The organism is Chitinophagales bacterium, from assembly GCA_017303835.1.
Taxonomy (GTDB): domain Bacteria; phylum Bacteroidota; class Bacteroidia; order Chitinophagales; family Chitinophagaceae; genus JAFLBI01.
In genome coordinates this window covers 1-461,373 of record JAFLBI010000002.1, presented here as the reverse complement: position 1 = coordinate 461,373, position 461,373 = coordinate 1, and the positions used below count along the sequence as shown (strand labels likewise).

General features: G+C 42.0%; 408 protein-coding genes, 5 tRNA genes, 2 pseudogenes and 1 riboswitch (1 of these 416 only partly in view). Of the genes and pseudogenes, 155 read left to right on the top strand and 260 right to left on the bottom strand.

Annotation, left to right across the window (positions count from 1 at the left end; translation table 11 throughout):
- The 5 genes from J0L83_14790 to gap all read right to left on the bottom strand — a co-directional run.
- A protein-coding gene (locus J0L83_14790; protein MBN8665845.1) for a TPM domain-containing protein crosses the window boundary here: on the bottom strand, positions 1-422 show its 5' portion. It extends 361 nt beyond the left edge of the window; the window shows 422 of its 783 coding nt (coding positions 1-422); its start codon is at positions 420-422; its stop codon lies off the left edge, out of view.
- A 3-nt stretch (positions 423-425) separates the two neighbouring features.
- Positions 426-887, bottom strand: a complete 462-nt coding sequence (locus J0L83_14785; GenBank protein MBN8665844.1) for a TPM domain-containing protein — start codon at positions 885-887, stop codon at positions 426-428.
- Positions 888-900: 13 nt separating this feature from the next.
- Complete coding sequence (locus tag J0L83_14780) at positions 901-1,491, bottom strand: LemA family protein (protein MBN8665843.1); 591 nt, start codon at positions 1,489-1,491, stop codon at positions 901-903.
- A 114-nt stretch (positions 1,492-1,605) separates the two neighbouring features.
- Entirely contained in the window at positions 1,606-2,805 is a 1,200-nt protein-coding gene (locus tag J0L83_14775) for a phosphoglycerate kinase (protein ID MBN8665842.1), read from the bottom strand.
- Positions 2,806-2,918: 113 nt separating this feature from the next.
- Entirely contained in the window at positions 2,919-3,932 is a 1,014-nt protein-coding gene (gene gap / locus J0L83_14770) for a type I glyceraldehyde-3-phosphate dehydrogenase (GenBank protein ID MBN8665841.1), read from the bottom strand.
- A gap of 171 nt (positions 3,933-4,103) precedes the next feature.
- On the opposite strand from gap, the gene J0L83_14765 reads away from it, so the two are divergent.
- Positions 4,104-4,175: transfer RNA gene (locus J0L83_14765), tRNA-Glu, on the top strand.
- A gap of 127 nt (positions 4,176-4,302) precedes the next feature.
- Positions 4,303-5,481 (top strand): tyrosine-type recombinase/integrase, encoded by a 1,179-nt coding sequence (locus tag J0L83_14760; protein MBN8665840.1) that lies wholly within the window; start codon positions 4,303-4,305, stop codon positions 5,479-5,481.
- Here the strand turns inward: J0L83_14760 and J0L83_14755 are convergent.
- From J0L83_14755 to J0L83_14485, 55 genes are all read right to left on the bottom strand, one after another.
- Positions 5,463-5,741: a hypothetical protein gene (locus J0L83_14755; protein ID MBN8665839.1), complete on the bottom strand. Its 279-nt coding sequence runs from the start codon at positions 5,739-5,741 to the stop codon at positions 5,463-5,465. The genes J0L83_14760 and J0L83_14755 overlap by 19 nt on opposite strands.
- Before the next feature lie 72 nt (positions 5,742-5,813).
- Positions 5,814-6,593: a hypothetical protein gene (locus J0L83_14750; protein ID MBN8665838.1), complete on the bottom strand. Its 780-nt coding sequence runs from the start codon at positions 6,591-6,593 to the stop codon at positions 5,814-5,816.
- Positions 6,594-6,720: 127 nt separating this feature from the next.
- A complete protein-coding gene (locus J0L83_14745) occupies positions 6,721-7,062 on the bottom strand; it encodes a hypothetical protein (GenBank protein ID MBN8665837.1) in 342 nt (113 codons plus the stop codon).
- Entirely contained in the window at positions 7,034-7,246 is a 213-nt protein-coding gene (locus J0L83_14740; GenBank protein MBN8665836.1) for a hypothetical protein, read from the bottom strand. The genes J0L83_14745 and J0L83_14740 overlap by 29 nt, the downstream gene beginning before the upstream one ends.
- A gap of 60 nt (positions 7,247-7,306) precedes the next feature.
- Positions 7,307-7,699 carry a hypothetical protein gene (locus tag J0L83_14735; protein MBN8665835.1) on the bottom strand — a complete coding sequence of 131 codons (393 nt, stop codon included), beginning with the start codon at positions 7,697-7,699 and terminating at the stop codon, positions 7,307-7,309.
- 589 nt (positions 7,700-8,288) lie between these two features.
- Positions 8,289-9,851 carry a hypothetical protein gene (locus J0L83_14730; protein ID MBN8665834.1) on the bottom strand — a complete coding sequence of 521 codons (1,563 nt, stop codon included), beginning with the start codon at positions 9,849-9,851 and terminating at the stop codon, positions 8,289-8,291.
- Complete coding sequence (locus tag J0L83_14725) at positions 9,851-10,411, bottom strand: hypothetical protein (GenBank protein MBN8665833.1); 561 nt, start codon at positions 10,409-10,411, stop codon at positions 9,851-9,853. Before J0L83_14725 ends, J0L83_14730 begins: the two co-directional genes overlap by 1 nt.
- A complete protein-coding gene (locus J0L83_14720; protein ID MBN8665832.1) occupies positions 10,389-10,688 on the bottom strand; it encodes a hypothetical protein in 300 nt (99 codons plus the stop codon). Before J0L83_14720 ends, J0L83_14725 begins: the two co-directional genes overlap by 23 nt.
- Positions 10,672-11,247: a hypothetical protein gene (locus tag J0L83_14715; protein ID MBN8665831.1), complete on the bottom strand. Its 576-nt coding sequence runs from the start codon at positions 11,245-11,247 to the stop codon at positions 10,672-10,674. The genes J0L83_14720 and J0L83_14715 overlap by 17 nt, the downstream gene beginning before the upstream one ends.
- Complete coding sequence (locus J0L83_14710; GenBank protein MBN8665830.1) at positions 11,225-11,908, bottom strand: hypothetical protein; 684 nt, start codon at positions 11,906-11,908, stop codon at positions 11,225-11,227. Before J0L83_14710 ends, J0L83_14715 begins: the two co-directional genes overlap by 23 nt.
- Entirely contained in the window at positions 11,871-12,161 is a 291-nt protein-coding gene (locus J0L83_14705; protein MBN8665829.1) for a hypothetical protein, read from the bottom strand. The genes J0L83_14710 and J0L83_14705 overlap by 38 nt, the downstream gene beginning before the upstream one ends.
- A gap of 131 nt (positions 12,162-12,292) precedes the next feature.
- Positions 12,293-14,482 carry a hypothetical protein gene (locus J0L83_14700; protein ID MBN8665828.1) on the bottom strand — a complete coding sequence of 730 codons (2,190 nt, stop codon included), beginning with the start codon at positions 14,480-14,482 and terminating at the stop codon, positions 12,293-12,295.
- Positions 14,475-15,680 (bottom strand): hypothetical protein, encoded by a 1,206-nt coding sequence (locus tag J0L83_14695; protein MBN8665827.1) that lies wholly within the window; start codon positions 15,678-15,680, stop codon positions 14,475-14,477. The genes J0L83_14700 and J0L83_14695 overlap by 8 nt, the downstream gene beginning before the upstream one ends.
- Positions 15,677-16,204, bottom strand: coding sequence for a hypothetical protein (locus tag J0L83_14690; protein ID MBN8665826.1), 528 nt, complete (start codon positions 16,202-16,204; stop codon positions 15,677-15,679). Before J0L83_14690 ends, J0L83_14695 begins: the two co-directional genes overlap by 4 nt.
- A complete protein-coding gene (locus tag J0L83_14685) occupies positions 16,201-16,998 on the bottom strand; it encodes a hypothetical protein (protein MBN8665825.1) in 798 nt (265 codons plus the stop codon). Before J0L83_14685 ends, J0L83_14690 begins: the two co-directional genes overlap by 4 nt.
- On the bottom strand, positions 16,995-17,690 hold the full coding sequence (locus J0L83_14680) for a hypothetical protein (protein MBN8665824.1): 696 nt from the start codon (positions 17,688-17,690) through the stop codon (positions 16,995-16,997). The genes J0L83_14685 and J0L83_14680 overlap by 4 nt, the downstream gene beginning before the upstream one ends.
- A 2-nt stretch (positions 17,691-17,692) precedes the next feature.
- Complete coding sequence (locus tag J0L83_14675; GenBank protein MBN8665823.1) at positions 17,693-17,947, bottom strand: hypothetical protein; 255 nt, start codon at positions 17,945-17,947, stop codon at positions 17,693-17,695.
- A 6-nt stretch (positions 17,948-17,953) separates the two neighbouring features.
- Complete coding sequence (locus J0L83_14670; GenBank protein ID MBN8665822.1) at positions 17,954-18,388, bottom strand: hypothetical protein; 435 nt, start codon at positions 18,386-18,388, stop codon at positions 17,954-17,956.
- A 1-nt stretch (position 18,389) separates the two neighbouring features.
- Complete coding sequence (locus tag J0L83_14665) at positions 18,390-18,638, bottom strand: hypothetical protein (protein MBN8665821.1); 249 nt, start codon at positions 18,636-18,638, stop codon at positions 18,390-18,392.
- Positions 18,639-18,650: 12 nt separating this feature from the next.
- Positions 18,651-19,616, bottom strand: a complete 966-nt coding sequence (locus tag J0L83_14660; GenBank protein ID MBN8665820.1) for a hypothetical protein — start codon at positions 19,614-19,616, stop codon at positions 18,651-18,653.
- Positions 19,617-19,618: 2 nt separating this feature from the next.
- Positions 19,619-21,007 carry a hypothetical protein gene (locus J0L83_14655; protein ID MBN8665819.1) on the bottom strand — a complete coding sequence of 463 codons (1,389 nt, stop codon included), beginning with the start codon at positions 21,005-21,007 and terminating at the stop codon, positions 19,619-19,621.
- Entirely contained in the window at positions 21,007-21,327 is a 321-nt protein-coding gene (locus J0L83_14650) for a hypothetical protein (GenBank protein MBN8665818.1), read from the bottom strand. Before J0L83_14650 ends, J0L83_14655 begins: the two co-directional genes overlap by 1 nt.
- 57 nt (positions 21,328-21,384) lie before the next feature.
- On the bottom strand, positions 21,385-21,606 hold the full coding sequence (locus tag J0L83_14645; protein ID MBN8665817.1) for a helix-turn-helix transcriptional regulator: 222 nt from the start codon (positions 21,604-21,606) through the stop codon (positions 21,385-21,387).
- Positions 21,607-21,695: 89 nt separating this feature from the next.
- Entirely contained in the window at positions 21,696-21,893 is a 198-nt protein-coding gene (locus J0L83_14640; GenBank protein MBN8665816.1) for a hypothetical protein, read from the bottom strand.
- Positions 21,894-21,978: 85 nt separating this feature from the next.
- Positions 21,979-22,524 carry an SHOCT domain-containing protein gene (locus tag J0L83_14635; protein MBN8665815.1) on the bottom strand — a complete coding sequence of 182 codons (546 nt, stop codon included), beginning with the start codon at positions 22,522-22,524 and terminating at the stop codon, positions 21,979-21,981.
- Entirely contained in the window at positions 22,521-22,871 is a 351-nt protein-coding gene (locus tag J0L83_14630) for a hypothetical protein (GenBank protein MBN8665814.1), read from the bottom strand. The genes J0L83_14635 and J0L83_14630 overlap by 4 nt, the downstream gene beginning before the upstream one ends.
- A 7-nt stretch (positions 22,872-22,878) precedes the next feature.
- Complete coding sequence (locus J0L83_14625; GenBank protein ID MBN8665813.1) at positions 22,879-23,343, bottom strand: hypothetical protein; 465 nt, start codon at positions 23,341-23,343, stop codon at positions 22,879-22,881.
- 195 nt (positions 23,344-23,538) lie between these two features.
- Positions 23,539-27,078 carry a phage tail tape measure protein gene (locus tag J0L83_14620; protein MBN8665812.1) on the bottom strand — a complete coding sequence of 1,180 codons (3,540 nt, stop codon included), beginning with the start codon at positions 27,076-27,078 and terminating at the stop codon, positions 23,539-23,541.
- 1 nt (position 27,079) lies between these two features.
- A complete protein-coding gene (locus J0L83_14615) occupies positions 27,080-27,451 on the bottom strand; it encodes a hypothetical protein (protein MBN8665811.1) in 372 nt (123 codons plus the stop codon).
- 57 nt (positions 27,452-27,508) lie between these two features.
- Positions 27,509-27,712 (bottom strand): hypothetical protein, encoded by a 204-nt coding sequence (locus J0L83_14610; GenBank protein MBN8665810.1) that lies wholly within the window; start codon positions 27,710-27,712, stop codon positions 27,509-27,511.
- Positions 27,713-27,714: 2 nt separating this feature from the next.
- Positions 27,715-28,245, bottom strand: coding sequence for a hypothetical protein (locus tag J0L83_14605; protein ID MBN8665809.1), 531 nt, complete (start codon positions 28,243-28,245; stop codon positions 27,715-27,717).
- Between the two features lie 40 nt (positions 28,246-28,285).
- Positions 28,286-28,657 carry a hypothetical protein gene (locus J0L83_14600; GenBank protein ID MBN8665808.1) on the bottom strand — a complete coding sequence of 124 codons (372 nt, stop codon included), beginning with the start codon at positions 28,655-28,657 and terminating at the stop codon, positions 28,286-28,288.
- Positions 28,658-28,795: 138 nt separating this feature from the next.
- On the bottom strand, positions 28,796-29,770 hold the full coding sequence (locus tag J0L83_14595; GenBank protein ID MBN8665807.1) for a hypothetical protein: 975 nt from the start codon (positions 29,768-29,770) through the stop codon (positions 28,796-28,798).
- 49 nt (positions 29,771-29,819) lie between these two features.
- Positions 29,820-31,118: a S49 family peptidase gene (locus J0L83_14590; GenBank protein MBN8665806.1), complete on the bottom strand. Its 1,299-nt coding sequence runs from the start codon at positions 31,116-31,118 to the stop codon at positions 29,820-29,822.
- A gap of 20 nt (positions 31,119-31,138) precedes the next feature.
- Positions 31,139-31,567 (bottom strand): hypothetical protein, encoded by a 429-nt coding sequence (locus J0L83_14585; protein ID MBN8665805.1) that lies wholly within the window; start codon positions 31,565-31,567, stop codon positions 31,139-31,141.
- 96 nt (positions 31,568-31,663) lie between these two features.
- Complete coding sequence (locus J0L83_14580; GenBank protein MBN8665804.1) at positions 31,664-32,083, bottom strand: hypothetical protein; 420 nt, start codon at positions 32,081-32,083, stop codon at positions 31,664-31,666.
- 17 nt (positions 32,084-32,100) lie between these two features.
- A complete protein-coding gene (locus J0L83_14575) occupies positions 32,101-33,009 on the bottom strand; it encodes a hypothetical protein (GenBank protein ID MBN8665803.1) in 909 nt (302 codons plus the stop codon).
- Positions 33,006-36,068, bottom strand: coding sequence for a hypothetical protein (locus J0L83_14570; protein ID MBN8665802.1), 3,063 nt, complete (start codon positions 36,066-36,068; stop codon positions 33,006-33,008). The genes J0L83_14575 and J0L83_14570 overlap by 4 nt, the downstream gene beginning before the upstream one ends.
- A gap of 6 nt (positions 36,069-36,074) precedes the next feature.
- A complete protein-coding gene (locus tag J0L83_14565; GenBank protein MBN8665801.1) occupies positions 36,075-36,884 on the bottom strand; it encodes a hypothetical protein in 810 nt (269 codons plus the stop codon).
- 99 nt (positions 36,885-36,983) lie between these two features.
- Complete coding sequence (locus J0L83_14560) at positions 36,984-37,514, bottom strand: hypothetical protein (protein MBN8665800.1); 531 nt, start codon at positions 37,512-37,514, stop codon at positions 36,984-36,986.
- Positions 37,515-37,559: 45 nt separating this feature from the next.
- A complete protein-coding gene (locus J0L83_14555; GenBank protein MBN8665799.1) occupies positions 37,560-37,937 on the bottom strand; it encodes a hypothetical protein in 378 nt (125 codons plus the stop codon).
- A gap of 541 nt (positions 37,938-38,478) precedes the next feature.
- The gene (locus J0L83_14550; protein ID MBN8665798.1) at positions 38,479-39,135 is read right to left on the bottom strand and encodes a hypothetical protein; all 657 of its coding nucleotides are present in this window, start codon (positions 39,133-39,135) and stop codon (positions 38,479-38,481) included.
- 2 nt (positions 39,136-39,137) lie between these two features.
- Positions 39,138-39,437 (bottom strand): hypothetical protein, encoded by a 300-nt coding sequence (locus tag J0L83_14545; protein MBN8665797.1) that lies wholly within the window; start codon positions 39,435-39,437, stop codon positions 39,138-39,140.
- Positions 39,438-39,455: 18 nt separating this feature from the next.
- On the bottom strand, positions 39,456-39,719 hold the full coding sequence (locus J0L83_14540) for a hypothetical protein (protein ID MBN8665796.1): 264 nt from the start codon (positions 39,717-39,719) through the stop codon (positions 39,456-39,458).
- Entirely contained in the window at positions 39,703-40,161 is a 459-nt protein-coding gene (locus tag J0L83_14535; protein MBN8665795.1) for a hypothetical protein, read from the bottom strand. The genes J0L83_14540 and J0L83_14535 overlap by 17 nt, the downstream gene beginning before the upstream one ends.
- 1 nt (position 40,162) lies before the next feature.
- Positions 40,163-41,866: a DNA cytosine methyltransferase gene (locus J0L83_14530; GenBank protein MBN8665794.1), complete on the bottom strand. Its 1,704-nt coding sequence runs from the start codon at positions 41,864-41,866 to the stop codon at positions 40,163-40,165.
- Positions 41,867-42,034: 168 nt separating this feature from the next.
- Complete coding sequence (locus J0L83_14525; protein MBN8665793.1) at positions 42,035-44,545, bottom strand: hypothetical protein; 2,511 nt, start codon at positions 44,543-44,545, stop codon at positions 42,035-42,037.
- A gap of 32 nt (positions 44,546-44,577) precedes the next feature.
- Positions 44,578-44,802, bottom strand: coding sequence for a hypothetical protein (locus J0L83_14520; GenBank protein ID MBN8665792.1), 225 nt, complete (start codon positions 44,800-44,802; stop codon positions 44,578-44,580).
- Positions 44,803-44,970: 168 nt separating this feature from the next.
- Positions 44,971-45,165: a hypothetical protein gene (locus tag J0L83_14515; GenBank protein MBN8665791.1), complete on the bottom strand. Its 195-nt coding sequence runs from the start codon at positions 45,163-45,165 to the stop codon at positions 44,971-44,973.
- Entirely contained in the window at positions 45,132-45,371 is a 240-nt protein-coding gene (locus J0L83_14510) for a hypothetical protein (GenBank protein MBN8665790.1), read from the bottom strand. The genes J0L83_14515 and J0L83_14510 overlap by 34 nt, the downstream gene beginning before the upstream one ends.
- Positions 45,368-45,616: a hypothetical protein gene (locus J0L83_14505; GenBank protein ID MBN8665789.1), complete on the bottom strand. Its 249-nt coding sequence runs from the start codon at positions 45,614-45,616 to the stop codon at positions 45,368-45,370. The genes J0L83_14510 and J0L83_14505 overlap by 4 nt, the downstream gene beginning before the upstream one ends.
- Positions 45,617-46,008: 392 nt before the next feature.
- Positions 46,009-46,082: transfer RNA gene (locus J0L83_14500), tRNA-Met, on the bottom strand.
- A gap of 214 nt (positions 46,083-46,296) precedes the next feature.
- Positions 46,297-46,521: a hypothetical protein gene (locus tag J0L83_14495; protein ID MBN8665788.1), complete on the bottom strand. Its 225-nt coding sequence runs from the start codon at positions 46,519-46,521 to the stop codon at positions 46,297-46,299.
- Complete coding sequence (locus tag J0L83_14490) at positions 46,518-46,730, bottom strand: hypothetical protein (GenBank protein MBN8665787.1); 213 nt, start codon at positions 46,728-46,730, stop codon at positions 46,518-46,520. Before J0L83_14490 ends, J0L83_14495 begins: the two co-directional genes overlap by 4 nt.
- 32 nt (positions 46,731-46,762) lie before the next feature.
- Positions 46,763-46,993, bottom strand: a complete 231-nt coding sequence (locus J0L83_14485; protein ID MBN8665786.1) for a hypothetical protein — start codon at positions 46,991-46,993, stop codon at positions 46,763-46,765.
- A gap of 161 nt (positions 46,994-47,154) precedes the next feature.
- Between J0L83_14485 and J0L83_14480 the strand changes: the two genes are divergently transcribed.
- Entirely contained in the window at positions 47,155-47,628 is a 474-nt protein-coding gene (locus J0L83_14480; protein MBN8665785.1) for a hypothetical protein, read from the top strand.
- Positions 47,629-47,768: 140 nt separating this feature from the next.
- Positions 47,769-49,175: a thioredoxin family protein gene (locus J0L83_14475; protein ID MBN8665784.1), complete on the top strand. Its 1,407-nt coding sequence runs from the start codon at positions 47,769-47,771 to the stop codon at positions 49,173-49,175.
- A gap of 47 nt (positions 49,176-49,222) precedes the next feature.
- On the opposite strand, the gene J0L83_14470 is transcribed toward J0L83_14475, so the two are convergent.
- The 8 genes from J0L83_14470 to deoC all read right to left on the bottom strand — a co-directional run bounded on the left by J0L83_14470 (position 49,223) and on the right by deoC (position 57,560).
- Complete coding sequence (locus J0L83_14470; GenBank protein ID MBN8665783.1) at positions 49,223-50,620, bottom strand: MBL fold metallo-hydrolase; 1,398 nt, start codon at positions 50,618-50,620, stop codon at positions 49,223-49,225.
- 1 nt (position 50,621) lies between these two features.
- Positions 50,622-51,074 (bottom strand): DUF4442 domain-containing protein, encoded by a 453-nt coding sequence (locus tag J0L83_14465; GenBank protein ID MBN8665782.1) that lies wholly within the window; start codon positions 51,072-51,074, stop codon positions 50,622-50,624.
- A 98-nt stretch (positions 51,075-51,172) separates the two neighbouring features.
- A complete protein-coding gene (locus J0L83_14460) occupies positions 51,173-51,910 on the bottom strand; it encodes an ABC transporter permease (protein ID MBN8665781.1) in 738 nt (245 codons plus the stop codon).
- A 9-nt stretch (positions 51,911-51,919) separates the two neighbouring features.
- Entirely contained in the window at positions 51,920-54,265 is a 2,346-nt protein-coding gene (locus J0L83_14455; protein ID MBN8665780.1) for an NADP-dependent malic enzyme, read from the bottom strand.
- Between the two features lie 74 nt (positions 54,266-54,339).
- Entirely contained in the window at positions 54,340-55,254 is a 915-nt protein-coding gene (locus J0L83_14450) for a HAMP domain-containing histidine kinase (GenBank protein MBN8665779.1), read from the bottom strand.
- A 12-nt stretch (positions 55,255-55,266) separates the two neighbouring features.
- Positions 55,267-56,442 (bottom strand): amidohydrolase, encoded by a 1,176-nt coding sequence (locus tag J0L83_14445; protein ID MBN8665778.1) that lies wholly within the window; start codon positions 56,440-56,442, stop codon positions 55,267-55,269.
- A gap of 3 nt (positions 56,443-56,445) precedes the next feature.
- Positions 56,446-56,865, bottom strand: coding sequence for an SPOR domain-containing protein (locus tag J0L83_14440; GenBank protein ID MBN8665777.1), 420 nt, complete (start codon positions 56,863-56,865; stop codon positions 56,446-56,448).
- A 23-nt stretch (positions 56,866-56,888) separates the two neighbouring features.
- Entirely contained in the window at positions 56,889-57,560 is a 672-nt protein-coding gene (gene deoC / locus J0L83_14435) for a deoxyribose-phosphate aldolase (protein ID MBN8665776.1), read from the bottom strand.
- Positions 57,561-57,671: 111 nt separating this feature from the next.
- Between deoC and J0L83_14430 the strand changes: the two genes are divergently transcribed.
- Positions 57,672-58,376, top strand: coding sequence for a hypothetical protein (locus J0L83_14430; protein MBN8665775.1), 705 nt, complete (start codon positions 57,672-57,674; stop codon positions 58,374-58,376).
- 53 nt (positions 58,377-58,429) lie between these two features.
- Here the strand turns inward: J0L83_14430 and secA are convergent, their stop codons facing one another.
- Positions 58,430-61,747, bottom strand: coding sequence for a preprotein translocase subunit SecA (secA, locus tag J0L83_14425; GenBank protein ID MBN8665774.1), 3,318 nt, complete (start codon positions 61,745-61,747; stop codon positions 58,430-58,432).
- Positions 61,748-61,928: 181 nt separating this feature from the next.
- Between secA and J0L83_14420 the strand changes: the two genes are divergently transcribed.
- The 8 genes from J0L83_14420 to mdh all read left to right on the top strand — a co-directional run bounded on the left by J0L83_14420 (position 61,929) and on the right by mdh (position 68,346).
- Positions 61,929-62,516, top strand: coding sequence for a hypothetical protein (locus J0L83_14420; protein MBN8665773.1), 588 nt, complete (start codon positions 61,929-61,931; stop codon positions 62,514-62,516).
- An 85-nt stretch (positions 62,517-62,601) separates the two neighbouring features.
- The gene (gene atpG, locus J0L83_14415) at positions 62,602-63,483 is read left to right on the top strand and encodes an ATP synthase F1 subunit gamma (protein MBN8665772.1); all 882 of its coding nucleotides are present in this window, start codon (positions 62,602-62,604) and stop codon (positions 63,481-63,483) included.
- 60 nt (positions 63,484-63,543) lie between these two features.
- Positions 63,544-64,278 (top strand): SMC-Scp complex subunit ScpB, encoded by a 735-nt coding sequence (gene scpB, locus J0L83_14410; GenBank protein ID MBN8665771.1) that lies wholly within the window; start codon positions 63,544-63,546, stop codon positions 64,276-64,278.
- Positions 64,279-64,303: 25 nt separating this feature from the next.
- The gene (gene lysA / locus J0L83_14405; protein MBN8665770.1) at positions 64,304-65,518 is read left to right on the top strand and encodes a diaminopimelate decarboxylase; all 1,215 of its coding nucleotides are present in this window, start codon (positions 64,304-64,306) and stop codon (positions 65,516-65,518) included.
- A 34-nt stretch (positions 65,519-65,552) separates the two neighbouring features.
- On the top strand, positions 65,553-66,329 hold the full coding sequence (locus J0L83_14400) for an ATP-binding cassette domain-containing protein (protein ID MBN8665769.1): 777 nt from the start codon (positions 65,553-65,555) through the stop codon (positions 66,327-66,329).
- The gene (locus J0L83_14395; protein MBN8665768.1) at positions 66,326-66,826 is read left to right on the top strand and encodes a redoxin domain-containing protein; all 501 of its coding nucleotides are present in this window, start codon (positions 66,326-66,328) and stop codon (positions 66,824-66,826) included. The genes J0L83_14400 and J0L83_14395 overlap by 4 nt, the downstream gene beginning before the upstream one ends.
- Complete coding sequence (locus J0L83_14390) at positions 66,826-67,332, top strand: redoxin domain-containing protein (GenBank protein MBN8665767.1); 507 nt, start codon at positions 66,826-66,828, stop codon at positions 67,330-67,332. The genes J0L83_14395 and J0L83_14390 overlap by 1 nt, the downstream gene beginning before the upstream one ends.
- A gap of 84 nt (positions 67,333-67,416) precedes the next feature.
- Positions 67,417-68,346 carry a malate dehydrogenase gene (gene mdh / locus J0L83_14385; GenBank protein ID MBN8665766.1) on the top strand — a complete coding sequence of 310 codons (930 nt, stop codon included), beginning with the start codon at positions 67,417-67,419 and terminating at the stop codon, positions 68,344-68,346.
- Positions 68,347-68,394: 48 nt separating this feature from the next.
- Here the strand turns inward: mdh and J0L83_14380 are convergent, their stop codons facing one another.
- From J0L83_14380 to J0L83_14365, 4 genes are read right to left on the bottom strand one after another with little or no spacing between them, the layout of a single operon-like run.
- Positions 68,395-69,384: a glycosyltransferase family 9 protein gene (locus tag J0L83_14380; GenBank protein ID MBN8665765.1), complete on the bottom strand. Its 990-nt coding sequence runs from the start codon at positions 69,382-69,384 to the stop codon at positions 68,395-68,397.
- Positions 69,385-69,396: 12 nt separating this feature from the next.
- Positions 69,397-70,644: an MFS transporter gene (locus tag J0L83_14375; GenBank protein ID MBN8665764.1), complete on the bottom strand. Its 1,248-nt coding sequence runs from the start codon at positions 70,642-70,644 to the stop codon at positions 69,397-69,399.
- Between the two features lies 1 nt (position 70,645).
- Complete coding sequence (locus J0L83_14370) at positions 70,646-71,389, bottom strand: VTT domain-containing protein (protein ID MBN8665763.1); 744 nt, start codon at positions 71,387-71,389, stop codon at positions 70,646-70,648.
- A 2-nt stretch (positions 71,390-71,391) separates the two neighbouring features.
- Positions 71,392-72,663, bottom strand: a complete 1,272-nt coding sequence (locus J0L83_14365) for a dicarboxylate/amino acid:cation symporter (protein ID MBN8665762.1) — start codon at positions 72,661-72,663, stop codon at positions 71,392-71,394.
- Between the two features lie 139 nt (positions 72,664-72,802).
- On the opposite strand from J0L83_14365, the gene J0L83_14360 reads away from it, so the two are divergent.
- The 3 genes from J0L83_14360 (at position 72,803) to J0L83_14350 (ending at position 75,583) form a co-directional block, all read left to right on the top strand.
- Positions 72,803-74,332, top strand: a complete 1,530-nt coding sequence (locus J0L83_14360) for an amino acid permease (GenBank protein ID MBN8665761.1) — start codon at positions 72,803-72,805, stop codon at positions 74,330-74,332.
- 78 nt (positions 74,333-74,410) lie between these two features.
- The gene (locus J0L83_14355) at positions 74,411-75,133 is read left to right on the top strand and encodes a YebC/PmpR family DNA-binding transcriptional regulator (protein ID MBN8665760.1); all 723 of its coding nucleotides are present in this window, start codon (positions 74,411-74,413) and stop codon (positions 75,131-75,133) included.
- A 33-nt stretch (positions 75,134-75,166) separates the two neighbouring features.
- Complete coding sequence (locus J0L83_14350) at positions 75,167-75,583, top strand: thiol-disulfide oxidoreductase DCC family protein (protein MBN8665759.1); 417 nt, start codon at positions 75,167-75,169, stop codon at positions 75,581-75,583.
- Positions 75,584-75,591: 8 nt separating this feature from the next.
- Here J0L83_14350 and J0L83_14345 read toward each other — a convergent pair whose 3' ends face one another.
- The gene (locus tag J0L83_14345) at positions 75,592-77,982 is read right to left on the bottom strand and encodes a transketolase (GenBank protein ID MBN8665758.1); all 2,391 of its coding nucleotides are present in this window, start codon (positions 77,980-77,982) and stop codon (positions 75,592-75,594) included.
- A gap of 194 nt (positions 77,983-78,176) precedes the next feature.
- Here J0L83_14345 and J0L83_14340 point away from each other — a divergent pair, with 194 nt between their 5' ends.
- The 3 genes from J0L83_14340 to J0L83_14330 all read left to right on the top strand — a co-directional run bounded on the left by J0L83_14340 (position 78,177) and on the right by J0L83_14330 (position 80,273).
- Positions 78,177-78,593 carry a DUF1573 domain-containing protein gene (locus tag J0L83_14340; GenBank protein ID MBN8665757.1) on the top strand — a complete coding sequence of 139 codons (417 nt, stop codon included), beginning with the start codon at positions 78,177-78,179 and terminating at the stop codon, positions 78,591-78,593.
- A 6-nt stretch (positions 78,594-78,599) separates the two neighbouring features.
- Positions 78,600-78,995, top strand: coding sequence for a DUF1573 domain-containing protein (locus tag J0L83_14335; GenBank protein MBN8665756.1), 396 nt, complete (start codon positions 78,600-78,602; stop codon positions 78,993-78,995).
- An 84-nt stretch (positions 78,996-79,079) separates the two neighbouring features.
- On the top strand, positions 79,080-80,273 hold the full coding sequence (locus J0L83_14330) for a pyridoxal phosphate-dependent aminotransferase (GenBank protein MBN8665755.1): 1,194 nt from the start codon (positions 79,080-79,082) through the stop codon (positions 80,271-80,273).
- An 87-nt stretch (positions 80,274-80,360) separates the two neighbouring features.
- On the opposite strand, the gene J0L83_14325 is transcribed toward J0L83_14330, so the two are convergent.
- Positions 80,361-81,017: a DUF2807 domain-containing protein gene (locus J0L83_14325; protein ID MBN8665754.1), complete on the bottom strand. Its 657-nt coding sequence runs from the start codon at positions 81,015-81,017 to the stop codon at positions 80,361-80,363.
- A gap of 165 nt (positions 81,018-81,182) precedes the next feature.
- Here J0L83_14325 and J0L83_14320 point away from each other — a divergent pair, with 165 nt between their 5' ends.
- Positions 81,183-82,496 (top strand): ammonium transporter, encoded by a 1,314-nt coding sequence (locus J0L83_14320; protein MBN8665753.1) that lies wholly within the window; start codon positions 81,183-81,185, stop codon positions 82,494-82,496.
- A 102-nt stretch (positions 82,497-82,598) separates the two neighbouring features.
- Here J0L83_14320 and J0L83_14315 read toward each other — a convergent pair whose 3' ends face one another.
- Positions 82,599-85,007, bottom strand: coding sequence for a gliding motility-associated C-terminal domain-containing protein (locus tag J0L83_14315; protein ID MBN8665752.1), 2,409 nt, complete (start codon positions 85,005-85,007; stop codon positions 82,599-82,601).
- A gap of 186 nt (positions 85,008-85,193) precedes the next feature.
- Between J0L83_14315 and J0L83_14310 the strand changes: the two genes are divergently transcribed.
- The 11 genes from J0L83_14310 to J0L83_14260 all read left to right on the top strand — a co-directional run bounded on the left by J0L83_14310 (position 85,194) and on the right by J0L83_14260 (position 96,727).
- Positions 85,194-86,288: a hypothetical protein gene (locus tag J0L83_14310; protein ID MBN8665751.1), complete on the top strand. Its 1,095-nt coding sequence runs from the start codon at positions 85,194-85,196 to the stop codon at positions 86,286-86,288.
- Positions 86,289-86,424: 136 nt separating this feature from the next.
- A complete protein-coding gene (locus tag J0L83_14305; GenBank protein ID MBN8665750.1) occupies positions 86,425-86,829 on the top strand; it encodes a response regulator transcription factor in 405 nt (134 codons plus the stop codon).
- Between the two features lie 5 nt (positions 86,830-86,834).
- Complete coding sequence (locus J0L83_14300; GenBank protein MBN8665749.1) at positions 86,835-88,028, top strand: sugar transferase; 1,194 nt, start codon at positions 86,835-86,837, stop codon at positions 88,026-88,028.
- A 64-nt stretch (positions 88,029-88,092) separates the two neighbouring features.
- The gene (locus J0L83_14295) at positions 88,093-88,824 is read left to right on the top strand and encodes a TolC family protein (GenBank protein MBN8665748.1); all 732 of its coding nucleotides are present in this window, start codon (positions 88,093-88,095) and stop codon (positions 88,822-88,824) included.
- Between the two features lie 5 nt (positions 88,825-88,829).
- A complete protein-coding gene (locus tag J0L83_14290; protein MBN8665747.1) occupies positions 88,830-91,001 on the top strand; it encodes a hypothetical protein in 2,172 nt (723 codons plus the stop codon).
- Between the two features lie 29 nt (positions 91,002-91,030).
- Entirely contained in the window at positions 91,031-92,197 is a 1,167-nt protein-coding gene (locus J0L83_14285; GenBank protein ID MBN8665746.1) for a glycosyltransferase, read from the top strand.
- A gap of 19 nt (positions 92,198-92,216) precedes the next feature.
- The gene (locus tag J0L83_14280; GenBank protein ID MBN8665745.1) at positions 92,217-92,954 is read left to right on the top strand and encodes an FkbM family methyltransferase; all 738 of its coding nucleotides are present in this window, start codon (positions 92,217-92,219) and stop codon (positions 92,952-92,954) included.
- A gap of 6 nt (positions 92,955-92,960) precedes the next feature.
- The gene (locus tag J0L83_14275; protein ID MBN8665744.1) at positions 92,961-93,107 is read left to right on the top strand and encodes a hypothetical protein; all 147 of its coding nucleotides are present in this window, start codon (positions 92,961-92,963) and stop codon (positions 93,105-93,107) included.
- The gene (locus J0L83_14270; GenBank protein ID MBN8665743.1) at positions 93,107-94,639 is read left to right on the top strand and encodes an O-antigen ligase family protein; all 1,533 of its coding nucleotides are present in this window, start codon (positions 93,107-93,109) and stop codon (positions 94,637-94,639) included. Before J0L83_14275 ends, J0L83_14270 begins: the two co-directional genes overlap by 1 nt.
- Positions 94,587-95,834: a glycosyltransferase gene (locus J0L83_14265; GenBank protein ID MBN8665742.1), complete on the top strand. Its 1,248-nt coding sequence runs from the start codon at positions 94,587-94,589 to the stop codon at positions 95,832-95,834. Before J0L83_14270 ends, J0L83_14265 begins: the two co-directional genes overlap by 53 nt.
- 2 nt (positions 95,835-95,836) lie before the next feature.
- Positions 95,837-96,727, top strand: coding sequence for a glycosyltransferase family 8 protein (locus tag J0L83_14260; GenBank protein MBN8665741.1), 891 nt, complete (start codon positions 95,837-95,839; stop codon positions 96,725-96,727).
- Here J0L83_14260 and J0L83_14255 read toward each other — a convergent pair whose 3' ends face one another.
- Entirely contained in the window at positions 96,728-97,624 is an 897-nt protein-coding gene (locus J0L83_14255) for a glycosyltransferase (protein MBN8665740.1), read from the bottom strand.
- A 94-nt stretch (positions 97,625-97,718) separates the two neighbouring features.
- On the opposite strand from J0L83_14255, the gene J0L83_14250 reads away from it, so the two are divergent.
- The 3 genes from J0L83_14250 to J0L83_14240 are packed head-to-tail and all read left to right on the top strand — an operon-like array spanning position 97,719 to position 101,121.
- On the top strand, positions 97,719-99,044 hold the full coding sequence (locus J0L83_14250) for an oligosaccharide flippase family protein (GenBank protein MBN8665739.1): 1,326 nt from the start codon (positions 97,719-97,721) through the stop codon (positions 99,042-99,044).
- Positions 99,041-99,955, top strand: coding sequence for a glycosyltransferase family 2 protein (locus J0L83_14245; protein ID MBN8665738.1), 915 nt, complete (start codon positions 99,041-99,043; stop codon positions 99,953-99,955). Before J0L83_14250 ends, J0L83_14245 begins: the two co-directional genes overlap by 4 nt.
- Positions 99,952-101,121 (top strand): glycosyltransferase family 2 protein, encoded by a 1,170-nt coding sequence (locus tag J0L83_14240; GenBank protein ID MBN8665737.1) that lies wholly within the window; start codon positions 99,952-99,954, stop codon positions 101,119-101,121. The genes J0L83_14245 and J0L83_14240 overlap by 4 nt, the downstream gene beginning before the upstream one ends.
- Here J0L83_14240 and bglX (J0L83_14235) read toward each other — a convergent pair whose 3' ends face one another.
- From bglX (J0L83_14235) to J0L83_14090, 30 genes are all read right to left on the bottom strand, one after another.
- Positions 101,122-103,362: a beta-glucosidase BglX gene (bglX, locus tag J0L83_14235; protein ID MBN8665736.1), complete on the bottom strand. Its 2,241-nt coding sequence runs from the start codon at positions 103,360-103,362 to the stop codon at positions 101,122-101,124.
- Between the two features lie 5 nt (positions 103,363-103,367).
- Positions 103,368-105,650 (bottom strand): beta-glucosidase BglX, encoded by a 2,283-nt coding sequence (bglX, locus tag J0L83_14230; protein MBN8665735.1) that lies wholly within the window; start codon positions 105,648-105,650, stop codon positions 103,368-103,370.
- Between the two features lie 10 nt (positions 105,651-105,660).
- Positions 105,661-106,311: a G-D-S-L family lipolytic protein gene (locus J0L83_14225; protein MBN8665734.1), complete on the bottom strand. Its 651-nt coding sequence runs from the start codon at positions 106,309-106,311 to the stop codon at positions 105,661-105,663.
- A 1-nt stretch (position 106,312) separates the two neighbouring features.
- Positions 106,313-108,484, bottom strand: coding sequence for a family 43 glycosylhydrolase (locus J0L83_14220; GenBank protein ID MBN8665733.1), 2,172 nt, complete (start codon positions 108,482-108,484; stop codon positions 106,313-106,315).
- A gap of 1 nt (position 108,485) precedes the next feature.
- Positions 108,486-110,207 (bottom strand): GMC family oxidoreductase, encoded by a 1,722-nt coding sequence (locus J0L83_14215; GenBank protein ID MBN8665732.1) that lies wholly within the window; start codon positions 110,205-110,207, stop codon positions 108,486-108,488.
- A gap of 1 nt (position 110,208) precedes the next feature.
- Positions 110,209-111,375 carry a Gfo/Idh/MocA family oxidoreductase gene (locus tag J0L83_14210; GenBank protein MBN8665731.1) on the bottom strand — a complete coding sequence of 389 codons (1,167 nt, stop codon included), beginning with the start codon at positions 111,373-111,375 and terminating at the stop codon, positions 110,209-110,211.
- Between the two features lie 6 nt (positions 111,376-111,381).
- The gene (locus tag J0L83_14205) at positions 111,382-112,221 is read right to left on the bottom strand and encodes an endonuclease/exonuclease/phosphatase family protein (protein MBN8665730.1); all 840 of its coding nucleotides are present in this window, start codon (positions 112,219-112,221) and stop codon (positions 111,382-111,384) included.
- Between the two features lie 8 nt (positions 112,222-112,229).
- Entirely contained in the window at positions 112,230-113,642 is a 1,413-nt protein-coding gene (locus J0L83_14200) for a beta-glucosidase (protein MBN8665729.1), read from the bottom strand.
- Between the two features lie 4 nt (positions 113,643-113,646).
- The gene (locus J0L83_14195; GenBank protein ID MBN8665728.1) at positions 113,647-114,951 is read right to left on the bottom strand and encodes a beta-glucosidase; all 1,305 of its coding nucleotides are present in this window, start codon (positions 114,949-114,951) and stop codon (positions 113,647-113,649) included.
- Between the two features lie 28 nt (positions 114,952-114,979).
- Positions 114,980-116,638 (bottom strand): Ig-like domain-containing protein, encoded by a 1,659-nt coding sequence (locus J0L83_14190; GenBank protein MBN8665727.1) that lies wholly within the window; start codon positions 116,636-116,638, stop codon positions 114,980-114,982.
- Positions 116,639-116,646: 8 nt separating this feature from the next.
- Positions 116,647-118,098 (bottom strand): glycoside hydrolase family 30 protein, encoded by a 1,452-nt coding sequence (locus J0L83_14185; GenBank protein ID MBN8665726.1) that lies wholly within the window; start codon positions 118,096-118,098, stop codon positions 116,647-116,649.
- A gap of 10 nt (positions 118,099-118,108) precedes the next feature.
- A complete protein-coding gene (locus J0L83_14180) occupies positions 118,109-119,539 on the bottom strand; it encodes a glucosylceramidase (protein ID MBN8665725.1) in 1,431 nt (476 codons plus the stop codon).
- Positions 119,540-119,541: 2 nt separating this feature from the next.
- A complete protein-coding gene (locus tag J0L83_14175) occupies positions 119,542-122,811 on the bottom strand; it encodes a VCBS repeat-containing protein (protein MBN8665724.1) in 3,270 nt (1,089 codons plus the stop codon).
- 93 nt (positions 122,812-122,904) lie between these two features.
- Entirely contained in the window at positions 122,905-123,717 is an 813-nt protein-coding gene (locus tag J0L83_14170; protein MBN8665723.1) for a LamG domain-containing protein, read from the bottom strand.
- A gap of 40 nt (positions 123,718-123,757) precedes the next feature.
- Positions 123,758-125,269 (bottom strand): RagB/SusD family nutrient uptake outer membrane protein, encoded by a 1,512-nt coding sequence (locus J0L83_14165; GenBank protein MBN8665722.1) that lies wholly within the window; start codon positions 125,267-125,269, stop codon positions 123,758-123,760.
- 25 nt (positions 125,270-125,294) lie between these two features.
- Complete coding sequence (locus J0L83_14160) at positions 125,295-128,582, bottom strand: TonB-dependent receptor (protein ID MBN8665721.1); 3,288 nt, start codon at positions 128,580-128,582, stop codon at positions 125,295-125,297.
- A 13-nt stretch (positions 128,583-128,595) separates the two neighbouring features.
- Positions 128,596-128,781, bottom strand: a complete 186-nt coding sequence (locus J0L83_14155; protein ID MBN8665720.1) for a hypothetical protein — start codon at positions 128,779-128,781, stop codon at positions 128,596-128,598.
- An 18-nt stretch (positions 128,782-128,799) separates the two neighbouring features.
- On the bottom strand, positions 128,800-129,930 hold the full coding sequence (locus tag J0L83_14150) for a FecR family protein (GenBank protein ID MBN8665719.1): 1,131 nt from the start codon (positions 129,928-129,930) through the stop codon (positions 128,800-128,802).
- A gap of 72 nt (positions 129,931-130,002) precedes the next feature.
- Positions 130,003-130,578, bottom strand: a complete 576-nt coding sequence (locus tag J0L83_14145; protein ID MBN8665718.1) for an RNA polymerase sigma-70 factor — start codon at positions 130,576-130,578, stop codon at positions 130,003-130,005.
- 119 nt (positions 130,579-130,697) lie between these two features.
- A complete protein-coding gene (locus tag J0L83_14140) occupies positions 130,698-131,975 on the bottom strand; it encodes an MFS transporter (protein MBN8665717.1) in 1,278 nt (425 codons plus the stop codon).
- A 6-nt stretch (positions 131,976-131,981) separates the two neighbouring features.
- Positions 131,982-132,983, bottom strand: coding sequence for a c-type cytochrome (locus J0L83_14135; protein ID MBN8665716.1), 1,002 nt, complete (start codon positions 132,981-132,983; stop codon positions 131,982-131,984).
- A 12-nt stretch (positions 132,984-132,995) separates the two neighbouring features.
- A complete protein-coding gene (locus J0L83_14130) occupies positions 132,996-133,523 on the bottom strand; it encodes a YeeE/YedE family protein (protein ID MBN8665715.1) in 528 nt (175 codons plus the stop codon).
- A 25-nt stretch (positions 133,524-133,548) separates the two neighbouring features.
- The gene (locus J0L83_14125) at positions 133,549-134,112 is read right to left on the bottom strand and encodes a YeeE/YedE family protein (protein MBN8665714.1); all 564 of its coding nucleotides are present in this window, start codon (positions 134,110-134,112) and stop codon (positions 133,549-133,551) included.
- A gap of 81 nt (positions 134,113-134,193) precedes the next feature.
- Positions 134,194-135,609: a hypothetical protein gene (locus J0L83_14120; protein ID MBN8665713.1), complete on the bottom strand. Its 1,416-nt coding sequence runs from the start codon at positions 135,607-135,609 to the stop codon at positions 134,194-134,196.
- Positions 135,610-135,635: 26 nt separating this feature from the next.
- Complete coding sequence (locus tag J0L83_14115; protein ID MBN8665712.1) at positions 135,636-135,905, bottom strand: rhodanese-like domain-containing protein; 270 nt, start codon at positions 135,903-135,905, stop codon at positions 135,636-135,638.
- A gap of 10 nt (positions 135,906-135,915) precedes the next feature.
- Positions 135,916-136,275 (bottom strand): rhodanese-like domain-containing protein, encoded by a 360-nt coding sequence (locus J0L83_14110; GenBank protein MBN8665711.1) that lies wholly within the window; start codon positions 136,273-136,275, stop codon positions 135,916-135,918.
- 4 nt (positions 136,276-136,279) lie between these two features.
- The gene (locus J0L83_14105; GenBank protein MBN8665710.1) at positions 136,280-137,701 is read right to left on the bottom strand and encodes an MBL fold metallo-hydrolase; all 1,422 of its coding nucleotides are present in this window, start codon (positions 137,699-137,701) and stop codon (positions 136,280-136,282) included.
- An 82-nt stretch (positions 137,702-137,783) separates the two neighbouring features.
- Complete coding sequence (locus J0L83_14100) at positions 137,784-138,599, bottom strand: sulfite exporter TauE/SafE family protein (GenBank protein ID MBN8665709.1); 816 nt, start codon at positions 138,597-138,599, stop codon at positions 137,784-137,786.
- A gap of 74 nt (positions 138,600-138,673) precedes the next feature.
- Positions 138,674-139,306, bottom strand: coding sequence for a Crp/Fnr family transcriptional regulator (locus J0L83_14095; protein MBN8665708.1), 633 nt, complete (start codon positions 139,304-139,306; stop codon positions 138,674-138,676).
- A 97-nt stretch (positions 139,307-139,403) separates the two neighbouring features.
- Entirely contained in the window at positions 139,404-141,212 is a 1,809-nt protein-coding gene (locus J0L83_14090) for a bifunctional metallophosphatase/5'-nucleotidase (GenBank protein MBN8665707.1), read from the bottom strand.
- Between the two features lie 308 nt (positions 141,213-141,520).
- Between J0L83_14090 and J0L83_14085 the strand changes: the two genes are divergently transcribed.
- Entirely contained in the window at positions 141,521-142,951 is a 1,431-nt protein-coding gene (locus tag J0L83_14085; protein MBN8665706.1) for an amidohydrolase, read from the top strand.
- Here the strand turns inward: J0L83_14085 and J0L83_14080 are convergent.
- Both J0L83_14080 and J0L83_14075 read right to left on the bottom strand, forming a co-directional pair.
- Positions 142,941-143,936: a glycosyl transferase gene (locus J0L83_14080; GenBank protein MBN8665705.1), complete on the bottom strand. Its 996-nt coding sequence runs from the start codon at positions 143,934-143,936 to the stop codon at positions 142,941-142,943. The two genes, J0L83_14085 and J0L83_14080, sit on opposite strands and share 11 nt — an antisense overlap.
- A 2-nt stretch (positions 143,937-143,938) precedes the next feature.
- Positions 143,939-144,793: a UDP-2,3-diacylglucosamine diphosphatase gene (locus J0L83_14075; protein ID MBN8665704.1), complete on the bottom strand. Its 855-nt coding sequence runs from the start codon at positions 144,791-144,793 to the stop codon at positions 143,939-143,941.
- Positions 144,794-144,979: 186 nt separating this feature from the next.
- Between J0L83_14075 and J0L83_14070 the strand changes: the two genes are divergently transcribed.
- Entirely contained in the window at positions 144,980-145,252 is a 273-nt protein-coding gene (locus tag J0L83_14070) for a hypothetical protein (protein ID MBN8665703.1), read from the top strand.
- A gap of 6 nt (positions 145,253-145,258) precedes the next feature.
- On the opposite strand, the gene J0L83_14065 is transcribed toward J0L83_14070, so the two are convergent.
- Positions 145,259-146,635: a cellulase family glycosylhydrolase gene (locus tag J0L83_14065; GenBank protein ID MBN8665702.1), complete on the bottom strand. Its 1,377-nt coding sequence runs from the start codon at positions 146,633-146,635 to the stop codon at positions 145,259-145,261.
- Positions 146,636-146,731: 96 nt separating this feature from the next.
- On the opposite strand from J0L83_14065, the gene J0L83_14060 reads away from it, so the two are divergent.
- Positions 146,732-149,131 carry a mechanosensitive ion channel gene (locus J0L83_14060; GenBank protein ID MBN8665701.1) on the top strand — a complete coding sequence of 800 codons (2,400 nt, stop codon included), beginning with the start codon at positions 146,732-146,734 and terminating at the stop codon, positions 149,129-149,131.
- 34 nt (positions 149,132-149,165) lie between these two features.
- Here the strand turns inward: J0L83_14060 and J0L83_14055 are convergent, their stop codons facing one another.
- On the bottom strand, positions 149,166-149,585 hold the full coding sequence (locus J0L83_14055) for a YqaE/Pmp3 family membrane protein (GenBank protein MBN8665700.1): 420 nt from the start codon (positions 149,583-149,585) through the stop codon (positions 149,166-149,168).
- 122 nt (positions 149,586-149,707) lie between these two features.
- On the opposite strand from J0L83_14055, the gene J0L83_14050 reads away from it, so the two are divergent.
- Together J0L83_14050 and J0L83_14045 are read left to right on the top strand one after the other, a co-directional pair.
- Positions 149,708-150,319, top strand: coding sequence for a hypothetical protein (locus tag J0L83_14050; GenBank protein ID MBN8665699.1), 612 nt, complete (start codon positions 149,708-149,710; stop codon positions 150,317-150,319).
- Between the two features lie 8 nt (positions 150,320-150,327).
- Entirely contained in the window at positions 150,328-150,987 is a 660-nt protein-coding gene (locus J0L83_14045) for a hypothetical protein (protein ID MBN8665698.1), read from the top strand.
- A 13-nt stretch (positions 150,988-151,000) separates the two neighbouring features.
- Here the strand turns inward: J0L83_14045 and J0L83_14040 are convergent, their stop codons facing one another.
- Entirely contained in the window at positions 151,001-151,615 is a 615-nt protein-coding gene (locus J0L83_14040) for a flavin reductase (protein MBN8665697.1), read from the bottom strand.
- 85 nt (positions 151,616-151,700) lie between these two features.
- Positions 151,701-154,010, bottom strand: a complete 2,310-nt coding sequence (locus J0L83_14035; protein MBN8665696.1) for a glycoside hydrolase family 3 C-terminal domain-containing protein — start codon at positions 154,008-154,010, stop codon at positions 151,701-151,703.
- 499 nt (positions 154,011-154,509) lie between these two features.
- Between J0L83_14035 and J0L83_14030 the strand changes: the two genes are divergently transcribed.
- Genes J0L83_14030 through J0L83_14010 form a run of 5 tightly spaced genes read left to right on the top strand, consistent with a single transcriptional unit; the run spans position 154,510 to position 160,360 of the window.
- Positions 154,510-155,880: a response regulator gene (locus J0L83_14030; protein ID MBN8665695.1), complete on the top strand. Its 1,371-nt coding sequence runs from the start codon at positions 154,510-154,512 to the stop codon at positions 155,878-155,880.
- A gap of 3 nt (positions 155,881-155,883) precedes the next feature.
- The gene (locus J0L83_14025; GenBank protein MBN8665694.1) at positions 155,884-156,297 is read left to right on the top strand and encodes a response regulator; all 414 of its coding nucleotides are present in this window, start codon (positions 155,884-155,886) and stop codon (positions 156,295-156,297) included.
- Positions 156,287-157,372, top strand: coding sequence for a hypothetical protein (locus J0L83_14020; GenBank protein MBN8665693.1), 1,086 nt, complete (start codon positions 156,287-156,289; stop codon positions 157,370-157,372). The genes J0L83_14025 and J0L83_14020 overlap by 11 nt, the downstream gene beginning before the upstream one ends.
- Positions 157,362-157,796 carry a hypothetical protein gene (locus J0L83_14015; protein MBN8665692.1) on the top strand — a complete coding sequence of 145 codons (435 nt, stop codon included), beginning with the start codon at positions 157,362-157,364 and terminating at the stop codon, positions 157,794-157,796. The genes J0L83_14020 and J0L83_14015 overlap by 11 nt, the downstream gene beginning before the upstream one ends.
- A gap of 2 nt (positions 157,797-157,798) precedes the next feature.
- On the top strand, positions 157,799-160,360 hold the full coding sequence (locus tag J0L83_14010; protein MBN8665691.1) for a PAS domain S-box protein: 2,562 nt from the start codon (positions 157,799-157,801) through the stop codon (positions 160,358-160,360).
- On the opposite strand, the gene J0L83_14005 is transcribed toward J0L83_14010, so the two are convergent.
- Positions 160,347-162,269, bottom strand: coding sequence for a PAS domain S-box protein (locus J0L83_14005; GenBank protein MBN8665690.1), 1,923 nt, complete (start codon positions 162,267-162,269; stop codon positions 160,347-160,349). The genes J0L83_14010 and J0L83_14005 overlap by 14 nt on opposite strands.
- A 424-nt stretch (positions 162,270-162,693) precedes the next feature.
- On the opposite strand from J0L83_14005, the gene J0L83_14000 reads away from it, so the two are divergent.
- Genes J0L83_14000 through J0L83_13985 form a run of 4 tightly spaced genes read left to right on the top strand, consistent with a single transcriptional unit; the run spans position 162,694 to position 168,894 of the window.
- Positions 162,694-163,356 (top strand): TetR/AcrR family transcriptional regulator, encoded by a 663-nt coding sequence (locus tag J0L83_14000; GenBank protein ID MBN8665689.1) that lies wholly within the window; start codon positions 162,694-162,696, stop codon positions 163,354-163,356.
- Between the two features lie 50 nt (positions 163,357-163,406).
- The gene (locus J0L83_13995; GenBank protein MBN8665688.1) at positions 163,407-164,756 is read left to right on the top strand and encodes a TolC family protein; all 1,350 of its coding nucleotides are present in this window, start codon (positions 163,407-163,409) and stop codon (positions 164,754-164,756) included.
- A gap of 12 nt (positions 164,757-164,768) precedes the next feature.
- The gene (locus J0L83_13990) at positions 164,769-165,815 is read left to right on the top strand and encodes an efflux RND transporter periplasmic adaptor subunit (protein ID MBN8665687.1); all 1,047 of its coding nucleotides are present in this window, start codon (positions 164,769-164,771) and stop codon (positions 165,813-165,815) included.
- A gap of 34 nt (positions 165,816-165,849) precedes the next feature.
- Positions 165,850-168,894 carry an efflux RND transporter permease subunit gene (locus J0L83_13985; protein ID MBN8665686.1) on the top strand — a complete coding sequence of 1,015 codons (3,045 nt, stop codon included), beginning with the start codon at positions 165,850-165,852 and terminating at the stop codon, positions 168,892-168,894.
- A gap of 552 nt (positions 168,895-169,446) precedes the next feature.
- Here J0L83_13985 and J0L83_13980 read toward each other — a convergent pair.
- Genes J0L83_13980 through J0L83_13955 form a run of 6 tightly spaced genes read right to left on the bottom strand, consistent with a single transcriptional unit; the run spans position 169,447 to position 175,592 of the window.
- The gene (locus J0L83_13980) at positions 169,447-170,601 is read right to left on the bottom strand and encodes a hypothetical protein (protein MBN8665685.1); all 1,155 of its coding nucleotides are present in this window, start codon (positions 170,599-170,601) and stop codon (positions 169,447-169,449) included.
- Positions 170,601-171,617 (bottom strand): phosphodiester glycosidase family protein, encoded by a 1,017-nt coding sequence (locus J0L83_13975; protein ID MBN8665684.1) that lies wholly within the window; start codon positions 171,615-171,617, stop codon positions 170,601-170,603. The genes J0L83_13980 and J0L83_13975 overlap by 1 nt, the downstream gene beginning before the upstream one ends.
- 4 nt (positions 171,618-171,621) lie before the next feature.
- Positions 171,622-172,704: a family 10 glycosylhydrolase gene (locus J0L83_13970; GenBank protein ID MBN8665683.1), complete on the bottom strand. Its 1,083-nt coding sequence runs from the start codon at positions 172,702-172,704 to the stop codon at positions 171,622-171,624.
- On the bottom strand, positions 172,704-173,639 hold the full coding sequence (locus J0L83_13965) for a DUF4434 domain-containing protein (GenBank protein MBN8665682.1): 936 nt from the start codon (positions 173,637-173,639) through the stop codon (positions 172,704-172,706). The genes J0L83_13970 and J0L83_13965 overlap by 1 nt, the downstream gene beginning before the upstream one ends.
- A gap of 1 nt (position 173,640) precedes the next feature.
- Positions 173,641-174,312: a sialate O-acetylesterase gene (locus J0L83_13960; GenBank protein MBN8665681.1), complete on the bottom strand. Its 672-nt coding sequence runs from the start codon at positions 174,310-174,312 to the stop codon at positions 173,641-173,643.
- Positions 174,309-175,592 carry an MFS transporter gene (locus J0L83_13955; protein MBN8665680.1) on the bottom strand — a complete coding sequence of 428 codons (1,284 nt, stop codon included), beginning with the start codon at positions 175,590-175,592 and terminating at the stop codon, positions 174,309-174,311. The genes J0L83_13960 and J0L83_13955 overlap by 4 nt, the downstream gene beginning before the upstream one ends.
- Positions 175,593-175,691: 99 nt before the next feature.
- Here J0L83_13955 and J0L83_13950 point away from each other — a divergent pair, with 99 nt between their 5' ends.
- Together J0L83_13950 and J0L83_13945 are read left to right on the top strand one after the other, a co-directional pair.
- Positions 175,692-176,873 carry a family 10 glycosylhydrolase gene (locus J0L83_13950; protein MBN8665679.1) on the top strand — a complete coding sequence of 394 codons (1,182 nt, stop codon included), beginning with the start codon at positions 175,692-175,694 and terminating at the stop codon, positions 176,871-176,873.
- A gap of 2 nt (positions 176,874-176,875) precedes the next feature.
- On the top strand, positions 176,876-179,038 hold the full coding sequence (locus tag J0L83_13945) for a GH92 family glycosyl hydrolase (GenBank protein ID MBN8665678.1): 2,163 nt from the start codon (positions 176,876-176,878) through the stop codon (positions 179,036-179,038).
- Between the two features lie 3 nt (positions 179,039-179,041).
- On the opposite strand, the gene J0L83_13940 is transcribed toward J0L83_13945, so the two are convergent.
- The 6 genes from J0L83_13940 to J0L83_13915 all read right to left on the bottom strand — a co-directional run bounded on the left by J0L83_13940 (position 179,042) and on the right by J0L83_13915 (position 188,538).
- Positions 179,042-180,430, bottom strand: a complete 1,389-nt coding sequence (locus tag J0L83_13940; GenBank protein MBN8665677.1) for a DUF5009 domain-containing protein — start codon at positions 180,428-180,430, stop codon at positions 179,042-179,044.
- Between the two features lie 77 nt (positions 180,431-180,507).
- Positions 180,508-182,289, bottom strand: coding sequence for a RagB/SusD family nutrient uptake outer membrane protein (locus J0L83_13935; GenBank protein ID MBN8665676.1), 1,782 nt, complete (start codon positions 182,287-182,289; stop codon positions 180,508-180,510).
- Positions 182,290-182,310: 21 nt separating this feature from the next.
- Positions 182,311-182,868 (bottom strand): hypothetical protein, encoded by a 558-nt coding sequence (locus J0L83_13930; GenBank protein ID MBN8665675.1) that lies wholly within the window; start codon positions 182,866-182,868, stop codon positions 182,311-182,313.
- Between the two features lie 66 nt (positions 182,869-182,934).
- Positions 182,935-185,409 (bottom strand): SusC/RagA family TonB-linked outer membrane protein, encoded by a 2,475-nt coding sequence (locus J0L83_13925; protein ID MBN8665674.1) that lies wholly within the window; start codon positions 185,407-185,409, stop codon positions 182,935-182,937.
- Between the two features lie 17 nt (positions 185,410-185,426).
- Positions 185,427-187,331, bottom strand: a complete 1,905-nt coding sequence (locus tag J0L83_13920) for an FAD-dependent oxidoreductase (protein ID MBN8665673.1) — start codon at positions 187,329-187,331, stop codon at positions 185,427-185,429.
- Positions 187,332-187,344: 13 nt separating this feature from the next.
- On the bottom strand, positions 187,345-188,538 hold the full coding sequence (locus J0L83_13915) for an AGE family epimerase/isomerase (protein MBN8665672.1): 1,194 nt from the start codon (positions 188,536-188,538) through the stop codon (positions 187,345-187,347).
- Positions 188,539-188,713: 175 nt separating this feature from the next.
- Here J0L83_13915 and J0L83_13910 point away from each other — a divergent pair, with 175 nt between their 5' ends.
- The 24 genes and pseudogenes from J0L83_13910 (at position 188,714) to J0L83_13795 (ending at position 216,792) form a co-directional block, all read left to right on the top strand.
- Positions 188,714-189,946, top strand: a complete 1,233-nt coding sequence (locus tag J0L83_13910) for an ROK family transcriptional regulator (GenBank protein ID MBN8665671.1) — start codon at positions 188,714-188,716, stop codon at positions 189,944-189,946.
- A gap of 380 nt (positions 189,947-190,326) precedes the next feature.
- On the top strand, positions 190,327-190,863 hold the full coding sequence (locus J0L83_13905; GenBank protein ID MBN8665670.1) for a helix-turn-helix transcriptional regulator: 537 nt from the start codon (positions 190,327-190,329) through the stop codon (positions 190,861-190,863).
- A gap of 80 nt (positions 190,864-190,943) precedes the next feature.
- Positions 190,944-191,660, top strand: a complete 717-nt coding sequence (locus tag J0L83_13900) for a cation transporter (protein MBN8665669.1) — start codon at positions 190,944-190,946, stop codon at positions 191,658-191,660.
- A 78-nt stretch (positions 191,661-191,738) separates the two neighbouring features.
- Complete coding sequence (locus tag J0L83_13895; GenBank protein ID MBN8665668.1) at positions 191,739-192,137, top strand: hypothetical protein; 399 nt, start codon at positions 191,739-191,741, stop codon at positions 192,135-192,137.
- Positions 192,138-192,234: 97 nt separating this feature from the next.
- Entirely contained in the window at positions 192,235-192,582 is a 348-nt protein-coding gene (locus J0L83_13890; protein ID MBN8665667.1) for a heavy-metal-associated domain-containing protein, read from the top strand.
- A gap of 19 nt (positions 192,583-192,601) precedes the next feature.
- On the top strand, positions 192,602-193,228 hold the full coding sequence (locus J0L83_13885) for a DUF3347 domain-containing protein (GenBank protein MBN8665666.1): 627 nt from the start codon (positions 192,602-192,604) through the stop codon (positions 193,226-193,228).
- Between the two features lie 16 nt (positions 193,229-193,244).
- On the top strand, positions 193,245-194,534 hold the full coding sequence (locus J0L83_13880) for an efflux RND transporter permease subunit (GenBank protein ID MBN8665665.1): 1,290 nt from the start codon (positions 193,245-193,247) through the stop codon (positions 194,532-194,534).
- 2 nt (positions 194,535-194,536) lie between these two features.
- Positions 194,537-196,462, top strand: coding sequence for an efflux RND transporter permease subunit (locus J0L83_13875; GenBank protein ID MBN8665664.1), 1,926 nt, complete (start codon positions 194,537-194,539; stop codon positions 196,460-196,462).
- Positions 196,449-197,702 carry a TolC family protein gene (locus J0L83_13870; GenBank protein ID MBN8665663.1) on the top strand — a complete coding sequence of 418 codons (1,254 nt, stop codon included), beginning with the start codon at positions 196,449-196,451 and terminating at the stop codon, positions 197,700-197,702. Before J0L83_13875 ends, J0L83_13870 begins: the two co-directional genes overlap by 14 nt.
- A 6-nt stretch (positions 197,703-197,708) precedes the next feature.
- Positions 197,709-199,211: a multicopper oxidase domain-containing protein gene (locus tag J0L83_13865; protein MBN8665662.1), complete on the top strand. Its 1,503-nt coding sequence runs from the start codon at positions 197,709-197,711 to the stop codon at positions 199,209-199,211.
- A 251-nt stretch (positions 199,212-199,462) separates the two neighbouring features.
- Positions 199,463-200,590: an efflux RND transporter periplasmic adaptor subunit gene (locus J0L83_13860; GenBank protein MBN8665661.1), complete on the top strand. Its 1,128-nt coding sequence runs from the start codon at positions 199,463-199,465 to the stop codon at positions 200,588-200,590.
- A gap of 1 nt (position 200,591) precedes the next feature.
- A complete protein-coding gene (locus tag J0L83_13855) occupies positions 200,592-201,788 on the top strand; it encodes an efflux RND transporter periplasmic adaptor subunit (protein ID MBN8665660.1) in 1,197 nt (398 codons plus the stop codon).
- A 25-nt stretch (positions 201,789-201,813) separates the two neighbouring features.
- On the top strand, positions 201,814-202,386 hold the full coding sequence (locus J0L83_13850) for a DUF2911 domain-containing protein (protein MBN8665659.1): 573 nt from the start codon (positions 201,814-201,816) through the stop codon (positions 202,384-202,386).
- 4 nt (positions 202,387-202,390) lie between these two features.
- Positions 202,391-202,594 carry a hypothetical protein gene (locus J0L83_13845; protein MBN8665658.1) on the top strand — a complete coding sequence of 68 codons (204 nt, stop codon included), beginning with the start codon at positions 202,391-202,393 and terminating at the stop codon, positions 202,592-202,594.
- A 62-nt stretch (positions 202,595-202,656) separates the two neighbouring features.
- Positions 202,657-203,490, top strand: coding sequence for a hypothetical protein (locus J0L83_13840; protein MBN8665657.1), 834 nt, complete (start codon positions 202,657-202,659; stop codon positions 203,488-203,490).
- Between the two features lie 659 nt (positions 203,491-204,149).
- A complete protein-coding gene (locus tag J0L83_13835) occupies positions 204,150-208,523 on the top strand; it encodes a CusA/CzcA family heavy metal efflux RND transporter (GenBank protein MBN8665656.1) in 4,374 nt (1,457 codons plus the stop codon).
- A 25-nt stretch (positions 208,524-208,548) separates the two neighbouring features.
- A complete protein-coding gene (locus J0L83_13830; protein ID MBN8665655.1) occupies positions 208,549-209,763 on the top strand; it encodes an efflux RND transporter periplasmic adaptor subunit in 1,215 nt (404 codons plus the stop codon).
- 109 nt (positions 209,764-209,872) lie between these two features.
- Positions 209,873-210,340 (top strand): MgtC/SapB family protein, encoded by a 468-nt coding sequence (locus J0L83_13825; GenBank protein MBN8665654.1) that lies wholly within the window; start codon positions 209,873-209,875, stop codon positions 210,338-210,340.
- Positions 210,341-210,378: 38 nt separating this feature from the next.
- A complete protein-coding gene (locus J0L83_13820) occupies positions 210,379-210,996 on the top strand; it encodes a hypothetical protein (protein ID MBN8665653.1) in 618 nt (205 codons plus the stop codon).
- Between the two features lie 10 nt (positions 210,997-211,006).
- On the top strand, positions 211,007-213,007 hold the full coding sequence (gene cadA / locus J0L83_13815; protein MBN8665652.1) for a cadmium-translocating P-type ATPase: 2,001 nt from the start codon (positions 211,007-211,009) through the stop codon (positions 213,005-213,007).
- A gap of 12 nt (positions 213,008-213,019) precedes the next feature.
- A complete protein-coding gene (locus tag J0L83_13810; protein MBN8665651.1) occupies positions 213,020-213,568 on the top strand; it encodes a hypothetical protein in 549 nt (182 codons plus the stop codon).
- Between the two features lie 305 nt (positions 213,569-213,873).
- Positions 213,874-214,422, top strand: coding sequence for an ATP-binding protein (locus J0L83_13805; GenBank protein ID MBN8665650.1), 549 nt, complete (start codon positions 213,874-213,876; stop codon positions 214,420-214,422).
- Positions 214,423-214,460: 38 nt separating this feature from the next.
- Positions 214,461-214,790, top strand: a pseudogene (locus J0L83_13800) (heavy metal translocating P-type ATPase).
- 1,576 nt (positions 214,791-216,366) lie between these two features.
- On the top strand, positions 216,367-216,792 hold the full coding sequence (locus J0L83_13795; GenBank protein ID MBN8665649.1) for a hypothetical protein: 426 nt from the start codon (positions 216,367-216,369) through the stop codon (positions 216,790-216,792).
- 149 nt (positions 216,793-216,941) lie between these two features.
- Here J0L83_13795 and J0L83_13790 read toward each other — a convergent pair whose 3' ends face one another.
- Positions 216,942-217,748 carry a hypothetical protein gene (locus J0L83_13790; GenBank protein ID MBN8665648.1) on the bottom strand — a complete coding sequence of 269 codons (807 nt, stop codon included), beginning with the start codon at positions 217,746-217,748 and terminating at the stop codon, positions 216,942-216,944.
- 91 nt (positions 217,749-217,839) lie between these two features.
- On the opposite strand from J0L83_13790, the gene J0L83_13785 reads away from it, so the two are divergent.
- Positions 217,840-218,334, top strand: a complete 495-nt coding sequence (locus J0L83_13785; protein ID MBN8665647.1) for a thermonuclease family protein — start codon at positions 217,840-217,842, stop codon at positions 218,332-218,334.
- 120 nt (positions 218,335-218,454) lie between these two features.
- On the opposite strand, the gene J0L83_13780 is transcribed toward J0L83_13785, so the two are convergent.
- Both J0L83_13780 and J0L83_13775 read right to left on the bottom strand, forming a co-directional pair.
- Positions 218,455-221,712, bottom strand: a complete 3,258-nt coding sequence (locus J0L83_13780; protein ID MBN8665646.1) for a SusC/RagA family TonB-linked outer membrane protein — start codon at positions 221,710-221,712, stop codon at positions 218,455-218,457.
- A 456-nt stretch (positions 221,713-222,168) separates the two neighbouring features.
- Positions 222,169-222,468 (bottom strand): helix-turn-helix domain-containing protein, encoded by a 300-nt coding sequence (locus J0L83_13775; GenBank protein ID MBN8665645.1) that lies wholly within the window; start codon positions 222,466-222,468, stop codon positions 222,169-222,171.
- A 78-nt stretch (positions 222,469-222,546) separates the two neighbouring features.
- Between J0L83_13775 and J0L83_13770 the strand changes: the two genes are divergently transcribed.
- Positions 222,547-222,717: a hypothetical protein gene (locus J0L83_13770; GenBank protein MBN8665644.1), complete on the top strand. Its 171-nt coding sequence runs from the start codon at positions 222,547-222,549 to the stop codon at positions 222,715-222,717.
- Positions 222,718-222,742: 25 nt separating this feature from the next.
- On the opposite strand, the gene J0L83_13765 is transcribed toward J0L83_13770, so the two are convergent.
- From J0L83_13765 to J0L83_13715, 11 genes are all read right to left on the bottom strand, one after another.
- Positions 222,743-223,084: a hypothetical protein gene (locus J0L83_13765; protein MBN8665643.1), complete on the bottom strand. Its 342-nt coding sequence runs from the start codon at positions 223,082-223,084 to the stop codon at positions 222,743-222,745.
- A gap of 146 nt (positions 223,085-223,230) precedes the next feature.
- Positions 223,231-224,250, bottom strand: coding sequence for a hypothetical protein (locus J0L83_13760; protein ID MBN8665642.1), 1,020 nt, complete (start codon positions 224,248-224,250; stop codon positions 223,231-223,233).
- A gap of 341 nt (positions 224,251-224,591) precedes the next feature.
- The gene (locus J0L83_13755; GenBank protein MBN8665641.1) at positions 224,592-226,763 is read right to left on the bottom strand and encodes a peptidase domain-containing ABC transporter; all 2,172 of its coding nucleotides are present in this window, start codon (positions 226,761-226,763) and stop codon (positions 224,592-224,594) included.
- 7 nt (positions 226,764-226,770) lie between these two features.
- A complete protein-coding gene (locus tag J0L83_13750; GenBank protein MBN8665640.1) occupies positions 226,771-227,250 on the bottom strand; it encodes a redoxin domain-containing protein in 480 nt (159 codons plus the stop codon).
- A gap of 638 nt (positions 227,251-227,888) precedes the next feature.
- Entirely contained in the window at positions 227,889-228,803 is a 915-nt protein-coding gene (locus J0L83_13745; protein ID MBN8665639.1) for a carboxypeptidase-like regulatory domain-containing protein, read from the bottom strand.
- 57 nt (positions 228,804-228,860) lie between these two features.
- Positions 228,861-229,052: a hypothetical protein gene (locus tag J0L83_13740; protein MBN8665638.1), complete on the bottom strand. Its 192-nt coding sequence runs from the start codon at positions 229,050-229,052 to the stop codon at positions 228,861-228,863.
- 388 nt (positions 229,053-229,440) lie between these two features.
- The gene (locus J0L83_13735) at positions 229,441-229,968 is read right to left on the bottom strand and encodes an O-acetyl-ADP-ribose deacetylase (protein MBN8665637.1); all 528 of its coding nucleotides are present in this window, start codon (positions 229,966-229,968) and stop codon (positions 229,441-229,443) included.
- Positions 229,969-229,988: 20 nt separating this feature from the next.
- Positions 229,989-230,780 carry an SOS response-associated peptidase family protein gene (locus J0L83_13730; GenBank protein MBN8665636.1) on the bottom strand — a complete coding sequence of 264 codons (792 nt, stop codon included), beginning with the start codon at positions 230,778-230,780 and terminating at the stop codon, positions 229,989-229,991.
- Between the two features lies 1 nt (position 230,781).
- Positions 230,782-231,294, bottom strand: coding sequence for a hypothetical protein (locus J0L83_13725; protein ID MBN8665635.1), 513 nt, complete (start codon positions 231,292-231,294; stop codon positions 230,782-230,784).
- Positions 231,291-231,545: a hypothetical protein gene (locus J0L83_13720; protein ID MBN8665634.1), complete on the bottom strand. Its 255-nt coding sequence runs from the start codon at positions 231,543-231,545 to the stop codon at positions 231,291-231,293. The genes J0L83_13725 and J0L83_13720 overlap by 4 nt, the downstream gene beginning before the upstream one ends.
- Before the next feature lie 56 nt (positions 231,546-231,601).
- Entirely contained in the window at positions 231,602-232,861 is a 1,260-nt protein-coding gene (locus J0L83_13715; protein ID MBN8665633.1) for a Y-family DNA polymerase, read from the bottom strand.
- A gap of 446 nt (positions 232,862-233,307) precedes the next feature.
- On the opposite strand from J0L83_13715, the gene J0L83_13710 reads away from it, so the two are divergent.
- On the top strand, positions 233,308-233,760 hold the full coding sequence (locus J0L83_13710; protein ID MBN8665632.1) for a hypothetical protein: 453 nt from the start codon (positions 233,308-233,310) through the stop codon (positions 233,758-233,760).
- 35 nt (positions 233,761-233,795) lie between these two features.
- Positions 233,796-234,293 carry a PEGA domain-containing protein gene (locus tag J0L83_13705; GenBank protein ID MBN8665631.1) on the top strand — a complete coding sequence of 166 codons (498 nt, stop codon included), beginning with the start codon at positions 233,796-233,798 and terminating at the stop codon, positions 234,291-234,293.
- Positions 234,294-234,334: 41 nt separating this feature from the next.
- Here the strand turns inward: J0L83_13705 and J0L83_13700 are convergent, their stop codons facing one another.
- From J0L83_13700 to J0L83_13685, 4 genes are all read right to left on the bottom strand, one after another.
- Positions 234,335-234,643, bottom strand: a complete 309-nt coding sequence (locus J0L83_13700; GenBank protein MBN8665630.1) for a hypothetical protein — start codon at positions 234,641-234,643, stop codon at positions 234,335-234,337.
- Between the two features lie 155 nt (positions 234,644-234,798).
- Complete coding sequence (locus tag J0L83_13695; protein MBN8665629.1) at positions 234,799-240,609, bottom strand: DUF3320 domain-containing protein; 5,811 nt, start codon at positions 240,607-240,609, stop codon at positions 234,799-234,801.
- A 163-nt stretch (positions 240,610-240,772) separates the two neighbouring features.
- Complete coding sequence (locus tag J0L83_13690) at positions 240,773-242,749, bottom strand: hypothetical protein (GenBank protein ID MBN8665628.1); 1,977 nt, start codon at positions 242,747-242,749, stop codon at positions 240,773-240,775.
- A gap of 241 nt (positions 242,750-242,990) precedes the next feature.
- On the bottom strand, positions 242,991-243,293 hold the full coding sequence (locus tag J0L83_13685; GenBank protein ID MBN8665627.1) for an HNH endonuclease: 303 nt from the start codon (positions 243,291-243,293) through the stop codon (positions 242,991-242,993).
- A gap of 447 nt (positions 243,294-243,740) precedes the next feature.
- Here J0L83_13685 and J0L83_13680 point away from each other — a divergent pair, with 447 nt between their 5' ends.
- The gene (locus tag J0L83_13680) at positions 243,741-244,463 is read left to right on the top strand and encodes a hypothetical protein (protein ID MBN8665626.1); all 723 of its coding nucleotides are present in this window, start codon (positions 243,741-243,743) and stop codon (positions 244,461-244,463) included.
- A 2-nt stretch (positions 244,464-244,465) separates the two neighbouring features.
- Here the strand turns inward: J0L83_13680 and J0L83_13675 are convergent, their stop codons facing one another.
- Positions 244,466-244,876, bottom strand: coding sequence for a hypothetical protein (locus tag J0L83_13675; GenBank protein MBN8665625.1), 411 nt, complete (start codon positions 244,874-244,876; stop codon positions 244,466-244,468).
- A 51-nt stretch (positions 244,877-244,927) separates the two neighbouring features.
- Here J0L83_13675 and J0L83_13670 point away from each other — a divergent pair, with 51 nt between their 5' ends.
- The 4 genes and pseudogenes from J0L83_13670 to J0L83_13655 all read left to right on the top strand — a co-directional run bounded on the left by J0L83_13670 (position 244,928) and on the right by J0L83_13655 (position 247,709).
- Positions 244,928-245,818, top strand: coding sequence for a hypothetical protein (locus J0L83_13670; GenBank protein ID MBN8665624.1), 891 nt, complete (start codon positions 244,928-244,930; stop codon positions 245,816-245,818).
- Between the two features lie 75 nt (positions 245,819-245,893).
- Positions 245,894-246,070 (top strand): hypothetical protein, encoded by a 177-nt coding sequence (locus J0L83_13665; protein MBN8665623.1) that lies wholly within the window; start codon positions 245,894-245,896, stop codon positions 246,068-246,070.
- Positions 246,057-246,545, top strand: a pseudogene (locus J0L83_13660) (recombinase family protein). Before J0L83_13665 ends, J0L83_13660 begins: the two are co-directional and overlap by 14 nt.
- Before the next feature lie 12 nt (positions 246,546-246,557).
- Positions 246,558-247,709 carry a recombinase family protein gene (locus tag J0L83_13655; GenBank protein ID MBN8665622.1) on the top strand — a complete coding sequence of 384 codons (1,152 nt, stop codon included), beginning with the start codon at positions 246,558-246,560 and terminating at the stop codon, positions 247,707-247,709.
- Here the strand turns inward: J0L83_13655 and J0L83_13650 are convergent.
- Positions 247,669-247,742 (bottom strand) — tRNA-Met (locus tag J0L83_13650). The genes J0L83_13655 and J0L83_13650 overlap by 41 nt on opposite strands.
- A 160-nt stretch (positions 247,743-247,902) precedes the next feature.
- Between J0L83_13650 and J0L83_13645 the strand changes: the two genes are divergently transcribed.
- The gene (locus J0L83_13645) at positions 247,903-249,078 is read left to right on the top strand and encodes a c-type cytochrome (protein ID MBN8665621.1); all 1,176 of its coding nucleotides are present in this window, start codon (positions 247,903-247,905) and stop codon (positions 249,076-249,078) included.
- Between the two features lie 5 nt (positions 249,079-249,083).
- On the opposite strand, the gene J0L83_13640 is transcribed toward J0L83_13645, so the two are convergent.
- The 5 genes from J0L83_13640 to J0L83_13620 form a co-directional block, all read right to left on the bottom strand.
- The gene (locus J0L83_13640) at positions 249,084-251,150 is read right to left on the bottom strand and encodes a tungsten formylmethanofuran dehydrogenase (protein MBN8665620.1); all 2,067 of its coding nucleotides are present in this window, start codon (positions 251,148-251,150) and stop codon (positions 249,084-249,086) included.
- Positions 251,151-251,174: 24 nt separating this feature from the next.
- Positions 251,175-251,786, bottom strand: coding sequence for a fumarylacetoacetate hydrolase family protein (locus J0L83_13635; protein ID MBN8665619.1), 612 nt, complete (start codon positions 251,784-251,786; stop codon positions 251,175-251,177).
- A 134-nt stretch (positions 251,787-251,920) separates the two neighbouring features.
- On the bottom strand, positions 251,921-252,496 hold the full coding sequence (locus tag J0L83_13630) for an aminoacyl-tRNA hydrolase (GenBank protein ID MBN8665618.1): 576 nt from the start codon (positions 252,494-252,496) through the stop codon (positions 251,921-251,923).
- Positions 252,497-252,622: 126 nt separating this feature from the next.
- Positions 252,623-253,213 carry a 50S ribosomal protein L25 gene (locus J0L83_13625; GenBank protein ID MBN8665617.1) on the bottom strand — a complete coding sequence of 197 codons (591 nt, stop codon included), beginning with the start codon at positions 253,211-253,213 and terminating at the stop codon, positions 252,623-252,625.
- 143 nt (positions 253,214-253,356) lie between these two features.
- Entirely contained in the window at positions 253,357-254,313 is a 957-nt protein-coding gene (locus tag J0L83_13620) for a ribose-phosphate pyrophosphokinase (GenBank protein MBN8665616.1), read from the bottom strand.
- 116 nt (positions 254,314-254,429) lie between these two features.
- Here J0L83_13620 and radC point away from each other — a divergent pair, with 116 nt between their 5' ends.
- Positions 254,430-255,113 carry a DNA repair protein RadC gene (gene radC / locus J0L83_13615; protein MBN8665615.1) on the top strand — a complete coding sequence of 228 codons (684 nt, stop codon included), beginning with the start codon at positions 254,430-254,432 and terminating at the stop codon, positions 255,111-255,113.
- Here the strand turns inward: radC and J0L83_13610 are convergent, their stop codons facing one another.
- The 3 genes from J0L83_13610 to J0L83_13600 are packed head-to-tail and all read right to left on the bottom strand — an operon-like array spanning position 255,114 to position 257,664.
- The gene (locus J0L83_13610) at positions 255,114-255,422 is read right to left on the bottom strand and encodes a DUF3467 domain-containing protein (protein MBN8665614.1); all 309 of its coding nucleotides are present in this window, start codon (positions 255,420-255,422) and stop codon (positions 255,114-255,116) included.
- Positions 255,423-255,452: 30 nt separating this feature from the next.
- On the bottom strand, positions 255,453-256,844 hold the full coding sequence (locus J0L83_13605; GenBank protein MBN8665613.1) for a Gfo/Idh/MocA family oxidoreductase: 1,392 nt from the start codon (positions 256,842-256,844) through the stop codon (positions 255,453-255,455).
- A 1-nt stretch (position 256,845) separates the two neighbouring features.
- On the bottom strand, positions 256,846-257,664 hold the full coding sequence (locus tag J0L83_13600; protein ID MBN8665612.1) for a sugar phosphate isomerase/epimerase: 819 nt from the start codon (positions 257,662-257,664) through the stop codon (positions 256,846-256,848).
- Between the two features lie 200 nt (positions 257,665-257,864).
- Here J0L83_13600 and J0L83_13595 point away from each other — a divergent pair, with 200 nt between their 5' ends.
- From J0L83_13595 to J0L83_13555, 9 genes are all read left to right on the top strand, one after another.
- Positions 257,865-258,746, top strand: coding sequence for a bifunctional 5,10-methylenetetrahydrofolate dehydrogenase/5,10-methenyltetrahydrofolate cyclohydrolase (locus tag J0L83_13595; GenBank protein MBN8665611.1), 882 nt, complete (start codon positions 257,865-257,867; stop codon positions 258,744-258,746).
- A gap of 31 nt (positions 258,747-258,777) precedes the next feature.
- The gene (locus J0L83_13590; GenBank protein MBN8665610.1) at positions 258,778-259,368 is read left to right on the top strand and encodes a 7-carboxy-7-deazaguanine synthase QueE; all 591 of its coding nucleotides are present in this window, start codon (positions 258,778-258,780) and stop codon (positions 259,366-259,368) included.
- Between the two features lie 59 nt (positions 259,369-259,427).
- Positions 259,428-261,344 (top strand): PD40 domain-containing protein, encoded by a 1,917-nt coding sequence (locus J0L83_13585; protein ID MBN8665609.1) that lies wholly within the window; start codon positions 259,428-259,430, stop codon positions 261,342-261,344.
- A gap of 59 nt (positions 261,345-261,403) precedes the next feature.
- Complete coding sequence (dprA, locus tag J0L83_13580) at positions 261,404-262,501, top strand: DNA-processing protein DprA (protein ID MBN8665608.1); 1,098 nt, start codon at positions 261,404-261,406, stop codon at positions 262,499-262,501.
- Between the two features lie 45 nt (positions 262,502-262,546).
- The gene (gene guaB / locus J0L83_13575; GenBank protein MBN8665607.1) at positions 262,547-264,046 is read left to right on the top strand and encodes an IMP dehydrogenase; all 1,500 of its coding nucleotides are present in this window, start codon (positions 262,547-262,549) and stop codon (positions 264,044-264,046) included.
- A 71-nt stretch (positions 264,047-264,117) separates the two neighbouring features.
- Positions 264,118-265,269, top strand: a complete 1,152-nt coding sequence (locus J0L83_13570) for a DUF4105 domain-containing protein (GenBank protein ID MBN8665606.1) — start codon at positions 264,118-264,120, stop codon at positions 265,267-265,269.
- Positions 265,253-266,056 carry an alpha/beta hydrolase gene (locus tag J0L83_13565; protein ID MBN8665605.1) on the top strand — a complete coding sequence of 268 codons (804 nt, stop codon included), beginning with the start codon at positions 265,253-265,255 and terminating at the stop codon, positions 266,054-266,056. Before J0L83_13570 ends, J0L83_13565 begins: the two co-directional genes overlap by 17 nt.
- Positions 266,057-266,085: 29 nt before the next feature.
- Positions 266,086-268,674 (top strand): gliding motility-associated C-terminal domain-containing protein, encoded by a 2,589-nt coding sequence (locus tag J0L83_13560; protein MBN8665604.1) that lies wholly within the window; start codon positions 266,086-266,088, stop codon positions 268,672-268,674.
- Between the two features lie 48 nt (positions 268,675-268,722).
- On the top strand, positions 268,723-269,478 hold the full coding sequence (locus J0L83_13555) for an SDR family NAD(P)-dependent oxidoreductase (GenBank protein MBN8665603.1): 756 nt from the start codon (positions 268,723-268,725) through the stop codon (positions 269,476-269,478).
- Here the strand turns inward: J0L83_13555 and J0L83_13550 are convergent.
- A complete protein-coding gene (locus J0L83_13550) occupies positions 269,467-270,420 on the bottom strand; it encodes a nitronate monooxygenase (protein MBN8665602.1) in 954 nt (317 codons plus the stop codon). The two genes, J0L83_13555 and J0L83_13550, sit on opposite strands and share 12 nt — an antisense overlap.
- 68 nt (positions 270,421-270,488) lie before the next feature.
- Positions 270,489-271,481 carry an NTP transferase domain-containing protein gene (locus J0L83_13545; protein MBN8665601.1) on the bottom strand — a complete coding sequence of 331 codons (993 nt, stop codon included), beginning with the start codon at positions 271,479-271,481 and terminating at the stop codon, positions 270,489-270,491.
- Between the two features lie 178 nt (positions 271,482-271,659).
- Between J0L83_13545 and J0L83_13540 the strand changes: the two genes are divergently transcribed.
- Positions 271,660-272,940: a serine hydroxymethyltransferase gene (locus J0L83_13540; protein MBN8665600.1), complete on the top strand. Its 1,281-nt coding sequence runs from the start codon at positions 271,660-271,662 to the stop codon at positions 272,938-272,940.
- A 9-nt stretch (positions 272,941-272,949) separates the two neighbouring features.
- The gene (locus J0L83_13535; GenBank protein ID MBN8665599.1) at positions 272,950-273,372 is read left to right on the top strand and encodes a DUF4293 family protein; all 423 of its coding nucleotides are present in this window, start codon (positions 272,950-272,952) and stop codon (positions 273,370-273,372) included.
- On the opposite strand, the gene J0L83_13530 is transcribed toward J0L83_13535, so the two are convergent.
- The 3 genes from J0L83_13530 to uvrA form a co-directional block, all read right to left on the bottom strand.
- Positions 273,369-273,575 (bottom strand): hypothetical protein, encoded by a 207-nt coding sequence (locus J0L83_13530; protein ID MBN8665598.1) that lies wholly within the window; start codon positions 273,573-273,575, stop codon positions 273,369-273,371. The genes J0L83_13535 and J0L83_13530 overlap by 4 nt on opposite strands.
- A gap of 10 nt (positions 273,576-273,585) precedes the next feature.
- On the bottom strand, positions 273,586-276,066 hold the full coding sequence (locus J0L83_13525) for a hypothetical protein (protein MBN8665597.1): 2,481 nt from the start codon (positions 276,064-276,066) through the stop codon (positions 273,586-273,588).
- Between the two features lie 151 nt (positions 276,067-276,217).
- Positions 276,218-279,061, bottom strand: coding sequence for an excinuclease ABC subunit UvrA (gene uvrA / locus J0L83_13520; GenBank protein MBN8665596.1), 2,844 nt, complete (start codon positions 279,059-279,061; stop codon positions 276,218-276,220).
- A 208-nt stretch (positions 279,062-279,269) separates the two neighbouring features.
- Here uvrA and J0L83_13515 point away from each other — a divergent pair, with 208 nt between their 5' ends.
- Both J0L83_13515 and J0L83_13510 read left to right on the top strand, forming a co-directional pair.
- Entirely contained in the window at positions 279,270-279,854 is a 585-nt protein-coding gene (locus J0L83_13515; GenBank protein MBN8665595.1) for a sigma-70 family RNA polymerase sigma factor, read from the top strand.
- A gap of 108 nt (positions 279,855-279,962) precedes the next feature.
- Positions 279,963-280,904, top strand: a complete 942-nt coding sequence (locus J0L83_13510) for a YitT family protein (GenBank protein MBN8665594.1) — start codon at positions 279,963-279,965, stop codon at positions 280,902-280,904.
- On the opposite strand, the gene J0L83_13505 is transcribed toward J0L83_13510, so the two are convergent.
- The 5 genes from J0L83_13505 to J0L83_13485 are packed head-to-tail and all read right to left on the bottom strand — an operon-like array spanning position 280,905 to position 286,587.
- On the bottom strand, positions 280,905-282,854 hold the full coding sequence (locus J0L83_13505) for a thioredoxin family protein (GenBank protein MBN8665593.1): 1,950 nt from the start codon (positions 282,852-282,854) through the stop codon (positions 280,905-280,907). It abuts the gene before it with no gap.
- 2 nt (positions 282,855-282,856) lie between these two features.
- On the bottom strand, positions 282,857-283,309 hold the full coding sequence (locus J0L83_13500) for a hypothetical protein (GenBank protein ID MBN8665592.1): 453 nt from the start codon (positions 283,307-283,309) through the stop codon (positions 282,857-282,859).
- A gap of 5 nt (positions 283,310-283,314) precedes the next feature.
- Entirely contained in the window at positions 283,315-283,974 is a 660-nt protein-coding gene (gene purQ, locus J0L83_13495; protein ID MBN8665591.1) for a phosphoribosylformylglycinamidine synthase subunit PurQ, read from the bottom strand.
- Positions 283,975-284,023: 49 nt separating this feature from the next.
- A complete protein-coding gene (locus J0L83_13490) occupies positions 284,024-285,007 on the bottom strand; it encodes a hypothetical protein (GenBank protein ID MBN8665590.1) in 984 nt (327 codons plus the stop codon).
- A gap of 11 nt (positions 285,008-285,018) precedes the next feature.
- Complete coding sequence (locus J0L83_13485; protein MBN8665589.1) at positions 285,019-286,587, bottom strand: hypothetical protein; 1,569 nt, start codon at positions 286,585-286,587, stop codon at positions 285,019-285,021.
- A gap of 174 nt (positions 286,588-286,761) precedes the next feature.
- Here J0L83_13485 and J0L83_13480 point away from each other — a divergent pair, with 174 nt between their 5' ends.
- The 4 genes from J0L83_13480 to J0L83_13465 are packed head-to-tail and all read left to right on the top strand — an operon-like array spanning position 286,762 to position 290,706.
- Positions 286,762-288,747: a KUP/HAK/KT family potassium transporter gene (locus tag J0L83_13480; protein MBN8665588.1), complete on the top strand. Its 1,986-nt coding sequence runs from the start codon at positions 286,762-286,764 to the stop codon at positions 288,745-288,747.
- Positions 288,744-289,052: a rhodanese-like domain-containing protein gene (locus J0L83_13475; protein ID MBN8665587.1), complete on the top strand. Its 309-nt coding sequence runs from the start codon at positions 288,744-288,746 to the stop codon at positions 289,050-289,052. Before J0L83_13480 ends, J0L83_13475 begins: the two co-directional genes overlap by 4 nt.
- A 44-nt stretch (positions 289,053-289,096) precedes the next feature.
- Complete coding sequence (locus J0L83_13470; protein MBN8665586.1) at positions 289,097-289,882, top strand: alpha/beta fold hydrolase; 786 nt, start codon at positions 289,097-289,099, stop codon at positions 289,880-289,882.
- Positions 289,883-289,902: 20 nt separating this feature from the next.
- The gene (locus J0L83_13465) at positions 289,903-290,706 is read left to right on the top strand and encodes an alpha/beta fold hydrolase (GenBank protein ID MBN8665585.1); all 804 of its coding nucleotides are present in this window, start codon (positions 289,903-289,905) and stop codon (positions 290,704-290,706) included.
- Here the strand turns inward: J0L83_13465 and J0L83_13460 are convergent, their stop codons facing one another.
- From J0L83_13460 to J0L83_13450, 3 genes are all read right to left on the bottom strand, one after another.
- Positions 290,707-291,234: a hypothetical protein gene (locus tag J0L83_13460; protein MBN8665584.1), complete on the bottom strand. Its 528-nt coding sequence runs from the start codon at positions 291,232-291,234 to the stop codon at positions 290,707-290,709.
- Between the two features lies 1 nt (position 291,235).
- The gene (locus tag J0L83_13455) at positions 291,236-291,952 is read right to left on the bottom strand and encodes a class I SAM-dependent methyltransferase (GenBank protein ID MBN8665583.1); all 717 of its coding nucleotides are present in this window, start codon (positions 291,950-291,952) and stop codon (positions 291,236-291,238) included.
- Between the two features lie 65 nt (positions 291,953-292,017).
- On the bottom strand, positions 292,018-292,926 hold the full coding sequence (locus J0L83_13450; protein MBN8665582.1) for an LD-carboxypeptidase: 909 nt from the start codon (positions 292,924-292,926) through the stop codon (positions 292,018-292,020).
- A 62-nt stretch (positions 292,927-292,988) separates the two neighbouring features.
- Between J0L83_13450 and metG the strand changes: the two genes are divergently transcribed.
- Entirely contained in the window at positions 292,989-295,100 is a 2,112-nt protein-coding gene (gene metG, locus J0L83_13445; protein ID MBN8665581.1) for a methionine--tRNA ligase, read from the top strand.
- A 120-nt stretch (positions 295,101-295,220) separates the two neighbouring features.
- The gene (locus J0L83_13440; protein ID MBN8665580.1) at positions 295,221-295,565 is read left to right on the top strand and encodes a hypothetical protein; all 345 of its coding nucleotides are present in this window, start codon (positions 295,221-295,223) and stop codon (positions 295,563-295,565) included.
- A gap of 87 nt (positions 295,566-295,652) precedes the next feature.
- On the opposite strand, the gene J0L83_13435 is transcribed toward J0L83_13440, so the two are convergent.
- Positions 295,653-299,015, bottom strand: a complete 3,363-nt coding sequence (locus J0L83_13435) for a vitamin B12-dependent ribonucleotide reductase (protein MBN8665579.1) — start codon at positions 299,013-299,015, stop codon at positions 295,653-295,655.
- Positions 299,016-299,421: 406 nt separating this feature from the next.
- Between J0L83_13435 and J0L83_13430 the strand changes: the two genes are divergently transcribed.
- The gene (locus J0L83_13430; GenBank protein ID MBN8665578.1) at positions 299,422-300,177 is read left to right on the top strand and encodes a geranylgeranylglyceryl/heptaprenylglyceryl phosphate synthase; all 756 of its coding nucleotides are present in this window, start codon (positions 299,422-299,424) and stop codon (positions 300,175-300,177) included.
- On the opposite strand, the gene J0L83_13425 is transcribed toward J0L83_13430, so the two are convergent.
- The 3 genes from J0L83_13425 to J0L83_13415 are packed head-to-tail and all read right to left on the bottom strand — an operon-like array spanning position 300,174 to position 303,287.
- On the bottom strand, positions 300,174-301,457 hold the full coding sequence (locus J0L83_13425) for a M20/M25/M40 family metallo-hydrolase (GenBank protein ID MBN8665577.1): 1,284 nt from the start codon (positions 301,455-301,457) through the stop codon (positions 300,174-300,176). The two genes, J0L83_13430 and J0L83_13425, sit on opposite strands and share 4 nt — an antisense overlap.
- Before the next feature lie 41 nt (positions 301,458-301,498).
- The gene (locus tag J0L83_13420; GenBank protein MBN8665576.1) at positions 301,499-302,230 is read right to left on the bottom strand and encodes a response regulator transcription factor; all 732 of its coding nucleotides are present in this window, start codon (positions 302,228-302,230) and stop codon (positions 301,499-301,501) included.
- A gap of 10 nt (positions 302,231-302,240) precedes the next feature.
- The gene (locus tag J0L83_13415) at positions 302,241-303,287 is read right to left on the bottom strand and encodes a histidine kinase (protein ID MBN8665575.1); all 1,047 of its coding nucleotides are present in this window, start codon (positions 303,285-303,287) and stop codon (positions 302,241-302,243) included.
- Between the two features lie 187 nt (positions 303,288-303,474).
- On the opposite strand from J0L83_13415, the gene J0L83_13410 reads away from it, so the two are divergent.
- The 3 genes from J0L83_13410 to J0L83_13400 all read left to right on the top strand — a co-directional run bounded on the left by J0L83_13410 (position 303,475) and on the right by J0L83_13400 (position 306,678).
- The gene (locus tag J0L83_13410; GenBank protein MBN8665574.1) at positions 303,475-305,409 is read left to right on the top strand and encodes a 1-deoxy-D-xylulose-5-phosphate synthase; all 1,935 of its coding nucleotides are present in this window, start codon (positions 303,475-303,477) and stop codon (positions 305,407-305,409) included.
- Between the two features lie 148 nt (positions 305,410-305,557).
- Positions 305,558-305,974: a hypothetical protein gene (locus tag J0L83_13405; protein ID MBN8665573.1), complete on the top strand. Its 417-nt coding sequence runs from the start codon at positions 305,558-305,560 to the stop codon at positions 305,972-305,974.
- 224 nt (positions 305,975-306,198) lie between these two features.
- Positions 306,199-306,678 carry a hypothetical protein gene (locus tag J0L83_13400; protein MBN8665572.1) on the top strand — a complete coding sequence of 160 codons (480 nt, stop codon included), beginning with the start codon at positions 306,199-306,201 and terminating at the stop codon, positions 306,676-306,678.
- A 201-nt stretch (positions 306,679-306,879) separates the two neighbouring features.
- Here the strand turns inward: J0L83_13400 and J0L83_13395 are convergent, their stop codons facing one another.
- Positions 306,880-307,785, bottom strand: a complete 906-nt coding sequence (locus J0L83_13395) for a segregation/condensation protein A (GenBank protein ID MBN8665571.1) — start codon at positions 307,783-307,785, stop codon at positions 306,880-306,882.
- A 62-nt stretch (positions 307,786-307,847) separates the two neighbouring features.
- A complete protein-coding gene (mscL, locus tag J0L83_13390) occupies positions 307,848-308,225 on the bottom strand; it encodes a large conductance mechanosensitive channel protein MscL (protein MBN8665570.1) in 378 nt (125 codons plus the stop codon).
- Positions 308,226-308,327: 102 nt separating this feature from the next.
- Here mscL and J0L83_13385 point away from each other — a divergent pair, with 102 nt between their 5' ends.
- Positions 308,328-309,227: a DMT family transporter gene (locus J0L83_13385; protein ID MBN8665569.1), complete on the top strand. Its 900-nt coding sequence runs from the start codon at positions 308,328-308,330 to the stop codon at positions 309,225-309,227.
- 45 nt (positions 309,228-309,272) lie between these two features.
- Here J0L83_13385 and frr read toward each other — a convergent pair whose 3' ends face one another.
- Positions 309,273-309,836: a ribosome recycling factor gene (gene frr / locus J0L83_13380; GenBank protein ID MBN8665568.1), complete on the bottom strand. Its 564-nt coding sequence runs from the start codon at positions 309,834-309,836 to the stop codon at positions 309,273-309,275.
- 80 nt (positions 309,837-309,916) lie between these two features.
- Positions 309,917-311,029, bottom strand: coding sequence for an undecaprenyl/decaprenyl-phosphate alpha-N-acetylglucosaminyl 1-phosphate transferase (locus tag J0L83_13375; protein MBN8665567.1), 1,113 nt, complete (start codon positions 311,027-311,029; stop codon positions 309,917-309,919).
- 231 nt (positions 311,030-311,260) lie between these two features.
- Between J0L83_13375 and J0L83_13370 the strand changes: the two genes are divergently transcribed.
- Positions 311,261-312,100: a transketolase gene (locus tag J0L83_13370; protein ID MBN8665566.1), complete on the top strand. Its 840-nt coding sequence runs from the start codon at positions 311,261-311,263 to the stop codon at positions 312,098-312,100.
- A gap of 26 nt (positions 312,101-312,126) precedes the next feature.
- Here the strand turns inward: J0L83_13370 and J0L83_13365 are convergent, their stop codons facing one another.
- Both J0L83_13365 and J0L83_13360 read right to left on the bottom strand, forming a co-directional pair.
- On the bottom strand, positions 312,127-313,341 hold the full coding sequence (locus J0L83_13365; GenBank protein ID MBN8665565.1) for an ABC transporter permease: 1,215 nt from the start codon (positions 313,339-313,341) through the stop codon (positions 312,127-312,129).
- 17 nt (positions 313,342-313,358) lie between these two features.
- Entirely contained in the window at positions 313,359-313,733 is a 375-nt protein-coding gene (locus J0L83_13360; GenBank protein ID MBN8665564.1) for a ribosome-binding factor A, read from the bottom strand.
- A 67-nt stretch (positions 313,734-313,800) separates the two neighbouring features.
- Here J0L83_13360 and J0L83_13355 point away from each other — a divergent pair, with 67 nt between their 5' ends.
- On the top strand, positions 313,801-315,618 hold the full coding sequence (locus tag J0L83_13355; protein MBN8665563.1) for an ABC transporter ATP-binding protein: 1,818 nt from the start codon (positions 313,801-313,803) through the stop codon (positions 315,616-315,618).
- A 115-nt stretch (positions 315,619-315,733) separates the two neighbouring features.
- On the top strand, positions 315,734-316,267 hold the full coding sequence (locus J0L83_13350; GenBank protein MBN8665562.1) for a transposase: 534 nt from the start codon (positions 315,734-315,736) through the stop codon (positions 316,265-316,267).
- Positions 316,268-316,403: 136 nt separating this feature from the next.
- Here J0L83_13350 and J0L83_13345 read toward each other — a convergent pair whose 3' ends face one another.
- The 8 genes from J0L83_13345 to J0L83_13310 all read right to left on the bottom strand — a co-directional run bounded on the left by J0L83_13345 (position 316,404) and on the right by J0L83_13310 (position 330,971).
- Positions 316,404-317,345 (bottom strand): TraR/DksA family transcriptional regulator, encoded by a 942-nt coding sequence (locus J0L83_13345; protein MBN8665561.1) that lies wholly within the window; start codon positions 317,343-317,345, stop codon positions 316,404-316,406.
- A gap of 4 nt (positions 317,346-317,349) precedes the next feature.
- Complete coding sequence (locus J0L83_13340; GenBank protein MBN8665560.1) at positions 317,350-320,718, bottom strand: isoleucine--tRNA ligase; 3,369 nt, start codon at positions 320,716-320,718, stop codon at positions 317,350-317,352.
- Positions 320,719-320,855: 137 nt separating this feature from the next.
- Entirely contained in the window at positions 320,856-321,431 is a 576-nt protein-coding gene (locus J0L83_13335) for an HmuY family protein (GenBank protein MBN8665559.1), read from the bottom strand.
- Between the two features lie 5 nt (positions 321,432-321,436).
- Positions 321,437-323,539, bottom strand: coding sequence for a TonB-dependent receptor (locus J0L83_13330; protein MBN8665558.1), 2,103 nt, complete (start codon positions 323,537-323,539; stop codon positions 321,437-321,439).
- 108 nt (positions 323,540-323,647) lie between these two features.
- Positions 323,648-325,855, bottom strand: coding sequence for a TonB-dependent receptor (locus J0L83_13325; GenBank protein MBN8665557.1), 2,208 nt, complete (start codon positions 325,853-325,855; stop codon positions 323,648-323,650).
- Between the two features lie 133 nt (positions 325,856-325,988).
- Positions 325,989-328,223: a TonB-dependent receptor gene (locus J0L83_13320; protein ID MBN8665556.1), complete on the bottom strand. Its 2,235-nt coding sequence runs from the start codon at positions 328,221-328,223 to the stop codon at positions 325,989-325,991.
- Positions 328,224-328,356: 133 nt separating this feature from the next.
- Positions 328,357-329,982: an amidohydrolase gene (locus tag J0L83_13315; GenBank protein MBN8665555.1), complete on the bottom strand. Its 1,626-nt coding sequence runs from the start codon at positions 329,980-329,982 to the stop codon at positions 328,357-328,359.
- A 65-nt stretch (positions 329,983-330,047) separates the two neighbouring features.
- Entirely contained in the window at positions 330,048-330,971 is a 924-nt protein-coding gene (locus J0L83_13310) for a helix-turn-helix transcriptional regulator (GenBank protein ID MBN8665554.1), read from the bottom strand.
- Between the two features lie 245 nt (positions 330,972-331,216).
- Here J0L83_13310 and gyrB point away from each other — a divergent pair, with 245 nt between their 5' ends.
- Together gyrB and J0L83_13300 are read left to right on the top strand one after the other, a co-directional pair.
- The gene (gene gyrB, locus J0L83_13305) at positions 331,217-333,184 is read left to right on the top strand and encodes a DNA topoisomerase (ATP-hydrolyzing) subunit B (GenBank protein ID MBN8665553.1); all 1,968 of its coding nucleotides are present in this window, start codon (positions 331,217-331,219) and stop codon (positions 333,182-333,184) included.
- A 92-nt stretch (positions 333,185-333,276) separates the two neighbouring features.
- Positions 333,277-333,483 (top strand): hypothetical protein, encoded by a 207-nt coding sequence (locus tag J0L83_13300; GenBank protein MBN8665552.1) that lies wholly within the window; start codon positions 333,277-333,279, stop codon positions 333,481-333,483.
- A gap of 46 nt (positions 333,484-333,529) precedes the next feature.
- On the opposite strand, the gene J0L83_13295 is transcribed toward J0L83_13300, so the two are convergent.
- Together J0L83_13295 and mfd are read right to left on the bottom strand one after the other, a co-directional pair.
- Complete coding sequence (locus J0L83_13295) at positions 333,530-333,889, bottom strand: DUF4870 domain-containing protein (GenBank protein ID MBN8665551.1); 360 nt, start codon at positions 333,887-333,889, stop codon at positions 333,530-333,532.
- Positions 333,890-333,923: 34 nt separating this feature from the next.
- Complete coding sequence (gene mfd, locus J0L83_13290; GenBank protein ID MBN8665550.1) at positions 333,924-337,352, bottom strand: transcription-repair coupling factor; 3,429 nt, start codon at positions 337,350-337,352, stop codon at positions 333,924-333,926.
- 131 nt (positions 337,353-337,483) lie between these two features.
- Between mfd and J0L83_13285 the strand changes: the two genes are divergently transcribed.
- Genes J0L83_13285 through J0L83_13275 form a run of 3 tightly spaced genes read left to right on the top strand, consistent with a single transcriptional unit; the run spans position 337,484 to position 341,834 of the window.
- The gene (locus J0L83_13285) at positions 337,484-340,459 is read left to right on the top strand and encodes a T9SS type A sorting domain-containing protein (GenBank protein ID MBN8665549.1); all 2,976 of its coding nucleotides are present in this window, start codon (positions 337,484-337,486) and stop codon (positions 340,457-340,459) included.
- Positions 340,460-340,518: 59 nt separating this feature from the next.
- Positions 340,519-341,052 carry a hypothetical protein gene (locus tag J0L83_13280; GenBank protein MBN8665548.1) on the top strand — a complete coding sequence of 178 codons (534 nt, stop codon included), beginning with the start codon at positions 340,519-340,521 and terminating at the stop codon, positions 341,050-341,052.
- A gap of 14 nt (positions 341,053-341,066) precedes the next feature.
- On the top strand, positions 341,067-341,834 hold the full coding sequence (locus J0L83_13275) for an FAD-dependent oxidoreductase (protein MBN8665547.1): 768 nt from the start codon (positions 341,067-341,069) through the stop codon (positions 341,832-341,834).
- 36 nt (positions 341,835-341,870) lie between these two features.
- Here J0L83_13275 and J0L83_13270 read toward each other — a convergent pair whose 3' ends face one another.
- Genes J0L83_13270 through J0L83_13255 form a run of 4 tightly spaced genes read right to left on the bottom strand, consistent with a single transcriptional unit; the run spans position 341,871 to position 344,619 of the window.
- The gene (locus J0L83_13270) at positions 341,871-343,334 is read right to left on the bottom strand and encodes a glycine--tRNA ligase (GenBank protein MBN8665546.1); all 1,464 of its coding nucleotides are present in this window, start codon (positions 343,332-343,334) and stop codon (positions 341,871-341,873) included.
- A gap of 27 nt (positions 343,335-343,361) precedes the next feature.
- Entirely contained in the window at positions 343,362-343,700 is a 339-nt protein-coding gene (locus tag J0L83_13265; GenBank protein MBN8665545.1) for a nucleotide pyrophosphohydrolase, read from the bottom strand.
- 41 nt (positions 343,701-343,741) lie between these two features.
- Positions 343,742-344,122, bottom strand: a complete 381-nt coding sequence (locus J0L83_13260) for a GxxExxY protein (GenBank protein ID MBN8665544.1) — start codon at positions 344,120-344,122, stop codon at positions 343,742-343,744.
- Between the two features lie 44 nt (positions 344,123-344,166).
- Positions 344,167-344,619 (bottom strand): D-tyrosyl-tRNA(Tyr) deacylase, encoded by a 453-nt coding sequence (locus J0L83_13255; protein MBN8665543.1) that lies wholly within the window; start codon positions 344,617-344,619, stop codon positions 344,167-344,169.
- A 30-nt stretch (positions 344,620-344,649) separates the two neighbouring features.
- Between J0L83_13255 and arfB the strand changes: the two genes are divergently transcribed.
- From arfB to J0L83_13225, 6 genes are all read left to right on the top strand, one after another.
- Positions 344,650-345,054 carry an aminoacyl-tRNA hydrolase gene (arfB, locus tag J0L83_13250; protein MBN8665542.1) on the top strand — a complete coding sequence of 135 codons (405 nt, stop codon included), beginning with the start codon at positions 344,650-344,652 and terminating at the stop codon, positions 345,052-345,054.
- 1 nt (position 345,055) lies between these two features.
- Positions 345,056-345,802 carry a hypothetical protein gene (locus J0L83_13245; GenBank protein MBN8665541.1) on the top strand — a complete coding sequence of 249 codons (747 nt, stop codon included), beginning with the start codon at positions 345,056-345,058 and terminating at the stop codon, positions 345,800-345,802.
- Complete coding sequence (locus J0L83_13240) at positions 345,802-346,845, top strand: cytochrome-c peroxidase (GenBank protein MBN8665540.1); 1,044 nt, start codon at positions 345,802-345,804, stop codon at positions 346,843-346,845. Before J0L83_13245 ends, J0L83_13240 begins: the two co-directional genes overlap by 1 nt.
- Before the next feature lie 64 nt (positions 346,846-346,909).
- Positions 346,910-348,418 carry a polysaccharide biosynthesis C-terminal domain-containing protein gene (locus J0L83_13235; protein ID MBN8665539.1) on the top strand — a complete coding sequence of 503 codons (1,509 nt, stop codon included), beginning with the start codon at positions 346,910-346,912 and terminating at the stop codon, positions 348,416-348,418.
- Positions 348,419-348,484: 66 nt separating this feature from the next.
- On the top strand, positions 348,485-349,912 hold the full coding sequence (locus J0L83_13230) for a Gfo/Idh/MocA family oxidoreductase (GenBank protein ID MBN8665538.1): 1,428 nt from the start codon (positions 348,485-348,487) through the stop codon (positions 349,910-349,912).
- Between the two features lie 40 nt (positions 349,913-349,952).
- Positions 349,953-350,363: a hypothetical protein gene (locus J0L83_13225; GenBank protein ID MBN8665537.1), complete on the top strand. Its 411-nt coding sequence runs from the start codon at positions 349,953-349,955 to the stop codon at positions 350,361-350,363.
- On the opposite strand, the gene J0L83_13220 is transcribed toward J0L83_13225, so the two are convergent.
- The 3 genes from J0L83_13220 to J0L83_13210 all read right to left on the bottom strand — a co-directional run bounded on the left by J0L83_13220 (position 350,364) and on the right by J0L83_13210 (position 353,001).
- On the bottom strand, positions 350,364-350,963 hold the full coding sequence (locus J0L83_13220; protein MBN8665536.1) for a YceI family protein: 600 nt from the start codon (positions 350,961-350,963) through the stop codon (positions 350,364-350,366).
- An 83-nt stretch (positions 350,964-351,046) separates the two neighbouring features.
- Positions 351,047-352,378, bottom strand: a complete 1,332-nt coding sequence (locus tag J0L83_13215) for a hypothetical protein (GenBank protein MBN8665535.1) — start codon at positions 352,376-352,378, stop codon at positions 351,047-351,049.
- Between the two features lie 41 nt (positions 352,379-352,419).
- Positions 352,420-353,001, bottom strand: coding sequence for a YceI family protein (locus J0L83_13210; protein MBN8665534.1), 582 nt, complete (start codon positions 352,999-353,001; stop codon positions 352,420-352,422).
- A 153-nt stretch (positions 353,002-353,154) separates the two neighbouring features.
- Between J0L83_13210 and J0L83_13205 the strand changes: the two genes are divergently transcribed.
- From J0L83_13205 to J0L83_13170, 8 genes are all read left to right on the top strand, one after another.
- Positions 353,155-355,971 (top strand): FAD-binding oxidoreductase, encoded by a 2,817-nt coding sequence (locus J0L83_13205; GenBank protein MBN8665533.1) that lies wholly within the window; start codon positions 353,155-353,157, stop codon positions 355,969-355,971.
- A gap of 75 nt (positions 355,972-356,046) precedes the next feature.
- Positions 356,047-356,128: transfer RNA gene (locus tag J0L83_13200), tRNA-Leu, on the top strand.
- Positions 356,129-356,161: 33 nt separating this feature from the next.
- Positions 356,162-357,517 (top strand): trigger factor, encoded by a 1,356-nt coding sequence (gene tig / locus J0L83_13195; protein MBN8665532.1) that lies wholly within the window; start codon positions 356,162-356,164, stop codon positions 357,515-357,517.
- Positions 357,518-357,587: 70 nt separating this feature from the next.
- Positions 357,588-358,010, top strand: a complete 423-nt coding sequence (locus J0L83_13190; protein MBN8665531.1) for a hypothetical protein — start codon at positions 357,588-357,590, stop codon at positions 358,008-358,010.
- A 96-nt stretch (positions 358,011-358,106) separates the two neighbouring features.
- Positions 358,107-358,793, top strand: coding sequence for an ATP-dependent Clp protease proteolytic subunit (locus tag J0L83_13185; GenBank protein ID MBN8665530.1), 687 nt, complete (start codon positions 358,107-358,109; stop codon positions 358,791-358,793).
- 52 nt (positions 358,794-358,845) lie between these two features.
- On the top strand, positions 358,846-359,448 hold the full coding sequence (locus tag J0L83_13180; GenBank protein MBN8665529.1) for an ATP-dependent Clp protease proteolytic subunit: 603 nt from the start codon (positions 358,846-358,848) through the stop codon (positions 359,446-359,448).
- A gap of 132 nt (positions 359,449-359,580) precedes the next feature.
- The gene (clpX, locus tag J0L83_13175; GenBank protein ID MBN8665528.1) at positions 359,581-360,822 is read left to right on the top strand and encodes an ATP-dependent Clp protease ATP-binding subunit ClpX; all 1,242 of its coding nucleotides are present in this window, start codon (positions 359,581-359,583) and stop codon (positions 360,820-360,822) included.
- Positions 360,823-360,916: 94 nt separating this feature from the next.
- Complete coding sequence (locus J0L83_13170; GenBank protein ID MBN8665527.1) at positions 360,917-361,084, top strand: hypothetical protein; 168 nt, start codon at positions 360,917-360,919, stop codon at positions 361,082-361,084.
- 20 nt (positions 361,085-361,104) lie between these two features.
- Here J0L83_13170 and J0L83_13165 read toward each other — a convergent pair whose 3' ends face one another.
- From J0L83_13165 to J0L83_13145, 5 genes are all read right to left on the bottom strand, one after another.
- The gene (locus J0L83_13165; GenBank protein ID MBN8665526.1) at positions 361,105-362,247 is read right to left on the bottom strand and encodes an acyl-CoA dehydrogenase family protein; all 1,143 of its coding nucleotides are present in this window, start codon (positions 362,245-362,247) and stop codon (positions 361,105-361,107) included.
- Positions 362,248-362,395: 148 nt separating this feature from the next.
- Positions 362,396-363,301 carry a helix-hairpin-helix domain-containing protein gene (locus J0L83_13160; protein MBN8665525.1) on the bottom strand — a complete coding sequence of 302 codons (906 nt, stop codon included), beginning with the start codon at positions 363,299-363,301 and terminating at the stop codon, positions 362,396-362,398.
- A 25-nt stretch (positions 363,302-363,326) separates the two neighbouring features.
- Entirely contained in the window at positions 363,327-364,103 is a 777-nt protein-coding gene (locus tag J0L83_13155) for an MBL fold metallo-hydrolase (protein MBN8665524.1), read from the bottom strand.
- Positions 364,104-364,130: 27 nt separating this feature from the next.
- On the bottom strand, positions 364,131-364,400 hold the full coding sequence (locus J0L83_13150; protein ID MBN8665523.1) for a hypothetical protein: 270 nt from the start codon (positions 364,398-364,400) through the stop codon (positions 364,131-364,133).
- A 90-nt stretch (positions 364,401-364,490) separates the two neighbouring features.
- Positions 364,491-366,056 (bottom strand): PglZ domain-containing protein, encoded by a 1,566-nt coding sequence (locus J0L83_13145; GenBank protein ID MBN8665522.1) that lies wholly within the window; start codon positions 366,054-366,056, stop codon positions 364,491-364,493.
- A gap of 118 nt (positions 366,057-366,174) precedes the next feature.
- Between J0L83_13145 and J0L83_13140 the strand changes: the two genes are divergently transcribed.
- The 7 genes from J0L83_13140 (at position 366,175) to J0L83_13110 (ending at position 374,251) form a co-directional block, all read left to right on the top strand.
- Positions 366,175-367,386: an HD domain-containing protein gene (locus tag J0L83_13140; GenBank protein ID MBN8665521.1), complete on the top strand. Its 1,212-nt coding sequence runs from the start codon at positions 366,175-366,177 to the stop codon at positions 367,384-367,386.
- A gap of 31 nt (positions 367,387-367,417) precedes the next feature.
- Positions 367,418-368,470: a UDP-3-O-(3-hydroxymyristoyl)glucosamine N-acyltransferase gene (gene lpxD, locus J0L83_13135; GenBank protein ID MBN8665520.1), complete on the top strand. Its 1,053-nt coding sequence runs from the start codon at positions 367,418-367,420 to the stop codon at positions 368,468-368,470.
- A 118-nt stretch (positions 368,471-368,588) separates the two neighbouring features.
- Positions 368,589-369,995, top strand: coding sequence for a bifunctional UDP-3-O-[3-hydroxymyristoyl] N-acetylglucosamine deacetylase/3-hydroxyacyl-ACP dehydratase (locus J0L83_13130; protein MBN8665519.1), 1,407 nt, complete (start codon positions 368,589-368,591; stop codon positions 369,993-369,995).
- Positions 369,996-370,021: 26 nt separating this feature from the next.
- A complete protein-coding gene (lpxA, locus tag J0L83_13125) occupies positions 370,022-370,819 on the top strand; it encodes an acyl-ACP--UDP-N-acetylglucosamine O-acyltransferase (protein ID MBN8665518.1) in 798 nt (265 codons plus the stop codon).
- Between the two features lie 9 nt (positions 370,820-370,828).
- Positions 370,829-371,452, top strand: coding sequence for an ABC transporter ATP-binding protein (locus tag J0L83_13120; protein ID MBN8665517.1), 624 nt, complete (start codon positions 370,829-370,831; stop codon positions 371,450-371,452).
- A 28-nt stretch (positions 371,453-371,480) separates the two neighbouring features.
- On the top strand, positions 371,481-372,764 hold the full coding sequence (locus J0L83_13115) for a cellulase family glycosylhydrolase (GenBank protein ID MBN8665516.1): 1,284 nt from the start codon (positions 371,481-371,483) through the stop codon (positions 372,762-372,764).
- 2 nt (positions 372,765-372,766) lie between these two features.
- Positions 372,767-374,251 (top strand): hypothetical protein, encoded by a 1,485-nt coding sequence (locus tag J0L83_13110; protein ID MBN8665515.1) that lies wholly within the window; start codon positions 372,767-372,769, stop codon positions 374,249-374,251.
- A 2-nt stretch (positions 374,252-374,253) separates the two neighbouring features.
- Here the strand turns inward: J0L83_13110 and J0L83_13105 are convergent, their stop codons facing one another.
- Both J0L83_13105 and tsaE read right to left on the bottom strand, forming a co-directional pair.
- Positions 374,254-375,468, bottom strand: coding sequence for an alanine dehydrogenase (locus J0L83_13105; protein MBN8665514.1), 1,215 nt, complete (start codon positions 375,466-375,468; stop codon positions 374,254-374,256).
- A gap of 43 nt (positions 375,469-375,511) precedes the next feature.
- On the bottom strand, positions 375,512-375,922 hold the full coding sequence (gene tsaE / locus J0L83_13100; protein ID MBN8665513.1) for a tRNA (adenosine(37)-N6)-threonylcarbamoyltransferase complex ATPase subunit type 1 TsaE: 411 nt from the start codon (positions 375,920-375,922) through the stop codon (positions 375,512-375,514).
- Positions 375,923-376,039: 117 nt separating this feature from the next.
- On the opposite strand from tsaE, the gene cadA (J0L83_13095) reads away from it, so the two are divergent.
- Both cadA (J0L83_13095) and J0L83_13090 read left to right on the top strand, forming a co-directional pair.
- Complete coding sequence (gene cadA, locus J0L83_13095; protein MBN8665512.1) at positions 376,040-378,154, top strand: cadmium-translocating P-type ATPase; 2,115 nt, start codon at positions 376,040-376,042, stop codon at positions 378,152-378,154.
- Between the two features lie 8 nt (positions 378,155-378,162).
- The gene (locus J0L83_13090) at positions 378,163-380,067 is read left to right on the top strand and encodes a RecQ family ATP-dependent DNA helicase (GenBank protein MBN8665511.1); all 1,905 of its coding nucleotides are present in this window, start codon (positions 378,163-378,165) and stop codon (positions 380,065-380,067) included.
- Position 380,068: 1 nt separating this feature from the next.
- Here J0L83_13090 and J0L83_13085 read toward each other — a convergent pair whose 3' ends face one another.
- Positions 380,069-380,563 (bottom strand): hypothetical protein, encoded by a 495-nt coding sequence (locus J0L83_13085; protein ID MBN8665510.1) that lies wholly within the window; start codon positions 380,561-380,563, stop codon positions 380,069-380,071.
- Between the two features lie 372 nt (positions 380,564-380,935).
- Between J0L83_13085 and J0L83_13080 the strand changes: the two genes are divergently transcribed.
- Positions 380,936-382,411: a hypothetical protein gene (locus J0L83_13080; protein ID MBN8665509.1), complete on the top strand. Its 1,476-nt coding sequence runs from the start codon at positions 380,936-380,938 to the stop codon at positions 382,409-382,411.
- Here the strand turns inward: J0L83_13080 and J0L83_13075 are convergent.
- Positions 382,400-383,944: a DUF853 family protein gene (locus tag J0L83_13075; protein MBN8665508.1), complete on the bottom strand. Its 1,545-nt coding sequence runs from the start codon at positions 383,942-383,944 to the stop codon at positions 382,400-382,402. The genes J0L83_13080 and J0L83_13075 overlap by 12 nt on opposite strands.
- Before the next feature lie 87 nt (positions 383,945-384,031).
- Positions 384,032-384,403, bottom strand: a complete 372-nt coding sequence (locus J0L83_13070) for a co-chaperone GroES (protein MBN8665507.1) — start codon at positions 384,401-384,403, stop codon at positions 384,032-384,034.
- Positions 384,404-384,461: 58 nt separating this feature from the next.
- Between J0L83_13070 and J0L83_13065 the strand changes: the two genes are divergently transcribed.
- Both J0L83_13065 and J0L83_13060 read left to right on the top strand, forming a co-directional pair.
- Positions 384,462-385,370, top strand: coding sequence for a glycosyltransferase family 2 protein (locus tag J0L83_13065; protein MBN8665506.1), 909 nt, complete (start codon positions 384,462-384,464; stop codon positions 385,368-385,370).
- Between the two features lie 2 nt (positions 385,371-385,372).
- On the top strand, positions 385,373-386,332 hold the full coding sequence (locus J0L83_13060; protein MBN8665505.1) for a class I SAM-dependent methyltransferase: 960 nt from the start codon (positions 385,373-385,375) through the stop codon (positions 386,330-386,332).
- Here the strand turns inward: J0L83_13060 and J0L83_13055 are convergent.
- Complete coding sequence (locus J0L83_13055) at positions 386,329-387,243, bottom strand: glycosyltransferase family 2 protein (protein ID MBN8665504.1); 915 nt, start codon at positions 387,241-387,243, stop codon at positions 386,329-386,331. The two genes, J0L83_13060 and J0L83_13055, sit on opposite strands and share 4 nt — an antisense overlap.
- 64 nt (positions 387,244-387,307) lie before the next feature.
- On the opposite strand from J0L83_13055, the gene J0L83_13050 reads away from it, so the two are divergent.
- Positions 387,308-389,095 carry an ABC transporter ATP-binding protein gene (locus J0L83_13050; protein MBN8665503.1) on the top strand — a complete coding sequence of 596 codons (1,788 nt, stop codon included), beginning with the start codon at positions 387,308-387,310 and terminating at the stop codon, positions 389,093-389,095.
- Here the strand turns inward: J0L83_13050 and J0L83_13045 are convergent.
- The 5 genes from J0L83_13045 to J0L83_13025 all read right to left on the bottom strand — a co-directional run bounded on the left by J0L83_13045 (position 389,092) and on the right by J0L83_13025 (position 395,810).
- A complete protein-coding gene (locus tag J0L83_13045) occupies positions 389,092-389,538 on the bottom strand; it encodes a DUF2721 domain-containing protein (protein ID MBN8665502.1) in 447 nt (148 codons plus the stop codon). The two genes, J0L83_13050 and J0L83_13045, sit on opposite strands and share 4 nt — an antisense overlap.
- A gap of 63 nt (positions 389,539-389,601) precedes the next feature.
- Entirely contained in the window at positions 389,602-390,162 is a 561-nt protein-coding gene (locus J0L83_13040) for a hypothetical protein (GenBank protein ID MBN8665501.1), read from the bottom strand.
- Positions 390,163-390,173: 11 nt separating this feature from the next.
- Positions 390,174-392,534, bottom strand: a complete 2,361-nt coding sequence (locus tag J0L83_13035; GenBank protein MBN8665500.1) for a TonB-dependent receptor — start codon at positions 392,532-392,534, stop codon at positions 390,174-390,176.
- A gap of 60 nt (positions 392,535-392,594) precedes the next feature.
- The gene (locus J0L83_13030) at positions 392,595-394,172 is read right to left on the bottom strand and encodes a DUF1501 domain-containing protein (protein MBN8665499.1); all 1,578 of its coding nucleotides are present in this window, start codon (positions 394,170-394,172) and stop codon (positions 392,595-392,597) included.
- 9 nt (positions 394,173-394,181) lie between these two features.
- Complete coding sequence (locus J0L83_13025) at positions 394,182-395,810, bottom strand: DUF1800 domain-containing protein (protein MBN8665498.1); 1,629 nt, start codon at positions 395,808-395,810, stop codon at positions 394,182-394,184.
- Between the two features lie 144 nt (positions 395,811-395,954).
- Here J0L83_13025 and J0L83_13020 point away from each other — a divergent pair, with 144 nt between their 5' ends.
- The 4 genes from J0L83_13020 to J0L83_13005 are packed head-to-tail and all read left to right on the top strand — an operon-like array spanning position 395,955 to position 400,446.
- Complete coding sequence (locus tag J0L83_13020; GenBank protein ID MBN8665497.1) at positions 395,955-396,536, top strand: sigma-70 family RNA polymerase sigma factor; 582 nt, start codon at positions 395,955-395,957, stop codon at positions 396,534-396,536.
- Positions 396,537-396,556: 20 nt separating this feature from the next.
- The gene (locus J0L83_13015; GenBank protein ID MBN8665496.1) at positions 396,557-398,011 is read left to right on the top strand and encodes a hypothetical protein; all 1,455 of its coding nucleotides are present in this window, start codon (positions 396,557-396,559) and stop codon (positions 398,009-398,011) included.
- A 31-nt stretch (positions 398,012-398,042) separates the two neighbouring features.
- Complete coding sequence (locus J0L83_13010) at positions 398,043-398,645, top strand: hypothetical protein (protein MBN8665495.1); 603 nt, start codon at positions 398,043-398,045, stop codon at positions 398,643-398,645.
- Positions 398,635-400,446, top strand: a complete 1,812-nt coding sequence (locus J0L83_13005) for an excinuclease ABC subunit C (protein ID MBN8665494.1) — start codon at positions 398,635-398,637, stop codon at positions 400,444-400,446. The genes J0L83_13010 and J0L83_13005 overlap by 11 nt, the downstream gene beginning before the upstream one ends.
- Positions 400,447-400,642: 196 nt before the next feature.
- Here J0L83_13005 and gldN read toward each other — a convergent pair whose 3' ends face one another.
- From gldN to J0L83_12970, 7 genes are all read right to left on the bottom strand, one after another.
- Positions 400,643-401,692, bottom strand: coding sequence for a gliding motility protein GldN (gene gldN / locus J0L83_13000; protein MBN8665493.1), 1,050 nt, complete (start codon positions 401,690-401,692; stop codon positions 400,643-400,645).
- Positions 401,693-401,697: 5 nt separating this feature from the next.
- Entirely contained in the window at positions 401,698-403,269 is a 1,572-nt protein-coding gene (gene gldM / locus J0L83_12995) for a gliding motility protein GldM (protein ID MBN8665492.1), read from the bottom strand.
- Between the two features lie 53 nt (positions 403,270-403,322).
- The gene (gene gldL / locus J0L83_12990) at positions 403,323-404,069 is read right to left on the bottom strand and encodes a gliding motility protein GldL (protein ID MBN8665491.1); all 747 of its coding nucleotides are present in this window, start codon (positions 404,067-404,069) and stop codon (positions 403,323-403,325) included.
- Positions 404,070-404,106: 37 nt separating this feature from the next.
- A complete protein-coding gene (locus J0L83_12985) occupies positions 404,107-405,393 on the bottom strand; it encodes an SUMF1/EgtB/PvdO family nonheme iron enzyme (GenBank protein MBN8665490.1) in 1,287 nt (428 codons plus the stop codon).
- Positions 405,394-405,574: 181 nt separating this feature from the next.
- On the bottom strand, positions 405,575-407,635 hold the full coding sequence (locus tag J0L83_12980) for a thioredoxin domain-containing protein (protein ID MBN8665489.1): 2,061 nt from the start codon (positions 407,633-407,635) through the stop codon (positions 405,575-405,577).
- 69 nt (positions 407,636-407,704) lie between these two features.
- Positions 407,705-408,505 carry a uroporphyrinogen-III synthase gene (locus tag J0L83_12975; protein ID MBN8665488.1) on the bottom strand — a complete coding sequence of 267 codons (801 nt, stop codon included), beginning with the start codon at positions 408,503-408,505 and terminating at the stop codon, positions 407,705-407,707.
- Positions 408,506-408,532: 27 nt separating this feature from the next.
- Positions 408,533-409,489 (bottom strand): DUF4271 domain-containing protein, encoded by a 957-nt coding sequence (locus J0L83_12970; GenBank protein ID MBN8665487.1) that lies wholly within the window; start codon positions 409,487-409,489, stop codon positions 408,533-408,535.
- 86 nt (positions 409,490-409,575) lie between these two features.
- Between J0L83_12970 and hemW the strand changes: the two genes are divergently transcribed.
- Entirely contained in the window at positions 409,576-410,700 is a 1,125-nt protein-coding gene (hemW, locus tag J0L83_12965) for a radical SAM family heme chaperone HemW (protein MBN8665486.1), read from the top strand.
- Here hemW and J0L83_12960 read toward each other — a convergent pair.
- From J0L83_12960 to J0L83_12935, 6 genes are all read right to left on the bottom strand, one after another.
- On the bottom strand, positions 410,697-411,068 hold the full coding sequence (locus J0L83_12960) for a helix-turn-helix transcriptional regulator (GenBank protein ID MBN8665485.1): 372 nt from the start codon (positions 411,066-411,068) through the stop codon (positions 410,697-410,699). The genes hemW and J0L83_12960 overlap by 4 nt on opposite strands.
- Before the next feature lie 98 nt (positions 411,069-411,166).
- On the bottom strand, positions 411,167-412,171 hold the full coding sequence (locus J0L83_12955; GenBank protein ID MBN8665484.1) for an NAD(P)-binding domain-containing protein: 1,005 nt from the start codon (positions 412,169-412,171) through the stop codon (positions 411,167-411,169).
- A gap of 93 nt (positions 412,172-412,264) precedes the next feature.
- A complete protein-coding gene (locus J0L83_12950) occupies positions 412,265-413,641 on the bottom strand; it encodes an efflux RND transporter periplasmic adaptor subunit (protein ID MBN8665483.1) in 1,377 nt (458 codons plus the stop codon).
- Between the two features lie 27 nt (positions 413,642-413,668).
- Entirely contained in the window at positions 413,669-415,126 is a 1,458-nt protein-coding gene (locus J0L83_12945) for a TolC family protein (GenBank protein MBN8665482.1), read from the bottom strand.
- Between the two features lie 81 nt (positions 415,127-415,207).
- On the bottom strand, positions 415,208-416,380 hold the full coding sequence (locus J0L83_12940; GenBank protein ID MBN8665481.1) for a PLP-dependent transferase: 1,173 nt from the start codon (positions 416,378-416,380) through the stop codon (positions 415,208-415,210).
- 1 nt (position 416,381) lies between these two features.
- On the bottom strand, positions 416,382-417,707 hold the full coding sequence (locus J0L83_12935; GenBank protein ID MBN8665480.1) for an APC family permease: 1,326 nt from the start codon (positions 417,705-417,707) through the stop codon (positions 416,382-416,384).
- 91 nt (positions 417,708-417,798) lie between these two features.
- A riboswitch (cobalamin riboswitch) is annotated at positions 417,799-418,002 on the top strand.
- A 110-nt stretch (positions 418,003-418,112) separates the two neighbouring features.
- On the opposite strand from J0L83_12935, the gene J0L83_12930 reads away from it, so the two are divergent.
- From J0L83_12930 to J0L83_12905, 6 genes are all read left to right on the top strand, one after another.
- On the top strand, positions 418,113-420,242 hold the full coding sequence (locus tag J0L83_12930) for a TonB-dependent receptor (protein ID MBN8665479.1): 2,130 nt from the start codon (positions 418,113-418,115) through the stop codon (positions 420,240-420,242).
- A gap of 75 nt (positions 420,243-420,317) precedes the next feature.
- Entirely contained in the window at positions 420,318-420,896 is a 579-nt protein-coding gene (locus J0L83_12925; protein MBN8665478.1) for a MarC family protein, read from the top strand.
- An 18-nt stretch (positions 420,897-420,914) separates the two neighbouring features.
- Positions 420,915-420,986, top strand: a tRNA-Arg gene (locus J0L83_12920).
- A 517-nt stretch (positions 420,987-421,503) separates the two neighbouring features.
- A complete protein-coding gene (locus J0L83_12915) occupies positions 421,504-421,854 on the top strand; it encodes a hypothetical protein (GenBank protein ID MBN8665477.1) in 351 nt (116 codons plus the stop codon).
- A 295-nt stretch (positions 421,855-422,149) separates the two neighbouring features.
- Positions 422,150-423,397 (top strand): hypothetical protein, encoded by a 1,248-nt coding sequence (locus J0L83_12910; protein ID MBN8665476.1) that lies wholly within the window; start codon positions 422,150-422,152, stop codon positions 423,395-423,397.
- A gap of 29 nt (positions 423,398-423,426) precedes the next feature.
- A complete protein-coding gene (locus J0L83_12905; protein ID MBN8665475.1) occupies positions 423,427-424,515 on the top strand; it encodes a hypothetical protein in 1,089 nt (362 codons plus the stop codon).
- 195 nt (positions 424,516-424,710) lie between these two features.
- Here the strand turns inward: J0L83_12905 and J0L83_12900 are convergent, their stop codons facing one another.
- The 37 genes from J0L83_12900 to J0L83_12720 form a co-directional block, all read right to left on the bottom strand.
- Positions 424,711-425,868, bottom strand: coding sequence for a hypothetical protein (locus J0L83_12900; GenBank protein MBN8665474.1), 1,158 nt, complete (start codon positions 425,866-425,868; stop codon positions 424,711-424,713).
- Positions 425,869-425,872: 4 nt separating this feature from the next.
- Positions 425,873-426,352: a sterol desaturase family protein gene (locus tag J0L83_12895; protein ID MBN8665473.1), complete on the bottom strand. Its 480-nt coding sequence runs from the start codon at positions 426,350-426,352 to the stop codon at positions 425,873-425,875.
- Positions 426,349-427,038, bottom strand: a complete 690-nt coding sequence (locus J0L83_12890) for a carotenoid biosynthesis protein (protein MBN8665472.1) — start codon at positions 427,036-427,038, stop codon at positions 426,349-426,351. Before J0L83_12890 ends, J0L83_12895 begins: the two co-directional genes overlap by 4 nt.
- Positions 427,035-428,528 (bottom strand): phytoene desaturase, encoded by a 1,494-nt coding sequence (gene crtI, locus J0L83_12885; protein MBN8665471.1) that lies wholly within the window; start codon positions 428,526-428,528, stop codon positions 427,035-427,037. The genes J0L83_12890 and crtI (J0L83_12885) overlap by 4 nt, the downstream gene beginning before the upstream one ends.
- A complete protein-coding gene (gene idi, locus J0L83_12880) occupies positions 428,528-429,073 on the bottom strand; it encodes an isopentenyl-diphosphate Delta-isomerase (protein ID MBN8665470.1) in 546 nt (181 codons plus the stop codon). The genes crtI (J0L83_12885) and idi overlap by 1 nt, the downstream gene beginning before the upstream one ends.
- A 9-nt stretch (positions 429,074-429,082) precedes the next feature.
- On the bottom strand, positions 429,083-429,916 hold the full coding sequence (locus J0L83_12875; protein MBN8665469.1) for a phytoene/squalene synthase family protein: 834 nt from the start codon (positions 429,914-429,916) through the stop codon (positions 429,083-429,085).
- A 29-nt stretch (positions 429,917-429,945) separates the two neighbouring features.
- Entirely contained in the window at positions 429,946-431,424 is a 1,479-nt protein-coding gene (gene crtI, locus J0L83_12870) for a phytoene desaturase (protein MBN8665468.1), read from the bottom strand.
- Positions 431,425-431,448: 24 nt separating this feature from the next.
- Positions 431,449-431,949: an RNA polymerase sigma factor gene (locus J0L83_12865; protein ID MBN8665467.1), complete on the bottom strand. Its 501-nt coding sequence runs from the start codon at positions 431,947-431,949 to the stop codon at positions 431,449-431,451.
- Positions 431,950-432,097: 148 nt separating this feature from the next.
- Positions 432,098-432,976 carry a MerR family transcriptional regulator gene (locus J0L83_12860; protein ID MBN8665466.1) on the bottom strand — a complete coding sequence of 293 codons (879 nt, stop codon included), beginning with the start codon at positions 432,974-432,976 and terminating at the stop codon, positions 432,098-432,100.
- A 205-nt stretch (positions 432,977-433,181) separates the two neighbouring features.
- On the bottom strand, positions 433,182-434,042 hold the full coding sequence (gene rfbA / locus J0L83_12855) for a glucose-1-phosphate thymidylyltransferase RfbA (GenBank protein MBN8665465.1): 861 nt from the start codon (positions 434,040-434,042) through the stop codon (positions 433,182-433,184).
- Between the two features lie 3 nt (positions 434,043-434,045).
- Positions 434,046-434,603, bottom strand: a complete 558-nt coding sequence (gene rfbC / locus J0L83_12850; protein MBN8665464.1) for a dTDP-4-dehydrorhamnose 3,5-epimerase — start codon at positions 434,601-434,603, stop codon at positions 434,046-434,048.
- A 1-nt stretch (position 434,604) separates the two neighbouring features.
- On the bottom strand, positions 434,605-435,660 hold the full coding sequence (rfbB, locus tag J0L83_12845; GenBank protein ID MBN8665463.1) for a dTDP-glucose 4,6-dehydratase: 1,056 nt from the start codon (positions 435,658-435,660) through the stop codon (positions 434,605-434,607).
- A gap of 5 nt (positions 435,661-435,665) precedes the next feature.
- Positions 435,666-436,598, bottom strand: coding sequence for a GDP-L-fucose synthase (locus tag J0L83_12840; GenBank protein MBN8665462.1), 933 nt, complete (start codon positions 436,596-436,598; stop codon positions 435,666-435,668).
- A 41-nt stretch (positions 436,599-436,639) separates the two neighbouring features.
- Positions 436,640-437,749: a GDP-mannose 4,6-dehydratase gene (gene gmd / locus J0L83_12835; protein MBN8665461.1), complete on the bottom strand. Its 1,110-nt coding sequence runs from the start codon at positions 437,747-437,749 to the stop codon at positions 436,640-436,642.
- 2 nt (positions 437,750-437,751) lie between these two features.
- The gene (locus J0L83_12830) at positions 437,752-438,714 is read right to left on the bottom strand and encodes a GDP-mannose 4,6-dehydratase (GenBank protein MBN8665460.1); all 963 of its coding nucleotides are present in this window, start codon (positions 438,712-438,714) and stop codon (positions 437,752-437,754) included.
- The gene (locus J0L83_12825; GenBank protein ID MBN8665459.1) at positions 438,711-439,454 is read right to left on the bottom strand and encodes a glycosyltransferase; all 744 of its coding nucleotides are present in this window, start codon (positions 439,452-439,454) and stop codon (positions 438,711-438,713) included. Before J0L83_12825 ends, J0L83_12830 begins: the two co-directional genes overlap by 4 nt.
- Positions 439,455-439,540: 86 nt before the next feature.
- The gene (locus J0L83_12820; GenBank protein MBN8665458.1) at positions 439,541-441,271 is read right to left on the bottom strand and encodes a carbamoyltransferase; all 1,731 of its coding nucleotides are present in this window, start codon (positions 441,269-441,271) and stop codon (positions 439,541-439,543) included.
- Positions 441,272-441,304: 33 nt separating this feature from the next.
- On the bottom strand, positions 441,305-442,474 hold the full coding sequence (locus J0L83_12815; protein ID MBN8665457.1) for a glycosyltransferase family 4 protein: 1,170 nt from the start codon (positions 442,472-442,474) through the stop codon (positions 441,305-441,307).
- Positions 442,471-443,574: a glycosyltransferase family 4 protein gene (locus tag J0L83_12810; protein ID MBN8665456.1), complete on the bottom strand. Its 1,104-nt coding sequence runs from the start codon at positions 443,572-443,574 to the stop codon at positions 442,471-442,473. Before J0L83_12810 ends, J0L83_12815 begins: the two co-directional genes overlap by 4 nt.
- A complete protein-coding gene (gene asnB, locus J0L83_12805) occupies positions 443,571-445,370 on the bottom strand; it encodes an asparagine synthase (glutamine-hydrolyzing) (GenBank protein MBN8665455.1) in 1,800 nt (599 codons plus the stop codon). Before asnB ends, J0L83_12810 begins: the two co-directional genes overlap by 4 nt.
- A gap of 436 nt (positions 445,371-445,806) precedes the next feature.
- On the bottom strand, positions 445,807-447,018 hold the full coding sequence (locus J0L83_12800; protein MBN8665454.1) for a glycosyltransferase family 4 protein: 1,212 nt from the start codon (positions 447,016-447,018) through the stop codon (positions 445,807-445,809).
- On the bottom strand, positions 447,015-447,995 hold the full coding sequence (locus J0L83_12795) for a glycosyltransferase family 4 protein (protein MBN8665453.1): 981 nt from the start codon (positions 447,993-447,995) through the stop codon (positions 447,015-447,017). The genes J0L83_12800 and J0L83_12795 overlap by 4 nt, the downstream gene beginning before the upstream one ends.
- Positions 447,992-449,146, bottom strand: a complete 1,155-nt coding sequence (locus J0L83_12790) for a glycosyltransferase family 4 protein (protein MBN8665452.1) — start codon at positions 449,144-449,146, stop codon at positions 447,992-447,994. Before J0L83_12790 ends, J0L83_12795 begins: the two co-directional genes overlap by 4 nt.
- Positions 449,147-449,149: 3 nt before the next feature.
- A complete protein-coding gene (locus tag J0L83_12785; protein MBN8665451.1) occupies positions 449,150-450,358 on the bottom strand; it encodes a hypothetical protein in 1,209 nt (402 codons plus the stop codon).
- Positions 450,359-450,431: 73 nt separating this feature from the next.
- Positions 450,432-451,127, bottom strand: coding sequence for an FkbM family methyltransferase (locus tag J0L83_12780; GenBank protein MBN8665450.1), 696 nt, complete (start codon positions 451,125-451,127; stop codon positions 450,432-450,434).
- On the bottom strand, positions 451,127-451,978 hold the full coding sequence (locus J0L83_12775) for an FkbM family methyltransferase (protein MBN8665449.1): 852 nt from the start codon (positions 451,976-451,978) through the stop codon (positions 451,127-451,129). Before J0L83_12775 ends, J0L83_12780 begins: the two co-directional genes overlap by 1 nt.
- 2 nt (positions 451,979-451,980) lie before the next feature.
- Positions 451,981-452,925, bottom strand: coding sequence for a hypothetical protein (locus J0L83_12770; GenBank protein ID MBN8665448.1), 945 nt, complete (start codon positions 452,923-452,925; stop codon positions 451,981-451,983).
- Positions 452,922-453,884 (bottom strand): hypothetical protein, encoded by a 963-nt coding sequence (locus tag J0L83_12765; protein MBN8665447.1) that lies wholly within the window; start codon positions 453,882-453,884, stop codon positions 452,922-452,924. Before J0L83_12765 ends, J0L83_12770 begins: the two co-directional genes overlap by 4 nt.
- Positions 453,884-454,900, bottom strand: a complete 1,017-nt coding sequence (locus tag J0L83_12760; GenBank protein ID MBN8665446.1) for a glycosyltransferase family 4 protein — start codon at positions 454,898-454,900, stop codon at positions 453,884-453,886. Before J0L83_12760 ends, J0L83_12765 begins: the two co-directional genes overlap by 1 nt.
- A gap of 41 nt (positions 454,901-454,941) precedes the next feature.
- Positions 454,942-455,532 (bottom strand): class I SAM-dependent methyltransferase, encoded by a 591-nt coding sequence (locus J0L83_12755; GenBank protein ID MBN8665445.1) that lies wholly within the window; start codon positions 455,530-455,532, stop codon positions 454,942-454,944.
- Positions 455,529-456,164: a class I SAM-dependent methyltransferase gene (locus tag J0L83_12750; protein MBN8665444.1), complete on the bottom strand. Its 636-nt coding sequence runs from the start codon at positions 456,162-456,164 to the stop codon at positions 455,529-455,531. Before J0L83_12750 ends, J0L83_12755 begins: the two co-directional genes overlap by 4 nt.
- Before the next feature lies 1 nt (position 456,165).
- Positions 456,166-456,717, bottom strand: a complete 552-nt coding sequence (locus tag J0L83_12745; protein ID MBN8665443.1) for a CatB-related O-acetyltransferase — start codon at positions 456,715-456,717, stop codon at positions 456,166-456,168.
- Positions 456,718-456,817: 100 nt separating this feature from the next.
- Entirely contained in the window at positions 456,818-457,654 is an 837-nt protein-coding gene (locus tag J0L83_12740) for a glycosyltransferase (GenBank protein ID MBN8665442.1), read from the bottom strand.
- On the bottom strand, positions 457,651-458,379 hold the full coding sequence (locus tag J0L83_12735) for an FkbM family methyltransferase (protein MBN8665441.1): 729 nt from the start codon (positions 458,377-458,379) through the stop codon (positions 457,651-457,653). The genes J0L83_12740 and J0L83_12735 overlap by 4 nt, the downstream gene beginning before the upstream one ends.
- A complete protein-coding gene (locus J0L83_12730) occupies positions 458,372-459,478 on the bottom strand; it encodes a glycosyltransferase family 4 protein (GenBank protein ID MBN8665440.1) in 1,107 nt (368 codons plus the stop codon). The genes J0L83_12735 and J0L83_12730 overlap by 8 nt, the downstream gene beginning before the upstream one ends.
- Positions 459,478-460,677, bottom strand: coding sequence for a glycosyltransferase (locus tag J0L83_12725; protein MBN8665439.1), 1,200 nt, complete (start codon positions 460,675-460,677; stop codon positions 459,478-459,480). Before J0L83_12725 ends, J0L83_12730 begins: the two co-directional genes overlap by 1 nt.
- A 1-nt stretch (position 460,678) precedes the next feature.
- Positions 460,679-461,373: FkbM family methyltransferase (locus J0L83_12720; protein ID MBN8665438.1), on the bottom strand; the 695-nt coding region annotated here is incomplete at its 5' end.

Sequence of the window (461,373 nt, the reverse complement as noted above, 5' to 3'; positions counted from 1 at the left end):
TAATTACCCTCTTTGAAAGACGGACCTAATTCATAGCGAATGATATTATTGGCAACGATATCAGGAATAGCACCTTCTAAGCCATAACCAACTTCAATACGCACTTTGCGATCATCAATGGCTGCGATGAGCAGTACACCGTTATTGGTTTTCTTATTGCCGATACCCCATTCGCGGAACAGCTTGTTGGCATATTCTTCAATAGGATAATCTTCCAATGAGCGAATCAAGACAACAGCGATCTGGTTTGAAGTACTATCGTCCAAAGCCACCAGTTTCTGCTCCAGAATTTCCACCTGCTCTTTGGAGAGCACACCAGCCGCATCGTTCACCAGTTTTGGTGGATTGGGCTTGGGCAGAATATTCTGCGCAGACAGGAGCTGAACTGTCAGCAGCGAAAAAATGAACAGTAACTTTTTCATGGATTAAGCACCAAAGACGATATCGTCTGGTAATTCGTTTTTATCTGTTGCTCCGTCGTACGGAAAATGCTGATGCAGTACTTCACCGATATCATTTACCACGGCAGCCAATCCGCTTGCATAATCCTTGTTCCGGAAATGCTGCAACATTTTCTGTACTTCACTCTGCCAGAAAGCTTCGCCCACACGTTCGTGAATACCACTATCGCCAAAGACAGCCACCTGTCTGTCTTTCACCGCTACATACACGAGCACACCATTTTTTTCTTTGGTACGCTCCATTTGTAAGCCATGAAACAATTCAATGGCGCGATGCAGTGGATCCACATAACTGCATTTGCTTTCTATATACACACGCACTTCTCCGCTGGTGCGTTGTTCAGCTTCGCGAACAGCAGCCACCACCTGTTCCTGCTCATCGGCAGTGAGGAAGCGGTTAGAAGTGCGTGGGAAGAGTGAAAACATAGATCTGTCAATATTAGAATTTCACTTCAGGGGCTTTTTCAGCACCAGCTTCAGCTTTAAACGCTTCTTTGGTTTTGAAACCAAACATGCCTGCAAAGAGGTTCATTGGGAATGAACGCACTTTTACATTATAGTCTTTCACCGCAGCGTTGAAATCGTTACGAGAAACCTTGATACGGTTTTCTGTGCCTTCCAGTTGAGCCTGCAGACCGCGGAATGCTTCATTCGCACGAAGGTTAGGATAGTTTTCAGTTACCATCAACAAACGACCCAAAGCCTGGCTTAACTGGCCTTGTGCAGCCTGGAACTCCTGTAATTTCTCCGGTGTCAGATCCTTGGCATCTACTTTAATCTGTGTAGCGCTGGCACGGGCAGCAATCACATTCTGCAAAGTGGTTTGTTCAAAATTGGCTTCGCCTTTTACGGTATTCACCAAATTAGGAATCAGGTCTGCACGACGCTGGTAATCGCTCTGTACGTTTGCCCAGGCGTTATTGACTACTTCATCCTGCTTTACCAATCCGTTATAACCATTACAACCGCTGAATCCTACAAAAAGAACCAGAACGGCAATGACGATCAAAACAATGTTACGAGTGCTCATGATATGATTGTGTTTTAACTAAGTTACTTGTTTGTATTTGGATGCATGAAAAGATTACAATAAAAATGCCACTTCTTTCAAAGTGGCATTTTGTCTCTTGTTAAAAGCTTGTTATCAACCCTTTACCGCAGCAATACCGGGTAATACTTTTCCTTCAAAATATTCCAGCATGGCGCCACCGCCTGTGCTTACATAGCTGACTTTATCGGTAAAGCCAAACTGGTTTACGGCAGCCACACTATCGCCACCGCCTACCAACGAGAATGCACCACCCTGCGTTGCTTCAGCCACAGCAGTAGCAATTACTTTGGTACCATGTTGAAATTTCTCCATTTCAAACACACCCATGGGGCCATTCCACAAAATGGTTTTAGAACGTTTGATCACATTGGCAAACTGTTCGCATGCTGCAGGACCGATATCCAGACCCATCCAGCCATCAGGCACCGCATTGGAAGGTGCGGTAGAGGTATTCGCATCTGCCGCAAACTTATCGGCCAGAATAGAATCTGAAGGCAGGTGAATATTCACGCCCTTGGCTGCAGCTTTTTGTAACAGACTAGTTGCAGTGTCTAACCGATCTTCCTCACAAAGTGAATTACCAATTGTACCACCTTGTGCTTTCATAAAAGTATACGCCATACCGCCACCGATGATGATATCGGTTGCACGCTCCAATAAGTTTTCAATGATGAGGATTTTATCACTCACTTTGGCACCACCAATGATGGCGGTGAAAGGCTTTTCTGCTTTGTGCAATACACGCTCTGCACTTTCTACCTCACCTTCCATCAACAAACCAAACATGCGCTTGTCTGCTGCAAAGTATTGCGCAATGATTGCAGTAGAAGCGTGTGCACGGTGTGCAGTACCAAATGCATCATTCACATATACATCGCCCAGTTTGCTCAGCTTCTCTGCAAAAGCCGCATCACCTTTTTCTTCTTCTTTGTAGAAACGCAGGTTTTCCAGCAGCAATACTTCGCCAGCTTTTAATGCAGCCGCTTTATCAATCGCTTGCTGACCAATGCAATCATCTGCAAAATGCACCGGTGCGCCACCCAGTAATTTGCCAAGGTGTGCAACGATGTGGTTCAAAGAGTATTTGGCTTCAGGGCCTTCTTTCGGGCGACCGAGGTGACTCATCAGAATCACACTACCGCCATCGGCTAAAATCTTCTGAATGGTTGGCACAGCCGCACGCATACGCGTATCATCTGTGATGGCTTGTGTCTGCTTGTCGAGAGGCACATTGAAATCCACGCGGATCAATGCTTTTTGTCCCGAAAAATCGTAGTTGCTAAACTTACTCATAGCATGTTGAATTAAAAAACCGCAAAGTCTATTCAGATCATCGTAGCGAGGCAATCCTGCGCACAATATCCAACAGCCTTTGCGGTGATTATGAAAATAGTGTCTTAGACGAATTACTTACTGATCAATCCGGCAAAATACTTCACCGTACGAACCAGCTGAGATACATAGCTCATCTCGTTATCGTACCAGCTAACAGTACGTACCAGCTGGGTATCACCAACGGTCTGTACTTTAGTCTGTGTAGCATCAAACAATGAACCATAAGTAATGCCCACGATATCGCTGCTCACGATTTCATCTTCCGTATAACCGAAGCTCTCATTGGCGGCAGCTTTCATGGCAGCATTGATTTCTTCTGCAGTGGTTTTCTTACCCAATACCACAGTCAGTTCAGTTAATGAACCTGTAAGTGTTGGTACACGCTGTGCAGAACCATCCAGTTTGCCTTTCAGGCTTGGCAGAACCAGACCGATTGCTTTTGCAGCACCGGTGCTGTTAGGCACAATGTTTTGAGCAGCTGCACGAGCACGACGCAGATCACCCTTAGGGTGAGGTGCATCCTGTGTATTTTGGTCGTTGGTGTATGCGTGTACAGTTGTCATCAAACCATTTACAATGCCGAACTGCTTTTCCAACACATCTGCCATTGGGGCCAGACAGTTGGTCGTACAAGAAGCACAGCTGATGATGGTTTCGCTACCATCTAGGTTCTGGTGGTTTACATTGAATACGATGGTCTTCAGATCGCCGGTTGCAGGCGCTGAGATCACCACACGCTTAGCACCTGCAGTCAGGTGAGCAGCAGCTTTGTCTTTATCGGTGAAGAAGCCAGTACATTCCAGTACCACATCTACATCATGCTGACCCCAGGGAATATCTGCTGGGTTTTTCTGTGCGTAGATTTTTACTTCATGCCCATTGACAATGATGGAATTATCGGTGGCAGACACTTCCTGACCGAAACGGCCCTGTGCGCTGTCATATTTCAGCAAATGTGCCAGTACTTTAGGACTGGTTAAATCGTTGATGGCTACTACATCGATTCCCTGCATGTTGAAGATCTGGCGGAAAACCAGACGGCCGATACGGCCGAAACCATTGATCGCTACTTTTACGTTGCTCATGGATGCGTTTTTGATTAATGAAAATTTGCGCCGCTAAGGTACAGTTTTCAGGGGGAATGCTGGGGGCTGACAGCTTTGTTTTACGATTATTTGACCTGTGGGCGGTATAAGTTTCAAAATTTTTTGGCGGGAATGGGGGGCGACCCTATTTTTGCAGCCCATTCAACGAACGCCCGGTTCGTCTATCGGCTAGGACATCTCCCTTTCACGGAGGAAAGACGGGTTCGATTCCCGTACCGGGTACACAGAAAAGGCAAGACCAGTAAAGGTTTCAGCCGATTCAAAGAAAAGTAGGGCGAAAAGTCGGGCAACCGACCAAGCCAAAAGAGGTGATCTGCTATTACGAGATTTTCAACAAAAAATCCGTGGCATGGTCACCTTTTTGAATTTTAAGCATCTCAAACTCTATACCGGCAAGAGCTGGTACATCGAGTATTACTACCGAATTCCGGGCACAGAAGACTTCAAAAGATTCAAAGTACGATTCGATATGAATCGGATCAAAAACCTAACTGAGCGTAAGTTGTATGCTCAAGAAGCTTTGAAGTTTATGCGCGAAAAACTGGATGGTGGTTTCAACCCATTCATGCATGCAGGTATGCATCAGGATTCTGATCACAGAATACTGGCACAGCTTTTCAAGCTAAAGACGCTAATGTCTGAGGGTGTATCTATTACAATGGCCGCAAGCTATACGGAGCACTACAATCGATTTGAAAAATTTATTGAGGGTAGATCATGGCAGCTTTTCACAATGGCAGCCATTGGTATGGACCAAGCTAAGCTTTACAAGAAATGGCTGATGGATAGCGGGTTCAGTAAGAAAACGGTGAATGCTTCACTTAGCTACATGGCCATGTTTTGGGCGCAAGCCATTGAACAAAAATGGGCTGTGCTGAACCCTTTTCTTTCTGTACCCAGGCTGAAAAAAGCACAAGCGATAGAGCGTAAGAGTGACGAACGATTTGAACCGATTACGGGAAATGAGTTGGTCACCCTTTTTGAAGCTTTGGATAATGAAAAGCTGCAGGACTTCCGTGATTTTTGTGCATTCATTTACTACTCCTGGGCACGCCCAATTGAGATTAGCAGATTAAGAGTTGCGGACATAGACCTGAATGCTTCTACAATCAGATTCAAAAGAAGCACTACAAAAAATGCAAAGGCAGACTTTGTGCAGATAGTTCCGCCATTGAAGGAAATACTCAAACGAAGGATGTTGCAACTCAAGGATGGTACTCATTTTTTGTTTGGTCAAGGCTTTGCCATTGGACCGGTACCGCTTAGGAAGAATAAGCCATCTGAATATTGGAGAGAAACGGTAAAAAACAAATTGGGCATTGATAAGGACATGTATGCTTTAAAGCATACCGGCAATATTGAATACTTGCTGCTCAATAAAGGGAATGTTGACATAAAATGGCAACAGAAGCAGAACAGGCATAGCAGTTCTGCAATGACTGAGCGATATAACAGAAAGCTTGGCGCCTACTTTATTGATTTGAAGGATGTGCAGTTTAGGAAGCTTGCTCAGTCATCCCATGATTGATCGGGTATGAAATCATCAGGCTCTTGTGGTAATCCAATGCGCTTAATTTGCTTTTTTTCTTCTCTGCTTAGGCCTTGGTACCAGTCAGCAACCTTAACACGTTCTCCAAATTCACGGAAGTATTTCTTCAAATCGTTGTAGTGGGTGAAGGTTAACAGGTAGGTGATGCCTTCTCTAGTTATTGTATATCGATCTGTGGAAGGATCCCACTTCAAATCAAATAGTGCGGGTGGTAATGGATGGTCAGCTCTGCGGCCCATTTTGTAAATTTATGATGTCCGTTGTTATGGACTCCCAAGAAAAGGCCATCCCGAAAGGGGTGGCTATTTTATTTATATTCCAGATATATACATTATTGGATATGCATTTTCTTCAGCTGAGCCCCAACCTTGTATTAGTAACACAATCACGTATTCTTTGGTAACCTTTTCAACAGAAAAAACATTTTGATTCTTTGAGAAAACCATTACAGTTGGGGCTTCTTTAAACTCCGGCAGTCTGTCTCCATTGATAGTAACTAGATCTTTAAAGTATAGTTTAAGAGCAGGAATTTCTTGAATTGCAGGGATTACATTTTTTTTATAGCGAAAACCTGTTGTACTATCGTTTACTATATAAATGTCTTTTCTAAGAATTGTGTACTGATTAATTTTCTCAATTTTACTTTGAGCTTCTTTAAGAGAAGAAGTTACATAGGCTAATTGCTCAGACGTGTAACTTGATTTTTTACCAATAGATTCAGCTTTATTGTTATAGGAATCAATAGAATTTTTAAAGTCAGAAGAAGATGCTTCTAGGTCATCTTTTAATCTAGCAAATTTCAAAGAATCCGACACTATTTTATCTTGTAATGAATCAATCTTTGGTCTTAGTTGATCTATTACCGCAAGCCTTACTTTTTCTAGACTATCGCCTGCTATAAAAAAAAATGCCGCTACTATAACAGCAAACAATGATATCAAAGATTGATACTTATACTTTAGCTCCCAGTATTGTTTATCGCTTAATTCATGATTCTTTTTTGCTGCTTTCCTAATTGAAAGAAGTTGCAACCACATTGGTAATGAAAATACCAGTATAGAAATAACAAGTATTGTAATAATTGTATTCATAAAGTTCTATTGTTGACTACTAAAATAGCCACTTTTTCTTTGCTTCTTTCTTTTTGCGAGCGGAGTGACTGAAGGGAACGGAGCGAGTAAAAAGAAAGAAGTCCCGCCAATTGGCAGGACTTCAAAGCTACTTGCTAAGGTGGGCTGATACTTCAACCTGCAAGTTGCTGAATACATAAGCAAGCGGGAAAAACTCTTCTTCCTGCTCCCCTTCTTTTTTGGGTGGTGCATCGGCTTTTTTAATTGGCTTGGGCTGTCCCCACATTAGCAAAGCTTTCTCACCTCTGCGCACCTGAAAGCCTTGTTCTTTCCATTGTCTATAGCTGTACAGGGTTGTATGCCCCTGCTCTGCGTAAAAATTTGCTAGTCCTTCATTGACTGAACCGATTGCACCCTCTTTAACGAGTAGTTGAAAGCCTTTTGAAATAGCCTTTAATTCCTCACGCTTCTGCTTCATTTCCTGATTCATAAAAAAATGGTTTAGTGTTTCTGATAAAAAAATCTGCAAGTGTCAAACCGAATGTGAAAGCGTTAGCTAAATAGCCGCCATTTCTGTAGATGCGTTCAAACTCGGTTTCATTAAAAATGTGGGTAAGGTTTAGCGCCTGCAGGTATTCCATGCAGTGCATACGCACTTTTTGCTTCTGTGTCATTTCCTGTCTGTTGATTCTGAAAAAAGGGAGAGAATGCCCCACAGAACGTGGGGCAATGGTTTACCACTTCAAAAGCGGCTCAATGGCTTTGATTTTGTCGTCAATGGTTTTGCGTAGGCACGCGATGACTTCGGCAATCACTTCATTATTCTTCGTCTCAAATGATACACTTCTGTTGTGGTAATCATTCAAAGAGAGGGTAATGTTTTCCGCTTTGTTCAAATCAAATTCAGCCAGTTTCTGCTTAGATGCTTGCAATCTGTTGTACTTGCCTTGCAGTTCAAAAAGTTGGTTTAATCTCAAAAGCCTGTCTTCCAGTGGTGGGGTTTCCTGTGCCGTTTCTTTTGGCTTTGGTGTTTCCGTTTTGGGCTGAACTGGTACTACTTCCAGTTTTACGGCTTGGGCTGTTGGTTTGGTGGCAGTCTTAACTGCACCGTTTGCAGATGTACTCATAAAAAGCTGCCGTGTTTATAGAGTTGCCGCCTCTTTTATTTAATACTCTAATTTACTGAACATCAACGAATTGGGCAAATATTTAACCCACTTTTTTTAAAAAAAATAGTACAATTTTCTTAGCCTAAAAGTCAGCAAAAACAACCCTTCCCGAAGATTTTTACAAAAAATCTGTAGGGTTATAGCGTGAGCGGCACGGCGTGACCTATCGGCGGAAGGGGCGGACACGGGGCGTTTCCTAGAAATATGAGAGAGCCCCCCTTATGTGCACTACCCGTAGGGTAGACCGATAACTGCCCTTATGCGAGCATAGCGAGCCAATACAGCCCTTGTGTCCGCTTGCGGGCGCATGGGCTGCTTCTTATGCCGATTGTGTAATTACGAAGGAATGTAGGCGAGATGGAATGAGTGTAGGTAAAGCCCACGATACCTTATCAATACAAATTGGGCTGCCGAAACGAAATGACAGCGATGCCAGAATGAGTGAGGAATTTCTCTATCGGCAATGCGTTAGGGATTGGAGCAGGCTACCATGTAGCGCGGAAAGCCCGGCCGAGCATAGCGAGGAACGCCCAAATTAACTTATAAGTTAACTTGTTCTTATACCCAGTCCTGGTACTTCACTATCAGTATCAAATAGATTTAATCCAAATACCCCCTCACATAGCATATCAAATGCATCTGGTAAGTGTGGAGCTTCTTCTGCCGGAAACCTCTGATCTTTCTCTTTCGATTTATCCTTCTTAGTCTTACCCCCAACTATAATTGCTGGGGTCTGCTCCATAGCTTTCAATAGAGTTGTACAATTATCTTGAAAGTAAATAGAATGCACACCTATTGCTGCTAACCATTCATTCAGGTTCTTATACTTGATATCATGATCAGGCGCATCGCCTATATAATGCTCAATCACATTCCATCCGTAAGCACGCATATAGCCAACGAAAGAATCTCTAAATGTTGTTTGCAATGGTGTTCTACCAATTGCAGTATGATCGAATATGTAGTGAAACTCTTTATTGGCATGAGTGGCATACTTATTAGCAAATGCATCCACAACATCCTTCATGCCCTGAGGGTAGAGTGCATACAGATCATCTACAATATTCAGTGTCTTAAACTGATTATTTAAGACACTACCAATCTGTGCTACAACCAAAGGAGATATCCTGAAATTATAATCCATCGCGCCAAAGAATGGCCGGCGAGGATCATACAGTACACCACTCACTTTATGATTTACAGATAGCATCGGATAAAAGCACTGCTCTACTTTATCAGGATCCTTATTCAATATGGCCACATCGTACTCATATTGTGTACAGATTCTTTTCTGCAGTCTGAAGTATCTATCACCCAATACACGCTTGTTTTCATAAGGCTTCATCTCTGCAACAAATACCATATCCTTTCTGATCTCATTCATCACCTGCTCATACTGATCAATCTCTTTTTGGTACTTATAAACGGTTGCAGTGCTCTTGGCTTCCCTTACCAACTGCTGCAGCCTAAATACTTCCATTTGCATCACATACACAGATTCTACAGCTTTCTGATTTACCTGCTTACGTTTGGCCAGCATCCATTTGGTGTTAGGTCCAAACTTATCGCTGAACATCCATACGCTGAGATACTCAGGAAGATGCCCATACAATTCCTGCAGCCCTCTAAGTGCTGGAATTACTTCTGTGTTGATTTGTTCTTCTTTACAGAACTTAACCTCATCACCTATTGCAGCCTGAGCATTATAAGCGTTTGCAGAACCTTCCACCTTTAGAGATACCAAACAAAGACAGGCACCGGATGAGAAAGTAATTACGTTGCTATAGTCATCCAGCTTTATATATGGCTTATCAAATGAATCAGGTGGCTTCTTGTATCTAACAAAATCCACATCTTCTATCATGCCCATCTTTGTTTCCATGAACGAAAGAATATTGGGCACTACCCTGTTCCGCAAACGATCATAGGTATCTGAGAAAAGTAGGATCTGACTCCTGGGCATTTTACGAATCAGCTTTTCTAAATGTGGTCCAATACCACCACCCGTTTTACCACCGCCACGCTGCCACCAGCAATAGGTAGTATTGGCATTGATGATCTGTGCCAATGCCTGTGTATCATGTAGCTGAAGGGAAATGCTGTCATTCATTAGTAATCTTCTTTTTTCTGCAGAATTTCAATAATCTCTTGTGCTCCTTCTAAAGCCTGTTCTGCTGTAAGATTGGTATTCATCACATTTACAGCACCAATCTGGTAGATGATTGTTTTTGGTGATTTGCGCGGCACATAGTCAGGGTACTGGCCAATGTATTTCTGCAATACCGCTTCCAACTTAACAGCTGAGTCATTATCCTTTTGAACATACAACTCATAAATTTTACGCTCAATGAACTCAATCCTACGCTGGATAAAATACTTTTTATTCAGCGGCATACTGCTTTCAAAAACCAACTCAGCATTGCGCATATCAGAATAGGCTGTATCTCTTGATACACCGTATTTATCCATGATATCTCTAGCCAACAGCTCGCGCGTGCGCTGACCATTATTCTTTCTGATGATCTCATCAGCATAACGCCAACGATCAAGCAGCTTCAGCTGCAGCTCGGAAAGTTCCGGACGGCTTTCTTCTCCATGCAGCTCTATGTAAAGCTGTATGACATCGCGATTCTTATCCGCGTATTTCTCATTCCTCTTCGCTAAATCCATTGAGTTGTAAATTTTTCTTTGTCTCATCAAAGATTTTCATGCTCAGCGTTTGGGCCGGACTGGATCCATTTCTTGCCAACTGAAATGTGGCTTCCCTTATGGCCAGTTCTGAGCTATATAACCCTTTGAAATAAGCAATGGTAAATTCATGGTCATCATCTTTCATCCAATCCACCACAATTGATGGCTTTAGGCCCAAAAGAAAAGCCACCTGTTTAGGTGTATAAGCGGCAGCCCCTAGCCTGGTCACTTCCTGCAAATCAAGATTCTCTACCATTGATGGCTTTTGTAATGAATTCATGATAAAATGAGAAGATGTCCGGGTTGTTATCAATCACACCGGCTTCCCATCTTTTATTCTCTGTGTAGTTGGCGGATCCCACTACAGAAACAGTGTGCAGATCATTTTTGAGCAATGTCACCTTAGCGTGTGTCATTGTGGTGGCAAAGCTGTCTGCAATGGATGATATCAGCTGCATACTGCCAGCTGTTCGGCTTTCTACCCTATCATCCAACAGGCAGTGCAGGCTTTTAATGAGCCCCTTCTCTTTCAGGTTGGCAATAATTCTTGCAGGTGTTTCTCCAAAAGCATAGCTGGAGATATACACATCTGCAGGCCCAATGATATCGATCAGTTGCAGCAATAATTGATGCATGCTCCATTCACCATTAGAACGCCAATACACAATGCTTTTTTTGCTCAGCTGCTCCCTTAGCATACTGAATAGCGGAATATCAGCAATTGTTGCCTGAATATCTACAGGCAAAATGCCGCTGCCCTTATTGGCAGCCTGCTTCTCATACATGCCGAAATCAATTTTTTTCGCTGTATTCATCGCCTGTCAATAGTTTATAGCGTTGCTTGTATAACAGATAGCGCTCAACGTGTGCTGGATTGTCCGGCTCATTCTTGGCCTTCAGCCTGTTTCTTCGAATACCCTTTTTGGTGGCCTCAATAACCTTGGCCAATTCTTTAGGATCTGTGGGTACTACAAACTCATCTGGTGCCGTCTGATCAGGAAGCTTGCCATGCTCCAAATAGTAATCTCTCTTGGCCCATACGGCATTGATTTCAGCATCCAGCTCCACGATTTCTTTACAGATAGTTTTGCATACAGCTACAGCTTCAGGTCGGTTAGATTCTCCCCAATCATCCAATTTCTGCTGTAGGTATTTCATGCGCGTGTATGGCGCTTTCCATTCCAACTGAATGGCTGTGAGAATAGGATCATCAGAAAGCGGCATTTCCGTTACCCGCTGAGTGAGGGAACGGTCTGTAGTGCTTTTGATTTGGGGAATGGCCACCTGTATTACAGTGGCTTTGGGCTTTTCGCTAACAAGCTGCTCAGCCAATTCTACCAGCTTCTTCAGCCTGTCGGGCGTATTGCCGGCAGTAATCCACTGCCAAAGCTTTTTATCAGTACAATAGGGCTGTATAATCACAACCCCAGCATGGTAATTACGGCTGCTCTTGAGCCAATTCTGAACTGTCCGCATGTTCCGAATGTCCGCCACTTGGCGCGGACACAGAAGGACAGTGCTTCAAGTACCATACAAAACGGCCATCAGCAAAGTCGTTTCTGAATCCTTTCTCGATCATGTGGTTGTAGATGTCTGTTGCGGGTACTTCGGCTCCGGAATGCTCATACAGCATGGCGCCTATCTCTGAAGTAGAATAAAGAAAAGTGTGGTTGTTTTCGTCTGCCGGAACGAATTTAGAACTGAAGGCATTAAGGGCTTCCTGACTCATAGTATGCGGGTTGAGCGCCCACACCTATGAAACCATAGATGAACCCAGAGCAAAAGCCTGGATTACTCAACCCTCATGCTATGAGGGCCGCTCTTTTGGATTCATCTATCTAAGGTGTGGGCAGTCCAAAGTTACTCAATCACCACATATCCTGTACCAGGCAAAAGCTGGTATCTCACTTCAAAAGGAATTTCAGTAGGATCTAAACTGGTGTATCTGGTATAAAACCTGCTCTCTTTAATACCGCCTGCCGAGTTTACAACCCCTGCCATTTGCTTACTGCTGTTCATGGTAATCTGGTGTGCAGGCATAGAAGTGGGCACACCGTTTTCCAAGATTGTCTGCTGTACATTAATGCGCAAATTGGTTGGTGTGTATAAATTAACACCGTTAGGGTCTGAGTAGCAATAAGCATAAATGTGGCCAATCTGTACATTTTTATAATACCATGTTACCCCAAAGAATGGCACTTCGTAATCAGCTGCACTTTCCATTTCTTCCCAAGCTAAACGAACATATATCGTTACAGGATCACCGCCACCGCTACCGCCAGATTCTATAGGCAGATCACTTTGCTGCAGTACAATTGGGTGAAGCTTTGCTTGTATCATGCCCTTATAGGGCAATGGTTGAATAAAGCTCTTTAGCAAAAAAGGTTGGTTCCTGATGTTGTACACTTTATTCCATTGCAGATTGAGGAGCTTATGCAATGGCAGGAAAAGCCGAATGGTAATAATGTTGGAAAGCTTGTACTTCTCCATCCATGCAGCAAAAAGGTTTTGAATGATACCAAGCTTCAGGTTATCGAAATTGTATTCGAAAACCTCTGCAATATCCGGCAAGCTGTTTCCCAAGTTATCAATCGGGCAAATGTTCATGTAAGGATATTGAACCGAACCCGCTGCGCCTGCACTATTGGTTTCCATCTGTAAACCATGATACGCCATTACCCTTATGCCCAATGAAGCATTGCGTGGCTGCTTCACGTATGGGAAAAAGCCAAAATAGTCTTGTCCGCCTTGTGTTCTATACTTAGAACGGATAGATGGCACAGGTGCGATAGAACTCTCGTATGCTTCAGTTTCATTTTGTACTTCAACATTGAAGATGTTGTAACCAAGCAGCTGCCATTCGCGTTGGTTAGTAGTTTCATTCACTCCAATTTTATAAAAGGCATTTTCGCGGAAAGCGAATATGTAGGAATTATCGTAGTTGGCTGAGGGTGCTGGTAAAGCGGCAAAAGAAGCAACCGGGTTTTCTTTCTTCAGGTTCTCAAAAGCCGGCTCACTAATGGCTTCATCATTACCTGTAAAGCTCTGCTTAAAAGAAACAGCCCTTACTGCTGCATCAAATGTTTGTTCCGGAAGTCTGGATGCAAACTCAGTAATGTCTTCATGCGCAAAATTTGCCACTGAATTAAGTGGCATCAGCTTTACTATTCGGGTATCGGCATTGGCATCTGGTGCTATGCCGTACCTCTTACAGAACCAGATAAACAGGTCTTTGCAATTGACTTTGGCATCTACTACCTGATTCAATTTCACAACAGGCTCAGGTGGCACAAACCCACCAATACTGGTACCAATCAAGAAATCATTTGCTTTAGTGGCCAGTAGGTACCGGTTATTCATAATCGTTTCAGCAACGGCAGAAGCATCTAGCTTCCAACCGTGCTCTTCTACTATGCAGCGAATGATATACCCAAGCTTTGGTAATGGCACTATATATGCGCCCGGACGAATACTAGTGCCCGTAACTGGATCCAATTCATTCAGCCAGCCACTAAACAATGGCGGCTCCCAATCAACCCAAGTTTCGTTTCTGAATGGCGCAAAGATGTAATCATGGTTACCATTCCATGTATCGTGTACATGCTGCCAAAAACCACCTGAAGCATCGTTCTTATCCCATGTAGTAAAGTTGAATGATCTGGTACCACCCAAATTTAGCTGGCTTAAATTCTTATCCTTTACAGCATCAAAGAAGTTACTGATGTTGAACTTTAGGAATGCACTATAGGCACCTTCGCCAAAGCGATCGTAATTCGTAATGCTCTTATCAAATACCAAAATAGCCTGGTACATCAAGGTATCATCATCCAGTACAGATACTGCGTATTTGGTTTTTGATTTGATGGTGGCATTAAAGACTTCAGGAAATAGCCTGGCATTTCTTTCACTATCAGCAATACCAACTGGCATAGAGTATTCAGCAAGAATGGCATCCAACATGAAGAATGGGCTGTTGCGCTCAATCTCAGTAGTTGCACCGGGTACCAAATCAACGGCTTCGCCTTTATAGATCAGTTGCAGCTTACTCATAAATTTCTGTATCTATTCCTTTGTTCAGTTCAATATCATCAGGTGTGTACACTTCATTGCTGAAAGGCAACTGCCACTCAATGGGCATATTGTAAAGCGTTTCCTCAGTGGATGGCATAGTGCCACTGCTTTGAATATTGAGAATTGGCACCCATCTATCGAACATTCGCTCAAAGATGCATTTGCTAAGTAACAGGTCTTGCATAGCTTCTGCATGCCTTCTGGTGCGCAAGAATCCAATATCGCCCTTGTAAGTTCGTTCAGCCCTTATAGTTAAATGGCTTTTCTCACCTCGCTTTACTGTAGACTGCCAATCGTTCAAGTCTAATCCGGTTTCAATTTCTTCTACCGCGCGCTTTTGCGTAAGCTCTACCTGACCTGCTACAGCAACCGTATCAATACCGCTTAAGCTGTTTTGATACACAAAGAAATGCTGGTTGTACAATGGCCTGTACTCTATGTAGAATCGATAGCTTGAAGTGATGGCAGGGTTATCATTATTCACTAAAGAAACCTCATACCAATGCAGGTTTCTGGCTTCAATATCTGCGTTTAGTCCTAAGAATAATGGTGATACCTGAATATGATGTAATAAGCCAGCACTAAGCGTTAATGTGGTGGTTGTATCTGTAGCATCAGCATTAAAAAGCTTCTTTCTCAACTTCAAGCTGATGCCATTAAGACTTGCTTGATTGAGAAAAGTAAGCCATAGCTTTTCCATTGGAAAAACATAACGGCCACTAGGCAACCAAGTAAGAAACTGCTTTGATGCCGCCAATGCAGTGAAAATATTGTTCCTACTTGCAATTTGCTGTTCTACACCACCCTGTAAAAGCCATCGCCAATGGTTGGTTTCTGTGGTTATCCATGCAGGTTCATTATCGCCTGGTGTGCGCTCCCGAAAATGAATGGCAAACTGTATGCATTGCTTCCCGGCAGAAGTAACCGCCTGTGCAGGATCTGGCACTACAAAAGAAAGTAGCCCTGCCAACAGCTTAGACAGGTAGATATAAGTTTTGCCATCCGGATTAGGATTGAGGGCATAGGTTTTCAAATCAATAACCTGCTCGCTACCGGTAAGCTTATACACTACCTTAACCTGCAGAAAGCTAATACTGCCAGTAGTATGCAACACATAGCGTACTTCATTCTTACTGAAGCTAAAACTGGCTGGGCGTTCAATTACAGTAGTGCTCATGGCTCAATCCATTTAGCAGGGTTTTTAATAAAGTCTTTTTGCGACATGCTTTCAATCTGAATGCGCCATCCATATAAGTTAGATGCAGGTAGGTCTTCCATATCTAACACCACCATATCAGGCTTAAACCTGAAGCCAGCAGCACAAAATCCATTGTTTAGCTGATCCTCATTCATGAAGCTTATGATTTCCTCAGCAACTTCGAGTGCCGCATCATAAGCGGCTTCCTGTTTATCAATCTCATTAGAGATAGATTGATCAACAGCACTAAACACATATAGTGTATGGAACTTTCTTCTTCTAGCTGCCTGTGTATTGTTGTCAGCATTATACCTGATTCTTACATCAGCGTACACCAAACAAGGAAAATGTGCCTTATTGAAGATGGCAGCAGACAGCTCCTGTGATTTTCCTAAACGAAAAAAGCTACAACGCTTTTCTTCTGATCCCTCAGTAATAGGTGTATCATGCGCAATATCTAAGTGCTGCTCTGCAATATTTTTAAAGTATGCTACCTCTGTCATGATTTTTGTTTTTTGGCAAGTTTTTCCTGCTCCTTGGCGTCATCATTGAATTGCTGCATTGCATACATCAGATCCCACACCAGCTTTTGCTCAATCTTATCAAAGTCACCATACTTTTCACCGGCCATGCTATGCATCAATGGGTAAAGACCTTTGAAATCATCCGACTGTACACCATCCGCTTTTTTCAATGATTTAAAAGACTGCAGCAGGTTATGTCTGCATCCATCATACCATTGCAGAATGGCTCTTTTCGTATCAATGCTTAACCGCAAAACAGTATTGGCATACTTGGGTACCAGATTATCATTGAAATCTTCACGTACATCACCACGCTTTAACAGCTCATCACCTTTCAATCCACAATGTTTTCGATAAAGCACCCCTATCAGTCTATCCAAATAGCCTATATCATTTGTTTCCAGATAGGCCACATAGCTCATCTCAGCAAAGTGAAATTCTTTCGCACGGATGTTATCAAAATCATCCTTCGGACCATACAAGGTGCTGAAGAATGGCACAATTGACAATTGTGGAAACGGATTCTTTGTAAGTGTATTCTCTCCTGCAATCCAGATAATGTGGTCGAAAGCCCTACCCTTAAAATCATTGCTCAGCTTTACATAATCCCAATTGCTCATTTGCAATAGAATCTGCAATGCTCTGTACAGAAAATCAACATCATCTTTACTTGCATGTATTAGCCTAACCATGTTAACCACCTGCTTGGTGGTTAACTCATTCCAGTTTTCAGGAATGACATAGCTTTTCTTATGGTAAACAAGTTCAATCAAAATCGAATCAGTGTTCTGGTGATACCAATACCCACATAAGGGCTTAAACCTGCGCCTGTAATGCCATACCCTGCCTGAATGCCAATACCCCATTTCTTTGGCTCGATGGATCCATTCAGCTTTACTTGCTGCAAACCTTGCAAGGTTGTTTTAGGATTTAAGCTGAAGCCAGATACATAGCTTTCCCGCTTTCCTAGAAACCATTTACGCTTAGTGAATGATACCAGTTGAATGCTGTCAGTGATTCGATAATCCAGCTCTAACTGATCATCAATAATCTTTCCACGTAAATACAGCCATCGATCAGCGTAAGTAAAATGGTTTTCAAAATGGCCGGTATCTCCGTATACATGCACTGTATCAACTTTGGTAATTACCTGCCCTTCAGTAAGCGAACTGGCTGCTGTAAGCTGCTGAATCTGCTTTTCTTTCAGGTTCAGCTTTTGCTGCATATCTGCCAATAGACTCTTGTAATAGTCATGCAGCCAAACATCCCTGTCCGCCTGTACCGCTTTATTTTCGGTATGTACCGTGCCCGATACGCTTCTTTGAAGCTTCGGCGCTTGTAGGTTGGTAAGCTCCCGGCTAGGTGCGGGTTTAGTAACAGGCGGATCAGGGGTGCAGAGTTTCACCAGGGCTGCTACTAGAACAGCCACAATGATCCATGGCAGAATTTTCAGAAACAGTTTCATAACTATTTGCTTTGATCGTTTACATCTGCATTAGGCAGGCGGCTGAAGAACAAGCCAAATACGCTGATCCATCCAAGTACTTTTGCGTTTACTACTGCAACCCATGCAGGAAGCGTAATGCCCAAATCAGCGGCAAAACCAACACCACCAGCAAAGCAGAGTAGCAAAAAGAATACTCCACTCAATACTTTAAAGAACTTAGGGTTCTCTTTGCTCAAACGCTGTACTAATTCAATTAAAAAATCTTTGGGATTCATATATAACTATTTAATGGTGACGAATACTTTTTCGGTCTTCTCAACCTTTTTGATTTTGGCAAACAGTGATCTGTAAGCAGCACGGCTATTGCCCACAAAGCCTTTTACTTCATCCTTAGTTGTACCGGTAAGCGGGCAGCCTTCTGTGTGATCAATAGTATTACCGCTATGAATGCGAACACCTGCAAAGCCCTTTACTTCCAAAAGCAAAGGCATGTATTGTTTAAAGCGGTTACTGAAATTCACAATCAACTCATAGCGGCCAGTAGGTATGGCTGTCTGCTCAGGCACTTTAATTTTCAGGATATCTTCTATAGACATACCACTATCCAAACCACGGTCTTTATCTTCTAGAATAAAGCACTCAAACAATCCATCAACAAACAATTCGCTGATAGTAAATTTTTCACGCTTCCACTTACGTACAATCAAAATTTCCATATCACTTCTTTTTGAAGAATTCTAAAATCCAGTTACTGATATAGGCTATACCTGCTGCAATCGTTACCACAATTGCATAGCTGATGTATATGCGCTCACGAAACATTTTATTTTTCTCGGCTTCTTCCTCTAAGAACTTAACACGCTCAACCAATCCATCATTGCCAAGCTCATCGCCAATGAGTGCACTGTGAATCCTGTCTACTTTTGCTTTTAAGTCGCCCATTTCTTTTTCTGTTAAGTCGTCCATGAGTTTGAAGTTTTATAAACCAAATACCCCTTTCCTTGAAGCATTGGCATCTGGTATAGATGCTCCTGGCTTCTTATAAAAAGTGCTATTAAAAAAGATGGTGAATTTCTCTGCAGAAGCTTTGCTGTTCAGTAATTGAAGTAAGTCTTGCTTAAACTGATCAGCAGTTTGCTGAACGCTATTTCTCAAAGTGCTCAGGCTATTGGCATCTGCCTGTTGTCTGCCATTGGTGGCTGCATCGCTATTAATAGCGGTGCCAAGCAAAACACTGAAACCCTGTGGCGTAATGGCAACATTCAGGCTCTCAACACTTCTTCTGATAGTTGAATAGGCCAAGCAGAATTTGATCAGATTGATCGCTGCTTTTTCATCATCACTAGGATTGGCTTTGCTCAATAGATCAGTTGCAAAAGCTTCACCAATAGCTGTGTAAACCTGCTCACGCAATTCTGCTACTGCCAATGGCCTTAGCTGCTCAAATACTCGGAATGGCTGAAACAGCGGAAAATACTGGCTGAACTCTGCCCCTGTTTTAAAAATGGTGCTAATATGGCTAGGTGCTGACCAGGCTAAAGCTTCTGCTTCTTTGAATAGGTATTGAATCAAGGCATCCAAATGAAAAGCTGCCTGAGTGTATAGCTGCTCCTGAATTTTTTCATGCTCCCAACGGAAAGCAGATCTTCTGGTTTCATCCTGTACAGAATGTAAACCAGCATCACTTAACTGCACCTGAATAGAGGGCAGTGATAGCGCATATGCATACGGAGCGATGGCTTTACGGCACTTATCCAAAAGAACAGGCTGCCCAGGCTCAGTAGCAACTGCATCAGCTTGTATTGCATCAAACAGATCATCACCTAACAAAGGTTTCAGGATCAGTTCTTCTGCCATATCAAAATCAGGCAGCATAGGTGAAGATGAGCTGAAGCTCAGTTTCACATAACGCTTGGCAGTATCTATGTTTTTGATGATGGCCATGTTTACAGGTTTTCTTGCTTGGTTGATTTACCGGTATCGAGTGTTGTCAGTAATCCGCTAGGGAATCGCCAAACCAGTTTAGGCTTACGCTTTACAGATGATGTGGTGGCTGTATTACCGTTTACAGTTGAGATGGTGAAATTGCGCTCTACTTCTAGGCGCTCTTTCCACTTATTGAATCGAGATACCAAATTCATGAGGCGAACAATCTGCTTTCGCTCTGGCTCTAGCATCATCATTTGTGTGAGGTAAGATTCGCGCACGTTAGATCCACCGGCATTATTGGCGTAAGGACCACCCGGCTGACCTAAACCCATCAATGATGGGTTCATCATCAAAGCGAACAGGATTTCAGAGTTGGCTGCAGATGAGTCGGGCAGCATTTTACCATCCTTGAATTTGTCATCCAACACTTCAATCTCAACACCCTTGCTTTCAATCTTGGTGATAGGATCTACATAGGTTCCTGAAGTAATTGATTTACCTGCTTTCTCTGCACCTACAAGACTTTCCTCAATTCTGTTATAGGTTTCTTGCATTACACGTGTCTTCTCATCCGCATTCATAGAATCCCATTTAGGGATTTGCTTTTTCCAGTAGTATTCAGAAATGTGGATGATATACTTAATGTGCATCTGGTTTTGATGCAATGCAGATTTGAACTTAGGAATACTAATGGCAACATCTACCCATTCTTTTGCAGCATACCACAGCGGCGTTGGATAATACAGACGGCCGTTTCTTTTGTACCTGTGCAGAATAGCAAACTCACGCTTGCTGCCGGAAGTCTTGCCACTTAATTCTTCCAGCTCATACCCTTCATCCAACAGTGTAATTTCTTTGTGTGTACCTGCAGAACCCATGGCACCCCAATCGTCCTTCATAAACAGGCTTTCAATCACACCCTGGTCATTCATTTTGCGTAAGCGGCAATGCACTACATCAGGAGCTTTTACTCTCGCGATATAGTTTTCTTTCTTACGCATCACTAACTGGCCGACATTCCATCCATAGCCAATTAACCCGGTCATCACCATGCGGGCGTATTCGTACATATCATTCACCTCTAACCACTCATCAATCTCATCATCAAAAACGGGTTCTAAAACTTCACCGTCTTTTGTTTTATCAGTGAGCAAAAAAGGCTCAATGCCTTTACCAATGGAGATGCGCACTTTACTTTCTACACCTGCAGACAATACGCCACAGCTTTCAATCAGCTTAGCCATTTCGCCGGGCAGGTTATTATTCTCTCCCCAGTTTACCCATGCACCAGAACTTGCAGATGAACTATTGTCCTTAGGTGCTGAAGCTCTTGCAGCTTCATTCTTATACATGAAAGCAGCTTGTGTTCTTGCGCTGTAGCCAATGCCGTTAACAACTTCTACCATCAGATCACGGTTTTGCCATTGAACTTGCGCACCAGACGAAGCCTGATCTTCACAATTTCACCACTGGGCAAAACCACTATGTTGCGCGTAAAATGCGCAAAGTGGTTTGGGTGTTTCTTGTTGGTTTCAGTAATGCTTACTCCGGGCGTAGCTTGGGCCGGTGAAGAATCTTGTTTTTTACGGCAACGAGGAAAGCTGCGCCATTCACCGCCAGTGTCTTTTGTTTTGCTATAGGTTCTGAAGCCAATAGAAAACTCTTGGCCACTATCCATGATAGCAATAACATCTTTTAGCAGCATGCAATTTTCACTCCTTGCCATGGTGTGAAATTGCTTTAATACAATGGGGGCAGAAAGGACAGTGATTTCAGAAAAATGCTATCTGTTGGCGGTTATGTTTACGCCAATAGCATCTGCCAGAATTAGTAAGTGATCGAACTGTGGGGGAAAGTCTCCGCTGAAAATGCGGGATATGGTAGATTCCTTCATGCCTGTTTTCTGGCTAAGAATTGCCAGGTCTAATTGTTGTTCTTTGGCTGAGTGAAGGAGAAAGGCGCAAATGCGTCTGCGCTGGTGAATGATATGTGCCGGTGAATCCATAATAAGCTGCCGTGGTTATAGAGTTGCCGCCTCTTTTGCCTACACAAGATATAAAAAATTGGGGGTAGTTGTGAAACAATTGAAAAGGACTAATCGGCTATTTTTTTAATCATTTCACCAATAAGCCGGTGATTGGTGAACTCTGGCATCACTGAAAAATCAGGTGGCAATTTACCAGCTAAAAATAGCTGCTGCAACTGCATTGCCTGATTGTACAACTGAACAAACTGCTGAAGCATTTCATTGGTTTCAGGCTGCTTCATTGCCTGTGTTTTTGGTTTTTCCATTCGGCTCAAAATTTAGGATGCCGAAATTGGTTTCCAATAATAGAAATAAATGGTTAAATGTATATGATCGGAATAGCTAAAGGTTCTAATTACCTATCAGCTTCTTCTTCATGGCATCGTACTCTTCTTTAGTGATGGCACCAGCATCTAGCAGTTCCTTTAATTTTTTCAACTCATCTGCTAGGCTCATTGGTGCGGCTTTAGGTGCACCAGCTCCTTTAGGATCATATCCTGGTATAATGAGTTCGCCAGCTGCAATGGCATTATCAATATCGCACTCATAACGCATTGGCATACCAAGCTTTAAAATAGCGTACGGACTATATCCTGTTTTTCTAGTACCTCTTAACTCCAATCGAGCAACTTCTGCATTCTTGCCGCCAAAGCTTGGTGGTAAAGCATTTGCTGAGTTGGCAGCGTTAGGAGAGTTACCATAATAAGACATCAAGGAAGCTGAGTTAATTTTTATGTATTTGAAACTGCCATCAGGCATAGTGCCCTGTCCTAGTTTCAACTTAGTACCTTCTTCAAATAAGAAACCACTAGCCGCATGGCGAAGTGTGTCTGGTGTGAGGTCTTGGGCGAAAGTGAAATTTGATAATAAACAGAAGATTAATGCAAATAGTCTCATTTGTCAACTTTTAATATCAATGAATTAAATTCTTCAAGAAAGAATTCGAAATCATCTTTTTTCATTCTATTTCTCCATGCCTTAACATTTTCATGCCTTATCATATGAACGATGTGCATCTGCAAATGAGAATTCGGCTTTAAGGCTCCTTCAAAAGAAGAGTCTGGACATGGAAAAGAAAATTTTGTAGTATGACTTGATGAAGTCATCATAACACCTAAGTAGCTTCTCTCTTGTGAAGCCACATCAATAGTACTTATAATAAGGAATGGATGGAATTTTTCGTTACCATCTGGCAATAAAGAAGGTGAGTGTAGTTCTATTAAATCTCTTTGCTGAAATAGCATAAGCAACCTATACAGATGCAGCGATCAATCCTTGGAGCATTTTCTTTTCATCAGCAAAGCTTTCTACTGATGGCGTTGGCATTTTCCTACGGATGATTGACTCAATTTTGTAGAGATCTTTTAATACAACTTTTGATAAAACCCTAGTGTCTTCATTATTAAGAAAGTCTAACTTCTCTAGTTTAGTATGACTTCTCCTGAACTCATTTAGAGCATCAGACACTACTGGATATATTTCATTGATGTCATCAATGTTATAATCTGCTGAGCTTATCTCCTGAATAATACCAGACATAAGCAGGTGATGCTTACGAAGATTTTTATTAATAGAATTGATCAACCTAGTTCTAATCTTCAGATTTAAAGTAATTCTGACCTTAGAAATAAAGTTGTAAAGTAGGGTTTGCGAAAAACGCCACAAGGAATTGTGATTATACAATTCATTGAAATAGCTAGAATCAATCGCTGTCATAATCAGTTGTATTCGATAATGGAATTAAGCGGAAAAAATACCGTTGAACACCGTTATCCACCACAAAAGAAAGGACTTTTCCACATAGAATTGTCATAGAAATACACAATTTTTCACAAATAAGCACAAAAAGCCACTCCCAAGACTAGGAGCGGCTTATGTCGTACCCTTTCTTACAACATGAAAAACAGCGAGTTATGCTACTTCCTGTAGAATACGGTTACGGGTATCATTGGCTTCCTCAATTTGTGATAAGCGGACATACCCTTCTATAGGTTGGCTAAGCTTTTCTACCAATGCCCGGTTACTGGCCGTCAGTGCGGACAGCCCCGCGGACACCTGTAAAAGCACTGCATTTAACTGATCATTACCCCCTGAAGCTGCACCGCCTGCCGCGCCATTGAAGATGCCACCGGTGGCAAACTGGCGTTGGCTGATACTCTGCCTTACGCTTGCATAGTCTATGGTTTCCAGTGGCCTTGCTGCATACATAGGCACTACCGTACCATTCTTACTAGCTTGCAGCAGCTGTGGAATAAGGCCCGCATTCTTCTCTCTGAACTTCCGGCTCAGGATCATATAAGGCTCTCCACTTTCCATCTCGCCCATTTCCTGCCCGGTTTTACGATCAACCAAAGCAATGCCTGATTGTCCGTACCTGCTTCCGTGGTAGCTATTACCGCCTACTATACCACCATCCTTGAACTGTGGCTTCTGGCTGGATATACCAATTACATTGGCCACATTAGATGCCAGTGTCATAGCCATGGCAGCAATACCCAAAAAGTTGGGCGGCAATGGTGGACCAAACTTTGCAAGGGTTGCAGTAATGGCCTGAAAGCCGTTAATAACAGCCTGTGCGGTCTGAAGCTTCTTATTGCGTTCAAATTGTTTTATCTGCAGCTCGCGCTCTTTTGCTGCTGCTTCGCGCTGAATGTTGGTTGATTGTATCTGCGCTTCTTGCTGTGTAATTACACCAGACTTCAGATTCTGCTCTACCTTTTTCTTTTTCTCATCCAGCCTTAGCATTTCTGCATTGTGTGCAGCAATCTCTTTTGAATTACGTGCTTGGTACAATGCATCCAGTCCACTTAATGCTTGACTGGTAAAATCAAAGAATGTTTGTGCAACACCCATCATGTTGCCCCAGAACTCATGCTCTAGATCCATACGCTTCTGCGCATACTTTGCCCTGATCACTTCTTTCTCATTCTCTGTTAGCTCAGTATTATTGAGCTCCCAGAACATTTCTTCATCAAGCTGCGCTTTCTGTGCTTCTAACCTTTGCTGAGGATTTCCAGCAAGCAACACCTGCAGTTCTGCACCTGCTAGATCATCACGCTTTTGTTTTTGTAGATTCCTGAAGCCCTGGGCTAGCACCTTGCCCATATCTTCCGCATCCTGCTCTGTGAACTCAGGTACAATATCAACAGCAACCTCAGGCTTGTATTGGCCATTCAGATCACTTAGCAGTTTGGCTATTCTGGATCCGGTTTCTTTTTCAATGAGTGCAAAACCATCTGCCAGTTCCTGCTTACTGATCACTTTGCGTTTTAGTAAGTCCTGCAGCTTCGCTTCTTGCTGTTTCCTGTCTTCAATGATCTTATCAAACTGCAGGGCAAAATCGCTCTTAACAGCTTTATTCATCAGGTCTGTAATAGACTTGATGAGCTGCTCATATTCACTCCTGGCATCGCGCATTTTCTTAGCACGATCTTCTGGCTTACCAAATAAGTCTTGCGTGATTTTGCCTTCCGGTGGTTCTGGTGGCGTACTGCCTGCAGGCTTATTCAGGTCTTTCACTAATGGCTCACCTTTCAGCTCACCGATGATTGCTTTTACAGCTTCAATACGTTGTTTCAAAGCTGTTGCTCTATTCAAGAAATCCTGTGTACCCTTTACACTTGCAGGATCATTGATAGCAGTATACTTTACAATATCAGGTCTTCGCTTGTCATTCAACTGATCTTCAGCCTGCAGCTTTTTCAGCAAAGCTTCCTGATCGGAAATAGCTTCTCTGTTTTTTTCCTGCAGCATGATTTTTTGAATGCGAATAAATTCTCTTGCCTTTTCTGTATTGATGCCAATTGCATTGCCGTACTTATCAAACTGAGTTATGGCAGAAGGAATGTTGCTGGCAATAGTGGTAATGGCTTTATTCAATTCTACCTGCTCATCTTTATTCAGCTTCGATTTATTCTGCAGTGTATCTACTCTTTGAATTAGCGGATTCAAGTTCTTCTCCAAATTGCCAACAGCGGTTTGCTGTTTGAAGAATGCATCTGCCAAGTCTTCTGCCGGGCCAGTTGCTTTTACAAGGCCACCAACAAAATCATTAAGCAGGTTTGAAAAAGAACTGTTGCTAAACCAACCGGCAATATTCTTTCCAATTTTTTCCAGATTGGCAGCAAGGTTGTTGTTCTTTTTATTGAACTCATCTGTGATGCTGTTATTATTCTTCAGGCTTTCAGTGGCAAGGTTTACCTTCTCACTCACCAAATCAGCATTTCTGGCTACTTTACTCAACACTTCACCGGCACCGCTACCATCTGCATCCAGTTCCTTCAGAATCTTACCAAAGGTTACATTGTCGGCACCAGCTTTTCGGGCTCCTTCCGCAACCTTCACAAATGCACTCATCAGATCCTGATTCACCAGCTTAATGAAATCATTCACAGCCATGCCAGATACTTTGGCAAACTTCTCAGGCTCTGCAGCTATCCGTTGCAGAATCTTGATGAATGCAGTGGATCCGCGCTCTACATTGATACCAAGCTCCTGAAATGTGGCAGCAACACCAAGTATCTCACCACTGGTCAGTTTAAATGTTCCTGCTACACCTGCCATTCTATTGGCAAAATCTACCACCACAGGTGCTGTTGCCTGGCCACTGGCACCAAGTACGTTTAGCGCATTACCAATGCGCTCTACATCATCACCATAGTTATTGGTTTTGATGTCCTGAAGGTTATTTCTAAGGATAGATAGCACAGTGGTTATCTCGCGACTATCTCCACCAAACTCATCACCCAATGCAACTACGATTCTATCCAGCTTTTCTACATTGAAGCGGTTTACTTCTTCGCCTGCTTGTCCTAAACCAATGGCTATCTGTCTAAGGTTGCTGCTGCTTGTTCTGGTATCAATCTTCCGGAATTCTTTATTCAGTTCCTCAACCTGAATTTTTGTAAGGCCACTGGCTTTCTCAATATCAGCAAGCTCATCACTGAGCTTTGCATTTCCTGATAATAGGTTATTGATATAACCTGATATGGCTGCAGTAGCCTGTTGAATGGTATTACCAATGAAAACGCCCATGGCAATTGTTTTCACCTCGTTCATAAATGAACGCTGCACCTTACTAACCATGCCCATTTTCTCTTTCATGCTGTCGAAAACCTGTTCTGCTTTCTTCAGCTCCTTTAGCTTCTTAGCCCATTCATCAGTACCAATGGCTACATTGTTCAACTGCCTACGTAATGCATCAACATACTTTGCTTGTTGATTGTAGGTCGATCCAAGGCCTTTATTGATCTGCTCTTGAATGGTAGCCTGCCGCTGCATGATCTTAGCCTTGTCTTCTTCCAGTTTTGCTACGCTCTTGCCTTTAGCATTTGCATCAGCAATTTTTTTATCGATCATATCCATCTTAGCACCTAACTGATCTAGCGCAAATTGTGCACTGGTGGTATCTAAGGTTACTACTCTGGAAACTGATTTTGTTGCTTCTGCCATGTTACCTGATTTTGAGTCTATCGAATGTGGCTTCTACCAAATGATCTGCCATTGTGTCGGCCAAATCATCTGCGTATTTTTCAACCAATGGGTTAAACCATTCTTTTGGTTGTCTGCTGCTGGGTGAGCCGTCTTTCTTAGGCCGCCCAACACCTTTATGTACAAACACACCGCTACGCTTAAACCTTAGGCGTATGCGGTTGATCATGTTAAACTCTTTCTCCTTGTTATACCTGCGCCCAATTCTAAATAATGGATCCTTTTTATCATGCACCATTCCTAGAGAAGACATTTCAGCTTTCAGTTCTTTCACTAACTGATCTGTTCTGCTTTCAATCTTTGGGTTGATATCATCTGCTGAGTAGAACATCATAAAAAAATCCCCACCCACACTGGGTGGATGAGGATTTTCATTTTTTGTTGTTAAGATCTATGCTTCTTCGTTTTCTGTTGGAAGTGGAAGAGAAGCCGGGCGAAGCTTTACAAACTGATTGTTTCTTTCGAACATCGCATCTGCCTGTGCCAGGCTAATGCGGCTCAGTTTGCCATAGTACCCTTCTTTTGTGCGGATGGTGTGATCTACCTCACTCATCAGCACATACTTTTCTCTTACTTCAAGCTGCTCGAATTCCATGGTTAGGCTCTTTCAGTGATATCGCCTTCGTAGAAGTAACGATCGTAAGCTTCAATTTCCAATGTCCAACCAACTTTACCACTTACGAATGTGCCGCTACCAAAGCCCACTTTGGTTACTTTACAAGGCACACAGCCACCGCCATACTGATATACTTTAGAATCGGCTTCACAAGTATTCTGCATGAAAATAACCAGTCCTTCATTGGCAATGCTGTCAACAACTTCTTGCATTGCAGGGCCATCACCGGGGATGAAGATTTTAGGCATGTACTTCATGTTCAAGCTGCCCTTCTCGCCAACGCTTTCGCCACTAGCTTCCAATACTTCAGGATCAGCCATGCAAGTCATTGCACCTTTGCCAAGAGCCCAAACGTGGTCAGTAGTGATTTTATACTTATCACCAACAGCTGGTGTTTCACCAAGTGTTGGCACTTGAAGCGTGGTAAAGTCGCTGAGGATGTTTACCCATGCTTTTACATAGCCTGGCTTTTTAACCGTGGCATCTGCAGGTTTGAGAGATTTATAAGCCATTTTGAATTGATTTATGAATGAGTAATGATTTTGCGGGTTCTTACAGCTGCTTCAAAATGCTGTGCTTTTTGCTTACCAACTCTGCCTGCAGGGCTGCATCATTCGCAATCTGCTCAGCGGTGATCTTTACACCATCGCGTGAGAAATGCGGATATCTGAAGCCATACTTCTGACCATCCAGCTCGAAAGACAGGGTGGCAATTGGCTTAACTGCTGCAGCTTGTGTTGGTGCCGGTGAAGCTGAGAGATTGTCGAATTTCTTCAACAGATCTTCATTGGCTTTAGAGAGCTCTGCGTTTTCTGCGCTCAAAGTCTCCAACTTTTCATCCAGCTGAGCAAGCTGCTCATTGGTAACCACAAAGCCTGCTTCATTCTCAGTGAAGTCGGCTGTATTGATGTGCTTGAGTTTCATGTGTACTTTTTTTGATTCAGTTAAACCAATCTTCACTAACATCTGCCTAAGCTTATGTGTGAGATTGATATTCATTGAAATAATGTAAGAGATTTATGAAGCTTCTCCCTTTTCAGGGAGAAGCAATAGGGTTATCGATTAGTCCACAAACTCGTTGTGCACCAGCAGTTCAGGAACTGCGAAGTGGATGCTCATCCACCAGTCTGCCATCACGGCAACTGCACGCTTCGCTTCCTCAACTTTGAACACATCTGCCATGTTCAGTTTCTTCACAACCTTGATACGGTTGTTGGCGGGTGTTGCCCAAATGAGGTTGCTGCCTTTGTGGTTAGGCAGACCTACCACACTGATAGTGGGGTAGTCTTCAATTACATTTTTGCCACCTTCCACAAAGTTTACATTCTGGCCATACTTGGCACGCTTACCACGGCCATAACGGGCAGCCAGTGTGGTGCTCATGCAGATCTCTGTGATCTCATCACGGAGCTCTTCATCCATGCTTTCCACCCACTTTTCTACCTGCTCACAGAAATCTTTTGGATCTTCTGCAGGTGTTTCAAATTGCAAAGGACCAGCACCCATATTGGTTCTGCCTGTTGCGTTCAGGTCAACAATACGCTTTTTAATACCGGTGAGGGCATTTTCAGCGGCACCTGCAGTACCTGCAACAGGATCTTGATACACCCCACCGAAAGCGGCTTTCTTCTCCAGATCGCGGTTACGCGCATCCAGAATGTGCTGCTCAATCAGGTAGCGCACAATCGGCCATTCAGCGCGGGCTGCAACATCCACGTTGGCCAAGAAGCCCAAGTAAGATTCTTCAATTTCATCCGGAAACAGTTCCAGATCAATCTTTTGGTGCTCTACTTCAAAACCATGCGGCTTGAACTCTAAAGCGCCTTTTGCAGTAAAACCTTTTTGGAAGGCCTGCAGCACTTCGCCCATCATTGCTGATGTGGTTTTGTAATAAGTGTTATCCTGCGGGATTGTACGGAACATTCCCAGTGTGCGATCTTTCGCATACAACAGCTTGTTCACATTGGACAGGTTCTGTCCCTCATTGATGTAATGAGCGCCAAACTGTGCTATGATTGCGGCTACTGTTAAACCCATGACTTTATTTTTAGAGGTTAGTAAACTTTTGATTGTGTACTTACAGTAGTTATACTACTTGTTTGTACAGTTCTTTTTGGAAGTCCATGTCGTTGGCTTTCACGGGTGCTTCTTCACCGGCAACAGGTTTCTCTGTTGCGCCTGTTACAGGTGTAGGCTTTGCCGCACTACCACCCAAACTGGCTACTTCCTGCTCCAATTCTGCAATACGGCTATTAGCTGTTTGCAAATTGTTTTCTGCAGTGGTTTGTGCATTTTGAGCGGTTGCCAGTTGGCCTTCCAACTCAGTTACACGTGCAGCACTTGCTTCAGCCTGCACTAGTGCAGCTTCCACATTGTTGAGGTGCTCTTCTGTTACCAGAAAGCCACCATCAATTACTTCGAATGCATCAGCCTTAGCTGTTGCGAGTGTTTTTTCGAAAGCCATATTTCCGGAATTTGATTGTTGTTTAATGAGGGTGTCCATTCTGCGAATGATCTGGTCAAAAGACTTCATGCCATCTATGAGGCCAATACGAGTGGCTTCTTTTGAGTTGAACATTTTACCTGTCTTCCATTCATCGCTGGTTAAACGGCCACCACGGTTTTTTGCAACGGTTGAAATGAACTGATCTGCCAGTTGCTTCAAATCAGCTTTAATAGCGGTATCATCACCAGCCAATGCATCGCGATAGTCTTTATTCTTATCGGTGCTTTGAGGGGCATAGATTTCCAGTATACGCAAATTGTGTTCATCACGATAGTAACTGATCCAATCTGCGATTTGGGTATATACACCAACAGAGCCAACTTCATCAGTTGGCTGAGTGGTATAGATTTCATCTGCTGCGCTGGCAATCCACATGGCTGCAGAAGCTGCAAAGCCATCATTGATGACAGCCACAACAGGCTTTTTCTTTTTTGCTGCTGTAATAGCATCAGCAAGTGTTGCTGTGCCTACTGCCTGACCACCGGGAGAATCTACATCCAGAATAATGCCTTTGATGTTAGATGCATTGGCCAGTTTGTTCAGCATATCTGCATAGTCCAGGCTACCGAGTGAACAGATATCGCCATACTTCATAATTGGACCAGCAATGGTGAGCATTGCAATGGAACCATCAGGAAGGCTGCTGAGGTCTGTTCTCCAATAAACCTTGTACACATTGGCAGCTTTTCTACTGCTTACTTGCTTAGCAGGTTGAGGCTTATTTTCTTCGCCATGATCTAAGGCACTAAACTCAGTCATAATACCGCTGAGATTGCCCTTTCCAAGAAAGGCGTTCAGTACCACAGGAAGCTGTGATTCTGCCCACTTTTTGTCAAGTAGCCAACCGCCGCGGAATATTGCTGAGAGTGTCTTGTTCATGATAGATGTAGCTTATACTGCTAGTTTCGTTTAATAACAAATGCCTGAACCGGTTTAATCTTATTGGTACCTGCCCCAAGCACTTGAAACCGCGATTTCTGATAATTGAGTAGGCTGTATGCACTGGTAGTTACAGGAAACACTTTCTGATTCTTGACCGAGTTGGATAACACCAGTGAGTCTAATGTGTACCAGGTTGTGCCATCTACTGTAGCCTGCAGATATACTTTGTTACCGCTGATGGTACCTGAAGCTCTGGTAAGGTCTGCTGTAACGCTGCGCACTTGATTATCGAAAGCGAGATCGATATAAGTGGTATCGGTATTCACTGTGCTGTCTTTAACAGGCTTAATCTTGGTAGATACCTGTGCAGATACAGAAACTGTTGGTGCAACTGTGAAAGTTGCTACAGTGATGATTGTCAGAATGGCGATAAGAAGTTTTTTCATGGTCTCAATTTTGTTTATACTGATGTTTCAGTTTTCTTAGGATACAAACATATTTCTACACTCACTGCTTAGAAAGGACAGTGAATCTTTGAATATTTAATCTTGCTTTTTGACTGGTGCTTTCTGTTGCGATTGTTGTTGCAACCTTTCTATGTATGGCACCAATATTGACTGCAGCATGGTTAGCTGATTCTTGCTTAAACCTGTTGGTGCATTTTCAAGAATATTGAAGATGGCTGCCATCCACTCTATTGTAGGGAAAAGCACTTCGTAATTGGCAAATGCAGAAGCTGCTATTCTTTTTCCTGCAACCTCAATAACCTTAATACTGTTGAGGTCTTTAATTACAAGCACGCTGTCTTTACCAGTCCACACAGCCACTTGCTTATGTGTAGAATCTTGAAAGTGAAATGCTGCACCTGAAGGCTTCACATTCGCTTTGCTGCTGTCTTTTTGCGCTGTGGCATTCAAAATCATCCCGATTAAGAATGCGAAAAGGATTGTTGCTTTTTTCATTTGTATAGGGTGTTTAATTAATTGCATGTTCCTCCGGATATATAGTTCTGCGTTCCGTTGCTTGAGGGTGAAAAGCTGTTGATGGAAACAGAAATAGTATTGATTGTTGAGCCGTGGTTGATGGTATGCACGTTGCTCAGGTTATTGCCTGAATTGATTGTTACAGGTGTGCCGATGGCTTCCGTTCCGTTGATGGTATAATTCCAATCAACTGTAACGGCTGTAGATACAGAAGCACTGGCAGATGCCTGAACCGTTGCTGTTGTTCCGCTTACATCAACAATCAAGCAGATAGATACGTTGCTTGTGCCTGATGGGTAGACAATATCCAAAACGTATTGGCTACCTGTATTTGTAGATGTTACCTGCACTGCAGCATTCAAAGACGGATAGAAAAACCAATATCCTGCAGTAGCATAACACGGACCTGCATCATCAACCACTGCAGGCTTAGTAACATCATCCACTTTGAAAACCTGATCACCAACTTGTAGCGGCCTATTGTACAGTGTCTTAAAGTTTACTGTGTACCACGGCTCTGCATAACCTAATGCATTTGCAGAAGATGTATAACCTGCACCTGTGCTGTATGAATCGCTAAAGCATAGGAAATAACCTTCGTGAGTATAGTACACCGTTGCAGCCACAAACGCACTCTTAGGTACCAGCTCATTCATGTCATAGCCTGTTATGGCGTTGATGTTCACATAAGCTTGCGCCTGCTCTCTGGTTACACACTCATCATCATTTGGAATGGTTGTGTTAGCGGTAAATACACCGTTGTTTACTGCATCAAGTAGTGCAGCACGAGTTACCATTTCATTGCTATTGGTTGCAGCCCATGTAGTGGCATAACGTGGCCTGTTGCTGATGATGATTGCCGCTAAGGCAAATAGCAGTACAATAAAGAAGTGTTGCTTTTTCATTGATGATCATTTTTTAGTAAAACCTTTTTGCTATCTCCATCAACAAATGGGAATTTTTCTGGTAAGCCGTTGTTTACTCTGCGCTCTAATTCAGCTATGCGCTTTTCTAGCTGCATAATTTTGTAGGTATGCACTTGCTGATAGTCAACACGCAAATAGCCATCATCGCCTTCTGTTACAGCAAATGACATTTCTTTCTGCACCTGCTGTGCGCTGTAACCCCATGAAGGTTTAAACTCATTCTTGAAGCTGTAGATGATTGGATTGATACCATCTGCACTCTTGAACTCAGAAAACACAGTCTTCAAGCGTATGTCTGATGTGGCAAAGAAGCGGGTTGCTGAAACGGTAAAATTAAAAGTTGCCGCACCGGTAGAATTATTAATCAACAGCGCACTATATCCACTACCAAATACGTCACTTGATGTTGCATTCATGCGAATAACAAAATTGCTTGAATAGTCAAATGATATTCCCGCCCATTTTTGGCTTGAACTATTAAATACTATGCTTGGGAAATTGGCCGTTAGTTGTACTGTTCTATTCCATCCTCCCGTCATTGCTGTACCACCATTAATAATTGCAGGTAAAGTAGAAGTGAACTCCGTATTGCTAAACGTGCCTCTTAGTGTTCCATTGGTATAAAAATCAATCTGCTGCCAGTTTGAAGCGTTGATTCCACCTATTTGTGCAGTAACGCCAGCCCAATCAAGTATTCTCCATGAACCCATTTCATAATCATCAGCATTCATTCTTCCGCTAAATGTTGCGGATTGACCTGATAGCAAACCTGTGGATGAAATAGTTACTTTTTTTGTAGCACTCCCACCTGTCGCAAAAAACATATCCCCCTCTGAAAATACACCTACTGAGTAATCCGTACCACTTCCTGAAATAACATTATATGTATACAAACCGCCCCTATTTGCAGATGCCTCTAAAATATTAAACCATCTTCCTGTTACAGATGAAGATGCCGATAGTGTAGAGAATGAACCTGCACCTGCCGCAAAAGCTCTCCCATTTGTTGATATTCCGCTTGCTGCGCTTGCTTCAAGCAATGCACTTCCAGCATTTGTGTAGATACCGATACCATCGGTGTCCATATTTCTAATTGATGGATATAATGTGTTAGCAGTATTTCCTAAATACAAATAGTTTCGGCTGTTAATTTGAACGCTACCACCAAAAACACCGTTACCACTCCATGAATTGTTGCCATTCACGTCCATTGTGTACCTATTAACAGGTGTCATGGATGCGCCACCTGTTCCAGTTGGTGCAGTAAAAAACTGAAATCCGCCACTCTGAAAACGGATAAATGAAGCAAAGTCGCCAACACGATAATTGTATGCACCTGTTGTTGTTGTATAGCTTACATTGTAACCAATAGAACCATAATCGCCACCACTTCCACCTGTTGAAATAGCGTGATTTCCTGTTTGTCCTGCTATATAAATTGGCCTTTGAAATGTAGCACCCCATGCATCAATAACACCTGAAAATGCAGCTTGCGTTCCGCTTATAGTTGTAACACCTGAAATGTTCCAACCGCCCATGTTTAAATGGCCTGTCATTGTTCCACCACTAAAAGGCATGTAGCTACTTAATGCAGATGCTGTGATATAGCCTGCAGGGTTTGTGGCATTGTAAGGTGTATAACCCAATGCAGTAGTAACCATGCTGCTGTTGATGCCAGTAATGTAGCCAGCTGTATTGTTGAATGATATCTGCCCTGTGGTACTATTGTAACTAATGCCAGCACCGGCAGAAAGAGAAGCCCTTGCCATGGCATCGGTGTATTGCGTAATGGTGCTACTTATCTGACCAGTAGTGCTGTTGTAAGTTATGCCTGCGCCTGCTGATAGTGCTGCACGTGCTCTTGCATCTGTAAAGTAAAGATTAGCAGCTTCGCTAATGTTGGTAGTTGTCAAATTTACATTACCAGTCTGCCCGTTCACGGACTGCACAGGTGCATCAGGTGAAAGCAATTGCACCCAATTACCCAATGTGCTTGCAGGTGTTGCTATCAACACATAAGTTCTGCTTTGATCTGTTCTAATAGCCATTGCACCTACATTGGCACCACTCACCGCAAGCATTGCAGATTGTGAAGCCACAACGAATGTTTGTCCGGTCTGTGTAAAGTCTATTCGTGCTGCAGGTATCTTGCCATTGGCATCTAAATCAGCATATCCATTGGCTTGCCCTTTATTGGCTAAGTTCTCAGGCGTATAGCCAAGTGCATTCTGCTTCGCATTCCATGTGCTTTTTTCCGTATCGGTTACAAATCTATAGCTGCTGCTTTGGCTTATGTTGGCAGGGTTGGTGGCATCCGTATTTGGTACGTTGCTTAATCCAACATCTGTTTTCGTTAAAGTGATGTTGGCACTCAGTGGTGCACCATTAATAGTTCTCGTATCAGGTACAGGTGTAAAGCCTAACACATTCTGCTTCCCATCCAATGCAGTCTGCAACCCGGTTATCTCTGCCACTGCATACGCAGGCTTTGTGGCCGCTTTCGCCCATGCATATACCGTAGGATCAGTTTCCGTGAAAGACTGCAAATAGCGGGCATCTGCTTCCGTCTTTGAATACACATTCAAATTCGTTCGCGCGGTGCCAACATTGGTTACATCTGCCAAATTGTTGGCGGCAAGTAATAGCGAAGGCTTGTTTTTTACGCTATCCCAAATTGTAGGAAATGCTGTAGGCTTTCCGGTTATGTTATTCCAGCTTAGGTTGATGCTGTTGAATGATGCTCTTACCGCTGCAATGCTATCTAAAAACCGCTGGAGTATTACATAGCGTGCATCGTACAAAGTGAATCCACCACCCCAAGGCACATCACCACTTTCAATATTACCAAAGCTGCTATTGCCCCAACCACTATTCTTCAAATACTTTCCTGTGGTTCTACCATTAATGAAGAGCTTCAGCGTTGCATTGTTTGAAGTATCGCGTGGACCTACATTTATTTGGTTACCAATTACCCATGTGGGCAACTGCGCATTAGCTATGCTGTAGCTGAATAAAAGCAGGATGAGTAGTTTTTTCATGCTCAATTATTTAATAATGATCATTGCGTCTGTTGCGCCTGTGAAATCAATCAGAAACTGTGTTTGGTTTGGTGCAGCTGCATCTGTTTGTATGGGCACATTGGCCAGATCCCAATTGCTGCCATTCTTAAACCATACTTGAATGAGTGGGAAATCTCCAAACGCATCTTTGCGGCTTTGTGTCCAGGCTATTGTGTGCGTTGGTTGGTTGGTAACCATAATTACTTCTGTACCGTTCTGTACAGATCCTTCACCAGATCCACCGCCACCGGTTGGATTCTCAGGTGTAATGGGTGGTATGCTAGGCACGCCAGAAAATTCAGTAATCACCAAGCCTTTGTGCAACTGCTGCCCGGTTAATTTGATGCTGGTAATAGCAGAATCGCCAATCTTTCCGGAGTCTTGCTCAAAATTGAATTTTAACCAGCTATCCGGGCCACCAATGAATTTCATGAGGCCACCTGCGCGCTGCTGACCAATTACCACCAAGCGGTGATATGGAAGATTCTGCAATAGCCTTTCATGGTTTCTATTGCTTCCGCCAATGTAGCCTTCCAGTTCTATTTTATAAAACAGGCCTGCAGCTGCAGTACTCAGCTGTTCTTTTAATCCAAACTCATGACGGTTAACGGTGATGGGGCCATACCAACTTTTGCCGGCTTTTAATGTGGGCGCTTGTGTTAGTTCCTGGTCTTTGTTGGCATCAGGAAAACTGGCTACATCTTCCCACAAAGCAAACCACCATTGGCAAAAGCCAGCGGCATACATATTTGTTGCGCTGAGGGTGGCTATACCTGCTGAGCCGGTAACATTCATGCAGTGAAATTGCCACTATGTATGTGTGTTGGAAAGGACAGTGATTTTTGAAAATTGCTTTCATTAATGCCCGACAAATCGGGCGCAAATTTTCTGAAATTAAAATAGGCGCAAAGGCAATGGTGGCAATGGTTTTGCCGACAAATCGGGCGCAAATTTTTTAGCAGATTTTTCCTCGTATCGCTGATGCTTTTTCACCATTGCATCGTAGTTAATATCGTACTCCAACTCTATGTTGTAACGCTTGCAAAAATCTTCAATAGCATTTTTCCGCTCAAGGCCCAGCATCTTGTAGCAAAATGCGAAGTTGGCAAATTCATCTTCAAATTTTTTCTCTAGCAGCTTATTCAGGAACACTGCATTTTTTTGGTTGATGCCGGTACCATACTGGTATTCGTTAAACCAACGAACAGGCAACAATATCTGCAGCTGCACGGTGAACTTGTCGAAAGCTTTATGAATGAAAGACCATTCTTTATTGTGGTACACATCTTTCTCCAAGGCTAAAGCAATCATCATTCCGTAATAGTCTGAAGAGTCGAACTGAGCAGGAGAGCCGTAATCGGTCTCAATATATTTTTTGAGAAATGGCTTTGTGGGCAGAACTACGGAGAACTGGCTTACTCCCATGACTACAATAATACACCAATTCGACAAAAAATTCGACACAACAGATTAAATTTTTATCCAATAATTAATGATTAGGCCTCTTCTGTTCAATAGTTCTGGTGTATGCATCTCTTCCAGCTGCGCAAGAAGCTCTACAGCAGGTAAGCCACTGCTTAGCATCGCGATCATGTCGGTAAGTTCATGTGGCCAGATGGGCAGCATATCATCCAACTTAAAAAGTACCGGTGGATATGATTGGTCTTTGGTGTGTATGCGAAAGATGCTGTTTCTCCAGTTGGTAGGTACTTTACTTCTGTCTGGAGCCAGTGTAACATCTATCATGGCATTACACACCAGCTTATTGTTGTAGTTGGTGTTCCAGAAAATGTCTTTGATGGCTGCCTGTGTGGTAGGCAAAGCTGTTGAAGTAGCGATATTTTCCATAAGCGATTTTTTTGGCTGACTTTGAAAAGGGGGTGAAGTTTGAAACATTTTTACTTAATTACTTGATTATCATTTGTTTCAAAATGTTTCAACCCAATGTTTCAACTTGTAACAATCTGTAACAAATTGTAACAGCGTAGCAGCCTGAAACAAGTTTGAAACATGCCACAACTACCACTAACAGATTGATTCTCTTTACTATTCTTCTTTTCTCTAGAGAGAATGTTTCAAATGTTTCAAGAAAAAGGAAGGTTGCCAAAACGCCATTTTTAGCCTTAGGAATAGGCCACAGGGCCATTTTTGGCGCGCCGAATAACATACTGCTACTACTACCGCTGTTACATAAACCGCGCTTTTCATTGATAATCAACATTGTTTCAAACTTTTTTGGGGTGAAATAGAACAGGGATGGGCCGGATATATTTTATTTCATGCGTAAAGTATATGCCCGTTGTATAGCCTGGTATCTGAAGTATGAAGAACTGATCTGGATGGCGCTGGAGCTGCTAAATGAATTAGCTGCCCTAGTGAGCAGCTAATATCAAAACGGCCAGCCTGCAGGCTTCTCTATGCGTTCAAATTCAACTACCCATACCCATGGGTTTGCATCCCAACTTTCGGGGCCTTTGATAGATTGCCAAAGTGATTTAAAAGAATTGATTGATGATGAATAACAGTTTTTTTCATCTAAGTAATCAATATAATGGCTTGTCATTCCTACTGGAATACCATTTGTTGTTCCTATTCCTTCTGCAATTGCATCATCCTCACTAATATCCTGCAGCCTTTCAACCCGTACAGATTTTACCTGCAGGAATAGTCTGCATGCAGCTTTGGGCATGTGGATTGATGGATCATAGGAAGAAAATTTATTTTTACATGGATCGATACTTGGTTCTGCCTTATATACGTATTCTATTGAACCTCTATACTCAATACGATTAAAACTCTCTCTCACCCATAGCACATCGCCCGGTTGGCCGTATGGGCATTTGAATGAGTCTAAGCATGAAAAGCCATCATTACTGAATGTGTCTGCAACTTCCCATTTTTCGCCACGTTGATAAATACGAACCCTGCTATCAGTTCGGCCATGCGTTAAGGGCTGCGGCTTCACTACTCTCCTTGTCTGCGTTTTACGGCCATCGAGTATGGCCTGCACCATTGGGGTGCTGAATAGTATTGGTATTGCTTTCATGATTAGGCTGTTTGAGTTTTTATGGCACTATAATTTGTATATGAGAATCCGCCAGATGTTTTATAATGATGCTCATTGATCAATTTTTTACTAACTAAAAATCTGCAGGTTCTATACGCGGCAGATGTTTGTCCGAAAGAATCTCTTGATGCCGCACGCCTTTGTTTTCCTATAGATTCATAGTAAACTCTTGCTACATAACAAGCATTTACCTCTCCTTTGGATTTATTGATAAAGTCTAAGAAAAATGACTGCATAGCAGTAAGCTTAACCGACTCAATTTTTTCATTTGCTGTTTTCATGATTATTATTTTAAATGATTAATACCCCCAAAAACCTGCGTTGATATCGGTACTGAATGTTGTTTTCTTTGCTACTTTTCTGCTCTTAGCATCTTTCCAGCCTTGCTCATAGGCTTCTTTGCGGATGCGCTCAATTCTGCTGTGCAATGTTTGATTCATGGCATCTTTTAGCAGCTGTGCATTCATTGGTGTATGGTTACAAACTCTAAATGGAATGACGTAACCAATTGACAGTGTAAATTCCAGAGTAACATTGGAGCCGTCTTTACTTAGTTTTAGCATGGTGCTGTTTTTTTGAGGTGAAGGGATTTTGTATGCCTAAGAAGCTTGCGCCCAGGATAAAGCCGTTGGTGGTAAACCCGGCACGCAAGCCCATTTTAGTATTATAGTTTACAGGCAGGTAAAAATTGCAGCCAGCTTCTGCATAGTTGCGGCCAACAGATAGGTATGGGCTTAGCAGCTTTCTACCCATTGGTATAGATGCTTGGTAGCTAATAAGCAGCCGGTATTTGGTAATAGGCAAGCTGTTGGCGTCTTCGTGCGATAGCTTACCGGCAAGCATTAATCCACCAAATTTTGGCTTCCAGAAACCTGCTGCTACTTCTGCCTGTAACCAAGCTTTACTGGTGTTGGCACCGCCAAAACCACCTACAACAAAAGTTTTCTTTTGCGCTGCTACTACTACAGCTAATAAAATAGCTGTGATGGTGATGAGTGTTTTCATGTTATGCTACTTTTTTGATTCTGCGAATGATCTCAAAGCCCATGGCCTCGCACCATGCTTTGATCACTCCTGGTACAACTGAATTGCCGATGAATTTTTTCTGATCTGATTGGTTGCCGTGTAAATGATAGTCAACGGGAAAGCCTTGTATCTGCAACAGCTCCAATACTCGAAGCATGCGCATTTTGATGTCAACAAGGCCATACACTGCCATGAACATTTTTATGCGGATCATTGGCTCGGTATCATCATCATAAACCGGAATGCTATAGTTTCCTGCCTCAGCCTGTACTAAGTACAAAGGAGCTTTGTCTTGCCTTGCTACTATTGTGCAGCAAGGATCTTCCACACTGCCATTGTTTCCACCCCATGCCGGATTAACAATGTAGTGATGTCTCCTACTGGCTTGGATGGTTGGTGCCGGCTCTTCAATTGACTTCGGTTTATTCTCATAGCTCGTAGGCATGATGAATGGCACTGCCTGAATAAGGTTGTGCTTATCGTTGGTGAGAATGGCACCGGCTGGCCGATCTATTGACTGATTCTGTGCTGATGCAAACTCCGGTGATATTAGCTGGAAGCGGTCTTTTGTTGGTATGGTAGGACATGGTTTCTCTACTGAGCTGCAATTGTCTCCATTGCCGTAATAAGCTGCAAGGAATTTTGGCTGTACAACTCCTAATCTGGGTTGAGCTGCAATAACAGGACATGGATTTTCCAAAGAAGGTGGTGTATGTACACCATCTTCATTCATAGAATTGTACTTCAATAGAAAACTTGCCTGAACCAGTGCCTGAGAGTCTATACATGTGATTGTACCGGCTGGTTGATTTACCGAAATGTTTTTTCCTGCAGGACGGCCACTGTAGTACTTACTGATGAATGATGTGTCACCATTGGCCACATACTTGATCAATCCGGCATAGATGCGTTCCAGAGTCTTATCTGATAGGGCTTTTTTCCGGTTGAATATGCTCTCACCTTCATCTGAAAAGTCAAGCACATCCTTTACCGCTTTCCACTTTTTAAGGGTGCCATTAAAAAGGCTATCCTTAACCGGATTTTTTGCATGTGTAGGCTTGGGCCATACTATAGGCAACCCGTGCTTTGCAAAGCACCCAAATAGCCTATTTCGGCTTGTATATGCCCCAAAATTGGCACTGTTTAATTCTGTCCAATCATCATAGTAACCATATTCACAGATGTCTTTACGCCATCGTAAGAAATCTGCACCGCTTTTTTTGCTCAGTGGTTTTCCGTTCTCATCAAGTGGGCCCCAACTCATGAACTCCACCACGTTCTCGATCTGCACATAGTCCGGATCAATTGCCTCAATGTATCTATCCAGGTGCTCAGCCAATGTGCGGCTGTCTGGGTCTCTGGGCTGGCCTCCTTTGGCCTTGCTGAAATTGGTGCACTCAAGGGATGCCCATAAAACAAGGTATGCATCCGGATATCGTTCCTGCCACCACTTAACAATCTCTTTCAGCTCGGTAAGGTCAAGTGTGCGAATGTCCTCTTCAAAGTGATTTACCTCTGGATGGTTTTTCCAATGGCTGATTATGGCCTTTGGATCATGGTTCACACATGCAATTACTTTGGCAATATTGTTGCCATCAATCTCTGCCTGTGTAAATCCGGTTGTTGTGCCTCCGGCTCCGCAGAACAAGTCTACAATTAAGAAAATGGGTGTATTGTCGTACATACAATGTTTTTTAAAAGGCCGCTCCGGGCAGAAAAGCACTCCGGTTCAAGATTGTTTCTATGATGTTGAATTTGTGTTGTTCTTGTGGCTGTTGGCTACCCATTCCAACAGGCCGATTGTTAACCTCACTTGCCTATCATACACAATACTTTAGCGGCCCTATTTATGTTAATCGAATAGTGATCCTTCTTTTGGCACAAAACCTGAATCCGGTATTCCGCTATTGTTCGTCATTTCGCTGATGTGCTTCTGCTCAGGATCTGGTTTAAAGTGTGCCAGCTGTTCTGCAGTTAAGAATCTTTCTTTCTTGAAAATGTATGGCCTACCTAAGCAGCTTACTTCTGATCTGTTGCGTTCCTTTTTAGCGGGATCCTCAGCCATCTTAGGATAGCTGTAGCGTTTTGTTTTATATACTTTCTTAATTATCGAGAGCGCCTGCAGCTCTTCAACTTTATACTTCTGCATGGCAGCTTTTAAAGCATCGCCATCATGTGGGTATTCTTTGCCTTCAAAATCCCACACATGAAACATATCTAGCTTCAAGCTATCTTTTAGCACCTTAGCCACATAGTTGCGCTCATAGCGGTTGTTGAGTATTTCCTTTCTTACATCTTCACCACTCATGTATATTTCATCGCAACCAAAGTCCATAAAGGCATCGCGCATGTATTCAATAATCTCTTTCTCTACTGTTGGTTTGCTGTATTCAATTACTCTGCGCAATGCTTCTGTTTTCAGCAGGCTTGGGTGGAACCACATACGGTTGAGGTTATCCGTTACCATTTTTCTTCTGCTTAGGAAATTGAGGAATGCAGGTATTTCCTCAATCATATTATCCATCAATCCCGGATTCTCTTTGGTGATGGTTGGCACTTTGATGATCCAGTAACGGATATCATCTTCAGAAGCATAAATGAAGTTTTCTTCGTTATTGGTGATGAACATAAACTTGATGAAGCAGTCAATCTCTACGTGATCTTTACCCTTGCTGTTCATCATGATCTTTTCTGCAGTAGAGAGGCTTTTTACTTTCTCGATTACTGCTTGCTTATCGATCTTGGTTTCATCGCAAATAACCAGGGCTTTGGTTGCCCAATGCTTATTGAAGTCGCCTGCCAGATCCTGATTACCTACTACGGCACAGTTGCCACCGAGAATCTGTTTTAACAGCTTGCCAAAAGTTGATTTACCTGTGTTGTTCTCTTTACTTACCAAACACAGGATAGGCAGTTTCTGCCATGGGCGTTGGTAGATGAGTTGCACATAATCCATGCCCAGCTCAAGCATGCTGTATTCTTTTTTCTCACCACTAGCAGGATCTTTAAAATGCACTTTGTTGTGGCCGAAAATGTGCACCATAAAGCCATAGATGTTGGGAAAATCATCTATTGTGGCATTCTCTTCCTGAGGCTGAAAATCTAGCGGGTTATATACGTTTAAGCAGTTGTGGATGACAAGCTGATAGTTGATGTGATCAGGCACATTGCAGAAGGCCTGGTACTTGCTAACGTGCTTTAGGAAGTCTTTGCCGTGATCGTCTATGATGGTGGTTTTATCCCATCCCAACAGTTGGCGCTCCATTTGGCCGTACTTGTTAGGCACTTTTACAAACTTGTAGTATTGCGTACCTACGCGGCAATAGTCTGAAGCTGCACCGGGCACCAAGAGCTTGCAGGATCCTTTCTCATCATCGTACCGGTAGCGCGAACCGTGGAATATGAATTCTTTGTCTTGGCTAATTTCTTTTCTATCAACGTGCCACAGGAAGAACTCGGTAACATCGCGAAAGCGAAACTCATTGTACACCGGGTTGGTGCTAGTAGTAATGTTGTACTTCTTAATCCAGCGGCCACGTTTAGAAACCTGCTGTAGATCTGCTACAATATCTGCAGCATCATTGGGGAATGCAATAAGCAAATCATCCAGCCCTTTGTACTGGCCACGTGGCTGATCTGGGTGCTCCTGATGGATTTGGTCTGTATTGATGTGCATGAACCACTTCTCCACATCATAATCATCCAACAGGGTTTTAAACGTAGCTATGGAGCTGTAAAAGCTGTATGGGCGTTTGTACAGATCCACCTGCTCTTTAGGATCATTGGCTTTGGATGAGAGGTCGAACACATCGCCATCAGTTAGCCAAACCACTCTTTCTACTTTACACTGCTTAATCAGTTCTAAAATATCAGCATGCAGGCCACCTGTTTCTTTGTTTTTCAGGTGCGTAATAGATGCTACACCCACAATATCTAGCCCGTGCATAGAACCTTTGTAAGCTTTGAAAAAGCCTTCTATGATGTACAGGGTTTTAATGGGTGTGGCTGCATCGAACTTATCTAGTAAAGCAGGTGGAAAGAATGGGTAAGAACCATGCCCTTTAGGCATTTGGTACTTCATGGTATCGCCATTTGGCTTGATGGCGGGAGTCTCCAGACGAACGATAGACCAATGGTCTTTCATTTTGGTACCATCTTTACGGCCGGCACCATCTTTTTCTATGCGTATAAGCTCTCTGTGGATGGTGTAGACAATAATCTCAATGCCCTTTTTGTGTTCGCGAAAAATGGGCACCGGCTTTAGCACATTGGCTCCAGCTGCACTATCGTATTGAAGAAGCTTTATTTGGTTGTCTTCTTCAGTTATGCCAAGTAGTTGTAAACGCTCTTGAAAATAGCTCATGGGTAGTAAGGAAAATCAGCGTTAGGAAAGGGTTATTCAGCGGGTTGGGCGTTTTCGGCTATGTAGCCTACTTCATGCAGCAATGAATCAGCAAGCTGCTCCCAATATCTTTTGCGCTTTCTATTATGGTGGCCAAACTCGCTTTCAAACTTTTTACTACTGGCTCTTAAATTTCCAAGAATGCTGATGGCTTCCATGAGCACACTATCTTTTGTTTGTCCATCAGGAATGGTGATGGGTATTTTGGTTTTGGGCATGGTTAATCAAGACTTTTTAATGTTTTCAAAATGTCGTAGTACCCGTAGGCATAAACAGCTGTTGAGAAACCTCCAATGAATATGAAGGAAGAATTGCCTAAAATCAATCCTGCACAGAAGTTCAAAAACCACATGATGGCAGTGGCAAGCACTACCCTGCTTTGCTTCTTAATCTCTTTTTTTGCGTCCATCTAACTCAGCTTTAATGGTTGAGGAAATGATGCCATCTCTGCGTTGGCATTGCTTCAGGTATTTGCTATTGGGCGCCCCATTGTTAATGCGCATTTGGCGCTCAATGATGGCCCATTCTGCTTCTTCCTGAATGGCTTTTAGTTCTTTGGTGCTTCGCTGTGAGATGAGCATAATGCAGGTTTTAGCGTGAGGTGTTTGGTATTAATTTCAGCAATGAGGCAGTCGGCCATTTTCTGTGCTTCTTCTTCCTGCACAGATCTATATTTCTCAAACACAAATAGCCTGGTGAATTTGCTTAGTGTTTTTAGCTCATCTGTTGTGGTTGAATGCTGAATACAATCTCTGATGAGGTGTGCGGTATTCTCCATTGTATTCATCGGGCAGCATTTTGGTATTGGAGAATGTGTTGCCTTACTTCTGCATCGAATTGCATTTTGTATTGGTGCTGCAGGTATGCCAAGTAATGAGGATTGATTTCTGCAACCTTTTTAACGGTGCATCTGGCATACTGGCCGAACGGGAGCACATCTGAAAGCTTCCAGATTTTAGGCTCTTTCTTAACCCGTGGAGCGGGCTGTTTTAGTTGCTTCATTACAGAAGCAGTGAACATTTCTTTTTGCATATGGGCGTTGTTTAATTCCAGTAATCATCCAACTCCGCATCTGGCGTATCATTCAAACACAACACATCTAACAGCTCACAAATGAGCACAGCCAGTATGAGTAGTATGGTCTTTTTCAAAGCGTTCATTTCATAAAGCCACCCGAATCAGATCGGGTGGCCGTTGCTTCACCTGTATGCCTTTACAGGATTTCTACTTGTGCGGGGATAGGTTCTTTCAACCATGGCACTTTGTTCGTACTTGATAGGGCAGCTATCATTGGCTGATAACTGTAGCATTCCTATCCTCTCCCATGCAGGCATTGGTACCCAACCTGCGACCTTAGCCGGCTTTCGCCATGGGCCGACACCCGAACAATTGAAAGAACTTTTTACTCCCCTTTTCGAGGGTTGTTGCAAGGGGCAGATTCGAACTGCCGACCTTCTGGTTATGAGCCAGACGAGCTACCGGGCTGCTCCACCTTGCTATGTTGAGGGATTGGAATGGCTGAGAAAATAACCGTAACCAAAAGCATTATTTAGTTAAGTATTCAATCCCTCTGTACCGGCATTTATAAAGCCCTCGGTACAACAGGGCCATTCGTTTTGCAAGCTTTTTTAAAAGCAGGGTGTAGAAACACCCCGCGTGATTAAACGATTGCTTGCCATATGAAAAAGAACTTCAATTCAATTTTACCCGGCCTAGAAAGACTGGGTGTGATCAGCTATTATGAGCTCGTACCCATTACCGAGTTTTTGAAAACCCAGTTCTGCGAATAGATTGCTGTGGTCTGCTACATCCCACATGTATTCATATTCTTTCATTCGCTTGCGTACAAATGATTTTTCTACGCACCAGATTCCAAATGCTTCTACTCTAGCGCGATAGAAGCAATACAGGCTTAGTATAAAATCAAATGACATCATGCGTTTGGATATTTCTGTTGAAACTTCAATGCAATACGCTGGCGGAAATGGTTGCGCAGCTCTTGCTGATTGATGGTCTTTACATTTCTATTACCAAGAGAAACAGCACCAGGAAGCCCGTTAACGGCTTCTAACAACTGCGTAGCCATCCATCTAATCTGGTGCATGTTTGCTCCGGTAGCATCGGGGGTATTTACTGCGTTCGACATTTTTCTCGACATGGCTGGTTAAAAAAAATGATCTATTTCTTTATTGCTTGTTGCTTCTTACGCTGTAAGGCTTCAAACTCTTTTGCGACCTTATTTCTCGCTGACACTGTTTTTCTTAAAATTTTAAGGTCATTTTTTCTTTCTCTCAAAACATCATAAACCTGCTGCGATGTTAGCTCTATTCCTTGATTTGCAAGGATTTCTGAAACTCTCTGTCTCCAATTCTTAGGAAGTCTCTTATTAAATTTTTTAGCGGCAGGCATGTATATATAAAGTTTGGCATTTAGATTGAACACTAAAGTTTACCAGTCCTTAGTGTGTCCCTGTATTGTCCCTATTCGCTCCCTGTTTCTTCCCTACAGAGCGAAAGTATATGCTTTTGCCTTTTCGACAAAATTTTCGACAAAAAAAATTTTAAAAATTTATGAAAACAGCATCTACAGTGCTGCAAACACCCTTTGAAAGGGCTGTAGCACAGGTACTTGAGTATTTGGTAAAGCACATTGAACTGCACCAAAAATTCCGACATAAATCGGAATTACTGAATCAATTAGGGCTTGAATCCGCGCATTACAGCCATTATGTGAAAGGGAGAAGGAATATTCCTCAAAAACATTGGCACGAGCTGCAGAAGGTACTACTGAAGCATTACCATGTGCATCCTACATTCTTACACTTAGGCACTGGCCCAATGTTTAAGGATGATGCGCCCTGGTTACTGAATGAAGATCCTGCTTCTTACATGGCATTCACCAAAGAAAACTTTGATCAGCTAGTGTTGAAGCTGCAAAGTGCTGAGATAGCCATAGCCAAGCTGAGAGCGGAAAAGAAAGCATTAAAGCAGGAGCTAGAAGCCCTGAAAACTGGGGCGAAAACGCGGGCGAAAGTGAAGAAATAAGCTTTTCAACGTATTGATTTTGAATAGTAGTTGTACACGCAAAACTGTCTAAAATGACAAATAGCAGCTTCGATTCCCGTACCGGGTACGAAAAATCCCCACAGCAATGTGGGGATTTTTGTTTTTAACACCTATCCATCATGATTGAAGTATATGCCCGCCGCTGTTGGTCGCTGACCAACAGCCAGTTCCCAAAAGCACAATCAGTTATTACAGCTTGCTGGTCAGGCGACCAGCAAGGGTGCGAGATATTGTGTAGATTTAGTCAAGAAAAGCATTTAAAGGATTTAGCCTACGCCCATTCCATGAAAATCGCACATGTCTTTAGTGTGTTTTTAGCCTGTTTACTGGTTGCATGTCAGACTGATCTAAAAAGAACGACAAACAAATATAGCGTTGACCTAAGTTTCAACGCTTATTTAGATACCTCTCTGAATAAACAGAACAAATACAATGGCTTCTATCAAAACTATAATTTCTTAAAAGACACAATTGTTTCAGTTTACGGTAATTCAATTACTGGATCACTTTACTTTATTGACATCAATTATATGGCACCACAATTGCCGATAAGTGTATTCTTATTTAAAATGGGCAAAAACTATGCAATTTGTACCGATGCAGAAACACCCGGCGAAATTGACTTTACCAAAAGCTATAAAGAGAATAACCCAATTACCTATAAACATAGAATAGTTAAAACGGTACTCAAAAATGACTCCATCACGCTTATCGGCTATTTAAAGAAAAACTCCTTGGAAATTCAACACTTCAATCAAAAAAATACAAACAAACAACCAATCAATCTTGGACTAGGAATACAAGTCATCAACAAACATGGATCGCTTTTATTAAATGACAGAAAATATATCTTTTCTGTTAACACAATGCTTAAAAAGAATAGAGGAAAAAAAGAAATTAATACTGTTCGATTCTTCGATTCCTCTCTTGCATTCAATAACCAAAATGTGCAACTGGTTAATGTAACTTACACCGATGGCGACACCTTACTTCTTGGAGGACGCTTTTTTACAATAGACTCAATTCCTGATCATCTTTCCAAAATTTATTTGAGTGAGATTGAGCATAAAGGCAACTCAAAAGAAGGATTAGAAGTATTCAACCATCTTCCAATAAGTAATGGACAATTATTGGAAAACACCAACAAGACAATTCGTATTGGCGGAAAACAAGAAAAGTACACGCTGATTGATTTTTGGGGAACTTGGTGTCAACCTTGTATTGAACTTACGGAAGAGTTGAAAGCAATGGAAAGACAGTATAAACAGAGAATTAACCTAATCAGCATTGCATGCGATTTTAATCGAGCAGATGTGCTTAAACATGTGAATGGGCATCAAATGAATTGGACACATGTTTACGAAGAGTTTACAACCAAACCATTGAGCATTAAATACAAAGTTGATGCCTATCCCACTTTCATACTTCTATCTCCCTCTGGAGAAATTTTATACAGAGGTGTAGGTAAAGAAGGGTTTTATCGACTAGAAAATTTTTTAAAGTCTCTTTCAGATGTTGGTCGCTGACCAATCGCAATTCTCCCTATCAAGCATATTCGCGCATGCAAGCGCACTTACAACCCAAAACCCTGATGCATTTCAGGCATCACTACTTCAAAACCTTTGCGTTGCAGGCGCTGACTAAAATCTGCCATCACATCCGGCTCGCCATGCACTAAGAACAATTGTTTTACCTGTTGCTTGTTCTGGCAAGACAGCCACTGCAGCAGATCATCGTAATCACCATGCGCACTCATGCTGCGCATACTACCTACTTCTGCTTTTACTTTAAAATCCTCACCGAAAATGCGCACATCCTTCACGCCAGCCATCAATTTACCACCCAGAGAACGTGGTTCGCAATAACCCACCATCAGAATGGTATTATTCGGGTTATCGATATTATTCATGATGTGGTGCTTGATGCGGCCCGCATCTGCCATACCGCTTGCCGATATAATGACACAGGGATCTTTTAATTCATTCAATCGCTTACTCTCTTCTGCGTTCTCAATAAAATGCAATCCTGTAAAGTCAAATGGATCAGCATCGCTTTGCATTACTTTCTGCAAACGTTTATTAAAATACTGCGGATAAGATTTGATCACAGCAGTTGCTTCTTTACTCAGTGGGCTATCCACGTAGATATTGATCTTAGGCAATCTGCGTTCTAATTCCAACTGATTCAGTAATAACAATAAGGTTTGCGTTCTACCCACGCTGAACGCAGGAATGATGAGCTTACCTTTTTTTTGCAAGCAGGTATGTTCAATCCATTTCAGGAATGTATCTACAGAATGGTGAACTTCATCATGCAAGCTATTGCCATAAGTACTTTCCATGATGATGTAATCTGCCTGCGGAAACACTTCGGGTGAACGCAGGATATCATCGCGATAGCGTCCAATATCTCCACTGAATGTTAGGGCGGTGATTTTACCATCTTCTTTTACCTTCAGGTTTACCGATGCACTGCCAATAATATGCCCTGCATCCGTAAACATGGCTTCTACGCCATCACAAACCTGAAACCATTCTCCGTATTCCACTGATACAAACAAACCAACTGCAGCCAATGCATCATCTACTGAATACATGGGCTCAAAAGGTGGTAAACCCTGCTTAGCCCTTTTCTTGTTTGTAAATCTTGTATCATCACGCTGTATCTCAGCGCTGTCTTCCAGCAGAATAGCTGCCAGTTTTTTGGTAGCAGGCGTACAATAGATGGGCCCTCTGAAACCATCTTTATACAATTTGGGTATCAAGCCAGAATGATCAATATGTGCATGCGAGAGAATGAGGTAACCAATATCAGCCGGATCAAAACCCCAATGCATGTTCATGTCAATGGTTTGTTTACCCATACCCTGAAACATGCCGCAGTCCAGCAAAATATTGATGCCATTTTTTAGTTGTAATAAATGCTTACTACCGGTAACTGTTTGTGCCGCACCATGAAAACTGATCCGCATATTATTTTCCTTTTGCTTTGAATGACCAGGTAATTTGAAACACCGCTGCTACTTCGCCTTTATCATTGATACCTTCACTGCGCATCACAATGGTTTGTGATTCGCCTGTTTCAATGGCTTTATTGATAGCCGCTTGCGCAGCTGCACCATCTGCACAGGTAAAATGCACATAACCCGTTACACGTTTTTGAAACTGAGCTTCCATCTGAACCACCAACATACTACAGCCGGGTTTTCTGCCGTGAATATTGGCTAAACACAACACACCGGTACTCATTTCAGCCGCCATGGCCTGAACAGCGAAATACATGCTGGCAAATGGGTTGGTATTTAACCAGCGGTACTTTACATAAATCGTACACTTCGATGCATCTAATTCAGTAATACGCAAGCCGGCCAAAAATGCCATGGGCAGTTTACTGAACAGGAATAAACGGTATTTGATGGGATGCATGAGCAATGACCTCACGCGTGCAAATTGTGGACTCACTTCAATCGTTTGATGGAAAGTTACTCAATGCAGCGCAAGAAGTATCATAATAAAACGAAAAATCAGAGCAACAAAGCAGCCAACGCATAATCGGCAAACAGGATGAGGATACAACTCACCACCACAGCGCTGGTACTGGCCCTGCCAATTTCCAAAGCACCGCCTTTTACATGGTAGCCATAATAGGCAGGTACACTGCTGATGATAAAGGCAAAAGTGTAAGCCTTATATAGCGCAAAATTGATGTTATAGAAAACGATGTTCTGACGCAGGCCCGCATCGAAGATATCCGTAGCCAAAATGCCTGCAGCACTACCGGCTGTACGTCCGCCCCAGATAGCGAGCACTGCAGAGAGTACAATCAAGCAAGGCACTACGATTAAAGCACCCAAAATCTTGGGAAGAATTAAATAGGTATGGGTATTGATGCCCATGATTTCCAAAGCATCAATTTGTTCTGTGGTACGCATATTACCCAGTTCGCTGGCAATCTTACTACCTACTACACCGGCCAGTACGATACTGACAACGGTTGGAGATAATTCCAGGATCACACTATCACGGACAATCTGTGCAATGGTTTGCTTAGGCACGAGCGGACTCACCAATTGATACGCTGTCTGTACTGTGGTTACCGCACCCAGAAATACGGAAATGATAATTACGATGGGTAAAGAGCCGATACCGATTTCAACACATTGGTGCATCAATTCTTTCCAATACATGCGCCAGTTCTCCGGTTTGGTGAACATGGCTTTGAGCATGATGAGGAAGGCACCGAAATGTGTGAAGAATTTCATGTGGCGAATTTACCGTTTTCTTTTCTTTAAACGCTGCCACCATTTGCTACGCTGAATCACATCATCGGTATCTACTCGGCTTTTCAACTGTGCATCCACTACTGCCACCAAGGCCATGTTCACAATATTGCGAACAGTGCTACCCAATTGTAATACATGTACCGGCTTTTTCAAACCCAACAAAATCGGACCGATTGCATCCGCACCACCAATTTCGCGCAGGAGGTTATAGGCCACGTTACCGGCAGTAAGGTTGGGGAAGATGAGTACGTTTACATCTTCATCAACCAATTCACTAAAAGGATAATTATCGCGGAGAATTTCTTTATTGAAAGCAAGGCTGGCTTGAATTTCACCATCTACAATCAAAGATGGATTGCGTTGACGCAACAACTGGGTTGCTTCTGCCACCAATTTGGCTTCAGGTGATTGGCTGCTACCGAAATTGCTATAGCTCAGCATGGCAATACGCGGCGTAATATTGAAATGACGCACTTCTTTGGCCACCAACATAGCAATATCTGCCAATTCTTCTGCAGTTGGATTGAAGTTTACGGTTGTATCTGCCAAGAAGAGCGGACCTTTCTTCGTGAGTAGCAGATACATACCTGCAATTTTCTTCACGCCTTCTTCTGTACCGATAATCTGCAAAGCCGGACGAATAGCCTGATCATAGTTCCTGGTTAAACCAGAGATCATGGCATCGGCATCACCTGTTTCCACCATCATACAACCATAATGGTTGCGGTCTTTCATGATTTTTAGGCTCTCATAATGATTATAGCCTTTGCGCTGACGCTTTTTGAAAAACAGTTCACCATAGAAGTGACGCTTTTCTTCCAGCTCTTTGCTGCGCGGATCAATGATGGGCAGTTCAGTGATATCAATATCATGTTCATCCGCAATACGTCTGATCTTTTCCTCTTCGCCCAACAGAATGGGGTATGCAATTCCTTCATCGTAAATGATGCTGGCAGCTTTGATGACTTTTAAGTTATCCGCTTCTGCAAATACCAAACGCTTAGGATCTCTGCGTGCTTTGGCACCCAATGCACGAATCAACTGGTTATCCAAGCCCAGGCGCTTATTCAATTCTACTTTATATGCATCCCAGTTATCAATCGTCTTTTGCGCTACGCCTGATTCCATTGCAGCTTTGGCAACAGCCGGTGCAACAGTAGAGAGCAAACGTGGATCGAGTGGTTTGGGGATGATGTATTCCGGACCAAAAGACATATTCTTCTGGTTATACGCCATGTTTACGATATCAGGCACCGGTGTTCTGGCTAGTTCAGCCAATGCACGCACAGCAGCCAGTTTCATGGCTTCGTTGATCTGACGCGCGCGCACATCCAATGCTCCGCGGAAGATATAAGGGAAGCCCAATACATTGTTTACCTGATTGGGGAAATCCGTACGACCAGTCGCCATGATTAAATCTTCACGCACTGCAGCAGCCAGATCGTAAGTAATTTCAGGATTGGGGTTTGCCAATGCAAATACGATTGGACGCTTGGCCATGGATTTGATCATGTCTTGCGTAACCACATTGCCAACACTTAAGCCCACAAACACATCTGCATCCTTCATGGCTTTGGACAAATCCCAATCTGATTTCTTCACCATGAATTTTCTACGCAGTTCATCTAAATCGGTTCGGCCTTCATGCAGTACACCATCTTTATCGAACATGATAAAGTTTTCATACTTGGCACCAAGAGCCACATACATCTGTGCACAGGCCATGGCTGCAGCACCCGCACCATTCATCACGATGCGGACTTTATCAATCTTTTTCTTTTGTAATTCCAATGCATTCAGCAAAGCAGCACCGCTGATGATGGCTGTGCCGTGTTGATCATCGTGCATCACAGGAATATTCAATTCATCGCGCAGCTTGCGCTCAATGTAAAAACATTCCGGTGCTTTGATGTCTTCTAAGTTGATGCCTCCGAAAGTTGGTTCCAGCGATTTTACAATCTGACAAAATTTCTCCGGATCTTTTTCATTGATTTCAATATCGAACACATCGATATCAGCAAAAATTTTGAAGAGTACACCCTTTCCTTCCATCACCGGTTTGCTGGCTTCAGGACCAATATCACCCAGGCCCAATACGGCTGTACCATTGGTAATCACCGCTACCAGATTACCCTTAGCAGTGTATTTATAAACCTCTTCTTTATTCTGATGAATTTCTTTACATGGTTCAGCAACACCGGGACTGTAAGCCAGTGATAAGTCGCGCTGCGTCTTTGCTTCTTTGGTAGGGATTACCTCAATCTTACCCGGTCTTCCTGAAGCATGATACTCCAGTGCCTGTTCTCTACGCAGATCGTGCTTTTGTTTTGTCATACATGCTAATTAAGTACGCGCCTGCTCAGGATAACCTAAACAGGCGCGCAAAATACGATAATCTATGTTAGTGGCTAGGAAACCAGCGGAATAGAAACCGTCACAGTTGTACCCATATCCTCCTGACTGCTGATGGTGATGGTTTCATCCAAAGCTGCAATCATGTCCAGTACCAATCGCATACCAATACCTGTACCTTTTTCATTGTCTGTTCCACGGGTACTCTCGGCCATTTTTCGATTCAACTGATCTACTTTTTCGGGGCTCATACCCACACCTTCATCTGTAATCTGCAAGAGCAGTTTATGATCGCTGAGAATTTCGCGGATATAAATCAATTTCCCATGCGGCGTAAATTTGATGGCATTGGAAAGAATATTGCGGACAATCATTTTAATCATATCTGCATCCGAATGCACCAAATGATCTCGCACCTGGTTTTCAATCATGATATCCTTAGCCCTTGATAAAGAGTGCAGGGTTTGGATTACTTCATCAATGACTGGTTGCAAATGAAAATCGCGCTTATATGGCACAACACCATTCAGTTGTGTTTTAGACCAGTTCAACAGGTTTTCTGTTAAAATAAGTGTGTTCAGTACATCATTCTGCAACTGCTTGGAAAAGGGCGCAAACTCTTCATGAGAGATGAGTCCCTGATTCAGCAGATCCAATAAATTATGCGTGGAAGTAAGCGGGGAACGCAAATCATGGGAGATAATCGCAAATATTTTGTCTTTTACCTGATTGAGCTTTTGTACCTCTCTATTGGTGCGAATGATCTCGTCTTGTTGCTGCATCAGCATTGCAGCATCTTTTTTATGCTGACCAATTTTTTGAACAAGAAAAACGATGAATATTATAGCAGCAGAAAGTAAACACCCCAGGATGATGATTATCCAACGAAAAGTATTTGCATCGGCACTTGTAGTCTGACCAATGGCCATCAATGGCAGTATTAAGGCAGCTATCAACCAGCTTTTTCGCATGATGCGGTTTTTTCAGACGCTTACTGCCAGCCAAGCCATATTACCCATACCGATGGCAATAGCAGATTCGTCTATATCAAATTTAGGTGTATGTACGTTGTGCACAATGCCTTTGGCCTCATTTCGCACGCCCAGACGGAAAAAACAGCCAGGTATCTGCTGGGTATAGTAACCAAAATCCTCAGCGCCCATGCGCATTTCCGTTTCTTCCACATTGGTCTTACCCATGTATTGTTCTGCCAACTGCCAAGCTTTGTTTGTAAGCGCGGGGTCATTGTCAACAGTTGGATAGCCAACATCAATATGTACATCGGCTTCTGCACCCATAGCCGTCACCAATCCAATTGCCTGTTGTTTAATCAGCTCATGTGCTTTGAAACGCCAGGCTTCATCCATAGCACGGAAAGTACCCATCAACTTCACTTCACTCGGTATGACATTGGTGGTAAATCCACCCTGAAAAGAACAAATAGATAGTACCGATGGCGAAGTAGGATTGTTGTTTCTCGAAATAACTTGTTGCAGACTAACAACCAATTGTGATGCTATCAATATCGTATCAGCAGTAAGGTGCGGTGCAGCTGCATGGCCGCCTTTGCTTCTGATAGTGATATAAATTTCATCCGCACTGGCCATTACCCTACCGGTTCTGAAACTAAGCTTACCTACATCCAGACCCGGATGTACATGTAAGGCAATAATGCCTGATGGTTTGGGATTTTCCAATGCACCATCACGAATCATATAACTGGCACCTCCGGGATTTTTTTCTTCACCTGGCTGAAATAACAATTTCACTGTGCCCTCCCATTCATCTTTCAATTGCTGCAGGATTCTTGCAGCACCCAATAAAATGGTTGTATGTACATCATGCCCACAAGCATGCATCACGCCGGGCTTGGTAGAACAATAAGGTACTTGATTCTCTTCCTGAATTGGCAGCGCATCCATATCAGCGCGCAAAGCAATTACACGACTGTTGGGATTTTTTCCCTGAATGGTAGCAACAATACCAGTAGTAGCCATTACCTCAAAAGCAATACCCTCCTGTTGCAAACGCTCCTGCACGTATTGACTGGTAGCAAACTCCTGATAACTCAATTCAGGATGCGCATGCAGATGTCTTCTTACACCAATAAACTCTCCTGCATGTGTTGCAGCCAATGCCTTAATCTTCTCTGCGAGCATAGTTTATAATTCTTCGTCGTCTTTCAATGTATATTCAATGCCATCTTCCACCACAAACACACCCTGCGGGTATTGCTTGTTCAGGACCTTACGTATTTTCTCTGCATCCTCTCTTTTCAGAAAATTACCGAACCGCACTTTGAAGTAGGGCGACTGAAACAAGAGATATGCTTTGTGCTCTGGATAGCGGGAAAGCAGATCAGCTTTTGTGCGCAGAGCAACATCCCTATTGGTTGTGCTGACTATTTGCAAACGAAAACCCTTGATCATACCACTACTGGTAACCAAAGATGTACGTTTATTGATCTGTGCTTGTTTAGCAGACAATACATCCAATCTCGGATCCTTCTTTACAACAATAGAATCCTGACCGAAAACAGTAGAAATAAATAAAGTTGTTATGATCAATAAACTCAAACGCATTTTTCAGTAATGTACATAAAAAATCAATAGTTACCAGCTTCGGCCGCAGCCCCTTTTGCAATGGCCACACTGGCACTGCAACCCAGCCTTGTTGCGCCGGCTTTTACCAGTTCAGCTGCAAACGCATAATCACGAATACCACCAGATGCTTTAATCTGAACATGTGCAGGCAGATGTTTTCTAAATAAGCTTACTGCATGAACAGATGCACCTTTCTCTGCATATCCAGTAGAAGTTTTCAGGTAATCAATGCCAGCAGCGCCATACAATTCACAACAGCGAATGATCTCCTCATCTGTTAGCACCCCACTCTCGATGATGATCTTGATGATTTTGTTTTGCTGCTTCACAATGGGCATGATGTGGTTGATTTCATTCGCCAGGTATTCCCAATCATTATTCTTGATGGCTGCAATATTGATCACCATATCCAGCTCATCTGCTCCATCAACCATGGCCAGTAAAATTTCTGCAATTTTTGCTTCCACCGCCGAATAGCCGAATGGAAAACCAATCACTGTAGCCACTTTCACGGCACTGCCTGCTGTATGCTTTTTGGCATGCTTCACAAAGTTGGGCGGCACACAAACAGATGCAAATCCGTACTCCTTCGCTTCTGCACACACTTGCTCAATATCACTAAGTAATACAGTGGGCTTTAAAACAGTATGATCAATGATTGCTGCTATCGACATGTCCAGATTTTGCACAAAAGTAGGCATTACCTGTCTGCTGAAAAGTGAAAATACCCTGTAGCGGGTATTGAGGGGGATGTGCAAAAAACTTGCTTTGTAAAAAATTCAGATATGCAACCCATCAAACCAATCATGCTCCTGACGATGCTGAGTATTGCCACCCTTAGCATGGCACAGAAAAAAGACAGTGATGAAAACAGAGGCGATAATCACCGCTTGGATATTACCATCGGCATTGCCAATCCAAAAGCAGCGCAAGTTTTTGGCCAGTTCTACAAATCCAAAGGCTTACAACCCAGAATTACGCTTGAATACGCATTATTACATCTACCTTATAGCAAACAGCTGAATGCGCGTTTATCAGCCATTGCGGGATTAGAGCCACAGTCCTTTACCAATACAACCACTTTTCTTACAGAAGCTAAGATGACACAAAAACCTGTAGGCGGAAGGTTGTACCCTTTTGCTTTCAGAAAAGGACCTTGGGATATTGTTCAAAAGGGCAAGTGGGTAGAAAAACTGCCTTTCGGTGTTGATTGGCTGGCAATGGGTGGACTCTGGGCATTAAATGGCTTGTACTTTGAAGGCGGCATTTCACCCGGTGTAAAAATTACGGAAGAAGGTTATAAAGATGTAACACGCTCACCTTACTTCAGCGGCTGGGGTGTAAACTTCATGGATTTTCATACGGAAAATACATGGCGTTTTAAATTCAGCGTAGGTACTAGAAAATACACCTGGACCAATGCCAGTAATACCACTTCTCAGATTAAATCATTTTGCATGGATCTGGGAATCAGCTATCGTATCAAATAAAACTGTGTGCTTTTAAATAAAAATCCCCCGCAGCATTGCGAGGGATTTTTTATTTAAAGGTCTTTGCCATGACAGGCTTTGTATTTTTTTCCGCTGCCGCAAGGACAAGGATCATTACGTCCGATCTTAGGACCTACTTTCACTGGTTCTTGTTTAGTAGGTGTTGGATCATAATACTCGTTGTCGTTGGCATAATTATTAGACAGGCCGTCCATATCATCTTTCTGTGTGCGCATATTACTCAGGTCTGTTTTCTCCTGGCGACCTTCGCGCACTTCCTCACCTTCAGCCAAAGGAATTTGTGCATGGCTTAAGAACTGAACAATATTCTTGTTCACTTCTGCATCCATATTCTTGAAGAGATTGAATGCTTCCATCTTGTAAATCACCAATGGATCCTTCTGCTCATAGGTTGCTGTCTGCACACTCTGCTTCAGATTATCCATTGCGCGCAAGTGTTCTTTCCATGCATCATCAATCAGCGCTAGTGAAACATTGCGCTCTAAAGCATTCACTAGTTCAGCGCCATTGGTATCGATGGTCTTTTGCATGTTGGCCAAAACCTGCATACCCTTTTTTCCATCTGTGAATGGCACTACCACATTTTCAATATGATTGCCTTGCTGCAGACGAATGTTTTTGAATACAGGTAGCGCCTGCTTGGTCAGCTCATCTTTTCTACGCTGATAGGTATTCATGGCTTCTGCGTAGAGTTTTTCGGCAAGTGCTTGTTCAGACTGCTTATTCAGTTCATCAGCCGTAATGGATGTATCAATACCAAAGTTCACAATCGCAGCCATACGGAAACCATCAAAGTCATTCATTTCTTTGAATGAACTAACCAGTCCTTCCGCAACAGCATAAAATGCGTTATCTAAATCCAGTGCCAGACGTTCTCCAAACAAAGCGTGGTTACGTTTGGTATAGATGACTGAGCGCTGCTTGTTCATCACATCATCATATTCCAGCAAACGCTTACGTGTACCGAAGTTGTTTTCTTCCACTTTGCGCTGTGCTCTTTCAATAGATTTGGTGATCATGCTGTGCTGGATCACTTCACCTTCTTTGTAACCGGCAAAGTCCATCACTTTAGCAATACGCTCACTACCGAACATGCGCATCAGATCATCTTCCAAAGACACAAAGAACTGAGAAGAACCAGGATCACCCTGACGACCAGCGCGACCGCGCAACTGACGATCCACGCGACGTGATTCATGGCGCTCTGTACCGATGATGGCCAGACCTCCTGCTTCTTTTACACCGGGGCCGAGCTTGATATCCGTACCACGACCGGCCATGTTGGTGGCAATGGTAACAGCACCAGCCAAACCAGCTTCTTGTACAATCTGTGCTTCACGAGCATGCTGCTTTGCGTTCAACACATTGTGCGGCACTTGCTTTTGGCGGAGCATACGGCTGAGCAATTCACTCACTTCAACCGATGTTGTACCAACCAGTACGGGGCGACCTTCACCACGCAATTTTTCAATCTCATCAATCACTGCACCGTACTTCTCACGCTTGGTTTTATATACGAGATCTTCTTCGTCTTTTCTGATTGCCTGGATATTGGTTGGGATTGACACCACATCCAGTTTATAGATATCCCACAATTCAGCTGCTTCTGTTTCTGCAGTACCGGTCATACCAGCCAGCTTGTGGTACATCCTGAAATAGTTCTGCAAAGTGATGGTTGCATAAGTCTGTGTAGATGCTTCAATCTTCACATTCTCTTTTGCTTCAATGGCCTGGTGTAAACCATCAGAATAACGGCGACCATCAAGAATACGACCTGTTTGCTCATCTACAATCTTCACCGCACCATCCATCACCACATACTCTACGTCCTTATCAAACAAAGTGTAGGCTTTCAGCAATTGTTGTACAGTATGAATACGATCTGCTTTTACTGAATACTCATTGAGGATAGCTTCTTTGCGCTGCAACTTTTCTTCTGCAGACAGATTGCCGTCTTGCTCAACAGCAGCCAGCGAAACGCTGATATCTGGCAACACAAAGAAGTTAGGATCTTCACCCGCACCGGTAATCAGCTGAATACCTTTGTCCGTAAGATCTACTGAATTATTCTTTTCATCAATGAAGAAGAACAATTCTGCATCTGCATGTGGCATTTCTTTCTGCTGGTCAGCGAGATAATAGTTCTCTGCTTTCTGCAGTTTAACGCGAATACCTGGCTCACTCAAAAACTTGATTAATGCATTGTTCTTGGGTAAACCACGATGTGCGCGGAAGAGGGCTAATCCGCCACTCTTGGGATCATCATCGCCTTCAGCAATTTTCTTCTTGGCTTCATTCAGGAAAAGATTAGTAGCACGCTTTTGTGCTTCCACTAGTTTTTCAATTCTTGGTTTCAGTTCAAAGAATTGCTGTGTATTATCTGAATGTCCAACAGGACCAGAAATAATCAATGGCGTTCTGGCATCATCAATTAATACAGAATCCACTTCATCCACCATCGCGTAGTGGTGCTTGCGCTGTACCATTTCATCTGGTGAGTGCACCATATTATCGCGCAGGTAATCGAAACCAAACTCGTTGTTCGTACCATAAGTGATGTCGGCCAGATAGGCTTTTCTACGCTCAGCTGTATTGGGCTGATGCTTATCGATACAATCTACGGTAAGTCCCAACCATTCGAATATGGGGCCATTCCACTCAGAGTCACGACGTGCCAGATAATCGTTCACTGTTACGAGGTGTACGCCTTCACCAGCCAAAGCGTTCAGGTAAGCAGGCAGTGTAGATACCAGGGTTTTACCTTCACCGGTAGCCATTTCTGAAATCTTACCCTGATGCAATACAGTACCACCAATTAACTGTACATCGTAATGCACCATATTCCAGGTGATGGTATTACCAGCAGCCTGCCAGCTGTTTTGAAAGACAGCTTGATCACCTTCAATTTTGATATAAGGCTTTTTAACGCTAAGCTCACGATCCAAATCAGTGGCTTGTGCAACTATCTGTGTGTTCTCTTTAAAGCGACGCGCAGTTTCTTTTACCACAGCAAAAGCTTCAGGTAAAATTTTCTCCAGAATCTCTTCGATTTTTTTATCGCGCGCTTTTTTCAGCTTATCTACTTCTTGGTAAATCGCATCTTTTTCATGAATAGCCGTATCTGCCAATGCGTCTGCTTCAGCTTGTTTTGCAGCAATTTCCTTGTCAATATCGCCGAGATAGGCTTTGATCCTAGCTTTGAAATCAGCAGTTTTTCCTCTCAACTCGTCATTAGAAATGCTTTGGTATTGCTGAAACCACTCATTGATTTTGGCTACCACCGGTTGGATCTGCTTTACATCCTTCTCACTTTTGCTACCGCCAAACAAGCGGCTAATGAATTGTAACATATTGGTCTGCTCCTTATGTAATGAGGTTATTTTGGTAATCCTTTGTCAAAAATGGTGCGAAGGGTTTGCTAAAGCCATTCTGTCACCTCAATTTTGAGCCGCCAAATGTAAAGAATTTGCGTTGAGCTGGGTTCGGAAACGGGTTCAATGGCATCTTTATCAAATACTTAACGGTAAAACAATGAAAAAAGCCCCCATTCTCATTGCCTTATTGTGCAGTTTCAGCCTGCACGCACAGGATTTTCAGCCGGACTCCATTGCCATTAAAAGGCATGCAATCAATAAGATTAACCTGAGTATCCTCAGTGCCTGGGCCGGGCTCAACATTGTGCAGGGTGGCATTGCAGCATCCAATGCCCAGAACAGTGATAAGTATTTCCATCAGACCAATGTTTACTGGAATGTGGTTAACCTGGCCATTGCCGGTTATGGGTTCTGGCAATTGCGCAAAGAATTAGGCCGCCAATATACCCTCGCCGAGAATATTGAAGCCCAGCAAAAGATTGAAAAACTCTTGCTACTGAATTCCGGACTGGACCTTGCCTATATGACAACGGGTATGTACCTGAATGAAAGAGGTAAAAGACTGACAGACAATCAATTAAAGGGCGTGGGCAATAGTTTGGTGATGCAGGGCGGATTCCTGTTGATTTTCGATATCATACAATACGCCATACATCGTAATAATGGTAAAGCCTTGCTGAAAGCTTTTCCGAGCATGCAGATCACTCCGGCATCGCAGGGGCTGGGACTTGCAGTTAGGTTTTGATGAAATCAGCAGAAAAACACCCCGATTTTACGCTTGAATTTCCCCCCGATTCTGCTACTTTTGTAGCCAATTTAACACAGCATATATGGCAGGTCAATTAAAAGAGGTACGTAACAGGATTAAAAGTGTGCAGAGCACCCAGCAAATCACCAAAGCCATGAAGATGGTGAGTGCTGCCAAACTGCGCCGTGCACAGGATGCTATTATCCAAATGCGCCCTTACGCACAGAAACTGCAAGAAATGCTGAGCAATATTGTGAGCAGTGCGGAAGGCGATACCAGCCTGAAATTGGCTGAGGTAAGAAATGTAGAGAAAGTATTGCTGATTGTGATCACCAGCGACCGTGGTCTTTGCGGCGCCTATAATTCTAACATCATTAAGTTGGCTAAACTGACTGCTACTGAGAAATATGCTGAGCAGTACAAAAAAGGCAATGTAACCATCTGGAATATTGGTAAGAAAGGTTGGGAAAGCTTGACAAAATCTGGCTTCAAGACAAGCGATACCTTTAAAGATATCTTCTTGCAGCTGAGCTTTGAAAATGTGCAAGCTGCTGCAGTTGCCGCGATGAAGGCTTTCGAGAACAAGGAATTCGATGCAGTTGAAATCATCTATAGTGAATTCAAAAATGCCGCTACGCAACGTTTTGTTGCTGAACCATTCCTGCCTATTCCAAAAGCAGAGCAAAAGAACAAAAGCAAAAAAGCTGATTTTATTTTTGAACCACAGCGCGAGGTATTGATTACCGAGCTGATGCCTAAAATTCTGAATACACAACTGTTCAAAGCAGTACTGGATGGTCATGCCAGCGAACATGGAGCACGTATGACTGCCATGGATAAGGCAACAGAAAACGCGAACGAACTACTGAAATCACTCAAGATTAGTTACAACCGTGCCCGTCAGGCTGCGATTACAACTGAATTGACTGAAATCGTGAGCGGTGCTGCGGCGCTGAAAGGCTAATATTGGCTGTGTATAAGTTATCACCGTTGGAACGGTGCATCCCCTATCTTGCAACCTGCTATGGAAATAAGTGAACTCATTCCGCATATTGAAGTGCTGATTTTTGCCAGCGAGAAACCCTTGACTGCACCAGAAATCACTGAATTGATCAATAACGCCTTCGGCTTTATGGAAGAGCGTGTTACACCTGATCAGGTTGAATCAGCCATTCAGGGTATCTGCGAAAAATATGCTGCTGAGTTCTATCCATTTGAAGTTCGTGAAAGCGGCGGCGGTTGGCAGTTCCTGACCAAGCGCGATTACCACAAGACCATTGCACAACTGAATGGCGATAAATTCCTGAAGCGTCTGTCCACAGCTGCTTTGGAAACTCTGGCCATCATAGCTTATAAGCAACCCATAACCAAAGGTGAAATCGAAGCCATCCGTGGTGTGAATAGTGATTATAGTGTACAGAAACTGTTGGAAAAGGAACTGATTATCATCAGCGGCAGAAACGAAAAAATGCCAGGCCATCCATTGGTGTACGCTACTTCTAAAACATTTATGGATTATTTCGGCATCAACAGTACCGATGATCTGCCTAAGATCAAAGAAGTATTGGCCGATCAGGTTGTAGAAGCCACAGTTATCAAGCCAGAAGATTTCACCACACCTATCGATACCCCTTTTGAAGAAGAAGCCGAACAGCCTTCTCAAATTATCGTGAATGAAAATGGCGACTTGATTATCGGTGAAGAAGGTGGCGATGATGCACATGCTGCAGAGAATACTGATACACCACCTGCAGAATAAGCACACGAGCGATTATCTTCGCAACATGTCAGCAAGCATTACCCGAGAACAACTCCTAGCGGCAGCTAAGGAATTCGGCACGCCCTTATATGTCTATCACGCGGAAAGAATCATTGAGCAATACCGCAAACTGCAAACAGCTTTTGCAGCAACAGATACGCGCATTTTTTATGCCTGTAAGGCTTTGACCAATATCAATATCCTACGTCTATTGAAGACGATTGATGCGCCAATTGATTGCAGCTCTATCAACGAAGTAAAACTGGCATTACACGCAGGTCATGCACCGGAAAATGTTTTATATACTTCCAACGGTATTGCTTTCAGCGAAATAGCAGAAGCAAAAGAACTGGGCGTGAACATCAATATCGACAGCCTGTCTAATCTGGAGAAATTTGGTAAAGCATACGGACATAGTTATCCTGTGGGCATTCGCTTGAAGCCAAATATCATGGCGGGTGGTAACCTCAAGATTTCTACAGGTCATGAAAACAGCAAGTTTGGTATTCCGGTAGAACAGATTGACGATGTCATTGCCTTGATGCAAGCACACAACATACAGATTCGCGGTTTGCATATCCATACAGGTAGTGAGATCAAGGATGTGGAAGTCTTTATAAAAGGCTTGGATGTGTTGTTCGAGTTGATGCCCCGCTTTCCGGAGCTGGGTTTTATTGATCTGGGCGGCGGATTTAAAGTACCGTATAAAGATGGCGATGAAGGCACGGATATCACTGCTTTAGGCAAAGCCATCGCTACTGCATTTGAAAAAGTACAAACCACTTATGGAAAACCATTACAAGTGTGGTTTGAGCCGGGCAAATTCATTGTAAGTGAAGCTGGTTATTTCATAACAGAAGTGAATGTGTTGAAACACAATCCGCAAATCAGTTTTGCCGGTGTGAACAGTGGTTTTAACCACCTCATCCGTCCTATGTTTTATGATGCTTTCCACCGCATTGAAAACATCAGCAATCCGGATGGAGTGAAGAAAATGTATACCGTTACAGGCAATATTTGCGAGACAGATAATTTCGCTACAGACCGCGAATTGAATGAAATCAGCGAAGGCGATCTTTTGGTTTTTTATAATGCCGGCGCTTATGGGTTTGAGATGTCTAGCAATTACAATTCACGCTACAAACCGGCCGAAGTACTGTACAAAGACGGTAAAGCACATCTGATAAGAACCAGGGATAGTTTTGAAGACCTGATTCGCAACCAGCCTTCCGTTTTATAAATACGTTCAGGTTTGATTAACTTACATTAGCACCATGATCGAAATCAGGAATATCATAAAAAGCTTCGGCGATCGCACCATTCTCTCAGACATTTCTGCAGTAATGGAGCCCGGCAAGTGCAACCTGATCATCGGCGCCAGCGGTAGCGGTAAAACAGTACTGACCAAATGTATGGTGGGCTTGTTTGAACCAGATAAAGGAGAAATCCTCTATGAAGGAACTGATATGCTGGGCATGGACCGCGATCAGAAGAAGGCGCTGCGCCAGAGAATTGGCATGCTATTCCAAGGGTCTGCACTGTTTGATTCTATGACCGTGGAGCAGAATGTGATGTTTCCATTGGATATGTTCGCCAGTGGCACATATACAGATAAGAAGAAACGCGTAGACGAAGTGCTGAACAGGGTAAACCTAAAAGATGCACAGAAAAAGTTTCCTGCTGAACTGAGTGGAGGGATGAAAAAACGAGTAGGTATTGCCCGAGCTTTGGTGCTAAATCCAACTTTCCTATTCTGCGACGAACCTAACTCCGGTTTAGACCCTCAAACCTCCATGGTTATCGATAAGTTGATCAAAGAGATTACTGCTGAATTTAACACCACTACCATTGTGGTAACACACGACATGAACAGTGTAATGGAAATCGGCGATCATATCGTCTACCTGCACAATGGTAAAAAGCAGTGGGAAGGCTCCAACAAAGAGATCATTTTCAGTAAAGACCAATTGTTGAACAATTTCATCTTCGCATCAGAGTTCTTGCAAGATGCCAAGGAAATGCGCATGATGGAAGCTAATAAGCAGTCATGAAACAATTAATGACAGCATTTCTCTTGTTTGCATTTATCTGCAACGCTTTCGCACAGCAAAGCAAGGATGCACCTTATCAAAAACAGAAGGCTTTACCTGCATTTAGTTTAAAGACACTCCAAAACAAGCAATTTACCAAAGCCAACCTGCCTGCAGGCAAGCCTGTATTGATTTTCATCTTTAGTCCCACTTGCGCCCATTGTGCAATGGAGACCAAAGACATCATTGAAAACATGGCAACGCTGAAAAAACTGTCTATTGTTTACGCAAGCATCAGTACAGATAAGCAGCAAATTGCTGAGTTTATTCTTGAAACGGGGATTGATGCATTTCCTAACATTTATTTAGGCATGGACACCGACCTTAAGCTTGCTTCTTTTTTTCGTCCAACAGTTACACCATTTGCTGCTGTGTACAACAGCAAGTATCAGCTAGTACAAGTTTTTAAAGACGGCTATGTGATGCCCAAATTATTGAACACAGTCAAAGCACTCTAATGCGCTGGTTAGGTTTGCTACTTTTCTCAATTCTGTTGCACGCACAAAGTATTGCACAACTGCCGCCTGAGTTCGACAGCATTCCGCCATACAAACGCAATCCTCAAATACCGGAATTTAGTCTGCTCAAAACAGATGGCAACTGGCTGGTAAAGCAACAATTACCTGAAGGGAAGCCTGTGGTGTTTGTGTATTTCAGCCCCGATTGCCAACATTGCAAAACCGAAGCGAAAGATCTTGCTGCAGCCAAAGACAGTGTAGCTTCATTTCAATTTATTTGGGTAAGCTACCACCCAATCGAGCGTGTCCGAGATTTTGCGCTGCAAGCTGGTTTGGACAAGCTAGCCAATCATTCTTTCACCAGGGACCCGAATTATAAAATTCCCAGCTTTTTCCGTGTTCGGTTCACCCCATTTGTTGCAGTGTATAACGCTAAAGGCCAGTTTGTAGAAGCTTTTGAAGGCGGTGCAGATGTACCCACCATTATAGCTTCGGCGAATAGGTAAAATCTGTAAAATATCATTTGCAGCACGGCCCCAACCCCTACCTTTGCGGCGTAAATTATTCCTCACCGTATCAATATTTTTCTCATGAAAGTAACTGTAGTAGGTGCCGGTGCTGTTGGAGCAACCTGTGCCGACAATATTGCCCGTAAAGAATTGTGCAGCGAACTGGTTTTGTTAGACATCAAAGAAGGTTTGGCAGAAGGTAAAGCGCAGGACATGATGCAGACTGCTACCCTGCTTGGTTTTGATACCAAAATCGTTGGTAGCACCAATGATTACAGCAAAACAGCTGGTTCTGATGTTGTGGTGATCACTTCTGGTATTCCCCGTAAACCAGGCATGACTCGTGAAGAGCTGATTGGCACCAACGCAGGTATTGTAAAAGGCGTTTGTGAAAACATCTTGAAATATTCTCCTAATGCCATCATTATCGTGATATCCAACCCAATGGATACCATGACTTATTTGGCATTACAATCTACTGGCTTACCTAAGAACCGCATCATTGGTATGGGTGGTATTCTGGATAGCAGCCGCTTTAAGTATCAACTGAGCCAACACCTGAACTGCAGCCCAGCTGATTTGAATGCTGTAGTAGTTGGTGGTCACGGTGATACAACCATGATTCCTTTGATCCGCTATGCAACATGGAATAGCGCACCTGTAACTGATTTCCTGAGTGCTGAACAACAGCAGCAGATTGTGAACGATACCATGGTGGGTGGTGCTACATTAACCAAATTGATTGGCACTTCTGCTTGGTATGCACCAGGTGCTGCCGGAGCTGCTTTGGTAGAGAGCATTGTACGTGATGAGAAGAAACTCTTCACTTGCTGCGTATCTCTGGAAGGCGAATACGGTCAGAAAGACATCTGTCTGGGTGTTCCTGTGATCGTAGGCAAGAATGGCTGGGAGAAGATTGTTGATTTCAAACTGAATGCAGACGAGCAAGCCCTGTTTAACAAGAGTGCTGATGCAGTGCGCAGCATGAACGATGTACTGAAAACACTCTAATCAATACACGAATAGTGGAAAGTCCCTCTGAGCAATCAGGGGGATTTTTTATTGTAGCCAACGCATGGCTGTGGCCGCAATAAGGCTTGTGTCTTGTAATTGCATGCACTTGAAATGGCCACGCGGACATTTTTTATGACCGATTTTACTGCAAGGTCTGCAAGAGATATTGGTGACTTCAAATGCTTGATTGGCGGCAGGATGATCGCCGTAATAAGGCGTCATGCCAAAAGCGGGCACGGTATTACCCCAGATACTGATGATGGGCTTGTGCAGCGCTGCTGCGATATGCATCAGGCCTGTATCATGCGTGATGATAAGCTTAGCCTTGCGCACCAAATCAGCACTCTCATTTAGATTGAACTTACCACAAGCATTGTAAATACGAATCGGATCAATTGCAGCAATGGCTTCACCTGCAGCTATGTCTTCTTTTCCTCCTAATAAAATAATGGGATATGCAATCTTCGTACAGAGCTCCTGCAATTTGGCGATGGGCATTTGCTTGGTGGCAAGCGCAGCACCAATCACCACACCGATATAACCAAAACTATGCGCCGCCGGAATGTCTTTAGGTTGCACTTCATCTGAAGCTGGGATAAAATAATCCAACCCTTTCCCATCATTCACCACACCCAATGCTTTCACCGTATCAAAGCAACGATCTACAATATGCACATTGGGTAACCGATTAATCTTGAGTGCGGTCAGCAACCACTTTTTTACATTGAGTTTATCGAATGAAAAAGCGGGAGTGCCTTTCAAAGCACGTTTCACGCGTAGGCTGCGTAGGTTGTGGTGCAGATCAATGATATAATCAAAGGAATGATCTTTCAGCTCATGTATAACAATCTCCCAACTATGATCTAATAAGTGTAAACGATCGATGTAGGGATTGTGCTGCAGAATACCTGCAAAGCTTTTCTTGGTGAGGTAGTGAATCTCTGCATCCGGAAGCTGCAGTTTCAGGCAGCGAATAATCGGCGTGGTTAAAACAATATCGCCGATAGATGAGAAACGGATGAGCAGAATTTTCATTCGAGCAATTTATCAGGGCAACATTTCCTCAGTCTCCACATAGTTCAGGTCTTTGTGGAAGGTTTCTTCAGTAAAATAGTAAGCTACCATTGTTATCAGCATCACCACAACACCGGTTACAATACCGCTTTGAATCAAGGGCCAGCCCCAGCTTTTCTGAAACAGATCTAAGAACAACATATTGATCAATGGTAATGCACCACGCACCATGTTCGGTATGGTAGTAGCAGCTGTTGCACGTAGATTGGTGCCAAACTGTTCTGCACCCATTGTTACAAAGATGGCCCAGAAGCCGGTACTGAAACCTAAGAGTGCACAGATGGCATACATGCGGGCGTCACTGTTGTTAACAGAAGAGTAGAACAATAAGAGGCCGATGATGCAAAGCGTATAAAATAATAACAGGGCTTTCTTTCTGCTTTTGAAATACTGGCTCACTAACCCTATCAGGATATCACCGGTAGCAATGGCTGCATAGGCGAACATGATGGAGCGACCAGAATTAATGGCATCACTGCCATAGAGTTCGCGCGCAAAGCGATCGCTTTGGTTCACCACAATACCAATCACATACCAGGTAGGCAAGCCAATCAGGATTGCGAGTATATATTTTTTGAAACGCTTGGCACTAGTGAAGAACATAAAGAAATTACCGCGGGCAATACCGGATGTTTTCACTTCGTGGAACATACCAGATTCTGCCACGCTTACTCGAAGCAACAATAGCATAATACCCAAGCCACCACCTATTTTATAACACAAGCGCCAGTCCTGGGTGTAATCGAAAGTGAAATACGCAGCTACTGCTCCAAACAAACCAATACCGGCAACGAGAGAAGTACCAATACCTCTTTTGTTTTTTGGTAAGAGTTCGCTTACCAGCGTAATACCTGCGCCTAGTTCACCCGCAAGACCTAGTCCCGCCACAAAACGGCACCAAGCATATTGATCAACTGTTTGAATAAAGCCTGTAACAAAATTGGCTACAGAGTACAAAATGATGGACCCAAACAACACACTCAATCTACCCTTCTTGTCTGCGAGTACACCCCAGAAAATACCACCAATCAACAAACCGGTCATCTGCCAGTTAATCACTTTGGTACTATCTGCCAGCATCGACGCATCTGTTGAGCCAACACCTAGCATACTGGGTTTCTTGACAATAGTAAATAAGAGCAAATCGTAGATATCTACAAAATAACCAAGTGCAGCAACTACTACTGCAAGGGAAAATATTCCTTGGTTTTTGTTTTGCATATCAGGATTGTTTTGGGGTGTCTGCTTTAGGCTTGGATGGCATAATGATCTTAACCAATACAGGTGCGGTTGTCACGAAAACAATACCAAGAACAATCACTTCCAGATGTGATTTCAAATCAAAACCGAACTGTGCCAAAATCCATTTTTGCAAAAAGTGACCAGCAAAAATCATACTGGTCACCCAGGCGAAAGAACCAACAATATTGTAGTACATGAATTTCTTTCTATCCATCTCTACCACACCTGCAATGATGGGCGCAAAAGTTCTGATCAAAGGCAGAAAACGTGCGCCTACAATTGCGATAGCACCGTGCTTCTCATAAAAATCATGTGCCTGATGCAAATATTTTTTCTTGAAGAGCAAAGTATCTTTCCAATGATAGATGGAGGGGCCTACTTTTCTACCAAACCAATAGCCTACGCTATTGCCTAATATACCGGCTGTAGCAATTAATCCTACCAATACAATTAAGTCGAGCCACTCATTACGTACTGCACCAAGTCCTACCAGTTTTAAAAACTGATAAGCGAGTCCGGGCTCTACGTTTGCGCCCTCACCCATTTGTGTAGCGAAAATACCTGCAACAAAAAGCAAGCTATCGCCCGGCAAAAAGAAACCGGCAAACAAACCTGTTTCGGCAAAAACCACAAACAACAATAACCACAAACCACCATTCTCAATGTAAAACTGAGGTTGTAGTAATTGCGACCAATGAAATTCTAATAAAATCGATGTCAACATGATTACGCATTTAAAGTATCCCCATCAGCCAGTTCACCTTCCCACTTACTCACTGCTGATGTTGCCAGTGCATTGCCCAACACATTGGTGGCGCTGCGCAGCATATCACAGAAATGATCAATCGGTAAAATCAAGGCAACCCCTTCGGGTGGAATCTTAAACATGGCGCAAGTGGCCAATACAATAATTAAAGATGCTCTGGGTACACCGGCAATTCCCTTGCTCGTTAGCATTAATACCAATAGCATAGTGAGCTGAGTAGGAATATCCAGATGAATACCATAAGCCTGGGCAATTGCCAAGCTGGCGAAAGTCATATACATCATACTACCATCCAGGTTAAAAGAATAACCAAGCGGCAATACGAATGAAACAATTTTGTTCTTACAACCAAATCTTTCCAGTTCTTCTGTGAGTTTTGGAAACACCGCTTCGCTACTGGTGGTACTAAATGCAATCAATAAGGGGTTACCAATTCTGCGAAACAGCTCGCGCATACGTCCTTTTAGAATCATGACGCCAACGCCACTGAGGATTACCCAAAGCAGTGCAATGCCTAAAACAAAATAACCGTAATAAACCAGGTAGAATTTAAAAATGCCTAGGCCCTTTTCTGCAACAACTGCTGCCAGCGTACCGAATACACCGAAGGGAGCAAAATTCATGATATAGCCAACGATCTTCAGCACAATATGCGCCACAATATCTAAGGCCTTGATCACAGGCGCTGCTTTATCACCCATAGCTGCAGCAGCCACACCAAAGAAAATAGAGAACACAACAATCTGTAGAATCTCATTGGTAGCCATCGCTTCAAATGCACTGGAAGGCACCACATGCTCCACGAACTTTTGCAAAGAAAATTCAGAGGTCTTACTCATCAGGTCTTTTAATCCGGCCTGATCGCCCTGGCTCAAATCAATATAAGAGCCCGGCTGAAAAATATTCACCAAGACCATACCCAGTAACAAACTCACCAATGAAGCAGAGATAAACCAGAGCATGGCTTTACCACCAATACGTCCCACTGTTTTCAAATCGCCCAGCTTGGCAATACCCACCACCAGTGTTGAGAAAACCAGGGGTGCGATAATGGTTTTCACCAAACGAATAAAAATCGTTCCGAGCAACTTAATGTTCTTGGAAAAAGCCTTGATGGTATCGGGACTAGCCTGCTCATGAACCAGATAGCCAACTGCTATCCCCAGAAACATAGCAATAATGATATAAAGCGTGAGCCGGTTTTTCTTTGGGGCAGTAGCAGCTATTTCCATGCAAGCATTGAATTAATGCGGCAATATAATGATTAAGGGCCAATGAGGGGAAGGGCCTCAATCATAAAAGATTTCCCTGCCAAGATGAATAAATCCTTATTTTTCAGCCCCAAATCAACTAACTATCCAACGCACACGTATGAGTTTATTTGTCAAAAAACCCCTCAATGAACTGCTTGCCCAGGCAGCAGATAGTGAGAAAGGATTGAAGCGCACATTAGGTGCAGGCAATTTGATCGCATTGGGCATTGGTGCCATCATCGGCGCAGGTCTGTTTGTAAGAACAGCTGCAGCTGCTGGTCAGGCCGCAGGCCCTGGCGTAACACTGTCATTTATTCTCGCAGCCGTAGGTTGCGCTTTTGCAGGTTTATGTTATGCTGAATTTGCTGCCATGATTCCCATCGCTGGTAGTGCTTATGCTTACTCTTATGTAACCATGGGCGAATTGATCGCTTGGATCATCGGCTGGGCCCTGATCATGGAATATGCATTGGGTGCTGCAACAGTTTCTATTGCATGGAGCGAATACTTAAACAAGCTGTTTGGAGGCGGCATTCCTTATGAATGGTGCCACTCGCCTTTTGAATCCTATACAGATTCTGCCGGTGTGTTACATCAGGGTATGATCAACGCACCTGCACTGGTGATTCTGCTTTTATTAACCTTATTGCTGATCAAGGGTACACAAGAATCTGCACTGGTGAATGCCATCATCGTATTCATCAAAGTAGCTATTGTACTCTTGTTCATTGCAATTGGCTGGCAGTTTATCAAGCCTGAAAACCATACGCCTTACCTGATTCCTGAAGGAACAGCTGCTGTAACAGACCAAGCTGGTAAAGTAATTGCTGATTATAGCGGCTGGAACAAACATGGCTGGGGTGGTATTCTCGGTGGCGCTGCGATTGTATTCTTTGCCTTTATCGGTTTTGATGCGGTAAGTACAGCTGCACAGGAAGCCAAGAACCCTAAGCGCGATATGCCCATTGGTATCCTCGGTTCACTGGTGGTATGTACCATTTTATACATCCTCTTTGGTCACGTATTAACCGGTGTTGCCAACTGGAAAGATTTTGTGGATCCTGAAAAAGGCCGTGAAGCTTCTGTAGCTTACGCTATTTCTACTTATATGATTGGCTATAGCTGGCTGGCGCAAGCGGTAACCATCGCTATCCTGGCTGGTTTCTCATCAGTTATCTTGGTGATGTTGATGGGCCAGAGCCGTATCTTCTATACCATGAGTAATGATGGATTGATTCCAAAAGCATTCGGCGAACTGCATCCTAAATTCAAAACACCTTACAAGGCTAACTGGATTCTCTTTTTCTTCGTAGGTGCATTTGCAGCTTTTGTACCTGGCCACGTAGCAGGTGATCTGACCAGCTTCGGCACCCTCTTCGCCTTCGTGCTGGTAAGTATTGGCGTATGGATTCTGCGTGTGAAAGCGCCCAATATCGAGCGTCCTTTCAAAACACCGGCTGCTCCTGTAGTGGGCACTTTAGGTGCATTGATCTGTACAGCGATGATTGCTGGTCTGGACAAGCAAACCCTGACCGTAGCCTTTATCTGGATGGCAGTAGGTCTGGTTGTTTACTTCCTTTATAGCAAGCACAACAGTAAGCTCCGAAATCCATCGGATATTATTCCAAAAGCATCTGACTTTGAATAAGTAAAAAGCCCCGTTCATACGGGGTTTTTTCTTGTGGTGTACAAAACCTAATTTTGCCACCCCAACAAAAACAGGATTATGGGTAGGATTTTTGAAGTACGTAAAGCCACCATGTTTGCCCGCTGGGATCGCATGGCCAAGCAGTTCACACGAATTGGTAAGGAAATCGTGATTGCCGTTAAAGCAGGCGGACCAGACCATACCACCAACCCGGCGCTGCGCCGTTGTATGCAGAACGCCAGAAGTGTGGGCATGCCAAAAGACCGTGTAGAAGCAGCTATTAAGCGCGCATTGGGTAAGGATACCAGCAATTACGAAGAAATCTTGTACGAAGGATATGCGCCCCATGGCGTTGCCATTCTGGTGGAAGCCGCTACCGATAACAATACCAGAACTGTTGCCAACGTGCGCAGCCATTTCAACAAAGGTGGTGGCAGTATGGGCACCAGCGGAAGCGTAAGCTTTCAGTTCAAGAAGATGGGTGTTTTCAAGCTGAAGCCTGAGAACGTCAATATCGAAGAACTGGAATTAGAACTGATTGATTTTGGCTTGGAGGAAATGGGTGAAGGCACCGGCGAAAATGGCGAAGCCATTATTGTATTACGTTGCGGCTTTACCGATTTCGGTAACCTGCAAAAAGCACTGGAAGACAAGAATATTGCAACGATCAGTGCTGAACTGGAATGGATTCCTTCCGTTACGGTTCCGGTAACTGATGAACAAGCCGAAGAAATCAGTAAATTGATTGAACGCTTGGAGCAGGATGATGATGTAAGTAAGGTATTCCATAACATGGGTTAACCGATATCAGTCCCGCTCTTGCGGGACTTTTTTATGCAAACACCAGACACACATAACGGCCCCGTACTCTTGTTTGATGGCGTATGCAATCTCTGCACCGGCAGCGTACAATTCATCATCAAAAGAGATCCAAAAAGGAAATTTCGATTTGCTTCTTTGCAAAGCGCATTCGGTCAGCAGGTGCTACAAGCACACCAACTCAATACGGAAACATTCGATTCATTGGTGCTGCTGGAGCATGGAAAAATTTATCAGCGCTCAACCGCCGCACTCCATATTGCTCGACAATTATCCGGTGTTTGGCCTTTGTTTTATGTATTCATCATTATTCCAGCATTCATCCGCAATGCTGTCTATGATTTCATTGCGCGTAACAGATACAAATGGTTCGGTAAAAAAGAAGCCTGCTGGTTACCGACTCCGGACCTGCAGGCTTTATTTTATAAATAATCAATCAATTACTCGTTGGCCATTGCTCTGGCAATACGAATCACATCTTCTACATTCGGCTTGCTGAAATAATCACCATCGCTGCCATATGCAGGACGATGATCTTTCGCTGTTAATGTTCTTGGCGCTACATCCAACCACTTATAACCGCCTTGTTGTTCAATCACCTGATTGTACATGTATGCTGCAGCACCGCCGTTCACATCTTCATCCACAAACAAAATCTTATTGGTCTTTTTCAATGAAGCCAGAATGTTTTGCGGACGATCGAATGGCAATAATGTTTGCACATCAATCAATTCACAGCTAATACCTTCTGCTTCCAAACGCTCAATCGCTTCTTGAATGATGCGTAATGTAGAACCATAAGAAACAATCGTTAGATCAGTGCCTTCTTTCAGCACTTCAGGCACACCAAGTGGTACGGTATATTCCAACAAATTGGCCGGCATTTTCTCTTTTAGTCTGTAGCCATTCAAACACTCAATCACCAATGCAGGATCATTCGAAGCGAGCAAAGTATTATACATACCTACTGCCTGCACCATGTTTCTGGGCACGCACACATACATACCACGCAGTGCATTAATAATCATACCCATAGGCGAGCCACTATGCCAAATACCTTCTAAACGGTGGCCGCGTGTACGAATGATTACCGGACAGCTATGCTGACCTTTGGTACGATAGTGTACTGTAGCCACATCATCACTCAAAGGCTGCAAGCCGTACAACAAATAATCGAGATATTGAATTTCAGCGATTGGTCTTAACCCGCGCAAAGCCATGCCAATGGCCTGCCCCATGATGGTTGCTTCGCGGATACCTGTATCGAAAATACGATTGGCACCATGCTTTTCTTGTAAACCGGCAAAGCCCTGATTCACATCACCGATATAGCCTACATCCTCACCAAATGCAAACACACGTGGATTAGATGCGAATAAACTATCAAAATATTTGTTCAGCACTTCATACCCATTCACAGTAGGTGCATCAAAAGAAATCAAAGGCTTTACTTCAGGTACACGCAATGCCGCTTTCGGACCTTCATTGTATAAGTGTGAACTGAATAATTGTGCACTTTCCGTCATTAATTGCTGATAGTATTGTTCCAACTCAAACTTGGTGGGCGAGTTACCGGCTGCTTCCAATGCGAGAGCAATATGGTGCATTACATCTCTGCGTAATGGCTCTTTCATGGCGCGCATATCAGCTGCGATCTTCTGAATACGTGTGTACGCATCCATATCATTCACCATGATACTGCTGATCAATGTTGCAGCATGCTCCAACTGAACTTTAATCGGTGCCTGATATTTTTCCCAAGCCAGTTTGCGGCTGTCCTTCACATGCTCTTTCGCCTCATTCCAAATTTGCGTCAACTCCTCTTCTGTTGCGATTTGATTGCTCACAATCCATTCCTGGAATTTGCGGATACAATCCCACTCACGCTCCCACTCCAGTCTTTCCCGACTCTTATAGCGTTCATGACTACCACTGGTAGAATGTCCTTGCGGTTGTGTCACTTCTTCAACATGAAAAACTGCAGGTACATGGGTATCACGTACACGTTGCAATGCCTGCTCTAATACCTCACACATACCAGCATAATCCCAGGCTTTCAAGCGATAGATATCCAATCCATTCGTACCCTCAGCTTTCTGCATGCCTTTCAACGCTGCAGAAATAGAACCTTTAGTAGTTTGATATTCTTTAGGTACAGAAATACCATAGCCATCATCCCACACAAATACAGCCAATGGCACTTGCAACACACCCGCAGCATTGATGGTTTCCCAGAAATGACCTTCGCTGGTGCTGGCATCACCGATGGTACAGAAACAGATTTCATTACCATTATGACTCAGCTGATCAAAACGATGCAACTGATGTGTATTACGGAAACATTTAGAAGCAAAAGCAAGCCCCAATGCACGCGGCATTTGTCCGGCTGTTGGTGCGATATCAGATGATACGTTTTTACGATTCGCCAAATCCAGCCAATTGCCATTATCATCCACCATTCTGGTTGCGAAGTGGGCATTCATTTGTCGGCCTGCGCTGAATGGATCGTTACGCAAATCAGGATCTGCATATAGCTGTGCGAAGAATTGTTCAACGCTAGCCAATCCTGCTGCAAACATGAAGGTTTGATCGCGATAATAGCCGGAGCGAAAATCGCCTGCACGGAAGAATTTGGCCATTGCTAACTGCGCCACTTCCTTACCATCACCGAAGATGCCAAACTTAGCTTTACCGGTGAGCACTTCTCTTCTACCCAACAAACTGGCTTCACGGCTGGTGACTGCGATACGAAAATCATGCAGCACTTCATTGCGGAAGCCTTCGAAAGACATCATATCGTTGGCAGCGGCATTTTGTAAACTTGTTTCCATACAGCTCAAACTTATTGGTTAAGGGTGAACCCCTCCGGGAATTTGTTGCGAAGTACTGAAAATAGGCGCAGTACACCCATTTTTACCCCAAAATCTTTTTCACCATCCATTCAGGTTAAAGCCCTGTCAAAAAACCGTAAAATCTCTGTCTGATGCAGCGGGTTTTTCTATCTTTAGCCCTGAAAACTAGAAGCATGAAAAAGATCTTCGTATTGATGGCCGCTTTGTTTACCGGCATCATGGCTATGGCACAAAACCAGCCAGCAAAGGACATTACCAAGGTGTTGGAATTCAAGAATGCTGAATACAATATGGGCAAGATTCCATTTGGTAAGCCGCTTGAATATGAAGTAGAGATCAAAAACATCAGCGCAGAAACAGTTGTATTGGAAAAAGTCGAAGGTGGCTGCGGTTGCACTACACCAAAATATGAAGCCGGGCATAAGATTCTTCCAGGTGAAGTATACAAAATTACCTTAGGCTTTAATGGAGGCAATATGGGACCGTTTACCAAATTTGCCACCTTGTATTTCAAAGATGGCATGAGCCGTCAAGTGAAATTCTTTGGAGAAGCTTTTCAAGAACCAGCTAAATCATCCGGAAAACCCTAATCAAACATGAAACAGTTTGTTGTTTTATTTATTGCCTCTTTGTTTACTATTACCGCTTTTGCGCAAAAACCTCCAGTAAAATTTGCCAGCGAGACGCATAGTTTTGGAAAAATCAAGCAAAACAAGCCTGTTACCAAGGAGTTTGTTTTTCAGAACACCTCTAATCAGCCTGTAGTAATTGAGTTTGCAACTGCAGAATGTGGTTGTACCACGCCAGATTATCCCAAGCAACCCATAGCTAAGGGACAAAGCGGTAAGATTAAAGTGACTTTCAACGCTGCTACTATGGGTACTTTCAAGAAAAACGTTACCGTAAAATTTGTGAAGTTCAATGCACCCGTAATCTTAACCATTGATGGTGAAGTAACTGCTCCTGCCCCAGCAAAAGGAAAAGTGAAATAAGATTCAAAAATAGAATTCATCCTCCACTGTCAGTCGGTGGAGGATTTTTATTTGCTGCCATAGGAGTCCGCTTATCTTTGCGCCATGTTAACCATTAGTCAGCGCGGGCTGAATATGCCTGCTTCACCTATCCGTAAACTGGTGCCCTATGCAGAAGCTGCCAAGAAAAGAGGCACCAAAGTCTATCACCTGAATATTGGTCAGCCGGATATTGAAACACCCAAGCCGGTTCGTGACGCCATACACAACGCCGATTTCACTATTCTGGAATACACCCATTCAGCCGGTCTGGAAAGCTATCGCAGAAAACTGGTGGAGTATTATGCCAAGAATGGCATTCATGTAAACCACAACCAGATCATCATCACTACAGGAGGCAGTGAAGCCATTTTGTTTGGCTTTATGGCTTGTCTGGATCCGGGTGATGAAGTGATTATCCCTGAACCCTTTTATGCTAATTACAATGGCTTCGCAATTGCCGCAGGTGTGAAAGTGGTGCCCATCACTTCGAACATCGCAGATGGTTTTGCCTTACCACCTATTGAAGCTTTTGAGGAAAAGATTACCAGCAAGACCAAAGCCATTGTGATCTGTAATCCCAACAACCCAACCGGTTATAATTATAGCGAAGCAGAAATGCAAAAGCTGAAAGCGATCATCCTGAAACACCATTTGTACCTGTTTGCGGATGAAGCTTATCGCGAATTCACCTATGGTGAAAAGCAATTCAGTGCCATGCATCTGGAAGGTGTGGATGAACATATCGTATTGATGGATACCATCAGCAAACGCTACAGTGCCTGTGGCGCAAGGATTGGCGCTTTCGTTACCAAAAACCAGGCATTGATTGATGCAGCAATGAAGTTGGCGCAAATGCGTTTGTGCGCACCTTATCTGGAGCAAGTAGCAGGCGAAGCTGCCTGTGATTTACCGGATGATTATTTTGATACCACCAAAGCCGAATACCAGGCAAGAAGAGATGCGATTGTTGGTCGCCTAAACGCAATGGATGGTGTTTTCTGCCCCAACCCTGGCGGCGCTTTTTATGCCATGGCCAAACTGCCGATTGATGATAGCGACAAATTTTGTCAATGGCTATTAGAGTCTTTTGAACACAATGGCCAAACAGTCATGCTGGCACCTGCTACCGGCTTTTACGGCACTGCAGGCTTAGGCAGACAAGAAGTAAGACTGGCTTATGTATTGAATATTGAATCGATTCACGGGGCGATGGATTGCCTGGAAGCAGCGCTGAAAGTATATCCCGGCCGTCAATAGTTTTCTTTCCAACTACAACCAAGTAAAATCCCCATCCTGAAATATGTTTCTGGATGGGGATTTTCATTTGCAGCAGATATTAAATGTCTATTCTTTGATTCTTTTTACAGAGCCACCGCTACTGGTAGAAATATCACGGATCAATGCTTGTCCTTTATAACGCACAAAACCACCACTGCTGGCATCAGCATTTACTTCCTTATGTACAGTTACCTCAATACCACCACCGCTGCTTACATCTGCAGTAAGAAAATCTGCAGTAAGATCAAAAGCACGCAGCATACCGCCGCTACTGGCATCTGATTTCAGTTTCGCTACACTTCCTTTCAGGTAAACCATGCCGCCACTGCTTTGATGGGTGGTGAGGTTATCGCCCTTGATATCACCCTTTACAGAAGCACCGCTGGATACTTCAATCTTGTCGAGATTTTTAAATGATACATAGACGGTTGCTTTAAAATTTTTGAGCTGGTTCCAGAAACGCCAGTCGCTATCGCGATAAATATGCAGGACACCACTTTTCACTTCGGTGCGAATTCTGTCGGCATACTCAGGATCACTCACACTGACTGCTACTCCTTCTTCAGTGCCCTGACTGATCAATACCTGGATGCCTGCAGAAGCATCAATTCCATGAAAACTGCCCACTGACCTTTTGGTGGCATTGGCATCGTATACAGTTTTTTGCGCAAAGCCGGTGATGCCCATCAAAAGAACAAGACCAGCCATAAAAAGACGTCTCATAAGTCAATTGTTTCCAGCTGAACGAGCTTTAATATCAAAAGTTACAGACCGAAGAAAATAAAATTCACATTAAATTATTTTATATGTTTTTATTTTTAAAAATTTCATCGTTAATTTGGACTCACAACACAATAAATAAAACATACAATTTATTTGTATATGTCAATGACCCGCAGACTGGCCCTTTTACCTTTTATCCTGCTGATTTCCGTAGTGGTGCTCAGCCTGATCTTTCCCAATGTTCCCGGGGAGGTAAAAACCTATGCGGAAATCAATACAGCTGATACCGCCTGGATGCTGAGTGCTACGGGATTGGTGCTGATCATGACTCCCGGACTGGCATTTTTCTATGGCGGTATGGTGAATAAAAAGAATGTACTCAGCACCATGTTGCAGAGCTATATCAGCATGGCCGTAATTACCGTGTTGTGGGTAGTGGTAGGTTTTAGCTTAGCTTTTGGTGATTCAATTGGCGGTATTATCGGAAACCCAGGCACATTTTTTATGATGCGGGGCGTGATTGATGGCGCTCCATGGAAATTGGCGCCAACCATCCCTTTGCTCTTATTTGCTTTTTATCAGCTCAAGTTTGCCATCATCACACCAGCCCTAATCACAGGCGCATTTGCAGAGCGTATTAAGTTCACTTCCTATATACTGTTCATTACACTTTTCGCGATTTTCATTTACGCCCCGCTGGCACATGCCACCTGGCATCCGGATGGCTTTCTTGCCAAATGGGGCGTATTGGATTTTGCGGGCGGCACTGTGGTGCATATGAGTGCTGGTTGGGCTGCATTAGCTAGTGCCATTTACTTGAAGGGTAGAAATGTACCCAATCATAGTCCGGCAAGAATCACCTATGTGATGCTGGGCACCGGCCTACTTTGGTTTGGTTGGTTTGGTTTCAATGCCGGCTCTGCATTTGGCGCCAATAATCTGGCAGCAACCGCTTTAGCCACTACCACAACAGCTTCCGCAGCTGCTGCATTCACCTGGATCATTTTCGATGCCATCAGAGGTAGAAAGCCTAGTGCCATGGGCACTTGCATCGGCGCTGTGGTTGGCTTGGTTGCCATCACACCTGCGGCGGGGTTCATCAGTTTACCACACTCTCTCACTGTTGGTATTGTGAGCAGCATCGTGAGCAATATGATGGTGGAATGGCGCACGCGCACATCAATTGATGATACACTGGATGTATTTCCTTGTCATGGTGTGGGTGGTATCAGTGGCATGATTCTGACCGGAGTCTTTGCACACAAGAACATCAATAGTGTCGTTGTTGACAATGGATTATTCTTTGGCGAAACGAAATTATTTCTCACGCATTTGGGGGCTATGCTCCTTGTTTCTGTCTTTGCATTTGGAGGAACATTTGTTTTACTCAAAATCACTGACCTGATTTCACCCTTACGGGTTTCTGAAGTGGAAGAATCGGAGGGGTTGGATTGGAGTCAGCACGGAGAACGCTTATAACTTCTTTCTTATAATGGCAAGCAATCGTTAGAATCGCCCTGCTGTTTCCACAGCGGGGCTCTTTTTTATATATACTACCGATATCTGAGTTGCTGAGTCAAGCTATCGGATCAAGACAACTGTTCCCTTTTTTAGCACGGAGTAACCACGCGTATCAACACCTCTTACCTCCCAAACATAAGCACCAGCCGGGGCAGGTAATTGTTGGTATGTACCGTCCCAGCCCGGTAAATCAGTTACTGATTGATACACCAACTGACCCCAGCGATTCCATATTCGGAAATACTGCAAGTTTCTGATACCAGCTGTTATGGGTTTCAACCGATCGTTCCTGCCATCTCTATTCGGTGTGAAAGCAGCAGGCACTAGAATATCTGCTTTGTTGAAAGTGATCAATTGAACGGTATCTACCACAAAACAACCATTGGGACTGGTTACCCTAACCAGATAAACCAGATCAGCATTACCTGAATAAGTAGGTGTAGCCGCTGTATCACTACTTAAGTCGATAAGTGGTGTCCACTTATATGCCATTCCTTTATTCACTGTACTTAGCACTGCTGGATAACCCAGTGCTGTATTGATCTTTTGCTTTTTAGGCGGTGCCGCATATTGCACATTAACTCTACGGATGTTGACGACTGTGTCTTCCGGGCATTTATCAGACAAAGCACTCAGGGCAATGGTATATACACCAGGTTTATCATAAACAGCAATTGCGTTTCGTTGATTCAGTGTTACCCCATTACCAAGATTCCACCAGTAGTTCACCATATCGCCCGGAGGTGTGATTGTTCGATTAGTAAAAATGGATTGTGTGGATACACATGCGTTTTCAATATCAAATTTTGGATCTGGTGGCGCAAAGATTTGTATTGGTCTGCTAATTGTGTCTTTGCAACCATCAACACTGGTGATAGTGAGTAGTGGACGATAGGCACCAGCTGTAGTGTACGCAAAATTCACTGCACTATCAGTTAGTGTTCTTCCATCACCAAGCGTCCATTGCCATTTTACTGGAAAGATACCAGCAGCTTTTGCGGCTATTTTTATTTCATGATGTAGAAAACACTGATCTCCTCGCAAAATGGAATAATCAGCTGCGGGCTTGGGCCTTCTTCTCACGAATACAGTATTCGTTTGTTTTATACAAATATCATCACGGATGATGGCATAATACCTGCCATCCGTATCGGGCGCATATATATCTGGCACTGCTGGAGCAGGCAATCGCAATCCATTCCTATACCAAGCAATATCAGGACCACTGGCTTTTAATGATGCAGTGTAAGGATTGGTACCACATACGATTGTGTCTCCACTTACGCGCAAAACTGTATCGAGAAAAATTGTCCTTACTGAAAAAGTATCCCTAACAGTGCAGCCGGAATTTTTATCGATTGCTGATAAAATATATCGAGTATCACCAACAGGTCTTGCCCTTGTTTTACTACTGTCAGGATGCGACAAACCGAAAGATGGCGACCATTTAAATCGTATATCTGGCGAGCTAAAGCCTGCATCCATCTGTACTTCATCACCAAGGCAGATGGCATTATTCCCTACTATATCAAATCTGGGCACACTACCCCATCGGACCACGGTGTGGAGGGTGTCTTCACAGCCATAGCCCTCGAATGGTTTTAACACGAGGGAGTATTGTGTGCCGTCTGAAGGTGGCGGGTTCAGCACCAAACGATTACTGGTACTTACCGGTGAACTAAAATTCCTATTGACATACCATGCATATCGCTCAAAACCAAAAGGTGCATCCAATGTAAGCGAAGGATCGCCAATACAATAACCAGCTCCACGAAGTGGTTGATCACAATCACTATCAACATCTACATATGCATAACCAAAATGACCTCCCCTGCTGCAATCCTCCGTTGTAAACTCAATTTGAATAGTATGACCAGCTCTCTTATTAAGGTTCACCGTAACTGGCGTCCAGCTTTTGTACAAAACAGAACCACCTCTGAGTGAAGGCAGAAATCCGGGAAGTGCCGGACTAACCACATACGTAAACGAAGCACAGGGAAGCGGTGTGCCATCTGTTTCATCCGTTACTCGTACAGTGAACTTAGGTTGCTCATTGGGTGCATGATTCGGATTTTGAAAGACCACTGCATACCAATAAACAATACTGTAGACATCTGCATTATCTGGAATGCGAAAATTATAGGTAATTCGGTCTGCTTCAGCGCCAGTACCACTATTGCCTAAGCGCATGGAGTAACCGCTGCCGTTGGGACAAGCAGTAGGAAATCCACCAAAATAATCCTCCCCACCCATTACCGGTTCATTCCTAAACACATCGTGCTTGCCAAAAACCTGACCGCTCTCCCATAATATAGGCGTACCACTTGCCAAAACCCTTCCTGTATCGCATTTCCAGCCAAGCAAAGTGCCTGATTCAAAATCAATATTTGGCGGGCAGGATTGGGCCAGTACATGGGTAGTAAAAAAACCCATATACAGCAGCAGTAAGTATTTCAGCCCTTTGAGCATTCATACAAGTTACACCTTTAGCAGAAAAGCAATAGAAAAAATACTGGGCTGGTATTGCTCCATCGAAATACACACAACCCGCTTTCCGTTAACTGTTTTAAATTTAGTTCCTTTGCTCCTGAGCAATACCAACATATCTATGTAAGAACGATTCAAACACATCCATTCTTACCAAAAGCAGCAGCCATGCAACTGACCCGTTTTTATCTTTATCTGGTTTTCATTTCTTGCATTGCAGGTAGTACATCAGTAGCGGCACAACAAATTAAACCTTCCACGCTCGAGATAAACATGCCGGTTTCAAAAGCAGAAGATGCACTCTGTTTTCAACTCCAAACCATTACCCTAAGTACTGCAAATCTGGACAGCGCTAAACGCTTATTTGTTCAGGGTATGGGTATGCAGCTTATCGGACCCGTGAAACTGACTACGCTACAGCGAAAGACACTGATCCAACAATGGAAACTGCCAGCTTCCTTAGACTGGCAGTTATATGAGCTAAGCCGCGCAGAAGTAGAGGAAACAATCCGTATCCGTTTATTGGTATGCAGCAAACCAACCCCATTGATTCAAGAGGGTTATCAAACAAGGGCACTGGGCACTTTCGCAATTGGGTTTCCCAACATGAACCAGACAAGACTTGATCAGAATTTGAAAGCAATTGGATTTAAATCTAAAACGGCTATTCCTAACAAACAGGATGAAGGCATGACCAATATCCCGGAAGCCATTTACCTGGGGCCTGACTTTGTGCATTACACCAGCTTTGATATGAACAATGGGCAACAGCAGCCTTCTGCTTATGATCCCGTAACTGGTTTGGGAGGACCCAGCTTTGCCACATTTGTTGTAACCGGCATGAGCGACGCGATGATCAGTTTTTTCAGGTATGTGTTGGGCTGGGAAGTAAGGCGCGACAATGAACTGGCCACAGGCAAAAATTCAGTACTTGGCCTGGAGGATGGAATACGCTACAGGTATACGATGGTCTTTGCCAAAGGTGCTTCCAACGGGCATATCAATTTGATGGATTTCAGAGATGGGGTGAAGACCGGGCCGAAATCAAAACCCAGACTACCCAACAGAGGGGTTGGCATGTATACCGTTTTTACCAAGAATCTGGATGAGGTAAAAGCATTGGCCATACAGCAAAAGGCAGCCATCTTAAGCGATATCATTGCTTATGAAGACCCAATACATGGCCGGGTCAGAAGTATGTTGATACTTGCACCAAATGAAACCGTTTTTGAAATACTGGAAAAGCCCCGTCCACTTTTCTAAAGAAATCATTCCTACAGGGTTTCAAAAGATCATATTAAAAAATAGATTCAGCTAGCAGAAACACAGAATTGCGTCTGAAACCGAGTATATTGCAATGTATTCTGTACGCAAGCAAGTGCGGCAACCTTAACCTGATATGAGCGACAACACCCCCCAATTACCGAGAATTCTAGTTGTGGAAGATGCAGAACCTATACAACTGGTTCTGCAGAAATTTCTCAGCAAAAAGTTTGACGTTTTCGTTTGTGCTGATGGGCTGGAAGCAATGGCTTATCTGCAAAACGGCAATATGGTTCAGCTAATTATTTCTGACCTGACTACACCCAATATGGGCGGACTTGAGCTCCTACAGCAAGTGAAGGCAAGCAGTTATTTTAAATCCATACCTGTTATTGTTTTGTCCGGGGACACCGAATCTGCCACCAGAATCAAATGTCTGGAGGCCGGCGCAGAAGATTATATCGTTAAACCCTTCAATCCGCTGGAACTAGAGGCACGGATAAAAGTGGTATTGAAAAGAAGCGGCATCACCGTATCTTAGAGCAGATGACCATAGACGACCAACGGTTTACCATTCTTTTGCTGAGCAAAGACAAGCAACTGGCTGAAAAGCTATTGCAATTATTGCCTCAGTCGTACCGCTTACTTATTCATGAAGATGCAACTGCCTTCTTAACCGCCATCAATGAACAAGCACATTCGACGAAAGTGCTCTTATTGGCTCAGGCAGAAATTCTCTCAGCCAATGGAGTGAATCTAGCCACACAGATACAGAAGCAATATCACCAGCGTTTCCCTATTTGTCTGATCGCTGAAAACAGAAGCCAGAATTTATTATCAATTGCACAAAGCTCAGGTATTGCTGAAGTCTTTGAATTACCCTTAGACCTGCATGCTGTACAGCTCAGAATCTGCTTCCTTACAGAGCATTGGCATACCCTGACAGGCCGTATGCAGGAAGCCAAACGTTTTGAATACAAAACCCCATTGATCAAAAGGCTTTTTGACATACTGGTAGCAGGAACTGCCCTGCTCCTCTTATCCCCACTGATCATACTGGTAATCTTACTGATCAAACTGGAGTCGAATGGCCCCGTGATATATTACTCACTGCGCGTTGGTACAGGTTATAAAATTTTCAGGTTCTACAAGTTTAGATCTATGTACACCAATGCAGACAGGAAACTCAAAGAGCTAAAACACCTGAATCAATATGGCACTTCGGCCCTAACTCAAGAGCAACCAGATACAGGTAATTTCCTATGTGATGCATGTAAAGCCAATGGAACTGCCTGTCAGCGGCCGATTTATACTGATCAGGAGACCCTGTGTGAAAAAATCTACGAAAAGCGTCAAAAAGCCGAAGCCGGTGCGGCATTCCTCAAGATTCAGAATGATCCAAGAATAACCAAAGTGGGTAAATTCATCAGGAACACCAGCTTTGATGAATTGCCACAGCTCTGGAATGTACTGATTGGCGACATGAGTATTGTAGGCAACAGACCATTGCCACTCTACGAAGCTGAGAAGCTCACAACAGACAAGTATATGATGCGTTTTATGGCCCCTGCCGGCATCACCGGCTTGTGGCAGGTAGAGAAAAGAGGCAAGGCCGGAGAAATGTCTGAAGAAGAAAGAATTATGCTAGACAATGCCTATGCCCGGGACAATAGTTTCTGGAAGGATATACTACTAATTCTGAGAACGATTCCTGCGCTTTTCCAGAAGGAAAATGTGTGAGCAGCGTGGATAAGTTTGTTTCGTTTCAGATCAGTATTGTTTACCTTTAAACGCCTGATTTATTGTGTCTTACACATTTCATCAAATACCAAAAAGCCCACAACTCAGGCGCAGTTATCTTACCTGCGCAAAATCGCTTCTGCTCATTCTTTTCTTAAGCATCCAAATCACCAAGGGATTAGCTCAGGAATCCATCATACAGGATGTGTCGCCTGAATATATTGCCAGACTGATTTCACTCGCTAAGGAAAACTATCCTAAAGTGAAAGCTTTTGATTCAAGAGTAGATAAAGCGGCTTTCATGCTGAAGAAAGACAAAATGTCTTGGTTCGAAGTATTCAACTTCTTTTACCTGTATAGCCCCAATAATTCTACAACCCTTGTCAATCCAAATCTGCTGAATGGTTATCAGATTGGATTCAATATCAATTTAGGCGCAATCCTGCAGAAAAAGCCACAGATCAATATGAGCAAAAAAGATCTGGAAGTGGCCAAGCTGGAAAAAGCAGAATACGAATTACTGCTAACAACAGAAGTAAAATCACGTTACTACACTTTCTTACAACAACAACAGCTGCTGAAAATGCGCAGACAAGTGATGCTGGATGCAGAAGCTGTGCTGAAGCAAACAAAGTATCGTTTTGAGAAAGGAGAAGAAACATTTGAGAATTACAATCGCTCTTTAATGCTGATGGCTGAAAACAGACAGAAGATAACCGAAGCTGAAGCTGCATTAATGACGGCCAAAAGCAGACTGGAAGAATTGATTGGCGTAACCCTGGAATCTGTGCAATAATGGAGTTGAAGTATTTCATAAAACTGCTTAGGAAACACCTGATATGGCTGCTGGCATTACCCCTGTTAGCAATCATCATCACTTTTTTTCTGATCAGGAAATTGCCAGACACGTATATCTCCAGAGCAAGAGTAGCCACCGGTATTGTTGATGACACGAAAAAGATACCCGGTTCAGACAAAAGCAAAAGTGAGTCTGAAGTTAATCAGGAGTTCAGCAACCTGATTCAAACCATGCAGTTGAAACTGATACTCGATCAGGTTTCTTATAAGTTAATGCTGCATGATTTGCTTGACAAAAAGCCTTACCGCAAAGCAAGCCAGAATGTAATTGATCTAAATCCTGCTGCAAGAAAGCATGCTATCGAAGTCTATACCAAGAAATACAATGAAAGAGAGGCGCTTTCACTTTGGGATAATGATCAATTCGGTTTATACAAAGTGCTCATCTCGATGGGCTACGATGATGCCTCTCTGTTGAAAAAATTGAAAATTTATCGCTGGGAATACAGTGATTTCATTGATATAGAGTTCGAATCTGAAAATCCGGTTTTATCTGCTTTTGTTGTGAATACAGTTTGTAATGAATTTATTACTTACTACACAACTATCCTTCGTGAGAACCAGGAAAAAGGTGTTCGTTTTCTTGAGAAGCTTGTAGCCATGAAGCAAGACACCTTGAATAATAAAATTCAGGAGCTGAAGGGCTACAAATTGCAAAACAGAATCCTGAGTCTTCCTGAACAGGCCCGAGCACTCTACAATCAGATATCATCTTACGAAGCAGAAAAACAAAAGCTGGAACAAAGTATTGCAGCCAATTCAGGAACACTGAAAGTCATTAATCAAAAATTTGATCCTTCCGATCAGCAATACCTAGAGCGATCTGCAGAAGAGATCAATGAAAAGCTGATAGAAACCAAAGCACAATTGCAGCGGAATAGTGATGAGCTGATCCGAAACAATTATAACATCGTTTACCTGAAGCGCCGTGATTCTTTGATGGCGATTCTTGATAAACAAATCAAATTATCTACAGACCGCAATGTTTACAGTCCGCTATCCACCAAACAAAGTCTGGTAGCACAGAAACTGAAACTGGAAGTGGATCTTGAGATGGCTAAGAACAGTATTGCTACACTGCAAAACGAAATCACCACGCTTAATCAGCGCCTAGACCTACTGATGCCACATGAAGCAGTGATTCAGACCTATGAAGGGGATATCGACCTAGCCAGTAAAGAATACCTGGAAGTATTGTATAAGTACAACCAGGCAAATCTGGAAGCAAGCTATGCATTACAGCTTCGCCAGGTAGAAGTGGCCATGCCTAATCAGGCACAGCCCTCCAAGAAAATCTTCTTAGTAATTCTTGCAGGTGTTGTCACTTTTGTACTTTATCTCGCTGTACTTGTCATTGTCTTCTATTTTGACCAGTCGATACATGATGCTAAAACCCTTGTTGGCAAAACAAGATTACCTGTACTTGGACAACTACCCATGCTGGCATCGCGGGACTTACACATTTTATCTGCTTGGGAAAATGGTCAGCATTTTCAAACTCCACAGTTCAAGAATGCATTACGTGCGCTCCGTTTTGAGGTTGATAAAGAAGTGGGCGACTCAAGACTCTGTTTGATTACAAGCTTACGTGAAGGTGCAGGTAAAACTTTCACTACGCTCAGTCTTGCATATGCTTATGCCAAGATCAAGAAAAGAGTACTGATTATTGATGGACATTTCAAAGATCCTGCCATCACAAAAATGTTTGACACATCTGTTTTTCTGGAAGACTATATCCAGGGCACGATGAACGTATTCGATATACCCAGAGAAAATACAATTGCCGTATTGGGTAACAAAGGAGAAGACATTTCAATTCTCGAGTTGCAGGACTATCATACCATTATTCATCAAATCCAGCAATTAGCCAACAACTTCGATATTATATTCATTGAAGGATCTTCACTTGAGCATTCACACAACGCTAAAGAGTGGAGCATGTTTGCTAGAAAAATTTTGCCTGTTTTTGAAAATGGCAAGGCGCTTTCAGATGATGACAAACATGCTATTGACTACCTGAAAGAAATAAATGGTAAAATGACCGGCTGGGTTTACAACAAAACGCTCAGCACGAGAGAAAAGAAAAGTTTTCTGAAGAAACTGCTGAATGGATAACCCATAAACAGCGCATAATGGACTACTTCTTGATCTTACTTCAGCTACTAATCGGATATCACCTGATATTTCCCTTACTGATTTATGTTTACTACAAGCTTAAGGCAAAGAACAAGTATAGTAAAGTCGGCTCAGCTAACCATGCCCCTGCAGATTTTGGTGTAATAGTTACTGCCTATCAGTACACTGAATCATTGCCCGCAGTTGTTGGTGCATTACTAAAACAAGATTACGCGGACTACCTGATCTATGTTGTAGCAGACAACTGCGATACATCAAATCTGAACTTTACTGATGCAAGGGTAATTTTATTACAACCACCTACTGTTATTGCCAGCAATACAGGTTCTCATTTCTACGCAATTGATCATTTTAAGCGACCACATAACTATATCGTTATTATGGATAGCGATAATATTGCTGAGCCCGGTTTACTATCAGCACTTAATCGCTATGTCGTGGCAGGCCATACAGCTATACAAGGGCTCAGAAAAGCCAAAAACAAGGATACACAAATTGCCAAACTTGATGCAGCGAGAGATTTGTACTACCATTTCTTTGATGGCCATGTATTATTCAGCATAGGTGCATCCGCTACGCTATCCGGTTCTGGTATGACATTCCAAACCGAATTATACAAAGCCTGCTTAGCGCATTTAAATATACAAGGTGCAGGTTTTGATAAGGTTTTGCAAGCTGAGATTGTCAAAAGAGATGTTCGCATTGCTTTTGCAGAAGACGCGATAGTATATGATGAAAAAACATCCAAAAGTGATCAATTGGTTAAACAAAGAGCACGTTGGATCAATACTTGGTTCCGCTATTTCAAATTCGGTTTTAACTTATTGGGTAAAGGAATCACCAATGCATCTTTTAACCAGACCATCTTTGGTCTCGTATTATTGAGACCACCCCTGTTTATTTTTCTTGTACTCTCAGGAATTTGCATGATGCTGAACTTGTTTTTCAATCTCACTGGATTCTTCCTATGGATAATTGGCTTCGGGTGCTTTTTCCTCAGTTTCTATATTGCCTTAAGAGAGAGTAAAGCAGATAAAAGTATTTACAAGGCCTTGTTGCATGCACCGGTTTTTATTTTTTACCAGATATTGGCATTGATGCATATCAGAAGAGCGAATAAACTATCTGTAGCCACTCAACACTATCACAACAATGACAGCAATCTGCCTGAATAAGTATAAATAATTATCATACATGCTAAAAAACTGGACTCAAATATTTCTTCAAAAAATACTTGGCTTTCAGAATTACCTATTCATGTTTGCGGCTTTCAGCATTTATCGAATCCGGAAAACCAGGTATGATGAGGAATTCCTGCATTTTGTCAATATGATACCTGACGATGGTTTGGTTCTAGATATTGGCGCCAATATTGGCATCACAACTATTCCACTTTCAAAGAAATTACCGAATAGCCAAATAGCCGCTATTGAACCAATTCCGCATAATGTACGCACCCTCAAAAAGATTATTCGCTTTTTTGGCGCAACTAACGTAACCGTTTACCCGATAGCAGCAGGCGATCTCAATGGAAGAATCAATATGATTACACCAGTGATTGACCATGTAAAGAAACAGGGATTGAGCCATGTGATAGGTGCCGTTCCAAAAGAACTAACCCCAAAAGAAGGAGAACAGTTTTCAGTGCCGGTTATGCGCTTAGACGATATCAAAGATTTTCACCAATATGAGAAAATTAATGCCATCAAGATTGATGTAGAGCAATTTGAGTATGCTGTTATTTCCGGTGGCTTACAAATCATTAACCGCTTCAGGCCTATCATCTATTGCGAGCTTTGGGACACCCCTCAGCGAAAAATCTTCCTTGATTTTATGGAAGGCATTGGCTACGATATCCAGGTTTATGAAAATGGTCAGCTCGTTACATATGACCAAAGAGCTGTGCTAAACTTTTTCCTGATACCTAAATAATCAATTATGGAGAAAATAACCGTTGCATCTTTGGAAAGTGAGCGTGATAGTGAGTTTGATCAGCAGAAGTTTCAAGAAGGCAGAAAAAATGCTGCACTAATACTTGCTTTCGCCAGTGTTTTCATTTTCTTTTTCAAACTTTTATTCTTTTAGTGAGCGGCTTTAAAATACATATCCCCCCAACGGAAGATAATTCCACGAGCAGTATTGATCGTGCCAGAGCTGCGCATGGCTTTGAATTATCTGGCAAGGGTTTTACAATAGCGTTGCTCAGTGTACTTCTGCTTGTTGCATTAGGGGTATCTTATGGTATTGCTAAGTATGGGATGCTGCCTGGCTTAGCCGTGATTGGCTTAATCTTTGGCATTCTGGTACTCTACATTCTGCTTACCTATCAAAAAGCTGGTATTGTTCTGCTAATGACTGCAGCATACTTCATCATGTTAGTCATTAATGTGGCAAATGTTGATTTTCCATTAGGTACAACCATGGATGCTTTGGTAGGTATCTTATTGCTTGCGTTTATACTTCGCCAGAAGTTTCAGCGCAACTGGCAGATGCTGAGAAACCCGATCAGTGTCATGATCCTCATCTGGATTGCCTATAACCTCCTTCAAGTGCTAAACCCTGATGCAGCATCCAGAATGTCCTGGATATACACAGTAAGATCTGTAGCACTTTTCATGCTCACCTATTTTTTGTTCATGTATAAAATCAGAACAATCGGGTTTATAAAGTTCATTCTAAAACTATGGCTTGCCTTATGCCTTTTTGCAGCGCTATGGGCATTCAAACAAGAGTACATTGGTTTAGCAGGATTTGAGTTCAGGTCGCTTACCTCTAACCCTATGAACATTGATTTATTCTTTATTGATGGTCGTTGGAGAAAATTCTCCATCTTCCCCGATCCGGTTACATTCTCCTACAATATGGTAGCAGGCGCTTTGCTCTGTATTGGATTAATTATGGGACCACTCTCCAAGACTAAGAAATATATATTGAGTGTAATGGCTTTTATTTTTTTGTGGGCGATGTTGTTCTCAGGCACCCGAGGGGCTTATGTTTTAGTTCCTGCCGGTGTTTTCATGTTGATTGTATTAAACTTTAACAGGAATATGCTCCTGCTGGCTGTTGCTGGAGCTATTGGTTTTGGCGCATTGATTGTGATACCAACTGAGAACAAACTCATCAAAAGATTTCAAACCGCATTTAAACCTGCAGATGATCCCTCTTTCAACGTAAGAGCATCTAACCAGAAAAAGATACAACCATACATATTATCTCACCCTATGGGTGGGGGACTCGGCGCTACAGGTGTTTGGGGACAACGTTTTGCACCAGAATCCATGCTGGCGAAATTTCCTCCAGACAGTGGTTATGTAAGGGTAGCTGTAGAATTGGGATGGATCGGACTATTACTATTCTGCATACTCATGTTCACCATACTTCGATCAGGTATTCTGAATTATTTCAGCATCAAAGATCCCATGCTGAAAAGTATTTGTCTTGCCATGCTGCTTATTGCTTTTGCAATTAATATCGGCAACTATCCGCAAGAGGCACTGGTTCAGTTTCCAATGAACATATATTTCTACCTTGTAGCGGCGCTTATCAATATTACCAAACAATTGGATGATGCACAATCAGCATCATCACTTCACACTGATCGGACTCATGCTTCGTAATGAACATATCATCATATTGGGCCTACCCCGCTTTGATGGACCATATGAGTCTACCAATATCACGATTGCCCGTGAGCTCTCGAAAGAAAACGATGTTTATTATATTGATAATCCCATAACCTGGAAGGACTATTTGCTGTTAAAAGATAGTGCTGACATTACTAAGCGAAAGCCCTTTTTTCATGCAAAAAGCAACGGCATCATACAGCAGGAGGGCAGACTCAGATTTGTTATTACCCCACCGGTTCTATCCCTGAATTTTTTACCGGAAGGTTGGCTGTACAGAAAGCTATTGGCTTACAATGAAAACATCATACGCAAACGCATACAGCAATTGTTAATCAGCCAGGGTATTGAATCATTTATTTTTATCAATTCCTACAATTTCCATTTCCCTAATGTGGTAAAAGGGCTAGCGGCAAAATGTAGTATTTACCACTGCGTTGACCCCATCATCAGGCCCTATGATAGGAAGCATGGACTAATTTCCGAAACACAGCTGATTCATAACAGTGATCTTGTTTTTTGTACCAGTAAAGCTTTACAGGAAGAAAAGTCACAACTGCATGATCATTGTTTTTTTGTACCTAATGCCGCTGACATTGATCATAGCAGCAAAGCCCTTGACCCGAGTTTGCGCATCGACCCAATGCTGGACAATATCAAAAGACCGATCATTGGCTATCTGGGCAATATTGAGCGTCGAATAGATTATGATCTGGTAAAAACATTAACTGGTATGCATCCTGATAAACAGTTTGTTTTTACAGGGCCTATTGAAAAGGAATTTGTACCAGATTGGTTTTTCCATACCCCGAATATTCACCTCACCGGCAGAATTGACTACGATCGATTGCCTGCTCTATTGAAAGGCTTTGATGTTGCGATACTACCCTTCAAGAAGGATGCTGTAAGCAGAACTATTTTTCCACTAAAGCTCTTTGAATATTTAGGTGCAGGCAAACCAACGATAGCCACTGATTTCAATCCAGATCTGGCCGGGTTTACAGCAGACACAACTGCCTACTGTGCCGATGCTGTATCATTCAGCAATGCCTTAGAAGCAGCATTACAGGAAAATAATTCTGCACTTATCGAAAAAAGAGTGGCAGTTGCAAAACAGAATACATGGGAAAAACGTGCTGCTGAAATAAGCAATACCATAGGCCATTACCTTTACAATCAGAAACCATAAACATGTATACGCAAGATCCCATCACCATCGTATTGGTAAATGATGAGCACTTCATGCCTATGGCAGCTGCATTGTTGAAGTCCATACAAGTAAACCATCATACAGGTGAACCCATTGAAGTATACATGGTATCCGATGGAATCAGTTCCGCTTCCAAGAAGAAACTTGAGAAAAGTATTATCTCAGATGGATTCAGCCTGTTCTGGAGAGATATCAGCGAAGCTATTCCACAAGATGTTAAACTTCCAATTGATAAGACCACTTTCCCAATTACCGTATACGCCCGCTATTTCATGGCACACTACTTACCAAAGGGTCGTAAAAGGGCTTTGTTCCTGGATACAGATATGATCGTACGCAAAGACATCAGCAGCTTATGGCATACCGATCTTGGCGATAATATCGCTGCTGCAGTTCAGGATCCTAGGATTGTAAGTTTTGATAATGATTGGGGAGGTGTTAAGAATTATCAGGAATTGGGAATAGATGGCAAATCACCCTACTTCAATGCAGGCCTCTATTTGGTTGATCTGGTAAAATGGGAAGCAGAAAAAATTGGTCGTCAAGTGCTCACTTGTGTACATGAAAACATCAAGTACGCTAATTATCCCGACCAATATGCTGCGAATATTGTGCTAAGAGGCAGGTGGTACCATTTAGACAGCGGCTGGAATCATTTTGCCTCTGAAGAAAACCCTGACCCGGAGTTGATCCATTTTATTTCAAGAAAACCGATGTATACCAGCTATGAGTATAGCAAAGTGTATCAGGAAGAATTTTTTAAATACCTGAGGATGACTGAATGGCGAAACTTCAAACCAATTGGTGAGTCTGCCAGATATATTCAGAAAATTCGAAAAGTTTTAGACAAGATCAAGGCAATGTTCAGCTGATTAGAGATCAGCATCTTTTCTGTATTTACCTGTTACATATTCGCCAAGATTTCTACCATGGATCAATAATCGATTCCAGAAGGCGGGCCACACACCACCATCTGCTTCCAACTTTCTGGGTGAGGTATACACCACCGCCTTACTGCTTGCCACCATCTGTAACCGACCTTTTGTTTTCAAGTTTAAGGCCATCTGACCATCTTCGGCCACCAGGGTAAAATCTTTACTGTTAGGGTCATTATTGAATTTACGAACTGCACGCACTTTGAATCCTCCAGTTGCTCTGCCAACTGCAGTTACAAACCCCATATTAAAGCCAAGCATATTTAAGTGCTCTCTGTTTTTCTTTCTGATACGCACGAGTAAGCCTGTAACCGCCTCATAGATCCATAAGCTCCAGCGTCCTGTGCCAGGCGGTGGCATAAAAGCATATCTGCCATAAACACCTGTAATCTCCGTATTGTCTTTCATCGGCGCTACCATCAATCTTATCCAATCAGGAGGATAAAGCGTATCTGAATCAGCGCAGAGATGATACTTCCCTTTTGCAACGGCCAGCCCCATTTCACGTGCATACATAATTCCCTGTTCCGGCTGAAAGCAAGACTGCACACCCAATTCCTCCAGAAGCTGGGCTGTTTGATCGGAGGAATTATTATTGATGATCACAATTTCAACGGGATCATCAGTCTTATTCACAGAAAGCGAAGAGAGTGTTCTGAAGATATTATCCTGCTCATTCCAGGCAGGTATCATCACTGAAATCAACGGCTCAGGGTGATTAAATCGGCTGAGTGCCGATTTTAATGCCGCCTTCTCCTCTAAACTCAGGTTAGCGTAGGTTTTACCGGGAAATAAATGAGGATGTATCCAGGAAGGCAGACTAAAAAAAGACATGGTTAATAAGTTGAAAACAGATATTTAAAGCTACAGGATTGATTCCGATTTTTTATCATTTACTTTGATGGAAAGCTAGCGCTACCAAGACCTTATGTGGCAGAAACTGCTGAACCTGATTCGCAACAAACACTTCCTATCATTGGCCAGCAATGGTATTATGGCAGTATTGGCTGTACTCACAGTTGCCATACTGTACCGCTATATGAAACCCGAAGAAATTGGGGTTTGGTTTTTCTTCATGTCTGTCTTTATTCTTCTTGACACTTTCAGAACAGGGTTTCTCCAAACTGCATTAATCAAATTCTATGCAGGTGCCAGTAAGGAACGTGCAATAAATGTAGTAGGCAGCACCTGGTATTTAGGCCTCATCGTAACAGGTATCTCTTTTGTAGTAACCATTCCAGCTTTGTTTGCACTTCCTTACATAACAGATGCAGGCACCAAAGTGGTGATACAATGGTTTTCACTTACTTTCTTCGTAACACTTCCACTCGTTATTGCACATTGGGTATTACAGGCAGAACAAAAATTTGATGGAATCTTGTATTTGCGCGTGATTAATCAGGGCTCGTTTCTGGTGTATATTCTTGTATTAATTGTACTGGACAAAATGACCATTCAAAATCTGATGATGGTTAATGTGCTCGGGGTAGTTACCACAGTACTCTATATCGTGTATAAAAAATGGCTATACCTAAATACGCTTAAACAAAGAACAAAAGATTGTATTCAGGAAATCTTTCACTTTGGCAAGTATAGTGTAGGTACCACCATAAGTGCCAACCTCCTAAGAAGTTCAGATACTTTTATCATCAACTATTTATTAGGACCAGCAGCTGTTGCGGTATACAATATCCCACAACGTTTGATGGAGATAATCGAAATCCCTTTACGTAGTTTTATAGCAACAGGTATGCCTGCTTTATCTGCTGCATATAATGAAAACAATCAGCCAGAAGTAGCCAAGCTCTTAAAAAAATATGCGGGCATATTGACGGTGATACTGATTCCCGTTGCCGCGGTGGCTTTAGGATTAGCAGATATCGGCGTTCGCTTACTTGGTGGTGAGCAATACGTAAACTCAGAAGCCGCGAATCTATTTCGCATCTTCATGATCTTTGCCATCTTCTTCCCTATTGATCGATTCATGGGTATCACACTGGATGTAATTCATCAGCCACGACTGAATTTTATTAAAGTGGTAATTATGCTGGTTATAAATGTCATTGGTGATTTTGCAGGTATCTACTTGCTGCAGAATCTTTACGGTGTCGCATTGGCCAGCATACCTACTTTCTTGTTTGGCGTTTTATTTGGCTATATCTGCGTGAAGAAATATATACGCTTACACTTTTTTGATTTCTTCACCACAGGTTATCGGGAAATTTATACATGGATTCAAAACAGAAGAAAATGAGTCCACTAGTATCCATCATCACCGTTAACTATAATAACAAAGCTGTTACAGAAGCATTGATTGCTTCCATTCATCGCACCAATGATTATCCCAATATTGAAATCATCGTTGTGGATAATGGCAGCAGGGAAAATCCTGTGCCGCAATGGCAGGATGCATATACAGATATTCAGTTCATTTGGTCAGAACAAAACCTAGGCTTTGCGGGTGGCAACAATCTGGGTATTCGCGCAGCGAAAGGTGATTATTGGTTTCTGGTGAATAATGATACCGAGTTTACACTCGGATTAATACAAACATTGATTGATCAATTGGAAGCAGATCAAAGCATAGGTATCTGTTCACCAAAGATTCGCTATTACGACCAACCAGACACCTTACAGTATGCAGGATTCACTGCAATGAATTATCGTACTGCGAGAAATAAATGTGTTGGAGAGTTTGAAAAAGACCTCGGCCAGTACGATCACCTAACTGGACAGACCGCATTTATTCATGGCGCAGCCATGATGGTACGCGCCAATGCTGCAGCAAAAGCCGGCTTGATGGCGGAAAACTATTTTCTGTACTACGAGGAAATAGATTGGTGCGAACAATTCAGAAAAGCAGGTTATACCATTGGCCTGAATATGCAAGCACTGATCTATCACAAGGAATCTATGTCGGTAGGCAAGAACAGTGCACTAAAAGTGTTTTTTATGAATAGGAACAGATTACTATTCATTCGCAAAAACACACCAATGAGCAACTATCTCTTGTTCCTTGTTTATTTCTTACTATTGGTAACGCCGCGTAACATGCTTCAATACATTAAGGAAGGCAATCCACGCTATTGCTTAGTACTGCTGCGTGCCATCTGGTGGAACTACGTTCATTCTGTTCACAGCACACAATTGGGTTATCGTTTATGACAACACTATTCTGGATAGCTGTAGGTATTGTGTTTTACACCTTTCTGGGGTATGGCATCGTTTTGTTTTTCTTACAGAAGATCAAATCTGTTATCAGCAAGGCAACTGATCAGCCACAAGCGCCCGCTGAATGGCCACCCATCACCTTGATTGTTGCTGCTTACAATGAAGCCTATATTCTGGAAGAGAAAATTGCCAATACCCTATCACTCGACTATCCGGAAGATAAATTTCATTGCATTTTCGTTACGGATGGTTCAACAGACAATTCTCCAGCAATCATCCAACAGTACCCTCGCATACAATTAATGCACGAGGCAGAAAGAAGGGGCAAGATTGCAGCTGTTGACCGTGCCATTGAGCGAGCAAACACCGATATCCTCATTTTCACCGATGCCAACACATTATTGAATAAGCAAGCACTGAAAAACATCTGTAAACATTATACCAATCCCAAGACAGGTGCGGTTGCAGGTGAAAAGCGTGTGAAGATTGAAGAAACTGCTGATGCAACAGCTGGAGAAGGTATTTATTGGAAATATGAATCCACTTTGAAAAAATGGGACGCTCGTTTGTATTCAGCAGTTGGTGCCGCGGGTGAATTGTTCAGCATTCGCAAATCATTGTATCAAGCTGTTGAGCCAGACACTTTGCTGGATGATTTCATGATCTCTATGCGTATTGCGATGAAGGGCTACCGCATTGCTTATGCACCTGATGCTTATGCAACAGAAGCTGCATCAGAAAACACCAAAGAAGAGTGGAAACGTAAAGTGCGTATATCTGCAGGGGGTATTCAGTCATTTGTACGACTTTGGTCTTTACTCATCCCTTATCCCAATCCGCTCTTCAGCTTTATGTATCTCTCGCATCGTGTGTTGCGCTGGACCATCACGCCTTACTGTTTATTGCTGGCTTTTATAAGTAATGGCTGGTTGGTAGCAGCTGGTGATGCACATTGGTTTTACAGTTTAGCGCTACTTGCGCAAATAGGCTTTTACGGATTAGCCATGATTGGTTGGTGGCAATCTACCAGAGAGATGAAAAGTAAAATTTTCTTTGTGCCCTATTATTTCTGTTTCATGAATGCAGCAGTAGTGGCAGGCCTTTTCCGTTATCTAGGCAGAAAACAATCTGTGATTTGGGAAAAAGCCCGCCGCAAATAGTTATTGTTGCCAATTGATTTTTCGGGTCTCTACCTGTGCTGAGCTCGTACCCACCATTACATGAAATTCACCAGGCTCCCAGATATGCTGTAATGTCTGATTGTAAAAACGCAAATCATCTGTCTTGACCTTAAACACAAGCTCCTTGGTTTCGCCTGCTTTGAGGAAAATCTTCTGAAAACCTTTTAACTCTTTCACTGGTCGTACAACTGAAGCCGTTACATCACGCAAATACAATTGCACCACTTCTTCTCCATCATACTTACCCGCATTGCGCACACGCACTTTCACAGTTAAGGTTTGATTTCCCTTTAGCACCGTATCACTCAACTGCATAGGTGCATATTGAAATTGGGTATAACTCAATCCATAACCAAAAGGATATTTGGGCGAATTAGGCAGATCAATATAGGCCGACACATAAAACAGATTGTTTTCATCTTTTGCGGGTCTGCCTGTATTGTAGTAATTATAATAGATGGGTATTTGTCCCTCTGATCTAGGAAAGGTCATGGGTAGTTTGCCGCTGGGATTGTATTGACCGAATAACACATCCCCAATGGCATCTCCCGCCTGCGTGCCCAACCACCAAGTATAGACAATGGCCGGAACATGATCAGCAGCCCAGTTAAAGATCAAGGGCCTGCCTGCATTCATGAGTAATACTACTGGTTTGCCTGTTGCATGAATGGCTTTGATCAAAGCCTCCTGTACACCGGGTAATTGAATACTGCTTCTGCTCTTGGCTTCACCGCTCATGTCTCTGGCTTCGCCCATACTCATGATCACCAGATCTGCATCTTTCGCTGCTGCAATAGCAGCAGCAAAGCCAGCGCTATCTGCATCATTGATATTACATCCTTTTGCATAATGCACAATCGCATCTTTAGGCAATCTGCGTACAATGCCGTCGTACTGTGTGACAATAGTAGTTGAATCATCCGGCCATTCATAACTCCAGAAACCCAAATTATCGCGTACAGCTTTCATGAATGGACCAATGAGTGCAACCTTCTTCATCGATGCCTGTATGGGCAATAGTGCTTGCTCATTCTTTAGTAAGACAATGGATTTGCGAGCCATATCCAAAGCAGCGGCTTTGTGCGCAGGATCATTCCAAACTTTACGCTCCCGATCGGCATTGCTAAATCTGAATGGATCATCAAATAAACCCATTTCAAATTTCTTAGCAAGGATTCTTCGCACTGCGTCATCCACCAATGCGATAGACACTTGTTTTTGCTTTACCAACTCAGCCAGATGCTGGATATAGCTTCTACTCTCCATATCCATATCACTACCTGCAGTAATGGCTGCTTTTGCGGCTTCGCGATTGTCTTGCACATAACCATGTGCAATCATTTCACCCACACTACCCCAATCGCTTACCACAAACCCTTTGAACTTCCATTGCTCCTTCAATAAAGTACGTTGCAAATAGCGATTGCCCGTAGCAGGCACACCATTCAAATCATTGAATGAATTCATGAATGTTGCCACGCCTGCATCCAAAGCTGCTTTGAAGGGTGGCAGATACACTTCATGCAGCAAACGCTCACTCATGTCCACACTATTGTAGTCGCGACCGCCAACAGCAGCGCCATAAGCAGCAAAATGTTTGGCGCAAGCCATGACTGCATCCAGCGAACCCAATCCATTTCCTTGAAAACCTTTCACACGTGCTTTTGCAATAGCCGAACCGAGAAAAGGATCTTCACCCGCACCTTCCATCACCCTGCCCCAACGCGGGTCACGAGCAATGTCTACCATGGGCGCGAATGTCCAGTGTATGCCACTTGCCGTAGCTTCTTTTGCAGCAGTACGTGCACTGCGTTCAATAGCGGGCAAATCCCAACTCGCAGCTTCTGCCAAAGGAATGGGGAATGTTGTTTTCAATCCATGAATCACATCCTGCCCGAATAACAAAGGAATTTTCAACCGCGATTGCATGGCCAACTCTTGCAACGTACGCGTATGTTCCACACCAACAATGTTCAGCATGGAACCCAATTGCCCTTTTTTTATTTGCGATTGCTTATCGCCATCCTTTGTGATAGGACCGGTATGACTCCAATCGCCACTATACTGATTCAGCTGACCAATCTTCTCTTCGAGTGTCATCAGTTGTAATACTGAATCTACTTTTTGTGCGATTGTCTTGGATTTCTGTGCAGAAACGCAAACAACCTGTGTCGCGGCCAAAATGACCAGACACAGGTTGCGGAAATGATTTTTATGCATAGCCATTATTTATCCCAGTAGATGGATGCTTTTTGTACATCGCGTGAGTTACCACCCACCATGATGTGAAACTCACCAGCTTCCCAATCATACTTCAGATCGTAATTATAGAATTTCAGATCCTCGGGGGTGATGGTAAAGCTTACTTGCTTGGTTTCGCCGGGCTGCAGACTTATCTTCTGGAAACCCTTCAGTTCTTTTACTGGTCGGGTTACGCTACCTACCACATCCCGGATATACAATTGCACTACTTCTTTACCGGCAGTCTTACCTGTATTTGTAACAGCAACAGTTGCTGTAATCTTTTGATTACCCTTGGCCTTATTGTTGCTCAACACAACATTGCCATAGCTAAAGCTGGTATAACTCAATCCATAACCAAAAGGATACAAAGGATCATTGCTTACGTCCAGATAATTACTGCGAAATTTTTGGAACCATTTGCCTTCTCCAAGTGGGCGACCAGTGTTCTTATGATTATAAAACAAAGGCACTTGTCCGATATTCTGCGGCCAGGTAGCACTGAGTTTACCACTGGGGTTTACATCGCCAAACAGAACATCCGCAATCGCATAACCTGCTTCGCTGCCCGGGAACCATACATTCAGAATTGCTGGGTATTCTTTTGCTTCTTCTGTAATCACCATGGAGCGACCAGCAAACAAAACGATCACCACAGGTTTACCGGTTGCTTTCAAGGCCTTAAGTAAATCTTTCTGTGCTTGAGGAATATCAATACTACTTCTACTGCTAGATTCACCACTCATTTCTGCACTTTCGCCAACAGCTGCTACAATTACATCAGCATCTTTGGCAGCAGCCACCGCTTCAGCGATGATTTGCTCCACTGGACGCTCATCACGCTTTAGGTTTTTACCAAACATGGTGGCATCTGCTTCAAACTTGGCATTATAATCCAGATTACTGCCTTTTGCATAAACGATTTGTGTATTGCTGCCTGCAACCGCTTTCAATCCTTCTAACAGTGAAATAGCTTTACCAAACTCTGCAGCAACACTCCAAGTGCCTGGCATGTTCTCGCGACTATCCGCTAATGGGCCAACCAATGCAATTTTACCACCGCGCTTCAAAGGCAGGATATTGCCTTCGTTTTTCAACAACACAAAACTCTGCGCGGCAATCTCACGTGCTTCTTTACGGTGTGCATCTGTATACACTTCTGTTGCAGCACGCTTAACATCGCAATAGCGATAAGGATCTTCAAACAAACCCAGTTTGTATTTCGCTTCCAGAATTCTTCTGCAAGCTGCATCAATCAATTGCTGGGAAACCTTACCTTCTTTGAGTGATGCTTTTAAGGTTGTCAGAAATCCTTCACCCACCATATCCATATCAATACCTGCATCCAATGCACGGGCAGAAACTGTTTTCAAGTCGCCGATACCATGGTCTACCATTTCATTGATGCCGGTATAATCAGTTACCAGAAAACCTTTGAAACCCCACTGCTTTCTAAGTACGTCTGTCAATAACCACTTATTCCCTGTTGCAGGTACACCATCAATTTCATTGAAAGAAGCCATCACACTGCCCACACCTGCATCTACTGCCGCTTTGTATGGAGGGAAATGTTCATTATACATTCTGATGCGACTCATGTCAGTGGTATTGTAATCGCGGCCGGCTTCAGCAGCACCATACAACGCATAGTGCTTCACACAAGCCATGATGGTATTGTTCTTAGACAGATCGCTACCCTGATAACCTTTTACCATGGCTTTGGCTATCTGGGCACCTAGATAAGCATCTTCACCACTACCTTCTGCCATACGACCCCAACGCGGATCGCGGGCGATGTCTACCATTGGTGAGAAAGTCCAGTTAATACCATCTGCACTGGCTTCAATAGCTGCAATGCGCGCACTACGCTCAACCAATTGCATATCCCATGTGCTGGATAAACCCAAGGGAATGGGGAATACTGTACGATAACCGTGAATCACATCCATACCAAAAATGAGTGGAATCTTGAGGCGGCTCTTCGTAACAGCTAACTGCTGTACTTCTTTGATCTTCTCGACAGATTTGATATTGAACAAACCGCCCACTTTGCCTTCGGCAATTTTTTGCGCGATACCTGAATTAGATGCTTGTCCGGTTACAATATCACCGGCTCCCGGCAGGTTTAACTGACCCAGCTTTTCATCCAGTGTCATTTGCTTCATCAGGTTATCTATGAAGCTTTTCATTTTCGCGTCCTGTGCCTGCAACTGAACGACCATCAGTATGCAGCAGGCAAAAAATAGTTTTTTCATCAACGATTGCATGTTCTCGGTTTTATTGTAAAAGATATGGTTCCATTACTTGTTTCCAAATAGCATAGCCTTTGGCATTCATGTGCAAGTTATCTGCCTTAAAGATATCTGTCATCACATTGCCATCAGGTTGCAACATGGGCTTATATACATCAATATAAGCTGTACGCTTTTGTGCTGCGAGAAAGTCCTTAATCGCTGCATTAGCAGCAACATATTTAGTCAAAAATTTCTGACGAGACGGACTTGGCTTCATGGAAACAAAAGCTACGGGCACACGTTTATACTTAGCACGAATCATCCCAAATAAGGTCTTAAACCGCTCCACAACAGTAGGCACAGAAACCGTATCGCTTGCGGCAAAATCATTCTCACCACAGTAAATAATGATTTGCTTTGGGCGATACTTGAATATCACATCATCGGCATAACGAATCACATCAGGTAGAGAAGAACCTCCAAAACCCCGATTGATCATTTTTCTGCCGGGGAAATAATCCTGCCAATTATCCCAGAGCCTGAAAGAAGAGCTACCTACTAAGAGAATCGCTTTTTTAGGCGGCATGGTGATACTATCCTGCTTTCGAAAAGCAGCAATCTCGTTTGCAAAAGGTTGCGCAAAAACGAGTTGGGCAGAAAATAGTGTTACAATCAAGAAAAAGAAACGACGCATATCAATCTACTTTTACAGGTTTGGTTCTTACAGAAACTCCATTCTCATTTACTGCTTCAATGGAATAATAATAAGTGCTATTTGCATCCATTGCTTTCATCCAATATTCATTATTGCTATGTACCATAATGCTGGTATACAGTTTATCAGGATGGGTGCCATAATAGATATTATAAGCAAAAGCATTGTCCACAGGTTTCCATTTAATAAACGCACTACGCTTATCCTTCTCTGTGCGCAACACAATAAATCCTTTCACTTCATCCGGCTTAGCTCCATTACCATTACCAAACACACGCAAACCGCTGATGGCAAATTTACCGGTTGGCATGGCGATATTCTCCAGTTTAATAAATCTTGTTTGCACAGCTTGCGGCAGTTCTACATAATCATGCGGAATATCTTTTTCATTATTGCTTTTATCGATCAGTAACTGCCATTTCTTTCCATCTGTTGAATGCCATAGCTTATATCGATGCGCTTGATTGGGAATTTTACCCAACCGATCTGTAGCTACATCCTGATCAGCATAATTAATTTGTATCGCGTTAACGGTGCTGATATTACCCAAATCGGTTTGAATATATTCACCCGCATTGCCTGTTGCAGCACTCCAGTAGGTTTTGATCAGTTCATCTACGGCATTATTGGGCAAGTAACCACCAAGTGTGGATGATACCTGAACAGGTTTGTTGTAGTTGAGCAGCATCCAGCCTGTGAAATAAGGCGATTTTCCATCCTTTCCATAACCATCTGCAATGTCTTTAGAAGGAATATAATGCGGATAGTCACCAAATGTCGTATTACAATACATCATATCATCTGCATCAAAACCGGTGGGCCAAACACCCAGTCTTCTTTCAAAAGTGTTTTTAACCGATACCACAGTAGTAGAGATGTGCCAGTACTTTCCAAAATTATCCTGAAAAGTAGCACCGTGACCGGCACCACGAACAAAGCCGCCCAACTTGATACTCAGCGGATCAGGCATGGCCCTAAATGGACCAAGCGGATTCTCGCCTACCAATAGCCCATCTGCATAGCCACTGAATTCTGTTCCCGGTGCACCATATTGCAGGTAGTATTTGTTTTTATACTTAGTCATATGGCTGCCTTCAATGAATGGATCAAGAAAGGTATTGTCCATATGCTCACCAAATCGCTGCCAACCAAAACGCCAAGGTTCGAGCAAATACATTTCTTTTCTTGTACCCATGGGCTGCATGGTTTTCCTATCTAGCTCCACACCATACATCGGAAACTTATTGCTGCTGCCGTTGTACATATAGAACCTACCATCCGTATCAGTAAAAAAGGAAGGATCCCAGCCACCAATATCGAATGAATCTACCAGAGGTTTCCACTCATTGGCTTTTGGATTTGTGCTCATCCAAATGGTAAAGTTTCGAGTATAAGTTGACCCAAACACAAGCATGGTATCGCCAATAATACCTACAGCCGGTGCACAGAGTTCATCATAGCCTGCATTCCAGGGACGCAAAAATCGTCTGCTATGGAAAGTCCAGTTCAACATATCTGCACTATGCCAATAGCCCCATTGATTGGTGCTGAAGAGATAGTAATCCCCTTTATAATTCACCACAACAGGATCAGCTGTAGCACGATGCCTGCCCCACTCACTAAAGTTGGGAATAGGCGTGTATCCGTAATCAATATTGATAGGATTACAATAGGTTTTCTGCTGTGCTTCTGCACCCATTGCCATACAACAAGCAAATACCAACAAGTACCACTTTTTCATTTTCTCCGTCTTTAGTTTACGCAAATGTGCATCTACGCTCCAAGTAGCTGCACCTTCAAAAAAATAGATCAAAGCCAATAACACAAATAAGAAAGGATGCTGGTCTTCATACCAAAATCTTCCTTTACCGATAAAGAAAGTGATATACAACATCGCTACAGCCATGCATACTGCTACGATTCGCGTACCAAACCCAATGGCCAAGAGTATGCCCGTTACAAACTCTAATCCTTTTCCTACATAGACAATTCGCTCAGGAGAGGAAAAATTCTGAAATGCTTCCCAATCGTAATAAGTACGCATGGTGGCTGCATCAAAAACTTCCATACCATGAAATGCCATGAGTAAGCCAGTTGCCATTCGCAGTATGGCTAATCCATACGGACTAATCGTATCCATCTGTATCCGCATATTATAATTCGTTTTGTTTGAGTGAACGAACAGCATGATCTACCGCGCGAGCTGTCAATGCCATGTAGAGAATACTGGGACTTTGATTACCCGTACTCGTCATGCAGGCACCATCTGTTACAAATACATTTTTGCAAGCATGCAACTGGTTCCATTCATTCAACAAAGATGTTTTTGGGTCTCTGCCCATACGCACACCACCCATTTCGTGAATATCCAGTCCCGGCGCTTGTTTACTATCATGCCAATGAATATCTGTTGCGCCGGCTGCTTCCATCATCAGCTTACCCTGCTCAAAAAAATCTTTCAGCATTTTCTCATCGTTCTCATCATACCCTACTGAGGTAATCAAGAGGGGAATACCATACTGATCCTGCTTTTCTTTACTCAGTCTTACGTGATTACTCTCCTTTGGAATAGTTTCTCCCTGCATATACATATACATACCCCATTTGCCGGGCTCAGACAAAGCATCCTTATACGCAGCACCAATACCATCCGGTACATTATAGGATTGATTTTCCCGATAAGCACCACTGAAGATCACATAACCACCCAGAAAATCCGTCTCTTGTTGTTTAAGGTTACGGAAATTGGGAATCACACATTCTGCAGGTTTACGCACTTTGTAATATTGGTCTGTAAATCCTTCGAAACTACCGCCCATGCTCCCACGATAATTATGGAAGCAGATATACTTACCCATCAAACCATTGTCATTACCCAATCCGTTAGGAAAACGATTCGATGTTGAGTTCAGTAAAATAAGGTTGGTGTTTAATGCAGAGGCATTGACGAAAATGATCTTTGCATAAAACTCCATTGCAGCCTTTGTCTCTGCATCAATCACACGCACACCAACAGCCCTACCTGCTGCTTCATCATAGATAATGGAATGCACCACACTATGCGGACGAACTGTTAGCAAACCCGTTCTCGCTGCCCATGGCAATGTGCTAGACACACTGCTGAAATACCCGCCGAAGGGACAACCACGCATGCAAAGATTTCTATTCTGGCATTGACCTCTACCCTGCTCCAAATGAACAGCAGTAGGCTCAGTCAGATGCGCCCACCTACCGGTGATATAATGACGATTGAATTGTTGCTTCAGCACATCGCGCATGTGCTGCTCAACACAATTGAGTTCATAGCCCGGCAGGAATTCACCATCGGGCATGGACTCAATATTTTCTTTGGTACCGCAAATGCCGACAAACTTTTCCGCATGTGCATACCATGGTGCAATATCCTTGTATCGTATGGGCCAATCAATGGCATAACCATAACGCTGTGGTGCAGAAAAATCCCAATCGCTCCAACGCTGACAAGAGCGCCCCCAGGTTAATGACTTGCCACCTACTTGATAGCCGCGTATCCAATCAAATGGTTTCTCTTGTATGTAAGGATGATCTGCATCCTTGATAAAAAAATGTGCCGTGTCTTCCGCAAAGCCTGCCGCTTTGGTGATGAGTGGATTTTCATCCACAAATGCTCGCGGCATCTGACCACGATGGGCAAACTCCCAAGTATTGCGTTGCATCGTAGGATAATCCTTATTGTGCTCCACATTTCTACCACGCTCTAATACTAAAGTGCGCAAACCTTTCTCACATAATTCCTTAGCAGCACAACCACCGCTGATACCACTACCAATAACGATTGCATCATAAGTATGTGTGGCTTTACCCTTTGTATTGATATGTGTGGTGCTGTCTGACATGCTATACCATGGGCCAGGTAAACTTGCTGCTTAATGCAATACGCTTTCCTGTTTCTTGTGATTTTCTTGCTGCTTCAATAATTTCCAATACATGCAAAGCATGTTCTGCTGCAATTCTTGGTTCAGTTTTTTGCACCAATGATTCTGCCACTTTTGTGGCACCTTCCTGCCATTGATAGCCTTCTGCATTTTTTTGGTGCAATACTGGTGGCTCTGACCACGATGTATCCAAGTACACACCATTCGGTTCCCAATCGTAACCAATCAAGCGCATATTCCCATGCGTACCATAAATCTGAATAGAATGCAGGGTTTGATTAGTGGCTTCATGTCCATGTGGATCAAAATAATTGAAGCCGCACATCACATGACTGATCACTCCGTTGGCATGCGATAACAATACATGTGCATTGTCTTCAGCTACTACTGTAATCTTTCCCTTATCGTCTACCTGTCGCTCAGGTGTTACAATACTTGTCATAGCCATTACACTGGTAGCAGGACCCAATAATCCAGTAAGTGTAGCCATATTGTACACACCCAGATCAGGCATACTACCGCCGCCTTGTTCATAGAAAAAAGCACTCCAGGTGGGCCCGGTATGTCCGTACTGCCCATGTGCAGCTGAAACCTTACCTAATTTACCATCCTGAATCGCTTTACTCATGAAAACAAATTGCGGACTATTCACCACTGCGGGTGCACCCCAGATGCGTAAGTTTTTTTGTTTGGCCAATTCAAACAAAGCTTTTCCTTCAGTATAAGTATTGGCCATGGGCTTTTCACTCCACACATGTTTGCCAGCAAGTAAAGCTTGCTTATTCAAAGCACCATGTGCTTGCATATCCGTAAGCGTAACGAGCATATCAAAGGGCACCCCTTTCAGCATCGCATCTATGCTTGCATACGTAGCAGCACCTACATTGTATTGCTTGTTCTGTGCAACAGCTCTTTCGTAACGAATGTCACAAAGACTTACGATTTTCACATGAGGTGAAGTTTGCAGATGCGGAATATAGCGATTGCTCACACTGCCACAACCAATGATGCCAACACGTAGCACTTGGTTGGATTCTCCAGCCCACGATTCCAGTGACTGTAATAAAACAGCGGCACCTGCCATGGCTGTTCTCTGTAAAAAATCGGCTCTGCTAATAGTTGTAGCCATACTCATCTATTTGAATTGAAGATGTGCCAGTACAGGCAAATGATCTGATGGGTATTTCAAATCATAGGAGTCCGTAATAGTGGCATATTTCAGTACTGTAGCGGGAAAAGCTCGGTGTAAGAAGATATGATCAATCTGGCCATTGGGTTTTTCCTTGAAGCGGAAAGCATTCCAAGTATCCGGATTACCGTAAGGCTGTGCACACAAATTTCTAGCGTGATCCATCACACTATTCAAGAACACCAATGGAGGGTCTTCAGGTCTTACATTCAAATCGCCCATCAAGACCAGCGGTATTTTCTTTTGCTGTTGCAAAGATTCAGCCAGTTGCCACAATTGCTTGGCAGATTCCAATCTTGCTTCCTTACCTACATGATCGAAATGGGTATTCATTACCCAGATCAGCTTTTTCGATTTTTTATGTTTGAACAAACCGTAAGTACAAATACGCTCTAATGCAGCATCCCATCCTTTCGAAGGCTTATCCGGTGTAGGCGATAACCAAACAGTTTTTTGTTGTAAACATTCATAGAGATCAGCTCTATATAAGAGTGCAGAGTATTCACCTTTTTGTTGACCATCATCTCTGCCCACACCAATCCATTTGAAATTGGGCAATGATTCCTGTAAATATTGTAATTGATGATGCAGCGCTTCCTGCACGCCTAAGAATTCCGGATCATGATAACTCACCAGTCCAGCCAAATGACCACGCCTAATCTCCCATTTGTTTTCACCATCGTTGGGTGAATCAAAACGGATATTGTAGCTCATCACCACAGTTTTCAACTGCGCTTGCACCAAGGAAGCAAACAAGACTGCCGTTACCAGTAAGAATTTTCTCATCGAGGATATTATTTAGTTGTAGTTGTTGGAAAAACAAAACCAAGTTTCTTTAATCCGTTTTGTACATCCGGAATCTGCATGAACAATTTCCAGATAAGTTGGGTACGATGGTTTTCAATCATCACTACAATAGGGCCTTGGTCAATCGCCAAATGTGATTTCGCATACCAGTTATGATGAATACTGAATCCATCCACAAAGCCATAAGGGCTCCATATCTTATTACCCAGCTCCTCATAAAAATAACGCATGGCTTGCATACTTTCCTTAGGCGTAAATGGTAGAGATGCAATGGCTGCTGTTGGTTGAATAACGCCCATATCTACTTCAGGGCAATGTGCCACATAACCTTTGTAGCTATCGCCGGCTGTAAGCCCCCAGCAGAACTCACTGTATCCTTTGTATTTTTTAGGATTCTCTATGCAATATGCACGATTGATCAGTGTATGCTTTCTGGCCTGCTCAAAATAGTCAATACCTAAGCTATCTTTTAAGCCGTTGGGATTGATACCCATGAATGTGTATTGCTCAAAGAAAAGCGGGCCGCCTTTATCAAAATTGCCCAGTGGCAAAGTATAGCCGTAGTAAGATTTTCCATTTTTAAAGCCACTACTACCGGCCCATGTGCCATCATAAACAGCTTTGCTAATGCCATGTCTGGGCGATGCCGCTGCCAGCACATAGGTGATCAAACATTCATTCCAACCCCAGATGGGAAAATTCATATCGAAGCCGTTGTTAGGACTCCAGTGCCAGTACAATTTATTTTCGCCATTGGTATGCCAGTTCCAATTGGCTGCACCCCACATCTGATCCACTCTTTTGCGTAAGTATTTTTCAATGCTATTGTCTTTGTTGAAATATTCTTTCGCACAGAGAAAGCCCATAAGTAGATAAGATGTTTCCACCAAGTCAGCACCGTCATCCAAACGATCGAATGGAATGGCTTTGCCTGTTTTACCATCCATGAAATGTGGGTAGATACCATGATACGCATCTGCACGAATGAGAAAATCAGCAATCTTGATCAGTCGTTTTACAGCAGTATCTCTGCCAATCCAGCCACGTTCTACCGCAACAATTGTACTTAGTATACCAAATCCTGTTCCACCAATAGCACATGCTTCTTCGCCAAAAGTGGTTGTACTCAGATTAGGCTCATCCCAAGCTTCATTGATATAATCCCAGTAATAACGCGCTTTTACAGTATTGCTTCTTTCACGTGCCAATCCGCTAACAGGGTGCGCGTAATGCCAGAAAAAACGAAAGGTTTGTCTTTGCACGGTTTCCATCAATGCCTCATCACTCAAACCTTTTATCACACCAACTGGCGCGATACTATTTTTCTCTTTGCTATTTGGCTGCGCCGATGTTATCAGCACACAACAAGAAGCCAACAATACAGAGAACACTTGTTTCATGTACTTATTTTTTGATCCAAGGACTTTCAAAACCAAGTTTTGTTAACCCGTTTTGTATTTCCGGACAACTCATGAATAATTTCCACAACAAACCAGTACGATAGTTTTCAATCATCACAATGATTGGTCCCTGATCAATCGCCAGATGCGATGCAGCAACCCAGTTTTGTGATTCATTGTATGCATCCACAAAACCATAAGGCGACCACAACTGATTACCCTTGGTAAAATAGAAATGTTTTAAAGCCTGCATGCTGTACTCAGGCGTATATGGAAATGCGCTCAATGCAGCAGTTGGCGTAATGGTGCCATTGTCTTCTGTAGGCGAATGTGCAGCGTATCCATTGTAAGTATCACTAGCAGTTAACCCCCAGGCATTCACACCATAACCTTTGAAACCATTGGGGTTACGAATACAATGTTCTCTGTTGATGAGTGTATGATTCCTGTTCTGTTCCCAATAATCTGCGTAGCGATCTTTCAATCCGCGCGGATCCAGTCCCAGAAAAGAATAATGTGAAAAGAACAATGGCCCACCATAATCAAAACCCAATGGCAGCTTAATACCATAAAAGCTTTTGCCATTTTTAAAGAAATTACTTTCAGCCCAGCCGCGGTGATAAACCGCACTACTCACCGGATATTTTTCGCCACTTGCTGCCAACACATACATGATGAGGCATTCATTAAAGCCGCGCACCGGAAAATTCATAGCCCAGCCGTTATTGGGACTCCAATGCCAGTACAACACTTCTTGTCCCCCATTGGTGAACCAATTCCATTCAATATCATTCCACAACCAACCAATTCGGTTGCGCAATTCCCGTTCTGCTTGGTTGTTAGCGGTGAAATATTGTCTGGCACAAAGCAGGCCTTGAAATAAATAGCTTGTCTCTACCAAATCTGCACCGTCGTCTTTTCTGCTGAAAGGAATGGTTTTTCCAGTTGCACCATTCAGCCAATGCGGGAAAACACCATGATAGGCATCTGATTTCAATAAAAAGTTCACCATTTTCAGCAGATGCTTTGCTGCAGTATCTCTGCTGATCCATTTTCTTTCTACGGCTACAATAGTAGCCATGATGCCGAATCCTGTTCCACCGGTGGTTACTACTTCATCGCCATAACCAAAAGAAGTATTGCTTCGCTCTCTAGCCATACCGCTTACCGGATGCGCAAAATCCCAGAAATAGCGAAAGGTCTGCAACTGCACTGCATCCAGCAAAGCACTGTCTGACAAATTTTTCTGCAATGGCAATGGCGGTATGCCCTTCTGCTGTTGTGCTGCAACAGGCATCATGGCAACCATGCAGATCAGTATGAGTAGTTGTCGCATATCAAAGATTTGGACCTGTGAAACCCAATTTGCGCATACCTGCTTTTACTTCAGGTGCGCTCATGAATAAATTCCAGATCAGTTGAGATCGATGGTTTTCAATCATCACTACTATCGGACCCTGATCAATCGCCAGAAAAGAATCTGCGAACCATGGATTACCCAAGTGAAATGCATCTACAAAACCATAATCTTTCCAAATTTTATCACCCAGCTTGTAATAAAAGAAACGCAATGCAGCCATAGATGCATTTGGCGTAAATGGCATGGATGATAACGCCGCTGTTGGTGCGATGACACCCACATCATTGGTAGGTGAACTAGCTGTGTAAACACCTGGAATATCACTGGCGGTTAAACCCCAGCATTGATCACTGTAACCAACCTGGCTACGCGGATTGGCTTTGCAATATTCAAAATTGATCCGACTATGATTCACCACCTGATCCTGGTAATTGGCATAAGCATCAACTAAGCCAGTGGGATTGATACCTAAAAAACTATAATGACTAAAGAACAAAGGTCCGCCAAGATTAGGCCCTAATGGCAGTGTTATATTGTAGTAAGGATTGCCATTGCGCATAGTACCGTCTTTTGCCCAGCCTTGATCATAAACTGTTTTCGGGATGGTGTGCGTGGTGGAACTTGCTGCAAGCACATAAGTAATCAAGCATTCATTCCAGCCGCGAATGGGCAGATTCATATCCCAAGCAAAATTGGGGCTCCAATGCCAATACAATACCTGCTCATTATTTTTACGAAACCAACTCCACTCAACTGCATTGTAGATTGTATTGATATCATTCCGCAAATTGGTTTCAGCAGTACCAGCATCATTAAAATACTGACGCGCTGTAATCAAGCCCATCATGAGAAAACTTGTCTCTACCAAATCGGCTCCGTTATCTTTTGCACTGAAGGGCACAACCACTCCGGTTGTTCCATTCAACCAATGCGGAAAAGCTCCATGAAATTTCTGAGCAGTGTTTTTGAGAAAGCCTACCACAGTCTGCATTCTGGTGAGTGCTTGAGCACGTGTGATAAAACCCCGCTCTACTGCTGCAGGTATGGCCATGATACCAAAGCCCGAACCGCCGGTAGTTACTACATCACCGGAAGTGTTTCTTTCACGCGCCAAACCACTAACCGGATGTGCAAAATCCCAGAAATAACGAAAGGTTTGTCTTTGCACAAGCGTTAGCAATGCATCATCCGAAATACGTGCAAACTTATCTGTGGAATCTATTTGTGTATAGAGGTTGATGGTTGTGGGTGATGTTAATCTGCCTCCAGACTTTGATTGAAGTCCCGTACCGATAACCAATGAATAACGACTCAAGAAATCAAGCGCTGCAGAGGGTTGAACAATCAATACACTATCGCCGGAAGCATAGTCAACTGAATATGGCACGGTAACAGCGGAAGCTGTATTCAGCTTAATCGCACCATTCACGGTAGTACGATTGATGGGTGCCTGAAACCCCAAACGGATAACCGGATTGGGTTTCACATGCACATAGCTGGTTACACCCGTACTGCCATCAACAGACCATGATTGAATAGAGAAATTGACAGGCGTTACCGGTGTACTTGGTTGATCTGCCGGTTTTTTAGAACAAGCAGTCAGCAACAACAAAAAAATCCAACTCAGTTTACGCATGATGTGTATTAATAAACCAAGGTGTTAATAGAATGCGGCAATGCCATTGTCTTCGCAGCTTTACCATTTACCCAGAGGTAGTATTCTGTAGGCTTATTACTCTGATTCATCACAATCACAACAGTTGTACCATCAGGGTTTTTAAATGCAGTGGTCAATAACTGACTTCTGCTTGCAGCACTGATGATGCGCTTTGCACCCGGCTGAATGAACTTGGAAAAATGCCCGATATAATAATAAGCATTGGTGTAGATCAGCGAGCCTGTTCTTGTGTCGCCATGCACAGGTGCAAAACAGAAATTCTGTACGTGATTGGGACCACCCGTTTCATCCAGAATGATATTCCAATCGGTGAAGCCAGTCATGCCGTTATTGAAATCATTGATCATAGAACGACCGTATTCTTCGCCCAATACCCAAGCATTATAACGGGTAGAATCAAAACTCTCTGCACAGCCTTCTGTGAAGAAAATATTTTTATCTGGAAAAGCTTCCTGTACTCTTCTGATATTATCGTACATCGGTGTGCCACCACTCCAGTCCTCATACCAATGGAAGCCAATACCCCAGATATACTTTGCTGCTTCAGGATCTTTGAAATAAATCTGCGCACGCTGATACATCAGGTCGCGGTTATGATCCCACACAATGATTTTCTTATCCTTGAATCCTGATTTATGCATAACAGGACCCAGATGGTTTTTTAAGAAATCTCTTTCTTCTTCTGCTGTATAAATACAGCTTTCCCATTTCTGCGTAGCCATCGGCTCATTCTGAATAGAAATACCCCAAACAGGCACACCTTCTTTTTCATACGCCTGAATAAACTTCACATAATAGTTGGCCCAGCTATCGTAATAATCAGGTTTCAATTTGCCACCGCGCAGCATGTCATTGTTGCTCTTCATAAATGCAGGCGGACTCCAAGGACTTGCGAACAGTGTTAACTTACCACCCGCGGCTGCCATGGCCTTTTTGATAAAAGGGATTTTATATTTTTTATCATGTGCAACATCAAAACTGCTCAGCTCTTTATCGCCTTCTTTCACGTAGGTATACATATCACTGCTGAAATCGCAGCTATTGATATTGGTTCTGGCAACTGTATAACCGATACCCTTTTCCTTACTGAAGAAAGCATCCAATACTTCTTGCTGCTTTGCTTCAGGTAATTTGAAAAAGGTTTCAGCAGAAGCATCTGTTAATGCAGCACCAATACCTAAATAAGATTGAAAGGTTTTGTCCGGATCAACGAAAACACAAATCTGTGTTTCTACCGGTTGACCCATTTCTTCAAACTGCAAAGTATCATTCAGACTTAACCGGAGATTGGTACTATCTGCAGTTGTATAAACTGTAATAGTACCATTCGGTTGTGTGGCATTGTTTACTGCTGTTGATTGATTCTGCTGACAAGCCATCATGCTGAGTGCAAAGCCAGCTACGAATAGTTTTTTCATATTCCTTGTTTTACCAGATATAAGTGGCCACATCGCCTGCAGCGAGTGTGGTAGTAACCCATTTACCATTGTGCTTGATATTGAAAGTAGATGAGCGGCTGCCATCATTCAACACAATCAACACCTTTTTGCCATCAGGTCTTTTGAAGCACACATTATAGAGCGTACCGGGCAAAGTGCTATTGATTCTAACAGAACCAGCCGGTACAAATTTGGATGCTTGTGCTACAATATAATAGCTCACATTTCTTGTTACGTTAGAGCCATTAATGGTTAGCGCCCCCTTACACTTGCTGCAACCACCGGGTGTATAAGGACGGAAGCTGGGATCATTGGCCAGATTCCATTCTAACGCTACTTTACTCCAGTTGCGCATGCTACCAATGATGACATTACGCATATGCCAAATCAGGTCGCCACCAAAATCACCATCTGCGCTGGTCCATTGTTCAGTGAAATACAAATTCTTATCAGGATGGGCATTTCTTACAGTTGACATCGCAGAAATATCACCCGCATACAAGTGGAATGCACTGCCATCAATAAACTGTTTGGCGCCTGCATCGTTGAGGATGGTAATTGGATAATTCGGATTATCACAATTATGATCCCAGATAATAATTTTTGTATTCAGGTTGGCTGATCGAAAAGCAGGGCCCAGATGATTTTTTACGAAATCAGCCTGCTGTGCTGCTGACATCACCATGCTGGGATTATTACCTCCGTGCTGTGGTTCATTCTGCACAGTAACTGCATCAATCGTGATGCCTCTGGCCTTCATCGCTTGAATGTATTTTACAAAGTATTGTGCATATACACTGTAATACTGTGGTAATAGTGAACCGCCGATACTGCTGTTATTGTCTTTCATCCAGACAGGTGCGCTCCAAGGCGAAGCCAGAATTTTGATATTTGGATTGATGGCCAATATCTGCTTCAATACAGGCACTACATTCACAGTATCAAATGACAAACTGAATTGCGCTAATGTAGGATCTGTTTGCCCGGATGGTAAATCATTGTAACTAAAAACAGCACTACTCAAATCCGAAGCACCCAAACTAACACGTAGATAGCTGATACCGATACTATTGGCACCATTACCAAATAATTCATTAAGGAGATTAGCACGATCATTCGCAATCATATCATTGATCAGCTGCGCACTACCGCCAGTTAATGTATAACCAAAACCATCTACAGTTTGATATTGTGTAGTGGTATCAATATCAATTGTTGGGTTTGTATTCGAACTTGTACCAAATGACAAAACAGTTGATTGCTGCTTTAGCAATACAGACTGATCAGGCTTGGTTAACCACATAGCCACATCATTGGTACCTGAGCCCGGTGTTTCAACCGGCTTTTTTTGGCCACATGCTACATTCATCAGCATGGCAGCACTTGCGATTAAAGAAAATAGATTTCGATTGCTTAACATAGTTATTTCAATTCAGCTTGATAAAATTGCAAGGGCGCATTATTGCGCGCAATAACCACCCACTGCTGTCCATTTGCAGACTTCACCACTTTCATATCCCTGACTTCACCGTTGAGATGTACAACTTGTTTCACTTTTGTTTGTCCGCTTGTGCCAAAAGCAAACCAAGTTGGGTTTAATGCATCATAACGACCTTCATAAGGAATCACCCCATAAAAATTACCAGCCGCTACAAAACCATTACCCGCTTTCATAAAGCTAAATATGGGTGAAGCCTGCACTGCGCTGGGCAATATCTGCGGTGTAAAGCTGCCTTTTCCATCACCCAAGAATGCCGTTGAACTTAAGGTTTCAGCTTTCAATTCAGTATAATCCTTAAATAAATCATAGAACATATAATCAACTGTTTTACCTGCTACTTCACTATAGGTGAGGTATGCTTTTTTCAAAACAGGCAAATAGCGTTCCAATTCATCTTTAGCCAAGAAAGTATATTCTTTGCCATCAACAGTGTAACAAACAACCTGCTCCACAGAACCGTTGCGATCAAAATCCTTGACATACATTTTCAGTGGCCCGTTCTTTCCTGCAAAGAGCTTGGAGTTTTGTCCCCAGTTACCGGCAAGTATATCCAACTGACCATCCATATTCACATCTGCAAATTGTACAGACTGCCATAGTCCAGTTGACTTAGGCAATTCCTGTGCTTTGAACTTGCCTTTATTATTCAGGTATACTTTAACACCCATCCACTCTCCGGCAATTGCTAAGTCTGGCCAACCATCTTTATTGATATCAGCAAAATCAGCGCTTGTAACCATGCCAATATTATTCAAATCAGCCATTGACTTATCCGCAATACTAAATACCCCTTTACCATCATTCAACAAGAGATAAGATGTTTGAGGTGCACCATAGTAAGTGGCATCAGCCAACACACCTACAAATAAATCCTGATCACCATCCTGATCAATATCTGCAGCACGAACACAACTCTTATTCACCAGCGTAGCAGGTAAATTGGCAGATGCTAATTGAAAATGACCTTTCCCGTCGTTCAGGAATAACCTATCCGCCAAAGCCAAACTCGCATTCGGATACATATTACCACCGCTAACCACATAGAGATCAGGCCATGTATCGTTGTTGGCATCGAAGAACAAAGCATCTACTTCTTCATAATTTAAACTGTTACCAAACACGGGTACATCAATCGGTGCAAATACGCCAGGCTTGGTCTGCAACAACAAAGTACCAGGTTGCTCATTGGCGCCACAAGCATATATATCATCTAAACCATCTTTATTAACATCAGCCACAGCAATCTTAGGCCCGCGGGTTGATTGCAAGTGTGGAATTAATTGTTGCTTATTAAAATCGAGGAATATATCCTCCTTATGCTTCCAGGCACAATTGATATTACTTGTTACATCAACCCAATCACTTGTAATCGCAGGCAGGAATTTGGACGCATCGAATTGACCAGCTGCTTGTTTCTTTTCAGCAAGAAGGGTTTTGCCTGCTGGAATGTCTTTCAGCAACTGATAGGTTTGATCAGGCCATACAATTAATACACTATCAACACTGGTGAGTTTGCCTAAACCAAAATGTAAGCCCGGTGCAACTGAAGATTGAAAACCTCTGGTTAACATTTGTTGCTGGTACTGCATGCCCTCTTTTGTAAACAAGTAAACCTTGGCGCCTAAGCCAAATGTATTTCCAGAATCAGCACGCAAATGGATATTTACATAAGTAGCAGCTTTTGCATTGTTCTGAAGAACGGTTGCAGTTGCATCAATACTATTGATCACCACATCCAGATCCCCGTCATTATCCAGATCTGCATAAGCCGAACCGCTATAATAGCCCTTCATCTTGGCCGTACCCCAATCCTTACTTACATCAGTGAAACCTTTTTGCAAATCGCCCTTGAAGAAAAATGGATGAGCTGCCCCGTCAGGCATTTTCTCAATCACCATATCATCAAACTTGTCTGTATTGTCTACATTTTGCTGTGCATACAAACTCGACACATAACGTACATAATCCAGATCAACCGGACGTTTGACAATACCACTGGATACAAACAAATCCTTTACGCCATCATTATCAAAATCAGCAAACAAAGGCGCCCAACTCCAATCTGTTGCAGCAATATTGTTCATCACCGCTACATCACTGAAGCTTACACCATTGCCATTATTCCGCTGCAAAACATTTCGTGAATACTGGTTCTGATAGCCATTCTGCTGAATCTTCATACGGTAGATATCAAGATTCTCATCACTACCATAGGTCTTTACCGTCTTCTCATCAGGCGGCAGCATATCTACTGTAATCAGATCCAATTGTCCATCATTATCATAATCGGCAGCATCGTTACCCATGCTGAACCGACTATAATGCCTGAAGTGATCTGCGCCGCTTTCTTTAAAACTTCCATTCCCTTGATTGATGTAGTAATAATCATTCTCATGAAAATCATTTCCTACATAGATATCTTCCCAACCATCATTATTGAAATCTGCTATAGCCAAACCCAATCCATAACCCAGACTGCTTTGCGAAATGCCTGCTTCCGCACTCACATCTGTAAACTTACCGGTTGCAGCCACATCATTTCTGAGTAAATAATCACCCGCAGCATCACTCACATCTTTTCTATGACTGGTATCAAGGATGTTCTGATGTGGTCTTTGCGAATGATTCATGATAAAGCAATCCAGATCCCCGTCATGATCATAATCAAAAAAAGCTGTTTGCGTTGTAAAGCCTGCTTTATCTAATCCATACTGCGCTGCACTTTCTGTAAATGTGCCGTTCTTGTTATTGATAAATAACTCATTCCTTCCCTTCAATCCTCTTACACCATTGATAGCAGATACATAAATATCTAACCAGCCATCACCGTTTACATCTGCCATCGTAACACCGGTACACCACTCTGAACTACCTGCCACACCTGCTTTCTCGGTGATGTCTTCGAAAACCATTCCACCCTTATTCAGGTATAATTTATTACCCGAAGGATGATTGGCAGTAAAATATACATCAGCCAGGCCGTCATTATTGATATCACCGGTACTTACACCACCACCATTGAAATAGTATAAATAATACAGAATATTGAATGTGTCTTTCTTATACAACGTATTTTGGAATTTGATGCCTGTCTTGCTTGCGGGCAGGGACTGAAACAATCCCTGTTCATTATTGCAGGCGTATAGTGCTGATAGCACCAATCCCAATGAGAAAATGCGTTTCAGATTCATACTAGTAAGTTACCGTATTCGATGCACTAGGAGAAAAAAGGGTGCACAGCAGAACCGGCACCCTTTTTATAAGAATTATATCGCTTTGGCGAATTACAATTTGCTGTTGTAGAGCGCTGTTACTTCAGCAGCTGACAAAGCTTTGCCATACAGACGGAACTGATCCAAACTTCCGGTGAAGGATTTAATCCAATCATCGCCAGGGCCAGTTGAATTTGCATGCTTGTTCCAACCGCCAATGATGAATTTTTCAGCTTTTGAGAAATCCAGTTTACCTCTTGGAGCACCGTTTTTCTTTACATCGGTTTGAGTTGGCGTCATACCTGTTACAACGGCTCCATCAAAGTAGTAAGTCATCTTAGATGTTGTTTCATCATATACATACACGATGTGGTGCCAGTTGCCATCAAATACCGGCTTATTGAAATCACCTTCCAGCCACTGATCCATCAGACCCATTTTCATGGTTGCCTTTGTAGCTGTCTGGTTTTCCATCAACAGAAACAATGCACTGTAATGCCATCCGTTGTAAGTTGGATCTACAAGAGAGAACAAGAATTCTGTTCTTCCAGCTTGTGCGGTGTTCTTAATCCAGAAAGACATAGAGAAACTGGTAGACTGCTTGAAGTCATTAGCAGAAGGCCAAGAAATGGCTTTACCATCTGCACCCTTAATCGCCTGCTTGGTGATACCGGCAACATAAGTGAGTGGATTATCTGCAGCGAAGTTGGCACGGATACTATCCACATCAGCACCATCGAAAGCTGCATAAAATTTCAACGGGCCGCCGGGAGGATTCGCATCCTTGGCATAGTCGCCCAGTTTTGGGCGATCCATTTTCTGACATGCGCTGAATACCATCAGCAGCAAGGCAGCGTGTAAGAATATTTGAAGCTTATTTTTCATTGTAGTTTATTTATGATTTGTCAATGACTGCTAATTTGAATTACCATTCAGGGTTCTGAATCAGCTTACCACCTGAGTTATCGATAGCCTGCTGTGGAATGGGATAGAATCTGTGCTTGTTCTGATAGCCCTGACCACCCAAAACGCTAATGGCCTGACCCCAACGAACCAGATCAAAGAATCTTTCGCCTTCCATTGCCAATTCAACACGACGCTCATTGCGAATAGCTGTACGCATCTGTGCCTGGTTTGCAAATGTGATTGCAGGTAATACACCTGAAGCACCACCTCTTGCTCTTGCACGAATCTGCTCCAGATAATTAGCAGCCAAAGTACCATTGCCTGATTCATTAGCCGCTTCAGCTGCCATCAGAATCACATCTGCATAACGAATCACACGCTGGTTGATCCAACCACCCTGACGGTTTGCGGTGAAAGTTTGCATAGAAGGCTCAGGATACACTTTGTTGTTCCAGTACATACGAGGAATTGCAGGGAAAGATGGTACGGTTTTGCCATAACGATCTGCCTGACCAGAATACAATACTGTTGATTTCAAACGAGGGTCGTTTGCATCAAAAGCATCTACCAGGTTTTGTGTTGGTGTGTTCCAACCCCAACCCAGATCCCAGTCGCCGCTACCACGAACACCTTGTGCAATAGCATACCAGCTGAAATAGTTATCGGCGTTATTGGCACCAATACTTGCCTGAATTTCGAAGATGGACTCGCTGTTGTTCTCACCAGCTTCTTTCCAGATATCATCGTAATTAGCTGTTAAAGAATACTCACCAGAGCTAATCACATTCTGACAAAGCGTTAATGCAGCACTCCAGTTCTGGCGATACAATTGTGTCTTAGCAGCCAATGCTTGTGCAGCACCCTTGGTTAAACGACCAGGGAATCTGCTTGAGCCCGCAGCGTTTTTCCAGTTGAGTGGCAGGTTTGCTGCAGCAAACTGCAGGTCGGCATCAATCAAGGCATAGATTTCTGCTACACTTGCTTTAGGGCGTTGTGCATCTACTGCGCTGTATACACGAAAATCAATCTTAGGCACTTCACCAAAAGCACGTACCAGATCAAAATATGCGAAAGCACGGAAGAAACGGGCTTCAGCTCTGTTGATTTGAGAAGCTGCATCAGTCAGCTTGAGTGAGTCAGCAATCTGCAATGCAGTATTTGCCTGACCAATCAGCACATAGTGCTGATCCCAATAAGTAGTATTGCTCCAATGGTCTTTTACATACTGGAACTGATCATAGATCACACCCCAGTCTGCACCATCTGCCGCAGAGCTACCTTTTTCAGAATCATCAGAACGGAAGTTGTTCATAGCCAGCCAAGGAATACCACCGAAACCTTGTCCGGCAACATCACCGTTTCTGATTGCACCATACAGACCATAGATCTGACCTTCCAGACCACCCTGATTCAGGTCTTCCAGTGTAGCGTTTAGTGGTTTTCTGTCCAGGAACTTACTACAAGCACCCAAAGTTCCCACCAACAGAATAGCCATTACCCATTGGCTCCACAGTAAGGTTTTTCTTTTCATATTATCTGTTTATAGATGTTTATTATTAAAAGTTTACGTTGATACCGCCGGTAATCACCATTGGCAGCGGACCGTTACCATTATCGATACCGAATGAAGTAGCAGTACCACCAAACTCTGGTGTATAACCTGAGTTACGCTTCCATGTTTTCAGGTTCTGTGCGTTTACGAATACGCGCAGACTCTTAATCCATGCTTTAGCAAGCGTAGCTGAGCTGAAGTTGTAACCTACCTGAATATTTCTCAGACGGAAATAGCTACCATCTTCAATACCATAAGTACTTGGTAAACGGTTAATCGCTCTGTTAGCACCCAGGATTGGATCCCAGTTAGAAGTACCCTCACCTCTCCAGCGATTCATTTTGAATGCAGGATAGTTAAATGTAGTGAAGGGCAATTCTGAGCTACCCCAGAAGCGATAGATTTCATTACCGTAAACACCATTGAAATCCATGCTCAGGTCAAAACCCTTGTAGGTAATATTTGCGTTCAACCCGTACATGAAGTCTGGTGTAGGATTACCAATTAATGTTCTGTCTTTTGAATCAATAATGCCATCACCATTTACATCCTTATACTTGAAATCGCCAGGACCGTACTCATAACCAACAACTCTTGGAGAGGAAAGTTTGTCGTTATAGCTCTGATACAAACCTTCAACTACATAGCCGAAGAAGTAACCAACAGGATAACCCTGCTCTGTTTGGTTTGGTCTTTCTTCACTTGCAGTGAGTTTGAAAGTTGTTTCACCCATTCTATTCTTGAATGTTGTAAGGTTACCACCAACAGTGAAGGACAGGTCCTTGTTCACTTTGTGTGAGTAGCTTGCAGATAATTCAATACCTGTATTGCTCAATGTACCTACGTTACTTAAACGCTGACGGTTGTTTCCATCTGGTACCAGAGACAAAAGATCACGGGTTGTTTTGTCGTAATAAGTGATTTCACCATGCAGTTTATTCTTCAGCATGTTGAATTCAATACCGATTTCTTTAGCATCCACAGTTTCCCAACGCAGGTTCTGATCTACGTTGTAAGCCAGTGAATAAGCAGGAGCAATCACGTTACCGAATACGGCTGTGTTACCAGATTGCAATGCAGGATAAGCAGGATAATCAAAACCGTAAGTGTTCTGCACACCCAGGATACCCCAAGATGCTTTCACTTTCAGGAAGTCGAATATCTGCTGATTCTCCATGAACTTCTCCTTAGTTGCTTCCCATGCAGCACCTACTGAGTAGAAGCTCTGCCACTGTCCATTTTCAGGTCTCCATGCAGAAGTACCATCGCGACGGAAAGAAGCATTCAGCATATACTTTCCTTGGTAGTTATACAACAAACGGAACAGACCAGATACCTGTGCGCGCTCCGTTTGCGCAGAACTACTTCTGCGTGTTGTTTGATCAACAAAACCATTGTCAATATACCAGAAACGCTTATCAGCAGGGATAGGATCACCGTTAGAAGCCTGACTTGCTGATGCGAACAAACCACGGTAATCAGTATAATAAGTCGTTAAACCAGCCATAGCAGTAAGACCATGATCGCCAAAATTGCGCTTATAGGTCAGGATATGATCCTGCTGCAGTTTTGACCAGTTTTGTGTATTCTGAGATACGCTGGTGAAACGGTTGTTTCTGTCAACGAAAGAAGGACTACCAGAGCCGTTTGCTGGATTGAATGTATAAATGATAGGATTGTATGTTCTGGATGTCAGGTTGCTGGCATCTACATACAATACACTACGCAAGTTGAAATGACGAAGGAAGTTTACTTCTGCAAAAGCACTCGCTACAACACGGTTCTCATAGCGCAGTTCTTTGTCCCACTTCATTTCCAGGTTCATCAGCGGGTTGCTGATCTGTGCATTTTGGATAGCGAGTTCAGAGTACAAACCTCTTGCTTCATCATAAGGATTTGTAATTGGCAATACGCGGCGTGCATCATACAGCAGACCGTTGGCCTGGCTGAAAGGCAGACGCTGACGGGTTGCACTTACATTGAAACCAACTTTAAAAGTCTTACTGATTTTATACTCATCACTCAGGTTGAGGTTAATACGCTGTAATTTTTCGTGCTTAACCACACCTTCATCTGTGATGAAACCAACACCCATATAGAATTTGTTTCTATCTGTGCTGGCACTTACGCTCAGGTTATTGGCAGAGTAACCACCAGTGCGTGTCATTGCATCAATCCAATCAGTATTACCTGTCCAAGGCGTATAATCAAAACGCTGGTTAGCAGGAACACCAATATTGGTTTGCTCTTCATCAAAGAGTTCTTTGAACTGAGCGGAATTTGCCATGGCAATTTTGTCAACCAGTTTCTTGAAACCAAAAGTAGAGTTGAAGTTTACGACCACCTGACCAGACTTAGCCTTCTTAGTAGTGATGGCAATTACACCTGTTGCACCACGTGCACCGAAGATGGCCAGTGAAGATGGATCTTTCAACACTTCAATAGACTCGATATCATTAGGGTTTAAGAAGTTGATATTATCGTTCCAGATACCATCCACAACATATAATGGACGGATACCACCGATACTTACTGTACCGCGGATACGAATATCTGGTTCAGCACCAGGCGTACCTGAGTTTACTACAGAAAGACCAGCCACTCTACCCTGCAATGATGCAACTGGGTTAGGGTTGGGCTTATCTGCTACTTCTTTACCTGCAATCTTTACAATAGAACCGGTCAGGTCGCGCTTGCTAGCGTTACCATAACCAATCACCACCACTTCATTCAGGTTAGCAGGAGCAGCCTGCAATACCAGACTGATATCCGTTCTGTTACGAACAGATACTTCCTGAGAGATATAACCTACGGCAGAAATCACCAAAGTAGCATCATCGGCTACTATTAAGGAGAAGCGGCCCTCAGCGTCAGCTGCTGTACCAAGCTTGCTGCCTTTTACGGTAATGCTGGCACCTGAAACAGGCTGACCATCAGCACCAGTAATGCGACCACTCACTTTTACAGGAGGTGGAGCAGGAACGCCTGCAGCTTCCTCTACATTCAGGACTACCAGGTCGTTATCTAATAATCGGTAATTAATACCAGTTCCGGCGAGCAGCTTGCGCATCACTTCGTCGAGCGCAGCATTATTCACCTGCAGCGATACTTTACCAGATTTTTTCAGTATTTCCTGATTATACAGGAACCTGAACTGGGTTTTCTTTTCGATCTGCTGCAAAGCTTGTTTCAGATCTGCAGACTGGAGACTCACAGACACTTTGGTCTGGGAAAATCCATTAGCATACACATTGAGACAAGCGAACAGCAAAAAGGCAATCGTCAGTTTCATGGCCCGCATCATTTTAGTCATCGCGGAATTTTTTATCCGCGGAAGCAGTCTTTGGTGTACTTTCATGTTGAAAAATTAAAAGGTTGAGCTTAAACAGCCAGCCATTGAAGGCTGCTGATGGAATCGGCAAGTTTCTTTCATAGTTTTTCAAATCGGGGGAAGATGTGGCAGCATCTTTCCCTTCTTTTTTAGTTATCAATCGTTTTATTATTTCATATTAGTTTGGTCTGGCTTTCTGTATCGTTACCTGTCTTTCCCTAACAACAAATCCAAATGGTGTACCCGGAGTTGTTAACTGCATGGCTTTCAAGGCTTCAGCAAGTGTTTCATCGCGAAAACTTCCTGTAAAGCGCAGGTCTTCCAGCTCAGGATCTTCAAATCGAATCTCCACAGCATACCATTTCTCAAACTTATTGGCAACCTGACGGAATGATTCGTCAGAGAAAGAAAGCATATTATAAACCCAGGCCGTTTCAACAACCTGATTGTCTTCCAAAGGCTTGGCCAGCGCTTGTAAGCTGGCAGTAAAAGCAGCTGGTGTAACACGAAGGCTAGGCATTTCTTTAGCACTGTTCACCAGGCCATGCTCGTCAACTACCAATTTCTGCTTGGGCTTCAAGTAGAATTTCTTACTCTTATCATTAGAGAGTGTTACCTCAACAGAACCTTCAATCAATGCTGTTTCAGATGTAGGCTCCTGCGCATAGGCACGTACATTAAATACAGTACCGGTAACACGAACATCCATACGTGAAGTATGGATTACAAATGGAATCTGTTTGTTTTTAGCTACATCAAAATAGCCCTCACCTTCTAACCAGATTTCACGATGCTTTTCGCCAAAGCCATTGCCATAAGTAAGTTTACTGCTGGCGTTTAACCATACCTTACTGCCATCCGGCAATGTGAGCTTGGTTTTAGAAGCCGGGCGCGTTGAAACTTGGTTCTGGTTGATGGCAGCAATTTCCCGCTTTGTTTCACTAGCTGGGCGGAATATCCACCAACCTGCTAAAGCAAATAGAAAAACTGCTGCTACGCGCACACTGCGCCATAACCAGATGCGGGGGGATCGATCTATTTCAAGAGCTGAATCAGCTGCTAATTCGATGCTCGGTGAAGCCCATTCAATACCGGATTGCTCCATGCGATGCAGATGTTTTTCCCATAAATCCTGGGAAGCATCCTCATTGGTAACAGTACTTTTTTGCAGCCAGTAAAGCGTGATTTGCTGAACCGCTTCCTCCAATTCAGGATTGGCTTCCAGCAAAGCATAAAACTCATCCAGCTCAGCTTTTGTAGCTTCTCCGGAAAGTTTGAGGCTCAATAAGTACCAAATTCTATCTGGCATACAATCGGGTTCAATTTGGCTAAGACAGGAAAAAGCTTCCCATCCCCCAAAGGGTTTTCAAATTTCTTTAACTTATTTTCTGGAACGAAACAAAGCAGCAGACTGGACAGCATCTGCCAGTTTTTTCAACGCTATAGCTAATTGATTTTCAACGGTTTTTGGACTAAGGTGTAGCAGTTCGGCCACTTCCTTTTGCTTCAGTCCGTCTTCCTTCACCAGCTTAAAAATGATTTTGCAGCGATCAGGCAATTCCTGGATAGCCTGAAGTAATTCCTGCTTTACTTCTGCCCCAACTGTTTGCTCAAAGGGGTCTGCGCTGATGGCGGCCATGTCCAGCTCCAACTGATCTACCTGAAGCGAGAATTGCCTATTCTTACTTCTTAAATGATTAACAGCAAAGTTTCTGGCCGATACATACAGATACATTTTCAAATGCTGCACATGATCGAGCGACTTACGCTTTTCCCAAATACGGATAAATACATCAGATACAATTTCTTCCGCTACTTGCTGCTGCTGAACAATGGTTTTGGTAAACCGGATTAACTGTGGCGCAAACCTTGCAAATAGTTCTGCATATGCCTGTTGGTCTTCGCGTGTAGCGATGGCATGCTGTAATTCATGTATGTGCAAGCTGTCGTAATGCATCTCTTATAACAGGATAAATGTAGGGGTAAATACGCTGCAAACGATTGAAAAATTGTGAACAGAACTATGATTTTTGTCATGTAATCAACTGATTACGAGTGTGTAAGAAGTACACATTGTTATGCAAAGGGCGCCAGATCTGAAGCGCAAACACGATCACGCCAAAACAATTTTCTTGTGCAACACATCCGCCAATGCGCAATAAAACCTGCCGCAGCAGTTATAAGTGCAGTGATGAAAATAAGACCGGTTATTGAAGTCAAAGGCATGAGCCAGCCAGTTAATAAAGCGCCAACCACATAACCCATATCGCGCCAAAAACGAAACAAGGACAAAGCATTTGCGCGTTGGTTTGGATGTGTATTCTCAGCAATGACTGTCATAAAATTGGGATAGACCAGTGCTGTTCCCGCACCTAAGAAAATCAATGCCAATAAAACCAGAGCATATTGATTCACTACAGCTAATAAAACCAATGCGGCAGCTTGCAAGAACATACCACCGGTTATTAATTGCTTCTTGCAAAACTGATCACCAGCTCTTCCGGTTATTAATTGCAGTCCACCCCACACCAGCGGATACACAGCTGCGGCAAAGCCCATTTGTGTGATGCTGAATCCTTTTCCCATAATCAGCCCGGGCAACAATAACCAGATAACTGCATCATTCAAATTATTGACAAACCCATTTATACTTACAGAACCAAGATTATGGTGCCGATAGCTTACCTGTTGCGACAAATCATGAAAGATTGCTTGAGAAGAATGTGCAGCTTCGGCCTGAACAAATGCATGCGTATCATTTACCCATACCAAAGTGAGCAACAAACCAACTGCCACAAAAAAGAAACCGGGAATGAACGGATAAAAAGCTAGTCCGTAGGATTTAGCCAAAACAGTTGCAAAATAAGCTGCCAATCCAACTGATGCATAACCAGCAAACTCATTCAAGCCCATGGCAAGTCCCCTGTCTTTGGAACCAGCAATATCAATCTTCATTACTACTGCAGCAGACCAGGATAAACCCTGATGAATCCCTAAAAAAATATTGGCAACAAAAATCCATACCCAGCTCTCAGCAAAACTCAATAGAAAAGGCACCGGCAATGCAAATAACCATCCAAGCAATAGTAACTGCTTACGTGTAAGGCGCTTCAACAATTTTGCTACTGCTAGATTGGTGATGGCTTTTACCAAGCCAAATGCAAGTACAAAACTGGTAAGGACAATGCCTAATTGCAAATGAAATATCTGCACACCTAAATCAGCCAGCACACTGCGCTCTAAACCAATCATGGCACCCACAAAAGCATTCACGATCACCAGCAAAACAAATTGTCTTGCATTTTTTCTGATACCAGATTCAGGCTGTGTTGTATGGTGTATTGCCTGCAACATAATTGGTTACTTACCGGCAGATTGCTGCTTTCGCGCAGCGATGATAGGCTTAAACGGACCGAACTTATGTTGCTCCTCGCTGAATCCATCAGCATAAGGACCGAAAGGATGATCCACAGGTTTCTTACTAATATCTGGCCAATCTTTTGAAATATCCTTAGCAGGATGTTGTTGTGCATTGATGAATGCAGCCACATCCCAACATTCTTCATCTGTTAAAGCAGGTTGCTCATGAGAAGCTTGATTAAAAGGCATATTGTCTTTGATGTATCCTGCCAATCTGCTTAAGCGATATAACCCTGCACCAGTATTATAGCTGTGCGGCCCCCACAATGGCGGGTAATTATACACGATTCCATTGGCATCTGGTTGACCCTGTCCGTCTGCACCATGGCAACTCACGCACTTAGCACTATAGACTTGTTTGCCCTTTTCAGGCGATGCAGATCTGTCCAGATAAGTCAACTGTGTGATACCAACCCCCTTCATCACTTTTCCTTTTAGCACATCTTTGCCCAACCATTGTATATAGGCAATGATTGCTTTCATCTCACGTGAATTGGAATCAATGGCGCTGCCATTCAAACTTCTTTCAAAACAATCGTTCACGCGCTTGGAAATACTTTCTATACTGCCACTTCTATCACGGAATTTTGGATAAGTTGCTGCAACAGCACCATAATTATTTCCCCAAGCTTTTCTTCCACCATTTAAATGACAGTTCTGGCAATTCATGCCGTTGGTGATTTGTGCAACGCTACCCTTGGGACCAAAATATCTTGCCGTATTAATGATCAAATCCTCACCATACAAAAGTTCATCAAGCGCATTTCCCTTGGGCGTTTCATCTGTATACAAACTGGGGGCTACCCAATGACTATCCACTATAATTGCGGAAGTCAAATTGGCTGCAGGAAAAGTAGCAGGACGCAATGCACGTTCCACAAATGCGCCTAATACAATCAAGGCAATTAGGTATACCAACCAATTTTGTTGCAGATGTTTCATGACAAATCAATTTTAGTGTGGCAGTTTATCGCGCAAGTAGCCATATGTCCAGGTACCTGCGATGGCACTCAACACAACTACAGCAATCACAAATACGCCTGTACCGATTTGTGCAAACAAAGGACCAGGACAAGCACCGGTTAATGCCCAACCCAAACCAAACAATAAACCACCATAGATCTGGCCTTTGTTAAACTTCTTAGGATGAAACTCAATAGCCTCGCCGTGTATGGTTTTTACCTGAAATTTTTTAATCATGAAAACAGACAATGCACCAACTACAACAGCTGTACCTATTACACCATACATATGAAAACTCTGCAGTCGAAACATTTCCTGAATTCTAAACCAGGAGATGATTTCCGCTTTCACGAATACAATACCGAAAATGATACCAACAAGTGTGTACTTGAAATTATACCACCAAGGGTGCTGAATGTGTGATTCGTTCACACACATAGTATCTAAGGAACGAACTTCAAAATCTCTGTCATCAGCGTTTAAAACAGGCGCTTCAACAAATGCATTTATTTGAGACATATACGATGATTAATGTGTGATCAGATTATAATGCGAGAATGAAAGGGAGTATCCAATTGGCCATCAGAAAACCACCCACCATGAACATGATGGTTGCCACGAGTGAAGGCCACTGCAAATTGCTCAAGCCCATGATGGCATGCCCGGATGTACAACCACCGGCATATCTAGATCCAAAGCCAACCAGAAAACCACCGCCAATCAGCATGACCAAACCCCTTACCGAAAACAGACTTTCAAAAGAGAACAATTCTTTAGGCAGAATACCTGATCTATCGGCAATACCTAAAGCATTTAAATCATTACTTAAATCCGGGTGCACGACAATAGGATCTGGATTCTGCAACAAAGTGGCTGCAATGATTGCACCACCAAAAATGCCCATCACAAAAAAGAAATTCCACAGTTCCTTTTTCCATTCATACTTAAAGAAATTGATATCTGCAGGAAAGCAAGCTGCGCAAGCATGTCTGAAATTGGCTGATAAACCAAAATGCTTATTCCCCAGAATCAATAAGGCGGGTACAATCAACCCGATAATCACTCCGGCCACATACCACGGCCATGGTTGTTTCAATGTTTCTAACATACCTGTACTGTTTTGTGCGTTTGTAAATATGTGATGCTCTGAAATCTGTATCTGTGCTTTATATCACCTAACAAAAAATCCTTAGAAATGATAATTTACAACAAAGTTCCATTGCTGCATGTTCACTTTATTAATGATGAACTTTTCTGGTAAATCAGCTGTAGCTGCCTTCCACTTCACCAAATACAACAATTGCGCTTCCAAACCCTCCATTAGGCCGGTAAACTTATGCCGAATATCCAAATTTGTTTGAACGTAAGATGGTAAACCATATTTATTCAAACGCGTATCAGACACATCTGGCAATTGATAATAACCTGTTCCAAATTGCACACTGGTTAGCGCTGAAGCAAAATCGTATCTCACTCGCCCAACAAGCGCATGTACATCACCTAGTCCGTCATTACGTTCCCGTGCGAGAAAAGTAAAGAATGGATCTCGCCCCCACTCTCTTGGCATCAGGTATCTTCCTTTGGCAGTAATCCGATTATAATTCAATGACAAAGCCCATTGCCTGTTCTCCCAACCAAACTTTGCACCAAAACTCAAGGATGAAGCCCCCTTCGGGAAATATGCTTTTTGCTGAGCTGCATTGCCTCCTTCAGCTACACTTTGCTGATGTATGAGCTGAGCAGCACTTATCCATCTGGGTTTAGTCTGTTTTGATTGATAATCTAACTGCAACATAGCCGTATTAAAAACCCTGTCAGAATACAAATTCCAAACCTGCATTTGCCAATTAGTTACTAACTGCTGTTTCCAACCCAACATTGCAACAAAATTGCTGTGTGTATTATCCCGATACTCAGACTTGCTGCCATCAGGGTTTACACCAACCGGGTAAATACCAATAGATTCGCCAATACCATACCACTTAACTGTGCCTCGTGGAGATATCCTGTATAACCACGACATTTCTAGACGGCTTTTGGGTGAAGCCTGCCAGTTAACCACCAAACCTTCTACTCCGGTTGGACGCATTCGCCCGTCTTGTAGATTAATGAATGGCGTATTGATTAACTGCTTACCAAAAATGATTTGCAATTGTTTGGATTGGTAGCTTACATGCAAATCCTCTAAACGGTCAATATCATTCTTATTCGCCGGATCTTCCACATCAAATAATGCAGTTTCATAACGATTTGAAGCACCTGTTTTCGGATCAGGTTTTGCTAAATCAGCAGAAAAAGTATTGAATACAAAAAAACCGCTCACTACAAATTTCAATTTGCGAAAACGTGCCGTCTCATAGCGAATAGCACCACCTGTACCATTGGCATAATAGTCTGTAAGACCGGCCTGATTGTCTGTTACCATCAGGAAATTACGAATATGCCCATGCACTGTCCCGCTGGTAAAAGCATGATGCAATGAATTGGAATCTTTCGCAGATTGCTTCTGCTTCCAGATACCGGGCCGCTCTTGTAATTCTTGATGCTGGGCGGGCAATACATTACTTATCAACAGCAATGCTGCCAACCAAATGACTCTTTGCATGAAGGGAAGTCTTTGTGTATGACGAGTTATAGCGCCAGTGCTTCTTCTAAACTGCCTCCGTTGTAAATATTGGTAAAACCCTGCTGCTGCAAATAGCCAACAGCCTGACCGCTTCTATTGCCACTTCTGCAATAAAACACCACAGGTTCTTTACCCAAACCTTGAATCTCGTTCAAACGATAAGGCAATTCATGTAAGGGAATATTCAACGCCCCTTTTCTGTGACCACCCTGGTATTCAGCTTCGGTTCTTACATCTACAAATAAAGCTGTTGCTGTATCAAATGTTGCTGTCATAACGAATAAATTATTGTACAATTTTTCCTTTATACGCCTGTATACCACCATCTATTTCTGTAATGTGCTGAAAACCTGCAGCCTGCATTTTAGCCACTGCGGTTTTACTCCGCTTTCCACTTCTGCAGTACACTACGTAATGTTTGCGTTTATCTAATTGCTGTATGTGTTGTTGAAAAGCAAGTGTATCCAAAACATTGTAATTGATTGCCTTTGGTAAGTGCCCTTGCGCATATTCCTCTGCTGTACGAACATCTAAGACAATAGCACTGGCAGGTTGTCGCTGCCCGTTGACAACTATTCTGTTGCAAGCTGCAGCGACAAGCAGTGCCAAAACCAACCAAATCAATATGAATTTCTTGTTATGCATTAGATTAAAGCATCGTAGATGGGCATACATAATCGCTTACTGAGAACAAACCACTCTCTTTAATGGCTTTAAAGCCACCCTTTACATCTACCAGATTATGGAAACCTCTGGAACGAAGTATAGAAATAAAAATCATGGAGCGATAACCACCTGCACAATGCACATAGTAAGTTGCATCCTTATCCAGTGAACTCATTGCATCATTCACTGTATCCAATGGCGCATTTTCTGCGTTTATAATATGCTCACTAAAATGTTCGCTCTTCTTGCGCACATCCAGAATACGCACATCATTTTGCTTTTGCTGAATTGCAGCCAGTTCTGCAGCATCGATACTCTTAATGCTATCTACTTCAAAACCTGCTTTTCTCCATGCTTCAACACCACCTTCCAGGTAACCAATAACATAATCATATCCTACACGACTCAGACGCGTTACCACTTCTTCTTCTGTGCCAGGCTCAGCTACGATGAGTATTTCCTTGCGGATATCCGGAATCAAAGCGCCAACCCATGGTGCAAACTGTCCATCAATACCAATATTAATGGAGTTAGGTACAAAACCCTGCGCAAATACCTGGGCCTGACGAACATCCAATACAACAGCACCTGTTTCTGTAGCAGCTGCTTCAAACGCCTGAGGTGAGAGCGCCTTTAATCCTCTCTCCAATACAGTATCAATACTTTCATAACCCTGAATGTTTAACATTACATTCAATGGGAAATAAGCAGGCGGTGCTACCAGACCATCAGTAACTTCTTTAATGAATTCTTCTTTGGTCATATCTGCACGCAATGCATAATTGTTCTTCTTCTGATTACCGAGCGTATCTGTTGTTTCCTTACTCATATTTTTACCACATGCAGAACCAGCGCCATGTGCAGGATAAACGATAACCTCATCAGGCAGCGTCATGATCTTATTACGCAATGAGTCGAACAAATGACCAGCCAAAATTTCCTGCGTAAGATCAGCTTTTACTTTCTGAGCCAAATCAGGACGACCAACATCACCAATAAACAGTGTATCACCACTGAACAAACCAACTGGCTTTTGCTGCGCATCTTTCAACAGGTAACAAGTACTTTCCATGGTGTGGCCAGGTGTGTGTAATACCTGAATAGTGAGCTTACCTACTTTCAGTTCTTCACCATCTTTTGCAGAATAGAAATCGAAATCTGGTTTTGCATTAGGACCGTACACGATGGGGGCACCAGTTTTCTTTGACAAATCCAGGTGACCAGAAACGAAGTCTGCGTGGAAATGCGTTTCCAACACATACTTAATCTTAGCTCCGTTTCGCTCTGCCTTCTGAATATAAGGCTGTACTTCACGCAATGGATCAATGATCACTGCCTCACCTTCACTTTCAATGTAATAAGCTCCCTGAGCCAGACATCCTGTATAGATTTGTTCAATCTTCATAGCAACTATTTTTAAATTTTTATGATGCAAAAATGTAGGTAGTAATAAGCCGTATCAATGACTTAAGTCACACATAAAATTTTTAATGTGCAGATACGCCAGCTGACAACAACTCCTTTAGAATAATGTAAATGCCCATTACCAGTACGAACCAGCCAAAACCTTTCTTCAAGCTGGATGCAGATACTTTTTTACTAAGTCCGTTTCCAATAAAAATGCCCACAATAGCTAATGCTGCAACAGAGAGCAATAAAGTCCAATCCATAACCATATTACCCAGATCGCCAGTAAAACCAATTAATGACTTGGCTGCAATAATTAAGAGTGAGGTACCCACAGCTTGCTTCATTGGCAATTTGCTAAAAAGTACCAAAGCAGGTATGATCAGAAAACCACCACCGGCACCCACCAAACCAGTCAGGACGCCCACGATGGTCCCTTCCAATAAGATCATGGGATAATTAAAATGTTGAACTGCATTTTCATCTGTTGCACCAGATTGTTTTTTATCCCTGATCATAGATACAGAAGCAAACACCATTAGTACTGCAAACAAAATCATCATAAGCAGTGCCTTGGTAACTACAAAATCTCCGACACTGAACACCTCTTTCGGAATTGCGGGCACTATCCATGCTCTTGTTGCATACACAGCAAGAATAGACGGAATGCCAAAGATGATTGCAGTCTTCAGATTCACTTCACTTGAGCGATATTTAGGATAAACACCAACCAAGCTTGTTGAGCCTACAATAAATAATGAATAAGCCGTTGCACTTACAGGGTCAACACCAAACAGATATACCAATACCGGTACGGTAAGTATAGAGCCACCGCCACCAATTAAGCCAAGCGACAATCCTATTAACAAAGAAGCTATGTATCCGGCTATTTCCATATTTTTTTATTTGCTGGCAAAACTGCGTTTCCTGAAAAGAAGTATTTGTGACAGGAATCACAGGGAAAGAAATTTTAGTCTTTTCTAATCCACTCAAAGGAATTGCGGTTGATTTGTATCCAACCATTTTTCTCCATCTTCTTCATCAGCCGGCTGATGACCTCACGGGATGTATTCAGATCTGTTGCAATCTCCTGATGTGTCAACTTCACATGATGACCAAACTGCTTTACCTGCCTGCGCAAGTAAAATTCCAGTCTTTCATCCATATTCTTAAAAGCAATTTCATTAATGGTATTCAAGAGCTCCTCATACCTTGAACGATAGGTCTTAATGACAAAATAGTGCCAGCTTTTGTATTTAGACAACCAGCTGTCCATATACTGAAGTGGAATAGTCAACATAACCACATCTGTTAGGGTTCTGGCCATTACCTGACTAGTTTCCTGTGCATAGGTACACACCATTGAAACCGCACAAGCCTGACCAGGCTGCAAGTGATAAATCAAAAACTCATTGCCAGTCTCATCTTCCTGATAGAGTTTCACCACACCTTCCAGTACCAACATGGTTGAACGAATGGTCTGGCCAATCCGCAATAAGGTGGAACCTGCCGGATACTCTTTCAGTTCAGCATGTGCCAATAACTCCTCATACAGCTCAGCTTCCAGTCCTGGAAACGACAACTTCAATTGCTCTAGTGTCATGAACAATCCATTACTTGATTCAATAATAATAGCAGAACAAACCAATGCAAATAACGTTGCGTACACCCTCAGCGGTTGTGACAAATGTCACAGCCAGTTAGCGAAAGGTATAACCCACACCCTGCAATTGTGTTAGCAAGGTGTTTGGTGCATCTGTAGCCGTACATCTTCCCTCCAGTTTTGGAGAAACCGGAGAGTGTATTTTCAGGTATTCCTCTATGATGGTATGCAAGCTTGCACCAAGACGCTTTGGCGATTTTACCCCTTCTACTCTACAAATAGTGGTATCAGGATCACCCTCACGCTCACAAGCCACAAAACTGTATTCCTTATCCATAACTACAGGCGCACCTTTTACTTTTATCCAATTTACCCGTTTGCCAGCTACATTGCCAATTGTGAAATTCACTTCCATCCCCTTGAATCTTACCACCCAGCCGCCGAAACGCTTGGAGGGATCTTTGGCAAATGCGTTTTGCAATTCTTTTTCCATCCAATCCCACAGCTGCTTACCTGTGATCACACCAATCTTTGCTTCACTGTCTACAGGCAGCATATTCCATAAATAATCAACGGTTATATCTGCTTCGCCTTTTACAGGATCTGGCACTAGTGGCGGACAAAAACGAAAACCATTACTCAGCGCTATATCCGGTTGAAACTTCCACATAATGGCATCGGTAATCATATTATCCATTGGCGTTTCAATCACATAATAGCGAACCAAGGGCGTTTTTGTTTTACCAATCACCCTATTCAACTCTTTTACATAAGGCGCACGTGCTGCTGCAACCATTTGCACCATGGCGGGATCCGGCTTATCTCTTGCAGGGTCTACATCCAATAACTGATAAGTATGTTCCTTCACCACACCCTTTTCTACTACGATATCCAGCTTTGCTACAAAAGAGCCAAATGCGCCGGGCTCAGTCACTTTCGCAAATTTTCCTTCAATAGGTGTTCTCACACGTTCATGCGTATCAGCCCCAAGTATATAATCTACTCCTTTCACCTGTGGTATATTGGCCAAACCTACCTGCTGTGCCAAACCCATATGCGTTAATAGAAACACCATCTGACATTGCTCATACTCTCGTAGTATGCGCACATATTGCTCAATATTCTGTTCAGGAAAACTAAACTTGATACCATCGCTGTAAGCAGGCGATTGACGCTTAGGCGTAAGTGGATCATTATATCCAATGAAGCCAATCTTGATGCCACCAATGTAACGGACATGGTATGGAGGAAAGATCAATTCACCTTTTCTTTCATCATTGGTATCATGAAACATGTTTGCACATACTTTCACACCGTTATACGCAAACATATCCTGCATCATCATTTCTTTGCCATAGACTACTTCCCAGTTACCTGGTAGCATAATATCATACCCAATTTGATTCATCAGGGGCACAATCGCTTTACCCTTACTCATGGCAGCCACGCCACTACCCTGAAAACAATCACCGCCATCAATCAGCAGCGTGTTTGCCGGATTATCTTTCCGTAAACGGTCTAGCATTGTTTTCAAAGTGGCAAATCCGCCACGTTTACGATAAACAGGTTGCTCATTTTCCCAGAAAAACTCATCATGCACCATCAATTGCGCATGGATGTCTGCTGTGTGCAATAAAGTAATGCGCTTGGCTTTACCTTGCTCAATCACTTTACTTTGAGCCATCTCTTTGAACTGCCCGGCCTGATCCTGATCTGCTAAACTACTGGCAGCCAAAGGCGAAGCAAGCAAACCCCCACCAACACCTAAACCCAACTTACCTGCATTGCGAAGAAAGTCGCGCCTACTTTCCGCAACCGTCGTCTGGTGAGCTTTACGTTCCTGATCAGAAATGGCTTTTTCAACGCATGCATGACAGGTGCATGTGTTTTGCTTGTGTGTTGACATGGCAATCGTTCTTGTTTATCAAATGAAAATGCGGGCTTTAAAGTAGCGCATGAGTGACCACAGTCACATATAACCATTCAATGTAATAAAAAACCCCGGAAAAGAATTTCCGGGGGGATTTGCTACATCCTGAAACCAAAAACAAAGTTTGTTATCACTCAGTATATGATAATGATCAACGATTGCAGTACAAAACTATCTTTCTAAGCCAGTGTCGCATATCGCTGTAACTACCAAACTCTTGTAGAAAGATCACTACAATATTCTCCTGAAGGAATTGATTTGTATATTTAAGCAAACCCTTTGCCATGAGATCAACAGGAATTATTTTGTTGCTAAGCCTATCTACACAGCTTTTTAGCCAGCAAAACACTTCACCCAACAAACAAGCTGTACTTCGCTCAGTTCAGCAGCATGAACAGGCACTGATTCAGCTGAGTGACCAAGTCTGGAGCTTTGCGGAAATTGCCATGCGCGAGCATCAATCGGCCAAAGTGTTATCGGATTATGCGGAAAAACAAGGGTTTCGTGTAACCAGAAACATAGCAGCAATTCCTACAGCTTTTATAGCTGAATATGGATCGGGCAAGCCGATCATCGGCATTCTCGGAGAATTTGATGCATTACCCGGTTTATCTCAAAAAGCCAGCAGTCAAAAACAAGCTTTACAGCCCGGCGCTGCCGGACATGGTTGCGGGCACAACATGTTTGGTGCAGGTAGTCTCGGTGCTGCCATCGCTATCAAAGAATTGATTGCTGCAGGAAAGTTGAAAGGAACCATTCGATTCTATGGTACACCCGCTGAAGAAGACCTAGCAGGAAAAGTTTATATGGCAAGGGCCGGTGTATTCAACGACCTGGATGTTTGTCTGGACTGGCATCCGCATTATGAGAACCTGGCCAATATGCAAAGTTCACAGGCAGTAGTGAGCTATACAGTCAAATTCAAAGGCAAATCAGCCCACGCAGCTGCAGATCCATGGAATGGTAAAAGCGCTTTGGACGCAGCAGAGTTATTCAATATCGGTATGAACTTTATGCGCGAGCATGTAAAACCCAGTGTACGCATTCATTATGTGTATAAGCAAGCTGGTAATGTACCAAATGTGATTCCGGATGAAGCCAGTGTGTGGATTTGGATTCGCGATTCGAAGAGAAGTGGCGTAGCAGCAGTAGAAGCTAGAATGAAGGAAGTAGCTAAAGGGGCAGCAATGATGACGGGCACAGAAGTGGATTTCTTTATGGAGAATGGCTTGTACGAATTACTGGTGAATGAAACCGGAGCCAAAACATTGTATCAGAATATGCAACTGGTTGGACCCATCAAATATACTCCTGAGGAAATACGCTTTGCCGATGAAATCATGCGTGCATATGGTGATTCTGCTAGAGGTATTGATGGCAGCATTAAGCCAATGGAAATCACCAGACCTGATCCTGATGGTGGTTCTACCGATGTAGGTGATATCAGTTATATCGTTCCGGAAATAACACTAAACGCCGTAACAGCACCTTACAAAGCGCCTTGGCACTCCTGGGTTGTGGTAGCCTGTGGAGGTATGAGTATTGGACACAAGGGTATGTTGTTTGCGGCAAAATCATTAGGCACCACTATGGTTGATTTGTTTGAGGACGAACAGCTCAGAAAAGATATCCGTGCAGAATTTCTGAAAAGAAAAGGTAATGAAGTCTGGAAAGCCATGCTCCCTGACGGACCACCACCTGTACCTAAGCAATAGCCATCCCTCTTTCTATAACAGCATCAATAATTACTTCCTTTGAAACAGGCTTAATCATGGGTGGAATAGTTGTTTGCTCTAGCCAACGATGAATTTCAGCTAAAAACTGATCATTGATTGTTTTGAGCACAGTCACTTGCATCTCTTGCAAAGCAGCCGCATTACATTGTTGTTCGTATTGACCGCGAATAGGTACCACCATCAGTTTTTTTCTCAGATACAATGCTTCTGCAGGTGTTTCAAAACCACCACCGGTTAACACACCATGACAATGAATCAGGCTTTGGGTAAAATGCTGATTAGAGATTGGACGAAAAACAATATTTCTATCTTCAACCACAACCTGCATATTTCGCGAGAATATCTCGAAGCGATATTCCGGGATTTGTAGAAACAGATTTTTGAGTAGCTGATCTTGATAATGTGGGAGATAAACAGTGATATGCCCATGATTCTCGGGCTTAGCTTTTTCAATAGCATCCTTGATTACGGGACCATAAATAAAATCATCATATTGCTCAAAATGCAGACCAATATAGGCCGTGGCAGGTGCATAATGCTTGAGCACCCATTCACCTATTGTACTTTTCCTTATAGGCCTTGGTACAAAATCACTCTGAAAACTTGCTTGGTGTCCAAAGCCGATACTCGGCACTTTCTGGCGTTTCGCTGCCAATGCCGTAATGGGTTCAAAATCATTAATAACCAGATCATAGGCTTTTAATGGAAGTGATTTTGCCTCACGCAGCATTCTCCGTATGGCGAACTGCTTCACCATTTTCCCATAGTCTAAACCACCATTGTTAGCATAGTGTAAACTCAATCCTTTACTTACAAAGCTTGGTGTTAGTCCACCTTGCAAGTTTGCGTTATTGCCACTAAGAAAAATATCTACTTTTCCATGCTTGCGCAGATAAGGCAGGAGTTCAATCGCCCTTGCGATATGACCATTTCCAGTTGCCTGAACTGCGTAAAAAATTTTCATGCTTAATCTACGCGTAAAGAGTAGACATAATGATGGATGGTATCTGCCAGCACATCAAGCTTTGGCAACTGCTTATCCATGGTAATAACCGGAGCCAGTTTTTCCTGATAAACAGTGGGATCGTAGTACACAATTTCCCAATTGCCTTTATTGTATTCTAAGGAGGATAGATTCTCAATCCAATCCCCGCTATTTAAATAAGTTACACTACCATTCTTGGTTGTAATGACCCTTTTTTGAGGCTGATGAATATGCCCGCAGACAACATAATCATATTGCTTTTCGATTGCCAGCTCTGCAGCTGTCTGTTCAAAATCTGCAATCCAGCTAACCGCTTTTTTTACACTATTCTTTACACGCTTACTAAAACTCATTTTCTCCCGGCCTAATAAGACAAGCAGTTTATTCAAAAAGCTATTAATCAAAATGAGTAAGTCATATCCATAGCCGCCCAATTTGGCAATCAATTTAGCAGACCCCTTGGTCGTTCTATCGAACACATCACCATGAAAAAACCAGGTCATTTTCCCATTCATTTCCATTACAAACTTATCTGCAAGCTCCAAATTACCGATACGCATTCCACTGTATCTACGTAAAGCTTCATCATGATTACCGGTGATATAGATAACGCGAGTGCCTTGAGAGAGCAAGGAAAAAATCTCTTTGAGTACCTGCATATGGGCAACGGGAAAAAAGCGCTTGCTGAACTGCCAGATATCTATAATGTCTCCATTTAAGATCAGCAGCTGGGGCTGGATGCTGCGCAGATAGGTTACGATTTCCTTTGCCTGACAGCCATAGGTGCCCAGATGTAAGTCGCTGAGTACCACTACTTCAACGGATCTTCTTTCCATGTAGTTGGGTTTATCAAAATTGTACAGTCTGTATGAACCCTGGGTTAGGGAAAGGTTAGGGAATTATGACCTTACTATGAAGCCAATATGAATACACATGCACTGTAAACATTTTAAAAACTTAACATGAAAAGGTGCAGGAGATCATATTGCACTGGTAACTTTTCATTCCCAAAATCACGCAATATGTACTTACCTGCTGATGAGCTGCACTTGATTGATCAAATCAGACATGCACACAATGAAACCGAAGCTTACCTATTGATTGAATCAAGTTTGCATTCATTACTAAGCAGCCAATCGCCAGAACTAATACAACTGCACGTTAAGAAAATGTACCAAAGCCTGAGTGCTGTAAATCCATTGCTGGTAGAAGACCCAGAGGAATGGAATATTATCCAGGCGTCTAAAGTGCATTACTACAGAATTGGGAATCGCTATCATGTGCAGATAGCCTAAGTGTATCTATTTTAAACTGGCAGGACGTAAATCCCAAGTATAGGTGCCACGCAAGCGGTTGTTTTCGTCCCACAACGAAACTTTAATTTGTGTGCTAGGCAGACCAGCTCCTTTGATTGTGATGCTTTGCTGATTTTTCAATGAAATATCCCTGAGTTTCTTCCGCTCTACTGTTACCAGGGCAATTCTTCCATTAACGGGTTGATCAAACTGTATCTGAATGCTTGTTGATCCATCATTAGGCAGATACTCAACTTTCCAGAAAGGTGGTGCATGTTCAGCGGGATGCATGCCCCAGGCCTCCTGATACAAGAGGGGAATTTTGTCATCAACAAAGAAAGAGAAATTACCATCCCACTCCCACCAGGCATAAGGTATTGTGTACTTTTCAAAAGCTTTTCTCAAATACAACATATGTCTGGCACGCTGATTCGCATCTGCAGCGCGGTAAGAACCAAACTCCTCAATATATACAGGTACTTGGTGCATTCTGCTCCATTGAATCAAATTACGCACATCACGTAGCACACGGTTGCTGTCTTTCCACTGATTAAACAGTTGTTTATTATAATCATTCCAACCATTCTCTTTAGCATCAGCAGATTCAGGTAAAACTGCTGTAGGATCACCGAAAGCTACGTGCAAGGTCTGATACTCTCTGCTCATCCATCCTGCACCCTGATGTGTAAAAATCAAGGGCTCATAGTAATGCACTGCGTAAATGATGTTATGATCTTCTAGAGGTTGCATACGCAACAAGCCTTTCAAACTATTGTATTCTGTTCCACCAGCAATCAAAGTGTGCTGTGGCAGGTATTTTCTGATGATTCGAATAAGTCTGTTTGCAACAAGCTTCCATTCAGCGTCCGTAATATCATGCGGCTCATTAAATATGGAAAAGAAAACCTGATCGGGATTGCTGTACTGGTAATGTCGGGCAATCTGCTCCCACAAACTGTACAATCGCGCTGTATCATCATACTGTGTATTGCCTGGCTGAAGAAACCCATGCTGATAGCAGATGATGATATTCATGTTCAGCTCAGCTGTCCAGCGAATCATACTATCTACAGCTGTGAAATAGGAAACGGAATCAATACTATAGGGCCTTACTCTGTTTTCCCATCTGTCGAAACAAACCGGCAGACGCAAGGTCTTGACACCAAGTGCTTTCATCTTAGGCAATTCTGCCTTTTTCCGATACAGCGCTTTGGTTTCGAAATAATCTGTTTGTTGTATTCGAATATTTCCACGCCAGTATTGTTCAGCCCAGGTAAGGTTCATGCCTTTTCCTAAACTGGCCTGACGATGAAAAGCAAGTTCATCCTGCGCAAAGCCTGAATAAATCAATAATAACAATAAGCTACATAGACAAAGACGCATTCTGGAGTATATCAGTTAGACTTGACTAAAACTATAAATAATTTACAAATGATTGTCCAATAAAATTTAAATTGTACAGTCTATTCACAAATGCACATGAGGTATCTATTCAACATAAAAGGGTTATTCCTTTCAATCTTCATTTTGCTTGGCTTTTTTGATGTATTAAGTGCCCAAGATAGCACAGCCTCCAACACTTTACCAAAACAGGTAAAAGAGCAGGTTGGTAACCGACTTGATACATCAGCAACCTCTATGATTGAGCATTTGGAACGCTATGCCAATCTGCTCAATAAGGCCAATAACCTCTTACAGGATGGTTTAGACACAACAAGCATAGCAGAAAAATTGCCCGAGTACGAACAGATCTTACAACTAACGCAACTTGCCTTGAATAACCAGGTGAACAACCTGAATATGCGCGCCCTTAATTCAACAAGGGTTATTTTAAGGCAGCTCAAGAAAGAACTAAAAGATTGGCAAGAAAAGCTTTTTGATTATACCCATGCATTAGCAGACCTATCTCAGCAGATTACTTTTATCGATAGTAATTTACTAGCATCTTACTCTGCAACAAGCGAACTTAAACTGGCCTATACTTCTCAGTTTGCCGACATCACCCAGAAATGGCAAAACGCAAAGCCGGTTATCCAAAATACTTTGTTTTTAACCAGTACGCTGCAGGGCAAGATTACCCGTCTTTACCTTCTTTCCGGAGAGCTTATCAGCGAGTGCGAAAGAAACATCAAAGCCTTTACCCAAAAAGCCTTCTTAAAAGAAGAACCCTACCTCTATCAAACCAAGCAAAATCATTACGCATTCAGCTTCACAGATGTTTTTAGAAAAACGAGTGATCGTGCTTTTTACTTGCTCACTTATTATTTTTCGAATACATGGACAACAAGGGCATGGAATATTTTAATCACATTAGCAATCTGGCTAATTCTGAGCAGACTGCTCCGAAATGTACAATCAAATCCTAACCACAATTCAAGTGGTATTATCGTGCTCAAGAAAAGCATACTCCTTAGCTGCATCCTGATTGCCTGTACCCTTGCTCCATTTATTTATGTATCACCACCGGCCATCTATGTAGAATTACTTTGGTACGTGATGGCTTGCATTACCCTTGTGCTAAACTGGGATAAGTGGACAAATACACTAAAGCAATACTGGCTTGGGTTCTTAGTGCTCATGCTCTTGTTTTCTATAGACAGCCTCTTGTTATTTTCGTCTTATGCTGAACGCTTTGGTTTAGCATTACTCAATATTGCAGCAATTGTGCTTGGTTATTTTATACAAAAGCACTTAAAGCGGTCGCAAAAAGATGATCAACCCATTTTCCGCTATGCGCTTTACTTCTTTATTGCGCTCAATGGCTTAGCAATTATATGTAACCTTTTTGGCAGATTCACTTTAGCAAAACTCTTCTCTTCAACATCTGACACATCTCTCGCATTAGCCATCACACTCGGAGTGATAAAAGAAATATTGCTGGAATCCATCTTCCTGTTAATTGAATCAAATAGGAAAAGCTTATGGTTCACATCAAGAGTAGAATTTGAGGACATCAGGAAAAAAATGGACCCGGTTTTAAAAATCACCGCAGTGATACTTTGGTTAATGACTGTGGCATGGGGCATGAATATCTACGAATTTCTAGCAGCAAGAATCGGGCAATTCATGAATGAGGAGTTGTCAATCGGAAATTTCCATTTCTCCCTGATTAACATCGCAATCTTTCTAATGATCCTTTGGGTATCCAACCTGCTTGCCGGATTGCTGACAGTTATTTTCAGGGATGAAGCATCTGAGTTTGCACTGAACAGAAAAAACAAGACAGGCTCCTGGATACTGCTCTTGAAATTGCTCATCTATATCCTTGGATTCTTCCTGGCAGTAAGTGCTGCTGGCATTCCTATTGACAAGATTGCCATTGTTATTGGTGCACTTGGCGTAGGTATCGGATTTGGCCTGCAGAACATCGTCAACAATCTGGTATCTGGCGTCATTCTTGCTTTTGAAAAACCAATGACCATCGGCGATGTTATTGAAGTAGGTAACAGAATGGGCACTGTAAAAGAAATTGGTATCAGAAGCAGTAAAATCAACACTTACGAAGGAGCAGAAATCATTGTTCCAAATGGAGAATTGATCTCATCCCAGTTAATTAACTGGACGAGAAATAATTCATACAAGCGTGTGGAAATTATTGTTGGTGTATCGTACAAAACAGATATCGCTGCGGCGAAAAAAGTTGCTGCGGATATCTTACATCAGCTGCCGGGCATTTTACATTATCCACATCCAGCCGTTTTACTGCATGAACTGGCAGACAGCTCTGTAAATCTTAGACTATTGTTCTGGGCTGAGAATTTCGATGAATGGACAAAACTCAAGAGCGAAGTCATTCAAGAAATCCTACAACAATTCAGTGCAAACAAAATAGAAATTCCATTTCCCCAAAGGGATATACATATTACTCATGAGGGGTAGCACTAATAGCCACCACTCATGAGTAAATGAAAAATTATGCATTGCCTGTTACAACAAGCAGGGCATATATGGCGCCTGGCAACCAGAAAAGCAAGGTCAACAAAAGGGAAATCCAGAACTTGGTTGTAACCTGGCCTTTCTCCTTAATAATTACTCCAACCGGTGGAATCAGTATTGCGAAAATGATGGCCAGCACTTGATTATCGCTAGACTCTCCAGCTGCTTTTGCAGCCTTCAATTCACGCAAAGCCTTTTTTGCTTCCTGCAAACGCTGCTTACGCTCTTTCTTACTGAGCGACTGAAATGACTGAACAGACTCTTTCAGCAGAATACTTTCTTCAGCACTTAATGTAGTTGAATCATCCATTGCAGGCTTGCTGAAAGCCGCTGCTTCTACAGATGGCGCTGCCAATAAGCCCAGGGCGAAGCATACAAAAACAAAGATCTTTTTCATAATAGGTGTGTTGGTACAATTTAAATATCGGAAAAACCGGATTTACCAGCAACAAATTATCCTGCTTCAGCAGTAAACAAACCGAAAAGCCTGTATCTTCCCACAAAGAATTATTAGCGCACATGAAAAGGTTTCTCCCATTATTTTTTTTATTCAGTGTTGCCTGCACCAGCACTAAGTTTATTGATCACGCAGAAAGTAATACCGCCAATATTCAGTTACCCTGGAAGAAAGTTCTGGTCGTTTCTGTGATGCCAGAGCAATATGATTCAGCCGCAGCCAGAACAGAGCGTACCATGCTGGAAGTTTTGACACAAAAAGGTATTCCAGCAGCAACAAGCACCAGCTTGTATGGCAACCGTGCTGCTCAACAAATGGGCAGAGACAATTTTGCACAACGCATAACCAATGATGGTTTCGATGGCGTTCTGGTAATACACCTCACCAATGTAGAGAAACAAGCGAATTATGATAAGGGTAGCAGTTTTGTTACCCCCAATTATTATAGAAACTATATGGAGTTCACCGGCCAGCTGTATAAAAATGTATATGAAAGTCCCGGTAAAGGCTTTCAATTCAGTAATCTCTACAGTGTTGAAACCAATTTTTACAGTCTGGCGGATAAGCAGTTAAAGTATACTGCTGGCAGTAAAGCGACTGATCCTGATAACAGAGCAGTTGCCGATTACTGTAACGCACTCGTAAAAGACATGCAAAAAAGAAAAATCATTTAAACACTGATATGAAACAAAAAATCATCTTTTGTTTTTGCCTGCTGCTTGCAGGTCAATTCACTTTCGCACAGAAAGCTCCTGCTATCAGGATGCATGTGTTGGGCAATTATGTGTTTGATGATGCCATTGATTCTTACTTTGATGTGGGCAACTATTACAGAGGTAAGATTATGGGTAATTTTCAGTGGGGTTTGGGATTGGAGGTGATGCCAAGAAGCAATTTTGGCGTTAGCATCAACTATTACAGACAGGATACAGATGTACCCCTCACCTATGTTAGCAATAACGGAGGTGTCAAAAGAAAGGATTTCAATACAGGCATTAACTATATTCTAATAGGAGGTAACCGTTATCAACCCATTGGCAAAAAAGCAGAAGCTTTTGGTGGCGCACAGGCTGGCCTGGCCATTATTAGTATCAAAAATCCTGACCCGGGTGGCAATGGAAGCTTAACTCGATTTGCATGGGGACTTCACGGCGGAGCTATCGTATGGGCTGCCAAATCAATTGGTCTGCGTTTTCAATTGCAATTGCAATCTGCTGTACAGTCGATTGGTGGTGGCGCTTATTTTGGCACCAGTGGTTCCGGCGTTGGTTTGTCTACCAACTCCTCTGTATTGCAATTTGGCATGGGCAGCGGATTGGTTTTCAAATTAGGCGGAAAATAATCCTACTGTTTCATCAAGGTTTTGCGTAAGCCAGCCTTTCTAAAGGTTGTGCCGAATAATATGCATCCAAGCCACAACTGGTTAGACTTCCTGCTTTGTGTAAGTCAATAAAACCGTCTGAGGCAATAAAGCTATCATCAACAAATACCTGCTCCACTGCACCAATCACAAAAAAAGTGTTGTTCAATTGAATGGGAATAATCTCTTTGAGGGATAAACAATATTGCACCCTGCTTTCTTGCACAAATGGCGCTTTAATACCTGCACGATATTGCGCAGCTAGTCCTGTTGCAAGAAACTCATCTGTATCCTCAGGATATTTTGCACTGGTCTGATGCGCCTGTTGATAGATGGCTTCATGTATATGATTAATGGTATAATAGCCAGTTTGCTGAATATTGCGAATGGTATCTGGCGCAGCGGCTAGCGGTCTGTTCACAAAGCCAATCAAAGCAGGATCTGCACCAAGATGTACAATATTGCTGAAGATGGCCAGGTTAGGAATACCATTCTCACTGATGGTGCCAATTAAGCTAACTGATTTAAAACCACTAAGGCTGTTCAGAAAATTAGCCCTGTAAAATCGATCCCATTTAACCCATTCGGCTTTAGTAAATTGTTGCTCCATTACTGTTCAACATTTGCTGCATCAAAAAGTTGCAATAAAAAAGCCCCTGCATTACTGCAGAAGCCGGGGGCAGAGAAACAAATACTTATTGTGGTAACAATGCCTTATTTACTGTTTCAAGTAACACGGTTTTGGGAACAGTACAAGTTGCTTTAACCCGAATGTCCTTACTGGAAGCGCCAATCAGCAAGCCATAAACACCAGGCTCAGCAATCCACTGAGAACTACTCTCCTGAAATGATGCCAATGCCGCAGCATCCAGCTTGAATTGCACAGTTTGAGATTCACCCGGTTTCAATAATCTGGTCTTGGCAAAACCTTTTAATTCTTTAACAGGTTTTGGCATATCCTTACCCGGCGCAGCAACATAGAGTTGCACAATTTCTTTACCGGCAGTTTTTCCTGTATTCTTCACGGTAACCTGAACTTGTAATTGTCCGTTCCAAACAGCAGTATTCAGTTTAAGGTTACTATAAGCAAAACTGGTGTACGACAGGCCATAACCAAAGGGATATGCCGTTGGTATGGATTGCTTTTCAAAAGCACGATAGCCAATGAAGATACCTTCCTTGTATTCTATCTCTGCTTTTCTTGCACGCATAAAACCTACTTGCATAGGCTCCCCATATTCCTTTCCTGGAAAGCCTTCAGCAGTTGGGTCGTCTTCAAACTTTACAGGAAAGCTCACCGCCAGTTTGCCAGATGGATTGACGGCACCACGCAGTACATCTGCAATTGCAGCCCCTGCTTCTTGTCCGGGCAACCATGCCAGTAAAATACCATCCACTTTATCGCGCCAGCTCACTGTTTCAATAACACCACCTACATTCAGTACCACAACAACTTTTTTTCCTTTTGCATGAAATGCAGCAGACACATCACTGATCAGTTGCTGCTCGGCTGAAGAGAGATAAAAATCATTTTCCTTTTTCCGATCCATGAACTCACCAGATATTCTACCAATCGTAATGATAGCCAAATCAGCATTGGTTGCACTTTCAATCAAAGCTGCACCAGGTTGTAATTCAGGGATACTGGGTGGCGGCAGAAACCAAGGACGGTCTTTGGGTAATTTATCCTTCTCCGCTTTGATATGTGCTTCATAAGCAGCTTGCACTGCTGGATCTAGTGTAATGCCGGCAGCACTTAAGCCCTGAGGCAGCGAAATGGTATACGCTTCATTTACATCACCACTTCCTGTACCGCCTGATACCAGATCATACGTGAAATTGCCAAATGCGGCAATACGCTTTCCAGCAGACATTGGCAATACACCTGATGCATTTTTCAACAAGACCATACCCTCAGCTGCTGCTTGACGCGCAATCACAGCATGCGCTTTCAAATCTGGTGTATTACTAGGTTGTGCTCCCTTAAATGATTGGGTGAGCTGTATATAACTCAAAAGTTTGTCTAGATTCTCGTCAATAACAGATTCAGCAAGTGTGCCATTCTTCACTGCATTGATGATGGCTTGCTCTTGCTGTGGTGTGCCAGGCATGAGTAATTCGTTACCTGCTTTCATCTGCGCAACGGCATCCATACCCCCAAACCAATCCGTCATGACCAAGCCTTTATAACCCCAGTCTTCACGAAGGATTTTCTTTAATAAATCTGGACTTTCAGAAGTATACGTGCCATTGATCTTATTGTAAGATGACATCACCGTCCAAGGCTTTGCCTGCTTCACCACCATTTCAAATCCCTTCAGGTAAATTTCCCTAAGTGCACGAGTGCCGATTTTGATATTGATGGTATTGCGGTTGGTTTCATGATTATTAACTGCGAAGTGTTTTACTGAAGTGCCAATTCCATTCGATTGAATGCCCTTCACCATGGCTGTGGCCATCGTTCCTGTTACAAATGGATCTTCTGCGTAGTATTCGAAATTTCTACCCCCAAGTGCATTACGTTGTATGTTCATGCCCGGACCAAGGATTACATCAACACCATATGCTTTTGCCTCACTACCCATGGCTTTCCCAACTGCATATAATACACTGGTATCCCAGGAGGAAGCCAGCAGAGTGGCGATGGGAAATGCAGTTGCATAATATGTTCTTTCTTCTCCCGGTCTTTTCGGTGAGATTCGCAAACCTGCAGAGCCATCGGCCACCACTGTTACAGGGATACCCAATGCAGAGATAGACGCAGTTGTACCTGCCGCACCGGGCACTTTGTCTTCTGTTTTACCAACAACCGGACCTTGATTGGCATCAGTAATACCCGGAATACGCATGCCCTGCCCTACCAATAAATCAACTTTCTGTTGCAAACTCATGGAACGAATAACAGCGGCATTGTTTTGCTTGCCCAATTGCGGCAATGCTTGCTGCGCATTACCGGTTTGTGCCAGTACAGCAAAGCAAAAGATAGAAAGTGATGTCCATTTCATACAGCAATTATTTGCTAATGAAATTCCTGAATTCAGGATAATTCAGGCCTGACGAATATCAAATTCCTGACAAAAACCGCATTATTTGACGAATGTCAATTACCGAAATAACATCATCTACTGCCCAAATGGCCACTACATATAATACTACGATTAGCTGATAAGCTTACTACTAGCACATTCACTAATAACTATACTAACGATTGAAGTACAGCCAGATTAGTCCACAAATCCTCTGACGAATCGTAGTTAACAGACGCTAGTTTAATCATCATATCAGTTACTCAACCCACGACTTTACTTATACTGGCTTAAGTACCACTACTAATTATAAACGAAACAACCACTAATACAAAAGTCAAATAAGCAGCGAATTGTCAGAACTAACACCAAATAAGCGCTCACTAACATAAAATCATCTTTCTCATCGAAATAGACTTTTTTTTAATCAATAATCCTAGCCATTTGTTCCAAATTGACCACACTCCGCCTAACGACTATGAAAGACATCAAAATTTTGATTTTAGAAGATGATGCCGAATACAGGAATAATCTTGCTATGCAGCTTACTAAAATCGGTTATGATGATTTCAACATACTTATGGCAGGCAGCATCAAAGAGGTTCAGGCCATAGCGCATTCTTTCGAAGCTGATATAATTCTTATTGACTTGCAAATTGAAGACTGTCACGGGCTATCTACCTATCAAAAGGTAAATACAATTTATCCCAACGCAACATTTATTGTACTCTCTGGAAATAATGACGAAGAACTGGCTTTAGACATTGTAAAGCAAGGCGCTCAGGATTATTTGCTTAAATCTGATATAGACGCAAAGATTCTGTACAAAAGCCTCCAATACAGCAATGAAAGAAAGGCACTATACCATAAACTAAAGTCTTCAGAAGTTACGTATAAAAACATCTTCAATCAATCACCGCTGCCAATGCTGGTAATCACCGGCTCTGAAAGAATTATTGAAGAGGTAAATGCGGCAGCAACAGATTTATATGAGATGTCTGCAAGTGAAATGATTGGAAAAACCTTACATAGTTTACAATCAGCTGAAGCAGATTGCGATTTGCAAGGAAATATTGACCATTTCTCAAATGACTTCACCGTTAACCAAATACACCGAAGCAAGACAAACAAAACACTCTACGTTCAGATATTTGGGAAGGAGCTTCAATGGATTCATGAAAAATACATCTGTCTCATTGTAGATAAGACAAAAGAAAAGCACTTTGAGGAAAACAAACTCAAACTAATTGCAGATGTACAAGAAAATGAAAAAAAGAAAGTAGCCCTAGAACTGCATGATGGCTTGGTACAAACCCTCGGTCTTTTAAGTATCCAGTTTGGCTGCTTCAAATTCAACGACAGTCAAAAAGAGCAACAAGATCAATTCCGAAATCAGCTAAAAGACGCTATTGATGAAACACGCATACTGGCGTACCACTTATCTCCACTTGATCTGGATGAAGGCTTGTTAGAAGGATTTATTAAACTCATAAAGCGTATAAACAGAACAGGAAAATATTCTGTCACTTGTGAGATTCTGGACAACGTGAAAGAAAGTGATCTTGGCCAGGTGGATAAGTTCAATATCTACAGAATTGTACAAGAGTTTTTAAATAACTCCACAAAGCACTCCGGTTCAACAAGCTTTTCACTGAAAATCAGTAAAAATGAGCAAAACAATGTGCTTATAACTGCTGAAGACTTCGGATGCGGCTTCGATCTGTCGCAAGACGGAATTGGATTAGGTATCAAAAAAATACTTCACAGAATAGAAATAGGCAAAATCCGTGGCGGTATAACAAGCGAAATTAATCAAGGCACAAAACTTCAACTGATATTAAACAACTAAAACATGTACGAATTCAAATATGCGATAGTCTGTATAGATGATGATCCAAGCATATTACAAATGCTTAGTCTTCAACTTGAGAAAATCATTCAAAAGAAATCAACCCTGCTAGAATACTTCACAGACCCTGAAGAAGCCTCAAAAAATATTGGCCTATTGGCCAAAGAGCAAATCGATGTGATTTTCATCATCGTTGATTATCAAATGCCCAATTTGAATGGTGGCGAATTGATCAAAATGATAAAAGAACAATTCCCGAACATCAAGTGCGTAATGCTATCTGGCCAGGCAAATGCAATTGTTGTAGATGACCTGGTAAATGAAAATCTGCTTGATTATTTCATACCAAAACCGTGGGATGAAGCAGACTTAGTAAAAGTTATTCAGCCAATTATATCAGATGTTTATGGTGATTAAAATCAAATTACCCTTTCCAATCTTTCTTTTGCTCATCTTGTTTTGCCTACCGCAGGTAAAACTACTTGCGCAGCTTTCGAATACGACATTCAGAGGATTTGGCCATATTGAGTATACGCTCAAATATCAAGATCACGCAGATTCGTATTTCTCACTCGGAGAACATGACTTGTTTGTGACCTCAAAAATCAATGACAAATTCAGTTTCCTCGGCGAATACGTAATCAGGTTCAACAGCGGATCATCAACAAATTATCTGCCCAGTATTGAAAGAAGTTTTATCAAATACAACTATCGTTCTAACAAAAGTATTTTGCTTGGCAAAGTGCATACTCCTGTGAATTACTGGAACGACGTGTATCATCACGGCCGCCTCTTCTTCCCTACCATTGACAGGCCGAATATTTTTAATTTCTTAGTTCCGTTGCACACCCTTGGCCTTCAAATACAGGGACAGAATATTGGAGAAAAGAATTTTGGCTATGATATCGTTATCGGTAATGGAATTTCCTCAAGCGATGTTTTTAATGACAACTTGGACTTATCACTCACAGCCGCTGTGCATTGGAAACCACGTGACGGATTAAGAATTGGTGCTTCTTATTACTATGATTTTCTTGACAACAATGTGGCTGGAGCACATAGCGGACATGGTGGACCGAGACCGCACTACAACGGTCCATTATACAAAGGCACTGTGAACTATCACTTATTTAGCTTCTCGTATGCAGACTTTAATGATAAATATGAATTACTGAACGAGTTTACCTACAATGTAGCCGCAACTGACACATTAGGAAGCGCAAACAATTTTGCGAACTTCTTGTACGCAGGTTATAAAATAACCCCAACGAAAATTCCCTATGTGTTTCTAGACTATATGAATATCAGTAAGCGTGACTTACATACATATCCATTTATCAATAATAAGATAGGTATCGGCTTCAAAAAAGAGTTCACGCCGCTCGTATGTCTCAAGAGTCAATTAGAGTATAATATTAGTAAATCACCAGGCACACACGATCATTCGATTTCACAGTATGGCCTACGTATTCAATTAAGCTATGGTTTTTAGACTACTATCATTACTGCTACTTATTTCCACATTGTCTAAAGCAAGTGGAATAGGCCCTGATGAGCCAAATATTGTCGTAATCGGGAATAAGACAACCTATCACTATTCCAGTATTAAAAATATTAGAGAAATATTTAGAGGCAAGTATGCGCTTTGGCCAAACGGCATTAGCGTAACTGTAGTACTGCCGGCCCCAAAATCAGAAGATGCTGAAGAGATTGCCAAGTATTTATATAATAATACTGCTGTATGGATGCAGAAGTACTGGCTGTCTCTAGTCTTTCAAGGTAGAAGTAACCCACCAATATTCTTAGATACTGATCAAGAGATTATTGATTATGTGAAGAAAACAGAGGGAGCAATTGGCATATTGAAAACAGACACCCGAAAAATACCTGAACCGCTTTTGATACATCTGCAATAACTATGTTTGAGACTCCATATAAACTCAGGTACAGTATCTGGCTGCCATTTTCTCTGTTTATTATCTTACTGGTAGTAATAATAAGTGTTTACTATCCCATACAGCAAGAGAATCTATTCAGAGAGAATAAAAAGAAACAGCTAACAGAGCTATCTAAAACAGTAGCACTCGGTGTTACTATCTCCTTAGACATAAATAATTATACTGGCCTTAAGAAAACAATTGATTTTGTTACACAAAGTAGCGACTTCGAGTTTGCCGCAATTGTTTCCATAGATTCTGCTACCAAAAAGGAGACCTTATTCACTGTTTTTCCTGAAAACTATTCCAAGTACGTTTTTACAAGAGATAATACAAAGTTCTTGTATGCGGAGAACGACTTCAAGTCAAAAAATATGTCTGGCAGGATTATACTTGCCGCCTCTCAAAAAACCATCAACAATGCAGTAATTGAAATCAATACACCAATTTATTTCATTCTAGCCATTGCGCTGGCAATTATGCTGATCGTCAATTTTTTAATCGCACGGAAAATAGCTAAGCCTATTCTCGAATTAACCGAAGCATCAAAAACACTGAGCAAAGGAAATTTCGAAATAGAAATCAATATTAATGATGAGATTGAAGAGCTTCAACAATTAGGTCTTTCGCTTGACACACTGAGAAAAGGACTTCAGGAAGAACGCAAAATCAATGTAGAATTAACGAATAGCCTTGAGGAGACCGTAAAAATCAGGACCAAAGACCTTAGCATAGCAAGAGAAAAGCTGGAAGAGGCAAGCAAGATTGCACAATTAGGCCAGTTCGAGTACAGATTTGAAGATAAATCCTGGTCAAGCAGCGTGCTGCTTGACAGAATTCTTGGCATCAACGCCAATTATCCAAAAGACTTTTTATCACTGATGGAGCTCATCCATCCAGATGATAAGCGGGAGTTTATGCGTGCCCTTTGGAAATGGAGTGTAGGTAATTCAGATTACAAAGTGGATTTCAGATTACTGAAAGGTGAGAATAATATCCGCTGGATAACTGCCAGAGGAAAAGTTGAATATAATATATACAGTAAGCCTGTTTCGATATCTGGCGTATTTCAGGATATTACAGAACGAAAAAACTATGAGGAAGAAATCAATAAGCTTTCCATGGTTGCCCGACACACTTCAAACCTCGTAATTATTTCAGATGAAAAGAGAAGAATTCAGTGGGTCAATAAGAGCTTCTACAACCTAACAGGCTATACAACAGAAGAAGTAATTGGGCAAACACCAAAAATGTTCCAATTCGAGAAAACCAATCCAGACACGGTTAAATACATCAGAGAGAAGCTAGACGCCGGCGAAAGCGTTATCAAAACAGAAATTTTAAACCGGGGTAAATACGGCAGAGAATATTGGTTAGAACTAAATATTGTACCAATTTTTAATGGCAACAATGACATTAGTGGTTACATCGCTGTAGAAACAGATATTACAGAAAAGAAACACCTCATTGAATCATTAAAAAACAATCAGGACAAACTGAAACAAGCTAATGAGAGTCTGGAAATACGTGTATTGGAAAACACCAGAAAAAATCTTGATTTATCAAAATCTTTAATTGAACAAGACAAGCTTGCAACGATAGGTGAGATCTCTGCCGGCATAGCCCATGACTTAAATACACCACTTGGTGCAATCAAAGTAGGTGTAGAGAATATTAGCTCTTCTTTTGAGGGATTACTACAACTACAGCTATCAAAATGCACTGAGGAACAGAAGGAATTTGCAGTTAGGTACACAAAGAATAAGCATTCAGAATTGTTTGTTGGCGGACTTCAATTAATCAAGGAAAAAAAGGAGATGATTGAGATTCTCAAAAAGAATTTCACCAATGCCGATGAGCAATATGAAAAAATTGCAGAGTTAATTGTTCGCTGCAGAATTAAGCCAACTGAAATGGAAGAAATAAGGTATGTCATGAGCTGTAGTAATAAAGAAGATATACTCTCTCTGATATACCATTTACAAACCATTTATAACATATTCAATACAATTAAAAACTCTGTAGACAATGCAGGGAGGGTTTTGAAAAACATTGGTTCGTTCATAAAAGCAAATAATTCTTTAGAAAAACAAAAAGTCAATATTTATTCAAATATTCAAACAGTACTGAACATATTTAATTACGAGCTTAGAAAAGATATCTCTGTAAAGTTTGATGTAGACCAGCAATTGCACATTAATGGGTATGGCATCAAGCTTTTCCAGCTTTGGTCCAACCTTATCAAGAATGCAATAGAAGCAATGGAAGGCCAACAGGATAAAGCACTTTCCATCACTTCAAAAGAAACTGAGGAGCATATCATCATCAATGTGCAAAATAATGGCCCGGAAATTCCTGGTATGATTGTAGATAAGATCTTTAGAAAGTTCTTTACGACCAAACAGAACAGAAACGGAACCGGCCTAGGCCTAAGTATTGTAAAGAATGTAGTAGATGAACATGGCGCCAAAGTAGATGTTACTTCAAACCAGGATTGTACTGTATTCAGTATTTACTTTAAGAAGCTATCTATTCAATCATAGTTCTCTGTTGCTCATTTTGCACTGCAACTGAGAAAATAACGCCATTGATTTGACTACCAAACATACTGGAGTCGTAATTGGCGTACTCGCCTACTTCGTACACCCATATAAACTCGCCAGTGCGGTTAATTAATCTATAAGCACATTCATATCTTCTTCGCTGTGTAAATGCCAAATCCATTTTTTGGATAATTGCTGCCTCATCATCAGGATGTATTAGGCTCACGTAATTTATGCCCATAACTCCAAGCAGATCTTTCGGCTGATATCCTATCAGTTGCTCTATATAATCGCTGATAAACGAAATCTGGTAATGCTTTGTACGAATCGCTGTAAACACAGCACCTGGAATATTCTGTACAATCAGGTTCATTTGCTTATTCCGCTCGAGAAGCGCGTTTTCGGCTATTTTCTTCTCGGTAATGTCATGAGCAATTATATGTATATAAGATTTCTCCTTAATCTTCATTTCACTGCAAAACAGTTCCACGTCCCTTATCTGTCCATAATTGATATGCTGCCTAAGCTCTGCTCTTTTGAGTTTACTTGTGAGTATTGCATTATACTGATCCAGTAATTGATCAGAAGAAACACAGGTATCCCAGAAATTTTTGGCAAGCATCTGCTCTTTTTTCCATCCATAAAATTTCTCACTTGCAGGGTTTGCATCCAGAATCATCCCTGTACTGGCTTCTATCAAGAGCATTGGTGATTCGTTATTATAAAACAACTGCCGGAAGCGCTCTTCACTTTCCTGGAGTGCTATTTGTGCCTCACGAATTGAGGTAATGTTCACACCATAGCCTACCACGTGTGTTACTTCATTACGTTCCCCTAAAATGGGATACATATTTCTAATAATGTAATCCTTGCCTCCCTCCTTATTCACCAACACTTCTTCCCAAGACTCAACTGTCTTCGTATAAACAACTTTTTGAAAGACTGCTTTTCTTGATGTTGCAATTTCTATAGGCTTATTACGAAATACACAATAATCCTCATCTGTTCGTCCAATCATCCATTTTCTCAATTCCGGATCCTTAACAGCTATGGGATTGATATATCGATACGTATGATCCGCATTAAAGATGACAATATCGGATGGCAGTTGATCGAGAACAGACTGCTGTAATCGCTCATTTGCCTCCATGCGCATTTGCGCCAAAGTGATGTCTGTTATATCCTTACTGAATACAACAATTTGATCAACGATCCCATTTTCAAAAACAGGATAAATATTCACCTCAAGAAATATGGTCTTCTCCCCAAACTCAAAAGTTTCCCTAAACGTCTTCTTCTGACCATCCTCAAATAATTGTCCATAGCGATTTTGCCAATAGGTCTTTAAATCATCTGGCAATGCGTCAACAATACTATCTCCTTTATCTATCCTGCGCTGATAAGCTTTATAAAATGACTCCTGAAACTGCTTATTGATATACTTAATGATAAAGTTTCTGTCAAATGAATAAATATCAGCTGCACTATTTTCAAGAATTGAACGAATATCTTTTTCTCGTTCTTGTAGTTGCTTATATACCTGCTCAGTTATGTTATGCTTATTCTGCGTTTCTTTTTCACTAAATAAAACCGTTATCCATGCATCAGCATACTTAATCTCAACATCATATGATTGATTGGTAAACTCGGAGAATACCGGTTCTTCCGGATTAGCACGATCTGTTAATAAGCTTACCAGTTTTTGAACAATCCCTTGCCCATCTTCACCAACATTCACGATATCGCTCAACTTCAGCTTACTCAAATCCTCGTCACTTGCCGAAACAATTAATTTAGCCTTATCATTTGCACAAATGATTTCCAGCGAATAATCAAGTATAAGCAGGGCTTGTTGCACTTGATTTAATGCACTCCATACAGCGTCACTGAATACATGCTTTTGTTTCATACCAAGAGGTGATGGCATGATACTAAACCATAGCAATTATATCCACCCAGAATAGCGTAAACTATCTATAAATGGAGAAATATTACTCCTGCTTGCTGAATTATAACCACAAAACGCTCCTTTGGATAAATGGTCTTTATAATTTGTTGCGAATAACATCACTCTGGGCATAAGCTGATTATAACTTTGCCTATGCTTAAAAAGTATGCGGGCTGTTTGAATGAGCTGATTTTGCTGATCAAATTCTTCCGCAGCAGATGAAAACTCAAATAAAGTAATAGCCAATTCAGCTATAAGAAGATACTAAAGCAATATTTTCTCAGAAAGCTAATAATCAATGAATTAGGCAGAAAATAGCGCTTAATAAGAAAAGAAGTTTTGGAAAGTTAACAGTGTTAAGTATTTTTGTGTTGAACTTTAATCCATGGGTATTGCCGAAAGAAAAGAGAAACAAAAGCTGGAAATCAGGAAACTGATTCTGGACGCCTCCCTGAAAATCATTCAGGAAGAGGGTTTCGAGCAATTGACCATGCGAAAGATTGCTGACCTCATCGAATACAGCGCTACAACAGTATATCTCTACTTCAAAGACAAAAACGAACTCTTCTTCCATTTACATACCATTGGTTTTAGTCAGCTCACAGAAAAAAACCAAAACCTGCTCACCATTAGCAATCCCTTACTCAGGTTGTATAAGATGGGGGAAAACTACATTGAGTTTGGCTTGAAGAACCCTGAACTGTATGACATCATGTTCATACAACGCGCGCCCATGGCTACTTTGGAGATGATGGTGGACTGCGATTGGTCGCACGGAGATGCCGCATTGGGACAGTTGAAAAACCTGCTCACAGAATGTATGGATAGAAAATTGATTCAACCTGCACCGGTGGAAGCAGTGGCTATGGCCATCTGGGGTATGGTGCATGGTTTGGTTTCGCTGGCTATCCGCGACAGGCTGAAGCATTTGCTGGCAGGTGAACTGGATAAGACAGCCCGACTGCATCATACCATTACTACGCAAGAATTAAAAGAAAGCATGCATCAATCATTGAACTGGCTGATCAGCACCATCGACAAACAATAATTTTTTTGCTATATACTTAACAACGTTAACTTATTAAACATCAATCACTCATGAAAGCAAGCATCCGAAAACTCACCTTATCTGCATTGCTTTTGTTGCAGTTCAGCAGCTACGGACAGTCTGTACTGGATCAGTATATCCGACAGGCAATCGACAGCAATCTGGCTTTACAACAAAAGCGGGTAGATATCACCAAAGCCAAACTGGATCTGGAAAGAGCCAAAGCCTGGTTTTTTCCGCAGGTAAACCTGAACGCACAGTACACGCTAGCAACAGGCGGTAGAACCCAAGACCTGCCCATCGGCGATCTGATGAATCCTGTGTACAAAACCCTTAGCCAATTAACTGGCAGCAGTGCATTTCCGCAGATCAGCAACCAAACCATTCAATTTCTGCCCAATGATTTTCATGAAACCAAGGTGGAAGTGAATTATGCAATCTTCAACAAAGACAGACAACACACCCAAAAAATTCAGTCAGGTATGATTGCTGTCCAGGAAGCCGAAACAGCCATCTACAAAAGAGAATTGGTGAAACAAGTGAAACTGGCTTACTATCAATACCTGCAAACACTGGAAGCAGCAAAGATTTATCAGAATGCACAAGAACTGGTTGCAGAACAATTGCGCTTCAGTGAAAAGCTGGTTAAGAATCAGGTCGCTACTCGAGAAATCGTACTGCAGGCAAAAGCACAATTGAGTCAGCTGCAGGCTTCTATTGAAGACAACCAGCAACAACAAAAAAATACCGCAGCATGGTTTAATTTTTTACTGAATCGAGGTTTTGATATACCCATTCAAGTAAACACCACAGAATGGAAAAATCAATCACCACAATCACTTGCCGTGGAAACACAAGGCAGGGAAGAATTACGCAAGCTTGATCAAGCAAGAAAAGTATTGGAGGCCAATAAGCAAATGCAGACAGATTTCTATCTGCCAAAGCTTAACGCTTTTTATCAAACCGGTTTTCAGGGTTTTGGGTACAAGTTTGATGACAAGCAGTTTTATCAGTTAGCCGGCTTACAATTGCAATGGAGCATTTTCCGCGGCAATGAAAACAAGGTCAAAATCAAACAGGCCAACGCTGCACTAACCAGTATGCAGCTACAGGAAAATGAAGTGCAGCAACAACTCAAATTGCAAAGCACTACCGCATGGAATAGTTATCAATCTGCTAAAGCAAGTCTGGCGAGTATTACCGATGAACTCAACAGTGCACAGGAAGTCTATCGCCTAACAGAAAAACGCTGGAAAGAAGGCAATGCCCTACAGATAGAACTAATTCAGGCACGCACACAACTTACCAATGCAGCCATCCGTCAAACATTGGTACAACTCAACCTGCTCAACAAAGCTGCTGAATTGGAAAGAGCCAATGCCACTTATTCAATCAACTAAACAAATCATTTTATGAAACCATACCAATTCATTTTGCCTGCAGCCATATTGCTCACTGCCTGCGGCAAAGCACCCAAAACAAATACACCAGCTACAGATACCATTGCTGTTACTACAGCAGCCGTAGAGAATGGTGGCCGAGCTACTACCCTGCAATTCAGTGGCATGCTGGCTTCCTCGGCTGAATCCAGACCATCATTTAAGATTGGCGGCATCATCAGCAAAATTTATGTGAAGGAAGGCGATCAAGTGGTTAAGGGACAATTACTCGCCACACTTGATCTCACTGAAATCAATGCACAAGTACAACAGGCACAAAAAGCAGTAGAAAAAGCCAAACGCGATTTGAATCGTGTAAAACAACTCTATAGCGATACCGCTGCTACATTGGAACAATACCAAAATGTTACCACACAATATGAACTTGCTTCAGAGAGTTTGCGCATTGCACAATTCAATCAGCAATACGCGCAGATAAGGGCAACAGAAACCGGTGTTGTATTAAAGAAAATTGCCAATGAAGGTGAACTCGCCGGACCAGGCGCACCTATCTTTTTCATCAGTGGTAACCAGCAGAGTGATTGGGTAGTGCGCTTTGGTGTGAGTGATAAAGATTGGGCTGTATTGAAAAAGGGACAAAAAGTACAGATTGAGCTGGAAGCTTATCCGGGCAAAACCTTTGATGGCATTATTTCCAAAACAGCCAACGCTGCTGATCCTTTCAGCAATACTTATGAAATAGAAGTGCGCGTGTACCCCGCAGGGCATAAACTCGCGGTAGGCTTGTTTGCAAGCATTTCCATTGAGCAGACAGCTAATGGACAATCGAATTTCCGTATGATTCCTGTTGAAGCCATTGTGGAGGGCGACGGTAATGAAGGCTTTGTCTACAGCATCCATAAGAACGGCTATGGTGTACAAAAGCACAAAGTACAGATTGCACAGATTGATAATGACAAAGTCATTATTGCTGCAGGTCTGGATGGTATAACACAGGTGATTACCGGTGGCGTTAGCTACCTCAATGAATCCAGTATCATCAAACTGGCCAAACAATAATTCCTCATCCGGTAAGCACCGATAAATACTGATTATGAAAATCACTGATTTTTCTGTCAAAAACTATCAGTTTACCCTGATTGTTTTTGTGATGCTAATTGCGATTGGCATCAACTCGCTCATGAATATGCCAAGGGGTGAGGATCCTGACTTCCAAGCGCCACAGTTTAATGCGATTGTGATCTATCCAGGCACCAGTCCGCAAGACATGGAACAACTTGTCGTGGATCCGATGGAGAAAAAGCTAAACGAAATGGATGATGTGAAACGCATCATTTCCAAAGTAGATGATGGTTTGGCTGTTGTGCGTATTGATTTTAAATATGAAACAGATCCGGATAAAAAATACCAGGACCTGGTTCGTGAACTGGATGCCATCAAAAGCAGTTTGCCAAAAGATATCTTAAGTATAGATATCATGAAATTCTCACCCAGTGATGTGAACATCCTGCAGGTTGGTCTGGTGAGTGAAACAGCTCCTTACAAAGATCTTGAACACTGGAGCAAACAACTCAAAGAAGATCTGGAGAAAATTAAATCGCTAAAAAATGTTGACAACTGGGCATTCCCGCAGCAGGAAGTGCGCATTGCACTGAATCTGGAGAAAATGGCGCATAATAAGATTCCACTGAATCGAGTAATGGCTGCTATCCAAAGTGAGAATGTAAATATACCCGGGGGCAGTGTTGATATCGGACAGAAGCGCTTCAATATCAAAACCAGTGGCGATTACAAAAGCATTGCACAAATTCAACAAACCATTGTCAACAGTGCAGGCGGCAAACTCGTGTATGTAAAAGATATTGCTGAAGTAGGTTTTACCTATGAAGACCCAGCCTATATTGCCCGCCTCAATGGCAAGCGTGCAGTGTTTGTAACAGCAAGTAGAAAAATGGGCACGAATATTTTTCAAGTAGAAGAAGCCGTAAAGCCCGTACTTGAAAAGTTTCAGGAAAGCCTGCCCAAACACATTCGCTTTGAACAAAGCTTTGATAATGCTTCCAGCGTAAGACACCGCCTTGGTGGTTTTACACGAGATTTTGCTATCGCGATTTTTCTTGTGCTGCTCACCTTATTACCATTAGGCACAAGAGCCTCCATTGTGGTGATGGTATCTATACCACTATCATTGGCTATTGGTCTTTTCCTTCTAGATATGTTTGGATTCACGATTAACCAGCTAAGCATAGTAGGTCTGGTAGTAGCATTGGGTTTATTGGTGGATGATAGCATTGTGGTGGTAGAAAACATTGAGCGCTATCTACGCATGGGCTATAACAAGAGAGATGCGGCTATGCAAGCTACACGACAAATTGGTTTGGCCGTACTGGGTTGTACTGCAACATTAATCTTCGCATTCTTACCCTTGTTATTCTTACCCGAAGGCGCTGGTGATTTCATCAGAAGCTTACCGGCAGCTGTTGTAACAACGGTTTTAGCTTCTCTGTTTGTCTCACTCACCATTGTCCCATTTCTTTCCAGCAGAATTCTTAGTAACCATGAAAACCCCGAAGGCAATTTCTTCCTGCGTGGTTTGCGTAAACTCATCAGTGGTTCCTATCGTCAGTTATTGCACAGCGCTATTGCCAGACCATATACAACGCTGCTGGTTGCAGGGGGTATTTTTGCCGGTGCCATCGCATTGGTACCCGTGGTTGGTTTTAGTTTGTTTCCTGCTTCTGAGAAGCCGATGTTCATGATCAATATAGAAACACCGCTTGGAAGTAATTTGGCCACGACAGACCAGGTAGCACGCTATGTAGAACAAAAAGTATTGCGGGTACCGGAACTGAAAAATGTAGCCACAAATGTGGGACATGGCAATCCGCGTATCTACTACAATGTGATTCCACAAAATGAACAAGCCAACTATGCACAATTATTTGTGCAGCTAAATGGTACCAAGCCTGCAGAGAAAAAAGTCATCATTGACCAACTACGCAACGAGTTCAGGAATTACCCCAATGCCAAAATAGAAGTCAAGGATTTTGAACAAGGTCCGCCGGTAGAAGCACCTATCGCCATAAGGTTGTTCAGTGAAAATCTAGATACACTGCGTGCACTCTCTTTCCGCGTGGAAGCTCTATTGAAATCAACCAAGGGCACGATTTATGTAAATAATGAACTCACGACATTAAAAACAGATATCAAAATCCTTGTCAACAAAGAGAAAGCCGGCTTATTGGGCGTACCAGTTGCAGAGATTGACAAAACCATCCGCATGGCCGTTACCGGTTTAAGTGGTGGCACATTCCGCAAAGAAAATGGAGATGAATACAATATCAATTTGACTATTCCAAGGAATGGCAAACAAGACTTACAAGTATTCCGCAAGATATATGTAAGCTCACTGACTGGTGCTACCATTCCTCTGAATGAATTGGCGGATATACGCTTCCAGGCTTCTCCTACCACTATCAAACATTATGACAAAGAGCGTTACACGGTTGTAACAGCATTCGTAGAAAATGGCTATAACACAGCCAAGCTTACACAAACTGTTTTGAAGCGGATTGATACAGAGATTCAATTTCCCAAAGGCAGTAAATATGTTGCCGCTGGCGATGTGGAAGCTAGCCAGGAAAGTTTTGGTGGACTAGGCACCATTATCCTTATCACCATATTTGGTATCATGGGCATCTTGATTTTGGAATTCAAAACCTTTAAAGGCACCCTGATTGTTTTATCCGTGATTCCACTGGGTATCATCGGCGCTGTACTAATGCTATGGGCTACCGGAAACACTTTCTCCTTTGTTGCCGTGATAGGTATGATTGCACTAGTAGGTATTGAAGTGAAGAACTCCATACTACTCGTGGATTATACGGATCAACTGAGAAGAAATGGCGCTAGTCTGGATGATGCCATTCAGGAAGCAGGCGAGACCAGATTTATTCCGATTATCCTGACTACATTAACAGCTATTGGTGGATTGATACCCTTGGTGATGGAAAACAATCCTTTGTATTCGCCACTAGCCTTAGTAATCATTGGCGGATTGATCAGTTCAACCTTACTGACCAGAGTGGTGACACCTGTTTTATACAAACTATTGGCACCGAAAATTGATCATGATTAAATAGCCCCAAAGAGACCTTTATTCAAAAAGGTCTCTTTGATTTTGCATTGAATACAAATTATTACATCACTAAAAGGGCAAATACTTATACAACTCTAGCCGGATCGGGAATTGAATGCCGACGATTGGTCGGCACCAAGACAACAGCTTCGCTGTTCGTCACGGCCCGAGACCTTCAAAAACAAAAAAGAGTCTTCAATTGAAGACTCTTCTGTAGCGGGATCGGGAGTTGAATGCCGACGCTTGATCGGCACCGAGACAACAGCTTCGCTGTTCGTCTTGGCCCGAGACCTTTTGAAACAAAAAAGAGTCTTCAAATGAAGACTCTTCTGTAGCGGTAAATTTTCCCTTTTCGAACCTTTTGAGTGCAATCGACGCGTTCTTGTCTATATAAAAGTCTTTAGCGCTTGTAGCCAGATTTATTAGCTATATAAGGGCAAATATTGTCTAATAAACAATATCTAGCAAATGCGCTTACTTCTCTTAATGCTTGATTATGAACATATTAGAAACTAATTCAGCTTAGTATAAGCAAAAATGTGTCTATTCAGACTAATCGACTATTTCTATTACCAACAGATAACTGGGCTTGACAGCTAAAGCCTCCAACTTAGCCATCCAAGCTGATTGTACACTTTGACGCCTTGCACCGGAAGCACCCCAAGTCTCGGGACTGCATAAACAGCCTAATGAAGGGGTATTTGGGTAATACAGCTTGCCCGCATAGTATTCGGGCGGAATGGTGGTACCATGCGCAATAATCTCCGACCTACCAATCAACCCTGCATAGTAAGATTGCCAAAGGCTGGAATCAGCACGAAGCTTACCAAGCAACTGTGCATATTGCGAAGCAGACGCTGTGGTATCCGGAAAAAAAGGAACAGTTGCAGGTAATTCAAAAGGCATCGCCATTTGCAAATTTTTTGTCGGCCCAATCCATGCATTATCAGAAACATCGGTACCTGTTATGCGATACAATCCTTGAGGTGTATTGCCATTGGTTAGATAATAAGGTAAATTGGTAATTGATCTAGCCAGCTGCGTGTATCGAAGTAATTTACCCTGCCGATCTTTCAACCATTTACCGCGATGATCTCTAATCATCAAGAAGCCCGGCTTATTTCTATCACGATATTGAACACTGACCAGTAAAGCCTCACCAGCTAGCAAATCCATTTGCTCAATATCTCTTTTTGTATATATCGGTTTTGACTGACGCTGATGAAGTAGGTAAGCTTGATAATATTGCGATACACGAAACGCATCACCATCCGGTACTGCAAAAGCAATCTTTGCGGCTCTGTAGTGCTGCAACAATAAAGCTTTGATTTTATTGGAACGCGCATAAGGCCATACTTGCACCAACACTTGGGCCGACTTACCGGGATACAACGTGTACCATGCTTCCAGCAACGACCATTGCAAACTTGCTTCTATGTTTGGCATCGCTGCCGCTATCTCCGGCAAACGCTTTTCAAATTGGGCATGTGCATACAACATCAACTCCATTGCCCAGCAAGCACTTTTCCATGCTGCGGTATGGCGATCTTCGATCGGCAGTTGCACAACACTATCCACCAAAGCACGCAAATGCTTGGTTTCTTTAGCACGATTCAATGTGGTTGTAAAATCGCTTTTGACTTGTGCATGTAAAGTCGACAATTCGCTGCACACGATACAACAAAAACAAAGAATCAATAATCGCATTATTTCTGCTTGATAATGATAGCACTAATGACCGGACGCTCCACACCATTATCGCCCGGCCTTACTAACAACTGATTAGCCACTACCATACTGGTGGACCCACCTCCATCCAAATTGATTGCTTCAACACAGGACAACTCCTTCATCATATTAGCCAACTCGGTTAAATTTAGTCCTGCATAACCGCCGGAGGTATTATCGCCTTCCACAGCCAGTATCAAAACAATTCCATTGCTGTTAAAGCCAATAGCACTTCGAGGTCTGGAACTTGTGTTGTTAATACTGATCAATTCTGCCGCATCAGAAATCAGCACATTGCTGTTTCTCACCAACATTGGCGAACCTCCTATGGCAGCAGTTGCCGTCCATCTTGTAGCACCTACTGGAAAATTCTCAGTTGGCACAGGCTGTGGCGCACTACCCTCCACATTAGGTGATGGAGATGGATAAGCATACACATCATTATTACCAGCACCTACATGATAAATCCACGCAGTAGCAGGACTACCGGTTGAGGTGATACCAAACGCAGCCCTTGTTGGGTAATATGCAGTACTAACGTTATTGAAGTTTCTGCTGACGGATTTAATATTGGCAGCTTGTATCGTTCCATTGTACTGTACCAAACTATACGATTGATTACCTCCAAAGTACCCTCCATTCAAACAAGCATATACGACACCTGCTTCTTCTTTATAAAAATCGCTTGGCTTTTTAACCGTAGCTGATAATACAGGTTTAAACTCAATATTGCTTCGTTTACTGTCATAAGCTAAGCAGAATGCTTTGGTTTTTCTACCCTGAAAAAGTGTATCAAAGAAGTACAACTCCACACCTGCAGGAAAAGCTGCTGATAAAAGACTGGCATACTTCCAACCTGCAGGCAGGTTAATCAAACGCGTTGCAGCGGGGGTAGGGGTTGGATTGGTTGGCGCAGGTGTTGAAGTCGCTTCTTTTTTACTGCAAGCAATAGAAACCGTTAAACAAACTGCGATGGCAAGATTTCTCAATAACATATCGTTACTTATATAATGGTGATGTAGTCTCTTTAATGCTTTCATAATAGAACAGTACTTCTCCCTGATAACCGTATTGCCTGTTAATGCGGAACATACCATTCAACATAGTAGTATCCACACGATAGCCATCACCAAGAGAGGTAAGAATACCCGGAAAGAGTCGACGCTTTTCTTCTTTGCTAACCTGACCATCAATTGCTTTCAGTGTCTGTTCATACGCATCAAGTTTGTAACGATACACTTGCGGAATGATCCAGTCAGCATACCCTTCACGCATCCACTTAGGCCAGTCTTGCAGATACTGCTCTTTGCTCCAAGGATAGATACTAGGTGCCCAAGTAACCAGACAATCTTTTCTGGCCTTTTTCACAGCTTGATACAACGATTTACCAAATGCACTTAACTGATCAGCTTTCCACTGCAACCACTTGGGCTCACGCGGATTACTAGGTGGTGCTTGACCATTGTTTGCTTTTGCGTACAGTGATTTTGTATATGCATCATACCCACCTTCAGCAGGCATAGCTGGCAAACGATCATCACCTTGAATACCATCTACTGCATAATGTTTCACTACTTCCGTTACAAGCAATCGCATAAACTGCTGCACTTCCGGATGTAAAGCATTCCACCAATAAAAACCATTCTTTTTCAACAGCTTTCCTTGCGCATCTCTTCCTACCCAATGTGGATAGCGCTTCAACCAACTTCTATCACTGCTATCCTGATAGGCATATGAAAACCCAAACTCGAACCATGCATGCACACGCAAACCAGCTGCGTGCCCTTCTTCTACGAATGCTTTTAATGGATCGAATCCATTATAGACTGGATCCTGTGCAACACCGATATATTGCTTCACCACTTTACTAGGATACATTGTGAAGCCTCTATTCCATACCACCACAAATATGTCAGTTAGCCCATTGCGCTTGCAATGTCCAACTGTCTCTCGTACTTTTTCAGAAGAAACCATCGCATCACTGGCCACATTAGTGATCCAGGTACCCCTAACTACTGTTTGTTGTGCTTGTGCGAACAAAAAGCATATTGTACTCAAGAAGAGCAAACTAATCTTCTTCATTACTTCCATGATTGCTTGTATTCGTTGTATCGATTATACAAATGATGTGCTTGTATATACGCAGATTGCGGACTCATAAAATGTGAGAACTCAAATGTGATGGCTTTATCATAACCAGCTCGTCCCGCAGCTTCCAGCTTCAGTTTTAACTTTTCAAATTTGATAGGCAGGAATTTAATGGGCATGTCCCTATCAAAGCTTTCAGCATTTGTCCAGCATTGCAGTTGATACTTGTCTGCAAGTTGTTTGTTGACACGGAAGAAATCTTCCAATTCATAAAAATCGATATGACCATCTTGAAAGGCAACAGCATCTATCGACTGATGAATACCTGCAAAAATTTCATTCCACTCTTGCTCATGCTCTCGCAAAGACACCGCATCGGCTTTGGTTAAAGTACCGGATGCCGCCATCACAGCTTTCTTACCATCAATCCATGGAGAGATTAAAACAGGCAACTGGTTACTAATTTGTTTACACATTGTACCCATATTGCTAAAAGTCTCTATCGCTCCTTTGGTTTTTCTGCTAATCTCTGTGCTCAGATACCAACCCTGAAATGCTTTTCGATGCCCATAACGCTGCCATAATTCTTCAATTACAAACTTGTTCAATGCCCATTCATGCAGCATATTACCTGTATCCCAATACACCCCACTATCATACAAGCCCACATAGAGTTTCATCTCATTTTCTTCTGCTAAGCGCAAAAACAAATCAACTAAATCAACCGGCGGACGATAACAGCCATGTTGCTGCATGAGGTAATCTGAGGGATATGTGATGAATCGTCGATAGCCACAGCGAATGATAATCACTGTATCAATACCCATAGCTCTCATGTGCTGAAAGTCTTTCGCCCATTCTGTTTCACCCCAGTTCTGGTGTGGAATATCATGACTAATCTCGTCAATAAAAGTGCCTGTAATTAGCATACTACAATAGTTTCAGTTTGCGCAGGGCATCGCGCCAAAGCATATAGCCCGCACCATTAATATGTAACCCATCGTTGGTATAACGCTCATCCAACTTGCCAGAGCCATTCAAGAACAGCGGATATAAATCTACAAAGACCAATTGGCGTTGCTGACAATAGTCACGCAAGGCTGAATTGACTGTTCGGATATGCCCATCCTTATTTTGATGTCTTTTAAATTCTGTAAACGCATCATTAGTTGGTAAGATACTTTGCATTATCAGCTTTGTCTTAGGCGATGCAGCTTTAATCGTTTCAACTATCTTAATGATATTTCCAACAATGAGGCTATCCGGCGTATTTCTAGCGATATCGTTAATACCAATCATGAGGAATACTATTTCAGGCTTAGACGAAACCACTTCATCCAATCGCGCTAGTACACCAAAAGTATTGTCGCCACTAATGCCTCTGTTCTTCACTTTTGGATTCTGCCATATCTCTGCCCACTCACCAATATCTGTTATGCTATTTCCTAAAAAAATTATCTCTCCTTTGGTATCAGGTAATAACCTGAACAAAGAAACTTTTTGTCCATAGTAAGTAGACCGATAACTAGTATCTATTTGTTGTGCATGCATGGAAGCATATGCCAATAATAAAACGATGACTATACCAAATAACTTTCTCATGCTTCAGCAGTATTGTCAACTGGCTTCAAAGGCACCAGCCATGTAATCAAAAATGCGGGGATGGTTGACACCAGCACCCAAATGAAAAACTCCTTATACCCCAGATAATCGCTCACATAACCACTTACCATAGACGGCAGCATAAAACCCAGATTCATTAAGCCACTACCAAAAGCGTAGTGCGCCATTTTGTATTTGCCCGGAGCAATTTGCTGCATAATGAATAAGATGAGTCCAACAAAACCAAAACCATAACCAAAATATTCTATTGCAACTGCAGCGGCAATAATGTTAAGGTTTTCTGGAACAGTAATCGCGAGATAAGCATAAGCTGCAAAAGGCACATTAAAGATGGTACAAAGCATGAGCAAGGTTCTTCGCGTAAGCCCCTTATTGGACACAAAATAACCAGCAGCAATGGAGCCTAACACAAAAGCAATAGCACCAAACACACCATAGAGCAGACCTATTTCTGAAGTGCTTAACCCCAATCCACCATCTTCTCTCGCAGCTTTAAAAAACAATGGCGTAATCTTAATGGCTTGTCCTTCTGCAAAACGATAAAACACAATGAAAGTCAAGCCAGCCCAGATATATTTTTTTTGAAAGAACGTAATGATCACATCTTTTAAAGTTGCCACGCCTTCTGCAAAACCATGCACTTCACTACGCTGTGCCGATTGAGGAAGCATACGCATATTGTATACGCCTAACACCAACATGATTCCACCATAACACATCATTACAATCAACCATGCTGATGCAATACCCATTTGCTTTTCCAGCTCACCGGCAAAATACACTAGGACACCTCCACTCATCACTTTCGCGATATTATAAAATGCACCCTGCCAGCCTACATATCGGGCTTGTTGCTTGGCTGTAAGTTCATTCAAGTAAACACCATCTGCAGCTGTATCGTGCGTAGCACCGCTAAAAGCAATCAAAGCCAGTATAGCAATGGATGCTGAGAAAAAATGATCCAACTGGAGTGATAGTCCTACCAGAAAAAACAAAATACCGGTAAGCATTTGCGTGATATAGACAAAGAACTTTCTAGTCTTGAACATTTCTAAGAAAGGTCCCCATAAGGGTTTAATGGTCCAAGGCATCATGATCAGGGATGTCCAAAACGCTATTTGCCCATCGGAGACACCCAGATTCTTGTACATGATGGAACTTGCAGCGGATAAGGCTACAAATGGAAGGCCCATGGCAAACCAAGTTGTTGGGATCCAATAAAATGGATTTCTGGCAGTAGTTGGCTTATCTATTGGCATCGTTAGAATTAGATGATGAAGGTATTTAATTAATTTTTTTAATAACTAATCTCTAATTTATAATTTTTTTAATTAAGTTGCCTTAGTAAATATTTACCGATGCCTGCCTCAATCGCTTTACGCCATTCACTGGCCAAACTGCTGTTGTTTATTCTAATTACCACTCCGGCACTATTTGCCTGCTCAAAGAAACCCGATGGGAGCGGTTCAACGCCCACACCTTCGCCTACCCCAACACCAGTTTGGGACCCAAATGCCATGCGTGGGGTTTGGGTAACCACAACAGCTAGTACGGCTCTAGATAGCAAAGAGAACATTAAGACGATGGTAACCAACTGTAAAGCTGCGGGTATTAACCATCTCTTTATAGTTGTCTATAACAATGCACGTACCATATACCCAAGTACAGTAATGCAAAACCTGATTGGAAGGGGACAACTCGAAAGATATGTTGGCAGAGATCCTTTGAAAGAATGTGTAGATGAGGCCAAGGCGCAAGGACTAAAAGTGCATGCGTGGTTTGAATATGGATTCTCTTCCTCTTATTCTGCTAATGGAGGGGCAATTGTTGCCGCTAAACCAACTTGGGCTGGCAGAGATCAAGGCGGTAATCTTTTAGTGAAGAATGGATTTGATTGGTTGAACGGATTGCATCCTGAAGTACAGCAATTCATGATTGACCTATTTAAGGAAGTTATCACTAATTACGGCGTAGATGGCGTTCAAGGCGATGATCGACTTCCCGCGATGCCTAGCACAGGCGGGTATGATGCCTATACAGTTAGCCTTTATCAAAGCGAAAATGCAGGTGCATCTCCACCACCTAATCCTGCAGAAAGCAATTGGATCAACTGGCGGGTACGTAAGTTGAATCAATTTATGAAACGTTTACGCAATGAAGTAAAAGCATTGAAGCCGTCAATTATGCTAACGATGTCACCAAGTCCATTCCCTTGGGGCCGTGATGAGTATTTACAAGATTGGCCAACATGGGTAGATAGTGGCTGGGTGGATGCTGTTATTCCACAGTGTTATCGCTATGATATTGCCGCTTACAATGCTTCGCTATTGCAACAAAAGTCTTATCATAGAAGTACGACTATTCCACTTTATCCCGGAGTATTATTACGCTCAGGCACTTACACCGCAACAGATGGATTTCTTTCTCAGATGGTTCAGAGTAATCGCAACAATGGTTTCAAAGGAGAAGTGTATTTCTTCTATGAAGGTGTTAAAGACCGAGCTAGTTGGTTTCAAGGGCAGTACCCATTCATACGCTAAGCATGAAGCAGTTATCGATCATTGCCGCTTGTGTACTTACACTTGCAAGTGTTAAACACGCACAATCTCAGCAACTCACCAAATATGTTGATCCGTTTCTAGGCACAGGCGGCCATGGCCATACATATCCTGGCGCTGTTGTACCATTTGGAATGGTGCAGTTAAGTCCAGATAATGGCACAGAAGGCTGGGACTGGTGTAGCGGCTATCATTATAGCAGCGATAGCATCGCAGGCTTTAGTCATACCCACTTAAACGGCACTGGCATTGGCGACTGGTGCGATATCTCTATGCAACCTTTGATCGACACCAGTCAGGCAAATGAACGCTTTATTAAATATGCTTTTTCCCATCAACAAGAATCTGCCAAACCCGGCTATTATCAAGTACAGTTTAAAAATGGCATCAACTGTGAATTAACTGCTACAGAAAGGTGTGGTTTTCATCGTTATCAATTTCCCGGTAAAACGCAGTGGATCAGAATTGATCTTGGTTTTCATATCAACTGGGATAAAACCACTGCAGCATCTATTCAGGTAGTAGATGATTATACCATCAGCGGTTATCGCTATTCTACCGGATGGGCGAAAAACCAGCGTATCTATTTTACTGCTCGGTTTAATCAGAAGATTCGCAACTATAGATTCATTAGCGCACATGCGAGCAAGGGTGCAAATGCTGAGGGCACTGATGTTAAATTGCTTGTGGAATTTGCCGCACCGGATCAAACCATTACTGTACAAACCGGATTAAGTACAGTAAGTGAATCAACAGCAGCACAGGCGCTTTATGAAATTGGTCAAAACAACTTTGAGCAAATTGTAGCGAAAGCTGATAACAAATGGGAAATAGAATTACAGAAGATTCGCATCAACACAAAAGATATCGCATTTGCTACCAGATTTTATACCGCACTGTACAGAACCTGCCTAGCTCCATCTTTATACTCAGATGCCGATGGCAGTTACAGAAATCAAGACAACCGAGTGCTGCAAATGCCTAATGGACAAACTCGATACACAATCTTCTCCTTATGGGATACTTTCCGTGCACTAAACCCACTCTTTACCATTACACAACCACAGCGCGTTTCAGAGTTCATCAACAGCATGCTGCAGTTCTATGATGATAACGGCTTGCTACCTGTATGGGATATTAGTTCATGGGAAGCAAACACCATGACAGGCTATCATGCAATTCCGGTAATCAGCGATGCCATTCTAAAAGGATTTACCGGCTTTGATATTCATAAAGCCTATGAAGCAATGCGCAAAAGTGCTTTTCAACAACAGCGTGGCACACCAGACTATATCAAGTATGGCTATCTACCTCAAGACAAACATGGCTGGAGTGTAACCATCACCTTGGAATATGCTTATGATGATTGGTGCATTGCTCAAGTTGCCAAAAAGTTAGGCAAACAAGATGATTATCAATTATTCATGCAAAGAGCAAAGAGTTACCAGCAACTTTTTGATGTAAAGACAGGCTTTATGCGTGCAAAGAATAGTAAAGGTGCATTCGTAGAACCTTTTGATCCGCTTTTATCGGAACATGGTTTTGATGGACAATACATTGAGGGTACTGCATGGCAACACAGTTTCTTTGTTCCGCATGATATCGATGGATTTGCACAACTCTATGGCGGCAAAACAAAACTGATTGCTAAACTAGATTCTTTATTTGCAGCACCATCTGTTTTACATGGAGACAACGCTTCGATTGATGTAACCGGCTTAATAGGCCAGTATGCGCATGGTAATGAGCCTAGTCACCACATTATCTATATGTACAGCGCACTGGGTAGAAAAGACAAAGCAGCTAAATGGCTATGCGTAGTTGCGGACAGCATGTATAAAAATGGGCCCGACGGCTTAACTGGCAATGATGATTGTGGTCAGATGAGTGCCTGGTATATATGGACAGTGCTGGGTATGTATCCTATGAATCCGTCATCAGGAGAGTATGTGATTGGCTATCCTTTAATCGACAATGCAGTTATTGATTTGCCCAACGGAAAGAAACTCAACATCCAGACTACGGGTAAAAGAAACCCAAATGCTTTTGTCCGTTCGGTGAAGCTGAATGGCAAATTGATCACAACTAATCAAATCAGCCATCGAGAATTATTGCAAGGAGGCAGACTAGAGTTTAAGATTCAATAACAACTACGATTTCCAAATAATTCCCCGCTTAGTAAAAGGTATTGTGATGCTGCAAGCAATCATGGTAAACAAGAAACCTTTTAGAAAACCTATCCATGCATTGGTGTTCATAGCAGCCCAATAATCATACAAGCCTGTGAGCTTGAGTACAGGACCAAGCAACAATCCGCCTGTCACATAAGCCATCATGGGGTTCTTGCCACACCACAAGAAAAACCGATGGATATATGCTGTGCCTGCCCATTCAGCCATTAATGCCACGACCGCATATGCAAAAAAAGCTAATCCACTTGTGACAAAATAGTAACTATACGTAGACACATCTTTTTTGATACCACCTTCATAGGCTTCAAACGAAAGACCTAATAGCAAACAATAAGCACCTGCCTGTACAAAGCGATACAATAAAGGCAATGATGCTTTCTCTTTCTGAATGAATTGTTGAACTATAAAAATCAACACAACACTAGCAACCAAATTCCACACCAATTCACGTGTATATAAGAGCGAAACATTTGTAACTATCAAAACCAACATAAGCAGAATAACAATTCTTGGCTGCGATTGTGCTACCTGCTTTCTAGACAAATCCCCATACTGCAACAACCATTCGCCTGCAATCGTACCCGGCACCAGAATGAAAAAATACTTTAGAAAGTAGAACTTATAGATCAAAGGTTCTGGTGTTAACTGAAATAACCATGCATTCCAACTGCCTTCTATCTTAGAAGCAAGAAATATGGCCATTACGAAAGGCAATACACCTATGCGTAACAATGGATTGTTTCTTGTGAACCACCACAATACCGTACCGAACAAAGCCATATTCGCAAGCACTAAGATGATGATATCTGACTTAGCCAACAAAAAGCCTGCTCCATCATTTAGCGGCAATTGCCAAAGCGCGATAAGGATTGCAGCAACACCAACATAGTTTATACTAGATTCAATGCGTTTACTAAACGATGCCCATCTACTGAAAGCAATCATAAGTAAGAGAAAACCTATAATACTAAACAGATACGTACTTGTTGTAGGCTGACTACTAATTCGTGCAAACTTGAAATGCTCAAGCGTTAAAGCAAAAAGCGCTAATAGCAAAAATCTCCTAAATGCTGTACCGATGACCGCGCGATGATTGGATGTTTCTGCATATTTTCTACAGGCAATAGGTATTGCAGCGCCCATACAGAAAATGAAAAATGGAAAGACAAGATCAACCCAAGTGATACCAGGTAGTTCAGGATTGAATTGATGCAAGGGTGGTGGCACCTGAGCATGATACATCCATCCTGGCAATACGCCGCCATGTGCTACTGTTCCCGATAAGACCATTGTAAAAATGGCATATCCCCTTAGCGCATCCAAGTGTTGATACCTTTCCTGTTTCATATAAAAATATTAAAAAAGCAGGTCCCACTTTCGTGAGAACCTGCTTACATCCTATACACCAAAAATCGAGAAAGTCATTACCAGCCGGTATTTTGACCTAAGCCTGGATTATTGTCGATTTCAGATTGAGGAATTGGCCAAAGCTTATACTTTGCATTGGCATTATTTCTAATCTGGTTACGGAAACGAATACGCTGATTCACACTTGACGTATAATTAGGAATATTATCCGCATCAAATGTTGGGCGAGCTGCTGGCACTGCCGGATCGAGCGAGATACCTACCACAGGACCGCTATTCGCCTTAGCATAGATATCCCATCTTCTCAAATCAAATAAACGCAAACCTTCACCGGCAAATTCTACTGCACGCTCTCTACGTACTAAAGTGCGCAATTCAGCTTGTGAAGTGAGTGAGGTAGTTGGTTGACCAGCACGTGAACGAACAGCATTAATGGCAGCTGTAACTGTTCCATCAATTTCATTCAGTTCAATCTTAGACTCTGCGTACATCAATAAGATATCTGCATATCGCATCAAGATGAAACCAACTTTAGATTCAAAAGTATACTGTGTAGAATCGTTGTACTTATTCCAAACATAACCAACACCACCAATATTACCTGTTGCACTCACCTGCCACTGAATACCGGCAGCCTGTGCACCAATCCAATCATTATTACCTGTAACATTATCGTAGTTATTGGTATTCCAGTTAAACTTTCTACGAATGTTAGAATAAATATTAAAAATGGTTCTCTCTCTAAGGTTGTTGTAAGGTAACGCTGCTGTCTTGGAAGCAAAATGTACCATTGTATCGCCTGGTAGGTAAATACTCCACCTCAGACGACGATCCCTATTTACACGAGGGTTTGCCGAATCATAAATAGTAGATGCATCAATACGGTTACCGTTTCTATCTTCAAACTGATCAACAAGCGCCTGTGAAGGGAAATGGCTAGACTGAGAGTTGGTTACCTGACGAGGCACACCCAAAATAGGCCCCCAGTTCTGTGGCTCATTCACATCTGTTGGGTAGGTTTGACAGAATAAGATCTCACGACCAGCATTGGTACTCTGACCTGCCAGTGAAAACAGGTTAGGGAAATTAGGATTAAGCGAATACTGACCACCGTCAATTACAGCTTTCGTAGCTATGGCTGCGGTTCTGTAATCTTTAATCAACAGAGCAAGCTTCGCTTTTACACCCAAAGCAACAGCTTTATTTACACGACCAAGTGTTTGCACAGGAGATGTTCCTGCAGCATCAAATGCAGCAGCCGCATCATCCATATCCTTGTACAAATCGGCAACAATATCGGCAACAGGTGTACGCTTAGCACTCAACACTTCTGTAACTGTTGGAGGAGCCTTATAATAAGGCACATCTCCAAACCAAGTCATTAAATGTAGATAACCCCATGCACGCAACACTTGCGCTTCAGCTTTGATACGATTGAAGGTTGCAGTTGTTACATTAGCTTTACCATTCTCCATACCAACAATCTGCTGATTAGCACGCTGTACCAGCTTATACGCTTGGTTCCAGCCTGAAGTCGTAACAGCATTATTCACCAAAAACGGACCACCATCACCCATGGCAATGAGGTCTTCTGCATTACCGCCACGCTTGATGGCCATATCTGTTGTTGACTCAATGGCAAATAGGAGCGGCGTATTATTAGGGAACACCCACATTGATGAAGCATACACGCCAATTAAGCCTTGCTCCATTTCTGCCTGGTTACTCAAAAAGTTTGATGCAGAAGACGCATCCAGCGGTTTTCTGTCGAGAAATTTCTGACAGGCGCTGAAACCCAGAGTGGCAGTTGAAAGCAGTATAAAAATGTACTTTTTCATTGTCTTGTTTTTACTGTTTCATTAAAAGGTTACGTTAACACCGCCTGTAAATGTGCGCATTAGCGGATAGAATTCTGCGTTAGCACTGTTGATTTCAGGATCAAATCCTTTCCATGCTTTTGAAATTGTCAACAGGTTAGCACAGCTGAAATAGACACGCAGATTACTGATCTTGGCTCTATCCAACAATTTCTTTGGAATCGTATAACCAACATTCAGATTCTTAATTCGGAAATATGCTGCACTGCGAATCCACTGCGTAGCCAGAAGGAAGTTATTACCACCTGAACCTGAAGGAAGCAGTCTAGGGAATAAAGCATTTTGATTATCAGGCGTCCAGTAGTTCTTATGAATATCCAATAATGATGCAGCAAAATCAGCAGAGTTAAAAGGAACAGCACCAGTACCACTTAAGAAGTTATTACGTTGTCCAACACCCTGACCGAAAATATTTAGATCCCAATTACCATAAGTTAGGTTTACATTGATGCTGTACTCATACCGAGGAAAAGCATTACCAATGAAAGTACGGTCATTCACATCCACTTTTCCATCACCATTTATATCAGCATACTTCACATCACCAGGCTTAGGGCCATTGGCTGTAGTAGCACTCCAGGGAATGCCAAACTGAACAGGTGAACTCTAAACATCGTTAGAATCTCTGAAATAACCTGCACTTACATAACCAAAGTACGAACCTAAAGCCTGACCAGGTGCAGTACGAATACCATCACCAATGAATGGAGTACCCTCAACAAGATTTGTCACTCTGTTCTTTACATCAGAGATCATACCTGTTACATCAACCCCTAGCTTGCCAAACTTATTCTTATAGTTCATGCTGAATTCCCATCCCTTATTCTCCATATTACCAGCGTTCACAAATGGATTACTCAAACCACCAGCAGACTGTGGCAGTGTGCGCTGCAACAGCATGTTCTTTAAGGTTTTAACGTAGTAATCTGCTGTTACAGTAAAATGCTTCATCACTGTTAAATCCAAACCGATATTCCACTGACGTGAAGTTTCCCAGCTCAAATCAGGATTTGCGAACTGTAAAAGCGCTAAACCAAGATTAGTTGTATTACCGAAATATGCATTGGTACCATTATTGGGGTTACTATAAGCAGATTGTGCATAGAATGCATCATAAGCATAGTTGTTACCGATGTTCTGATTACCATTACCACCGATTGAAGCACGCAGCTTACCATAATCAATAAACTTAGCTAAGGGCTGCATGAAGTTTTCCTTAGAGAATATCCAACCAGCAGATACAGCGCCGAAATTACCCCACTGCTTATCACGTGCTTGTGAGAAACGTGAAGTTCCATCGCGACGACCATTCAACTCTAAATAGTATTTGTCTTCGTAGCTATAGTTTACACGTGCAAAGAAACCGGCCAAAGCCAATTCAGAAGCACCTGCATTATTATCACGAACACCTGAGCCAAGGTTTAAATAAGGCTGATTTGGATTTACGAACCCTTGACGAGAAGCACCAAAGAAATAGTTAGTAAACAATTCACTTTGTCCACCTACCAATGCTTTAATACTATGTGCGCCAAAACGCTTGCTATAAGTAGCCTGACCTAAATAAGTTGTATAAACGTTATTTGTCCAAGCTTCAGATAAACTGGTTGTACCAGGCCAAGTACCAATCAGTGAATAGGTAGATGTAGCCAAGTTAGGCTGATAAATATTGGCATTGGTTACCCATGTTTTAGAATATGGGTTAGATGTTTGACGACCCCAATAGGCTTCTACTTCTAATCCTGAAACAGGACGGAAATTGAAACCAAAGCGGGTTAATAATATATTGTTTCTAACAACAGAATTACCTGTTGCTTCCGCCATGGCAATTGGGTTACGGTTATTCGACTGCGCTGCAGTGCCATACATACCAGGACCATATTTACCACCACCAATCGCAGGCAAACCGATAGCCTGACGAATGATGAATTCAGCAGAACCAGTAGAAGGGTTGGTTGTAATACTGTTGGTATAAGCAAGCACTCCACTTAAAGTAAGCTTATCACTTACTTTGAATTCAGGATTCAAACGCAAGTCATATTTGTCAAAGGAACTATTAGGAATCAACCCTTGTTGAGTAAGGTAAGTGAAAGAACCAAATAAGTTCATCTTATCACTACCCGTATTCAACTGAACGTTGTGGTTCTGCATCACACCGCTATTGGTCAACACTTCCTTCAACCAATCTGTATCAATGATATCCAGATTATTTGCAGGCTTGCTCTTATAGTTATCAATCAAGCTCTGTGGGAAAACAAAAGCTGCTGGATTACCAGTTCTATTGCGCTCAGCCACATTGCTTAATTCCATGTGATCAATAGCGCTTACACGCTTAGGAATAGCCGTTGCTTGCTGCTTGGTAACAAAACCATTGTAAGAAACTTTCATTTGTCCGCCAGCAGCACGCTTGGTCTTCACAAGGATAACACCATTACTTGCACGGTTACCATAGATAGAAGTTGATGCTGCATCTTTTAATAATGTGATACTTTCAATCGCGTTAGGATCAATCAAATCAAGTGAACCAACTGCAAGACCATCAACAATGATCAGCGGCGCATTACTACCAGAGATTGAACCTTGACCACGGATCACAATGCTGGCACCATCTGCACCCGGGCGACCAGACTGTTGCTGAACGGTTACACCCGGCGCAAGGCCTTGTAAAGCTTGACTGGTGCTGGATACCTGACGACGATTCAACGCCGTGTTGTTTAAAGTAACAAGCGAACCAGTTAAGCTGGCTTTTTTCTGTGCACCATAACCAACAACCACAACCTCACCGAGCTCACCTGAAGTAGGTTGTAGCGCTACATCAATAATATTACCAGTTACAGTAACTTCTTTGGACGAAAATCCAATTCCTGTAAAAAGTAATACTGCACCTTTTTCTACAAGAATGCTATACTCACCAGTTGCACCGGTTGCAGCACCCGTTTTTTTGCCCTTGACCATCACAGATATGCCTTCCGCAGGACTACCTGTACCAGTACTGGTAACCTTACCAGACACTCTGATCTGTTGTGCAACTACCAGCTGAACCATCAGCAGTAGTATACAGGACAAGAGTGATACTTTTTTCATACTTGTTTTGTTTTGGTTTAATATTTCGATTCAAATTGTCCTTGATGATTCACTGGCATTAATGCAAAAGGATTAACCGTTGCATCCAGTAGTACTGCAAACTGTAATCTGGTAATAGGTCCATCATTATGCCATTCACCAAATCCCCATTTTTGCCAATTCGCAGCAACTTGTTCCTTCAGCTTGATCATATTATCCCAAGCCCATGTATTTTTTACTTGAAATCTTTGTGCAATTGTTTTTGTTAATTGCAAAGCCTGTGCTGCAGTCAACATACCGGTTGTACTGATCGGAGCACCTGTAAATACTTTAATGTCTGCTGATAAATCTGGAGTGCTAATTGTTGAATCAGCATAGAACCAAGTTTGATTTGCCCACGCATTGGGTTTACCAGTTCCTCGAAGAATACCTGTAGCACCAATACGTTGCACCGCTTCAAAATGCGGATGACCAATCCTTACATCATAGAATGGCATGATGTAAGCACCTTGATTCAACAACTGAGCCTGTACTTTTCTCACAGGAATTGCAGCAGCATCTTTTTTGTCTTGTACTGTAAGAGCAGCAAGTGCACCAGCAGCCTGTCCAATCATCATCACACAAGGCTGTAACCGCGTAGTGCCATTAACCACATTAGAGACGCTAATCCCTTTTTCTGCAACAATTAATCCTTTGATTTTTTGTGGAATCAATGCACCTAATGGAACATTGAATGAGGGTACTGGATAAAATCCTAAATGCTGTGGTGCAGCAGGATTTTTACGATGATGATGATCAATAGGATAATCTCCAACAGCGATACCTGTACGGTAAACAGGTATGCCATTGGAATAGGGGGCTGAAATATGCTTAATATTAAAACGCACCAATCCTTTTACTCTTCTACCTTCACGGTGATACGGCATCAAAGCCAAACGATCTGCAGTAGGAAATTCATCATCAGCCAGACCAAAATGTTTAAAGCCTAACTGATGTTGAATAAAATAGATAAAGCGCAAAGTAATTTGCTTTGCTTCCTCTAATTCGCGCTCACGTTCAGCAGGCGTTAACTTCACAATATTGAGATAAACATCATTGCCATAACCAGGCCAGTTGAGCATGTACTTTTTATTGGGTAGCCTGCCATAATCCAACATTTTCTTCGCATCTACATTAGGGGCAATTCTGGTCTTGTCTTTGTAATAATCAGTACAAGCGCCATCAAATTCAGCAGGATCATAACCAGCTGGTTTCACAATGGTACAATCTGCATTGGGGCCGTAATCTTTCAAGATAGCTACATAGGTGAGATCTTGAACGATATCATTACTCTCTGGAACTTGTACATCTTCTCCAGTAATAGCAGATGCTTCCATACCTATATCATAACCAGCACCTGCATCTGCCAATACATCGCCTAACTCTGTAGCATCAATAACCTGTTTAGCCATTACATGCACAAGTTGATTATTCTTCAGGTTAAGCATCACTGCACCTTTCACACGTTGCTGTTCTTTAATAATGGAAACAAATCGATGGCGATATAGCACCGATAAATTGGGTAAAGCTTTTACCATCGACTTTACAATACTATCACCCACATGTGGTTCAAATTGCGTATTACTAACCCAGCCGGTTGCCACTTTATTCGGGCCACCATATACTTTATACAATGCATTTCTGAACTCGCCCCATATTCCCGAAGGCATGTTGTGGTTACCATCAAATGCACTTACGCCGGCAGCGGTCATCATCCCACCCAGCCAAACAGACTCTTCTGTCAATACAACTTTCACACCCATGCGTGCGGCTTGTATGCCGGCAGCCGTTCCTCCAACACCTCCACCTACTACTAATACATCCGTCTGCAAAATTTTTTGCGCATGCACACAAGCTGCAAAAGCAGTAGTCAACATTAATATGAAGAACAATCGTTTCAGCAAGGCAAATATTTTTTTATAGTTGTTTGAGTGTTTCAGATACTTGATACATAGCTCGTGGGATGTGGAAGCAGCCCTTCCATTTCCCACCTTTCAAAGGCAGTAATACATCTCCTTTACGATTCAAATAGCCAAACCACTCGCCATACTCTAAATCGCGGAAATGATGCCAGGTATAGTCGTGTAATTTTTCAAACCATGGTATACAACGTGGATCACGTGTTAAGACATAAGCTTTTGCCAAAGCCACTAAAGATTCTACATGCACCCACCATAATTTTTGATCCCATTCTAATTGCTGAACAGGATGACCTTTTACATCTAAAAAATAATAAATGCCGCCATGTTCCTTATCCCAGCCCATTTCTAATGTATCAAACATAATGTCCACCGCACGATGAATCAGCGCAGGATCATTCATGCGTTTACCTAAATCCATAATAAACCACATGGCTTCAATAGCATGACCTGGGTTGAGTACGCGCCCTTCAAAACTGTCTGAAAAATGACCATCTGGTTGCACATTCTCAAGTACTACACCAAAGTCTTTGTTGTAAAACACTTCCATCACTTCATGAATCACTTCGGGCACAAATTCATTCACACGACTAGCACCGATGATATGTTCCAACTCAAGCGACAGATTACAAAGGATCATGGGCAGGCTAAAATTCTTCAGCGGTCTGGTACCCGGATATGCTTTGTTGTAAATCCCTTTTGTATTATCTCTTCTGCGAAGGATGTTTTCAAAAGTAGTTGTAGCTATTTCTTTGTATATATCTGATGGCTGCACTTTGTCTAATGCAGCAAAAGCCATTGTAGCAAAACAATCACTAAAAATATTGTATGGTTGAACTAGTGGCTTACCTGAAGCTTCTAAAGAGAAGTACCAGCTACCCGATGCGTCTCGTCCATGTTGTTGCATGAATTTAGCACCATGCAAAGCCATATCTAACCAATCCTGATTAGGGGCAACGTGATGATACATGTAACTAAAACACCAAACCTGACGTCCCTGTAACCACATGAACTTATCAGTATCATAAACATTACCCACCCTGTCAAGGCAAGTGAAAAAGCCACCGTACTGTTCGTCTTTACTATGTTTAAGCCAAAAAGGAAGAATATTGTTGATCAATTCCTCACGATACAACCCTGAATAGGCTTTCATAGCCTCGCTGGGTGGCGCAATCGTTGTGTTTGGTTGCATGAATCCCGATTAAGTTTATAAAGGATTTAAGAATACCATGAGCAATATCTTAATTTTTTTATAATTAAAAGGCTACTTTTTAAAATATTTTATTTTCTATAGGCTATTCTTGCATTTTCATGTATTGAAAACTGCCTAACTTGTACCTCCTTAGTAAGAATTGTTGAAAACTGCCATGCCCAAGCCCAAGGTTTTATCAGATGTGTTTAATGAGGAAAGTTCAACTGGTGTTGCGTTAAAAAACAAAACACTTAAAAAGCTGATTTTCAATTTTTTAGATAAAACCGACAGTAGTTCAATTACTGAATTGAGTAAAGAATTGAATATAAGTGTTCCCAAAACCACCAGCTTGGTGAATGAGCTAATTGAAGATGGATTAATCAGCGATTATGGCAAAGTAGACTCAACTGGTGGAAGAAAAGCCAGTATGTATGGCTTGGTGCCCGAAGCCTGCTTTTTCTTGGGCGTAGATGTTAAGAAGTATTACGTCAACATCGGCCTGATGAACTTCAAGAAGCAGTTGGTGACGCAGAAACACCGTATTCCTTTCAAATTAGAGAACACGCCCGAATCTTTATCACTGCTCATTCAAATAATTCAGGGCTTTATAAAAGAAGCCCCTGTGAAGAAAGACAAGATTCTGAGCATGGGCATCAACTTATCTGGCCGTATCAATCAAACCATTGGTTATAGTTATAGCTTCTTTCATTTTCAGGAAGAACCCTTATCGCTTTATATTGAAAATAAGATTGGTATCAAAACTTATCTGGAGAACGACTCACGTGCGATGGCATATGGTGAGTTCATGTGTGGTGAAGTAAATACAGAAAAAAATGTACTCTTCGTAAATATGGACTATGGTGTAGGTCTAGGTATCCTGATTGATGGCAAAGTGTATTATGGCAAATCGGGCTTTAGTGGAGAGTTTGGGCATATGCCTTTTTTTGAAAACGAGATCATATGCCATTGCGGTAAAAAGGGTTGCCTTGAGACAGAAGCATCCGGAACGGCTTTGATTAGAAGATTTCGTGAGAAAATCATTCAAGGCTCATCTTCTTCAGTAATTAAAAAAAATACACCAGTTAACGAAATAACACTGACAGATTTAATACAAGCAGCCAATACTGAAGACATGCTCTGCATAGAACTGCTTGCAGAAATCGGTGAAAAACTTGGAAAAGGCCTAGCTGTATTAATCAATGTGTTTAACCCAGAGCTAATTATCCTTGGTGGTACTTTATCCGAAACTGGTGATTACCTCAGACTACCAACAAAGAGCGCTATCAACAAGTTTTCTTTAAGCTTGGTGAATACCGATACACAATTAAAACTCTCCAAACTAGGTGAAAAAGCAGGTATACTTGGCGCCTGCTTGTTGGCAAGAAATAAGGTATTGACCGTTTTCTAAACAAAATTTTGATCGAATTAAATGAATAAAAAAGCCCCCATCACTGGGGGCTTAATCTGATGTCGCAGAAAAAAGTATTATTTTCTGAAACAATAGTGTAGCGGGATCGGGAGTTGAATGCCGACGATTAGTCGGCACCGAGACAACAGCTTCGCTGTTCGTCTTGGCCCGAGACCTTTTGAAATAAAAAAGAGTCTTCAAATGAAGACTCTTCTGTAGCGGTAAATTTTCCCTTTTCTAACCTTTTAAGCGAGATTAACAAGTTCTCTAGCATATAACATGCCAAATAATCATAATATTAAATCTCCTCATACTATCTTACCCAAAACAGAATCTTTCTATCTTCCACATTGATGCATCAGATCATCTACATCAAAAATATGGTTTGCCAGCGCTGTATAATGGCAGTAAAGCAGGTATTAACTGCTTTAGAAATCGTACCTAATCATGTAGACATGGGTGAAATTGAGCTCAAAGAGCCACTTACCGCATCTGAGCTAGATAAATTAGCTAAAGCATTGCTCCCAATTGGCTTTGAACTACTCGATAATCAAAAACAGCAGCTTATCGAAAAATTAAAGTCTTCCCTCATTCAAAAAGTACAATCAGGGGACATAGAAGAGCATTTCAGCATTAGCGAGTATCTAAGTAGCATGCTTCTCAAAGAATACAGTTCTATATCAAAACTATTTTCTCAGGTAGAAGGCATTACAATTGAACAATTCTTCATTCAGCAAAAAGTAGAGAAAGTCAAAGAGTTACTAATCTATGGAGAACTGACCCTGAATGAGATATCATACCAACTTGGTTATAGCAGTGTGGCTCATTTATCTGCACAGTTTAAAAAAGTAACAGGATTCACCCCTTCTGCCTTTAAAAAGAATGGCGGTACTAGAAAATCTTTAGATCAGCTCTAGCAAATAAGTATAAGTCTTTCCCATCATAGTATAATAACCAGTTAGACAGCACAACTGAGCTTTGTCTAAAAATAAATTCTATGACACATACTTATCAAATCACTGGAATGACCTGTGCTTCTTGTGAAGCAAAAGTGCGGAGTAGCCTGCTTCTTATACCAGATCTTACCGAGGTCATCGTTTCAAGGGAAAACCAAACAGCAATCATCACAATGGAAAAGCACATCCCGCTACACCAATTACAAAATTCCTTAGATAACAAGTATACCATCAGTGCCCTACACCACATTGAATCAGTTGAGCGGACCAAAAGCTGGTCATCAACCTACAAACCTGTTTTACTGATCTTTGCTTATTTATTAGGCATAACATTGATTATTGAATGGAACAATCCAGTTTTCTCCTCAATGCGACTCATGAACAATTTCATGGGTGGCTTTTTTCTGATTTTCTCATTTTTTAAAATTTTAAATCTAAAAGGATTTGCTGAAAGCTATAGTATGTATGATGTACTAGCGAAAAAATGGAATAATTGGGCTTATGTATATGCTTTTATTGAACTAATACTAGGCATCTGCTTTATCAGTGGTTTCCAACCTTTCATCACCAATGCAGTTACATTAATTGTCATGAGCCTAAGCATTATTGGCGTTTTACAAACTGTACTTAACAAAAGAAAAATCCAATGTGCCTGCCTTGGAGATGTTTTTAACTTGCCTATGAGTACAATCACCATCATAGAAGATGGGCTGATGATTTTGATGAGCGGAGTAATGATAATGAGCATACCAAGTTGATAACCAACACTTTTACCATTTACCAATTTCCACGCTAACACACTCTGAAAAAATAAGCCTATTTTTGCTTTGGTAGTCATGAAAAAGATTCTGGTAGCCATATTAGCCTTTTTTTACCTTGCCACCTCTACAGGTGCTACGGTACATATGCATTATTGTATGGGCAAACTGGCAAACAGCAGCTTGATGCATGACGATGATGCAACCTGCAGCAAATGCGGCATGAAGAAGGACAATGAGAAAAGTAATGGCTGCTGCAAGGACGAACAAAAGTTTATCAAGAACGATAAAGACCAAAAAAACGTCACTTCAATAGTCTTTCTGTTCAACTTAGTTATTCAGGACTGTACAAATACAGCAATTCCCTTAGTCAACATAGCCTCTCAACCGCTAATAGAGGAATACCCGGTTAGTAATGCGCCTCCTCGAACGGGCAAAACAGCCATCTACATTCAAAAACGCACTTTCCTGATTTAATAGAACGCTCTGTTTCTAATAACCAGACATTACCTGTCGGGCTATTGGCACTTGTGCACGCTTCTCTAAACATTTTTTCATTTCTAAAATCAATAAAATGAACACAATCAAATTACTGCTCATAGCAGTATGTACCACTTTTTCAATCTCAGTAATCGGACAGGACAAAACCGAATCATTTAAGGTTTATGGTAACTGCGGTATGTGTAAAAAACGCGTTGAAACAGCTGCAAAGCTGGATGGTGTCAGCAGTGCTGTTTGGGATGTTGATACTAAAATGATGACCGTAACATATAAAGAATCTACAACTAATAAAGAGGCCATACAAAAGAAAATTGCATCAGTTGGACACGATACAGAATTGTTTTCCGCAGACGATAAAGTATATAAAAAGTTACCAGGATGCTGCTTATATGAAAGAAAACCCTCAGCACCAATCAATTAATCTACTTAAGTTCTAAATTATGAAACTGTCAAGATTTATTCTTCTTATTGCAGTAGTCATTTTTGCATCATGCAATAACGCTCAAGAAGCGAGCCATGAAGGTCAGCATACGAGTACACCAAATTCCGACTCAGTTAAGCATGCCAGCACTGATCAAACTACAGAAATCAAATCCATAAATGTTGTATTCAAAAATGTGGATGCAAAAGCTGCAGAGACAATCAAGCAAATGGTTGACAACTACCTTCAAATGAAAGATGCATTAGCAGCAGACAAGGCGACTGATGCGGCCACTGCTGCAAAAAAGCTAGCGTCAAGTGTAGCATCTCTCGATCAATCACTGTTAACTGCAGAGCAAAAAAAGGTTTTCGACCAATATGAAGCCGATTTGAATGAGCATGCCGAGCATATTGGCAAAAATGGCGACAATATTGAACACCAAAGAAGTCATTTTATCCAGCTCAGTGAAGTGATGTACGATTTAGTAAAAAATTTTGGTGCTGGCAGACCACTCTATCATGATCATTGCCCAATGGCAAGAGATAACCAAGGTGCTATGTGGTTAAGCGAAGTAAAGGAGATCAAAAACCCATATTTCGGTGCAGCAATGTTTACCTGTGGCCAAGTACAGGAAGTAATTCAATAAAGACCAAACAATAATCATGGTTCAAAAATTGATTGAACTGGCCTTACGCAACAGGCTTATTGTACTGCTTCTGGCGGCAGGCCTGTTTGCGTATGGGCTATACTCTGTTCAGCAAAATCCCATAGACGCCATTCCTGATGTAAGCGAGAATCAAGTAATTGTATTTACAGAATGGATGGGGAGAAGTCCGCAAGTAATCGAAGACCAAGTAACCTATCCCTTAGTAAGTAATTTACAAGGCATCCCAAAGATTAAAAATATACGAGGCTCTTCAATGTTCGGAATGAGTTTTGTGTATGTGATTTTCGAAGACAATGTAGACATCTATTGGGCAAGAACCAGGGTTTTGGAACGCTTAAATTTTGCTCAGCGCCTACTGCCACAAGGTGTTACACCCGCGCTTGGACCTGATGGCACTGGCGTTGGTCATATTTACTGGTACCATCTTGATGCACCAAAATTAGACTTGGGTGAACAAAGAGCCTTACAAGATTGGTATATCAAATTCGCGCTACAAACTGTTCCGGGAGTAGCCGAAGTAGCCTCATTTGGTGGATTTGAAAAACAGTACCAGTTGGTTATAGATCCTGTAAAACTCCAGTATTATAACATCTCCCTCATGGATGTGATGAATAAAGTAAGAGCGAACAACAATGATGTGGGGGGCAGAAAGTTTGAAATGGCCGACATGGCATATATCATACGCGGCTTAGGTTATATCAAGAGTAAAGAAGATGTAGAGAATATTGCACTAAATAATTACAACGGTATTCCTGTACGCGTAAAAGATATCGGCTCGGTACAAATGGGTGGCGATTTGCGCCTTGGTATTTTTGATATGGATGGCAAGGGTGAAGTAGTTGGCGGTATTGTTGTAATGCGCTACAATGAAAATGCCAATAAAGTTATTGAATCAGTTAAAGCTAAAATGAAAGAAGTTGAAAAGGGCTTACCTGATGGCGTAACTTTTAAAACTTCGTATGACAGAAGTACACTTATCCAGGAAGCCATTGATTCTGTAAAAGGTACATTAATCGAGGAAATGATTGCCGTTTCCTTAATTGTGCTCATTTTCTTATTTCACTGGCGTAGTGCATTAATTATCTTAATACAGCTCCCAATATCTGTTGCAGCAGGCTTTATTTTTCTTGAACTATTTGGTATCTCATCAAATATCATGTCCCTAACCGGTATCGCTTTGGCAATAGGCGTAGTAGTTGATGATGGTATTGTGATGGTAGAAAACGCCTACCGGCATATCAGTGAAGCACAGATAGATAAGATTCAATCACCTGATAAAGACTAATTATGCTTAACTGGCTCAAAAAAAATAAAGACCCGCTGACACCCGCTGAAAGGGATAGCATCATTGAAAAGTCATCTAAGCAGGTAGGCCCTGGTGTATTTTATTCAACCATCATCGTTATCGCATCATTCCTGCCTGTCTTTTTATTGACGGGAATGGAGGGCAAGCTTTTTCATCCCCTGGCATGGACCAAAACATTCATCTTACTTATTGATGCATTCCTTGCCATAACACTCACTCCTGTGTTGATTGCGCTTTTCTTAAAAGGAAGGCTAAAGCCAGAAAATGCTAACCCAATCACAAGAACCCTAGAAAAAATATATACACCCATCCTGAAATGGTGTTTAAAATGGCGTAAGACCACAATTACTATCAATATCATTGCATTGGTAACAGGTGTTGTTATGATGACTCGCCTAGGCTCAGAATTTATGCCTCCCCTCGACGAAGGCTCATTGCTGTTTATGCCGGTTACACTGCCTGATGTTTCCAATGCGGAGGCAAAGAGACTATTACAAGTTCAAGATAAATTGATTAGAAGTGTTCCTGAAGTTGAGCATGTTTTAGGAAAAGCCGGCAGAGCCAATACAGCTACAGATAACTCTCCCATCAGTATGATTGAAACCATCATACTGCTAAAGCCGAAAGCTCAATGGCGGGAAGGCATGACAAAAGACGCCATCATTAATGAGCTGAACTCAAAAATGCAGATTCCAGGCGTTACCAATGGCTGGACTCAGCCAATTATCAATAGAATCAATATGCTGTCAACCGGTATTCGTACGGATGTTGGCGTAAAAGTGTATGGTCAAAATCTAGACAGCATTTATGCTTTTGCCAGAACCATCAAAAAACAACTTGAAGGAATTGAAGGCATAAAGGACTTGTATGTAGAACCAATTACTGGTGGGAAGTATATAGATATAGCTGTGAAAAGGGAAGAAATTGGTCGCTACGGATTAAGTGTTGATGACGTAAATACAGTTATTGAAAGTGCGTTAGGAGGAATGAAACTCACAACTACTATTGAAGGGCGTCAGCGTTTTTCGGTTAACGCGAGATATGGGCAAGATTTCCGAAACAACCTAGAAGCGCTTAAACGTTTACAAGTACAAACAATGAATTTTGGCCCTATCCCTTTAGAAGCAGTGGCAGATATTCAGCTGAGCGATGGCCCTCCTATGATTAATTCAGAAAATGCCATGCTCAGAGGTACAGTTTTATTCAATGTACGCGAAAGAGACTTAGGCAGTACCGTACAAGAGGCGCAACAAAAACTGAATCAGATGATAACCAAATTACCCAAGGGATATTTTCTGGAATGGAGTGGTCAATGGGAAAATCAGATTCGAGCCAACAGAACACTGAAAATGATTCTCCCAATAGTCGTTATCATCATTTTCTTGGTATTATACTTCACCTACCATTCCTTTAAAGAGGCACTCATAACAATGATAACAGTGCCGTTTGCGCTCATTGGCGGAATTTTTATGGTCTACTTTTACGGCATCAACTTATCAGTTGCAGTAGCTGTAGGTTTTATTGCCCTATTTGGTATGGCAATAGAAACAGCCATGCTAATGACTATTTATCTAAATGAAGCCATGCAAAACATGGTTGCCAAGCATGGCAATAGTAAGACTACACTTACGCCAGCTATTATCAGAGACTATGTAATAGAAGGATCAGCGAAGAGACTGAGGCCTAAACTGATGACAGTTTCTGTTGGCCTATTCGGTTTAATCCCTATTCTCTGGGCAACCGGTGTAGGAAGTGATATTATGCGCCCTATTACCATTCCACTGATTGGTGGAACAATATCTTCTACGATATATGTATTACTCATCACCCCTGTGATTTTTGAAATGATAAAAGAAAGAGAATTGAAACGCAGCGGTAAAATCGAAATAATAGATGTCAAAGAATAAATTACTCTTCACAAGTCTTGTGCTTGCTTTATCACTTGGCGCAAGTGCACAAAAGCTATCTATTCATTCCATAATAGATAGTATCAGGCATTCACATCCGGTTATTAAAATGTATGACAATGAAATACGTGCAATGGATGAAGCAGCAGAAGGCGCCAGAAGTTGGATGGCCCCGCAAATTGGTTTTGGTCAGTTTATGACACCATATGATGTGCGGCTATGGCATCGAGAAGGTGATATACCAGGTATGGGTTCAGTAATGTTTTCAGGAGAACAGATGTTTCCCAATCGGAAAAAGCTTGACGCAGATGAACGCTACATGAAAGCCATGTCTTCAGTAGAAAAAGAAAAAAAGAATGCTGGCTTGAATGAATTAATTCATGATGCTAAACTGCTTTACTATGAATGGATAATCCTAAAAAAGAAGCTGATCATATTGTCTGAAAATGAAAAATTTCTGGATTTCATGATACAGAATGCTTCATTGAGGTATAAAAATGGGTTAGAGAAAATCAGCGCTTATTATAAAGCACAGGCGGCATTAGGTGAAGTCAAAAATATGCAATACATGTTTGAGAATGATATTCATGACAAACAAATACGCTTAAATACACTAATGGGCAGAAATGCAATGTTGCACTTTGATATTGAAGACAATTATCAATTAAATGATTACGCTAACACTACTTTCGACAGCTCTCTACTGTACACAAACAGAAGCGACTTAAAATCTTTGGATAAAGAGATACAACTTACAAAGCTTAAGCAAGAAACGGAACTAGCAGCACTTAAGCCACAATTTGGTATTCGATATGATAATATGATTGGATTTGGTGGCCAACCCTTACAGTATACAATCATGGGTATGGTAAGAATTCCTATGGCCAAATGGTCTTCAAAGATGAATAAGGCGAATATGGAGAGTCTGAAATGGAAAGCGCAAGCCATTCAATCGAAAAAGGAAATGATGGTAAATGAATATAGCGGTATGGCTTATGGCATGAGGAATGAATTACAACTGAAAAAGAAACAGATTAAACTGTATGAAGAAAATATCATACCAGCATTGAAAAAAAATTATCAAACCATGCAACTTGGCTATGAGCAAAATACTGAAGAATTATTTATGCTTTATGATGCATGGGAAACACTCAACATGAAGCAACTAGAATATTTAGAACTTTTAAACCAAGCCCTGAAAATTCAAGTAACCATTGAGAGAATTATTGAAAAAAAATAACCATTTATGCACAGAAAAAACTTTATTAAATTATCAGGGCTTAGTGTTGGAGCGCTAGTAGTAAATGGCTCAATAACTAGTTTTATATTAAGTTGCATAGGTTGTAGAAAAGACAGCCATATCGGGCTAATTACAAAGCCTGTAATGGTATCAGAAGGCAATTTTTCAACATTACTTTCATTTCCAGCTCAGGCAGGGGCGATTCATACACTTACGGCGCAGTCAACAACTACAAATCTTAAGGGGAAAACCATTCCTGTTTTAGGCTATCAACCCAACAGCCTACTCGGTCCAACATTCAGAGTAAATAACGGCAATACAGTAAACATTCTTTTACAAAACAATTTATCTGAACAAACAAATATTCACTGGCATGGCTTAAAAATACCAGCTCTGATGGATGGCCATCCCGAGCAGCTAGCAAATGCTGGTGGACTATTTCGCTATCAGTATACTGTTAACCAAAGAGCGGGCTTATGCTGGTATCATCCACACCCACACGAAAAAACAGGCAAACAGGTATTTCAAGGGTTGGCTGGCTTATTTATTATAAACGACATTGAAGAAGCATCATTAAATCTTCCATCAGGTCAATACGAAATACCCTTAATAATACAGGATAAAAGAATAATTAATAACAGTATTACTTATAACCCATCTATGGAAGAAGTAATGGCTGGCTATATGGGTGAATCAATTATAGTCAATGGCGTTTACTCGCCCTATACTGAAGTTGCAACTCGCTATTATCGCTTACGTATTCTCAACGGTTCCAATGCAAGAATGTATAATCTTTCATTCAGTAATAATGCAGATATGATACTCATTGGAAACGACGGAGGCTTATTAAAAAATCCAATTACTCTAAAAGAAATTTTAATAGCGCCAGGCGAAAGACTAGATGTACTGATAAACTTCAGTGGGGCAGCGATTGGTACCGAAATATTTTTAGTAAGTAAAGAGTTCGCTCATGGTGGTAATGCACAGGGCAAACAATATTTTAGGATTCTAAAATTCAAGGTCACTTCAGCTGCTACAGATTCTTTCATCGTTCCATCAAATCTTTCAAACCTCAATATCATATCCGCTTCTTCAGCTGTTAAAATAAGAACATTTGATATCTCAAATGCAATGGAACATCATGGATATCCTATGAACAATGGAATGCAAATGCGCCACCGCATAAACGGTAAATTATTTGACAGTAATCGTATTGATGAAAATATTATAGCCAACACCAATGAAGTATGGATTTTCGACAATAGTAAAGGCGATGAACCACATCCTATGCACCTTCATGGAGTATTCTTCCAAGTCCTCGACAGAACTGGCGGAAGGGGAAGCAAGATTGCTTCAGAAAATGGATGGAAAGATACTGTCCTTGTTATGCCAGGCGAAATTGTGAAAATATTGGTCCCATTTGAAAAAAATACAGGAAGATTTGTATTTCATTGTCACAATCTAGAACACGAAGACGATGGCATGATGCTACAATATCAATTGAGTTAATAAGAGCTACAATGAAGAAAATATACTTAGTCAATATACTTACAATCATTGCAATACTAATTTCCTGCACTGATAATAAAGATTCACAAGCTGCACATCAGCTAACAACAAAAAAGGAAACGTATACCTGTCCTATGCCGGAGGACTCCGTATTTAGCGATAAACCGGGAAAATGTCCTAAATGCGGCATGCAACTTATGCTTATGGAGGCGGATAGTCACCAACACAATCCAGAAGCATATACCTGTCCCATGCCGGAGGACTCCGTATTTAGCGACAAACCAGGGAAATGTCCAAAGTGTGGAATGGACTTAGTGAAAAATGAAATGAATACTGAAAATCTAGAGGAAATAGCGTTAGGCTCTTTACTTAAGCCTACAAATGAGTTAGTTATTTCATCTATCCCGGTAACAACTATTGAAAAAAGGGGCGAACAAATTGAGATTGAAGCATTGGGCAATATTATGTACGATACCAGGCAGGTGGGTAATATATCAGCAAGAGTATCAGGTAGGATTGAAAAACTCTATGTTCGATACAGGTACCAGAAAATAAGCAAAGGGCAGAAAATTGCAGATATCTATAGTCCAGAATTACTGACAGCCCAACAAAATTTGCTCTTCTTACTTAAGAATGATCCCGATAACACAGGGTTTATAGAAGCTGCTAAGGAAAAACTCTTGCTTCTTGGCATGGAAAATACACAACTACAAACAATCATACAAACAGGAAAGCCAATACTTACCATTACTGTTTATAGTAATTATAGCGGTCATATTCATGAAGCTAATAATGGGGCTCAAATGAACCCAAGAGTAGACGGCATGAAAGATATTGCTTTACTAACAGAAGAACTTTCTTTAAAAGAGGGAATGTATCTACAAAAAGGACAATCAATTCTTACAGTCTACAATCCTAATAAAGCTTGGGCATTGCTGAATATTTACGGTGATAATCAATCGCTGATACAGATAGGTAACAAGGTGAGAATTGTACCAGAAACAGCACCCCAGAAGGATTTTAGAGCTACAATCGATTTTATTGAACCCTTTTATCAAAAGAACAGTAAGACACTTACAGTAAGAGTCTATTTTGATAATAGCAATCTAAACATACCCATTGGAAGTCAGGTAAAAGCTGCCATATTCGGGAATTCAAAAAAAGCATTCTGGCTACCTAAAGAAGCTGTGCTTTCACTTGGGATAGATAAGGTTGTATTCCAAAAGACAGATGATGGCTTTAAAGCGACAAAAATCACTACTGGCATAACGCATGAAAAACACATACAGATTATACAAGGCATTACTGAAAAAGACTCAGTTGCTATGAATGCGCACTATCTAATGGATAGTGAGAGCTTTATCAAAATAAAACAATAGTATGCGATATATAACCTCATTCATATTAAGTCTGATTTTACTACTATCCTGTACTACTAAAAAGGATACACCTAAAAATTCAGACACTTATTATACTTGCTCCATGGATCCTCAGGTTGTAGAATATCAACCCGGGAAATGCCCCATTTGCAAGATGGACTTAACGCCTGTCAAGAAAAAGAAGGGCGAAAAAAATGATGAAATCCAACTAAGTGATCAACAAATTCAATTAGGAAATATCCAAACAGCAGCTATTCAATCAGGCACAATCGGAGATCGGCTGATTCTAACGGGTACTATAAATTTTGATCAAAGTAAAACCACCTCTATTAGCGCAAGGATCATGGGTAGAATTGAAAAATTATATTTTAAAAATCTTGGCGACTATGTACAGAGTGAAGCTCCTTTATTTGATTTATACAGCGAAGAGCTGAATAATGCAAAACAAGAGTATCTCTTGGCACTGGATAAAAAACGAAAGTTCTCTTCAAATGCTTCAATCGATTTTGATCAACTAATTCAGAGTGCTAAAAACAAATTAATACTTTGGGGTATGTCAGAAGAGAGTATTAAAGAGTTAGCCACAACCAAGAAAGCCTCCCAAGTAACTACCTTTTATAGTAAAGCAAATGGATACATAACTGAACTAGCAGTGAAAGAAGGTGATTATGTCATGGAAGGAGGGCTTATTGTTACACTAGCTGATCTTTCTACTTTATGGGTAGAAGCACAAGTATATACTTCTCAGATGGCTCAAGTGAATAGCAATAGTGCCGCAACTGTTCAAATCCCCGATTTGGATAACACAGAAATTATGGGCCGCATTGAGTTTGTAAACCCAGAAATCAACCCCGATACAAGAATCAACTTAATCAGAATAACCATACCTAATTCTGGAAAAAGGTTGAAACCAGGTATGCCGGCTTACGTACTTCTGAAAAGCCCAAAAAGACAAACATTAACGCTGCCAATTGATGCAGTCATCAGAGATAGTAAGGGTGCAACTGTTTGGATACAGACCAAAAAGAATACTTTTAAAAATATTATGGTACAGACGGGTTTAGAGAGCAATGATCTGATTGAAATAAAGTCTGGACTTAAGGAAGGAGATATCGTCGTACTATCCGGCGCATATCTCTTAAACAGCGAATACATATTCAAAAAAGGTGCAGATCCTATGGCAGGACATCAACATTAATTTAATTAATCGATAATACATCACAATGAAATCAAGATTTAAACTTTTACTTATCGGATTTTTGGTTGTCTCTCTTTACCAAGTCACTTTCGCACAAAAAGCAGAGGAAGTTTGCTATAATCCTAGTCTAATTAAGGATACAACCAAAAAGAGTATCAAGTCAATGGCATTTTACATCATTGATAAGGATAGCATCAAGATAAAATATCACTCACCCGGAGTTCGTAAAAGAATCATTTGGGGAGGCCTCGTTCCATTTGATGAGGTATGGGTAACAGGCGCCCATGATGCAACACTACTTGAAATGCCCAAAGCCTTTATCGTCAATGGAAAAAAAATAGCTGCCGGTAAATATGCCTTTTTTACAATACCAGGAGAAAAAGAATGGATACTCATCATTAATAAAAATTGGCAGCAACATCTTGCTTCTGCTTATGATGAGAAGGAGGATATCATACGATTAAAAGTAAAACCACTGAGCGTACCTCACACAGAAAGATTACAATACACAATTGAAATGCCTAATCAAAAAATAGGCAAAATCAGTATTGCATGGGAAAAGAAAAAAGTAGAACTCCCCTTCTCAATAAGTCAATAAGCAAATGAGTAAAAGCAAACAATACTATATACGAAAAGCACACCGTTGGCTAGGGGTGCTTTTGGGTATTCAATTCATATTTTGGACTGTTGGTGGCATTTATTTCAGCTGGTCGAATATGGACGAAATTCATGGTGATTTTCAAAAATCAGCAGCACCACTAATCTCATCAGATACTCCACTTGTAAGTCCAAGCCTAGTGATGTAAAATCTATATCCAACGGTGTGAAGCCCTCGGCTGCGTTGATCCTTTGCCATCGGCAATATCTAATGCGGCAAACTCCAGTAGGAGAGCAAAATCAAAAAGCCTTTATCCGTTTGTATGGGGAATTTACCGACCGGCCAATTTCAGCCACACAAATGTTGCCTGCCACCTGGAGTAATGCAGGATTTGGTATATATGGTAAACACTACGATAAAGACTGGATGTTTGGCTACGAAGCCTACCTGTCCGGAAATTTTGATAATACTATTACTGACAATGCCGAAAACAAAACATTTTTACCAGCCGCAAAAAATAATAAAGAACGATTTGAAGAAATAAACAGCGGTTTACCCTTGCTGACAACAAAGGTGGCAGTTCGTAATAATAAGATTGGCGAATTGGGCTTATCCTACATGGGTGGGGTGTATAATAAATTTCAGGATGATGGCTTACAATTAGATGATAAGCGAAGGGTAGATGTTTTTGCAGTTGATTTTAATACTACTCTAACTAACCTGAAAACCTTTATTACCGCTGAATGGGCATGGATTAGAGTTGATGTGCCATCAACTTATACACAGCAGTATGGTAACAAACAACAAGGCGGTTTTTTGGATATTGTACATCCCTTGATTAAGAAAAGAATGCTGGGCTGGCCAAATGCCACACTAAATCTTGCCTGCCGCCTCGAGTATGTGGACTGGAACAAAGGAACATTTACCAGCACCGGCGGTAATATAGCGGAAGACCTCTGGAGTGTAATGCCTGCCATCAGCTTTCGCCCAACTGCACAAACTGTTTTGCGGTTGAATTATCGCTATTTGAGCCAGCAGGATTTATTGGGCAACCCGCCAACCAAAACAGGTGGCTTTAGTTTTGGAGTTTCAACGTATTTCTAAAACAATATCACTGTCTGCCAGCTATTTGCAACCTCGTGGCAACTTTGCAGCGGCCTTTCACTTCTAAAACAATCCTTCTATATTTGCGCTAGTGAAGCCATTTTTCTTAATACTCAGTTGCTTTTTGCTCTACCTGTCATGCCTGCCGTGCGGAGACAGTGTGGAGTGTAATGTAACACCTGAGCTGAAGATAACAGCTACTGACAACCACCAGCAGCATAAACATAATTCAGAAGCCTGTTCTCCATTCTGCTCATGTTCCTGTTGTGCAGCTTCAGCATTTTACTCTCCTTTCTCTAAGGCGCAGGTAACCAAAATAGAATTTCAACAGGAAAACTATCCCCTCTATAACGTATCGTTCAGCACAGAAGCTCATAACAGCATCTGGCAGCCTCCCAAGTTTTCATAATCTCACATCTTCATTGAATTTGCTGTAAGTCATTTATTGGCTTATTCAGCTATTGTATCATTCATTTCCCTTTGCTGGCTATGGCCACAATCAAAAAAGCTACTAAGAGCAAGAAAAGAAAACAGCCTTTAGCAATACGAATAATTAAAGTTATTCTCATTGTAATTGGCTGTGCCATTCTTATTGCGGCAATGGTGGCAAGAGCTATTCATTTCTTCAGGTATCATACATAATTAAACAGAATCAAGACATGCTCAATAAAATCATTCAATTCTCCATAAAAAATAAATTGGTCATTGGCCTTTTTACACTGGCTTTAATAATATGGGGTGTTTACTCGGCAAAAAAATTGCCGATTGATGCTGTACCCGATATTACCAATAACCAGGTACAGGTAATTACGCTAAGCCCGTCATTGGCAGCACAGGAAGTAGAACAGTTAATTTCTTTTCCGGTGGAACAAACAATGGCCACCATTCCGGAGGTGCAGGAAATCCGTTCCATATCAAGGTTTGGATTATCTGTAGTTACCGTAGTATTTCATGATGATGCAAATATTTATTGGGCCCGTCAGCAAGTAGGTGAACGGCTGATAGAAGCCCGTAACCAGATACCGAATAATATCGGTAACCCGGAAATGGCTCCTATATCTACGGGATTAGGTGAAATTTATCAATATGTTTTACATGCAAAAAAAGGATATGAAAATAAATACGATGCCATGTCGCTTAGGACGATACAGGACTGGATCGTCCGTCGTCAGTTGCTTGGCACACCCGGCATTGCTGATGTAAGCAGCTTCGGCGGTCTTTTAAAGCAATATGAAATTGCATTGAATACAGATAAGCTTCGAAGCTATAATCTATCCATAGCAGATGTATTCAATGCCCTTGAAAAAAATAATCAGAATACAGGTGGAGCCTATATTGACAAAAAGCCCAATGCCTACTTTATCCGCAGCGAAGGGTTTATTAAAACCATTACCGACATTGAAAAAATTGTAGTTACAAGAACTTCCGGAGGTTCGCCTGTACTGGTCAGAGATATTGCAACGGTACAGTTGGGCCATGCCACGCAATACGGGGCATTAACCCGTAATGCAGAAGGCGAAGTAGTTGGTGGCATTGTTTTAATGCTCAAAGGAGCAAATTCCAGTATTGTAATTAATAGTGTAAAAGATAAAATAATCCAGATTCAGAAAAGCTTGCCGGAAGGTGTAGTCATTGAACCATTCCTTGACAGAAGTGCTTTAGTTAGCAGGGCAATCGGAACCGTAAAAACCAACCTTATTGAAGGGGCCTTGATTGTGATTTTTGTATTGGTTGTTTTCCTTGGCAATATTCGTTCCGGGTTGATAGTGGCTTCGGTAATTCCGCTTGCCATGCTTTTTGCTATTGCGTTGATGAACATGTTTGGTGTGTCTGGTAACCTTATGAGCTTAGGCGCTATTGACTTTGGTTTGATTGTGGATGGCGCCGTGATTATCGTGGAAGCAACCATGCATCAGTTAGGCCATCGAAAGCCCGGAAGAATGACACAAGACCAATTGGATGACGAAGTATATAAATCAGCAGGTAAAATGATGAACTCCGCTGCTTTTGGTCAAATCATTATATTAATTGTTTACCTGCCCATCCTTGCCTTGGTTGGCATTGAAGGAAAAATGTTTGGCCCGATGGCACAAACAGTTTCATTTGCTATCCTGGGTGCATTCCTACTTTCACTTACCTATGTGCCCATGATGAGTGCCCTTGTACTAAGTAAGAAAATAAGCCACAAGGAAAACCTTTCTGATAAAATGATGAAGTTTTTTCAACGGCTATATACACCACTAATACGTGGCGCACTTAAAATGAAATTGCTGGTAGTAAGTATTGCTGTTGGTGTATTTATAATCAGCCTGATTATTTTTAAAACCTTGGGTGGTGAATTTATTCCCACATTGGAAGAAGGCGATTTTGCGGTAGAAACAAGGTTATTGACAGGTAGTTCATTAAGCCAGACAATTGATAAAATAACGCAAGCTTCGGACTTATTAATGAAAAAATTTCCCGAAGTAAAAGAAGTAATTGGAAAGATTGGTGCCTCTGAGATACCGACCGACCCTATGCCCATAGAAGCATGTGATATTACCATCCTTTTAAAAGATAAAAAAGAATGGACCAGTGCACATAACCGGGAAGAACTGGCAGAAATGATGCAAAAAGAACTGGAGAAAATTCCCGGTGTTTCCTATGGGCTATCGCAGCCAATACAGCTTCGTTTTAATGAATTGATTTCAGGTGTCCGCCAGGATGTGGGTATTAAAATATTTGGGGAAGACCTGGATGTACTGGCAGACCTGGCAAAAAAAATCGGTGTTATTGTACCTACGGTAAAAGGAGCAGAAGATTTATATGTAGAACAGGTAACCGGCCTTCCACAGATTGTGGTTAAACTAAACCGGGATAAGATTGCACAGTTTGGTTTAAATGTAGAAGATGTGAACCGTACCATCAGTGCTGCTTTTGCCGGGGAAGCCGCAGGTATTGTTTATGAAGGTGAAAAAAGGTTTGACATGGTGGTGCGGTTAGAAAAAACAGGCCGCCAGAGTATTGATGATGTAAAGGGTTTATTTGTTGCGGCGCCTGATGGTAACCAGATTCCATTGGAGCAGGTAGCTGATGTCAATTTGCAGTTGGGCCCCAACCAGATACAAAGGGAAGATGCAAAACGCAGAATCATTGTAGGTTTTAATACAAGAGGAAGGGATATTTCATCAGTTGTAAAAGAAATGCAGGAAAAAATTGAGAAGCAGGTAAAAATGCCCCCTGGTTATTTTATTACTTATGGCGGGCAATTTAAAAACCTTGAGGAAGCTAACAAAAGATTATCTGTTGCAGTCCCAGTTGCATTAGCATTAATCCTGCTGCTTCTTTTCTTTACGTTTGGCTCTATCAAATATTCACTACTCATTTTTACAGCTATCCCCATGAGTGCTATTGGTGGTGTATTTGCCTTATGGTTCCGGGGTATGCCATTCAGCATTTCGGCAGGCGTTGGTTTTATCGCTTTGTTTGGTGTAGCTGTATTAAATGGTATTGTGTTAATCAGTGAATTTAACCGGCTAAAAAAAGAAGGCATGACAGATATAAATGCAATTATTTTAAAAGGAACTTCTGTAAGGTTGCGACCGGTGTTAATGACCGCAATGGTTGCATCTTTGGGATTCTTACCAATGGCATTATCTACAGGTTCCGGGGCAGAAGTTCAAAAACCGTTAGCAACGGTTGTAATAGGCGGATTGATTACGGCCACTTTTCTTACTTTGGTTGTACTACCCGTATTATATACTTGGTTTGAGAAAATTAAGCCGAAAACTAAAAAGGTGTCTGCAACTAAAGGCTTGGCCTCATTACTAATTCTGTTTACTGCCTCCTCATTTGCTGCAAATGCTCAGCAACCAAAGACAGTCATAAATCTTAATGATGCTGTTACATCAGCTATGAAGAATAATCCTTTGGTAAAAGTAGGAACGCTGGATATAAGTTACCAGCAACAATTGAAAAAAACGGTAAAGGATTACGGCAAAACAAATGTGGGTCTCACATTTGGTCAGTATAACAGCCGTATTGCTTATGATAATAATTTCAACATTAATCAAGGCATACCGAATCCTGCCTACTTCAAAAGCCTTATAAGGCTATCTGAGTCAAATATCAAAAGCAGTGAACTGCAATTGAAAATTTATCAAACTGAACTGGCGGCAAATACAAAAACATCGTACTACCAGTTAAGTTTTTGGATTGAGGAAATAAGGTTGCTGAAAGAACTGCTGGCTATTTACGAAAATGTATTAAGGGCATCGGCATTACGGTACAAAACGGGTGAAACAAATGCATTGGAAAATTATAATGCTGAAAGCAAGGTGAATGAGATAAAGGCGCAATTAAGAAATGCAGACGAAGATTACCGTATTGAATTAAACCGTCTGAAAGTCTTTACTGCAGATTCTTCAGTTACGGCCATTGCCGACACTTCACTTGTTGAAAAACAGATACAGATAAGTTTTGATACCGCTGCCATTACTGCCAACCCTACACTTGCTTTTATTAAACAACAGATTGATATTGCAAACAGAGAGAAAGCCGTTGAGCAGTCAAGATTAAAACCCGATTTCTCAGTTGGTTATTTCAACCAGTCGCTGGTTGGGTATCAAACCGTAAATGGAGTTGATAAGTATTACGGTGCAGGCCGTCGTTTCCAGGGCGTTAATTTGGGTATCAGCATTCCCATATTTGCCAGGGCACAAAAAGAAAAAGTAAAAGCGGCAGAAGTAAACCGGGTGCGCCGTGAGGCAGAACTTACGAATTATCAATACAACCTGCAGGCAGAACTGGCGAGGTTGTTTGGCGAATTGCAAAAGCAAAGAGTTCAAATAAACTATTACCGCAATACAGCTTTACCGCAAGCCAATCTTATCATCACCCAGGCACAAAAAGCTTTTACTGCCGGTGAAATCGGTTACTATGAGTTGACGCAATCACTCAATAATGCCGTCATTGTAAAACAGGAATACACCAAACTTTTAAACCAATACAATCAAACCGTCATTGCTATCGAATTTATCGGCGGCATCAATTAATAAGAACGGGCTAAAATAAAAAAATATGAAACAGAAATTTTTAAGTTCACTTGTTATACTCACTGCTGCCACTGTTTGGCTTTCATCCTGCTCTTCCAAAGGAGGTGCCGAAGCTGCCCCTGCAGAAGAAACTAAAACTGAAGAAGCAGATATGGTGGACCTGTCGGAAGACCAGTTTAAAACAGTCAACATACAGTATGGCGCTGTAGAAGAAAAAAACCTCAGCAGTGTTATCAGGGCAACTGGTGTGCTGGATGTACCTCCACAGCAATTGATAACTGTCTCCTCTCCTTATGGTGGTACATTAAAGAGTACTGAATTGTTGCAAGGGAAACCTGTTACAAAAGGAGAAGTAATAGCTGTATTGGAAAACCCTGAATTTATTCAGTTGCAACAAGACTACCTGGACTATAAAAGCCAGTTGGTTTACCTGAAAGAAGAATTGGACCGTCAGCAGGAATTGGCTAAAGAAAATGTAAATGCAAAGAAGACCCTGCAAAAAGCCGGCAGCGATTACAATAGTATCATGGCAAGGGTGCAGGGCTTAAAATCAAAGCTGCAACTCATCAATATTAATCCTGATAAAATCAATCCTGCAAACATCTCCGGCAGGGCAAATATTTATGCTCCTATATCAGGCTATGTTACTAAGGTATTGGTGAACATAGGCAAGTTTGTAAACGCTAACCAGGAGCTATTTGAAATTGTAGATACCCGTCACCTCCATGCAGAACTTACCATTTTTGAAAAGGATGTTCCAAAATTGAAAATTGGGCAGAAAATCCGTTTTGTGTTAAATTATGAAACTAAGGAACGTTTTGCAGAAGTGTATTTAATAGGACGTGAAATCAGTGCTGAGCGAACTGTTCGGGTGCATGGACATTTGTTGCAGGAAGATAAAAATCTGTTACCAGGCATGTACCTGAAAGCAATTGTAGAAACAGGTGTTGCTACCACTACCGCCCTGCCTGATAAAGCGATTGTGCAATCAGCAGGTAAATCTTACATTTTCATTGCAGCAGATGAGACAAAAGAAGAAAAGAAACCTGCCGATGCAAAAAAGGATGAAACTGCTGAAAAGCATATTCCGTTCAAGAGAATTGAAGTGACGACGGGTGTTTCGGAAAATGGTTATACCGAAGTGATTTTGCCTGAAGGATTTGACAGGAATAGCAAAGTAGTAGTAAATGGAGCATATGATTTATTGTCGAAGATGAACAATGTGGAAGAGGAAGAATAGATTTTACTTGGGTCGGAGCCCTGCCTTGTTTGTCCCGTTTTAAAAAATGGAAAACCTTGAGTGGCAGGGTTTCCGTACCCACCAATAATTAGGTAATAATACATCCGGTATGGATATACAAATTGAATTAATTATTGTTGCCAAGCTTTTGGTTTCATTTCTGCTTGGTGCTTTTATCGGTCTTGACAGGGAAAAACATGGCCGTGATGCCGGAATAAGAACCTATGCTGCCGTTTGTATTGGCGCTACTTTGTTTACCGCAGTAGCAGCACATCTTGTAACTGATGTAGCCGCTGCATCACGAGTGATAGCCAATATTGTTACCGGTGTTGGTTTCCTTGGGGCTGGTATTATCTATCGAAACAGCAGTGCCGGAACATCGCATGGGTTAACAACAGCAGCCACTGTTTGGTGTACCGCAGCAGTTGGTGTGGCAGTAGGTCTCAACATGTTCATTATCGCAATTGTTGGGGCAATTGCATTGTATTTTCTGCTTTCATTACATCACCAGCATTGGTATATAGAATGGAAGAAGAAAATGATAAATAAGCATAACGAAAAAGACAACGCTGATTAATTGTTTAAAATTAAATTGTATAATAACGTTATTGTGACATGTATAGTATAATAACAGGCACCATATTATTAGGCATTACTCATGCCCTTATCCCTAACCACTGGTTGCCCTTGGTAGCAATTGCCCGGTCGGAGAAATGGGAAAAGTATGAATTGATGCTGGTGGCTTCCATCACAGCATCTGCACATGTGCTGGGCACTGTTATTATTGGTTTTGCTTTGGGAATGATTGGTTCAAAACTGGCACATCAATACGAAGGATATGTACATGTGATTGCACCGGTGCTATTGATAATATTCGGATTGATCTATTTTACTGTAAACCTACCACATCATCACCATGCAGCCAATAAGGATGTACAGCAATATAAAAAATCGAAAACCAAATGGGTGTTGATTTTTGCAGCTACCATGTTTTTATCTCCCTGCTTGGAAGTGGAAAGTCTTTTTCTTGCCGCAGGCGCCTACGGGTGGGATGATATTTTGCTGCTGGCTTTGGTGTATGCAGTAATCAGCATTACTGGAATCATTAGTCTTGTAATGCTTGCATTTAAAGGAGTGCAGATGATGAACTCACAATTTATTGAGCACAACGAAAAACGAATTACCGGAATGGTATTAATTATAGTAGGCATTGTTACATTTTTTTTACATTAAACAAAGCGTTATGGCACATAAACATGATGAAACAAAAATTGCAGAGCAGGAAGCCTGCTGCGACCTGGATGGAAAATTAAACGAAACAAAAGTGGTGACCATGCCTAGTAATGACGACGGGCATAATCATGATGAAGAGGAAGGACAGGGAATAAAACCCTGGTTGCCTGCAATAGCCAGTTTTACACTTTTAATGCTGGGTATTGCTTTGGATAATTGGATAAAGCCAACACCGTCATGGTTTTCAGGTTGGGTTCGTCTTGCATGGTACATCGCAGCATACCTGCCTGTAGGTTTACCAGTAGTGGTAAGAGGAATAAAAACAGCTATTAAGGGTGATGTATTTACGGAATTTTTCCTGATGAGTGTGGCCACCATCGGAGCATTTTATATTGGTGAGTATCCAGAAGGTGTTGCAGTAATGCTTTTCTATGCAGTGGGAGAATTATTCCAGGATGCCGCTGTTAACCGTGCCAAAAGAAGTATTAAAGCCTTGCTGGATGTAAGGCCAGACAGCGCCGATGTGTTAAGAAATGGCATTTATGTTAATCTTCCGCCTGAGAGTGTAAAAGTTGGCGAAACCATCCAGATAAAAGTTGGTGAACGAGTTCCCCTGGATGGTGAAATGTTAAGCGAGGGTAGTTCATTTAATACTTCAGCATTAACCGGTGAAAGTAAACCTTCCACTTTTACCAAAGGGGAAACAGTACTGGCAGGAATGATTAACCAGGAAAAAGTAGTAGAGTTAAAAGTGACAAAGCTATTTAATGATTCTTCGCTTGCAAGAATATTGACCCTTGTACAAGACGCTACAACAAGAAAGGCAAAAACCGAACAATTCATCCGCAAGTTTGCAAGAATATACACCCCCATTGTTGTGTTTCTTGCTATTGGCATCACACTTATCCCCTGGTTATTTGTAGATAACTACGTATTCAATACCTGGCTGTACAGGGCCTTAATATTCTTAGTAATCAGTTGCCCCTGTGCATTGGTAATTTCTATTCCATTAGGATATTTTGGAGGTATTGGCGCAGCATCAAGGAGTGGTATTTTATTCAAAGGCTCCAACTATCTTGATTTAATGACAAAAATAAACCAGGTGGTAATGGATAAAACAGGAACACTTACCAAAGCTGTTTTTAAAGTGCAGGAAGTGGAGAGTTATGACATCCCCAAAGATGAATGGTTGCCGCTTGCTGCAGCACTGGAGGCTAAATCAACCCATCCTGTTGCAAAAGCTGTTGTTGAATATGCGGGAAATAGTATTGGTCGTGTTCAGGTAGACGCATTGGAAGAAATCAGCGGCCACGGTTTAAAAGGAGAAGTGAATGGAAAGGAAGTGCTGGCAGGTAATGTGAAGTTGATGGATATGATGAAAGTGCCGGTGAATGATGGATTAAGAACAATAGTGGATACGATTGTAATAGTGGCAATTGACAGAAAACTGGCTGGCTACTTAACCATAGCTGATGAAATAAAAGAGGATAGTAAACAAGCAGTAGATGCCTTGCACAAACTGAATGTAAAAACAACCATGCTTAGCGGCGATAAACAGGCCGTTGTAAATAAAGTAGCAAAGTATTTGGGTATTGACAAAGCCTACGGCGACCTGTTGCCTGAAAATAAAGTACAAAAAGTAGAAGCCCTTAAACATGATAAAATGAATGTAGTGGCTTTTGTAGGCGATGGTATTAATGATGCACCCGTACTTGCTTTAAGCGATGTGGGAATTGCAATGGGCGGCCTCGGCAGCGATGCTGCTATTGAGACAGCAGATGTGATTATACAAACTGACCATCCATCCAAAATTGCTACTGCCATACAAATTGGTAAAGCAACCACAAAAATTGTCTGGCAAAATATCGGGTTAGCTTTCGGTGTTAAATTAATTGTGCTGATTCTTGGAGCAGGTGGTCTTGCAACTATGTGGGAAGCTGTATTCGCCGATGTGGGAGTAGCTATGCTGGCAATATTAAATGCAGTAAGGATTCAACGAATGAAATTTTAAGATAAACTCACTTTGGCAAACACAAAACAATCATCTGGGGCTAAATACAGACGTCTTAGCTTTTTTCAATTGCTGAAAATATTTTGGCAGGGACGGAAGTTGCGCCCTCACGAAAAATGGAGCAAGGAAAAAATATTAGAGTATCAGGAAAAAGGGCTTCGTAAGCTGCGTGACTTTGCTTACAGCAATTCACCATTTTACAAAAAGTTTCATCAGGGGCATGAAAACAGTCCATTGAATGAATTGCCAATTCTTACCAAAAAGCAGTTGATGCAATCGTGGGATGAAATTGTTACGGACAGGTCTTTGCATCTAAAAGATGAAGAGAACTTTTTAGATAACTTGAAAGGTTTAGGTCTTTTTCAAGGTAAGTACTTTGCATGGGCAACAGGTGGCACTACAGGGGTAAAGGGCATCTTCATCCTTAGCCAAAAAGAATGGTTTAAGTTCTTTTTCACAGCAGTCCGGTCAGGTGCCGCACAAAATATTTCCTTACACTTTGGACAAAAACCAAGAATGGCTCTCGATTGGCATTCTTTAGTTTTAAACATTACTAACTGAGGGAAGCTTTCAACTGCGCTTTTGGTGATTACGCTATTGATTTTGCCGATTGGCGGATGGCTTCTGATACCATACCTTGTGAAGCGTGGCTATGATTTTGGCTATTACCTCGCATGGACATTTTTTGCTTCAATCGGAATTATTGAGTTGGCACATTTTATCTTTCCGCTCCTCACGAATGAACCATACGGATACTTTCCGGGTATGATTACATCTCTTCCTTAGGCAACGGCTGGATGGTGGGGGATGTACCTGCTTTCAAAAAGTAGTTGCAAGAAACCTGAAAAACTCCCAAGCTCATAAATATGAATAATGTTAATCATAAGGAAATAAAAACCAACTGGTATGTAGTCACTGGAGGACCTTGTACAGGAAAGACGACAGTTATCGAATTACTTGCTGCACGGGGATATGCTACTACGCTTGAACAGGCAAGACATTACATAGATACTCAAAAAATAAAGGGGCGGACAGTTGAAGAAATAAGAGCAAACAAAGAGCAATTTCAATTACAAGTTCTCAATCTTCAGATTGAAGAAGAATCAAAGTTGGATATAAATAAAATTACTTTTTTGGACAGAGCCTTGCCGGATGCAATGGCTTATTATGAATTTTTGGGGTTGAAATATGACGATCGCCTGATAAAAATGTGCAATACATTTTGTTATCAGAAAGTGTTTATTTTAGACCGTTTACCGTTGATTAACGATTATGCAAGATTGGAAGATGAAGAGGAACAAATCCGGATACACCATTTAATTATTGATGTATATAAGCGGTTTCCGTGTCCTGTAGAATTTGTTCCTGTATTACCGCCGGAAGAAAGAGTGGATTTCATTCTTCAAAATCTGTGATGGTAAAATCTGCTAAGTATAAAAATGAAACATTTTGTTTAGGTGACAGTGTGAATGACGCACTTGTTGTGGCTTTAAGCGATGCAGGAATTGCGATGGGTGGTTTAGGAAGTGATGCCACTATTGAAACCGCTGATGTATTAATTCAGAATGACCAGCCGCATAAAATTGTTTCTGCAATTAAAATTGGAAAGATAACACGGAGCATTGTTTGGCAAAATATCATTATGGCCATGACCGTTAAAATATTTGTATTGATCCTTGGTGCAGGTGGTGTTGCTACTTTATGGGAAGCTGTAATTGCAGATGTTGGTGTTGCTTTGCTGGCAATACTAAATGCGGTAAGAATACAAAGAATAAAAGTTTAATACCTGCGACAGTATATTTCGTTACATCTGCATCGGCTGAGTTTCCGCTTTAATCCTTAAAGCAGAAGAAAGCGGTGTTCGTTCCTGACAAATTAATTAATGACCCCAGCCAGCCAACGCACAAGCACGGCTAATGCAGTGGCTAACCCACAATGCCAGCCCTTCCACTGCATCTATGGTGTTGCCGCCATTTTTTAACTGTCATACTTTTTGTGGCTATGCTCCCCAAGCTTTTGGCACATTGCCTGTTCCGCGGAGTTTATCCCGCTTTTCAGCGGGGCTACACAGCCAAAGAGCCAAGCCAACCCAAGCATAGCAACAAAAAGACGCTTCACTCCAACCACCGCCACCGTTCCGCTTATGCCAGTATAAAAATTGGCGGAAGCATCCTTAAACATAATGCGGTCTTATGTGTTCGCTTCGCACAGCCACCCCACGCTTATGCAAGCATCCCAACGCAGTGGCTGTCACATAAGTCGCCATTATGTTAAGTAGCCAACACCATAGCACTTTTTATCAAAAGTGTAGCCGTGCTTTTTGCCAACGCACCCCACCCGAAGAACCCCTACACCCCGCCACCCTTTCAGCGGTGCAGAATAAATAAAGCATGATTTGTTTTATGGCCATGTGCTTGCGGTCAGTTCATTCTCTTCGCCTCCATTTCGTTCAGGCGTTTCGTTCATTCCGTTTCTCTTCATTCACTACACTATCCTTCACTTCATTTCGTCTACGTTCATTTCACTCACCTCAGCACCGCACGGCAAAAGCAATTCCTTCTCTGCGTTTCGCAAATCAACCGCACTGGCTTTCCGTGTCATGGCATTTGCTTAGCCCACGCTGCAATGGCTTTTGTGTTTGGTAATTTACAAAAGCCCCCAATGCTTCTAAGCAAATTGCTCATGCCACTCCAAGCCGCCAACCCGTTTTGCTTCACTCCGTTGCGTCATTGCATTTGCCCTTGACCCACCGCACAGTTGAAATCGGTATGCTTTATTTTTTCTGCGACTTGTTTACCCCATTGCCGACCCACTAAAATCCGTATCCTTCAAACCAGGTATCTACCTCCTGAATGGATCTGAGTAATACTTCATCCTCTAATGGAAATCCTTCAATCTGATTGGTGATTTTGATTTGATGACCTTCATTGATTTGGTCTTGCATAGTCCTTTTTAATTCCTCAAAAATGTGAGGTTGTCCGTTCTCCAATGGAGTTAGGATTGATTGTTTGTTGTAATTGTAAACCATAATTATAAAGTTGTTTATTATAAATATGTCGGTTTTGAGGAAAAATCACTTTTTATCAAAAAATATTTTGGAAGCCCACTTTTAAAAAATAAAAAAGGCAGCAAAGTTAGGGCGGCACGCACAAGCCCACGCTGATAAAAAACCAAAAGACTACGGCATAAACACAAGGCCAACGCACAAGGCTATCATTTATTCCGTTTCCTTTTGGTTTTTTGCCCTTGCCGCCCTGTCAAATGGCTTTCTTTTTTCTTTTTTTTTCCGGTTTTTTTTCTGTTTTCTTTTAAAAATGTGTGCGAAGCGTAGCGGAGCAAAATTTTAAATCCCTACGTGTATGGAGTCAGCAAAAATTCAAACGTACAGCCTCAAAAATGAAGTTTCTCAGCACTCATTTTTCATTCTCTGTAAAGGCTTAAATAGTGGTAAGCCTCTGGAGCAACCAACCGCCAACTGTTTTGTAATGTCATGTGAAAGCGAAGAAGAGATGAAGCGTTACTATTGGCTTTGTTTCGGTTTATGGCAGTCTAAAGCCTTTCACCCTCACTTGTGCGGTTCAGTCATTCCATTTTTACGCATCAATGATTTTAGAAAGATTTTTGCAGAGGCAGCAGCCCAGGCAATCGGCAACGAACCAAAGGAGCAAAAAATGGTTTCCGACCTTCAAAAGTTGCAGCAGCTTGAAAAGCTATACAAGCAAAACTTGCTTCTTATAGCTGATGCAAAAAGGGCAGTGTTTTACAAGTTCATGCGGAGGCGTTAATCGCTTCCGCCTGTTTCGCCTTTATCCCGACCATGAAGCAAGGATGAAGGCAAGATGATTCGCCTCTTAGCGTAAAATATTGGCAGCTATGCCAACAAAAAAGCCCCGGATGAACCGAGGCTTTTTCAATGGAGCAGATAATTCAATCCTTAGAAAATCTCCTGAATCTTCAACGCATTACCTGAGTTGAACAGGTAATAGTTGGAACCAACTTGCTGATAGAACTCGATTCCGATACACTGCAACACACTTGCATCTGCCGTAAGGGTTGGAGAACCCGGCAGGGTAGCAGTTACAACAGTTGACGTTGCAACAGGTGAGAACAAATCAATGTAGCCGGAATACTGAACGTCTGAAAGTTCATTATTGGCTGCGTCAATCGGTTCGTAAACTCCAGTAGTGTCATTGTACTCAAAATCCGATACACAAGCCAGAGCATGGATTAAGCGAAAATGTGTTGCACCAGCAGGAGCATTCACCAAGTTTGCAGGGTTAAAAGCAGGAACGGTTAAAGTACCACTGTCACGACCTGGAGTGTGGGACAGAGTAAACGGAGCAACAAACACACCTTCCAAGCTCACGTTTTTGTCAAACGCAAATCCGTTCAGGTACTGGCTTTGCTGCGAAATCAGAATTGCACGGTAACCCCTTGCTTCAGTCTGATCTTCCAGATTGATTTTTTTCATTATCGCAGTTAGGCGACCTGTCATTTGAGGGTCACTCATTTGCTTAATGATTTGAGAGAGGGCAACCCAAACAGATTTACCGGCTGTTGCACAGCCTCCGAACTCGTTCATGTTTTCACGAGTACGTTCAAATTCGGGAGCAGTTAAGATTTGGTCACCATTGGGACCGCCTACAAGTCCTGCAAAGTCGCCTTGCAGTCCTTTGATTTTGAAATGTCGTACACCGCCCATTGTGCCGGAGTAACGAACGAGACCAGTTTGTCTTGCCATTTTGCTATTTTTTTAAGAGTTTGAAAATTCAAATATCTTTAGCAAATTTACATTCTATTACATTGATTTACAGCAGTTTACGCAGTAAAAAATGGTGCAATTCAAAGCATACGGACAAGCAATAATCAAAACACACCTCAAAATCACTAAAGTGGTTGATGGGGATGGCTTGTTTGTAGTGAACCCTTTCAACAAACAGGAAGAAGAAATTCGTTTCCTGGGCATTGATGCACCTGAAATAAGAAGGTCTAAAAAGCTGCAACAGGATGAAAGAGAAACACACTTACCCGGCCAACTTCTCTTATTGTTGGGTAAACAATCAAAGGATTTTCTGAACTCCATTGCACCAGTTGGAACGTCTGTAACTATTCAACTGGAAAAGCCTCATAGCATTGATTCTTTTGGCCGTACACTGGCTTATGTGTTTCTTCCTGATGGTACTTGCTTAAATGAATTGATGATTAAGGAGGGCTTTGCAAAGCCTTACAGCAGGTATTATTGTGAAGCGTTAGCAGATTTTCAGCAAATCAATATATTTGCAAAGTCGAATCGAAAAGGACTGTACCAAACAGTCAACGACTTTTAATCAGAAGCACTATTTTGTTACAAGTTTTCCCTTGTTTCACTCAACTTTGTTGCCTATTTGTTGCCCAATCGGCTGAAAGCCTTGATACACAAGGGTACTATACTTTTTGTATTGAATTATTTAGAAAGTAAGATTGAGGTTAAAACCAAATCTGCTAGTTGATGGCGACTGAATATCGCTTCCAGACTGCTGAGTAAACTGATCAGGATCCACATCCTTCAAATCCTGATTGAAGAATAAGAACACGTTTCTTGCTACCAAAGAAACATTCGCCCCTTTAATAAATGAAATCTTACTCAAAGCCTTTGCTGGGAAATTATAAGTTAATGTTACTTCACGAAGCTTAGTAAAGGTTTTATCCATATACATCAATTCTGTATTGGTACCATTTGCAACACGGCTTAAATACTGCTGAACAGTTGTTGTTTTTGTATTTGGCACTACTGTCAATTTATCAAAGTTCAAAATCTCACCGGTCACCGGATCAATTTGAATCTGTCCACCAGTTAGTGTTATACCTCTACCAACAAAAGTTCCTCCCTTTACATCATTTTCACGATGTACACCAAAATCACCACTCACAGTATAAGCATGTCTACCGCCAGATACAGTTCTTCTTCTGATTTGGTTCCACAAAACACCACCTACAATACCATCAACCTGTACAGACAATCTGAAATTGCCATAGCTTAACGAGTTAGTAAGACCCCATGTAAACTTTGGATCTGCGTTACCCATGTATCTTCTAGCATTAGGACCACCGGTAGCATCACTAAAACGCATCAATAATCCATCAGTACCATGCACATACTCACCTTTTGGTGTTCTAACGAAACCTGGCACATACACTCCATCAACACGATCACCATTTTTAATCCAAATACTTGGATTAGGATTGTTAATCCATACACGCTTGAAAGAACCAACTGTACCCAACACTTCCCAATTAAACTTTCTCGTTTTAACTGGTGTTCCGCTCACCACTAATTCAAAACCTGTATTCTTATAGCTACCTTGGTTAACATTAAATGATGTAAATCCTGTTGATGATGAAATAGACTTACGCACTAACAATTCTGAAACACTTCTATAGTATGTGAAATCAAAGCCAAGACGATTTTTTAACACTTTCACCTCTGCACCCAATTCCATTGTTTTCCTGTTATCAGCAATGATATTAGGATCATTCAAGACATCTGTAAAAGCAGCACCCAGAGCATTGTTATAACCATTAGAGAGTGAATAAGTAGCTGGGCCAAATTCATATGCTGTCATACCGTAAGGAGATTGATAATTGTCTCCGTAGCCCAAAGGATTTCCTACACCCGGACCCCAAGGACCAACAGTTGAAAAAGTTCTGGGGTTTCTACCAGTAGCATATGAGCCTTTTACTTTTGCGAAAGATATCGGGCGTGGCATCTGTACATAATCAGAGATAACTGAACTACCACCAATAGAATAATAAGTATAAGCATTATTAGCAATTGGCAGATTTGAGTGCTTATCAACACGACCTGTTGTAGAAATTGTAGCATACTTTCCAAGACCAAAGTCGAAAGAATAATATCCACTCAGAATCAATTGTTGAGCCTGCCAGTTTGCAGTTAATGGTCTGTTTAAAGTATTAGAAAGGCTATAGACACCTGGAACAGTTAAATAATCAGTACTAGCCCAAGTACTATTAAATCTTGAGTTTGCAGCATTACCACCCACCATGGCATCAAGTTGCAGGAAATTCGATATACGATTATTGTACTTTACCTGCACCTCGTTATTACTTTCAAAGAATTGTCTGTTGTCTTCTCTGTAATCACCTTTACGATCATCTCTTCCATAAGAACCAGCACTATAAGGCATCTTTTCTGTACGTAATAAACCATACGTGCTAATGCCAGGACGAAACATCAGCTCAAAATGAGGTGCGAACTTGTAGTTTAAAGCTATATAACCATAAATATCATTCTTGTAGTGGCCACGCAGCCACTCATATACCATGAAATATGGGTTATTGTAACGCTGATACTCTGCATATTTCTGTTGAATACCAACTTTACCAGGTTGCCAGTAGTCACGCATCTGTCTAACATCCCAGTCACTTCCAGCCCAGATTGACATGTTATAGATCAAACTATTAGGACCATAGTTTACATCTGGGAAATTTTTCGAATACTGTCTGCTATAGTTAATATTAGCACTCAGTTTTACTTTAGGAGAGAACTGGAAACCTGCTGCCATATTGAAATTCGTAATGTTCAGATCCATGTTAGGGATAATGGCTTTCTGATAAGAATGACCCAAACCAAAACGTAGATCGTATTTCTCATTTGATGAGGAAACAGCAATGTGGTTGTTTGACAGAAGGCCGGTTTGCAAAAAATTCTGCAGATTGTCTTTACCACGTGCTATCCACGGTGTAGGTATAATGTTACCTGTGTACGTAGATCCATCAGGGAAAGTGGTTGTATAAGTTCTGGTTGGATCAACAGTGCCATCATATTGAGGCAGTGGTTGACCATTGAACTTTGGGCCCCAGATATCATAATCGTTATCATTTACACCGCCGCCGAGACCATTTCTGAAAGCATATTTACCATTTGAACCTGGACCATACTCGTGCTGTAATTTGGGCATAGCTAAAAACCCTGCCTCAAACATGGTACTGCTATTGAATTCTACAGAATATCCACGCTTGTCTTTTGTTCCTTTTTTGGTATTAATAATGATTACACCATCACGACCATTAGAACCATATAATGAAGCCGCTGTCTGACCTTTAAGGAATGAATAACTCTCAATATCATCAGGAGATATATTCCAAGTATCAGTTTTGATGGGTACACCATCAACCACAAACAGGATATTACCTTCACCTCTAAAATTGATAGAAGGCTGGCGAAGCATTTCGCTATTCACGTTTACAACGAGTCCTGCCACCTTTCCCTTAAGGCTATTAATTGGATTTGGCTCACGTGCTTTCACCAAATCTGCAGTCTTAACCTCTTGAATAGCATAACTGATCTTTTTAGCTTCTTTTTTGATACCAAGTGCTGTTACTACAACTTCAGACAGGTCTGTTGAACTTCTTTGCAACTGAATAAGCTGACCGTTAGCAGCATTTGATACATACTCACTATAGCCCACATAAGAAACAACTATCTGATCTTTATCATCGGCTTCAATTTTATAAAAGCCGTCATTACCTGTTAATACTTTAACGCCAGTCTTCTTGTTGATGACTACTGCACCTGAAACTGGTTGAGCATTGTCACCTGTAACCCTCCCTGTAATAATTTTTTGCGCATTAACATTTCCGGGCAAAATCATTGATGCTCCTATTAGCAAGGTCACAATGATTGCATGTAGCGTTTTGGTTGCCATAAGCTTGCTTTGATTTTAGGCCGCTAAAGTCAAAGCCTTATGTGAAGCAATTGTTGTTGGATAGTTAAAGAATTATCATTCTAATATGAAATAACTATAAAGCAGAGAATGATAATAATTAGTTTAAGTTCAATTCATTTAATCAGAAAAGAATTGCGCGCGTGCACGCGCGTGTGATTTTTTCTGTAATTAAGTGTTACGGTTATATTATCAGATGTTTAAATAAACGTCATTTGCAAGAGAATCGTATTAGGTTCATAGATAAAAGCAATGATTCAACCCGTATCAAGATCTTCAGAAACAAAAAAAATCTTCAAATAAAGACTCTTCTGTAGGGGAAGTCCCTAACATTTCTAACACTATTTTTCGTAAAGCAACTAAATAAAGAGCCTGACCCTTGAACCAACAATTCCAATTTTGACTTGCCGCGGAAAGAATTGTTACATCATAAGCATACTAATTTTTATAACGCTTAAGCGTCTTAGATTTCTGCAAAACTTCGGATAATTTGTAAAAGGTTCGACCACCCATTTGATGTCTTTCTATAAGCCCTTGGTCAGCCCATTTAGTTAGGGTAGTTTTAGAAAGCTTTGGGACAAATCGCTTACATACTTCTGCAGGAGAAAGAAGCTGCTCTGGCTCTTTCTCCAAAGCAGCTTTTATCTCCTCCTGAATGATAGGACGGAGCGCCCGCACCAATAGAGCAGTGAACTCCTCTGCTGTAAAGCCAGATAGTATGATCTGCGGGTTCTTCACTTCTGAAATCTTTTCCTCTCTCTATACTCTTCATATTTTTTGTAGGCCAATACAGCTACTAATCCAAAAATCCCACCAATGATTAAGTTTCTAAAAGTCTTTGAATATGACTTACTACCACTCGACGGTGGCATTGGCGGAATATTTGGCATTGTCTGTTGTACAATAGGTGTTATCTGTACAGGTGCTGGCGCTGGGGGCGGCGGCGGCAAAGGCATCTTAGGTGCTGACTTCAATGCGTGTAAGTAATCTGCTCTTGATGACAGGACAGTTTTCAAAATTTCCATATAACTATTTTTTCGTTATCAAAAAGTGTGTACCCGTAGTTGATTAAAATTTTAACAGGTATGCCATCAATCTCCTTTATTTCGGAATAGATTGACCAGTGAAATTCAGAATCCAACAATACTTGCGCGGAAAAAGGATTCTTCCCATATTTATTAAAGGCATTCTTCAACCGAACTTCATTTTCAAGAAGTGCAATTTTATTCCGATTAAACTCAGCACGATTGCGCTCACGTTCTAGCTTGGCTGCATAAGCGCAGTCATCGCTACAATAAAATGTTGACCTTCTGAATGGGGGGATTTGCAACCCGCATTGGAAACATGTATACATATGCTCTATTTACTGAGCAAAGCTAACTGTCACAAGAGCCGAAACCTAATACAGATAAGGGTTTTAAGAATATTTGCGTACGACTTTAAAATTCTCGTACGCGTTGTTATTTTTAAAAATAATATTGACAAATTCAACAACACAATTCATGAAGGCATATACCTCTTAAACTTCAATTCAGAGTAGTTATCATACTTTTTTAAATTTGAAATGATGTTGTCAAGTTTTTGCTTTGATACCAAAGCATCTTCATATTGCTTTATATAATTAGCAAAGAATAAAACAAGCCAAGACTTTGGCCACTTGCCTTTGCCATTTGATTTCCAGAATATATTAATTCCAAAATCTAATAACCTCTTAGGAACTTGAGGTGTATTCCTTAAGGAAATTTTATTTGGTAGCGGTACAGTCGGAATTCTAAGGCCATGTTCAAAGATCACATCAAATTCCTCTTTAGTTATGAGAGACTCGCCAATCACTGATTTATACTCATATAGAAAAGAGAAATATTTTAATATCTCATCATCATTCCAAATAGTTGGAATCACATAACCTGGCTTACATAATCTTTTGAATTTCCATTCATCTATTTGCTCTATTCCTTCATAGTTCGTTTTTCTAGAAAGATCATCATCAGCTGATTTAACTTCATCAGAAATAAATGAATTGAGCCCATCGCTTACTTCAGGCAGTTGCCAGCAATTGTCGGCAGTTGCCGGCAAATTCTTCAAGAAATTATCAAACTCATCTTTGTTTCCATAGAAATTATCATAGAGCTGAAAATCATAGAATTTTGCTAATTGAGTCTTGTTAGAGTTTTGTATCTCTTCAAGCTTTAATTGAAAAAACAATCCAAAAACTTCATCACCTACATCCTCCCTTTTGATGTAGTGAGTTTCATTCAAATCATAGAAATCACCCTGATACTCAAAAAAGTCTGGGACAGTCTTTTCAACTTCCTTGACACTCTCTTGAAGATATCTTTGATAATAATCGTCATCGGCCTGTGCCAGAGTTAAAAATGGCTTGTGCGGAATTTCCAAATAAGAGCTGATGGCATATTCATACACCTGCTTGGCTGTTGCCGGCATTTGCCTCCCTGATAGCACCTGATCGTTAAAGTAGGCAATGATTGAGGATAATTCGATATGAAAATCTATAAACATAGACTTCAATTTATAAAAATGAAGTTATTTTAGTTCTATAAAGCTGCAAGTTTATTGAACTAAACATGCTTCTTTACGAATCTGTTGTTCTCTAAAACAACAGATTATAAATTCAAATACACTATTTGTTGTGTTTTAAAACAACATTTTATTATACCCCTTGAACTATTTTCTTATTATAGCTGAAGTTGAAGGTAGCAATGTTGAAAATGTGCAACAACTATGACCAGAATATAAGGATGTATGAGAAGATGATTTGTATAAATTAATATAGCACCTAACCCTTCTTGAATTTCGCTATCATCTAAAGACGCATGCATTAATTATTTTTTTATTAAGGGTTAGGACATATGCTCCATATCTGACCAATAGCGGCTGTATAAATTGTCAGTTTGTAACAAAGTTTTGTGATCGCCATAATGCTTAACAGCTCCTCCTTCGACCACATAAATGATATCACAAAAATTCTTCAATACGTGTAATCTGTGCGTAATAAATACAATGCCCATTTGATATCTTAGGCTTTGTAAAAGTTTTAATACGAACTGTTCAGAAACCCTATCCATTGCAGCTGTAGCTTCATCCAGAATCAATAATTGAGGACGATGGTACAAAGCCCTTGCCAGAGCAATCATTTGCATTTGGCCTCCGGAAAGATTAATCCCTTCTTCTCCAACCAAAGTCATAAAAGATTGAGGAAGACTGTTGATAAATGGCGAAAAGCCATACTCATCCAAAAAAGTTAATACATCTTGCATCTTGTTAGCGGCATCATCAAAGGCAATATTCTCTATAACAGTACCATTAAAAATGTATACATGCTGAGGTACTAAAGCGACAAGGCCTCGCCAATCACTTGCATCTACTTGGCTTAGTTGATGTGCCTTATTGATAACAATATTTCCATTCTCTGGGGTGTAATGCTGCATTAAAAGCTGTACCAGTGTACTCTTACCAGAACCATTCTCACCCATTAATGCAATAATCTCCCCCTTTTGTACACTAAATGAAAGGTTCTGAAGTATTTGTCCTCTACCAGGATATCTAAATGCTACCTTCTGTACATCAAGACGGATAAAGTCAGTAAGGTGATCTGTGCCAAGTTTATCAGGCTCAATTCCTGCGAACTCAAACATTCTATTGAATGCTATTTTAGCCTCATTAATCGGGATGCTTAGTAACGCCAGATTAGCAACTGCAGGCAATAAAGAACCAACCATACCTATGATCGCTATTAACTCCCCAGCTTTTAAAGCCCCATTTAATATTTGTTGGCTTAAAATTGCTAATAGCGAGCATAATAGTATTGCTGCAAATGTATTGGCCGAAAAAGATAACCGCACCTGAATTTGCCCGAGTTGAAAAATGGCATTTTGATAACTACCGTATATAGAGGTATTCTGTTCGCTATATAGCTTTTCCTTACAGTGGTTTTTTATTGCTTCTACACCTTGTAAAGAAGATATATAATTACTCTCCGCCAAAGCATAACCGGCCATCGTTTTTCGCTGTGCTTCAGTTATCTTCTTATTTTTCAGATAGATGATTAAAAAGAAAATAGGTAAACAGCATACTGTAATGTAACCGCTAATTCGTGAATAACTGAATATAAACACCAGTGTTACTAAAACAACAATGGTATCTAACAGCGTGTTTCCTGCTAATTGGCTAATGACGCGTTGAATACGCGTAGTATCATTTAAGCGAGCAGTTAGCTCACCAATCTTTCTTGTATCGAAGAATGTTTTAGGTAAGAAAAGTAGACGTGAGAAAAAATGCTCTACAATACGAAGGTTAAACTCCTTAGATTGCATAAGCAATAATTGTGCGCGTACTAAACCGAGGGTTTCTTTGGCTACCAACAACAAAAAAACCAAGATAACACCTGTAAACAATTTCGTATGCTGTTTTTCAGGAATAAATTCATCAATTAACTTCTGGGAGAAAATTGCCATAGTTAACCCTAAAGCCGCAATGACGATTCCTAAGAGTGCAGCAATAGACAGCAGACTAATGTCTTTTTTTACAAGATCTTTAATCCAAAGCCGTTTTCTTGCAGCAATAGAAGATTTTAGTTGAAAATGATCATTGGGTGTTAAGATCAAACATGCCTTTGATTGCCATATTTTATCGAGTTCTTCAGCTGTTAGATGAACAATACCTTTTGCAGGATCTCCTATAACCAAAAGCTTCCTGCCTTTCTGATTTTTTTTACCAAAATAAACCACGTAATGCTGCAGGTGATTATCTAAAACAACATGTAAAATACATGGTAATGGATGTGCCAGTAATGCATCCATATCAGCTTCGCAACCCTCTGCATTAAAACCACAAGCGTTGGCAGCCTGATATAAGCCGAGTAGCGAAGTGCCAGTTTTATTGGTGCCACTTAGGCGTCGAAGATTCTCTAATGTCTCATTTCCACCGTAATATTGTATTATTGTAAGTAAACAGCAGATACCACAATCATATTTTGATTGTTGCTGAAAAACATTCAACTTTTTTTTACTCACTAACCTATTATTTTAATATTTTATTATTTATTAGTGAGTTCAAGTTTTTATCACTAAAGAGAAGCTTTCCATTTTTATCAAAAATTTGATAATAGGGTGTATATAAAATTTTATGCTTGCTTGAGTAATAGAAATTAGAATCCAAAAACAATGAATATGGCCTTTTAAAATTTGAAAGAAAGGTCAATGATTCATTCTTATCACCAGCCGAAATAAAAACTAGGTTATAGTCAGATAGTTTCGATATATTTTGATTGATATCAAGAATGCCCACACGACACGCATCACAACTAGGACTAAAATAAAAAACAAAATAGGGCTTGGCTGCAACCTCTAATTTAATTGGTTGCGCTTCAATTTCTATAAGCTCAGAAGCAGAAAATAAATGAATTTCATTTTTGATATCCTCTTTTTGACTAAAGTAAATCTGAATCGAAAAAAACAAAATTCCAAATGCAAAGAGAATAGGTAAAATATATTTTCTCATACCTTCATAAAAGTTACTTGTAAATAAGTTATAAGTACAATCCAAAAGAAAAAAGGAATGATATAATATTTAAGTAGAAATGCTTTGATTATAGTTTTACTACAATGCTTGATAAGAAATAAATAAATCACTATGATATAAAGAAGTTCAAATAAATTAAATGTTTCAAAAGCATAAGCAAAGTACCAAGGCAACTTTAAATTTTCATGAATCCAGAATAAAGATAGCAAGTTGAAATGTCTTAACTCTATGTAAGAATAATTTTTTTAAAAAAACAAAAGCCATATGAATTCAAGAAAATACTGAATTATAAAAATGTATGAAGAGAACACAATAATTGTGAACAGTGTTTTGCTATCAAAACTAATTTCTGAAATTAACCCACCTATTCTAAATAAAAGAAATGTAATAACTATAGTAACAAGCTGGCTTAATAATATCATTAATAGCCCCCAATATGTAGAATAGTTTATAACTCCACTAATAAAATCAATGTGAATAGTGGCACTAGCATTTGCAAATGCTACTTGCGATAATAAAAATATTATGCATATAATAATAAATTGACTTAAGAACAGAATAAAAAGACTAGGTCTCCTATTATATAAACTCTTTATACTCATTTAAGTACACTTATGTTAATCATTCAAAACAACTGCTTCTATATAAAGCGATAAATTTGGAGTATTTCCTTTTTGGAGTCGTTTAAACCCTTCTGAATTAGCAAACAGCTTTTTAATATCAGCCTCTCGCCATTCTTGCTTGTTGAATCTTTCAAAAGTTTTAAAACCCTGATCAGATTTCTCAAAACCGATTCGTAAGTCATTAACCTCTTTGCCAACAATATCACCTGAGTATCTACTAAAGTTGCCCAAATATTCGACTCCTATAAAAACACCAGCTTGATAAAATGGGGCTTGTAATTTTTTAATTTTTACAGCAATATTATGATCTCCAGGATCTGTAACTATGATAAACACATTGCTATCCAATAGCTCTTTTGCTGGTCTAAAAAAGCTGTCGGGTTCATATATGTGCACACGTATCGCAGCAGGTTGGTTCCCCGACTTTCTAATTTTGAAGCTAATCTTTTCAATAAAAAGCCTTGCTCCATTTTGAGGATTGGGAACAAAGGTCGCATATTCAAAACCTGAACTTCTCGAAATATGAATAGATGATCGTAACCGCTTATCACCTAATTTAATACTTTTATAATTAAAATTTTGAGAATAAACGACTACCTCTTCTAATTCTCTAATATCAGAAATTAAAGAAATTGAATCAAGTGTATTAATATCAATAGGAACAAACTTAATTGTTTTGTATCCAATACAACTTATAGATATTGTATCAGATACATTTAAATCAATTTTAAAATTGCCAGTTTCATTACTGTATACGCCATTTTTTTTAACTAAATTAAATATCGAAGCAAATGAAATTGGTTTTCTAGTTTCCCGATCAATTATTATTGCTGAATAACTTTTTGATTGACCAATTAAATTATTGAAACTAAATAGTGTTAAAATTGAAAGAAATAGTAATAGCTTCATAAAGTAATATTAATTGGTATCCGTTGTTAAATAGAGCAACGGATACCAAAATGCTGATTAAAAAACTACAGGCGGACAATCTCCTTGAATGTAATCGTATTGATAGTCAACTTTAATCCAAAAAGCAGAATACGAACGAACACAAGATTGATGTCCTGTAGCATCACAGGGTCCACAACTCCATTCGCTCCAACCCCAAAATTTTCCGCCTTCGGTTCTTTCCATTTGATTGAAATCCATTTTTTTCATTTGAATTAAGTTTTCATATTACTCCCCCCCTTTCTTACACCACGGGTGATTGTTCAGCGGTTTTTTTACTTGCTTATACTGCAAGGCTCCAGTTTTGCTTTTTAGCTCGGCTGTGAAACTACCCGAAATAGATTCGCTCTCTATTAACGTCCATTTTTTGGTTAGACAAATGGGAATTATGGATTACCATTTTATAATAATTATAACATCATGGTTGAATTACTCTAGCCACAGATATTACATTTATTTGAACCAAAATAGTAATTGAGGCAATAGGTAGAATGAAGAAATAAACGGATTATACCCCGTTAATCAACGGTTTTTTAGGTGAAAAACACCCCCCTTTAAAACCGGGAAATTTCCCCCTTGTCTATAATCTCTTTTTTTATTATGCGTATGATTCTAATGATTTCCTTAGTATCGTATAGTTCTCTTCATCAAAACAAACAAACACTACCCTTGATGGTTTTTTAACTTGGTTACCGAATTTCATAACCGCATCAACAGCAATTGTTGCCGCCTGATCTTTAGGAAATCCATAGACTCCAGTACTGATATTGGGGAATGATATAGAATCACAATTATGCTCCACTGCAAGCTTCAAGGAATTCTCGTAACACTCCGCAAGCTTTTGATGCTCTTCTCTCTGACCATCTCTCCAAACTGGACCAACAGTATGTATTACATATTTTGCCGGCAGATTACCAGCTTCGGTTATCACAGCTTCACCAACCTTACAAATCCCATTCTCTGCCACTATCTTCTTACAGGCTTCCAAAATTGCTGCCCCCCCAGCTTTATGTATCGCACCATCCACTCCTCCTCCACCTTTTAAAAAGCAGTTTGCAGCGTTAACAATGGCATCACAAGTAATTTTTGTAATGTCTCCCATCACTACTTCAATAGAAACACCCATATACAAGAAATTTAGTCTGATTAAAACAAAGTCTTCGGCGTTCCATCATCATTACCAAGCGGCGGTAAACCCTGCCATGCGTAGGGACTCATCTTATCTGCTCCATCCGGTCTTTCCTTCGTGGTGCGGATGGTGAAAACAGGCCATGCTGCTAATTCCTCCGAAGGAATCTCGTAATTCACCATCTCCAAAATTTGCTCATCAGATAAATCCGGCTTAATCCAGTTTAAAGCATCCTCAGGCTGCATAAAAACAGGCATCCTGTGCTTATTAGGCCCGTGATTATGTATTTGCTGCATTAAGGTGTTTGCGGGTCGTGTAACGACTGTAAATGTGCCCTTCAATTCTCCTGTCTCTGCATCCGGTATCGGAGAGTAATTATAAAATCCCGGTAAAAAAACTTGCCGGCGGTTTGCGAGCTTAATGAAGTACGGCACTTTATTCTTCCATCCCTTGATTTCCCGGTGTTCAAAGATTCCATCAACAGCAATTAAGCACCGCTGTTTTCTTATCCGGTACCACACCGACTTCTTATCCAATATCTTTTCGCTGCGGGCATTTGCCATCTGTATCCGGTATTCTTTGATCTTTTCCGGTGTATTCATATAATCGGCAATAAGACCCCATTCGAATTGTACTAATCTTGGTTCCTCCGGTGTCCCGATGATAACAAGGCATTTTCGGTTACTCATCGAAAGCACATGACTGGTTACTGAAAGGTCTATAGATAGCTGTCCATCGAGTTTGATGTTGGGAAGAATATCACTAATGAATTCTACCGTATTTGCCGAGAAGGAAATGTCGTGACACATGCTAGCAATTGTCTATTTCATCAAAAGTTACCTGAATTTTCCTTCCCTGAAAGGACAAGGTGCAAAAAAGCTTCCCAAATTTTAGGTAAAAGTCCACATGGAGGGTCTGTCCTTTTTTCGGTTGCCAGTCCGTATTTCGGTACATCCAGCGATTGATTTTTTCCTTCACATTCTTTGTGATGATCTTTTTGTAGTCATCCCGGAAGTAAGCTGAAAATATTTTGTACCCTGCTGGCTGATTTGCAGCAATTTTTAACCGATTTAGGTCTTCCTCTTTTTGTATGTCGTAGATGTGTCGAAACGGATCGTGCAAGACGGCCTGAAAATGTGCTTTTGCATGGTCTTCTTCATTGTAATGAGTAAAAATTAGTGCCTTCACATCATGGTGAAAATGATCGAATCCTGCAGGCCAGGCGTTACGAACAAAAAACCTGCAACCACGCTCGATGGATTTCTCTAAAACGTCCATTGAAAATGGAAAAACAGGATTGTATGAGCCACCTTTTTGTATCACAATTCAAACGTTGAATTTCCTATTTTTTTGAAAACTTCTACAGGAATATGGATCATGAAAAAAATTCCCGCAATTCCATCTGCCATTTCATATAATTCATCGTCGTTTTTTGAAAAAATCATCTTGTCATTCCTTTCCAAAAAGGACAATAAAGGAGATTCCTTAAGGAGTGGAAAAATATGATACGATTCATCGGTGATTTCCTTGGAATAATGTCCATACGCCCAAAAAAAGCTATAGCCTTTTTCCATTAATTCGTGCAGGTAGAATCTATTGAACTCCACCGACACACATCCGTTAAATTGTATCATCCTACCCATTTAAAATCAGTTGCTTTTGTCGTGTATGCTGGTGACAATCTTTCCTGCCGAAGCTTCCATGCTCTTTCCAACCCCTGCGAACCAAAAATTACCGTGTTTTTTCCATAGGCTGCATTGATATTATCGACTCGCTGCATCAACTCATTTTTCGTTGCATCGGTTGAATCGAAAAAAAGGTTGGTTTGTGTGGTATTTTCTGGAACCAAGTCCATGACCATCACACCTGCTTTTTTGAAAAAATAACCTTCTCGGTAAATCATCTTCAATCCCCGAAGCGCAGCACCGATAATTTGGTCTGCCCGATTGGAAGCAAATGGTAAAATCAGCCGTATTCCCGTACTTAATTGTCGATCCTGTAAACGGTGCGCGTTGGTTTGTAAAAAAACGTAGAGAGATTCGGCAGCACTATGCTGTCTGCGCAGTTTTTCGGAGCATGAAAAAGCATGATTTGCTACTGCTTCGCGGATGTTTTTTTCGTCATTCAATAATTTACCAAAAGAACGTGCTGTACAGATCGCTTTTTTTACCATTCTCGGTGGCAACCATTCGATAGCTGGGATACCCTTCAATTCCATCCATAACCGCTCTCCTACTACCGTCATGTTTTTTTTGACCCATGTCTTAGGAAGTTTGGTAAAATCGTATGCTGTTTTAATGCCAATTTGCTCTAATTTTTTACGATGCATCGAGCCAACACCCCAAACATCCCCGATAGCCGTATTTTTCAATAAATCGTCGATAGCATCTTCCGAAAAAAGACAATGGACACCGATCGAATTCCTTTCTTTTTTTGCATAACGATTGGCCATTTTTGCCAGTGTCTTCGTAGGAGCGACACCAATGGAAATAGGAATGCCCACCCACAGCCTAACACGTTCCTTTATTTTCCTGCAAATTCCTTCGATTTTCGATACTGGAATGTATTGAAAGTCTGCAAAAGCTTCATCGATTGAATACACTTCCAAATCAGGTACCATTTCCCGAATCACCGTCATCACCCGCATGGACAAATCACCGTACAATGGATAGTTGGAAGAAAAAACAGCCACTTCCTCTTTTTCCAGCATTTTTTCTATCATGAATGCGGGAGTGCCCATCTGAATACCGACAGATTTTGCTTCGTTGCTTCGAGCAATCACGCAGCCATCGTTATTCGATAACACCACCACGGGCTTTTTTTCCAATGCTGGTTCAAATAATCGTTCGCAGGATGCATAAAAATTATTGCAGTCAATGAGGGCTATCATTCATGCAAAATACTAAATTATTTAGTAATTTTATAGGACATTTGTTCTCCCCCAATGAAACATAACCACCAGTAATAGTGGTTATAATTACTATCTCTACAATTTCCTGTAGCAGCCATCTACATTAAGACACTGCATTTGCAAAACTTTAAACCTTCTTCCTTACACAAAGTCATAAAAGGCCCAATATTTATTAAGTAAATAGAAGTTAGCAGCTTTAATTTACATTTGATAAAATATTGCTGCGTACAAATCTGCTCCAAACTACCACTCGCGGACACGCAGTTTATAATGCCAAAGTTGTTATCGCAGCCACGATAAGCGTGGGGTGATACTTTAATTGGCATACGCTGTGGTAGGCGTTGGAGCAGTTTTAGTAAAGCTCCACGCGGTTTTTTATGAACTATTTGTCTAGGAGCTTGACAAATACTCCAAACTACCACAAAATGAAAAGGAAACTACATTTCCTAAATCTGCTATTTATTGGCAGTGCTTTTCTACTATCAAGCTGCACGAAAGAAGGTCCTGCCGGACCAGCAGGGCCAGCAGGTGCAACCGGACCTCAAGGACCAGCAGGTGTAGGTACAATTAAGACAAGAGACATTGTTATTCCTGCATCTTCATGGTCATGGTCAACAGCAGCCACTCTTTATCTGGCAACAGTAAACAATCCCGATATTACCACAGATGTCGTTACAAAAGGATCTGTTACAGCCTATCTAAAAACAGGTAATCTTTGGGACAAGCTTCCCCTTGTTCAGTTTTCTTCCACAGGAAGGGTATACAATTACAGATTCCTTTGGTCTCAAGGACAAATGATTTTTACTCAAGGATTCAATGATGGTAACAGAAGCTTTACTATATCTCAGGATACAGTAAGAGTAGTATCGATTTACTAGTCAATTTCAAAAAAACATTTTCAATTCAACTACTTATGAAAAAGTTATTTCTATATACAACAAGTATAGTGGTCTCTTCAATTGTCCTAATGGGATGTGCTACATTATTCGGGAAAAGCTCTTATCCTGTATCAGTAAATAGTAACCCATCTGGAGCTACAATTAGTATCACAGATAAAAAAGGTAAAGAAGTATACAGAGGCGCATCTCCAGCCACTGTTAGCTTAAAATCAGGAGCGGGGTTTTTCTCTCGTGCCGAATATCAAGTTAAAATTTCTGCTAAGGGTTTCGCAGAACAAATAGTACCAATAAACTTTAAGTTAAATGGATGGTACTTTGGTAACTTGTTTCTTGGGGGAGTTTTAGGTATGTTAATAGTAGACCCTGCTACAGGTGCTATGTGGAAATTAGAAACACCTCCAGTCAATGTAACACTCAAAAGTAGCAATGCACAATTATCTCATTCTCTAAAGATTATTGACATTAACACAATTTCTATTGACGAAAGAAAAAGTCTTGTAAGATTGAAATAAGATTAATCAAAGAGGGCCATCATAATACGGCCCTCTTTGGATTATCTTAAATTGGGATATTGCCTTTCATGATGCTGCCATGCGATAACAAATCTTTTAAACTCATTAATTTCTTCTCCCGAATATTCTATTGTAGTAAAAATCAGCTTCTCTCCATTTTCATCAAAAATCACTAACCCTAGATCTGGATGCTCAAAACGGTAACGTTTATACCATTTGCGGCTTAGGCATTCAAAGATGAAATCTCCGTGTTTGAGTGATACGATTGCAGAAAGAGTGGATTCTGGATCATCGCCGGCATTTCGCTTAGTTGGGATAATTGGTGGTGGTATGGCAAGAAAGGAATTCATTTATGATAGTTCTAAATTAAGCTTATACACACTTAAGACTATTTGTAATAATTCTTGAATCTTACAAGAAACTCTGCTAGAAAATAATACACCCTACAATAAGCCAAACTGCTATTATAGATATTTTTGTCTTTTTAATCATCCTGCACGAAGATTTATTTGTTAGCAACTTTTATTCTGTTGTTTTCTCTTTTGACTTTCTCTTGTTTTACTGAAACGTCAATGCAGTAACGTAGTAGAGTGTCAATCTGTTTACCGACTTTAGAAAAACCAAAGGTTCTTGCTAAGTAGCGAAGGAGTTCATCTTCTTCAATGCTTAAGTTGTTATTTACGACTTCCTCTAAAGCTACCATTACTTCTTCGGGAGCAATGTCTTCCATATTCCGTTTTTCAATATCATTACTTCGATAGTGATCTAAAATAGTATTGTTTTTCCAATAAAAGGGTTGATGATGAGTAGTTTCAACTAAATTCATCTCTTCGATAACTCCTTCCAAGAGCTTGTCTAATCTTGCCCCTACACGACTAGTGTTCCATGCTTGCAATACTTTTTTATACAATAAGCTTTTGCTGATAGGAGCTTCTGTATCGACCAAAGATTGTATTTGCTCTTTGATAGTATTCCGGTTATGAAATTCAAAAATAGTCTCACTATTGGCAAAAGAAACAGTAGTTAAGGTAGCAGCTACATAAGGTTTTTGTTTACTTTTAAAAATAAACGGTGTAACCTCTTTGGGCATTACTTTAATTGGTTCAACTAAGGGTTCAACAGCAGGTTCGTTAATATTCTCTTCCTTGACTTCGGGCTGGGTTTGCAAATGCTTTACTTTTTCAAAAATACTATCAACAATCTTTTCGGAATTTTCATACCAGTCCATTGTCCAGATGCGATAAACATTCCAACCTAAGGCTTTAAGTACAGAGGGCATAACCATTTCTCTATCATTAGCTGTTTGAGCTTTGTAGTAATAATAGCCGTCAATTACTACACCTAAAATATATTGTTGGGGCTTGTCAGGATGAACAATACCAATATCCACTTTAAAACCTGAAGTCCCGATATTACATTTAACCTCTAATCCTTTCTCCTGTAACTTTTTGCTTATGGAAGCAGACAAATGTTGTTTGTTTAGTGTTTCCTGAACATCTTCGGGGCGAACACTCAAATGTCCTTTTTCAGCAAATTGTAAAAATGCTTTAAGGCCTGCCACGCCTTCAGCAGATGTGCGGCTTAAATCTATTTGGTCTGCATGTAGTGTTGAGAATAGGTGCATTTCATATCTTGCACGGGTTATGGCTACATTTAATCTACGCCATCCGCCATCACGGTTTAATGGACCAAAATTCATGCTCATTTTTCCTTCTTCATCAGGTGCATAGCACACGGAAAAGAGAATAATATCACGCTCATCGCCTTGGACATTCTCTAAGTTCTTTACAAACAAAGGTTCATTACTTTCATTAGCATGTTCTTCCAACCTAGGGTCGCTCATAAAGAGTTTTTGAAGCTTTTCTTCAATCAGATTTTGTTGTGTTTGACTGAATGTTACAACACCTATACTCAATTTTCGCTTTTCCGAATTGTTGTAGTGAGATTTAATATATTGAACTATTTCATCAGCCTCAAATCTGTTAGTTCGTGTTTTACCTTTATCATAAAAACCTTTGATTTGATGATACTTTACTTTTCGGTTCAAGTCATCCGATGAGGGAAAAGTAAGCAGTTTGTTTTCATAATAGTTTACGTTGCTGAAAGCAATTAAACTTTCGTGCTTGCTGCGATAGTGCCGCAATAAATATTTTGAAGGAACAGACAATGACAAACAATCATCAAGAATACTTTCTAAATCTTCTACATCCATGTTTTCTTCGTCTAACTTGATAGTACTAAAAAAGGAAGTAGGTAGCATTTGCTTTGGGTCGCCAACGATCACCGATTGTTTTGCTCTTGCTAAAGCACTTACAGCTTCGCAAGTTGGTAACTGCGAAGCCTCATCAAAGATCAAAATGTCAAAATGGTTTGTGTTTACATCAAAATACTGCGCTACTGAAATTGGGCTCATCAGCATACAAGGTGCAATACGTGGCAACAGATTAGGAATTTGGTCAAACAGCTTTCTAATACTCAATCCTCTGCCTTTATTTTTTATTGCTCTTTGTAAAATTCCAATTTCAGAACTTTGCATCGCCTCAGCAGTATTGTTTGGTAATTGTGCAGCTAATTTTACTCGTAATTCCTGAATGGTAAGATGCTGAAAGTCTTTAGCAATTTTTTTATATTGCTCAATTTTACTTTCAAATAAATCAGCATTAAATAAACTTAGAGCCTCATTTTGTGAAATAACTCGTTGTGCAATCGAAGAATGGGCGGTGTAATGAAAGTAATCTGTCAAGTTCTCAGCACTGCATAATTTATTTTCATAAGCGCTTATAAACCAATATAACTGTAAGTTTTCTCCTTGCTTACGAAGTTGCACATAATTCATCCAGTTTTTTAAATATGGAAGATGTGTTTGAATATTATGCAATTGATTTACGGTTTCAGTAATCCAATTTTCGTTCTGTTGAAACTGGACTCCAGTAAGTGTTTCGTAACTTTTGATTTCTTGGTTAAATGTTGTTGCAAGTTGAATAAAATCGACAATGGCAGTTAAACTCTTTTGCTTAATTTCAGCTAAATACTGCAAGTTTTTTCCTTGCCATATCTGAATCCATTTGCCAAGACCATTTCGATCCCAACTATTTGTTGCATTACTTAACTTCTGAATTAACTCAGCTTTACTACCGATGTCTACTAAATCAGTTTGCTCATCTTTGAACAAACTTTTTAGGGCTTGTTGTACTGATAAAAAACGATCTTGTTGCAAAAGGCGTTGCACTTCCTGCAATTGATCTTGTAGGAGGAAAAGCTCCTCTATTTCGCTGTCACTATTGAATGGAACATTTCTATAGACAGATAATTGCTTTTTGATTTTCCTAGATTGAAACCATTTCAGCAAGAACCAACTTTGTTGTGCCTTTTTCCACTGTATTTTTATCGATGAGACATCTGAGGTTAAAATATTCCGGTTGTAGTCTTTTAAAATACTGTTTAAAAGTATTTGATATTTATTATATACTTTACTCCATTCCTCATACACACTGTAGTTTTCTTTATCGGATAAATAACCAATAAGCTCTAAATGAATATCCGGTAGTTGTTGGAATACAATTATGACTTGAACATATTGTTCCCACTCAGTTTTGGCTTGTATTGGAAAAGGAAAATAAATTGAGTTTGCAAGCGATTGAGATTTAATATTAAAATCAGTCAAAAGTTTTAACAGCTTTTGAGTTTGTGCAGAAATTTCATCATTAACCGAAGCAGAGTACTGTAACAAATTCAGGGCAGTAAGCGGGTTTTCAGATGGATGAATAATCAAACTTGCAATGGATTGAAATTGCGGAAGCCAATCAGTCCATTGCTGCCAAAGATTGGTGTTTAATTGTTGCAGAATGGTTTCGGGAATAAAATTCTTTGAGAGTTTTTTATCACGGTAACTTTCTAAAGCTGTTATGCTATCATACAAACTCCATCCAAATTGTTGCTTTTGGTGTAAAACGTTTACATATTGGCTTATGGCTTTTTTAGCAGCATCTAACCGTTGTGCTTCTTGTTGAAAATCGGCTGTTCTTGCAAGTTTTCCTGTTTCAATTGATTTTGCCAATTGCGCCAACACATCCGATTTTTTAGATTTATTAGAATGGAGTTCTAATATAAAAGGTGAAAGCCCAATTTGCTCTAATCGTCTTTGAACAACATCTAATGCAGCTTTTTTAGCTGCAACAAACAAAACTTGTTTGCCACGATACAAAGCATCGGCAATGATATTGGTGATAGTTTGAGATTTACCAGTTCCAGGAGGGCCATGTAAAATAAAACTATGTCCTTGTTGTGCAGTAAGCACAGCTTCAAATTGGGAAATATCCGTCGGAATGGGCAAAACTATATTATGCGAATGAATATTGTCAAAATCGGTAACTGAATGTGGATCATGACTTTCATTGAATACTAATTTGCCTTCAACCAAACTGCGAACCATATCGCTTTTTAGCAATTCTTCCTGATGCACTACAATGTCTTTCCAAAGAATTAATTTGCTGAAAGAAAAGTTACCCAACACTAATTGCTCCACTACATCCCAACCTTTCAAATGCATAATAGCCCTTCGAAGAATGCCCATCACTTTTGCTACATCTACACCTTTGTCGTCAGTTGGTAATTGTTCTAATGACCCCAAATTCAGTTCATACTCCTGCCGAAGAAATTCAACCAATGTAATGTTTATCATTGTTTCTTCTTCACGGCTTTTCAATGTGAACTTGCTATTTACCGACCGGCGGCTTATTTCAACAGGCAATAATAGAATCGGAGAATATCGTGGTTGTTCAGGTGTTTTTCTATCAAACCATTTCAGCAAACCCACAGCCAAATACAGAGTGCTTGAGCCATTTTCTTCAATGGATTGCTTTGCATTTTTGTGAATATAAACGAGTATATTGTCTAAGTCTTGTTGATGGTAATGGGTTAGTAAACGATTATGCTTTAATTCATCGTTTGCCAACTGAAATAGTGGCGATGAATGATGGAGAGGCTGCATAAACAAATTATACCTTCTCAAAACCTCTGCATTTGGATTAGGCAATATTGAAAAACTTTTGCCATCCGATAATGTGTCCTCCAAGTGGCTGATGTCAATATCAACCAACTGTAACATATTGCGAGTGATATGTAAATTGAGCAAATTATTACGCAGCGATAAATCTAACAACTTACGTTCCCATATTTTTTGCTTCGTTTTAGGCTGCTTACCCTGTAATAGTTCGTCTTCATAAATGGTTCCAATCTCAAAATGGTTTTCCATTGCAGCCGTTTCGGTCTGTTTTATTGCATCCTCATCTAATTGAGTTACTGTTCCGTTTGTAAGCAATGGCAACGGACGTATTCGCAATGTTCTTGCTCTTTTAATATCAACCGATAGCAAAAAATCATCTTTTTGAACTAATTGAGCTTCGCCTAAATTTAGTGCATCACTGAACTTAGTATTATTACCCTTGCAAACACTTGTAGCTTCAACGGCGGCCATTTCACGAATGCCTTTTGAAAGCCTTTTGGTTATGGCAGTCTTGTCGTCATTGATAGCTTCTGAAAACTTGTTATCCTGTAACCAGCATCCAACAAATGCGTGTCCTCGCACTATTATCAAAATTGGATTTAAGTCAACTGCTTCTAAACAAGCAGCAAACAATAAGCTAATATCAATGCAGTTTCCAAATTTCTCATTTTGAATAGTATTCAGCAACCTCAAACGTTGCCCAATTTCCTCATAACCCGGTGGCAATGAACTATAAACTATTTCCTCGCTTTGAATGGCCGAATAAATAGCAGACATCATTTGCAAAACCCGTTCAGGGTCATTACTTTGGTAACCTTCAAATGCAGTTTTTAATCCTTGCTTTTCTAAAATATCAACCGCCTTTCTTTTTATATGATAGACGAAAGGATGATTAGGCGTAATGTAAGACGCAATCATTTCAGGCAAAAATTGAAAGCCACCGAAATATTCTAATGGATAAACATTAATCGTAATACTTTCTTTGATAATTGCTACATCATTTTCAATAACCTCAATTGAGATGCTTGCTATTTCAGTTTCGGATAATTTGTTCAAAAAATGGCGGCTTACTTTCAGTCCATCTAAAGGAATTTTTATCTGGCTTTTCGCAGGAACAAATGCAACTATGTATTCAAACGGCTCAATGCAAGGAAAATCAGAAGCTATCTTAACAAAAAGCTGATTAGAATTATTTTCAGATATATTTTCAATACTCAATGCCTGAACAGGCTTAATGTCGTTCAGATAGAGTGAAATGTTTAGAAATGGGAGTGTCTGCTTGTGTAAAAGGAGAGAAATATGTTCTTGCATGAGTATGATATACTATTTGAGTTCTTCAAACTTAGCTTTCATTGATTGGTTGCCATGAACTAATTTATTAATCTCCATTCTGAGCCTCTGACTATTTTGTTCATGGTTTGCTTTCTTGTCTGGTTTCATTTTCACGTCGTCCGACCATATTGCTAATACAATATTAGCCTTTCGCCATTTCTATTCCATCTTTTCTTGCTTTTGAAATTTGTAAATCATCATCTATTTTCAACATTGTCAAAATAAGCAACTTCAAGTACGTGAAATAAGCATACTCGTGTTTTTGAATTTCGTCTGGGTTTGCCTGCGTTCCATGTAAGTAGCTATTCCTTAAATCTAGTCCATTGGTAAACTCACTTTTATTTAGGAAATAGTTGAAATAAGATTGTTCCGCCTTTGAAAATAACGATCTTTCAAAAAATACTATTTTTTCGCTTGCCATTTTCATGACCTCCTTTTGAAACTCTATCGGATAACGATAAAATGAAGCAACTTCATTATCGTATAAATCTTTAAATATGAATAGTTTTTCTGTATTCGTTATCTGAATAAAACCATTATCGTCTACGTTGATAAAACCTTTATCAATTAAATAATTCAATTGCGGCTTTTGATGCTCTTGATAATTATTGAAAGAAACTTGTTCGTTTACAAGTAAGTCAAAAAAGGTATGATATTTCTCTTCTTTGAATGGTTCAACATAGGTAAGCAGCGTTTGGTCGGAAAAAAATAGATTTGAGCAACCAACCATTTCTTTGTTGTCGGAATTGAAGTAGATGTATTTATTTGAATTCAGGCTCGGAATGTCTTTAATTGAAGTTGGTGATGAAGATATCTGCAAAAGCTCAAAATCTATTTTACCGTCTTCAACGAAAAGTTTGAATTGTTTAAGGATTGATTCAAATTCAGGGGCAAGTAACCTTACTTTTTCAAAGTATGAATTTATTACCGCTGGAATTAAAAAACGGGCATTATCTGCAAAATCGTATTTTACTTGAAAAGCAGTTGTAAAAGCATAATGTAAAATGTTTTCTATAGATGTATTTAAGTCAGTAAGAATTTTATGGTAACCATAAATCTGACCCTGGGAAGTCATTTCGGCTAATGAAAAACCAGTACCAGTTCTATATTCGTTTTGAGAGTGAACCCCCATAATTTTTTCAAATAAGCCCAATTGGCTTTTCTTACTTACAAGGTTTATTCTGTTTTGATTGTCAATAAACTCAAATAAGTATTTAAAATTTTGAAATAGTAAATATGGTTTATTGTTTTCTTTAATAAAGTCTAAACTGTAATTATAGTGAGCTACAAGTCTATCATCAATATGAGCATCTTTTATTTTCGCTGCATTCACAGGGAAGCTGATTAAAACACCATAAGTCATCCCACCATTTTCAGCAAAAAACTTTTCTGTTTCGCTTTTGTGAAGTCGTTTTGCTTTTAGTCTTGTTTTGTCAGAAATTTTGAAATCACTCCTATTCTTCACATTTTGAATTAGACCTATGTAATTCAAATTAGTATCGGTTGAGTCCAAATAACTTGAAATGATATTCTCTTTTTCAGTAATTGTCAAACTTTTAGGAATAAACATTGAATTTTTATGAAATTCATATTCTGTTTCATAAAAATTGAGCAATATTTCAGCCGATTGTGAATAGGTTAATAAGAAATTCTTTAACTCAGTATGATAATAATCAACTAGTCCTTTATGAGTTAAAATTTCGTGAATCAAGTAAGGTTCACTCTCAAGAATTTTACTAAATGTCGGCTTTGATATTCGTTTAAAAACATTGTGATCACTTACTATTTCCCAAAATGAATGAATATAGCCGTGTAGTAATTGTTCATGTAGTGCAACTAAATTTATATCCGTTATGGTTGAAAAATACTGTCCAATAATTTTTCCATATTCTGCTACTTTTTGTTTGAAATTATCAATATCATCATGTGTCCAACTTTTTAAATACAAGTCGTTGTCCAAGTATTTTTTTAAGTTGTAAAGTTCTAAAACATCATTAATGTCTGTATACGAGGATTTCGTCTGACTTCTTAAGATATGTTCTCCTTTTGACAGGTGATATGGACCAGCCAAATCTTCCTTTGTGTAAAATTCAACTCTATTTAAATCGTGCTGATGCATAGTTTGTATAGTCTATCTCTATGGGGTGACGGCTTACATTTTGCGGCTTTGCGTTCGGGCGCGTGTAGAAGTAAAAATTCCCAAGTTTACACAGTCCGCCCTGATTTTTCGGGGTCACCCCGCCTGTCGCAAAACCTATTGTTGACTGTAGTCTAATTTGTAAACAAAATCAGTCTTGGTAATGACACTACGGATGTAGATTATTTAGTAGTGTCTGTCAATCCGCCAAAAGATGTTGAAACTATTGACCACAACGCCAATTTAGTTTGTCGCCTTTGGATGAATTATTTCCCCAATAAAGTGGTTGCAAATTGCTTATATTATCATCACCGCCATTTGCAACTGCTTTGATATGGTCAATTTCCCATCCGTAGTCAGAATCTCTATTACCGTGTTCTGTATATTTCATTGCGTGTCCACAAATGTCTCTCCGCCATAATGAACTATCATAACCTTCAATAACTGAGCCTTTTTGCCAAACTGCTCTTTTTTCTTGTTCTGACCAAGATCCACCATTTCGATTAGTGTTGTGTTGTCTCGCCATTGTGAATTGTTTTAAATTATAAATAAGTGTCAAAAAATAAAAGCATTTTATTTTGTCCACCTTATAAACTAAAGGCTGTATCCGTCAAGCGTTTCAGCTAACTCTAATACTTTCTAAACCTAAACGTTTAAGCATACTGGTTAACAATACTTAAAATAAGATTCGTAATACATAAATACATTCGTTTTATTTTAGTTAAGTGTTTACAGATAGCTTTATAGCATAATCATTTTCCACACTTAATACTAATTAAGTACACGAAATTTAACCAGCTATTGCCGGCGCAATAAAACATTGGGGATAGGATTCTAAAATACAAATTATAACTGACTTTCAAAGTACAATAGCTAAATCTTATATAGACTAAGGCTATTGAATCAACAATCATTATCTAATAAAACCAATAATCATCCTTAAATCATGTCAAGCTTTCATAAATTCACTTTGATGAATGAATGGTCTAAATACGGACAATGGCGTCACCCAGTAGAATGGTGGCAAAATGCCCTAAATCAGTATTTCGACAAAATGCATCCTGATAAAAAAGCAAATAATCCTAAAGTAATCGAGGTTGGAGAAAATTCAATAATCTTTGGTTTAAGTAGGCATCAAGGACGTTTGGTATTATCTAAAAGTTCAATCCTTAAAGTAACAAATCCGGAAAGCATAAATCTAAAAACTAGTACTCAGGTAAAAACAAAGTGGCAAACTTATGGGCCAAGTGAATATCCAATTCTTTATTGGACTAATTGCTTGTACAACTATTTAGATTATGTACACAATTCGTTAGAAACACTTCCCTTGATTAAAGAAATTAATGATGAAACAATCCATTATAAGTTTGAGCATGAAGACGACTTATATATCATTTCAAAATGGGAATTAGAAAACTATTTTTTACTTAAGCCCCTTCAAAACAACATTTACTCGCCTAATACGCTTCTGACGCGACACTTTATCGATATCCCGACTTTTAAAGAAATTATCAAATTAGAAATATATACCGAAATAGAATATCCCAGCTTAGTTAACCCGTTAATAGAAGATATACTTTCAAAGAATCCTCAATGGAAAGACAGCTCATTAAGCGGGAATGAGCTAAAGAAAAGCATCTATGAAAAACTAATTATCTACTTCGAAAGATGCAATTTCGTGAAACTTAGGTTTTAAATTTAAAACCTAAGAAACTTATCTATTCCCTCTTGAAAAGCATAAGCACGTAATGTTAGACATCGTGACTTCCTAATAAGTGCCGCCATTTTAAATCCTGCATCCTTATAATTATCTGGATTGCATTCCTCAGGATAGGGCTTGAAAATATCCAACCATGATTGGGCCAAGTACTTATCTAAAGGTGATTCGTAAGCTATTTCTGATGGGCTTGGACTCTCCAAATCAGCACTAGCCAATGCCTTGGCAGGTAAAGGCAATTGATTTTCCCTACTATGCTTAACTAATACATCGTCAAGCAATAGCCTAAAATATTGAGAGACGGTCAACCCCTTTTCACGAGCCAACCGTACAAACTGCTGGTAGTACTCAAGGGTCACCTTAAAGCCAAGGGTTTTGTTATATCTTATCATTTTTGTTGTTTTTCAATGTTTTCATTAATTTGCCATCGTAATAGCAAATTAATGAATTATTCAACTATCGAATTATCTTTTTTAGGCAGTTTAATCATGGATCGCCATTTCTCCACCAGTAAAATGGGGGTTAACCAGAAAATCTTTGGGACTTGGAGAAGACACAAACTCATTCCTGTACAGAAAAATGGAAAGTGGACGAAGGCAAATTTTGTGGAGATCGTTTGGATTAGAATGCTGGAGAATATGCGTCGCATGAACTGCTCCGTAGCAACCATGAAAAAGGCCTTTTATCTCTTTTTTCAGAAAGCTTGGGAAAATAATCTAGCTGATAACAATCGTAAAGTCAAGATAAAGTACCTCCAAAACTATATGAAAGAAAACGGGTACACTGTTGAAAATATGTATGAGCTACAAATCTTACAGGACATAGACGAAAACCTCGATCTCAAGGCTAGACTAGATTTTGAGGTGAACTACCTGTACGAATTATTAGCGCAAATAATTTTAAAAGGTGGTGAGGGTGGTTTAAAGATTGACTTAAACGGAGACTGCGAAATTTATTACATAGATAGCAATAAACTCTCTAATGTAGAAAGTCTGAGCTTGATACATGGCCCTATGATTACCATTCCAATTAGCCACATCCTTGCAGAATTACTCCTTGACAATTATGGAATAGAGTTTCTATATAAACACATATTTATAAATGAGGATGAAATGCGGGTAATTAAAGAGCTCCGCAATGATAACGTTGCTTCAATTACCGTAAGCAAAGGAGAGGATGATACACTCAGCATATCAGCAAATGAGAAAGGATTGATCACTGGTGAACAGGCCCGTAAAATCATGCAGATACTGGGTATTAAGAACTACTCCAGCATTGAATTAAAAACCAGAAACAATAGCACGTTGAGCTTTATAAAAAGCAATCGAGTATAAAATCCGTTTGAGACGGCAACATTGTTCAATCGGCTGTTCTGCATTTGACATGCCAACAGCTTCAGCCGATGAAACATGAACCCCAACATTCAAAAAAATGAACATGTACAAAACCTACAGTTAACAAAGGAAGAAATACAATCCATACCAGCATTTGCACAAGCAGACGATGCAACTTTAGAAAAGCTGCGTAGTGCTGTATACGAATTATCCATTCTTCTATACCAAATTCATCACCATGAACCAGCTTGACTATTTCAAAAAGTTTATACCCAAGGATGATAGTATTACGGAACAAACCAACTTTCAGGTTTGGTCTTATACAAGGGTTAGCTCCAAGGATCAATTTGAGAAGAACTCGAGTGTAGACAACCAGCGCACAACCAATCAACAGTATGCAACCAATTTTAAGTTGAATATTGTTGAGGAGTTTGGTGGCACCTATGAAAGTGGCAAGTCTGATTTTACCAGAAAGGAATTTAAGCGACTTATTGATAAAGTAGAGAAAAGTAGACGCAAGCCCTATGCGATTCTTGTGTTTAAAATGAGTCGCTTTTCTCGTTCTGGAGGAAATGCAATCGGGTTGGTTAATCATTTAGTAGAAACCCTCGGAGTACACTTAATTGAAACAAGTAGCGGAATTACCACTACCTCAGAGCGAGGCAAGGCCAGCATCTACGAAAGCCTCTTTCACGCATATAAGGAAAACCTAGAGCGCAAAGAGATCATCATCCCTAACATGAAGAGCTTTCTCAAAAAGGGATTTCGCTTTGGAGCAGCACCGCTGGGTTATGACCACTTTGGACCAAGGGTAAAGCGTGAAGGTTATATGAGCACCAAGCAAAGGATCATCATCAACAAAGACGGGGAAATACTCAGAGAAGCATGGAACTGGAAAGCAAGTGGGTTATATAGTGATGTTCAAATTATTGCAAAGCTACAAGCGAGGGGGATAGATATCCTACAGCAGAAGCTTAGTAAGATTTGGCGTAACCCATTCTACTGCGGTATTCTCGTTAGCAAAATGCTGGATGAGCCGATTATGGGCAATTGGGAACCATTGATCAGTATTGAGCTATTCAAGAAAGTACAGGATATCCTTGATGATAATCCATGTGGATACAATCATAACCCATATGAGGATAAACGACCGCTGGCCAGAGTTGCCCGCTGCATTATCTGTGATGGCTATTTAACGGGTTACGAGGTAAAGGCTAAGGGTATTCACTATTACAAATGCCCCAGATGTGTTGGGATAAATGTTAACGCTAACTCAACTGCTCGATCAAAGCGAACAGGGGTCAACGATGTATTTAAACACTTTCTCACTGGCTATGATATAGAACCCTCCATTCTACCGTTACTGGAGATGCAGCTGACCAAAATATTCAAGCAACAGAATGAGGTGGCGATGCTTAGTTATGATAGAATTGTTGAGCGGAAAAGGACTGTTCAGGAACAGCTGAAGTCAATCAAAATTCGACATGCATTAAACGAAATCGACAAAGACACCTATCAGCTTACGCATGATCATTTGATGGATAAACTAGCCCAAGTTGAGAAAGAATTACCCAGCTTCAACACTACTTTGTCTAACCTTGATAATTTGATCACGAAAAGTTTAGAAAAAGCCGCGAACCTCAATAAAATATGGGATTCCAGCGGATTGGAGCAAAGACAGAACATGTGCAGAATACTGTTTCCAGGCGGAATTTTCTATGATGCGAAAAAACACGCATTTCTAACCAAGCGTGAGAATAGTTTTCTTGCTCTAACACGTTCTTTATCAAACGTATATACCGAAAATAAAAATGGGACTTCTCAAGAATTGCTTGAAAAATCCCTTTCTGTAGCGGGATCGGGAGTTGAACCCGAGACCTTTGGGTTATGAATCCAACGCTCTAACCACCTGAGCTACCCCGCCATTTCCTTTCGGGCTGCAAATATAGGTGGCAAAGCCAAAAAACCGAAAACAAAGCCCATATTTCACTTTAGCTAAGCCCTTAAATGTTATAATTTTCCAAAACCGCTCACCCAGACTAAGCTTTTGCTCCATATTCCGCTCCATGCATGAAACAAGCCACATGAGAAAGCACCTAAACACCCTGACAACCCTGCTGATAGGCACTGTACTCATTAGCGCATGCAGCAAGAAGGATCAAATTAGCACCACCAACCCAACTACCACCACCACAGCTGATCCACTAGCCGCACTGGACCTGCCTGCCACAGCATTCAATTATGCCAATATTGCTGTACCAGCTTACTACCTAGGGCCCGAAATCATTGCCCAGCTGAACACCCCCAATAACAACCCTATTACCGATAATGGCGCTACACTTGGCAGAGTGCTTTTCTATGATAAAACACTCTCAGCCAACAACACTATTTCTTGCGGCTCCTGTCATAAACCAGATTTGGGGTTTTCGGATACAGCCAAACTGAGCAAAGGCTTTCAGGGCGGACTCACCGGCAGAAACTCCATGAGCATCATCAATGCCCGTTACTATGCCAATGGTCGCTTCTTCTGGGATGAAAGAGCCAGCACACTGGAAGTACAAACCCTTCAACCCATTCAAGACCATACTGAAATGGGCTTGACCCTGGATACTTTGGTAAACCGCCTGAGCAGAACCACCCATTATCCTGTGCTATTTACCAATGCTTTTGGTAACAGCACTATTACACCTGATCGCGTATCTCGTGCACTTTCTCAGTTTGTTCGCTCTGTGGTTTCTTACCAATCAAAATATGATGCAGGCAGAGCAACATTAGCACCCGGACAAAACCCTGCTGTAACACCTTTCGCCAACTTTACAGCACAAGAAAATCAAGGCAAACAAATATTCTTAGCGCCAGCTAGTTGCGGTGCTTGTCACGGAACAGAAACTTTCGTAGCGCCTGGTTCAAGAAACAATGGTTTGGATTTAATCCCAACAGATAATGGTGTTGGTGCAGCATTAGGTATCGCCAACAGAAACGGCGAATTCAAAGTAACTACATTGAGAAACGTAGAAATCACAGCACCTTATATGCACGATGGTCGCTTCAAAACTTTGGAAGAAGTGGTAGAGCATTATAGTAGCGGCGTAAAAAATCATCCTAATTTATCGCCACCACTACGCGCACCTAACGGTGCAGTGGTAAACAGAAATTTCTCTGAAGCTGAAAAAGCAGCATTGGTTGCTTTCATGAAAACATTAACGGATAGAACATTGGCCACAGAAGCCAAGTACAGTAATCCTTTCAGAAATCGATAACAGAATTAGTAACTGATTAATTTCTCCAATCTGCCTGCCACTTTCTCAGCGGTGGGCAGCATGGCTTTCTCCAGTGCCATATTGATAGGAATAGCCGGCAGGTTCAATGCACCCATCACTTCTACTTTTGCATCTAAGAAATGATAGCATTGATTGGTAATACGCAGCGATAATGCTTCTGCAAATGAATTATTCTGTTGCTCTTCACTTAACACCAATACTTTACCATGACGCTTCACTGCTTCAAATACAGTTTGCTCATCTAATGGGAAGAGTGTACGCAAATCAATGACTTCAACCCGACCATTCAACTGCTCAGCAGCTTGCTTGGCCCAATACACACCCATGCCATAAGTAATCACTGCAACAGATTCACCTTTACGCACTTTATCTGCATCTGCTGCATACGCAACAGCTGCTTTACCCAATGGAAGTATATAATCTTTGGATGGTTCAACCGTTTTGGCATCATCTGTACCGGGCACTTTGCTCCAATACAAACCCTTATGCTCCAACATCACTACAGGGTTTGGATCCAGAAACGCAGCTTTCATCAAACCCTTCATATCTGCAGCGTTAGATGGATACACCACTTTAATACCCTTGATACTTAAGAGCGTACTTTCTACACTACCACTATGGTAAGGACCACCACCACCATAAGCACCTACTGGCACACGTAATACCATCTGTACCGGATACTTACCGTTAGAGAGGTAACAAGACTTTGATACTTCTGTTACCAACTGGTTCAAACCGGGATAGATATAATCTCCAAACTGCACTTCTACAATCGGCTTCATGCCTACTGCAGACAAACCAATGGTAGAACCAACAATATATGCTTCTTGAATCGCGGTATTGAACACACGATGATCACCATATTTTTCTGCAAGTGTTGCTGCTTCGCGAAATACACCACCTAAACGCTTACCAACATCCTGTCCGTACAAAATCGCTTCCGGATGTTCTTGCATCAATTCATCAATCGCATGCAAAGCCGCATCCACCATCATGATCTTCTCACCATTCTTCGGACTGCGTACACCTCTTTCTTCCTTCACGGGTGTAGGTACAAACACATGCTCTTCTACTGAATGCACATCAGGCTCAGCTGCTGCAACCGCTAATTGGAATTGCTGCGTGATTACCTGCTCTGCATCTGTTTCTACTTTATTTATTTCATGCTCGCTAAAACCAATGGTACCGAGCAATACACGCATTTTTGGAATAGGATCGTACAAACCATGCTTCAACAAATCTTCTCTGGTACGATAAAACTCTTTTCTTACACCACTGGTATGGTGACCCAGCAATGGCACTTTTGCATGTACCAGTACAGGTCTTCTCTCGTAGCGAGCATATTCTACTGCCTGCTTCATGGTTTCATAACTGCGCATGAAGTCGCTACCATCGCACTGCATACGCTTCAATCCTTTGAAGCCACAAGCAAACTCGTAGGCATTCATGGTGCGGGTTTCTTCTGCACTAGCACTAATACCCCAGCCATTATCCTGCACTAAGTATACAATCGGTAATTGCTTCAATACAGCAAACTGTAAAGCCTCACTCACTTCACCTTCGGTAATACTACCGTCGCCTAAGGAACACAATACAACAGGAGAACGACCATCTGCATCTTTGCGCAGAGTATCGCTATGGTATTTTTCCAGAAACTGTATGCCTTGCGCCAAACCAGTGGTTGGAATAGCCTGCATACCTGTTGCACTACTTTGATGTATGATGGAAGGACGATCGCTGTCTTTGCTGCTAGGGTGACAATAATAGGAACGACCACCGGAGAATGGGTCATCTTTCTTCGCCAGCAACTGCAACATCAATTCGTAAGGTGTAAAGCCAGTTGACAGCATTAAACTGTCATCGCGGTAGTAAGGGCTAACCCAGTCAATCGGCAGCAACTGCATACCTGTTGCTATCTGAATGGCTTCGTGACCGCGGCTAGTAGAATGTACATATTTGCAAACCTGGCGGTTGGCATCATAGGTATCACACATGGCTTTGGCCGTGACCATCAGCCTGTATGCATTCATGATGATTTCTGGTGTTAACATGCCGGTTTGCTTTGCGTACTTTGTTTATTTAATCTCCAGTTCAAATGCCTTTTCCTTACCATAAAAACCCTCTAACACATCTCCAACGACTACTTCACCCACACCGGCTGGAGTTCCTGTATAAATCAGGTCGCCGATATTGAGTGAAAAATACTGTGACACATGTGCGATGATATATGCGAAAGAAAAAATCATGTCTTTACTGTTACCACGCTGCACTTCCTCGTTGTTCTTCTTCATGGAAAAGAACATTTCCTCTTTTCCCAAATCCTGCGGCAATGGATACCAGTTGCCAATAACCGCTGAATTATCCCAAGCTTTGGCTTTTTCCCAGGGCAAACCCTTCTTCTTCAATTCAGCCTGCACATCTCTTGCGGTAAAATCAATTCCAACTGTAATAGCATCGATGTATTTCACCGCCTGCTTCTCAGGAATGTATTTACCATTTTTGGAGATACGTACTACCAACTCAAGCTCGTAATGTAATTCGTTGGAAAACTCTGGGTAATAGAATGGCGCATGAGGTTGCAGCAGGGCCGATTTCGGTTTCATAAAGATTACCGGCTCCTCTGGAACTGCGTTACCCAGCTCTTTTGCATGGTCTATATAATTTCTACCAACGCAAAAAATTTTCATAGTACGTGCCTGTTTAAAATATAAATCAAGTGAGCCGGCTTCTAAATCACCTGAGATCAGGTTGGGGAAGGGTATGGTTTTGGCTACTTGAATGATATTTTGCCAGTACTATAACTGATTATGAGCCGATTTTATTATGCGAAGCTCAAATTATTTACCATATTCATCGTACGTTCCAGCCCGATGGTGGCAAACTGTTCGATGATCTCTACACATTTGGTGATTTTCTGATCTACAATGGGGCGCTCATCGGCCAGCCAATGGCCCAGTACAAAATCTGCCTGACGACCCTTGGGGTAGTTATTGCCAATGCCAAAACGCAGCTTAGGATACACATCGGTTCCCATCATTAACTGAATGTCTTTCAACCCATTATGTCCGCCATCGCTGCCACTTGGGCGAAGTCTGAGTTTATTTAGCGGAATAGCTAGCTCATCTACAATGGTGAGGGTATTAACGAGTTCTACTTTCTCTTTATCGAACCAATAGCGAAAAGCCTTTCCACTTAGGTTCATGTAAGTGCTGGGTTTGATGCACACAAATTTCTTTCCTTTCCAACTCACTTCAGCCACATCGGCCAGGCGGTCAGTACGCCAGAACTGGTTATGCTTCAGCACAAATGCATCCACCACATCAAAGCCGATGTTGTGTCTGGTATGTTTGTACTCAGCGCCAATATTACCCAAGCCTACGATCAGAAATTTGTTCATGCCGCAAATGTACAGGTAAAGAAAAAAGACCCCGCAAATGCGGGGCCTATGTTTTGTACAAGTAGTGTTCTCAACAAACACCCATTGTAATTCGTGTAATCAGTGTAATCCGAGCGAATCCGTGAATTACTTCTTCTTCTCGTCTTTTGCAGCAGCAGCTTCTTCTTGCTTCAGCTGACGGGTCATCACTACAGATGCAACAGGGATACGTGGAGAGTTGATGATCTCCATGTTATCAGCTTGTACATCTTCTACGCGGATGTTACCGTTTACAGCCAGATTGGTGATATCTACCTCGATGTTCTCTTTCAAGAACTTAGGCAGGGTCTTTACTTTCAGCGACTTCATTTTAGTCACCAGTTTACCACCATCCTTCACACCAATTGAGTTACCAACGAACTTCAATGGCAGTGTGGCTACTACTTTCTTGTCATCTACCAGTTCCAGCAGATCTACGTGGATCAAAGCATCAGATACTTTGTCGAACTGCATGTCCTTCAAAATGCATCTGTAAGTTTTACCATCCACTTTCACTTCTGCTAACTGAAATTGTGCAGTGTACACCAGAGGCTTGAAAGCCTTGGCAGGAGCAGCGAAATTCACTTCCTGCGCACCCCCGTAAATTACACCTGGCACCAGTTCCTGAGAGCGCATTTGGCGGGTGGCTTTTTTGCCAAATTCGGTCCTCAGTTGTCCTTCGATTGTAATTGTATTCATAAAATTGATTTTTGTCCCCGTTTTTTCGGGACGGCAAAGGTAGGCGCTTGGGCTGGAAGCACAAAGAGAAAAGACAATTATTTACGGAATGCAAATGGCTCCATTTTCGGGGAGCCATCTACACAAATTATTGATAATCAGCCTTATTTATCTCTACCTCTCAATTGCGAGTGAATAAAGAGACTGGTGATACTCTTGTTTTCATAGGCATTTCTAATCGCAATAGCGAACAAGTCGGCCACAGAAAGTGCGCGAATTTTAGCAGATTCCTGTTTCAATGGAATGGTATCACAAACAATCAGCTCTTCGAGTACACTATTTTCAATATTCTCGTAGGCTTTGCCACTCAACACAGGGTGCGTACACAAAGCACGTACACTTCTGGCACCTTTCTCCTTCAATAAACCTGCTGCTTTAGCCAATGTGCCACCAGTATCACAGATATCATCAATCAACACAATGTCTCTATCCGTTACATCACCAATCACTACCATGCTGGCAATCTCGTTGGCGCGCTTACGGTGCTTATCACAAATCACCATTTCTGCATTGAAATAGCTGGCAATCTCACGTACACGGTTGGTACTACCCACGTCCGGTGCGGCAAAGGTTAGGTTAGCCAATTTCAGCTGCTCAATGTACGGGATGAAGATGGCAGAACTATCCAGATGATCCACAGGGATATCAAAGAATGCCTGTATCTGAGAAGCGTGCAGGTCCATCGTGATGACACGGTCTGCGCCAGCAGCTTCCAACAAAGTAGCAATCAATTTAGAACCAATGGCCACACGTGGCTTGTCTTTTCTATCCTGGCGTGCATAACCATAATAAGGAATAACGGCAATAATCTTGTACGCACTTGCACGCTTAGCTGCATCAATCATGAGTAATAACTCCATGATATTATCAGTTGGGGCGTAAGTACTTTGTACCAGAAAAACATAGTCGCCGCGGATACTTTCCAGAAATATGGGTTGAAATTCGCCGTCGCTGAATTTCTGGATATTCACTTTACCCAGGGGCACACCAAATCTTGAAGCAATTTTCTCAGCCAGTTTCTGTGACCCGGTGCCCGAGAAGATCTTTACGGAGGGATTCATAGCTAGGAGGAATGTTGGGCGAAGATAAATGAGAGATTTATCATTTCTGGTTTTATGATACACATCCTGTGCAAAGAATTTTTTTGTTCATGAGTAAATTAGAAAAAACAGGATGTATGACTGCTATTAAAACATGGGCGCCAGACGACAGGCCCAGGGAAAAACTCCAGCTCAAAGGCACAGCTGCATTGAGTAATGCAGAATTACTGGCCATCCTGATCAATAACGGCACCAAGGACCAATCTGCCCTGGACCTTGCACGCAACTTGCTGGATAAATGCCAGCAAGACCTAACCAAACTGGGTAAAATGCGGGTAAAGGAAATACAGCAACTGAAAATCAAAGGTTTGGGCGAAAAAAAAGCCATTACCATTGCTGCTGCGCTGGAATTAGGCCTTAGACGACAAGCCAGTACACATCAAAAAACGACCATCACCAGCAGCAAGGATATTGCCCAATACCTACAAACACGATTACAATACAAGCGACATGAATTGTTTATGGCGGTTTATCTTAACCGAAGCAATAAGATTGTGTATGAAACGGTAATTAGTGAGGGCGGATTAACCGGAACTGTTGCCGATCCGCGCATCATCCTCAAACAGGCACTGGAGCATGATGCAGTATCTATCATCCTATCGCATAATCATCCAAGCGGCAGCCTCAAACCCAGTAAACAAGATGAGTTGCTGACCAATAAAATCAAGCAAGCAGCCTTACTCATGGATATACAAGTGCTGGATCACATCATTGTGAGTGAAGCCGGTTATTTCAGCTTTGCTGATGAAGGACTGCTCTGATTAAGCTTGTGGCGCCGGGCCTCCGAAATGCATGGGTATTTCGATCTGCTCTAAATCCTGAATAGGACCATTGGCTGCTTCATAACGCTCAATATTCTCTTCCAATGCTTTCATAAAACGCTTGGCATGCATGGGCGTGAAAATGATACGGCTCTTTACACGACTCTTGGGCACACCGGGCATCACGCTCACGAAATCAATTACAAATTCCGCATGGCTATGGGTAATGATGGCCAGATTGGCATAATCGCCTTCAGCGATTTCCTCACTGATTTCGATATTGAGCTGATTATTGGGTTGCTGTTCCATGTTTGCAGTTTAGCCAGCAAATGTAGCGGTTTAGGCTTTGCGAACCTGCATCTGCTGCGGATCCCAGTGAATCACTTTTTGCTGAAAATAGCTTTCATTACAAGCCAAACAGGGAGCTGCAGCGCGAAAGCCAAAAGCAGCATCTTCCACAACAGGCAATTGTTTTCTTACAGAAGCAAAGAAATTTGCAAAATGATCTTTTGAATCGCTGTAACCGGCAGGTGCTGCATAGCGAATAGGTGATAGAGATGGCGCAATTTTATCTTCTGAAGAGAATTTTGCATCATATTCCTTTCTGATCTGCTCCTGCATGGCAGCAGGATAGGTATCCAAACTATCCCATCCACCTATACCTGGTGCTTTGGGCATCTTGCTTCGCTGGATAGTGAAATCATTCCAGCCAAAATTCAACACACCTTCTGTACCCACAAAACGCGTAGTAGCAGTATCACCCATTCCACTGATAAGGTTCACACGCAAGGTTACCTGAAATGCTTTGTGTTGTGGTGTATCCGGATATTCCAGTACAGCCGTCATTACATCTGGTACATTGCGCCCATCTTTCCAGTAACACAAATCACCGGTTGCATAAATACGTTTGGGTCCATAAGAATCGGTCAGAAAATGTAAGCCAGACAACAAATGCACAAATAAATCTCCCGCTACACCGGTGCCATATTCTTTGTAATTGCGCCACCAGAAAAAACGCTTGGCATCATATACTTCATTCTGCTTACCCCGCTGGAATCTTTTCCAGTCAACAGTTTCAGGCGAAGCATCTGTAGGCATCGTATATTTCCATGCACCCAAAACACTTTGTCTATCAAAAGCGGCTTCTACAGAATTGAGCTGACCAATTTCACCAGCTTTATACAACTCTTTCGCTTTTGCATAAGCAATACTGCTCACACGCTGACTACCCACCTGCAACAAAGCACCGGTTTCCTGCTGTACTTTCAGCAAAGCCTGTCCCTGATGCAATTGATGCACCAAAGGCTTTTCACAATACACCGCTTTACCAGCACGCATGGCATCAATACTGATGGCATCATGCCAGTTATCAGAAGTACAAACGATGATGGCATCAATATCTTTTCTGTTAATCAATTCGCGATAATCGCGAGTGGTGATTAAAGATTGACCATACAATTCTTTTGCCCTGGCCAGTCTGCCATCATATAAATCACAAACAGCTGCTAATTCAATTCCCGGCAACTGCATAAAGGTTTGCGCATTTCTGAAACCAATGATGCCGAATCCAATTACCGCAACACGAATACGATCATTGGCTGCATATTCTTTTTGAGCTGATTGCAACAAAATTTCTTGTCTTTCTCTTGCAGCAAGGTCTTGCAATGAAGCCGCAGTGATGGCAATTGCTGATCCACTAAGGTTTCGAATAAACGCTCTTCTGCTGGACATCTTATTTCAGTTGTTTTTGTTGTTGCTGAAAGTATTGCGCATCTGCAACTACATCTTGCACATTGCTTGTCCAGTTAGCTTCATGTTCAATAGAGAAAAATCCTTTGAAACCCTGACGCTTCAACTCCTTTAACACACCGGCAATATTGCTCTTGCCAGTTCCGAAAATAACATCATCTGCTTTGGGATTGCCAAACTCAGCCACATCTTTTATATGCAAACCATACACTTTACCTGAGAGTTTTTTTAAACATTCCACAGGGTCTAAGCCGTTTCTTACCCAATGACCAATATCCGCGCAAGCGCCAATATTTGGCCTGCCTTTAGCAGCAGCCAGTACAGAATCAGGATGCCAATATAAACTTGGTTTAGGATGATCATGAATAGCTACTTTAATACCATACTTTCCTGCTAAGTCATTCACTACATCTAAATGCGCTTTTGCAGGTTCAGCAGTAATGACGGGTATCGACATATCTTTTGCAAATGAGAAGTAAGCTTCCCATTCTTCCGGCTTGTCGCAAACCACAACACCAAAAGCATGTACGTCTATTTTATGCGATGCCAACCAGTCACGAACTGTTTTCCTTTGCGCGGCATCCATTGCCGGGCCAAAAACGCCAGCTAAACCCCCGCCCAATTTTTGTCCGGGATAAACTTCGATAGTTGTCAAACCAGTACTATCTACACGTGTTAAAGCATCATGAAAACTGGAGATATGAAAGGTCCAGAGTTGAATACCCAATTTCCAGTCTTTGACTTGAGCTATAGCTGTTGAAAGAAAAAAAATGGCAACCAGAGATAAAAAGATACGCTTCATAAAACATTTTGATTCAGAAAGATAGAAAAAGGGCGGAACAGAGAACTGTTCCGCCGACATAAAATTAAAACTGCAAATGAGGTAATTAAGATAGGTAAATTCTGAAAAATCAAGAATTTTTTATGCCTCAAAGTTTCTTTTAGTGAAATAGCTTTCTCTAAATAATTGGCTACTCTCACTCTGCCCGCTACCTTTGCCGCATGATACTATTGGATGGAAAAATTGCTTCAGCAGCTGTAAGACAGCAGCTTACAACAGAAGTAGCCGGCCTGAAAGCCGCGGGTAAAAGAACCCCTCACCTGGCCGCTATTCTAGTAGGAAATAACGGTGCCAGCGAGACTTATGTGGCCAGCAAAGTGAAGCATTGTGAGGAAATCGGCTTTGCTTCCACCCTGGTTCGTTTGCCTGAAACCACCACAGAAGTAGATTTACTCGCCAAGATCAGTGAACTGAACCAAGCGCCAGAAATCGACGGTATTCTTGTTCAACTGCCGCTCCCTAAGCATATTAACGAGCAATTAGTAATCCAGGCCATTGATCCTTCCAAGGACGTAGACGGGTTTCACCCAGCAAGTGCAGGTAAACTTGTTCAGGGCTTACAAACCTTCATCCCAGCTACCCCTTATGGTATCATGCTGATGCTGGAGCATTTCAATATCACTACCAAAGGCAAACATGCCGTAGTCATTGGCCGAAGCAATATTGTGGGCCGACCCATGAGTATTTTGCTGAGCAGCAATAGCCAATATGGCAACGCCACTGTTACTGTTTGTCATTCTCATACACCCAACCTCAAGGAAATTTGCCTGCAGGGCGATATTCTGGTTGCCGCTTTGGGCCGACCAGAGTTTGTAAAAGCCGACATGGTAAAAACTGGAGCTATTGTGATTGATGTGGGTATCACCCGCGTAGAAGATGCCACTGCCAAAAAGGGTTTCCGCATCAAAGGGGATGTTGCTTTTGATGAGGTTGCTGCTGTAGCCGGCGCATTAACACCCGTACCCGGCGGTGTTGGCCTCATGACCATTGCCGGCTTACTAAAAAATACTTTACAAGCTTATTACCAACGCAATGCAGGATAGTCTGATCCATAACCAGACCATGCTGCCAGTGATGGAATCTTTTTATACCCTGCAGGGCGAAGGATACCATCAGGGCAAAGCTGCTTACTTCATCCGTCTCGGCGGATGCGATGTAGGCTGCGTTTGGTGTGATGTGAAAGACAGCTGGGATGCAGACAAGCACCCCAAGTTCAGCATTGATGCCATCGTGCAAAAAGCATTAGCTGAAACCAATCAGCAACCATCCATTGCGGTGATCACTGGCGGCGAACCGCTGATGCATCCTTTGGATTCACTGACAAAATCCCTGAAAGCCGCAGGCTTTCAAACCAATATTGAAACATCGGGCTCTCATCCATTAAGTGGACAATGGGATTGGATATGTCTTTCCCCAAAAAAATTCAAAGCTCCTTTACCTGAAATCCTTCCACGCGCACATGAATTAAAAGTAGTCGTCTTTAATAAACACGATTTCGATTGGGCTGAACAATATGCTGCGCAAGTAAATCCAGATTGTAAATTATACCTGCAACCAGAGTGGGATAAAGCAGCTGATGTTACACCACTGGTTGTTGCTTACATCAAAGCCAACCCACAGTGGGCTTTAAGTCTGCAAACACATAAATATATCAACGTACCCTGATGTATTTTTAACAGCCATTTTCCGCAGAGTTTACAGATATTACAGCATCATTGCGGAACATGAAATATTTACTATCCTTTTTATTCGCTTCGCTCCTCATCACTGCCAGTGCACAAAATAACCGGAAGAGCAAACTCTTTGCAGCTAAAGCTGTAGAACTATTTGAAAAAGCAGCGATTCTTTTGCGCGATGGTGAACCTAGACAAGCAATACCGCTTTTACAACAAAGTCTGAAACTGGATAGCAATTTCCTGGAAGCCAATTTAAGTTTGGCTGGCGCTTATGGAGAGATTAAAGATTATCAGCGTGCAGCAACACAATATGAACAATGCTTTCGTCAGGATAATAAGAACACCAGCTTCTACTACCTGCCCTATTCGATTAATCTCGCAGGTTTAGGCAGATATACTGATGCATTACAGGCACTAGAAGTATTTGCATCAACACCCAATCTTAGTGAACGCAGTAAAAAAAGCCTGGCATACCGCAAAGCCACTTATGAGTTTGCCATCAATTATGCAAAAGCAAAGCCGAATCAACAATATTTCTTTAATCCGGTGAATTTAGGCGACAGCGTGAATACGGCTCGCTCTGAATATTTACCCTGCGTTACCATTGAAGACAGCCTGATCGTTTTTACCAGACTGGTTGATGGCATGCGGGAAGATTTCATTGAAAGCAAGATCACCGGCAACAATCAATACACCAAATGGAGAACTATTCCAGGTTCTTTGAATGAAGAACCCAAAAAAGGCGCTATCACCCTTTCACCTGATGGCGAGTGGATGATTTTTGCAGCGGATTTTTCTGGTCGGGGCTTGGGCAGTTTTGATCTCTACATTACTTATTGGACCAACGAAGGTTGGAGTGAACCGATGAATCTAGGCGATAAAATCAATACTGAATTCTGGGAAACCACACCGTCTTTAAGTCCCGACAAACGCACACTCTATTTTACCAGTAATCGGCCGGGAGGCATTGGCGGTGCAGATTTGTACGTTTCCCAAATGCAAGCAAATGGCAAATGGGGACCTGCAGAAAACATGGGCCCTGTGCTCAACTCAGCAGGCGATGAAATGGCGCCATTTATTCATGCAGATAACCAAACCTTATACTTTACTTCATCTGGTCATCCGGGCTATGGTGGTGCCGACTTATTCATCAGTAGAAAACAATTGGATGGTTCATGGAGCAAGCCTGAAAATCTCGGCTATCCCATCAACACCATCGAAAATGATGGTAGCCTTGCTGTTGCAGCAGATGGTATAACCGCCTACTATTCCAGTAACAGAAGTGATAGTCGCGGCGGATTAGATCTTTATACTTTCGAATTACGCGAAGACATCAGACCATATAAAACACTTTATGTAAAGGGCAATGTGTTTGATGCAAAAACCAAACAGCCGGTACCTGCAACTGTTGAACTGATAGACAACAGTGTCAATAAATCTTTGATGAAGATTCAAACTGATGGTAGCGGAGCTTACTTCATAACTTTACCACTTGGTAAAGACTATACTTTCTCTGTAAACAGAAAAGGTTATCTATACTATACAGAACAATATTCTTTAAGTGGCAAAGCAGCAGACAGCACTTATCAAAAAGATATTGCGCTACAGCCAGTTACACTCAACAGCACTTTCGTTTTCAACAATATACAGTTTGCAACGGGTTCTTATCAACTACTGCCGATCAGCCTGGTTGAGTTAGACAGATTGTTACTAGTACTGCAAGAGAACCCTACACTGAAAATTCAAATCAGTGGTCATACAGATAATGTGGGCAAGCCCGATGATAACCTGAAGCTATCCGATAATCGTGCCAAATCAGTTGCTGATTACCTCATCAGTAAGGGCATTGGTGCTGGGCGACTGAGTTGGAAAGGCTTTGGTGCTACTCAACCTATTGCAGACAATGCTACAGAAACTGGCAGGGCTAAGAACAGAAGGACAGCTTTCACCATTACCGGGCTTTGATATAGCTTTTGGTTTTTTGATATTCCATAAAAGACAACATGATGTGCTAGTTTGTCATCATGGATGAAGCAAGTCTCTATGCCATTGCTTTAAGCATGGTACCTGAAATCGGCTCCATCAGAGCCAAACTATTGCTGGATCATTTCGGCGATGCTGCTGCTATTTTCAAAGCCAAGAAGAAAACATTGGAATCCATTGAAGGCATCGGCAGCACTGTTGCGCAAAGCATTGTCAACTGGAAAGATGTGGCTTTTGCAGAAGCAGAACTGCAACTCTGTGCTGAACAAAATATTACAATACTTCACTATCATCATCCCGATTATCCAAACCGCCTGAGGCATTGTTATGATGCCCCTGCTGCTTTGTTCTACAAAGGCAATGCTGATCTCAACCAGCAAAAAATCATCAGCATCATCGGTACACGCAACAATACACCCTATGGCAAAGCCATCACAGAAGAACTACTTGAAGCTTTACAGGGCATGGATATTTTAGTCGTTAGCGGATTGGCTTTTGGCATTGATACCATCGCACATAAAGCAGCATTGCAATACCAGTTGGCAACAGTGGGTGTATTGGCACATGGCATTGATACCGTCTATCCATCGCAACACAAATCACTCGCTAAGGATATGCTAGCGCATGGAGGCTTACTAACAGAATTCCCACAGGGTACCAAAGCAGACCGACATAATTTTCCGCGCAGGAATCGTATAGTTGCAGGCATGGCCGATGCCACCATCGTTATTGAAACTGCTGAAAAAGGCGGCAGCATGATAACTGCAGAACTGGCCTGGACCTATAACCGAGATTTGTTTGCAGTGCCGGGTAAAATATCCGACAGTAAGAGCATGGGCTGTAACCAACTCATCCGTCAGCAAAAAGCACAGATTTATACCAGCCCTAAACAATTTCTCAAGGATATTGGCTGGCTGAACAAACCCGTCAAACGCCAATCGCAAAGGCTACTCTTCCCAGAACTCAGCGAAACAGAGCAGCAGATCGTAAACCTACTGCAAAAAGCAGACAGCCTGCATATTGACCTTCTCTATCAGCAAAGCGGCTTGAGCAGCAGCGCTGTAGCAACAGCCATGCTGAATCTGGAGATGCAGAACATTGTGCTTAGCCTGCCGGGCAAAATGTTTAAACTGGCCTGAAAAATTGGATTTGCCCCGTAAGGGATGCTGCCATTATCTTTGCACATGGCAACAAGAAAATCCTCCGCTCAGAAATCCCAAGATGCAAGACTGTTCGGTTTAGGCCTCACATTTGATGATGTGTTACTTATGCCCGCGTTCAGTCAGGTGTTACCCCGCGATGTAGACACCAGCACCAAACTCACCCGTCAGCTTACCATTAACATTCCCATGCTCTCTGCAGCCATGGACACCGTTACAGAAGCCAATCTGGCCATTGCTCTGGCACGCGAAGGCGGTCTGGGTATCCTGCACAAGAACATGTCTATTGAAAAACAGGCAGAACAGGTTCGTAAGGTGAAGCGAAGCGAGAGCGGATTAATTGTTGACCCTGTTACCCTCCATGCAGAAGCTACTGTAGGCGATGCATTGCGCATGATGAAAGAGAATAAGATCGGCGGTATTCCCATTGTGGATGCTCAACAGAAACTGGTGGGCATTTTAACCAACCGTGACCTTCGTTTTGAAACACACGACAAAAACAGAAAAGTGAAGGAAGTGATGACCAAGGATAACTTGGTAACTGCTCCAGAAGGCACTGATCTGAAAAAAGCAGAAATCATTTTCAGAAAGCATAAGATTGAGAAACTGCCTGTGGTAAACAAGCAGGGCAAACTCACCGGTTTGATTACCTACAGAGATATTTTACAATTACGCAACTTCCCCAATGCTGTGAAAGATGGCATGGGCCGATTGCTGGTAGGTGCTGCATTGGGTATTACCAAGGATTTGCTCGACAGAGCTGCAGCTTTACAAGCAGTAGGCGTAGATGTTGTAACACTAGATAGCGCCCATGGCCATAGTGCCGGTGTGATCAACGCCTTAAAAACACTACGTAAAAGTTTCAAAAACTTACAAATCATTGCAGGTAATGTGGGTACCGCAGCAGGTGCGAAAGCTTTGGCCGATGCAGGTGCTGATTGTGTGAAAGTGGGTATTGGTCCGGGTTCTATTTGTACCACACGTATTGTAGCTGGTGCTGGTGTGCCTCAGCTGACTGCTATTATGGAAGTGGCTGCTGCTTTAAAGAGTAAGCAAGTGCCTTTGATTGCTGATGGCGGTATTCGTTATACTGGTGATATGGTGAAAGCTTTGGCAGCAGGTGCCAATGTGGTGATGATGGGTAGTGTGTTTGCAGGTGTGGAAGAAAGTCCGGGAGAAACCATTATTTACGAAGGCAGAAAGTTCAAAGAGTATCGCGGTATGGGCAGCTTGGGTGCGATGAGCCAAGGAAGTGGCGATCGTTATTTCCAGGATGTAGAAGACGACGTGAAGAAATTTGTACCGGAAGGTATTGAAGGTCGTGTTGCATACAAAGGTTATCTGAGAGAAGTAGTCTATCAGTATGTTGGCGGACTTAGAGCCGGTATGGGCTATTGCGGCGCCAAGAATATCAGTGAGTTGCAGAAAGCCACTTTTGTTCAAATCACCAATGCAGGTATGCGCGAAAGCCATGCGCACGATGTGGACATCACGAAGGAAGCACCCAATTACAGCAGAAAATAATCTTCAACGCTCCGCAAGGAGCGTTTTTTATTTGCAGGCTTATACCGAACTTGCCGCAAAACCTTTTGATCTTGCGTAGAATCCTTTTATTACTCTGTTTCCTGACAGGTACATTTTTCTCCTTTGCACAGGATAGTTCCCGTTTACGCATCAGCATTCTCACCTGCGCACCTGGCGGCGAACTCTATGCTACATTCGGACATACCGCTATACGCGTGATTGATAGTAGCACCCAGCGCGATATCATTTTCAACTACGGCACTTTTGATTTTAGCGATCCTGATTTCTATACCAAGTTTATCAGAGGAAAATTGTTGTACTTCTTGTCTGCTGAAGATCCCGCTTCTTTTGCGTATAGTTATCAAATGGATAACAGAAGTGTTTGGGAGCAAGAACTCAATCTGTCTCCCGCACAAAAACAAGCTTTATTCAATGCCCTGCTGAACAATATGCAAGGCGATAATCGATACTATCAATACGATTTTCTCTTCGACAATTGTACCACCAGAGTAAGTGAGTTACTCAGCAAAACAACCGGCTTTACTGTTCCTCAGCCACTTGTTCCTAAAGGCACTACATATCGAAACATACTGCATGAGTACCTCGACAAAGGCAATCAGCCCTGGAGTAAGCTGGGTATTGATTTGCTGTTGGGTAGCAAGATTGATGAGCCTGTGAGCATAGCGTCATCCATGTTTTTGCCTGATTACTTGATGAAGGGATTGGATAGCAGCAAACCGCTTTTGGCTAAGCCCAAAACCTATTTTCTGCAAACACCGGTTATTGAAGCAGGCAATAGTACGTATCTGCCCACATTAGTCATGAGTGTTTTATTGATTGGTATAGTCTTGCTATCACAATGGAAGCAAGAACAGTGGTCGCTTTTTTTCAAAATATTGGATTCTGCATTGTTCTACATTACTGGCATGGCCGGTATCTTATTATTGTTCATGTGGATAGGTACAGATCACAAAGCCTGTAGCAATAACTATAACCTGATCTGGGCCCTGCCAACACATGCCATTGCTGCTTTTGCATTATGGAAAAAGCGTAAATGGATGCAAACTTATTTCAAAGTATCTTCTTTAGTCTACATCATCGTTTTAGCAAGCTGGTGGTTTTTACCACAGGAGTTCAACCCTGCGCTGTTTTATTTTGTTTTATTACTGCTGTACAGATCTGTACTGCAACAAAAATGGCATGCGCATGCAAGAAGTATTTGAATTTGACGGAAGTAAGATACATTACCTCGATACAGGTAAGGGTAATACCATTGTGCTACTACATGGCTTTGGTGAGGATAGCCAGATTTGGAATAAGCAAGTAACACAGCTACAACAAGACTATAGACTGATTGTACCAGATTTACCTGGCAGTGGCAATTCAAGCATGCTCTCAACACCAGATACAATTGAAGCCTATGCTACTGCCATTGAAGCTTTACTAAGTCATCTATCAGTGAACAAATGCATCATGCTGGGACATAGTATGGGCGGGTATATCACCCTTGCTTTTGCTGAAGCTTTCCCGGAGCGATTATTGGGTTGGGGACTAATTCATTCCACCGCCTTTGCAGATTCTGAAGAAAAAAAGATGAATCGCCAAAGGGGAATTGAACTGATGCAGCAATACGGTGCTTATGCATTTCTACGTAATACCATTCCTAACTTGTTTGCTGAAAGCTTTAAAAAACAAGAGCCTGATGTGCTGGACGAGCTGATTGAATCAGCCAAAGCATTCACGGCAGAAGCCTGCTGCGCTTATTATAAGGCCATGAAGGATCGGCCAGACAGAACCCATGTACTGTCAGGCAACAAAAAACCGGTTTTATTCGTCTTAGGAACAGAAGATGTTGCAGCCCCGTTAAATGATCTCCTTCAGCAAGTGCATTTACCCTCAACCGCTTATATTCATATTCTGGAAGGTGTTGGGCATATGGGCATGCTGGAAGCAACTGAAAGGGTAAATGCTTACGTAGCTGAATTTGCTGCTGACGTCTTCAACAAGTAATGAAGAAAATTTGCTGGTTATACTGCTGCATGCTATTAGCAATTCCTGCTATGGCCAATCACCTTAAGGGTGGCTGGGTGCAATACATCTATTTGGGTGCAGGTGCAAACAATACCAACAGGTATCAAATTATTGTCAGACAATACCTCGATTGTAATTCCACTCCCGCTCAGGTTGATCAGCAAGTATATCTTGGAATTTATTCAGGAGCTTCATTAGTGCAACAACATACGGTCAGGTTAACTGGTACGGATATTTTAAACAAAAGTAGTTTTGACCCATGCATTAATCCTGCACCCAGAGTTTGTTACAGAATTGATCGCTACGAACAAATTGTGGAACTGCCAGTAACAACAGGTGTTTACACCCTGGCCGTACAGCGCTGTTGTAGAATTGCAGGCATTGTCAACGTCAGTCAGTCTAACACCGTTGGGGTAACTTACACCAATACAATCCCAGGTACCATAACCACATTTAGTTTTGCGAATAACAGTAGCCCAGTATTTGCACAAAAAGATACCGCTGTTGTTTGCTATAACTCTCCCATCAATTTTGATTTTAGTGCTTCAGATCCTGATGGCGACTCATTAAGTTATGCATTCTGCGATGGCATTATTGGTGGAGACAATACAGGAACAGGTGTTCAGCCAAATCCACCAAGTCCACCGCCTTACAACAGCGTTTTTTATAATCCCGGATTCTCAGGTGCACAGCCATTAGGTGCCCAAGTACGTATTGATCCAAGAACAGGCCTCATTTCAGGTACTACGCCAAATACTGTTGGCGATTATGTTGTTGCGGTTTGCGTAAGCGAGTTTAGAAATGGATTTTTGGTTGGTATTACCCGAAAGGAGATCCATGTCACCGTTGCGAATTGCCAAATATCAGCTGCGAGATTAGATCCACAGTATATTTCCTGTGACGGATTCACCTTGAGCTTTTTCAACCAATCAACTTCGTCTGATATCAATAGTTATCTATGGACATTTGGAACAGGCAGACCTTTGATTGACACTACATCTCAACCTACACCCACTTTCACTTATCCTGATACAGGTACTTACCGACTGAAGTTGCGTGTAAGAACCGTAGGCGGCTGCGCAGATTCTACTACAGCTACAGTAAAAGTGTATCCAGGTTTTGTACCTTCCTTTAATATCACTGGCACTTGTTACCTTAACCCATTTCAGTTTAACAATACTTCTTTTACACGCTATGGGGTGATTGACAGTGTGGCATGGGATTTTGGCGAAACATCCATCACAACAGATACTTCTTCTCAGTATAATCCCAGATATACTTATCCCAACGCTGGCAACAGAGATATCAGACTCTATATCCGAAACAGCAAGGGCTGCGAAGCAGATACCGTCATTACGCTCGCAGTAAGAGACAAACCACTGATACCACTTCCCTTCAGAGATACACTTATTTGTAGCATTGACTCGGTACCAATCCTAACCAATATCCCTACAGGTATTGTTGACTGGTTTCCGAAAACAAATATGCTCAGGGGAAATACAGCCAACCCAATTGTCTTTCCCAAAGACACAACCAAGTATTATGTAACAGTTAATGATAATGGCTGCCAGAACATAGACTCACTCACTGTAAATGTGCTTGATTTTATTTCGGTTGAATTACCTAGAGATACCGGCATTTGTTTAAGTGATAATATCACTATAAGACCAACCAGCTTCGCCACAAGTTATCAATGGTCTCCAGCAACCGGCCTTAATAATTCACGAACAAAAAATCCGATAGCTACTCCATTGGTTACAACAAAATATTTGGTAACAGCCAATCTAGGCTATTGTCAGGCAAGAGATTCTATTACAGTTTTTGTAACACCATACCCACAGGCAAATGTTACTGAAGACACTGCAATCTGTTTTGGTGAAAGGATACAATTGAACGGAAGAATTGTAGGCTCCAGTTTCAGCTGGTCGCCAGCAGCATCTTTATTAGGCAGCAATACACTCAACCCTATTGCTGGGCCTTCCCGAACGACCACTTATTATTTAACTGTAAGAGATACTATTGGATGCCCTAAACCTTTTCAAGATTCTGTAAGAGTCACGGTAGTGCCGCCGATTACTGTGAATGCTGGCAGTGATACCGCTGTTGTAGCCAATCAACCACTACGCTTATTTGCAGTCAGCAGCACACCAGATTTTCAATTTAATTGGACACCCAATATTGGCTTAAATGATCCAAACATTGCTAACCCAGTTGCGACAATCAGTTTGGGAACAGATTCTGTTTTGTACCGGGTAAGGGTAACCGGTCCGGGCGGCTGTTATGGAGAAGATTTCATTAAGGTTCGTGTGTTTCAAACAGACCCTGAACTCTGGATTCCTTCTGCGTTTACGCCCAATAAAGACGGCAGGAACGATGTTTTCAAACCCATCCCCGTTGGCATCAGCTCCATTGTTCAGTTCAGCATTTTTAATAGATGGGGACAACTTGTTTTCACTACCCGCGAATTGAATAAGGGCTGGGATGGTATCTATGACGGCATAGCTCAGCCAGCAGGCACTTACGTATATCAGGCAGAAGCAATAGACTATACTGGCAAACGTGTTCAGAAAAAAGGTAGTTTCATTTTAATCAGATAACGGAGTCTAGCTATTATTTTCATTCCTTTGCGACCTAAAGTCGATCATATGCCAAAGACGATTCTGATTACCGGTGCCACTTCAGGTTTTGGAAAAGCGATTGCAGAAACTTTTGCTGCTGCTCAATGGAATTGTATCATCACCGGCAGAAGAGCAGACCGACTTGACTCGCTTGCAACAGAACTACAGCAAAAATTTGGCATAGCTGTGCATACCCTTTGTTTTGATGTACAAAATCGCAAAGCAGTTTTTGCGGCCATTGAATCCTTACCACAAAACTGGCAAAGCATTGATGTATTGGTGAACAATGCAGGTCTTGCATTAGGTCGTGATTCTTTCGATCAGGCCAATTTGGATGATTGGGATACGATGATGGATACCAATGTAAAAGGATTGATGTATGTAAGCAAAGCTGTATTACCATTGATGATTGCACGTAAGACAGGCCATATCATCAATATTGGTTCAACCGCTGGCAAAGAAGTGTATAAAGATGGTAATGCCTATTGCGCAAGCAAACATGCAGTAGATGCCATCAGCAAAGCCATGCGTATTGATTTGTTGCCACACCGCATCAAAGTAACGGCGATTCATCCCGGTGCAGCAGAAACAGAATTTTCAATTGTGCGCTTTAAAGGAGATGAAAACAAAGCTGCAACTGTGTATGAAGGTTATCAACCCTTAGTAGCAAAAGACATTGCAGACACGGCTTTTTATTGCGCCAATTTACCGGAGCATGTTTGTATCAATGATTTAACCATCACCTGCTTAGCTCAAGCCAACTCTTTTTACTTACACAAGTGAGTGTAATGGGTCATTGAGTGCCGATTGAAAATCATTCCAGATCTCTTGTACAACTGCTGCTGCAGGTTGAATGGATTGCATCATCGCACTTACTTGTCCAATCTCCAGCTCACCTTGTTCCATATCGCCTTCAAACATGCCCTTCTTGGCTCTGCCTCGGCCAAGTAATTGATTCAACTCTGCAGCATCCGCACCGCGCAACTCAGCTTCGCGCACCTGATCTGCAAATACATTCTTCAATAAACGAACTGGTACAGTTTTCTTCATCTGCAACAAAGTATCACCTTCTTTTGCTTGGATAATGGCTTGCTTAAAATCAGGATGCGCAGATGCTTCGTTAGTACACACAAATCGGCTACCAATCTGCACCCCATCTGCTCCCAAGACCATGGCTGCCAACATTTGTCGGCCAGTTGCAATACCGCCTGCAGCAATCACAGGAATCTTTACCGCTGCTTTCACCAAAGGAATCAACACCATGGTGGTGGTTTCTTCTCGCCCATTATGCCCACCAGCTTCAAAACCCTCAGCTACCACCGCATCACATCCGGCTTGTTCCGCTTTCTGTGCAAACTTGCTACTACTCACCACATGAACCACTTTGATACCGTGTGCTTTCAGTTTATTCGTCCATGTTCCTGGATTACCTGCACTCGTAAAGACCACCGGCACTTTTTCTTCGATAATGATCGCTATTTGTTGCTCAATATCCGGATACAACAAGGGTAGGTTCACGCCGAATGGTTTATTGGTAGCCGCTTTGCATTGCTGAATATGCTCGCGCAGCACATCAGGATACATACTACCTGCACCAATAATACCCAAACCGCCCGCATTACACACGGCACTGGCCAACTTCCAACCACTTACCCAAACCATGCCTGCTTGAATAATGGGATACTCAATTCCCAATAATTGGGTGATACGTTGATTCATCTGCATACTTAAAGGTAAACAGCTGATAACAAAAAAGGACCCGTTGGGTCCTTCACTAAAAATATTTTTATGGATTAACCAAAGTCGATTTCTGTATTGTCGCCGATATTCAGACTTCTACTCAAACCTTTTACTGCAGCATCACTACCAATCAATGAATTATCCAACACCACTTCAAACAAATTGGTATATGAACCAATGATACTATCACGAACAATGGAATATTCAATAGTAGTATTTGCGCCAATCGCAACGTGCGGACCAATGATACTATTCTTAATCGTACAACCCGGCGCAATACTTACCGGCGGAATGATGATCGTATCTTGAAAACCATGACCGTCTTCTACATTGCCTCCAGTTTTCTTCAGCAATGTAGCATTGCTTTCCAGCAGTGATTCTTTCTTACCGCAATCGAACCAGTTCTTCACTTTGAAAGATTTGAACTTGGCACCGCGACGAATCATGCAATCCAACGCATCGGTTAAGTTATACTCACCATGGCTCTTGATGTCTTGCACAAACAAGTGATGCAGACATTCAAACAGAAAATCTGATTCCTTGATTTTATACAAACCCACCAGCGCCATATTGCTCTTTGGAATGGCAGGCTTTTCTACTACTTGCTCAATAAATCCGTCTTCACCAATACTGGCTACACCAAAATTGCGTGGATCATCTACTTTCTTTACACCCAACATGCTGTAAGGACTATCCAGCACTTCCTTCACATCAAATTCGCAGATGGTATCACCCAAGACCACGAATACTTCATCATCACCTACGATGTTCTTAGTGAGTTCAATCGCGTGTCCTGTACCCTGTCTTTCATTCTGATACACAAAATGTGTGGTAAGATCAGGATAGGTTTGCTCTACGTATTCATGAATTTTTTCACCGAGATAGCCTACGATGAAAATAAACTCATTGATACCTGCTTCATGCAATTGATCAACAATAAAGCTGAGAATGGTTTTGCCCGCGATGGGGATCAAAGCCTTGGGTTGGGTATATGTATGTGGCCTCAGTTTGGCACCTGCACCAGCCACGGGTATGATTGCTTTCATTAACCAGGGGGATTTTACGCTCGGTTCATTCGCACTTATTCGCTTGCCCTCAAGCGGGCGTGAAATTAGGGAAATCCCCCAAAATGGGCAATGATTGTGGATAGTTGCTTGATAATCAAGGTCTACAATTTTATGGACTTCTCTTAGGCATGCAGTAGTTTTGGCGAAAATTATGGCAATGCAAAGAGATCAGGTTGTATTTGATTTAATCAATCAGGAACTGGCCAGACAAAGAAGAGGCATTGAACTGATTGCATCGGAAAACTTTACTAGTCTGCAAGTGATGCAGGCCATGGGGCATGTGATGACGAATAAGTATGCGGAAGGCTACCCTGGCAGAAGATACTATGGTGGTTGTGAAATTGTGGATCAGACTGAGCAAATTGCCATTGACCGACTGAAGCAAATCTTTGGCGTAGAATATGCCAACGTACAACCACACAGTGGTGCGCAAGCCAACGCAGCATTGATGCTGGCCATCTTGCAGCCCGGTGATCCTATTCTCGGTCTCGACCTGAGCATGGGCGGTCACCTCACGCATGGTTCTGCAGTAAACTTCAGCGGTAAATTATACAAGCCACATTTCTATGCAGTTACCAAAGAAACTGGTTTGGTGGATTATGAAATGTTGGAAGCAAAAGCCCGTGAAGTAAAACCAAAACTAATCATATGCGGTGCGAGTGCTTATAGCCGTGATTGGGATTATGCACGTATCCGCAAAGTAGCCGATGAAGTAGGTGCTTTTGTGATGGCAGATATGGCACACCCTGCGGGTTTGATCGCCAAAGGTTTACTGAACTCCCCATTTGATCATTGCCATTTCGTTACTTCTACAACACATAAAACATTGCGCGGCCCACGTGGTGGTATTATCCTGATGAAAAAGGATTTCGAAAATCCTTTCGGTCTTACAGACCCCAAGGGTAATCTCCGCATGATGAGTAACCTGATTGATATGGCTGTGTTCCCCGGCACACAGGGTGGTCCTTTGGAACATGTGATTGCCGCCAAAGCCATTGCCTTCGGTGAGATTCTGACTGATGAGTTTCTGGTATACCAACAACAAGTACAAAAGAATGCACAGGCCATGGCCAAAGCATTTGTGGACAGAGGCTACCATATCACCAGCGGCGGAACCGATAACCACCTGATGCTGATTGACCTACGCAATAAGAATATCAGTGGTAAAAAAGCAGAACAAGTATTGGGCCATGCAGATATTACCGCTAACAAGAACATGGTTCCTTATGATGACAAGAGTGCATTTGTAACATCAGGTATTCGTTTTGGTGTTGCTGCAATTACGACTCGTGGTATGCAGGAAGCACATATGGAGTTTGTAGTGAATACCATTGATAGTGTGCTGATGAATGCTGATGACAGTGCTAAACTGGCTGCATTGAAAAAAGAAGTGAACAGCTTTATGGAGCAGTTCCCTTTATATCCTGAACTTGGTTAAATTAGTACTATGCTACAACGTTTACAAACTGTTTGGTTATTGCTTGCGGCTGTGCTGGAAGCAGCCACTTTGCGTCTCTCTTTTTTTAGTGGTAACAAATTAGACGCAGCTACTAATCAGAAAACATGGATCGAATTCACTGCTATGCAAAATGTGTTTATCCTTATTTTGACTATTGCTATAGCTGTTGCGGCATTGGTTGCTATTTTCATGTATAAAGATCGTAAGCGTCAGTTATTGATTACCCTCATAACAACAGTAGTATCTGTAGTAGCTATTTTATTGTACTTCCAGCAAAAGACCAATTTTGTAGAAGCCAATCTGGATCTTACCGCACTCACCGCCTTTTTTGTACCGGTCTTTCTGCTCCTTGCAGCAAGAGGTATTTATCAAGATGATCAGTTGGTGAAGAGCGCAGATAGGTTGCGTTAATCATCCTCACAAACATCTTTCCGCTGCGCGATCTGTTGATCGCGCAGTTTTTTTGCCCCATACCCAACCCCTGCTGCCAACAATACACTCAGCCCACCATCAATAGGTGCATCTTCTACATTGTTGTTGAAACCAGGCTGTGCTTTGCCGGAAAAATAGAGACAGGTTAGTATCAAGAGGATGATCCATTTTCTTCTTTGCATATACAACTGTTTATCGGTATATCCATCTGCGTACTAGCGTCATAGAACCAAAATGCAAACGAATCACGTATTGATCTTTGGGCAATTGTTGCAAGCGCAAAGTCTGCTCCAACCTGCGTGTTTTACCAAAATGGTACACAGCAACACGCACACCCTGCAGGTTAACAATATCTATACTTGCTTCTGCTGCAGCAGTATCTGCCTGCAAACGTATTTGCAGCAATCCATCCTGACTAATACCTGGATAAACAATAAAATAAGGCTCCTTACGCGGCGGCAGATAATAGCGCTTATTCAATATTTCAAAACGCTTAGTTCCGTAAGTATTCGTATCCGCTGATACTTGAAAACGATACACCGTATCTCTATGCAATCGAAATTTGGTTTTAGTAAAATGATCGATGAACAACCAATTGGTGTCCTTTTCTAATTCGTGAGTCTGTATATCGATTTGATACAGTCCAGGCTGCACCCGTTGCAACACCAAGGGCACCTGAGCACTTGTGGGCGGACGTTTATCAACACTCACCTGTTTGCCATCAGCTGTTATACTGAAAAGATTCGCATCCGGGTTGAATAACTTGGGTGCATCAGCCCGCGTGAAATTCTCTTTCGCGCTGTCTTCCAAATGCAAGGCCCAGCGATCCCAAACTATCTTATCCGAGCGAAGTGTGAGTAATATTTTCTTTACTGCCTGTGCTGTATTGTTTTGAAACAAATCAAAACCCGATGGCTGCGTGGTCTTATCTGATTCCCTAAACTGTAGCTGCGCATTCGACTGTAGCGCTTCCACAAAGAAAGCACCACCTATCGGCAAGACCATATCTTCTGAGAAATCATGCACCGTATACCCACCTCTGGTACCACGATCAATTTGCCACAGATAAATATAATCGCCAACACCAGTGCGCTGCACATGCTTCAACTGCACAGATGCAGGATAAGGATTGGCCACCAGATTAAACCCGGTATGCAGACCCTGCGTAAGATTGATGGTAACATTACCCGTATTTACTTTGCCCTCCATGGCAACAATGGTGGGCTGTACCGTATAACCTAAACCACCATCCATGCCCTGTTCTTTGGCTCCACGATAAAACACTTTAATACCCTGACCAACACGCCAGGCATTACTGGCTTGTCCGTTTGTATGCGTAAACGCTTGCCAGCCGGCTTGTAACCCCTCATGTGTAGTATTGATGGCCGCTGCAGGATCATAGCGAAAAGCAGAAGGATTATTGGTACCGCTTGCATCAAAACCATTACCTGTGCCTGCTTGTCCGGTAATAGCAATTTCTCCAGCACCATTCAATTCATTCAAACCAATACTATGTCTGAAAGGATGCCCCATGAAACGAAAAGCACGCTTGCTAGGGAACTGATCAGCTCTGCCGCCACCGCTGAAATATTTTTCAACGTTGATCTTTCCTGTACTACCATACGTAATGTTAGCAGTTCCAAGTGGTGCGATATAGGCTGAAGTGATTGCATTGGCTTTCAATCTCAAAGCACAAGTATCTGTTGCGAGTGTAACTCCGTCTGCCAATTGTACAAAACCATGCACACTAATACTGTGGCGCATGGTCTTAGTTCCAGGCGCAGTAACGATTAAGCGATGGTATTGCTGGGGGTCCATCGCTAACTGGTCAGCAGAATGACTCAATAAATTCTGTGAGCCATTGCGTGCATAAATCACTTGTCCCTCATTGATGAAGAAACTGCATTCCATTCTCGGACTGGCACCAAAGAGTATCAACTTTCCATTGGGACCGATATACACAGTATCACATCTGTTACTAGATGTACGCGTGATCACTTGGTTGGTAGCAGATTGATCAGAACGAAGTGTGCCACCCGTAATAAAAACATCGCCGCTGGCGGCTACACCACCATCTGCCGACAAACGATTGTTGCGCATATTCACTGCACCGGAAGTGAAATAAAATGCACGGGCTTTGATTGCAGTGAAGCAAATGATCGTATCTGTTGGGTTAATGGCAAACTCAATCCTTCCTGAATCTGTTAAACCGGCATTGCCCCATTCACCAGCAGCCAAAAAAGTGCGCGACATACCCACTACGCGTAATCGTCCATCAATTCCGGCAGTAATGGTTCTCGCGCCCGGACTCGCACTACTACTCGTGACCATATCTACATTGCTGGTAACAGCTGTTCCGGTATACGCACGCAGCTTACCATGCAGGTCTAATTTCTGCTGACCAATAGCCAGCGTAGCACCAGTATGCAGATGCAAATCTTTACAAGCGAAACCAGCCTGATCTACCGTTACACGATGTGCTTGTTGAATAAAGACATTGTCCGATGCACCCGGTGCAACTGATGCAGCAGCCCAAACACCATTGGCTCTTTTTTGCCAAACAGCAGGATCACTCCAATTACCGGAGCGAACAGAACGGTAATCACCATCAGTCTGAGCGGCCAGACGAAGCAGCAGGAAAACGCTGCACAATAGAACAACCACAAACCTCATAACACTTGTTTTTAAGCGTTCAGGAGGTTAAACTTTGGTTATACTATTGGGGAAACAAAAAAGGGATTAGTGACATAAAACTAATCCCCTCATTTTTTCAAAACAAGTACTTGTTATCACAAGAAGTTGAGGCCAAAACAGAAAAGTTGTATCAGAGATATTTAGCCGTGTAAGAACCTTTCTGCTTTTTCAGCGCATCAGGTGTGCCGGCAAAGACCAATTGTCCGCCGCCATCACCCGCTTCGGGGCCCATATCAATGACCCAATCAGCAGCGCGAATCACATCTGTATTGTGTTCAATCACAATCAATGAATGGCCCTGTTCAATCAATGCACGGAAAGATTTCAGCAACTTCTGAATATCATGAAAATGCAAACCGGTTGTAGGCTCATCAAAGATGAAGAGAATATGTCCCTGCGCCTTTCCTCTGCCTAAAAAGCTAGCCAGCTTCACACGCTGCGCTTCACCGCCGGATAAAGTATCGGATGATTGTCCCAGCTTTACATAACCCAAGCCCACATCCTGTAAAGGCTGAATAGCTCTGGCGATTGTAGCACCTTCTTTACCGCTGTCGGCTGCGCCGAAAAAAGCAATCGCATCATCCACACTCATGTCCAATACATCATGAATACTCTTGCCTTTAAACGTTACTTCCAGCACTTCTTCTTTGAATCTCTTACCGCCACATGCTTCACAAGTCAAGTGCACATCTGCGAGGAATTGCATTTCTACAATTTGCTCACCTTCACCTTTACAAGTATCGCATCGGCCGCCATCTACGTTGAAGGAAAAATGCTTGGGCTGAAAACCACGCATCTTCGACAAAGCCTGTTTGGCATAGAGATCACGAATCTCATCATAGGCTTTGATATAGGTAATAGGGTTGCTGCGCGATGATTTACCAATTGGATTCTGATCAATTAGCTCGATTTGTGAAATCAAATCTATATCGCCTGTGATGGCACGATGAAAACCAACTTTATCTGCAAATTCACCCTTGATCTTCTGCAAAGCAGGATAGAGAATCTGTTTCACCAAAGTGGTCTTACCACTACCACTCACACCACTCACCACACAAAGTGTATTCAATGGAAAGGATACATCAATATTCTTGAGGTTATTATGTCTTGCACCTTCCACCGTAATGGTATTATGCCATTTGCGTGGTTTATCAGGTATGGCAATACTGAGTTTGCCGGAAAGGTATTGTCCCGTTAAACTTTTACCATTCACAATAATGGCATCGTAATTACCTGCAGCCACTACTTCGCCACCCAAGTGCGATGCCAGCGGACCCATGTCAATGATATGATCTGCTTCACGCATCATAATCTCATCATGCTCTACCACCACTACGGTATTACCCAAATCGCGCAGCGACTTTAAGACACCAATCAAACGCGCGGTGTCTCTTGCATGTAAGCCAATCGATGGCTCATCCAAAATGTATAAAGAATTGGTGAGGTTGCTACCCAAACTTCTGGTGAGCTGTATGCGCTGACTCTCACCGCCACTCAAACTATTCGCCAATCGGTTTAAAGTAAGATAACCCAAGCCCACATCTACCAGTGTCTGCAAACGCTGATGTACTTCCAGTAAAATACGCTTAGCCACTTGCTGCTGATAGGGAGATAACTCGAGCTGCTTGAACCATTGCAATAAATCCTTGGTCTGCATTTCGCAGAGTTCACCAATATGCTTATCGCCCACTTTTACATACAATGCTTCTTTGCGCAAGCGATAGCCGTTACAATCATGACAGGTGGTGCGTCCACGATAACGACTTAGCAAAACTCGGAATTGTACTTTGTACAGGTTCTGCTCTACGTCTTTGAAGAAATCATCAATGCCATAGGCATGGGCATTGCCCTTCCATAAAATTTGGTACTGCTCTTCTGTTAAATCCGCAATGGGCTTGTGCACAGGAAAACCAAACTTCACAGCACCTTTAACAAACTGCTCGCGCCACCAACCCAGTTTCTCTCCTTTCCACGGTGCTACCGCACCATCGTATACACTCAATCTTCTATCAGGAATGACGAGTTCTTCATCAATACCCAGGACCTGACTAAACCCTTCACAGGTTGGACAAGCACCAAATGGATTATTGAAAGAAAATAAATTGGGTACAGGCTCTTCAAACTGAATACCATCCAATTCAAAACGATTGCTGAAGGATTGCATACGTGCACCATCCACTTCCACCAGCATTTCACCTTCGCCTTCGTAAAAAGCCGTACCGGCAGAATCACTAAGACGATGGATATCTTCTTCTTCAAAATCCTTCACCACCATTCTATCGATCAGTACGTAGGCAGTATTTCCTTTCTTATCCAATGATTGCTTGAGTGCTTTATCATCCAGCTCCAACAATTCCTCAATTCGCATCAATTGTGCTACATCCAAAGTCTTCAAGTACATACGCGAAAAACCTTTCTGCATGAGGATGTTCAGCTCTTCGCGACTATCACGCTTGGCATGTTGTTTAAATGCAACCAACAGAACCACTTTACTGCCATGTGGCAGGCTTTGTACAATTTTCACCACATCAGCCACATCGTCTTTCTTCACTTCTTGTCCGCTCACAGGAGAAATCGTCTTACCCGCACGTGCATAAAGCAAACGCAGGTAATCATAAATCTCTGTCATGCTACCCACCGTACTTCTTGGAGTGCGAGTGATCACTTTTTGTTCGATGGCAATGGCCGGACAAAGTCCCTTGATATAATCCACATCGGGCTTTACCATTCTGGCCATGAACTGACGCGCATAAGCGCTGAGGCTTTCTGCATATCGACGCTGACCTTCTGCAAATAAGGTATCAATCGTAAGAGATGATTTACCGCTGCCCGAAACACCAGTTACAACGATGAGTTTGTTACGCGGAAAACTGACGCTCACATTTTTGAGGTTGTGTGTGCGTGCACCTTTGATGAGGATTTGATCCTGCGCTTCCAGTGTAGGTTGTTTCGGTTGTACTGCGGTCTTTGCCATGGCTCAGCAAGATAACATCTAAACGATTTCATGGTTCAAAAGCCATGTGAATAACTGCCCCCCCTGGTTTGAATCTTTTCCACAAGTAAGCGGCGCGATAAACCATTGGCTAATTTTCGTACCGAAAGATGCATTAACCCGTATGCAACTTTGATAATCAAGCCGTCCAGCATCCGTGAATGACCGTACCTAACCCAAAATTGAAGCTATGAAAACATTGGACCAGGCATCTGATCTGCAATTGATACGTGCTTTCCAGGAAGCCGGCGATATGCAGTCCCTGGAAACGCTGATCAACCGGTACAAAGACAAGATTTACTCTTCTATCTTGTTCTTTGTGAAGGACACTTATCTCGCTGAAGATCTCTTTCAGGATGTCTTCATCAAAATCATCGACACATTACGCAACAAACGCTATACTGAAGAAGGTAAATTTTTGCCCTGGGCTTTGCGTATTGCACACAATCTCTGTGTTGATTATTTCAGAAAAGTAAAGCGTACACCTACCATCAAGACCAGCGAGAACAAAGACATTTTTGAAATGATCAATCTGGCTGAGCCCGGTATGGATAGCAAAATGATGCAGGGACAAAGCCACGACAGAGTAAGAAAAATGCTGGATCTCTTACCTGAGGAACAAAGAGAGATTATTGTATTGCGCCATTATGCGAATATGAGCTTTAAGGAAATTGCACAAGTAACCAATTGCAGTATCAATACTGCATTAGGCCGAATGCGTTATGGTCTCATCAATCTGCGTAAGATGATGGTGGAAAAGCAAATAGCGCTCTAAACCAATACTAACTACAAAGGAGAACGGCCCGCTTTTTGCGGGCTGTTTGCTTTTACATTCATAAAGTAATATCTTAACAGCATGCTATCGTTTTGGAATAGAGTGGTGATGCAGTCAGTTGCGGGAAAATCGAAGGAGCATTTTGCGCCATCAAGGTATCAATATGCAAAAAAAGCAAGGTTGGCCAGACTAAATATAAGGCGCAACCTGAAAGATATCGTGCTCTTACTGATTGCAGTAGCATCAGCTGGATTTGGACTCAAAGGTTTTTTATTACCGAACGGATTTATAGATGGTGGCGCAGTAGGTATTTCGCTTTTACTTGCTGAGACCACCAGTTTTCAGCTCTCAGCTTTACTGATTATTGTAAACACCCCTTTCATCATCATGGGGCTGCGCATAATTGGCCTTGAGTTCGCCATTAAAACGGCATTGGCCATTATTGCACTTGCAGCTGCTGTAGCCATTATTCCCTATCCACAAATCACACAAGACAAATTATTGGTAGCTGTATTCGGCGGTTTTTTTCTCGGAGCAGGTATCGGTCTTGCAGTAAGAGGTGGTGGTGTATTAGATGGCACAGAAGTGCTGGCCATTTCCATCAGTAGAAAAACAGGTGCAACCATTGGTGATATCATACTCATCATCAATATCATCATCTTCTCTTTTGCGGCATGGCTCCTATCGCTCGAAGTAGCTTTATACTCTATCTTAACCTATCTAGCTGCATCAAAAACTGTTGACTTCATTATCGAGGGTCTGGAAGAATATACAGGCGTAACCATCATATCCCCTAAGGCAGAACAGATACAGGACATGATCATCAATGTGCTGCGCAGAGGTGTTACCATCTACAAAGGCGAGCGTGGTTATGGCAAAAAAGGGCATAGCACACATGAAATGCGCATCGTCTTTACAGTGGTTACCCGACTGGAAGTGGCCAAGCTAAATGCTGAGATTGAAAAGATAGACCCCAATGCTTTTGTGGTGATGAACAGTATCAAAGACACCAAGGGTGGTATGATTAAAAAGCGACCGCTGAAAAAATAATCAGGGATTGCGTTTCGCAAACTCAGCTTTTACCATATCCAAGTGTTGAATGAATTTCTGCACATCAGGATCATAGCCATATTTGATATTGCTAAGTGGTTCGCCTTTCAAATCTAAGAACATGTACAAGGGCTGAGAATTGAAGCCAAACTTAGTGATCTCATAATCCAGATTCTTCGCGCCTTCAGTCAGCATCATTTCCCCATCCTTATTCTTATACTGCTCATTGAGTGGCAGTTCCTGCGATTCATCTACGTATAAACTGATGAGTACAAAATCTTCCTTCATTCTGCGCAACACTTCTGGATCTTTCCATACTTCCTGCTCCATCTTACGACAATTGGCACAACTATGTCCGGTAAAGTCAAGCATCACCGGTTTATTCAAAGCTTTTGCTGCTGCCATGCCTTCTTCCAATGTGAAGTAAGCGGTTAAACCATAAGGCATATGCAACTTATCAGTTAAACGTTTGGGCGGTTGAGCAGCACTGTTATTGCTACTTGTAACATGTGTACCGTTGCCAATCTTGTATTTGAGTTCGTTGAGGTTGAAATCCTGTGTACCTTCTGGTGGAATCAAACCACTCAGGTGACGCAAAGGCGCACCCCAGAGACCAGGCACGAGATACACTGCAAATGAGAATGAGGCTATCGCGAAGAATAATCTCGGTACAGATACATAAGGCAGATCACTATCATGTGAAAATTTCAGCTTGCCCAAAAGATAAAGGCCCATCAAGGCAAAGATGACAATCCACAATACGAGAAATACATCTCTATCGAGTAAACGCCAGTGATAAATCAAATCCACATTGGATAAGAATTTCAACGCCAATGCCAACTCAATAAAGCCAAAACACACTTTTACTGAGTTCAACCATCCACCACTCTTGGGTAATGATTGCAACATTGAAGGGAAAAATGCAAACAAAGAGAATGGCAAAGCCAATCCCACACCAAAACCCAACATACCAATAATTGGTGCGAGTGTAATGCCCTGTCTGCTTGTCTCACCCAATAAAGTACCTACTATCGGACCTGTACAAGAAAAAGAAACAATCACCAAGGTTAAAGCCATGAAGAAAATACCGGATAAACCACCTTTGCTTGCCTGCGCATCTGCTTTGTTGGCCCAGCTATTTGGCAGCTCCAGTTCAAATGCGCCGAAGAATGAAATCGCAAAGACAATGAAGATGGCAAAGAAAATAAGGTTGCTGATGGCGCTGGTAGAAATCTGGTATAATATATCATCGCCGAATAAGAGCACCAAGACAATGGTTGGGATAGTGTAGATCGCAATAATAGATGCAGAGTACCACAAAGCATTGCGTACACCTTCAACTCTGGTTTTGCTGCGCTTGAGGAAAAAACTGACTGTTACCGGAACAAGCGGAAATACGCATGGTGTGATGATCGCCAGAAAACCTGCCAATAAAGTAAACCAGAAGATATTCCAGAGCGAGTCCTTCGTGATATCATTCACTACTTCTGATTGTGCAGCGTTTGCCACAGGCACCATTACACGAAAAGCTTCTTCACCGCTGGGATATTCATCGCCTTTCTTTGCCAGCCATGCAAATGAACCTTTGATGAGCAAACTATCTGTAGCAGCAAGCCTGATAGGCACTGAAAACACAACACTATCCGCAAACAATCTGTTTTGTTCCGCATCGATGATTAAGCTACCCTGCTCTGTTGCTGTATCGCTGATTGCTGTTCGCGTTTCTACAGCACTATCCAGGATAAATTTGCTGATGAAAGGATCATCTTCACCACGTTTTTTTACAGAGAACACCTGAACGCCTTTTGCAATCGAGAGTTTGGCTTCCAACTGCACAATACTATCATTCACACGCTTGTGTCCAAAAGCAAACTGCACAGGCTTTTCCTGTGCAGTGGCCCACTGTACCATGGAGCAAAACGCCAAGAGTACAAGTAATATTTTCTTCATACTTATTGCAGCTTAATATCGAACTTTTTATTTGTGGGTGGCAGGCACTGACTATCATCGCACACCATAAACAATACGCTACCAGTTACATTGGTTTTTACACCAGCTTTTACTTTCACGGTTTGTACAAATGTGACTTCATTAGAGAAAAAGCGTACTTCTGTTTCAAAGATTTTATCCTGAATCTTCTGAAGCTTACCAATCTCCTTCACTTTACCTTCCAACTTTACCAAAGGATTGGCATTAAAACTAAACTTGGTTGGAACGGGCCCGCCATCTGGTGTGAACTGAGAGTATAAATGCCAGGGCTTGGGTACAACAGCTTTAATCACCAAATCATAAGTGTCTGCTGATTTTTTTTGCGCACTGAAAGTCCAACCAACAGGCTCTTTAATCTGCGCACCCACAGAACTAGTCAGCAACACCGCAACCATCCAAACAAAAAAACGCTTCATAGGTATTAATTGAGTCCGAGTAATTCAAATACTTTTTTGCCATCCAAATTATTGAGGGCTGCAGATGTTGCACGCTCAGGGTGTGGCATCATACCAAATACGTTACCGGCTTTATTTCGGATGCCGGCAATATTTCTTTCCGCACCATTGGGGTTAAAAGCAGCATCAATATTGCCTTGTGCATCGCAATAGCGGAACAAAATCTGGCCATTCTTTTCCAATTCATCCAGCGTAGCTGCATCAGCATAATAACGACCCTCACCATGTGCAATCGGGATTTGCAAAGCACTGGTCTGCTCGTTCCTGATATACACGTTTTTACAAATGAACTGTTGATTGGCATTCTGCAACAAAACGCCAGGAAGCAGATGACTTTCGCATAAAATCTGGAATCCATTGCAGACACCCAGTACTTTACCGCCTTTGTTGGCAAACTCAATCACTTGTTGCATCAAGGGACTAAATCTGGCAATCGCACCGCAGCGGAGATAATCGCCGTAAGAGAAACCACCGGGCAATACAATGCAGTCCTCTGTAGAAAACATACTGAGATCATGGTCTTTATGCCATAGCATAATCACTTCTTTGCCAAGATCTTGCTGCAGGGCATCCTGCATATCTCTGTCGCAATTAGAGCCGGGGAATACAACAACGCCAAATTTCATCGCTAAAAATTGAGCCGTAAAGGTAAGTGCTGCCCTGTTAAGGCCCTTGCTAATTTTTGACCAAAACCCAATTATTGTGGACAATAATGACCACGGCTAGCCAGAACAAAAGATTGGGTATCAATAACCTTTTGGGATATAAGAACCCACAGGAGGCAAAAGCAGCTGCAGGCACCAATAACAAAATTGCGGCATGAATATCCGCACCATTGAAAATAAGCGGCACCGGCAATAGCAGGATTAGCATCACGATGAGGACACTCCAACTTTTCCTGATTTGAATGACCATACGGGCATTTTGCCATTGCCAGTGATAGAACCCGTTTAAGACAATCAGGCAAAATAGCGCCACAGCACCCCAATACCATTCGTCTGCACCCTTAACTACCTCCAGGAAGAATCCGATATCAGGCAGATAATCATTAATTGCCTCCAGTTGGTTGGTCAGAAACAAAGCGGACCCCAAAAAATAGTACGGCAAAATGATGCCCATCAAGAGTACAACCCATTCGGCTGGCCTGAAAGGGCGCACAACAGCCAATGCAAACAAAACCACTAAAACCATGATGGCCGTTGGGTGGTATGCCATTACTGCCAGGCTAATCAGTAGGCCCGTATTAAAAAGCAATGACTTGGGAGAACCATGATTATACAATTTCGTAAGCATGGTAAATACCAACATAACCAGCGAGTTGGCAATCAATGCAGGTGAAAGCACAGACCATTCAGGGAAAAAACCGGTAAATAAGATATAGGCCATTGCCGTGGTGAAGGCATTGGTATGCAGCATCTTGAGGTTATTCAAAAGCAGATTAAGCTGAATAGCCTGTAACAGGATAAGTCCATGATATATCCATATTAAAGCCCAGGCAGGTGTGTGCGACAGTAAACGCCTGAGCAAAGTAGAGAGCATACCATCGTCGCCCGTTGACAACATAGGAGGTATCACAAAGAAATGGGCATGTACGCCCAAGCTCAGGAGCAAAAGCAATACCAGTACAACTAATGAATTATCCCTGAAAAGAAAAACCACGCAGCTTGGTGTTAAAGGTCAATTTTAGCAAAGCAAATGAAATTCTTGTACATACTCGGCATAATCAATTGCCTTGCACCTACTTGTTTGGCATGTCTGGGCATAAAATCATGTCCTTTATCAATATTCCGGAAAGTAGGATTTCTGATCAATTGGCCTTCTGGTGTTAAACTTTGATCAGACAATACCATGGTTCGCTTTTCCTGTACGTTGAAGAGAAAATGAATTTGCCCCCCCATAACCAAAGTACCAAAACCAATGAAATTATCTGTGTTATCGTCGAACTGAGATTTCCGAATCATATTGCTCCACTCCAGTTTACCGGTAGCATCAAAGCCCATTAGCGCAATATTGTCAGCATAAAAGCGCGTAACAGAATTTCCGCCCATACCACCTCCGGGCATTCCCCAGGGGCTCAAACCCCAACCCATAGAATTCATACCACCCCAGGCCCAGGGATTATTCCAAGCCCAGGGATTACCCCACATATAATAATCAGCCGGAGACCAAAATGGTGATCCATAGAGCAAATCCCATCTGCTCATTGTTCCACCGCGCGAACTGCTGTACATACTTTCTGCAGTGAGAATAAAACCACCATCTTTTCGAAGAATCAGGTTACGGATATAGAAATCATTGAAAGCCGTTTTGATGCTGCTTTCATTTTTGGCTTCTGCACGCAGGTTGTCGTTGAACAATACTGTTGTATTCAATGCTTCTTTCCTGCCGGCTTTATCGTAAATAGCCACGTATAACCCATCAATATTGCCTCGCCTCACTTTACTGAAGAAAGAAGTGATCAGGAATTTCTTGTTTAGATTATCAACTTTTACACGGATATCATCCAGATTAATGGTTGGCAGCTTAAGGTCCGTAATGAGGAACTCATCATCTATTGCAGATTTATAAATCAGGGAAAGCTTATTGATATTATCGTTCTGCGCGCTGCCGGATGCTCGAAGAAAAGCCAAATCACCGTCATTATCTACATGAAACTCTTCCAGAAAATCATTACGCTCTGGCATATTCACCACAAAGCGGGTTTTCCGGATTACTTCAAGCTGCTTATCAAACAGCATTGTTGTTACAGTATGGGCTTTATCGTTCTTTGCATTGATTTTATATGCCAATATTTTACTCTTGTCTTCACTAAATACAACTGTATAGATGCGGTTATTGGATGAAAAGCTTACATCTGTTGTATCCATAATAACCGGCTCTCCTATTTTCTTGCCTTTATCATCCATCTTTACAGCCATGCAGTACACAATATTCCGCTTCTGGTACTGATAGAACATGTAATAGAAATCTGGGTAAGAAAGAAAGTCGGCATTAAATATGCGGTCAGGCAAAAAATCAAGTCTAACCTTATCTACCTGTCGCATTTCTGCGTCGTAAATGGACACATTGTGTATATCCCTGTAGCCTTTGTAAATGTGAAACTGCCCATTCAATTTCCCAATAACTTCAAAATTCATGCTGCGAACATCATCCCTGTCGGGCTCAGAATAAATGATTCGCTGAGCCTGTAGACCAGAACCGGTAATGAATAAAAAAAGGGCTAAGAACAATATGCGCATATCTCCTCCTGTCTTTAAATAGTCAGATACTCAAATGTACGTTTTGTTGCCTGCCCTCAAAGGGTTTGTACCAAAAGCCTTGCAAAACTTTGGCAAAACATTGGAGCATGGAAAGTGAATTATTATACATTTGTTAAGGAATCATTTTGATCCACTTCACCAATACAGCTTTTTGTGGGCAAGCATATCAGCAAAGTATCTGCTGCAGGTTTACTCGTTGCACTTGGCATTATCTACGGAGATATCGGCACATCCCCCCTCTACGTATTAAAAGCCATCATTGATGACAAACCCATTACCGAACAACTGGTGTTGGGTGGTTTATCCTGCATCATCTGGACGCTGACGCTGCAGACTACTGTAAAGTATGTAATCCTCACCCTTAGGGCAGATAACCGTGGGGAAGGTGGCATATTCAGTTTATACACCCTTGTTAGACGCAGAAGAAAATGGCTGGTATTACCAGCTATGATTGGTGGCGCAGCTTTGCTGGCCGATGGGATGATTACACCACCCATCTCTGTTACTTCTGCTGTAGAAGGGTTAAGACAGCTGAAAGGCCTCAGCGACATCTCTACCATGACGATTGTCTATATCGTCATCGCAATTCTGGCTGTATTGTTCTTCCTCCAGCAATTTGGTTCAGCATCCATTGGTAAACTCTTCGGACCCATTATGCTGATCTGGTTTACCATGTTGGCTATTTTGGGTATTGCTCACTTGACTGATTACATCAGCATCTTCAAAGCATTTAACCCTTATTATGCTTTTGATTTGCTCACCAACTACCCCAAAGGTTTCTGGATATTAGGCGCTGTATTTCTATGTACCACAGGTGCGGAAGCTTTGTATAGCGATTTAGGACATTGCGGCCGCGATAATATTCGCCTCTCCTGGGCTTTTGTAAAAACCTGTTTAATCTTAAACTACCTAGGCCAAGGTGCTTGGTTACTGGCTGAACACAGTGGCGAGGTTTTCAACACCAATGTTGATTTAAGTGTTAACCCTTTCTTCAATATCATGCCGCAATGGTTTAAGCTGGTAGGTATCATCATTGCCACATCAGCTGCCATTATTGCCAGCCAGGCTTTGATCAGCGGTTCCTTTACCCTGATCAGTGAAGCGATGCGCCTGAACTTATGGCCAAAACTCAAAATCAATTATCCCACTGAGGAAAGAGGACAGCTTTTTATCACCGGCATCAATGTGATGCTATTTTTGGGCTGCGTAGGCATCGTACTATTCTTTAAAGACTCTTCCAAAATGGAAGCAGCTTACGGATTAGCGATCACCTTATGTATGATCAGTACAACGATTCTCTTTGCCAACTACATGGTTTTACACCGCGTACATGCAGCATTGGTATGGTTGTTCCTGATCACTTTTGCCTTGATCGAGGGCAGCTTCCTCTTTGCCAACCTCGATAAATTCCCACACGGTGGTTATGTAGCATTGATTGTTGGTGGTGGCCTGTTTGCTGTGATGTATGTATGGTATAGAAGCCGAAAGATCAAGAACCGCTACGTAGAGTTTGTTCGATTGGAACACTATGTTCCGATGATTCAGGAACTCAGTAATGATAAAAGCATTCCCAAATATGCTACTCACTTGGTTTATATGACCAGTGCCAATAACCCAAAGGAAATTGAGCACAAAATCATTTACTCCATCCTGAACAAAAAACCAAAGCGTGCCGATATCTACTGGTTTGTGCACGTGGATGTATTAGATGATCCATATACCTGCGAATACAGTGTAGATCACATCATCCCAAATGATATCATTCGCGTGGAATTCCGCCTCGGTTTCCGTGTGGAACAACGCATCAACCTGATGTTCCGCAAAGTAGTGGAAGACCTGGTGCAGAACAAAGAGGTGAACATTACATCCAGATATGAAAGCCTGGAGCGTAATAATGTGGTGGGCGATTTCCAGTTCATTGTATTAGAAAAATACCTGAGTCAGGATAATGAATTACCATTCCTGGAGCGTATTGTGATGAAGATCTATTTCTGGTTGAAAGAAGTGAGCCTTGGCGAAGAGCGTGGCTTTGGTCTTGACCCCAGCAATGTAACCATCGAGAAATTCCCGCTGATTGTAGCACCGGTATCCAATATGCGCCTCACCAGAATTTTCAACGAGTACGCTGAAGAAGAATGAACCAGATCAGCGCAGTAGATTTAGCAAAAGCATTGCAAAGCAATACGCCTCCTGTTTTATTGGATGTGCGCGAAGATTTTGAACGGGAAGCATTCCATATTGGTGGTATATGGATTCCCTTAGCTGAATTGATTCACCAGAAAGACCGGATACCCGCAGATCAACCTGTGGTCATTTATTGCCGCAAGGGCATCAGAAGCCAGATTGCCATCCAAAAGCTGGAGGACAGGTTTGGTTTTGATAACCTCATTAATCTGGAAGGAGGCATGGATGCATGGCATAAAGCCGGTTTAGCACGCCCCTGATAGTTTCGGCTGAAAGGCCTAACTTACAAGCAACCACTACTGCTATGGGCACGATTGAAATCGTCATCATTGCCTATTTGGCTATTCTATTGATTGCTTACCTGGTTCAGGAGAAATTCATCTTCAAACCGGAAAAGCTGCCGCAGGATTTTGCCTACCAGTACGAAGCCCCTTTTGAAGAATTGTTTTTTGATGTAGCTCCCGGCGTACGCATCAATGGATTACACTTTTATTGCAAAGAACCCAAGGGTTTGATTTTGTATTTCCACGGAAACACCAGAAGTATTAAGGGCTGGGCAAAGTATGCTAAGGATTTTTATCGTTATAACTATGATGTGATTTTAGTTGACTACCGCGGCTTTGGCAAGAGCACAGGTAAGCGAAGCGAGAAAGAGATGCTGAAAGACATGCAGTGGGTTTACCAGAAATTATTGGAAAAATATCCGGAAGAACATCTGCTGGTATATGGAAGAAGTATGGGCAGTGGCTTTGCCACCAAAATAGCCGCAGATAACCATCCACGCTATCTCATACTGGATGCACCTTACTATAGCTTCATTAAAGTTGCAGAAAGATTTACGCCCTTTCTACCTCACCGAATATTATTGCGCTATCACTTAAGAACAGATCGCTGGATTACCCGTGTAGAATGCCATACCTATATCATTCACGGTACACGCGACTGGTTAATCCCCATCAAACACAGTAAAAAACTACAAGCCATCAACCCCAGAAAAATTACGCTGATCACCATTGATGGCGGCGGACACAACAACCTACCCTCCTTTCCGGAATACCACAACTTTGTCCGTGATATCCTCAAGTACTGATCAAGACCTATTTTTACACGGTGAAGCAAGACAAGTATCGCTGGTTAAAACTATTACTGCTCTGTTATGCACTGGGCGGCATCATCCTGTATTACACACAAGACAAAATGCTCTTTCACCCAGAGCCAGTTACTGCAGACCATGTGTATGATTTTCCACAACCGTATGCAGAGCAATTTATTTATTACGATAGCAGCACTAGGTTTCATCTGGTGAAATTCCCTGCAAAGTCAGATAGCACGAAAGGTGTTGTCTTGTACTTTCACGGCAATCGAAAGAATATTGGGTATTATGCCAAATACGCTCAATTATTTACCAAATATGGGTATGCGGTATGGATGTGCGATTATCCCGGATTTGGTAAATCTACCGGCAATAGAACAGAACAGCTGCTCTACGAAGAAGCAGAGCAGGTTTATAAATTAGCGCGACTCGAATTTGAAAAAAGCCAAATCCTGATTTACGGGAAATCACTTGGTACAGGCATTGCCAGCTATTTAGCAGCTAAGCGCGATTGCAAACAACTCTTTTTGGAAACACCTTATTACAGCATTACCTCACTGGCAAGACAATTTGCGTTCATCTACCCTGTTGGACAATTGATGGCGTATACAATTCCTCAAGCTGAATACCTAAAGAAAGTAACGGCACCCATCACCATTGTGCATGGCACTAACGACTGGACAACCTTTTACAGCAATGCGCTGAGGCTAAAAAAATCATTCAAGCCGGGAGATCAATTCATCACCATCCGCGGTGGCGAGCACAATGGATTAACAGATTCACTGCAAGTGCAGCAGGCTATCCAACAAGCTTTGCAGTAATTAGGTACCTGAAGGCGGATTAATACCCACCCATATCTGCAGATAATCTTCCACGCGTGCATCTACTGGTCGGTTACTCTGCAAGCCCGGCCTCCATTGTGGCATCTTCAAGAAGAGTTGTTTGATTGCTTTATCGAAATAGTCTTTCTGACTATTGAAATATTTCAAGGTTCTTGCCTGATCTGATTTGGGATTGCGCGTAATGGCTACGCGATCAAACTCGGGCTGTCCAACAAAACCATTTCTATCAACTGTAAATGAAAAACAAATACGGATATACATCGCTGTGTCACCGCGACTCACTGTTTGCGCCAACACCGTATCAAATGCAGGAAAATTGCGGAAATAATAGCGCTTCAGTGAATCTGCACCAAACGTGAATACCGGCGGCTTATCCATATAGCGCGCTTCAAACAAGCGATCAAAAAAGCGGGTATCCACCAAATTACCCATACGGTCGCCACCATCCTGTGCTTTCACCAAACTAAGTGCCATCACACACACCAAGAACAAATAAACTTTACGCATCTTACACAACTTTAAAAGCAGTGAAATAATAATTATTCGCAGCAGCAATTAATTCCAAATTGATATAATAGCTGCTCACAAAATCCAGATAAGCTTTGAATTCGTGCGTAGGCACAATGAATTCATCAAAGAAAATGATATCACCTTTTTTGAGGTAAGGCGCCATCGTTGTTAACGCATATAAGGTTGCTGAATACAAATCAGCATCCATCATCAACACTTTGCGCTTGCTATTATCCAGCGTTTTCAAAAAAGGCGGCAGACTCTGCTGAAACAGTCCTTTGTGGAAACTGCCTCTCGCATCATTGATCTCAGGTAAAGCATGATTACTACTGAAAGAACCTTTCTTGAAAGGCCCCCAATCTTCAGGTAAACCATCGAATGTATCAAAGCCATAAAAACGACTATCCGCATGATCATTCTTTGACAACCACCACTTGAATGATTCACCCCATGCCACACCAAACTCTACATAATTAATCGGCGCATGATTCAACCCCTCCTGATCAATGACCCACTGGTACATTTTATTCCTGCGGAAATAATCCCACTTGCAAGGAAAATCATTGTACGCTACTTTTCGATTGTTGTAAGCCCATGCAGAAAAGCGTGTTAGGTAATATAGATTGGCAAAAGCCCCGGACAACCAGCCAAACACCCGATGCAATTGCAAGTAAACAAACAACAATTTGGTATAGCGAATGAAAAAGAGTTTCATGTGTTTGCCGAGGCGATGATGAAGAATTGGAGCAAATTAAGGCTTTCCTACTGCATGCAAAAGCATTACAGTCGTTTCAGCACAACTTGTTTTTTGGTGATGCTGATACTGTGCTGCATACCCACACAAAGCGGATAATTGCGCTCGGTATGACTCACCGGAAAATCAAAACAAACAGGATAGCTGTATTCCTTCACCTGTTCTTTGATGATAGTAAGGATATCTTGCCCAAATGGTGTGGTGGTATCCTTCATTTCCGTAAATCCACCAATGATGAGTGCAGCCAACCCATCCAACATACCAGCACGCTTCAATTGAATAAACATGCGGTCAATATTGTAGAGATACTCGCCCACATCTTCCAGAAACAAAATCTTTCCCTTAGTCTTGAAAGCCGATTTTGTACCTACTAGATGCGCCACCAATGATAAATTACCACCTACCAGTTCGCCATTGGCCTGTCCCAATTGATTCAACGGATGTGCTTCGGCCACATATCGATAGGCTTTACCCAACAATGCCGGTTTCAAAGACTGTACAAAAGGCGTTTCTACCCCACCATCATTGAAAGCGCCCGCCATGGGCGAATGCAAAGAAGCAGTTTTGAGTTTCGTGTACAATTCCGCATGCAGCACCGTGATATCGCTATAGCCAATAATCCACTTGGGCTGCTTTTTGAATCTCGTCCAATCAACCTGATCAATAATTCGACTAACGCCATAACCACCACGGCCGCACAAAATGGCTTTTACAGAAGCATCATCCAGCATTTGCTGCAAATCGGCCAGTCTTTCCGTATCAGTTCCAGAGAAATAATGATGCTGATGACCTAGGGTCTTGCCAATTTTTACCTGAAAGCCCCATTGTTGCAGGGTGCTAATGCAAACAGCCGCATTTTTGGCGGGCATATAGCCGGCCGGACAAACAATCCCAATGGTATCGCCTTTTTTCAGCGGCGCTGGAACACGAATCATGCAACAATATTAAAGCTTCAGGCCGGAACGAATGCTTATTTTTGCACTCTTTTGAAGCAACTATGACCCAACCGAAGCGATACTTAATTACCGCCGCCCTGCCCTACGCAAACGGGCTCAAGCATATCGGCCATCTGGCCGGCGCCTACCTCCCAGCTGATATCTACGCCCGCTACCTGCGTGCGCAGCAGCGCGATGTGGTGTTTGTCTGCGGAAGCGATGAACATGGCACTGCCATTCCCATCCAGGCGGCCAAAGAAGGCATTACCCCACAGGAAATGATCGATAAATACCATCCCATCCTATTTCAAAACATGCAGGACCTTGGTATTGAATTCGATATCTATCACCGCACTAGCGCGCCCATTCACCACGAAACAGCAAAGGAATTCTTTACTGCCCTGAATAATGCAGGCGAGCTGGAAGTGAAAGAAAGCGAACAGTATTTCGATGAACAGGCCCAGACTTTTCTGGCCGATCGTTATATCAAAGGCACTTGTCCTAACTGTAGTTATGATAGCGCCTATGGCGATCAGTGCGAACGCTGTGGCAAGAGTTTGAGTCCCGATGAACTGATTAACCCGGTTTCTACTTTGAGCGGACAAGCACCGGTGAAAAAACTCACCAAGCATTGGTACCTGCCCTTGAATAAGCATGAAGATTTTCTGCGCAGCTGGATTTTAGACCAACACAAAGAAGATTGGAAGACAAACGTGTTAGGCCAGTGCAAAAGCTGGATTGATGGTGGTTTGCAGCCACGTGCTGTTACCCGCGATCTGGACTGGGGTGTGGATGTACCTATAGCAGATGCTGCCGGTAAAAAACTCTATGTATGGTTTGATGCACCCATCGGCTATGTATCTGCTACCAAACAATGGGCTTTAGACAATGGCAAGGATTGGGAACCTTACTGGAAAGACGCAGATACCAAACTGGTGCATTTCATCGGTAAAGACAATATCGTCTTCCATTGCATCATCTTCCCCATCATGCTCAAACTGCACGGACATATTCTTCCGGAAAATGTGCCTGCAAATGAGTTCATGAACCTGGAAGGCGATAAAATGAGCACCAGCCGCAACTGGAAACTGGATCAGCAAGAATATATTGATGATTTCATCAAGGCAGAAAATGGCGGACCGCAAATGGCAGATGTATTGCGCTATTACCTAACCGCTATTGCGCCTGAAAGCAAGGACAGTGAATTCACTTGGAAAGGTTTTCAAGATGCCAATAACAGCGAGCTGGTAGCCATCTTCGGCAATTTTGTGAACCGCACTTTCGTGCTGATGCACAAACTCTGTAATGGTAAAGTGCCACCACTGCATGCAGAAATTGCAGATGAGACCGACAAAGCCATGATTGATGCTTTTCGTGCGACGAAAGAGAAAGTAGAAGGGTTGTTAGAGCAGTATAAGTTCCGAGATGCTTTATTTGAAGTGATTGATCTCGCACGTCAGGGCAATCAATACATGCAGAAAAAAGAACCTTGGATCGTAGCCAAATCATTGGCAGAAAAACCCGAGAACCAACAACTCATTGACAACTGCATGCATATCTGTTTGCAGTTGACAGCGAATCTGGCGATACTGATCCATCCTTTCTTACCATTCACCGCGAAGAAAATGTGCCACATGATGAAAGTGGTAGAAAAAATGCTGGAATGGGAGAATGCAGGCAAACTGAAACTCTTGAGTGTAGGCTATAGTCTGCGTGCACCGGAATTATTGTTCCGCAAGATTGAAGACGCAGAGATTGCTGTTCAGATTGAGAAATTGAAAAACAAGAGCACACAAAAAATGGATACGAATACACCTGCTCCGGCCCCTGCAACACCTGCAGTAAAACCAGAGATCGTGTTTGATGATTTTGCGAAGATTGATTTGAAAGTAGGCACGATTGTATCAGCAGAAAAAGTAGAGAAAGCAGATAAGCTCTTGAAACTTCAAGTGGATCTGGGTTTTGAAACACGCACGATTGTTTCTGGTATTGCTTTGCATTTCAAACCGGAAGATATTGTTGGTAAGCAAGCAACGGTTGTGGTAAACCTAGCCCCCAGAAAAATGCGCGGCATTGAAAGCCAGGGCATGATTCTGATGGCAGAAGATGCCAATGGCAAACTGCATTTCGTAAATCCGGAAGACAAGATCAATCCTGGCGCAGGCGTAAGCTAGGCTTGTATTTCATCGAATTCATACCAATCCCCGCACAATGCGGGGATTTTCTTTTGCATTTCATTGATTAAACGAAAAGGCAAGCGCATGGTCATACCTGCACACCACAAAATAGAAACCATGAAAAAATTATTCATTGCAGGTGCATTGCTCACCGCTATACTTACCGCCAACAGTGCATTTGCACAAACCCGCGCAAAAGTGGCTGATCGTGTAGAAGACCGTCGTGACCGCAGAGAAGACAAGCGTGACAGGAAAGAAGATCTACGCGACAGGCGCGAAGACAAACGCGATGCAAGAGAAGATATACGTGATGCCAAACACAATGGCGGCAAGCGAGACAAGCTGGAAGATATCAGAGACCGTAAAGAAAATAAGCGCGACAGAAGAGAAGATCGCCGCGATCGCAAAGAAGACAAACGTGATAGACGTGAAGACAGAAGAGATAACCGTAACGGCGGATAAAAGAAAAGGCGATGGATTCCATCGCCTTTATTATTGTGAGCCTGTTTGCTTTTACATTTTGCTTCTCACTTTTCACTTACTACTTACTTAACTGCATCCCATGCTGTTACCGCAGTTCAGACACTTGTAGCAAGTACCGCTACGGATAGTGATATGACCGCAGGTGTTACATGCTGGTGCATCGCTCTGCATATTTTTAGCAGCTGCATTCACCATATCCAATGAGTTTTCTGCATTTATTGCTGCACGTTGTGCTTTGGCTGCAGGAGCAGGTGTAGTGCTGGCAGCAACTGGTGCTGTTACACGAACACTGCTCAGCTCAGGCTTTCCCAGCAAAGTGATGTCTCCATCATCATCACCGGTGTTACCAATCTCAGGCTTGTCTAACACATGTACTAAATCAGTTCTGCCGAGGTATTCGTAAGCCAATGCGCGGAACACAAAGTCAACCAGTGAAGTCGTTGTCTTGATATTCGGATGGTCTACCATACCAGCTGGTTCAAAGCGGGTGAAGACAAACTTCTCTACAAACTCTTCCAATGGTACACCATACTGGAGACCAACAGAGATAGCGATAGCGAAGCAGTTCATCAAGCTGCGAACTGTAGAACCTTCTTTGGCCAGATCGATGAAGATTTCACCGAGTGTACCATCACCATATTCACCTGTGCGGAGGAAGATCACCTGGCCATTGATCTTGGCTTTCTGTGTAAAGCCACGACGCTTAGCAGGCATTGACTTGCGCTCAACGATCTTAGACAGCTGACGCTTCAATGTAGTATCAGCAGAAGCCTGCATACGGCGTGTTACTTCATCCAGCAGTTCTTCTACAGTCAACTTAGTTAAGTCAACAATATTGCTTTCTGCAGATGGTGCTTCAGCTACGGTTGCTTCAGCAGCAGTTTCTTCTGCATCTTCTTTTTTCTTCTTCTTGTCTGACTTGTTGCTCAATGGCTGGCTCAACTTAGAACCATCACGATACAGGGCACAAGCTTTCAGACCCAACTGCCAGCTCAGCATGTAAGAATCAGCAATCTCATCAATAGATGCTTCGTGAGGCAGGTTGATGGTCTTAGAAATCGCACCGCTCAGGAATGGCTGACAAGCAGCCATCATGCGGATGTGGCCATGTGCATGGATATAACGCTCACCTTTCTTACCACACTTGTTGGCACAATCAAATACAGAGAGGTGTTCTTCTTTCAAGAATGGTGCACCTTCTACAGTCATGGTACCGCACACGTAGTCGTTAGCAGCATCAATCTCTTCATCGCTGAAACCTAAAGCTTCCAGCAAGTTGAAGCTCCAATCATTGTATTGATCAGGTGTAAAGCCCAGTCTTTCCAGACAAGCTTCACCAAGTGTGAATCTGTTGAAAGCAAAACCAATTTCAAATGCGCTCTTTACAGCACCGTTCAATTTGCTGATTTCTTCTGCAGTAAATCCTTTCGCAGCCAGTGTTTCAGGATTCACGAATGGTGCACCTTCCAAGGTAGCAGCACCTACTGCATATTTTTCAATCGCATTGATTTGATCTTGTGTGTAACCCAATGTCTTCAGCGCATTAGGTACAGCACCGTTGATGATTTTGAAATAACCACCACCAGACAGTTTCTTGAACTTCACCAGTGCGAAATCTGGTTCAACACCTGTTGTATCGCAATCCATTACCAGACCAATTGTACCGGTTGGTGCAATTACGGTTGTCTGTGCGTTGCGGTAACCGTATTTCTCACCCAGCTTCACTGCATCATCCCATGCTTTGGTAGCACTCTTCAGCAGGTAGTCAGGGCAGTACTGTGCTTTAATACCTTGTGGCTTGATGCTCAGACCTACATAAGCTTCTTCTGCATCATAAGCAGCCGCTCTGTGGTTGCGCATTACACGCAGCATATCTTCCTTATTCTCTTTGTAACGTGGGAACGGACCATGCAGGGCAGCCATCTCAGCAGATGTCTTATAAGCAATACCTGTCATGATCGCAGAGATCGCACCCGCAATACCGCGTGCTTCTTCACTGTCATAAGCAATACCGCTGATCATCAGTACAGTACCCAGGTTGGCAAAACCAAGACCCAGTGTTCTGTAATCGTAAGACAATTGTGCTACTTCTTTAGATGGGAACTGCGCCATCAACACAGAGATTTCCAATACCACAGTCCACAAACGGCTGATGTATTCCAAACCTTCTACATCCATCAGGTTGGTTTGCTCATCGAAGAACTTACGCAGGTTGATAGAAGCCAGGTTACAAGCGGTATTGTCTAAGAACATGTACTCAGAACAAGGGTTAGACGCATTGATCCGGCCACCTTGTGGACATGTATGCCATTCGTTGATAGTAGTATCATACTGTGTACCAGGATCAGCACAACGCCATGCAGCATAAGAGATTTTCTCCCACACTTTGCTCGCAGGCACTTTCTTCATGGTACGACCATCTGTACGTGCTTTCAGTTCCCAATCTTCACCCTTCTCCAGTTTCTCGAAGAATTCGTTAGGGATACGTACAGAGTTATTTGAGTTCTGACCAGATACCGTTAAATATGCTTCACCTTCATAATCGCTTGGATAACCGGCAGCGATCAATGCGCCTACTTTTTTCTCTTCTTCCACTTTCCAGTCGATGAATTCCATGATCTCTGGGTGATCCAGATCCAGACAAACCATCTTGGCAGCGCGACGAGTAGTACCACCACTCTTGATCGCACCTGCAGCGCGGTCGCCAATCTTCAGGAAGCTCATCAAACCACTGGATGTACCACCACCGCTCAGTTTTTCACCGCCACCGCGGATACGACTGAAATTGGTACCCACACCAGAGCCGTATTTGAAGATGCGTGCTTCACGAACCCAGAGATCCATGATACCACCATCATTCACCAAATCATCGTCTACAGAGAGAATGAAACAAGCGTGAGGCTGAGGACGCTCATAAGCATTCTTAGATTTTTTCAATTCACCATCCACAGGATCTACATAGTAGTGACCCTGAGGCTTACCCGCAATACCATAGCTTTCATACAAGCCGGTATTGAACCACTGCGGACTGTTAGGCACGCAGCTTTGGTTCAGGATGCTGTAGGCTAATTCATCATAGAATATTTGCGCATCTTTTTCAGAAGCAAAATAACCATAACGCTCACCCCATACACGCCAGCAGTTCGCCATACGATGTGCTACCTGCTTCACACTGGTCTCACGACCCAGTGAACCATCCGCTTGCGGCACACCTGCTTTACGGAAATATTTTTGTGCAAGGATATCAGTAGCAATCTGACTCCATTGTTTAGGAACTTCTACGTTGTTCATTTCGAATACCACTTCTCCGCTTGGGTTGCGGATGATGCTGGTACGATAATCGTAGTCGAACAAATCAAAAACGGATACATCGTCTTTGGTAAAGCGGCGAGAAAATTGCAAGCCTTTGTTAGCGCGAGGGTTAGCCATAAAGCAGTCCTGGTTTTGGGTATGGGTAAGTAAATGTGGTTAACAATCAGCCCCAGCCATTTTTGGATGAGTGGTTGACGAAAATATCTGTAGCAGGGGGAAATCCAAGGGGTATTCAATCCACAGTTTGTGGAAAACAGATGTGGATTTTTTGGCAGTGCCGAACAGGGCTGCATTTGCTCGAATGTTCACACCTGTTCATAAGAAATTTTGAAAAATTGCTGCTGATTCTGACTGGAATTCCTTAATATTTTCTGTTGAACTTGCTTAGGATGAAAGGTTTAGGGTAGATTTTTGCTGAAACGCTTTGTGGACATGGATTTGCCCCCTATTTTGTGCAGAGATTTGATTAAACAAAAACCATTCGGCCTTTTTTCTGCATTTTTGCAAGGGCTCAAACGCATTCATGAATCAGGCATTGTATAACAAGATCAAAGACAGGAAGCAGCGCGGACAAAAATCCTTTGCCGTACTGATCGACCCCGATAAGGTGAACGCTACCAGCATTGAACAACTGGTGGGTCTGGCCACCGAAGCCCGTGTGGATTATTTCTTTGTCGGCGGAAGCCTGGTGATCTCCAGCCATTTGGATGAATGCATACAACAGATTAAAGCACTCTGCGACATTCCGGTGATTCTCTTTCCAGGTTCACCTTCTCAGGTAAGCAGATATGCAGATGCGCTTTTATACCTCTCCTTGATATCTGGTCGTAATCCGGAATTGCTGATTGGTCAGCATGTAATCAGTGCACCTTTTGTAAAAAAGAGTGGATTAGAAATCATGCCTACCGGTTATATGGTTGTTGATGGTGGTGCACCTACTACTGTTTCATACATTTCTAACGCAACACCTATTCCTGCAGATAAAAATGAGATTGCGATGTGCACAGCCATGGCTGGTGAAATGCTGGGCATGAAGCTGATTTACATGGATGCAGGCAGCGGTGCCAAACGTGCGATTACTGAAAGCATGATTGAAAAAGTTGCTGCAAGTATTGATGTGCCACTCATTGTTGGTGGCGGCATCACTGATCCCGAAAAAGCTTACCGCAATTGCAAAGCAGGAGCCGACATCATCGTCGTTGGCAATGCCATCGAAAAAGATGCCGGCTTAATTAAAGAAATGGCCGCAGCCATTCACAGTATTCCCGTTAATGCTTAACGCAGATTCTTTGTATTCACACGTGTAGGTGTTTCTTTACCTGCAACAATCCCTCTTGCACTTAATGCAATAGAACGAATGATCTGCGTCATGTTCTCCATATCCAATGTGCTCACTTCATCGCTCTGTTTGTGGTAGTTGGGTTCACTATCCATCTTAGAAGTAGAGATGGTATGTGCAGGCACACCCAATCTTGCCAATGTAGCATTATCAGAACGATAGAATAATTGCTGATCAGGATAAGGGTCAGGATAAAAGTTGAACCCTGTTCCTGCTAAATTCTTCTGCAGAATCGCACCCATATTGGTTTGTTCATAACCAGTGATATAAGCAGAATTCTTACCCCACTTACTATCGGTACCAATCATTTCAATATTGAACATGGCCATCACTTGATTAGGATCCATTTGCTTGGAAAAATATTGAGAACCGAAACCACCTACTTCCTCTGCAGTAAATGCAGCAAATACCAGTGTGCGCTCATTGTTCTTTGCTTTCTTGTAATATTTGGCCAGCATAATCATGGCTGTAGTGCCCGCTGCATCATCATTGGCACCATTGAAGATGGAATCCATTTTCGCATCGGGTTTACCAATACCCAAATGATCATAATGTCCAGAGAATACCACATATTCATTGGCCTTGCTTTTACCCGGCAACACCCCTACTACATTAGCCATTTTCTGTTCTGTTACTTCTTGCTTGTATTGAATTGCAAAACTGCTTGCAGCATCATTACTCAACACAAAAACCAAATTCGACTGATCCTTGGTGATGCTTCTGCGCAAGAATGACAAGCGGGGAAAATTTTTCTCGTGCGCCTTGTCAACCAGCACCAGTGCTGCTTTTCCACTGGCTGCAATCTCTTGTGCTTTTTCAAATAAATTGTCACCTGGCGCAATCTTGATCGTGTTATAACCAGAAGCATTGTTCACAGTTAATTCCGCCTGCGGCGTGATGACCATTACCGCATTAGCAGCAAGCGATTGATCGTTCCAGCTGGCAGTAGTAGACAAAGCGCGTGCACGCAGAATCGAAAACTCCTGACGATAACTAGTTAAACCAGGCCAGGTTTTCAAGCCAATTTTTTTAAACTCCGCAGCAATAAAATCAGCTGCTTTTTCAATACCCGGCGTGCCCGTTCTTCTACCCATCATCTCATCTGATGCAAGTGCAGTTTCAATGCGGGTAACTTCTTTAACACTGATGATTTTCTCTGGAGATTGCGCCACTACAGCAGTAGCACAAAAACCTAATGCAACTAGTAAACTTGATTTCATATGATTTCATTAAAAACCCCGATTAATTCGGGGTTCTGAACTTATAAACTCATCATTTCTTTAAACTTCACGGTTTGTCTTCTGCTCACTTCAATCTTCTCACCACCTTTCAAATCTACCAGCAGACCACCGTTGAAATAAGGCTCAATTTTTTCAATCCAACGAAGGTTGATGATATGTTTTCTGTTGGCTCGGAAGAACACCCTGTCATCCAATCTTTCTTCCAGTGCGTTCAAGGATTTCAGGATAAGTGGCTTATTGGTACCGAAGAATACTTTTGCATAATTGCCAACGCTTTCAAACAAACGTATTTCGCTTAGCTTCACAAACCAGCAACGTTCACCGTCTTTTACAAAAACTTGATCTTCTTCTGTGAGCGGACCGCGATTACCTTGTTGCAAACCAGCTTTCTCTTTCTGAATTTCCATCTGCAGTTTGTGGATGGCATCCGACAAACGCTTGGGCTCAATGGGTTTTTGCAGATAATCCAAAGCATTTACTTCAAAAGCTTTGATGGCATACTCGTCGTAAGCAGTCGTGAAAATCACCTTGGGCGCTCTTTCCACTTCTGTCAACAAATCGAAACCTGTTTTACCGGGCATTTGTATGTCCAGAAAAATCAATTCCGGATTCATACTTTCAATTTTCTCAATGCCGTCGTCCACATTTGCGGCTTCTTCAATAATCTCAATCTCAGGGTGCACTTGTAAGAGTTTTTTTAACTCGTTACGTGCCAATCGCTCGTCGTCAATGATGATTGCTTTAATGGCCATGTTTGTGTATTTATAGGACGCCTTCTACGGGCAAAATAACTTTTGCTTCAACAATACTATTTTCCTTTTCAGTAATGGAAAAAGAGGCTTTTTCGCCAAACAACAACTGTAAACGATGTTGTGTGCTGGATAGCCCGAACCCATCCTGATTAATCTCACCCGTGAGCTTACCGGTGTTTTGGACAATCAGCTCGTGGTGACTCTCACGGAAATCGGAAATCACTTTAATCAATCCACCTTCTTTCTGCTTACTGATGCCATGCTTAATGGCATTCTCCACCAGGGTTTGCAACATCATCGGCGGCACAGCCTGATCCAATGTGTCTTCATCAATATCATATTCCACACGCAACCTGTCTTCAAAACGAATATGCTCCAACGCCAGATAATCTTTCACAATATTCAATTCGCGCTCCAGCGGAGCAGTCTCTAGCTTTTCAGCCTGCATGCTGCTACGCAGCAGATTGCTTAATTCTGTAATGGCCGTTCTCGCTCTTTCCGGGTTTTCATCCACCAGTGCACGAATGCTATTCAAGGCATTGAAGATGAAATGCGGATTGATGTGTGACTTCAATGTTTTAAGCTGCAATTCCTTTACTAAGCTTTCTAATCTTACCTTATCCAGTTCAGTATTCTGACCTAACTCGATATAATGCCAGATATAGTAAATAGACGACCAAACAAGGATAATGGGTGTATCGTTAAAGAAATTGTACAGCGTTCTGCGCTCTAATGAGAATTTACGCTCGGGATTATAGAGTTTCAGCCATTCTACAATAGCACTATTCGCCAGACTATATAAAACAGAAATACCCAAAACCACCAGCCCCAGTTCAATCCATCTTCTCTTACGGAGGGGGGGTAACAACTTGAATGCATGGAACAAATAGCGGAGTACATGGGTAAAAATGAACCCGATAACGATGGTTAAAGCCAGTCTTTGGTATTGAAAAACAGATATTTTCTGATCGAATACGAATGCAAAAAACAATATGGTTAGTCCATACAACAGCCAGCCACCAAACTGGCACCACCAATATGCTAGTCTTGTCCTCATGCAAAACAAATATAACCAGCGGGTTGCCAAAAGAAGCCGGTTTCTTGACCAGTGGTCATATCCGTCCCTGTCTGGCAGAAACAAATGCTGAAAATCGGCGAACTAATGGGTTTGTGGAATGTTTTGACTCTTTGTATAGCCTTTCCTAAACGGCAAACAGCTATTTTTACAACCTAAAAAAGGATACATGGAGATTCAACCAGGCCCCCTGTTACAACAGCTCAATTCCCCGGATGACCTGAAAAAGATCAGCCGGGAGCAATTGCACCAGGTTTGTGACGAATTGCGCCAGTACATCATCGATATCGTGAGTGTACATGGTGGACATTTTGGCGCCAGTCTGGGTGTGGTGGAGCTAAGCGTGGCCCTGCATTATATCTACAATACCCCTTACGATCAACTCGTATGGGATGTAGGCCACCAGGCTTATGGACACAAGATTTTAACCGGCCGTCGCGATAATTTCCACACCAACCGTAAATACAAAGGCTTAAGTGGTTTCCCTAAGCGCAGCGAGAGTGAATTCGACACATTTGGTGTGGGGCACTCTTCTACCTCTATTTCTGCAGCATTGGGTATGGCCATGGCATCTAAATACAAGGGCGAGCCTGATAGAAAGGTGGTTGCCGTAATTGGCGATGGTTCTATGACAGCCGGTATGGCTTTCGAAGGCATGAACCATGCCGGCGTGGCCGATAGCGATGTGCTGATTATTCTGAACGATAACTGTATGAGCATCGACCCGAATGTGGGTGCGCTCAAAGAATATCTAACTGATATCTCTACTTCACCTACTTACAACAAAGTGCGCGATGAGGTATGGAATATCCTCGGCAAATTGCCGGTAGGCAAGAGCTTCAGCAGAGAAGTAGCCAGCAAGCTGGAACATGCGATGAAGGGCATGGTGAGCAAGAGCAGCAACTTGTTTGAAGCATTGAAACTGCGCTATTTTGGTCCGATTGACGGGCATAATATCACCAAGCTGGTAGATACACTCAAAGACTTGAGAGAAATTCCAGGCCCCAAGTTGTTGCATATTGTAACAGTGAAGGGTAAGGGTTATGCATTGGCTGAAAAAGACCAAACCAAATGGCATGCACCGGGCTTATTCGATAAAGTAACGGGTGAGATTTTCAAGAAAACCATCGATGCACCTCAGCCGCCTAAATACCAAGATGTATTTGGTCATACCATCATAGAACTCGCTGAAAAGAACGAGAAAGTAATGGGTGTAACACCAGCCATGCCTTCCGGTTCTTCGCTGAAATTCATGATGGATAAAATGCCGCACCGCGCTTTTGATGTGGGCATTTGCGAACAACATGCCGTAACCCTGAGTGCCGGTATGGCTACACAAGGCTTGCGTGTGTTCTGTAATATCTATTCTTCCTTCATGCAACGTGCTTTTGACCAAGTGGTGCATGATGTAGCGATACAGAAACTGCCTGTGGTCTTCTGTTTAGACAGAGCAGGCTTGGTGGGTGAAGACGGACCAACACACCATGGTGCGTATGATATTGCTTACATGCGTTGTATTCCTTACCTCGTGGTAAGTGCACCGATGAATGAGCAAGAATTACGTAACCTGATGTACACTGCTCAGTTGGAAAAGAACCAGCATCCATTTGTGATTCGTTATCCTAGAGGTGAAGGTGTGATGCCTGAGTGGAGAACACCACTGGAAGAAATTGAAATTGGTAAGGGACGTAAAATCAAAGATGGTCAGGAACTGGCAATCTTGAGTTTTGGTCACCCAGGCAATTTTGCTACCACTGCCATTCGTGAATTGCGCACAGAAGGTATTGATCCCGCACATTATGACCTTCGTTTTGTGAAGCCATTGGATGAGCAACTACTGCACGAAGTGTTCAGCAAGTACAACAAGATCATCACGGTAGAAGATGGCACCATTGTAGGTGGTTTTGGCAGTGCGATTCTAGAGTTTATGGCTAAGTACAATTATCAAGCTAAGGTGACGATGCTGGGCATTCCGGATAGAATCGTAGAACATGGCACCTTAAAAGAACTGCATAGAGAATGCGGCTACGACGCCAAAGCCATTGCAGACACCGCACGTGTGATGATGAAGGACACTGTGCTGGTGAGCCAGATTGCAGGATAATCCATCAACAATAATAGAACTATTTAAAGCCGCTTATTGCGGCTTTTTTATTGACTTACCCCGTTAATCAACGGAAAAAATCCGTGAAAACACCCCCACACTGTTTATAAAAGAAATTGTTTCTTCGTAATCATCAGGCTTTTGTACAATGCAAAAAATAAACCCTGCGACACTCAGGCTATTGGTTAGCGTTAGCTATTGCTGTATCATGATTAGTGGCATGCATATCGGCGGCCCATGGATTGCATATTTACTGATCACCTTATTCACTGCAGCATTGTATCCGCTTTCTTTTGCATACGCCATATTGGGTATTGGCGGTTTAGTTATTTACTTAATACGCACCTATACTTTTCTGGGTGGCGCATTGCTGCAACGATTGATTGGCCTTGGTGCCATGTGGCTTTCATTGATTGTATTTTTCACGAGCGAAGGCGGCGCTTACAACTACAACACTTTTCAAGAAATAGTGCCATTGATAAGCTTAGGGCTATTTGTTATATTGTCTTTCTTGCAGATAAAATTATTAATCAGCGGCTGGAGAAATCAGTACAAAAAAGCATAGCCACTTCAATGGGTAGAAATCGTTCGTTTATAAAAAAGCCTCTTAATAATAACGAGGCTTTCCCTTTATCGGTTGGTGTGCCCACCAACCGAAATAGATTACTTTATAAGTGAATACAATAAGACTACTTTCATTATTCTGGACGGTGAAGACACAGTCAGTAAAAGTGGCTATAATTGCTTTAGCGGAAGTAACTATTTTACAGCAGCAAAAGATGTTTATATATGGAGAATGCCTTTATAAAGAATAATCCAAAAAAAAGGTGTTTAATGAAAACTTACACTTTGTTGCTTTTATTGTCATCGATAGCGCTTATTTCGAGTTGTTCGGGAGTTAAAAGAATCAGGATAAATCATCAGACAAGGGATATGTATGTTAAGCATTTCAGGCTATACTATTTTAAATCAATAATTCGTGAGGGTTTTGAAAACTCAAAGTCAATAAACGAAATACTGTTGATTGATAATAGCATTGGCTTTGTTGAACCTATCTTTCCAACTGAAGATTATCTGTTTATCGATAGCCTTGCAAAAGCTGACTACTTAGCAATTATAAAAGATTCAATAGCGCGCAAAACTAGTATTGAAGGTAACCAAGGAAAAAAAGTATTTGAATTCGCACTTGAACGGTACTCCAGCAAAAGCACAAAAAGAACCGCAATTAAGCATTTCAGAAAATGGAAGAGGGTGGTGAATGTAAAATAATAATGAAAGCTAAGCTTTACAGAATCTTCAGCTAGCTAATTTACATGAATTGAGAGAGAATGGAGCAATGCCAAAGTCATTGCAGACACGGCACGCATGATGATGAAGGACAGTATGCTGGTGAGCCAAATAGTAGGATAATTCAGATAAATTTTTTGCATAAAAAAACCTCGTAACAATTACGAGGTTTTTTTATTTCTATTAGTTCAATTGCGGATCAAAGCCTAGCGTGCCGTCTTCAGTAGGATCAGCAGGCTTGTCCTCAAAACCACTCGGACCAAAGTCTGCATCTGTTAAGCCTTCTTCCTGCAATTCCGCTTCTCGGTTTTCATTCCACTCCACAATAAAATTATTGCGGCCTTCACCTGTCATGATCTTCATGAATTTCTGCTGAATCAGTTCCAGCATAGAGAGGAAAAGAAAGATGGCATGAATGCGGTTTTCGCAGACATCAAAGATTTTTTCGAAAGACACATTCTTTTCCTTGCGGATAAAATCCGTCATATAATCCCTGCTACCCTCCATGCTATAGTTGTAGCGCACAACGGTATGTACGGGCTTGTTCTGTCGGTCATGCACACGTTGCATCACTTTCTCAAAAGCCTTCATCAATCGGAATAAAGTGATGGTCTGGATTTCTGTTCCTTCAGACGCTTCCTCACCTATCTCAGACAGTTCTTTCTGTAAATTACCCCGCTTCACCATCAACATACGTACCGCTTCCATATCGGCCATCTGCACGGCAGCTTCTTTAAAGCGCTTGTATTCGAGGATTTTATCAATCAGCTCCTGACGTGGGTCAATCTCATTACCCTGTGCGTCCAATTCTTTTCTAGGTAACAACAATTTTGCTTTGATGCGCATTAATGTTGACACGAAGAGAATAAACTCACTGCTCAATTCAATATTCAGTTTTTCCTGCTGGTGGATATAGGCTAGAAAGTCCTGAATGATTTTATTGATGGGAATATTGTAGATATCCAGCTCATCTCTTTCGATGAAGAATAAGAGCAGGTCGAATGGACCTTCGAACTGGGGTAATTTGATCTGATAACTGGTAGTATTCACACAAACCGATTTGCTACAAAGAAAGCCGAAAATGCCCATCGGGGAAAGGCCGATGGGCATTGGTTATCCACAAAAAGCCCTCCCAAAAGGGCTGGGAAAACTTATTTTCTCAAAGCATCTCTGATTTCCATCAGGAGCTGATCTGTAGAAGATGGGCCGGGCGGTGGAGCAGGCGCAGCTTCTTCTGCTTTTTTCATCTTGTTCAGGGCCTTTACAACCATAAACAAAACGAAAGCAACAACTATAAATGAGATCACTGATGACAGGAAACTACCATACTTCACTGCACCCCATTTCAGGTCCTGGATATTCTGCAACTTGGCAGCTTCTAATGCCGGGTTCAGCAACAAAGGGGTAATCACATCATTGATAAGGGAAGTAACAATTGAGCCAAATGCACCACCAATGATTACACCAATGGCCAGATCGGCAACATTGCCCTTAACGGCAAACTCTTTGAATTCTTTAATGAAAGACATGGTTGAGGTTTTGATTGCTTTAAATATCTCAAATTCTGATTGAACAGGCAAGTTGTTTTCCGGGTTTCCTGTAGAAAGATGACCTTTGCGCAAATTTTTTACTTGAGCAAGCAATTATTGAACTGGTTATTATTCCTGATACTCTGCCTGATTTGGGGTAGCTCCTTCATGCTAATGAAATGGGGCATGTACGATGCCAATCAGCAACCCGTGCTTTCTCCCTTTGATGTGGCTGCTTTGCGGATGTTATCCTCCGGCTTGGTAATGCTCCCCTTTCTGCCATCGGCTTTGCGCAAAATGCCTAAGGGCAGCTGGAAAGCCGTATTACTCAGTGGATGGCTGGGCAGTTTCTTTCCAGCGTTTTTATTCACCATTGCTGAAACCAAGATTGATGGCGCATTGGCAGGTAGTTTGAATGCGCTTACCCCATTGTTTGTCATCATTACCGGCGCATTGTTTTTTCAAGTAAAGACCAATCAACAGAAACTAATGGGTGTACTCGTAGGCTTTGGTGGCTGTATGTTGCTGACCTATGCAAATACCAATCGCTCCCTGGGCTATGTAGCCTATACCGGATTTGTATTACTTGCAACCTTGTTCTATGGCATCAATGTAAACATGGTGCAGCAGAAGCTGCGTAATGTGGGCTCCTTGCACATTGCAGCGGTGGCATTTACGGGACTCATTCCTCCTTCATTGATTGTATTGTTCTTCAGCGGCTATTTCAACTTACCCCTTACTGAGGAGAAATATATTTTAGGCACAAGCGCCAGTGCAGTTTTGGGTGTACTAGGCACAGCCATTGCATCCATTCTGTTTTATATGCTGGTAAAAAGAGCCGGTGGGTTATTTGCTTCATTGGTTACATACGGCGTACCCTTTGTAGCCATAGGTTGGGGACTTTACTACAACGAGCAGATTACATTGATGCATGTTGCAGCATTGATGGTGATTTTGGCTGGCGTGTATATCGCCAATAAAACACCTAAATACAAGGCATAAAAAATCCCCGGCAAGCCGGGGATTTTCATTTATATAGTTTGATGATTATACTGTCATCATTTCTTTTTCTTTTGCAGCCAGGTGTTTTTCTACCAAGGCAATATGCTTATCCGTTAGCTCCTGAACATCTGCTTCTGCATCTTTTGCAGCATCTTCACTCAAACCATCTTTCTGCATTTTCTTGATGTTTTCAATGGCATCTCGGCGGATGTTTCGAATAGCAACTTTAGAATGCTCCCCTTCTCCGCTGGCTTTTTTGAACAATTCTTTTCTGCGCTCTTCTGTTAAAGGTGGCAGAAACAAACGAATCTGGTTACCATCATTCTGTGGCGTTATACCAATATTCGCCATCATGATGGCTTTTTCAATTGGGCCCAGCATATTCTTTTCCCATGGTTGAATGCTGATCGTCTTCGCATCCAATACAGTTACATTGGCTACCTGATTAATAGGTGTGGGAGAACCGTAATAGTCTACATTAATACCATCGAGCATATTGGGATTGGCTTTACCAGCACGGATCTTGATCAATTCTGCTTCCAGGTGATCAATGGCTTTTTTCATGTGCTCAGCTGCATCATCCAATACAAGTTGTAATTCGTCTGTCATAACCTTGAAATTAGGGTGGGCAAATCTACAGAATTCTGCAATCGCTGGGGCAAATCATACCCAGACACTACTGAGATACTTTATGAGAGGAAATTGCGTACTGAACGGCGGAATCGTTCCTGACGCTCCAGCTTGCTGCCTTTGATCACACGCATTTGTGCTGTTTTCCTTGGATAGTACTTTAACAAGGAAATGCCTGCAAAAAATACCAATACCTGAAGGCCAATAACTTTGGTTGTTCCCAGAGGCATAGCCAGATAACTCAGGAAGATAAATAAGATGGATAGTCCGCTTAAGGAAAGGGTAATCTTACGATGACTATACCCTCTGTCCAACATTAAATGGTGAACGTGATTCCTGTCGGGAGAGAAGGGTGAGCGTCCATGTAAAATACGAATGGCAAATACACGCAAAGTATCCAGCAATGGTATCATCAAGATGCCAAACCCGATTGCAGGTGTGGTTAAGATGGGCAGAATCTGCGACTGCTCACCAGTTTCAATGAAACGAATGACCAGAATGGCATTGACTGCGCCGGCTAGCATGGCTCCTGTATCGCCCATAAAAATGCGTGCAGGAGAATAATTGTATATCAGAAAAGCCATCAAACTTGCTGCAAAAGAATAACCCAGTAGGGCATAGAAAATATCGTTGCTAAGCAAGAAGAAAGTACCAAAGGATAAACAGGTAATTACGCTCAGAGAACCGGCCAGACCATCTACGCCATCAATCAGGTTATAGGCATTCATTACCACCAGAATCGTAAAACCGGTTAGCAGATAACTTACAGCAGGATCGATGTAAGTAATATTCAAAAAACCATACATGTTGGTAATCAACAAATTGGCTTTAAACATCAAAATCGCCACCACGGCCATTTGTCCCATGAATTTTTTCATTGGCGAAAGCATCAGGATATCATCCTTGATACCAAAGAAGAAAATCACGATAAAACAGGCAATGAAATATTGGAATACGCCAAAAACCTCTTGCGCATTGGTGAACAACAATACACCCAACATAAAACCGACGAAAATGCCCAGTCCGCCCAAGGAAGGAACGGGCGCAGAATGTATCTTCCTGTCGCCAGGTAGATCATACAATTTCTTCCAATTGGCAACCAGAATGATTACCGGAATGGAATAAAAAGTGATGACAAAAGATAATATGGACCCAAACAGAATATTCTCCACGTGTTGAAAGTGCAAAATTTACAATTGGTTGTTTAATAAGTTACGTTCTATTCGCTCGGGGAAGGCCAAAGTAAGGCATTTTTGCCGAAACTATGCTAATCATTGACGTATTACTATTCTTTTTAATTGATTTTCAATACGCCATCACACATTAAGAAATGGTGACCCGATGCAACACGCAACTTTTGAAAAGATATCCAAAAGACTATCTTCGCAGCCTAAAAAATACCCATGGAAACGCTTGAGTTGAAAAATATGGCCACACAGGTGCGCCGTGATATCGTTAGAATGGTTCATGCTGTACAAAGTGGTCACCCAGGAGGCTCTCTCGGCTGTGCAGATTTCCTGACTGCGCTCTATTTCAAGGCCATGGAGCATTCCAATAATTTTTCCATGGATGCGGTGAATGAAGACATTTTTATTCTCTCAAACGGACATATTTCACCCGTTTTTTATTCAGTACTGGCAAGAGCAGGCTATTTTGATGTAAAAGAATTGGCTAGTTTCCGCAAACTGAATACCCGTTTACAGGGCCACCCCACTACCCACGAACATCTGCCAGGTGTACGTATTGCCAGCGGTTCTTTGGGCCAAGGTATGAGTGTTGCTATTGGTGCTGCTTTAACAAAAAAGTTGAATGGCGATAAGCATTTGGTTTACTCACTGCATGGCGATGGTGAACTGCAGGAAGGCCAAATCTGGGAAGCGGTGATGTTTGCAGCACACCATAAAGTAGATAACCTGATTGCCACTATCGACTGGAATGGTCAGCAGATTGATGGCCCTACCAGTAAAGTAATGTCGCTCGACAACCTGCGCGCCAAATTTGAAGCATTCAACTGGGAAGTAATGGAAATGGAGGGCAATGATATGGATGCAGTAGTTGCCGGACTGAACAAAGCCAAAGCCGCAACAGGCAATGGCAAACCCATTTGTATTTTGATGAAGACTGCGATGGGCAAGGGTGTTGATTTTATGGAAGGCAGCCATGAATGGCATGGCATTGCACCAAACGATGAGCAACTCGCCAAAGCCTTAGCACAATTACCTGAAACTGTTGGAGATTATTAATAGCAAGGCCTCGGGAAACCGGGGCCTCAACTTTTTAAGGAAAAACTCTGCAGACTTGCTTTGCGCGAAGGCAGCCAGGACGCTAAAAGCGCAATCACCACTATCGTAATACCCACCAGCAGAAAATCCTGCCAAATCATTTTTACGGGATAATAATCAACCAGAAAAGAATTGCCTTTGAGTGCAATCAGTTTGAATTGCACTTGTGCCCAGCAAATAATTGTTGCCAGCAACATACCTGCTCCACCACCAATTGCGGCGAGTAATAAACCCTCACGCAGGAATACACCTTGCACCCATTGTGCTGAAGCGCCAATAGCCTTGAGCACAGCAATATCTTTTTGTTTTTCAAGCACCAGCATGGTTAATGCGCCAATCATGTTAAATGCTGCAACTACCAGTATCAAAGAGAGCATAGCATAAATGATCCATTTCTCAGAACGCATGATCTTGAACAAACTCTTGTTCTGTTCAAATCTTGTTTCAACCAAAAATGCATTACCCAGGGCTTGTTGCAGCTTGGCTTTTACCTTGTCCATATCCTGCAAGCCGCAATGCAGTTCAATCGCACTTACCGCATCAACAGGCATATCCAGCATGTAACGCAGAAAATCAATATTGGTGAACACATATTTATTATCAAACTCCTGCTGCACCAGAAAAGTGCCTGCATACACAGTCTGAAAACTATTCAGTCCTTCCAAGGATGAGATGGTATTTGACTTCTTATCGGGAACATATAAAGTCAAAGGCAGGGCAGCATCTTCAAAACCAAGACCAATAGCATTTTCCACGCCTGCACCTATCACCAGGCCAGGCTGATCAATATTGCCAGTTGTAAACTGGCCACGCACCAGATGTTTTTGTATGGCATTCACTTTTGCATAATCCGGGTCAATACCTTTCACCGTAACAATACTCTGCATATCGCCATTGCGTAAGAGCGCCTTCTCTTCTACCACTGCAGTACTGGAAGACACACCCTCAATTGCTTGAATCTTTTTACGCAATGCCGCATCTGCTACAAAGCTTTTCCCTTTTGCAGGCACAATGCGGATATCTGCATAAAAATCTGCGTACAAACTTTTCACCATGTCTTCAAAACCATTGAAGACACTTAATACAATAATCAGGGCTGCAGCACCAACGCCAATGGCTACCACACTGATCCACGCAATGAGGTTAATGGTATTGGTAGATTTTTTAGACCGGAAATAACGCCAGGCAAAAAATGACTGCATGGGTTTATTTTACTTGATCAGGAGGGGTCTTCAGGTTTGCGCTCAGACTCAATCTTCTTGAAGATTTCTTCCATTTTGAACACATGATCGAGGGTATCATCCTTGAAATACTGTAGAACTGGGATTCTTCTCAGCTGATGTTTTACCTTATCAGCCAGTTCCTTTTTGATTTCCCAGGCTTTGCTATCGATCATATGCAAGGCTTCACGCTCATCTTCCATATTGAACAAACTCAGGTAGATACGCGCTTCCAGCAGGTCTGGCGTAACCTTTACAGAGGAAATAGAGACCATGCCCCCATTGATCATATTCAGTCCCAGCCTTCTGAAAATTTCGTTAAGTTCATGGAGCAGCACGGCTGCCACCTGTTTTTGACGCTTACCTTCTTGCATAAATGATACCTTTGCTCCGCTGCAAAAGTATTGAAATCAGGCAGCAAGCGGCATTTAAATTCAACGGATGAAAAAATACCTCGGTCTCGTCAAGTATCTCAAGCCTTATCGGAAGAATATTGTACTCTACCTGATTTTTGTGCTTTTCGCGGTGATCTTCAGTGTGGTATCTATTGCCATGCTCTTTCCTTTTCTGGAAATCATCTTTAACAATAAGCTCGTTACTGAAATTCCTCCATTTGAATTAAGTGGGGAATGGGTGCTGGACTATATGCGCTACTACTTCAGCATGATTATACAAGCGCATAGCAAGACCTATGCACTTGGCTTGGTCTGCATCTTTATTGTAACAGCCATTTTTTTGAAAAACCTTTTTGTGTACTTGAGTTATTATGCCATGAGCCCCATCCGTAATGGCATGATGGTGCAGTTACGTAATGATCTTTACAATAAGATACTCACCCTGCCTATCGGCTTTTTCACCGAACAAAAGAAAGGCGATATCATTAGCCGCATGACCAATGATACCTGGGAACTGGAGAGTGCTGTCGCTAACACGCTAGACGGTTTAATTAAAGAGCCCATCAATATCATCTTCTTTTTAGGCACACTGGTATTCCTGAGTCCGCAACTTTCCTTACTGCTGTTTATACTTTTACCTGTTGCCGGTTTCATCATAGGCCGCATCAGCAAGAGCCTGAAAAAGCAGAGCAATATTGCTGCAGAAAAATCATCTGAGGGCTTAAGCATCTTGGAAGAGACATTGGGTGGCATGCGCGTGATCAAGGCTTTCAATGCTGAGCGACATATCCGCAATAAATTTCTGCAAACCAATGATGCACTATTTCATGTAAAGAACAAGATGAATTTTCGTCGCGACCTTGCCAGTCCGATTAGCGAGTTTCTTGGCATCGTCGTACTCTGTGTGATTCTCTGGTTTGGTGGTAACTTGATTTTAGAGAACAAAGGTTTTGGTTTGAATGGTGCTGCATTCATCATGTATATTGGTGTATTTAGTCAAATCATCAATCCATCAAAATCTTTGAGCACGGCATTTTACAATATGCAGCGCGGCACATCGGCGCTAACACGAATTGAAGCGATTTTACAAACACCAATTACAGTTGCAGATAACCCTAATGGAAAGCAGTTAACTGAATTCAAACAAAGCATTGAGTTCAGAAATGTGTCGTTTTATTATGAAGACACACCTATTCTGCAAAACATCAATCTCACCATTGAGAAAGGCAAGACCATCGCCCTCGTTGGTTCTTCCGGTGCGGGCAAGAGTACACTGGCTGATTTGGTGCCCCGCTTTCACGATGTAAGCAGCGGCGAATTGTTAATTGATGGCGTGAATATTAAAGACTACCAATTAGAAAGTTTGCGTAGCCAGATTAGTATTGTAACACAAGAACCTATTCTCTTCAATGATACCATTGCCAATAATATCGCCTTAGGTACCAAACCTGATATGCAGTCTATTCGCGAAGCAGCACGCGTTGCAAATGCATTACAGTTTATCGAAAACAAAGAAGAAGGATTTGATACCAATATTGGGGATCGCGGTGGTAAACTGAGTGGTGGTGAACGGCAGCGCCTTACCATTGCCCGTGCGGTATTGAAGAACCCGCCCATCCTGATTTTGGATGAAGCCACATCCTCATTGGATACTGAAAGCGAAAGGCTGGTGCAGGATGCCATCAATAATATGATGCAGAACAGAACCAGCATTGTGATTGCACATAGACTCTCTACCATACGTCATGCAGATGAAATCATCGTGTTGCAGAAGGGACAAATCGCCGAGCGTGGCACCCATGATCAACTGATTGCACAAGGCGGTATCTATCGAAGATTGGTGGAGATGCAGGAAGTAAAATAACCCAACAAAAAAGGCAGTCTTTCGACTGCCTTTTTCTATTCGCTGACGCCGCTGTTGGTGTTATCACCAACAGTGAATAGCTTACGCTATATCTTTATTTATGGAATAAAAATACATGCAATTCCCAACCTTATACCCAACATTTTTTACCGCCACCTGCAATAACTGGCTGCACTTACTGCAAGATGTTCAATGTAAAGATATCATCCTCAACAGCCTATCTTTTTTAGTTGAAAAGCAAAGGATTCGGGTATTTGGTTTCGTGATCATGAACAATCACCTGCATATGATTTGGCAAATATTGGGCGACCATAAACCCGAGGATGTACAAAGAGATTTTCTAAAATATACAGGACAGCAAATTAAATTTTATCTCCAAAAAAACAACCCGGAGCTTTTAGAGAAATGTAGGGTGAACGCAAAAGACAGGCAGTTTCAAATTTGGAAAAGAAATGCTTTAAGCATTGAGATTTTTTCAGAAGCTGTAATGGTGCAAAAACTAAATTATATTCACCTCAACCCCGTAAGAGCTGGCATGGTGCTACTGCCAGAAGATTACTTGTATTCATCTGCTGCTTTCTATGAACTACAACTCGAACGATTCAGCTTCTTGTCACATTATAAAGACAAAAGTCCTGGTTGCGGGTGATAACACCACGCAACGGCGGCAAGGCGAAAACTGTTGTTGGTGAGAAACACCAACAACAGCAAAGATGCAGGAAGTAAAATAACCAACAAAAAAGGCAGTCTTTCGACTGCCTTTTTCTATTCGTTGAATGAATTGATTATTGTTCAACTGCTGGCTTTACCAAACCCAGTTTTGCTTCCAGGCTTAAAGTAGCATGTGGTACTGCGCGCAATCTGGCTTTATCAATCAACTTACCGGTAACACGACAAATACCATAAGTCTTGCTTTCGATACGCATCAATGCTTTCTCCAGGTGATCTATATACGTGATCTGACGGCTAGCCATCTGACTCAACTGTTCTCTTTCCATGCTCATTGAACCATCTTCCATAGTCATGTAACGAGCATCATCATTATCACCACCCATTTCATCCTTACGGGTAATCAAACCCTGCAGATAAACGAGTTCTTTCTTAGCTGCTTCCAGCTTCTTGTTGATCAACTCACGAAACTCAGCTAAATCAGCATCAGAATATCTAACTAAAGGTGCACTTGGTGCAGGTGTTGGCTCAGCTCTTTTTTCCATAGGTGTATATCCGGGCTTATAGGGTACAGCAGACTTCGCACTAATCTTTGGCACTTTCACCTCTTTTGGTGGCTCAGGCTGTTTTTTAGGCTTGGGCGGAGGAGGAGGTGCAATAGCTGGTGCTGGTTTTGCAACCGGCGCTGGCTTGGCGGCAGGAGCTGCTTTTGCTGCTGGCGCAGGTGCAGGGGCTGGCTTAGCTGGCGCTGCCTTTGCAGGAACAGGCTTAGCAACCGGCTTGGCAGCTGGCTTTACTGGTGCTTTTGCTACAGGCTTTGCAGGCACTTTTGGCGCTGGCTTAGGTGCCGGCTTAGCAGATGCTTTTTTGGCGGGGGCAGCTTTTTTAGCAGGAGCCGCCTTTTTAGCTGGCGCTGCAGCTTTCTTAGCTGGCGCAGCTTTTTTGGCCGGTGCTGCTTTTTTTGCAGGGGCCGCCTTCTTGGCCGGAGCAGCTTTCTTGGCTGCTGGCTTAGGTGCCGGCTTTACTGCTTTTTTGGGTGCTGGTTTCTTTGTTGCCATAGCATCATTTTTTTATTACGTTGACTTTCAGCAAGATATCATTAATTTCTACTTCTACACCGGCTTCCAAAGCAGGCATAAACTCGATGCTATCTGCCAAAATTTCGGCGCAAATATAGTCCTTAAATTCATTTATAGATGGCATGAGTACCTCATGCTGAGCCACTTGCACGAATATACGGTCTGTGAGTTCAAAACCTTGTTCTTTGCGGATATTTTGTACACGGTTGATGAATTCGCGTGCATCACCCTCTTTTTTGAGTGACTCTGAGAGGGTTATATCCAAAGCAACAGTAAGACTGCCTTTAGATGCAACACTCCATCCGGGAATATCTTCCGCCACAATTTCCACTTCATTCAACTGCAGACTGTAGGTACCGGCTGAAAGCTGGATACTTATTTCACCTGCTTTCTCCAGTTCAGCAATCTGGTGCTGCGTAAACTGACCAATCAAGGCAGCAGCTTCCTTCATCTGCGCACCCAGCTTGGCGCCAAGCACTTTGAAGTTGGCCTTGATCTTTTTATTGATCACACCCTCGGTATCGGTGATATAGGTCAGCTCCTTCACATTCACTTCCGCCTTGATCAAATCTTCCACACGCTCTAATTGCAGTTTCATCTCTGGATTCAACACAGGAATCAAGACTTTCTGCAATGGCTGACGCACTTTGATATTGACTTTCTTACGGATAGACAACACTAAAGAAGATACATCCTGCGCCAATTGCATGCGTTCTTCCAAGGATGCATCAATCGCAGCTTCATTCGCTTTCGGATATGCTGCGTGGTGTACGCTTGCTGCATTAATTCTGCCAGTCACGGCATTCAAACGCTGGAACACAGCATCACTAAAGAATGGCGAAATTGGTGCCATCAGTCTGATCAATGTTTCCAAACACTCGTACAAAGTCTGGTAAGCCGCAATCTTATCGCCTTCATACTCACCCTTCCAGAAACGGCGGCGACATAAACGCACGTACCAGTTACTTAAATGCTCATCTACAAACTCCTCAATCAAACGGCCTGCTGCGGTAGGCTCATAATCATCCATTGCCGCACTGGCTTTTTTGATCAGGGTATTGAGTGATGATAAAATCCAACGATCAATCTCGGGTCTTTCCGCCAGCGGGATATACGCTTCTTTAAAAGCGAAACCATCCACATTGGCATAAAGCACAAAGAATTGATAGGTATTGTAGAGTGTACCAAAGAATTTACGCTGCACTTCCTGAATACCGGCAAGATCAAACTTGAGGTTATCCCAAGGTGATGCATTGGTGATGAGGTACCAGCGCGTAGCATCAGCGCCATATTTCTCGATGGTTTCAAATGGATTCACCACGTTGCCGAGGCGCTTACTCATTTTATTACCATTCTTATCCAAGACCAATCCGTTACTCACTACTGTCTTATACGCCACACCAGCCTGATCGCCTGCTGCTTTCATACCCGATGCATCCCACAAGCCAGCTTGCTTCAACTCTTCTTCTACACTTTCTTTAATCAATGAACCCAACGCATGCAGGGTATAGAACCAACCTCTGGTTTGATCCACACCTTCCGCAATGAAATCAGCCGGATAATTCTGCGCGAATATTTCCTTGTTCTCAAATGGAAAATGCCATTGCGCATAAGGCATGGCACCACTATCAAACCATACATCCACCAGATCAGGTACACGATGCATGGGTTTGCCTGAAGGCGATTGCAGGATCACTGCATCAACTTGTGGCTTATGTAAATCAGTCACTTTTTGTACCGGACTATCCGGATGAATCTTACCAGTTAATTCTTCGATGCTGCCGATGCAGATTTCTTCTGCACCATCAGCTGTTCTCCAAATAGGTAATGGTGTGCCCCAGTAGCGACTGCGGCTCAAGTTCCAATCAACCATATTCTCCAACCAGTTACCGAAACGACCTTCACCGGTAGAAGCCGGTTTCCAACGAATGGTCTTATTCAAATCCACCATGCGCTCTTTCAGCGAAGTGGTACGAATAAACCAAGCATCCAATGGATAATACAAAATAGGCTTATCTGTTCTCCAGCAATGCGGATAACTGTGCTCGTATTTCTCTACTTTAAATGCACGGTTCTCTTTCTTCAACTTCACGCAGATGTCTACGTTCACATCTACATAGTTGGGATCGTCTTTATAATTCTTGACATAACGATTGCTGAACTCACCCAAACCATCTACAAACTTCCCCTCACGATCAACCATCGTCAGAATACCGATGCCATACTTCTTGCCTACTTTAAAGTCATCTGCACCAAAAGCCGGTGCGGTATGTACAATACCGGTACCGTCTTCCGTAGTAACGAAATCACCCAGAATGATGCGGAAAGGATCGCCACCTGCATGCTGCGGCGCATTGGCTTCATAAGGCAGCAATTGCTCATATCTGCATTCTTCAATATCCTTACCCTTGAAACTGGTGATGATTTTCCAAGGCAGTAGTTTTGCTTGCTCGTTGTAGCCTTCAAAATCACCATTCTCGCCCTCCGGCTTGAAATACTTACCCAACAAGGCTTTTGCCAAAACAATATTGATAGGTAAATGCGTATATGGATTGAAAGTTTGTACCAACACATAGTCAATCTCAGGGCCAACAGTTAAGCCAAGATTGGATGGCAGCGTCCAGGGTGTGGTAGTCCAAGCCATGAAGAAAACTTCTGCGCCATGCACTGCTTCATGCAAGAATTTACTCTTTTCATCCTGCACCGCACGGAACATCACTACTGCGCTGGTATCCTTCACATCCTTGTACGTACCGGGCTGATTCAATTCATGTGATGACAAACCTGTACCTGCTGCAGGTGAGTAAGGCTGGATACTGACACTTTGATACAACAAACCTTTATCGTACAACTGCTTCAGCAACCACCACAACGTTTCTATATAATTGTTGTCGAAAGTGATGTATGGATCATTCAGATCAACCCAATAACCCATCTTAGTCGTCAACTCATCCCACTTATCCTTGTACCGCAATACCGCTTCACGGCATTTCTGGTTGTATTCTTCTACCGTAATTTTCTTACCGATATCTTCTTTGGTAATACCCAATTCCTTCTCCACACCTAGTTCAACAGGCAAACCGTGGGTATCCCATCCGCCCTTGCGCTTTACCTGAAAACCTTGCATGGTTTTGTAGCGACAAACCATGTCTTTCAAAGTTCTGGAGATCACGTGGTGAATGCCGGGCATGCCATTGGCACTTGGAGGGCCTTCATAGAACACAAAGGGCTTGGCCCCGGCTCTCAGCTCCACACTTTTTTCGAATGCCTGTTCGCTCTTCCAGCGGGCCAGTATCTCCTGCTCTATGGATGGCAGGTTCAGTCCGCCGAACTCCTGGTATTTTGCGCTCATAATCAATAGAATCCTTGCCTGACGGCGATTTTTATGGTTTGCGAAGGTAAGGAAAAGCGGGGGTTGTAGCGGCCGGGTAAATGGCATAAAAAAACCCCGCATTTGCGGGGCTCCAAACGCCTCATTTGCAATTTGGATTAAAAAGTTCTGCTGCCACTGGCCTGATGCGCAAAGCGGAGCTTGTATTTGATCTTGGTAGGTCTGGTTGGCGGTACTACCGGATTACCATTATCATCAGCAGGATCTGCGCTCAACACTTCCATTTTTGCGTAAGTGTTTCTTGCCGTTTTGAATACAAAAGTCTTACCGGCAATTGGCGCAAAAGTTCTGGTTGTGCTGTTATAGATATACCACTGCGCACCCTTCACTGCCAACTGAGCTGCGGTGGTATCATAAGCATAGCCAGTAGCCGGCGCTTCAAGCACTGATTCGAAAGTGCTATTGAGCACTTGCACACCAGCCGAACCGGGACCAGAAGCATTGCTATTCACAATGAATTTTTCAAAACGCATACCGAAATCCCACTTGGTAGAAGCAGAATCTGCATTAGCCACTCTTGCACCCGTTTCAAAACTGAACAGATCATGTGGGCCAACTGATGTACCTGATACCAGAAAATCTACAGAAGTCACTACGGCAGGCGTAGGCTTATCTTCCTTCTTACAACTAACCAAAGCAGCAACTGCAAACACGGTCATCAAAACGCTTCTCATAACATTTATTTTTTAAAAGAATAGATTACGGAGGTGAAGTAATTGATACCGGGAATATTGGGCATAAACCGGGCATCAATCTGATTGAATAAATTATTGACACCAAGCTGCATGGTCCATCTTTGCGCAATCCGCTTTCCGATGGTAGCATTCACTTGTATTTGTGCATTGGCAAACTCATCATCTCTGTTGGCAAAACCATTGCCATCACGGTCAATCACGCCCCAGCGACTACGATAAATTGCACGGACACTTGCCTGAATACCTTTTACATCCTCATAAAACATACGCAGGTTTGCCATATGCTTACTACGATTCAGCAGTCCACTGTAATCGCTGCGTTGCATCAATCTGGCAGGACCGCCTTCGTAATCCCTGCCATACACAGCACCACTATTCACTTTCTCTACAATGGCTTTATCGCCAGATAAAAGAAACTGATAACCTGCTTGCACATTGATGTGTTTGGTAAGCTGCCATTTAATGTTAGACTCAATGCCTTGTGTAAAAGCGCGATTCACATTGACATAGCTGAACACTGAAGTGCTGTTAGCATTGGTTGCTACAGGCAGATAGTTAATCAGATTGGACACATCGTTTCTGAAGAGATTCAATTCAGCGTGAATGCTATTGCTTGGTGTAAAGTGAACACCGAGATTAAATCCATTGGATATCTCCGGCTTCAATGTGGTGATTTGATATGCAGCAGGCAGGATTTGTGCTACCAAGCCCAAACTCATTTGCCTTTGTAACTCTGCGATGGAGAATTCGGATGCACCGTAAATACTGTATCCATCAGCTGCATTGTTCACAAAACTTAAATAGAGTTGGCGAAAATCTGGCGCTTTGAAACCTGCGCCATATGATGCATTGATTTGCCATTTATCCGCAGGCTTCCACTGCAAAGCCAATTTGGGACTCAGCCTGCTTTGAAAATCCGTATTGTGGTCATACCGTAAACCAGTGATTAGTAAAAACTGATTATTGATGCGCCATTCATCCTGTGCAAAAGCATGAAAGATTGACTGCGTTTTTCTTTCGCGGTAACGTGTTGTGGCAACTGTTTGATAAGTAGCACCTCCACCAATCGTGAGCGTGTGTTTACCCAATTGCCAGTCGGTTTGATTTTCTGCACGCCAAAAACCTTGTTCAAAACTATCGTAGTAATAGCGCGCACCATTCTTCAAACTGTCTAATTGCTGCACATAGCGAAATCCGCTGCCAACAAGGCTTATACGGGTTTTTACTTTATCAGAAAACTGATGTGTTAATACCGGGTTGATGGTATAATCATTGGTTCGGCCACCGCCTGCAATGTTGATGTTCTTGTCATTGATGGCATAATAACTATCCTGCCATCCGTAGAAGTAACGATTGTTCAGCACAAGTTTGGTACGATTGCTAAACTGATAACTCAATTTGAATTGCGCCGTGTAGTTGTAATATGGGTCCAGTGTTTTCTCAGGCGTAGCAGGATCTAATTCGTAACCATTGCCACTATTGCGGTTGACAAAATAATAGATACCTGCTTTATTGGTTTTCCAGTTACCGCTGGCATAGATATCTGATGTAGCAAATGAACCATAACGAATACCTGCCTGTAATTGATTACGCAACAAAGGCTCAGTAATGATATTGATCACACCACCCATAGCTTCGCTACCATACAAGCTGGATGATGGCCCTTTGACGATTTCAATTTTCTTGATATTACCCACTGCAAAGCGTGATAAATCCATCACGCCACCCTGGCGACCAATCAAAGGTTCGCCGTCCAATAAAATCATGGTATGATCGGGCGACAAACCCTGCAACTGCACCCCATTACCAAATACACCGCCGCCCACTGCATTACTCCCACTACCTGCTGTCAAAAACACACCAGTTTGCTCCTGGAGAATATCATATAAACGCAGTGAACCACTCTGTTGAATTTGTTTGGCATTGATGAGTGTAACAGGCACAGCTACATTACCCAATTTGCGTTCTGTTCTGGTTGCTGTAACCACCACATCATCTGCACTCCCATCCAGCGTATCGCGCAAAGGCTTTTGCGCCTTCAGCGATGTTCCAACAAGAAGCAGTGCTATGAATAAACCTGTACGCATTTTCTGGCTGCAAATGTTGGCATACAGGCAGATATGTGCGTAATGGAATTGTCATAAGAAGCGATTGCTATCAGGTTTGACAATCGCATGACAAAGTAATTTTCATGCTTAACGCAAAGAGAATCGCAGCCCCACAAAAAAACGTCTTCCCTGCATAGGTGCGTAGTTATAATTGGGATCAAAACTGAGGCCTGCAGGGTTGAGTAAAGCATTGCCAAAATTGCTATTGACATTTTTATCGAATGGATCTGATGGACGCATGATTGGGAACAAGGGCAGGTAATCGAATAGATTCTTTACGCCCGTGTATAACTGAAACTTGGTCCATTTTTTGGTGAGCTGCAGATTCCACAAACTGAAAGCCGGACTCATGGCTGGTCTTGGATCATTCTCCAATACAGGCATCAACATGGATGCAGTGTAATTACCTGTTAGATCTACACTGATCGCAGGCTGCTGCCATTGATAAGTCAACGCCCAGGTAGCACTGTATTTAGGCGTTTGGATAATGGGCAGTTTTTCTTTTTGGTTATTGCTTGTTTGCTCCTGAAAAGCATCCAGATAAGTTATGCCGAGATTCATGGTGAGGGGAAAACGCCATTCCAAAGAAGCATTTAAGCTGAGTCCCTGCGATACTGCCCTGCCAACCAGGTTACGATAGATCACCTGATTATCATTGGTGAGGTAATCAGGAATAATCTTATTACTGAAATTGGTGTGAAAGGCTGATGCATCCAATAGAATATGCACTGGATCTGTATGGATATGTTGTTGCAAATGCACATTGATATTGTAGGATTGTTCCGGATTCAAAGATTCCGCAATCACTACATGACGCGCACCGGTTAATGCGGCATGATCCTCACTAAACACATTCACGACACGAAAACCTCGGCCCAGACCGGCACGCAGGGTGGTCTTTTCAGCAACAGACCATTTATAGTTAAGGCGCGGACTCAGAATAACTCCGTGCTGCTGGTGATAATCTGCACGCAAGCCGCCCAACAATGTGTGCTTATCGTTGATGGTCCATTCATCTTGCATAAATAAACCGGGCAGACTGATCCGTGAAGGTTGGTTCAATCCATTGGCATCTGCTGTGATGAGTGTGTTATCATCCAACCAGGTATAGCGCAAGCCTCCACCAAAAAGCAGATCATGATCGCGGAGTGATTTGTTCCACAAGAGCTGTGCAAAGCCGATATGTTGTTTACCCATATAAGGCGTATTGCCATATACAGAATTTTGTCCGTGATAATTATACGAGAACTGCAATTGAATATCCTCCCTTGCTATGGGCAAGGAATACTGCCCCAATAATTCCAAACGATTGGTATAAATACTCTCACCATACACACTATCTCCACCACGGAAGGAAGGATTCCATTGGGTTTGTCCGCCCCAACGATCTTCATACACATAGCGCGCTGCAATGGAGGCTTTGCGATTGGCATGTCGTTTAAAAGACCATTTATTGAACAGGGAAATCCTGTTTTGTAAGCTCATGTCCGTAAAGCCATCTGCATTTCTATCCATCACTTGATTGAAGCCAAAATGATTGATACCCCAAAGTGTCTGCACTTTCTTTTTGCCTAAGCGGAAAGAAAGATCGGTATTGTGTTCACCAAAACTGGTTGCCTGAATATCTGCACTGATGGCTGGAGCTTTCTCCGGTGATTTGGTGATGATATTCACGATGCCCGCCATGCTTTCACTGCCATAGAGCGATGCAGCTGGGCCTTTCATCACTTCCACTTTATCAATGATGCTGTTGGGAATACCCATATAGCCATAGACACTACCCAATGCGCTCACGATGGGCATGCCATCAATCAATACTAATGTATGTGCTCCTTCTAATCCATTGATGCGAATCTCTCCGGTATTGCATACGTTACAAGTGTATTGCGCACGAATACCATTCACCATGGATAAAGCCTCAAACACATTCATGGATGGCGACTTCCGAAAGAAATTACTATTGTACTGTTCAACAGTTACAGGAGAAGCACTCATCAGCACCGGCTTCATGGTTCCTGTAACCACTACTTCTTGTAATGCCTGCTCAGAAGCTGCTAGGGAAATTGTATACGACTGTTGTGATGCACTGAGCAGAACTGTTGCCGGCTGAAAGCCAATAGCCTGTACATGCAAATGCTTTTGCGCGCTCATATTGGCCAAGCGGAAATAACCAGTACTATCTGTTAGTGCAGCTTGTTTAGCAGACAACTTCACATAAGCACCCATGACCGGTTTACCATCAGATACAACTCGTCCTTCAACGACAGACTGACCATACACAGCAGTTGCCCACATTAACCATATACAGCAAAACCACTTCATTTTTAGACTTGTCTAAATTTTTATTTAGCCAAAAATAAATATTAAATCAGTTCTGCCAAATAAAAAACGCTCCATAAAGGAGCGTTTAAGGGTATAGTGGGGGCATTTATAACTTGAATCCTAGACCCAGAAAGAAGTTTCTGCCATCAGCCGGCATTAGGCCCGGACCGGGATAACCACCTGCTCTTCTGGTGAAATAAGCCAGGTTGCCAGCGTTATTGATACCACCTCTCAGACTATATCGCTGTTTGAAACGATAGGTGAAGGACAAATCACTTACCAGATAAGCAGGAATCAAGCCTGCAGTAGCAGCGGCATTAGGGGTAACTGTATTATTGGCATCTGCAAATGACTGGCTCACATAACTGAGTTGTGCAGTTATAGACAGGCCTTTATAGAAATAATTCAGTCCACTTCTAAGGATATGCTCCGGCGCATTCTCTACGTATTTGTTTCGAAGATTGGATTCCACCAGATTGCTGCCACTACGGGTAACCACACGCACATGCTCATAGCGTGCATCGGTATATGAATAGGATGTAAACAAACTGATTTCTCCAGCAGCCTTACCTAACAAGCCGGCTTGCATGAAATTGATTTCCGCAAAGGCTTCCACGCCTTTACTAATACTGTTACCAACATTGGTCCTAAAATTATAGCTGCTGTTATCCGGACGTAATTGCGTGATTGCACCAATTCGATCTGCATAATTCAACCAGAAGACACTGACATCAAACATTAACCAATTCTTGATTTTACCTCTATAACCCATGTCCACGCTGTATCCACGAGAGTCACGCAGATTTGGATCTACGATATCTGTAGTGGCTGGCACACTTAGATCAGCAAACTGAATAGGGCGATAGCTTTCTGTATAGTTGGCATAAAATTCTGTTTTACCAAGATGGTATTCAGCAGCCATGCCAAATAATACAAAGCTTCTGTCGCGTTTTGTTGGCGCTGTCTTCACTTCCACCCCATTACTGATATTGGTTCTGCCGCTCACATCAGCAGTTACGCGCTCGTAGCGAATACCCGGGATCAAAATCAGTTTATCTGTTACATGAATAATATTCTCGGCACTAATGGCGGTATTGATAGAGCCAAACCGAAGATCACCAGGATACAAACCATCTACGCTCATATCAAAATCTGAACCGGCTGTGCCTCTACCATTGCGGTATCTTCTGGTGAGTCCGTTGAAATAACGCAGCCCAGTTGAAAAACTATTTATGATACCAAAGACGGTATAATTATGCAAGTAGCGTAGCTCAGCACCGAAATTCCGATACTGATCTATATCCACTGTTCTGTTGGCATATTGCCCAGTAAGTGGGTTGATGCTATCCTTCACTGTAATCGCTTGCATAAAGCCCACACTGTTTCTATCACCACTTAAGCCAAACACTTTTAATTCAAGTCGATTGTTATCGCGCATATTGTACTGCAAATTCAAAGCACCAATATGGAATTCGTTGTTAAACCAGTTTCTATTGCGTAGCGACTGTCTGCTATTTTGATTGAACTGCGCATCAGTTAATCCGCCCGGCTGTTGACTCAACATACTATAGCGAGTATATTCAACAGATGCGTTCAGTCGATCTGTAAAACGCCAGGTAAACGTACCATAACCCGTATTGGTATGATAGCCGCTATTCTGACGCCACCCATCCGCACTGCGGTGATCAAACGCAGCGTAGTAGTGGAATTTCTTTGTTTCACCACCAATGGCATTGTACGAATTGATCATACCAAAACCACCGATGGTTTGCTCTGTTTCCACACTGAATGGCTTGTTGATCTCGCTACCATTTTTCACAACATAGTTTACCATACCCCCCAATTGCGGACCGAAAGCCAGAGATCCTGCGCCTTTTACAATCTGCACTCTTTGTACCGCCTGTAGGGGTGGATGATAATAGGCTTCGGGATATCCAAAGGGATCAGAAGAGATATCAAATCCATTCTGGCGTACGTTAAAATCCCAACTGCGGTTCGGACTCAAACCTCGGGTTGCAATGCCAATTTGAATACCGCTACCATCGCTTTCCCAAATATGGATACCCGGCACTTTAGCCATTACCTGACGCATATTATTCATCACCACGTTCCCATTCACATGATCCATCACCACCAATGCATTCTTCTTACCTGCAAATACATGGGTGCCTACGATCTCGGGCAGTTGATGTATGTCTTGTCTGGTATTTTTTCCAACCACCGTAACATCTGGTAAATATTCTTCCTTAGATAATGTATCGCCTGAAACCTTGAATCGTTGTGCATTCACTTGTCCAATGATCATTAGTCCGGCCAAAAAACAGTAGATCTTGCTCATCATAGTGTATTTATTCCGGCGCGAAAGTGGCACAGAACAAATTCAGGTAGTATCAAAATCGGGAAAGTGGTTTACGCAAAAAGAAAAAAGGTCTGCATAGCAGACCTTTGTTGAATGATTTATTCTGTTTATCTCATCAAAACACTTTCTTTCCGTTGCTATAGGTAGCCAGCACTTTTGTATTGAGTATTTCTTGATCTGCCACAGTCATTAAGTCTTTGTCTAAGAAAATAAAGTCGGCCTTTTTCCCTTTCTCGATACTACCAATTTCCTTTTCCATAAAATTGGCTTTAGCAGCCCAGATCGTCATACCACGGATGGTTTGCTCACGCGTCAATGCATTCTCCATCTGAAATCCTTGCTCGGGAAAGCCTTTGGCATCTTTTCTCACCACCGCTGCCAAAAATGTTTTGAATGGTGAAATGTCTTCTACGGGAAAATCAGTACCCAGCGGCAACCAACCATTCTGCTTCAGCAAATGCTGATAAGCATAAGCGCCTTTCAATCTTTCTGCGCCCAAACGATCACCTGCCCAATACATATCGCTGGTGGCGTGTGTTGGTTGAACAGAAGGCACCACAGCTACTTTGCCAAATAGATCAAAATCATTTTCATTCACTACCTGTGCATGTTCTATACGCCAGCGCTTATCATTACCTGCTTGCAGATAGCGATTGTAGATATTCAACACTTCACGATTGGCACTATCACCAATGGCATGCGTACACATTTGAAAATCAGTTTTGCTGAGCACAGCAGCGAGTGAATCGAAATGTTCTTTCTTACTCAGCAGAAAACCTTGCCAGCCGGGCTGATCACTGTAATGCTTCAGCAAACAAGCACCCCGACTACCCAATGCACCGTCAGCATAGACTTTCACGCCTTTTACAAATAAGCGATCTGTTTTGTAAGGACCTTTATCCAAATATTTCGAATAATTCTCGGGGTTATCACTGAGCATTACATAAAGACGCATCATGAGCTGATTGTCTTTTTGCAAAGCATCAATCATGTCAACATCTGTATGCATCAGGCCACAATCTGTAATGGTGGTCAAGCCCATTTCAAAACAGTTCTTTTGAGCTGCCAGTAACCATTTTGCGTAATCTGCTTTGGTAGGTTTGGGTATTTGTGCATAGACCGCATTGTCGGCATTATCAATCAACACGCCGGTAGGCTGACCGTTTTTCACCATGATTTCTCCACCGGTAATTTGTTGCCCCGCTTTGACACCTGCCAGCTCCAATGCTTTGTTATTCGCAATAGATGCATGACCATCCACACGTGTTAACACCACTGGCTTATCGGGAAACAATTCATTCAACTTACTATTGTCCGGAAACTGTTTACCGGGCCAGCGATTCTGGTCCCAGCCGCGACCTTGAATCCAAGGCTCATCAGGATGTGCTTTGGCAAAATCAGCTACACGTTGCACCACTTCATCCCAACTATTGGCGCCAAATAAATCTACTTGAAACAAGGCGCGACCATAACCCACAAAGTGGGCATGTGCATCAATCAATCCGGGATAAATGGCTTTGCCCTCAGCATTCACCATTTCCTTTGCCTCATACGCAGCCATGATGGCGGAATCTGAACCCGTTTCGAGAATGACACCATCTTTCACCGCAAAAGCACTTAAGGTTGTAAAGGCAGAATCAACCGTATAGACTTTGGCATTGTGAACGATTAGGTCAGCTTTCTGCTTGGTATTACAAGCAAACAATACAGCTAAGCTGGCAAATAGCAATAGTTTTCTCATAGCAATCAATTGAGTTTGCAAAATAGGATGAAACCTACACCTTAACACGAAAATTGGATGGGTGTTTATTTCAGCAGATCACAGGGCTTCAAGCCAGTGTGTTTCTTGAAGGCTGCAGAGAAATGCGAGATAGAGGAATAGCCCAGTAAAGCAGATACATCGGTAACGCTTAGGCTCTTTTCATAGAGCAAATATTTCGCGTGCTCCATGCGCTGTTGCTGATAGAAATCAAAGATGGTGGTACCGAATACTTCTTTGAAACCTTTTTTCAGGTAACACTCATTAATCGCCACTTTACGGCTCAATTCCTTGATGGTGATGGGATCACCAATATGTTGCAGTAGAATATCTCTTGCCTGATAAATTGCCTCGCGGCCACGCTCATCAGCCAAAAACTTACAGCTAAAGCCTTCTTCTTTCTCATCTACCAGACAATCGAGGCTGTAGAGCAATAATTCATGCACTTTGGCATTCACGAAGATATTTTCTAGGGCACCGTGGTAGCTGTGATTCAGTAAAGCATCCAGCACATTGCGCTTTTTATTGCACAAACCAAAAACCTTGGTAAATGCATGTGGGTGCTTAAACGCCAACACTTCGTCTTTGCGGTTAGACAGCTTCACATTGTGCACAAACTGATGCAAAAAAGTAGCGGTAAAATGAAATACGAATACATCTACGGTGCGCATCTTACCATCACAGTTTTCTGTGGGCAATTGCTTACACATAGAACAGCTACGCTCTTCACAATAACGGTTACCAGTTGTACAGTAGCGAATTTCCAGGTAGTTGTCCTTGGGTTTGGAAGGATTGTAATGGTAAACCATCATGCCCGTATCATCGGCCACCCAAGGATGTTGGGCGTAGTATCTACGGATAGAGTATTGAATAGAACCCGGTATTTTCTGCTCCTTCTGGTGCAGCAGGGTCATACTTGGTTCAATACCCTCACGGTGTGCTACCCGCAATATGTCCATTACTTCCAACATTGCAGCAAAATTAGCTGTATCTACATAGATCGCCAAGCCGGGGCTTGGTAAGGAAGTCTTAAAACCCTTGAAGGCACTGTTTTTTTCCGCATTCCGAAAAAGCAGAAATGAATTGATTATCAATGTTTTAAAAGAAGTTCATTTTGTGAATAATTTGACCGTTTTTCATGCGGGAAAGGCACTGAAAAACAGTATTTTCGCCAGCCTCGTCAAATGAACCCAAATACAGGCGGGCAAAGGAATTTATGAGCGAAGAAATGAAGACTCCCGGCGCCGGATATGGCGCAGACAGTATACAGGTTTTAGAAGGTTTAGAAGCGGTACGTAAAAGACCCGCGATGTACATCGGCGATATCGGTGAGAAAGGTTTGCACCACCTCGTTTATGAAGTGGTGGACAACTCCATCGATGAAGCATTAGCCGGTTATTGTAAAAATATCTTCGTAACCATTCACGAAGACAATTCCATCTCTGTACAGGATGATGGTCGTGGTATCCCTACCGCCATGCACACCAAGGAAAAAAGAAGTGCATTGGAAGTGGTGATGACTGTGCTGCATGCCGGAGGTAAATTCGATAAGAATACCTATAAAGTATCCGGTGGTCTGCACGGTGTGGGTGTGAGTTGCGTAAACGCATTGAGTACTACCCTGCACGTAACTGTTCACCGAGAAGGCAAAATTTTCGAGCAAGAGTATAAGATTGGTGTTCCCCAATACGCAGTAAGAGAAATCGGTACAACCGATAAGACTGGTACTACTGTTCGTTTCTGGCCTGACCATACCATTTTTCAGGTAACTACGTACAAGCGCAGCATTCTGGAAGGCCGCTTGCGTGAACTGGCTTACTTGAACAGAAAAATCAGCATCACCCTAACTGATCTGCGCGAGCGCGATGAGGAGGGCAATGCCTATAGCACTACTTTCTACAGCGAAGGTGGTATTGTAGAGTTTGTGGAAATGCTGGATCAAAGCAGCAACCGTACACCACTAATTTCTAAGACACTGTATTTCGAAGGTCGCGATGAAGCTACCAACGTAGCTGTTGAAGTAGCTATGACCTATAACGACGATTTCAAAGAACATATCTTCTCTTATGTAAACAATATCAACACCATTGAAGGTGGCACACACGTAACCGGTTTCAGAACGGCCTTAACACGTGTGTTCAAGTCTTATGGTGATAAGGAAGGATTGTTTGAAAAAGCCAAAGTAGAAATTGAGGGTGATGATTTCCGAGAAGGATTGAGCGCCATTGTTTCTGTGAAAGTACCTGAGCCACAGTTTGAAGGTCAGACCAAGACTAAACTGGGTAACAGCGAAGTGAGTGGTATTGTACAAACAACGGTAAGTCGTGCTTTAGAAGCTTACTTGGAAGAGAATCCAAAGGAATCCAAGAACGTCATCTCTAAAATTATTCTGGCTGCTCAGGCCCGTGTTGCTGCAAAGAAAGCACGCGAAATGGTGCAGCGTAAGACAGTATTGAGCGGTGGTGGCTTACCGGGTAAGCTGGCCGACTGTTCAGAACGCGATGCAGAGAAATGCGAACTCTTTTTGGTTGAGGGTGACTCGGCAGGTGGTACAGCCAAGCAGGGTCGTGATAGAAGTTTCCAGGCCATTCTGCCTTTACGCGGTAAGATTCTGAACGTAGAAAAAGCGATGGAACATCGTATCTACGAGAACGAGGAAATCCGCAACATCTTCACAGCCATGGGTGTAACCATTGGTACACCTGAAGATCCTAAGGCATTGAATACGGTGAAGCTTCGTTACCACAAGCTCATCATCATGACCGATGCCGATGTGGATGGATCGCATATTGCCACTTTGATTCTCACCTTCATTTTCAGATACATGAAGGAACTGGTTGAGCAAGGTTATGTGTATATCGCGCAGCCACCATTGTATCTGGTAAAACGCGGCAAGGAGCAGGAATACGCCTACAATGAAGAACAGCGTAAAGCATTGGTGCAGAAGCTTGGTGCAGGTAAAGAAGACAGTGTAACCATCCAGCGATACAAGGGTTTGGGTGAGATGAATGCAGACCAGTTGTGGGAAACCACGATGGATCCATCCCGCAGAACCCTGAAGCAGGTAACCATCGAAAGTGCAGCAGAAGCAGACCGCATCTTCAGCATGCTGATGGGTGATGAAGTGGCACCGCGCCGCGAATTCATCGAAAGCAATGCCCGTTATGCCAAGCTGGATGTGTAATGTGGATTACTTCCCAGGTGGAAATCAGGCATTCATAATAAAAAGAACTAATTTAACAATCACTAACCCATACATTCATTAAACCCAACATCATGGACACATCAAAAATGATCAAAGCATACTGCCTGAAGACAAAGGAGAAGAACGTTCCTATGCAGGATGCTGTGGTTACGAAAACTGCCAAGGGTGGCTATATGGCTGCCGGTCACGATGGTAAAGGCAATAAGATGGCTGCTATCCTGAGCGAGGCCAAAGCTTTACAAGCCATTGCTGATGGCGTAGCCAAGAAAGGATTCTAAGCGTAGCTTGAAACTTAGTATAAACCCTTCCCTATGGAAGGGTTTTTTATTTGATAAACCGAATGCTGAATGGATAACGATAGGGTTTCCCATCACTGGCTTTGATGGTAGCTACCACGACCAAAATAGCAGCAGCCAAACCAAGTGCCCAAAGAAAGAGGATGCCAATCAGTGAAATAAACATCAGGATACCGATGATCACAACAGTAATTTGAAAGTTCAGCGATTCCTTCGCATGCGCTGCGATGAATCTGGACTCATCTTTCTTTACTAGATAAATAATCAGTGGCGCAATAAAGGAAGAAACAAAGGTGACCAGATGCACAATCAATGAAAGATTGCGTTCATCCTGTGTTGGTGTGTAATTATCCGGAAAGCCTACTTCGGCAAATTGTTGTTCAATCATACAGCAGATTTGATCCGAATTTAACCAGAAAAAATCAATTCTGCGCAGGTTCAGGCTTTGATAAAACTCCTTGGTGCATTCTGGTTAAAAATTCCAGCATTTCTTCCATAGATTCAATTCGTTCTACAACCAATAAGAAATTCTTACCCGCTTGCTTTAACCTTGCCTTGTTTGTACCTGTTTGGAGATACGCCAAAATACCTTTGAATAAATCAGATTCGAAGTATGGCGAATCGTTTCTATTGATGAAATAACAACGGAGTGTATCTTCTTTCAGCGTCATTTTCTCAAAGCCTAGGTCAATAGCCTTCCAGCGACAACGAACTGTTGTAAACAAATCTTCTACCTGCTTAGGGATTGCGCCAAAACGATCGAGCAGCTCTGCATAGAAAGCTTGTAAATCTGTTTCATTGGCGCAGTTATCTAGTCGCGTATACAATGACAAACGCTCGGTAATACTTTCTACATAAGCATCCGGAATCAATATCTCTAAATCTGTATCAATCGTACAATCGCTCACATAATCATCCTGCTTGCTGATCTCTTCCTTGAACACATCTTTAAACTTGGTACGCTTCAGTTCGCGAATGGCTTCATCCAAAATTTTCTGGTACATCTCAAAACCAATCTCAGCCATAAAGCCCGTCTGTTCACCACCTAAGAGATTACCTGCGCCACGTATATCCAAATCGCGCATCGCAATCTGGAAGCCACTACCGAGATCGGTAAACTGCTCCAATGTTTGCAAGCGCTTGCGCGAATCCGTTGGCAAAGTACTCATCGGCGGCGCCAACAAATAACAGAAAGCTTTTTTGTTGCTTCGGCCTACGCGCCCACGCAGCTGGTGCAAATCGCTCAACCCAAACTGGTGTGCATTGTTGATGATGATGGTGTTCACATTCGGAATATCTACTCCACTCTCTACGATATTGGTGCAAACAAGCACATCATATTTCTTATCGATGAAATCAAGAATCTTTTCTTCCAGCTGATCGCCTTCCATTTGACCGTGCGCAAATGAAATACTCAAATCCGGGCAAAGCCCTTGAATGAGTGCGGCCATTTCAGCAAGCCCATGAATACGATTATGAATGAAGAATACTTGTCCACCACGCTCGGTTTCAAAGTAGATAGCATCTCTAATGAAATCTTCATTGAACACCTGTACTTCTGTCTGGATAGGCTGTCTGTTAGGCGGCGGTGTATTGATGATGCTCAAATCGCGTGCACCCATCAAACTAAACTGCAAGGTCCTTGGAATAGGCGTTGCTGTGAGTGTTAAGCAATCCACATTTGTCTTTAATGTCTTGAGCTTCTCTTTGTGCGCTACACCAAACTTCTGTTCCTCATCAATAATCATGATGCCCAGATCCTTAAACTTCACATCTTTCCCCAAGAGGGCATGCGTACCTACGATGATATCAATCTTACCCTCTGCTAATTTCTGCAGGGTAGCTTTTTTCTCTTTGCTGGATTTGAATCGGTTCACGAAATCAACTGTCACCGGAAAATCGCGCAAGCGATCCTTGAACGTTTTATAGTGCTGAAAAGCAAGAATGGTAGTGGGCACTAAGACAGCAGCTTGTTTACCATCCACAACAGATTTGAATGCAGCACGTACAGCCACTTCTGTTTTACCAAAACCCACATCACCACAGACTAAGCGGTCCATAGGAGAAGGACTCTCCATATCCTTCTTCACATCTGCAGTTGCTTTACTTTGATCTGGTGTGTCTTCATAGATGAACGAAGCTTCCAGTTCAGTTTGCATATAATTATCCGGTGTATGTGCAAATCCTTGCTGGGCTTTTCTTTGCGCATACAGCTTAATCAGGTCAAAAGCGATTTCTTTAACCTTGATTTTGGTCTTTTCTTTCAGTCTTGTCCAAACATCACTACCCAGTTTGTTGATCTTAGGAACAGTTCCTTCCTTACCCGTATACTTAGATATCTTATGCAGCGAGTTAATGTTCACATACAGGATATCGCTGTCTTTATAAATGATACGTACAGCTTCCTGCAGTTTGCCATTCACTTCAATTTTCTGTAAACCACTATAAGTACCAACACCATGATCTATGTGTGTTACATAATCGCCCGGTTGTAAGTCTCTCAGTGTTTTTAAAGTAAGTGCCTTATTCTTGTTATAGGCTTGCTTTACCTTGTACTTATGGTAACGCTGAAATATCTGGTGGTCTGTATAACAAACCAGTTTCAGTTCATCATCAATAAATCCTTCGTGAATGGATGTAGCAATAGGTGTAAACTGAATCTCAGTTTGAAGATCAGCAAAGATGCTATTGAGTCTTTCCAACTGCTTCGCCTGCTCTGCAAAGATGAAAAGCTGATAACCTGCTCCTTCATGTGCTTTCAAGTCCTTGATAAGTAAATCAAACTGACGGTTGAAAGCGGGCTGTTCTTTTGTCTGAAAACTGATATCAAACTGCGCCAACTGTGGCTTATATCCAAACTCTACTAGATGTCTTTTTAATACCTGACGCTCAAAAGTGCTTGCCGGCAGAAAGTCGGCCGGATTCACTTCTTTGAGGTATTTCACTTCCTCTGTATCTTCCTGATCAACCGGAGCTGCTTGCGCATGCAGTGAAGTAAATGCTGCCAGGTCTTCTTCCTGCTCTGCAATTTTCTCCAGAATCACATCCCAGTCTTTCAGCCACACAATGGTATTGCTCTGCAGGAATTCCAGCAGCGATACTTTTTCCTTGCTCTCAAACTGGGTTTCAATATTGGGAATGATGTTGACTTGTAACAGCTTTCGTTCACTTAGCTGTGTTTCCGGATCGAAAATGCGGATACTGTCTACCTCATTCCCGAATAACTCTACGCGATAAGGCTTTTCATTACCAAAAGAATAAATATCCAGAATGCCCCCACGAATGGCGAACTGTCCGGGCTCATAGACAAAATCAGTGCGCACAAAACCATACATCACGAAAAGCTCCATCAAGCTTTCCAGATTAAGCGTATCGTTTGTCTTGATCTGAATGATATTCTTGCTCAGTGTTTCCGGTAAGACTACTTTCTCAAACAATGCTTCCGGGTAAGTAACAATGATCTTTTTATTTCCGCCCTTGGATAAACGCGTAAGCATTTCTGCACGTAACATCACATGTGAGCTGTTCAGCAGGCGAAAATTGCGTCTGTTTTTAAAGGAGGCGGGGAAATAAAACAGATCAAGCGCATCAGTTAGATTCTCCAGCGTATTGTGGAAATAAGCAGCTTCTTCCGCATCGTTGAGGATAACAAGGTGATTGAGTGATGCGCAAGATGGATGCTGAAAAATGGCCGTTACAAGGAACTCTGCACTACTGCCTCTGAGGTTGGTTAGTCCGATTCTTTCTGTTTGACCCTCAGGGTATTCTGTATGGGCAATACGGAGCCTGTCCGCGAGCTGTAACACCCGGGGGGATTGTAAAAAAGTATCCAACAGAACACGCAGATTCATAACCTCGCCGCAAATGTACAGTCTGAACAAACGCTATGCAGAAAAGTTGGCTCGAAAACTGGCGAAAATCTTGCACAAACAAGCTGCGAGAAAGCAAACAATCAATATCTTCAAACGATCAAAGTACATGTATGAAAAAAGGTCTTGTCCTGGGTTTGTTCTCTGCAGGCTTTTCTCTTGCCTGCGTATTCATGCTTCAGCCAAAAATTGAAAAAAGCTTATTGAAGAATGAAGAAGAAGGAGAAGAAAGTGGTTTCTACAAAGCTGCCATGCAGGCTGAACGTGCTGCCTATGAGTACAATATGCTCAAGGACCCCAGAACGGGCAAAATTCCAGATGGCATTTGGGATGCAGAATTGAGAGAAGCACAAAGTGCACCGGTTAAGCCATTTCGCAATGGCGATAATGTATGGATGAGTGAGGCTGGTGGAAATGAAAGCAATGCCGGGGAAAGCAATAACTGGCAGGAAGCTGGCCCATATAATGTAGGTGGCAGAACACGTACCATTGTTTTTGATAAGCGCTATAATGGCACAACCAATCGTGTGATACTTGCCGGTTCGGTAAGCAGCGGTGTAATGCGTACAGAAGATGGTGGCAATACCTGGACAAGGGTTGGCCCTGATCAGCAAATACATAGCTTAACGACACTGGCGCAGGATCCTCGCCCCGGCTTTCAGGACACCTGGTATGCCGGAACAGGTGAAGCCCTTGGTAACTCTACCTCAGGTACAGGCGCTTTTTTCCTGGGCCATGGTATTTTTAAATCAACCGACAATGGAAAAACTTGGACTCCTTTAAGCAGCACCCAAGGTGGTAACGTAACCACTTTTGATAACGCATTTGACCTTGTACATAAGATCGTTGTAAACCCGGCAAACGGTGATGTATATGCTGCATGCCAAAACACAATTCAACGTTCACAAAATGGCGGTACTAGCTGGACAGCAGTTATGGGAAGCTTGGGTGGTACCAGTGTTACTGGTAATACGGATGTGGTAATCAATAGTACCGGAACACGTGTCTATGCTGCTTTTCATTTAAAGAACACAACCAATCGTGGTGTTTGGGCTTCAACTACTGGTGATGCAGGATCATGGACCCTGCTTGGTGGTAATGCCAACGGAACACCAACAGGATGGCTAATTAATGAAAGCACTACTGCCAACTGGGGTCGCATCTTACTGACGCTGGTTCCAGGAAGCGAGCAACTCTTGTATGCGATTTATGAAAATGGCAAATCACAAGCTAGCCCTAATCTGCAGCCCGAGTTAGATATCTTCCGCTGCAATGCTACTGACATTGCCAATCCAGCTTGGACAAACCTCTCTTCAAACTCGCCCAATATTGCAGGATCTTTATCGAATTCACGTAACCCAATTGCACTGCAGGGTGGATACAATATGTGTGTAGCCATCAAACCAGATGATCCGAGACTAATGTTGATTGGGGGTACCGTATTATTCAGATCAGTTGATTCTTTCGCAACCAGTAGCAATGTGAGCTGGATTGGCGGCTATGGTTTTGGTAGTAGCTCAGGCTCTACAAACAACCCGTTTGGGTTTTATCCTAACAGCCATCCTGATATTCACTGCTTTGCTTTTGATCCAACCAATCCAAAAAGATTATTCTGTGGTAACGATGGTGGTATTCAGGTAACGGATGACATCACTGCAACACCTATTGTTTGGACTTATCTCCGCAATTATCAAACCCTGCAGTACTACCATGTGGCCATAGATCCTGAATCTGGCAAGAATAATTTCTTTGGCGGATCTCAGGACAATGGTTCTCATTACCGCGATGCCTCGCTTAATATGGGACCACGCCCTGGATACAGACCAACAATCAATGACCATGAAATGGTAGGTGGCGGTGATGGTGTTTCCGTTGATATTGGCAAGATTGCTGCTGGCAAACAGCCACTATATCTTGGCGCACAGTCAGGTGTTATGATCAGAGATGATGCATTAAACTATTTCACCACTACACAGGTATCCATCAGACCATCCAACGATCAGTTACAGAGTAATGGTAGCGGTGGCTATGGTGAATTTGTGACTGTTTTTAAACTAAGTCATGCCAATCCTGAAGCATTGTTCTATGCCAATTACAACAGACTATTCAGAACAATGCAGGCAAGTACCGTAACACAAACTTCCGGTATTGGATGGGATAGAATGACAGGTGTGGAGACTACTGTAAACCCTGCCGGAGGCTCTTCCGTTTCTATCAGAAGTATGGACTTCTCATGGGGTCCATATCAATCTGCTCATGCTATGTATCTTGGTACAACCAATGGTAAGGTTTACCGCTTGGATGATTATCTGAATGCAACACCTACTGCTGTTCCAGCCGATATCACGCCAAGTGCACTAAATCCAGGCGTGAATATTCAGGACATTGCAGTGAACCCGAATAATGACAATGAAGTAATGATCGTAGTTTCAAACTACAATACAGTCAGCATCTGGTGGACACGCAATGCTAAAGCGACCACCCCAACTTGGTGGGCAGCTGAAGGCAATCTGTCCACTCCTTCGATCAGGTCTTGTGTTATCGTTGCCAAAAAGAGCGGAACAACCACTTCTTCCGAATACTATATCGGCACTTCTGTTGGTTTGTATAGTTGTGTAAACCTGGGTTACAAATTAGAAAATGGTGACCCAATCACCTGGACCAGAGAAGCACCAAGCTTGATCAATTTTGCTGTGGTAACTACAATGGACTATCGCCCAGAAGACAATGTGCTCCTGGTAGGCACACACGGTAATGGTATGTATTTCTGTGAGCTTGGCGGCGCCAACTTCAACCCCAACAACCCTACAGCATTGAACAATCCGGTTGTTAATGATAGAAGCTTTATTCGCAGTATACAACCTGCAGCTGCCAGAGGTAGTTTCAGCTACTTAATTGGCAATGCATCTGGAATCAGAAATATGAGTGTTCGTGTGCTGAGCATAGACGGTCAAACTGTTTATCAGAGCAATGTTGCCTATGCTGATGGTACTATACCATTACAAAGATTTGCTGCAGGCACTTATGTGATTGAAATTACCAGTGACAATAGGAAATACCGAAGTCTGCAAAAAGTGATTAAAAACTAATTGGATAAAAAGAGGCCTTAGCGGCCTCTTTTTTTTATTTTTATATATAACTACACCATATGCAACCAAAAAAGATATTTGCTATTTGTGCGGCTATACTCTTCTGCACAGCGGCAATTGCTCAAAAACAGAGTGTTCGTGTTTTTGCTTATGATATTCCAAACCTTAGCGGAGTAGCCCCCACAGGCGAAGTGAATGTAAACGGCGTCATTAAGAATGATGGCACCAACCCAAAAGGTGGCTATGCAGACTACCAAATCTTTATGGCCGTAGACAATATGACCAATATTACCTTACACAGATTATGGGTGAAGCAGCAGTTGTTTGCTGTAAAACTGGAAAAAGTTGCCAATACACCCTTAATCCTTCCTAGAGGCAAAAATCCTGGAGACACGCTGATACCAAGTACTTCTGCTGAAGTTTGGCGAATCATTATTGCCTCAGAACCAATTAAGGGCATTCAACCCATTAAGACGATTCAGCAATTGGTCAAGAACAATGATGTTGTTATTCGCTTGTCAACCAAGAATAAACCAGTACTCAGTGCTTCTTTACCAAAAATTAAAAAGCTGGCCCCACTTACCGGCTCTTGATGAAATAATTTTATATGCTTCAACCCTGGAGAAACGGAACAATTGTTCGAATAGAAAATGAATCTGCTAATACCAGAAGATTCTGGATTCAGGTTTCAGAACTGGATGTATTTGATTATGCGCCAGGCCAATTCGTTACATTAGATCTGCCCATACACGAACAAAAAAACAAACGCTGGAGAAGTTATTCCATTGCTTCAGCGCCAGATGGCACCAATACGTTTGAACTCATCATTGTTAAATTGGAAGGTGGTGCCGGCACTACTTATTTGTTTGACGAGGCCGGCATTGGTACCGTGATTTCATTAAGAGGTCCACAGGGTAAATTCACCTTACCCGAAAACATTGAAAAGGATCTTTACCTCATTTGTACTGGAACAGGAATCGCACCTTTCAACGCGATGGTACACCATATCTTCAATAAGCAAATTCCACATAAAGACATTCACCTCATCTTTGGCTGTAGGAAATATGACGATGTGCTCTATGAAAAATCATTGATCGAAATAGAACACAAGCTGGAAGGCTTTCATTATCACCCTGTTTTCTCCAGAGAAGAAGCACCGGGCAAACACCATCGATCCAGAACAGGTTATGTACACAATGTGTATGAGGATATTGCATTAACCAAAAAGATGATGCATGAAGCAGAAGAAAGCCTGCATCTAAGACCAGCGCATTTTTATCTCTGTGGCTGGAAGAATATGGTTGATGAAGCCAAACAAAGAATCATTCAATTGGGCTACGACAAAAAAGATATTCATCTGGAATTGTACGGATAAAGAAAAATCCCCCTACGGTACCGTAGGGGGATTTTTTTATAAACTAGCTTCTATGACTAAATCTCGAACCTTACTCAGCAGGATTCTTTCCTGTTCCATGGTATCTCTGTAACGAATGGTTACAGTACCATCTTCCTTTGTCTGATGATCAATGGTTACACAGAATGGTGTACCAATCGCATCCTGTCGGCGATAGCGCTTACCAATCGCATCTTTCTCTTCATAAAAACAACGGAAGAAAGGTTTACAGCTATCCATCAAATCTCGAGCGATTTCAGGCAAGCCATCTTTCTTCGTCAAAGGCAATACAGCCAATTTCACCGGTGCTAATTTGTTGGGAATGCGTAACACTACACGACTATCTGTAGTACCATCTTCTTTATTGATGGTTTCTTCATCATAAGCGTGTGATAAGATCAGCAGGAACATACGATCCAAGCCAATGGAGGTTTCAATTACATAAGGCACATAATTACCATAAGGCTTACCTGTTGCAGGATCCACATCGGCATCAAAATACTGCTGCTTTTTCTTACTGTATGTCTGATGTTGTATCAGATCGAAATCACTTCTGGAGTGAATGCCTTCTACTTCTTTAAAACCAATTGGAAATTCATACTCGATATCACATGCTTCTTTCGCATAATGCGCCAGCTTCACGTGATCATGGTAACGATATTTATCAGCAGGCATACCCAAACTCAAATGCCATTGCAAGCGCGCTTCTTTCCAATACTTGTACCACTCACCTTCTGTACCAGGACGTACAAAGAATTGCATTTCCATCTGTTCAAATTCGCGCATACGGAAAATGAACTGACGGGCAACAATCTCATTGCGAAAAGCTTTACCCACCTGTGCAATACCAAAAGGCACTTTCATGCGGGCAGTCTTCTGCACATTCAGAAAGTTCACGAAAATACCCTGAGCCGTTTCTGGACGCAGGTATACTTTGTTGTCATCCGGATTATCTGAAGCAATAGCACCAAACTCTGTTTCGAACATCAGGTTAAACTGGCGGATATCCGTCCAATTCACTGTGCCACTTACTGAGCATGCAATTTTATGATCCAGGATCATTTGCTTCAAACCTGTAAAATCTTCCTTGGCTAGCAAAGCTTCCATCTCAGCAATCAAGGCATCGCCCGCTTCTTTTGGCAGCTTTTCTGCGTGTGCTTCAATCAAGTGATCCACACGATAGCGCTTTTTGCTATCCTTATTATCGATCATGGGATCACTGAAATTGTCCACGTGACCGCTAGCCTTCCAGGTAGTTGGGTGCATGAAAATAGCCGCATCAATGCCCACAATATTCTCGTGTAGCTGGGTCATGCTCTTCCACCAATAATCGCGGATATTACGCTTCAGCTCACTGCCATAGGGACCATAATCATAGACAGCACTTAGACCATCGTAGATTTCACTGCTCTGAAAAACAAAGCCATACTCCTTGGCGTGGGAAATAATTGCCTGAAAACGGTTCTCTGATTGCGTACTCATAAGGCTGCAAATATACGGCCCGGCAGGCTAGTGCAGCTTGTCATTGTCTTGATGACGGGTAGCATCGCGGATATTTTTCTTCTCAAAGTTCTTCTGAAGCGCGGTGGTAAGGTCAACACCCGTTTGATTGGCCAAACAGATTAATACCCACAACACATCAGCCATTTCATCGGCCAGATCCTTGCCTAAATCTGATTTTTTGAAGGATTGATCCCCATAAGTGCGGGCCATAATTCGGGCCAATTCCCCCACTTCTTCAGTAAGGATGGTCATATTGGTGAGTTCAGAGAAATAACGCACCCCTACTGTTTTGATCCAATGATCTACTTGGGTTTGGGCTTCTTGTATGGTTAAAGTATTATTCATGATTACACAAATTAATGGGATTACACGGATTCTGGTTTGACTTACAGCACAACCCTTTGCCATGCCAGGGATTTGCCGCCAAAATTGAGTATAAGACCTAGTTTGGTGCCGGATACTTTTAGATAATTTAAAGTCTGGGCAAAATGTTGATCAATAATTACTGGTACTGACTTTATCTCCAATATAATCTTATCATCAATCAGAAAGTCGGCTACATAAGGACGAGATAAGACCTTGCCTTTATACATCACCCTGTATCGCTTTTCGCGTAGATATGGGATATGATTTAGCTGAAACTCATATTCTAATGCATCCTGATAATTCACCTCTTTGAGACCTGGCCCGAGTTCTCGATGAACTTCCATTGCGATGCCGATTATCTGATAAGATGCTTCTTGATAAAGTAATGTACTGCTTTCCATCACTTCAAGTTTTGAATCCGTGTAATTCGTATTAATCCGTGTAATTACTCCCTATTCTGTGAGTCCATCACAATCGTCACCGGTCCATCATTCAATAAACTCACTTTCATGTCCGCCCCAAAAATTCCCGTCTGCACAGGTTTACCTAAATCTGTACTCAGTTGTTGGATCATTGCCTCATACATGGGGATGGCTTTTTCGGGCTTGGAGGCCTTGATATAAGATGGTCGGTTACCCTTTTTTGTGCTGGCATGGAGGGTAAACTGGCTAACCAACAAAATTGCTCCGCCTATGTCTTTAACTGAAAGATTCATCACCCCATCTGCATCATCGAAAATGCGCATTTGTACAATCTTGTTACTTATCCATGTTACATCTTCGTGGGTATCTGCATCTTCCACGCCCATCAATACCAGCAAACCCTTTTCGATACTGCCACAAACAGTTCCATCAACTTTAACACTGGCATGCGCCACTCGTTGTATCACCACCCGCATAGCTAAATATTTTGCGCCTAACTTTAGGTAGTGAAGATAGCTATTACCCATGAGATCGTTTTCCGTACCGCGAGAAGTGGCGGCAAGGGCGGACAAAACGTCAACAAAGTAGAAACCATGGCCGAGGGCCGATGGAATATTGCTGCATCAGCATTATTCAGTGAAGCCCAAAAACAAATTATTTTCCAAAAACTGGCCAATAAAATCAATAAAGAAGGCATCCTAATTGCACAAGCACAATCAGCGAGAACACAGCTGGCCAATAAGCAGCAAGTGATTGAGAAAATGCATCATTGGATTGAACAAGCCCTCACCGTGAAAAAAGCCCGGATTGCCACAAAAGCTACCAAGCAATCCAAAGAGAAAAGACTGGAACAAAAGAAAAAACACAGCCAGCATAAACAACTCAGACAAAAACCTCGTTTAACTGATTAATATGACACGCGTAATTGCATTATTTGTAAGCATATTGCTCTTTGCCTGCGGAAAGAAAACTGAAACTGCTACTAGCAGTTATGACCTGAAACTCGTATTCGAGAATCAGGTAAAGGGCAATCCGCTAGCCATCGGCGATGGCTATACCAACGATTTTGGCGAACAATACACTGTAACGGCATTCAAGTATTATGTTAGCAATATTGAGCTCACAACTTTAAGCGGACAAACAGAAAAAATCAGTAATACCTATTTTCTCGTTGATCAGGCCGAGAAAACAAGTATGATCTGTGCTTTTCAAACCAAACAACAGCAATACAAAGCAGTTTCTTTTTTACTGGGTGTAGACAGCACACGAAATGTGAGCGGTGTACAAACAGGTGCTTTAGACCCCGCCAAGGGTATGTTCTGGACCTGGAACAGCGGCTATATCATGGCCAAACTGGAAGCAACATCCCGTATTGCTGCAACAGCAGGCAATAGAATCACTTACCATATTGGCGGTTTCAAATCGGGTGAAAACGCTGCCAGAAGAATCACCCTTAATTTCGGCACACTGGGCAATCTAAACATTGGTACCACAAACACTGCTGCCATATTTATCACCACTGAACTCAACAAATGGTTTAGCGGACAACACAATTTGAAAATTGCAGATCAGTTTGAAGTAATGAGTCCGGGTGGCATCGCGATGAAGTATGCCGATAATTATGAGCGAATGTTTACTGTAACCGCTATTCGTAACTAATGCGTAAATGGCCCATCATATATCTTTTCAGCGTAAGCATCCTACTGCTATTCATTTTGCATGCCTGCAGAAAGAAAGACGCATTTGTCTACAATCCCAACTATCTCAATTTTACCACACCTGCTGGATGGCCTGCGCCAGTATACAATTTCGATAGCAATCGCATTACACAAGAAGGCTTTGAACTGGGTAGAAGACTATTTTACGATCCACAACTCAGCATAGACAATACCATCAGCTGCGGTTCTTGTCACCAACAGTTTGCTGCATTCACCCACGCAGATCATCCACTCGCACATGGCATCAATAATCAATCCACCAAACGCAATCCACCAGGCTTGTTCAATCTGGCTTGGAAAGCCAACTTCCATCAGGATGGGGGCATCAATCATCTGGACCTGCAGCCACTTGCGCCTATTACCGCTTCCAATGAAATGGGCGAAAGCATCAGCAATGTGCTGAATAAACTCAAGCGAGATGCACGCTACCCCACTATGTTTCAAGCTGCTTTTGGTGATCCAGAAATCAATACCCAACGTATGAATAAGGCCCTAAGCCAGTTTATGCTGATGCTGGTAAGCGCCAACAGTAAGTACGATAAAGTGATGCGCGGCGAAACCAGCTTCACCCTGCCAGAACAATTGGGTTATGCCATTTTCAAAGACAAATGCGCTAGCTGCCACAAGGAACCCTTGTTTACCGATATGAGTTATCGCAATAACGGTGCCCCTATCGATCCATTCCTGAAAGACTTTGGCCGAATGGGGATTACAAAACTTGCTGCTGACTCACTAAAGTTCATCGTACCCAGTTTAAGAAATATCGCCTACACCAATCCATATGGTCACGACGGGCGTTGGTTCTCTTTACAGAATGTATTTACCCATTACACCAGCGAAGTAGTGAACGGTGGCACAACCGATCCATTATTGAGAAACAGAATCGCACTCACCAATTTTGAAATTGGTCAGTTACAAGCATTTCTCTTTACACTTAGCGATTCCAGCTTTGTGAAAGACCCACGCTTTGCCGAAGTGAAATAGCGGCTGATTGCTGCTGAAGCAATACTTTTACCCATCATTTTTCGTTAAAACTGAAAGCATTCCATTGAGCGGCATCAAAAAATTAGCAGGACAAACACTCTGGTATGGTTTACCCACCATTGCCAGTAGGTTCTTGGGTTATCTCATGAACCTATCCCTGCCTTTGTTTTTTGCTATGCCGGCAAAAACTGCTGACCTCACACAGGTATATGCGCTGATTCCGTTTTTGAATGTATTGTTTACTTATGGATTAGAAACAGCCTATTTCCGTTTTAGTAAAGAAGAAGACCAACAGAAACTATACAACACACTTTCGGTTTCACTACTCGCCTCAAGTATTTTGTTTGCTGCCGGCTTATTACTGATGAAAGACCAGATCATCAGCTGGGCAGGCCTGGAAGCACATCCCAACTTTGCCTACTGGATGACGGGCATTATTTTCTTTGACGCATTAAGCACCCTGGCTTTTGCCAAGCTTCGTCAGGAGAATCGTCCAAAAAAATATGCATTGGTAAGGATTAGCAGCGTCATCATCAACCTTACAGCAGTTATTGTATTTCTGGGTATTCTACCCAATTATATGCCCAATCATCCCGAATCATTTTTCCACTATATCTGGAATGATGCATTGGGCATTGATTATTACCTGCTGGGCAATCTGGTTGGCAGTATCGTTACTTTCTTATTACTCTTCAAAGAGTTTAGCTCCATCCGATTTGAACTAGATTTCCAACTCTGGAAGAAAGTGATGCAATACAGCTATCCACTCATCATCGTAGGTATGGGCGGCATGGTGAATGATATGCTGAGCAGACTGATTTATCAGCATGTAGTGAACCTGCCGGAAGAAGCAGCCAAGCATGAGCTGGGCATCTTTGGCAATATTTACCGTCTGGCAGTCCTCATCACCATCATGATTCAGGCATTCCGCATGGCTGCAGAACCATTCTTTTTTAGTCAGCAAAAAAATGATGATGCACAGAAAGTCTATGCACGCGTAATGAAGTTTTTTGTCATCGCTTGCTGTTTTATGTTCCTCTTCATCAGCTTATTCATTGATGCATTTGGCTGGTTCTTTATGGCTATCAATAAGCCATTGTGGGTAGAAGGCTTATACATTGTACCCTTACTAGCATTAGGCAATGTTTTCCTCGGCATCTATTACAACCTCAGCATTTGGTATAAACTCACCAATAAGAATCTCTACGGTGCTTATATCACCATTGGTGGTGCTGTAATCACCATTGTGTTGAACATCGTACTCATACCCAGATTGCATTACCTCGGCGCAGCCATAGCCACCTTTGTCTGTTACCTGTTCATGATGATGATCAGTTATATACAAGGGCAACGCTATTATCCTGTACCCTACAATGTAAAAAAGCTTACGGCTTATATCACCGTCGCGGTTTTGGCCTATGGTGTACACAGGGGCATCGTTTACTTCTATGATGCCATTTGGCTAAACCTCTTAGCCGCCCTACTCTTGTTTGCCCTATTCAGTCGCCTAGTGATCTGGGCAGAAAAAAGAGAATTACAACAGCTGCCGCTTATTGGCAAATGGATTCGTTGATCATTGATCAATTCTCCATTTTTCGGATAAAGTTTTGCAGTATCTTTCTGGCACTAACATTTTGCCATGAAGAAGCAATATCCACGCCGACAGTTTATCAGAGACGCCGCCATGGTTGCAGGCGCATTCACCATCGTTCCACGTCACGTATTAGGCAGAGGCTTTATCGCACCAAGCGACAAACTCAATATCGCCGGCATTGGTGTAGGTGGAAAGGGACAAAGCGATTTGGCTGAATTTGCCAAGAGCCCCAACGTGAATATTGTATCGCTATGCGATGTGGATGAGCGCATGAGCAAGGTTTCCAGAAACAAGTTTTCCAAAGCCAGCTACTATCAAGATTTCCGCGAGATGCTGGAAAAGGAAAAAAACAATATTGATGCAGTCTCTGTATCTACCCCAGATCACACACACGCGGTAGCTGCTTTAGCTGCCATGCAATTGGGCAAACACGTGTACGTGCAAAAGCCACTCACGCATGATATCTATGAAGCACGCATTCTAACCCAAGCTGCACAAAAATATAAAGTAGTTACGCAGATGGGTAACCAAGGCGGTAGTGGTGAAGGTGTACGCAAAATGAAGGAATGGTATATGGCCGGACTGATTGGCGATGTGCACACCGTGCATTGCTGGACCAACAGACCAGTATGGCCACAAGGTGTGCCAACGCCTTCAGGCAAACATGATATTCCTAAAGAATTGAATTGGGATCTTTGGTTAGGCCCTGCGAAATACATTGATTTCAACCCTGCTTATGTGCCATTCAGTTGGCGTGGATGGTGGGCATTCGGTACAGGTGCGCTTGGCGATATGGCTTGTCATATCATGGATCCTGTATTCCGTATTCTGCCTATTCTATATCCATCAGAAGTAGAATGTAGTGTCGCGAATATTTGGAAGGAAATGTGGAATGAAGGCAACTATGTAGATGGTTGTCCGCCCGCATCTATCATTCACCTTACTTATCCAAGAAAAGACAAGAAAGGTACCATTAAAGTAAGTTGGATGGATGGTGGCTTACAACCCAAGCGTCCTGATGAGTTGTTGCCAGATGAACCCATGGGCAACTGGGATGGTGGTGTGATTTTCGAAGGCACCAAGGGTAAAATGATGTGCGGCTGTTATGGTGAAAACCCAACGCTATTACCAACCAAGCGCATGAAAGAAGTGAACTTACCTAAACCAACTTTAAAGCGTGTTACTGAAGGCCATTACCTCCAATGGGTAAATGCTTGTATGGCTGGTTATGGTAAAGCAGAAACCAGTTCTAGCTTTGATTATGCCGGTCCGTTTACAGAAAGCATTTTAATGGGTAATCTGGCAATCAGAAGCTGGCAGATGAAAAATCCAAAACTGAAAGGCTGGGATGATAAATACCTCGGCAGGAAGAAACTCCTGTGGGATGCAGCCAATATGAAGATCACCAACTTCGATGAAGCCAATCAGTTTGTCCGCAGAGAATACCGCGATGGCTGGAGTTTCAGTCTCTAAGCAGGTAAATTGAGTTACCTTTAGTGCATAAACTTGTTCTATGCGAAGCGTTATTCGTTCAGGGCTAATTGCCGGAATCATTTTGTTTATTGCTTCCTATGGCGGTTTATTTCTGGCTATCCGTTTTTTCCCGCAATTCTTTGTTGATTACCTAAGTCCGGTTTTCAACTCTGGCGGCGGCGACAGATACTTCTTCTTCTACTCGCATCCATTTGTACTGGCATTGGCGTTATCCTGGTTCTGGGAAAGATTCAAAACTTTGTTTGAAGGTGTTTTTGTCTTACGAGGATTGGAGTTTGGATTGATCTATGCAGTTGTTGCACTGCTACCACTCCTATGGATTACTTATGGCGCCTGGGATGTTAGTTTTCTGATGATTAGCACTTGGTGGCTATATGGGCTTTTTCAAGCTTGTGTTGCAGGTATTGTCTTTGCCAAACTCAATCCCTGATTACACAGGACGCATCTGCAGTGTAAAAGATACTTCCAATTCATTGTTCACTTTGATCATACCGCCTAGGCGAGAGGGCGGGGTTATATTAAAGTCAGAAAACAACAACTGTCTTTTGCCAGATAACACTACTTGCTCTGCACTGGCAGATGAAATAATGTATTGCATATCAAATCTGCGCACCACACCTGCAATCTCAATTTCCACCCAGCCGCCAATGGTTTCAGCACTTGGCTTTAAATCTGGCAGCTTAGCAATATTGATAAAACGAACATATAGATAAGGATAATCTTTTGACTTCAACGTTTTCCTAAGATCACTAGTCATAATAGGATTATGACAGTTGAAACTTTTCACATCTAACTGCAAACCTCCGGCCATGGTATAACCTTCTTTCTGCTTTACTCTATTACAGGAAATAGTATCCAATGCTGCATATTCAGCAATATCGCAGTTGAATTTGTTGACATTAGTCGTACCAAAAACACGAAGATGGCTGCTCTTCAACACTGACCAGCGGTAAGTGGGTGCAGCAGGACTAAATGCAAAGTGAATACCTGCAAACAAGAGTACCCATATTGAAAATTGTCTAATAACCATGAGCGCTGAAAAGATAGTAAAAAAGCCAGGATGAAAAATCATCCCGGCTTACTTTGCACATGTATCAGGTTTGTCCTTAACCTTTAGAAACCTACAACAGCTTCAATTACATATCCATTGAACTTACCACCGTTTCTGAAATCAGTATTGGGGAAGTCTTTGTATTGTTGATTTACAATTTCAGCTTTCAGCAACACGCTGTTTGTCAGGAACCAACCAGCAGCAAAAGCTGTACGATTCACACTAACATCAGCTGTATAACCTTGCAGACGAGCAGTTACAGTGTTGTAACGGGCACCGATGTACAGGTCTTCATTTTTACCGAAGCGATACAGACCATCGATAGCAAACTGTGTAGCTTTTCTATCAGCTGTTTCAGTTTTAGTACGGCCTTTTGCAGACTCATAAGTACCAAACACTTCGAAACCACCAGCTTTCAAGAAACCGTTCAACATAAAGGCGCTAACTTTTTTGCTGAAACCTGGGTTGAAACGACCTGAAGTAAACATCGCTGTTGATGCAGGAACCGCACCGGCAGTTGTTTTCTCCATTACGTTCTGATAGTTAGAACCTGTACGGTCGCCACTATAGAGTGTTAAACCACTACCAGCCTGACTAGAGTTGGTATAATAGCTACCAGTTACACGAACACGTACTTTTTCAGTTACTTTCTTATCAAATCCACCTTTGAAGTAGATAGATGGGTTTCTCTTAGTATTGGCATCTTGTACAGTTGCGATTACTGAGTCAACGTGACCTTTGATCATACCGTTAGTCATACCAATCATACCAATGAAGCCATTCTTCTGCAGGTAGATTTCACCACCAATTTCTGTTGTGAAAGCATCCATGATATTACCCTCCATGAATGGGTTCCACAATGTTTGGCCACCATCACTTCTGCGGAAGTGTGCATCACCATAGTTCACTTCAAAGTGACCGATTTTAATGGTAGCAATCTTCATCAGATCACTCCAGAATTGTCCTTTGAAAGGCAGTTTATCGAACTGGATATAACCACCTTTTACCCACCATTCGTTGTGGTGTCTAGATGACATGTAGTTAGTCACATTCAAAGTGATACCATCGCCTAATTGAGCATCAATATTAAAGTTGGCTTGAGCAGTCATAAAACCTGGCTTCAAGGGAACCAGACGGTTTGCACCTGTACCGGTATTATTCAATGCGGTATTGCTGGCTTTCAAATTTTGGAACTGCTGGGTAAAGCCTGCACCAAAACGAACTTTTAAACCATCAAATGCTACCGTATCTGTTTTAGATGTTTCAAAAACATTGATACCTCTTTTATCGTAAGGACGCCAGTTGGCTATTCTTGGTTGCTGAGCAAAAAGCGCGATTGGCAAACTGCCCAGCATAATAAAGGCTAGTGTTCTTACTGTTGATAACTGTTTCATATACTGTGTGTTTTTAAATGTTAAGGATTAGAGATTAGAATTTATTTTTTCAGGGTTAGGTTGAACTTCAAGACAACATCATTACCGGTTTTGATGGTACCCATCATAAATGAGGGAGGAGTCATACCAAAATCTTTCATACTGATTTTAGTACTACCGGTTACTGTGATGCTTTTATCAGGATTCACTTTACAGAAGGCAACAACTTCTTCATCTCTTGTTGCTCCGGCAATGGTTAATTTACCTGTTGACTTGATCTGATAGCCTGCTGCCTCAGAACCAGTAACAGAACCACTGTTGGCTGTAAATGTGATTACTGGATTTGCTTCAGCTTTCAATGCCTTGTAAGCATTTTTATCCATAGCTGATTTGTCACTCTTTAAAAATTCTGTTCTTGTTGAAAACTGGAGGGATGTTAAACTAGTTAATGCTCCAGATGCATTTGTTGCAAATGCTGCTGCACAATCACCTTTAGAAGATTTCATATCCCAGTCGTGCAAAGTGGAGGTTCCGCTGACAATGAGACTCATATTGTCTTTAGCGCTATACTTAGCTTGAGCTGTAGCAAACAAAACAAAAAAAGATGCAGCTAAGGCTAGTAATGTTTTTTTAGTGTATTCCATTGTTGTAGGTTTTGATTTGACAATACAAGATTAGGACGCATTTGAAATGTGATAAATGATACATATCAGTAAAAAACCTGATTTAAATCATGTTCAAGAAATGATGATAACCCCTAACTATAAGATCTATAATGAAATAAGTATTTTCATACCATGTTTAGAGACAAGGATAGCATACTGATACATACTTTAACTAAAGAAATTTCTCCCAAACGCATCAAAACCAGTTTGGTAGATAGAATGGCCTATGCGGGGGATGCAGGCTTCTACCATTTATTGCCCAAAGCAGTTGTACAGCCTATCAACGAAAATGAAATCAATATATTATTTGAAATAGCTAACAGCTATAAGACACCACTATGTTTCAGAGCGGCAGGCACTTCTTTGTCCGGACAAAGCATTACAGATGGCATTCTTGTAGATATTGGCAAGCATTGGCGAGGCATTACACCATTAGAGAATGGCAAATTGGTAAAAGTGCAGCCAGGTATTATTGGCAGTATGGTGAACTACTTTCTTTTACCATATAAAACCAAGATCGGACCAGACCCTTCTTCTATCAATGCGGCTATGATGGGGGGTATTCTTTCTAACAATTCATCTGGTATGTGTTGTGGTGTTGCCTATAATTCCTACCATACACTTAAAACCATCAGATTCATTCTTCCAAATGGCAATACTTATGATACCGCAAATCAATCAGACTATACAAAGTTTATTGAAGAAGAATCTACACTTACAGCATTACTAACTGAGCAGCGCAAGCAAATACTCTGTAATCCGGAATTACTGGACAAACTGCGCCACAAATACAAAACCAAGAACACTGTTGGCTATAGCTTAAATGCATTAATTGATTACGAGCATCCACTCGACATATTCGCACACTTACTTATTGGTGCTGAAGGCACATTGGCTTATATATCAGAAGCAGTGATGCAAACCATCCCTGTGCAGCCAGCCACAGCTACAGCAATGCTCTACTTCCCTACTATTTCCTCCGCTTGCGCAGCCATTGCGCCATTAAATGCGACTGGCGCAGCTGTGTTGGAATTAATGGACAGGGCTTCACTGAGGAGTGTAGAGACGATGAAGGGATTACCTGATTTTTTCACCACACTTCCAGAAACAGCTGCATGCTTATTGTGTGAATACCAAGCAGAAGATTTGGCATCATTAGATATTCAACTACAAAAAGCTGCTTCCATCCTTAATGGATTAGCATTGTTACATCCTGCCGAATTCACTAGAGACCATCAACTGCGCGATTTCTATTGGAAAATCCGTAAAGGCATGTTTCCTAGCGTGGGTGCTGTTCGCGCAAGAGGCACTACAGTTATATTAGAAGACGTAGCCTTCCCAGTAGAACTATTGGCTGATGCAGTTACTGCGCTGCAGGCATTATTTAAAAAATATGCTTACGATAATGCCATCATCTTCGGCCACGCAAAAGATGGCAATATCCATTTCGTCATCACACAATTATTGGATACACCAGTAGAGATTGATCGCTACGATCGATTCTTAAAAGAGATGGTGGACTTAGTCTTGCATGAATACAAGGGCACATTAAAAGCGGAACATGGTACCGGCAGAAATATGGCACCATTTGTTGAAGCAGAATGGGGCGGCGACTTGTATACCATCATGCAATCCATCAAATCAACAGTTGATCCTAACAATATCCTTAACCCCGGCGTCATCATCAATGCAGATAAGGATGCACATATCCGCCACTTAAAACAAATGCCTGTTGTTGAAGCGGAGGTTGATAAGTGTATCGAATGTGGTTATTGCGAACCACTATGTCCAAGTAGAGATGTGACACTTTCGCCCAGACAACGCATTCAAGTAAGAAGGGCTTTGAAACAACTAGAAACCGCAGGCGACCAATCATCGTATAATACGCTATTAAAAGAATACCAATATGCAGGATTAGACACCTGTGCAACTGACGGACTTTGTCAAGTGGAATGTCCTGTATACATCAACACAGGTGATCTGGTCAAAAGGTTACGCCGCGAGAACCACAACAAAACAGCCAATCGAACTGCAGAGTGGGTTGCGCGCAATTTTGGCTTTGCAGAGAAAATGATTCGTGTTGCATTACAATCGGGATCTTTGGCCAATAAACTATTTGGAGCCTCTTTCATGTATCGCTTCACAGGTTTGCTACAAAAAATCACACCCAGCTTTCCTCGCTGGTGGAATGAATTGCATCCAGCGCCAAGATTACCTCAAACCAACACAAGCAATGCTGGTGTAGTCTATTTCTCTTCTTGTTTACATAGAATGATGGGCGGCACAGAACCTAAATCCATCCAACAAACATTTATGGATGTCTGTAACAAAGCAGGCATACAAGTATATCTACCGGAAGATTTGCCCGGCCATTGCTGCGGACAAGCATTCAGCAGTAAAGGGTATCAGTCGGCCGCCAACCTGATGGAAGAAAAAACCATTGATGCTTTATTGCGCTGGACAAATAATGGCGCCATACCCGTCGTGTGCGATTTCACTTCCTGTACTTATACATTCCTGAAAAATCAACAGCATTTATCGCCTGCTTATCAGGAAAAGTTCAGTCGGATAAAATTACTCGACTGTATCGAGTATCTGCAGACAAGTGTTGCGCCCAAGCTTCCTATCAATAAGAAAAAACAACAGGTTAGCTTACACCCCTCTTGCGCTGCCATCAAATTGAATCTGAGCAAATCCATGGAGGCTACGGCTGCCCTATGTAGCGAGCAAGTGTATACACCGGCTTATGCAAGTTGTTGTGGTATGGCGGGCGACCGGGGCTTTATTTTTCCAGAGCTGACCCAGTCGGCCAGCGCCAAAGAAATTACGCATCTCATTGATTCTGAGGGATATTACAGCACAGCTCTTACCTGTGAGATGGCACTAAGCCACCACAGCGGAAGGCCTTACACCCACTTGGTTTATCTGCTGGATGAAGTAAGTAGCTAGCTTTTCATAGAAACAAGGCTGTTTCAGGGGCATTTCGTGTACAAAAAACCCTACTTTTGCACCCCCAATCGGGAAGCGGATGTGGCGAAACTGGCAGACGCACTAGACTTAGGATCTAGCGCCGCAAGGCATGTAGGTTCGATTCCTATCATCCGCACAATTTTATAGCCGCGAGGCCAAGCAAATTATTATGGCAACGATTACTAGAGAGAACATCGGTCTGTTAACAGACAAACTGACCGTAACTGTGGGCAAGAACGATTATTTCGCCCGCTTTGAACAAAGCCTGAAGAAATACGCAAAAACAGCCAATATTCCAGGCTTCCGTAAGGGTATGGTTCCTGCAGGATTGGTGAAAAAGATGTATGGCCAGAGCGTATTTACAGATGAGGTACTCCGCACAGTTGAAACTGAACTGAACACCTACCTGAATAACGAAAAGCTGGAAATTTTTGCGCAGCCACTGCCACTGGACAATGATGCCCGTGCATTGGACCTGAACAATCCAAGCGATTACATTTTTGCTTTTGAAATTGGCTTGAAGCCCGCTATCAGCATCAACACCAATGGTATTAAAGTAACCAAGTATGAAATCGAGGTTACTGAAGCCATGATTGATGAAGAAGTAAGCCGTTTGCAGGTACGTAATGGCAAAATGACAGAGCCTGAAAGCCTGGAAACAGAAGAGCATGTGCTAAACGTAAAATTTGTTGAAGCTGATGCAAAAGGCAATGCGGTTGAAGGTGGCATCAACAAAGACAACTCTTTATTGGTAAAATATTTCGCTGAAGGATTCCGCAAGAACCTGATCGGCAAGAAAAAAGACGATGTTGTTACCCTGCAATTGAGCAAGGCTTTCGATGATAAGGAACTGGAAGTTATTCTGAGCGATTTAGGTTTAACCAAAGAAGATGCTGACAAGCATTTCAACCTCCAAATCACCAAAGTTGGCTTGGTGGAAAAAGCACCTTTAGAAGAAGCACTCTTCTTGGCTACTTATCCAAACAAGGAAATCAAGACTGCAGAAGAATTTCGCAACGAAGTGAAGGCTGAGATTGCTCGTTACTATGAGTCACAAAGCCGCAATCAAATCCACGATCAGATTTATCACCACCTGATTGATCATACAAGCATTGAATTACCTGAAGCTTTCTTGAAGCGTTGGTTACAAACCGGCGGTGAAAAGCCTAAAACAGCTGAAGAAGCTGAGCAGGAATTCCCATCTTTTGCTAGTCAATTGAAGTGGACTTTGATCAGCAGCCAATTGATTGCTGACAATAATATTGAAGTAAATCCTGATGATATCAAGGCTTTCGCCAGACAGCAATTGTTCAGCTATATGGGCGGACAAATTCTAGATGAGAACCAACCTTGGGTTGAAGACTATGTAAACCGCATGATGCAGGACCGCAAGTTTGTTGAAGACACTTACCATCGTGTAAGCACAGACAAGCTCTTCAGCACCTTGGAAACACAGGTAAACGCAAGCCCTGAAAAAATCAGTGCTGAAGCTTTCGCAGAAAAGCTGCACCACCACCATCATTAATCGAACACAACCAACATAGGCCCCGCTAAATCTGGCGGGGCTTTTTTGTTTGTTTTCGTTTCTTTACACAGTGAAACAACGCATCGATATCATTGACAAGGTGCTAAATGCCTGCTACCAGCACAACCCCGATGCATTGTTCATCATGAGCCTGATGCACCAATACGAGGAAAGAGGCAGCCTTAGCAGAAAACAGTTGCAGGGTTTATTGCTAAAGGCACAAAAGGTAAAAGACATACCACCCAACTGGCTGGCTACGTTGGAAGCCACCATCCTCAAAATGCCTGTTAGGGAAAAAGCTGCAGCAACACCATCCTCTATTAAACAAGAGGAGCCCTCTAAAGAAGCGACACTGATTGATCAACTATTAGCCAAATATCCGGAACACAAGGCTGTACTGCTTTTGAAACAAAAACTCCAGAAATACCTATCGCTCACTCCACCTGAACAAACCGAGCTGGAACGCCTGGCGCGCCTTTTACTAAAGCCTTAGCCTGCCCTTTTGGCGCATTTCATTCTTTGCACAGTATTTGCACCCGTACTACCTAAACAGGTAAAACACTTATCTTCATCGCATAAACAATATCTCATGAGTCTTGGAAAAGAATTTGAAAGGTTCGCGATAAAACACCGCAATATCAGCTCTGCAACTTTGCACAATTACGGTAATCATATCACCAATCTTACACCCTATATTATTGAAGAAAGACCACTGAATGTGGCCAGCATGGATGTATTCAGCCGATTGATGATGGACCGTATTATATTTCTCGGCGAAGGCATCAACGACTATGTAGCCAATATCGTTACAGCACAGTTGCTTTTCTTGGAGAGTACGGACAGAACACGCGATATCCAGATGTATATCAACAGCCCCGGCGGAAGTGTTTATGCAGGCATGGGCATCTATGATACCATGCAATTCATCAGCCCTGATGTAAGCACCATCTGTACCGGCATAGCAGCCAGTATGGGCGCTGTATTACTTTGCGCTGGTGTGAACGGCAAGCGTACTGCACTCAAGCACAGCCGCATCATGTTGCATCAACCAAGTGGCGCTATTGGCGGACAAGCAACCGATATTGAAATCACTGCACGCGAAATCAAAAAGATCAAGCAGGAATTGTATGAAGTAATCTCAAACCATTCCGGCAAAGACATTGAAACTGTTGCTGCAGATTGCGACCGCGATTTCTGGATGACTGCTGCGGAAGCAAAAGCATACGGACTGGTGGATGAAGTATTACTGACCAATCCGAGAAAAGAAAAGAAATAATCAAAAGCATTGAACCATGATGACATCGAAATATTTTGTTGATCCTTTCAGAATGGACGACGAGGAAGAAAACAATAACAAAGAAGAGAAGCAAGAACCAATGGGTGGTATGATGATGAAGAAGATGGAAAAACTCTTCTTCGATCGTCGCGCTGTTTACCTCTGGGGTGTGGTAGATGATAAGAGTGCGAAAGATGTGGTATCTAAACTACTCTTATTAGAAGCGGACAAGCCAGGTGAAGAAATCAAATTATACATCAATAGTCCCGGCGGTGTGGTAACAAGCGGCATGGTCATGTTTGATACCATCAAACTCATCAGCAGTCCGGTTAGCACCATCTGTATGGGCTTAGCTGCAAGCATGGGCTCTATTTTGTTAAGCTGTGGCACAAAAGGCAGAAGATTCATCTTCCCACATGGTGAAGTGATGATTCACCAGCCAAGTTTGGGCGGATATTATCAAGCAACTTCTGCTGATATTGAAATCCAGGCCAATCAAATCCGCAAAACCAAGGAACTGGGCGCCAAGATTCTGGCAGAGAATTGCGGTAAAACAGTAGACCAGATTATGAAAGACTTTGATCGCGACTATTGGATGGATGCCAAAGAAGCCGTTGAATACGGTATTGTTGATGGCATTATGGATAAGATCTAATCGCTAACTCATTGATACTGATGCCCGCTTTTGTAAAAGAGCCGGCATTTTTTGCCCTTGTAGTAGTATTACCACAGGCCATTCAGCCTTTTTAAGCAATGCTTTGTAAACTGAAACTGTACTTTTGCACATATGGCCAAACAAAACCATTTACATTGTTCTTTCTGCGGCAGGAGTCGCGATGAGGTGAAAATCCTGATTGCAGGACAGGAAGGACATATTTGCGAGAACTGTGTAGAGCACGCCCAGGAAATCATTGATCAGGAACTCAACCTGAGAACAGATGGTACTGCTGCTGGTGCAAATTTTAAACTCACTGTGCGCAAGCCAGCCGAGATCAAGAAATTTTTAGATGAATATGTGATTGGCCAGGACGATGCCAAAAAAGTATTGTCAGTAGCTGTATACAACCACTATAAGCGTATCAATTACAAGCAACAGGCAGATGATGTTGAGATTGATAAGAGCAATATCATCATGGTGGGTGAAACCGGTACAGGTAAAACCTTGCTGGCCAAAACTATTGCCCGTTTATTAAATGTACCATTTGCCATTGTGGATGCTACCGTATTCACAGAAGCAGGTTATGTAGGCGAAGACGTGGAAAGCATGCTGACACGTTTGTTGCAAAACTGCAACTACGATGTGCAAGCGGCAGAGCGTGGTATCGTGTATGTAGATGAGATTGATAAGATCGCACGTAAGGGCGATAATCCTTCTATCACACGCGATGTGAGCGGTGAAGGCGTACAACAGGGATTGCTGAAAATGCTAGAAGGAACGGAAGTATTGGTTCCACCACAGGGCGGCAGAAAACACCCAGAGCAGAAAATGGTGAAAGTAGACACCCGCAATATTCTCTTTATCTGCGGTGGTGCTTTTGATGGTATTGATAAGGTCATCGCCAGAAGGGTAAATACCAATGCCATTGGCTTCAACGTCAATAAAGACCTGCAGGAAGAACAGCGTAAGAACTTATTGCAATTCATCAACGCACAAGATCTGAAGAGCTTTGGCCTGATTCCAGAATTGCTTGGTCGCTTGCCGGTTGTAACACACTTAGATCCGCTGGACACGGAAACCCTGCGCAGTATTCTTACAGAGCCGAAGAATTCACTCATCAAGCAATACACCCGCTTATTTGAGTTAGAAGGTATTGAGTTGAAGATTGATAACGATGTACTCGACTTCATGGTACAAAAAGCCATGGAATACAAACTGGGTGCACGTGGTCTCCGCAGCATTTGTGAAAGCATTTTTACTGATGCTATGTTTGAAATGCCCGGTACTGGCCAAAAGCAGCTGGATGTTACTATGGAATATGCTGCACAGATGTTTGGCAAGAGCAAACTCAATATGCTGAAAGTAGCTTAATCAAACACGCAAAATTTTTATACAAGCGATGGGCATAAGTTTCCATCGCTTTTTTATTGTCTCCAAGTAATTTGCTGCTGCAAAACAGAATATTATGAACGAACTGATTGAGCGTTTGTGCAAAGAGGCAGGAATTACGCCAGAGCAGGCACAGAAAGCTGTTGCCGCTATCGCGGGATTCGTGAAAGAGAAATTTCCCATGCTGGGCGGTGCGGTGGACAATATTTTCGCTGCAGGTGCCAGTCAGGATGATGCAGCTTAATCCCTACAGTATCGTAGGGATTATTTACCCAACACTTCTCTTGAAATAACCAGCTTCTGAATTTCAGAAGTACCTTCTCCGATAGTACAGAGTTTGGCATCACGATAATGCTTCTCTACGGGGAAATCCTTGGTATAACCATAGCCACCAAAAATCTGAATGGCTTCTGTAGCAGCTTTCACCGCAACTTCACTGGCATAGTATTTTGCCATCGCACCTTCGCGTGTCACTTTCTCACCTTTATTTTTTCTATCACATGCCTGCCAGATCAATAAATCGCTGGCAGCAATTTCTGTGGCCATATCAGCTAACTTAAAGCTGATGCCTTGAAAATTGGCAATGGGCTGATCAAACTGATGGCGCTCCTTGGCATATTGCAATGCTGCTTCATAAGCACCTTTCGCAATACCTGCAGACAATGCCGCAATGGAAATACGGCCACCATCTAATATTTTCAAAGCCTGACGGAAACCATCGCCTACTTCACCCAGTCTTTGGCTATCAGGAATTCTGCAATTGTCGAAAATCATTTCAGCTGTTTCACTCGCACGCATCCCCAGCTTATTCTCTTTCTTACCACCAGCGAAACCTGGTGTACCACGCTCTACAATAAATGCTGTTGCATTGCCACTGGTTCTAGGCTCACCTGTTCTGCACATCACCACAGCCACATCACCACTTTTTCCATGCGTAATCCAGTTCTTGGTACCATTGATGATCCAATGATCTCCATCTCGCACGGCAGTTGTTTTCATATTGCCCGCATCACTGCCAGTATTCGGCTCAGTTAAACCCCAGGCACCAATCCATTCAGCTGTAGCCAACTTGGGCAGGTACTGACGCTTCTGCGCTTCGTTACCAAACAAGAGTATATGGGCAGTGCACAAAGAATTGTGTGCAGCAACGCTCAATCCGATAGAACCACAAACCTTGGCAATCTCCTGAATGATGGCATTGTATTCGAAATAACCCAAACCTGCACCACCGTATTCTTCAGGCACCAAAACCCCCATCATGCCCAGCTTACCTAACTCCTTGAACACATGCACGGGAAACTCCTGCGTCTCATCCCACTCCATCACATAGGGCTTGATATGCTGCTGCGCAAAATCACGGGCCGTTTGCGCTACCTGTGCCGTTAGTTCATCCTGCAAAAAATTCATTGTCAATGGTTTAAATAGACGGAGGTTGCCAGTAACAAGCAATCGTTAAATCGGCAACCTCCTGAAAACAAACAATCGTTAGTTAGTTTCTCGGGAGCAAAAATAGGGGCTCTTTTGATACAGCCAAATTTCTTTATGCTGGAAAATGTTAATCTGTATCTGTTTTTAAATACGGTAGTAATCGAACAATGATCTCTGGTCGGATATCCGGTATACTTTTCAATTCATCCACAGATTGAATCACCCCTTTGGATTGCCTGAATCGTATGATAGCATCGGCAGTTGCCTTGCTACAATACGGATGCTGACTCAATGTTTCTTTGTTTACCTCCGCCAAAGACCATCGCTGATGCGAGCCCGACTTCAAAACCAATTGCGCACGTATCTGCTCAAACAACTGCTCACTGATACCACTCACTTCTTTCAACTGCTGCACAGAATAAAACCCACCTAGTGCTTCGCGGTAGCGAACAATACGTTCAGATAACACTTGACCAATGCCCGGCAATTGTTCTAATGTTGCTGCATCTGTAGCATTAATATCTATTCGGGTTAGCGGCTTTACCTCGCTTCGCTGAGCAATATAGCCACTCGATTCTTGTTGCATTCCGGCAATCCTCACATAGGGCACCAATCGGTCTGCATCTTCCGGTCTTAGCGTATAGATCTTGCGTAAATCATCCGGCTTTCGGAATCGTCCGCCCTTACTACGGTAATTGATGATGGTACGCGCTGTCCTTGGCGGCAAACCCAAGCGCACAAAACCTGCTTCATCCAAAGTATTGGGATCAAAAGCAAATAACTGTGCAGGTACTGTGGCAGCAGGTATGTTGTTAGAAAAATTAGCAGATGTATGATTAGTGTTGCTATGATTTTCCTCCTGCAATTGTTTTGCTATTGCTAACAATTCCACATCCGTTAAAGGTGGATCTCGTTTTACTTCATAGAAATAGGGCCATGCATAAAACGCACCTGTAATTAAGACAAGAACAATTAGCGCATTGCGCTCGCGCTTGGAAAAATAGAAATAGTCGCGAATAATCCTTTTCAGCATAACACAAGTTTTGCTTCAAAGGAGGCTAAACATGGAGTTGTAAACCATCGTATGCCAGATGAATACCGGCTGGTAATTCCTGACTGACATCCGTGTATTTGCCTAACTGGTGACTAATATGCGTGAAATACGCTTCCGGTACACCAAGGTCTTGTACTAAAGTTACTGCTTCACTCAATGTAAAATGCGAGAGATGCGGCTCTCTGCGCAAAGCATTTACAACCATCAGTTTTGAGCCACGCACTTTCGCCAACTCATCAGCATCAATCCGATTGGCATCTGTGATATACGTAAAATCACCAAAGCGAAAACCATAGACCGGCATTTTCAAGTGCCATACCACAATCGGTATTACCGGAATATCGCCAATGTAAAATAGTTGCTCATCAATGGTGTTGAGGTTCAGTTGGGGAACACCCGGGTATTTGGTATCGGAGAAAGCATAATAATACTCTCTTCGTAAAGCTTCTTCCGTTAAAGTATTGGCATAGATATCCATACTTTTCTGCTGGATATAATTATAGGCACGCACATCATCCAAACCTGCTATATGATCCTTGTGCGGATGGGTGTATAAAACTGCATCCAACTTCTTGTTCTGAATGCGCAACATCTGATAACGAAAATCGGGCGTGGTATCCACCACAAAAGTGGTAGTTGCTGACTGTACCAGAATGCTGGTACGTAGTCGCTTGTCGCGCATATCATCAGACCTGCACACAGCACAATCACATGCCACCATGGGCACACCTGTACTGGTGCCTGTACCTAAAAATGTAATGGTAAGCGGCGGACATTTCACACCGCTAAAGTAACGAATAAAGCTGCCTTATGCTACAGCTGAATGCTTGATCACCTCATCATAGAGTTTCTGACTCTCGTGGGTGAGCTTATCAAATTCAATATTCAACTGCGGAATCAATTCCAGCAGTGTATTGATTCTACCTTCTACGTTCAGGAATTTATTGAGCACCACAATTCTTCTAGCCTCAAGCAAACACCAGCCGCTTTGAAATGTGCCGCGCTCATAGCGAACCACATAATCAGATTCGCCCAAAATATCTTCCAATTTATCTAAAGTGCCTTGCGTGTATTTCATAGTTGCTTACTCCTTTTGGAATAACAGGTACGGATTCAAAAATAAGCGGGATGCGGGTTTAGAGGCAGGCGAATTATCCACAAGACCTGCTTAAATAGCTGTTTTAGATGCCATTTTGATCACCGGAATGATCATTTCCTCCAAACTCACCCCGCCATGCTGAAACGTATTGCGGTAATACTGTACAAAGTGGTTGTAATTGTTGGGATAACAGAGATAGCCATCTTCCTTAGCGAAAATGTACGAAGAGTTGATACCCGGCACGGGCAGTCCAGCTTCCTTAGGATCTCTGAATGCCAAAACTTCCTTGGGTTCATAATTCAGGTTACGGCCATGCTTGTACCGCAGATTGGCCGTGGTTTGTTTATCACCTTGCACCTTATACGGTGTATTCACGCGCACACTACCATGATCAGTTGCTAGCACAATACGGATGGGCTTATCAGCAATTTTTTTCAATGCTTGGTGTAGCGGACTATGTTCAAACCAACTCTTGGTTAAACTGCGATAACTGGTTTCATCTGCTGCCAACTCTTTCAATACTTCCATTTCTGTACGCGCATGGCTGAGCATGTCCACAAAATTGTAGACAATTACATTCAACTCATTGCCTAAGAGATTGTGGACATTATTCACCAGTTGTTGCCCGTCTGCATGATTGAGCACTTTGGTATAACTGAGACGGATATCTTCTTTCTTCAATCGCTTTAGCTGCGCACGCAGAAACAATTCCTCACTCATATTTTTTCCGCCCTCATCATCATCATGTTTCCATTCATTCGGGAACTGCTGATGAATCTGCAGTGGTAATAAGCCGGCACAAATTGCATTACGACTGTATTGCGTTGCAGTTGGCAAAATGCTAAAGAAAGTTTCTTCTTCCAATATGCGAAAACTCTCTGCGAAAATTGGCTGTATGGCTTTCCACTGATCGAAACGCAGGTTATCTATGAGGATGAAGAAAGTAGAAATTCCTTTCTCTACATGCGGTAACACTTTGTACTGCATTAATTGGTGACTCATCACCGGAGCATCAGCTGCTTTATTATTGATCCACTCAGCATAATGCTTGCTGATGTATTTGAAGAATGCCGTGTTTGCTTCATCTTTCTGTGATTGTAATACTTCCCGCATTTCGGGACTATCACTCTTCTCCATCTCCAGTTCCCAATACACCAATCGCTTGTAGATATCCATCCATTCTCTGTAACCCGGATTATCCTGTAAAGCCATGAACAAATCGCGAAACTGTTGTTGATACGCTGTATTGGTTTTCTCAGCAACCAGTTTTCTGTTCTCAAGAATCTTTTTCAAGCTCAACAACACCTGATTGGGATTTACCGGTTTGATGAGATAATCCGTAATCTGACTACCAATCGCTTCATTCATCAGATTCTCTGTTTCATTACGGGTAATCATCACCACAGGCAAATGCTGTCGCACTGCTTTAATTCGTGTAAGCGTTTCCAACCCCGTAATGCCGGGCATGCTTTCATCGAGCAAGACCACATCAACGTGATTCGCTTGCACAAAATCTACTGCATCAAACCCATTGGTAAAAGTGGTAACAGTATAGCCCTTGCTTTCTAAAAAAAGCTTTTGTGATTGCAGGCTTTCGATTTCATCATCTACCCAGAGAATTGTTGCATTACTCATATCGTGAATGTACTTGAAAGATTGGGTAGTATTGGGCGATAGGCGCTGTTTGTTCAAAAGTATCGGATCGGTGTTGAAATTGTACATTTGTTCACTGCTTTAACAAAGCCCCAACAGCATGACCGCGAAAAGAAAGATCATCAACGACCCAGTGCACGGATTTATCACCATTGATCATCCCCTGCTGTTTCGCATCATCACACACCCATATTATCAGCGCTTAAGACGCATTCACCAGATGGCCATGGCCTACCTTGTTTACCCTGGCGCCGTACATACCAGACTGCATCATTCGCTTGGCGCCTATCATCTGATGTGCAATGCCGTTACTGAGCTGAAGGCAAAGGGTGTTGTTATTACAGAAGAAGAAGCATTGGCAGCCAAAGCTGCGATACTATTGCACGATATTGGTCATGGACCATTCTCACACGCCTTGGAACACGTATTGATTCAAGATGTGCATCATGAAACCTTGAGTCTACAAATCATGCAGGCAATGAATCAGGAGTTTGATGGTGCGCTGGATATGGCCATTGCTATTTTCACCGATCAATACCCGAAAAAATTCCTGCACCAACTCATCAGCGGACAGCTGGATGTGGACCGTTTGGATTACCTCACACGCGACAGCTTTTTTACCGGCGTAAATGAAGGTGTGATTGGTTATGACCGTATCATCAAAATGTTGGTGGTGCATGAAGGCCAATTAATGGTGGAAGAAAAAGGTATTTATAGTATTGAGAAGTTTTTAGTTGCACGCAGACTCATGTACTGGCAAGTGTATTTGCACAAGACTGTTTTGGCGGCAGAGAAAATGCTGGTGCATATTCTAGATCGGGCAAGAAAGCTTGTTACCATGGGGGATACAGAGATTACAACAGGCGGCACACTGGATTATTTCTTTTTCACCTACTCGGGTAAGATGGATGCATTTTCGCTTTCGAAGTTTTGCTTATTAGATGATGCCGATATCAGCTTTGCAGTTAAGAAATGGGCCAACCATCCGGACAAAGTGCTTAGCCAACTCTGTACGATGTTGCTGAATAGAAGTCTGCTAAAAATCACCATTTCACCCAATCCGCCAGAACCAGCTTTGGTACAATCGCTGCAAGAAAAAGCTGCCCAACAATTGGGTACTTCTCTGGAAGATGCTGCCAATTTTGTGTTTACAGGCGACGCAAGCAATACCATGTATCAGACAAAAGACGAACGCATCAATATTTTGTACCGAGATGGCAGTGTAAAAGATATCTCTGAAGTAGACAATGCCTTGATCCAGCAAAACCTATCGGCACCCGTTAAAAAATTCTACATTTGTTCATTGCGGTAAACCGCTGCAATACTGTCACTAATCAGCATTTATGCAATTTACAGCTGCGCAGATCGCCATGATGACTGGCGGACAAGTTGAGGGCGATGCACAAGCATCTGTAGCCTCCTTTGGTAAAATTGAAGAAGCCCGTGCCGGACAACTGGCATTTCTGGCCAATCCCAAATACGAGGAATACCTCTACAGCACGCAGGCATCTATCGTCATCATTCATGCAGCATTAGCACTGAAGCAGCCCATTGCAGCTACCCTGATTCGCGTACAAGACCCATACTCCGCATTCGCTTCACTGATGGCCAAGTATCAGGAATTACAGGCACAGCAATTAACGGGTATTGAACATCCTAGTTTTATAGCAGAAACAGCCACAGTAGGCAAGAATGTCTATGTAGGTGCATTTGCCTATATCGGCAAGCAGGCCAGCATTGGTGAAGGCAGCAAAATTCATCCCGGCAGCTTTATTGGAGAACGTGTGCAAATTGGTAAGCAGGTGGTCATTCACGCTGGTGTGAAAATTTACCAAGACTGTGTCATTGGCGATCATGTAATCGTTCATGCAGGTGCTGTCATTGGCAGTGATGGTTTTGGCTTTGCACCTCAGGCAGATGGCACTTATCAGAAAGTGCCTCAATTAGGCAATGTAGTAATAGAAGATCAGGTAGAGATTGGCGCCAATACCACGATTGATAGAGCAACCATGGGTTCCACCATCATCCGCAAGGGTGTGAAACTCGATAACCTAGTACAGATAGCCCATAATGTAGAAATCGGTCAGAATACCGTTATTGCCGCCCAAACGGGCATCAGCGGCAGCACCAAAGTGGGCAAATACGTCATGATCGGTGGCCAGGCCGGTGTTGTAGGGCATATCACTATTGCCGATAAAACTCGTATCAACGGTAAAAGCGGCATAACAAAGAGTATCAAGGAACCTAATACAGCGGTGAATGGCAACCCGGCATACGACCACACTTCCTTCCTTCGTTCTCAGGCAGTTAGCAGAAACCTGCCCGAATTGGAGCGAAAAGTGAAGGAATTGGAAAAGCTGGTTGCCCAGCTACAGGCGGAAAGATTGAACGCCTGAAATTCGTCCCGCCCCATTGTTTAACTTATTTTTGCTGACTTACGATGCGACCAAGCTGCAATAGCGGCTAATTTCGCGTCTCTATTCATTGATAATCAGTATTGTACAATTCATAGGCATGGACAAACACTTCAATCCCGATATGCAGCATACCCTGGCCAGCTCGGTGAGCATCAGCGGTACAGGTCTGCACACGGGTATTCTGGTAGATATGACGCTGAAACCGGCCAATCCCGGATTTGGTATCCATTTTCAGCGTATCGATCTGCCCAATCAACCCATTATTAAAGCCGATTGCGACCTGGTAACCGATACCAGCCGCGGCACCACCCTGCAAGTAGGCGATGCCAAAGTGAGCACTGTTGAGCACGTATTGGCTGCATTGGTAGGTATGGGGGTTGATAACTGCCTCATTGAATTGAACGGCCCTGAAATTCCCATCATGGATGGTAGCTCCATGCCCTTTATTGAGCTGATTGAAAAAGCGGGTGTGCTGGAACAAGAAGCAGCAAAAGCTTGGTACAGCATTGACGAAAATATTTTCCATTACGATGAAGGAAAGCGTGTAGAAATGGTGGCCATGCCAGCTATGGATTACCAGATCACTACGCTGATCGATTTCAATAGCCCGGTATTGGGCACCCAGCACGCTGGCTTAAAAACGATGCGCGATTTCAGAAATGAAATTGCACCATGCAGAACTTTCTGTTTCCTGCATGAACTGGAAATGTTGTTGGATAACGACCTCATCAAGGGCGGCGATATCAATAATGCAATTGTTGTTGTAGATAAGCCGGTAACAGACGATGAGATGAGCCGCTTGGCCAAAATTTTCAAGCGTGAGAAAGTAGAAGTGAAGAGTGAGGGTTATTTGAATAATCTGGAACTGCGTTTCCCTAACGAACCAGCAAGACACAAACTCTTGGATGTTGTAGGTGATTTAGCCCTGATTGGTTATCCCATCAAAGCCAGAATTATTGCCAACAGACCCGGCCATAGCAGCAATGTAGAGTTTGCAAAAAAGATCAAGCAATACATCAAGAAGAATAAGCATGTAAAGGATGTGCCTGTGTACGATCCAACCATGCCGCCTGTGTACAATTTGGAAAAAATTGAGAAGACACTCCCGCACAGATTCCCATTCTTGTTGGTTGATAAGATCACTGAATTAACAGACAAGCATATCGTTGGTATCAAGAATGTCACATTCAACGAATGGTTTTTCCAAGGACATTTTCCCGGCAATCCGGTAATGCCCGGTGTATTACAGGTAGAGGCCTTGGCACAAACCGGTGGTATCCTTGCCATCAACGCCATGCCTGAAGGCCAGTATGACACCTATTTTTTGAAAATAGATAATTGTAAATTCAAACAGAAAGTAGTGCCCGGCGATACCATGATTCTCAAATTAGAGATGACTGCACCTATCCGCCGCGGTATTTGCGAAATGCACGGATCTGTTTATGTAGGTGGTAAAGTAGCTACTGAAGCCGATCTGGTTGCTCAATTAGTTAAACGCGGATAATCCGACAACCCGCACCAACTTCATTTATGACACATCCTTTTACCTACATAGACCCTAACGCCAAAATTGCGCCCAACGTAAAAATCGATCCCTTCACGGTGATTCATGGTGACGTAGTGATTGGCGAGGGCACCTGGATTGGCAGTAATGTAACCATCATGGATGGTACACGCATTGGTAAGAACTGCCGCATCTTCCCAGGTGCTGTTTTGGGTGCTGTTCCTCAGGATTTGAAGTTTAGCGGTGAAAAAACCACCGCCGAAGTAGGTGACAATACCACCATCCGTGAATTTGTAACCATCAATAGAGGTACCAACGATAGAGGCAGAACAAAAGTTGGTAGCAATTGCTTGATTATGGCATACAGCCATATTGCACATGATTGTATTGTTGGCAATAATTGCATCATCAGTAACAGCTCACAAATGGCAGGCCATGTAACTATGGGTGATTGGGCCATCATTGCCGGTGTTTCTGCTGTTCACCAGTTTGTCAATATCGGACAGCATGCCTATATCGGCGGAGGTAGTCTCGTGAGCAAAGATGTACCGCCTTATATCAAAGCAGTACGCACACCTTTGAGCTATGGCGGTGTAAATAGTGTGGGTTTGAAGCGCAGAGGATTTAGCCACAATCAAATCAACCATATCCTTGATATCTACCGCATCATCTACAACAAAGGCATGAATACATCTCAGGCTTTGGAATACATTGAAGAAGAAGTGAGTGCCAGTGATGAACGCGATGAAATCCTGACTTTTATTCGCGAAAGTGGCCGAGGTATTATTAAGCGCTTCACCAAAGGCGCTACAGACGAAGATTAATTCAGCATGATCACCATCCGCTTAGCCGATGCAGGTAAACGATTCAACAGGGAATGGATCTTCCGTAGGTTAAGCTATGTCTTTGAGCAAGGACAATCCTATGCCATCATTGGTGCCAATGGTAGTGGTAAAAGCACGCTACTACAGGTCATTGCCGGTGCCATGAATCCTAGCGAAGGACAATGTGTGTATTCCAATAATGATACAACCATTGATAACGAACTGATCTTTCAGCAAACAGCTATTGCTGCACCATATCTCGAATTAATTGAAGAAATGACGGCGAAAGAGTTTCTGGACTTTCACCAGCAGTTCAAACCCTTTCAAACTGGATTCAGTACAGATAGTATTCTGGAAGCTATCAGCATGCAGCATGCAGCAGACAAGCAAATCCGCTATTATAGTAGCGGCATGAAGCAGCGCATCAAATTAGCTCAGGCCATTTTTACAGATACACCTGCATTGCTTCTTGATGAGCCTTGTACCAATCTTGACCAGCAAGGCTATGCTTTGTACCATCAACTCATTCGCGACTATTGTAAAAACAAATTGATTATCGTTTGCAGCAACGATACGCAGGAATACGATTTCTGCACCCACCAGCTCAATATCATGCAATACAAGCAGGCCTGATAGTTCAGGCTTATTTGTACATTTAAGCATGAAAAACCTGCTTTTCGCTTTATTGTTTTTACCAGCCATGATGCAGGCGCAATCCAAATCTGCATTCGTTCAAGTAAAAGACCAGTCCTTTCTGCTGAATGGCTCCAGTTATACTTTTCTGGGCACCAATTTTTGGTATGGCCATCACCTTGGCGCATATGACACAGCGAGACTGATTCGTGAACTTGACAGATTATCTGCAATGGGTGTGAAAAATCTGCGTATCCTTGGCAGTAGCGAAGGTCCTGATGAAGAACCTTGGCGGATGTCGCCCGCATTACAAACCAAACCCGGCGTTTACAACGAAGCATTACTCAAGGGAATGGATAAACTGCTCGTGGAAATGCGTAAGCGCAACATGAAAGCAGTTGTTGTTCTCAATAATTTCTGGCCATGGAGTGGCGGGATGGCACAGTATCGTGTTTGGGTGAACAATACATTACGTATTCCCTATCCTCCTCCACAACCATATGGGGATTGGCATCGGTATCAGGTATTTACTGCACTTTTCTACAAGGAGCCAGAAGTAATTACACTCTTCCACAACCATGTAAAGTTTATGATTGAGCGAGTGAATAGCCTCTCGAAAATTGCTTATAAAAATGATCCCACCATCATGAGCTGGCAATTGTGTAATGAACCGAGAGGCATGCGGCAATTGGATGCATTCAGGGATTGGATACACAACACAGCACAACTCATTAAATCTATCGATAAGAACCACTTGGTTTGTGCAGGTGTGGAAGGCGAAACCAATGATGCAGCTTATGCAGGTATGGATGTAATAAAAGATGCCAGCTCTCCATTTATAGATTATACCACTGCACACTTATGGGTACAAAACTGGAATGTGTATGATCCTAACAGACATGAACTGACTTATCGTAATACCGTCAAATACATGCAGGATTATGTACGCAAACATGTTGCTTTAGCGAACAAGTTGAATAAACCATTGGTATTGGAAGAGTTTGGCATTGGCCGAGATAAGGGAAGCATGGATATAGCAGCAGGAGTTAAAGTGCGTGACAATTACTACGGCAAGGTTTTTGAAGAAGTGATACAGTTGATTCAAAGCAATACAGCACTGCGTGGTGTGAATTTCTGGGCTTGGGGAGGAGAAGGCAGACCAGCAAAAGCCGGTGGATACTGGAAAAAGGGTGATGATTATATTGGGGATCCACCACATGAGCAACAAGGCTGGTATAGTGTGTATGACACCGACAAAACCACCATTCAGCTGATTGGTGAATATGCAGTGAAGATCAACTCACGAAACTGATCATGCGCGCCAGACTACAAAATAATTGGCATCTATTTCTTTTTGCTGCTATTGCCGCAGGCTGCATCATTGCCATGGGCAAACAATCCGGCATGGGTGTATCTCCCGACTCTGTTTTCTATTTAGAAGCAGCCAAAGAATTGATACAAGACCACGCACTGGAAGATTTCAATCACCTGCCACTTGTTGACTTTCCTGCAGGCTATCCCTTGTTACTGGCTTTTGTTTCCTGGATTACACAAACAGATCCAGTGGTCTTTAGTACAGCGCTCAACGCATTACTCTATGCCTGCTTTATTTTTTTATCCGGCCGACTCACACAATATCTTTTTCCGAATAAAATATGGTTACAAATTGCAGTACTCGGCAGCTTGGTGGTTAGTCCGGCCACCATTGAAATCTATGCAATGTTGTGGTCTGAGACCAGCTTTCTGGTGCTGCTCGTCTTATTTATGCTAGTAATGGGCAATGCATTAACCCATACCACAAAAGAAAAATGGTGGATACTAGCTGCAATCATTGCAGGATATACTGCATTAACAAGGTATGCGGGCATCACCATCATCGCTACAGGCTGCATGCTTTTGTTGCAGCAAACAAACTGGAAGCAAGGACTACGCAAAACTGTATTGTTTGGACTACTCGCATCAATACCACTCACCATCAACCTCATTCGCAATAAACTACACACAGATACATTTACCGGCTTACGAAAACCAGCAACCACTAGCTTTTTGGATAATCTTGGTTTTACTTTTGATACCATTCAGCATTGGTTATTCTTACCATTTTCAACTCAGGCATGGGTTACAGGAAGCATTGCACTCGTGCTAATGATAGCTGCGCTTATCCTGCGCAGAAAAGATGCCTATGGAAAAGTGCTTTACAGCTTTGCCTTGATCTATAGCGCGTTCATGATTATTTCTGCCAGCACCAGCAAACATGAACAACTCAATAGTCGCCTGTTGGCAGCCATACTACTTCCAATCATCATCCTTGTATTTGACCTGATTTATCAGTTACATCTACAGAAGCGCCTATCCACACTGGTTGCAAGCATCTGTATAACACTCATTTGCTTTTCCTGGCAATACAAATACTATCCCATCAACTGGGAAACCTGGGATGGCGTAAAAGATGCAGGCGTACCGGGCTATCGCGAACAAATGTGGGGAGAGATGGAGATTGTACAGTATCTCCGGAAACACAAGCAAGATTTTCAGCCCGCTGATTCTATCTATGCCAATGCGCATGATGCAGTACATTTTTTATCCGGCATCTATAGCCGACAATTACCACAAAAAGAGTTTGGCTGGCAGATCAATAGATTGAAACAATTGCCCTGCGGTTATATTGTATTCATTCGAGATGCTGATAATCCGGAATTGATTTCTTTGGATAGTATTCGCCAATTCAAACAACTGCAGCCGGTAGTGCAATATGAAGACGGCGCACTCTATCGTTTTTGCGACAGCACAAAACAATGATACTAGCCTCTGCTGGCAATCAGCAGATTCAAGTCGGTATATTTCAAATCAAATTTCTGACTGATATAAAAATCAGTTAATGCTCCCTTGAACATATAAATGCCTTCGCGCAGGTTGAAATCATGCCATACTTTTTCTTCCATACCACCTTCATCACTGATCTCAAGTAACAATGGCATTAAGACACTACTGATGGCCTGACTAGCAGTACGCGCAAATCCACTCGGAATATTCGGCACACAATAATGTATTACATCATGCTGTACGAATGTGGGACTTTCATGACTGGTGAGTTCACTGGTTTCAAAGCAACCGCCACGATCAATAGCCACATCAATGATGATACTGCCGGGACGCATCGCGGCCACCATCTCTTCTGTTACAACCACTGGCGCTCGGCCAAACTCGTTACTAAGTGCACCTACAGCTACCTCGCAAGTCTTCAACTGCTTAGCAAGAATGCGAGGTTCAAGCACACTGGTCCAAACACGCTGACCGAGATTATTCTGCAATTGCTTTAAACGATAGACATTGTTGTCAAACACTTTTACACTCGCACCAAGTGCTAAAGCATTTCTAGTAGCAAACTCGCCTACAATACCAGCACCAATAATCACCACCTTGGTTGGCGGAATACCGCTGATGCCGCCCAATAAAACACCCTTCCCTTTATTGAAACTACTGAGGTACTGGCCCGCAATCAGCATCACCGCACTACCTGCAATCTCACTCATGCTGCGCACAATGGGATAGGTACCACTGGCATCCTTCATATTTTCATAGCTCAGCGCAGTAATACGCTTCTCCATCATCTTCTCAATATGCTCTTTCTTGAGGGCAGACAAATGAATGGGTGAAATAATGGTTTGGTTCAATTGCAATAAGGGCAAATCTTCTTCAACTACCGGCGCACTCTTGGACAAGATGGGGGCTTTCATCACCTCTGCCCTGTCGTAAACAATTTTAGCACCTGCTTCGGCGTATTCTTTATCGGTATAATGACTAGAAGCACCTGCATTGTGCTCAACGGTTACTTCATGTCCGTTACTCACCAGCACACTCACCGCATCAGGAATCAGGGATACACGATTCTCCTGAAAGGCAATCTCCTTTGGAATACCAATATGCAGTTTTGCACCCTGTGGTTTGATATCCAAAGTTTCTTCCAGGGTTTCATAACTGAAGGAGGTACTAATCACAGGTTTATTTGCAGCCATGGTTAAGCGATTCAGGTTAGGGTGACAATAAAATTAACTGATTTCAGTCAGACGTATAGATTCTTCTGGTCTGCGCATCCAGGACCTCGATATGAATATGCAATGTATCATCCGGCAATAGCTCCGGTGCTTTTTCTGGCCATTCTATAAGGCATAATGCACCCGAATCTAATGCGGCACCCACACCAGCAGCTTCTGCCTCTTCGGTATCCGCTAATCGGTACCAATCCATATGCAGAATGGTTTGTGCTTTTGCTTTGTATTCATTGATAATGGCGAAAGTGGGGCTTGTAACAGCTTCGGCAACCCCTAATTCCTGGCACAAAGCGTGGATAAAGGTGGTTTTACCGGCTCCCATAGGTGCATGAAATGCCCATACCTTTTGCTTCTGATGGGTTTTCCACGCTGCCGCCACCACAAAACGCAACTGATCATGCGTAAAAATCATATCCATGACGCGAAGATAACTCAGCACTTGGCGCTTTTGAATCGTAGATGCAGAAATATTGTCCCTTTCTCGAAAACAGCTCCTGCTTATTGCTTGGTAACTTTACCCTGAAACGGATATGTTATGGAAAAAGTGAGCTGGAAGGTAAATGGCATGGATTGCACAAACTGTGCACTGACCATACACAAATACCTGGAACAAAAAGGACTGCAACAGGTAAAGGTGAATTTTATTGGTGGGGATGTGAGTTTTCAATTGGATGAACAACACTCAAAAGAAGAGATTGCCAAAGGGATTCACAAACTCGGGTACGAAGTAGAGTCTGCAGAAATTCCCGCAACACCCAAAAAGAAATTTTGGTTTACCAATCACCTGCAACGCTTTTGGTTTTGTTTGGTATTTACTGCGCCTTTGATGTTACACATGATTCCAGGCCTGCATATTCACTGGCTGATGAATCCCATTGTGCAACTTGCACTCACCATCCCTGTCTATATCGTAGGCATGGAATTTTTTGGCAGAAGTGCTTTTAACAGCCTCACCAAGGGTGTGCCCAATATGAATGTGCTGATTGTTATTGGTGCTACAGCTGCATTTGTGTACAGCTTATATGGTACCATTATCGGTGAAGCAGAAAAATATTTATTCTATGAAACCACCGCCACCATCATCACTCTGGTATTCATGGGCAATTATCTGGAAGACAGATCTGTACAAACTACACAAGCTGCCTTGAAAAAGTTGGCAGTGAGCCAGAAAGTAATGGCCAATATGATTGCTTATGATGAACAACATCAGGAGCATGTGTTTCCGGTAGAAAGTACTTCACTGAAAGTAGGTGATCTCGTACTAATTCGTACCGGCGAGCCTGTACCTATGGACTGTAAAATTCTCTGGGGCGATGCAAGTGTAAATGAAGCCATCATTACTGGGGAAAGTATTCCTGTTGAAAAGAAAATGAATGATACCCTGATCGGTGGATCTTTGATTGAAAACGGACAAGTAAAAGCATATATAACTGCAGTTGGCGAAGACACTGTATTGAGCAATATCCTCCGACTCGTAAAAGATGCGCAAACAGAAAAACCACCGGTTCAATTATTGGCAGATAAAATCAGTGCCATATTTGTTCCTGCCGTAGTGAGTATTGCACTTGCTACCCTAGCCATCAACTATTTTTTTACTGATCACGGCTTTACGGAAAGTTTATTGAGAAGTATTGCTGTATTGGTTATTGCCTGCCCTTGCGCCATGGGGCTTGCCACACCAGCAGCTGTTGCCGTAGGCTTGGGCCGTTCGGCCCGCAATGGTGTATTGTTCAAAAATGCAAGAAGTCTGGAAGTATTTAAGGATGTGAAGCAAGTGGTTTTTGATAAAACTGGTACACTCACCACAGGAAAGTTTCGCATTGCAGCTTTTCAAACAACCATTGACGAAACCGAATTCAAACGCATTGTAGCTTCTTTAGAAAAATACTCCAACCACCCAATCGCCAAATCCATCACAAATCAGTGGAAATTCAAACCGGATATTCGCTGGTCTTCTATTGATGAAGTAAAAGGCATGGGTATGCAGGCTACAGATAAAGAAGGCAATCAATTTATAGCAGGTGCATATAAAGCAGCTGCCAAACTAACCAATGAAGCCAACCACAACATTTACGTAATCAAAAATGGTGAATTGATTGGCTGGGTGGATATGCAGGATGATATTAGAGAAGAAGCCAAGACCATCGTGAACAGCCTTCATCAGATGGGTATCAAAACAATTTTACTGAGTGGCGACAAGCTGGACAAATGCCAACAGGTTGCGCAGCAACTGGGTATTGACGAAGTGATTGCGGAACAAACACCGGAGCAGAAACTCGCAAAAATCGCTGAACTCAATAGCATAGCACCTGTAGCCATGGTTGGCGATGGCATCAATGACGCGCCAGCATTGGCCAAAGCTACCGTCGGTATTTCCCTGAGTGAAGCTTCGCAGCTTGCCATGCAAAGTGCACAGGTAGTGCTGATGAATCATGGCCTAAAGAATTTACCACTTTCATTGGGGCTTGGTAAACATACTTATCTCACCATCAAACAAAACCTGTTCTGGGCATTTGCCTATAACATTGTAGCAATACCCGTTGCTGCTTTCGGATTCTTAAGTCCAACATTCGGCGCCCTGATTATGGGTTTAAGCGATGTTGTACTAGCTGTAAACAGTGTTCGCCTGAATTGGAAAAAAGTGGCTTAATTGCAGCAATGCATGCTTCACCCACCAGCATATTAGCCAAGTACTGGGGCCATACTTCTTTCAGAGGTAACCAACAGGCCATTATTGATGCTGTTCTTGCCAATAAGGATGTGCTGGCTTTATTACCCACGGGTGGTGGTAAATCAATTTGCTTTCAGGTACCAGCCCTCATGAAGGAGGGTGTTACATTGGTGATCAGTCCGCTCCTTGCCCTGATGAAAGATCAAGTGAATGCATTGCAGCAAAAGGGGATTCCAGCAGCTGCCATTCACAGCGGCATGAAATACACAGAAGTTACAGACACGCTAAAACAGACTGCTGCCGGTAAATTCAAGTTGTTGTATGTATCGCCAGAGCGATTGGAATCCAGATTATTTCAGGATTATGCAGACTTGCTCAATATCAGCTTAATAGCAGTTGATGAAGCACACTGCATTTCACAGTGGGGTTATGATTTTAGACCGGCCTATCTGCGCATTAAAATTTTAAGAAGCTGGCTGCCTGATACACCACTGATTGCACTCACTGCTACAGCTACACCAGCAGTGCAAGAAGATATCTGCACACAACTGCAAATACCCAAGGCAAATAAATTTGTACAGAGTTTTCTCAAGCCCCAATTGTCCTTTTCAGTTAATAAGGTAGACAGTAAAATCAACAGATGCATTGATATACTCAGTAAACTGTCTGGCTCTGCTATCATCTATTGCAATAGCAGAAGACAAACCCAACAAGTAGCACAATTGCTAGGCATGCAGCAAATCAAAGTGGCCTATTATCATGCCGGACTAAGCCACGAAGAAAGAAATTTTGTACAGGAACAATGGCTGCAGAATGAGATCAGGGTAATTGTATGCACCAATGCATTCGGTATGGGTATTGATAAGCCGGATGTACAATTGGTGATTCATTACAATTTGCCCGACTGCCTGGAGAATTATTACCAGGAAGCAGGCCGTGCAGGCAGGAACGGACAACGTGCCTATGCAGTTGCGCTCTATCAACAAGAAGATATTCAGGTATTACAGCAATTACCTGAACAACGTTATCCGCCTGTTCAGCTAATCAAGCACGTATACCAATGTATTGCAGATTATGTGCAGTTGCCGGTTGGCCTTGGAGAAGGTGAACGTTTTGATTTTGATCTGCAACAGTTTACTGAACTGTTTCAGTTAGAAAGTAACACTACTGTACAATGCCTCAAAACCCTGGAACAAGAAGGGCATATACTTTTAACCGAAGGCGGATTGATTCCATCCAAACTGGTTTTCACTGCAGACAGAGAACTACTTGAGTCGATAGAAAACGGGTATCCAAATCTGGATCCCTTGGTAAAAACATTGTTGCGTACTTATGAGGGCATCCTGCATCATCCGGCATCTGTCTATGAAAGGCAACTGGCCAGATTACTTCAAACCAGTGCAACAGTGATCGTACAACAGATACAACAATTAGATGCGCTGGGCGTTGTGGAGTATCTGCCAAGAAAAGAAAGTCCGCAAATACAATTCTTACTCAATCGTGCGCCGGCAGCGCATTTGCATATTGACCTGGATCGTTATCATGCCAGAAAAAAAGCTTTTATAGAGCGACTGGTACAGTTACTCGGCTATATCGCCGAAACCAAAGGTTGCAGAAACCAATACATCGCTGCTTATTTTGGTGAAACCAGCCAAACAAGATGTGGTATTTGCGATAATTGCCTACAACAACAAAAACAATCCGGCACAAATAAATCCATCAAAGAACATATCGATCAATATCTATTATCTGCCTCAGATCCAACTATAAAAGACTTGTTTGCTTTGTTGGTCAATCACCAAGAATCGGAAATATGGCAACACCTTGATTTCTTAGTAAATGAGCGCCAAATCCTGATTGATGAACAGGGCAGAATTCTTAAGCAAGCATAAACTAAGCAGCAGAGACTGATGCATACTTAGCCTTACGGCTACTATGCACTACAGTGCGCACAATACCAAATACGATAAAGCCGATCTGCAGGAAAAGAAACAATCCCATTGCCATTGTACAGAAATAACTCATACTCAACCAACGCTCATAAGCTGGTGTTGGGAAAATCTGGTTATGCCATTGTCTGCCCACATCAGGAATATTGATAAATACAATAGCCATTGACAACATCAATACCAAGGATACACTCACTTGCAAGAATTTTATTTGTGCAGATTGTACCCCAGCCACCTGCATGAGTTTGTGTACAAAGAATGTAATAATCATAAAAAGGGTCTGTACAAATAAGAGATCATAGAAATCAATTGTACTTGCGCCGTCCATCAGCATGATGTAGCGATTGAGTTCAGGATAGAACACATACAGAATAGCGTAAGCTAAAGCTGGTACAACTAAGAGCAAGTGCTCAGAACGGAGAATGTTGATTTTTTTCATGTTGGTTGTTTTTGGTATAGCAAACCTCTGAATGATTGGCCTGCCTGTGCTCATACTATAGTAGGATTCTTTAAAAATCACCCGAAAGTTGTAGTAACCCACGTGCAGATGAGGAGGAGCATTCTTTCCGAATGCTCCTGCCACGAATGGCTTCATCTGCGTCTGCTAATCCCCCTCAAAAAGCGAATTCATAAGCAACCTCCTGTGTAAGTTGCCAGTCAGCTGTTCAGCTACACGCATCTTCATTCACCAACTGATCTGATGTAAAAAAAGCATGAATATCAGCCTGATACAAGCTCCTTTTCCTGATTAAATTAAATTTCAGAGGGGTGCCTGTTTTGTTTAGTATATTTATTATCAATCAGTTAGGAGATGAACAAACTGCACAGCCTCATCCATTCGCTGTCTCCTTCAGAGAAGCGTTACTTCAAACTCTATGCACAACGTCAAGTGCAGAAAAAATCAACCAACTACTTCAAACTCTTTGAAGCCATCAATGAGCAGGATAAATATGATGAGGATGATTTGCTGAAAAAATTTCGAAAAGAAACTTTTGTAAAACAGTTTGGCGTAACCAAGAATTATTTGTTTCAAATTATCCTGAACGCCATGCGTGAGTACAATGAAGAAAACTTCATTGAATGGAAAATCAGGAACTATTATTCGCAAATCAAAATTCTAGCAAGTAAAGGTTTGGATGCTGAAGCAGAAAAGCTGATACAAAAAACAAAGGCTTTAGCATGGCAGTATGAATACTACTATGTGATCATGGATGTATTGCACATAGAAAAATATCTGTTTGGAAATTTCCGCATCTACGAACAATCATTGAAAGATTTTGATCCCATAGCTGCAGAAGACATCAAAGCAGTTGATGTGTCTTACACACATACCTTATTAGGACATATCTGGCATTACCTCACCATACTGGAAATGGAAATTGGTGTACTACCACCAGAAACCATCCGCAAAAAGGCAGATGCGTATGTATCTGCTAAAATCATGCAGGAAGAGCCCCACACTTCATACAATTCAAAATTCCGGTTTCATGCCACCTGGAGTTTGTACTATAACCTCATCAACGACCAACAAAAGAATTATACCCATTGCAAGGCCTGTATCCTGATACGCGAGGAACAAATTGAGAAACAGCCATTACAGAATCTGGACCCGCTGGCCAGTTATTATAATTTTCTGGTAGCCTGCGAGAAAGCCAACCGTTGGGATGAGTTTTCTTACTACTTACAAAAGATCTGGGATTTTGAAGCACCAACCATTGAGGTGAATATCCGCCGTATGCACAATTACTGCTGGTGTGGATTGATGTATTACCTGCATCAGAAAAACTATACTGCTGCTGCTGAGATTGTCACTATTTATCAGCAATTCTTTCTGGAGAAGAATATTCGTTTCAGAAAAGACTTTAAAATCTATATCGAAGCTTGTGCTGGATTGGTGCACTTATTCAGAAAAGAATACAAGCAGGCACTCCACATGTGGAACGATATTTTAAATGGCCCTTCTGTAGAAGTAGAATTACGAACCCAAGGTGCGGTAAGGCTCTACCTGATGATGTTACATTATGAAGAGGGTAATACTGAGATTATGGACTATCTCGCTGCACAAGCCAAGAAATACCTTCAACAGATTGCTATCTGGCATGAGCCGGAAAAATACTTCGTAAAATCGCTCAATGAAATTGCCCATCAGCCGGATAAAGGCACACGCAAATCAAAAATGCAGACCTTATACCAACAGCTCAGCGAAATGCCGATACATATTTCGGGCAATGCTGTGAACCCTTTTATTCTTAATTGGATAAAAGCCCAGGCCGGACTACCAGACTGATTTTTTTCTACTGGTTCTGCCACCCAGACCTAATGCGCCCAACAAGCTTCTGGTAATCACACTGGCAGCGGTTCTGCCAATCTGTTTTACAACAGGATTGTCGAAAATGGTTTGCTCCTTTGGTTCCGCTTTGCGGGATGAAGGCTTTTCTTCAGCCTGCTGACTAGCTTCCTGAGCCGCTGCAGCTTCTAGTTTACGCGTGAGTATTTCATACGCACTTTCCGGATCAATTACTTCACCATATTTGCGCACCAGCTTACTCTTGGAAATAATGCTATCAATCTCTGCATCTGTCAGTATATCCATTCTGCTTTTGGGCGGACAAAGCATCGTATGCACCAATGGTGTTGGAATACCTTTTTCATTCAATAAGGTAACAAAAGCTTCACCAATACCCAGCTGCGTCAGCAGTTCAGCCGTATCATAAAACGCTGTTTCAGGAAAATTCTCCGCAGCCTGTTTAATCGTTTTCCTATCTGCAGCAGTAAACGCACGCAGTGCATGCTGCACTTTCAAACCCAACTGTCCTAAAATCGCAGCAGGAATATCCTGCGGATTTTGCGTACAGAAAAATATACCAATACCCTTGGAGCGGATAAGCTTGATGACTGTTTCCAACTGCTGTAACAAAGCATCACTGGCTTCATTAAAAACCAAATGTGCTTCATCAATAAACAAGACCAACTTGGGTTGATCCAAATCGCCTTCTTCCGGAGAAGACGCATACAATTCTGCCAATAGTTGCAACATGAAGGTGGAGAACAGCTTGGGTCTGTCCTGCATATCCGTTACACGCAATACGCTAATCATACCCTTACCTTCTTCATTGATGCGCATCAAATCATCTACTTCAAAACTCTTCTCTCCAAAAAACACATCTGCACCCTGCTGCTGCAGTTCAATTACTTTACGCAGAATCGTACCGGTAGAGGTTGTAGATATTTTACCATAGGTTTTCTCCAATTCCGCCTTGCCTTCATCACTTACAAACTGCAAGACCTTGGTAAAGTCTTTCAGATCAACCAAGGGCATTTTATTGTCATCGCAATATTTAAAAATCATGGCTACCAAGCCACCCTGCGTATCGTTTAAACCTAAAATCTTGCTTAGCAATACCGGACCAAACTCACTTACGGTTGCGCGCAAACGCACACCGGGCTGATCACTCAAGGTCATCAACTCCACCGGATAAGCAGCAGGTTGCCAATCAATACCTAATAGTTGTGCACGTGATTGTAATTTTTCATTCGCTGAACCTGCTGCAGCAATACCACTGAGATCGCCCTTGATATCCATCAGCAATACCGGCACACTATGATCACTCAAACATTCGCTGATCATCTGCAGGGTCTTGGTCTTACCAGTTCCGGTCGCACCGGCAATTAACCCATGGCGATTCATGGTTTTTAAAGGCAGGAAAACATCGGCTTCGGTAACAGCCCCATCAAACATGGCTTTACCAATTTTTACATGTGTGCCTTTAAACTGATAGCCGTTTTTAACTGATTCTGTAAATGCTGCAACCGTTGACATACGACGAATTTTGAGTAAGTTAATGCAAGTATCCCGACAAAATATAAAAGGGATGAGTAAACTCATCCCTCAAAAATCTCTGCACTTTTATAAATCCTCTTCTCTTTCTAACATGAGTATCGCACTCTGGGGAACGATAAAATATTTCTCTCCTTCATACATCACTTCAGTGGCACCACTCAAGAGGAAAATAGCCAGGTCACCTTCTCTTGCCTGTAAGGGCACATACTTCATTTGCTCGTCATCGTTCTTCCATGGCTCATCATCCACAGGCATGGGAATGGCATAACCGGGACCGGTCTTAATAATGTACCCCTGTTGAACTTTCTCTTTCTCCTGAACGCCGGGTGGCAGGTACAAGCCACTATCTGTGCGTTCATTGGGCTTGGTTACGCGAATCAGGACTCTGTCGCCAATCACAATCAGTTTCTTCAGCTTATTGTCTGGTGTCAGCATCATGGTTGTTCAGATTTGCGCAAATATCTGCATAATCCCTATTTCGTGCTACCTTTCCCGCATGAAAGTGAGTGCATTCAGCTATGTACGCAACGGACTGGAATTGGGCTATCCTTTTCTGGAAGCCATCCGCAGTGTACTACCCTTATGCGATGAGGTAATTGTAGTAATCGGCGATAGCCGCGATGGCACATGCGAAGCAGTTGAACAACTGAACGACAGCAGAGTAAAAATTGTGGATACCATCTGGGATGATTCCATGCGCCAGGGCGGATTGATCTTCTCACAACAATCTAATATCGGGATGGATCATTGCAGCGCTGATGCAGATTGGCTATTTCATATCCAAGCCGATGAAGTAGTACATGAAGAAGATGTACCGAAAATACGTGCTGCGATGGAACAATACCTGCACCAGACCAAAGTAGAAGGCTTGCTATTTCGCTTCTTGAATTTCTACGGTAATTATCAATACTATGCACCCTCACGCAGGTATCACCAGCATGAGATTCGTATTATCAGAAACGACAAACAAATTCGCAGTTATCGCGATTCTCAAGGCTTCCGCAGATTTGATGATCCGTCCAAAGCCAATGAAGCCAAGGGCGAGAAACTGCATGTGAAAGAAATTGATGCACGCATTTTCCATTATAGCTACGTAAAACCACCGGCTGTACAAAAATTGAAACAGCTGGAATTCGGAAAGCGCTACTATCCGGATGATCAGTATGATGTGAAAGTATATGAAGCCAAGCATGGCGATGGATTCAACTACCATGAATATGACTACCTGCGTTTATTCAAGGGTACACATCCTGCATTGATGCAGCCGCATATTCAGGCTTGTGACTGGCAATTCAGCTACGAACCTTCGAAAAACAATATGACACCCAAAGAAAAACTGATGAAACTGCTGGAAGAGCTCACCGGCAAACAGTTTTTCATTTACAAGAATTATAAACGCATCTAGCAATGTCAGCTCCCTGCATCATCTGCGGCAATACGCAAAACAATACCAGCTTTGAAGTGCAAGAACATCAAATGGGTATTGGCCATCTCTTCCATTACCAACAATGTGGTGCTTGCCATTCAGCGCAATTGCTAGATCCTCCAGCAGATTTTGCACCTTACTATCAAAACGATAATTATTACTCTTTCCATCTGGAGTTGCGACTGGAACAAAACATCATACGCAAGATTCAGACTGGACATATTCTTTTTGGCAAATACCCCATCATCGGGCATTTACTCACGCTGGGTTATACTGTAAACGAATTCATCGATTGGATGAAAAATGCAGGAGCACAATATGATGATGCCATTCTGGATGTTGGCACTGGTAATGGTAGCCTCTTAACCAAACTCTATCAAGCAGGATTTAAAGATCTTACTGGTATTGACCCCTTTATTGAAAAGGAGGTAAGCTATGACAATGTGCGCATCGAACGCAAATCCATCTTCGATGTTACCAGACAATATGATTTAGTGATGATGCACCACTCGCTGGAACATATGCCAGACCCGAAGGCTGCACTGCGCAAAGCATATGAAATCATCAAGCCCGGTAAAACCTTATTAGTGCGGATTCCCATCATGAACAATTATGGCTGGAGAAACTATGGCCGTTACTGGTGTGGATTAGATGCTCCACGTCACATCTTCATACCATCTGAGCAGGGATTGAAACAAATGGCTGAAGAAGCGGGCTTTGTGGTAGATAAATTCTATTACGACAGCTTTGACTATGTAGTCTGGTGTAGTGAGCAATACAAACAGAACATCGCACTGAATGCACCCAATAGCTGGATGGTGAACAAAGAGAAAAGTATGTTCACGAAGGAACAAGTAAAAGCATTTCGCCAGATGATGAAGCAACGCAACAAAGCCATGGATGGCGATATGGGCGCGCTCTACTTGAAAAAACCGCTCTAATAGTTGGGTTTAAAATACATCTTCAGGCAATACAGCTTCTTACGGAATCGAGGCTTTTGCTTACTGAACAACAATGCATCAAAATTGCGGAAGAAAAAAGCTGATCTGGCAAAACTCCAGCGTTGATGAAAATGCTGCAGCATTTCTTTTACCAGCTTTTTAGTGAAGGTATCTTTCACAGGTGCTTGTGCCAATAATTGTAATTCCTTTTTCTTCTCTTCAAATTCTTGCTGCGCGGATTTTTTCTTGCGCTTATTAGACGACAATCTTGTACCAACTGTATTGCTATCGTGCTGTCTGTAATGCACCAATACTTTGTCCACAAACGCAATCCCATTATTACCTCCTGCACAGAAACCGATCCACAAATCATATAAAACTGTAGCAGGTATCGGCAGAATGCTTTTCAAAAAATCGGCTTTAGCCAGAATCGCATGACCAGGAACAGAATTCGACAATAAAAAGGAACCACCATGTGTATAGGTAGCCATATTCATGATGGTGGTGAATGACCTACCTAATGATTCACCATGTTCATCCACCAACAATGAGTTGGCATAAACTGCATCATAATCACCAATAGCTGCTGTCAGCACTTGCAATTTCTCCGGCAGCCACAAATCATCCTGATCGGAAAAAGCAATATAGGTTCCGCGACTTTCCTGAATACCTCTTTCAAAAGTTTTGGTTACACCCAGGTTTTTTTCGTTTTGTATCAGGCGCACGTTGGGGTAGCGCAACATATAATCCTGTATCAGCGCAATGGTGCCATCTTTGGAACCATCATCCACTACAACAATCTCTAGATTCGGATAGGTTTGCTGTAAAATAGAGTCTAATTGCTGCGGCAAAAACCGCTCACCATTATATGTTGCCAGAACTACCGAAACCAGTGCTTGCTGCATAGCCATTGTCAAAAATAACAATTAGCTTAGACTTCTTTTTGGTTTAGCAAAAGTTCCAATCCTTAAACACATGAAATTACTCATACAATACCTGAAACCCTATAAAGGCCTAATTGCGCTGGCACTGTTACTGGCCGGATTAAATCAGACTTTTTCATTATTCGATCCTATGCTGTTTGGCAAGCTAATTGACCATTTTGCCAACCATCCCAAGACCTTCGACGATGGCACACCCAGAACAGAAGGACAATTCATCAATGGGATCATGTGGTACCTGTTTTTGCTGGTAGGAACCGCCATGATTAGCCGTGTAGCCAAAGCCTTTCAGGATTATACCGTGAATGTGGTGATTCAGAAATTTGGCGCGAAGATTTTCACAGATGGCTTGAAGCATTCCATGAGACTACCCTATCAGGAGTTTGAAGATCAACGTAGCGGTGAAACACTCTCTATTCTAACCAAGGTAAGATCAGATACGGAAAGGTTTATCGGCTATTTCATCAACGTCTTATTCGGTATTCTGGTGAGCGTAATATTCGTATCCGTATATGCTACTCAAAAACACTGGAGCATTGTACCAATTTATTTTGGTGGCACACTATTGATTGCTTTTGTTACTAACATACTCAGCAAGAAAATCAAAACGATTCAAAAAGTAATCCTGAAAGAGACAACCGCTTTGGCAGGTACTACAACCGAATCACTGCGCAATATTGAATTGGTGAAGAGCCTTGGCCTTACGGAACAGGAAGTAAAGCGTTTAAACAACAATACGTACAAAATACTCGGACTAGAACTGAGAAAAGTGAAGAGCATTCGTGCATTGAGTTTTATTCAGGGCACAATGGTGAATTTCCTTCGACAGATCATCACCTTCACTTTATTATGGTTAATCTACCGCGATGTACTTACCACAGGACAGTTAATCGCACTCCAGTTCTATAGTTTCTTCATTTTCGGCCCACTGCAGGAAATTGGCAATATCATCCTTAGCTATCGCGAAGCAGAAGCATCCATCAATAACTTCCACAACCTCATGACCAAGCCTGTGGAACCCAAACCAGATCATCCACAAACTGTAGGCATGATTGAGGAGTTGGAGTTTGCAGGCGCAACCTTCCAACACCAAACCGCACAATACAAAGCACTGGATGGCATTTCCTTTGATGTGAAGAAAGGCGAAACCATTGCATTTGTTGGCCCATCAGGTGCTGGCAAGAGCACACTGGTAAAACTATTGGTGGGATTGTATCGTCCACAGGAAGGCATCATTCGCTACAACGGCATTGATGGCAAAGACATGGACTTTGATGAACTACGCAGCCAGATTGGTTTTGTTACTCAAGACACACAATTATTTGCAGGCACTATTAAAGAAAATTTACTGTTTGTATTTCCTGAAGCAACTGACGAGCAGGTAACAGACGCATTGATGAAAGCCAGCTGTCAGAACTTATTATCGAGAGCAGAAAAAGGTATTGAAACAGTGATTGGCGAAGGCGGCTTGAAATTGAGTGGCGGTGAAAAGCAAAGACTTTCTATTGCTCGTGCCTTATTACGCAAACCACACTTGTTGATTTTTGATGAAGCCACTTCTGCATTGGATAGTATTACAGAGGAAGAAATCACCAATACCATTCGCAGCATCTCTGCAGCAAAAGCGCAAATTACCGTGATGATTGCACACAGGTTAAGCACCATCATGCATGCCGACAGGATTTTTGTATTGGAACGCGGACAAGTAGTAGAAACAGGCAGCCATCAGCAATTGCTGGAGGAAAAAGGTCTCTATTATGCCATGTGGCGTCAGCAGATTGGCGAACGTAAACTCAAGGAAAAACAAGCGCAGCCTGCTTAATCGAAGCGGGTTTTGATATAGTCTTTGAGCATATTGCCTTCACCCAATTCATGTTCCATATCGCTGAGCTCATGCTCCAAAGCAATCGTACTGATGCGTATTTCTAGAAAAGACAATACTAAAGAAATCATCAAACTGAACATACTTAGTGCAAACAACCATCTTGCAGGATGCTGATCGCCGATATAGATCAGGTACATACAAATCATACACATCAGGAAACTGATTACGCCAAGTCCCTGCATAAAACGTATCATGGCCAAGCGTGTACGCAGATTCTTGATTTGCTGAACAATACTCTTACGACTGTCCGGCTCTTTATTGTATCGCTCATGCAGTGAGCGAATCAGGTTAGCTAAAGCCAGAAAACGATTGGAATAAACCAGCATCAGAAAAGTAATGGCTGGAAAGAGCAGTGCAGGTGTATTGATGGATATTTCCATACTTCAAAGTAAAACAAAAAAGGCCATCTGTAGAGATGGCCTTTACCGTTGGGGGGATAGTGATTAGCGAACAACGGCAGGAAACGCTATCTGAATATCTGTTTCTCCCTTCGATTCGTCGTCACCACTGGCCTTATTACCTGGCTTATGCTTTAAGGTTACACGTATTGAACCTGTTACACCTACTGCATTAGCTGCACCGGTAGTCCAGCGGCTTGTTAAACCAAGCGGCAGACTTCTACTATCAGTATCCAAGTTGCTTACTGTAATACTTGCCTGTGTAACAGCAAAGTAGAACTGATGATCGTTGGCTTCAGTTCTGATTTCCGGAGTCTTGTCTTCTGCAGGAGTCACACTTTCGTTCAACAAGGTGATTTCACAATTGTACGTTTTATTGGGTGCCAGTTTGATGGTATCAAACTTGGTAGGTGCATTTCCGCCGGGACCATCAGTATCTCTGAAAGTAAACGTGGTTGCACTTGTTGTTCCGGATTCAGTGAGTTTAACATTAACCGTTGTGATTAGCTCCTCTTCGTCGTGAGAATGATCATCTTTTTTACAACCTACTACTGTTGCAGCAAACAGTACACACAATGCGGACAAACGGATGAATTGTTGCTTCATTTGATTTGATTTTATGATGGTGTATTTTTTACATTGAAAGGAATACGTACACGAAGACTGATGTTACGGCCCATATCGTCTGAGAAATACCGGAATGTATTCAAGTATTCTCGGTAGGCCACATTCAGCATATTCGTAGCAGACAAAATGAACTGAATGGTGTGTTGTTTTCTTTGCAGTCCTAATCCGGCTTCAGCACCTGCCAGCGTATAGGCCGGCGGTGGTGCGATATAATCTGATTCCATAACAGTACTGCCATCAGGCTTCAACACCGGAATATTTCCAGTTCCGGGAAAACGTGATTGATGCAATACGTGCTGCACATGCAACTTAACGTATGGTTCACGAATTTTTCCTGCATCGCTGAATCGATACTCCAGTGATGTTTCATAACGGTCTGAAGGCATCATGATCATCCAATCGCGATTGGTCTTATCCCAGGCACGAAGCACTGAACCTTTTACCTGCCATTGAATATGCGCATTGATTTTCCAAGAGGCATTGACATCAACTCCCTGCATACGTGTATTGGTTTGCCCGTAGCGAAATGTTGGAAAAGCGCCTCTGATAGTTAGCTCTGGCGGGAAAACAGGGTAGAGATAAATGAATCCATCAATTTGTTTGTGGTAGGTTTCCAGCTCCAGATTGAATTTATCGAGATGCAAATGCAGGCCGGCCATCACACTGTTGGCACGTTCCGGATTCAACTGGTCATTTCCTTTTTCAATACGCGCAGAGCCATGGTGTAACCCATCGCTATAGAGTTCATTCACCTGCGGTGCACGCCAGGCCGATGCAATTCCAAGACTCAATTGCACATACTGATGCAGTTGATACTGAAGGCCTGCATTACCAGAGAAACTACTGTAAGTTCTGTTGGTATAGACACGTCCTGTATTTGAGCTGATATTGGTGATAGAACGGTGATCATATCTGGCACCAAACTCACCCTGCAGTTTACCTGTACCAATTTTTTCAATAATAAATGCGCCCAGATTCAATGCATCATAGTTGGGAATGAATAAGCGGAATGAATATCGATTTGCCTGATACGCACTGTTGATTCCAATGGTTCCTCTGAAACCTTTCTGCTGATAATGATCCCAAAGAAGGTCTGCAGACACAGTGCTAATCGTTAAGTCAAGGCCTGGTGCATCACTGCTCGATTGAAAGCGCTTGACATCATACTCTTGTCTGTTGTTCACCTGTGCTGCTGCAATCAGGTTTAAGCGACCTGTTTCACCAGTTTGCCAATAGGATTTCCATTTCAGTAAATGATGCATCACTTCCTGATAAGGCCTATCGATCTTATAGGTGAATCCCACATTTCTGATATAATCAGGTGGCTCCTTCTGTGCAATGGCATTCATCAAATCTGTAACGTTGCCAATGTGCGCGCCAGAGAAGATACCCAGTTTGGTATTGAATAGACTGTAAAACACTTCCCATCCCTTTGTCTCTTTTTTCCAGCCTGCTGTAGCAGACATATTGGCCTCACTTAGACCAGAGTTGGCTAAGCTATATTCCGGCGTAGCTGCATTGCCACCTCTCCTTAAAGTACCCTGTACCCGCCAGGCAAATGGCTTGCGATGCAAATTCACGCCCTCAAGCATTCCTGAGAGTACGCCCATCCTATTATTAGAGAAAGCTGCCAGATTTAATTCTCCTCTTGTTCCGGATATTACTGGTAGTAATTTGGGTTCTACCAACACAACACCACCAATGGCATCTGCACCATATCGGAGTGAAGAAGCGCCCTTGATAACTGTTAATCTATTGGCTACATAGGGATCAATTTCAGGTGCGTGCTCACTACCCCATTGTTGCCCCTCCTGTCTGATGCCATTATTCAGAATAAGTACCCGGTTACTATGCAGCCCATGAATAACAGGTTTGTAAATATTGGTACCGGTTTGCAAAGTGGTAACACCGGTTAAGCGGGTTAATGATTCTCCAAGGGATAAGCCCTTTACCGCATCCAGTTCTTTGCCCTTGATTTCAGCAGAAAAGCTGGTCTTTTTTGCTACGGTATTATAGCCAGTTACTGTTACATCATTTAGCACGGCTGCTGCATGATCCAGTTTAAAATTGTGTTCGATATCTTTTTCAATGTGAAGGTGCTCCTGCACAGGCTTGCAGGAAACATGACTGATCACCACGTCATAGTTACCCGGACAAATACCCAATATCTTAAACCTACCTGAACTATCGGTTTTTTTTGTAAGATTCAACTGAGGTATTCTGACCAGGGCATCAGCCAGGGGTTGGCCAGTATCTGCGTCCCAAACGATACCCGAGAAACTCAGGTGACATTGGGCACCAGCACGAAACACCATCAGCACAACCAGTATAGAAAGTAAAAGCTTCCTCATTTTTGAAACAAGGTTGTAAAAATAGGTGTTTTATTGAATTTTTCAACAATGTTGCAAAAATTAGCCTTTTGCTTTGATCATGGCTTTCACCTGCTGAACACTAAGGTTCTGTAATCGCACATAATAAACCCCTGCTGGAATGGTCTGTCCATTAAACTGAACAGTATAACTGCCCGCAGGCAATTCCTGATCTACCAAATTAGCCAGCACCCTACCCATGGTATCCATCACCTGCACAAGGGTATGTCCGCCATTGGTTTTATAGGTGATGGTAGTGGTACTTGTAAAAGGATTGGGGTAATTACGGATTAGCTCTTCACCGGAAAGATTAATCGCTTTCATACAGGCAGCTGACTGCACTAAAGGCAAAACCTGAAAATTCTTCAGCATGATTTGCTGTAGATCACTATCCTTTACACATAACCAATTGCTCAGGAGTGTTGCATACACGCTTCTAAAATCTATCTGAAAAGGAATATTGTCATTCACATTAGCATTGGCTGGTATAACAGGTGTATTTCCAGAAACGCCATTAATTACCTGCTTGCCGAAAACAAACAAAGGCGCAGCTGCACCGTGATCAGTACCATTACTACCATTACTCTTCACTCTTCTGCCAAACTCAGAGAAAGTCATACCCACCACCCGATCATCAACACCGAGCAGCTTTAAATCATCCTGAAATGCTTTGATGGCATCACTCACCGTCTTAAGGAGATTTGCATGTGTACCTGTTGTGGTATCGGTGGTGTTCACCTGACTGGCATGGGTATCAAAGCCGCCAAAACTCACCATATAGACGCGCGTCTTCAAACCACCCTTGATTAGTCTTGCGACTATCTTGAGTTGGTCTGCTAATGAATTAGGTGTGGGATAATTACCCTGCTGGGTTACTTTGGCTGCAGCATCTTTGATTACTGTTGCGTATCGCTGTGTTTGCTGCGATACCATTCTCACATAGGTCAATTCTTTACCGGCAGGTGTGGCAGGTGCAGGATCTTGTGCACCATTCAGCAGGTTATAAAAATTTGATGTGTTGCTTATGCTCATACCCATACTAACAGCTGGGCCTTGTAAGGTTAAGGAACTGACAGAACCAATTTGAATGGCCAGCGGATCCGTCATGCTGCTATTGGGATAGCCATTCGGAAAATTCGGGTATTCATAATTCAGGTACCTACCCGTCCAACCACTATTCACCAACTGGTTACTATCGCTGGCACTCATCCAGATATCTGTGGCACGGAAATGCGAAAAGTTTGGTTGCGGATAACCAACAGACTGCACAATGCGCAGTTGTCCATTCTGGTAGAGTTGATGCAAACCAGTCATGGAAGGATGTAAAGCAATCTTATCATGATTATTCAGACGCAAAACCTTTTGCTCCGGAATAAAAATATTGGCACGTGCATTTCTATACTCAGGAAAATACTCTAAAGGAATCACCATATTGAGGCCATCATTACCCCCATTCAACTGTATGATGACCAGCACATGATCCGTATCTGTTGTTGGCATCAGTAAAGCCTGCATCAAAGGATTGTCTGCACCAAATGCTTTTACCGTAAACCCATTGATGAGAGAGGGCAATACGATACCCGCAGGTAAAGCTTGTCGTAAAAAATCTCTTCTTTTCATACAATAGGTTTAGGCGAGTTGGTATTCAGCAAGATTCATGAGATACTTGATCAGATCGCGCAAGCGTGTTCTTACAATATTGGCATTGGCTGTGTCGCTTGGATTGGTGACGAATGCTGTCCAGGCATTGGTCCAGTAATAATCCTGTGCCTGTCCGCCCAATAGAATATCTTTCTTTAGTTGCGCTTTGGTGGAAGTAGACAATTCTGTCTGATACATAATTTCTACCAACTCATCAATCAACAGATTGGGGTCATCCGGATTCTTTAAAGTGCGTACAAACGCAGGACCATCCATTTGTATGCGCTTTCCATTAAATGTGTATCCGTTCACAATCATGGTATCGGTAAACTGATTGCGCTTGGGTAAAGTATCGCTGTTAATCCATATCTGATAGAACTGTGGCTCTTGATAATAGGCTTTCCAGCCGCTCACATCCGGTGGATCGCCGGGATTCTGCTGCATATTGGTGCAGGAGCTTACGAGATAATTATAAAAACCGTAGTTCGTTACATAATCGGATGCTGGCTGAAAACTGATATTGAACTCCCTGCACATACCTACCACAAGATCCAGCGGACTTTTGATAACGCAACCCATACTGAGGCTATCGTAGAAATGCTGACTACTCAACAAAGCCTTCAATACTGGCTTAATTTCATAATTATTGTTCCGGAAAATTGCTGCAAGTGGCGTGATAATGTTTTGCTCTACACTTGCATCGATATCATAGTACACAAACCAACGGTATACTCTTCTGCAGATATACTTTGCAACTTCATCAGCGGCAAAAATCATATTGAGTAAATCATTCAACTCGTCTAAACCTGCAGTAGCTGTATTTCTACCAGTAATCACCGTATTCTTGTAAAAAGCAGAAAACTGTTTATTGGTTGTGTCGTGTCTGGAAAGTGTAAATACCGAATTAATCTGCGTAGCGTTATTCTGCCAACCAGTCAACACTTTGGCAGCTGCTTTTACATCAGCTTCTGTGTAAAGTGAATCCGGGCCTTTACCACAACAAAAAAGTTCCTGCAGCTCTCTTGCATAGTTTTCATCCGGTGCTGTTTTGGTGTTGAGTTGCCCATTCAGGTAAACCAACATAGCCGGATCAATTGTGATTTGCTTCACCAATTCTTTGAAATTGCCCAATGCATGTGTACGCAATAAGTTATGGTGCTTGTATAGGTATTGTGCGTTACCGATATCATTACTTTCTGTTGCAAAATGATTATGCCAGAACAGCGTCATCTTCTCACGGATACTTCTATCCTGTTGCACCATGCAACCCATCCACCATTTCTTGAAGCTAGCCCTTCGCCTGGATTGTATGGTTCCATCATTATTAGGATCGTTAACCCAGGTTTGACCTGCAGATATATGGGTATCTGGTGTTGTAAGCGCACCATTGGTATCATACTCTTTTACGGGTGGAGCCGGTAAAGGTGCTTGTGGGTTAATAAGTTCATCAACGGATGCCTGCATCCCCTTTGCCAGAAAATATTGAATATCAGCAATTGCAGCACCAAACATGGTGCGTTTTAACAGGTGGATTACTTCTGCCCTGCTCCAATTACCAGCATAGACCTGTAGGCCGGTACTTGGCGGCACAAGTGGGGTTGGAGGGGGTATTTCCATGTGCAGGTTTTCCTTGAAGAGATACTTGAAATTAATAAATGCAGCTTAAAAGCAAAGAATTCATGAAAGCCTGGGTGATCTTTTTGGTTTGATGCAGCAAAAACAAGCTTCGGATGTCCTATATTTAGGGGAAATACCCCCTTCATGACGGAGCAATCTATCATCGCAGGCTGCTTACAAAATGATCCTCTGGCTCAGCGGGAATTATACAACCGCTATAGTCCGAAGATGTTAAGCGTTTGTTACCGGTTTGCACAAAACCGGGAAGATGCAGAAGACATGCTGCAGGAGGGGTTCATCAAAGTATTTACCCAGATACATACATTCCAGAACAAAGGTGCTTTTGAAGGCTGGATCAGGCGGATTATCATTCATACCTGTATCAACCTGCTGAAAAAGCATAAAAAGTTTCATGAGCAATTGTCTCTGGAATACGCTGAGACTGTTCAATTCAGGGAGGAAACCATCCCCTCCATGATGCAGGCAAGACAAGTGGTAGAATGTATCAGACAGTTGCCATTAGGATACAGAACAGTATTAAACCTGTATGCTATTGAAGGTTTCAGTCATAAAGAAATCGGCACCATGCTGGACATTGAGGAAAGCACGAGCCGGAGTCAGTATACTAGAGCAAAAAATATGCTGGAAGCCATGTTGATCAGAAAGCGGATTATTGAAAAGCCGAAAGAAGAACTGCATTGGTTAAAAGCATTTAACGGTATTTGAGTGCACTGTGTTGAAAGATTATGAGCAAGGAGCAAGAACATAACGATTGGTTGGAGTCTTTTCTGCAGGAGCAAGCAGACAAACATCGCTTGTATCCATCAGATCAGCTTTGGCAAAATATCCAGGAAAACATCCATGGTAAAAAACCATGGCCTGCACTCACCTTGGTTGCACTGGCCGTTTTGGTTGCACTCACTATCTCCACTTTACTGAACAATCATCCAGACAAACAAGCGTATATCCTGAAGCTTCAGGAAAATAGCCTACAACAAGAGATTGCTGGTCAAACAATGCAATCACCTGCAACCAACGGCAAACATTATATCAACCAATTTTCCGGTGCTGATCTTACTAACCAGACTTTGCAGATCATCCGTGAACACAATGAGCTGGAAGCAATATTGAACCATACTGCTTTTGCTGGTCAACAAGCAGTTGTGAACGTGGAGGAAAAACAACCTACACGCTTGCTTCAACCAACAATTGCTATTGCGCAAATCACTCCTTATGTTGACATGATTGGCGAACAAATGATTCAGCAAGAACAAGCAGACCTAACCGAACGTGATGAAGTATCATCTGAACTGCCTGAAGAAGCAAAAGATATTGCAGGTGATTTTAGAAGATCAATGAAGAAAGCGGGTGCACAAGAACACGATGCTGATGATTTTCTGAGTGAACAGGGATACAAAGAAAATCCTGTGATCAGAAAAAAGGGCACACCCACTAAGTTCAGCTATCAGTTCTGGACATCACCTTCTACCGGTTTCAGAAATTTAGATGAAGGACAGGCAAGAATCCTGAATGCCACCAATAATGCTGCTTCAAATAGTATAACCAGTGCCGTATTTAATCCAGGCAATAACCAGCCCAGTATTCGCCACAGGCCTGGTTTGGGTCTGGAATTAGGTCTGGCTTTATTCTACCAAGTAAAACCGGCTTTCCGCATTAAGGCAGGTATACAATTCAATCTGCGTCATTACCTGATTGAAGCATTTCAATCTGGTTACGAGCAATCTGATGTGATTCTGGTTAGAGACGACAGAACTGTACAAAAGCTACCAGTATTTACACGCATCAATAATAAATCTGGCTTTACTGAAACAGTAATAGACAACAAACTGTATCAGCTTGCCTTCCCTGTAGGCTTTCAACTGGATATTGTGAAAGGTAAGCGACTGGGCGTATTGATTGACGCTAGCATTCAACCAACGCTCAATCTGAATAGCAAACTGTACACGCTTACCACAGACCTGAATCATTATTTTGATGGCAGCAACCTGATCAGAAGGTGGAATATGAACAGTACCATTGGTCTGAATTTCTCTTACACAACAGCCAATAAGGTTTCATGGCAGATTGGCCCGCAGTTCCGTTACCAGCACCTGCCTACCTATACCAATGCCTATCCCATCAGAGAGAATTTTAAAGACTTTGGTGTAAAACTGGGTATGTTAATCCCCATCAGACACTAGTCGTCTCCATTACTGATCCTTATTTTTGCGCATGCGTTTCATTAGTTTATTGTTTATTGGATATTTTTCTTCTGTGCTACTTTTTGCTTGTAAAGAAGGCAAACATCAATCACCAACTGCAGATAGCGTAGCATTCTTTCCCCTTAAGGAGCTTATCATGGGTGATGTAAAAGATGTTGTTCAAACACCGTATCTCTTGGTCGCTTACACTATAACAGACAAGCAAAAAGACTCTGTTATTATTGATACGACTGATTTTAAAATCTGGGCAAACAGGTTCTTGCAAAAGGACTTCAATGATCCAGAGTGGAAGGAACAGTTTAACGAAGCGGTGTTTAATGACCAAACGACAAAGACCTATACACTCAGCTATACTACCAAGGATAACGATATCCCTCTAAAGCAGGCAGATATTACAGCAGATGAAAACAGCAATAAAGTAAAGCGAATCTTTATCAGACAGCAATGGCTTTCTGGAGATACCATCAACTTTACTACTGGCGTTTGGAAACCTGGTAAAAGCTTTTGGATCAGTACAACAAAAAAGTTTAGTGATTCCCTTACACAAACTCAGCTCAACTACATTAAGTGGAACGATAAAGGCCCATTACCTTTGCTGAGCAATGACCGCTGAGCAGTTCCAGCATATCGCCCACACAATTCCTACTGAACCTGGCATTTACAAGTATTTTCATCAGAATGGTGAATTACTGTATGTTGGGAAAGCCAAAAGTTTGCGTAAGCGAGTAAGCTCCTATTTCTCTAAGAGCTTCACCAGCTACAAGACACATGAGCTGGTTCAAAGAATTCACCATATTGAATTCACGATTGTTGATTCTGAACAAGATGCTTTTCTGCTGGAGAATGCACTGATCAAGCAATACAAACCCAGATACAATATCAATCTGAAAGACGATAAGACCTACCCGTATATCGTCATTAAAAGAGAGCCCTTCCCAAGAATATTTCTGACGCGAAAGAAAATCAACGATGGATCTGAATACCTGGGCCCCTTTACTTCTGCTGGAAGAGTAAGAGAGTTGCTTGGTATTATTAAACTATTCATACCCTTAAGAACCTGTAAACTTCCTTTAACTGCAGCCAATATACAAAAAGGCAAGTTTAAAGTTTGCTTGGAATATCATTTAGGCAATTGTAAAGGACCATGTGAGGGTTTACAATCAGAAGTTGATTATCAGCAATCCTTGCTTCAGGTAAGAAATATATTGAAGGGCAATCTTGCTCCGGTAATGCAGCACCTTAAGGAAGAAATGCAACAATATGCAGCAGATCTTGCATTTGAAAAAGCCGGAATGATCAAGCAGAAGATAGACGAGCTGGAAGCTTACCAGGCAAGATCGGTAATTGTTTCAGGACATCTAGGCCATCTCGATGTATTCTCTATTCTGAAAGAAAATGATACCGCCTATGTGAACTACCTCATGGTAGAACATGGAACCATCGTACAAACGCATACTGTTCAATTAACTACACAATTAGAAGAGGATACTGCTGAAGTACTCAGCTTTGCTATTGAACAGCTACGTGCCACATTCAATAGTCTGGCCAAAGAAGTGGTGGTTGCTGAGGAAGTAGAACTCCCTGAAAACTTAACGGTAAGTATTCCTAAATCAGGAGATAAAAAGAAACTGCTGGAACTCTCTATCAAGAATGTGAATTACTTCAGAGAAGAACTTAGAAAAAAGCAGATACTGCAACTCGAAGGCCGCTCTGACCAGGAAAAGAAACAAGTAATTTATGAGTTGCAGGACTATTTACACTTGCAATACGCCCCAGTACATATAGAATGCTTTGATAACTCTCACTTTCAGGGCAGCTATCCCGTAAGTGCCATGGTTTGCTTTAAAGATGGCATACCAAGTAAAGCAGATTACAGGCATTTTAATGTGAAGACAGTTACCGGTATTGATGATTTTGCCACAATGCGTGAGGTTGTCTTCAGACGCTATCGTCGCTTAAAAGAGGAAGGCAGCTCGCTACCACAATTGGTTATTATTGACGGCGGTAAAGGACAATTGAACGCTGCAATGGATAGCATAAAGGCCTTAGGACTGGAAGGCGAAATGACTTTGGTGGGTTTAGCGAAAAATGAAGAAGAACTATTCTTTGTTGGTGATCAGGAATCATTGAAACTACCTTGGAACAGCAATAGTATGAAGCTGATCCGCTTTATCCGTGATGAAGTGCACAGGTTTGGCATCACATTCCACCGCAAGAAAAGATCAGCCGGCACATTTAAGAATCAGTTAGAAGATATTGAGGGTATTGGCAAGCAAACAGCAGAAAAACTGTTACAGCACTTTAAGTCCGTCAAAAAAGTATCATCAGCTACTGAGCAGGAGCTAACTGCAGTAATAGGTCTTTCAAAGGCAAGACAGGTATTGGACTATTTTAAGCTCAAAGGCAAGTTTTAAATAAAAAGGGGCCAGGATAAACATCCAGCCCCGTTTTAAAATCCAATATCCTATGAAAAACCGAAACTAAATTAGAAGAATTTCAGCAATACACAAGAAGAGACATCAGTTTTTCTTCATAAAAAAATAATAAGGGCCTTAGATTTAAGGCCCTTTTATAGATTTCGTTGAATATTTAACAATTAAACCATCAACACTAGTAAGACCACAGGTTTTGCTCGAAAGCAAAGATCTTCTCTTTGATATTCTCTCCTTCCAGGAGTCTGAACAGCGGGTCTTTAATCAAACCTGCTAAAGATTTATTAGATGGGTTATTCCAGGTTGTCTTGGTGATATAACTGGAAAAGAAACGGCTTTCAAACAATTCTTCCCACGTCATACGACCAGAGAAGTTTCTGGAATTATACACTTCATACTTAGCCAAAGTGGGGCGCAAATCCGGATAGTATAACCAGAATAATGGGAATGCTTCGCTCTTGTTACCTACTTTACGCTTAACCACCGGACAAACACCGATAATTCGGAAATACAAACGGCTGGATTCCTTATCAAAGATTACCTGCTCCTTAATACGAAACGTATATACTGAGTCTAAGTTAGCTGAAGAGGTACGGCTAATGGTTTTTGTTTCTTCTCCACTTACCGGATCCAGTACAGAAACTGTGTCCAATTTACCAGCCAACTGATCCATGATTTTTGAAGTAGCAATGGGCGTAGTAAAACGCTCATCCTCAAAAGCCATTACACTGTCATTAATGATACCAGAAAGTAGTACCGCAAAGAAACGCTGGTCTCCATTATCGTCTTTGGCAGGATACATGAAAGACAGATTTGCCTTTTCACGTCCATCAATTTCGCGCCAGATGAATTCACTGAAGAAAGCATCGTCCTCACGGATATGTTCATAAGCCAGCGGTTTTCTGTCCTTAATCAGGTTTCTATCAACTGCGTAGTTATTTCTAAGCGATTGGGCAGATTTTGTTTCAATACCGATAGCAGTATCACCATAAGCAAACTTAGGAGCAGAAGACTGCTGCTGCATTTGCTGATTTGCAGGCTGGTTGAAATTCAGATCGCGCATATTACCCTTACCTGTTGTATCAGGTTTTGCTTGTTGCTGCTGCGCTGGTTGCTGCTGCTGAGCAGGCGGAGGGGTGGTACGACGACGATATTGTGCATCAGCGTCAACAACCTGCATCACAGACAAGCCCACAAGCCCTGCAACCATCCATCTGTTCAATCTCATAGATATCAGTTTAACGTAAAGGATATGTTCTGTTCTAATTTTCTTCCACCACCAGGTCCTACCACGCGGATATCATCAAATACCACGGTTGTTCCTGGTTGTACACGCTTCAACAAATTCTTTACTTCATCAGAAAAGTAAGCACCAGATACCTCTGCGAAGCCGGGGCTATCTTCGAAACCTTTACCGGTGAAGTAAACGATGTATGAAGTAACGGTGTATTTAACACCTTCGAAAATGAAGTCACGTAATTCTGCAGCCACACCCTTTTGCAGTTTGAAAATACCGGCAGGCATTTCACCACCACCCTTGCCGCCTACTGTTGCCAAAGGCGCAGGTACAGGCTTAATAGGGATCTGTAGCGTAACCGGCTTACCCTTACCATCGCTAGCAGTTACTGTAGCAGTTCCCAAACGCTTAGGCGTTACGATATAAGTTCCGGCACCGGCATTACGGAAACTCACTTCAGGTCCGGTGATGTTTACACTAACTTTTTCAGCACCACCGCCACCAATTACACTTAGTGGGTTTTCTAAATCCTGATAGAATACTCTTGTCTTATCAGTAGAAACCACCAATCCAGATGGAACACCTACGGTATACTTAATTTCCTTAACCACATTTGCTGTAGAACCATCGGGCTTAACATAATTGATGTTTACGCGCTTGGTATACTCACCAGGGTTACCAACCGTGGTTTTATACTCAGCCATACCATCAGCATTCAAGGAAGCAGAAGCCCCATCAACTGAAACTGAAGGCTTGGCACTCTTCGAAAATGCACCAATACCTGCAGTAATCACCAGTTCATCGCCAGGCATCAGGTAAGTTGCATTGGTACCAGCCAGCGCCTGAAACTCGTCGTACACGATTTCTACTTCACCAATCTCTTTGTGACAGTATTCAATAACCTGAGATTCTGCATTCTTGATATCATTCTGAAACTTGCTCAGAATAGTAATACCTGCAATAGTGGGCGTCATATGGAAATAAGAATAAGCCCAATCAGATTCCTTCACATCCTTCTTTTTATCAGGATTGGGAATAGATAAATCTAATGGCAGGTTTGGCGCTACTTCTTTCAGGATGTCCGGACTAATGTTAGACAGTTGTTCTTTGTAAGCTTTCAGCTTTTCGTAGAGCTCTTTACCTCTTGCTTTACCTTCAGGAGGATTTGAGATGAACAGTCTGGTAGCCGCATCAAGATTATCTTCTCCTTTGATTTTTTTAAGACCTGTTTCCTCGTCAGTAATATAGCCGCCGGCTTCCTGAATCAATTCTTCTTTTAAATTTTCGAGGTACTTATACATATCATCCGACAAAGTCTTGGCCTTATCTGCCAAAGGCTTCCAAATGGCTGCTTTCTCAGCTGTCTTTGGATCCTGTAGCTTACGTTCGAATGATTTAAATATTTCCACATTTTTTTTCTCAACAGTATTGCTAGCTGTGATCAAGCTTTCATTTACCGTTTTGAACGCATGCAGAATCTCTGAAGATACGTTAAGCGCCAACAGGGCTGTTAGCACCAAGTACATCATGTTGATCATTTTCTGCCGCGGTTCCTTGGGTAGAGACATAATCGTTTTCGTTTAAATACTTAGCGATTCGTTTTGGTTTAAGCAGGTTTTGATTATCTGCCCTGCATAGCAGTGAGCATGTTACCATAAACCTGATTCAGCTTACCAAGATTATTGGCAAGTGCAGTGATCTGCTCTTTCGCTCTGATGGCATCTTCAGCACTAGTTTGCATTGCTGCAGAAGCTTGCGCCAGTTTACCATAAAACTGGTTCAGCGCTTTCAGGTGATTATTGCTTTCCTGCAATTCGAGTTCGTAAATCGTATTTAAAGACGTCAAGTTTTTAGTTAATACCTGTACCTGATCATGGAAAGTACGTGTGCTTTCTGAAGCCTGATTGAATGCACTTAAAGAGTTAGAAGCTTGTGATACAACACCGGCAATATTACCCAGTGCAGCTGTTGCTTCTTTAGCTTTATTAGAGAAATCGCCTGTTGATTTTACCACATCACCAACTTCACCCATTTTATCAACTGTTGTTCCCAGCTTCTGGAAACCAGCGCTCAGCTTAGACAGATTTGCAGGAGTGATATCTGCTTCTTCCAGCATTTTCTCCATAGACTTCAAAGCTGGATTGCCTTTGTCTACAACTTCCACATGAGATGGACCCGAATCAGGAGGAGGCAGAATGGCATATACTAAGAAGATCAAAGCTTCTGTAGTAAGACCAATTTTCAGCGCCCAGTCGGCCCATGAAAGGTGAAGAATTTTAGCCATTGCACCGAAGATTACGACTGCGGCACCCACGCACACGAAAACATTCACAAGTCTGTTTACTGTAGGATTAACACCTGCTGACATGTTGATTGATTTAGATTGATGGAAAGTTGGTTTTGGTTTATCGCTTAGATCTAGGGGTTAAGTCAACAACACAGCGGAAACCGATGTAAGACTTCGCTGTATCTTGATATTCGTAAGTTCTGGTACTAGCCTGAAGGAAATACTGAATATCCTTCCAACTACCACCACGAACTACTTTACGCTTATCTCTTGGCTTATCATTATCAGATGCATCGTAACGTATATCTGGACTCAAATCATTCATGAAATTGTAAGCACCTTCATAATATAAACTGCTTGTCCACTCAGCTACGTTACCAGACATATTGTACAAGCCATACTCATTAGGCCAATATGCGTCAGCACGAACTGTATAAAAACCTCCGTCTTCAGCATAATTACCTCTGCCAGGCTTAAAGTTGGCAAGCAAGCATCCTTTCTTGTTTCTCAGATAGTAGTTACCCCAGCCAAACATGGAACCTGTTCTATTACCACGAGCAGCATATTCCCATTCTGCTTCAGTAGGTAAACGGTATTCACCATCTGTTGCGAATTTTTTGCGCTCCAGATAATTATTCATGTAACGTGTACGCCAGTTTGCAAAAGCTTCCGCTTGTTTCCATGTAATGCCCACTACGGGATAATTTCCGAAAGATGGGTGAGCAAAATATCTTCTTGTCATTGGTTCATTGTATGAATAAGTGAAATCACGCATCCATACCAATGTATCAGGATATACTTTCTGATCTCTGCGAACAATGAAGTTTTTTCTTGGAACGCCCATGTTTTCACGCTTGGCAGCGTTGTTCAGATCGAAGAACTCAACGCGATATACCAGCTTATCAGGATCAATCTCCACCTTACCAAACAAACGGTTATCAGGTGCCAAATTCAATTCATTCAATTTTTCGATGGTCGCTTTATCCCACTTGATGGTTCTTACTTTCTTCCAATCAACAGCAGTTGTGTCATCAGGCTTATTGATTCCCTGGCCAAACAGAATTTTGTAGGCCAATGAGTCTCTAACCCATGTCACGAACTGACGATACTCGTTATTGGTAATTTCAGTAGCATCCATCCAAAAACCTGGAATAGATACCTGTCTGTTACGGGTAACATAGCTAAAGCTGATGTCTTCATCACTAGGACCAAGGTGGAAAGTTCCAGGTGGCACATAGACCATACCATTAGGACGCTCCATGTTAGGCTTTGCAACAGGTGCAATGCCCATCAGCTGACCATTGTCTGGCAAGCCTTTTCCAGACTTGTTCTTCTTGAAGGCATTGCATGATGCAATAGCCAATACAAGGGTGATTAATAGGATATTTCTCAGGATACCTTTCATGCTACAAAGTCATTTTCGAATAGTGACAAATATATAGTTTTCAGTGGCTGCTAAGCCATTTTTAACGGTTAGTTTCCAATAATGTTTGACCGGGTAAAAATCGTCTATACGATACTGTTTTATTTGTCATTCATGGCTTTCGCCGCAGGGAGGGATTGCATGCAAATTACGTGCTGCAATGTTACACAATTGCTAAAAAAGCCTCAAGGGTATCAACAGGCGCCTGGCAGCTGTATTGTCTGCACAGGTAATAGCTTGTTTTACCCTCCTGCCACCTCCCTTCCAATAAGGGAAAACCATGTTCAGGCATTTCACCGGCCAACTGAAACACCTTACAGGGTATATAACGCTCCAAAATGGGATGTATTGCCATAAGCGCTTCTTTTCCAACAACTACCAACTCCAATGGCTCTTGCACTTGCCATTGCAGCGCCATAGCCCAAACACCGAAACTGCCAGGATGTTTTACAATGGCTTGAGACAATTGGCGAAGCATGGTCATTGCCCTTTCATGCCATTCGGGCAGATTGAAAACCAGCGACAAATAAAGTAAATTCTGCGCCATCACCGCATTACCACTTGGGGTTGCCCCATCATACACTTCCTTTTTCCTTACAATTATATCTGATTGATTTTCAGACGTATAAAAGAAAAATGCCGTCTCTGTATCTCCAAAATTTGCCAGAATCTGCTCCGTTAATGCCTTGGCTTTTTTCAGATATTGAACATTGCCGGTGATCTCCTGCACATGGATATAGGCATCCACCAGATAGGCCAGGTCATCCAGGAAAGCCGGAATTTTTGCTTGCCCACCTTTCCAGGTATGTAACCATCCACCTTGTCCATTCGCAAAAGCACCCTCAGCAAAAGCCAGTGTTTCAGTGGCCAATGATCGAAAGCGCACATCACCCAAAGCTGCATAAACCTTGCAAAATGCCTTGATTAACAACGCATTCCAACCAAGTAACACTTTATCGTCTGTTTGTGGCCTTACTCTCGATTGTCGATACGCTAAAAGGGTTTGCAAGCATCGATCCAGAAGACTTTGCAGGTCTTTCATTTCCATACCTCGCTCCCTTGCAAATGTTTCCATACCCTTTTGTGCAAACAGAATGGTTACTGCCGGATGACTGGCATCATGCTGCCAATTACCTTCAGGCCTAACATCAAAATAGGCGCAAAAAACAGCTGCGTCTTCGCCTAATAAAGATTGAATTTCGTCATATTGCCAGGTGTAGTATTTACCTTCCTCTCCCTCACTGTCTGCATCCAATGCACTCCAAAAACCGCCAGCTACATCTTTCATTTCTCTTTCCAAAAAATCAACTGTCTGACGCATCACACGTGCGTATTCATCTCGTTTTGTGAGCTGATAGGCTTCTGCCAAAGCGCTTAGCAATAACGCATTATCGTACAGCATTTTTTCAAAATGCGGAGCCAGCCATTCATTATCGGTACTATATCTGGCAAAGCCTCCACCAACCTGATCATAAAGCCCCCCCGCATTCATTTTATCTAAACTCAGCAATGCCTGATCCAAAGCAGCTTGATCGCCGGTGAAGTGGTAGTGTCTCAGCAAAAAAGTGATAGAGAATGTTTGCGGGAATTTAGGCGCACGGCCAAATCCACCCCACTGGGTATCAGCATTGCGCAAAAAATTTTGGGCAATTGTTGCCAGTGTATCCTGATGCATAAAGCTGTCATGAGCACCTTGCTTTGCAAAGCCAAAGCCATTTGATTGCTTCAAGTGCTCGGTCAGGTTTGTTGCCTGGGCTTCCAGCTCATGCCTTTTCTGAACAAAAGCCTGATGCACACCCTGCAATACTTCGCGCCAGCTACTTCTATTAAACGCTTTTACCGGAGGGAAGTAAGTGCCGCCATAAAAAGGTCGGCCATCTGGCAATAAGAAAACATTTAAAGGCCAGCCCCCACTACCTGTCATAGCCTGAACTGCATCCATGTAAATGTGATCCAGATCCGGACGTTCTTCACGATCGATTTTGATATTCACAAAATGCGCATTCATAATCGCGGCAGTGTCGGGATTCTCAAAACTTTCGCGCTCCATTACATGACACCAATGACAGGCTGCATAACCAATACTCACAAGAATTGGCTTATCCTCTAGCTTTGCTTTTTGCAGCGCTTCCTCACCCCATGGATACCAATCAACAGGATTGTGTGCATGCTGCAATAAATAGGGACTATTCTCATGTATGAGCTGATTACTATAAGCTGCCATGGTACTATGCTTTAATATAAAAACCCCTGCAAGCTTGCAGGGGTTGTCAAATGTCGAGAATAGTTGTGGTTATTTCTTTTTGCTCGTTGTCGAAGAAAGGAAAATATCGAGCGCAGAAATCATACTTGGGGCTTGTGGTGCGGGAGCTTTAATTGCCAGATCCAAACCTGCTTCTTCCACAGCTTTAGAAGTGTTGTTACCAAAAGCGCCAATAACAGTGCCATTTTGTTTGAAATCAGGATAATTGTCAAACAAACTTTTAACCCCGCTTGGTGTAAAGAAACAGATCACATCAATGGGTTGAGCATCCATCACCGTCTTGATATCATTACTGATACTTCTGTACATGAATGCCATTTGATATTCGCAGTTGTGCGACTTGAGCCAGTTAACGATCTCATTGTCCTGCTGGTTCTCGCTGCATACATACAGAAATTTCTCATTCTCTCTATGCTTGTTGATCACATCAAACATGCTTTTGTTGGTACCATCTGCACCGTAGAAAACCTTACGCTTTCTATAGAGAATAAATTTTTGCAGATACAGGGCAACAGCTTCTGTAATACAGAAATACTTGGTATCCTGACTGATGCTCACTTTCATTTCTTCGCAGGTGCGAAAGAAATGATCGATTGCGTTTCTGCTTGTAAAGATGACTGCAGTATATAATGCGATATCAATTTTCTGCTTTCTGAACTCTTTAGCAGCAATACCTTCCAATTTGATAAAGGGATGGAAAACCAATTTTACCGGATACTTACGTTCCAGATCAAAATAGGGTGATTTATCGCTTTCCGGTCTTGGCTGGGAAATGAGAATTGTCTTACTATTTCTGGCAGCTGCTGTGTTTTTCGCCCCGATCTTAGCCATGCGGTTATTACAAAAAGTTTCGCAAAATTAAAGAGTTCCTGCCACATAGCTTACCAGCACTTTGTAGATAAGCAGCAATGGCAAAATTTCCACGGCGCAAAGGTATAAAGAAAAATGCAGGAAATTCACTTTCAATATGTTACGGAGGTTTCCAGCAGATATAAAATAGCGGTAGAGGAAAAGCAGGATTAGCAATCCACTAGCCAAACCGAGTGCAACATCCTGCATACCGCGTGACGAAAAGCTCATCACCAATACAATTGGCAGAAGCAACACACCAGCTATTTTATTGATCAGAAAAACAACAAATGCATAGGTAGAGGCAGCTTGATCGGCCTGAAAGGCCCAGCCTGTAAAACGCAAAAAGAGAAATTTGATGCTGTAAACACCCATTAAAGTAAGCGCACACAACATGAAAAGCCACCAAAAACCTGCATCCGACCAATGATAATACTGCACCAATAAAGTAATGTAAAGCCCACCAGAAGCAAAGAACAAGATATTCAGGAACAAGGAGGCCAGATTATCCTGAGCCATTTGCTCGCGGGTTTGCTTTTGCCTAAAAGATGCCTGAAATAGTAGGGCAAATAAATTAGAGAAGTACCTGCCAAATGCAACTCGGATGAAAGCTAGTAAAGCAAACAATCCTGTTAACAAATAAAAAAGGCCGTCTTTACCATTACTAATCTTTGGATCATCAATCTTCCACAAAGCAGCTTTTTGAAGCGGTAACAAAGGGTGGATCATCCATTTTGCATATGTGCTCGTGTCTTTAACTGGCAAAACAGGTAACAATTGAGCAAGGCTATCAGCAATACGAATTGAATCTGCAAGGGCCAAAGCGTCTGCCTGCATCGGCATGGTATCTGCAGGCAGTAATGCCTGTTGTGCTTGCACAGAATCTACTTGCAAAGTCGTATCACGCTGAGCATCTGCAATACCAGCGAAAATCAATCCGAAACATAAAAAAAGGATACGCAACATGTGTGCAACAAAAATAAGGTTTCAGCGCATGCAGCCCCAAGCAATCTCATTCAATCCGATCTGGAAGGAACATTACCTTTGATTGAATGGCGGGGATTTATATACATATTCCTTTCTGCAGAAAAGCTTGTCATTATTGCAATTTCCATTTCTCCACATCTACAAAATTGATGGAAGCCATGGTTGATGCAATTTGTAAAGAATTGCATCTGCGGCAAGCATATGTCGAGCATCAGCAAATTGAAACCATTTATTTTGGTGGAGGCACCCCATCACTGGTTCCAGCAGCATTGCTCAGAAAAATACTGGACAAGATTTATCATTGCTTTCAAGTAGCTGATACTGCAGAAATCACACTGGAAGCCAATCCCGATGATATTAATCCACAGGCTTTAGTTAGTTGGCGTGCAATGGGCGTAAATCGGCTAAGTGTAGGAATACAAAGCTTCGATCAGGACGAATTGAGCTGGATGAATCGGGCTCACTCAGCGAGTCAGGCACAGGATTGTATTCCATTAATCAAACAAAGTGGATTCACCAATTTCAGCATTGATCTCATCTATGGCAGCCCCCTGCTGTCAGATGAGCAACTGAGCAAAAACATTGCGATCGCTGTTGATCATCAGGTACCACACATTGCTGCTTATGCCCTAACTGTAGAACCTCAAACAGCTTTAGCACATTTTGTAGAGAAGGGAAAATCAGCTGCAACGGATCCTGAAAAGCAAGTACGACAGTCCAACATATTAATGCAGCAACTGGAAGATGCGGGGTACGAACACTATGAGATCTCCAATTTTGCTAAACCAGGTTTCAGAAGCCAACATAACAGTAGTTACTGGATGGGTAAACACTATTTGGGATTAGGGCCAGGGGCACACTCTTTCAATGGATACAGCAGACAATGGAATATTTCCAACAATAACCTCTATGTGCAATCTATCGAACTAGGAGATATTCCTGCAGAGGTTGAAATGCTGACTGCAACACAACAACTCAACGAATATATCATGACCAGCCTGCGAACGGCCGAGGGTTTATCACTGCAAAAAGCAGGCACTTGGGGTGAACATCAGACAGCAAGAATCATGCGTATGGCTGAGCCCTTTATAAAAGACGGCAGAGTTATACATCAGTCTGATGTATTGATACTCAGCCGCAGCGGAAAGAGCTGGGCCGATGGAATTGCAGCAGCTTTGTTTGAGGACTAGTGAACGTTTTCCAGCGTATTGTCAACCGCTTGCAGCATGGACATTACCACGGGATAAAAATCATGCTTTTGCGGATGTTTGTCTTTCAACTTGGTTGAAAGCTGGTCTAGCACCATAAGCAAGTTGTCTTTAGACACACTCTCCAGCTGCATTTGAGCAGGTTTGTGAATCTCAAAATCACTTTTCAGTAAATCCAAAATGGATACTTCGAGAATTCTCGATAAGTCCCTTACGTGCTTGACTGTCAGTTGGGTATAGTTGTTTTCAATCTTACTATACGCATTCTGAGAAATGTTCATCTGCTTAGCTACATACTCCTGCGTGTAGTTTCTCAACTCCCTGTACTTACGAATAACTGAACCTGGCATAAAGTCCTTTTTTAATGATGAAAAGTCTGCGTCGGCAGGTTTCAGTGGAGGTCAAACAAGGAATACGAAAATATCCCTCTGCTGTAAAAAAACCAAGCTTACACCAAAATTTCCTCAATCATTCTGAATCCTTCCTGGGCGGGCATTTGCTCCCAGAGTATCCGGTAAATGGCTGTCGCAATCGGTATTTCGGCTTGTATCAGCTGGTTTGTATGGTAAATGCATTTACTGGCATTATACCCTTCTGCTACCATATTCATCTCCAGCTGGGCAGACCGAACGGAATACCCCTTCCCGATCATGTTACCAAAAGTGCGGTTACGGCTGTACAAAGAGTAACAGGTAACCAGCAAATCTCCCAGATACACAGATGCAGCATAATTGATAGGCGCCTCCTGCTGTTCTGCTGTGCTGCTTGCTTTACGCAAAAAGCGTACCATTTCATCGGCGGCGTTGGCAATATATACACTCTGAAAGTTATCGCCGTAGTCTAATCCATGGGCAATACCTGCTCCGAGTGCGTAAATATTCTTCAAGACTGCTGCATACTGTACCCCGATAACATCAGAATTAACAACAGTGTTCAAATATTCCGTTCTAAAGTTTGCAGCAATATCCGCAGTTTGCTGAGCATCCTTTCCCGAGAAAGTAAGATAGGAGAGCTTCTCCGCAGCCACTTCTTCCGCATGGCAGGGACCTAATACAGTATAATAATCCTCCAATGGAAATTGAAAGCGGTTGGCCAAAAACTCATGAAGTAATTGATTATGAGTAGGCAACATCCCTTTTATCGCAGAGACTATTTTTTTCCCCTTCAGCTCTTCTGGTTTGATGGCACTGAGGGCATCTTCTGCAAATGCAGATGGTACAGCAACCACCAGCACATCACTATTCTGAACTACGGTAGACAATTGATCATCCAGCGTAATTTGAGCCATGTTGAAATAAGCAGCGTTCAGGTAATGTGGATTATGGCGTCTGCTGCGCATATACTTGATGGAATCACTATTACGCATCCACCAGTGTATGTGATTACCGTTATCTGTGAGAATTTTGGACAGTGCAGTTGCCCAACTTCCACTACCAATCATTCCAAACTGCATGTTGCTGGCATTAGGTTGGCAACAAACATACTAAGTAAGTCCATACAAAAAACAAATCCCGCCGTTGGCGGGATTTGCGCTGAATCATTTGATTTAATCTTTTTTATCCTCGTATAACTTATCCTTTTCTACCACTTTCACCTTATCGCCTTGCTTTAAAAGCTTACTTACTGTGTTATACGGGCCAGTCACTACCTGATCACCTACTTTAATTCCTTCCAGCACCTCAATATAGTTCAGGTCCTGAACAGCAGTCTTCACTTTCAGTTTTTTTACGGTATTGTCTTTCTGCAATACAAATACTACTTCTTCAATATCGTCTTCAGCAGCTTTGTTTTCAGCTGTATTGTTCGACTCAGCTGGCTTATCTGATTTCTTATCATCACCTGCTTTAGGCGCTTCATCTTTTTTGCTACGTGTAGTAACTGCATTCAAAGGCACAGACAACACATTCGCTTTTGTCTTTGTCTGAATATCTGCACTGGCACTCATACCCGGACGGAATGGGAATGATTTGCCTTTGCCCATTAAGTCTGTATAGCTTTCGCGCAGTAAGCGAATATGCACCTTGTAATTGGTTACTTCATTGGTTGTAGCAGCACCGCCAAGAGCAGCACTTGTTTGTGGGTTTGCGATCTTATACACCAAACCTTTGAACTTTCTATTGCTATACGCATCTACTTCTACTAAAGCCGTATCACCAATCTTTACTTTAGGGATATCATTCTCACCAACATCTACACGCACTTCGATACTACGCATATCTGCAATACGCATCATTTCTGTACCAACGTTAAAGCTGTTACCAGCCACGCGCTCACCTTTTTTCACGCTCAGCAATGATACGATACCGCTCATTGGCGCAACGATAACAGTACGACCAACATCCTTATCAGCTCTTGTCAACTGTGCTTGTGCACTTCTTACAGCAGCTTTACTACTATTGATACTTTCCTGTGCTGCAGCATAATTGGCCTTAGCAGAACGATAAGCCTGATCTGCCTGCTCGTATTCTAAGCGTGAAATCACTTTCTCATCAAAAAGCTTTTTCTGTCTGTTGTAGTTAGCTTCAGTTTGATCCAAAGTAGCTTTTAAAGCACCGAGCTGTGCACTCACATTGGCTACCTGCGCCTGCTGCTGAGACACAACAGCAGATGCCTGATCGCGCTGAGAAGCGAGGATGTCTGCAAAGATTCTGGCAACTACCTGACCCTTGGTTACGCTATCACCTTCATTCACGGTTAACTCAACGATTTCACCGCTAACATCAGGGCTCACTTTTACTTCTACTTCAGGGTATACCTTACCGCTGGCATTCACCGTTTCGATAATGGTTCTGTTGGCAGCTTTCTCTACAGAGACCTTGATGCCTTCTTCTTTGCCAATAACACCGGCAGATTTCAATGCAATCAATACGACCACAATGCCTACCAGCGCAATGATTAACCACAATAATTTCTTATTCTTCATGATCCAGTTTTTCTGTTTTGGTTTGTATTAGAGTTTCAATCCCTGGCCTTTGTAAAATTCCAGGAGTTTCATGCGGAATACATAATCGAACTGACTATTCAATAAATCAAGTTTCGCACGCAATAAGTTGTTCTGATTGGTAATCAAATCCAGTGTTGTTGCCAATCCTGATTCATAACGTTTTCTGGCAAAATCATAAGACTTCTGTGCCGTCTCTACGCTTTTCTTTCCAGCATTATAGCGTTGCAACGCAGCGATGGCGGTATTATACGCCTGATAGATATTCTGTTGTAAAGTAAGATCGGCCTGACGAATCGTTGTTTCTTGCAATTTCATGTCCAGCTTGCTACGCTCATAACTCAGTCGGGCGTTACCATTGTTGAAAATGGGTACTGATATACGCACACCAATGTTCTGACCAAAGTTTCTGTCGAGCTGTGTTCCCCAACCATCCCACATCTGCCAAAAAGAACGTTTACCAGAAATAAACTGCACATCCGGAGTTTGAACTACATAATTGGTTCCAGCCACATTCACAAACTGTGCTGTTGGCTTTACCCCAATGATATTGGCACCAGTAACAACCTGACTGGGATTAGCGAAGTTGGTTGATAAACCTGCACCCACACTAATGGTTGGATACATGGCTGCCTTAGCCACTTTCAAATTGCTTTCAGCAGCTTTGAAGCGAAGGTTATTGACTCTTTGCAAAGGCTGCGTTGTTAATGCCAGCTTATACAAACCGGCGGGCTCCAATTCAGCCAGAGGATCAATAGGTATTCTTTCTACAGGCGGAATATCTAAATCAAAAGGTGCTGCCATATCCAGATTCAACAATGCTTTTAACTGCAGAATTGCCTGCTGGTGATTGGCATCAGCATTCACTACTGTTACACTATCTCTTGCCAACTGAGCTTCAAGCTCTGCAGCATTCAATTCTGGCAAAGCACCTACCTGTACACGCAGTTTGGTAAAATCTAACTGAGATTTTGTTTGCTCAACCTGAACACGGGCAATCTCAAATTGCTGCTTGGTAGCCAAGACCTGCAGATAAAATGTGGCCACATTCAATGACACATCATTACCTGCACGCTCAATGTCTACTTTGGCAGCTTCAGCGCCAAACTTAGCAGAAGCATAGCTGTGCTTTAAGCTTCCCCAGCCAAAAACTTGTATCCCTGTAGACAGGTTATAAGAATTCTGAACAAACTGACTGGTGATGAACTGGTTTGTTGTTGGGTCAATTGAACGACCAAAAGACATACCAATATTGCTGTTAAAATTGGCGTTTGGATAGAAAGCCAGTTTTCTGGCCTCAGCCTGCAAAGCAGCGATACGCGCCTGCACATCAGCTTGTTGCACAGAGATGTTGTTCTTTACAGCGTAGTCTACACAGCGGCGGAGATCCCACTTATCACCAGTGGTTTGTGCCTGGGCACCTAGGGCCGCTGCCAGACCCAGCAATAACAAATGTTGCTTACTCATGTTACAAATTTATGACAATGACAATGGGGCGGCCCACAAATTAGACAGGCGGGCACTATACCCAATAAGCGGCATTTGGAGTTATGAAAGGTGATTCATGGCTGAAAAACCCCTTTCCAGGTCTTGAATCAGGTAATCCGCTTCTTCTAAACCTGCATAAAAGCGAATCATTCTATGTTCAGGGTTAGCAGAATTGAAAGCCTCGCGCTCCATCCCCGCCAACTTTGGAATGATTAATGACTCATGACCACCCCAGCTGACCGCCATAAGAATATGTCGCAGCGCTTCACAAAACCTTTCAATCTCCTGCCATGAATTTGCTTTTAGCACAAAAGTCATCAAGCCGCAAGCGCCCTTCATCTGGGCTTTGGCCAATGCGTATTGCGGGAAATCGGGACTAAATGGAAAGATCACCCGCTCAACCTGAGGGTGCTGCTGTAGATAGGTAAGCAGTTGATCTGTTGTTTTGGTGATGCGCTCTAAACGTGCCTGAAGCGTGCGCAACCCTCTGATCAACAACCAAGCATTAAAGGGCTGAATACCTGAACCAATATTCATGTACTCGCTGTTGAATACCCTTTCAATCATTGCCTTACTACCCGATAAAACACCTGCCACTACATCACTATGACCGCTGATATACTTTGTGGCCGATTGCAAAGACAAATCGATGCCCAGTGCACAAGGCTGCTGATACAAAGGCGTACAATAGCTATTATCGCAGATTGTAATAATCCCTTTTGATTTTGCTAACTCAGCAACTGCACGTAAATCCTGTAAATCATAAGTCCAGCTATTAGGCGACTCTAAGTATATCACCGATGTATTGGGCTGAATGGCTGCTTTAAAATTGCTGATATCTGTTCCATCAATATAGCTATGCGTTACACCGAATCTGGGCAGGATTACTTCAAACATGCGTTGCGCCCATGTGTAAGGATTTTTCACACTTAAAATATGATCGCCTGTTTTCACATTGGCTAGTACTGCTGCAAAAATTGCGGCGGCACCACTATTGAACACTAAACAATCTTCTGCTGCATCCAAAGCAGCGAGCTTTTTGCGTAAAATATCGACCGTAGGATTCAATCCCCTACTATATAACCAGGTAGAATATTCATCCTGAAATGCTTTACGCATCGAATCCACAGAAGGGAAAGCAAAATTGGAAGTTTGCACAATGGGTGGCGCAATGGCGCGAAAATAATCTTCCCGCTCCTCACCCAGCTCGTTCAAAATATAGGAGATATCCATATTAGTTTTTTTGACGGCTTCTCGTCAGGAAATACAACAACATAAAGGAAGCCAACACCAGGAAAGCCGTTAATGCAATACGCGGTGTTTGAATCACAATGCTGGTACCCACGAAAAGATACGCGGCAATAAAGATGATGGGTAACAAAGGATACAGCTTCATTTGATAGATACCCGTGCCATCCAAATGCTTGGTACGTTTACGCAAGAAAAAGATGGTTGCCGCAGAAGCTGCCATACCAAAACAATCCAAGAAGATGGAAAAGTTGAGGATCGCTTCAAACTCCTGCGAGAAGAAAAGGATCACAATACAAATAGCCGCAAATGCGGTAAGAGATACTACTAGCACATCCTGTTTACCTGATTTCTTTTGAAAAACTGCAGGCAGTGTACCGTCTTCGCTCATCGCGAACATTACACGAGGATTACTCATCAGCAATACGTTGACGTAAGCGAGTACGGATAAAAACAATAAGCCAGAAAAAACACTAGCCCCAGTTTCACCAAACATTTTCCCGGCAACGATAGAAGCAATTTCTTTTTCCTTACCCAAGCTTTCAAAGCCAATCACTTTATAATAAGCCATATTCACCAACAGGTACAGGCTAATGATGATAGCGATACCAAAGAAGATTCCACGAGGAATATTTTTAGCGGGCTTATCTACTTCATTACCAAAGTTGATTGTCTGCTGATAACCGCCATAAGTAAAGGATACTGCAATCAGACTCATCCCAAATGATTGTATCCAGGAAATATTACCCAGCTCCTTATTCACCATGTCATTAGCGCCAGTAAAATGAATGGAAGGCATAAACAATGCAGCAATCAACATCAGGATCATGCTAATCTTGATTACCATCAATACGGTTTGTGTTTTCGCACTCATGCGTAAGCCCATGAGATTAACTCCGTAAAACACCACGACTGCTCCCGTTGCAATCAACGCTTTGGTTGTATCTGTTGCCGCTTCGCCGAATACAACCTGACTGATATAACCTGATCCAATTAATGCTACACCACTCAGGGATGCTGCGTTGGAAATAAGGATTACACAATTGATGGCGAAAGCGATGGATGGATGATAGGCGTAGGAGAATACACGATAATAACCACCTGTTACAGGGAAACGGCTACCAATCTCCGCATAGGTCAGGGCACCGCATAAAGCAATCAATCCGCCTGCGATCCAAGCTGCAAAAAACACACTGGAATCAATCGCATATTGCGCAGATGTGGCTGCTGTACGAAATATACCCATACCAATGACCAGTCCTACGACGATCATGGTAAAATCGAATAATTGCAGTTTTTTATTGGCTTGCATAGATGAGTCTGAAAGCTAAATGTACTGATTCAAAACAAGCACTTATCAACGTGGCGTGAAGAACTTCGTAAAAAAAATGCCAACCCAACCCTACATTTGTTCCGGATTTGGTTCTGCCGATTCAATCGACAGATTAAAAGGGAAGACCGGTGTGAATCCGGCGCTATCCCCGTAGCTGTAAGTCCAGGCCAGCAATGGCCCTGACCCAAACCACACAATCCACTGTTCAAAAGAATGGGAAGGATGTTTGGGTGACGGACAAGCCAGAAGACCTGCCAGATCCGGCATTATCTTGAGCTTTCGGGAGAAAAGCGATGGATCTGATTCGTCTTACTGCAGAAGCCGTTTCACGTCTGTTACTATCTGATCTGAAAGCTTGTATTCAATCACCAAAAAAGATTGTTTATGAGCATCAAAAACATCTTCACCGCCCTTATGATGGGCACAACCGCTGTTTACGCACAAAAAGACAGCACCATTCATGAATTAAAAGCAGTTACCGTAACTGCTACACGCAGCGCCCAATCCATTCTTAATACACCGAGAAGTGTATCGCTGATCAGCAACAAAGACATTAAAGAGCAGGCTTATCAAAACTTAGCCGACCTGCTGCAAAAAGCAGAAGGCATTTTTGTACCGGGCACATTTCAAGTACCAGGCTCTCTACAAACACTGTTTATTCGCGGTGCAGACAACCGACAAAACCTCATCATGATTGATGGGATTAAATTGAGTGATGCATCAACACCGGATAATGGTTTAGATTTTGCTGAAGTATCGCTTAACAATGTAGATCGTGTGGAAGTGGTGCGTGGCGCGCAAGGAACACTCTATGGCAACTCTGCTGTTGGAGGTGTGGTGAACATCATTACGCGCAAACCAAATAAGCTCGGGCTACATGGCATGCTGAACAACACCATCGGCAGTTTTGGTAAAAACACTTCTTTCTGGAATACACAAGGCGGTATACAATTCGCAGCCAAGAATGGCTTTTATATTCAGGCGGAAGCCACCAATAGCGTAAACAAAGGTTTCAATGGCGTATTACCTCCTGCCACAGGCTTCTTCATCAACCGCCCAAAGAATTTCTTCAAAGCAGATTATGCAGTGAAAACAGGATTTGAAGGAAAAGATTGGGATGCCTATGTATCATGGAGAGGCGTAAGACAAATTGCCGATATCGCGAATGGCGCATTCAGGGATGATGAAAACCATACACTGCGTTTCAATAGAGACTTGTTTACTTATGGATTCAGTAAAAAGCTGAATGAGAAGTTCTTCGTTAAAGTATTTGGAGGTTATACCAAAACTGAACGTAGAGACTTCAATGATTCTTCACTAATCAGCCTCACGCCTATCGCTTACGATAGAACCATTTTTGATGGAACTTACAATGGCGAAAACCTGACAAACGAATTGCAACTGAATTATCAGCAAGGCAAATTGAAATTAGTAGGTGGTGCGGGTTTTGTGCAGGATAAAATGAATGTGCGCACTGATTATGTGAACTATGCATTCAATTTTTCTACCAAAACCAATTATGATACAGTTGGCGCCAAGATGAATACTGCCTTTGCATACATAAATAGCAATTGGCAGGTTGATTTAGGCAAGCAACAATTATTGGTTGAAGGGGGTATCAGAGCAGGCAATAACAATCGTTTTGGCTCATATATCAATTATCAACTCGGTGCATCACTTGTATTCACAGACAATGTGAGCCTTTACGGTAATATCGCATCCGGCTTTACAGCACCTAGCCTCTACCACTCATACGCACCTGAACGAAATTTCACCAGCGGTATCTCACGGGGCAATAAAGACCTGAAAGCAGAACAAAGCCTGAGTAAGGAAATTGGGATCAAAGCATTGGTAGATGATGTGATGCAGTTTCGTTTAGCGATTTATCATAACACAGTGGACAACTACATCGATTACGTCTACTTGTGGAATGGTAGCAAACCCATCAATAGTTTAGGCTTTGCTGATTATAGAGGCGATACTTACCTGAACACTGGCAAGCAAGTGAACAGTGGCTTTGAAACAGGATTAGATATTTTCTTCGGACCAAAATGGACATTCAGCACCAATTTCAGCAATAACGATGGCAAATTATATTTTGACCCATCATACCTAAATGCAGGTAAGACCGCAAACAACCATGTGCAGTTATACAGTAATGGTGCTTTTATTACAGGTAATTTGAATGATCAAACAGTTCGCAGGCCAGCACAAATCGTGAATGCTAGTCTTCGCTACAAACCCAATACAAAGTGGCTGGTGCAGGCAGACATGCGTAGCATTGGCAGCAGACAAGATGTGGCCTATGTAGGAAACCTCGGCCCATTTGGCGCATTGGGCAAGCAGTCAGTAGCAGGTTTTACATTGTTCAATCTTTCTGCCAACTGGAATATTCACCCCAATGCAAGTTTGCAGACTGCTGTTTTCAACCTCTTTAATCAGGAATACCTGGAACTCAATGGCTACCGCACCAGACCCAGAACTGTCAGTGCTACACTGCAACTCCGTTTCTAATCAAACTCCATGAACAAATCATCAACTCCGCATTCGCGGAGTTTTTTGTTTGTATTTTGCGGCCAAAACAAGCTCATGGGAATCAATATTGATGAATTGCTCACCGTAACTTTTACGCTGTTTGCGGTAATTGATATTGTAGGCTCCATTCCTCTGCTCATTTCCTTGAAAGAAAAAATGGGTAGCATCCGCAACTTGCAAGCCACTTTGATCTCAGGTGGATTGATGATTCTCTTTCTCTTTGTAGGGAAACCTTTCCTGAATATACTTGGTGTAGATATCCGCTCCTTTGCGGTTGGTGGCTCTATCGTTATCTTCTTACTCGGATTGGAAATGGTACTTGGTCATGAAATTTTCAAAAGCGATAATGATGCAAAAACTGGCACGGTGGTACCCATCGCATTCCCAATCATTGCAGGTAGCGGTACACTGACCACCATCATGTCTTTAAAAGCCAATTTTGAAGAAGCCTATATTTTATCTGGCATCATTATCAACCTCATCATTGTATACATCGTGCTGAAGTCTTTGAAATGGATTGAGAAATTTCTCGGTCAGGGCGGATTAACCGCTATCAGAAAATTCTTTGGCGTAATTCTACTGGCAATTGCCGTGAAGATATTTGGCAGTAATATTGCCGCCTTTGGAAAGTAAGGCTATTTTTGTTTTACTGGTCTCGTAGTACAATGGATAGTACGCAAGTCTCCGGAACTTGATATCCCAGTTCGATTCTGGGCGAGACTACTTTTTTCAAACGCATCATATCCCAGTCCCGACGCTTCGGTCGGGATGCTGACCATAGCGTCAGCATTCGATTCTGGGCGAGACTACTTTATTTTTTCATTCAAGACATCCCAGTCACATGACGCTTCGGTCGGTGTGTTCCATCCGACGCTTGCGGTCGGAATGCTGACCATGGCGTCAGCATTCGATTCTGGGCGAGACTACTTTACTTTTTTCTATTCATGATATCCCAGTCACACGACGCTTCGGTCGGGATTCTGGCCATAGCTCAGCATTCGATTCTGGGCGAGACTACTTTACTTTTTTCTATTCATGATATCCCAGTCACACGACGCTTCGGTCGGGATTCTGGCCATAGCTCAGCATTCGATTCTGGGCGAGACTATGTACTAGGTACCGTTTGAAAATCACATTCATTGGAGTTTATAGTCAAATTCTTTACTTAAATCATAACGGATTGATTTTGATTGAGTGGAGCGAATAGGGAGAGTTACACTAATTATTTACCTTTGACCAAATGAATGTAAAACATGAATTACAAATTATCATTTCAGGAATTAGCAATCATGCAACAGAGAATCTTATCTGCGCAGCAGCCCACTACCTTAGAAAAAGCAAGGAAGCAAGTGGAAGCTCTCAAAAACCAAAGTTCACAAAAGAAGAAGAAACAGAGAAGCTGATTGAATGGATCACTGATAATCAACTTTGGTTTACCAGCCACGCTGAATCCAGATTTATAGCAAGCGGTGCAGAGCAAAGAGTTTACTTAGATCAAGATGAACGCTATGTGTATAAGCTAAACGATAGTGTTTTCTACCAATTTTGGTCCGAATACTTTCACAGTCTTTTGATGTACCTTACTAATTAACCAAATAAGAACTGCTATTTCTTTGAAAAATGGTTATATCATAATGTTTCTTAAAGTGAATGATGAAAAAAATTGAATTTTTTTTCATACGAGTATTATATATCCCGTTATTTAACGGACTAACTACCCGTTAAACAACGGTAAATTAAGTGAATGAATTCACATTATATTATAAATGTATTTATAAACAACTGTTTTTATTAATAATACAAATTATAATTTATTTAACAGCAAAAACTGAGGAAAAACACAGTTTTTACTGTTACCCCTTCTAGATATTTTCAAATAAAAAAATATGAAATATCTAAAAAGTAAACCCAATCTTTTCCTAACAAGCAATTTTATAATCGCTCTGTTATTTCTTCTTGCATCCTGTGCAAAAAAAATTGAATCAGCCGACACAGTTAATAATCTTACAAACGACATAAATAGTTGGCTACAGAAGCAACGCATTAAAAGTATTTCTGGAAGCAGTAAATCAGATGAGAGTTTAGTTCAAACGACTGAGTCTTCAACTGTAACCACTAATTTATCAGGCTCAAATAAAAACAGGAATATAGATCATCTCCAAAAAGCAATATTTAGAACTAAAGGCAATCTTTTAACCTCTAACAAGAACTATAATATTTATTTTCTTCAAATTCATGATAGCTTAAAAGTTCAGCTAGGTATAACCAATAACTCTGTTTCGAATCTCATTATTATATTCGATAAAAATGATAAACTTCTTTCAGGTTATATATCAGTTTTTTATCCAGAAAAAGAAGAAAGCTTAAATAATATAAGTAGTCTTAGTGTTCAAAAAAATTTGCTGGATATTTTTAATAATAAGAAACCAAGTTTAAATGGAGAATATAAAACATTTGGCCTAGGTTTAAATTTGATTTCAGAGATTAAAGTTAAGGATGGTAAAGTTATTTCCGCGGGATATGTGTCCAATAAGAGCAAAAAAAATACCAATAAAAATTATGAGACAACCACCATTAATTGCACGGATTGGTATCTGATAACCACTTACTATTATAGCGATGGCACATCATTTGAAACAGAAACTTATCTTGGAAGAACATGTACTAATTCCCAGAATCAAGAAGTAGAGAACCCGCAAGACGATCAAGGTGGTGGCGGTGGTGGAGTCGCTTATAACTATTCGATTGATATAAATGATGAATCCGAAGAAGAAGACTTAGGCCCAACTGAACCTGGGTGGACTGATGCTATGCGTGGGATATACTTCCGATTAAAATACAAACATCAAGCAAAAATTACTTATTCAACGACTTTCCTAGGCTATACATATATAGATGGTCTCACGATTTATGACACTACTGTTGAACCTGTTTGGTCAACCTTTACAACTAGTGATCCGAATATAACAGGTACAAGAAAAATAACACTTTTAAATCACTATAACTATCCCATTTATCTTGCTCCACCACTTGTACTGATAAATTGGAGTTGTTCTACCCATGGACTATATCAGAGAAGTGACGGCACAAATTCAACTCAACAGTGGAATCACAGCAGGAGTAGAATGTACTGATATTATTTATATTGAACTAAAATGTTAAAATGAATCAAGAGCCAACTTATTATTCAATTGAGCCCGACCTTCTGAATTTTAAAATAAATACAAATATTCATTTGATCAATATGTTTAGTGATATTGGCGGATTCATTTTAACTCATAATCCAAAAGATATCACTGATATCAAGGAGTGCATACAGTACTTATCACAAAAGCTTGTACCACTTTATGGAGATTTTTTTTCTCCAGTAGAATTGGAAAAGATGGTTGAGATCAAAATGGTGTTCAAATATGTTACGGAGCTTTCAAGATACTCATCGCTATTTTCTTGGGGGTATCTTAAAAAGATTTCAAGCTACTTAAATATGAAAAGCGATGAGCATTACCGAAAAGAACTGATAGGTGAATTGTTATCAGATATTTGTCTACAAAACAAAGCCCTACTTTTGGGGCAGAAAATCGAAAATCATATAGAACAAGGGTCCCTATATGACTATTTAAATGATTTATTAAAAAATAAAATAGTTTTAAGAGAGATTCTAATTGACAAAGAAAAATTATTTTTTAGGTCTGATAGTATAAGGAAGTTGTTATCCCAAGCACCATTTTTTTTTCAACCATCATCTACTGAAAAAAGTCAAGTACATACTGAAGTGTTAGTCAAGATAAATAATAGGATCCAAAGCTTTATTGCATTTCAAAACTATTATCTCAATCATCAGTTTAATGTCCTTCTTTTTAAAAAAATAAAAAAAGAGAATATTTTTAAAAAAATGAGTAGTGATTTAGAAATGAAATTACTAAAGTCTTTTAATAGTGAATACATTGCCTATTTCATTTCTCTAAAAAAAATAAGCCTTATTAATTGTCATGTTACTTATGCTATTGAAAAGAAATTATCACTTAGAGAATTAAAAAAAATAACAGGAAATAATATAATGTTAAGTAAAAGGACCAAAAAAAATACGACAAAAAATCTAAGGCACAGGAACAATAATTCACAACAATACAATAATAACACATTCATAGTAGAGAAGTCATTTAGTCTTGAATCTGAGAGTAGAAATTATCATTTCTTTTCTGGTAATATTTACGATAATAAAGATTTCATACATCTCATACTAACTAATTAGGCTGAAGACTAGTTTAATATGAAATACTGTTGACTTACTTGTCACCTTTAATTATTTTATGAATGGAAATTGTTTTTAAACATAAGAAATGGTTTTATTTAGCTTACAGCCATATCACCACTATTTAACAATAACATAAAATGCGATTGAGATTTACCCTAAATAAACTGCATAAAAAAGTTTTGGCGACCTTTTTTATGCAAGCATTTCTTTGATGGCAGCTGGCATAAAAATTCGCGTAGGCACGCTGCTCATAATCTGTAAATCATCTATTAAACTTGATCGATTTTCCAAGAACCGCAACACTCGCTGCATGGGATTCTTCTGAAAAATAGCGGAGAACACCGCATCACCTGCCATTTGCTTGCGCGTTAACACATGCAATAAAGTACTGTCGTACAAAAGAAACTTCTTATCCTGCAAAGACAATCGTTGATCAGGCGCTTTACCTTTCACCAATTGTGCTGTAATAGCGGCTGTTCTTCGTTGTATGAACTGAAAAGCAAAACCCGAACTTGGCTTGGCTTGTCCACCAGCAACACCTAGATTAATTACCCGTTGCAACCCACTTGAAAAATCTGCATTGGTCATAGGAATGATCCCAAACTCAATATGCTCAATAGTGTATAAATGAATACCTAGTTGGTCGCTGATATAGTTTTTTAAGGCCGTATCGTATGCTGCATCGTCAAGCAACTGTTCTGTAAACAAAGTATACTCAACCAGCGCAGTTGTTGTAGAAGTAGGCAATACATACATAAATGTTGTACCATGCCCCTGCGACACTGTGAAGTCCATAAAAGTAGCGCGGGTTGGATCGAAAACGGGCTCAGCAGTATGAATGACCCAGCCTTTAAAGTGTTGCAACAAATGATGCTTCTTTTGTGCTGTTGCCAGTTGCGCACTTGAAGAACGTAAAACCGAATTGAACACATATTTCGCTTCAATTCTTTCTCCATCCACAATTACAAAAGCCCCAGTAACAGTATCCCCAACATCGGTAATCTTTCCTGTGCGAAGCTCAATATTCGATTTTGATCGCAGTTCATTCAAGCAATAGGCATAATAATCTTCGCCACGAATCATCTTATAGGCATAAGGAGCAATAGAAGCACTCAGATCAATTGTCTTAGAAGCAACTCGGAGTGTAGACCATTGGTGATGTACGATTGACTCAAAAAAACCTTGTCCGGCCTCCCAGAAACACCAGGTTCTATCGTTGCCACGCTGAAAGGAATGATCAATAAGTAATATAGAAGCTTTATTGAGAACAGGATCTTGTACCAATCGCATAGCGAGACTCAATCCTGCGCAACCTGCTCCTGCGATGATATAATCGTATTGCTTTGACAAAGAATTATTGTGCAGCTTGTTTCATCGCTTCATCGCGACGTACTTTATCCCAGTACTTTTTAGCAACAATGAGCATACCGAAACTTTCGCCATCCTCCTTATCAATATGCTTGTGGTGCATTTTATGCGCCCAGCGAATAGCACGTACATAGCGGTTATTGCTGCGCGTGAACCACTTGAAACGTTGGTGAATAATCACATCATGTACCAGAAAATATGCAAAGCCATACATGGCTATACCAAAACCAATTGCAGCCACCCAATACACACCATTTTGTAAACCAAGCATAATGCAGAGCCAGCTTGGGATAGCGAAAATCAGAAAGAAAGCATCGTTCTTTTCAAAAAACTGCCCACGTGGCTGGTGATGGTCTTCATGCAAATACCAAAGAAAGCCATGCATCACGTATTTATGTGTTAACCAGGTGATGCCTTCCATTACCGCAAACGTCAACAATGTCACAAAAACATACCAGAGTATCATAGATAAGTTCTTAAAGTCAGGAAAAACAATGCCTGTATAATTAACAAATGTAGTGCGAATTGGTTGTTACGCTCAGGTTTCAGGTAGCGGAAAGCCACTAATAATAAAAGACTAATCACAAACCAGCAGACATAATTATAGAAAGGAATCTGGGCGTCTTTCCAATTCCAGAAACCCAGTTTCATGGCTACGGGTTCCATAATCCAATCGAAGAAAGTGGCTAATAAAGCGCCATCCAATAAAAGTGAGACAGTTTGCCAGATGCTGCTCTCACTCCATGCATCTGGTCCAACCCGATTTCTTACCCAATCATGCATTAGCTGCATAATGGTACCAGCTGAGAAGACTACCACAAACCAATTCACACCAATTAATAAAGGCACTCCGTTCCATTTAACACCCATCACATCACCATATGCATAATTGCCAAACAATAAGCCAGTATTCACGCCAATCATCTCAGTAATCATACCTGTTGCAAACGCCAAGATTGCGAAAAACCAAAAACGCCAATCCTTATCTTCCTGTACCCAGATTAGCAAAGCCAACATGAGCAATAAGTTCAATGATGTATTCTGTACAAACCAATCTTTATAGGGTGTGAACAGTATACCGATACAGCCGGAAACATGAAAGAGAATGGCTAGAAATAAAGCAAGCTGATATTTCAGTTTCTGCGGAATCAATGTTGTTTCTTTTGACAGTCTTTTGCAGTAATATCCGTTGCAATGGCCGCACTTTGTAAGCAAAGTGGGATACCACCTCCCGGATGCACGGTGCCTCCTGCGAAATAAAGTCCCTTCACTTGCTTACTGAAATTCGGATGACGCATAAAAGCGGCCATACGACTATTGGAACTGGTTCCATATAAGGAACCCATATAAGAACCTGTTTTGGATTCAATGGTTACGGGATCGAGCGTCTCTTCTACCTCAATACATGATGCAATATCTGTTTGCAATAGGCGCGACAGTTTATCGATGACTGCTTGTCTGCATTTAGCTTTCAAAGCCGTCCAGTCTTGTCCCTTATTAGCAGGCACATTCACCATCACAAACCAATTTTCCTTTCCTTTTGGCGCTTGTACACCAGGTTCACATTTGCTGGTAATATTGACATAGACAGTTGGATCATCATGTAGAGACCCATGCTGGAAAATATGCGCAAACTCTTTTGCATAATCTTTAGAGAAAAAGATATTGTGCAAATGCAGTTGCGGAAATTCACGGTTCATTCCCCAGTAAAAAATCAAGGCACTACTGCTGCGCTCTTGTTTGAGTACCCGCTTTGCTGTTGTAGGTTCTTTTAGCAAATATTGATAGGTAAAATAAGCGTCTACATTACTCAATACTGCATCTGCAAAATGATTCTCACCTTTAGCAACAACACCTATTACACGATTGTCTTTTCTGATTATTCTGTCTACACCTGTACCAAAATGAAATTGTACTCCTTTTTTCAAGGCTAACTGATACAACGCATTGGTAATCGCTATCATGCCACCCTCCGGATAGAAAGTACCATCATTATGCTCCAAATGCGGAATCAAGGTCAACATCCCCGGCGCTTTATAAGGATTACTACCATTATACGTAGCATAGCGATTGAATAACTGCACCAAATGTGGTGAGCGAAAACTTTGTTGATTCACCTGGTGCATGGACCGAAACAGGTGTTTAGGTTTTACAGCCGATAATGCACTACGCCAGTTGATTTTGCGCAGGGTTGCACGTTTGTGTAAAGAGTATCGTAAGAAAATTTCTCCAACACGTTCATACAAATTACTGGAGCTGTTCAGGTATTGCGACACATGTTGTGCTGGCTCGCCCAAACGTTGCTCTACTTCTGCCGCAAAAGCGTGCGCATCTGTATATGCATTTAATTCAACACCATCTTCATAAAAATACTTACAAGCAATAGGCAGTTTCTGATAGCGCAGGTATTGCTCGATGGGTTCGCCTGCTTCTGCAAACAACTCATGCAATAAAGCAGGATTGGTGAACAAGCTGGGACCAGCATCAAACTGATAGCCGTTTATTGTAAATGCACTAAGCTTACCACCAGGATAATTATTTCTTTCAAATACATCCACTACAAAACCCTTGCTTGCTAATCGGATAGCCGATGCAAGTCCGGCAACACCGGCACCAATCACTATGGCTTTTTGTGCAGACATCAGGTAAGCTGTTGTGTAAGATAGGCACTAAAATTTGACTGATACCAATGCGCTACTTTAGGAAATGCAATATGAAACCAGGCAGTATATTGCTCAGGCGTATTACTTAAAGCTGTGCTGATTTCATCCATACTTAGGTAAACAGTATCTGCCACTTCCTCGGGATTCAGCTGCATGGTGGAATGGTATAATCCTACAAACACATGGTCAAATTCATGCTCGGTTAAACCATTGTCAAATTCAGCTTTATAAGTAAAATCAAAAATCTTTTGAATAGCGGTTTCAAAGCCTAGCTCCTCACGCAATCTTCTACTGGCAGCAGCATGTGTGGTTTCTTCTGGTCTTGGGTGACTGCAACAGGCATTGGTCCATAAGCCGCCACTATGGTATTTGGTAAATGCTCTTTGTTGTAAGAGCATTTTTCCTTCATGATCAAAAATGAAAACGCTGAATGCACGATGCAGCCTGGCCTCCTCATGTGCCTGCATCTTTTCCATCACCCCACAGGGGCTGTCTTGCTCATCCACCAGTATCACCTGTTCCATGGCGTGAAACTATAAAATATTCAGCTGGCTCCTGATACCGGCTTTGGCCAAAATCACTGCTTTTCCGTAATCGGGAATGCGGATACGCTCTTCCATAATACGCTGCGGCTGCAGCTTCTTGATTTTTTTGAAGAGCGAGAGATAATATTTATACGCAACATACACACCAAAGCGGGCTTTGATGGGCAATTGCAAAATACCTTCATATGCATGATCAAAATCGCGCTGGATATCTGCTTCAATCTGCAGCTTATCCTGCTCAGTAAAGTTTCTGAAATCGCAGCCCGGGAAATACACACGATCCAAGCCCTGATAATCAGCTTTCAGATCGCGCAGGAAATTGACTTTCTGAAACGCAGCCCCTAGACTACGCGCAAAAGGTTTGAGGTATTCGTAAGATTTGGTATCACCATCGCAGAAAATGTACAAGCACATCAGGCCTACTACTTCTGCGCTGCCGTAGATATATTCTTCATATCCGGCACGATCGTATTTTTTCTTACCCAGATCCAGCTCCATACTATAGAGAAAAGCATCAATCAGGGAACGGTCAATATTGTATCTGTTAACAGTAAGCTGAAAGCTATGTAAAATCGGATTCAGACTAATGCCTCTGTCAATGGCTTCGTAAGTGGCATCTTTAAATTCTTTCAGCAATAGTTCTTTATCGTGGTCATGGAATGTATCCACGATTTCATCCGCAAAGCGTACAAAACCATAGATATTGAATACCGGCTGTCGCAGATCTCTATGCAATAGCTTGATAGCAGAGGAAAAACTGGTGCTGTATTGCTCCGTTGTATTCCTGCTGCATGCTTCGCTAACCGCATGAAAAAGGTGCATATTGGTCATAGCCACTATTTATCTATCTTTTATTGCCTGCCGAAGTGTTTGATAACTTGTCCGGCCACCACTTCTCCACTAATCAAACTGGGTGGTACGCCCGGGCCAGGTACGGTTAATTGTCCTGTGTAGAACAAATTAGCCAATTTTTTGCTGCGACAGGCAGGTTTTAAAACAGCTGTTTGCAGTAAAGTGTTCGCTAAACCATAGGCATTTCCTTTAAAGGAATGGTACTCATCCACAAAATCCTGCCTTGCAAAGGATTTATAGTAGATCACATCGCCACTAACTGATTGTCCGATATGGGCTTCCATCCTTTTTAGTATTTGCACAAAATAACGATCCCTCAGTTCATTGGTATCACCCTCCAGCCCTGCTGCCACAGGCACGAGGAAGAATAGGTTTTCATAACCATCAGGTGCTACAGTTGTATCAGTAACAGAAGGTGCACTCACATAAAATAATGGATCTACAGGCCATGATTTTGACACATAGATTTCCTTGCCATGTATATCGAAAGAAGTATCGAAGAACAGGGAGTGGTGCAGCATATTATGCAGCCGTTTTTTTACGCCCACATAATAAATCAATGAGCTAGGTGCCATCACGCGACTTTCCCAATAGCTGTTGGAATATGAGCGATAGGCTTCCGGCAACAATTTAGTTTCTGTATGGTGATAATCCGCACCACTGATCAGCACATCTGCTTCAAACAAACCATCAGCAGTTTGAACTGCAGTGGCTTTTCCTGATTTTACCTGAATGGATTGTACTTCTTGGTTAAAATGAAATTTCACACCAAGCTCCAACGCATTTTGATACATACCATTCACGATTTGGTACATACCGCCACGAGGATACCAAGTACCTCCTTTAATGTCTGCATAGTTCATCAGGCTATACAGTGCCGGTGTTTTTTCGGGCAAAGCCCCGAGAAACAAAACAGGAAATTCCAGTAACTGACGCAGCTTAGGATGCTGGAACAGCTTGCCCACATGGGTTTTGATAGAATTAAACACATCCAAACGAAAAACACCACTAATGAGGTCTGCATCCAAAAATTCTGTGAGCGATTGACCAGGCTTGAAAACCAGTTTATTGATACCTACTTCATATTTATACGCCGCTTCCTGGATGAAACGATCCAGCTGATGCGCTGCGCCTGGTTCGATTGATTCGAACAAGGCTTTCTGTGCTTCGTAGTCTGCAGGAATATCCATAGGACCATCCTGCCAGTAAACTCTATAAGATGGATCTAATCTGTCTAAAGTATAGTAATCACTTACTTGGTGGCCGAACTGAGCAAAATATCTTTCAAATACATCGGGCATCCAGTACCAGCTGGGGCCCATATCGAATGTAAAACCTTCTGCATGGAGTTGACGTGCGCGCCCACCCGGACCAGCATGCTTTTCCAGCACAGTAACATCCCATCCATACTTGGCCATAAATGAAGCAGCGGACAAGCCGGCAAAGCCGCTGCCAATAACGATCAGCTTTTTTTTCACAGGAGTAAGATAAGTGAAACAGGGTTAATAACGCTGTATCTGCTCTTTCAGCAGCTTGCGTGCAAAGTGAATTCTGCTTTTAATAGTACCCAAGGGCTCGCACAACATTTCTGCGATCTCATGGTACTTGTATCCTTCAAAATATAATAAAAATGGATTTCTGAAAATCTCAGGCAAGTCCTGAATGGCTGCCTGAATTTCCTTGATATTGATGCGGGCAACAGCTTCGTTTGAAACCGCACCTGCATTGGTGTTGATCAGAAAATCGTTGGGTGTATTATCAAAAATTGTCTGCTGCTTTGATTTGCGGCGATAATTATTGATAAAGATGTTACGCATGATGGTATACAACCAGGCTTTGATATTGGTACCTACATGGTACTTTTCCTGGTTGGCCAGTGCACGGAACAGGGTCTCCTGCATCAGGTCCTTTGCAGCTTCCTGATCACGTGTCAGGGTAATAGCAAAGGGCTTAAGAAACTCCGTATTGTTCATCAGCATTTGGTTGAATTCGTGCGTAGACATACAGTTATGTTTAATTGTTTACGAAATGAAGTTAAACATTCAAATGTATCTACAGGCATTTTTTGTTTAATTTTTTCATAAAAAAAATAAAACAAAGAGGATCAGCCAGTTACGACTGATCCTCAAAAAGATATATGCTATGAAATGCTTAAAGCGTGGTAATGTACTCCATTACATCGGCCAATGATTTCTTGAAACTGACATTGGCAGGAACCTTCTTTTTATACTGCTGGGTCAACAAACCAGACACGATCAATGGCGTGCTTGAAACCCTTGTACTGATATGTGAAAGGAAGCGCTCAAAGTTGAAATTATGCGCCACAGATGTGAGGTGTGTGTATAGAAACTCAGGCTTCTTCAGCTGAGCTACATACTCTACATCTTTTACTGGCACATTAGCACCAAGGTATAAAACCTTTACGCCTCTACTCTTTAATAAGTAATACATGAAGAGTATACCCAGTTCATGGTGTTCACCTTCTGGTAAAAAGAGCAGAATGGTTTTGTTAATCTGGATATGACTCACGGTACTTTCGATACCTACAATCAATTTCTGACGTATAATATTGGTTACCAGGTGCTCCTGAGCAGGATTTACGTGGTTAGTAATCCAAAGAATCCCAATACGTTCAAGGAATGGGAAGATGATTTGTGTAATGGTGCGTTCGATGCCCTTGGCCATGATATATGTGTCCAAAGAGGACTCGAACTCTTCTAAACGCAGGTCCACCATGTAGTGGATCAAGTCGTTTACAATACGTTCCTGTTGTGCCTGCGCCTGAGACAAGGAGAGAATCTTCTCTTTCATCTCTTCTTCAGACATCTTATCAATATGGGAAATCTTATAACCGTATTTGTTCAGCAGAGCAATATTCAATACCGTCTTCAACTCATCATTGGAATAGTAACGAATATTGGTTTCTGTTCGCTGAGGATTCAGGAACGTGTAACGCTGCTCCCAAATACGGATCGTATGGGCTTTGATGCCTGAGAGGTTTTCTAAATCCTTAATGGTGAACGCGTTCATATCAATAAAACAGAGTAGAAAGAATTTTGTTTAACTATTTTATTCTAATCTTGAATATTCCAGCCTATCAGATTAAAAAAATATACTATTTATAAATTTAAGTTAAACAAATTCATGAATCTGACAAATTAAAAATCCGACCCACACAGCTTTGTTAAACTGTTTAAGTCGGATTCAGTAAATATTTTCTACAAATGCCGTTTTCCTACTTCTTCACCTTTCTTAGATACTCCCCGTAGCCACTCTTGGCATAACGATCGGCCAGTAACAGTAGCTGTGCATGATCGATAAAGCCCATACGGTAGGCAATCTCCTCAATGCAACCTATTTTCTGGCTCTGGCGCTTCTCAATTACGCGAACAAACTCACAAGCATCGCTCAAAGAGTCGAAAGTTCCGGTATCCAACCAAGCAGTACCCCTGTTCATCACTCCAACCTGAAGCTTGCCCCTTCTGAGGTATTCATTGTTCACGTCGGTAATCTCGTACTCACCCCTTGGTGAGGGTTTGATATTGGCAGCAATATCCACTACCTCATTATCATAGAAGTAAAGTCCGGGTACGGCATAATTCGACTTAGGCGCTTTGGGCTTCTCCTCAATACTGATTGCTTTAAACTGCTCGTCAAACTCCACTACACCATAACGCTCAGGATCGTGCACTTCATAAGCAAACACTGCTGCACCTTCCACATCGTTAAAGGATTGAACCAATTTGCTGAAGCCCGCACCATAGAAAATATTGTCACCCAAAATCAGGGCCACTTTATCCTTTCCGATGAAAGGTGCACCAATCACAAAAGCTTGTGCAAGTCCATTAGGCACTTCCTGCACCGCATATTCAAAGCGACAGCCAACATCACTACCATCACCTAGCAGACGCTGGAATTGCGACTGATCTTCCGGTGTTGTGATGATGAGGATTTCTTTGATACCCGCCAACATCAGGATCGACAGCGGATAATAAATCATCGGCTTGTCGTAGATAGGCATCAACTGCTTACTGATAGCCTTTGTGATGGGATACAAACGTGTGCCGGAACCTCCGGCGAGTATAATGCCTTTCATGATTTAGAAATTCAAGGTTTTGATGGCTTCTGCAAAAGAAAGCTGCGTCTTATCTTTTTCAGAAAGGAGTACTGACTCAGCAGGAATCTGCCAATCGATATTGAAAGCAGGATCATTGTACATGATACCGCCCTCTGCATCTTTATTGTAATAGTTATCGCACTTATAGAAGAATACGGCTGTTTCACTCAGCACAGAAAACCCATGCGCAAACCCACGTGGCACAAACAACTGCAGATGATTCTCTTCACTTAATTCAACAGCTAAGTACTGACCAAAGCTGGGGGATTCTTTACGTAAGTCGACCACCACATCCAATACTTTACCATGTAGTACACGCACCAACTTAGCCTGCACATGTTCACCTACCTGATAATGCAGGCCACGCAGTACGCCATAGCCTGATTTAGATTGGTTATCCTGCACAAACTGCACATCGATGCCAGTAAGCTCAGCAAAACGTTGCTGATTAAAGCTCTCAAAGAAATAACCTCGCGCATCACCAAAGACTGTGTCTTTGATTAAATAGCAATCTTTCAATTTCGTCTGTTCTACCTGCATCTTATCTGTTTGCGTACATGTTCTCGTAATACTGCTGGTAAGCACCACTTGTTACATGGTTTAACCATTCTGTGTTGCTTAAATACCAGTCAATGGTTTCTGCTAAGCCCTGCTCAAAAGTAACAGTTGGTTTCCAACCCAGTTCTTTATTGATTTTACTGGCATCAATCGCATAACGTCTGTCGTGACCAGGTCTGTCTTTTACATAAGTAATCAACTGTTCGCTGGTGCCTGGTGTTCTACCCAGTTTCTCATCCATCAGTTTGCACAAGATTTTCACCAGATCAATATTCTTCCACTCGTTAAAGCCACCAATATTATAGGTATCGCCTGATTTACCCTTGTGGAAAATCAAATCAATTGCCAATGCGTGGTCTTTTACATACAACCAATCGCGTGTGTACAAGCCATCACCATATACAGGCAATGGTTTGTTGTTGATGATATTATGAATGAAGAGCGGAATCAATTTCTCAGGGAAATGATAAGGACCATAATTATTGGAGCAGTTCGATACCACCACCTGCATGTGGTAGGTTTCGCCATAAGCACGCACAAAGTGATCGGATGCTGCTTTACTAGCTGAATAAGGAGATCTTGGATCGTAAGCCGTTTGTTCGGTAAACAAACCAGTCTCACCCAATGTACCATATACTTCATCTGTAGAAATATGGTAGAAACGATGTTGATCCAAATCAGCTTTCCAGCAATTCTTGGCGGTATTCAACAAGTTCACCGTGCCAATCACATTGGTGTATACGAAATCTAATGGTGAGACGATAGAACGATCCACATGACTTTCTGCAGCCAAATGCACCACATCGGTGATATGGTGTTTCGTGAACACAGTTTCCAATGCAGTTGCATCTAACAAGTTCACACGCTCAAAACGATAATTAGGTTTGTCTTGAATATCTTTCAGATTCTCCAGATTTCCCGCATAAGTCAAGGCATCCAGATTCACAATCGTGTAATCAGGATACTTATTCACGAATAAACGCACTACATGAGAGCCAATAAATCCTGCGCCTCCTGTAATCAGTATTTTCTTTGACATAGTATTTAGTTCCAGTTTGTGTCTTTGATTGATTCGTATACCATTTTAATGCCTGTTGGCAGGTCAATACTGGCTTTCCAGCCGAAGCTGTTGATCTTGCTTACATCCATCAGTTTTCTTGGTGTACCATCTGGCTTGTTGGTGTTCCAACGGATATTGCCTGCATACCCTACGATACCTTGTATCAACTCAGCCAATTCCTTGATCGTTACATCTTCGCCCGTACCAATATTCACCAATCCCTGCTCACTGTAATGTTCCATTAAGTGTAAACAAGCTGTGGCTAGATCATCTACATGCAGGAACTCTCTTCTCGGACTGCCTGTGCCCCATAATTCTACTTCGGGTAAATTGTTACGCTTTGCTGTGATGAACTTGCGCAGCATGGCTGGTAATACATGACTTTTCTCTAAATCATAATTATCATTCGGGCCATACAAATTCGTTGGCATCGCCGAGATAAAATTGCAACCATATTGTGCACGATAGCTATCGCACAACTCAATACCTGCAATCTTAGCCACTGCATAAGGCTGATTGGTGTATTCCAGATAACCACTGAGCAGGTATTCCTCCTTCAGTGGCTGAGGCGCCAGTTTAGGATAGATACAAGATGAACCCAGGAACAATAATTTCTTAACGCCATTTACATAGCTGTGGTGGATGATATTGCTCTCCATCATCAGGTTATCATAGATAAACTCTGCGCGGTAGGTATTATTCGCTACGATACCACCCACTTTGGCTGCAGCCAGAAAAACATAGTCCGGCTTTTCTTGTGCAAAGAAGTCCGCCACTGCCTGCTGGTTACGCAGATCCAAGTCCTTAGAGGTTCTGGTAACAATATTGCTATAGCCTTCCTGCTCCAGTTTGCGCACGAGTGCGCTTCCCACCATTCCTCGGTGTCCGGCGATGTATATCTTAGATGCTTTTTCCATTGATTCCTTTGCTATGGTCTATCGACCATCAGCCATTAGCTCTATTCAAATTCATTCTTAATCTGGTACCCGCTCTCTTTCAGTAACTGCTCTTTCTTGAACAATTCTGTATCACTTGCTACCATTTCCTTCACCATTGAAGCCAGCGTGTATTTAGGCTTCCAGCCTAGCTTGGTTTGTGCTTTGGTGGGGTCGCCGATTAAGAGGTCAACTTCTGTAGGGCGGTAATACCTTGGATCTACTTTCACCACTTCCTGACCGATCTTGATCTTATCGTTACCGCCATTATTGACAACAACACCCACTTCTGCTTCGCCAGTGCCTTTAAACTCCAATTCCACACCCACTTCTGCAAAAGCCATGCGTACAAAGTCGCGGATATAGGTCGTCGTACCTGTTGCTACCACAAAGTCTTCTGCTGTATCCTGCTGCAGCATGAGCCACATCGCTTCTACATAATCCTTGGCATGGCCCCAGTCGCGCTGTGCATCCAGGTTGCCTAAGAAAATGGTTTGCTGTAAGCCCAAAGCAATCTTAGCTACACCACGGGTAATCTTTCTGGTCACAAAAGTTTCCCCGCGGGTCGGTGATTCGTGGTTGAATAAAATACCATTGCAGGCATACATATTATATGCTTCTCGGTAGTTTACGGTAATCCAATAAGCATAAAGTTTGGCTACTGCGTACGGACTTCTTGGATAAAAAGGCGTAGTCTCACTCTGTGGAACGGCTTGTACCAAACCATATAACTCAGATGTAGATGCCTGATAGAATTTGGTTTTTTGGGTGAGACCGAGTAAACGAATCGCTTCCAATATTCTCAATGCACCAATACCATCGGCATTGGCCGTGTATTCCGGTGTTTCAAAACTTACGTGCACATGGCTCATGGCTGCCAGGTTATAAATCTCATCCGGCTGTACTTCCTGAATGATGCGGATCAGGTTGGTACTATCCGTTAAATCGCCATAATGTAAATGCAAGTGTCTGTCTTCAATATGCGGATCTTCATAAAAATGATCGATACGCTGGGTGTTGAACAAAGAACTTCTACGCTTGATGCCATGCACCTGATAGCCCTTCTTCAGTAACAGTTCGGCCAAGTATGCCCCGTCCTGACCCGTAATACCCGTGATTAATGCTTTCTTCATAATTATTTAAATGTGCTTAATTCAGATTCTATCATTTTGTCAATCACATTTTCAACAAATGTAGCTGCTCTCCAGCCTAAAACTTTTTCGGCCTTGGACGGATCCGCCTTTCCATATAACAAATCAGTAGGTCTGAATAAAGAAGTATCTACATCCACATATTCTTTGTAATTCATATTTAGGGCACGAAAAGTATAATCGACGAAATACTGTAGAGATACAGAGCGACCAGTTGCAATCACAAAGTCATCAGGCTGATCTTGCTGCATCATTAACCACATTGCTTGAACATATTCAGGTGCCCAACCCCAATCTCGTTCTATATTCAGATTACCCAACTTAAGACGCAAATTTTCTCCCTTACTGATTCTACAAGCTGATCTAATAATTTTTCTGGTCACGAAACGTTCGGGTCTTAATGGTGACTCATGGTTAAATAATATACCAGTACTGGCAAAAATATTATACGCTTCTCTGTAATTGGATACTTTCCAGAATGCTGCAGCTTTCGCCACGGCATAAGGACTTCGTGGTCTAAAAGGTGTTTCTTCATTAGCTGGCATAACCATAGCATCACCGAAACATTCGCTTGAACCAGCATTATAAATTTTTATCGGTGAAGAAATATACCTAACAGCCTCAAGCAGATTTAAAGTACCAACACTAATACTCTCCAAAGTCTCAACAGGTTGCTCAAAAGATAATCCTACAGAACTCTGCCCCGAAAGGTTATAAATTTCATCAGGCTTTATTTTATTAAGGACTTGAAGAATGCTCCTAAAATCAATCAAACTAACTGATACTGGTTTTACATTCTCTTTTATTCCGATTTTTTGTAAAGAGGAGAACGCATTGACTCCAGCATCACGGGAGCCACCAAATACTTCATAGCCTTGTTTTAACAAAAACTCAGCCAAGTATGCCCCATCCTGTCCGGAAACACCAATTATAAGTGCTTTCTTCATGTAATGAATTGTGTGATCTTTCTGATCGGCTTCAAAGTTACAGTGAACCAGTAAGGTTTGAGTCCGTTCACCTTCCAGGCCAGGCGATCGCCTTTATTGGCTAAGAGGCGGTTTTTGAGGGATTGATTACTGGCCCCACCCACCCGCATTTTCACCATCACTTCCGGCAAATATGCAGCGGGAATTTGATATTTATACAAAAACCGCAGCATCAACTCATAATCAGCTGCTGTATACATATCCAGATTGAATAAACCGTATTGCGCATAGACGCTTTTCCGCACAAAAAAAGTAGGGTGCGGCGGCATCCAGCCATATAAAAAAGCTTCTCTGCGATAGGTGCCCGCCACCCATTTCCGAGTTACACGCTGCATATCAGCTGCATCCACATACCATAAATCGCCATAAACTGCATCGGCACCGGTTTGCTCAAAAAGCTGAACCACCTTTTCAATAATCGTCGGATTGGCATATACATCATCCGAATTCAGGATCCCTACAATCTCTCCAGATGCCATTTGAATACCCTTATTCATGGCATCATAAATGCCTTTATCAGGCTCGCTCACAAAAGGCCCGCGGTGTTTGCCAGCTTCCAATAAACGAAGCGTATCATCTATAGAAGCACCATCCACCACAATATGCTCCAGCTCCTGCCAGGTTTGCGACTGAACACTTTTCAGGGTATCCAGCACAGTGGCAGCACTATTAAACGTAGCGGTGATGATGGAGACTTTCAATTGGTTATTGATTATTGTCGATTGCCAATTTTCAATTGACGATAGACGATTAGCCTAAACAATTCTTAATTGTTAATTTTTAATTCTTATTTCCTCTCCACCACAATATTCTCCATCACCAACATATCCATCTGGGTACGGAGATAACAATCCAAAGCTTCTTCAGGTGTATTCACGATGGGTTCGTTCTCGTTGAAGGAAGTATTGAGTAAGATAGGAATCCCTTTCTTTTTCCGAAACGCATCAATCAATGCATAATACCTAGGCGATACTGCTGCATCTACTGATTGCAGACGACCAGTTCCATCCACATGGGTAACAGCCGGTATGATAGTTCTTTTCTCTACACGTATGGGAAATACTTTCTCCATAAAAGGTACCGGCTCATCCAGCTCAAAATATTCTGCTACATACTCTTTGAGAATACTAGGTGCAAAGGGACGAAAACTCTCTCTGCGCTTGATCTTGCTATTCAATAAATCTTTTGCATCGGCCCTGCCTGGATCAGCGAGAATAGAACGCGCACCCAGTGCACGCGGACCAAATTCTGCTCTCCCATTAAACCAGCCCACTACACCTGCATTAATCAAACGATCAGAGACGTAGTCGAATAATTCCGGATCAGGAATCTCTTTGTATGCAATACCTTTTTGCTCCAACATAGACTTGATATAGGCATTATCAAAGCGACTACCCGTATACGCAGAGAATACGGGCGCTACTCTTGGCGCTTTCAATGTTTGATGATATACATATTGTGCAGCACCCATGGAAATACCCGCATCGTGCCCGGCTGATGGAATATAAACTTCTTTAAAAGGCGTATTTCTGGTGATCTTTCCGTTAGCCACACTATTCTGTGCCACACCACCGGCAATACAGACTTTGGTGAGTCCAGTTTGCTGATGTAAATAGTGTAACACATGGAAGATGGTCAGCTCAGCCATACGCTGTACGGATGCTGCTAAATCTTTGTGTGCCTGTTTCAGTGGTTCATCTTTTTTTCGCACAGCACCGAATACTGATTCCATCTTTGTGCTGAACGCTTGTGGAATGGCTGGAATATTGTCATTGTTGTACGCAACAAATCCTTTACCGGGAGAACGGAAATAATCCAGATTCAAACGGAACAATCCATTTGGAATCAATTGCACCACATCACGCAGCTCATCTACATATTTGGGTTCACCATAAGGTGCCAAACCCATCACCTTGTATTCATCACCATAATGCGGAAAGCCCAGCAACTGTGTGAAAGCTGTATAGAAAATACCTAGAGAATGCGGAAAATCAATTGACTCTAACACATCAAGCTGATTGCCTCTGCCAATAGCCAACATAGTGGTTGAGAAATCTCCGGAACCATCAATACTCAGTACAGCAGCTTCTTCAAAAGGTGAAGCAAAAAAAGCACTAGCCAAATGACTGCGATGGTGTTCTACCTGATGAATTTTTTGCTTGAGTGCTGAAGCACTGATACCAAAATGCTTGGCAAATTCCTGCTCCAAGCTGGCGACTTGTTGTTGGTTCGAGAAACGTTCAAAAGCGTGCTGCGCTGTTTCAAAAGGCCTTGACGCGAAGAAAAAAAGTTTGCGTATAAACTTTGCTTTGGGATCGCGTCCAATTGCAATATGATCTACCTCCTCCAAACTAACACCGGCTTCTTTCAAACAAAAAGCAATAGCCATGGATGGAAAGCCAGCCCAATGTTTTACCCTTCTGAATCTTTCTTCTTCTGTAGCAGCAATCATCTGTCCGTCTTTGAAAATAGCGGCGGATGAATCTGCATGATATGCATTAATACCAAGAATGATCATTGTTGTATTATATTAACCTTTATCAGCAAGGCATTAGCCAAACAATTGCTGATACTGTTGTATAAAATCTTGTTGTGAAAAATAATTTACTGCTAACTGATGCGACCCGCCACAAAAAGCATCATACTGTTCCTGATCCATCATCGCAATCTGTGCAACTGTACTGGACAGGTCTGCTAATTCCAGATTCCAGCCGGCTTGCTTTACTTGCAAATCATTCCAAGGTGTATGGCTACTGGTGATGATTGGCCTACCCACTGCCATGGACTCGAATAATGCATGACCAAAGTTTTCTCCCTTGCTCATTAAAATCAGCGCATGGTGCTGTTGCATCATCGAAGGCACTTGTTGCGGATGTATATCACCAGCGTATGTTACCTGTACATGCAACGGCATTTGTTTGATGAGCTCTTCACACTTTGCCCAGTAATCAGCTTCCTTGATGGGCCCCGCAATGGTGAATTGTAAAGCATAATGAGCTGGTATCTGTAGCATAGCCTGTAAGGTTTCCAACAATTGCTTTTTGGCTGTAATTACTGAGAGATATAATAGCTGTAACTGTCCCGGATGCTTCTCCAAATGCTGAAACTTTGCAATAGGCTTCCTTGGAATATTTCCGGCAACAACAACTTGCTGTGCTTCACCAAATTCACGATAAATATCTTTCGCTTCATCAGCAGTAGTTGCATGCCAGTGCAATTGATCAAACAAGCCTAAGGAACGCATTAAGCCCAAATAAATTTTTTTCTTAGTTGATTTGGTAGCGAGTGCGCCTTCTTGTATCATACCTCTCGGCGCGACAATCAAATCGTCTGTAGCAATAGCTTCTAATTTGCGCAGCCAAAGTGGATACTGAATGATGTTTCTTGCAAACATACCATTGATATACACTTTGTGCGGCTGAAGTTCTTCTATGATCTGTTTCAATTGTACAATACCTGGACTTTTATGCGAAGCATACCAAACTTGTATTGCTCTGGCATCCTTTGTTAAAACCACTTCATTCCAATCATCCGTAGTAATACCGTTGTAATAATCAGTATCATTTAAATCGTAAGCATTTGCAATCACATAGAAATCATAATAGTCTTGTAAAGCCAATACCATGTTCTGGAGCGACTGCACAGGTCCGCCTGCTTTATAGCCCGGGTAGAAATACTCATAAAGTACTAAAATCCGCTTACGTCCTTCCGTGTTCATCATCCTACCAAATAATGCTGTAATCTTTGCTTATACTGCTTGAAACCAAAATGCTGCAATACTTTTTCCTGCATAGATAAAGGTGTTGTATTGCCTGTTTGCAGATTTTGAATGATTGCTGATTCTAATTCCTTGGTGTTATCCGGATCTATCAAAGTACCCAATTCACCTTGCAGCAAAGCATCTGCACTACCATCTTTAGAGCCTGCGATTACCGGTCGACCGCAAGCCAATGCTTCAATGAATACAATACCAAAACCTTCTTTCTTTGATGGCATCACAAATAAATCGGACAACAGATAGTGATCAATTAACTCTTCATCTTTAATAAAGCCTGGCATCTGCACATAAGCAGCCGCTTTCTTATCAATGATCAATTCTTTGATACGCTTTTGTTCTTGCTTTTCCGGATTACCGCATATGAAATAGCGGATTTGTCCCACAGAAGCTGCCACTTCAGGCAAAACAGTAATCGTATTATCGTAGCCTTTGTATTTCTCAGAGAACGACAAACGCGTTACAGTCAACAAAACCTTCACTGCTTCTGATAAGCCATAACGCTGCATCAAATAAGCTGGCTTATCAAACTGCTTGGGCACAGCAAAATAAGGATCGATGGTATTGTGGAAGATGTTGATTTTATCAGCATCAATACCGGGATTCAAATCAAGAATTTGCTGTTTGGTAAACTGACTAACCGATAGAATATGATCAGCCATCTGCAATAAGCGTAGTCGGATACCTGTATGTGTTTTCCAAGCTTCAATACCATGTGTAATTAATACGAGGCGGATAGAAGGCTTCATTCGCTTCACCAAAACGGCAATTACCGCAAGGTTCATGTGACCCACAATCAAAGTATCATAACGCAATGCTGCAAAGATGGCATAGATGGTAAACACCACCCTATTACCACCAAAACCTTTGAAACGCTTGCGTGGAAAATATTTTTCATCAGGCTTACTATCGTAAGAAGAACAAGCATCCGCATCCATATAGCCATCTACACTCAACTCATGCAAAGCTTTCAGAAAGCTTCGATTGAATTTCTCGATACCACCTGTTAGCGAAAATCCTGTAAGATATAAAAAGAAAACCCTCATGATCTTCCCAATGCACCCAATAGATGGGTATCTTTTTGTGCGAGTAAATAACACCAGTATCGGCTCCAGTGAATTTTACCATTCACCAAACCCCTGTGCAATTGCTTATGTGATCTGGAACGGATATGTGTGGTATTGATATGTTGCATCCATTGTTCAAATGGAAACACAAAGCCCTGCTTCGGTCTGTTCCAGATAGGTTCAGGTAAGATATCCTTGAAAGCTTTAATCAACAAATGCTTACCCTGATTGCTATTGAAACGAATATCCGGATTGATACTGTAGGCCAGTTCCATCAACTGCTTATCCAAAAATGGCACGCGCACTTCTACACTGTGCCACATACTCATGTAATCTGTATCCTTCAACAATTGATTCTGCATATAGAGATTGGCTTCCATGAAGCTGACTTTCTCTTCCGGTTGCAGCTTCTCTACAAATGAAGGGAGTAAGATTTTCTCTAAAGCAGATTCCACTTCTGCCACAGTGCAATCCAGCAAAGAAGCGACTTGCGCTGGCAGAAAGAATCCACGATTGAACAAATATTCTCCTAGGCCCTTCTCTACCTGCAAAAAGCTGAAACGCTTTCGCTTATCATCTGGAAAAATACCGGTTACAGCAAACATGAAATCGGGCAGCCAGCGTACAGAGGCCACTACATTGGTTCTGTTGAACGTGGGATAGCCCCCAAACAATTCATCTGCACCCAAACCACTCAAGACTGCTTTGAGTCCGTAAGCCTTGGCATATCTACAAATAAAATAAGAGTTGATACCATCATTGCTTGGCTGATCCATGGCTTTGATGATATCGGGCATATTGTCGAAGAAATCTTTTTCAGTTACTAAGAAAGAACGATGTTGTGCACCTGTGGCCTGAATCACAATATCTTGATAGAGTTTTTCAGAAAACTTATCATTTTCAAATACGATAGAGAGTGTATGCAAATTATCTCCAACAACAGGTTTGGCCAAAAGGGTTAACAAACTTGAATCCAAACCACCACTCAGGAAGAGACCAATGGGTGCATCAGAAATTAGGTGGCGTTGCACTGATTCACGTAAAACAGCACGTACTTTATCAACTGCTGTTTCCTCATCATGAATTGTATAGTTATAGTATAGCTGAAAAAACTTACCTGTTTGGTACTGATGTGTGTGCAGGTTGTATTCCAACCAATGCCCTTTAGCTAGTGGCTGCACATCTTGTAGTGTGGTGATTGGCTCTGGCAGATGACCAAAGAGCAGAAAATATTTTCGCCAATCATTATTCTCCGGCCAGGATGGATCAAAAGCTGTGAATGCCCTTACTTCGGAAGCAAAACAAAACTGTCCGTTACGAACACCATAATACAATGGCTTGATACCTGCATGGTCTCTTGCCAAGAGTACAGTATTTTTACGCTTATCTAATAAAGCGAATGCAAACATCCCATTGAACCGCTGCAAACAATCTTTACCCCACTGCTGATAGGCATAGAGTATTACTTCAGTATCGCTGTGCGAACGGAATGAATAACCCAGCTGTTCCAACTCAGTACGTATGACTTGGAAATTATAGATCTCTCCATTGAAGATGAGGATGAGCTGACCGCTGGCATCTTGCATGGGTTGATGCCCCAAAGCTGATAAATCAATCAAAGACAATCTTCGATGTCCGAAAGCCAGTGGATGATCGGTATCAATATAAATACCTGCATCATCAGGACCGCCATGCTGCATGGCATCACGCATCCGCAGGATGGTTACTTCCTGAATGTTTTGTTTAGCTGATATAATTCCTGCTATACGGCACATGTTGGATTAGTCTTTGGTCTTTAGCGATTAGTCTTTAGAGCGCTCTTTCATGGTTTTTTGGCATAATCCAAGAATTCAGCAGAAGTCTTCAATTGTAAGTAAGAATACAGAAGTTAGAAGATAGTAGCCAGCTCCTCTTGTAAAGCCTGCAAAATTTCTTAGCGAAACTTAGCGCCATTGCGTCTTTGCGGTTAAAAGAAGACTATACAATTATTAATTGCTAATTATTATTCCTTAATTCACAAGAGCACTTCCAACCGCTGAGGAGCAGAGAAAATGAGGCAGCGCAGAGGTTTTACTAATAAACCTCCGCGTTAACTCTGGCAACTCTGTAGCTCTGCGGTAAATCATTGAATCATTTGTGCTCCTCTATGCCTTCGTATCGCCATGTTTCCCAAACCCCATTCTTCAATTCTTAATTATTAATTATTCATTCTTAATTCACAAAAGCATGCTCCACCACCCGCTGCACTTTTTGAAAATACCTTTTCCATTCATACTCCTGCACTTTGGCAACTGCATTCCGACCATGCACTTCAATAGCTTCCGGATGATGCAGATAATGCATCACAGCACTTTTTAATCCCCCCAAATCACCTGCAGTCAAGACAAACCCTGCATCATCACCCACTACTTCCGACGCGCCGGTTTGAGTGGTTGTAATTACCGGCAATCCGCAAGCCATGGCTTCTAGCACAACAGCAGCCCAACTATCCAAATAGCTTGGCAAGACAAACACATCCGATTGCTGCAAGCGTTCTGCCAATGCTTCGTGGTGCAGATAAGGGATATAAGTAATATTCGAATAATTCGATTTCTTGTTTAGTAAATCGGTGGCATCACCCCAGGGCCCTACTACTGTTAATTGTACTGGCAAATCTTGTATTGATTGCATCAAGTCGATCAGCAAGTGCATTCCCTTTCTTTTTGTCACAATACCCACATAAATCAACTGTAAGGTATCAGGCTTCTTATAAACGGTTTTGGGATGAAACCGTTTAGGATCAAAACCCAAGTTGGCGATATGTAGTTTGTGTTGCGGAAAACTTTGCTGCAACATGGTATCCGCAGCAAAACGCGACAAACAGATTACTTGATCACTCAGCGCATATTCTGCTTGCTTAATGGCATGGATGCGATCAAACAAAGTTGGTGTACCTGTTATAGCAGCAAAGAAATCGGTATCCTTTCTCAACTGTTGAATAAATGCCGTATGTACTTGTGCTAAGTCCAGAATCGTATGTACACCCAGTTGCTTTGCTTGCGCAAAACTTTGTTCACAAGATTTCTCATACCCAATCAAGATATCCGGCTGCAAGCGTTTCACCAAACCCTTGGCCCAACGATCATGGATGCGGTCTTCATAATAGGACCAGCGCTCTACATCGCGTATAATGAATCGTCCCAAAAACTTGTAGATGCTACCCCATGGATTGCTGTACACAATGGATTCCGGAATGCGGTGATCTTGTTTCTTTTGTAATTCCGTGGCCAAACGTTGGTTCCATGTTGCGAACCACTGCAAGATGCGATGAGAAGATCGATACCAATACGAGGTAACAAACCATACTTCATGACCGGCTTGCAATAATGCCTGAATCAAAAAGGGCGTGTATTGCTTGGAAGGATTGGAGATGAGGATTCTCATGCAAGTTGACTCCTAAAATATTGCAAGTAAGCTTCTGCTACCGAAGTTTTATTGAATGCTTGTAGATGCGCAGATGCGTTTTGCTGCGGTGCTCCTAGAGCTATTTGCGTGGTTTTGACCAAATCTGCCAGATTATTTCTTTCAAACAGAAACCCTAGTTGACCTGCTGCTTCTGCAAGTCCTCCTTCATTACTGCAAACCACTTTACAACCACAAGCCAAACCTTCCAAGGCGATCAACCCAAAAGGTTCTTTCCATCTTGCCGGCGCTACCAAGACCTTATGCTGGTTGAGTGTTTCTACCAAGGCATCACCAGTTAATGGCCCGGCAAACCGAACCGCTTCGCGAATACCCAGGTCATCTACCAATCTTTCTAAGAAGAAAAAATCAGGCCCCTCCCCAATGATGGTTAGACTTAGTTCCTTGTTTTCTTGATACAGTTGAGCAAATGCCTGAATTAATAGATCAGCCCCCTTATCACTCACCAGTCTGCCTAGAAAACAAAAATCCAAAGGACGTTCTTGTTGATTCGTGATACGGAACTCCTTGTCCACAAAATTGTGGATGACGATAGAATCACCTTTTAAAGTACTCGCCACATACTGACTCACCGCAATATTCTGTGCAATTCTCGTAAACTGGTTTTTGAGTCTTTGCTTCCAATTGTCCGCATGCTGATAAGGTAGGTGATGAATCACAAACCATTTTTTTCTAAAGCATGTAGCTAATAAAGCGGAATACAAACTGATATTAGCTTCTACGATGATGTCTGCATCCCGCATCGCCTGCCACAGTTGCCAGAAATTGTACTTTCGAATCACTTCATAGTGCAATCCGTTCATGGCCTTATTAGGCGTTTGCGTATAGACAATCACTTCATGCCCAGCTCCAGTCCACTCTTCTGCCAAACCTTGCATCACTCTTTCCAATCCGCCAATATTGGGGTGAAAGCTGATACTATGCATCAGAATCCTCAATGCAGCCAGGATTTTTTGTGGAAGAAATTCATCTGCGCTCTTACATTGGCTGCACTTGACCAGTTGTTCATGTTTGCTTGTGCAGCCATACCCATTTGCTTTACTTGCGCTGGGTGACTAATCGCATCATCCATACAACCAGCCAAAGCATTGATATTTCCAACCGGGTAGGTCCAACCCGTAAGCCCATCTTTCACCAAATCTAATCTTGCTCCTATCCGGTCGCTCACAATGACCGGAATACCACATAACATGGCTTCATTCACCGGTAAGCCATAAGGCTCATGCTCAGAACTAAATACTAAAATATTGGATGCTGTGTACCACTCAGGTAAACGCATATAAGGTATCAGGCCTGGGAATAATACTTTGTCTGTTATATTCAGATTCCTGACAGTCTCTTCCATTTCTTTTTTTAGCGGACCATCTCCGATCATAATCAAGTAGGTTTCCTTACCCAAGTTGGCAACTTGCACAAAAGCGGCAATCACATCTAAAGGCCGCTTTCTTTCGATAAATTTTGCGCAGAAGATAAATACAAATGCATTCTGCGGAATTCCATTTGCTTGACGAAATACATCTACCTGCGTTGCTGCATGTACCTGACTAATCAATTCTTCATCTACTACATAAGGCGTGATGGCCAATTGATTTGATCGAACCCCAATTGAGTGATGGTAATGCAAGGAAGCTGTGGATGGCACCCAAAGTCCGTTAGCAATATGATTATACAGTATCTTTTGAATAAACGGTTTCAAACGCAATTGCCAACCTCTGCTCTCAAATGTACCCTGCAGATATGTGGCATCACTAGTTAAAACCAGTCTCTTAAAAAAAAACTTAGTAAAAAAAATCCCTAGCTTTTGCCATGGATTGAAATAACCATAGACCACTACCACATCTGATTGGCGTATTTGCTGTATCAAGTAGCCTAACTTTTTGATTAGCTTGTGGGGTAGAAATGCATAATTGTATGCATCCCCTAATTCAACTTTGGTGACAGATTCATTGATGGCTTCAACAGAACCAGGTATAGAACCTGATTGTATATATAGTACACTCGACTGAATAGCTTTTTCTTTCGCCATTAGGCGATAGGGGAGATTGTTTTGAATGGGCTTATCGAGTATGTAGAGTAATTTGCTTAACATCACTCAAAGCGACATTCCAGATTTTTTATGATAATAAGCCTGATCTAAAAAAATAATTCCTGTCATAAAGAAAACAATATTGAAAATATTAAATGTAATCGGAGCAATAAAAGTTAAGCCGCCAATTAGCCATTTAGTCTGCCAAGGAACAACCAAACTTCTACAAAAAAAGAAGGTCATAAGAAGTCTAATAAACAATAAAATAAATCCGCCTTCCAGAACATAACGCTCAAGCTCAGACTCAATATAACCGTATTGCTGTAATGCCTCAGATGCACCCCATAATACAATAGCTCCTTGATAGGTAGAGCCAATACCGATACCGAATATTGGATTTTCACCTTTAAAATCTCTTATAGCATAATAATCCCACAGAATTCGGCTTTTTTCTTCACCAGACTCTGCTAAGGTTTCTCTACGTGTTTGGAAATTATCAAATGCAGTAGAAACAGTTGTTTCAAATCCAAGTTGCCCTCGTGCTAATATAACCAAATACACAACTACAAATGGTACAATTAGTCTAAGTATAAAACTTGAAATATTTGTTTTCCTTGCTTCAAAAATTAAGAAAAAAAGCATGATTAAGATGTATACATAAGTTGCACCCCTTGAGCCATTCATAAAACAGGCAACAAGTCCTCCAAGCATCAGTGACAGGGTAACAGCAGGGCGATATTGATATATGATTAAACCCCAAACAAATAATGCATGAAACAATAGATAAGAACTAAAACCAGTGATATACGAAAATGTCCCGGTAATTCTAACAGCAGTACCAACTTCTGCGATAATATTGCCAACATTTTGTTCCGCCGCATAACGATTTAAAAAATGCTTTTGAGGAAGGCCATATTGAATAAACCCTAAAAAAATTTCGGAGAAAGCAACAACAACTAAAACTAATATCCATTTTCGTGCATCAAAGTAAACCCTATTTTCCAGATAAAAGAAAGCCAAAAACCAAAATGAAAAGTGTAATAGTATACCAACACCTCCATGCAAAACTGACTTTTGTAAAGGATTAAATGCTCCAGCAATAAGATAAATAACAAAGAAAACTATCAGCTTATTACTAAGTACTTTATTAAACTTGAAATTTTCGTTCGTAAATAATACATAAGGCACCAGCAATTGGAAAAAGAAAATAATATTTCCCACACTATAACTTGTAAAAACCCATTTTCGTAATACCCCACTTAATATTGTAAACAAAAAAATAAATAAGAAAGTATTCGTGCTTTTTTCAACACTCTTTCTATAGAGCAAGACGCTATAATGATTCAACTTATTTAACGAAGATTGCATCTGACCAAAGCATAATATTGTTATTGTAAACTGGTTCTATAAATCCTGAAAATTTATACCCATGCGCATTTAAATACTTGAGTGTTTCACCAAAAAATGATTGTTCATCATACAATCTATCAAAAATGACTTCAACCCTGATTAAATCAATCTTTTTGCTACTCAACATTGCTGTTGCACCCTTTAAAACAGCCAACTCAGCACCCTGAACGTCAATTTTTAATACATGGATTGTATTCAGATTATACGACTTTGCTACTGCGTCAATTGTTGTACAGGCAACCTGCACAACTGAAGCTTGTTCAAGGGAAGCAGGTTTCAGTAGTGAGTTTGTTTCACTGAAAGCACTGTTTACATAAAAGTTTTTCTCGCCTATAAAATCAGCCAATGCTAAACGCGCAGGCTTAACTAATTCCTGACTGGCAAATCGGTTACTCAGTTGATTGAATGAAGACTCGAATGGCTCAAAGCAATAAACAGAAGCTCTCGAAGCAATTTCTAACATTCTCGCAGTATAATTGCCAACATTAGCTCCAACATCAAAAATGACAACCTCATTTTCTCGGTTTGCATTTACTAACTGCCTAAGATAATCAGCATCAGTCATAAACTGCTTACTGCTGACATGATAACCCGCCTTTTCAAATAAGTACTTTAATAACCCACGAATAGCCATTACCATTGTTTTTTTGTTGCAACAATCAAACCATCAAAAGAACTAATTGCCTCAAGGTCAATCTCCGTATATATGTAGTAATCATACCCCTTTAAGAAATCTAAGCAGTCTCGATGCAGGTCCTGAGAATGCGTAGAAATAAAAATATATTCTACACTCTTTTTACTAAGTGCATTTACAGCACCAGCCAACATGTCAAGCTCATACCCCTGTATATCACAATGAAGAATGTCTACTTTATTTATTTGCTGCCGGGCCAAGAAATCATCAATTGAGACAGTAAACGGCATAGTAGATTCATCAGACATATGACCTATAAAATACTGAAAGAAATTACCTTGCAATCCATTCAAAGAAAAATTCTGCTTCCCTGAATAAAGAGACCGTGCATCAGGCTCGATCATATAGTTTTTTGCACCCTTGATTTCACTATTAAACCACATTGAATAATAAGACCAGTAAGCACCCAACTCAATCATTACAGCATTATCACTAAGCCTTCTCAATACTTCCTTAAAATAATATTCTTCTTCAGGTTCATGCACGCCTTTATTCATTTGTAACATTAAATGCGTTGCATCAAAAGATTCGCCATATCCATAATAGCTTCCAATTCTCACTTTAAGTCCATTATGCATAACCTGATACCCATATTCGATAGTTCCAGCATTGGGAACTCTTTCTATTAACTGGTTGATTTCAGCAGCACAAACTTTATCTATCCGCTTTTTCCAGTAATCAGAAAGGTCTTTATATTGCTTATCAATAGTTCTCTTTCTGAACAAATCCTGTAACCGATAAAAAATAGCAACTATTACAGGTTTTGACTTTATGTACTTTATTAAGTTCATATTTAGGGATAATATTTAAGTGCCAAGTAAACCATCCTAAGACGCTCCTGCACTCTTTCTTTATTTTTAAAACTGAAGAAAAAAAACATCGCTTCAATTAAATGCCGTGCTGCAAGCGGAAAGCGCATCAAAGCAGCCGCAGACCTACCTTTCACTAAATACATATAGCGTAGTCGTCGCTTATGTACATCATACACCCTTTTAGCAGACCAAGCAGAAACCGTACTCTGATTATCATGAATTATACCAGTACATTGAATGATTGCTTTCCGAAATCCAGCCTGTGCTAACTTCCATGCCCAGTGTACATCAGACTCAGCAAATGGAAAGTTCTCAGCATCCATGCCTCCACTTTTTCTCCATGCATCAATTTTAACAAGTAGCGGACTGGTATATAAAACATCGTAATAATGCCACTTAATAGCACTGTTTTTTTGCCAGTTATTTAGTTGCATCCTCTCAAGTCCAAATTTATCGCTTAACTGCAGCCCTAGGATAGTCGCTGATATCTTAAGAAAAGTTGATCCCGGAATTAAAAATAAACCTTGAAGATTCTGAACAGTAAATCCTACAGCACCAAGCAAATCATTTCCCCTCAAAAGATTTACTGCATCTAAAACAGGCTGCTGATTCTTGATAAGATTGTCTGTTTCAAATAGCAAACCCTCAGTTGCGGCAGGAAAAAAATCTAGAACTCTTTTAAACATTCTGTTTACCCCTTCACTAAAGCTCGGTCTATCTTCTTCAATAAGCACTGCTACAGTATTAGGGTAATCACCGGCAATTTTCCTCAGGTATTCTTTACTACCATCTTCTGAACCTGCATCCAGAACGAGCAAACCGAAATCAGGGTGATTACTGATAAAATCAAGAATACAATGACAGGCTTGATGCAATAAAGCCAACCTATTATAAGAACTTACGAGAAATATTGTGGTTACTTTCATCTTTTCAGTACAGCAAGAAGCTTTTCTGTATGTGCTTTTACACTACGCTCATTTTGATAATGAGCATGCAACTGCAGAACCGTATCTTCAACTTTAACATCTGATAAAGATGGGATTGCTGAAAGCCTAAAATATAAATTAGGCTCTATAATTATAGATTCATCTGTATTAATAACACATAATCCAGCAGCCGCATAAGTTGCAAATATTCCAGACTTATCCAAAAGGTGCCCCGGATAATCGATCAGGCCGTACTTAGCTGAAGCGATATATTCAGCAACATCATAGGTTGATTTGAGGTAACCAATTTTTTTAATTGCAATATCCAAAGGCAGCCAAGAATAGTCTACATCACCTGCTCCAATATCTATTACTACGTTAATCGAAAGCTTTGCTAATAATGCTTTCAACTCGGTTTTTCTCTTTAAAGCAGCAGCCCGTCTACCATAAGTACCGAAAACAACCAGAATTTTTTTTCTTTTCATCCATGGCACTAAATTCTTAAAAACAATATTTGAGGGAACTGGCGCCAACCCAAGATACACCCCATGATGATGATAAGCTTGTATGTGCTTTAAAACGGGTTCACAGGAACAAAAGATAGCTGACGCGTTCCGAACATACATCTTAAATATTAAACGCTCAATTGGATAATACCAGAATGATTTTTGATAAAACTTCCCCTGTGCTGCATAAGCTTCATGGAAAAAAACGAGACCTTTTAATTTACGCTTCTGAAACTTAATTAAGCGAATTATATTACTTATATGCTCCAGAAATGAATACCCTGCATTCACATAACTCATTATATACAAATCTGGCATTCTGTTATATCGAAATTCTGTATCTACTAATTCACTTTTAAGGTATTCGCCAATGACTAATGCATAATCATAAATTGCATTTTGAGTAGTACCATATCCTGGCACAAGATGCAACAATATTTTCCGATCAGACATTATATATCCTCAACTTGTCTAACAATATCACCAGTAACTTTGGGCCAATCAAGTTCACTAACAGAGCTGGCTGCTGCTTTACCCATAGATACAATCAAACTAGGGGTATTTAGGAGACAATTTATCTTTTCTGAAAGATCTCTTGCACTGCCAGTTTTAAATAACATACCATTTTGATTATGCACAACAAAATCTAATTGCCCCGAATTATCGGAAACAACGGGGCATAATCCTAAGGCCATTGCCTGTGTAAGTGCAACAGACTGGCCTTCAAGATATGAAGGCAACAAAAATATTTGAGCAGTCTTCAGGAACATAATTTCTTCTTCCTGCTTAAAATGGCTAATCACATATACTCTATCTCTATATTCAGGAAGGAAACTGTGTAATACTTCTTCCGAAGAGAAGGCAGTTCCTATCAACATAAGTTCGATATCTTTTCTTAGCCTGAATAAATCATTAAATGCATCAATGATAGTATCAATACCCTTTCTTGGAATCCAAGTTCCGTTATACAAGATTCTAATTCTTTCCGAATGTTTATTCCCGTCTATTTGATTCGGCCTGAATGAATGATACCCATTTTTAAAAATATATAATCGGCTTTCTGGCACACCCCTTTTCTTTAGGAATTTGAGATCAGTTGAATTAGACAAGAGACAAAGTTGTGCATATCTAAAGCCTTTTCTGTGAGAATAAAAGCGAATCCAATCCGGGAGCAATCTAGCTTTAAATGAAAGCTGCTCAAATCTAAAATGCTTATTCAAATCCCATGCACGTTCTTCAATACCATGACTGAAAATAACCAACTTACCAGGCAATGAGGTAAAATCACCTCCAAATGGTTCATGCACAAGCCAAACATCTGCATTGATGTTCTTTTCCTTACAATAGGCAGCAGCTTTTTTACCCCAAATAAGCATATGCGCTGAACCAACTTCCATTCTACCAATATGTAAGAAGCTATGACCGGCTACTTCAAATGCATGCTTCCAGTTAGCAGCTATCCGGCCCATACCCGTTTCATTCGACAAATTTATGCAAGCGATATGGGCAACTACCATTTTCTACGAATAAGTACCAAAGAATCTACTTCATGAATAATCTCCCAACCTGTATTATTACGTATATGCTTTTCTACTAGAATAACCGGACCCCAGTCTGATTTGGTCCACCCGTTCTCAAAAACCCTTGCATCATGAAGTGCAATAATGCCCCCTCTTTTAAGTTTAGGAGCATATGTTTCAAAATCTTTTTTAACCCCTTCATAACTATGATCTCCATCTACGAACACAAAGTCTAGTTCATCAGGTAATTGCTTATGCACTTCCCAACTTAAGCCCTGAACAATATGTATTTTATGTTCAATGCCTTGTTTTTTCCATTGATGTAATGCTATAAATTTTCCATAATTGAAGCCGAGAGCCCCTTTAAAAAAAGGGTCGATTGCATATACTTTAGCATCGGCTGGTGTATTAAGTGCAAATGTTGCCGTATTCACCCCTTCAAATATGCCAATTTCTACAACCAGTCTCGCATCCGCAACTGCAGTAGTCAATAATGACCGCTCAGCTTCTGATGTTTGGGTAATAGCTTCATCAAGTCCTAAGACATATCTTAACCAATGTAATAATGCGCCTCCTTTCATTTTCTACTTGCTTTTATGAAATATCCAGTAGTATCACCATATAAGTCAAATTTCTCATCCAAATGCTTAAAGAAAATATCAACAACTTTGGCGAGTAGCTTATAAGCGTAACCCCAGGCAGAACCTTTTTGCTTCAATTCAATTCCAGTCATACGCATATCATTAGCTATTTTACTTGCATTGCCTAATTGAGGAATGATAAAATCAATATCAAAGTTGTTTTCATTAAGCAAGTATCGAATTCCGTGCTTTGTATACCTGTAAAAGTCGTAAGGCTCTTGATGCAATGGTACACTATGCGGTAGGCTAAGAAATAAAAAGCCACCTGGCTTGAGAATTCTATTAAATTCTTTCAGCACCAACCATGGCTCAGGAACATGTTCTAATACCTGAATACACATAATTACATCAACTGACCGATCTTCAAGAGGAATCTGTCTTAAATCCCCTTTTATATCCAGATGTGAATAGTCAACTGTATGATCTCCCACACCCAAGTCCATAGAAGTATACTTAATTTCCTGAGTAATCCTTTGCCGCCAATGTCCGTCACCTGCACCTGCATCAAAAACATAATCCCCGTTCCGGATAGACTTATTTAAATCACTGATATATTCATTCCAATAATACATACTATTGATTATTACTGATAAATAAATCGATTTGTTCAGAAGTAAGCAGCTGCGTATTCTGCTTAATTTTATCCAGCGGCCAATTCCACCACTTCAATTCAAGCAATTGTGCAATCTGATGTTCCTCGAACCTTTTCCTGATCATTTTTGCTGGATTACCCCCCACAATTGAGTATGGCTCAACATCTCTAGTAACAACTGAACCTGTTGCAATGATAGCCCCATCACCAATAGTAACACCTGCCATAATGGTTACACCCGCGCCTATCCAAACATCATTGCCAATAATTGTATGAAATCCATGTATTAGATTATCCACAAAACTTACATCACTAAAAGCAGCATGAAATGGGTAAGTTGATACAAAGTCTGCCCTGTGATATCCACCAATAAATATGGTTACATGTTCTGCTATTGAACAAAACTTTCCAATTGTTAATTTGGATCTTTCCCCAAAGTATACAATTCTGGGGCTATTCGTATCTGGATGACCATATGTATAGTCGCCTATTTCAATGATTTCACTTTGATACCTTGGCAATTGATTCAGCATTCTGTATGGATCATGCTCGAGATATCTTTTGATTCTCCTCCAGACTTTGCCAAACAAATTTCTAAGATTGGAAGACAAACCGTGCCTATAAGGCCCAAACTCAGGTCTTAAACTTTCGTTCATAGAATAATTTCCACGATTGGAATTTAAAGATTACAACAAACATGTGCTCAAGCCATATTTTAATGGCAATGAATATATGCTTAGACAAAAAATGCCCTTTTGCCATTCCGTAATGGGTTTGTGTAATGGCAATTAATAATTGCTTAAGCTGAATGTTTTTATTCCACTTGTTTGCAAAATAAACTGCCATTTCCTGGTATTTGCCAAGCTTGATACCATCACGAATACTTCTCCATGGGTGTAATACAAAAGCATTAGGCACAAACTGTATAACAGTACCTGCTTGCTTTAACCTTTCTCTGAAATCAACATCCTCCAAATGTGGAAATCGAAACTTCTCATCAAATCCTTTTAAACTCAGGAATAATTGGCGCTTAATTAAAAAATTACAGCTCCACAAATTTCCACCGGTAATATTTAATGGCGCATGCTCTATTGGGCTATTCTTCTCACGATCCGTTCTAATGGCACCCTCAAAAACCTCAATGGCAGGGTATTGCTTTATAGCAAGCTGATAAGCTTTTACCAAATCTTGATCTGGTATACAATCATCGTCTAAAAACAGCAGCCACTCACCGCTTGCCTTTGCTGCACCATTGTTTCTATTTGATGCTGGTCCTTTTTGAGGACCTCTTACATAAATAACTTGAGAAAAGTTCCTCAGTACATACACTTCAGTATCATTCAGTTTGCTATCATCTGTTACAATGAGTTCTATGCTTTCTGAAGCCCGAGATGCTGCTTCGTTAATTTTGCTTATACAATGACTAAGCTCTGAAATACGATTACAAGTTGGTATAATTACTGAGATCAAAACTTATGCCTTACAAGTTGATGTACAAAATACCAGCACCACTCAAAAAAGGAAAATTTAATGTCATTTCTAAGTAATAATACTTCTGAAAACTTTTCAGTTGAAGTAACGATAATCTTGAAGCCAATTGATGAAAATCGTGACAATGCTCTATATGTTGCTTGCCTTAAATCATCATCTAAAAACTCATGAAACTCAACTGTAATTTGCCTAAAATATGATAATTCTTGATCAGAGAGGCTTTCAAATACAGCTATTTCAGATCCCTCTATATCTACTTTCAAAATGTCAACTTCATCATAGATATCACTCTGCTTCATTAATGTAACTAACTTGAATGCAGGAACAGTGACTTGCTCGCTAACATTCCAAGCAGAAGCAATAGTTTTATTAATACTACTAGCTTCATCATTTTGAGAAATAGAAAACCTTGTTTCGCCATCGAAATCACAGACAGCACCATGATATTTCTTGAAGTCAGAATTATCACTGAGTCCTTCATACAATTGGCGATTTGCTTCAACACAGAACCCCTTAATAGAATACAGTTTTCCAATGCTCTCGTAAAAAACACCTCGATTAGCCCCTAAATCTATCATCGAAATTGTTTTATCCAGACAATTAGTCTTTACAAAGTGCCCACCTATATACGCCAATCCAAGCTTTTTTGCAGACAAGTAAATCAGCTTTAGCTGAACTTTATCTAAAAAGCTGTACTTACGCATCGGCTAATTTTTGGATCATGTTGTAATACTTATCTTTCAAAACAGCCCAATCAAAAGTATTTCTAGCATGACTAGAAATTACACTAGATTCTATATTCCTTGATTCGATTTCAGCGATAGCTTCAATTAGTTGATTGTTTCTTGTAAGATCTTTATAAATACCATATTCACCAAGTGTTTCTCTGGTAACTATATAGTCATGTACAATTGGCATTAGGCCACATCCTAAAGCTTCAGGAAGCACTCTTGGCAAGCCTTCATGTAAAGAAGCTAAAATAAAAAAGTCGGCAGCGTATAGATAGCTACTAACCTTGTCTGCAGCCACGCTTGTTATAAGAAAATCATCTGCATTTAACTTAATCTCCGCATAACTTGTCACCTCTTTACTTTCAACTCCCATTTCGCCAAGTAAAATCAGGAAATAATTATCAAATCCTCGAATACTTGCAAACTCATCGACTACATAGGACATTCTTTTATGAGAGTTATTGATTGCACCTACGCTGATAATAATCTTCTTATTTAAAGGCAAGTTTAAGGTCTGCCTCAAAGTCATTTTATTCAACCCATACGGAAAATTAACATACTTAATGCCATAAGGAATAACAGTCATAAATGAGGGAGGCACACCACTTTGAACTGCACCAGAAAAATAATGGGGCAATAATTGATGCACGTGATCCATTCTAGAAAAGGGAGGCCAATTAGGCGCCCCGTTGGAAAATAATAACTTATACTTTGGTCCAACAATTTTTCTAATATGCCACAAGTACACTCCTAAGAGGAAATCACTATAAATTAACACAGCTGGTCGCTTACGCAAGAGCCAAAACCATAAAACCAAACTAAATGAAAATTGCTCAATCAAATATCCATTTTTCCTAAAGATCAATGCTAATAAACGTGCAGCACTTGAATGACGCTTAATACACCACACTTTTTTGTAACCGACTTGACAAGATGTTTTACCGCCCCCAAAAAGTGTTACATCAATTTCATCATACTCAAATAGGGCATTCGCCAATTGCAAAGAAAATGACTCATAACCTCTATTAATATGTCCTAATCCCGTACACGCTATCGCTACGCTTGTCTTCATCAGTTACTCAAATCATTAAGATATCTATACAGCTTTTTCTGCACAATATCTTTTGAAAAATTTTCTTTTACTGCATTAAGAGAGCGAACTCCCATATCGCTAAGTAACCCTTGATTTCTACTTAAATAGACTAGCTCTTCAGCTATTAAAGATGGCTCATTATCCTGTATACAATAACCACATTGGTATTGGTTAACAAACTCGTGACCAATAGCATAATCTGGCCCCAAAGATAAAATTGGCTTACCAGCAGCCATATAATCAGTAATCTTTGTCTGCAGAGATGTTTTAGCATAAGCAGCATATTCAGCTAGAAAAGATGTTGCAAGCAGACAAAGAGAAGCCCCTTGAAGCACCTTATGCATTTCATTATAGTCAATGAAACCTCCATACTCAACACCTAAAGGAGAAAAAATATTTTTATAAGTATCCCAGAATACCGGTTTACCATAAATAATAAAATCAACTGCTATACCCTGCCCCCTTAGTAATGATACCGCACGTGCAAGAAAAACAATTGCATCCAAGTGCATTGGCCAAATTGAGCCAGTATATACAATTCTTAACTTTTGATAGTCATTACTCAGCACCCTTTCTTCATGATCATGAACACTTACAGGATTATGTACTATCAACACTTTTTTAGACAAACCCCCATACTGTGCAACCAAAGACTTCTCTAAACCTTTACTTATCAGAATAATACCTATACTATCAGTTAAAGTTTTTTTTACAAAAGACATTGAATTATCAGTTAACCAACTTTTGGATATTGTGCTCATCCAGTCATCCATATAGTATGTAATCAGTGGAATACCTAATCTCTTTGAAGTATAATAAGCAAAATGAAGTCTTTCTAAATGTGAAGTTGAAATCAGAAAAAAAGTCTTTTTATCATTAATCTTCAATTTAGTGTGAGATGCAAATGCCTCTCTGATCCAACAATTCAGAACAAAAAATATTGGATTAAAAAACTTGCCAAGACGATTTCTAATTGGCTGAAAATAGTTTAAGCGAATCTTGATAACAGATCCTTTAAGTAAAGTTTCTTCAGACTCTAAATAATCTTCTACATCAGTAAACAAGGTTATTTTCTCTGAAGGGTAGGTATCAAATAAATTGTACAAAGTCTGACTGATACCCCCACCATTTCTTGACGGAACCCCATCTGAAAATATTATTAGGCTAGGATATTCCACTTTACGCCTTATTCAAACTTTCATTCACTAAGAGAATGTGCTCTCCAAGCGTGCGACTGCTATAATCATACTCAGCAACTGCCTTAAATACGTTTTTAGTACACCCTGGCTTCAGTCTGTCATGTAATTCAATAATGATATACCTACATTGTCCAAGCCATTCATCATAACCGTTCTCAAAAACCTCTCGTTCACTACCTTCAATATCCATTTTCAACAATCCTATTTGCTTAAATCCCATCAACTCTTTAATACCAGTAACAGTATACGTTTTCACCTTATTATGCATTGGATTATCAAGCCCATCAGATGGAACAGTTATATAACCCCATTCCTGATGACCATCGTCAATAAGACTAATGCTTGTTTCTTCATTCCATAAGGCACCAAGCAGGCAAGTCACATTCGCTAGTCCTTCTGTATTCATCTTCAAAAGCTCAAAATTCTTTTGGTCGGGTTCAATACATATAATTTTTGCATTAGGATATCTTCTAGAAAAATAAACAGCAGTATAGCCTACGTTTGCACCGGCATCAACTATAGTGTTAATATCACTTTCAGCGTTGAATAAATAATCGTTCAAACAAAAAACTTGTAAGAAAACGCTGAAATCTGATGAGTGCTCTCTTAGAAATATATCTCTGCCATACAAAGGCAAATGCACTTTATATAAATTCTTTCCCCGTTTAAGTTGCC

Bases quoted from the DNA above. Each gene is read 5' to 3' on its own strand.
- J0L83_14785 (MBN8665844.1), bottom strand. From the start codon at position 887: ATGTTTTCACTCTTCCCACGCACTTCTAACCGCTTCCTCACTGCCGAT.
- J0L83_14780 (MBN8665843.1), bottom strand. From the start codon at position 1,491: ATGAGCACTCGTAACATTGTTTTGATCGTCATTGCCGTTCTGGTTCTT.
- J0L83_14775 (MBN8665842.1), bottom strand. From the start codon at position 2,805: ATGAGTAAGTTTAGCAACTACGATTTTTCGGGACAAAAAGCATTGATC.
- gap (MBN8665841.1), bottom strand. From the start codon at position 3,932: ATGAGCAACGTAAAAGTAGCGATCAATGGTTTCGGCCGTATCGGCCGT.
- J0L83_14760 (MBN8665840.1), top strand. From the start codon at position 4,303: ATGGTCACCTTTTTGAATTTTAAGCATCTCAAACTCTATACCGGCAAG.
- J0L83_14755 (MBN8665839.1), bottom strand. From the start codon at position 5,741: ATGGGCCGCAGAGCTGACCATCCATTACCACCCGCACTATTTGATTTG.
- J0L83_14750 (MBN8665838.1), bottom strand. From the start codon at position 6,593: ATGAATACAATTATTACAATACTTGTTATTTCTATACTGGTATTTTCA.
- J0L83_14745 (MBN8665837.1), bottom strand. From the start codon at position 7,062: ATGAATCAGGAAATGAAGCAGAAGCGTGAGGAATTAAAGGCTATTTCA.
- J0L83_14740 (MBN8665836.1), bottom strand. From the start codon at position 7,246: ATGACACAGAAGCAAAAAGTGCGTATGCACTGCATGGAATACCTGCAG.
- J0L83_14735 (MBN8665835.1), bottom strand. From the start codon at position 7,699: ATGAGTACATCTGCAAACGGTGCAGTTAAGACTGCCACCAAACCAACA.
- J0L83_14730 (MBN8665834.1), bottom strand. From the start codon at position 9,851: ATGAATGACAGCATTTCCCTTCAGCTACATGATACACAGGCATTGGCA.
- J0L83_14725 (MBN8665833.1), bottom strand. From the start codon at position 10,411: ATGGATTTAGCGAAGAGGAATGAGAAATACGCGGATAAGAATCGCGAT.
- J0L83_14720 (MBN8665832.1), bottom strand. From the start codon at position 10,688: ATGGTAGAGAATCTTGATTTGCAGGAAGTGACCAGGCTAGGGGCTGCC.
- J0L83_14715 (MBN8665831.1), bottom strand. From the start codon at position 11,247: ATGAATACAGCGAAAAAAATTGATTTCGGCATGTATGAGAAGCAGGCT.
- J0L83_14710 (MBN8665830.1), bottom strand. From the start codon at position 11,908: ATGCGGACAGTTCAGAATTGGCTCAAGAGCAGCCGTAATTACCATGCT.
- J0L83_14705 (MBN8665829.1), bottom strand. From the start codon at position 12,161: ATGAGTCAGGAAGCCCTTAATGCCTTCAGTTCTAAATTCGTTCCGGCA.
- J0L83_14700 (MBN8665828.1), bottom strand. From the start codon at position 14,482: ATGAGTAAGCTGCAACTGATCTATAAAGGCGAAGCCGTTGATTTGGTA.
- J0L83_14695 (MBN8665827.1), bottom strand. From the start codon at position 15,680: ATGAGCACTACTGTAATTGAACGCCCAGCCAGTTTTAGCTTCAGTAAG.
- J0L83_14690 (MBN8665826.1), bottom strand. From the start codon at position 16,204: ATGACAGAGGTAGCATACTTTAAAAATATTGCAGAGCAGCACTTAGAT.
- J0L83_14680 (MBN8665824.1), bottom strand. From the start codon at position 17,690: ATGAAACTGTTTCTGAAAATTCTGCCATGGATCATTGTGGCTGTTCTA.
- J0L83_14675 (MBN8665823.1), bottom strand. From the start codon at position 17,947: ATGAATCCCAAAGATTTTTTAATTGAATTAGTACAGCGTTTGAGCAAA.
- J0L83_14670 (MBN8665822.1), bottom strand. From the start codon at position 18,388: ATGGAAATTTTGATTGTACGTAAGTGGAAGCGTGAAAAATTTACTATC.
- J0L83_14665 (MBN8665821.1), bottom strand. From the start codon at position 18,638: ATGGACGACTTAACAGAAAAAGAAATGGGCGACTTAAAAGCAAAAGTA.
- J0L83_14660 (MBN8665820.1), bottom strand. From the start codon at position 19,616: ATGGCCATCATCAAAAACATAGATACTGCCAAGCGTTATGTGAAACTG.
- J0L83_14655 (MBN8665819.1), bottom strand. From the start codon at position 21,007: ATGGTAGAAGTTGTTAACGGCATTGGCTACAGCGCAAGAACACAAGCT.
- J0L83_14650 (MBN8665818.1), bottom strand. From the start codon at position 21,327: ATGGCAAGGAGTGAAAATTGCATGCTGCTAAAAGATGTTATTGCTATC.
- J0L83_14645 (MBN8665817.1), bottom strand. From the start codon at position 21,606: ATGGATTCACCGGCACATATCATTCACCAGCGCAGACGCATTTGCGCC.
- J0L83_14640 (MBN8665816.1), bottom strand. From the start codon at position 21,893: ATGGAAAAACCAAAAACACAGGCAATGAAGCAGCCTGAAACCAATGAA.
- J0L83_14635 (MBN8665815.1), bottom strand. From the start codon at position 22,524: ATGAGACTATTTGCATTAATCTTCTGTTTATTATCAAATTTCACTTTC.
- J0L83_14630 (MBN8665814.1), bottom strand. From the start codon at position 22,871: ATGCTATTTCAGCAAAGAGATTTAATAGAACTACACTCACCTTCTTTA.
- J0L83_14625 (MBN8665813.1), bottom strand. From the start codon at position 23,343: ATGACAGCGATTGATTCTAGCTATTTCAATGAATTGTATAATCACAAT.
- J0L83_14620 (MBN8665812.1), bottom strand. From the start codon at position 27,078: ATGGCAGAAGCAACAAAATCAGTTTCCAGAGTAGTAACCTTAGATACC.
- J0L83_14615 (MBN8665811.1), bottom strand. From the start codon at position 27,451: ATGATGTTCTACTCAGCAGATGATATCAACCCAAAGATTGAAAGCAGA.
- J0L83_14610 (MBN8665810.1), bottom strand. From the start codon at position 27,712: ATGGAATTCGAGCAGCTTGAAGTAAGAGAAAAGTATGTGCTGATGAGT.
- J0L83_14605 (MBN8665809.1), bottom strand. From the start codon at position 28,245: ATGGCTTATAAATCTCTCAAACCTGCAGATGCCACGGTTAAAAAGCCA.
- J0L83_14600 (MBN8665808.1), bottom strand. From the start codon at position 28,657: ATGAAACTCAAGCACATCAATACAGCCGACTTCACTGAGAATGAAGCA.
- J0L83_14595 (MBN8665807.1), bottom strand. From the start codon at position 29,770: ATGGGTTTAACAGTAGCCGCAATCATAGCACAGTTTGGCGCTCATTAC.
- J0L83_14590 (MBN8665806.1), bottom strand. From the start codon at position 31,118: ATGAACAAGACACTCTCAGCAATATTCCGCGGCGGTTGGCTACTTGAC.
- J0L83_14585 (MBN8665805.1), bottom strand. From the start codon at position 31,567: ATGAAAAAACTTCTTATCGCCATTCTGACAATCATCACTGTAGCAACT.
- J0L83_14580 (MBN8665804.1), bottom strand. From the start codon at position 32,083: ATGAAAAAAGCAACAATCCTTTTCGCATTCTTAATCGGGATGATTTTG.
- J0L83_14575 (MBN8665803.1), bottom strand. From the start codon at position 33,009: ATGAAAAAGCAACACTTCTTTATTGTACTGCTATTTGCCTTAGCGGCA.
- J0L83_14570 (MBN8665802.1), bottom strand. From the start codon at position 36,068: ATGAAAAAACTACTCATCCTGCTTTTATTCAGCTACAGCATAGCTAAT.
- J0L83_14565 (MBN8665801.1), bottom strand. From the start codon at position 36,884: ATGAATGTTACCGGCTCAGCAGGTATAGCCACCCTCAGCGCAACAAAT.
- J0L83_14560 (MBN8665800.1), bottom strand. From the start codon at position 37,514: ATGGGAGTAAGCCAGTTCTCCGTAGTTCTGCCCACAAAGCCATTTCTC.
- J0L83_14555 (MBN8665799.1), bottom strand. From the start codon at position 37,937: ATGGAAAATATCGCTACTTCAACAGCTTTGCCTACCACACAGGCAGCC.
- J0L83_14550 (MBN8665798.1), bottom strand. From the start codon at position 39,135: ATGAAAGCAATACCAATACTATTCAGCACCCCAATGGTGCAGGCCATA.
- J0L83_14545 (MBN8665797.1), bottom strand. From the start codon at position 39,437: ATGAAAACAGCAAATGAAAAAATTGAGTCGGTTAAGCTTACTGCTATG.
- J0L83_14540 (MBN8665796.1), bottom strand. From the start codon at position 39,719: ATGCTAAAACTAAGTAAAGACGGCTCCAATGTTACTCTGGAATTTACA.
- J0L83_14535 (MBN8665795.1), bottom strand. From the start codon at position 40,161: ATGAAAACACTCATCACCATCACAGCTATTTTATTAGCTGTAGTAGTA.
- J0L83_14530 (MBN8665794.1), bottom strand. From the start codon at position 41,866: ATGTACGACAATACACCCATTTTCTTAATTGTAGACTTGTTCTGCGGA.
- J0L83_14525 (MBN8665793.1), bottom strand. From the start codon at position 44,545: ATGAGCTATTTTCAAGAGCGTTTACAACTACTTGGCATAACTGAAGAA.
- J0L83_14520 (MBN8665792.1), bottom strand. From the start codon at position 44,802: ATGCCCAAAACCAAAATACCCATCACCATTCCTGATGGACAAACAAAA.
- J0L83_14515 (MBN8665791.1), bottom strand. From the start codon at position 45,165: ATGCTCATCTCACAGCGAAGCACCAAAGAACTAAAAGCCATTCAGGAA.
- J0L83_14510 (MBN8665790.1), bottom strand. From the start codon at position 45,371: ATGAATACAATGGAGAATACCGCACACCTCATCAGAGATTGTATTCAG.
- J0L83_14505 (MBN8665789.1), bottom strand. From the start codon at position 45,616: ATGCAAAAAGAAATGTTCACTGCTTCTGTAATGAAGCAACTAAAACAG.
- J0L83_14495 (MBN8665788.1), bottom strand. From the start codon at position 46,521: ATGATGTCATTTGATTTTATACTAAGCCTGTATTGCTTCTATCGCGCT.
- J0L83_14490 (MBN8665787.1), bottom strand. From the start codon at position 46,730: ATGTCGAACGCAGTAAATACCCCCGATGCTACCGGAGCAAACATGCAC.
- J0L83_14485 (MBN8665786.1), bottom strand. From the start codon at position 46,993: ATGCCTGCCGCTAAAAAATTTAATAAGAGACTTCCTAAGAATTGGAGA.
- J0L83_14480 (MBN8665785.1), top strand. From the start codon at position 47,155: ATGAAAACAGCATCTACAGTGCTGCAAACACCCTTTGAAAGGGCTGTA.
- J0L83_14475 (MBN8665784.1), top strand. From the start codon at position 47,769: ATGATTGAAGTATATGCCCGCCGCTGTTGGTCGCTGACCAACAGCCAG.
- J0L83_14470 (MBN8665783.1), bottom strand. From the start codon at position 50,620: ATGCGGATCAGTTTTCATGGTGCGGCACAAACAGTTACCGGTAGTAAG.
- J0L83_14465 (MBN8665782.1), bottom strand. From the start codon at position 51,074: ATGCATCCCATCAAATACCGTTTATTCCTGTTCAGTAAACTGCCCATG.
- J0L83_14460 (MBN8665781.1), bottom strand. From the start codon at position 51,910: ATGAAATTCTTCACACATTTCGGTGCCTTCCTCATCATGCTCAAAGCC.
- J0L83_14455 (MBN8665780.1), bottom strand. From the start codon at position 54,265: ATGACAAAACAAAAGCACGATCTGCGTAGAGAACAGGCACTGGAGTAT.
- J0L83_14450 (MBN8665779.1), bottom strand. From the start codon at position 55,254: ATGCGAAAAAGCTGGTTGATAGCTGCCTTAATACTGCCATTGATGGCC.
- J0L83_14445 (MBN8665778.1), bottom strand. From the start codon at position 56,442: ATGCTCGCAGAGAAGATTAAGGCATTGGCTGCAACACATGCAGGAGAG.
- J0L83_14440 (MBN8665777.1), bottom strand. From the start codon at position 56,865: ATGCGTTTGAGTTTATTGATCATAACAACTTTATTTATTTCTACTGTT.
- deoC (MBN8665776.1), bottom strand. From the start codon at position 57,560: ATGTCGATAGCAGCAATCATTGATCATACTGTTTTAAAGCCCACTGTA.
- J0L83_14430 (MBN8665775.1), top strand. From the start codon at position 57,672: ATGCAACCCATCAAACCAATCATGCTCCTGACGATGCTGAGTATTGCC.
- secA (MBN8665774.1), bottom strand. From the start codon at position 61,747: ATGTTACAATTCATTAGCCGCTTGTTTGGCGGTAGCAAAAGTGAGAAG.
- J0L83_14420 (MBN8665773.1), top strand. From the start codon at position 61,929: ATGAAAAAAGCCCCCATTCTCATTGCCTTATTGTGCAGTTTCAGCCTG.
- atpG (MBN8665772.1), top strand. From the start codon at position 62,602: ATGGCAGGTCAATTAAAAGAGGTACGTAACAGGATTAAAAGTGTGCAG.
- scpB (MBN8665771.1), top strand. From the start codon at position 63,544: ATGGAAATAAGTGAACTCATTCCGCATATTGAAGTGCTGATTTTTGCC.
- lysA (MBN8665770.1), top strand. From the start codon at position 64,304: ATGTCAGCAAGCATTACCCGAGAACAACTCCTAGCGGCAGCTAAGGAA.
- J0L83_14400 (MBN8665769.1), top strand. From the start codon at position 65,553: ATGATCGAAATCAGGAATATCATAAAAAGCTTCGGCGATCGCACCATT.
- J0L83_14395 (MBN8665768.1), top strand. From the start codon at position 66,326: ATGAAACAATTAATGACAGCATTTCTCTTGTTTGCATTTATCTGCAAC.
- J0L83_14390 (MBN8665767.1), top strand. From the start codon at position 66,826: ATGCGCTGGTTAGGTTTGCTACTTTTCTCAATTCTGTTGCACGCACAA.
- mdh (MBN8665766.1), top strand. From the start codon at position 67,417: ATGAAAGTAACTGTAGTAGGTGCCGGTGCTGTTGGAGCAACCTGTGCC.
- J0L83_14380 (MBN8665765.1), bottom strand. From the start codon at position 69,384: ATGAAAATTCTGCTCATCCGTTTCTCATCTATCGGCGATATTGTTTTA.
- J0L83_14375 (MBN8665764.1), bottom strand. From the start codon at position 70,644: ATGCAAAACAAAAACCAAGGAATATTTTCCCTTGCAGTAGTAGTTGCT.
- J0L83_14370 (MBN8665763.1), bottom strand. From the start codon at position 71,389: ATGTTGACATCGATTTTATTAGAATTTCATTGGTCGCAATTACTACAA.
- J0L83_14365 (MBN8665762.1), bottom strand. From the start codon at position 72,663: ATGGAAATAGCTGCTACTGCCCCAAAGAAAAACCGGCTCACGCTTTAT.
- J0L83_14360 (MBN8665761.1), top strand. From the start codon at position 72,803: ATGAGTTTATTTGTCAAAAAACCCCTCAATGAACTGCTTGCCCAGGCA.
- J0L83_14355 (MBN8665760.1), top strand. From the start codon at position 74,411: ATGGGTAGGATTTTTGAAGTACGTAAAGCCACCATGTTTGCCCGCTGG.
- J0L83_14350 (MBN8665759.1), top strand. From the start codon at position 75,167: ATGCAAACACCAGACACACATAACGGCCCCGTACTCTTGTTTGATGGC.
- J0L83_14345 (MBN8665758.1), bottom strand. From the start codon at position 77,982: ATGGAAACAAGTTTACAAAATGCCGCTGCCAACGATATGATGTCTTTC.
- J0L83_14340 (MBN8665757.1), top strand. From the start codon at position 78,177: ATGAAAAAGATCTTCGTATTGATGGCCGCTTTGTTTACCGGCATCATG.
- J0L83_14335 (MBN8665756.1), top strand. From the start codon at position 78,600: ATGAAACAGTTTGTTGTTTTATTTATTGCCTCTTTGTTTACTATTACC.
- J0L83_14330 (MBN8665755.1), top strand. From the start codon at position 79,080: ATGTTAACCATTAGTCAGCGCGGGCTGAATATGCCTGCTTCACCTATC.
- J0L83_14325 (MBN8665754.1), bottom strand. From the start codon at position 81,017: ATGAGACGTCTTTTTATGGCTGGTCTTGTTCTTTTGATGGGCATCACC.
- J0L83_14320 (MBN8665753.1), top strand. From the start codon at position 81,183: ATGACCCGCAGACTGGCCCTTTTACCTTTTATCCTGCTGATTTCCGTA.
- J0L83_14315 (MBN8665752.1), bottom strand. From the start codon at position 85,007: ATGCTCAAAGGGCTGAAATACTTACTGCTGCTGTATATGGGTTTTTTT.
- J0L83_14310 (MBN8665751.1), top strand. From the start codon at position 85,194: ATGCAACTGACCCGTTTTTATCTTTATCTGGTTTTCATTTCTTGCATT.
- J0L83_14305 (MBN8665750.1), top strand. From the start codon at position 86,425: ATGAGCGACAACACCCCCCAATTACCGAGAATTCTAGTTGTGGAAGAT.
- J0L83_14300 (MBN8665749.1), top strand. From the start codon at position 86,835: ATGACCATAGACGACCAACGGTTTACCATTCTTTTGCTGAGCAAAGAC.
- J0L83_14280 (MBN8665745.1), top strand. From the start codon at position 92,217: ATGCTAAAAAACTGGACTCAAATATTTCTTCAAAAAATACTTGGCTTT.
- J0L83_14275 (MBN8665744.1), top strand. From the start codon at position 92,961: ATGGAGAAAATAACCGTTGCATCTTTGGAAAGTGAGCGTGATAGTGAG.
- J0L83_14265 (MBN8665742.1), top strand. From the start codon at position 94,587: ATGATGCACAATCAGCATCATCACTTCACACTGATCGGACTCATGCTT.
- J0L83_14260 (MBN8665741.1), top strand. From the start codon at position 95,837: ATGTATACGCAAGATCCCATCACCATCGTATTGGTAAATGATGAGCAC.
- J0L83_14255 (MBN8665740.1), bottom strand. From the start codon at position 97,624: ATGTCTTTTTTTAGTCTGCCTTCCTGGATACATCCTCATTTATTTCCC.
- J0L83_14250 (MBN8665739.1), top strand. From the start codon at position 97,719: ATGTGGCAGAAACTGCTGAACCTGATTCGCAACAAACACTTCCTATCA.
- J0L83_14245 (MBN8665738.1), top strand. From the start codon at position 99,041: ATGAGTCCACTAGTATCCATCATCACCGTTAACTATAATAACAAAGCT.
- J0L83_14240 (MBN8665737.1), top strand. From the start codon at position 99,952: ATGACAACACTATTCTGGATAGCTGTAGGTATTGTGTTTTACACCTTT.
- bglX (MBN8665736.1), bottom strand. From the start codon at position 103,362: ATGCATAAAAATCATTTCCGCAACCTGTGTCTGGTCATTTTGGCCGCG.
- bglX (MBN8665735.1), bottom strand. From the start codon at position 105,650: ATGCAATCGTTGATGAAAAAACTATTTTTTGCCTGCTGCATACTGATG.
- J0L83_14225 (MBN8665734.1), bottom strand. From the start codon at position 106,311: ATGCGTCGTTTCTTTTTCTTGATTGTAACACTATTTTCTGCCCAACTC.
- J0L83_14220 (MBN8665733.1), bottom strand. From the start codon at position 108,484: ATGCGGATACAGATGGATACGATTAGTCCGTATGGATTAGCCATACTG.
- J0L83_14215 (MBN8665732.1), bottom strand. From the start codon at position 110,207: ATGTCAGACAGCACCACACATATCAATACAAAGGGTAAAGCCACACAT.
- J0L83_14210 (MBN8665731.1), bottom strand. From the start codon at position 111,375: ATGGCTACAACTATTAGCAGAGCCGATTTTTTACAGAGAACAGCCATG.
- J0L83_14205 (MBN8665730.1), bottom strand. From the start codon at position 112,221: ATGAGAAAATTCTTACTGGTAACGGCAGTCTTGTTTGCTTCCTTGGTG.
- J0L83_14200 (MBN8665729.1), bottom strand. From the start codon at position 113,642: ATGAAACAAGTGTTCTCTGTATTGTTGGCTTCTTGTTGTGTGCTGATA.
- J0L83_14195 (MBN8665728.1), bottom strand. From the start codon at position 114,951: ATGGTTGCCATGATGCCTGTTGCAGCACAACAGCAGAAGGGCATACCG.
- J0L83_14190 (MBN8665727.1), bottom strand. From the start codon at position 116,638: ATGCGTAAACTGAGTTGGATTTTTTTGTTGTTGCTGACTGCTTGTTCT.
- J0L83_14185 (MBN8665726.1), bottom strand. From the start codon at position 118,098: ATGAAAAAACTATTCGTAGCTGGCTTTGCACTCAGCATGATGGCTTGT.
- J0L83_14180 (MBN8665725.1), bottom strand. From the start codon at position 119,539: ATGTTAAGCAATCGAAATCTATTTTCTTTAATCGCAAGTGCTGCCATG.
- J0L83_14175 (MBN8665724.1), bottom strand. From the start codon at position 122,811: ATGAATCTGAAACGCATTTTCTCATTGGGATTGGTGCTATCAGCACTA.
- J0L83_14170 (MBN8665723.1), bottom strand. From the start codon at position 123,717: ATGAAAAATAAGCTTCAAATATTCTTACACGCTGCCTTGCTGCTGATG.
- J0L83_14165 (MBN8665722.1), bottom strand. From the start codon at position 125,269: ATGAAAAGAAAAACCTTACTGTGGAGCCAATGGGTAATGGCTATTCTG.
- J0L83_14160 (MBN8665721.1), bottom strand. From the start codon at position 128,582: ATGAAACTGACGATTGCCTTTTTGCTGTTCGCTTGTCTCAATGTGTAT.
- J0L83_14150 (MBN8665719.1), bottom strand. From the start codon at position 129,930: ATGCCAGATAGAATTTGGTACTTATTGAGCCTCAAACTTTCCGGAGAA.
- J0L83_14145 (MBN8665718.1), bottom strand. From the start codon at position 130,578: ATGCATTACGACAGCTTGCACATACATGAATTACAGCATGCCATCGCT.
- J0L83_14140 (MBN8665717.1), bottom strand. From the start codon at position 131,975: ATGTTGCAGGCAATACACCATACAACACAGCCTGAATCTGGTATCAGA.
- J0L83_14135 (MBN8665716.1), bottom strand. From the start codon at position 132,983: ATGAAACATCTGCAACAAAATTGGTTGGTATACCTAATTGCCTTGATT.
- J0L83_14130 (MBN8665715.1), bottom strand. From the start codon at position 133,523: ATGTCTCAAATAAATGCATTTGTTGAAGCGCCTGTTTTAAACGCTGAT.
- J0L83_14125 (MBN8665714.1), bottom strand. From the start codon at position 134,112: ATGTTAGAAACATTGAAACAACCATGGCCGTGGTATGTGGCCGGAGTG.
- J0L83_14120 (MBN8665713.1), bottom strand. From the start codon at position 135,609: ATGCAAAGAGTCATTTGGTTGGCAGCATTGCTGTTGATAAGTAATGTA.
- J0L83_14115 (MBN8665712.1), bottom strand. From the start codon at position 135,905: ATGACAGCAACATTTGATACAGCAACAGCTTTATTTGTAGATGTAAGA.
- J0L83_14110 (MBN8665711.1), bottom strand. From the start codon at position 136,275: ATGCATAACAAGAAATTCATATTGATTTGGTTGGTTTTGGCACTGCTT.
- J0L83_14105 (MBN8665710.1), bottom strand. From the start codon at position 137,701: ATGAAGATTGAACAAATCTATACAGGATGTCTGGCTCAGGGAGCTTAT.
- J0L83_14100 (MBN8665709.1), bottom strand. From the start codon at position 138,599: ATGGAAATAGCCGGATACATAGCTTCTTTGTTAATAGGATTGTCGCTT.
- J0L83_14095 (MBN8665708.1), bottom strand. From the start codon at position 139,306: ATGACACTAGAGCAATTGAAGTTGTCGTTTCCAGGACTGGAAGCTGAG.
- J0L83_14090 (MBN8665707.1), bottom strand. From the start codon at position 141,212: ATGTCAACACACAAGCAAAACACATGCACCTGTCATGCATGCGTTGAA.
- J0L83_14085 (MBN8665706.1), top strand. From the start codon at position 141,521: ATGAGATCAACAGGAATTATTTTGTTGCTAAGCCTATCTACACAGCTT.
- J0L83_14080 (MBN8665705.1), bottom strand. From the start codon at position 143,936: ATGAAAATTTTTTACGCAGTTCAGGCAACTGGAAATGGTCATATCGCA.
- J0L83_14075 (MBN8665704.1), bottom strand. From the start codon at position 144,793: ATGGAAAGAAGATCCGTTGAAGTAGTGGTACTCAGCGACTTACATCTG.
- J0L83_14070 (MBN8665703.1), top strand. From the start codon at position 144,980: ATGTACTTACCTGCTGATGAGCTGCACTTGATTGATCAAATCAGACAT.
- J0L83_14065 (MBN8665702.1), bottom strand. From the start codon at position 146,635: ATGCGTCTTTGTCTATGTAGCTTATTGTTATTATTGATTTATTCAGGC.
- J0L83_14060 (MBN8665701.1), top strand. From the start codon at position 146,732: ATGAGGTATCTATTCAACATAAAAGGGTTATTCCTTTCAATCTTCATT.
- J0L83_14055 (MBN8665700.1), bottom strand. From the start codon at position 149,585: ATGAAAAAGATCTTTGTTTTTGTATGCTTCGCCCTGGGCTTATTGGCA.
- J0L83_14050 (MBN8665699.1), top strand. From the start codon at position 149,708: ATGAAAAGGTTTCTCCCATTATTTTTTTTATTCAGTGTTGCCTGCACC.
- J0L83_14045 (MBN8665698.1), top strand. From the start codon at position 150,328: ATGAAACAAAAAATCATCTTTTGTTTTTGCCTGCTGCTTGCAGGTCAA.
- J0L83_14040 (MBN8665697.1), bottom strand. From the start codon at position 151,615: ATGGAGCAACAATTTACTAAAGCCGAATGGGTTAAATGGGATCGATTT.
- J0L83_14035 (MBN8665696.1), bottom strand. From the start codon at position 154,010: ATGAAATGGACATCACTTTCTATCTTTTGCTTTGCTGTACTGGCACAA.
- J0L83_14030 (MBN8665695.1), top strand. From the start codon at position 154,510: ATGAAAGACATCAAAATTTTGATTTTAGAAGATGATGCCGAATACAGG.
- J0L83_14025 (MBN8665694.1), top strand. From the start codon at position 155,884: ATGTACGAATTCAAATATGCGATAGTCTGTATAGATGATGATCCAAGC.
- J0L83_14020 (MBN8665693.1), top strand. From the start codon at position 156,287: ATGGTGATTAAAATCAAATTACCCTTTCCAATCTTTCTTTTGCTCATC.
- J0L83_14015 (MBN8665692.1), top strand. From the start codon at position 157,362: ATGGTTTTTAGACTACTATCATTACTGCTACTTATTTCCACATTGTCT.
- J0L83_14010 (MBN8665691.1), top strand. From the start codon at position 157,799: ATGTTTGAGACTCCATATAAACTCAGGTACAGTATCTGGCTGCCATTT.
- J0L83_14005 (MBN8665690.1), bottom strand. From the start codon at position 162,269: ATGAAACAAAAGCATGTATTCAGTGACGCTGTATGGAGTGCATTAAAT.
- J0L83_14000 (MBN8665689.1), top strand. From the start codon at position 162,694: ATGGGTATTGCCGAAAGAAAAGAGAAACAAAAGCTGGAAATCAGGAAA.
- J0L83_13995 (MBN8665688.1), top strand. From the start codon at position 163,407: ATGAAAGCAAGCATCCGAAAACTCACCTTATCTGCATTGCTTTTGTTG.
- J0L83_13990 (MBN8665687.1), top strand. From the start codon at position 164,769: ATGAAACCATACCAATTCATTTTGCCTGCAGCCATATTGCTCACTGCC.
- J0L83_13985 (MBN8665686.1), top strand. From the start codon at position 165,850: ATGAAAATCACTGATTTTTCTGTCAAAAACTATCAGTTTACCCTGATT.
- J0L83_13980 (MBN8665685.1), bottom strand. From the start codon at position 170,601: ATGCGATTATTGATTCTTTGTTTTTGTTGTATCGTGTGCAGCGAATTG.
- J0L83_13975 (MBN8665684.1), bottom strand. From the start codon at position 171,617: ATGTTATTGAGAAATCTTGCCATCGCAGTTTGTTTAACGGTTTCTATT.
- J0L83_13970 (MBN8665683.1), bottom strand. From the start codon at position 172,704: ATGAAGAAGATTAGTTTGCTCTTCTTGAGTACAATATGCTTTTTGTTC.
- J0L83_13965 (MBN8665682.1), bottom strand. From the start codon at position 173,639: ATGCTAATTACAGGCACTTTTATTGACGAGATTAGTCATGATATTCCA.
- J0L83_13960 (MBN8665681.1), bottom strand. From the start codon at position 174,312: ATGAGAAAGTTATTTGGTATAGTCATCGTTTTATTATTGGCATATGCT.
- J0L83_13955 (MBN8665680.1), bottom strand. From the start codon at position 175,592: ATGCCAATAGATAAGCCAACTACTGCCAGAAATCCATTTTATTGGATC.
- J0L83_13950 (MBN8665679.1), top strand. From the start codon at position 175,692: ATGCCTGCCTCAATCGCTTTACGCCATTCACTGGCCAAACTGCTGTTG.
- J0L83_13945 (MBN8665678.1), top strand. From the start codon at position 176,876: ATGAAGCAGTTATCGATCATTGCCGCTTGTGTACTTACACTTGCAAGT.
- J0L83_13940 (MBN8665677.1), bottom strand. From the start codon at position 180,430: ATGAAACAGGAAAGGTATCAACACTTGGATGCGCTAAGGGGATATGCC.
- J0L83_13935 (MBN8665676.1), bottom strand. From the start codon at position 182,289: ATGAAAAAGTACATTTTTATACTGCTTTCAACTGCCACTCTGGGTTTC.
- J0L83_13925 (MBN8665674.1), bottom strand. From the start codon at position 185,409: ATGAAAAAAGTATCACTCTTGTCCTGTATACTACTGCTGATGGTTCAG.
- J0L83_13915 (MBN8665672.1), bottom strand. From the start codon at position 188,538: ATGCAACCAAACACAACGATTGCGCCACCCAGCGAGGCTATGAAAGCC.
- J0L83_13910 (MBN8665671.1), top strand. From the start codon at position 188,714: ATGCCCAAGCCCAAGGTTTTATCAGATGTGTTTAATGAGGAAAGTTCA.
- J0L83_13905 (MBN8665670.1), top strand. From the start codon at position 190,327: ATGGTTTGCCAGCGCTGTATAATGGCAGTAAAGCAGGTATTAACTGCT.
- J0L83_13900 (MBN8665669.1), top strand. From the start codon at position 190,944: ATGACACATACTTATCAAATCACTGGAATGACCTGTGCTTCTTGTGAA.
- J0L83_13895 (MBN8665668.1), top strand. From the start codon at position 191,739: ATGAAAAAGATTCTGGTAGCCATATTAGCCTTTTTTTACCTTGCCACC.
- J0L83_13890 (MBN8665667.1), top strand. From the start codon at position 192,235: ATGAACACAATCAAATTACTGCTCATAGCAGTATGTACCACTTTTTCA.
- J0L83_13885 (MBN8665666.1), top strand. From the start codon at position 192,602: ATGAAACTGTCAAGATTTATTCTTCTTATTGCAGTAGTCATTTTTGCA.
- J0L83_13880 (MBN8665665.1), top strand. From the start codon at position 193,245: ATGGTTCAAAAATTGATTGAACTGGCCTTACGCAACAGGCTTATTGTA.
- J0L83_13875 (MBN8665664.1), top strand. From the start codon at position 194,537: ATGCTTAACTGGCTCAAAAAAAATAAAGACCCGCTGACACCCGCTGAA.
- J0L83_13870 (MBN8665663.1), top strand. From the start codon at position 196,449: ATGTCAAAGAATAAATTACTCTTCACAAGTCTTGTGCTTGCTTTATCA.
- J0L83_13865 (MBN8665662.1), top strand. From the start codon at position 197,709: ATGCACAGAAAAAACTTTATTAAATTATCAGGGCTTAGTGTTGGAGCG.
- J0L83_13860 (MBN8665661.1), top strand. From the start codon at position 199,463: ATGCCGGAGGACTCCGTATTTAGCGACAAACCAGGGAAATGTCCAAAG.
- J0L83_13855 (MBN8665660.1), top strand. From the start codon at position 200,592: ATGCGATATATAACCTCATTCATATTAAGTCTGATTTTACTACTATCC.
- J0L83_13850 (MBN8665659.1), top strand. From the start codon at position 201,814: ATGAAATCAAGATTTAAACTTTTACTTATCGGATTTTTGGTTGTCTCT.
- J0L83_13845 (MBN8665658.1), top strand. From the start codon at position 202,391: ATGAGTAAAAGCAAACAATACTATATACGAAAAGCACACCGTTGGCTA.
- J0L83_13840 (MBN8665657.1), top strand. From the start codon at position 202,657: ATGCGGCAAACTCCAGTAGGAGAGCAAAATCAAAAAGCCTTTATCCGT.
- J0L83_13835 (MBN8665656.1), top strand. From the start codon at position 204,150: ATGCTCAATAAAATCATTCAATTCTCCATAAAAAATAAATTGGTCATT.
- J0L83_13830 (MBN8665655.1), top strand. From the start codon at position 208,549: ATGAAACAGAAATTTTTAAGTTCACTTGTTATACTCACTGCTGCCACT.
- J0L83_13825 (MBN8665654.1), top strand. From the start codon at position 209,873: ATGGATATACAAATTGAATTAATTATTGTTGCCAAGCTTTTGGTTTCA.
- J0L83_13820 (MBN8665653.1), top strand. From the start codon at position 210,379: ATGTATAGTATAATAACAGGCACCATATTATTAGGCATTACTCATGCC.
- cadA (MBN8665652.1), top strand. From the start codon at position 211,007: ATGGCACATAAACATGATGAAACAAAAATTGCAGAGCAGGAAGCCTGC.
- J0L83_13805 (MBN8665650.1), top strand. From the start codon at position 213,874: ATGAATAATGTTAATCATAAGGAAATAAAAACCAACTGGTATGTAGTC.
- J0L83_13795 (MBN8665649.1), top strand. From the start codon at position 216,367: ATGGAGTCAGCAAAAATTCAAACGTACAGCCTCAAAAATGAAGTTTCT.
- J0L83_13790 (MBN8665648.1), bottom strand. From the start codon at position 217,748: ATGGCAAGACAAACTGGTCTCGTTCGTTACTCCGGCACAATGGGCGGT.
- J0L83_13785 (MBN8665647.1), top strand. From the start codon at position 217,840: ATGGTGCAATTCAAAGCATACGGACAAGCAATAATCAAAACACACCTC.
- J0L83_13780 (MBN8665646.1), bottom strand. From the start codon at position 221,712: ATGGCAACCAAAACGCTACATGCAATCATTGTGACCTTGCTAATAGGA.
- J0L83_13770 (MBN8665644.1), top strand. From the start codon at position 222,547: ATGATTAAGTTTCTAAAAGTCTTTGAATATGACTTACTACCACTCGAC.
- J0L83_13765 (MBN8665643.1), bottom strand. From the start codon at position 223,084: ATGTATACATGTTTCCAATGCGGGTTGCAAATCCCCCCATTCAGAAGG.
- J0L83_13760 (MBN8665642.1), bottom strand. From the start codon at position 224,250: ATGTTTATAGATTTTCATATCGAATTATCCTCAATCATTGCCTACTTT.
- J0L83_13750 (MBN8665640.1), bottom strand. From the start codon at position 227,250: ATGAGAAAATATATTTTACCTATTCTCTTTGCATTTGGAATTTTGTTT.
- J0L83_13745 (MBN8665639.1), bottom strand. From the start codon at position 228,803: ATGAAGCTATTACTATTTCTTTCAATTTTAACACTATTTAGTTTCAAT.
- J0L83_13740 (MBN8665638.1), bottom strand. From the start codon at position 229,052: ATGAAAAAAATGGATTTCAATCAAATGGAAAGAACCGAAGGCGGAAAA.
- J0L83_13735 (MBN8665637.1), bottom strand. From the start codon at position 229,968: ATGGGTGTTTCTATTGAAGTAGTGATGGGAGACATTACAAAAATTACT.
- J0L83_13730 (MBN8665636.1), bottom strand. From the start codon at position 230,780: ATGTGTCACGACATTTCCTTCTCGGCAAATACGGTAGAATTCATTAGT.
- J0L83_13720 (MBN8665634.1), bottom strand. From the start codon at position 231,545: ATGGAAAAAGGCTATAGCTTTTTTTGGGCGTATGGACATTATTCCAAG.
- J0L83_13715 (MBN8665633.1), bottom strand. From the start codon at position 232,861: ATGATAGCCCTCATTGACTGCAATAATTTTTATGCATCCTGCGAACGA.
- J0L83_13710 (MBN8665632.1), top strand. From the start codon at position 233,308: ATGAAAAGGAAACTACATTTCCTAAATCTGCTATTTATTGGCAGTGCT.
- J0L83_13705 (MBN8665631.1), top strand. From the start codon at position 233,796: ATGAAAAAGTTATTTCTATATACAACAAGTATAGTGGTCTCTTCAATT.
- J0L83_13700 (MBN8665630.1), bottom strand. From the start codon at position 234,643: ATGAATTCCTTTCTTGCCATACCACCACCAATTATCCCAACTAAGCGA.
- J0L83_13695 (MBN8665629.1), bottom strand. From the start codon at position 240,609: ATGCAAGAACATATTTCTCTCCTTTTACACAAGCAGACACTCCCATTT.
- J0L83_13690 (MBN8665628.1), bottom strand. From the start codon at position 242,749: ATGCATCAGCACGATTTAAATAGAGTTGAATTTTACACAAAGGAAGAT.
- J0L83_13685 (MBN8665627.1), bottom strand. From the start codon at position 243,293: ATGGCGAGACAACACAACACTAATCGAAATGGTGGATCTTGGTCAGAA.
- J0L83_13680 (MBN8665626.1), top strand. From the start codon at position 243,741: ATGAATGAATGGTCTAAATACGGACAATGGCGTCACCCAGTAGAATGG.
- J0L83_13675 (MBN8665625.1), bottom strand. From the start codon at position 244,876: ATGATAAGATATAACAAAACCCTTGGCTTTAAGGTGACCCTTGAGTAC.
- J0L83_13670 (MBN8665624.1), top strand. From the start codon at position 244,928: ATGAATTATTCAACTATCGAATTATCTTTTTTAGGCAGTTTAATCATG.
- J0L83_13665 (MBN8665623.1), top strand. From the start codon at position 245,894: ATGAACCCCAACATTCAAAAAAATGAACATGTACAAAACCTACAGTTA.
- J0L83_13655 (MBN8665622.1), top strand. From the start codon at position 246,558: ATGAAGAGCTTTCTCAAAAAGGGATTTCGCTTTGGAGCAGCACCGCTG.
- J0L83_13645 (MBN8665621.1), top strand. From the start codon at position 247,903: ATGAGAAAGCACCTAAACACCCTGACAACCCTGCTGATAGGCACTGTA.
- J0L83_13640 (MBN8665620.1), bottom strand. From the start codon at position 251,150: ATGTTAACACCAGAAATCATCATGAATGCATACAGGCTGATGGTCACG.
- J0L83_13635 (MBN8665619.1), bottom strand. From the start codon at position 251,786: ATGAAAATTTTTTGCGTTGGTAGAAATTATATAGACCATGCAAAAGAG.
- J0L83_13630 (MBN8665618.1), bottom strand. From the start codon at position 252,496: ATGAACAAATTTCTGATCGTAGGCTTGGGTAATATTGGCGCTGAGTAC.
- J0L83_13625 (MBN8665617.1), bottom strand. From the start codon at position 253,213: ATGAATACAATTACAATCGAAGGACAACTGAGGACCGAATTTGGCAAA.
- J0L83_13620 (MBN8665616.1), bottom strand. From the start codon at position 254,313: ATGAATCCCTCCGTAAAGATCTTCTCGGGCACCGGGTCACAGAAACTG.
- radC (MBN8665615.1), top strand. From the start codon at position 254,430: ATGACTGCTATTAAAACATGGGCGCCAGACGACAGGCCCAGGGAAAAA.
- J0L83_13610 (MBN8665614.1), bottom strand. From the start codon at position 255,422: ATGGAACAGCAACCCAATAATCAGCTCAATATCGAAATCAGTGAGGAA.
- J0L83_13605 (MBN8665613.1), bottom strand. From the start codon at position 256,844: ATGTCCAGCAGAAGAGCGTTTATTCGAAACCTTAGTGGATCAGCAATT.
- J0L83_13600 (MBN8665612.1), bottom strand. From the start codon at position 257,664: ATGAAGCGTATCTTTTTATCTCTGGTTGCCATTTTTTTTCTTTCAACA.
- J0L83_13595 (MBN8665611.1), top strand. From the start codon at position 257,865: ATGATACTATTGGATGGAAAAATTGCTTCAGCAGCTGTAAGACAGCAG.
- J0L83_13590 (MBN8665610.1), top strand. From the start codon at position 258,778: ATGGAATCTTTTTATACCCTGCAGGGCGAAGGATACCATCAGGGCAAA.
- J0L83_13585 (MBN8665609.1), top strand. From the start codon at position 259,428: ATGAAATATTTACTATCCTTTTTATTCGCTTCGCTCCTCATCACTGCC.
- dprA (MBN8665608.1), top strand. From the start codon at position 261,404: ATGGATGAAGCAAGTCTCTATGCCATTGCTTTAAGCATGGTACCTGAA.
- guaB (MBN8665607.1), top strand. From the start codon at position 262,547: ATGGCAACAAGAAAATCCTCCGCTCAGAAATCCCAAGATGCAAGACTG.
- J0L83_13565 (MBN8665605.1), top strand. From the start codon at position 265,253: ATGCAAGAAGTATTTGAATTTGACGGAAGTAAGATACATTACCTCGAT.
- J0L83_13560 (MBN8665604.1), top strand. From the start codon at position 266,086: ATGCTATTAGCAATTCCTGCTATGGCCAATCACCTTAAGGGTGGCTGG.
- J0L83_13555 (MBN8665603.1), top strand. From the start codon at position 268,723: ATGCCAAAGACGATTCTGATTACCGGTGCCACTTCAGGTTTTGGAAAA.
- J0L83_13550 (MBN8665602.1), bottom strand. From the start codon at position 270,420: ATGCAGATGAATCAACGTATCACCCAATTATTGGGAATTGAGTATCCC.
- J0L83_13545 (MBN8665601.1), bottom strand. From the start codon at position 271,481: ATGAAAGCAATCATACCCGTGGCTGGTGCAGGTGCCAAACTGAGGCCA.
- J0L83_13540 (MBN8665600.1), top strand. From the start codon at position 271,660: ATGCAAAGAGATCAGGTTGTATTTGATTTAATCAATCAGGAACTGGCC.
- J0L83_13535 (MBN8665599.1), top strand. From the start codon at position 272,950: ATGCTACAACGTTTACAAACTGTTTGGTTATTGCTTGCGGCTGTGCTG.
- J0L83_13530 (MBN8665598.1), bottom strand. From the start codon at position 273,575: ATGCAAAGAAGAAAATGGATCATCCTCTTGATACTAACCTGTCTCTAT.
- J0L83_13525 (MBN8665597.1), bottom strand. From the start codon at position 276,066: ATGAGGTTTGTGGTTGTTCTATTGTGCAGCGTTTTCCTGCTGCTTCGT.
- uvrA (MBN8665596.1), bottom strand. From the start codon at position 279,061: ATGGCAAAGACCGCAGTACAACCGAAACAACCTACACTGGAAGCGCAG.
- J0L83_13515 (MBN8665595.1), top strand. From the start codon at position 279,270: ATGAAAACATTGGACCAGGCATCTGATCTGCAATTGATACGTGCTTTC.
- J0L83_13510 (MBN8665594.1), top strand. From the start codon at position 279,963: ATGCAGTCAGTTGCGGGAAAATCGAAGGAGCATTTTGCGCCATCAAGG.
- J0L83_13505 (MBN8665593.1), bottom strand. From the start codon at position 282,854: ATGAAGAAAATATTACTTGTACTCTTGGCGTTTTGCTCCATGGTACAG.
- J0L83_13500 (MBN8665592.1), bottom strand. From the start codon at position 283,309: ATGAAGCGTTTTTTTGTTTGGATGGTTGCGGTGTTGCTGACTAGTTCT.
- purQ (MBN8665591.1), bottom strand. From the start codon at position 283,974: ATGAAATTTGGCGTTGTTGTATTCCCCGGCTCTAATTGCGACAGAGAT.
- J0L83_13485 (MBN8665589.1), bottom strand. From the start codon at position 286,587: ATGCGCATATTGTTCTTAGCCCTTTTTTTATTCATTACCGGTTCTGGT.
- J0L83_13475 (MBN8665587.1), top strand. From the start codon at position 288,744: ATGAACCAGATCAGCGCAGTAGATTTAGCAAAAGCATTGCAAAGCAAT.
- J0L83_13470 (MBN8665586.1), top strand. From the start codon at position 289,097: ATGGGCACGATTGAAATCGTCATCATTGCCTATTTGGCTATTCTATTG.
- J0L83_13460 (MBN8665584.1), bottom strand. From the start codon at position 291,234: ATGCGTAAAGTTTATTTGTTCTTGGTGTGTGTGATGGCACTTAGTTTG.
- J0L83_13455 (MBN8665583.1), bottom strand. From the start codon at position 291,952: ATGAAACTCTTTTTCATTCGCTATACCAAATTGTTGTTTGTTTACTTG.
- J0L83_13450 (MBN8665582.1), bottom strand. From the start codon at position 292,926: ATGATTCGTGTTCCAGCGCCGCTGAAAAAAGGCGATACCATTGGGATT.
- metG (MBN8665581.1), top strand. From the start codon at position 292,989: ATGACCCAACCGAAGCGATACTTAATTACCGCCGCCCTGCCCTACGCA.
- J0L83_13440 (MBN8665580.1), top strand. From the start codon at position 295,221: ATGAAAAAATTATTCATTGCAGGTGCATTGCTCACCGCTATACTTACC.
- J0L83_13435 (MBN8665579.1), bottom strand. From the start codon at position 299,015: ATGGCTAACCCTCGCGCTAACAAAGGCTTGCAATTTTCTCGCCGCTTT.
- J0L83_13430 (MBN8665578.1), top strand. From the start codon at position 299,422: ATGAATCAGGCATTGTATAACAAGATCAAAGACAGGAAGCAGCGCGGA.
- J0L83_13425 (MBN8665577.1), bottom strand. From the start codon at position 301,457: ATGAAATCAAGTTTACTAGTTGCATTAGGTTTTTGTGCTACTGCTGTA.
- J0L83_13420 (MBN8665576.1), bottom strand. From the start codon at position 302,230: ATGGCCATTAAAGCAATCATCATTGACGACGAGCGATTGGCACGTAAC.
- J0L83_13415 (MBN8665575.1), bottom strand. From the start codon at position 303,287: ATGAGGACAAGACTAGCATATTGGTGGTGCCAGTTTGGTGGCTGGCTG.
- J0L83_13410 (MBN8665574.1), top strand. From the start codon at position 303,475: ATGGAGATTCAACCAGGCCCCCTGTTACAACAGCTCAATTCCCCGGAT.
- J0L83_13405 (MBN8665573.1), top strand. From the start codon at position 305,558: ATGCAAAAAATAAACCCTGCGACACTCAGGCTATTGGTTAGCGTTAGC.
- J0L83_13400 (MBN8665572.1), top strand. From the start codon at position 306,199: ATGGAGAATGCCTTTATAAAGAATAATCCAAAAAAAAGGTGTTTAATG.
- J0L83_13395 (MBN8665571.1), bottom strand. From the start codon at position 307,785: ATGGGCATTTTCGGCTTTCTTTGTAGCAAATCGGTTTGTGTGAATACT.
- mscL (MBN8665570.1), bottom strand. From the start codon at position 308,225: ATGTCTTTCATTAAAGAATTCAAAGAGTTTGCCGTTAAGGGCAATGTT.
- frr (MBN8665568.1), bottom strand. From the start codon at position 309,836: ATGACAGACGAATTACAACTTGTATTGGATGATGCAGCTGAGCACATG.
- J0L83_13370 (MBN8665566.1), top strand. From the start codon at position 311,261: ATGGAAACGCTTGAGTTGAAAAATATGGCCACACAGGTGCGCCGTGAT.
- J0L83_13365 (MBN8665565.1), bottom strand. From the start codon at position 313,341: ATGCAGTCATTTTTTGCCTGGCGTTATTTCCGGTCTAAAAAATCTACC.
- J0L83_13360 (MBN8665564.1), bottom strand. From the start codon at position 313,733: ATGCAAGAAGGTAAGCGTCAAAAACAGGTGGCAGCCGTGCTGCTCCAT.
- J0L83_13355 (MBN8665563.1), top strand. From the start codon at position 313,801: ATGAAAAAATACCTCGGTCTCGTCAAGTATCTCAAGCCTTATCGGAAG.
- J0L83_13350 (MBN8665562.1), top strand. From the start codon at position 315,734: ATGCAATTCCCAACCTTATACCCAACATTTTTTACCGCCACCTGCAAT.
- J0L83_13345 (MBN8665561.1), bottom strand. From the start codon at position 317,345: ATGGCAACAAAGAAACCAGCACCCAAAAAAGCAGTAAAGCCGGCACCT.
- J0L83_13340 (MBN8665560.1), bottom strand. From the start codon at position 320,718: ATGAGCGCAAAATACCAGGAGTTCGGCGGACTGAACCTGCCATCCATA.
- J0L83_13335 (MBN8665559.1), bottom strand. From the start codon at position 321,431: ATGAGAAGCGTTTTGATGACCGTGTTTGCAGTTGCTGCTTTGGTTAGT.
- J0L83_13330 (MBN8665558.1), bottom strand. From the start codon at position 323,539: ATGCGTACAGGTTTATTCATAGCACTGCTTCTTGTTGGAACATCGCTG.
- J0L83_13325 (MBN8665557.1), bottom strand. From the start codon at position 325,855: ATGTGGGCAACTGCTGTGTATGGTCAGTCTGTCGTTGAAGGACGAGTT.
- J0L83_13320 (MBN8665556.1), bottom strand. From the start codon at position 328,223: ATGATGAGCAAGATCTACTGTTTTTTGGCCGGACTAATGATCATTGGA.
- J0L83_13315 (MBN8665555.1), bottom strand. From the start codon at position 329,982: ATGAGAAAACTATTGCTATTTGCCAGCTTAGCTGTATTGTTTGCTTGT.
- J0L83_13310 (MBN8665554.1), bottom strand. From the start codon at position 330,971: ATGTTGGAAGTAATGGACATATTGCGGGTAGCACACCGTGAGGGTATT.
- gyrB (MBN8665553.1), top strand. From the start codon at position 331,217: ATGAGCGAAGAAATGAAGACTCCCGGCGCCGGATATGGCGCAGACAGT.
- J0L83_13300 (MBN8665552.1), top strand. From the start codon at position 333,277: ATGGACACATCAAAAATGATCAAAGCATACTGCCTGAAGACAAAGGAG.
- J0L83_13295 (MBN8665551.1), bottom strand. From the start codon at position 333,889: ATGATTGAACAACAATTTGCCGAAGTAGGCTTTCCGGATAATTACACA.
- mfd (MBN8665550.1), bottom strand. From the start codon at position 337,352: ATGAATCTGCGTGTTCTGTTGGATACTTTTTTACAATCCCCCCGGGTG.
- J0L83_13285 (MBN8665549.1), top strand. From the start codon at position 337,484: ATGAAAAAAGGTCTTGTCCTGGGTTTGTTCTCTGCAGGCTTTTCTCTT.
- J0L83_13280 (MBN8665548.1), top strand. From the start codon at position 340,519: ATGCAACCAAAAAAGATATTTGCTATTTGTGCGGCTATACTCTTCTGC.
- J0L83_13275 (MBN8665547.1), top strand. From the start codon at position 341,067: ATGCTTCAACCCTGGAGAAACGGAACAATTGTTCGAATAGAAAATGAA.
- J0L83_13270 (MBN8665546.1), bottom strand. From the start codon at position 343,334: ATGAGTACGCAATCAGAGAACCGTTTTCAGGCAATTATTTCCCACGCC.
- J0L83_13265 (MBN8665545.1), bottom strand. From the start codon at position 343,700: ATGAATAATACTTTAACCATACAAGAAGCCCAAACCCAAGTAGATCAT.
- J0L83_13260 (MBN8665544.1), bottom strand. From the start codon at position 344,122: ATGGAAAGCAGTACATTACTTTATCAAGAAGCATCTTATCAGATAATC.
- J0L83_13255 (MBN8665543.1), bottom strand. From the start codon at position 344,619: ATGCGGGTGGTGATACAACGAGTGGCGCATGCCAGTGTTAAAGTTGAT.
- J0L83_13245 (MBN8665541.1), top strand. From the start codon at position 345,056: ATGACACGCGTAATTGCATTATTTGTAAGCATATTGCTCTTTGCCTGC.
- J0L83_13240 (MBN8665540.1), top strand. From the start codon at position 345,802: ATGCGTAAATGGCCCATCATATATCTTTTCAGCGTAAGCATCCTACTG.
- J0L83_13230 (MBN8665538.1), top strand. From the start codon at position 348,485: ATGAAGAAGCAATATCCACGCCGACAGTTTATCAGAGACGCCGCCATG.
- J0L83_13225 (MBN8665537.1), top strand. From the start codon at position 349,953: ATGCGAAGCGTTATTCGTTCAGGGCTAATTGCCGGAATCATTTTGTTT.
- J0L83_13220 (MBN8665536.1), bottom strand. From the start codon at position 350,963: ATGGTTATTAGACAATTTTCAATATGGGTACTCTTGTTTGCAGGTATT.
- J0L83_13215 (MBN8665535.1), bottom strand. From the start codon at position 352,378: ATGAAACAGTTATCAACAGTAAGAACACTAGCCTTTATTATGCTGGGC.
- J0L83_13210 (MBN8665534.1), bottom strand. From the start codon at position 353,001: ATGGAATACACTAAAAAAACATTACTAGCCTTAGCTGCATCTTTTTTT.
- J0L83_13205 (MBN8665533.1), top strand. From the start codon at position 353,155: ATGTTTAGAGACAAGGATAGCATACTGATACATACTTTAACTAAAGAA.
- tig (MBN8665532.1), top strand. From the start codon at position 356,162: ATGGCAACGATTACTAGAGAGAACATCGGTCTGTTAACAGACAAACTG.
- J0L83_13185 (MBN8665530.1), top strand. From the start codon at position 358,107: ATGAGTCTTGGAAAAGAATTTGAAAGGTTCGCGATAAAACACCGCAAT.
- J0L83_13180 (MBN8665529.1), top strand. From the start codon at position 358,846: ATGGACGACGAGGAAGAAAACAATAACAAAGAAGAGAAGCAAGAACCA.
- clpX (MBN8665528.1), top strand. From the start codon at position 359,581: ATGGCCAAACAAAACCATTTACATTGTTCTTTCTGCGGCAGGAGTCGC.
- J0L83_13170 (MBN8665527.1), top strand. From the start codon at position 360,917: ATGAACGAACTGATTGAGCGTTTGTGCAAAGAGGCAGGAATTACGCCA.
- J0L83_13165 (MBN8665526.1), bottom strand. From the start codon at position 362,247: ATGAATTTTTTGCAGGATGAACTAACGGCACAGGTAGCGCAAACGGCC.
- J0L83_13160 (MBN8665525.1), bottom strand. From the start codon at position 363,301: ATGCTGAAAAGGATTATTCGCGACTATTTCTATTTTTCCAAGCGCGAG.
- J0L83_13150 (MBN8665523.1), bottom strand. From the start codon at position 364,400: ATGAAATACACGCAAGGCACTTTAGATAAATTGGAAGATATTTTGGGC.
- J0L83_13145 (MBN8665522.1), bottom strand. From the start codon at position 366,056: ATGAGTAATGCAACAATTCTCTGGGTAGATGATGAAATCGAAAGCCTG.
- J0L83_13140 (MBN8665521.1), top strand. From the start codon at position 366,175: ATGACCGCGAAAAGAAAGATCATCAACGACCCAGTGCACGGATTTATC.
- lpxD (MBN8665520.1), top strand. From the start codon at position 367,418: ATGCAATTTACAGCTGCGCAGATCGCCATGATGACTGGCGGACAAGTT.
- J0L83_13130 (MBN8665519.1), top strand. From the start codon at position 368,589: ATGGACAAACACTTCAATCCCGATATGCAGCATACCCTGGCCAGCTCG.
- lpxA (MBN8665518.1), top strand. From the start codon at position 370,022: ATGACACATCCTTTTACCTACATAGACCCTAACGCCAAAATTGCGCCC.
- J0L83_13115 (MBN8665516.1), top strand. From the start codon at position 371,481: ATGAAAAACCTGCTTTTCGCTTTATTGTTTTTACCAGCCATGATGCAG.
- J0L83_13110 (MBN8665515.1), top strand. From the start codon at position 372,767: ATGCGCGCCAGACTACAAAATAATTGGCATCTATTTCTTTTTGCTGCT.
- J0L83_13105 (MBN8665514.1), bottom strand. From the start codon at position 375,468: ATGGCTGCAAATAAACCTGTGATTAGTACCTCCTTCAGTTATGAAACC.
- tsaE (MBN8665513.1), bottom strand. From the start codon at position 375,922: ATGGATATGATTTTTACGCATGATCAGTTGCGTTTTGTGGTGGCGGCA.
- cadA (MBN8665512.1), top strand. From the start codon at position 376,040: ATGGAAAAAGTGAGCTGGAAGGTAAATGGCATGGATTGCACAAACTGT.
- J0L83_13090 (MBN8665511.1), top strand. From the start codon at position 378,163: ATGCATGCTTCACCCACCAGCATATTAGCCAAGTACTGGGGCCATACT.
- J0L83_13085 (MBN8665510.1), bottom strand. From the start codon at position 380,563: ATGAAAAAAATCAACATTCTCCGTTCTGAGCACTTGCTCTTAGTTGTA.
- J0L83_13080 (MBN8665509.1), top strand. From the start codon at position 380,936: ATGAACAAACTGCACAGCCTCATCCATTCGCTGTCTCCTTCAGAGAAG.
- J0L83_13075 (MBN8665508.1), bottom strand. From the start codon at position 383,944: ATGTCAACGGTTGCAGCATTTACAGAATCAGTTAAAAACGGCTATCAG.
- J0L83_13070 (MBN8665507.1), bottom strand. From the start codon at position 384,403: ATGATGCTGACACCAGACAATAAGCTGAAGAAACTGATTGTGATTGGC.
- J0L83_13065 (MBN8665506.1), top strand. From the start codon at position 384,462: ATGAAAGTGAGTGCATTCAGCTATGTACGCAACGGACTGGAATTGGGC.
- J0L83_13060 (MBN8665505.1), top strand. From the start codon at position 385,373: ATGTCAGCTCCCTGCATCATCTGCGGCAATACGCAAAACAATACCAGC.
- J0L83_13055 (MBN8665504.1), bottom strand. From the start codon at position 387,243: ATGGCTATGCAGCAAGCACTGGTTTCGGTAGTTCTGGCAACATATAAT.
- J0L83_13050 (MBN8665503.1), top strand. From the start codon at position 387,308: ATGAAATTACTCATACAATACCTGAAACCCTATAAAGGCCTAATTGCG.
- J0L83_13045 (MBN8665502.1), bottom strand. From the start codon at position 389,538: ATGGAAATATCCATCAATACACCTGCACTGCTCTTTCCAGCCATTACT.
- J0L83_13040 (MBN8665501.1), bottom strand. From the start codon at position 390,162: ATGAAGCAACAATTCATCCGTTTGTCCGCATTGTGTGTACTGTTTGCT.
- J0L83_13035 (MBN8665500.1), bottom strand. From the start codon at position 392,534: ATGAGGAAGCTTTTACTTTCTATACTGGTTGTGCTGATGGTGTTTCGT.
- J0L83_13030 (MBN8665499.1), bottom strand. From the start codon at position 394,172: ATGAAAAGAAGAGATTTTTTACGACAAGCTTTACCTGCGGGTATCGTA.
- J0L83_13025 (MBN8665498.1), bottom strand. From the start codon at position 395,810: ATGGAAATACCCCCTCCAACCCCACTTGTGCCGCCAAGTACCGGCCTA.
- J0L83_13020 (MBN8665497.1), top strand. From the start codon at position 395,955: ATGACGGAGCAATCTATCATCGCAGGCTGCTTACAAAATGATCCTCTG.
- J0L83_13015 (MBN8665496.1), top strand. From the start codon at position 396,557: ATGAGCAAGGAGCAAGAACATAACGATTGGTTGGAGTCTTTTCTGCAG.
- J0L83_13010 (MBN8665495.1), top strand. From the start codon at position 398,043: ATGCGTTTCATTAGTTTATTGTTTATTGGATATTTTTCTTCTGTGCTA.
- J0L83_13005 (MBN8665494.1), top strand. From the start codon at position 398,635: ATGACCGCTGAGCAGTTCCAGCATATCGCCCACACAATTCCTACTGAA.
- gldN (MBN8665493.1), bottom strand. From the start codon at position 401,692: ATGAGATTGAACAGATGGATGGTTGCAGGGCTTGTGGGCTTGTCTGTG.
- gldM (MBN8665492.1), bottom strand. From the start codon at position 403,269: ATGTCTCTACCCAAGGAACCGCGGCAGAAAATGATCAACATGATGTAC.
- gldL (MBN8665491.1), bottom strand. From the start codon at position 404,069: ATGTCAGCAGGTGTTAATCCTACAGTAAACAGACTTGTGAATGTTTTC.
- J0L83_12985 (MBN8665490.1), bottom strand. From the start codon at position 405,393: ATGAAAGGTATCCTGAGAAATATCCTATTAATCACCCTTGTATTGGCT.
- J0L83_12980 (MBN8665489.1), bottom strand. From the start codon at position 407,635: ATGGCAGCTTATAGTAATCAGCTCATACATGAGAATAGTCCCTATTTA.
- J0L83_12975 (MBN8665488.1), bottom strand. From the start codon at position 408,505: ATGGCTAAGATCGGGGCGAAAAACACAGCAGCTGCCAGAAATAGTAAG.
- J0L83_12970 (MBN8665487.1), bottom strand. From the start codon at position 409,489: ATGTTGCGTATCCTTTTTTTATGTTTCGGATTGATTTTCGCTGGTATT.
- hemW (MBN8665486.1), top strand. From the start codon at position 409,576: ATGGCGGGGATTTATATACATATTCCTTTCTGCAGAAAAGCTTGTCAT.
- J0L83_12960 (MBN8665485.1), bottom strand. From the start codon at position 411,068: ATGCCAGGTTCAGTTATTCGTAAGTACAGGGAGTTGAGAAACTACACG.
- J0L83_12955 (MBN8665484.1), bottom strand. From the start codon at position 412,171: ATGCAGTTTGGAATGATTGGTAGTGGAAGTTGGGCAACTGCACTGTCC.
- J0L83_12950 (MBN8665483.1), bottom strand. From the start codon at position 413,641: ATGAAGAATAAGAAATTATTGTGGTTAATCATTGCGCTGGTAGGCATT.
- J0L83_12945 (MBN8665482.1), bottom strand. From the start codon at position 415,126: ATGAGTAAGCAACATTTGTTATTGCTGGGTCTGGCAGCGGCCCTAGGT.
- J0L83_12940 (MBN8665481.1), bottom strand. From the start codon at position 416,380: ATGGATATCTCCTATATTTTGAACGAGCTGGGTGAGGAGCGGGAAGAT.
- J0L83_12935 (MBN8665480.1), bottom strand. From the start codon at position 417,707: ATGCAAGCCAATAAAAAACTGCAATTATTCGATTTTACCATGATCGTC.
- J0L83_12930 (MBN8665479.1), top strand. From the start codon at position 418,113: ATGAGCATCAAAAACATCTTCACCGCCCTTATGATGGGCACAACCGCT.
- J0L83_12925 (MBN8665478.1), top strand. From the start codon at position 420,318: ATGGGAATCAATATTGATGAATTGCTCACCGTAACTTTTACGCTGTTT.
- J0L83_12915 (MBN8665477.1), top strand. From the start codon at position 421,504: ATGAATGTAAAACATGAATTACAAATTATCATTTCAGGAATTAGCAAT.
- J0L83_12910 (MBN8665476.1), top strand. From the start codon at position 422,150: ATGAAATATCTAAAAAGTAAACCCAATCTTTTCCTAACAAGCAATTTT.
- J0L83_12905 (MBN8665475.1), top strand. From the start codon at position 423,427: ATGAATCAAGAGCCAACTTATTATTCAATTGAGCCCGACCTTCTGAAT.
- J0L83_12895 (MBN8665473.1), bottom strand. From the start codon at position 426,352: ATGATACTCTGGTATGTTTTTGTGACATTGTTGACGTTTGCGGTAATG.
- crtI (MBN8665471.1), bottom strand. From the start codon at position 428,528: ATGTCTGCACAAAAAGCCATAGTGATTGGTGCCGGTGTTGCCGGACTT.
- idi (MBN8665470.1), bottom strand. From the start codon at position 429,073: ATGGAACAGGTGATACTGGTGGATGAGCAAGACAGCCCCTGTGGGGTG.
- J0L83_12875 (MBN8665469.1), bottom strand. From the start codon at position 429,916: ATGCACCTTTTTCATGCGGTTAGCGAAGCATGCAGCAGGAATACAACG.
- J0L83_12865 (MBN8665467.1), bottom strand. From the start codon at position 431,949: ATGTCTACGCACGAATTCAACCAAATGCTGATGAACAATACGGAGTTT.
- J0L83_12860 (MBN8665466.1), bottom strand. From the start codon at position 432,976: ATGAACGCGTTCACCATTAAGGATTTAGAAAACCTCTCAGGCATCAAA.
- rfbA (MBN8665465.1), bottom strand. From the start codon at position 434,042: ATGAAAGGCATTATACTCGCCGGAGGTTCCGGCACACGTTTGTATCCC.
- rfbC (MBN8665464.1), bottom strand. From the start codon at position 434,603: ATGCAGGTAGAACAGACGAAATTGAAAGATTGCTATTTAATCAAAGAC.
- rfbB (MBN8665463.1), bottom strand. From the start codon at position 435,660: ATGTCAAAGAAAATACTGATTACAGGAGGCGCAGGATTTATTGGCTCT.
- J0L83_12840 (MBN8665462.1), bottom strand. From the start codon at position 436,598: ATGGAAAAAGCATCTAAGATATACATCGCCGGACACCGAGGAATGGTG.
- gmd (MBN8665461.1), bottom strand. From the start codon at position 437,749: ATGAAGAAAGCATTAATCACGGGTATTACGGGTCAGGACGGGGCATAC.
- J0L83_12830 (MBN8665460.1), bottom strand. From the start codon at position 438,714: ATGAAGAAAGCACTTATAATTGGTGTTTCCGGACAGGATGGGGCATAC.
- J0L83_12820 (MBN8665458.1), bottom strand. From the start codon at position 441,271: ATGATCATTCTTGGTATTAATGCATATCATGCAGATTCATCCGCCGCT.
- J0L83_12815 (MBN8665457.1), bottom strand. From the start codon at position 442,474: ATGATGAACACGGAAGGACGTAAGCGGATTTTAGTACTTTATGAGTAT.
- J0L83_12810 (MBN8665456.1), bottom strand. From the start codon at position 443,574: ATGAGGGTTTTCTTTTTATATCTTACAGGATTTTCGCTAACAGGTGGT.
- asnB (MBN8665455.1), bottom strand. From the start codon at position 445,370: ATGTGCCGTATAGCAGGAATTATATCAGCTAAACAAAACATTCAGGAA.
- J0L83_12800 (MBN8665454.1), bottom strand. From the start codon at position 447,018: ATGAGAATCCTCATCTCCAATCCTTCCAAGCAATACACGCCCTTTTTG.
- J0L83_12790 (MBN8665452.1), bottom strand. From the start codon at position 449,146: ATGTTAAGCAAATTACTCTACATACTCGATAAGCCCATTCAAAACAAT.
- J0L83_12780 (MBN8665450.1), bottom strand. From the start codon at position 451,127: ATGGCTATTCGTGGGTTATTAAAGTACTTATTTGAAAAGGCGGGTTAT.
- J0L83_12775 (MBN8665449.1), bottom strand. From the start codon at position 451,978: ATGAACTTAATAAAGTACATAAAGTCAAAACCTGTAATAGTTGCTATT.
- J0L83_12770 (MBN8665448.1), bottom strand. From the start codon at position 452,925: ATGAAAGTAACCACAATATTTCTCGTAAGTTCTTATAATAGGTTGGCT.
- J0L83_12765 (MBN8665447.1), bottom strand. From the start codon at position 453,884: ATGTCTGATCGGAAAATATTGTTGCATCTTGTGCCAGGATATGGTACT.
- J0L83_12760 (MBN8665446.1), bottom strand. From the start codon at position 454,900: ATGGGCCGGATAGCTGCTAACTGGAAGCATGCATTTGAAGTAGCCGGT.
- J0L83_12755 (MBN8665445.1), bottom strand. From the start codon at position 455,532: ATGAAAGGAGGCGCATTATTACATTGGTTAAGATATGTCTTAGGACTT.
- J0L83_12750 (MBN8665444.1), bottom strand. From the start codon at position 456,164: ATGTATTATTGGAATGAATATATCAGTGATTTAAATAAGTCTATCCGG.
- J0L83_12745 (MBN8665443.1), bottom strand. From the start codon at position 456,717: ATGCTGAATCAATTGCCAAGGTATCAAAGTGAAATCATTGAAATAGGC.
- J0L83_12735 (MBN8665441.1), bottom strand. From the start codon at position 458,379: ATGCGTAAGTACAGCTTTTTAGATAAAGTTCAGCTAAAGCTGATTTAC.
- J0L83_12730 (MBN8665440.1), bottom strand. From the start codon at position 459,478: ATGAAGACAAGCGTAGCGATAGCGTGTACGGGATTAGGACATATTAAT.